The sequence below is a fragment of the Pseudoalteromonas sp. J2K-J031 genome (assembly GCF_058197095.2).
Map to the genome: position 1 here is coordinate 900,172 of NZ_CM200279.1, position 461,373 is coordinate 1,361,544.

Sequence of the window (461,373 nt, forward strand, 5' to 3'; positions counted from 1 at the left end):
GGTAACCAATGTTTGGGTTGATAGCTCATCCAATGCTAAATATAAGCGAGACATATGAATGCCTTTCGCTTGCGGACTGATTAGATTAACAAAAGCCTCCGCTTTGGCTGAAACATGCTGTTCAGCACAATCTTTACTGCCCAACACTAAAGGTAATTCAATTTGGCTCATGCCAACCCAATCTAAAGTCCCTTCTTGTAATGCCTCGGCTGTGTGGGCAATGTCAGGCATGATTTTTTGCATTAGTGGTGTACTCCAAAATAACCGGTGCGGAAAAACGCGCCATTCTACAACAAAATTTACACAGTGGCTGTTTTTCAATAATGAAAAAAAGCCATGTTTGTGCAAAATACCTTACAAGTCTACTCAGGTATTATTTGATCGTAGGTATCTTGATGATTATCAATACAAATATTAGGTGCAGAAATTCATTTTATTTTATAAAAAATAAAATCACCTTGGATTTTAGGGATATTCTTTTAACTAACCTGAGTTGTTGATAGAATGCAAAATTGCTTTTATGTGTGCATTATTTTTGCAGATTGTTTAACTTAAATTATTTAAAAATAATAATAAAAATGGTGTTTTTTAAATGAATACTCGTAAAACTAAGCCCTTTGCTCATTTGTTTTTTTGTCTTTCTACCATTGTTTATTCACACACGGCTGTCGCACAAGAACAAGCAAGTTTGTTCTTATTTAGTCAACAACTTGAAGTTTGTTCAAGTGAAAACACCCAATTTTGTTCGAAACTTAAAATGGATAAAGGGTTTGATGAGTCTGCCAAGCTTGGCCCTATTTACACTATAACCGATGAAGCCATCACACGACTTACAGATATTTCTTGGACAGAGCAGCCTGAATTAAAAGCGCAAACAATTGCATTATTAAAAACCATAAAACCAGAAGTAAACGACAAACAACTCTCTGAGCGTGATTTTGTAAGAGTTCTACGTCGAAGCTCATTTATTTATGGTGATGAAACATTTAAAGGTCGAGATGTATGGTCTGGTTTGTTTGAGTTTGAAAAAAATAACTTATTTGACTTGTTAGAGCAAAAACAAAGTAATCGCTCAGCAAAGCGTTTAAAAACAGATGTTGATTTAGCGGCAACCGAAAATGAATCAGCATTAATTGCTTATCAAATGTTTTATCAACAAGCCAAACAGGTGGCGGGTTCAAAACGTAAACCACGCGTAGCCTTTGTTACAGGCGGAAATCGCGATCCATATCAAAAAGTAGATTACTACTTTGCACTCTTCTCTCAACTAGGGTTTGAAGCTATTTGGTTGCCGCTTGATGCAGCAATGCAAACTGTGATGTCTGTAAAGGACTATGATAACAATGCATGTGACAATCTTGCACAGTTACAAGTACAAAAGTTAGCAAGCTACAGAAGAGATATTCTTTACCCAGATTTATTTAGCCAACAACTTAACTTATGTAAAAAGAAAGATGGTTTGATTAATGAGTTAAAAAAGGCTGATGCACTTTATATTGCAGATGGCAGCCCTTTGCTTACTTCTCACGCATTTTATACTCCGACAGGAGATGTGAGCGCTGAACTTTTAAAAGTAAAAGAAATGCTTGCCAACAATCAGCTCATTATTGGTGTTGAAGGCCAGTCAGTTAATATGCTTGCAAGTAAAAACACTATTTTGTCTGGTGAAGGGGTGCAAACATTTATTGAGCCTACAGCATCAATTTTAAATGCGGCAGAAGCGTGTAACTTGGGCGTTGATTGTATTTCTTTAGAGGCAGAAAAAACGCTAACGTATTTACAGCAAGGTGTTTTAGATTTATTCCCATATGGCGTGCTGGATAATCAAATTACCTCTTTAGCCCGAGAAACCCGTTTATTAAAAACGGCTTATGCAACGAATACGCGTTTTGCGTTTGGCTTAGAAAAGGAAACCGCTGTCGCCATTATTATTGAGCATTCAGATAAAGGTGATAGTTTAAATTTTGAAGTGATAGGGCGTGGTGGTTTTTGGGTTTTTGATACTCAAAATGGTACTTTAAAAGACGGGACAATGGCTGTTGATGAGTTTGTTAGTCATTACTTTACTCACCAAGATAAGTTTACACTAAGAAATAACGCTATAGCCCATGATATTGCAAGTTGGAAAATAGCGACACGATTGAATAGTGCTAACCCAACCGTAACATCAGCTCAGCCATTTGCGCGTAATAACTTTTATAAGTTTAACCAAATGCTGTGTAATACCGGAGCATCTTCAGCTCAGGCAAATGGTCAGCTCCAAGAAATAAACTATACTTTGCACTTGGTTAAAGATGCGAGCAGCACTGCGCGGCAGGGAGCATTACTCTTAGATGGTAAAAATGAAACAGTCTGTTCATTCAGTGGTGTGAGTAATAAAATATTAGTTAATTAGGCTGCTTTTATTTTAATAGTGCAAGGGATGGGTAAAGCTCACTTATGATTGAATCGTCGTTAAGCCCTTGGGCTCGTTTAATATCAGCCTTTGTAGCTAAATTTGGTGTTATGCGCTCAAGCGTGCTGCTTTATCTCTTTTTTCTTGTCAGTGCGTTAATCCTTTCTAGTACTTATTATTATATTCTTGATGGCACGATCGCTTGGTTAAATGTACTTGGCGTGATGGTGTTCTTTGCATTAACGACTCCTTTTTTTGTGTATTTAATCATTGAATTTACCCAGCAACTGCATGCTTCATTTGCTTATTTAGAAAATGCAACGTTGCAGGGTAAGCAGCTTAACCAAACGTTGACTGAAAATATCCAGCGTTTAAATAGCGAAATTGATGAGCGAAAAATGGCTTTTCAAGCCAAGCGCCGCGCAATTGATGAATTAAGAAAAGAAATAGCTGAGCGTAAAAAAACTCAACTGGAATTAGCTGAGCAAGGAATGTTGCTGCGCTCGATTGTGGACTCCTCCCCAGATTTATTCTACTACCGCGATGAGCATGGTAATTTTGCTGGGTGTAACCGAATTTTTGCTGAAGTGATGGGGATCCCTACCGAACAGCTCATTGGTAAAAAAGCAGAAGAGATATATTGCTCACAAGTATTACCATCAGTACTCAATACCGATAAAGAAGTTGAGTTACAGCAAAAATCAGTGACCCTAGATGTTCAGTATCCCGTCAATGATGAAGTTCGTTGGTTTGAAATGCGTAAGGTGCCTTTTTTTAATGCCAAACAAGAATATATTGGGCTATTAGGTTTTGGCCGCGATATTACCAGTCGTAAAGAGGCTGAACAGGCGTTAGAAAAGGCCTTTAAAGATAAAGGTAAGTTTATCGCAACTTTAAGCCATGAGTTACGTACGCCGCTAAATGGGATTGTAGGTTTAACACGGATGCTACTTGAGACCGATTTAAATGCTAACCAACGTAGTTGGTGTAATACCGTATTCTCCAGCGCAGAAACCCTTGGTAATATTTTCAATGATATTATTGATTTAGACAAAGTCGATCGTGATCAACTCGATATCGCATGCGAAAGTGTCAATGTGTCAGATTTCTTAAACGATGTCATAAATTTTGGTGGGCTTATTGCACAGCAAAAAGATTTAGATTTCTTAGTTGAGCAACAAGGTGTGTTGGACATTTATGCTCAACTAGACCCAACGCGTTTGCGTCAAGTCTTGTGGAATTTAATTAATAATGCGGTGAAATTTACAACCAAAGGTTCGGTTAAATTGCGCTGTATTCGAGAATATCGAATAAAAGAGACTTGGCTAGTGATTGAGGTCATTGATTCGGGCATTGGCATTGCACCAGAGCATTTAAATCGCATTTTTGATATGTACTATAAAGTGCCTGACATTAAAGGTGGTAATGCTTTAGGTTCGGGTATAGGGCTTGCAGTAACCAAAGCCTTGATCACAGCTATGGGTGGAAGGCTCGATGTGTTCAGCGAACAATCGGTCGGTAGTCGTTTTAGAATCGAAGTGCCTTTAATGTTATCTTCTGCACCGAATGTTAATGCTTATAGTGGTCGTGGTCTAAATATCTTGCTGGTAGAGGATGTTCCACTTAACGCAGAAATAGCAACTAACCTGTTAGAGCAGCGAGGCCATGAAGTGCTTTGGGCTGAAACGGGTGAGGATGCACTGGCTTTTGTTGAAACCGAAGATGATTTGGATTTAATCTTACTTGATATGCAGTTACCTGATATTAACGGTGATGAAGTGGCGCGAATTATTCGTTCAGATCCGAGTTTTGATCACCTTCCAATTGTGGCGTTAACCGCAAATGTCAGAAGGGCGGAAGAAGATTTAATAGGGATTAAAATACAAGGTGCACTCGCCAAGCCAATTAGTACATTAAAGTTGGATCGTATGTTTTCAGATTTATTTTCTGATAAGAAACAAGGTAGTGCGATCGAAGTCGAGGTCTCAAAGCCTAAGGTACAAATTGAGTCAAATGATTTGTTAGTTTTAGAGACGATTAATGATTTTGTTGAATCGATGGGCGTAAGTGTTTTTTCAAGAAGTAGCCAGCTGTTTCATAAGTTGTGGCCTCAATATCTTACTGAGTTAGAACAAGCTTTAGCTCAAGATAATCTAGATGAATATAAATCAGTTGCCCATAAGCTTAAAGGGGCTGCGGGTTCAGTCGGTTTACTCAAAGTGCAGCAACTTGCTAAAGTCATGGAAGATAAAGCTCTAGAGAGTTCTAAAGAGCAGTTGGTGCAGTGGATAGATCTATTACCTGTACAAATAAAAGAAGGGCTAGACGCCCTTCAAGAATATTTAACAAAAATCAGCTGATTTATTAGCTATCAATTTTGCCAATAAAGCGGTAACCCTCACCGTGAATGGTGCTGATTAGCTCTGCTGTACTTTCATCACTTTCAAAGTGCTTACGAATACGGCGAATAGTTACATCAACAGTACGGTCATTAGCGCGTAATTCACGGCCCGTCATATGTTTAATAAGTTGTTCGCGGCTAAAAATACGGCCCGGTGAATCAAGCATCAAACGTAATGCACGATACTCACCTTTAGGTAAGCGCTTAGCTTCACCGTTTGGTGATGTTAAACAGCGGCTATTTTCATCCAGTTCCCAGCCATTAAACGTTAAAACGCCATCAGAACTAGCTTCGCCTTCTTCAGCTAAACTTGCAGTGCGAGTTAATAGGTTGCGAGCACGGATCGTTAATTCTCTTGGGTTGAAAGGCTTAGTGATATAATCATCAGCACCAATTTCTAATCCAAGAATACGATCGACATCGTTGTCACGACCGGTAAGGAAAATTAAGCCTATATTACGTTTCTGTCTTAATTCACGAGCTAATATGAGTCCGTTCTTACCAGGTAAGTTGATGTCCATCACAACTAAATTGATATCATCGTTTGCTGAAATTTTTGCGTGCATATCTTCACCATCAATGGCTTCGATAACTTTATATCCTTCAGCTTCGAATAAACTAACTAAGTTTAGTCTAGTTACGTCTTCATCTTCAACGATCAGAATGACAGGCGTTTGCATTTTTAGTAACCTTTTGGAAAAGTTTTGTTTACAATTAATTTAAAAAATGTTAATTGAACGTAGATAGGCAGATTATAGGGGCTATTTAAAATGTTAACAAGTAAAATTACTCGGGGTAAAATTTAGCTAGTGCGAGTAATCTGGAGCCTATTTTTGTTTGGTTTCCATTTAGCTTAGCTCTGTTAATATACAGTTTAATTTTACTCCCTTCCTTGATTAACGCAGCCAAACCTCCAAGCTCTAAAAAATTAACAGATTCACCAATTACTACAATATCGGTATTTATACTACTGAGCCATTGACTATCGACTGTCGAAAAGCTTTTATCATCAACATATATGATATTGCAGTGTAGATTAAGTTCAGCCACATTTGAAAAATTCTTTATAATATTCACAATAATTTGTTTGTTGTGGCTTAAGAGATCTTTGCGATTTATTAAAGAAAGAGCGGGTCCTACCTCATTATCAAAGAAACAAAACTGCACGCCGACATCAATCGGTTTAGCAAACTCTATAAACTTTGATAACTGATAAACAAAAGCAGATCGTACTTCTTCTATTGTTTTACTTTGCGCTGAAAAGCTCATAATGAAGATAAAACAACATAGCATATATTTCATTTTATCGCCCCTCATCCAGAGGTAGTTCAATAACAAAGTGCACGCCTTTTTCATGTTCATCAATCAATACAATTGAACCATTAAGCGCTTGTGTTACTAGGTTATAAACTAAATGCATACCTAGGCCACTGCCACCTTCACCTCGGCGAGTTGTTACAAATGGGTCAAATATTTTTTTACGAATAAAGCTGGGCATTCCTTTCCCATCATCAAAATAATCAATTCTGATCCCTTTTTGATGCTGGTTTACATTGATTTTTATATTGCCAGGCAATTCTGTGCTAAGGCCGTGAATAAGTGAATTGCTAATTAGATTTTGCAATATTAACTGAAGAGGACCTGCTTTTGATTTAATTATTAATTGCTCGGGGCAGTTGATGCTCACTTTATGTTCTGTAACACTGAGCTCTGGTTTCATAGTTAATAATACATTGTTAAAGAGTTTAGGAATATTGACCTTAGTGCTCAGCTCCGTATCTTGGTTTACTGCAACTTGTTTAAAGCTTGATACTAAATTGGCAGCTCGATTTAAATTACGATAAATAAGGTCTAAGTTCTCGATCCCATCGTTTATGAAGCGTTCCATTTGTGATGCAGTAAGCGTTTTATTTTTAAATGCCGCTTGAACTTCAAATAATTTATCTCTCAATAGGGTTGAACTGGTAACCCCAAGTCCGATAGGTGTGTTAACTTCATGCGCAACGCCTGCCACCATTTGGCCTAATGAAGCCATTTTCTCATTTTCGACAATTTTATTTTGATATTGATGCATACGCTCAAGAGTATTTAAAAGCTCTTGATTGGCTTCTTTGAGTGCTATCGTACGGTGGTTAACTTTTTCTTCAAGGTTTTGATTAAGTTGGCGAATTTCTTGTTCATCTTTACGCTGTCTTTCTAATTGATTTTGTGTGCGCGAAAAAAGAATATTTAAATTGTTACCTAATTGGTTAAGCTCTGATATTTCAGCGTGAGGGGCATGCACATCATAATTTTTATTACGAGACACATCTTGAACTAGTTTTGATAGCGCTTCTATTGGCAGCGTAAAGCGACGTTGTATCCTAATAGTAATCAAAAAAACCAAGCTTAAAACGGATAGGGCTACAACGACATTTATTATAAGCTTTTCTTTGATATAACTATTAAGTGCGCCTAAGCCACCTCGAATATACACATAACCTTGGGTGATCCCCTCAAAAGCAATTGGACGAACAATATCGATGTGATTTTCGATAAAAATAGGTTTTGTGGCATTCACTAATCTATTTTCACGAGTCGGAACAGGAGGGATATTGGTTGCGTTAAAACTGGTGAAAAAAGTAATTTCATCAGTAAATTCATCGATTTTATATATGTGAATATTTTCAATAACAGTTGCCGCTCTAAAGCCTTCTAAACGCTTTTGTTCAGTTTCTCTATCGTTAAATAAAAGCGATACTTGAGCGTTAAATGCAATGATGTCGGCATAAGTTACTAATTTTTCTAGGGCAAAACTTCGTTGCTTTTCGATATCAAGGTAGGTCGATACAGAAATAGAGAGAATAAGGCATAAGGTGGTGATCAGCATTACCGTTCTGATCAGCGCTTTTCTTATGCTAGTGGTATTGCCGACAGCAAGCATATAGTTATAGGGGAGCCTATGTTTTAATTCACTTTTTCGATGGTAAAGCTAAATCGGTTAATTAGCAATAACAATACCTAAGGCAAAAATGATGTGGCAAATATAGCTAGACATTAGATAGACTTAGTTATTTTTGCAAGTTCGAGTCGATAAAATTAACGATGCTACTTTTACTATGAAACATCTTTAAAAACTAATTGTAGGCATTATAAACAGTAAAGCGGTTGTTTTTTGCAACTTGGGTATAGCTCCCAAATTCTTGTTCTAAAAATGGCTGATATTTTAAGAAGCTATTAGCGACTAAATTTAATGTTCCTTTGGGGTGCATAAATTGTTTTGCTTGTTTTATAAAACCTTCTGTAATTTGATAATCAGTATTCAAACCCGTATGAAAGGGAGGGTTGGTTACAATGTGATTCACTTTATTATTGAGTTCACTTAAACCATTACTTAGTAGGGTTGTTCCTTTTACGCCATTTGCTTTAAGAGTCATCGAAGTTGCTATTGTTGCAAATGCACTGACATCAATACAAACAAACTCAAGCTTTGGATTCTTCTTTCCTAAATAAGCTGAAATAATACCTGCACCACAACCAAAATCGAGTACAGTGCCAGCTTCTGGAGTTGTTATTGTTTTAAGTAACAGTGCCGTGCCGCTATCTAGCTCACCATGATTAAATACACCAGGCAGGCTGATCACATCGATAGTAGTATCATCAATGGTGACTTTAAATGTTTTTTGATAGTTGGTTAATTCAAAGTTATCTTGCAGCGTGAGCCCACTAAATTGATACAAACTACAATGTCTAGCAGAGTCAATTTTATTGCAAAACATGCTTTTGTTTTTGAGTTGTTTCTCAGCTGATTTTACGCCACCTTTGTTGTCACCAACGATTAATAATCGAGTGTGCTCGTGGCTAATTGCGGCGATATTATCTAAGCACATTAATGCTTCTGGTTTTGCTTTCGGGTAATAATAAATAATTAAATCAGGTGATAATGTCGGTAATTGAGCGTCTAAAACAATATTAACGTTCGTTAAGGTATTAGCCCAGCTAGCGTTGGCAAAATTACTTGTAAACGCTGTAATCGAGCTATTTGGGTTAATGTCTACGAGTTGTGAGAGAAGCGCGTCTTGCTCAAAGTTAATTACTAAGATTGAATCGGCAATAAGGGCCGTTTGATTGCGAAGTAATACTTGGCTGGGATTTGATAGGTGGCTCATTTTTCTCTCAATAATAGTAGTTATTAAGCCATTTAAAGGTTAAATGGCTTTTTAAAATACAGAGCTAAGCAATACGCTCAAACATTAAATCCCACACGCCATGACCAAGGCGATGGCCGCGCTGCTCAAACTTAGTGAGTGGGCGAAACTCTGGGCGTGGAACGTAATTGTTTTGCTCAGATAAGTTTTTATATCCCTCAGCAACCTGCATTACTTCAAGCATATGCTCTGCGTAATTTTCCCAATCAGTCGCCATATGAAAAACACCGCCTAGCTTAAGTTTTGTGCGCAAGTTTTGGGCAAATGCGGGTTGCACAATTCGGCGTTTATGATGGCGTGTTTTGTGCCAAGGATCTGGGAAAAATAATTGTAAACCCGCCAAAGAGCCATCAGCTATACAATCTGCAAGAACTTCAATAGCATCATGTTCGAATACACGTAAATTTGTAATACCTGCTTCTGCAGCATCACCTAAACATGCCCCTACACCAGGGCGGTGAACTTCGATACCAATAAAGTTTTTATCTGGGGCATTTTTCGCCATTTCGACAAGTGACTTGCCCATACCAAAACCAATTTCTAGAATGACGTCGTTATCATTGCCAAAAACTTGGGTGAAGTCTAATAAGCCATTTTTGTGCTCTAAGCCCATTTTTGACCAATTTTCTTCAATGGCGCATGCTTGGCCTTTAGTCAAACGGCCTTCACGCTTAACAAAACTACGGATGGTGCGGATAAATTTTCCGTCTTGCTCTGCTTGTTCAAGCGAGTTTTTAAGCTGTTCACTCATATCTAAATTACCTGGGCAAAATTGGGTGCATATTATCCCTTTTCGATCCCGCAAGTACAAGTAAATACCTTGACCTTTTTGCCGTGCGCAATAGACTGGCGCACAAATTTATTATGTGAAGAATCAATAAGTGGAAGTTAAACGGTCATTAGCGACTTGGTTCTCAGAGCAAGTGGTTGCTTGGTATGAGTGTTATGGTCGCAAAACATTGCCTTGGCAACTGGCGAAAACACCTTATAAAGTATGGGTTTCTGAAATTATGTTGCAACAGACTCAAGTTGCTACAGTTATCCCCTATTTTGAACGGTTTATGGTTCGTTTCCCGACGATTGAAGACTTAGCCCTCGCAGCTGAAGATGAAGTGTTACATCATTGGACTGGTCTTGGTTATTATGCGCGTGCGCGTAATTTACATAAAACTGCAAAGTTAATTGTTGATAATTATGGCGGGCAGTTTCCTATAAAAATAGACGATGTGATTGCGCTACCAGGAATTGGACGCTCAACAGCCGGCGCTATCTTGTCACTATCTTTGCAGCAACATCACCCTATTTTAGATGGGAATGTGAAACGTGTTTTAGCGCGTTTTTTTATGGTTGAAGGCTGGTATGGGAACAAAGCGGTTGAAAATACTTTGTGGCGTCTGTCTGAGCAAATCACTCCTGTGGACAATGTAACCCAGTTTAACCAAGCAATGATGGATTTGGGTTCAAGTTTGTGTTCTCGTAGCCAATTTGACTGTGAACCTTGCCCACTAAAAGAGGAATGTGGTTCGTATCAGCATAATGTAGTGAAGCAATTTCCTCATAGTAAACCTAAAAAAGTAGTACCATTAAAGTCATGCTACATGCTGATTTTAAAATATCAGCAAAGTGTGCTGATGGAGCGCCGCCCAAATGCCGGTATTTGGGGGGGATTACATTGCTTTTTTGAATTTGAGACTCAAGAATTAATGCAAGCGTATTTAGCTCAGCATCAAATCAGTGAGCAATTAATTTACCAAGATAGTTTTACCCATGTATTTAGCCACTTTAAATTAACGATTAATCCAGTTGTTGTTGAGCTAAGCATGGAGCCTGCGGGTATCAATGAAACTGGTCAATTTTGGTATGATTTAACTCATCAGCCTAAAGTCGGTTTGGCAACACCAACAAAGAAACTGATAAAAGATTTCATTAAACCGAAAACGGTTTTAGAATAACCCCCAATTAGACTTTTGAGGATATACCATGGCACGTACCGTTTTTTGTCAAAAATTACAAAAAGAAGCCGAAGGTTTAGGGTTTCAACTTTACCCAGGTGAAATTGGTGAGAAAATTTTTAACAATATTTCGAAAGAAGCATGGGCACAGTGGCAACATAAACAAACCATGCTAATAAATGAAAAACACCTCAATATGATGGATTTAGAGCACCGTAGTTTTTTAGAAACACAAATGGTTGGTTTTTTATTTGAAGGCAAAGATGTCGAAATAGAAGGCTACAAACCGGTATAAAAAAGAGAGCGAAAGCTCTCTTTTTACATTTTTACTGACTCATATTTATTCTTTTTGTAGCAACTGATTGATGTATTCTTGCACTTCAAAAAAGTGTTGCTCGATATCATCTCTAAGATGGCCCACAGTACGTGGTTCTACCATTTGTTTTTCACATTCAAGCTCTAGCAAATCAGCCGACTCTGCCAGTTTATAAGCACCGATAGTGTTGGCTATTGATTTTAATTGGTGGGCAACAGCTTGTATTTCGTCAATTTCATCATGTTTTACTGCATTTTTTATCTGTAAAATAATACTGTTGCCATGCTCAAGGAACATGGTTAAAAAATGCTGGTGTTGTGATTTATCTTCACCGATATAAGACGTTAATCGTTTTAGGTTTACTGGCGAAGGTGCTTGTTTTGGCGCTTCAATCGGTAGCCATTGAGCAACTATTTTTTCTAATACATTTAATTCAACTGGTTTGGTGATGTAATCATTCATACCAAAAGATAAGCACTTTTCGCGCTCTCCTTTGAGCGCATTTGCTGTAATGGCGATAATAATACTATCTTTGACTAAGTCGGTACGATACGGGCCCTCTTGGCGAATGCGCTTAGCTAAGTCGTACCCTGACATTTTTGGCATATGCAAATCAGTTAAAATTAACGAGTAATTACCTTTTTGCCACATCTCAAAACCTTGTTCACCATCGTTAGCAACTTCTACACCATAACCTAATAAATGAAGCTGTTCGGTGATCACTTGTTGATTCATGATATTGTCTTCAACGAGCAAAACAAGTTGGCTGTTTTTTATTGCACGTTCGCCTGATTGATATTGATTAATTGATTTTGCTAACTGACTGGCTTTGGGTTGGTGTAAGCCCGCAGCAATTAATAATGAATTAAATAAGTTACTTTTACATAAAGGCAGTGCGTTTAAATAAAATACATTTTTGCATGTTAACTTGGCTTCACTTAGCTTGCTAAGCACAATCACTTGTTGGTTATGCTCTTCTAATAAGTATGCTAAACGGCGTAATTGTTTATTGATTACCTCCATATCGCTGACGCCATCAAGTAACCAAATAAGTTTATCTGTTGTTTGCCAGCTTTCCGTGCTTTCAATGTTGGTAAATTCAAAAACAGTCGCGCCTAAAAAATCCAAATAGTGTTTCACTTGCTGATTTTTTAATTTATCAGGGCTATAAAAGGCAATGTGTTTGCCTTTTAAACGGTTTTTATGCTCAACTTTAGCCTCATCACTCAAAGTAAATGGAATTGAAATTAAAAATTCACTACCAATTCCTGGCTCACTCGATACTTTAATTTGGCCATACATGAGCTCAGTTAAGCTTTTACAAATTGATAAACCAAGGCCCGTTCCACCAAATTCACGAGTAATACTATCTTCAGCTTGGCTAAAAGGTTGAAAAATACGGCCAAGTTGTTGCTTGGTCATGCCAAGGCCGTTATCGCTGATTTTGAAATCAACAGTATTAAAGTCATGTGTTTTTTGGCTCAACGTGACATCTATCGATACTTTGCCTTTTTTATTATCAGTAGAACTTGTGAACTTGATTGCGTTACTGCATAAGTTATATATAACTTGGCGTACCCGAATAGGATCTCCGAGTAACCCTTCTGGAATATTCGGATCGATGAATAAATTGAGTTCTAAGCCATTTTTATGTGCGATTGAAGACATAACCCGCGCTACTTCTTCAACAATTTGTTGTACAGAAAGTGGAATTAAATCAACTTTTAGTTTGCCGGCTTCAATCTTAGAAAAATCAAGAATATCATCCAAAATACTGAGTAACGAAAAGGCGGAGTCTCGAATAATGCTGCTTAGACGAACTTGAGGGCCAGATAATTCGGTGTGTCTGAGTAAATCAATCGTACCAATAATACCGTTCATTGGGGTACGAATTTCATGACTCATTGTTGCTAAAAAGGTGGTTTTGGTTTCATTCGCTTGTTTAACGCTGGTAATGGCTTTTTCAAGCTCCTGAGTACGAGTCAGAACTTGATTTTCTAAACTCAGTTGCAAGCCGTGCAGTTTATCTTCAGCCGCTAAATGTAGAGCTTCACTTTCTTTTACGCTATTGAGTAATTGGTTGATAAGCTCAGCAATTTTATTTAGACCAATGCCTAAGTCGGTCGAGACGGTTAAATGATAATCTTTTTTATCTGTGATCAGATTAATTTCACCTTCTAAACGCGTTGTATTTTCTTTAATTCGTTTGTTTACAAAAAGAGGCACAGTAATAAGGCTTATGATTAATACAGCCACACTCAAACTTAGCATCAACCAAAATAGCGTGAAGCTCTTTTCAGTGCGGGTGTATTCAATGACTAATAACCCCATCACATTACCGTTTATTTCTAATAAATGCTGCCTTGTGAGAAGGCCTGGTAGATCAATTGTTTTATTTAACAAAGATGGAAATAATTCTTTGGTTAAAGTTTGACTAACCAATTGTAATTCATCATTTTTATTTTTTTTGTATAGGTGAAAATTCAATGAGGGATTAATTGCTTTGGCAGAGAAGAGAATTTGAATTGCAGTATTGTAGCCAAATAAGTTGATTGAATCAGCTAAAGGTCTGTCTATTTTATCGGCTATATCAATCAAGTGAGCTTCGTTAAGGTCGTGATGATCTGCTGGAAAAAAAGTGGAGCTCAAATAAATGAGACTGGAGTTTAAGACAAATAATATAGCTATTAAGCTGTGCAATCCTTTAATTGGAAAAAGAGATCGACGATTCATATTTGTTGATATTCCCTAGTTGTTTTATTTTTATACCCGCATAATTTGTACGAATATATTGTAATTTATTGATTGAGTCTAATACTAAGTGATTATTTTTATTGAAAACTTTAGTACTATTTTGTTTTATACAACACTTTTGAGTTAATTATGATAGGCACTCGCCTATAAGAGCATAGTAAAAACATTTTCATTAGGAGATAATTTAATGCTATTTCTCTAATAATGAATCACTTAATAGTCACTTCGTTTGAAAATTGCGCAAACGAACTTTGTTGATAAAAAAGGTGTTGACTTAGAAAAGCAAAAAACGTCTAATACGCCGCATGCCCAGATAGCTCAGTCGGTAGAGCAGAGGATTGAAAATCCTCGTGTCCCTGGTTCGATTCCGGGTCTGGGCACCATCCTTAGTGATAAATTAAGTTTTGGTGCTTTTAGCGTCATAACGTACTTGCAATAGTACATACCGTTTTAGTGTGCCGATTTAGCTCAGCTGGTAGAGCAACTGACTTGTAATCAGTAGGTCAACCGTTCGACTCGGTTAATCGGCACCATTTATTATCTAACATTATGTTAGAAAGGCGTAAAGCCTGCACAGTTATGTGCCTCGATAGCTCAGTCGGTAGAGCAGAGGATTGAAAATCCTCGTGTCCCTGGTTCGATTCCGGGTCGAGGCACCATTAATCTACCAGAGATTAATGAACGAATTAGTGTGCCGATTTAGCTCAGCTGGTAGAGCAACTGACTTGTAATCAGTAGGTCAACCGTTCGACTCGGTTAATCGGCACCATTTATTATCTAACGTTATGTTAGAAGGCGTAAAGCCTGCACAGTTATGTGCCTCGATAGCTCAGTCGGTAGAGCAGAGGATTGAAAATCCTCGTGTCCCTGGTTCGATTCCGGGTCGAGGCACCATTAATCTACCAAAGATTAATGAAAAAATTAGTGTGCCGATTTAGCTCAGCTGGTAGAGCAACTGACTTGTAATCAGTAGGTCAACCGTTCGACTCGGTTAATCGGCACCATTTATTATCTAGCCTTATGTTAGAAAGGCGTAAAGCCTGCACAGTTATGTGCCTCGATAGCTCAGTCGGTAGAGCAGAGGATTGAAAATCCTCGTGTCCCTGGTTCGATTCCGGGTCGAGGCACCATTAATTTAAGCCAAACAAATGTTTGGCTTTTTTTATGTCCAAAAAATATTAAAAGTATTCATTTTTATATTTAATACCAATCTGCGTAGATATGGGGTCTATTTAATGACAAGAAAATTGCGCTATAACTAGGCAAAAATTTTTATATCTAGTTGTTCTAAATAAAAAATTTTTAACGACGTTATAGCGTGATTTAATTCGTTAAATTGTTCAAATATTTATGTCGATTGGTATAGCCTCTGTTGTTTATCTTTTTCCTTCGACATTTAAAAGTTGCTAGACAGATCAACGCGTCAATAGCGGGCCTATTGCGTGTTAATCTAACGTTGTTCGTTTTTAAATCAGTCGTCTAGGTGGGTATTTATCCTTTACTAGGGTGATTTACCTTCTCTTTCTCTTTCTCTTTCTTTTGCTTGCACTTGGCTTCGTTTAGTTTGTTTTTGTTCAACAACAATTTTTATTGTTCGTTCAACATAAGGGTCTGGCACCACCATTTGTACTAAAGAGCCTAAAGCAAAGGCCAGTGCCTTTTGTTTTTTTGCCGCTTTAATTAATGGGCTGAAACTAAATGATAAAAGTATAAAAAAGCTTATCGGTAACATGTAAATAATTAAGAGTGTGAGCTCTAGTATATTTTGCTCAGTAAAATAAGGTGTTATTGCATAAAAAAGAGTGCAAATATAAAAATGCGCAATGATCATAGCCATCTCGATGTGATAGGTGGTTTAAATTGAATGTGAGGTTGGAATAGCTATCAAGCAGTGAAATTAGGTGCTCTATTGAGGTCACCTGACAAACTCACTCGATAATTATTTAAAGGCACAGTGCTGAGTTATTGGATTTGCAGTTGTTTTTTAATTAAAAAGCGCTGTAAAAATGATGCGTAATGGGTTATTTGGTTTGGTGGATAAATAACACTATAAAAGTCAGTTATTTGAGTTACGAGACTATTAAAGACATTGGGTATCGCTAATGCCTGTTTGTTTTTTAACGTTAATAAAGCACAGGTCGAACTTGGTTTTTGTAGCTGCTCAGCATGATAGACACTTTTTTGTATTGTGTTGTCATGATTGCTGTCGTGATAACAACCACTTGCAATAAAGCATGCGCTTAAAAATATATAAATCCATTTAAGTAACACGGTCTATTTCCTGTGTAATGTTAAATCTACTAAATAACCATTGATTCCACTCTCAGCTCTTCGTCGCAACTCCTTAAGTTGCTGCTTTTTTGAATTTTACCACTTAGATTAATTAGGTTGTAATACGTTGTCTTGTTGTGAGATTGGGATTGTTTTTGTTAATTCAAGTTTAAAAAATGTAAATAACTTTTTGTTGAAATTGATCTAAATTAACAAGCTGAATGTAAGTGTATGTAAAGTTTGTTGAGTGCTAAGAAACTGACCCAGTACACTTAGTGAGTCTGCATTAATTACTAACAGGAAAATTAAATGGGCGTTTTATTAAAAAAACCCATCGCATTAAGTCTTTGCTTGGCTTTATCAGGTTGTATGAGTATTCCTAAGTTAGCCGAAAATTATCAAGAATCGATCGATTTACCTGCAGATTGGCGGCAAAAGTCGGATTCTATGGCTGTGCAAGATAACTGGTTAGCCCAATTTGGTGACGAACAAATAGTGCAATTAGTGCAACAAGCATTAAGTAAAAACCATGCTTTGCAAGCTAAAGCATTACAAGTCGCAATCAAAGAGCAGCAACTGATTGTCAGTGGTGCTGTATTTTGGCCTTCATTTGATATGTCACTACGCTCATCGCGCACTAAAAATACCCAAACAGAAGCGCTGAGCACAACTCATTCTTTAAATTTAAACCTGAGTTATGAACTTGATTTATGGGGAAAGTTATCAGATGCCGATCGCCAAGCAAATTTAGACTTTTTAGCAGAACAAGCGCAATTCACACAATCCAAGCAAACCTTAGTAGCGCAAGTAGCAAGCGCTTGGTTTAAAGTGATTGAGGCTGAGCAATTATTAAAGTTGTATCAAAAACGAGCTACTAATTCTGAGCAAAACTTACATATTATTGCCTCTGGTTATGAGCAAGGCCTAAATTCGGCTCTTGATGTGTATTTAACCCGTAATGAAGTAAATAACGAACTGTCGCGAGTAGCAACACAACAAGCTGAGTTGATAAAAGCAAAGCGCATTTTAGAGCGATTTACAGGCGCTTATCCTGCGGGTGAGTTAACCGTAAACGCCGACCTGCCCAAACTCGAAAGCACCATTAGTTTAGGCTTGCCAGCTAATCTATTAACTCAAAAGCCTGCATTGGTTGCCAGTTGGTATCAGTTGTTAGCTAAAGATGCCAATGTCGCTTATGCCCACAAACAACGTTTTCCAGCATTAAAATTAACCGGATCATTGGGCAATAGTGACTCCGATCTCAAAGAGTTGTTGTCGCCAAGCTCGCTTGCATGGTCATTAGTTAGCAATATAACAGCCCCTATTTTTAATGCGGGTAAATTAGCCGCAGAACAAGAGCGCGCTCGTTTAGAGCGTCAAATCAGCGAACAAAATTACCTAGATACTTTGTTTAATGCGTTTAGTGATGTTGAAAATGGGCTCACGACAGAGCAAAGCTTGCAGCAGCGATATATCACGACCGTACGCGCAAAAGAAAATGCTGAAGCTGCACAAACCTTGGCCTTTGAGCAGTATCAAAGTGGTTTAGTTGAATACACCACAGTGCTTGAATCGCAAAAGCGTGCGTTTGATGCACAAAGTTCCGTCATTCAAATAAAAAGTCAGTTGCTAAGCAATCGGATTAATTTACACCTAGCGTTAGGTGGTGCATTTGATGTGCCATCTGAATCTGTAGAGAGTAAGTAACAGTATGAAATTAAATAAAAAAAACACGTTACCTTTTGTTGTAGTTCTTGCTTCAGTGGCCCTTATCGCACTTATTGTTAAAAACCCACCAAAACCAGCCCGTGGTATGGCGGCAAAACCAGCTCAAATGTCTGTTGAGACGCAGCTTATTAATGGCCAAACTTTTGAGGTGATCATTGATAGTTTTGGCGTTGTGCAGCCGCGTACACAAAGCGTGCTTGTTGCACAAGCCAGTGGTCAGATTAACGACGTTAGCAGTCAGTTTCGTGATGGTGGTTTTTTTGAGGCCGGTGATGTGTTAGTCAAGCTTGATGACAGAGATCACAAAGCCGAAGTAAAAATTGCGCAATCTAGCTTGATGTCGGCCAAGCAAGCCTTATTTGAAGAGCAAGCACGAGTAAAACAAGCGCTGGCAGATTGGCAACGCCTAGGCAATGGCCAACAAGCTAATGCCTTAGTTTTGCGTGAACCGCAATTAGAAGCAGCGAAAGCCAAGGTCTTATCAGCTGAGGCGCAACTTGAAAAAGCACAACTCACCTTAGAGCGCACCCAAATTATTGCGCCGTATGCAGGGCGTATTTTAAAGAAACGCGTCGATTTAGGTCAGGTCGTGAATAACAATACCCAGCTTGCTGATATTTATGCAGTTGATTATGTTGAGATTCGTCTACCAATCAAAAATAAAGATTTACAACTTATCGAATTACCAGAGCAGTATCGCGATGTCGCACAAACCCCCGTTGGCAGCCATGTCACCTTTAAATCCGATTTAGTACAAGCACAAACATGGCAAGGGCAAGTTGTTCGCACCGAAAGTGCGATTGATAGCCAGTCACAGCAACTTTATGTGGTGGCGCAAATTGACGACCCGTATCAAGCAAAATTAAATCAAATTTCACCGATTAAAATTGGCCAATATGTCAGCGCCAAAATTAAAGGTAAAACACTCTCTGATGTGATTGTGATCCCTAACAGCGCGATTTATCAGGGTAGTTATGTCTACACCGTCGAAAATGGTGTGTTAAAGCGTAAAGATATCACGTTAAGTTGGCAAAATGCGGAGCATGCTATTGTGGCTGACGGCCTGATAAAGGGCGAACAATTAGTACTAACACCCCTTGGGCAAGTGAGTTCTGGCACGCCAGTGAAAGTACAAAATGAAACCTCTGGTGCTGCGCCACAAGATGATAAAGCTGCACGTAGAGCCAAGCTTGAGCAAATGGCCAAAGAGCGGGGGATCACCGTGGAGCAGTTAATGGCCGAGCGCAAAAAAGCCCGTGCTGAAAAAGAAGGTCAATAAAATGAATTTCGGTATAACAAATAAATATCAAGGGGTTAAAGTATGATTGCTTGGTTTGCTCGAAATCATGTTGCCGCAAATTTACTCATGATTTGTATTTTGCTCGCTGGGCTTTTTAGTCTTTCAACTAAAATTCCTTTAGAGGTTTTTCCCTCATTTCAAACCGATCGTATTAGTATCAGTGTCTCGTTACGCGGTGCCACCCCTGAAGATACCGAGCAAGGCGTTGCAATTAGAATTGAAGAAGCAGTGCAAGATTTAGAAGGGGTAAAACAAATATCGAGCCGTTCATCTGAAGGCTCAGCATCGGTCACAATTGAGGTTGATACCGGTTACGATCCCCGTGAAATGCTTGCCGATATTAAAAGTCGGGTTGATGCAATTAATACCTTTCCTGCGGATGCTGAAAAGCCAATCGTAGCCTTAGCTGAGCGCAAACGTGAAGTAATAGCCGTGACGGTTGCCAGCCTCTATGGTGAAAAAGAAACCCGCGAATTTGCCGAAACAGTGCGCGACGATTTACTACGCTTACCCAATGTGACTCAGGTTAGTTTAAGTGGCGTACGAGATTACGAAATAGCCGTTGAAATCTCACAAGATAGCCTGCGTCAATACGATTTATCGTTAAAAGAAGTGGCTGCGGCAATTGGCAACTCAAGTACCGATGTTTCAGCGGGTAATTTAAAAACCTCAGGGGGTGACGTTCTTATTCGCTCAAAAGGCCAAGCGTATCGCAAAGATGAATTTGCCAAAATAGCGATTAAAACCAATCCTGATGGTTCAATTATTCGCTTAAGTGACATTGCGATCATAAAAGATGATTTTGAAGAAACCCCAGTACGCACCCGTTTTAATGGCAAGCAGGCGGCCTTTATTGATGTCTACCGTATTGGTCAGCAAAGTGCCATTGAGGTCGCTGATGAAGTAAAACAATATATTGAACAACGTCAAGACTCCTTGCCACAAGGATTTGAACTGAGTTTTTGGGATGATGACTCTCAAGTTGTTAAAAATCGTATTGCAACCCTGACCTCCAATGCCTTACAAGGCGGTATTTTAGTGTTGGCGTTGTTAACCTTGTTTTTGCGCCCAGCCATAGCGTTTTGGGTGTTTATTGGCATTCCCATTTCGTTCATGGGCGCGTTTATCGCCATGCCAATATTTGGCGTCACGCTCAATATCATGAGCTTATTTGGTTTTATTTTAGTGCTCGGTATTGTGGTTGATGATGCGATTGTGACGGGCGAAAACGTGTATACCCATTTAAAAACCGCTGAATCGGGTGAGCTCGCGGCTATCCGCGGCACACAAGAAGTCGCAACGCCAGTCACGTTTGGGGTATTAACCACCGTCGCGGCCTTTTTACCGCTTGCCTTTATTGATGGTGCGCGTGGCGCATTGTTTGCGCAAATTCCGTTTATTGTTATTCCTGTTTTATTGTTTTCACTGATTGAGTCTAAATTTGTACTGCCTGCGCATTTAAAATATTTAAAAATGCGTCATGAAAAACAAAATTCAAATAAGTTAGAGCAACTGCAACAACGCTTTGCTGATGGCTTTGAAAATGCCATTTTGCGTTATTACCAGCCGCTACTCAAAGTGGTCTTACGCCACAAAATGAGCACCTTAATGGGCTTTATCGGGATTTTCTTTGTCATTATTGCCTTGATGTCGAGCGGTTGGACTAAGTTTATCTTTTTCCCGCGCATTCCAAGTGAAACGGTGCGGGTTAATTTAACCCTGCCGGCGGGTACACCTTTTGAAGTGACTAATAAATTCATTTTAAGAATGGCCGACAAAGCACATGAACTACAAGAAAAGTACATTGATGAAGACAGTGGTAAAAGTGTCATCATGAATATTTTAGCGACCACAGGCGGGCGAGGTGGGGCATCAAATTCCGGTGGCGTGCGTTTTGAAATTATTCCACCAGAGCAACGTTCAAGCGATATATCCTCTCGTGAACTTGTGGCTGAATGGCGTAATTTAATTGGGGTGATCCCTGGAGCTGAAAGCTTAACGTTTCGTGCTGAAATTGGTCGCTCGTCCGATCCTATTGACGTGCAGTTAAATGGCCAATCCCTCGATACGCTTAAAGAAGTGGCAGCGCGCGTAAAAGAGCGTTTAGCTACCTACCCCACAGTGTTTGATATCGCAGATAGTTTGTCAGATGGTAAACAAGAGCTGCAAATTGAGCTCACACCACAAGGGCAAGCGCTGGGGCTCACACGTGTTGCCATTGCGAGCCAAGTCCGTAGCGCGTTTTTTGGCTCGCAAGTGCAACGTATTCAACGCGGCCGTGATGATGTGCGCGTGATGGTGCGTTTACCGATTGAAGAGCGCCGCTCAATTGCCGACTTACAAAATATTTTAGTTGATACACCAAGCGGCGGTGCAGTGCCATTGTCGCATGTTGCAACGCTCAAGGCAGGGCAAAGCCCAACCACGATTTACCGTATTGACCGTTATCGTACTGTGAATGTAAGAGCGGATATTGAAAAAGAGAAAACCAATATGACAGTGCTACAAGCTGATTTAAAAGAGTATTTAGATCAATTAGTAGCGCAGTACCCTGGTGTGACACATTCATTAGAAGGTGAAGCGAAAGAGCAACGCGAGTCGTTTGACTCTCTCACTTGGGCGTTATTATTTGTGTTTTTTATAATCTATGCCTTGCTCGCGATTCCGTTTAAATCGTATTTGCAGCCTTTAATTGTGATGAGCGTTATCCCATTTGGCATGATAGGTGCCGTAATGGGCCATTGGATTATGGGCATGGAACTAACCATTATGAGTTTGTTAGGTATGCTCGCGTTAGTGGGCGTGGTGGTGAATGACTCTTTAGTATTGGTTGATTTTATTAATAAAAAACGATCAGAAGGGCGTGAGTTAATGGATGCTGTACTCACTGCGGGAGCATCGCGTTTTCGCCCTGTAATGCTCACCAGCTTAACCACCTTTATTGGTTTAATGCCGTTATTATTTGAAAAATCGACCCAAGCACAGTTCTTAATTCCTATGGCGGTTTCGTTAGGGTTTGGTATTTTATTTGCGACCTTTATCACCTTGTTACTGATCCCCGTTAATTATTTATTGGTAGAAAAGCTCAAAGGGCTTTTTTCTCAAAAGAGTCAAATAGGTGATTATTCCAGCGCAGATAAACCCGCTTAGATAAAGATATTAGGGGTCAAGGCTAACATTTATGAGTTGACCTCTAGTAAATTTGTAGGGGTCAAGTTAAATGGTACCGTTAGAGAGCATCACGTAACCCTGAGGGTAATACCCCCTAAAAATAACTGACGTCTGAAGTAGAATTTACTCGCAACATAAACGCAGGAGATTCCGCATGAAAACATCAAAATTTAGCGACAGTCAAATACTGGCAATCTTAAAGCAGGCCGAAGCAGGCCGAAGCAGGCGCCCTGTGCCGTGAGCATGGTATGAGTTCGGCTACCTTCTATAAATGGCGCGCCAAGTTTGGCTGCATGGACGCGTCCATGATGGCCAGATTGAAGGGGCTAGAAACCGAAAATACCGGCCTTAAAAAGATCTGATCCCAAGAAATTGGAAAGTGAAATTTAGCGACAATTTTTTTACATCCGATTTAGCGTGAGTGGGGCGATCTAACCCCTGATTGATCGCTTTCGACGAAAACAACGCCGCGCTGCGATGGACACTGAATATTTAGATAAGGTGATTAGGGCTTAGCTGTTAATAAAATGTTCACGTTCTCACCCTGGTGTATTATCTCATACCATTCAAGATAAAAAGCCGAGCTAAAGTGGCTCGGCTTGAAAAAGATATGCTTATGCTGATCTGAGGTTAATTAATAATATTTATCAGATCTTAAAAGTAGCTTTTTTAATTTAATACATGATTATCAATAGGCTTTTTTGTGTAAACTGAGAAGTAATCTAGCTCCTCAATAAGTTTCCATTCACTTAAAACATAATCACTAATGGAGGAGTAGAATCTTGTGCCCGGGAAGCCTATAGGATGACCAACTCTTTTTTTCTCAATAAAAACATAAGTACAGCATGAATTAATAATATTGATGCTTTCAATTTTACTTAAATTTGACTCGATATCCATAGCCCAATCTATGTAATAAGGGTTATTTTTATTAAATAGATAATGAGCTAAAGGCATTGATGGAAAAACAGTACTAGTGTCTAAATCATATTTATTGTTTAAATTGGCTAACTCACGATATTTTTCTAATGTTTCTCTAGATGCCAGTATCCCTGATGATTTATTCGAGATATCGCCCATATCATAGGATAGCTCATCAATAGTCGGGTTTCTGTAGGGAGTTAATATCTTAAAAGTATAAATGAAAGATACTAGTAACATAACATTAACCAATCTCTTATCAACCTTATTTTTTATTATAAAGAAATAAGCAATTATAGGAGCAGAAAATAATAAAGGGGAATTAAACCCCCAGCTAACACCAGCACACCAAGATATTGATAAACCTAATATTAGCAATTGATATTTATTAATTAAGTTAGTTTTCTCTTTAGATTTTATAAAAATAAAAATAAAATTAGAAGCTATTATAAAAGGAATAAAATGATCTAACCTAAATAATCTAATTGGATCTACTGCGCCAAATTTATAAAAAATAACAAATAAGAACGAGCCTAAAATTGGCAATGACAAAATATATATATCTTTACTTTTTTTTGTAAATTTTTTAAGGAAAAAAGTAAAAATCAAACTAAGTAAAGCTAATGCTAAAAAATATTTTGAGCTAATCCAATTTATATAGGGGAAAACAGAGCTGTTCAGAATATCAATTAATTGAGTTTTGCCAGATATGGAACTGTAAAACTTTGATGACACTCCAATGACTTCAAAAATATAATGTACACAAAGAAAAAAAATAACACTTGCCATTACTGCATATAATGATTTTTTCTTATGTATTACTATACTTAGTAGAATAAACAACATCAACGGAGCTAAAAAATTCTGTTTGGCAAGTACCGATAAACAAAATGAAACAGTTGCAAGTATTAGGTAAGTAATATTTCTTTTTTTAGAAAATAGAGATGTAAAATAAACTCCTAGGCTTGCATAAAAAATACCGTCTATAGTATGCCATAACATCATTGTTGATAAACAATACTGTGATAATAAGAAGGAACAGAGTATAATTTTTATTTTATACTCTTTTAGCTCATATTGATTATCAACAGCAGTTATAAATAATAGAACTGACGATATAAGTAGTATTGAAGAGAATATTCTTGATATAAGAAACTGATAGTCTTCAGGGAAGAATAGCATTATGAGATAGCTATGAATGATAGATATTGGAGGTCGAACATAAGAATAATCTAAATAAGGAATTTCGCCATTTAAAGCTCTCCATCCAAGACCTACAATAAACCCCGTATCAGAGTCCTCAAAACCAAAACGTGTTAAAAAGATAGTAACTATGAATGCAGCTAGAGTTATTAAGTGCCATTTAAATTTAGAGATCATAAACTCAACTTATTAAATAGAAACTTAGGAATTAGCTTAATAATCATCATTATGATAAACCAAAAAGCAGGCGTATAAGAAAAGGAGCTTTTATTTATTATTCTTTCTTTGATAATTTTAGCTATTTTCTCAGGTTTTACCCATAATAGACCTTTCTCAAACTCAGCAGTCATTGGTGTGTCAACAAATCCAGGTTTGATATCAAGAACGTAGATACCTGATTTACTAAGTCTCTGACCAAGCCCTTGCAAAAAAGTAGAAACCATACCTTTTGCTGCACCGTAAACATAGTTGGACTGTCTACCTCGATCACCTGCAACACTGGTGATCACTGCAATACTACCTGATTTTTGTAGCTCCATTTTATTGGCAGCACTAGTAACAAGAGAAATGATACTGACACCATTGATATTTAACTCTTCTATAGTTTTTATAGGGCTATTTTGGCATAACTCTTGATTAGGAAGGCTTCCATGAGCAACCAACAACACATCAACATGACCTAGTGTAGAGAATGCTTGTTCAATAAGCGCTTCATGAGTGTAAAAATTACTTGCATCAAACGGTACAGCATAGACAGAATTTGCACCTCTTACAGTCAAGTCTTGCTTAATGATATCAAGTTTTTCAGTATCTCTGGCAATGAGGTAAAGATTCGCACGATCTATAGCATATAGCTTGGCAACTTCCTTTGCTATCGCTGATGTAGCCCCAATAATAATAATATTTTTCACGATTCTTACAATCCTATCCTTTTAGACTGGAGCGAGTAATACTGTTCAACTGCACCATATTTATTTCTTAATGTTTGAAACTCTTCCCACTGAGGGTAACCAACCTTAAACATATCTTCTGACATTCTTACATCTTTAGTTAGGTATAAACGCCCTTCATATTTTCTTACGATAATGTCTAAGCGATCAAGCAATACAAATAGCTTATCGTTCAGCTTAAAATCGAGCGCTAGTGTATAACCTTCTATAGGGAAAGATAAATAATTTTTGTTACCTTCACCAAACACCTTCAAGACAGCGAGAAAAGATCCCAGCTTTGACTCAGCAATAGCTTCAAGAATTTCTGTTAAGCCTTCTTTTCCTGCAACTTTAGGGATAACAAATTGATACTGTGTAAAGCCATTTTTGCCATACATACGATTCCAGTTATTGATACCATCAAGCGGATAAAAAAATGAATCATAATGAATGGTATTATTGACTTCTTCTTTCAATTGCTTGTTGTAATAAGCTGAATTAAATGCCTGTATAGTGTATTTGTTCAACAAAAAAACAGGCATATCACACGGCATATTTAATAAACTGCTTTTATGCGTGGTTAGCTCGCCTTTCACTGCGTGCTCACCGAGCATCACCAATGAACGACCAAGGTTGTCGCCTGTAGAAAGACAATCTATCCAAGCAACTGAGTAAGTTACATTATGATATTGCTCAAAGAGCTCTAAAGCAGTATCAAGATTTTTAGCTTTGATGACTTTCTGATTAATGTAGGCACTTGTTATCGGTTTCAATTTAAATGTTGCTTCCGTGATAATACCTGTGAGCCCCATTCCTCCACAGGTAGCGTGGAATAAGTCTGAGTTTTCTTCTCTTGAGCAAGTGATTTCTTGCCTATTAATGATAAGAGTTAACGAAATTACATGATCACTAAAACTTCCTTCTACGTGGTGATTTTTTCCGTGAACATCACTGGCAATAGCTCCACCAACAGTAACGAATTTTGTGCCTGGGGTGACTGATAAAAACCACCCTTTAGGGACAAAGTTCATTAGGATATCATCGAGTGAAACACCAGCTTCACAGCGAAGCAGCCCTGTATTCTCCTCGAATGAGATAAAGTGATTTAATTGATCAACTATTACAATATTTTCTGAAAGCGCGCTATCACCGTAGCTACGACCTAAGCCTCGTGCTATACCGGTTTGCTTTTCATTAGCCAACATTTTACATGTTGAAGGTGCACTAATATTCGCATCAATAAGTGGATATTTCCCCCAACTGGTCATCTTTTTCATTTTAACGCTCTATAAATACATATTTTCTATCTAAGTAATATTTAGTCATGTAACCAATGCTTAAACCAATAATTGCGCCAACATAGCGCATAGCTTTGGTTTCAAACCACATATCAAAAGCATACTCAGTGACCCAAAAAAGGAGTGTAGTAACCACACCCATTAAGCTGTAGAAAAAAAACGTAGTGAGATCTTGCTTTTGGCTTTTAGTTTCAAATTCAAAAATAAATCTCTTATCTAGAAAATACTTAATGGCCAAACCTGCTAGCGTTCCTGTAAACATACTTACAACGATCTCATATTGATGAAGAACTAGGTTGGATGTTATTTCTTGCGTGAAAATATTCACAATGGTCGCTACAGCAGCAAAAGCGACATAGAGTATCCTTTTAGTCATTATTTTTTATACATTGATTTTGATAAAGTAACACTTTATCATCTTACTTAGATTTTGCCCACTCCCAGCCTAGATTTATCCTAGAAGACAATAAGAAGAATTAAAATGTTTAGTTTACCCCCACTAGTACGACTTATGCGAATAAAGCAGTGGGTCAAAAATGCCTTTGTTTTTGCGCCTTTACTTTTTTCAGGTTTATTTACAGACATGTTGTCGGTACAGCATGCTTTCTCTACTTTCATCATTTTTTGTTTAGCTTCGTCAGCCACTTATATATTAAATGACTATCAAGATATGGAAAATGATAAAAAACATCCGGTTAAATCAAAAACAAGACCTCTTGCATCAGGTGAAGTGAGTAAGCCACAAGCTCGCATTTTGATGATTGTTTTGTATGGCATAGTTGCATTATCGTCTCTTGTTTACCCTCAAGTGGTCGCAGTTGTTGTAGCGTATTTATTGCTGAATGTGGCCTATACATTCCACCTAAAACACCAACCCGTATTAGATATCTTTACGATAGCGACAGGTTTTGTTTTACGTGTATATGCTGGGGCAGTATCGTTAGATGTACCGCTTTCTTCTTGGATGTTTATTACTACGCTATCATTGGCTCTCTTCTTAGCTTCGATTAAAAGAAGGCAAGAGTTGTTGAATAGTGGTAATGAGGCTCGTAATGTGTTGCGGTATTACACCGTAAGTCTTGTTGATAAATATGCTGAAATGTCAGCAACTTGTGCTATTTTATTTTATAGTTTATTTGTTATTTCAGATAAGCCTGATATGGTTTACACCATTCCATTTGTTTTGTTTGGGTTATACCGTTATTGGTTTATTGTAGAGTCAAAGGACTCTGGTGAGTCTCCGACTGACGCCTTGTTTGCAGACCGCTGGCTCCAACTAACCATTCTTGGATGGGTTAGTACTTGCTTCTATTCATTAGTAGTATAAAAAGGAAGACGATATGGATTTTAGTTACCTTATTACGCCTTTTTTTGCGTGGTTAGTAGCAGGATGTGCAAAGTTTGCCATTAATACCATTCGATCAAAACGTTTAGCATTTGATTTGATTGGTTACGGTGGTATGCCAAGCAATCATAGTAGTATCGTGAGTAGTGCCGCAGCGATTATTGCTTTTAATGAAGGGCTTCAAGAGCCTGCTTTAGTTGTTGCTTTAGCTTTGGCATTTATTGTCATACTTGATGCGAACAGTTTGCGACAACAAGTGGGCAAACACGCTAAAGCTATCAATGTTCTAAATAAAGATAAAATAGAAAAACCTTTGAAAGAGCGAATGGGGCATACCCGCCTAGAGATTCTTGCTGGTATCATAACTGGTATTGCTTCGGCTTGGTGTGTGCATTACGCGTTCATTTTTTGGGTAGTATAATTAATACAGCTTATGAGTAACGACGTTTATATCAAGCAATTAAAGCGTCTGTATTTATGGTTGGCTCTAGGCTTTGTCATTTATGTTGCGTGGAAGTACTCGTCGGATTTCAAAGCTGCTGCGGAGTATTTACGAAAGCTTTCCGTAGAAATAGTGGCTTTGTGTTTTGGCCTTGCTGTGTTGAGCTACTCTTGTCGTTCTCTTCGCTGGTTAGGCTATATGAGATTGACAGAGCAAAAAGCTTCAATAAAACATCATATTATTATTTATTTATCTGGCTTTGCTTTTACAGCATCCCCAGGCAAAGCTGGGGAGTTAATGAGGGGGGCACACCTCAGTGAGCTGGGTGTACCATTTAGATACACCTTTTTAAGCTTTGTGTCAGAACGATTACTTGATGTCATTGTAGTTTTACTATTTGGTACTTATTTTCTTATTAAACATAGTGATGTCTCTTTTGTTTTTCTATCGGTTGCCATACTTCTCTTTCCTTTCATTATTGGGCCTGCATTAAAGTTTGTATTTAGCTTGGAGCAAAACAAACCATGGTTTGAGCCAGTTAAAATATTAAGTGACATGTGGCGAATGCCTGTTGTACTAAAAAATCAACTATTCACATTAATAGCATGGCCATCGCAAGGATTGGTTTTGTTCCTAATGTTGAATAATTTCGAAATAGAAATAAGCATAGCAATGGCGGTAAGCATATATTGCCTTAGTTTGTTGATTGGAGCTGTATCACTTATACCAAGTGGCATTGGTGTAACTGAGTTAGGAATGGTATGGCTTTTAACTCAAGTTGGTGTTGACCCCGAGATTGCTATAATCTCCTCCCTCATTACCAGAATGCTGACTCTTTTGCCAGCAATGATGATAGGATTGGTTTGTGCTTTTTCTCTAAAAAATCAAAAAATAACTGAATCACTCGGTAATACCCCCTAAAAATAACTGACGTCAGGAGTAGAATTTACTCGCAACATAAACGCAGGAGATTCCGCATGAAAACATCAAAATTTAGCGACAGTCAAATACTGGCAATCTTAAAGCAGGCCGAAGCAGGCGCCCTGTGCCGTGAGCATGGTATGAGTTCGGCTACCTTCTATCAGACATTGATCAGACCCCTATGCCACTTTTCTATTTTATATAAATTCATAGCGTGACCACCAATGTATCTTATTATTTTTTCTCGTAGCTCATTAAACCCATCTTAGTAGATTTCATCTCCATGCTGAACTAAATTGATACCTTCAAAACATTGAAATATCCACCGTAAGGTGGGTCTTTCAATTAGCTGATTAATTTGGTTTGGAATGGTTGCTTTTACTTTCTCCATGTTCGCCCTCAATCGTCTTTGAGCGATTGAATATACTAATAAAGACAGTGTCATTATCATCAACAGTGCATCTATTCGGCTTGGCTTTTTTATAAATAATGATGAAACAAAAAACAACGGATCTTTTAAAAATCTAAAACCTTTTTCAACTTCTGATTGTGCTTTGTAATGTCTGAGTAAATCTTCTGGGCTTAGGGCTTTTTCATCTGCATTTGTTGCTAATACAAAGCATGACTTTTGCTCTATTGCTTTTTTAATTGCAGGGCCATCTTCTTCAATTTCTGCGCTTATTTGCCATTCTATACATTTCGCAGACGCATCTTTTTTAGCTCGCCCTTTGCCTTCGTATACTTTATATTCATTGAACTGCATCGTTGTCACTTTATGATATTTAAATTTCTTCGTTAACTTATTAAGTTCACGTTGTGCATCGGTTTGACATGCAAATCGCTGCGCTTGTAGGTGATAAAGGGCTTTTTTAATTTGAGTATGTGCTCGCTCGACTTGGCGTGCGATATTTTTTTCGGCACGATTATTTGCTGCATTTGAGTAAACAACCATCCATCGCTGATTTATTCCCATGTGCTCAACATCATTAACAACATATTGGTAGTTATCATCAATTTTTATCCAGCTATCATTTTTAATGGCGGTCGAGATGGAGGATTTCTCGAGCGAAATTGTTGAAGGAATGAGTGTAATAAATTGGATTTTAGATAAAAATTCGGCGTTATTTTGATGATACAACTTACAATCAGCGACAAGGAATTTCGGGGTCTTGCTTTTCTTGAATTCATTAACAAGGGCTTTGCTGCGTGCTTCAAAAATAGCGGTGTCGGCACTATTGCCATCCCAGTTTTTACACGCAAGTGGCACACCGCCATCTTGGCTGACGATTATTTCTTGCACTACCTGTTTCAAATCAGGACGACGAGCTTTGCTATAGCCGTGCGTGATTTTTATTATATTTTCATCGGTATTTTCTTCATCAACGGCATATTCACCAGTAAGAGAATGACTGATTGTATCTAATGATTCAAATGTACGATCAACCTGTTCAAGTTGACAAGCTTGCTCTGAGACGAGTGAAAATAAGCTTTCACAACCAAAATCAAGGCATTGGTCGAGGGTTCTTTCCAATTTATGACGATTAAAATGCGATGCTTGCACACCTTTAAGGAACAAATGTTCAAGAGGAAAATTAGTAAAAAACTGAGGACTGAGAGATAAAGGACGATTGGCAAATCCAAGACTGTTCATAATCATGCCTTTAACTGCTTCACCTGGGGTAATTTCTTGCTTCTCATCTTGAGGTAAATATTGGTCTAAAAGGGAGACTATTTTTAAGTCTGCGATGACACCTAAAACAACACCATGACGATCTAATCGTTTGATTTTTAAGTTCATAAACACCTCGAAGTTGAGGTGTTATTCTATCAAATTACAGCAAGCCTAGGGCTTTTTTTAACCTGAAATTAAATAGAAATTTATGAGCTTGGTCTGATCAATGTCTGTTCTATAAATGGTGCGCCAAGTTTGGCTGCATGGACGCGTCCATGATGGCCAGATTGAAGGGGCTAGAAACCGAAAATACCGGCCTTAAAAAGATGTATGCCGAGTAGCATTTAAAAGCTGAAATTCTCAAAGAGGCCATCGAAAAAAGTGTTAAAGCCGTCGCGTCGGCGGTAGTTGGTGCAAAAGGTGGTTAAAAATCATTGTATTACCATCAAATTAGCGTGTGATTTGCTTGGGATTAGCGAAACTTGTTATCGCCATCAGGCTAAACTGAGAGATGAGAATATGCTAATTGCTGACTGGCTGCTTCGGCTAACTAAAATGCACTGCAGTTGGATCTTTGGTATGTGTTTCTACTTTTTGCGTAACGTGAAGTACTTTGGCTGGAACCACAAGCGGGTGTTGAGGATTAATCGGGAGTTGGTCTTAATCTTTGAATAAAGCCCAATAAACGCTTAAAACCGGATGCACTTGCGGTGCTTGACGAGATGAACCTGTGTTGGTCTACGGGCTTTATGCACGACCAACTTGGGGTGGACGCGGTTTTAGGTTGCTTAATATCATTGACGATTTTAACAGTGAGGTGCTGGTGATTGAGGTCGACTTCTCATAGCCAGATGAACTCGTTGTCCGTACGCTAAATCAAGTCATTGAATGGCGTGATAAGCCAAAGTAAATTTGTAGCGATAGCGGGTCCGAATGTATCAGTGCGTTACTCGCTGAATGGGCTAAAAAACATGATATGAACTGAAGGCAACCTACAGCAAAATGCTTATGTGGAGCGGTACAACCGAACAGTTCGCTACGAATGTCTAATCAATATTTATGAGCAGTATTGCCTAAGTGCAAGATAATGCGACAGAATGGCCTTGGTTTTACAACAATGAACGACCAAGCAAAGCAGTTGGTGGCATACTCCCAAAATACAAATAGGCTTTAATAACGCAATATTCTACTTTAAGCGTCAATTAAAAATGGTGTATTACCGTTTATTAAATAACCTGAACTCTGGTTAAGAGATTTAGTAACGTATTGATTTAATTTATATAAAAATCCAGAAACTCTCCAGTCAGAGATTTACAGGGATAACAAGGCGAGTTTATGCGTCAATAGCGGGTTTATTCCAAGTAAACTCAACGTAGTTATTGTTGAAAATAGCTACTGGAGATAGATTTATTATCCAGAGTTCAGGTTAAATATGAATTTGGTGTTGGGTAAAATGTAAGTACGGTAGGGGTAAATATACCTGTTTTTTGCGTCAGATTTGCGTCAGGTTTTTAGTGCTTTTTTGCCCTTTGTTCCGCCTTTTGCGCTAAGAAGGCATTTGCTCCGCTTTTTTAGTTCAAGCTTAGTTTTAGTCTAATTTGTGGAAGTGTTGATTTTAAAGGCTTAGGAGGGGGGTGTCTCCAAGATGCGGTTGCGGGTGTCAGCCCTTGAACCCTAAGGTTCAAGGCGGAACACAACAACTAGCCGCAGGCTTCTCGGTACATGCCGAGCTTGCACAATAGCTAATAAACTGCGTCCCTAACAAAAAATTTATCGGCTCAGGGACTTAACCCACTGACCTGCATCTCAGAGAACAACTTAATTATATAAGACAATTTGCAAAGCTCTATCTTTTATTGCAAAAAAAATTCCAAGTGCAGTTTTAATAAACAAAACGCTTTAAAATCGCACTGTTAAGGCTAATTTATTGGAGTTGCCGCTAGCCCAGTGGTAGCATTACGCTTATAGTTAACTCAAATTATTGGCTAAGAAACCGACAATGTTCGACAATCTCACCTACCAAGAAGCACAGTTGCTGCTCGAAAAACATCAAGTCTTTGTTATGCCGTCAGAAGTGCATGGCGTTATTAGCGGTCTACTTGCTTGTGGCCTTGAAATTGAAAGTACTGAGTATTTATCTTTATTAAGTGATGTATTTAATGAAGGCCAGGCTTTTCAAACTGAGTTAAAAACGTTTTTAGTGGAGCTTTATAAGCAAGTCACCAGCAAATTAAGCGATCGGGAATTACATTTTGAATTGTATCTACCCGATGATGATGAGTCATTAGCCGACCAAGCCAATGCAGTGGTTGCGTGGATTGCTGGTTTTTTACTGGGCTTTGGATTAAAGCAAAAAGATTATGGTCGTTTATCAGCAGACGTTAAAGAAGTGATCCAAGACTTTACTGAGATCAGTAAATTAGATACTCATTTTGATGAAACCGAAGAAGACGGCCAAAGTCTGTATGAAATTATTGAATATGTGCGAATTTCGACCTTGTTATGTTTTGCCGAATTAGGTGAAAAACAAGTGACAACGACACCGACTAATAAAACGATTCATTAATAGAGCCTAATCATGAGCGAATTTATTCAACGACGTGCGCGTTTGCTTGCCAATATGGAGCCCAATTCCATTGCAATCATTCGTGCAGCTAAAGAGAAAACCCGCAGTCGCGATACCGAATATGCCTTTCGTCAAGACAGTGACTTTTTTTACTTAACTGGCTTTAACGAGCCTGATGCGGTTTTGGTACTTGCCCCTGATTTAGCCGAACCATGTACTTTGTTTTGTCGCGCTAAAGATAAAATGGCCGAAATTTGGAGTGGTAGACGTCTTGGTCCTGAACAAGCTCAAATTCAATTGGGGTTTAATCATGCCGATAGCCTCGATGGGCTTGAGGATAAACTCCTCGCGTTAATAAATGGTCATCCAACCTTATATTTTGCGCAAGGCAATGACAGCCAGTTTGATGATTTAATATGGCAATGTATTAATACATTACGTAATGGCCCAAAACGTGGTTTTAAAGCGCCACACACCATTAAAGATGTGCGTAGCTTAGTGCATGAAATGCGTTTATTTAAATCGGATGCAGAACTTGCTCTAATGCAAAAAGCGGCCAATATCAGCTCGCAAGCGCATATTCGAGCGATGAAATTTGCCAAAGCAGGTGCTACCGAGTACCAGCTAGAGGCCGAAATACATCATCATTATGCGATGAATGGTGCGCGCCACCCTGCGTATGGCACCATTGTTGGCTCAGGCGATAATGCCAATATTTTGCATTACACTGAAAACAGCGCTGCGCTTGTTGATGGTGATTTAATCTTGATAGATTCAGGCTGTGAACTTGAAGGTTATGCCGCTGATATTACTCGGACTTTTCCTGTTAATGGCCGTTTTAGTGCGCCGCAAAAGCAGTTGTACCAATTGGTGCTCGATGCGCAGTTAGCCGCACTTGATGTGGTCAAACCGGGCAACACCTTAAAAATGGTTGGTGATGTGGCTATAAACGTATTAACGCAAGGCATGATTGATTTGGGTTTATTGCAAGGCGAACTTGATGAGCTTGTTAGTAAACAAGCCTATAAAGCGTTTTATATGCATGGCATTGGCCATTGGCTCGGGTTAGATGTGCATGACGTTGGCGATTATAAACAAGATGAAAAAGACCGCCCATTTGAGCCGGGTATGGTGCTGACGGTTGAGCCTGGTTTATATGTTGCTGCCGACGCTATCGCGCCAGAGCAATTTAAAGGCATAGGCATTCGCATCGAAGATGACATTGTGGTGACTCAAACAGGCCATATTGTTCTGACTGCTTTAGTGCCAAAAACTATTGCAGAAATAGAAGCCATTATGCAAGCAGGAGTGTAGGGTGCAGCAGTTTGATGTGGCTATTTTAGGTGGGGGGCTGATTGGCGCAAGCCAAGCATTATGTTTGGCCAAAAGTTGTCCAGAGCTGCGCATTGCAGTAGTCGAAGCCTTTGCCGCCAACAGCAGCGCCCAACCTAGTTTTGACGACCGCTCTATTGCAATTGCCCATCACAGCGCTACGTATTTGAGTCAATTAGGGCTATTTAATCAAAATGCCCCTTATGTTGAAGCAATTGAAAGTGTGCAAGTGTCTGACCGTGGGCACTTTGGTAAAACCAATATCAGCGCCGCAGAATACCAAGTGCCAGCACTGGGTTATGTGGCAGAAGTTAGACCCTTTGGCATGATGCTGCACCAGCAATTGGCGCAGCAAAAAATTACACTGTTTTGCCCTCATACTGTGAGCGCAATCGATCTGAGCGCCGATGTAAATATACTCACTTTGAATGATAACCAACAGTTGAGCGCTAAATTAGTGATTGTGGCCGATGGGGCGCACTCAGCAAGCCGCGCGATGTTAAAGATTGATTTTAAGGCTGAGGCCTATCAACAAAACGCGATTATTGCCAATATCGAAGTCAGTGGCGGTCATCAACAACGAGCGTTTGAGCGCTTTACCGAAGATGGGCCAATGGCATTATTGCCAATGAGTCAAAATCGTTATTCTTTGGTATGGTGCGTGCACCCTGATGCCGCGGCCGATTTAATGCAAGCCAGTGATGACGAATTTTTAGCGCAATTACAGCAAGCGTTTGGCTACCGTGCTGGGCAATTTATTAAAGTGGGCGTTAAAGCGCAGTATCCACTAACCAAAGGCCAAGCGAGCCAATTTATCGCCCATCGCACCGCGATAATAGGCAATGCGGCTCATACCGTGCACCCCATTGCTGGTCAGGGTTTTAATTTAGGTGTGAGGGATATTAAGCTACTGGTTGATTTAATTAACACAGCGCATCACCAAGGCCTTGATATTGGCACTTATCCAGTCTTAAAACAGTATCAACAGCAAAGGCAACAAGATATCGGCACAGTGCTCTGTTTAACTGATTCGTTAGTCAAACTTTTTTCAAATACCTCTCGTATTATTGCCCTTGGCCGCAGCATGGGATTATTAAGTTTAGAGTTAAACAATCGTTTTAAAAAACCATTAGCCAAGCAATTAATGGGGCAGACCCGCCAAGGATTAAAAACATGAAACAAAGCCAAGTCTGTATTGTGGGTGCCGGTTGCATTGGTTTAACTCTTGCGCTTGGTTTAGCCAAACAAGGAATTAGTGTTGTAGTGATTGATGGCGCGCCATCATCAAGTGTACCAAGCCAATTGAGCAACGATTTTAGTCTGCGAGTGAGTGCGCTTAGTCTTGCAAGTCAGCGGTTATTAACGCAATTGGGTGCATGGCAACATATTGTGGCACTGCGAGCGCAACCATACACCGCAATGGATGTGCGCGATAAAGACTCGTTTGGCAAAATCGAATTTGTTGCACAAGAGCAAGATTTAACCCATTTAGGGCATATCGTCGAAAACGATGTGATCCGACAAGCGTTATTAACCGAGTTGGCGCAGCAGCCTTTAGCAACGGTTTTGTTTGATAGCCCGTATCAGCAAATTCACCAAAGTGATACCGATGTCTTTTTAACCCTTAAAAATGGCACGCCCATTATCGCCAAACTGTTGATGGCCTGTGATGGCGCAAACTCAGCGATTCGCCAGCAATATAAAATGCCGATTACGTTTTGGGATTATGATCATCACGCTATTGTGGCTACCATTAAAACCGAGTTACCGCACCATAATGTCGCACGTCAGGTGTTTTTACCCGATGGACCATTAGCATTTTTGCCTTTGCCTGAAGCGAACACGCACTCAATTGTATGGTCAACGTCGCCAATGCGCGCTCAAGCATTATTAGCTATGGACGATAGCGAGTTTAATAAAGCGCTGATGGCTGAATTTGATGGCCAATGCGGTTTATGCGAAGTTGTTAGTGCTCGGCAAAGTTTCCCGCTAAAAATGCGTTATGCCCGTAAATGGCTCGATAACCGAGTTATTTTAATGGGCGATGCGGCGCATACCATTCACCCGTTAGCTGGGCTTGGTATGAACTTAGGGCTAAAAGATGCCGCTTATTTGTTGGATCTTTTGGCCGAGCAGGCAACTAAGCCGAATAAAGACTTTGCCCCGCATACACTGCTGCGCCAATATGAGCGTGGCCGTAAAGCCGATGCACAAACCCATATTGCGATGATGCAGGGTTTAAAAGAATTATTTGAAGGCCAACATCCACTTAAAAAACTCATTCGTGGTGTCGGGCTTAATTTGGTCGATAACCTGAGCCCACTTAAACAGCTATTTGCCGATCAAGCGCTCGGGAAATAACTCACCTTTTTAAGGGGTCAATCTGTAACAACAAAAAAACGCAGTGATGCGGTTTTTTTATGGCTAGGGCTAGTGGCAAGTCATAGTGCTGGGCCTGTTTTAACCGTGCTTACTTCAAGCGCAGGGCGATAAACTCGGCTAGTTTGTCTACGGCTGGGTTACTGTCTTGGTGCTTTTTGATTAAGCTGATACCCACAGTGCCTAAGGCCGGTAAAATACTGGTCGATTTTTGATAAGGCACATCGGTTGGTACGGTTTGTTTGGCAAGCACGGTAATGCCTAATCCTTCTTTAAGGGCGGCGGTCAGGCCTGCTAAATCGGCATTGGTATAGACAACGCGCCATTTTAAACCGGCTTCTTCGAGTGCTTTAATTGCGCGGCGGCGATATATACAACCTTGTGGGGCAGCCACCAGAGTCACGACCGTATTTTGCACTAAGTTTAAATCGCCAACCCAAACCAGCTCGTCTTGCATAAAAATGGGGTGTTCGTTTTGGTCGAGTTGTTCAATTAAGGTCAAAATTAAATCAAATTGCTCGCGGTTACTTGTTTGTAGCAGTTGTTTACTGAGCTCTGATTTTACTTCAAGGGACACATCCGGGTAGAGCGAAACAAAGTCGCCAATAATGGCGGGTAAAATCGTGGCGGCAAATTCACTGGGAATACCCAAACGTATTTTACCTGTGATCACCTCAGAGCTAAATTGTTGCAAAATAGTATCGTTAGTCAGTAACATTTGTTTAGCCAGTGGCAGCAGTAACTCGCCATGATGATTGAGCACTTGGCGCTGGCCTTGTTTTTTAAATAGCTTGGTATCAAGCATTTCTTCTAAGCGCTTTATTTGCAAGCTCACCGCAGGTTGCGATAGCCCTAATAACTCACCGGCCTTAGCAAAACCGCCTACTTCAATCACAGTAACTAACGTACGTAAGCTATCGGTTGGGATGTTTTTCATATTAACATTCTCAATTTAAACAACCTTTAATATAAGTATTATTTATCAGTAGATTTAAAATTACAATTTGTTGTTCACTTGCTGGCGCAATATAATTTTTGTATCAATGTAAACTAGGTATTAACCATGGCGTTTCAACCCAAATTGTTTGCTAGCCATTTACTCGACCACCACGCTGTTTTAACGCAACAAAACAGTACGTCTTATGTCGCCAATAAATGGGTGTTTGATATCGGCGGCAGTGCGGTGTTACCTTTTTTACGTCAAGTTCTGGTCGCTAATGTGGCCAAACTCACCACACCCGGCATGGGGTTGCAAAGCAAAATTAATGGCTTTAGCGCCAACCAAAACATGACCCTTGATGTGTACTACTTTTCTGAATCTGCTTTTCGCCTTGTTGTGAATACTTCTGAACCTCTTATTTTTGCCAATTGGCTGACTCAATTTGAAACTTATTTTGATATTGATGTGATTGCTCGTGATGATTTTGCGGTGTTGTCGGTGCAAGGTGCAGATGCGTTTCATACGTTAGTGGATGAGTTTGCTTTAACGCCGGGTTTACGTTTGTCTGACTACGCTTTGCGCTTTGGTGCCCAAAGTGATGCGGTATTTTTAACCGCAGTAGCAAATGATGCAGGTCAAAGTTATGAATTAATTGCCAACCCTGCTGAGCTTGCCAATTGGCAAACTCGTTTTGTTGGCTTAGGGTTTAATGCGCACGCAGCGTAGGGTGCATTAAAACCGTAAACGTATGTTTAGATTTTTTGTTGGTTTTTGGCTTGTTTAGCAGTGTTTTATGCTTAATTTTAGCCCTATCCCAAGTGAATAAATCGCAATATAAAATCAGTGGTAGAGATTATTAACTTATGTATAATCGCCGCCCATGTTATTCCCCTCAATGATGAGGAAGCGGCCTGACTGTTAGGGCTTTTACTTAAGTGCAGGAATATTATGACAAATAAAACAGTTCTTCACGCTAAGCACATCGAAGCTGGCGCAAAAATGGTAGATTTCCACGGCTGGGAAATGCCAATCAACTACGGTTCACAAATCGAAGAGCACAACGCAGTGCGCACCGATGCCGGCATGTTTGACGTATCACACATGACTATCGTTGATGTGAAAGGCGCTGATGCAAAAGCATTTTTACGTAAATTGGTTGCTAACGATGTTGCTAAATTAACTGTACCGGGCAAAGCGCTTTACACAGGTATGTTAAACCACGAAGGTGGTGTGATAGATGACTTGATCATTTATTTCTTCTCTGACACTGAGTACCGCTTAATTGTAAACTCTGCAACACGCGAAAAAGACTTAGCGCACATTGCAATTGTGGCTGCTGATTTTGCTGTTGAAGTGACAGAGCGCCCAGAGTTTGCGATGATTGCCGTGCAAGGCCCGAACGCAAAAGCAAAAACAGCGACTATTTTAAATGCCCAGCAAAATGCCGCAGTAGAAGGCATGAAGCCATTTTTTGGCGTTCAAGCGGGCAACTTATTTATTGCAACGACAGGTTATACTGGCGAAGCAGGCTATGAAATTGTGGTTCATAACGATGAAGCCGCTGATTTATGGCAACAATTATTAGACGCAGGAGTTGCACCAGCAGGTTTAGGTGCACGAGATACGCTACGTTTAGAAGCAGGTATGAACCTATATGGTTTAGATATGGATGAAACTGTATCGCCACTTGCTGCTAACATGGGCTGGACGATTGCATGGGAACCACAAGACCGTGACTTTATCGGCCGTGCTGCTTTAGTTAAACAAAAAGCAGAAGGTGTCGATAAATTGGTTGGTTTAGTCTATGAAGATAAAGGTGTATTACGCTCAGGCAGTAAAGTCATCGTAGAAGGTGGCGAAGGTGTAATCACTTCTGGTACATTCTCTCCAACCTTAGGTTACAGTATTGCGCTTGCACGCGTACCAAATACCGTTGGTGAGACTGCGCAAGTAGAAATGCGTAAAAAATTAGTCGACGTAAAAGTGGTGGCTCCATCATTTGTACGTTTTGGTAAAAAAATAATTTAATCAGTTTCGGGCTAGTCCCAAAATAATTTAGTCGAAGGAACAGTAGAATGAGCAATATCCCAAGCGAATTAAAATACGCATCGTCACACGAGTGGGTTCGCGATGAAGGCGACGGTACGTTCACAGTAGGCATCACTGAGCACGCACAAGATCTTTTAGGTGACATGGTATTTGTTGAGTTACCAGAAGTGGGCGCTGAGTTAGACGCAGGTGATAGTTGTGCTACGGCAGAATCAGTAAAAGCAGCGTCAGATATCTATGCACCAATTAGCGGGATTGTTGTTGAAGTGAATGAAATGTTAGAAAACACACCTGAAAGTGTGAATAACGATTCATATGGCGACGGTTGGTTATTCCGCATTAAAGCATCAGACGAGTCTGAGCTTGATAACCTACTTGACGCTGAAGGTTACGAAAACTCAATCGACGAAGAGTAATAGTCGTTTGATGTATAAAAGCCCCATTTGGGGCTTTTATGGTTTTTTACCATCATTGCCTTGGCAATCATCATAAAAAACCACACAAAAGCCAGTTGAAATACGTATGTACTTCAATTGCACACATTCAAATGTTGTTGTTAACCCCATTGACTCAACGGCATTGTGTTAGCAAACCGACCAATCCGGTTTGTAACATTTATTTTTTTTGGATTAATAGGAATCTGGACTAATGTCACACGCCAAATCTCTTGATCAACTCGAGCAAAAGCAAGATTTTATTCGCCGCCATATCGGCCCGAATGCAGCACAAACTGCAGCCATGCTAGCTGAATTAAATGTATCAAGCGTTGAAGAGCTAATCAGCCAAACTGTGCCTGCAAGTATCCGTTTAGAGCAGGGTTTAACAGTCGGTGAAAGCCGTACTGAAGTAGAAGCATTAAGCTACTTAAAATCTGTAGTGTCTAAAAACAAGCTCTACAAATCGTATATCGGCCAAGGTTACCACCCGACATTAGTTCCAAACGTTATTTTACGTAACGTGCTTGAAAATCCAGGTTGGTACACAGCGTACACGCCTTACCAGCCAGAAATCGCACAAGGCCGTTTAGAATCGTTATTAAATTTCCAAACGCTTTCAATTGATTTAACCGGTCTTGATTTAGCCTCAGCGTCATTACTTGACGAAGCAACAGCCGCTGCTGAAGCAATGGCGCTTGCAAAACGTGTTGCTAAAGCGAAAAAAGCCAATACATTCTTTGTTGCTGATGACGTACATACACAAACAATCGACGTTGTAAAAACACGTGCTGAACAGTTTGGTTTTGACGTTGTTGTTGCGCCTGCGGCTGATGTTGCAAATCATGATATTTTTGGTGCGTTATTCCAATACCCATCAACCAGTGGTGAAATTGTTGATGTGCAGGGCTTAATTGCGACAGTGCATGATAAAAAAGCCATTGCCTGTGTTGCTGCAGACATCATGAGCTTAATTTTATTAAAATCACCAGGCTCATTAGGTGCAGACGTAGTGCTAGGTTCGGCGCAGCGTTTTGGTGTACCTATGGGTTACGGCGGTCCTCACGCAGCATTTTTTGCAACGCGTGATGAATACAAACGTTCATTACCAGGTCGTATCATCGGTATCTCAAAAGACCGTTTAGGTAACGACGCATTACGTATGGCAATGCAAACACGCGAACAACACATTCGCCGTGAAAAAGCCAACTCAAACATTTGTACCGCGCAAGTATTATTAGCCAACATGGCGGCATTTTATGCGGTTTACCACGGCCCACAAGGCTTAAAAGTGATTGCACAGCGTATTCACCGTTTTGCTGATATTTTAGCTGCTGGTTTACAAGCTAAAGGCGTAAGCTTAAAGCATTCAACATGGTTTGATACTTTAACGGTTGTTGCAGCAAATAAAGACGAAGTGATTGCACGTGCACTTGCAGCAGAAATTAACTTTGCTACCAACCACGCGGGCGAATACTCGATTTCAGTAAACGAAGAAACCACACGTGCTGATATCGCAACGTTATTCGACGTGATTTTAGGTGCAGGCCACGGCTTAGATGTTGCAGCACTTGATGCGCAAATCACTGCCAATGGTTCAGATTCTATTCCTGCGGCACTCGTACGTGACGATGCGATTTTAACGCATCCAAACTTCAACTCGTACCACAGCGAAACAGAAATGCTTCGTTATATCAAACGCCTAGAAAACAAAGACTTATCGCTTAACCATTCAATGATCTCATTAGGTTCATGTACCATGAAATTGAATGCAACGGCCGAAATGATCCCTGTAACTTGGCCTGAAATTGCTAACCTTCACCCATTCTGCCCGTTAGACCAAGCAGAAGGTTACCAAATCATGATCAACGAATTACATGATTGGTTAGTGAACATTACCGGTTACGATGCTGTTTCATTGCAACCAAACTCAGGTGCACAAGGTGAATACGCAGGCTTAATCGCCATTCGTAAATACCACGAGTCACGTGGTGATTCACACCGTAATATCTGTTTAATCCCAAGTTCTGCGCACGGTACAAACCCGGCAACAGCTCAAATGGCAAGCATGAACGTTGTAGTGGTAAGCTGTGATAAAAACGGTAACATCGACATGGCTGACTTAAAAGCCAAAGCTGAGTCGGTTGCTGAAAACTTAGCGTGTATCATGGTAACGTACCCATCAACACACGGTATTTACGAGCAAAATATTAAAGAAGTGTGTGACATCATTCATCAACACGGTGGTCAAGTGTACATGGATGGCGCCAACATGAATGCGCAAGTTGGTGTCACCAGCCCAGGCTTCATTGGTTCAGACGTATCACACTTAAACTTACATAAAACATTCTGTATCCCACACGGCGGCGGCGGCCCAGGTGTTGGCCCAATTGGCGTTAAAGCACATTTAGCCCCATTTATGCCGAACCACAGCGTCATTAACGTGCCAGGTACTACAGCAGGCAACGGTGCAGTATCTGCAGCGCCATACGGTTCAGCAGCAATCCTTCCTATTTCATGGGCATACATCACCATGATGGGCAGCGAAGGCTTAAAAAATGCCACTGAAATGGCAATTGTGAATGCTAACTACCTAACTGAAAAGTTAAGCAAGCATTTCCCAATTTTATACCGTGGTCAAAACAACCGTATTGCACACGAATGTATCGTTGATTTACGCCCTTTAAAAGAAGCCACAGGCATCACAGAAATGGACGTAGCAAAACGCTTAATGGATTACGGTTTCCACGCGCCAACTATGTCGTTCCCAGTAGCGGGCACGTTAATGATTGAGCCAACTGAATCTGAGTCAAAAGTTGAAATCGACCGCTTCATCGAAGCCATGATTTCTATCAAAGGCGAAATCGATAAAGTAGCAAGCGGCGAGTGGACTGTTGAAAACAACCCACTGGTATTTGCACCGCATACTCAAGCAGACGTACTTGGCAACGAGTGGGACCGAGCATACGACCGTTTTTATGCAGCGTTCCCAGTACCAGCGGTAGCTAAAAACAAATTCTGGCCAACAGTAACCCGTATCGATGACGTATACGGCGACCGTAACCTAATTTGTTCATGCCCACCGGTAGACAGCTACGCTGAATAATTGAAATTTTAATATTGTGATTTGATAAAAAAGGCAAACCTCGGTTTGCCTTTTTTGTTGAGCGAAATTTATGATGATAGTGATGTTGGGAAACGTAGGTGCAAGCCTGCTTGCGAAGCTTGCCCGCTTTTTGTAGGTTGGGCTTTGGCCCGACAGTTTTTTAAAAGCCGTTTTCAAATAAACATCTATTTTAAAAATTGAAAAACCACTTTTTAAATTAGCACTGTTGTCGCGCTGGCGACGGCAGCCAAAGAGGGGCTAGCGCTCACCCCTCTCTGGACTCACCCAGCGCCACCGACATCACGCTTAATCCTTCAAATAACTCATTGATGTGAACGTAAACGCCATGAAAGTACATCCATGTACAAGCATGGCTTATCGCGCATCCATGCGCGAAATTACTCATCAATAAATTATTTTCAGGGCTTGATAACGGGGGAATTTACCAACATCAGCCTTTGCTTTGATATTCCCGTAGGTGCAAGCCTGCTTGCGAAGGCGAGCGCAGCTCGGCAGGTTTTTCTTTAAGATAAATTAAATTATTTAGCCAAAGGCAAAAAGCAAGACGCGACCCCATTGATTCTTCTTTTGTGCACAATGCAAGACCTGACCCCGTGATTCTCCTGATATTTGAGAACAATAAAAAGCCCCGCTAGTGCGAGGTTTTGGATTCAAAAAGTACTATTTGTATGGCGAGTCACTTTTACCAATAATTTTGTCGTAAAGTTTATCTGGTATAAAAGGAGTAATTACTAGAAACAAACCAACAAGCAAAATTACCAACCATACTAAGAAGAAAAGCATTGGCGATTCAGCCTTGATTATTTCCGAAGCTCGAATGTTAATCTGCTCGTGAATATAAGAGTAATGAGCATATTTAAGGATACCTACCCCTAATAAAAAATAAAAAAACTGTTTCATTGAAGGTATCGTCATTTTTTATCAGTCTCCATTTTTTCAGTAACTTCTTTGTTTACTTCAGTTGCAACTGTGCCTACTACAACACCGACAGCCCAATCTCCAACAGCCTTGATTGCCTGAGCTTTATTTGTTGTGACTTTAACAGCTCCGGAGTCACTCTTAGCCGCGTCAACGCCAGTTGCAGCAATTGCACCTGCTGCGCTTGAGCTATCACCATTTACTAATAAATCAGCACCAGCTAAAGCGAGAGAAGCAACCTGACCACCGGGAATAACACCCGCGATTGTACTGGCATTACCTAAATTTTCTTTCGCAAACTCCTTTGTAAATTCTGCTCCATTTTCAAGACCTTTACCTGTCTGGTTGGCAGTTGCTTTTAGTCCTGAAGCTACATTTTTTGTTTGTGTTTCAGCACTCTTAAAGAATTTAGCAAAACTATCAAATGCACTTGCAGCTTCTCTTCCATCAGGGTCTGTAAACTTGTATGGATTATTGTTTCCATATGTGTATCGCCCGAACCCGTGAATGTTTCCTTTTAATAAATGTGACAAAGCATCCATTGGATCATTCGAATAGAAGCGCCCGATAACTGGATCATAGTATCGTGCCTGCATATATGTGAGGCCTAAATCACCGTCATGTTTATGGCCTGTGAATCCAATGTCTGTGTAGTCACTTGATGGGATCCGCTTTCCATATGGCTGATAATGTTGCCTGCTGCCACTGACAATTATTCTATTCTCATTTGTTTCTAATCTTGGGGAGCCTAACAGGTCACTGTGAAGATAAGTTGTACTATTTCCTTTGATTTTAGCAACCAAACTCCCTAATAAATAGACATAATCAGTATTGCTACCATCAGTATGAAGTTCATGAATAAGCTTGCCTGATTGACTGTAAATTTGATAAAAATTTGAACCATTGCTGGTACGTTTAACTAACTTATCATGGCCATCATAAATAAAGTTGAGTGCACCTGAGCTGGTTAGTTGATTGGCGAGGTTGAAGTTAAATCCTCTCAGACCATTGTTAGTTACATTACCTCTTGCATCATAAGTAAAACGCCTATTTTGACTGCCCGATACAGCTGATACTCGGTTGTTAGAATAGGTGTAATCAAGCAAAAAATTGCCTAATTTTTGTTGCGTTAAATTACCGATGTTATCGTAGGTAAAGCTGCCAGCGCCCCATTGACCATTTGCTAGATTTAGGGGGAGGGCGTGTGTGTAAGTTTGTTTGTCTATGATAGGTCGGGCTTTAGCCCGGCAAGTATTTAACGCAAGTGATTGTTCTCAAAATGAAAAACTGCTTTTCGCGATAAGTACATCAAGAGTAATAGCAATATCGCTTCACAACCAGCTAATAAAAACCACTAGTGGCAGTCTTTAGCTAGTGAGGGCCAAAAAGCTCAAGTGCAATTAAAAGACTTCGAACTCCTTCGGCACGGATTTTTTCACTAGACGCTGAGTTAAAATAAAACCTCAGCAAGCGTAAAGCTACTTAGATCCCTTTGGCTTCAAAATCAGCCAAAAATAAAGCCCCTCAGTTATTATTAAGAACAATAAAAAGCCCCGCCAGCTTAGTCTGCAAGGCGAGGCTTGGGATTCAAAAAATTACGCTAGTTACGGCTTATTAATTCAGTAAATTTCGAGTGAACTTTAGATTTAACATCTTGTTCAGTGTTTGCTGACTTGTGTAAGTCTAAATATAGTTTCTTAATTTCATCAATGTCTTTACTAGACAATTTACTTATGAATTCACTTTCAAAATCGATTTGGAGTAACTCGCATATTCGTTTTTTAAGTAAAAATTCATAAACATCTACTATTGGAAAGATAACCAAGCTGACTGATGTCATGATTAAAATCATTATTGGTAAGTTGCCAACAAAATCCATGAGCTCTTTATTTTTTTGAAATGCTACAACAGTAAGCGTAACAAAACCTATAAGGTTCAAGTAAATTAGTGCGCTTCTAGTCCAGTTGAAATAGAACGCATTTAATTTCATCAATTTGATTTGTTGTAATTCAGTTAGATTATTCATCTTTTAATAATTCCTCTGCCACTTTCCTAACTCCTTCAACAGCCCCTTTGAAAAGATCTGCTTTTTAGTGCCTGATGCACCAATTTTATTGTCGGCAATATTCCCTGCCGCTGTATTTGCAACAGCGTTAGTTGCCGCACCAGAAGCATTAATGTTTTCCATTTCGTTAGCTCCAGTCACTGAGTTTATGGCATTGTTAGCACTTGTTTCAATGACATTAGTTGCAACTGCTTCAGTTACAGCACCACTAACCTGTGCTGCCGTAGAACCAAGCTTTGAACCATTGGATAGCATAGATCCAAGTTGTGCCGCTTTTTGACCAAGCCCAACTCCAGCACCGCCAGCAATTGTCGAAACGACAAGTTTCGTGACATTAAGTTCCCCTTGAGCGATTTGGACAGCCCCTTCGATAGCGAAGCCAATCGCGGCCCCAAGGATTCCGAATTCACCATCCGGATCAACATACTTGTAGGGGTTATTGTTTGCATAAGTATATCTGTTAAAACCATGAACTGGGTTGCCACGTTGTGTGTGACCTAATACATCAACCGGGTCATTCGAATAGAAGCGCCCGATAACTGGATCATAGTATCGTGCCTGCATATATGTGAGGCCTAAATCACCGTCATGTTTATGGCCTGTGAATCCAATGTCTGTGTAGTCACTTGATGGGATCCGTTTGCCATATGGCTGATAATGTTGCCTGCTGCTATTTGCAATTATTCTATTCTCATTTGTTTCTAATCTTGGGGAGCCTAACAGGTCACTGTGAAGATAAGTTGTACTATTTCCTTTGATTTTAGCAACCAAACTCCCTAATAAATAGACATAATCAGTATTGCTACCATCAGTATGAAGTTCATGAATAAGCTTGCCTGATTGACTGTAAATTTGATAAAAATTTGAACCATTGCTGGTACGTTTAACTAACTTATCATGGCCATCATAAATAAAGTTGAGTGCACCTGAGCTTGTTAGTTGATTGGCGAGGTTGAAGTTAAATCCTCTCAGACCATTGTTAGTTACATTACCTCTTTCATCATAAGTAAAACGCCTATTTTGACTGCCCGCTACAGCAGATACTCGGTTATTAGAATAGGTGTAATCAAGCAAAAAATTGCCTAATTTTTGTTGCGTTAAATTACCGATGTTATCGTAGGTAAAGCTGCCAGCGCCCCATTGACCATTTGCTAGATTTAGGGGGAGGGCGTGTGTGTAAGTTTGTTTGTCTATGATAGGTCGGGCTTTAGCCCGACAAACATTCCACATAAGCATTTGTTTTAAAGATGAAAAAAATAATTTCCGCGATAAGCACATCAAAAAGTAATAACAATCTCGCCTCAGAACCAGCTAATCAACACTGCCAGTGGTAGCCTATATCAAGTTATTGGCGAAGGCCAAAAGCTCAAGTGCAATTAAAAGACTTCGAACTCCTTCGCCACGGCTTTTAGTCTTAGCAGATCATCCAATTAAATTTGGCACTAAACGGATTCTTTCATTGAGCTGCTGCATCTTGAAAACAAAAAACCAAGCCACCAAAGTCAGAAAAACAAAGCCCCGCGAGTGCGAGGCTTTGGATTAAAAGGATTACATAGCAACCCTTTGCAACAAACTGTTATCTGTACAAGAGGTGGCTAACTTTGTCCTCGTGCAACCTTTAAAGCTCTTAATAAATTCGCTTATTAACTGCTTATCATCAGAAAATATCGAAATATTAATGTTAACAAACGGAACCCTATTTTTTGTTGGTTCAATCAAAACACGATGATTTTTATCATCAATTTTCATTGCCGAAATTAAGTAACCATCGATATTTTCTTTCGAAAGGTATGCTCGATTAAATTCAAAAGCCGAAGGGTGGTATCCTGAATAAATATTTACTTCATCCCCATTACTTAACTTTATCTCATAAGTCCTAAAATCCAATTTAGAGGTAAATTTATATTCATCACCAGCTTTAACTCCAAAACAAGCAGTTCCTAAAAATACGTTGCAATAAGGATACAAATTACTGTTTGCACAAGCAGATGTTGTTATCAAAGCAAAAACTAACGCAATAACATTTTTCATGATTCTATTTTTCATCCTTTTTCCAGTTGACATCACTTTTCAATGCTTCGTTAATATTGCGCCCATCTACTGTTCCTGATTTGTTACCCATTATATTATTTTCATAAGTTGGGTACGCTGTACTGCCTATATACTTGTCGCCAATGCCCATTAAATGACCTGCTTCATGAGCTACAGTCCCATCGGTGATTCCACCAGTATCAGTTCTCCACTCGCCAGAATTGCTACCATCAACAAACGAATCTCCATTGGAATAAGCATCTGATGTTGGCCCATCAGTTAATGTAATATTGTTAACAGGGCCTCCTGAACCTGAACTAGCGTCTGTTATCGCAACATTTACTTGAGTATTCTTTCCATTAATATTGTATGTGCCCGACCATGCCTTAGAAACAGCAGTCTTAATTCCACTTATATTTGATTGTGTGGCACCTACACTACTAAATTTCGTTGGAATATCAATTTGGATGCTTCCATTCTTATTAAATGTGATCATAGCATCTTTTCCGTCAGGATCTGTGTATTTATAAGGGTTGTTATTGGCGTAAGCGTAACGGTTAAAGCTATGTACATCACGGAATCCTAGTGGATCATTCGAATAGAAACGCCCGATAACTGGATCATAGTATCGTGCCTGCATATATGTGAGGCCTAAATCACCGTCATGTTTATGGCCTGTGAATCCAATGTCTGTGTAGTCACTTGATGGGATCCGCTTTCCATATGGCTGATAATGTTGCCTGCTGCCACTGACAATTATTCTATTCTCATTTGTTTCTAATCTTGGGGAGCCTAACAGGTCACTGTGAAGATAAGTTGTACTATTGCCTTTGATTTTAGCAACCAAACTCCCTAATAAATAGACATAATCAGTATTGCTACCATCAGTATGAAGTTCATGAATAAGCTGCCTGATTGACTGTAAATTTGATAAGAATTTGAACCATTGCTGGTACGTTTAACTAACTTATCATGGCCATCATAAATAAAGTTGAGTGCACCTGAGCTTGTTAGTTGATTGGCGAGGTTGAAGTTAAATCCTCGCAGACCATTGTTAGTTACATTACCTCTTGCATCATAAGTAAAACGCCTATTTTGACTGCCCGATACAGCTGATACTCGGTTATTAGAATAGGTGTAATCAAGCAAAAAACTGCCTAATTTTTTTTGCGTTAAATTACCGATGTTATCGTAGGTAAAGCTGCCAGCGCCCCATTGACCATTTGCTAGATTTAGGGGGAGGGCGTGTGTGTAACTTTGCTTGTCTATGGTAGGTCGGGCTTTAGCCCGACAAACATTTCAAATCAACACTTGTTCTCAAAATGAAAAACTACTTTTCGCGATAAGCACATCAAAAGTAATCGTAATATCGCTTCACAACCAGCTAATAAAAACCGCTAGTGGCAGTCTTTAGCAAGTTATTGGCGAAGGCCAAAAGCTCAAGTGCAATTAAAAGACTTCGAACTCCTTCGCCACGGCTTTTAGTCTTAGCAGATCATCCAATTAAATTTGGCACTAAACGGATTCTTTCATTGAAACACTTAGCTTGCCTTGAAAACAAAATCCCAAGCCAGCTACCCCATAAAAAACAAAGCCACTTCAGAGTGCGAGGCTTTGGATTCAAATCTGAACTATGGCTCTAACTTAATATAACTATTAGTCAATTTAATTCTTTGTAAACAATAGGCTATTCCACATACTCCCAATAATACAAAGACAAAAAATCGTTTCCAGTTTATCCAACTAGCTCTTATTTCAGAATACGATATTAGTTTTTGGTCTTTTAGCCTGATTTCCCAAACGTCAGTTTTTTCGACTTCACTCGAAGCTAGCTTTTGGGTAACAAACATAGACAGCTCCTGCCCTTTATTTGGTTTTAATCTACTATCAAATTCAGCTAGATTCCCGGCCTTTGGAGACATAACAAACAAGGTTGAATAACCTTCAATACTAATCAAAAGGGATTTGTTTACGTTCGTTTCGACAAGCTTTCCTTTCACTGCGTGCAAATCAATATCGGAAGGAAGCTGGAAGTATTGTATTGCGGGTAGAATCATCATTGAGCATGATATTAAGAAACCTGTTCGAAGGGCCAATAGGCTGAAAAACTTCTTGTTATTTTCCTTCGCTGATAAAACAACCTCACTCTGATTGGAAAATATTGCCTCAACCAATGCTGATTTTTCATCAAGTAAATGGAAAATCCAAAGCCAACGCTTTTGACATACAATGACTTCAAATACAGCTCCCTGATGAGCGTACAAGTTACAATCAGAAATATCGTAACTTGAATGTATCTGCCCTAACCACTTTATATCTAGTTTTTTATCATCTAATAGCGCTTTGCACTGAACTAGAAATAGGTAGCTAAGTACTCCGAAAACAACAAAGGCCAAAGCTAAATACATCCAATTTAACACTAGGTATAAATATAAAGAGAGTGATACTGCAATTAGCAGTACACCTCTAGCAACTTTATTACACTTAAAAGTTTTCACGACTTACCCTTATTGTTTTTCTTGTTCTGGTGGAGGCGGTGGAGGAGTATCATTAGCTAAAGCTTGTCCTGCCTGAAGAACCGTTTCTGTTAAAATCGTAATAGCAACAGCTTCCGCTGTTTTAGCTGGAGCACCACCAACAGCACCACTTATAACACCATTAACCGTGGCTTGCCCTGTTTTTTCGGCTGTTACTTCTTGTTGTGGTTGAATTAGCCGGACACTTCAATAAAGGAATATAATAATGCCATTATTGAGGTGAAGCTTTGCAAAATTGTGTAGGGTTATCTTTTGGGAGGGTCATATTAATCTTCCTTCAATGCTATTTAGTCCATCATATCCACATTGAAAAAGTTCGTCCGTATCTGAAACATGTAAATTTTATCGCCTTTAGAGCGGATAATAAAAAGCCCCGCAAAGGCGAGGCTATAGAATAAAAGCTTGTTTAGAAATTATCGCTTCTTTTCGGTGTAATCAATGACAAATAGAATTAGAGCTAAAACAATTGAAGCTGGTAATATTGCATATATAAAGCCATCAAGTATTCGTTGAAAACTTAATTCATACATTTCTCCATTCAAAGCTACTTTTAAAAATGTAAGCCCTGTTAAAATTCCAATACAAACAATAGTCAATCTAAAAAATATTCTAAAACTAGTTCTAACACTCATTTTTAACACTCGAACATGACCCGCTAATTATCTTTTCACTACCTTGCGTTGCAGCCTCAGTACCAAGTTGTTTAGCCGTGTCTCCGATCCCAGTCTTACCAAGCGCTTTATTTGCCAAAGCTCCTGCTATTTTCCCAACAGCTTTAACATGGGGTGCCAAGCTTTCCACAGCATTTTCGACTGCATTATCGACAATTTGCCCTGACGAAGTACCATCTAAAGAATCATTTACCATACCCGCACCTGTGTTTAATACAGCTCCTCCTCCAACAGCCATAGTACCAGCAAGGACTTTTTCAGTGGTAGTCGCAACAATTTGCCCACCAGTCGAGATTGTCGTTCTTGCTAAGGAACTTAAACCACCTGTTGCAGCCCCTGCTAGCCCTGAAACTGCGGCTTTAGTTAAGCTAATCTCCTTACCTGTAAAGTATTGAGAAGCAAGTTCAACACCAGCCCCTACAACAAAGCCTATTGCTAAATGAGCAAACTCTCCATCAGGATCTGTATATTTATACGGATTATTGTTGGCGTAAGCGTAACGATTAAATCCATGCACAGGGTTTCTACGTCCAACATGACCCATCACATCAACCGGATCATTCGAATAAAACCGCCCAATTACAGGATCATAGTATCGTGCCTGCATATATGTGAGGCCTAAATCACCGTCATGTTTATGGCCTGTGAATCCAATGTCTGTGTAGTCACTTGATGGGATCCGCTTTCCATATGGCTGATAATGTTGCCTGCTGCCACTGACAATTATTCTATTCTCATTTGTTTCTAATCTTGGGGAGCCTAACAGGTCACTGTGAAGATAAGTTGTACTATTTCCTTTGATTTTAGCAACCAAACTCCCTAATAAATAGACATAATCAGTATTGCTACCATCAGTATGAAGTTCATGAATAAGCTGCCTGATTGACTGTAAATTTGATAAGAATTTATCAATGGGGTCAAATTTATCAATGGGGTCATGAATATCAATGGGGTCATGAATATCAATGGGGTCAGGTCTTGCATTGTGCATTTCTCGAAGAAAAGAAGGGGTCAAATCTTGACTTTAGATACTTAAGACCTGACCCTTTAATTTTTACTAGATTGAACAAATTTCAATTCACAAAGATCAGCATGCTCTAGGCAACCGACATTAAATATTAAAACTACTTTAAGCGCTAAAACGGCTCCCATTCGTGATGTAATTCGCATTCAAATGAGACTTATTTTCATTTATTCTTTCGTGGATTTTTATTAATAAATAAACTGAGAGATAAAAATGAATAAGAGTTCTGTTGTTGCGGTTTTTATAGTGGGGCTTTTTGGGGCGCTCCCCGTGTGTGCAGTCGAGGGGATGGATGAAACGATGATAGTGTATGCTCCACGCGTTGCGAAAGATATCAAAGACGTACCTCAGAGCATGGAGTTTATGACGTCAGAAGATATTGAAATACAGAAACCAATGGGGTCAAGTCTTGGCTTCAGACACCAAAGGTCTAGATTTATAGTTTACTGCTTATTGAGTGAGTTGCTATGTCTAGGCCATTGCGAATAGAGTATGAGAACGCATTTTATCATGTCATGAATCGTGGAAGAGGGCGTGAAAATACTTTTTTGAGCGATGACGACTTTAAGTATTTTTTATATTGCATTGAGCAAGCAAGCCTTCGCTTTAATATTGAGGTGCATTCATATTGTTTAATGACTAATCATTACCACCTGCTAATTAAAACCCCCGATGCTAATTTAGGCCGAGCTATGAAACATATTAATGGCCTTTATACTCAATACTTTAACAGAACACATAATACAGATGGCGCGCTGTTTAGAGGGCGCTACAAAGCGGTGTTGGTGGATGCTGATAACTACTTATTGCATGTTAGTCGGTATATTCATCGTAACCCAATTGAAACGAGCACCCCGTTGGTAGATGATCTGGCTAAGTATAAATGGTCTAGCTATTCAGCGTTCATTAAAAGGGGAGCGACGCCTAAATGGCTCGTTCGAGATTTTATATTTTCGCTGCAAGGTAAAAAGCGTCAATATGTAGCTTATAAGCAGTTTGTGGAGTATGAAAACAACAAAGAAATAAGTACTTTTTATGGTGCTAAAAAATTATTGTCGGTGCTTGGTTGTGAGGGCTTTATTGAAAACATAAAGGACTATATTGCAACATCAAATAGCGAAAGAAAGTATGTTAGTAAAAAGCATTCAGCAGATGATGTAATTGCTTACGTAGCTAAATATTTTAGTGTTGAGGTAGATGACATAGTAATGGTTAAAAAGGGGCGAAAAGAGAAAAACTTACCCCGTTGGTTTGCTATTAAATTATGCCAAGAGTTAACGGGATTAAATTTGCGGGCATTAGCAGATATTTTTAATGTTAAACACTATTCGGCGATATCCAAAACCGTCGGTAGATTAAATGCGTTAATGATTGAAAATAAGAAGGTTGAATTACAATTGGAAGAGCTACGAGGTTGTTTGATGTATGAAGTCAAGATTTGACCCTTTTTTTCCTCTTTAAAGACACCTATCAAAACGACCCAAAACTGGGGATGGCAAAAGCCTACTTAGAAGGGCAATATGCCATGAGCGAAATCGCACAGGAGTTTGGTGTGCATTATTCAACGGTGAGTCGGGCGGTTGCACGATACAAGACCTGACCCTGATAGTATTGGTAAACAACTCGCTACCATCATGATTGAGTTGAACTTCACAGCTGCTTTTCAAGTTAGCACTGTTGTCGCGCTGGCGACGGCAGTCAATGTGAGGCTATCGCCGGTCTCCCCTTGGAACCCCTCGACGCCACCTCAATCAAACTAATCTTCAAAAATACATTTGATGTGAACATAAACGCCATGAAAGTACATCCATGTACAAGCATGGCTTGCTCGACTTCCGGCCTTGCATTATTCATCAAATCTATATTTTCAGGTTTGATTGAAGGGGGGTATTTTGGTTCTGTGTTTAGGTCTGCACAATGCAAGACTTGACCCCGTCGGCGTTTGTGACCCCGTCGGCGTTTGACCCCGTGATTTTTTGCCGTGATTTTGCTTATCCTGAGCAATTTAATCAAAAATGCGTTTATCCATACAAGTCAAGGCCACGTAACCATCGACTATCAAGCTGGAATTTTACACGTCAGTGACACCGGATCTGGGTTTGAACCCAGTGTCATGACACATGCATTTGAACAAGGCGTGAAAGGCAGCAAAAGCCAAGGAAGTGGCCTTGGCCTTGCGATAGTCAAACGGGTATGTGACAAGCTCAACATCCCTATTGAGTTTACCAGTAACACGACAGGGACGCGTTTTACCCTAACGCTCACTCAGCCTCTGTTTAGAGACCGACTGAGTGAGTGTTAGAACGAGATAGCGCAGTTTACATACCCAGCTTTAGGGTGCACCTGTAGGAGCACAACTCAGTTCAACACTCAGACAATAAAGTCGCGACTTTTAAATTAAAGATTGAAACTGTTTTTGGGTAAGCACTGCTCCTGCTGAAACAGATTTTTGGACAGAAATTATTTACTGTCCAAAGGACGGCTTCGTGTGCTTAGCCGCCGTTAAGAACGATTTTATGCCACACCTTAAGGCAAACTAGCTTTCCAAATACGTTAAGACTAGTTTCTTTAAAAAAAGCTGATGAGCTATAGGGAACTCGTTATCCCAATATCATCGACGATGATAGATACATCTTGTTTCGGTTCAAAAATCAAGACAAGCTCTAATTCGTTTTCAGCACTGATTGGCTTATTCAATTCAATAGGGAACGTAACGGTTTGCAATACTGGTTCTGTCGGCGCATATTTGATATCTCCCTTTTCCAATTCAGAGTAGTCAGAAATTAATAAAGGGGAGACACTGCCTGATGCACCCAAACTTTTTTTAAATACGACACCAGACTTATCAAGTAGCTCTACCTCGGTATCAGATAACAAATTGTATGAACCACATCCTTCGCTTTCGCCTGAATCAGCTCTAGCCAGTGAGAAACTTAGGTAATATTTTCCTTTGATATTTTGCTGTAACAACTCAGCTTCTGAAAGCTTAATGCCCAACCGTGTTTCAACTTGTTTCTTAAGTTGAACCCTTAATACATGATTAGAAGTTTTAGTTCCGTTTCTGAGGCGCTCTGAGTCGATACTGATTGGCACTTCTGTTAATGTTTTATCCGATAGAACTTTAACGGTACTTTCCTTTTTAGCTCCATATTCAAAATCTTCTATCACTTTGAAATCAGATGCCATATGGCGACTGATATAAATATCGTCAGGAAGACCAAACTCACCAGCCACAGGTTGCCTAAAAATTGTTTGATACTCTTTTCTGTTCGCCAATGTAGCTTCCAAAAAAGCAGAAACATACACTTTCGTTAAATGCTCCTGTTGTTTGGGTGTTAATAGCTTAGAATAAAAATCTTTGCTGCTGCCCCAATGGACATCATCAGACATATCTTGATTAAAGTTTATGTGGTTAGCACGATAAATATAAATGGACTGCTTAAAGTAGTTTTTATCATCATCGAAGTGAGTTCGATGCCATTGTTGGCTACCAAGAAACTGATAAACATCTGCGTCATGACCTCCTTGTAACACTAAATAGTTAACATTTTTCAGGATATTTCTACCATCAGCATGTTGATATTGCCCATCCATTGGGGCTAATGCGACAATGGATTTAATGTTAAAACCAAACTCTGTTGATTCACTACTATTTGGTAAGGTCTTCCATTGATTAAATGATGCAGCTAAAGCTACAGCCTCCCCTCCTCTAGACATCCCTATTAAAGCGATATTCTCTAAATCTAGTTTGTTATAAAAAGCATGACCTTGCTCAGCATTCCATTTTTGCAGCAGCTTAATATGTTCAAGCAGCATCCAACCACGGGCGCCATTTTCTCCCCATAAGTCATTCAAATAAGTTTGATCTACTTGCACAACAAAGTGCCCTCGGCTGGCGAGTAATTCACCCAGATAATCAAACCCTGGAGCAGAGTTTCCATGGACTAATAGAACTAACGGTAGTGGTTGTGTTCCCATCGGAAGCCAAACTTTAGCCTCCAAAGGTAAATTACTACTTTTAAATTTGTGGTAAGCATTGTCCTCATAGCCTTGGTTGCGTGAATAGTCGGACAAAAAGCTAGGTAAGCTCACATTTGGAGCAATTAGGTCAGGTTTTGATATAGCAAATAAAAATGGTCGTTCGCCATAGTTCATTACTGTGTATTTATGTTTTCCCTGTTCGGCAGGATTAGGTAAACCCGTAAACGAGCTAGTTGGTTGACTATATCTCTCAATAACACAATCTAAAACATCTGAAGCTAATGTCGAAAACGAGGTGGTAACGAGTGAAAGAATGGTACAAAAGTACGAAAAACGAGTAAGCATCAAAATTGTCCCTAATGTCAAAATTTAGCACGTGGTATTGTATAGCAAGCTCAATTTACTATTAAAAAATACTATTTTTTATAATTATGTTCTTTGAGACGCACGTAACTCAAGAAAGGTTTAAATCGGTAGTGTGTAGAAATCTGTCTCATTTCAGTATTATGTATAAAACAGGAATGACACATGACTACAAATCGGACAAGATCTAACTGGCTAAAATCAATGGGGTCATAAAATCAATGGGGTCAAATCAATGGGGTCAGGTCTTGTATTGTGCATTTCTCGAAAGGTTAACTATCGTTAGTTAACCTTTTTTAGTTTAGGGCTTTGTTATGAGCCGACCTTTACGACTTCAGTTTGCGGGTGCCTTGTATCATGTCACGTCGCGCGGTAATGAGCGTAAACCTATTTATCGTGATGAAGACGATTTTCCCCGGTTTTTGGCGGTGCTCACGTCAGTCTGTGAACGGTTTAATTGGGTGATACACGCGTACTGTTTAATGACCAATCACTATCATTTATTGGTTGAAACACCGGATGCGAATCTCGCAAAAGGGATGCGGCAACTTAACGGTGTTTATACTCAGCAATTTAATCGTAAATACCAGCGGGTAGGCCATCTGTTTCAAGGGCGCTATAAAAGCATTTTGGTCGATAAAGACAGTTACTTGCTGGAGTTATGCCGCTATATCGTTCTCAATCCGGTGCGGGCAAACGGCATGGTTGAATCGCCCGCAGACTGGCCGTGGAGCAGCTATCAAGATGCCATAGGTTTTCGAGCGTCACCCGATTGGTTGGCAACCGATGCGCTACTACTGTTATTTGGAAAGTCGAGAAAGGTCGCCATAAAGCGCTATAGTGACTTTGTTGCACAAGGCCTTGGCGTTGATGTTTGGCAGAACTTAACAAATCAGGTGTTTTTAGGCAGTAGCGAGTTTGTAAAGCAGCATTTAAAAACAGCTGAAAACGATGCCGACTTAACACTCAGCGAAGTGCCTAAAAAACAAAAGCGTGCGAGTGCTTTACCGCTCAGCCACTTTAAAGACACCTATCAAAACGACCCAAAACTGGGGATGGCAAAAGCCTATTTAGAAGGGCAATATGCTATGAGCGAAATCGCACAGGAATTTGGCGTGCATTATTCAACGGTGAGTCGGGCGGTTGCACGATGCAAGACCTGACCCTGATAGGTGGACCCTGATAGGTGCTGCAAGACCTGACCCTGATAGGTGCTGTGACCCTGATAGGTGCTGACGGTGCTCAAATTTACAATGGTGCTTAGTTGTCAAAACTGCTTTTTGTTATCAACAATTCAAAACTGATCTACTTCAACAGCTGATTTCCTGACGGTGCAATTACATTCAGTTGCTGTACAGTTACAGCCAAGCACCCTATAGCACAATGCTGATTTTGGCGTAGAATAGTGCACGTGCAAATTCAGTGCATTGTCTGGCAGTCAACACGATAGCTAAACCTAATTGGTTATCGTTACTTGGGCAGTTTTGTCAATTAAAGAGGTAACTTAACGTGGGTAATCGGATCTGTATTGCGGTTTTATTGAGCGTGCTTAGCGCAACCGTATTTGCAAAAAGTAATGAAGTGGTATTTTCCAGTGATTTTGAAGGAAATGAGGCCAATTGGAACCTACTTTCCGGCTGCCAAGTGAAAGACAGTATGGCACGTACAGGTCAAAATGCGTTGCACTGCGCTGAAGGTAATGCATCCTTAGTCAGTAAAATTCCAATCTCAGAATTGGGGTTGTTGGAATTTTGGCTAAAACCCGAAACGGCTTTAACCTCATACCGGGTCAATATTTTAACTTCTGCCTCGTTACGTGTAGATAGCCCGTGGCAACAAGTTGGATTAATCGAAAATCATACTGGGTCGGGTGAATATTTAGCGCATCGAATATCTATTGACGACCCGAGTAGAAAATTTGTGCGTCTTGATATTGAATCAGTCAATGGCAGTGTAGCCTTTGACGATGTGAATATTGAACGCATTTTATTAGATACCGCGTTACAAAAAAATGAACAAAAAATCATTACTGGCATATTAGATAAACTTAAAAAAGATAAAAACTACGAAGTGCAAAGCGAATCATTCCGTGCGCTGGGTAAAAACTATGCCGCACAACTCGAAAGCCAGCGCCAATATTTAGAATATGCTAATGGTATTTATTCGAGCATAACCTTTGTATTGGCAAGCTCTGAGCGTAATAAAATGTCCAACCCTATAGCTTACTCCTCTTTTCGCAGTATTGTTGCCGATACCAAAAGAGTGGCGTCGCCCATTCAGCAGGCGAGGCTCACTTCTATGGTTAAACCTTTTGGTGATTTAGTGACTGCCACGTTAAACGTGGTCAGTGGCGGTACGTACTCGGCCTTTGCCGAACCATTTAAGTCATTTTTAGCGGCTGCGTTTGACCGTTCAAACTATGAAAACGCTGACTTAAACCGAAAAGATAGAAAATTTGCAGAGCAAAACGGTCTTAAAATTTATGAGCGGGCCGAGCAATTCTTAACCGAGTTAGAGCGCGAGTTACAACAGGTTTCGGCTCTGGACAATGATTTGCAAAGCATGCTGAAAAACGTCGAACTGTTTCGCAGAGATTTAGATAAACATCTGCGTGATTACATTCAACATGCTGGTTTAGCGCGTTCGCAAGAAAATTACGGCCGAGTGATGAGCAAAGAGGACAGTATCCGCCAAACAATCATCTCAGAAACTGAAGAAAATATTTCGCAGCATGCGCAATCGTTATTAAATACCAATAACAACACTGCCTTGGTGCAATACATGTTAAAAACTTCTGAACAATTAGAAGGCATGCAGGAATTTAAAGAGCGGTTTAATCAAATTACCTCTTCGGTGATCACCTTTTATGATCGGTTTGAACGTTCAATAGCACCAGAGCAAAACCCTTTTAGTGATGCCACTGACAAAGCTGCGTGGGAGCAGCATGCGCTAAAAGCCCGCGGGTACATTAGGCAGTCAAAAGAAGCTTTTACCAAAGCCTATATGTAAAAAATATTGCGACTACGTTAGCGAACAATATAGCTGAGAGGGTTATAAAATCTGGGAAACCCCCGTTGTTGTTTTGTTTTTTTGTGGGGTAGGTAGGTGCAAGCCTGCTTGCGAAGGCGAGCGCAGATCGCCCGCTGTTTGGTCGGTTCTTTAGCCCGACGGTTGTTTTTAAGTATTCGCTGTTGCTAAATCAACAATCGATTTTAAATTCAAAAACCGTTTTTTAAATTGGCATCGTTGTCGCGCTGGCATGGGGAGTCAAGGGGAGGCTATCGCCAGTCTCCCCTTGGAACCCCTCGACGCCCCAGATTTTAATAAATAGGCAAACTCATCTTCAAAAATACATTTGATGTGAACGTAAACGCCATGAAAGTACATCCATGTACAATTAAATGCATTAATGATTGAAAATAAGAAGGTTGAGATACAATTGGAAGAGCTTCGAGGTTGCTTGATGTCTGGAGTCAAGATGTGACCCCTTTTTTACCTTTTTTCCCTTTTTCCCACCTTTTTTCCCCATAGTGATCGCGGCAGCCAATATTGCTCGCATGATTACCGTGACTTGATTAAAAAGCACCAGTTAATACAAAGCATGAGCCGTAAAGGCAATTGCTGGGACAACGCAGTAGCAGAAAGCTTCTTCCATTCATTCAAGGTTGAAGCGCTGTAGGATGAACAGATAATGGGTCGGGAAACAATGCGACAGCACGTTTTTGAATACATTGAGGTTGATTACAACAAAACAAGAAGGCATGTGCTCTTGGCTATCTTAGCCCAGAGAATTTTGAATTGAAGAACAGTGCTTAGTGAAGTGTCCACTGTTGCTGGTACAGATCATTTCATCTACTGAATCCTCCCCTCCTTATCTGATAAACACCGCACAGTAATACCAGCGCTTTCCTTGCACCTCAAAATTATTACCCTAGTCATCTAAGCGCACATCTATCGCACAGCGATAACCAGAGTAAAGGTAAATAAGTACCTCCCTGAATACGCCGCCAGCCCAGTAAAACTGTCAATTTATAACAAAGATAAAATCAACTAAAATATCTCCACATGAAGACACTTGACATGAATATATATTCATAATATCTTCACGTCAAGACAAAGCATCCTCCACGAATTGCACGGTGCAATAAACAGTGAAGATTTGTTCGCCTTGGTGTGAATTGGGTTCAACCAAAGCATAAGGACATTTCTTGAACAAGGTCGTTCTTACTAAGTAGTGGAAAATTAACTTTAAAATCTAAAAGGAGCTTTACCATGAAAAACATCATTCAAGTAGCAGGTATTATCGATACAAAAGAAGCACAACTAGTACTAGATAGCGGTATCGACTGGCTCGGTTTTCCACTACGTTTACCTTCTGGCAAAGATGACATTACTGAGTCTGCAGCCATCAACATCATCAAGCAGCTAACACCAAATCAAGCGGGTGTATTAATCAGCTACATGCTTGAAGCTGATGAAGTAAGCACATTTTGCAGTCAACTAGGGGTAAAAGCTGTACAGCTTCATGGTGATATCACGACCAAGGAGTTGGCAAAACTACGCGTAATGCGCCCTGATTTGTTCATCCTAAAAAGTCTTGTAGTGAAAGAAGATAACGCCGAAGAGCTATTAAGCTTGGTGGACGAAGTAGCAGAATATGTCGATATGTTCATCACAGATACTTTTGATCCAAGAACTGGTGCCAAAGGGGCAACAGGCTTAACTCATAACTGGGAAGTCAGTGCTGAACTGGTACGTCGTTCACCTAAGCCACTCATGATGGCTGGCGGCTTGAATCCAGACAATGTCGCAGAAGCAATTCGCCAAGTGCGTCCCTCTGCAATCGATGCACATACAGGCCTTGAAGGTGCGGATGGTCGTAAAGATCCAGCTAAAATCGCTAAATTTATCGCTGAGGCAGAAAAATCCTTTGCCGAAATTACTGCTTAACTGACCTGAGCCAAGCCTATGCTTGGCTATCTCAAGGAGAGAATCATGTCTAATAATTCTGCGGCTCTGTCATTCGATTTGAATGTGAGTCAGGCTTTTAACACTGTTGTAGAGCTTGAACAAACCAATCGCTTAAAATCGTTACATGCCAAAATGCGTGATAAAACAGCGACAAAAAGTCAGTTCATCTTGCACGCTGACCAAGTTTTTCGTTTGTTAATCGAAAAAAGCTTCGAGCTACTGCCGTTTGATGATTTGTCAGTCACAACACCGGTAGGCGCAATTTATCGAGGTAAACAACTCGCAAACCCACTTTGTGCCGTTTCGGTCGTGCGCGCGGGTGAAAGTATGGAAAACGAACTTCGCCATATTGATTTGAAAATTCCCATTGGGAAAATTCTCATTCAACGTAATCCCTTGACCAAACAACCGAAACTTTACTATTCAAAGTTGCCAGACGACATTGCCAATTGTCACGTCTTGGTATTTGAGCCTATGTTAGCCACTGGTGGTTCTGCAGCATGCGCTATTCAAGTATTACTGGACGCCGGCGTGCTGGAAGAACGAATCATTTTGGTCAATTTACTCTGTTCACCACCAGGTATCGAATACCTCTGCACGCGCTTTCCACACTTGCAAATAGTGACGTCCTCCATTGAACAGCGCTTAAATGAGCACGCCTTTATGCTGCCGGGCATTGGGGATTTTGGTGACCGTTATTTCGGCACAACAGATAAGGGGACAAAATGAGCAATCGAGCATTGCTCTTTTGGATGATGGTGGCGAGCCTCGCCCCTATCATCTGGGGGAGTACATACATAGTTACAACTCAACTACTGATTGAGAACAAGCCCCTAGTTGCCTCTATGCTACGCGCATTACCTGCGGGGAGCTTATTACTCCTATTTTCTCGTCAACTACCCACTGGGATCTGGTGGTTTAGAGCCATTGTCCTTGGCATTTTAAACATTGGTGGCTTTTTTTACTGCCTTTTTTACGCTGCTTACCTGTTACCCGGTGGAGTTGCAGCCTTAGTCATGTCATGCCAACCAATCATAGTGATGTTAATAGGCACCTTAGTACTGAACAACAAACTTTTACCTCGCCAGTTTATTGCATGCGTAGTCGCAGCCATTGGTGTCGCTTTATTAGTTATCAAACCCCATAGCTCGTTGAGTTTACCTGGCATTATCGCGGGACTAAGCGGTGCCGCGTTGATGGCTACAGGTATCGTTTTCACCAAAAAATGGGGGAAACCACAAGATGTTTCACTCCCCACGTTTACTGGCTGGCAATTGCTCGTCGGCGGGCTGTTCTTATTACCATTTGCGCTCTTTCAAGAAGGTATGCCAACCCATTTCACAATTAAAAATATAATTGGTTACAGCTACTTAAGTTTAGTCGGCGCATTGCTAGCGTATGTTTTATGGTTCAAAGCGATTGAAAAACTACCGGTTGTCACTGTGTCGTTTATTTCCTTCGCCAGTCCAATTGCAGCAACATTATTGGGTTATCTGATTTTGGACGAAAAATTAAATGCACTACAGCTGCTTGGGGCTGGGGTAATTATTTTCGCCATAATTATTTCACAGCTACAGCTTTTAAAACGCTCAACACCCGTTCAACCAGACGCATTGAGTTCCGTTAAAAATTAAGGATAAACTTTATGAACAAGCTATTTCAACCTGTCAGCTATGGCAATATTCTCAGCAGCAACCGTTTCGTGATGGCACCTATGAGCCGCAACCGCGCCACCGAAGATGGCTGCGCAACGGCCATGATGGCGACTTATTATGGCCAACGAGCCAGTGCTGGTCTGATTATTTCTGAAGGCATGCAACCCAATCAAGTCGGCCAAGGTTTCATGAATTCACCGGGTTTACATAACCCATCTCAAGCGCAAAGTTGGCGCAGAGTGACACAAGCTGTACACCATCAAGGTGGCAAAATCGTAGCGCAACTAATGCATGCCGGACGCATCGGCCATCCATCACTTTATCCTAGTGCTCACCAATCGCTTGCGCCATCGGCTACTGCAGCAAAAGGAGAAGCTTACACCGATACAGGACCTCAACCTTACCCAACTCCCAAAGCGATGGCTAAACAAGATATCGTCGACACGATTAAAGACTTTGCCCAAAGTGCTCAATACGCGATCGCGGCCGGTTTTGACGGAGTTGAAATTCATGCTGGCAATGGCTTTTTACTGCATCAATTTATGGCTAGTAATTGTAATAATCGCGATGACGAATATGGTGGCTCGATAGATAACCGTTTACGCCTAACACGCGAGGTAATAGCTGCCGTATGCGAAGCTATAGGTGCGGCTAGAGTGGGTGTGCGGATCTCACCCGAAAACAGCTACAATGACATCGCAGAAACCGATAGTGCTCAATTGTACGAAGCGCTGGTGAATCACTTGCCTAAAAATCTAGCCTACTTACATATTATGGAAGCTGCAAATCGCCCCCAAACCGAAATAATTCGTGCCCTGTGGCAAGGCAGTTTAATTCTAAATCCACATAAAAGTTGGCAGGATGGTCCTGTCAGTCCAACTGTTGCCGAGCAAGTACTTGCAACTGAACTCTGCGATGGTGTTGCATTTGGTGCACTATTTGTTGCCAACCCAGACCTAGTGGAACGGGTACGTATCGGCGCCGAATTTAACGATCTGGATAGTAGCAAATTCTACGGTGGTGATGAGAATGGCTACACCACTTACCCGAACCTACAACAAGCTGCAGCGCTTGCATAACTTAAACCACTGAGCACTCTCCTACCACATATGACTAAGACAAGTTGTGACTTGTTTTAGTCATACATTGCCTTATGTAACCTTGATACGGCTCGTTTCTACTACCTCGTTAAGGTACAACCTTTCAAGGATTTAAAATAAATTAATTAACGCTCTTAACCTCAACTTAACTTGAAGTTTTAGAGTGGACTGGAGAATTAAAAAGGTGATACGAATGACGACACAACTTCATCTGGATTCACTACAACTCACTCACCGCCATAACTCGTTTTCACAATTAAATGAGATCATTGCAAAACACTTAGCCACCTACAGCTTCTCAAGTATCAATGCCATGAAAGCGGATACTCTATCTCTTGACTCCGAAGCGCTAATTGAGCGATTGGTGCTCAAAAAGCAAGGTGGCTACTGCTTTGACTTGGCATTGCAATCGCTTGGTTATCACGTCACCCCATTATTAGCTCGCGTCAAGCTTAACAACAACTCAAGTAACGCCAGAACGCACCGCCTCACTATGGTCGAACTCATAAGTGAACGCTATCTATTTGACGTCGGTTTTGGTTCTAAATGTCCTACTGGCCTGATCCCTATTTCACAAAGCGACATGGTCACACTCAACACCCATCAATATAAAGTTACTTTGACTGACCAAAGCGTTGAAGTCGCATTAGTTGATCCGGAATTACTCGTGCTTTATAGCGCTGATTTTATTGAAATACTTGAAAGTGATTGTAACGTCGCACATTTTTATAGCCACCAGTATCCCGACTCTGGTTTTGCCCAGAATCTCGTCTTATCGCATCGTGTTGTGGTTGAATTAGCAGGACACTTTAATAAAGGAATATAATGCCATTATTGAGGTGAATATGACTAAACGAATAAATAAGCAGTATCCAAACGATTTTAAACAAGAAGCAGTGGCTTTGGTGCTTGAGCAAGGTTACACAATAGTTCAAGCAGCCGCTTCTTTAGGTATCACAGATAAAATCCTTTACAGCTGGGTTTCTAAACACAAAAAGCAGGCACAAGGTGATACCTTATCTGTCGATGAACGCACCGAACTTATGCTGTTACGCAAAGAGAATAAACGCTTATTAATGGAGCGTGAAATCCTAAAAAAGGCCAGCGCCTTCTTTGCGAAAGAAATGAAGTAAGGTACTCATTTATCAAGACTCTTGTGTCGAAATATCCTACTTCGATGGCGTGCAAAGTGATGCAGGTCAGTACATCAGCGTATTACGTTTGGCTTAAAAGTCCTGGTGAGCTTATCACTGCCGATACACTCGCATTGTTTCGTCGAGCTAAAGCATTATTCAAGGCCAGTCGGAACAGCCTAGGTAGTCGAGAGTTAGCTAAAGCGCTACGCAAAGAAGGGTTTAGTATCACACTGTTGTGGTTGAGTAATGCGATGCCGAATGATGCTCTCTCATACACTTGCTGATTAATCGCAATAACATGTTTTTTCTCAATGACATCTAAGCTAAGTGGTAAGAACTGTTGGCCGTCAAAAGTGTATGTCCCATCCGCTAGCTCGCTCATACCTTGTACTTGCAAGATTGCTTCAACTTGCGCTAGTGGCTCAGCTTTACTTTCAGCAACAGTAAAACTACCTAAATAACAATCATCTTGCTCAACCGCTAAAACCTCATTGAGCTGGTGATTAAAATAACCATCGCGCACAGACAAGCCATACTGACCAAGAATTTGGTCAAATAGCCCAAGCATATGCCCAGCTTCCATCTCAAGCACCTCGAGAATATTGTTTTTGTAAACAGGCTCAATGGCTGATGGCTTACCTAAGAAATGCAGTGATAGAACCGGCTGCCCTGTTTCAGGCAAAGCTTGTATTAAGTGCAACTGATGATCTTGTGGGTTGTAGTAATAAATCCCGGCATCTAAATCAAACAATTGCTGTAATTCCACATAAAGTTGTGTTGCATACAGCGCACCAGGCGATGCATAACCATATTTTGGTAGCAGTCGCTCTGGGCTTTTAAACTGCCCAAAATACCGCATGATCTGGCCAAATTCGCCGAAACTGAGTGTTGCAATATCGCGTTTTCCGTGTAGATCTGGCTGTTGGCTAAACAGTTTAAGTAATTCATCTAACTGGACATCACCACCATCAAAATAGCGATAAGTTTTGCGCGCAAACACAGTTTCCAGTTGGCCTTTACTTGGAGTCGCATTCGGCAGCGCAATCGCTTCATGGCGTAATTGCGCCGTCAACGTTCGCAAACCAGCATTCGATAACTGCGCTTTCACTTGGAGCTTGTTTTTCTTAGACTGGTGATGCTCGCCATGACTACCTTGATCCATAAAAGCCGCTTCACGACTATTAAACTCAACGCAGGCAACCAGATTTTGGAAACCCGTACGGTCATCATTTTTAACCACTACCGCCGTATTCTTAACCCAGCTGTGTTTTTCAATCGCCAAGCGGATCTCATCCAACTCCACACGATAGCCACATAGCTTAATTTGATTATCGGTGCGAGAAAGAAAATGTACTTCGCCGTCATTACCTTCACGAACTAAGTCACCAGTTCGGTAAAGTCGGTCATGATTTGGTTCTGTACTAAAAGGATTCGCGATAAACTTCTGCGGAGTGCTCGTTTCACGGTTATAATAACCACGCGCAACTTGCACGCCACTAATGAACAATTCGCCGCTTTTACCTTTTTCAACAGGTTGTAGCTGCTCATCCAAAATGTAAAAAGCAGTATCCGCAACGGCCTTACCAATCGCTATTGCAGCAGGTGAATAGGGCAAATTCTCTAAGGTAACTTCATAGCTTGATGCATTAATAGTACATTCAGTCGGGCCATAAAGATTTATTAGACGACGACCCTGTAACTCATTTAAACATTGCGCGGCAAGCTGTTTGGTGAGGATTTCGCCACCACTGAACAACATAGTTAAAGAGTCACATAGCTGAATGCCCGCCGAGTCGAGCAATGCTTGTAGCAATGTCGGCACGCATTGTAGCACTGACACTTGATTTTCAATGATGCTATCAATTAGTGCCGCAGGGTTGCGATACATGCCGGCTTCACTAGCCACGACTGTCATGCCAATAGCGTTAGCCAACAACTCCCATTGCGCCGCATCAAAGCTAAATGGTGTTTTCTGTAAAATACGGTCTTGGGCAGTAAAACCAAACTGCGTCAACCATTGCATCTGCGCAGCAATACTGTGATGCTCTATCATGACGCCTTTAGGGTCGCCAGTACTGCCAGATGTGTAAATCATGTAAGCCAAGTCATTTGGCATTACTTCGGCCTGAAAGTGCACAATACAGCTCACTTCCTCAATCGCGATAACAAATACCGACTCATCGACCATGGCCGCAAGCTGAGCCTTTAAGTGCTGCTGAGTAATAACGATGCGGGCCTTTCCATCTTTGAGCATATATTCAATACGCTTAGCTGGATATTCTGGTGAGAGCGGTAAATAACCACAGCCAGCATATAAACTGCCCCACACTGCGCTTATCAGATCCGCTGATGGCTCAATATAGAGGCCAATATATTCACTTGCTTGCGCATCTAGCTGGTGCAGTAACGCTGCAATATTGGCAGCTTTTTCACCTAATTGGCGATAAGTCAGGCGTTTTTCCTTAGAAATAACTGCGACATTATCACCTTGAGAATTAATCTGGTGTTGCAACATGGCCACGAGATTGGTTGGCAATGTTGCATACTCACCGTTGTTGGCGTTGGTACGACATCGAAGTTCTGCATTGTGCGAGTTCATAATCAATCCTTGTATTTCAATCTGTAAATTGGGTCAAATTTCAAACTAAAATTTATTAACCAAATGTATAAATTTGGTGAACATGTTAGTCATACAAAAGATAAATTATTTTTCTTAATGTCAACTATCTTTGCGTGAAGTTACTTCTCATAATGAGTCTTGCTTCAGAGCTTAATTTGCGTTACTGTGACGTTTTCAGTTAAACAAGGGGGTGTATCTATGGAAAAAACTGACTTGGTAGATAAAGTGCTAGCGCAATGGACGCGGGAAAAACCCGAAATAGATCCATGGCCAATGGCAATTATGGGCCGTTTAGTTAGAGCGGATGCGATATTCAGTAAAACTTTGCAAGGTGTTTTCAAACAGTTTGGTTTAAATGGGGGGGAATTCGATGTGTTAGCAACATTGCGTCGCTCAGGCCAACCTTATGCATTAACGCCAAACCAGTTACTCCAAACACTGATGTTAACTTCAGGTTCGATGACCAATCGTATTGATAGGCTAGAGGAAAAATACTTAGTTGCGAGAAGCCCAGATCCCAATGACCGCCGTGGCGTGGTGGTATCATTAACCGAACAAGGGCTAAACTTGATTGATGAAGTGATTGTTGAACACGTCGCCAAAGGCAATGATTTATTGGCTCCACTTGAGCTTAAAGAGCAGCAACAACTTGCTAACTTACTTAAGAAACTATTGGTTGCGCACGCACATTAGCGTGCTTTTGATAGCTACTGGCTGGTGTACAAAAGCACAGTGGAGCACTCGCTTTTGTAATCTTCGACTGTGTCTTTTGCGACCACAGTCATGTCCATCTGTCACCACGCCGACGAGACGCCAGTCAATGTTCTAAACAGCGATAAAGCAAAAAGCTACATGTGGTTGTATTGCTGTGGCGATGACAAGCCAATGGGTAATAGCAATGTGGTGCTATATGATTATCAAAACAGCCGAGCATGCCGTTGCCCGAAAGATTTTCTTGAAGGTTTCAATGGCTATATGCACGTTGATGGGTATGCCGCGTACGAGCAAACCAATGCAAACCTTGTCGCTTGTCTTGCACATATGCGTCGCAAGTTCTTAGAGGCTAAGCCAAACGCAAAGAAAACCGGCAAAGCCGATGTTGCACTGAGCCTAATAACCAAACTCTATGGTATTGAGCAAAGCGTAAAAGGTAAATCGGTTAATGAGATATATGAAACAAGGCAAAAACAGGCAAAGCCAATAGTCGATAAGTTAAAACACTGGTTAACAGAGCGCGAAGATAAAACTCCCCCCAAATCCGCACTAGGCAAAGCGATAAAATACAGCCTAAACCAATTTGATAAATTCGAATGTTATCTTGAAAATGGCCGACTCAACATCGACAACAACCGAGCCGAAAGAGCGATAAAACCGTTTGTGATTGGGCGCAAGGCTTAGCTGTTCTCTAACACCTGCAATGGCGCTCATGCCAGCGCCATTCTCTACAGCATTGTCGAAACCGCGAAGGTAAATAGCCTTATAGTGACAGACTACATACGTACCTGTTTGCAGCACCTTTCTGAAAACCCTGCCGATGTTGAGCCCTTGCTACCATGGTTAATCTGGGCTAGGTGTCTTTGCCTAGACGCTTACAACGCTTTTAGGCTTTTAACCCATCAATACCTTTTAACCCCCTCGCTCCAAAAATGAAGATTGCACAATTCACATAACAAATTTAGTATATAACAAATTTATTATGGAGCGGTTGATGAGAGTTCTCTTCTTATGTACTGAAAATTCGGCGCGTTCGATTATGGCCGAGGCCTTGTTAAAACATCATGGCAAGGGCGAGTACGAAGTTTATAGTGCGGGTACGCAGCCGCATAGTGTTGATGCGCGTACTTTGGCGGCGATTGCACATTTTGGCTTGCCGATTAATGATTTACGCTCAAAACACCTTGATGAAGTGGCCAATATTCATTTTGATTTTGTGATTACGCTGTGTGATAGCGCGGCTACAGAATGCGATAAACGAGTGAATGGCACTCATTGCCTTGCTTGGGATTTTCCAGAACCTCGTGCTCGTAAAGAAGCCAACCCGTTTGAAAAAACACTGCAAGAACTCAACGAGCGGATAAAAATGTTTTTGCTGATAGAGCAAAAGCAGCAGCCCGCCGCCATTACCCCAACCACGTTTTATAAAGCCTTAGCAGACGATATTCGTTTAAAAACGCTGTTGCTTATTGCTGTAGAAAGGGAAGTGTGTGTCTGTGAGTTAATGATAGCGCTTGGCGAAGCCAGCCAGCCTAAAGTATCGCGTCATTTAGCCTTGCTTAGAAAGGCGGGTATTTTATCTGACCGAAAACACCAGCAGTGGGTATTTTACTCGATTAATCCCACACTGCCAGCATGGATGAAACACGCCATTACCGCAACGGTGGTGAATGAACCTATTTTTATTGAACAAGAGTTAGCACGACTGAATGCGATGGGCGACCGACCGACTCGTGTGGCGAGTTGCTGTAATTAAGGAGGTTTACAATGGGAATGTTTGAGCGTTATTTGTCGGTATGGGTGGCGATATCGATTGCTGTGGGTATGGCATTAGGTCTTGTTTATCCGCCACTTTTTGCTGGTATTGCCAATCTTGAAGTTGCTCATGTTAACGTTGTGGTGGCGCTGTTCATTTGGGTGATGATTTACCCCATGATGGTTCAGGTCGATTTTTCAACCATCAAAGAGGTGGGGAAGAATCCACAAGGGCTGGTATTAACTTTAGTGATTAACTGGTTAATTAAACCGTTTTCGATGGCGGCGTTAGGGTGGTTATTTTTTGAAGGGCTGTTTGCCGATTTTGTTTCGCCAGAAACGGCGCAAGAATATATCGCGGGCATGATTTTATTAGGGGTGGCCCCGTGTACTGCCATGGTGTTTGTTTGGTCGCAACTTACTAAAGGTGATGCCAACTACACCTTGGTTCAGGTGTCGGTGAACGACATTATTATGATTTTTGCCTTTGCACCCATTACCGCCTTATTGCTTGGGGTGAGTGATATTCATGTTCCTTGGGGTACTTTGTTTATATCCGTGGTGTTATATGTCTTGTTGCCGCTGATTGCCGGTGTGCTAACCCGCAAACACCTAAATGGTTCGGGTCGTGATGACGCGGCTATTGTAGCGCTACTCGAAAAAATAAAGCCCTTTTCAGTGATGGGGTTGTTAGCAACCGTTGCGCTGTTGTTTGGCTTTCAGGCCAAGACCATTATTGAGCAGCCGTTGAATATAGTGTTAATTGCGATACCGTTAATTTTGCAAACCTATGGCATTTTTATTATCGCGTATTTTATAGCGGTAAAGCTCAAACTAAAACACAACATCGCGGCACCTGCGAGCTTAATTGGTACATCAAACTTTTTTGAATTGGCTGTAGCGGTGGCGATTTCGCTGTTTGGTTTACATTCAGGCGCGGCCCTTGCCACGGTTGTTGGTGTGCTGGTTGAAGTGCCGGTCATGCTGTCGCTTGTGGCCATCATCAACAGAACAAAACATTGGTTTAACGAATAATAAGTAGAGGACTTTTATGCAAACCCACCCTTATGACACTTTAACGCTAACGTGCGGTGCAGGCTTTATTTTTACGCCGTGCCCTGGCACAAAAGCGGTAGATTTAACCACGTCTGTAGCGCAGTTAAAAAGCGCTGGGGCACAAGCAATAGTGACTCTGATGTATGACGCAGAGCTAAAACAAAACCAAGCCCAAACGCTGCCGAGTGTGTGCCACGAACACGGCATAAAATGGTTTCAGTTACCTATTTTGGATGACGATGCACCTAATGATGATTTTGCTAGCGCTTTTAAATCTCAGCTTGGTGACATTCTTACTATTTTACGGGCGCAAGGCACGATTGCGGTGCATTGCAAGGGCGGCTCTGGCCGTACGGGCTTAGTGGTTGGTTTGTTGATGAATGAGCTTGGTTACCACAAAGCTGACATTATTAACCAAGTACAGCAAGTTCGCCCAAAGGCGCTTGTTCACCCTGTACAACGTTCATTTTTTAATGAGTTTCAAAAAGTAGGAGCATAACAATGGCAATTAAAATTGGTATTAACGGCTTTGGCCGCATGGGGCGTTTAACACTGCGCGCGGCTTTTGCTTGGCAAGACGTTGAGTTTGTACAAATTAACGACCCAGCAGGTAACGCAGAAACCCTGGCGCATTTGTTAAAGTACGATTCAGTGCATGGCATTTGGCCCCATGAGGTTGATCATGATGGCAATAATGTGATTGTTAATGGCCATGTTATTCGGGTGACAGAAAATAAAACCATTAGCGAGACTGATTGGTCTGAATGTGATTTGGTTATTGAAGCATCAGGTAAGATGAAAACAACGCAGCTGTTGCAAGCTTATTTAGATCAAGGCGTTAAAAAAGTGGTGGTGACTGCGCCCGTAAAAGAAGACGGGGTGCTTAATGTGGTGATGGGAGTGAATGACCATCTGTATGATGTTGACCAGCACAGTATTGTAACGGCGGCTTCGTGCACGACCAACTGCCTCGCGCCAGTGATAAAAGTATTACAGAATAAAATTGGTATTAAGCATGGTTCAATGACCACTATCCACGATATTACCAATACCCAAACTATTTTAGATGCACCCCACAAAGATTTACGCAGAGCGCGTGCCTGTGGCATGAGCCTTATTCCAACCACTACGGGCTCTGCAACGGCGATTACGCATATTTTTCCTGAGCTTAAAGGCAAGTTGAATGGTCACGCTGTGCGTGTACCGCTTGCAAATGCCTCAATTACCGATTGTGTCTTTGAAGTTGAGCGCGCAACAACAGCAGCAGAAATTAATGCTTGGATGAAAGAAGCGGCAGAAGGGGATCTAAAAGGTATTTTGGGTTATGAAGAAAAGCCATTGGTATCGATTGATTACAAGACCGATCCACGTTCAAGCATTATTGATGCGCTTTCTACTATGGTAGTCAACGGCACTCAAGTGAAGCTGTACACCTGGTATGACAACGAATGGGGATACGCCAACAGAACCGCTGAGCTTGCTCGTAAAGTGGGTTTATCAATAAAAGGGTAACGAAATACTATGCAGCGCTTGGCATCATTATCAGACGATATTAAGCAATACCTGGTTGTAACAGGCAATTATTGGGCATTTACTTTAACAGATGGCGCACTGCGGATGTTGGTGGTGCTTTATTTTCATGCGTTGGGTTATAGCCCGCTCAGTATTGCCATGTTGTTTTTGTTTTATGAGCTTTTTGGTGTAGTCACCAATTTGGTTGGTGGTTTTGTGGGGGCTCGTTTAGGGCTCAATAAAACAATGAACATCGGCTTGGCGCTGCAAGTGATTGCCTTATGCATGTTGGCAGTACCTGCCGAGTGGCTCACGGTTGCCTATGTCATGATTGCACAAGCGCTCAGTGGTATTGCGAAAGATTTAAATAAAATGAGCGCTAAAAGCTCAATTAAAATGCTGGTGGCTGCAGGTCAAGAAGGCACCTTGTTTAAATGGGTGGCAATATTAACTGGGTCGAAAAACGCCTTAAAAGGGGTTGGATTTTTTTTAGGTGGCTTACTGTTAACACTGTTGTCTTTCAAAGGGGCGATGTTGCTGATGGCTGCAATACTGGCATTGGTTTGGTGCTACAGCCTCTATGCCTTGAAAAACGATTTGGGTAAAGCGAAGAATAAACCTAAATTTACTGATATTTTTTCAAAAAGCCGTGCGATTAATAGTTTGTCAGCTGCACGATTATTTTTGTTTGGTGCTCGTGATGTGTGGTTTGTGGTGGCGTTACCGGTGTTTTTGTCCCAAGCGTTTAATTGGGATCATTGGACCGTTGGCGGCTTTTTGGCGCTGTGGGTGATTGGTTATGGCATGGTGCAATCGGTTGCGCCTAAGCTGATTAATTTTAAACACAGCCTATCGCCTGCTAAAGAAACGGTAAAATGGGCAAGCTTACTTGCGGTGGTCACACTTGGGATTGCGGTGTCGTTATTTTTTAATTGGCAAGTAAAAACAGTGCTCATCGCGGGTTTAATGCTGTTTGGTGTTTTGTTTGCTATCAACTCATCCTTACACAGTTATTTAATTGTTAGTATGGCGGATGCGGATGGGGTATCGTTGGATGTTGGTTTTTATTACATGGCCAATGCGCTGGGCCGTTTAATTGGCACTGTGTTATCGGGTTGGGTGTTTCAGTTGTATGGGCTTGCAGCCTGTTTAGCTATTTCGTTTGTTTTTATTGGCCTCGCTGGGCTGATTTCGACTAAGTTACCAACTCAGGCAGCCCAATAAAGAGCGGCGAGTAAACGCTCGCCCTTAACACTTGGCCCTCAATGTTTGGTCTGAAACATTTAGCCCGTAATATTCAAGTTCAAATATTTAGACACTCGGATAACGTGCGTTGACAAAGCAATCGAATAATTGCTGGTATAAATCAGCTAAACTAGGGCGCTGCTCAATGTGTTCAAATAAGCAGCTATGAACCTCGGCCTTTACTTGCTCGCTTTGCTGGTGGTGTTGGTAACAAGCGTTGACGGGAGCGACCAGTTGTTCCGCAACGATATCAATTAAAATACAGGCTTGTGCCAGTACCACTTTCCCGCCGCCTTTTTTAAGCACGACACGCTGCGCCGTGCCGACTACTTTTTTGCCAGCGATATTAATGTTGTAATCACCATCACAGTAGCTACCGGGTGTGGCATGTACATCAACGTCGACACCAAAGTGGTTGAAAAACCGCGCTAATATTTGGCAAAAATCACGATAGGCATTAGGAATTGAGTAAGGTTCATCGTCGCTAAGGGCATACAGGTAAGAGACATTGATGACCCCTTGAGTCTGGGGTACTGGTGCGCCACCCGTTTTGCGGGCAAACACCTGCCAGCCTAATTGATTCAGCGCCGTTTCGAGAGACGCTGACTGTGGCCATTTATTCCCCGCAGGTAACACAAGGGTGCGATCACAGCTTTGCCACAATACTAACCCTTGGTCGAGTTGACCATTTTTTATCGCATCGAGTAACTCTGACTCTTTTGCAAAGACGGCTTCGACATCAATGTCGTCATAACGCAATACTTTGGCTTTGATTTTTGTCATGCTGTTATCATTCTTCTTGTAAGGCCGTTTGAGCAGCAAGCTTATCGAATAATCTCATGATCCCGCTAGCGTTAATTTTTGTGATCGCAGTGATTTTTTGTCTTCAGTAATAATACGTTGATTTGACGCTTTGGGCTTAAAGTGCCTATTCAGCGCGCCCGGTTTTTACCACCTCTCTATTTCAGATAGCAATCCTATCGATTGCCATGAAAAAAGAGAGGAGGTGACAGTTAAACGCTTATAGCTTCTTGCTTTGGGTGTCCTTCATTTTGAAGTTCAGAGATAAACTTAGCCTCAGCTTCATAATTGCGTTCTTTAAACACTTCAAAAGTGCGCTCTAACGTTTGGCGATCGATATCGTAGGTGATAAAGACTAATTTAGAACGACGGTCATCATCTGGCCATTGAGGTAAATAGGCTGCAGGGTGATAAGTGTGTTGAACACCATGAATCACAACAGGGCCAGCATGACCTTGTATGTTGATAATTCCTTTTAAACGCAGCAAATTTTTACCAAAAAGTGGCACCATAATGTCCACCCACATGCCAAACTTTGCTTCACTTAAAGGTTCATCAAAAATAAAACAGTGGGCTTGAATATGGTCGTTATGGCGATTGATATCATTCTGCGGTTCGCTTATCGGATTCAGTTGTGCAAATGCCTTGAGGCTATTGCCAGTGGGTTGTGCAGAAACGGAGCGGATATTAAGCCATTTTTTCAGTGGAATTGACGAATCTGTCGGCTCTATATGATCTAATTGTAAAATTATATTGGCGGCCACAGTGCCATTGTTTGTCATTTGAATATCGGCCGTAGGATTGCGCTCAGCAAGTTGTTGAAATAAGGTATCTAGAGTGTGTTTTTCAACATTCAAATCGGTTTTTGTCACTAATAATAAATCAGCAACGCTTACCTGTTTACGTGCTTCAATGTGCTGGGTGATGGTTGACGCACCATTAATAGCATCTACCGCGGTGACGACACCTTGCAAACGAAATTGCAAATGGATTGTTCGGTCGCGCATGAGTGTTTGAATGATCGAAGTCGGATCGGCTAAACCTGTGGTTTCAATGATGACTCGATCAAAAAGGGGTTGTCCATCACGCGCATATCGCCACGGAGTATCTCGTAATGTCTTTGCAAAATCCCCGCGAGTTGCACAGCACAGGCAGCCGCTGCCAAGCTCAACCACTAAATTGTCATCTTCTTTGGCATGACTGACTAAAAGGTGATCCAGACCCACTTCACCAAACTCATTAATTAAAATGAGGCTGCGCTCCATTCCAGGTTGTTTGACCAGTGAATTTAACAAGGTCGTTTTTCCACTCCCTAAAAAACCCGTTAATAAATAGACCGGTATACGTTCTTTTAAACTCATATCTTGCTCCAATCGAAAACTGTTTCAGTAAAATAAGTGATAGATAAATTAGTCAGCACCAGCGTTAAAGCCTGCAGGGTTGAGGGAGTCAATTGCTAACAGATTAGCTTTGGTTGGTAATGATACATTATCACATAATGGTTGTGCACTGCCTTTGCTTGTATATCGCGGTATTTAATCCTGTTATTCTACGCGCCTTGAATATGTGTGTAGTATGTGTGGAGTAACACAATATGATTAACGATAACGACATCATTGATACCCTTGAAGAGCTTGAAGCGTTTTTACTTTTAGTTGATAACGGTGGGTTGGGGCTGGCAAATGTAACAGGGGTGGCGCTTGCAACTAATAACAGCAACGGCCGACCGTTTGTTGCGGTGCTTGATGATCAACATAAATTATTATTAGGGCGCTGGGTCACCCAATACGTTTTTGATAACGGTAAAGATTTAATTCGTAAAGGCGCTAAAAAAACACATTAATAATGTTGTTTTAAAGTTACAACCTGTGGGTTCAAGGATGAACCATCGCTGGTTAAAATACCTATATAACTCAAACAATGACGAGCTTACTTCACAGAATCCTGCGTTATTCATCTATCTAACACGCTGTTAATCTATTCGACGTACTCATTTAATTACACATTGATATTTAAAATTTTATCGCAAAAAGTGACCTTTAATGGCTTGGCACGTGTATAACTGGGTTAATTATTCTAACGTCAGGAAACTAAAATGAAAAATACAAAGCTACTCCTTCCTTTTGCGATGCTGGTGAGCGCTTCGTTACCGTTAACCGTTTTAGCCGATGGTCATGGTAATCACAGCGTTGATAATGCACACCGTAGTGAAGCCAATCAGCAGCGTGATGTGTCTCGTAAACCTTATCAAACGCTTGAGTTTTTTGGAGTAAAGCCAAACAGCAAAGTGGTTGAAATTCTGCCTGGTGGTGGTTGGTACACTGAAATTTTAGCGCCAATGTTAAAAGAGAAAGGGACGTTGGTTGCGGCGCATTATCCGGTCAATATTGAGTCAGAATACCGCAAACGTTCACGTACTAGTTTTGAAAAAAAACTTGCTGATAACAAAAATGTGTATGGCAAGGTGATTGTGGCAGACTTTGATACTAATGCAGGTGTCGATAAAGCGACGATGGATGCTGATGTGGTATTAACCTTCCGTGGCTTGCACGGTTTACAAAATGGCAATGAGTTAGCTGCGGCATTTAGCCAGTTTAACCAAATGCTAAAAAAAGGCGGTAAATTAGGCGTAGTGCAACACCAAGCACCTGAAGGATTTAATCCAGTTGAAACCGCTAAAAAAGGCTATTTGCCTAAGTCTTATGTAGTTGCTGTTGCAGTGGCCGCAGGCTTTGATTTAGAAGCCGAAGCGTATTTTCATAACAACCACCAAGATCGCATCATCGTAGATGGTGTTGAGCGCGGCGTATGGGCATTACCACCATCATTAAGTGTTGAAGCCGATGCCGATAAAGAAAAATTTAAAAAAGTCGGCGAATCTAACCGCATGACTTTATTGTTTAAAAAGCGTTAATTGTAAACGCAATTAAAAAAGCACCACAGCAGCTTTAATGATGCTCTGCGGTGCTTTTTTATGAGGTTTTTTACTGGTACTCAGCACAGGATCCACCCTATCACCAGATAATGTTGGTACTTGGTGAGCTCTTACTTTTACCTACTTTTCCTACCCAATGATTTTTTCTCTGTGTAGCGTCGCGCCTCTTCGCCTCTGTGGTGAGTCGCTTTTTTCTGATTAATACAAGCTCTGCTTTAAAGTGCTTAGGCATGGCTGCGTTTAATTTCTTTAATTATTGCTTTTGCTAACAGTGAGGCGGTGTCGGTTTTGGTCGTGATGAGCATTACAGGTATTTGATACGAATATTGTGCTGGTTTAATGGCTTTAAACACGCCTTTATCGACCCAGTGAGCCGCATAGTGCTCAGGCAAATAGCCAATAAACTGACCCGATAATATTAAGTGTGCAATCCCTTCGTCATGATAGGCAATCGCGCTATTTGGGTAGTTTAAGCCATCGTTACGAATTTCTTTATCGCGCAGGTAGTTACTGGTAATGACTTCGGCATTGGCTAATAGTTTGTTTGCAGTTTCGGGCGCACAATTAAATAAAGGATGGCCGATACCGCAATAAAGGTAGTTGGTTTCGGTGTAAAGAGGGGTGTAATTAAGCCCGCGTAAATGATGGCGGCTTACGCCAATGCCCACTAATGAGCGGCCATTTACGACTGAGGTTTCGACCTCGCGCGCTTCACAGACATTGATATCAAATTGAATGTTTTTACTTTTATTTTTGAGTGCGGCAATGGCATGTGCGACGCCAGAACGTGGTTCGCTGACTAACGTATCGATAATTGCGATGGTCACTCGGCCCGATAACTGGTTTTTTGAGCTCGCCACTGTGCTGGTAAACGCTTCACATTGTTGCAGCAGCTCAAGCGATGCTTGGTAAGTAATGCGCCCCGATTCAGTTAATTCAAAACCGCTGCGACCACGTTTACACAGTGTGATCCCCAAACGTACTTCAAGGTCCGATAAATGCGAACTAATGGTTGAGCGACCAATGTTTAAGCGTGATTCCGCCGCCGATAAACCACCACTTTCAACAATGGCAACAAAAATGCGCAGTAAGCGTAAATCAACATCATGAACTTGCATGGTCATTTGTCCTCTTTTTAGTTCGATAAAATCGGAATGAATACCGATTATTATGCATTTATAAAACAACAGCGGCAAGCTAGCATAACGTTATTCAAGGCACGCAGTGTTTAAGTCGTGCTTACAAGAACAATGAGTTAGGAGAGTAAAATGACGTTTAAATATGGTATTGACCAGCTTAATCTGGATATCGTATGTGGCATTGCCGAGGGCACAATTAAAGCGGAGCTTTGCCAAGAAGCGATTGATAAAATTAATAGCAGCCGCAAAAATGTTGACGTGATGGCAAGTTCTAATAAAGCGGTTTACGGCATTAATACCGGTTTTGGCCCACTGTGTGATACCCAAATTTCTCCTGCACAAACTCATTTATTACAAAAAAACTTGTTGATCACTCATGCGGTTGGGGTGGGTGAGTTGATTGATAAATCCATTTCTAAGCTGATGTTAATCACCAAAGTGCATGCGTTAAGCCAAGGTTTTTCGGGCATTCGTCTTGATGTGGTTGAGCGTATTTTAAAGTTTATTGAACTTGATTTGATCCCAACTGTGCCTGAGCAAGGCTCTGTAGGTGCATCGGGCGATTTAGCGCCATTGTCGCATTTATTTTTACCTTTAATTGGCGAAGGCGAGTTTTGGCAGGGTAAAGAGGTTGTTACAGCGGCAGAGGCATTGCGCGAGCATAACCTTGAGCCGCTTGAATTACACGCCAAAGAAGGCTTAGCACTGATTAATGGCACACAATTTATTTTATCTCATGCTATTACTGCGCTTAAAAAAATGCGCTACTTACTCGATTTAGCCGATGTAGCAGGGGCAATGAGTATTGAAGGCATGCAAGGCAGCCAATCACCATTTAGAGCCGAGCTGCATCAAATTCGCCCTTTTGCAGGCAATATTGAAGTGGCCGCGCGCATGAGACGCTTTTTTAGCGGTTCACAAAACATGAATTCGCACAGCAATTGTAGCCGTGTGCAAGACCCTTACTCATTACGTTGTATTCCGCAAGTGCATGGCGCATCCCGTAATGCATTTAACCATTTAAAAGACCTCGCTGAGATTGAAATGAACTCAGTGACCGACAATCCAATTATTATTAGCAGTGAAGAGGCTATATCGGGTGGTAATTTCCATGGCCAACCGCTGGCAATGGTGCTTGATTATACCTCTATTGCCGCAGCTGAATTGGGCAATATTGCTGACCGTCGTTGTTACTTATTGTTAGAAGGTTTGCACGGTTTACCGCGCTTATTAACCAGCGCAGGGGGCTTAAATTCTGGCATGATGATCCCACAGTACACCACCGCTGCATTAGTAACAGAAAATAAATCCTTGTGTTTCCCGCCATCAGCCGACAGTGTGCCAACGTCAATGGGGCAAGAAGATCATGTCTCGATGGGCAGTATTTCGGGGCGTAAACTCAATCAAATATTAGGTAATTTAGAGAAAATTCTCGCTATTGAGCTAATGTATGCAGCGCAAGCCATTGACTTTAGACGCCCAAATACCTGTTCAGACATTATTGAACAAAACTTCGCGTTAATTCGCGCTAAAGTTGCCAAACTAGAAGAAGATCGCCTGCTCAAACCGGATATTGATGCGATGATCACGTTAGTTAAAACACAAGCACTGGTTGTGAATTAAGGAGGCAATGACGATGACAGAAACAATCACAGCAAACATGAGCTTTCAAGAACAAATTAAACAAGGGATCCCAAGCGTATTGCCAGCGCCAAAGCCGTATCCTGCGGATGCCAATCGTGCGCCAAAGCGTAAAGACATTTTATCAGCCGACGAAAAACAGTTGGCACTGCGTAATGCGCTGCGTTATTTCCCAAAAGAGTGGCACCAAGAGTTAGCTGCAGAATTTGCTGAAGAATTAAAGAGTTTTGGCCGTATTTACATGTATCGCTTTAAACCAAACTATGAGTTAAAAGCGCGCTCAATCGAAGAGTATCCGGCACAATGCCAGCAAGCGGCTGCCATTATGCTGATGATTGATAATAATTTAGACCCAGCGGTTGCGCAGCACCCCGAAGAGCTTATCACTTATGGTGGTAATGGCGCTGTGTTTCAAAACTGGGCTCAGTATTTATTAGCAATGAAATACTTAAGCGAAATGGAAGCAGACCAAACGCTGCACATGTATTCAGGCCACCCAATGGGATTATTTCCATCATCGGTTGATGCACCGCGTGTAGTTGTTACCAATGGCATGATGATCCCAAATTATTCACAACCCGATGATTGGGAAAAGTTTAATGCACTGGGCGTGACCCAATATGGCCAAATGACCGCTGGTTCGTTTATGTACATTGGGCCGCAAGGCATTGTACATGGCACCACCATTACGGTAATGAATGCATTTCGTAAAGTGCTTAATAAAGGCGAAAGTCCAAAGGGTAAGATTTTTTTAACCGCAGGCCTTGGTGGTATGAGTGGCGCACAGCCTAAAGCGGGCAACATTGCCAATTGCATTACAGTGTGCGCGGAAGTCAACCCAAAAGCGGCCACAAAACGCCATCAACAAGGGTGGGTTGATGAACTGATTGATAATATGGAGGCGCTGGTTACGCGAGTAAAACAGGCGCAAGCAAATGAAGAAGTGGTATCGATTGCGTTTATTGGCAACATAGTTGATGTATGGGAAACCTTTGATAAGCAAGATATCTTTATTCATTTAGGGTCTGATCAAACGTCACTGCATAACCCTTGGTCGGGTGGTTATTATCCGGTTGATATTAGCTATGAAGAATCAAACCGTTTAATTCGTGAAGAGCCTGAGCTGTTTAAACAAAAAGTACAAGCGACCCTTAAACGCCACGCTGCTGCAGTCAATAAACACACCGCCAAAGGCACTTATTTCTTTGATTATGGCAATGCATTTTTACTTGAAGCCTCGCGCGCGGGTGGCAATGTCATGGCTGATAACGGCATTGATTTTAAATACCCATCGTATGTGCAAGATATTTTAGGCCCAATGTGTTTTGACTATGGTTTTGGGCCGTTCCGTTGGGTGTGTGCATCAGGTAAGCCTGCAGATTTAGATAAAACCGATGCGATTGCGGCAGAGGTATTAACTAAAATTATGGCGCAGTCGCCAGAAGAAATTCAGCAACAAATGCAAGACAACATTACGTGGATTAAAGATGCAAAACAAAACAAGTTAGTGGTTGGCTCACAAGCACGTATTTTGTATGCCGATGCCGAGGGGCGCATGGAAATTGCCAAAGCCTTTAACGATGCAATAAATCGTGGCGAAATTGGCCCTGTGGTACTTGGGCGCGATCATCATGATGTGAGCGGTACCGATTCTCCATTTCGCGAAACATCAAACATTTATGATGGCAGTCGTTTTACCGCAGACATGGCGATTCATAATGTGATTGGCGATAGCTTTCGCGGGGCGACCTGGGTATCAATTCATAATGGCGGCGGGGTAGGTTGGGGCGAAGTGATTAACGGTGGTTTTGGTATGCTGCTTGATGGCACTGCCGATGCTGAGCGCAAACTCAAATCAATGTTATTGTTTGATGTGAATAACGGCATTGCACGTCGCAGCTGGGCACGAAACGCTGAAGCGAACTTTGCCATTAAACGCGAAATGGCCAGAACGCCAAAACTTAAAGTGACGCTGGCTAATTTGGTTGATGACGCGGTGTTTAACAATTTATCACTCTAAGGGTGTAAATGGTTAACATGTAAAACGAGTAGCGAGGCAATGCCTCGCTTTTTTTTCGCTTGTTTTTATCGGCTAAGCTTTTATGAGAGCAGTGAACAAGGTTCGTATTCAAAAGATAAGTGCGCCTTAGAGTAAAAATAATCATTCACAGTCTTGACCTCAACCAAGGTTGAGCTTTTAAGCTTGGCTCTCACAATTTCACCCTTCTAGTTTATTGGAGAGCATTGATGTCAAAAAAATACATTCTTATTTTATTTTCTAGCGCAAACCCAACGGGCAATACCGCTCAGTTAGTGTCGGATTTAATTCATCGCTTAAGCCATCATAGAGTCAAGTTTATCGATATCGATAAACTCAATTTCGCTCACTATAACTACCAAAATCATTACCCTAAAGATGATCCGTTTTATGATATCGCTCACGAATTAGATAAAGCAGATCACCTTGTGTTTGCGTCTCCTGTTTATTGGTATGCCGTGACTGCGAATATGAAAAAGCTCGTGGACCGTATGACAGAATTAACTGAAAACCCGACCATCAAACCCATAGGAAAAAGACTAAAAGGAAAATATGCTTGGGTTGTCACGACGTCTGCAAGTGAGCAGGAATGTGAGGTTTTTGCCGGCTTTTTTAGCCGTTTATTTGCTTACTTTACTCTTAATCAAGGCGGCTTATTACACATAAACTGCCGCGATAAATATATGATTGATGAGCCAGCGCTTAGTCACTTCGTTGCTAAGCTATCGGCAGTGAAATGAGTTCTGTGGTTATTTAACGTAAAAATAACCGCTCATTATGGCGCAGCCGCAAAAAGGAGGTTAATTTATTTATACTCAATGGTTTTCAAGATGCTTGTAGGCGGCAAGCGCCTGAATCCTAATGAGCATAGATGCACTATGTGATTGAGGTGAAGGCACGCTGCCAACACCCGAGAACACCTAAAAAGGCTATGGGTATAAATGGTTAACAAATAAGACGAGTATAACCAGGCACAATAAAATCAGGGGAAATCAAATTTCCCTCACTTGGTCAACTTTGCTAGAATTGCCCACTTGATTCAAGTGGAGGATGAATGAAGTTATTATATTGGTTAGATGAATGGTTAACACTTTCGCGCGATGAGCAAAAGGCTCGACTTCCGATGTGCGGCGATGACTTACTTGACGATGTGTTTGTGAAGTATGATTTTGTTGACCCCGATAAACCCTTACTCTTCACCTTTTCACCTGCTGGCACCAATGTGCAAGAGCAAGACCTTCACAGTGATTTTGCCCCTTGGGGTTACAAGCTCGGTAAAAAGCAAGGCGTTAATATTATTTCGTTCCAGCACTTAGGTAAAAGTAACTGGTTTCGCAGTCGTAATTTAATCTTCTTTCTTGAACAATTATCAACCTTGCTTGAGCCGTTTAATCAACGTTTAGGTTATGGCTTAAGCCGCGGTGGTTTTGCTGTTGGGGCGTTTGCCAATTTGCTAAAGCTTGATGAAGTATTGTTATTTCATCCTGTTAGTACTAAAAACAAAACCACAGCGCCATGGGATGACCGCTCAAGCACCGACATCGCACAGCAATTTGATTGGCAAGGTGATTATCACGACCTCGATTTAGGTCACGCCAAAGGGTATATTATTTACGATCCAACCAATCGCATTGACCGTTTGCATGCTAAACGTTACGGGCAGTTAACTCATTTGCGGGTCTTTGGTATGGGGCATGGCACTCATGCAACCTACCTCAATAAATTTGGTTTTTACAAACAAGTTGCGGTTGATTTTATTGGTAATCAGCAAATTGAAATTGCTCAATTTCGCCAACAAACTAAAACCTTGCGCTTTAAAGAGGATTATTACAAACGTCTCAATAGAGCCAATAAAAACTCGGCGCACCGTTTAGGATTACTCAGCAAAGCGCATAACATTGTAATTGCTGAAAAAGAAGAACATGTGCAAGAGCATCAAGCACAAATCGATATTCAGCCGTTGATTGATGTGGCCTTAAAATACCAAGATAAACACCCTGAAGATGCAATTGAGTTGCTAAAAGTGGCGCAGCAACTTGCACCAGACGACCCGTTGGTGGAGCACAAGCTCAAGCAGCTTGAATAATGATGTTTTGAGGTAATAGATATAAAAAAGGGATGTAATGATTACATCCCTTTTTTGTTTTATAGCCCTTGGTTAAGGGTGTTTGTTTGATGCTGGTTTGTTTGCTGAGTCGTCATCTAACGAGCTCACGTCTTTCATTTGACCGTGATTAAACGAGTGCTCGGAGTTGTTTGTATCGCTGTTCGTATTGTCGCCAAAGAGCTCGCCTTGGCGATGATTTTTAAGAGTGTTATCGGTTGCTTCGTCATTGTCCATTTGAGCAAGGTTATTAACTTTATCAGACTCATCAATCTCATCAATCTCATCAAACTCTTCAGCCGTATCAACGTCATCAACTACCAGCATTTGTTCATGGGCGGTGGTTTCTTCAATGCGCGGGTCCATAGTTGAAGCAAGCGGTGAATTGGTCACATCAGAAGTGCCCATCACATAATCACTTGGTGCTGGTTTTTCGGCTTTTTGTTTTGAATTAATGAAGCTTAGTAATAAAAACATCACCACAGTTAACACGGTGATAGAAGCATACAAGGCTTGGTGGCCAAAATAAGTCATCACTTGGGCGTTGACTGCAGAACCGATAGCCGCACCGCCGCCAAAGGCAACCAATAACGCAGACGACACACCCACGCGGTCTTCATCTTCGACCCGAGAGTTAGCAAGTGCCGATGAAAGCGGATACAAGGTAAAGGCAAATAAACCAAAAATAAACGTTAAGATATAAGACTGTAATTGCGCTGTCGGTAGAAAAAACAATGCAAGGCTAATAACACCAATCACCACCGCATTGGTACGAATTAAAATGCTACGTCGAATTTTGTCAGACAACAGCCCCATCGGCCATTGTGCTAATAAACCCGCAAAAATAGTGACCGACATATAAATGGCAATTTGCTCGGCGTTAAAGCCTGACAAGTTCGCAAACGTAGGGGCAAGACCATAAAAACTACCATTGATAATACCGGCAAATAACACTGCAGTGAGTGACTGCGGCACTTTTTTAAAGAAGCCAAATAAGCTCACTTGTATCGGTTTTAACGGTTTGGGGTGAATTCTTCGGGTGATAGAAATTGGAATAATACCAATAGCCAACGCCATACAGACTAAAAACAACGGTGCATAACCCAGTTCAGGAAATTGCGCTAAGGCAAATTGGCCTAGAATCATCCCTAAATAAGAAGTGATCATATAAAACGAAAAGACTCGGCCACGAGATTCCGGCGCCGCCTGTTCGTTGAGCCAACTTTCGAGCACCATGTAGTTACACATCATGCCAAGCCCAACAAAAAACCGCAGCGCCAACCAAATATAGACATTATCGGTAACGCCATGCGCTGCCACGCACGCAGTTACTGCCGCAGTGCTTGCGGCAAAGGTTCGGATATGGCCAACTGATATTATCAGTCGATAGCCGAGTTTTGAGCCAAGTAACAGGCCGAGGTAATAACACGAGGTCATTAACCCTATCCAAAAAGTCGAGACGCCATGCTGGCCTAAATAAAGGGCAAGATAGGTGGTCAGTAAACCTGTACCACTGATTAAAAAGAGATTTGCAAAATACAAAGAAGGAAATGATTTCATTTGAATACACATGATGAACGGATGCTGATAGATACTAGAGGAATGAGCGTGATTTTCCAAGTTACAAAGGGTGTGACTTTGTAATCAGCAGAGCGGCCGCCTTTGTTTTAAATGCCGCGACGTGCTTGTGATTTGTGGATTTGCGTAGGTGCAAGCCTGCTTGCAAAGGCGAGCGAAGCTTGCCCGCTTTTGTCGGTGCTTTAAACCCGAATGTTGTTTAAAAACATGACTGGTTTTCAAATTGGCATCGTTGTCGCACTGGCGACGGCAGCCAAGGGGAGGCTATCGCCGGTCTCCCCTTGGAACCCCTCGACGCCCCTCAATCAAACGACTCTTCAAAAATACATTTGATGTGAACCATAAACGCCATGAAGCGGCAATCCCTGCCTTAGCATGGCTTGCTCGACTTCCTGTCTCGCATTATTCATCAAATCTATTTTTTCAGGTTTGATTTAAGGGGGAATTGTTTGCATCGGCGTGAGCTTTGAAATTGGTTGTAGGTGCAAGCCTGCTTGCGAAGGTGAGCGCAGCTCGGCAGGTTTTTCTTTAAGATAAATTAAATTATTTAGCCAAAAAGCAAAGCGTGACTCCATTGATTCTTCTTTTGAGTCTAGGGTAGCACAATGCAAGACCTGACCCCGTGATTTTAAACCCGAATGTTGTTTAAAAACATGACTGGTTTTCAAATTGGCATCGTTGTCGCACTGGCGACGGCAGCCAAGGGGAGGCTATCGCCGGTCTCCCCTTGGAACCCCTCGACGCCCCTCAATCAAACGACTCTTCAAAAATACATTTGATGTGAACCATAAACGCCATGAAGCGGCAATCCCTGCCTTAGCATGGCTTGCTCGACTTCCTGTCTCGCATTATTCATCAAATCTATTTTTTCAGGTTTGATTTAAGGGGGAATTGTTTGCATCGGCGTGAGCTTTGAAATTGGTTGTAGGTGCAAGCCTGCTTGCGAAGGTGAGCGCAGCTCGGCAGGTTTTTCTTTAAGATAAATTAAATTATTTAGCCAAAAAGCAAAGCGTGACTCCATTGATTCTTCTTTTGAGTCTAGGGTAGCACAATGCAAGACCTGACCCCGTGATTTGGGTTTGATTTTTTGAGTCTAGGGTAGCACAATGCAAGACCTGACCCCGTGATTTGGGTTTGATTTAAGGGGGAATTGTTTGCATCGGCGTGAGCTTTGAAATTGGTTGTAGGTGCAAGCCTGCTTGCGAAGGCGAGCGCAGCTCGGCCGCTTTTTCATCGATATAAAATAGCTCGCTCGTAATAAGTTGTAAGGAAAATAAACTTGTATCTTATTGTCTATTATAAAGTTTATCGATAACCTTGCTGATTATTGCATTTAAAAATGTGCAATAGGGGTTGAAGTTAAGTTTTACTTTTTATGATTAAAGGCAAAACCCCATTGATTCTTTGAGTTAACTATCAAGTAAGGAGGCTACATGGGTGCAGATGAGTCAAATAGAAGAATAAAGTTTGCTTATCAAATGGAACATTGGAGCTACGAAGAGGGAAATCCTGCATTACTCAAAGCTAATGCAAAGAAAATTATTCCGTCTGAATATAAAACGGATATGGATGGGAGCTTATTTTGCCCAGGTTGTTTTACTAATCTTAACCGTGTGCCAAAAGAAAAAGAGCATTTTACCAATGGGCGAGAAGCATATTTTGCTCATATTAGAACTTATAAAAACGTGAAATGTGATTTAAAGTCGATTAAACCAGAGGGTAAAAGGTACGAAAACTGGGAGGAAGCCAAGAAAGCAATTGACGATGAAAACTTGGTTATTATAAGTCGTTTTTTAAAAAACAAACCTGAACCCAAAGAAGATCAACCTGCGATTTACGATGAAACTCCTGTAGAAGATCAGGCTGGGCCGACTACAGAGGTAGCAATTGGCCGCCATAATGGCGAAACATTTGCCTTGCCTAGTCGGATCAAAACTGTAGCTGGTCTCTGCCGAAATTTTGACGAAAACTTATATAAATACTTCCATCTGCCTAATAAAAAATACGCTATTCGACTTATAGACCTTTTAAAAAGTGTTAAAACAGTTTCAGAAGAAACTGACGTACCTAGTTTTTATTACGGAAAAATTGTAAGGACAGCACATTTTGGTGAGCACAAAAAGCCAACTAACTTTAGAATGACTTACCTTGAAAATAATGCAGAAGGTGTATGGGATTTTTGTTTAAAGTCTCAAGATAAAGATCAAAAAGCACATGGCATTGATGACAATTCAGTTGGTTGTATATTAATCGTTTACGGCACAGTAAAACAAAATGGAACAGGCTTGTGCTTTCAAGGCTTAGGTTGGGGAGAGTTTAGTTTACTTCCTGAAAAATATAACCATTTGTTGGATTAAGCACATAAAAAAAGCTTCAACAAAGGACGCAAAAAGCTTGGCTGCGTCACTTTGTTCCTAATTTTAGCCAAGCTTTTATGCGACTGTTAAGCGGGCGTTGAGGCTGTATAATTTCTCTTTTTTAAGAAAAATAGGCTGTTTTCTGGGTTCCAAATGCATTACCTAATGCCTTAAAAGCGCTTAGGGTTGGTTACAGGAGCTTGTTTTTTTAATTGGATTTGGCTGTAGGAGTTATTCTACAGCCTCGTTGAGGCTGAGGAGACCTAAGGGGTCAAATCCTGAGGGATCCCCACAATTTTTATCCAAGCTACAAGCACCCACGGCAATCCTTATTTAATTGCTTAAGAACCCATAAAAGGGGCAGATCTTGACTTCACACGTCACGAAACAATAATGCTCGCTTATGGCGCAGTTAGATTTTATTGAATCCTATTAATAAAATCTGACAAAGCTCACTCTTATTGTGCTCTTCTCACCAAAACTAAGTTATAGGTAAAAAGTGATCTTATTTAGGGCGGCTGATTTTAAAAACATCACCTAAATCTGCATATTCTGCAGCGCCTAAACGAGCAAGAGGGTCAAGCCCTAGGGCATCAATTTTACTGCGGCCTTTTTCGTCTTGCTCAATAATGTCATCGGCAACATAAGCCTTTAATACTTCAACAAACATTAACTTCATTGGCAGGTCGCCCATTTCAATTACTTTATGTAATTTACAGGCGTAAGCGACTTTACATTGTTTAATGCGGCCAAGGCTAAAACCATCAAAATCGACTAACTCTAAATCAAGTAAATCTAACTCCGAGCTATCATTGGGCAGGGTTGCGGCCGATTGCGTTACGTCATCAGCAAGGTCAGAGCTTGCAATGTGGATCACTAATTCGTCTGTTGCTTCAACATTCACCACTGAGTCTTTATATTCTCCCGTTGGTTTTTGCCCGGCGGCATACATTAAAATAGGCGGGTTTGAACTCACTGCAGTGAAATACGAAAAAGGCGCAAGGTTTATTACTCCTTGTGGGTTTTTAGACAATACCCAAGCAATAGGACGCGGGATTAACGTTTGGGTGAGCGTGTGATAAATGGCATTTGGCGAAAGGCTAGAAAAATCAATAATCATAACGATACTTATTGGTTATAAATGGTGACTAAAGAGCTGCAAACATCGCATGTTATATGGGGCATGTAAAGCTTAGCTAAATCACCGAGTCGTTATAAGTGAAAGGCGTTAATATTTATTTTATGCCTTGTTTGATGGCATTGGTTATTTGACCGATTTTGATGACTTTTTATTGGTAGCAGTGCTAAATTGGCGGCCATAAGAGTCAGTGCCTTGTTGTTGTGTGATTAACGCAAAACACGGGTGTTGATGGCGTTTAATAATGGAGTGATACATGTTTGAAAATAAATGGCAAAGCGTGAGCTTTTTTATCGGCATACTTTTTTTAGTATTAAGTATCGCGTTTATTGTATTGGTTGGTTTTGATTATCAAGTGTTTGTGCTCGGCACTTTTGCGGCAACGGCGTTTTTTGTGACTTATGCAGCCAAGCAAGCAAGCCAATTTAAACAGGCGAATCAACTAACGTCATTAGTGCAGCGCCATGACAATAACCTGCATATTTGTAATACGCACCTTTCACCTTCGTATTTAAATGAACCTGTTGAAATTGACATTAAACGTATTGCTAATCTTTTTGTTCGCAATGGGTTACTTATGGTGGCGCTTGATGATAATGAGCAAGAAATTGAATTTAAACTCACGGGCAGTGCGGCTGAAATTAAACAGCAACTTGAGCACTTATTAACGGAAGACGAATTAGAGTACATTATTATCAAGTCTGTTTGAGATACCCGCTTTGAAAGTCACTCTGTTTAGGGGTGGCTTATTTTATTCCTTTTCTCATTGCACATTAGTTGTTTTTAAACGGTTTCTTTTTGCTGGTTTGCTTTTAGGGTTCGCATCCTGTGTATTGATATTGGTGTGACTGGTGCTATGAGTGCTGCTCGATTGTTTAAACGATCGAAAAGTGGTTGTACTGCGTATTGAAAAAATTGTTATTTTTTTTGTTATCATCATGCGTCCACCAATAAATATTGTTTGGTTTAAGCGAGATTTACGCTTATCTGATCACGCCCCGCTGCAGCATGCTTTTGCTAGTTCGGTTCCGGTGTTGCTCATTTATAATTTTGAGCCTTTATTGCTTGATGATCCCCATTACACGACGCGCCATTGGCGGTTTGTTTGGCAATCGCTTACTGATTTAAATCAGCAGTTGGCTCGGTTTAAGACACAAATTTATATTTTTAATGAACCGATGCTCGACTTGCTTATGCGGTTAAATCAGCAATTTGAAATAAACACTTTATTTAGTCATCAAGAAATAGGGCTTAATAATACGTTTATGCGTGATAAAGCGGTCGGCGCATGGTGCAAAAGTAACAAGGTTGCTTGGCATGAAACGCAAACAGGCGCAGTGGTGCGAGGTAAAAAACATCGACGTGATTGGCAGCAACTATGGCAGCAGAGTATTTTATCTCAGGTTTCAACGCCTAATTGGCAGCAAGTAAATACCGTTTTTTTGGCTGATTATCAAGTGCCTAAGATTGATGAGTGTTATCAAACGGTGGATGAAAACTTTCAGCTTGGTGGGCCCAAACAAGCGCGTGCTGTAATCGCGAGTTTTTTTGTAGAGCGAGGGGTGGGGTATCAAAGGGGGATTTCTAGCCCAAGTTTAAGCAAAATACATTGTTCGCGTTTATCGCCTTATTTGGCGTGGGGCAATGTTAGTTTGCGTCAAGTCTATCATCAAGCCATTGGTCATTATGACAGTGCAAAACGGGGGTGGCGCAAACCCCTAGCAGCGTTTATTTCGCGCTTGCATTGGCATTGCCATTTTATGCAAAAGTTTGAAAGTGAATCTCGCATTGAGTTTGAACCGCTTAACGTGGCGTATCTGAATTATCCTTATCGCACCGATGCGCAGGTTGAACATGATTTGGCTCTTTGGCAGCACGGCAATACGGGCATACCTATCATTGATGCGTGTATGCGCTGCTTAAAATACACTGGTTATATTAATTTTCGCATGCGGGCGATGCTGGTCAGTTTTGTGACTCATCATCTTAATATTTCATGGCAGCAAGCAAGTATGCCATTGGCGCAATACTTTCTTGATTTTGAACCGGGCATTCATTATCCACAAATTCAAATGCAGGCCTCCGTGACAGGCATTAATACCATTAGGTTGTATAACCCAATTAAACAATCGCAAGATCAAGACCCCGATGGCACCTTTATTCGCACATGGTGCCCAGAGCTTAAAAACTTGCCGACCGAATATATTCATCAGCCTTGGTTGCAACCGCCGATGGAAGCCATATTTAATGATTTTGATTTAGCACGTGATTACCACTCTCCGATGATTGACCTTGATGTTGCCGCCCAATCAGCCCGCGAACGTTTATGGGGATTTCGTGATCGTAAAGAGGTTAAACAGGAGGTTGGCGTTATCTTAAATCGCCATGTAAATGTTGGCGTGCGCTCAACAAAATCAACACGCACCGGTAGAGCCTCGTAGCTGCGGGCAGCGCAATAACTTTATCGTCAACACGCCCTAGTTTTAAGCAATCGCTGATGAAAAAAATATTTTATTTTATTCATCAGCTTAAAGAGCAGCTACACTTGATAGAGTTTTCTAGAGGAGCGAAGTCAATGCACGGACGTTTTTTTCCTACGCTTTTAATTGTCTCAAGCCTACACAGCTTACCCACCTTGGCAGCTAATGATGGCAATGTTGATTTATTTACGTTGAGTATGGAAGACTTGCTTGATGTTATGGTGTCAGTTTCAAATAAAGCAGAAACCAAAATTAACTTAAGCCCTGCTTCTGTGAGTTTATTTTCACAGAAGGATATCGCCAATTTAGGTGTCACTCATTTAATTGAGTTATTGCAATACGTGCCTGGTTTCTACCCCGCTTTTAGCCCTGTTGAAGGGAATCAATCTTATTTAGTCACACGTGGACATGCACAAAAATATGCTAATACCGTTTTGTTTTTACTGAATGGGCGGCGGATTAATGAAGATTACACCGGTGGTATTAATTACCTTATTCGTCATTTTAATTTAGCCAATGCCAAGCGTATTGAAGTGATCCGCGGTACTGGATCGGCACTTTATGGTGCCAATGCTTTTAATGGTGTGGTTAATATTATTACCGGAACAGAGCGTTACGTGAGCATGTCGGGTGGCAATAATGGCATGGTCGCAGCTGATTTTTCCCTAGATGGCTCCGTTGGTAAATTTAACTGGGGTGTGGCAGGGTCGCTTTATCAAGATGATGGCGAACAATACCATAATATTTATGACCGCTTAGGGTTACAAACCAGTACGCAAGATCCAATTGAAAGCCAACAACTTGAATTAAGCCTTCAATACGCTGATTTTAGTTGGCATAGCTTTTTACAGCGCTCCGCCTTTGAAGACTACTATTTATTTCGCAGAGTCAGCGATAAGCACAATCATGCTCAACTTGAAAACTGGATCCATCAGCTTGGCTATCAATTCTGGCAGCAAAATGAAGAGCATGTGACATTTTCAGCCCAATGGCAAACAGGTGAAAGAGACTCTATCGCGATGTTAGCTGCGCAAGATGATAGCGAGTTTATTCAAGCTGATTTTTTGTTTGGTGAGCAATTTAGTTATCAATCACTTCAACTTGCGTTAGAAGGGGCCAAAAAAATTAATGATGATTGGCAGCTCTCAGCGGGTGTTGAATGGAGCGAAAGTAAACTGCCAGATGGTTATGTAAAAAGTAACTACAACTTATATGGTGACTTAGAATGGCTTGAAACAGTGACCGTATTTAACCAACCGCAGCAACGAATTGTGCTTGATAAAACACGCCTTATTCGCAGTGCGTATTTACAAACTCAAACAACATTAACAGATACGCTTAATCTCACCATGGGATTACGCTTTGACGGTTATAATGATATTGCCAATAAACTCAACCCTCGTTTTGCTTTGGTGTATCAACCTTCGCAAAGTCATATTTTAAAAGGTATTTATGGTGAGGCATATCGTGTACCTTCGTTGGGTGATTTGTACGATGAAGAAAGCGGTTTAACGCAAGGGAATACCTCATTACGTCCATCGACCATTAAATCTTATGAATTTATCTATAACTACACGAGCAGCCAACTTTTTGTTGCAACCACGTTGTTTCATAACGACATTGCCGATTTAATAGGGTTTGATTCGGGTGATACCGTAGCACTTGCCAATATAGCATCAAGCTCAGCCTCTGGGGTTGAGGTTGAATGGCGTTGGAATGTCAGCGAGGCTGTCCGTTTACGTGGTCACGCAACCCATTTATTTAGCAACGAATCTGAGATAAAAGCACAAACAAATTTAGTGCCCTCAGAGCAACTGAGCCCAGATAATTACCTGATGAGCATACTTGATTGGCAAGTCGCGAGCCAATGGCAAGCACAATTACAATGGTCGTATCGCGATAATATTGCCATCACAAATGACCACAACTCGTTATCACTTTTGAATGCTTCAGTGGTATTTTTGCCCGCTGCTGGTCATCGCTGGCAATTAAAAGTCAGTAATTTACTTGATAAAACCTATCAAGTGCCCGTTATTCAGCAAATTGGTAGCAGCAATGGTATTGCAATTAATGAGTTACCAAGTCGCGGGCAAGCGGTGAGTTTAAAATATTCTTGGTTTTTTTAAGCGGTATCGAGAGATGAACTTTGAAGAGTTAAAGGCTTATTTATTAGCCAAACCAGTCACTACGCTCGGTTTCCCATTTGGTGATGATGTTTCGGTGTTTAAAGTAAACAACAAAATGTTTGCGCTGGTGGGCATGCGAAATAATTTGATGATGATTAATCTAAAATGTGCGCCTGATGAAGCTGCGGCTTTGTGCGATATTTATAGCGCCATTACTCCTGGCTATCACATGGATAAAAAGCATTGGATTAGCGTGTATTTTGACGGCTCAGTCTCTGAGAGTGAAACAATGAGGTTGATAGATAACTCGTTTAATTTAGTGGTGAGTAAATTGAGTAAAACAGTTCAACAGCAGATACTAAGCCAATTATCTGCCACTTAAATTAGTTGTTTTTCGACGGGGTGGTGTAAGCGCTGTGCAGCAATGCTCACCACATACCGCTAAACGCCCCGTTCTAAATGGCTTTTACCCTATTTTGAAACTGATAAGCCAGCTTTAAAAATTGGCAATTGCGTATTTTCAAAATCAGCAGAGGTAATTATCTTTACCTTGTAGAGCACTTTCAAATGGCGATTTTATGGCACTGTTATTAGGGCTAAATCGCGCAAATCCAGCGTCACGTTACAAACGAGCTGCATGCCTTTGGTTAAAAATACGGATCGCCATAATCAGGGCAATAGCGCCAATGAGGCTGCTCATGATGTGGTGCATTACAAGGTGGCTCACAATAAAGGTTGCTACATCTTGCCAGCCATCAATAAAAGTGAGTTTAAGAATTAAGCCGATATAAACACAAAAATGCAGGAGTAATCCCGTTTTAAATAAGCGGCTAAATTGACTTTGTTGTACTGGAACTAGCTGATTAAAGCGACTGCTGAGCACACCTAATGCAATAGCGGCAATTAAAATAGCAAGCATGCCTAAACCTAAAAACGATACCTTTATAAATACTGCGCTAATAACAAACCATATCACTGGCATTATCTTACCTCCACTATTTCTAAGGCGCACAATAACGTTAAAGGTCAGTACTAGCTAGCGCCAAACAATATGTTAGGGCGGATTTAATTACGGTGTTAGTCTTAATTTATGTTTGATTTAAACCGTGTTTATCTTACTCATTCTTTTGCTGTTTTGGTTACTACATCTCTTAAAAACCACACTCTACCGCAATTCGATTGTGGTTTTTTAATGGGCTCTTACTATGCCACTATCGCGATTTCGCCATAACTCTAAATAATAAATGGAAGTGCTGTGATGAATAAACCAATCGTTACTTTTTTAAGCTTGGCTGTGTGCGCTGCGTTAGCAGGTTGTACCGAGCAAGCAGCAACACCATCAACACCTATTCAAACCAGTGTCACTGAGCAAGCTGTTGCTCCCGTTGTACAAACGAATACCTTATTAAAAGAATTTAGCGGTCCATATAATGGCGTACCAGCTTTTGACAAAATGCAATTGGCTGATATTAAACCTGCGTTTGATTATGCAATGGCTGCTAATTTAGCTGAAATAGACGCCATTACCGCCAATCCTGCAGCCCCTGATTTTGATAATACCATTGCGGCTTTAGAGCGTGCAGGTTCTGATTTAAACCAAGTATTTACTTATTACGGTATTTGGCGCTCAAACAAGTCAAGCGCTGAATTTCGTGCTATTCAAAGTGAAATGGCGCCAATATTATCGGCTTTTAACTCAAAAATAACTCAAAACGAAGCGTTATTTAACCGTGTTAAAGCGGTCTATCAATCAGCTGATTTAGCAACACTAACCCCAGAGCAACAGCGCGTTACTTGGTTGGTTTACAATAATTTTGCTCGTAATGGCGCAACGTTAAATGAAGCTGATAAAGCGCGTTATGCGCAAATTAATCAAACTTTGGCTGGTCTTCACACTCAATTTGCTAACAATGTATTGGCTGATGAAGAAAAATACGTGTTGTATTTAACCAAAGAGCAATTAGGTGGTTTATCAGAGTCATTAATTGCAGCAGCTGCGGGGGCGGCTAAAGAGCGTGGTCAAGAAGGCAAATTTGCCATTACTAACTCTCGCTCATCCATGGATCCATTTTTAACCTATTCAACAGAGCGTGCGCTGCGTGAGCAAGTGTGGAAAACCTATTACAACCGTGCTGGTAATGGTGATGAGTTTGATAACAATGGTCTGATCAAAGAGATTTTAACCTTACGTGATGAGCGCGTTGCATTACTTGGTTACGATAATTATGCCCAGTGGCGTTTAGAAGACCGCATGGCCAAAACGCCTGAAAATGCGATGGGTTTAATGAATAAAGTATGGCCAGCAGCCATTGCACGCGTTAAAGAAGAAGTGGCAGACATGCAAGCTTTAGCAGATCAACAAGGTGCAAACATTACCATTGAGCCGTGGGATTATCGCTTTTATGCCGAGCAAGTGCGTAAGGCAAAATACGATTTAGATTCAAACGAAGTAAAACAATACCTGCAATTAGATAAACTGCGCGAAGCGATGTTTTATGTGGCAGGGCGCTTGTTTAACTTTAACTTTACTCCAGTTGCTGAGGGTAAAGTGCCTGTATTTCATGAAGATGTAAAAGTATGGGAAGTGACCGATAAAACGTCGGGTGCACACATCGGTTTATGGTATCTCGACCCATATGGCCGTAAAGGTAAGCGCTCTGGCGCATGGGCAAACACGTATCGCAGTTATACGTCGTTTGATGGCGAAAAAACGGTGTTATCGTCTAACAATTCAAACTTTGTTAAGGCGCCTGAAGGGCAGCCAACCTTAGTATCGTGGTCTGATGCCGAAACATTTTTCCATGAATTTGGCCATGCGTTACATTTCTTATCGGCTAAAGTGGCGTATCCAACCTCAAACTCGGGCGTGCGAGATTACACTGAGTTTCAATCACAGCTACTTGAGCGTTGGTTAACCACCGATGAAGTGATCAGTCAATTTTTAGTACACGCTAAAACGGGCGAAGTGATGCCAAAAAGCTTAGTTGAGAAAATTAAGCGTTCAGCCACGTTTAATCAGGGCTTTAGCACCACTGAATATTTAGCGTCAGCAATGATGGATATGCTGTACCACACTACAGATCCAGCATTAATCGACCCTGCAAAATTTGAGCAAACAGAGCTTGCACGTTTAGGCATGCCAAAAGAGTTGGTCATGCGTCATCGTAGTACGCAGTTTGGTCATATCTTTTCAGGTGAGGGTTATTCCGCAGGTTATTACGGTTACTTATGGGCGGAGGTCTTAACCTCTGATGCGGCAGAAGCGTTTGCTAACAGCCCTGGTGGTTTTTACGATAAAGCCATGGCTGAGAAGTTAGTTGAGCATTTATTTTCGGTGCGAAATGCGATTGATCCGGCACAAGCATATCGCTTATTTCGTGGTCAAGATGCTGACGTGGGCGCATTAATGCGTGACCGTGGTTTTCCAGTTACACAATAAATAAGATTTTAGAAGTTCCCCAACCAGTAAGGCCTCTTTGAGGCCTTTTTTTATTGTTTTAACTCACAGGATTATTTTTTAAGCAGTTTAAAAGTGATCTTTATCGAATTTTATTTGAATCACTGAGTTATTTGCTGGATATTGGTTAAAACAATTTTAAAGAGTGACCTTATGCTGCCCCTGATCCGAAAAACGCTATTAGCAATCGCTGTCAGCACTTGTTTGCCAGCATTATCCAATAGCAGCACCGCATTAAATGACATTGAAAAGAATATTGTGACTCAAGCGCAGTTGCTGTTACCGCAAACATTAAAAGAACTCGAACAAGCGGTAAACATAAATAGCGGCAGTATGAATTTTGCAGGGGTTAAGCAAGTAGGTGCATTGGCAAAACAACAGCTTGAAGAGGTTGGGTTTAAGGTTGAATGGCTTGATGGCAGTCATTTTAATCGCGCAGGGCATATTGTGGCAACGCATGAAAGTGCCAATCCTAATGCGCCTAAAATAGTTATGATTGGTCATTTAGATACGGTATTTGAAGCCGACGATGATTTTCAAACTTTTACGCGTTTAAGTGAAACCGAAGCGTCAGGGCCTGGTGTGGCAGACATGAAAGGCGGTAATGCCATTATTATTGCCACCATGCGTATTCTTAAAAAGCTCGATTTATTACAAGATTTAAGCATCAAAATTGTATTAACTGGCGATGAAGAAAGCAGTGGCGAGCCTTTAAGTGACTCAAAACAAGCCATTGTTGATGCCGCTATTTGGGCTGATATTGCGCTGGGCTTTGAAAACGGTGATAACGATATTAATACCGCGATGGCCGCAAGACGTGGTTATACCGGCTGGGAGTTGGCCATTAAAGCAAAACCTGCACATTCATCACGCATTTTTAATCCTGAAATCGGTTATGGCGCTATTTTTGAAGCGGCACGTATTTTAGAGGCTTTTCGAGTGCAGCTTGCAAATGAAGAGAATTTAACCTTTAACCCCGGAATGATAGTGGGTGGTACGCGAATTGATTATCAAAAAGAGCAATCGTCTGGCACCGCATTTGGTAAAAGTAATGTGATTGCACAAGAAGTGAAAGTGATTGGCGATTTACGCGCGTTGTCGGTATTGCAAGTTGAGCAAGCCATGGCGGTAATGCAAAAAATTGTTGCAGCCAAAGCCGAGCATTCGCAGGCAGAACTGACCTTTGAAGCCGGTTATCCACCTATGGCGATGACTCAAGGGAATCTTTCATTGTTAGCGATTTATGATGAGGTGAGTCGAGATTTAGGTTACAACAAGGTGGTTGCTGCTAACCCGCGCCAAGCCGGTGCGGCTGACATTTCGTTTGCAGCCAATCATGTTGAGATGGCACTTGATGGTTTAGGATTAATGGGACAAGGTGCGCATACCAAGGACGAGACTGCAGATTTAACTTCTTTAAAAAAGAATATTGAAAAAACCACCATTTTACTTTATCGCTTGGCGCACGCAGCCAATGCTAAAACACACTGAGAATCATAGTCGATGAGCCATTATCAAAAGCTAACGCAACACTTTAATAAAATTAACCATTTTCAACATTTAGCGTCAATTTGTGGTTGGGATCAAGCGACCATGATGCCAAGTGGCGGCAATGATGCGCGCGCCGAAGCGATGGCTGAGCTGGCGTTGCATTTACATCAATTATCGACTGCGCCGCAATTAGGGGAATGGCTTAATAATGCAGCCAATGAAACGTTAGATGAGACACAGCGCGCAAATTTACGCGAAATGATGAATTGCTGGCAACAAGCGACGGTTATTCCTGAAAAGTTAGTGCAAGCCAAATCGCTTGCTGGTTCAAAATGTGAACATGCATGGCGCAGCCAACGGCCCAAAAATGATTGGCAGGGATTTAGTGCCAACTTTGCCCAAGTCGTGGCTTTATCACAAGAAGAAGCCCAAATTCGCGGCCAATCGAAGCTGATTTCTCCTTATGATGCGATGCTTGATTTATATGAACCCGGCGTGACGACAACTCAATTAGATGGTGTGTTTAACAGCGTTAAAACGTGGCTCCCAGAACTGACTCAAACCATAATTGCTAAACAAGCACAGGAAACATTTATTGCCCCTCATGGGCAATTTTCGGTTGAACAACAGCGTGCTTTAGGGATTAAGGTGATGGGCTTGCTGGGCTTTGACTTTGCCAATGGACGCTTAGATATTAGCTCACACCCCTTTTGTGGTGGAGTGCCAAGCGATGTGCGGATCACCACGCGTTATGATGAAACTGATTTTGTGCAATCGTTAATGGGCATCGTCCATGAAACAGGGCATGCGCGTTACGAACAAGGTTTACCAAAACACTTGGCAGGGCAACCTGCTGGTTTTGCGCGCTCGATGGGGATCCACGAATCACAAAGTCTATTTTTTGAAATGCAGCTCGGTCGCAGCGCTGAATTTATTCAGCTATTAGCGCCACTCGCCGCGGCCTATTTTCCAAACAATGATCCCCGCATTTTTGCTGTAGATAACCTGCAAAAAATTTATACGCGCGTACAACCTGGGTTTATTCGTGTTGATGCCGATGAAGTGACGTATCCAGCACATGTGATGTTACGCTACGAAATTGAACGGGATTTAATCAATCAAACGATTCGCTATCAAGATATACTAGATTTATGGCAGCAAAAAATGCAGGCTTATTTAGGGCTTGATACAACGGGCAATTATAAAGATGGCTGCATGCAAGACATTCATTGGACCGACGGCTCGTTTGGCTATTTTCCAAGTTACAGCTTAGGGGCCATGTATGGTGCGCAATTTAAAGCAAAAATGAACCAAGAGTTTGATGTTGCAAGCGCAGTGACTAGTCAAAATTTAACTCCAATTTTTAATTGGTTAAACCAACATATTTGGCAGCAAGGCAGCACGTTATCGACCAACGATTTAGTGATTAGCGCAACAGGTGAGCCGCTTAATAGTGATTATTTTAAGCAGCATCTCATCACGCGCTATTTGTAACGGTTAGCTCCATCACATCACCTAAGCATAGTTCTATGTTTAGGTGATGAAAAATTCTCAAGTTAAGCAAATAAAAGTTCATTTATTAATATGAGTGCCGATATATTTTTGATTCATAAATTTATACTAATCACGATAAGTAAGTGATCAAAAATAGCGTAGGAAAAACGCTTGAGAACAAGGCAGATTTTTTCGATAAGTAGTTATTCTACAATCAAAAAATCTAACGAAGTTATCGAGTGTTTTAACAAGCTAGGGTGATCAGTTATTTATTACGATTGGTATTGCATCAGGATTTTGCAGTACGCAGGGAGAATTAATGGAGTACCTCGTTAAATTAATCACACCTTATTTAGTGAGTGAAGTCGATAACGCCACAAAAAATAAGTCGCGTGAGCAGCGTGAATACGCACCAAAAACAGTGCTTAAACCGATTGTGCAAACAGAAGAAGGTGACGTTACCCCTATTGTTGCAGCTGAACGTCGTAAAAACCAAGATCGCCGTAAAAAGAAATTAGCCCGCGGTCGATGGTTTGAATCACGAATGAAACAAGATCGCCGCAAAGAAAATCAGTTTAATACTAAAATTTAAGTCATGTTTTTACTCATGGATGAAAAATCACACGCCCGCCCACAATACAAACAGGGACAGCTGTCACTCGCTTGTTTTTCAATCTGATTTTTTTGCATCTGCGCTGATATGGATTAACCTTAAAAGACTCAATTCTTAACTCTAGTTAGGCTTAATGTGCGAGTAACATTTAAAGTTAAAATCGTTTTTGCCTCTTCTTTTGTTCTTTTAGCCGCTTTAATTTTTATTTCAGTGCAGCAATATTTTTTAATTCAAAATAAGCTTGAACAGCAAGTGTCACACAGTGTGAACGACATTATTGCGGGTATTGGCCAAACAGTGAGTGCTCAAATTCAGGGAAAGGCTGATTTGGCGGCTTTAACTGCCACGCTGGTTGAGCAAACACCGAACTTAGCGGCTGCTGCACCCATTTTGGCTGCACCTATCTTGCAAAGTAACTTTTTACTGATTGGTTATGGCCAAGAACAAAGCGGTCGTTATGTTGCAAGTGATCCAAGTTGGGATCCCGGTGCAACTTGGGATCCGCGTAAGCGCCCTTGGTATCAAGATGCAAAAAATGCCAAAAAGCTAATTATTACTGCACCTTATGCTGATGCGGTCAGTAAAGAGATTTTGGTTTCAATTGCCACACCCGTGATGCAACAAGGGCAATTTAACGGCGCCATTTTTTTCGATGTTAGCCTTGCGGATCTTGGTGAAATGATCAATAAAGTTAACCTTTTTAATGCTGGTTACGCCTTTATGATAAGCGGTGATGGCAGCATTATTTCGCATCCAAATGCGGCGTTAAATGGTCAACCAACAACAACGTTTTTAGGCCAGACACCTATATCTACTGAATTTCAAGAAGTTGAACTCGATGACACTGCGCATTTAGTAAAGCTGTATAAAGTGGCTGGCGTTGATTGGTGGGTGGGCGTTACACTTGAAAAAAGTAAGGTATTTTCAGCTGTAAGTGAAATGCGCCAAGACTCGATGATCTATTCGGTTATATCCCTAATTTTAGGCGTGTTGGGGCTGTGGTATTTAGTCAATGTGATGCTAAGACCTCTGACTTTGATCAATAATGCAATGAATGAAGTTGCGACCGGTAATGCTGATTTAACCGTGCGTTTAGCACAAAGTAGTGAGCAAGAATTTGCGGTGCTGGCGCAAAGTTTTAATCAATTTACAGCTCGTTTGCAGCAGCTAATTAAGGATATTCAAGAACTTGGTCATGAAATACTGAGTGATGCCCAGTCAACCTCCAAAGGCGCACTTTCGTCTAATAATGCCTTGCAACAACAGTTGGCAGCGCTTGAATCGCTTGCTGCCGCTACCAACCAATTGGCTACCACTTCTAATGTGATAGCCAGCACAGCCAAAGAAGCCGCTGATGCGGTGCAAAAAACCGATAATTCAGCCATAGAAGGGCAAGCGGTGGTAAATAAAACCACCGTTTTGATTAATCAACTTTCGACACAGATAACCGCAACTTATGATGTTGTGCAGCAACTTGCAGAGTCAAGTGCGGGTATTGAAACCATTTTAGCGGTAATTAATTCCATTGCAGAACAAACTAATTTACTCGCTTTAAATGCGGCTATTGAGGCAGCAAGGGCTGGAGAGTCAGGCCGTGGTTTTGCTGTTGTGGCAGATGAAGTGCGCACCCTTGCACAGCGCACGCAACAAGCGACCACCGAAATTAAAACTAAAATAGATCAGCTGCAAAGCAGTGCAAAATCAGCAGGAGTTGAAATGCAGCGTAGCAATCAACTTGCCAATGAAACGCAAACGCAAGCAGTGCAAGCTAATAGTGCTTTATCTGCCATTCGCCAAGCGATTGAGGAGATTGTTGCATTAAACTTACAAACAGCGCAGTCAATCAACGAGCAATGTATTGTGGTCGAATCGGTCAATCAGAATGCATTTGAAATTAAAGACTTATCACACCTTGTTGCAGAGCAAGCAAATGGTGTTGATATCACAATGCGCAATCAGGTCAGCAACATTGCTAAACAAGAGCAAATGTTAGAGCAGTTTAAGGTGTAGTTAAGTGTGATGGTTAACGTAGGATGATTAAAATGAACTGTTATTTTATAGGGTTTTTTTTATGTTTTTTTTGTGTACAAGTTTGCGCAAATAATCAGCCCTATAAAGCTCAAATCACCATAGAAACAGATATTTATAATTACTCTCAAACCTTAATAAATGGTCGTTCACTGCTTGATATTAATGATTTTAAAGGTGAAAACGTTCAGCGCGATGTGGTGGAGTTTATTTTAATTCAACAAGCCTTGTTACTCGGTGGTTTGGAAATTGAGTTTGAATTTAAACGAGGTAATTATGACGCCCGTAATCTGCGTCTACTCGAAAAAGGCCTACTGCTCGTTAGTTTTGATTCGGTTTGGTTATCTCAAGCAGAGTTAATTAAAGAGCATGTCTTTATTTCAGACCCATTAATTGAAAAAGGGCAGTATGTGGCAGGGGTTTTTACTGGCATCAATAATAAAGAAGCTCAAAAGATTAAAGAGCTTGGGCATTTTCATTTGCACACTGTTGTTTCAAGCCGTGATTGGTTAGTTGATTGGCAAACGCTAGAGCAATTACAGCCTAAATCGTTATTACATGAAAGTGACTGGATTGCGATGGCAAAAATGGTCAGTAGAGGCTGGGTTGATGTGATGTTAATTCCTTTTAATACAACGTTTCCTTTTGCTTACCAAGGCGAGGGGTATCAGCTTGTTGCAGTACCGAATGTGAAAGTGGCACTCAATGATAGTCGTCACTTTTTAGTCTCAAAACACCATCCATTAGGCCCGCAAGTGTTTACTGCATTACAAAAAGGCCTGAAAATTTTAAAGGCGAGAGGGCAAATTCAAAAGGCTTATCTAGATGCAGGGTTTATTAATCCGTTAGTAACAAGTTGGCAGGAAATAAAGCCATAAATTTACCCGTAATTTACATGGTTATTCGTCGAAAACTTTTTAAAACAAGCCGTTAAGAACAAAAATTATTGAAATGTAATTGTTCGCTTACATTTTGTGGCTGCATGCTGAGTTTAGGCTAATCTTAAGGGCAATTGTCCTTTGTGGGGCTTAGTTACAAAAACTGCTTAAAAATCAAATTGAAGTTTAAATGCGATCGCATAAAAAATGCGCTTAAATGCAGTTTTGTGCCTAAAATGGTTGTTTTAAGCGCCTTAACGTTGTTAAAAAGCGGCTAAAGTCTAATTCCATTGCAAAAAAAATGTAATTAGATGTTATACTCTATCACCATAATGTTCAGTCTTAAGGTACACAGCACTCTTGACCTTAAGGTCCGCGTACTTATCGCGTAAAATTGAACCTTATACCGCCAAAGTAATATGGCGCTACATATTACCGTTGAACAAAGAGTGATTCTAAGGGTTTATCCAGACATGAAAGCAATGAAACAATCTACGCTTGCAGTTTTAATTAATGCTGCTTTGTTTTCTGCAGCAGGCTTATCAGCCAATGTAATGGCAGCTGATGAAGCTGGCGAAAATAAAGCTAAAAATTCACAGCTTGAAGTGATTCAGGTGACTGCACGTAAACGTGTTGAAAATGCACAAGAAGTGCCAGTATCGGTGTCAGCATTGCAAGGTGATAACCTTGATGCATACAGCTCAGCCGGTATGGACATTCGTTTTATGAATGCCAAAATCCCAAGTTTAACGGTTGAATCATCATTTGGTCGTACTTTCCCACGTTTTTATGTTCGTGGTTTAGGTAATACAGATTTCGATCTAAACGCATCACAACCTGTGTCATTAGTTGTTGATGACGTTGTTCAAGAAAATCCAATTTTAAAGGGTTTCCCTGTATTTGATATTGAGCGCATTGAAGTGCTTCGTGGCCCACAAGGCACTTTGTTTGGTCGTAATACGCCTGCTGGTTTAGTGAAATTTGACTCAGTAAAACCATCACAAGATTTTGATGGTTACGGCTCTGTGTCTTACGGTAGCCGTGGTGCAGTGGATTTTGAAGGCGCGGTTGGTGGTGGTTTATCAGATCACGTATCAGCTCGTTTTTCTGCTTTAGTTCAAAACAAAGGTGATTACATTGATAACCGTGCACCAGGTTTTGAAGAGAAAGACGTATTAGGTGGCTATACCGAAAAAGCGGCTCGTTTACAGTTTTTATATAAGAAAGACGATTTATCTGCATTATTGAACTATCACGTACGTGATTTAGATGGCAAACCAATCGTATTTAACGCAAATTTAATGGATAAAGGCACTAACAATATCCGTAAAGACTTTAAAAACGATGTTGTTTTTCATGATGCAGCCAAAGATGCAACGCAACAAGTTGAATCGCAAGGTGTAAGCCTAAAAGTGGAATATGACTTTAATGACTATACATTAACGTCTATTTCAGCATGGGATAGCGCAGAGATATTCTCGCGTGCTGATGTTGATGGCGGTTTTGGTGCCCCTTGGATGCCTGCGATGGGCCCTGGAGTGATTTTCTTTGCTGCAGAAAGTGCGGATGCGATTCCAGATCACGACCAAATCACGCAAGAGCTTCGTTTATCAAGCAACTTTAATGGTGATTTTAACTATCAAGTAGGTGCGTTTTATTTTGATGAAGATTTAACCATTGAAAGCTTTAGTTACGATACCTTAGCGGGTGGCGTACAAAATGGTTATGCAAAACAAAATCAGCAAACATCTGCTTGGGCTGTGTTTGGTTCTGCTGATTTCACAATATCTGATGAGCTAAAACTAACCGCTGGCCTTCGTTATTCTGATGATGACAAAGATTTTGTTGCTGAACGTTTCAGTAACCCAACACCTTGGAATGGTTCGCCGGATTATTTAATGCGTACCGCAAACCCAAGTGATAGCCATGTAAGCTGGGATTTAAGTGCGGCTTATAAATACAGCCGTGATGTTAACTTCTTTGCTCGTATTGCAAATGGTTTCCGTGCGCCAAGTATTCAAGGCCGTATTTTGTTTGGTGATGAAGTGACAATTGCTAAATCTGAAACCATCAACTCAATTGAAGCGGGTGTTAAATCAGATGTATTAGATGGCCGCGGTCGTGTTAATGCAACCGTGTTTTACTACCAAATGGATGATCAGCAGTTAACTGCGGTCGGTGGTGATGCAAACTTTAACCGTTTAATCAATGCTGACAAAACAAATGGTTATGGTTTTGAGCTGGATACTGAATGGGTATTAACTGATGAGTTGCTTGCGACATTTAATCTAAGTTACAACCATACTGAATTAGATAGCTCTGATTTAGTTATTGCTGTATGTGGTCAGTGTACTGTTACTAGCCCTACTTTTGAAATTGATGGGCCGAATGGTCCAGAGAAGAGAGCTATCATTGACGGCAACAGTTTACCACATGCCCCTGAGTGGATCGCTAACTTCACATTACGTTATACCAAAGAACTAGGTGATGGTGAGTTCTTCGCTTATACCGATTGGTCATATCGTTCTGAAATCGATTTCTTCTTGTATCGCGCGAAAGAGTTTACTGGCGAAGCGTTATTTGAAGGTGGCGTACGTGCAGGTTATGCATGGTCACAAGATGATAACGAATATGAAGTATCAGCATTTGTTCGTAATTTAACTGATGAGCAAGTGATCATTGGTGGTGTTGATTTTAACAACAATACCGGTATGGTAAATGAAGAGCGCTTTATTGGTGCTGAATTTAAAATTAAATTCTTTTAATTAATTCCTACTAAATTTACTCAACTAAAAACCCGCATTATTGCGGGTTTTTTTATTAATTAGTGTATTTATTAAGCAAGAACCTCGTATTTATATTTTTTGTAAAAAACACCACTCCTCTTACCCCTGAAATTTGGTTTCAATTTTATTTTTTACCGTTACTTTGGTTTGTGGTTAAGTTTTTGTATTGATTGTGTTTTGTTTTTTATTTTGTTTTTTTTACTCTCTACTTGTTTCTGTTTGTAACATTTTATTTTCATTTTGTTGTTGTTTTGTATAACATGTTCGTTGTTGCTGATTTGTTAATTTTAAATTGGCTAACATATAAATAACAAAAAAAGTAATAAATATTCAAAGGGGAAAGCAATAATGAGAAAAATGCATTTTAGGCGTTCATTGGTCGCATTGTCGGTATCAGCACTGTTTGCAGTGTCAGCACCAACATTTGCTGCTAACAATACGGCTGGTTCTTTAAAAGGTAAGGTTGCAGATGCTGCAACATCATCAGCGTTGGCGGGCTCACTCGTTACAATTACTAATAAAAACAACGGCGCAACGGTTACTTCTGTTGTTGGCCAAAATGGTGGCTTTCGTGTACCAAACTTACCAATCGGTGAGTATAAAATTACCATTACAAAAGCGGGTTACCAAACGCAAGTAATTGAAAGTGCAAAGGTGAGCATTGGTAATGAAGTTAATATCGATGTTGCAATGACATCGGGTGATATTGAAATTATTTCAGTTACAGGTTCAAAAGTCGCATTAGTAGATGCATCAACACCTGAAATAGCATTAACGATCACAGCTGATGAAGTGGCTCGTTTACCGATAGCACTTGATGTTGTAAACGTTGCGTTGCTTGCACCAGGCACAACACAAGGTGATTCAGCCTTTGGTAACTTAGCGTCATTTGGTGGGGCGTCAGTTGCAGAAAATACTTTTATTATCAATGGTGTAAATGTAACTGGTTTTCGCCGTGGCACATCAATTTCTGAAATTCCATTTAGTGCTTATGATCAGTTCCAAGTTAAAACAGGTGGTTACTCCGCTCAGTTCGGACGTTCGACCGGTGGTGTAGTAAATGCAATTACTAAACGTGGTAATAACGGTTGGGATTTTGGTATTGAAGCCCGTTGGGAGCCCGATGCGTTAAGAGAAAACCGTGATACTGTGCGTTATAAAATAGCCACTGCCAATGGTGATATTCAACCTTTTGACGTCTTTTCAACTGAAGAGCACTTAGAGGTTACTGATGTTGAGACTGAAATCTGGGCTTCAGGTGACATCATTGAAGATACGTTATTTTTTTATGGCCTTTATCAAGCACAGACAAAAGAGCGTAAGAGCCACTCTCTTGGTTATTACAACGGTGCCGAAGAATGGTATTTACAAGAATCTGAAGCTAATGACCCACTGTGGATGGCTCGTATAGATTGGAATATTACAGACGACCATTCATTAATGATTTGGGGCTTCAGCGATGAAAAAAATTATTACAATAAATCAACGTCTTCAACGACAGGAGATGCGCGTGAACCTGTAACAAAAACAGGTGGCACTACGTGGTCAGTGAAATACGATGGCCGAATCAATGATTGGTTTTCTATTGATGCCTTGTATGCAGAGGTAGAGTTTAACTCTACTCGCCAAGATCCAGCTGATGAAGCCTGTCCTGCTGTGTATGACACGCGCTCTGGTAGCTGGGTTGAAAAAGGCTGTTGGGTCAATTTCACGGCTAGCTTAGAAGCAGATAAACGCGAACAATCACAAATCAACTTTAATATTGATTATTTTGATGAACATTCGATTCGTATGGGGGTCGATTATGAAAATAACACCTCGACAGCGGGTACTTTTTATTCTGGTCACGTTTATTACCGTTATGGCAACTTAGCTGCAGGCAGTGCATTACCTAACGGATATGAAGCGCCGAATGATTTAGAATATGTTCGTACACGTGTGTATGAAAATGGTGGTACATTCACCAGTAAATCAATGGCTCTTTATATCGAAGATACCTGGAGTATCACCGATGATATTACAGCACGTATTGGTTTGCGTTCTGAATCGTTCGAGAACTTAAATGCGAATGATGAGGCGTTTATCGAAATTAGTAATCAGCTCGCACCGCGTTTAGGTATTGCATGGGATGTTTTCAGCGATGGTAACTCAAAGTTATTTGCTAACTGGGGTCGTTATCATATTCCTGTTGCTTCTAACACGAACGTCCGTATGGCTGGTGCTGAATTGTATTATGAGGATTACAACATCCTAAACGGTGTGGATGCCAATGATTTACCAAATGTTGGAGCGCCGTTAGGTGATCGCCGTACATTCGCGGATGGTTCTGCTGCTGATCCTGCTGAAATTCTTGATACATCAATCAAACCTATGTACCAAGATGAATTGATTTTAGGCTTTGAGCATACAATCAATGATGATTGGTCAACAGGTGTGAAGTTTGTGCACCGTGACTTAAAGAGCATTATCGACGACATCACGATTGATGAAGCAATTAAAGCCAATGGCTGGGATTATGATCCGGGTCATGGTGGCTATTATGTTCTGACAAATCCTAATACGGATGTCACTGTGTTTTATGACACCGATGGTGATGGTGTTCGTGAACAAGTTAAATTAAGTGCAGATCAACTTGGTTATCCAGAGCCTAAGCGTATTTATAACGCATTAGAGTTTAGCTTAACTAAGGGGTTTACAGATGGTTGGGCTCTTAACACTTCATATACGTGGGCTAAAAGTTACGGTAATGCAGAAGGTTATGTGAAGTCTGATAACGGTCAAGATGATGCTGGTTTAACAACTGACTGGGATTACCCATATTTGATGGACGGTTCAAATGGTCCATTACCAAATGATCGTCGCCATACTTTTAAAGTATATGGTGCTTACGAAATCACAGATAACTTATCTATTGGTGCAAACATGATTGCCCAATCTGGTCGTCCAAAGAGCGCATTTGGTGATAGTTTACCTGATGGCTATGGAGCTGATTACCAGTATGGTGCAACTTACTATCCGTTTGATAAAGCGTGTCAACGTGGTTGCATGGGCCGTGAAGGCTGGCGCTTCAAAATGGACTTAAACATGGTTTATAACGCTGACTTTATCGACGGTGTAGATGCGCAAGTTCGCATGGACATTTTTAACCTGTTTAATGTCAATAATGTGCTTAAAACTGACGAAACGCTGTCTGAAGGTGGTGATTACAACGCATCTTATGGTTTACCAACCAGTGTTGAAACGCCACGTTATGTGCGTTTAAGCGCATCAATTAAATTCTAATCTTTTAGAATAAATCCCTGAAGATTTTAAAGCCGCCTCGTGCGGCTTTTTTTATGGGTGAGATTATTTAACTTAAGTGCAGGATAAAAGCTTTAACAACACATTGAATTAAAGGTAAATCTTGGAGTGGTTTATCGAGCCGCAGTGCCGTTATTGAGTAAACCTTGGAGGTTCTGAGTAAGCAAATTCAGTAGGCGAAAGCGGATTGAGTATTTGCCAATCACGTGTGGCAGGTGAATTGATGCCAATATCTTGATAGGCTTTGCGAATTATGCCTTGCTGTTCAAGTTGAGTTAAGCCTTTGTTCAGTGCTTCATAAACCTGTGCCGATAACGGATGATTTTTGGCCAGTGCAAAGTGACGGCTATCCCATAAAATGGCTTTTATATTTGGGATGGGCGTTAAATTCAGTTTTTCTAGTTGAAGTTGATGTGAAGGAGAGTTTCTAAAGTGTAATAAAGTAAAATCGGCGAGCTGTTTGTTGACGACTTTAACCAAGGTGTACCACGAATCAACATGTGCCAGTTTATTGGGCTTGAGTTGTTGCAAGGTTTGCCAATCGGCACTCCAGCCTTGATTCGATACTGCGGTTAATTGGCGCAGTTGTTCAATATGCGTGGTATTTAATGCTTTTGTATTATTGGGCGAAGTATATAAGCCCACATCATATTGCCCGTATTTGATTACCGGCGCTGTGATCAGAAGTTGTTCGGGGTATTTTGCAAGATCTGTTTGCCAAACAGTATCGACCATCATCACAAATTGGTTCGTTAATACTAATTGTAGATTTCGCTCATAAATACCACTGTTGTTAAAGCTTAACGTGCAATCACAGCCGCCGAGTTTTAAGGCGCGTTCAAGTATTAATAAATCGACTAAGTCGCGACCTTGAGGAAGCGTTGAATAATCCGTTAAGGTGTCGATATTGTATTTCGCCTTAACACGTTTATAAAACTGCAATACATCATCGGCCACTAAAACCGGAATTTCCACCGCATGGTTTGCCATACTCAGTAGCAATAAAAGTAAATAACTTGGCCATTTAATCATCACAGTAAGCGTTATAAAACAGATGTATAAGTTTAAATTAACACGGCTTGTGAGCACAAAAAACTCAGCGATTAGTCTTATATTTGCCATACACGACAATTGGGATAGTTAGTGAAATTTAATGGTTAAATTGATAGAGTTGCCAAAATTATTTTATTAGGAAAAGTCATGTCAGCATTTTGGAATTTTCGCGTTATTAAATGTGAAGGCACAGGCAAAGAAGAAACGCTTTATCAAATTCATGAAGTGGAATACAACATCAAAGGTAAAGCCGTAAATTGGTCTGAAACGAGTGTGGCACCTTATGGTCGCAGTTTAGATGAACTTCGTGAAGATACAGAACGCCAACGCAGTGCGTTTGAAAAACCAATTTTACATTTAGTACGTAAACCGCGTGGTTACGAGTTAGTTGAAGTTGAAACAGGTGCTGATGCGTTTGCTGAGCCACCAGCAGGATTAACAGAAGAATAAATAAAAAAGCGCTTAGGCGCTTTTTTTTACTTTATAAAAATATCATCTAAAAAAGGATTTAAACATGTTAAAAGCGGTATTGTTTGATTGTGATGGCACCTTAGTGGACTCAGAGTCTTTGCATTATCAATGTTGGCAACATATTTTAGTGCCTTATAACATTGCCTATGATGAAGACTACTTCTGTCATTTATTTTCAGGAAAACCGACTCTTGAGGCGGCACAATATATTATTGATGAACATGCATTAACGATTGATGCCAAAGTACTTGCAGAGCAAAAAAATGTGTATTTTGCTGATTATGTTCACGATCATTTACCGCCTTTATTACCCTATGCCAAAGAAGTATTAACCTTAGCAAAACAAAGTACATTGCAGGTTGCCCTCGTCACTGGCTCTGCCCGTGCTGAAGTGATGCCGATTTTAGCAGGTTATCAATTACTTGATTATTTTGAAGTCATTGTGACAAAAGATGATGTTACTCAGCCTAAGCCGCACCCAGAACCGTATTTATCGGCGCTCAAGCAATTGGGGCAAGCGGCACAATTTGGTGTTGCAATAGAAGATACTTGCACTGGTTTAACGTCAGCGAAAGGTGCGGGTTTACTCGCTATTGCAGTCCCTAATCATCATAGCCAACATCAAGATTTATCTCTTGCAGATCATACTTGCACAAATCTAATGCAAGCGTGGCAGCGCATTGAAATGCTACAAAGTTAAACCATACTTGAGTTTTATTATTCGCTTATTTTGTTGAGATGTATTGAACAACATTCGCGAAATTAACCATATGAACAACGAAAGGAATCGTTATGAACCTAAAACGGATAATAGGGTGTTTAATGCTGTATATTTGGCTGCAACCTTTAAATGCAGCCGAGCCAATGCCTGTGCAGTTAGCAACGGTTTATCAAGACTCTGTGGTTGTTAGTGATTATCTAGTCTCTGAAAAGTACGATGGCATTCGTGCTATTTGGGACGGTAAACAATTAACGACTCGCAGTGGGCATGTTATTACCGCGCCCACTTGGTTTACTGGGGTGCTTCCTGCGGTGTGGCTTGATGGTGAACTTTGGGCAGGCCGTAACAACTTTGAGCAAGTATCGGCGACTGTGCGCGATAAAACCCCAGATGAACAAGCGTGGCGAGCAATCCGTTATCTTATTTTTGATGCGCCAGATCAACAGCAGTCTTTTACTTGGCGAGCCCAACACTATCAGCAGGTTGTGCTGCAGATAAACCAGCCTTTTGTTCAAGCCGTTGAACAACATACTTTTAATGACAACCAGCAACTCCAGCACTTTTTGGCTTCCATTACCGAACTAGGTGGTGAAGGGGTGATGCTGCATCGTAAAGAAGCTTTATTTAAAGACGGGCGCAGCGACAACCTCATTAAACTAAAACCTTATATGGATAGCGAAGCGCACGTGGTTGCTCATGTTGCAGGTAAAGGTAAATACCTTAATATGCTTGGCGCATTGTTAGTAAAAACCCCAGAGGGTATTGAATTTAAGATTGGCACCGGTTTTAGTGATGCCGATAGATCAAATCCCCCAGCGATAGGCGCGCAGATTACCTATCGCTATCATGGTTTTACCAAAAATGGCGTGCCGCGTTTTGCCAGTTATTTGCGGGTGCGAAACGAGCCTTAGCGTCAGTAAGTTTGGTATTTTAGGCTTGTTTTTATCGGTGAGTATGGTAACTTCGCGCCTTTTGCAAAAGAGGTGCGTATGTTTGTTGGTTTCGATTATGGGAGTGCAAATTGCGCCATTGGCGTATGGCAAAATAATCGTGCTAAGTTGGTACCACTTGAGCAAGATAACTGTTATTTACCGTCAAGTTTGTACGCTTTACACCCAAGTTTAATTGTTCATCAGGTCAATCAAGGTCTGCAATGTAAAGACTTACGAGCTGATTTTCAGCGTTCGCGCGCGCCCTTACTCAATAGTTTAGCTTTTGCAAAGTCTGAGTTTGACTTACAAGATGACGAATGTGTGGTTCATATTGGCCGCGACGCCGTTGAGCAATACATTGCCAACCCAGAAGAAGGGCATTACATCAAATCGCCAAAATCATTTTTTGGTGCGGTCGGCTTAAAGCAAAGTCAGCTCGATTTTTTTGAAGACATTGCAACAGTAATGATCATGGCGCTCAAACAACGTGCCGAAGCGCATTTAGGGCAAAACTTAACGTCTACCGTAATTGGCCGACCTGTGAATTTTCAAGCCATTGGGGCAGAGCAAAGTAATCAGCAAGCATTAAGCATTTTAAGTAATGCGGCTAAAAAAGCCGGATTTGTTGATGTTGAGTTTTTGTATGAGCCTCTGGCGGCGGGGATCGATTTTGAAACCACGTTAACTGACAATAAAAAAGTATTAGTAATTGATGTTGGCGGTGGTACAACCGATTGTTCGTTTGTGCAAATGGGCCCCGACTTTCGTGACAAAACCGAGCGCCAAGCAGACTTTTTAGCACATAGCGGTAAGCGTATTGGTGGTAACGATTTAGATATTAGCTTAGCGTACCACGGTTTAATGCCGCTTTTTGGCGCTAAAACCGAGCTTAAATCAGGCCTAGAAATTCCAAATCAACCTTTTTGGCAAGCGTGTAAAATTAACGATGTTATTTTGCAAAGTGAATTTTATAGTGAGAAAAACCTGCGCCATTTGCAGCAAATTTTTAAAGATGTAAAACAGCCTGATTTATTTAACCGCTTAATTAACCTACAGCAAAATAAACAAGGCCATCAATTAGTTCGCGCAGCGGAACTGGCCAAAATCGCTTTATCGAGCACGCCGCACACGCAGGTTGAGTTAAATGATTTTGAGAAAAATTTAGTGCAACAACTGACTCAAACTCAGTTAGCGCAAGCTATTACAGGTTCTATCAGCCAAGTGGTATCGCTCGCCGAAGATGCGATAAAAGAAGCGGGCACGGTGCCTGATATTATTTATTTAACTGGCGGTAGTGCACAATCGCCGTTGTTAAAACAAGCGTTGCAGCAGGCTTTAGGCGATATTCCTATGCTAAACGGCGACCACTTTGGTAGTGTAACTGCAGGCTTAACTAAGCGCGCAATGCAGCTATTTAGTTAACCTCAGGTCTGAATAAAAGAGTCCACACTACGGTTAAGTTAACTAACGAGTGAACTAATACTTAGGATCATGCGGCAGGTGCAAGTCAATTAGAATCAAGACGGCACTTTTACCACCCCATTCAAGTGGTGCTTGATGCATCGCAATCACATCAGGGTGCTGTACTAAATAGTGTGGCACTTTGTTTTTTAGCACTTGCTGACCAATACCATGCATCACGCAAGCACAGTGAATATGCTGTTTTTTACACGCACTTATCAAAGCTACAAGCTCTGATTTAGTGTCTTCTTTGTTTAAACCATGCAAATCTAAAATTAGCTCAGGTGGAAAGTCACCGCGGCGTAATTGTTTGGCTAAAAAGCTATCGTGGCCTTCTTTGACGTAAGACAATACCGCTTTACTATCAATATTAGGTTCATATTGGTCAGAAAAGAAAAACTCAGCTTGTTCTAGCTTTGTTTGTTTTGCTTGATTGCTGATGGTGTTCTTTTTAGTTGGTCGCGAAAAATGAATTTTGTCTTGTTTAAAGGCACGCGCACCGGCTATTTCTTGGCGAAATAGGGCGAGTTCATCAGCGTCAATTGCGGGAGTCTTTTTCATGGCGGGAAGTGTAAACAAAAAAATGCAAAAAATCGAGGTGAATGAGTACCTCGGACCTTTGTTTTGACGCTACAATAGGCGTTCAATATTGGATCTTAAAAGTGTATTTCTCATGACTGAACAATTTTTATCGGCCGCCCAACTAGACGAAGCTATCTCTGATTTAAAAACTATTAATGATTGGTTACGCTGGAGTGCCAGCCAGTTCTCAGCTGCGGGGCTCTTTTTTGGTCATGGTACTGATAACGCGTGGGATGAAGCCGTGACGTTATTGTTGCCAACGTTGTCGTTACCTATTGATACACCAAAAGAATTAGTTAATACCCGTTTAACCCAATCTGAAAAAGAAACCCTTGCTCAAGTGGTTGCAGAGCGCGTCAACAACCGCACTCCAGTGGCTTATTTAACCAATCAAGCATGGTTTGCTGGCTCGCCATTTTATGTTGATGAGCGTGTTTTAATTCCTCGCTCACCTTTTGCTGAACTGATTGAAAAACGTTTTGCACCTTGGTTAAGTGAAGACCAAGCGGTATACCGTATTTTAGATATGTGTACTGGCTCTGCGTGTATTGCGATTGCACTGGCCGAAAAATTCGATGATGCACAAGTCGATGCAGTTGATATTTCGACCGATGCACTTGATGTAGCTGATATTAATATCAGCGATTATCAATTAGAAGACCGTGTGTTTCCAATTCAATCGGATGTGTTTTCAGGTGTCTTGGGGCAAAAATACGATTTAATTATTGCCAACCCACCGTATGTTGACCAAGAAGACATGGCTGATTTACCAAACGAATTCCACCATGAGCCAGAGCTAGGTTTAGCATCGGGCTTTGATGGCTTAGATGTCACTCGTAAAATCTTAGCCGGTGCTGCTGAGCATCTAAACGATAACGGTTTGTTATTTGTTGAAGTAGGCAATTCTATGGTACACATGGAAGACATTTATCCAAATGCTGAATTTGAGTGGATTGATTTTGAAAAAGGCGGCTTAGGCGTGTTTGTTATTTCAAAAGAAGCTTTAATTCGTAGTATCGAAGACTAATAAAACGCACAGCTTGATGCGCTCAAGCTGTATTTCAGTGACATGACATTTTTTGGGGATGAGGTAAAAAATGGCAGGTAATAGTATTGGACGGCTGTTTTGTGTCAGCACTTTTGGCGAAAGCCACGGGGTTGCGCTTGGCGGAGTAGTAGACGGGTGTCCTGCGGGATTGGAAATTAGCGAAGCCGATTTACAAATCGATTTAGATCGTCGTAAACCAGGGCAAAGTCGTTATACCACCCAACGTCGTGAAGACGACCAAATTAAAATTTTATCGGGTGTCTTTGAAGGTAAAACCACAGGCACCAGTATTGGTTTATTGATTGAAAATACCGATCAGCGTTCGCAAGATTACGGCAAAATTAAAGATGTTTTTCGCCCTGGTCATGGCGATTACAGCTATTGGCATAAATACGGTGTGCGTGATTATCGTGGCGGTGGTCGCTCATCTGCGCGCGAAACTGCCATTCGAGTTGCGGCGGGGGCAATTGCTAAAAAATATTTAAAGCAGTATCACGGCATTGAAGTGAAAGCGTGTTTAAGCCAGCTTGGGCCTATTAAAGCTGAAGTGATTGATTGGTCAGAAGTTGAAAACAATTTATTTTTCTTTCCTGATCCGAGCAAACTTGACGCCCTTGATGAATACATGCGCGAACTTAAAAAGTCGGGTGATTCTATTGGCGCTAAAGTGCTGGTGGTTGCAACAGGTGTCCCAGTAGGATTAGGCGAGCCAGTGTTTGATCGTTTAGATGCCGAAATTGCTCACTCTTTAATGAGCATTAATGCGGTTAAAGGGGTTGAAATTGGTGACGGTTTTGCGGTGGTTGAGCAAAAAGGTTCTGAGCACCGTGACGAATTAACACCGCAGGGTTTTACCTCAAATCATGCCGGTGGCACGCTTGCTGGTATTTCGACAGGGCAAGATATTATTGCTTCGATTGCGCTTAAGCCAACTTCAAGTATTACTATTCCCGGTAACAGTATTAATACTAGCAATGAGTCGGTTGAAATGATCACCAAAGGGCGCCACGACCCATGTGTCGGCATTCGGGCTATTCCTATTGCTGAAGCCATGCTGGCGATTACCTTGATGGATCATCTGCTGCGCCAACGTGGGCAAAACCCGCATGTTAATTTGGCGCACGGTCCAATACCGGGTTCAATTAAATAAGCTAAGTTTAGATTTTAAAAAAGACGCGTTAAGCGTAATGCCGATCAGTTAAGAAATATTTTACTGATCGGTTGACCGATCTTCTGTAGATGTAACAATCCGATGAGCCCACATGTCATCGGATTTTTTATGGAACTGTCAGAAGCCTTAGCACGCACCTCAATTAACCGCCTTACCGAATTTTCGTCATTAGCGGATGTCCTAGACCCCGAAATTATTCAATCGTGTTTAGCCTCTAATGGTGTGGCCACATTGCGTAAACGCAAGCTGCCTATGGATGCAATGATTTGGGCCGTGATAGGTATGTCACTTTTTCGCACTGAATCAGTCCGCCTGCTCATCAACAAGCTCGATATTGTATTACCGCAGGATGTGGATTACGTCGCACGCAGTGCCGTGACACAAGCGAGAAAGAAGCTAGGCAGTGATGTGGTTCGAGATGTATTTCATCTTTCAGCACAGAAGTGGCATGAGCGAGCTGAGCATCCCCATTGGTGTGGTCTGAACTTATTTGGTGTAGATGGCGTTGTATGGCGCACGCCCGATAGTAAAGAAAACAGCGCAGCCTTTGCCCGTACAGCGAATAAAGCCAGTGAAGCAGGCTATCCTCAGGTACGAATGGTATGTCTGATGGAGCTTAGTAGCCACTTAATTCTTGATAGTGCATTGAGTAGCGTGAGTGAAAATGAGATGACACTGGCAGCACAGCTCATAGCACGTGTACCAGATAACAGCCTAACATTGTTTGATAAAGGCTTTTACTCACTAGGCTTGTTACATGATTGGCAGCATAAAGGCATCAACACACATTGGTTATTACCGCTAAAGAAGAACGTACAGTATGAGGAAATCAAACGTCTTGGCAGGCAAGATAAACTCATCCGCCTAACCACCACACCTCAAGCGAGAAAAAAGCGACCAGAGTTGCCCTTAACAATGGACGTGCGACTTATCACCAAACTAATCAAAGGAAAAGAAGTCAAAATACTCACGTCCATGGTCGACCCTATGGCATATCCATCGGCAGAAATAGTCGACCTTTATAGCCATCGCTGGGAAATAGAGATGGGCTACCGAGAAATGAAGCAACACTTGTTGGCAAGTAGGTTTACGTTAAGAAGCAACTTACCAGAGCTCATTAGACAGGAGTTATGGGGGGTGCTGTTGGCGTACAACTTAATCCGCTATAAGATGGTCCTGATGGCGAAGTCGCTCAAGAGTGTTTTCCCAAACCAACTAAGCTTTAGAGATGCCTCATCACACATCATCCATAAGCTGACTATGATGCCAATTTATGCGCCCGGTAATGTCCCCGGACAGATATTGGAAATAGAAAGAAATGCCAGTCAATTTAAGCTAGAGGGAAAACGAGAACGAAGTTACCCAAGAACACTAAAAGTATCGAAAAACCGCTACCCTGTGGCTAAAAATAAAAAAGCCGCTCACCTTAAGTGAACGGCATTACGCGTTAAGCGTCTTTTTTATTGATTAGGGTTTGGTAGCGTTCACTCAGTTGTTTTACTTGTGCGCTGGACATCGGATTTAACGGATGCAAGGCACTAACTAAAACAATCGCAATGCTGGGTAAAGCCGGTAAAAAAGGGGCTTTGATTTGCTCTGCGTATTGAGACTGACTAATATCTGCCATCGCGGTAATGGCTAAACCGTGATCAACAATCCCATTGAGCACGCTGGCACTGGCGCAATTGGCAACAAGATGAAACGGTTGCGATAATTTTAGCAACCCTTCAACAGCCGCTTGGTGAAACTTACACTCTTTTTGAAAGACCACAATTGGCAAACTGTGTTCAGGTTTTAACTTAAATTGTGGGTGCTTAAGCCACACGCCTTGCGCCGTCTGCAGCAAATAGCCTTCTTCACTATTGGGCGCGCGCGTCACTATGGCTAAATCTAACAAGCCTTGGTCAAGTTGCTCACGTAATACTATGCTCGATGCGGTACTAATACTCAGCTCAAGATTTGAAAATTCTTGATGCAACAGCGCAACTAGGTTTGGTAATACCCGCTTGGCATAATCATCAGGGCAACCTAAACGAAGTATTAAGCGTTGCTTGGATTGTTTAATGTTGAGCACACTTTGGTCGTGCAGATGCACTAGCTGTTTGGCATCACGAGCAAGTAATAATCCTTCAGCAGAAAGCACCAGGTTACGGCCATGTTTGATAAAAAGCGTTTTGCCAAGCTCGTGTTCTAGCTTTTTCATTTGCATGCTAATGGCCGATTGGGTGCGGTGAATTTGTAACCCTGCTCGGGTAAAACTGCCAGTTTCAACAAAAGCGAGTAACGTGCGTAAGGCTTCAATATCCATTGGGTTCCTAGAGTAACCTATTTGAATTATGAATAGGTTATATCAAAATAAAACGTTAGTAGCGCAGTAAAAATTGCTTTAATTTAACCTCAATCCCACCACAAGGAAATGAAAATGCAACTTTATATTGGTAATAAAAATTATTCGAGTTGGTCGCTGCGCGCTTGGTTAATGCTTGCAAAATCAGGTGTTTCATTTGATGAAGTGATGCTTGAATTAGATACGCCGCAATTTTATCAAACGCTAGCCCCTTTGACTCCAAGCCAAAAAGTGCCGCTGTTAATTGATAATGACATCACAGTTTGGGATTCGTTAGCGATTTGTGAATATATCAATGATGCTTATCTAAATGGCACTGCATGGCCTAACAACTTAGCTGATCGCGCCAAAGCTCGCGCGCTTGCAGCCGAAATGCATTCGGGGTTTCACGCGCTGCGTAATGAAATGCCGATGAATATTCGCGCCACACGCCATGTTCAACTCAGTGCCGCTGCGCAAAAGGATATAGCGCGGATCGATGCTATTTTTGCAGAGCAAATGCGGCTGGGTAATCGTACACAAGGTGGTTGGTTATTTGGCCAATGGTCGATTGTCGATTGCATGTATGCGCCTGTGGTTTTAAGGTTAAAAACCTATCAAATAAGTTTAAGTGATGATGCAACTTGCTATCTTAATCATGTGTTAGCATCTGAGGCATTAAAGCGTTGGATTGACGCAGCGTTACTTGAAACAACGATTGTGCAAGCCGATGAAGCAGGAACTGATGTATAGCCTAGATTAGATCATGCCAATTCAAAACCCGAACTAAGCTCGGGTTTTTGCATTTTAACCCGTACTAAAAATTGAGTTGCTCACTTTTACTTTACAGTGAAAAATCCGTACAATCGGCCACAGTTTTATCACCTACGGGCAGCGTATTTATAGGCTGTTACTGCAAGCAATCAGTATTGAGCCCAATGAGCTCCTTTTGAAGAAGTCAGAAATGAAATTTAAATTAGGTTTAATTGTAAATCCTTTTGCTGGACTTGGTGGCAGTGTCGCCCTAAAAGGCAGTGATGGTGCACATACAGCGGCCAAAGCGCTGGAGCTTGGCGCAGAGCCAAAAGCTAATTTGCGAACCAAAGCGGCCCTTGAAGTATTGCTGCCATATCAGCATGAGCTTGAAATATTTACCGTTAGTGGCGATATGGGTGAAGCAATTGCAAAAGAGCTTGGTTTTACAACCCATGTTATTTTTCAAGCTCAAACTCCCTCTACTGCTGCCGATAGTGAAGAGGCGGCACGCCTTCTCAAAGCTCAAGGTGTTGATTTAGTTTTATTTGCCGGTGGCGATGGCACAGCGCGAAATATTTGTTCAGTGATTGGCGACGCATTACCAGTCTTGGGTGTACCCGCTGGCTGTAAAATTCACTCTGGCGTTTATGCCATTACCCCAAAAGCAGCCGGTCGAGTAGTTGAGCTGTTAGTTAAGGGCGAGTTGGTGACTTTAACCGAAGCTGATGTAATGGACATAGACGAAGATGCGTTTCGCCAAGGCACGGTTAGGGCAAAGCGATATGGCGAAATGCAGGTACCGTGTGAATTGCGCTATGTGCAAGCCGTTAAAAACGGCGGTAAAGAAACCGATGAGTTGGTTTTAGCCGATATCGCAGCGTATGTTGTATCGCAAATGGATGAAGATTGGCAATACATCATGGGCTCGGGTTCTACCGTTGGCGCTGTGATGGCTGAAATGGGGTTAGACAATACTTTACTAGGCGTTGATTTAGTTGATGATCAAAGTTTAGTGGCCAGCGATTTAACCGCAGCCCAGTTGCTTGATTATGTGGCTCAAAAACCGACCAAACTTATTATTACCCTTATTGGTGGGCAAGGGCATATTTTTGGCAGAGGAAATCAGCAATTAAGCCCCGCGCTGATTCGTTTTTTAGGTAAAGAAAATATTATTGTTATTGCGACTAAAACAAAGTTACACGCTTTGAATGGCCGCCCACTAATTGCCGATACTGGCGATAGTGCTTTAGATGATGCACTTAGTGGTTTTATTAATGTCATTACTGGATTTAACGATCACGTGTTATACCGCGTTGGTCATCAAGAGGAAGTTTAAATGTCGTACCTTGAATATGTAGAAAACGCGCAGCAATTTTTTGATAATTTGGTCGAGCATGCCAGCGATGACGAATTGTTTGCGGGTGGTTATTTACGAGGCCATTTTGATTTAGCTGTTGGTTATGCCCAAGTTGATGGCCAAGCTTTGACGGTTGACGAGCTCAATGCGAATATCGAAAAAAGTTTGGTAAAAGCCTATCACAATGGTGAGCTTAACGATGATGATAAACAACACGTCGTAGTTATTTGGGAACAAATAAAAGCGTTAGTGGTATAAGCCTTTTGCCAGAACGTTTATGTGTTGAAGCGTTCTGGTTGTTTTTTAGCTAAGAGTCATGCTTTGATGGTGGCTGTGCACAAATCAAAAATTTCTATGTGATTGTTTTTAAAATATTTCCCTTCTGAACATCCCCGTCTATAGTTAAGTGAAAAAGAGCGTTAAATTACATTGCAGTTAGGTGCTTTTGCGTGAATAATTGCGCCAATTTTAGATGTGACGCTTTTGAAAAAACAAAGGTTTAAGGAATATAGATGGGTGATTTACTCGTTATTGCGATATTAATTGCAATTAGTGCTTTGTTCGCAATGTCAGAAATTGCAATTGCGGCTGCCCGTAAGGTGAAACTGCGAGTTATGGCTGAAGAGGGGAATGTTAAAGCGCAGGCGGTATTAAAACTCCAAGAAAACCCAGGTGGTTTTTTTGCCATGATCCAAATTGCCCTCAATGCGATTGCAATTATGGGTGGTATTGTTGGTGAACAAGCACTGAGCCCTTATATTGCCGAGTTTGTTAGTTTGTTTTATGTGGGCCCCTTAGCTGAGCAAATGAGCTTTTTCTTCTCGTTTTTAACCATTACCTCATTGTTTATTTTATTTGCCGATTTATTACCAAAACGTATTGGTATGATCATGCCAGAAAAAATGGCGATGAAACTTGTATTATTTATGAATACAGTCACTTATGGACTTAAACCATTGGTTGTATTTTTTAATGGTATCAGTAACTTAGTGCTTCGTATTTTTAATTTGCCGACCGAACGTGAGGAAATTGTTACCACAGAAGATATTGTTGCCATGATGGATGCGGGTGCTGAATACGGCAGCTTGCAACAGCAAGAATATCACTTAATTGGTAATGTGTTTGAACTCGAAGGGCGGACCTTACCTACCGCTATGACCACCCGCGAATATTTAGTGTATTTTGACATTGCAGATGACAGTGAAACTATTAGTGCCAAAATATTAGAGCACCCACATAACCATTTTTTAATTTGTGATGGCAGCTTAGAACGTTTAGTGGGGTCGGTTGAGTCTAAAGAAATTTTGCGTCAATTATTAAAAGGTGAGTCGGTGAGTTTAGTCGATGAAATCATCGATAAAGATCTGTTTTATTTACCTGAAACTTTAACTTTATCTGAAGCACTCAATGCATTTAAAGCAGCCGCTCGTCCATTTGCCATTGTAGTAAATGAATATGCGATGGTGGTCGGTATGGTTACAGTAAAAGACTTAATGAGTAGTTTCATGGGTAATTTAGTGCCGTTTCATGGTGAAGAGCAAATTGTACAGCGTGATGCTAATTCGTGGTTAGTTGATGGCGCGACACCAATTGTTGATTTAATGCGTTTACTTGAAATAGAATCGTTCCCAAATAGTAGTCAATACGAAACGGTAGCAGGTTTTTTGATTTACATGCTTAAACGCCTTGCAAAGCGTACCGATTATACTATCCATGCAGGTTTTAAATTTGAAGCAATCGACGTAGAAGGAATTCGTGTTGAGCAATTACTCGTATCGCGAGTGATTGAATCGGTGATTGTAGTCGAAGATAAAATTAGCTAATGGTTTAATTGCACTGTTAATAAGGTTTCCTATACTCAAAAGTAGGGGGGGGGACCTATTATGGAACAATCAGTGCTCGAGACTTTAAAAAGAAGAAATTACTTCACTGAGAAAGGTGTTTATCAGGATTTCCTAGAATACATTGTGAGCCTGAGCGAAAGCACCATTGGTTATTTACATTTGTTTGATGAGCAAACTCAAGAGCTTGTTTTAAACGTGTGGTCTAAATCCGTATTACAAAATTGCTCAGCAACTTATAACAGCCATTACCCACTTGATGATGCTGGTATTTGGGCTGATGCAATTCGAACCCGCCATACAGTAGTGCATAATAATTATTATCAAGACGCGAGCTCAGAACGGCTCCCTCAAGACCACTTTCCACTTCATAATCACGCTGCCTTTCCGTTATTTTTAAATGGTGAAATTATTGCCGTGCTTGGGGTGGGCAATAAAGAAGGGGGGTATAATTCTGAGTTAATCAATTGTCTTGAGCGGCAAATCTTATTGAGTTGGGATGTGGTTCGCTTAAAACTCGATAAAATTCATGAGCGAGAAGCTGAGCTTGAAAGTGCTTTTAGCCGTCAAAGTAGCCATCAAGTATTGCTTGAAATGCTCAAAGCAATTTCCCATGCCTTAGAGCTTCGTGATTTATACACTTTTAATCATCAAAAAAATGTTGCTTATATTTGCACTGAAATAGCCAAAGTATTGCATCTTACTGAAAAGCAAAGTATGGGGTTATATGTTGGGGCGCTTATTCATGATATTGGTAAAATGATTATCCCCAGTGCTATTTTGAATAAACCAGGTGCTTTGTGTGATGAAGAATTAGCATTATTAAAAACGCATCCTAGTAATGGGTTGGATATTTTTAAAAGTACACTTTTCCCATGGCCTATTAAAGAGATGATCAGCCAACATCATGAGCGTATTGATGGTTCAGGTTACCCTCTAGGATTAACCGAACATGAAATTTGCCTTGAAGCACGCATTATTGCGGTAGCCGATACCTTTGATGCGATGGCAAATGATAGGCCTTATCGAAAAGCTCCAGGTCGCGAAAAAGCGATTGCCGAATTAAGACGTGGCCGCGGCACGTTATATGATGAGTATGTGGTTGATGCATTTTTAAAATGTGTAGCCGATAACCCAACCTTTGATGGAACGTATCTTGACTAACCTGAGCTTTGGTTAAGAGATTTACTAACGTATTGATATTGAATTGGTAAATGTTTTTTCAAGTCTGTAGCCGGAAACTTTTAAAGGATAACAAGGCGAATTTACGCGTCAATAGCTGGCCTATTGTAAGTAAATTCAACGCGGTTAGCGTTGAAAGTGGCCGCTGGAGATAAATTTATTATCCAGAGCTCAGGTTGACTAGTTTTAGTCCGCTTTAACAAGCGGTTTAACCTTCTTTTGAATACAAAAAGTGGGTGATTACGCAAATTAAAGAGTAAAAAAAACCAGTGCGGTTAGCACTGGTTTTTTATTGGTTATTAACCAATTATTTATTTCTTGGAGCACGTGGGCTTCGTTTTTCAACCGCTTTAGCGCGATTGGCAGAGGCTGGTTTGTCGTAGTTATGTGCTTTATCAGAGCTATGCGCTTTGTCATGGCTGTGATTCTTGTCGTTATGCAGCACCAAGTTCATTGGGCGTTTGCAAATAAACACTTTTTTGAAATGCTGTAATGTATCTGCAGGCATATTCAGTGGTAATTGCACTGTACTGTGATCATCAAATAAACGGATGTCACCAATAAATTTACTTGGAATATCAGCTTCATTAGCGATAGCACCAACAATGTTTTTAACCTGAACACCATGCTCACGGCCGATATCGATACGGTAAGTATCCATTGGGCCATTTTCGCTGTTACGACGTTCACGCGGTTTGTCTGAGTCACGACGCGGCTCACGTGGCGCGCGGTCTTCGCGGCGGGCGCGGCCATCTCGCTCTGGGCGGGCGTTACGATCACGTGATTTACCATCACGATCGTTGCGTGCTTCACGGTGAATAGCGACTTCTTTGACTTTAATCGGTGCACTTTGTTGAGCTAAGTACAATAATGCACCCGCTAAATCAGTGCCTACTAAGCCTAATTGGCCGGATAATTTTTCAGCTAGTTCATTGTAAAAAAGAATGTCTTTTTGCTCTGCGCTTGCAGCCACTTTAATTGCAAGTTGTTGAATGCGTTTTTCTTCAACAAGTGCTGTGCTTGGCATATCAACATTATTAATCGTTGATTTGGTATGCTGAATAATATTACGTAATAAATGACGCTCGTTATGTTTTACGAATAAAATGGCTTTACCAGTGCGACCAGCGCGACCAGTACGACCAATACGGTGTACATACGCTTCTGAATCTTGTGGAATATCGTAATTGATTACTAACGATAAACGGTCAACGTCTAAACCACGTGCCGCAACATCGGTTGCGATAACTATGTCGAGTAAACCATTTTTTAAACGCTCAACAGTACGCTCACGGGCTTGTTGGTTCATATCGCCGTTTAATGGCGCAGCAGAGAAGCCTGCTTGCTCAAGAAGTTCGGCAATTTCAACAGTATCGTTACGTGTGCGCACAAATACAATAGCGCCGTCATATGTTTCAGCTTGTAAGAAACGGATAATTGCATTGTTTTTATGGGTATTGGCTTGCCAATAAACCTGCTCAACACTTTCTACCGTACTGTTACGGGCAGAAATATGAACGTGTTCAGCGTCTTGCAAATACGTGCTACAAATCTTTTGAATTTGTTGTGGCATAGTGGCCGAAAACAAACAGGTTTGTTTTTGTTTCGGTGTTTTAGCCATGATGGTTTCAACATCTTCAATAAAGCCCATGCGAAGCATTTCGTCGGCTTCATCAAGCACTAACGCTTTTAAGTGATCAAATTTAATTGTGCCACGATTTAAGTGGTCGATTAGGCGACCAGGCGTTGCAACAATCACTTGAGGGCCATTACGTAAACCACTTAGTTGTACGTTATAGCTTTGGCCACCGTACAAGGCTAAAACATTAATGCCTTTGATGAATTGTGAGTATTGCTCAAACGCTTCAGCCACTTGAATTGCAAGCTCACGAGTTGGCGCAAGTACAAGGACTTGAGGGTGCTTCACAGTGGCATCGATGTTTTGAAGTAACGGCAGTGCAAACGCTGCGGTTTTACCCGTGCCCGTTTGAGCCAGTCCGAGAACATCCTTACCGTTTAATAACAAAGGAATACACTGCGCTTGGATTTCAGAAGGCGTGACATAACCTAGTTTTTCGACGGATTTTAAGATTTCAGGAGATAAGTTTAAGGATGAAAAAGTAACTGGTTCGGACATTAAAGCGCCTCAGAAGTTGAATGAGGCGCAGATTATACAGGAGTTACCTTCATTATGCTTGTGAATTTAACTCTACATTCGCCGCCATGCCGCATTTTTATTGGTATAAACCTAAATTTTCTTTGGCATAAGCTTCAAAATCTGTAAAACCACCAATGTGTTTTTGGTCGAGAAAAATTTGCGGTACAGTGGCCACTGGAACACCGGCTGATTTTTCAAGATCGGCTTTTGAGATCCCTTCTTTAATGATATCAACATATTTGAAACTAAAGTCATCACGCTCGGTGCTAAGTTTTGTGGCAAGCTCTTTTGCGCGAACGCAATATGGGCAGCCATCACGGCCAAAAATTACTGTAAACATGGAAGATCCTCTTTTGTTTTGATGTGCTTAGTATCAATAAAAAGGTGATTAAAATAAAACCAGTTATTACGATTAGTCAGAGCGATAAAATAGATAGGTGATGCTAAAGCAAGTTTTGGTGTCGGTTTATGAGTCTGACTTGAGAAAGCTTAAAGTAAACGTAGTGCCTTTATCGACTTCTGATTCAACCACAATGCTTGCATGGTGCGATTGTAAAATAGCAAAGCTGACTGATAGCCCTAAACCAGTGCCTTCGTTCTCGGCTTTGGTGGTAAAAAATGGGTTAAATATTTGTCGCTGTGTTGCTTCATCCATACCACAGCCTTGGTCTTGGATATGAATATGATGATAGTCGTTATCGCTGGTTACACTAATGTTGAGTTCGCCGCCTGTTTTCATTGCTTGTGCGGCATTAACAAAAAAGTTAACAAAGACTTGTTGTAATTTTCCATAATACCCCGAGGTCATTAACGGATCGTCTGCGGGTAAATTGACTGTGACAGTGTGCTCATATTTGAGTGAATTCCACACCACTTTAAGTGAGTCATCAATACATTTTGCCAATGAAACGGGTTGGGCTGTTGCGCCATCATCAGAGCGAGAAAACGATTTGAGGCTATCGACAATTTCTTTCACTCGCATTACACCGCGTAATGTTGTGGGTATTAGTTGCTTAATGTCTTGTTCAATAAAATCAAAATCAAGGTCTTGTTTTAGGAGCTTAAAAGCCTCGACTTGTTCACTGCTAAGTAATGTTTGTGTGCCTGTGAGTAAATGGGAATACTCAGCTAAATAATCTTCGAGGGTTTCAAGATTGCTGCTGATGTAACTTAAAGGGTTGTTGATCTCATGAGCAACCCCTGCGGCAAGTTGCCCTAAAGAGGCCATTTTTTCTTGTTGTAAGAGTTGTTTTTGGGTTTTTTTTAATTCGTTGTAGGTTGCGCTGAGTTTGGTGTAGTTTTTTTGCAGTTTTTCTTCGGTTTTACGACGAAAAATAGCCGATGTAAGTTGTTTAATGGCGGTATTAATCGTTTGAGTAAATTCTGGATTTTCAATTTGTTTGTTCAGTCCAATGGCAATTACCCCTGATTCTTTAGTTGAAAGCGGGTAAATAACGCAAAGGACTGCTTCACAGATGGGCAATGTATTAATATTTTGAAAAATAGACTGATGATAGGGTACCTCTAACCAGTCATCATGATGAGACTCATGGTATTGCTGCAGATGCATTAAAAGCTCACTTGAAATTGGATACGCTAACCAAGGTTTACCGTGGTGTTTTAGCTGAGCGCTCGAGCGCGTTGGGTATTCTGGTGACAAACTACAGTGTATTGCAAACTTATAATCGCTGAGTAATAAAATATGGTCGACAAAGGCAATTAAGAGTTCATCAAGAGTTTTTTCTGACAATATATCTGAAGCAAGATAGGACAGAAATTGTAAATGAATTTGCTTGGATGAAGCTTGGTCGTAGGCCTCAAGTAACAACTGTTTTGATTGATAGGCACGTTGGCTAAACTCTTCAAGTTGTAACTCAACTTGCATGCGCGCGCGTTTTTCTCGCAGCAGCGCTTTTTCAGTTGCGATGAGTTTTTGCTCAAGTGTGTGGCTCATAACAAGTGAACCTTAAGTTGATACTGTTCTGGAGATTCACTAGGTGTCACATCAACGCTGATGACTTGTTTAAAATGATTTGCGGCACCTTCGATTAAACCTTGAGCCAAATACCCCATAGAACGAGATGAAAGGTAGTTTAAACACAGGGTGTTGGCATTGAGCTGGGTGCATTGCAGTGAAGGTGTTTTTGCTTCAGGATCCAGTTTTTTAACTTCAACATGAATCACGGTATCAATCGAAAATAAAAAGTCAGTTAAGTTATCAATTAACCTCACTTCTTGCGGGCTTTTTTGTAACAAATGTGGAAAAAGCCATCGGCCAAATTCAATTTGCATCTGTACACCATCGCGCTCACTGACACTGCAAGCAGCACCAAACAGTTGCATAAACTCATGATCAGGATAGGTCATGGTGCCAACATAGCAGCCATCTGCTTCAAGTGCTGTATTATCCAAAACGGTTTGCCAAGCAATTAAACCGAATTGTTCACTGATAAAATCTGCAAATTGAGTAAAAAGAATTCCTTTCATGACATGCTCCTAAATTGCTCTAATTTAACTTGTAACGTCTGGTTAGCTTGCTTTAGTTGATTATATTCAATCATTAAATTGATGATGTTTTTAAGTTCAAAATTATCCCAAGGTTTGGCCAAAATAATTTTAGCAATATCGTTGCTAATGGCCATTTGGCATTGATCCATATCAGCATAACCGGATAGCAATACCCGACCTACAGAGGGGTAGTCGCGTTTTATTTGAGCTAATAACTCAATACCATCCATCTGTGGCATGCGAATGTCAGAGATGATTAAGTCGCATTTGATGGTACTTAAAATCTCCAATGCTTGTGCGGCGCTATTTGCCGAGGTCAAGGTGTAGTCCTTACGTAAAATGCGTGTTAATGCGTTTAGCACTTCAGGCTCATCATCAACTAATAAAATATGGTTCATTGGCCACCTCCAATTTTCAGAATAGTTTAATATTAAAAAAGTACTTAATTTATAATGTGTTGCTGTGCTTTAAATGACATGAAAGACTTAATGTCATGCAGTACATTTTTAATGTTTCTGCGATGTGGGTGTAAATAAAGCGCGCGTAAGGCGTGCATAAACGCTTTGTTTTTTTCACCCAATTCGCGGTAATACTCACCATAAAACTCGGTTAACAGAGCGTGAGCTCGTTGCTTGGTTTTGGCTGTAACACTTGGATGCTCTCCCATGCGATGAATGATTTCACCCATGGCTTCTAGGCGATTAATACGGTTGGCGGTAATCGAGTTTGGGCGCATGAGATAGTCCATAGTAATTTGTTCGCTAAAAGCCACTTCGCCGCAAAGTGCAAGGCGCAGCCAACAATCCCAATCACTGGCCGAGCGCAAAGTGGGGTCGAATCCGCCTGCTTTGATGATGGCATCACGTCTGACAATGACAGCAGAAGTGCCAATGACATTCGCTTGCAGTAATACATTCAATGGCTCGTGAATGGTTTTATATTCTATATCGGCGCTGGTGTATTGCTTGGCAAATTCAGGCCAAAATGAAAAGCAATCTATGATGGGCTGATAGCCTAAATCAACATGCTGATAATTCGTAAAACTTAACACGCACGATTTATGAGTGCGCATGTATTTAAGTTGAGGCGCCAGCTTGTTGGGCAACCAGTAATCATCGGCGTCTAAAAAAGCAAGGTACTCACTGTTGGCTTTTTGAATGGCGGTATTACGGGCGCTGACAACACCTTTGCGCTCTTGCCTAATCACACGCACTTGATTGTAAGCGCGCTCAGCGTATTCAAGCCATTCTAAGCTACCATCGTCTGAGCCATCATCAATAATTAAGATTTCGATATTAAATCCCGCTTGCTGCAACACACTGTTGATGGCTTTTGGTAAAAAGTCTCGGCAGTTATAGTTTGGAATGATAACGCTAATATCTTTGCTCATGTTCAATCCTCCACGGTTATAGCTGTGGTATCGCAAGGAGAGTGCCAAGTGTGAAATATGCAGCATGTTAGTCGCTTTAGTGATGATTTATTTTGTGATTATTGGTATTTATATTTGTTTTTCAATGCCTTAGGTTTTTAGTGGTTGTAAGTTTATAGTGTGAAAGGTCTTTAAGCTAACCATTACAATTTGCCTGATTCGAGGTTGTTACCGTAAAAAGCGAAATTGAATTGCTTTTTGCGAGTGATATTTTGCATTTTGCAACGATTAGTCTCTAAAACAGCGGAAATAAAGGGAGTTGAGCGAATTTTAAAACGGCACGAAGATTGCGATACCCCACTTATCAAATGATTACGTGGATTGTATTTATGAAGCATGTTGCCTTTTTTATTAATGATTTTCCTATTCCTTCAGAAACATTTGTCCGCACTGAAATCAAAGCATTACTGGCGGCAGGTCATCAGGTCAGCTTGTTTTGTTTTAACCTGCTTGATAACCATGTTGAGGTGCCAAAAGGGCTCACCGTGGTGTGCTTAAAACACGTATCGACTTTCGATGCAGCGGTATTTGCAGCTACACAATTAGCGTATTTGCCAAATGCCTTGCGTTACAGCATTAAACAAGACGCAATTTCAACCCAATCATTGCTGTTTTATGGTGCCAAATTAGGTTATTTACTTACACATTATCAATGTGAGCATCTGCATTGCCATTTTATGCACAGTGGCCTGGGTTATGCCGTGGTGGGCGCAAAATGGGCCAATATCACGATTTCTTCGATTGGTCATGGCCATGATGTGTACATTAACCATCAAGATTTACCCTTTAAATTACAAGCCTGTCAGTTCAATGTGGCGGTATGCCAACCTATGGTTCAAGCCTTTGAGCGCTTAGGTGGTGAAAAAATAAAGCTGCTTCATTGCGGGGTCGATGTCGGTCAATTTAAGTTTGTGCCTGATGTGTTGTTATCGGGGCGTAAATTAGTCTTTATTGGCCGCTTGGTTGAAAAAAAAGGCTTAAGTTATGCGCTGATTGCGCTCGCAAACATTGCCCCCGCAGCTCGACCTAGCTTAGATATTATCGGTGAGGGTGAGCTCAAGGCGCAGTTAATGGCACAAGCACACAGTTTGGGTTTAGATAAACATGTGCAGTTTTTGGGGTATCAAACACCTGATTGGATAAGCCAAATTGGCCAACACTATCATGGTTTTTTAGCGCCATTTTGCATTGCTGACAATGGCGATTGTGATACAGGCCCTGTGGTACTCAAAGAAGCAATGGCGATGGGTTTACCAGTGATCACAACCACGATTATGGGTTGCCCTGAAATTGCTTCACCTGAGAGTGGTTATTTAGTGGCTCCAAAAAATCCAATCGCCATTCAACATGCTATCGAGGCTTTTTGTGCTTTAGCGCCTAATCAGTATATCCAGATGCGATTAGCGGCGCGTTTACGGGTTGAATCTTGCTTTAATGCCACGACGCAAGGGCTGCAGTTATCATCTTGGATTGAGCAGGCGCACTTATGAAACAACTTAAAGAAATGCTGTTATACGCAATGGCGGTTTTTATGCTCAAGGGCTTAGGGTTTATCATGATGCCGCTAGTGACTCGTTTTTTAAGCCAAGAGCAATATGGCGAACTCAACGTGTTAGTGTCTATGGCCGCAATGGCAAGCTTAGTTTTAACATTGGGCCTAGGTGAAGCCTTGTTTCGGTTTACTGGTCAAAGTAGCCAGCAAGATACGGTTATGCGCCAATGCTTACGTTTAAGCTTGTTAAGCAGTGGTGGTTTTTTATGCCTGAGTATTCTTTTTATTGAGCCTTTATTGGCGTTACTGCCTGTGTCGCTCGCTGCACTCGATGTGCAACTGTTAATGATTAACTTAGCCGCAGGCGCTTTGTTAACTGTGCCATATTGCTATTTTCGGCTCACCAAGCAAGCTGGGGCATTTTTTATGCTGTCGGTTGGGCAAGGCGTTTTGCAAACCGGGTTGTCGGTGTGGTTTTTATACCAAGGTTTGGCGGTGCGTGGGTTGATGCTTTCAGGCGCAATCGCAAGCGTTGCCATTATGGTTGTGACCTTAGTGTATTTTCGTCATTACTGGTTTGGTGCGCGCATGGTGTTTAACCGCACCCATTATCAATACTGCTTTTTTATTGTTTGTTCAAGTTTGGCGGTTTATGGCTTAAGTGGCGCAGAAAATTGGTTAGTAGCTGCGGCGCTTGGCAAAGCGCAGCTCGCGTTGTTTTTCGCAGCAGCGCAATTTGGTTTAATGATCTCTGTGGCCTTTGAGCCATTTAGAATGTGGTGGTTTGCCAAACGCTTTGCATTTGAACAAACCAATAGCGACTTAGGCGCGCATTATGCTGTACTTGGAGTGCAAATTGGCATGCTGCTGGCATTGTTAATGTTAGTCATTGCACCGTGGTTAATGGGGTGGTTATTGCCCGCTCATTTTGCGCCCAGTCTCGTTTATATTCCTTGGTTTTGCTTGATTATGGTGGCGCGTTTTCATGCCGATTTACTCAATTTAGGCTGTTTTTTAAAAAAAAGTGCCAGTGTCGCCATGATCATAAACGCCGTGTGCGCTGCAATTTTACTGCCCTTTGGTTATTGGTCGCTTGGTGAACTGGGCATGATGGGGCTGATTTGGGTGATGGTTGGCGTGCATCTTCTTCGTGCGATCCTTTTTTTAGTGGTCAGCCAATCGTTAACGCCCCTTGCTTATCCGTTTAAATCGTTAGTGGGGTCGTGGTTGATTTTTTTAACGGCCTTTTATTTTACGGTAACCGTTATTGATGAGCGCACCTTAACCGAAGGGGTTCCTGCAAATTACGCGCTGTTACTGGGCGTGCTCATCGTGCTCAAAATGGCCCTTTTGGTTTGGGGATATATGCGCATTATCGGGCGTTTTTATCGCGCGCCAGCGATTGAGATTAAAGAGGTGACATTATGAAGCCATTAGAAATGCCAGTGACACCGAGTATTCATCAGGAGAAACAGGCTGTATCGCTCAAAAAGTCAATGTGGTTAACCGGGCTATTTAGTCTGTTAATTATTGTACTGTATGAGCAATTTGGTTTTGTTGCTGCGTTTGCCATTGTATTGCTGCCCTTTGGCGCGGTGATGGCGGTGCAAATAAGTACCTTTTTTATTATTTTGTTTATTTTATTTAGTTACTTTCGCTTACATGAAGCATTTCCCATCTTAATGCCGTTAAAAATTCCTAAGCTTTTGGCATTGGCGTCATTGGCGGGCATTGTTTGGCATTTATTTATCTCTCGTAAATTAAAACCGCATTGGCACACCGGACACCTTGTTTTTTGTATTTTGTTTTTTTGGTTAACTGTGTCGGTGTTTGCAGCCAAAGATCGCCCCCTGGCCATGATGTATTGGAGCGACATCATGGTGAAAGTATTTCTGATGGTGTTTGTGATCAGCTGGTGGTTAAAAACGGTGTCTGCTTTTAATTGGGTGCGCTTTGGTATCATGATATCTGGCACTTTAGTGGCGTGTGTTGCGTTATATAACAAAGCTAATGGCATTGGGTTAGTTGAAGGCACTCGGGTGACAATTTCACGAGAGTTACGTTCGCAAATTGGCGATCCGAATGACTTGTCGTTAGTGCTGATGTTTCCGGTGTCCTTTTTAGCTGCCGAGGTGTTTTCAAGTGCGAACAGTAAGTGGAAACGTTTTTTTGCTTTGCTTGGCTTGTGTACTGTCATTGCTGGCATTATTGCGACTCAAAGTCGGGGTGGGTTACTCGGCATCTGTGCGGTGCTTGGCTATTTTATATATCAAAAAGTGAAAAATCCTGTGGTCGTGATGGCGATTGGTGGTGCGGCGATGTTGGTATTGTTGGCGGTTGCTGGAATTAGCGATCGCCAAAGCGGTGGTGCCGCTGAAGAGGGGGTTGATGCATCGGCGATGGGGCGGATTTATGCTTGGCAGGCAGCCATTAATATGGCGACTTCAAACCCGTTAACTGGGGTCGGGGTCAATAATTTTATTTCAAATTATTATTTTTACAGCCCCCATTGGGATGGCAAAAACCATGCGGTGCACAGTACATGGTTTCAGGTGCTCGGTGAAACTGGTTTTGTCGGGTTGGCGCTTTATTTCTTGATGATGGCTATCATTATTAAATCATTGCGGCGAAGTTACTTAATTAGCCTGCGTTTACAAAGTAATAATTTAGCGCTCAATGCCAACGCATTACGGGCTGGGTTATTAGGGTTTGTTGTTGCAGGTACGTTTTTAACGCAAGCATTTACATGGCCGATTTATATTTTACTATCGTTAAGTTTGGCGCTTGAAAAAATGGCTAACGAACAGCTGATAGAGCAATAGGGGAGCATTATGCTAATTCAATTAAAGCAATGGGTTAAAACCAATGACAGTGGCTTTGCTGCGCTTTGTCGCACGTTGGCAAAATATCTACTCAACCCACAGTTTCCTGAGTTGCCGGGTTTTCATGCATTACTTTACACCTTGCATAAAACGATACTTTGGCTTTGGCATAACATTAGCCGAGTGCTGTATTTTACGCCGATTTTAAAAAGCCAAGCTAAAGGCAGTAAAAAAAACCTGTATTTGTATTCGGGTTTGCCACTTATTTTAGGCCCGTTACACATCACGTTAGGTGATAACGTGCGCATGTCAGGCGTGACGACGTTTAGCGGTCGAGCAGCGAGCAAAGATACGCCGCAATTAATCATTGGTAATAATGTGGATGTGGGCTGGCAAAATACCTTTGCTGTCGGCGGTAAAATCGTGCTTGAAAATGATGTGCGCTTAGCTGGGCGTGTATTTTTAGCTGGTTATCCAGGCCATCCGCTCGATAATGTAGATCGAGCCCTTGGCTTGGCTGATCTAGACTCTCAAGTCGGTGATATTGTGATCAAACAAGGTGCGTGGCTTGGGACTGGGGTGACGGTGCTTGCCGGTGTCACCATTGGCCAAGGTGCGATTGTTGGCGCGGGTTCGGTTGTGACAAAAGATGTCCCCGCCTTTGCGATTGCTGCTGGAAATCCAGCTAAAGTGGTTAAACAGTTAGCGCAAGATGAGTAAATTACGGTGCATTTTGCAATTAATCTCTTTTCAAAATGCAAAAAAACGAATTTTAAATTTTTAAGTGTTTGATTTTATTTATTTAAATTTTTTGGTGAGTATCTTGCTGTGTGATTGGTAACATTATTAAGAGGGTTACCATTATGAAGCGGATTCTTACAGGGGCTTTTGTTATATTTTCTGGGTGGGTGTGCGCTGACCCCTTCGATAGCTGCCCATCAAAAGCGTTTTTAGTGCAACAAAATGTGGCTGTTCTTTATGGCGTTAATTTAGCGTCAGGCAGCGCTGATATACTGGCAAGCAACATGGGCACTAACAATAAAATAAATGGTTTTGGGTTTAGTGTTCATGACCGTTATTTATATGGTTGGGGTTATGAAAACCGCAGCTTAATTCGTATCGGCAAAGACTTTCAAATGCAAAATTTAGCGACGGTAGGCTTGCCTGATTCTGATTTTTTTGTCGGTGATGTCTCTGTTTTAACTAATGATTATTATGCCTATCGTAAAGGCAATGGTTATGGTTTATACCGCGTTCCGCTTGATGCCAGTCAAAGTGATTACCTACAAGCAACAAAGGTAATTGATGGCGGGTTACTTAATCTCAATATTTTTGATTTAGCATTTCACCCAACCACCGATGCCGCTTACTCAGTCGACAGTAATGGAAATTTATATCAAATTAATGCCAGTACTGGCCAAGCATCATCTTTGGGTAATGTGGGAGAGCGAGGCACGTTTGGCGCAGTTTATTTTGATGTGAATGGTAATTTTTATATTAGCCGAAATACTGACGGGTATATTTTTCGTATTAATGTGATGGCGGCGAACCCTGTGGCAGAGTTTTTTGCATTTGGCCCTTCATCGAATAATAACGATGGCGCGCGCTGTGCAACGGCACCTATTATTGACGAAGACGATACCAGCCTAGATTTTGGTGATGCGCCTGCCAGTTACCGTACCAGCTTGGCTGATAACGGAGCGCGTCATCAAATTAATCCGCAAGGGTTATTTTTAGGTGCCGGTGTCAATGGTGAAGCGATTGAAAAAGTGACCGATGATTCTGATGACGGGGTGCAGTTTGTGACGGCACTTGAAAGTGGCTTTGATGCATTATTGATTGTCACTGCGTCTCAGGCGGGTTATCTCAATGCATGGTTTGATTGGGACCAAAACGGTGTGTTTGATAACAATGAACAGCTCATCACGTCTGAAGCACTACAAGCTGGTGCAAATGCCATTAAAATCAGCGTACCAGATACAGTGGTTGAAGGGCAAAGCTGGGCGCGGTTTCGTATTACTCGTGGCGCTGTAATTAGTGCATGGGGTGGCGTGAGTGACGGAGAAGTGGAAGATTACCCTATTAACTTAATTGATTCAGGGATCACTCGCAGTTATTACCCTAGTGCCAATAGTTGGGTCAGTTTGGCGTACGAAGATTTATGGCCAGAAAAAGGCGACTATGACTTTAATGATGTGGTGGTTAATTACCGTACCATTATCGACCGTCGCGCAGGACAAGTGGTCCGTTATGTGATTGAAGGCCAATTAGTGGCACTTGGCGCAAGTTACCATAATGGATTTGCTGTGCGCTTAAAAGGCGTGGCACCGAGTGACATAAACGAAGCGCTTATTCATCATCAAATTGGTAGCAAAGTATTGGCAAAGAGCCCACTTGAAGCTAATCGTAGCGAAGCTATCATCCAAATTATGGCTGATACGAAAAATTGGGTGCCGAATAATAGTTGTCGGTTCTATCGCACCGAAAGTGGTTGTGGTTCCGTACCAGTGGTTAATTTTCAAGTTAAGATCCCGCTCAATGCTCCAATTGACAGCACTCGTGCACCTACGGGCGTACTCGACCCATTTATTTTTGCCGTCAATGGTCAAAATCATGGGCCTTTTGTTAATACCAGTAATGCACGCTCGTGGGAAGTTCATCTTAAAAATCAAGCGCCCACCGAAGCATTTGATACCAGCTTGTTTGGCCAAGGTGATGATAACTCACAACCAAGCAGCGGGTATTTTTATCAAACCACCAGTGGCTTACCTTGGGCATTGGAGCTTGGGCAGCGTTGGGATCATCCAAGAGAATATGTCGATTTATTACAAGCTTATCCTGGCTTTGAAGCATACACGCTTTCTAATGGTATAGATCAACCGATGTGGTTTATGACGGCGAATACTGGCAATACGATAACCAACCAATAGGAGTGATAACGATGAAATACAGTAACTTATTTAAAATGAATACCTGTGCACTTTTGAGCTCGTTATTACTACTGAGCGCGTGTGGTGGAGGGGGCGGGGCTGCAGATACCTCTGTGGTGGCGACACCGGTAAAAGTGGCTGATCCTATCATTACAAAAACGGGTGATTTAGCAGCAAAACCAGAGTTTAACTTTTCAACACATCTAAACCTCACCCTTGATGTGGCAATTGATCAGTACAGCGAGCGGGCTTATTTAAATGTATGCCGCGAAGAGCCGCATACTGGCAAGATAGATTACAGCAATTGTGTTTATCGAGGCGCTTTAGTGCAGGGCCAGCTTATGCACACGTTAGAGCTGAGCCACCAAGGAGGGGTTTTGCATGCCGATATTTGGCAGTTTGATGGTGCTACCGAGCCTACTCGCTATCAGTGGCAGTACCAAGCCAATGCCTCGGTTCAGCGCTTTGAAATTCGTTAGTTGCGGTAACAAAATATGACGCATTTCCCAATTAGGAGCTTAGGCTCCTTTTTTGTTATCTCGATTATTTATTTTGCCGTTTTGGGCGTTTTTTGTGGCTTATGGGTAAAGTTGGCAACCAAATTGCGATATCAGTTATAAGCCCAGTGAAAAGCGTGAATTTAACGCATTTTGCAAGGAATTTTGATTAATAACGCAGTTTGCATTGCAAATTGCAAAAGGTGACAAGCATGGTTCGTGAGCAAATAAAACGTCTGATTTATTTAGCACTTTACGCACTCTTTTCGAAGATCCGTTTGATGATCTTACCTTTGCTTATTGTGCCAAGCCTTGTGATTGTTTCGAGTTTGCTGACGCAAAAACAATATATCAACAATGCCACTATTTTAATTGAAGAGTCTTCATTGCTTAATCCATTTTTAGATGACTTGTCTTTTTCATTTGAATTAAAAGGCAGAATGGATGCCCTTAAAACCTTGATTATTGGACGTAAAGTATTAACTGAAGTCGCTAAAACCACTGGGCTAGTAGCACAAGATGCCAGTGAGATTGAAGTGGATGAGATGCAGCGTCGTTTGTCGCAAGGTTTATCGTTGTCTTTGGTTGGTGATGAGCTGGTTAAAATTTCATTTACTTGGCCTGTGCGTGAGCAAATGCAGCCAGTACTTGAGCAAGTAGTTGAAAAATTTATCGAAAGCTTACTTGCTCCAACTAAGACATCACTTGATACCTCAGAGCAGTTTTTCTTGCAGCAACTTGAAGTATTAAGGGCTGAATTGGAGTTGTCTGAAGATTTACTCGCACAATTTAAAAATCGCAACAGCGAGACCTTACCACAATTATTTAGCGCCAATCGTAATGCCCTTGATGGACTTGAGCATCAATTGCGTGAAAAACGAGTGCTGCTCAGTGGCGCGCAGGGCCGCTTAGATGCCTTAGTGAAAAAGCTAAGCAAAACCAATCCAGTGGTCGGTATTTTGGAAGACAAAATAGTGCATCTTGAGTCAGATATTGCGTTGCTTCGCACTCGTTACACCGACAAACACAGCCATATTCAAGCCAAATTCAGAGAGCTTGAGAATTTAAGAACGCGCCAAAATGAGCTGTTAGCGCAGCATAAAGAGCTTGATGTTAACGACATGAACAAGCTGTGGCAAATGGCTAACACATTACCAGGCCAAGGCGCTGAAGGGAATTTACTCGTGTCACAATTGGTGGCATTACAAGAAGCGAAAAACAACGTTGAACAGCAACAACAAGAGTTCGATATGGTGACTTCACAGTTAAATACCATCTCATCTCGCTTGCTACAAACCAATGATATTGAAAAAGAATTAAGAAAATTAGAACGTGATTACGATGTAAAGCAATTGCTTTATAAAGAAATGCTCAGCCGTTATGAAATGGCCAAAGTAACAGGCAAATTAGTGCGTTATGAAGGCCCAGATAAAATCAAAACCATCGAGCGGGCTTACAGCCCAACCCAAGTTGTTAATACACCATTCGGTTTAATTATCGTGATTGGCATTATCTTGGGGTTGGTGGCGGGGATTGCAGTGATTTTTGTCAGTGCATTACTCGATAGCAGTGTTAAAGATGTGGCCAGCATCGAACAGATCACCGGCGGTAAAGTATTGGTTGTATTGCCAGTCATTGAGCAAAGTACTTATGTACCGTCATCACCTATTGAAAATCCAGCTGCCAGTCAGCTAAGTCGAGGTCATCATGATTAATGTAATGCAACTTGTGCAACATTTTAAAGTCGGTGGGTTAGAAAAAATGGTGTTTGAGTTACGCCGTAAAAGCATTCATAACGCAACCACTCACGTGGTTGCATTGGAAGAATCGTCACAAGCATGGCCTGAACTTGCGACGCTACCAAACTTATATTCGTTAAATAAACAAGCGGGGATCCAGCCAAAAGTGATCACCCAATTAGTTGAATATATTGATAAGCACGATATTCGAATTATTCACAGCCATCACATTGGGCCCATGTTATATGCCGCGCTTGCCATCGTTCAGCGTCCGCATGTGAAGCATGTAACCACCGTGCACGATGCATGGTATTTACAGCAATGGCGGATGCGTTTAATTACATGGGCTATTTGTAAGTTTACGAATGTAAATGTGGTCGCAGATGCACAAGCTGTAGCACAAGAAGTGGCGCAAAAAGTTCATCATCAAGCCAATGATGTTGTAATTAATGGCATTGATAGTGTGTATTTTAGCCCTATGAATCAGAAGTTTGCTCGTTATCAGTTGTCATTACCCCAAAATGTGCGCTTGATTGGTTGCGGGGCTCGGGTTGAGTCGGGTAAAGGTCATCAGGCGATGATCAGCCAGCTGCATGTGTTACCGAATGATATTCATTTAGTGTTTGCCGGTGACGGAGGCCTTAAAGCCGATTTAATGGCTTTGGCACAAACACTTGGAGTAGCACACCGCATTCATTGGCTAGGTCGTATTAGTAAAATGCAGGTGTTTTATTCTGCGATTGATGTTTTTTGTTTGTTTTCTGAACGAGAAGGCCTGCCTCTTGCATTACTAGAAGCTATGGCGTGCAACCGTCCTGTTGTCGCTAGTGATGTCGGTGGGGTGAAAGAAGTGGTTAACCCTGATGCGGGCATCGTGTTAGACAAAGATGATATTGAGCAACTTGCTCCTGCTCTATTACAGGCATTTTCGCTCAAAGAAAACAATATACGTGGCAATAACTTGGGGTTGGTTTGCTCAAGTTTAATGGCGAAACGTTACGATGCAATTTACCAAACGTTATGTGTGTGAGGTGTGTGATGAATTTAATGTTAAGTGTGCTGATTTTTTTAGCTGTGGTTTTTATTTACCATCATTTTATTTACCCTCAGCTGCTTGGATTTTTTGCAAAACGCAAACCGCCCATGTCTTCCTCGGCTGACAATGCGTATTGTCCACGGATTGGTATTATGATTTGCGCCCACAATGAAGAAGCCTTTATTGCACAAAAATTATTTAACTTATCAGCAATGGAATATCCCGTTGAAAAGTATGAAATTCAAATTGTACTTGATGGCTGCACCGATGAGACTAAACTGCGTGCCGAGCAGGCGATAAGCCAGCTGCATCAGCAGCATATTTGTGCAGAAATTCATGAGTTTACCAACAACAAAGGTAAAGTAGCCGCGCTTAATCACTTAATTAACACCCATAAAGATCAATACGATGTACTGGTTTTTACCGATGTTAGCGCCTTAATGAGCATCGATGCACTGACTCGTATTGCCCACCATTTTGCTGATGAAAAAATCGCAGTGGTATCGGGTATTTATCAATTTTATGACTCATCGTTAAGCCAAGAAAAGTACTGGCAGTATCAAAACAAACTTAAATTAGCTGAATCAAATTATGGCGCTGTTGTTGGTGTGCCAGGCGCCATGTGTGCAATTCGAAGCGCTCATGTTAAGCCGCTTTCTAGTCGCGCGATTAACGATGATTTTATTTTAGCGATGCAGGCTTTGTGCGAGGGTCATCATGCTGTGATTGACGCCCACCTCAATATTATTGAAATGGAACGTGATCAAGAAGGGGTTGATTTTGCACGCCGAGTTCGAATTGCTGCTGGGAATTTTCAGCAAATTTACCTCCTTAAGCATTTAACTAAATCAGCTAACCCTTGGTTATTGTTTAACTTTGTGTCACACAAAGTACTACGTGGATTGATGCCTTTAGTTGTGATGTGTGGTGTGGTGACTTTAATGGCGGCCGCTATTTTAGAAAATCATTTTTTTGCTCAAGCGTGTTTATTTATTTTGTTTGCCAGTGTGAGTATTGGTGTCATGAAAAAGTGGTTTGCCATCGAGGAACCGTGCGCTCCTTTTGATCAAATTAATTATGTATTAGCAAGTTATGCTGCGGGATGTATGGGCATAGCCAAATATTGTACTGGAGGATTTAATATGCCGTGGCGTAGAGTTGAACAAACCAATAGCAGTACTACCAAAAGCAGTGGCAACCAAAGCACGACCGTTCAAAGCAATACGACTAACCACAGTGCTTTTAATGTGATTCGTTTAAAGAGAGTGATGGATATTGTTGGTGCCACGATTGGCTTAGTGTTGGCCAGCCCCATTATGATTGCTGCAATGGTGGCCATAAAACTTGATTCTAAAGGCCCTGTTTTTTATCAGCAATTGCGAGTCGGCCAAGCCGATGATGACTTTGTTGAGCTATTTCAGGTGTATAAGTTTCGCAGTATGTTTACAGATGCTGAGCAACAATCAGGTGCTGTGTGGGCAAGTAAAGGTGACCCTCGCATTACCCGAGTGGGGCGTTTTTTACGCAAAACACGCATTGATGAGTTGCCACAATTTATTAATGTACTTAAAGGCGAAATGTCGCTTATTGGGCCGCGCCCAGAACGTCCCGTTTTTTATTCTAAATTAGAAGATAACATCCCATATTTTAGCTTGCGTACTTATGGCATTAAGCCGGGAATTTCAGGGCTTGCTCAGGTGATGAATGGCTACGATGAAAATATAGAAGATGTGAGATCTAAAATTGGCTGGGATTACGCATATGCATTAGCGCTGAGTTCACCTAAGCAATGGTTGAGCATGGAATGGATGATTATTTTAAAAACAATTCGTATCGTGGTGCTTGGAAAAGGCCAATAGAGGATGCAATGCAAATTGCAATGAATGATTTAAATCATCATTGCAATTTGCAATTAAACGACTGCTTTAATTTTTAACTCACTGTATTTAAAAGCTAAAATAATATGGCACTGTTCTTGGAATATTAACTGTAACTCGTTAATCCAAAAGGTGTTCATCATGTCTCATAAACTACCAACTCAAGTGCAAAGCCAAACACTTATTGTCACATTACCGCATGATTTTTCAGGCCTTGCGGTTGATCACTACCGTGAACAATTTGATGAATTGGTTCTGCTCAATCATTCATTGTTTGTACTAGACTTTTCTCAAACCGAATTTATTGATTCATCAGGCATTGGTGCTATGGTTTTTCTATACAAACGTTTGCACAAACAAGGCAAATCACTCGAACTTTTACAAGTTAATGGGCAACCTAATAAGTTAATGAAGCTGTTGCGTGTTGATAGAACGATTGGGTTTATCGAACAATTACAAAGCGCTTAAGCAATTTTAGGAGGCGGCACTATGAAACGTTGGCTTGCAATTGTCACACTCTCAACCTTTACCTTTGGTTGCACCACATGGCCTGATGAAGGCCAAGGTGGTTGGGCTGAAGCCTACACCCCACAAGGCGTTAAAACCGATGAGGCATGGTATAGCCAGCCAGGTAATATGGTTGAAACTGAATATGACCATTTAGCACTTAAATTACAGCTTTTGGTTTCACAAGGTCTTAAAGATTGTATGCCAGGTCAGCTTTATCAAGCGACTTTAATGCAAAATCGTATTCAACGTGAAATCACAGCAAATATGCTGCCACAAGCCCAAGCTGACTTAACTGTCTGGTATCACCAGTTAGCACAGTTAGAGCGTCATTTTCGTTATGTGACTGCTCAAACCCAATGTGCTAGCGCCAAACAACCCCAGACTGACTTTAAAGATTTAAATCGCAAAATTGAAGATTTACTCAATAGTGATAATCAATTTGCATTTAATAACGCCCAAGTAACCCCTAAATACATGACGCGTTTAGCGCAAGCTGCAGAGTTAATTAAGTTACACAGTTCAGTACGCATTTTATTGGTGGGCCATGCAGATGCAAAAGGTGAACAAAGCAGCAACTTTGAACTTGCATTTGCCCGCGCAGAGCAAGTGAAGCATTGGTTGATGTTGTATGGCGTCGCACAAACGCAACTGACGACGTTAACCCAAGGCGCACTTGCTCCGTATCAAGGTGATGTCGATATGCCAGCGAGTGATGTAACGCAGCATTCAGATCGCCGAGTGAATGCGTATATTTTAGCCTCAGGAACAGAGGACTCAACATCAATAGCCTTGCCTGCAGCTGCCAAAATGGCGCTGAGTAATTGGACAGGAAAACTTGATTTCACTAAGGAGTAATATATGAAAATAGTTTCATTATTCAGTGGCTTATTTCTTTATACGAGTGTGGTGTTGAGTGTGTATGGCGCTAACGAAAACACGGTTGATCCAGTAACACCGCAACCCCTTTCAAGTGACACAGCACCTATCGTTTCACTCATCAATGCTGAGCAAGTATTTGCGCCAGAAGTGGCACTCGATAGTGCATACAACCCGGAATATGATGCCCAAGAGCGCGTAATTGAAGTTGGGAATAAGCTCTTTATTTATGTGCCCGGTGAAGCGCAGTTTGAAACCTTGTTTGAGGTTGATGATAAAGGCGAAATTAATATTCCAGAAATCGGCAAAATAAAATTAGCGGGTAAATTACCTTCACGGGCGCAAGTTGAATTAAAGCTGCGTTTAGCGGGCGTTTATCGTGCCTTGACCGGATTCTACATTGAAGTACGCTCGCGTGATTTGCTGATCAATGTACTTGGTTATGTCAATGAGCCAAGCCAAGTAAGCGTGCCAGAAACAGGTAATGTGCAAATGGTGATAAGCAAAGCGGGTGGCCTTAAAGCGGGGGCTCAGCTTGATAAAATGCAAATTCGCCGCGGGACAACGCACACCGAATTTAACTACAAAGCCTACCTTGATAGCGGCGATAGCACGATTTTACCGAGCTTAAAAAGTGGCGACACTATTTTTGTGCCAGTATCACCGCTAATTGGGAATGTCCAAATAGATTTTGATGCTCAGACTCTAAGCGCTGCTGGTGATGCTAGCAGTAATGAAGCCATTACCTTGTTTGGTGAATTACATCACCCGGGTAGTTTTTCATACAAAGAAGGCATGACATTAATTGAAGCTTTGATGCGCGCAGGCGGTGTGACTCGTTATGCCGATGTGAATAAAATCCGCGTTATTATTAAAGGAAACCCAATTCAATTTGATCTTAAACAATACCTCGATTCAGGTGATACCGCATTGCTGCCAGAGATTGGGGCAGGCACAACGATTTATGTGCCAATCATGGTTGATGATGTAAATACCACCAATCGTACAGTCTACATTATGGGTGAAGTACAAAAACCAGGTGCTTATGAAGCGCCAAAAGAAGTGAGCTTTTTAGATATTTTAGCCAATGCAGGTGGTCCAACTCGTTTTGCTGAAACACGTCAAATTAAAATTTTAACTGAAGCTGGGCAAAGTAAATTGTTTGACTTACAAGGTTATAGCGAAGGCTTAACCAAGGTCACAGTGCCAAACATTAATCCAGGCGATGTTATTTTTGTGCCAGAAAAAACAGACATAAATGAAAAAAGCTGGCTAAAAGTATCACCAAACAGAGCGGTTAAAATTATGGGGGCGGTGCATTCACCTGGTCGTTATGAGTGGAGCCCTGAAATGGATTTTACGGATTTATTTGCTCATGCTGGTGGGCCAACAAAAGGTGCCAACATCAACGACATTAAAATTATGCGTAAAGGCAAAGTCACATCACATTTTAGTTTAGAAAAATATGCTAACTCAACCGACGGTAGTTATGCTTTACCTGAAATTTTGGCCGGTGACACTTTAATTATTGAAGAGTTACCTAATGATCCCAAAGACAACAAATCGCAATGGGTACGCCAAGAAAGTAAAAATTCAATTTACATTTTAGGTCAAGTCGGTGCGCCTGGTCGTTATGCCTTCACTGAGCAATTACACTTTATTGATATTTTATCGGCCGCTGATGGCCCAACCGATAAAGCCGATTTACGCAATATTCGCATTACACACCGTAACGATAACCAAGCACGTGTCTCTAAAATCGATTTAGCGCTTTATTTTGAGACCGGTGATGAAACCTTATTTCCAAAAGTAATGCCTGGCGACACCATTTATATTCCTGAAAAAGCAAAAGATTGGTTGAGTAAACCTAAAGAGCAAGTCGTACGCATAATGGGTGCCATTGAAAAACCAGGCCGTTATACATTTGACGATTCAATGACCTTACTGGATATTTTGGCAGAAGCTGGTGGCCCTTCAAACAACGCGCTGATTGATAAAATTATTGTTATTAATCATTCATGTTGCCAAGAGCAAGCTAGACGCTTTGATTTAGAGAAATTTGTAAAAAAACCAAACTCAGCCAATATTCCGGTGCTTCGTGCTGGGGATACTGTTTATATCCCAAGCGAAAAAGAAGACATTGCAAAAATTGCGAAAAACTCGTTCCTTGATATCTTAACAATTGTGGCATTGGTGGTGGGATTATGAAAATTATACCTAAGCATTATCAAGAGGTTGAAGAGCTCTATAAGCAGCTGCAAAGTGAAAATGCCCGCTGTATTACTTTAATTTCAGCCAATGGGCAAGAAGGCACCACGTCGTTAACTTTTTCGCTTGCAGAGCGCTTGGTGGCAGCCAATCATAATGTGTTAGTGATTGACTTAAACCAGTGCCAGCCGATCAAATTAGCCGATTTAGGGTGTGATGAGCAGGTTGAACCTTGGTGTTTTGACGACATTAGCTGCCAAACGAATGTCATCACGCTACCCAATTGTAGTTTGCTTACGGTGCAGGGGCTCAATAACAGTCAAGATATTCGTAACTCAGCCATTATTGAAGAAGCCATGCTTAGGCTGCGTCAAGAATATGATTATATCTTAATGGACATGTCGCCTGCGCTGCGGGTAAATCGGGCTAATTTACCTTTACACATTTTAGCCAAGTGTACTGATTTAACCTTGGTCTGTGTTGCTTTAGGTAAAAATACTGAAGAAGATGTTTCAAATACCCACGCAACGTTACAAAAAGCAGGGCTAACTGAATGCAGGTTTGTGATCCAGCAGCAGTACTTGCCTCCTTTAGGGCCACAGTTATTAACTTTTTTTAACGAAAAACTGCATAATTTTCCTAAGTTGCAACGCTACTTAAGCACTCAAGTGCAAAAACGTGCGTTTTTGTTCCGCTGCCCGTAGGGGTCATTTATGGCTATTTTATTTCAACAGCGTTTTAGTTTGATGTGGCCTGCCATTAGCGAAATACGCCAGTCGTTGCTGCATATTCTAACGCAATTGGATGTTAATGAAGGTCAAATTGACGATGCAGGGTTAGTACTGACTGAATATTTAACGAATCTGCTGCGCCACAGTGCAGGTGAAGATGAAGCAGTAACCTTAGTATTGAGCGATGAAGGCGAACAGATTCGTATTTTGCTCATTGATCCGACTCCTTATTTTCACAAACTTGTTGAGCAGGCTCCCAATTGGCAAGTGCAATCGGGAGAGTTATTAGAAGGGGGAATGGGGCTTGCACTTATTCGCCATAGTTTTCCTGATTTTAGCTATGTTGCCGAGCAAGGTAAAAATCACTTTAGTTTCTTGGTTAAAAAAGAAAAATCCCACAAAAAAGTAGTGATTTTAGATGATGATATGACGTTATTACCGCTACTTGCTGCTTATTTATCAGATGTGTATGACATTGAGTGTTTTAGTGAACCCAACGCTGCACTCGATCATTTAAAGTCCAATAGTTGCGATTTATTAATTACAGATTTTAATTTTCCAGGTACAACCGCCATCGAGGTCATCGCTAAAATCAGGCAATTTAAGCAATGCCAAGCGTTACCTATTATTTTAATTAGTAGTGATCATCAACCTGATACTATTTATCATGCAAATCAATCTTATATCGACGATTATTTATGTAAACCAGTGAGTAAAACTCAGTTGCAATTGGTTTGTGATAGGGTGCTTAAGCGTAAAGTGCGGCGAAGCGCAGGCTTAAATAATACACAAATAAACACAGGGTTTGAACAAAGCCCACAAAAAGTATTAAACGATGACCTTAAAATGAGTGCTTTTGGTGGTGTAGTAACGGGCAATGGTGGCGATTTCATTTTGAGCAAGCATTCTGGTGACAGTACTTTTGTTATTTTTGCCGATGTAATGGGGCACGGTGCCAGTGCAAAACAAGAAACGTATGCATTAAAAGGGTTTATTCAAGGTTTTTTAGCGTTTATGCCCCATGACATCAATTTATTTACCAATACACTCTCAAAAGCGGTATTTGATGAGCACATTTTAGCAGGCAGTTTAGCGACCTTACTGGTTTTGCGCATTACAGGGCGCTCAATTGAATGGATTTCTGCTGGGCATCCGCTGCCAATTGAGCTTGACCGAGCTCGAAAGGTACACTCATGGAGCCACAGCCAGCCCTTACTTGGCCTTAGTTTGCAGCATGATTACCAAGCGACAACAACCTATTTAAAAGATGGCCATTGCTTATTGTTATTTTCAGATGGCTGGTTTGAAAATGTTCATTGTGAGCAAACATCTGATCAGCAGGTATTTAAGTTACTGTCACAGATCTCTGCATCACTCGATGGCGATGAATTTATTAACACCTTGTGGCAAAAGAGTTTTTCAAATTTGCATTTGGAAATTGACGATTCATCACTTGTGGTGCTTAATTAAACAAGCTAAAGAGGATTTATAAAAATAACAACAGGAGCAAATTATGACCGCCAAAGTGCTAATAGTTGAAGATACAGAGTCTTTAGCCTTGATTTACCAGTCTTATTTGGTTCCAACTGGCATAAAAAGTGTGATTGCCAATACAGGGCAAGCAGCCCTTGATTTTTTATCTGAGCATACGCCCGAATTGATTTTACTCGATATTATGTTACCCGATATGAATGGCATGGATATTCTTGCTTCGCTTGAACATGTTGAAAATCGCCCGCAAGTGGTGGTATTAACAGGTCATGGTAGTAAAGAGCTTGCAGTACAAGCAATTCGCTTGGGGGCAACGGATTTTTTAGAAAAACCCATCGACGCCGAACGCTTTCGCGTGACAGTAAACAATGCCCTTAAAATTAAAGTATTATCCGAAAAAGTATCGAGCTATCAAAACCAATATAGTCATGGTCGTTTTTGCCAGCTGATTGGTAGTTCAAAAATAATGCAGTCGGTATATCAAATTATTAATAGCGCCGCAGTGAGTAAAGCGACTGTGTTTATTACGGGTGAAAGTGGCACCGGTAAAGAACTTTGTGCTGGTGCTGTGCATCAATGCAGCCCTCGTAGCAAAGCTCCATTTATTGCCCTAAATTGTGCCGCCATTCCTAAAGATTTAATAGAAAGCGAAATTTTTGGCCATGTAAAAGGCGCATTTACTGGAGCAACCAACAATCGTGAAGGTGCCGCGGGGCAGGCACAGGGCGGGACATTATTTTTAGATGAAATTTGTGAAATGGACCTTAATTTGCAAAGTAAATTGTTGCGTTTTATTCAAACGGGCACGTTTCAAAAAGTTGGCAGTGAAAAACTCGAAAAAGTCGATGTGCGTTTTGTTTGCGCGACTAACCGCGACCCGTTAATTGAAGTCAATGAAGGGCGCTTTCGTGAAGACTTATTTTATCGCTTGCATGTGATCCCGATATTACTCCCCCCTTTAAAAGAGCGTGGCAACGATGTAATTGAAATTGCTGATTTTTTGTTTAAAAAAATTAGTAAAGAAGAGCATAAACCCTATCAAGGTATGGCTAAAACCACCGAGCAATATTTGGCCAGCTATGATTGGCCGGGCAATGTACGCCAACTTGAAAATGTGGTCCGTAATACGGTTGTTCTTAACAATAACCCTTGGGTTGAAGTTGACATGCTACCGCAATTAAATCAATTACAGAGTACATTTGTCCCAGAGCTACCAAGCCAAAATCTTAGCGCTGAAGCGCCTGCAGCAAAGCAAGAAGGCTATCATTTTAGCGGTGAAATCGAGCCGCTGTGGCTTGCTGAAAAACGCTATATTGAACAAGCAATTGCGATTACAAACGATAATATTCCCCGAGCTGCAGCTATGCTCGAAGTAAGCCCTTCAACCATTTATCGAAAAATGAAACAATGGCAAGAGATGCAATAAACACTCAAATCAGAGCGATTAATCTCGCTCATTTCACATCGTAACACCAAGTTAATAATTGCTTTAAGAAAAGTAAGTATACGCAAACTTAAAATGAAAATGTCCATTAGCCTCAGTGGTGAATTGCTGTTTGCTGATTAAGATTGACCACTACAAATTAGTGCTAAGCTGTTGATAAACCTGATGCAGCTGTCGGTATTGCTTTTTGCCTGAATATTCTTGTTCTAAAAGTTGATTGGCGACATTTAGTTGTTCAATTTTATCGTCACTTGAGCAATTTTCCCAACGTAATAGCGCCTGCTTCAAAGCGTTTTCGCCAAATTCGTCAGTCAGTTGGGCATTGAGGTTATCTGTTAAAATACTGCCTATAGCGCCTACACGATGGCTGACGATTGCTACGCCATGATTCATAGCTTCTAAAATAATCATCGGCATGCCTTCTTCACGAGAACTCACCACTAATACATCTAAGAATGGCCAAATATCGGCTGCATTTTGTTGACCATGGATCACTAAATTACAGGTTGGTTTGAGAGTCTGTTTCATTGGGCCATCACCATAAAGATGAAACTCAAATTGAGCATTATCTTTGCAACTGTCAGCGAGTTTGGCGAAAATATCAGGGCCTTTTTCATATGATAATCGGCCGACAAAACCAATTTTTATCGGGGTCCCTAAGGGCTTCATGACTAAGTTTTTTGGGGTAATAAAGTTATGTAATACCTGAGCTTGGTTGATTTTTTTCGCAATTTGCTCTGATACCGCAAAATTAATGGATAAGCAGCTTAGTAACCTATCGAGTAAGTTGTAATATTTAACTCGGCCATTGCCCATCTCACCGGCATGAAAGGTTGAAACGACTGGTAAATTTAACCATAAGGCAACAAGGCGTCCCAAAATGCCTGCTTTGTAACCATGGGTATGTAAAATAATATTTTTTTGCTGCTTTAAAAAGCGGTAAAGCCCAGTAAAGCGACCGGATAAAATACGGTAGTTCAGTTGGTTTTTATTGAGTAAATTATAAAACTGCACATTATTGTGCTGTTGATAAAAGACAATTTCAACCGCGGTATCATTGGTTTTAAGCAGTTGAGCAAGCTGGACTAAATGCGACTCAATGCCACCAAATAAGCTAGAATCAACTAATAATATAATTTTAGCGTGCATATAAATGCTCCATCAAAAGAAGGAATTAACTATGTTAGAGACAGCAATTGTGTTGCAATTACAACAGGATGTTGGTGAGGAATTAGCCAGACAGTTGATGCGAGTATTTATTGAAGAAAGCAAAAAAACGATCAACCAACTGTGCACACTGCCAATGAACGACCCTGATATTATTTTGTTTAGCCACAGTTTAAAAAGCAGCGCAAAAACATACGGCGCAATGACACTTGGTTTGCTGTGTGAAGACATAGAGCGCGCTGCAAAAGGAGATAATACGGTTGAACTTGAGCGTCTGTTGCACCAACTGCCTGATATTGCTGAGCAAACCTTTATTGCCGCCATGGTGTATACCCCTCTTTAATTGTTTTTAATGTAATGTAGTGCTTTGGTTTTGATTGGTTAGGCCCAGTTTGGGGTCTAAAAACTGCTGTAGTACATGATTAAGCTGCGCTAAATCATGTAAATGTGTTTGGCTGTTTTGCCCTCCACTTAGGCGAGTATCTAAGGAGTTCAGTGCATCAATGGTGAGGGTTAAGTCATTGAATTTAAATCCAATTAATTGGCTAAGCCATTGCTCATTTGAATCTTTGGTTTGCAATGCGGCAACGCTGTTTTCTGGGCTGATATTTTCAATGAAAATTCGACAAGCCAGTGTATTTTGCAGCGCTTGTTGAATTTGTGGCACTAATAATGGTGGTAAGACACTTGTAAGGGCGCTACCAGGACCAATAAAAATATAATCGGCTTGCAAAATGGCGGTAATAGCCGCACTTGGAGCTGTCACATGATCCGAAAGTGCTACCATAAGTGGTAATTCGGTAAGCGCATCAATATTGCATTCACCAAACACTTTTTTTCCAGATTCAAGCGTCGCTGTTAAATCAGCGGCTTGGGTGCACATAGGCAAAATGGTTTGTTGAACGCCGAATAAATGGCACATCCACGTAATTGCATCTACAGGGTTGTGACACATTTGGTTGAGGCCGAGCAGCATTAAATTACCTAAACAATGACCTTGCAGTTGACCTTCGTTTTCAAATCGTTGTTCTGCCAACATTTTAAGTAAATCGTTTTCTGGTGCCAAAGCCAAAATGCAACGACGAATATCACCAAATGCTACGCAGTTGTAATTGGATCGAATTTTACCTGTGCTGCCACCATTATCAGTTGTGGCCACAATGGCAGTAATTTGTGCATCTATGGGTTTTAATGCTTGTAACATTTGCGCTAACCCATGCCCTCCACCGATACAGACTACTTTCATGATGATCCCCTGCATTTATATTTATTGCGCATCGCAATAGTGCTTTATTAATTACTTTCAAGCATTGAGCCAATGTATGGTTTTAATGCATAAAGCGCTCAATTAATGCTGGTTGGTTTTGGTTAAAAAATTGTTTTTAAAGGATTAGTTAGCTAAATTTAAAGCGTAAGTAAAAAGTGGTTATCTGCTTTTTGAACTCATTTTTTACTTTTCACATGTTAAAACGAACATTTTATTTGCAATTTGCAATGCATTTAGCAGCAATAAGGGATGGGTATGCCACAGCAGGTAACAGCACAATTTGTATTAAATTTAGTGGATACCTTGTGTTCAGCTTCGTCACCAAACAGTGCGTTAGTGAATCTTCAACTTGAATTAAGTACAATTTTTAAGTTCAACAGCATGTTGTTTTTAGCACAAACCTCAGCCTCTAAGATGGTAACTTTAGTCTCGAGCGACTCACAGTTTGAAGGCGTTATTTGGCCGCAAGGTTTACTTTTTAACAAAGCAATTACTGAGCGTGTGATTAAGGCTGACAAGCTTTACACCAGCCTTGAATTTAGTGCTCTTCCTGCCAATCTATTGGCGAAATGTCAGCAAGTATTACTGTGTGGCCTTAGCTTTGCCAGTTATAAGGGGGTGGTTGTTTTTATACTTGAATCTGACATCGAAGTAACGCCGTTACATGTGGCAAACCTGATGACCCTTGAACCCGTGTTTAAAAGTTTATTTTTACAAGTGCAGCAGCAAAAGCAGCTCAACGAGCAAGTGGCTGAGCGTACATTTGCATTAAAAAGCAGTGAGCAGCGATTTAGATCTTTTGCCCAATTAGCATCCGATTGGTTTTGGGAAACCGACGATACATTAAGTTATACCTATTTATCGAACGAAGATAATGCAGTTAAGTGTTTAAAATACAATCATTTTTTATCTAAAACTCCGATAGAACTTCGCAGTGAGAGCGAAGCATCACAACTAAAAAAATGGGGGCTTTTTTTACATTTAATTAATCAGCGCCAAGCCATTCATGATTTTGAATATGAAGTAAAATCGCCTGATGGAAGCTATTTTTGGGTGTCGCTCAGTGGTGAGGCTAAATTTGATTCGGCTGGCGAATTTACCGGATATTTTGGTATTGGAAAGGACATTACTTTTGCCAAACAGCGTGAGTTTGATTTTAAGTCGGCTAAAGAAAAAGCCGAACAAGCCAGTGAGGCGAAATCGCGTTTTTTAGCGGTACTGTCTCATGAAATTCGCACGCCGATGAATGCCATTTTAGGCATGCTTGAATTACTTGAAGATTCAGGCGTTAATCCACAGCAATATGAATATTTGGATTATATTCGTAGTAGTGCACAAATATTGCACAGCGTCATTTCAGACACGCTTGATTTTGCAAAAATTGAATCAGGCACTATTGAGCTTGAAAATAAAACCGTTAATTTGCAAAAGCTGATTAATAATATCGCCAAGCAATTTGAAACACTTGCAGTGAAACAAGGGCTTGCCTTTGAATTGCGAGTGGCTGCAGAGGTGCCAAAACTCATCGAGGGTGATTCAACGCGACTTGCGCAAGTTTTATTTAATGTATTGGGCAATGCATTTAAGTTTACCCCTCAGGGAGTGGTGAGCCTTGATGTAGTCGTTAAAGAGTCGCAATTGTGTTTTTGTATTAAAGATAGCGGTATTGGGATCAGTGCCTATGATATTAGTCGACTGTTTGAGCCTTTTAGCCAAGCGAACTCATCAATCAAAAGGGCGCAACAAGGTGTTGGGCTTGGGTTAAGTATCGCCAAACAAGTATTATTGATGATGGGGGGGGATATTCATTGTCGCAGTCAATTAGGTCAGTTTACCGAATTTAATTTTTATATACCGCTACGAATTGCTGAACCTCAAGTGCTTGCTACTGATAAGCAAATACACAATGTGCAGCAGCCACTGAGTATCTTGGTAGCCGAAGACAATATTCCTAATCAACTTGTGATTAAAGCCTTACTTGAAAAACGAAACCACCAAGTAACCTTAGCTGAAAATGGCTTAAAGGCGTTTGATATGGTTACCAAGCAAAGTTTTGACTTATTGCTCATGGATATGATGATGCCAGTTATGGATGGGCTTGAAGCTACAGAAAAAATAAGAACCTTGTTCAGCGCGCAAGAGTTGCCGATTATTGCACTGACAGCCAATGCAAGCTTAGCCGATAAGCAGCACTGTTTAGATTCGGGCATGAACGATGTAATGACTAAACCTGTTGATAGTAGTGTGTTAGCTGAAAAAATAAGTCTATATGGACACAAAAAATCGAGTTAAAAAAGAGTTTGATTATGTGTTGTTAAGCTAAGCTTGTTGAGGTGCTATTTGTTGAGATAGGAAGGTCTTTTTAAGTTTATTTTTTGAAGGGAGAATTAAATGGCTTTTAAAGCGAGGTTGCTGCCAGCCCGATTAACGTTAATCGTTATTACCGTATTAGCTCAAATCTAAACTGACAGTCACTGTTATAAAAATGGGTAACTGTCAGATCAAGTTTGAGCTAGTACACTTAAGGCTGTTAACACCAAGCAACTTTGTCGTATCTTAATTACCAAGCGATTCTGTCGTACTCGCTAATTACCAAGGGAATTTGTCGGTCACTTTTTATGTGTCTGTTAGTGTTTTGCTTTTGAAATACTAAAAGGCATGTTGAGGATGATTGTGATGGATTCTAAAGCTCAACTCACTGTTGATATTATTGCTAAAGTAATAGAAAGCAGAATAACAATTGGCAATGCAGCTAAGTTACTTAGCAAGTCTCGACGTACCATTGAACGCTACGTCAAACAATACCAACAAGTCGGTATTCAATTTGCCATTCATGGTAATCGTGGTAAAGCCCCGCCAAACAAAACTCCGGTATCAATTAAGAAAACCGTACAGGCTTTGATTAAAGAAAAGTATTTCGATTTGAACTTGCTTCATTTAGCTGAGCAGTTATCAATCAATGAGAACATCGTTGTTAAGCGTGAAACATTGCGCGGTTGGGCGCATGATATCCATCATGTTAAACGGGCTAAACGCAGGCGCAGCAATGTTAGAAAACGCAGGGAGCGGATGGAAGCACCGGGATTAATGATGCAAATGGATGGTAGCCCTCATCGTTGGTTCGGTGATAAAAAGCACTGTTTAATTATCATGATTGACGATGCTACCAGTGAAGTGCATGGCGAGTTTTTTCCATCTGAAACTACCGCTGGTTGCTTGAAGGTAATGCGAGAATGCATTGAAATGAAAGGCGTATTTAAAACCCTTTATGTTGACAGGGCGGGTATATTCGGCGGCCCAAAGCGTTGTAACTTCTCTCAAATGCAACGCGCCTGTGAAGAGTTAGGTATTGAAATTATCTTTGCTAATTCACCACAAGGTAAGGGGCGTGTAGAACGAGCATTTGATACCTTCCAAGACCGCCTTGTGCCGGAGTTAAGGTTAAATAATATCAATGATATTGCAGGGGCCAATGCATACCTTAAACACGTCTTTATTCCTCTGTATTGGCAACCTAAAATCCAAGTGAAATCGAAACAATGCTCTGAGTTCACTCCATTGTCCAAGCACACCAACCTAGACGATATCTGCGTCATCAAAGACCAGCGTAAAATACGTAATGACCATACCTTCAGCTATGACAACAAGTTTTACTTGATTGATTCACCGCTCAAGCACTCGATTGCCAATCAAAAAATAGAAATTAGAAAAACGAGCAAGAAAGAGTTTACTGCTCACTTCGCTGGACGGCAGCTTAAAATATCAGAGGTAAACGAACCAAGTAAACTTGCATCAGAAGACTTGGCTGTACAGAAAAAACTTGAAGTATTAGCACTAATTGAAAAGCTGGGGAGCGTCAGTGCAGCCTCACGTCAAAGTGGCGTATCGCGAGATACTATTCACCGTCACCTAAGATTGGTTCAGCAAGGTGGGCCTGATGCTTTAAAACGGCAAGAGACTCCAAACCTGCGACATAAAAATTGTGTAGATAAAGCGATAGAAGATGCCGTTGTGCAATTCTCAGTTGAGTATCCGCACCTTGGCCAACAGAAAGTCGCAATGAAGCTGACAGAGGCACTTGGTGTTGAGATTAGTGCGGGCGGTGTGCGCAGCATGTGGCTCAGAAATAACTTGAACACCACCACTCTGAGAATTGAACGATCACAAGCGCTACAGGAAACCGCATAAACATAAACTGTAGCCAGTTTAATCACTGGCTGATATGCTATTTACGACAAAGTCGCTCGGTAATTAAACCGACATAATCCCTTGGTAATCACACTAGTACACTTAAGGCTGTTACACTTAAGGCGCATTGATTTTTTTCAATTGTGCTTTCATTTCAAGTGCTGCCAGAGCATATCCACCGTTCGAACCATCTAAAAAATGAGTGTGGTTTTTATTGTAATCGGTGACGATACACGTAATTAAACTATGTTGACTGATATGCAAACCAAAAACAATTTTTCCTTGTTGGTGATAAGACTCCAATAAAATACGCAATTGTTGATATTGCTCCTTAGTACCTGAAATAACCATTCGTAGGACTTCATCAAACTTTTGAAAGTCGCTGTTGAGTACTAAATTCTGTTTATAAGCCCCCCAATTTGTTTGAGTTGTTTGAACGTTACGCGCCATCACCCAAATACCCACAATTCGTAAAACCTGAAGGCGAGCTAAGTATTTCATCATGTGCCAACGTGATTGCAGATAGTTGCGAATTTTACTTTCGATAGACAGTAATTTAACTGATGCAGTGAGTGATAAAAGATTTTCTTGTAGCGGATGATATTGCTGCCAATTGCCATAAATACTGTTGATATGGCTAATAATTTCTTTATAAATCTGCTCTTTTTCAGCCTCATTAGTACTTAACGTTTGTACCAGCAAGCTTACGTTATGTTGGTGAGGGCTCGGTATTTCATTCCAGCGACACTCAAACCCGTCAAATAAAGAATTGTTTTTGGTTGCCAAAGCCTTAATTAAGTAGGGATTATCAGTTGCAGGGTTTTTGACACATTGTTCGGCAAAAGCCAAGCCTGCGCCTTTAAACATGGCTTGTTTAAAATCTGGGTGGGGCTGATATTTGGCAACCCAGACATCACATTGGTTCGCCCGAATTTCAGTGATAGAAACGAGTCCAATCCGTAATGCTAATTTAAACTGCTCTTTTGCTAATACTTGGCAAGCAGCAAGCGCTTGGCAAGTCTCTTCATAGTGATGTTTTGGAATGCATGCTGTCGATCCATCTCCGCCAAACACGTACGGGATATCAAATTCCTTCAGGGTATTGATTAACGCGACTATGGTCATAACACCAAGTGCATTGACTTCTTTATAGCGCCCTTGTTTGATTGCTTGAGTTGAGTTTTCAACATCGGCCACCACCACAAACCACTCATCAGGCAAGGGATGGTAATGCTGGCTATCGGTAAATTCATCAAACAATTTAAAGCTTTTTAATTGCTGGTAAAAATTGGGTTGCAGGGTCATTTTTTTCCTAATAGCGGCATTATTTTATGCCAAAGCATTTCGTTATTTAAATGTTAATTAACCTGAGCTCTGGATAATAAATTTATCTCCAGCGGCTACTTTCAACGCTAACGGCGTTGAATTTACTTACAATAGGCCAGCTATTGACGCGTAAATTCGCCTTGTTATCCTTAAACGTTTCCGGCTACAGACTTGAAAAAACATTTACCAATTCAATATCAATATGTTAGTAAATCTCTTAACCAAAGCTCAGGTTAATTATCTAATCATAACCGTAAAAAAGTTAAAAAATTTATTTTTTACTCTTGAATTCGAGTTGGCTGACCTTATTAAGTTATCAGAGGGTGCCTGATGGGCCCTTACTTAAATCGGACCTTTTATGGTTATTGTAATTGCCAGTTCATCGTGAATGGCACAATTTAATATCGCTTTATATGAGGATATCATTATGCGTACAGTAGATTTATCACCACTTTATCGTTCTTTCATCGGTTTTGATCATTTAGCATCGTTAATGGATGCAGCCGCTAGTACCGATAAGCAACCCAGCTTTCCTCCTTACAATATCGAATTGCTAGCTGAAGATAAGTATTTAATTACTATGGCTGTCGCTGGCTTTGTCGAAAGTGAGTTGAGTATTGAAACTGAGCAAAACACTCTTAAAGTCTCGGGTGTAAAAGCGGATAAAGACGCAGACAAAGTTGAGCGTCGTTTTATTCACCAAGGTTTAGCTGAGCGCAATTTTGAACGTAAGTTCCAACTCGGTGACCATGTTAAAGTAATGTCGGCAAATTTAGAAAATGGTCTGCTTTACATTAATTTAGAAAGAGAAATTCCCGAAGCATTAAAGCCGCGTAAAATTGAAATTGGCGTAAATAAATTGCTCGAAAGTTTAAATTAATTTTCAATTTCTCCCTTCCCACGGATCCAAGCGCTTGTTAATAACAGGCGCTTTTCTATTTAAATAATCAATAAAAACGTGCAGTTAATAAAATATGGACCAAACTTTAAACTAATAATAAGTTTAAACATGAAGACATATTAAATGACGCCTCTTTCAAAACCGTGTATTTGTATTACTACCTATCAACGTGAAGCATTACTGCAAAACTTATTAGCAACTTTGGTAAGGCAAACAACAAAACCTTATTGCGTGCTCGTTGTTGATAACGCTTCGCAATCGAATGTTAAGACAATCACCGAATCATTCAAAGGTGGTTTAAATGTGGTTTACCATCATGAGCCTTCTCAGGGAGTTGTTTTTGCCCGAAATCGCTGTGTGAGTGAGTTTTTAAGTACTGATTCAGATGCCTTGGTTTGGATTGACGATGATGAGTGGCCAGAGCATGAACATTGGCTTGAAAATTTATTATTGGTACAAGCGAAAACTCAAGCGGATGTGGTGTGCAGTGATGTGATAAGCCAGCCCGAAGATAGTAACAAACAGTTTCTCGCCAAAGCATTATACGCTAAGCCCTTAGCGCAAGATGATGCTCAACCGGTTAGGTATTTTTATACCAATAATACGTTAATTTGCCGACATGTGATTGAGCAGGTTGGACTATTTGATTTACAGTTCAATTTAACGGGATCTGAAGATTTTGATTACTGTTTACGTGCAAAACAAGCTGGATTTAGTTTCGTGTATGCACAAAACGCCAAAGTTATTGAGCTTCATCCTGATAATAGAAGCCAGCTGAGGTGGTTTGCTCTGAGGGGGATCCGATTAGGTCAAGGTGCAACAAGGGTTAGTTTTAAACAGCATGGTGGCTTAAAAACACTATTACTCTCACCAGTATTTTTTGTTTACCGGTTACTCGACTCTTTGAAGTTGTTGTTAAAAGGAGTGTGGTACCAAGATAAAGGGTTATTGTTTGCGGCTACGTTACGGTTTTGCTCGTCAATCGGGACTGTGATGGGGCTGTTTGGTTTTAAATATCAAGAATATCAAAAGTCGAAATATTAGCTTTAGGCCCTTTAAATAGGTCATATTATGATTACAACATGAGCTTTGAAGTAGTTTTAACCAGATACTTTAGGATCTAAGATTCTGGATTTGCGTCAAAAAATAAATCATTTTATAAAATACTGATGCTATTTTTTCCTTTACTTTTGCTTTGGTACATCGCTTTATCTGCCATATTGATAAGCATTTGGGGTGTTTGTTCGCCGTGCCAAGTGGTAACACCGATACTGGCTCCAACATGCACTTCATGTGGTTTATTGTTGACGATAATGCTAATTGGTTGATTAATTAAATTAAGCTTTTCTTCAAGTAATGCCAGTACTTTTTCAACAGGATTACACTCAACTAATACCCATATAAATTCATCACCACCGAGTCGTGCGATAAAGTCAGCTGTGCGTTTATTTTGGTTCAGCCGTTTGGCGACTGCAATCAACACATCATCACCAGCTTGATGGCCAAAATCATCATTTATTTCTTTAAACCCATCAAGGTCAAGCATCACTACATTGATAGAAAGTGGCTTACGTTGTGCATTATTGATTTGCGTGGTGAGGTATTGGAAAAGTGCAGAGCGGTTTGGGAGTTCTGTTAAGGCATCGAGCCAGACTTGTTGCTGGATTTTAGTTAATAAAGTATGACGTTCAATGGCATATGAAATCGAGCGAGATAAAATAGCGCTGTTTGCTTGTGCTTTGGATATGTAGTCTTCAGCGCCTAATTTTATTGCTTTTTCGCCGATATCTTCATCATCAACTCCGGTGAATACAATGACAGGAACATCAGCAATTTGTTGTCTAAAGTGGGTTAGGGTGTCGAGTCCTTGCGTTGCTGTTAGGCCTAAGTCAAGCAATATGAGGTCAGTTTTTTCATGTGCTAACGTCATAAATGCATCATCGAGTGTTTCAGCGTGCAGTAGCAAATATGTTTTACGCATGTCTTTGGCAAGCATCTGTTTTACTAAATAAAAATCATCGTAATTGTCTTCTACGACCAGCACTATGAAGTCTGCATCATGTTTTTGGCATGCTATTTTTGGTGTTGTTAGCATAAAGTCACTCTTATCACAGGGTTAAATGGTCTGGTTAACAGCATGGATTAATCCTTTACTTTTAAGGTCACGGTTTTTAGCCAGTAGTCACAAAGCTGTTGCATAATACTTACCGTTTGCGCAAAGGTACCTGGTTTGATAATGAACGAATTGGCACCGAGCTGATATGATTCTTCAATATCTCGTTCTGATTGTGAGGTGGTGAAAATAATACATGGAATTGTTTTTAGTTCTGATGTTGTTTTAATACGTTTTAATACTTGCTTTCCACTGACCATCGGCATGTTTAGATCAAGCAAAATAAAATCGGGTAACGTCGACTTTGGCTCATTAAAATAATTAAAAAGTTGTTCGCTTGATTCGAAGCTAACGAGTTCTACATTAGAATTAAGTTGTTGAATTGCCCTTCGAATTAAATATTGGTCATCGGGGTCATCGTCAATAAAAAATAGTACAGGTGCTGGGATCATTGTTTATCCTTGTCAGCAAGCGTAATGGTAAATGAGGTACCTTGGTTACACTGGCTTTTTACTGTGATTTCACCTTCATGAGCTTTGATTATTTGTTTACAAATCGCAAGGCCCATTCCATATCCTTTTACTTTGTTTGAAGCTAACCGTTTGAAAGGCTGAAATATTTCATTCGCATATTTTTCATCAAACCCAGTTCCGTTATCTGAAACTACAATGTTGAGAGTATTCCCTGTGTTGTAGTGGCTAAAATGAATAATAGGGGGTAAATCGGCTTGTTTGTAGCGCACACTGTTGGTAATAAGGTTTCTGATAACTTGTAAAAAGCTATTTCGGTCGACATACAAAGTAAAATCTTGCTCTAGGTGTAATGTGCAATGGGATTCTGAAATTAACTCTGAAAGATCTTCATTAATGAGCGCCAATAAATCTGAAAATTGAATTTTTTCTTTACTCAGTTTGTGTTTTGAATACCGAGAAAGCTGCAATAAGCTATTTATCATGCCGCGCATTCTTGAGGCTGCATCGGTGAGTCGGCTTAGTTCATACTCAGCATCTTCATCATCGAGCTTGCCTTTGAGCCGCTCACTGAGGCTATCTGAAAATGCACTTATTTTGCGAAGGGGTTCTTGCAAGTCATGAGATGCCGAATAGGCAAACTTTTCTAATGCCAAGTTTGATTCAGCCAGCGCCTGCTCGACTTCTTTGCGCTCTGTTATGTCTTCTATAACGGAGATAAAGTGACTTGGGTGGTTGCTTTCATCACGTACGACAGAAACCGTTAAAAATGCCCAAATAACTTTTTTATTTTTGCAAATATAGCGTTTTTCCATTGAGTATTGAGCAAACTCGCCTGCGAGTAAACGGGCTACTAACTCTAGGTCGGTGTTTAGATCGTCAGGGTGTGTAATATTTTGAAAATTTTGCGTTAATAATTCGTCGTGATCGTAGCCTAAAATTTCGCACAGTTTGCGGTTCGCTTTTAGCCAGCTGCCATCAAGTCCTACATGGGCTATGCCTACAGCTGCTTGTTCAAATGTGGTGTAAAAATCTAATGCGAGCGCTTTAATTTTATCGCGCTGTTGCTTTTGCTCACTGATATCAAAAAAGGTACCTATTATTTCTTTTACGTTCCCATCTTCATCAAAAGAATATGGGGAGTCTTTTGATAAACACCAAATCCATTGTCCGTTAGTCGCATGTTTGAGCCTAAATTCTAAGCCCTGTGTTTCTTTTTCTTTATTTAAAGTGAGGGTATTGAAGTGACGACTTATACTTGTTTGGTCGTCAGGGTGAAATAGGGTAAAAATATGTTGTTGGTACTGAATTTGGTTCAGTTGCTCGAAACTATAACCCGTTATGTCACTGTATTGTTTATTAATAAAGGTGATTTTTTGGTTGTCGGTATTGAAAATAAACATCGCGCTTAAAGATTTGTTTAAGACGGTGTTTAAAAAGTGACTTTTTTTACTAAATTGCAGTTCAAGCTCTTTGAGTTGATTGATATTGGTTAAGGTGCCCGACATTAATAATGGCTTGTTATCACTATCAAAAATAGTTTTACCACGTGTGCGGATCCACTGGTATTCTTGATTTTCAGATAAACCACGGTAAGTAATATCATACTTCACTTGTTGTGTTAAATGGCGTTCGAGCGCATCAAATACTCGATCTTTATCATCAGGGTGAACATGAGCTTGCCATAAACTAACATCAGGTTTTATGGTTTCAGGATCGCAACCTAGCATCTGAATTAATCGATTTGAGTACCAAACATCGTTGGTTTGAATATTCCACTCCCAAATTCCATCTTCTGTTGCATCAATGACACGCTGTAAACGATTTGATTTTTCAAAAACAAAATTAAGCTCATTATTGGGGGTGTTAACGCTATTGACTGACGCAAAGGCGTGTTTTTCATTTTCAAAATGATGGATTGAAAGATTAATTTCAATCCAAATCTCTTCACCGTATTTTGTTTTTCCACGAACAGTTCGACCTTGTGCCATCGCATGACCTTGAGCGGGTTTTTCAAAATAACCCTTGGTTAAAACATGATGGAACTTTGCTTGTTCATCGAGTAATAAACAATGTAATGACTTGCCAATAAGCTCGTCAGTATCGTATTGAAATAAGCGTTCTAATGCCTTATTGGTGACGCGAATAACTTGGTTTGCATCAACCACTAAAAGTGCGGTGGGTTGCAATTCTAGGGAAAATTTAAAAATAGCTTCTGCTTTTTGAGCTTGTTCGAGTTGGAAGCGACGTGATTTTTCATGCTCAGCTTTGCTGATTGCTTGCTCAAACTGTTGGGTTGAGGGGATTGAAAGTAAGGTGTTAATGTTTTTAAACAATATAAAAGCGGTTAATACTGACACGATAGCAGTGATTGCTTTTAAGATGCCGTGTAAACCATAACTTCCATGCCAAATGGTATAAATTGCAAATAAATGGGTAACGCCGCAGCATAAGATGAATAAGGCAAATAAAATGAAAATGCGTTTATATTTTAAATCTTCTCGTTGGCGAATAAAGATGAATAATGCAATAGGGATTGAAAAATAGGCAGAGGCAATTAATAAATCGGCAATGACATTGGTCCAAAGAATGGCCGGTTGCCATAAATAACAATGACCATGTGGCATGTAGTTGGGATTAAAAAAACCAGTAAATGTATCTAACAATGCACTTTCCCTGTCAATAAACTTTCTAGATGGAAGTTTAGACTATCGTATGCATTTTGTTTTTTATTTAATCAAATCAGTATATCTATCAGTAGCTAAGGGCTGACATTGTCGTTAAAAAGAAATACAGATAATGCCCCTTAGCTGTGGGGCATTATCATTTAATTACACTGTAGGATGAAGTACAACACAAGTACGTAGCTTATCATTGCCAAATTGTGACATCTTATCGAAGTCGGTACGGGCAATCGGTAAATGCTGACAATCAAGTGGATCTGGGCGAGCCTCGTCTGGATCGGGGTCATGAACATATAAACACACATCATCAATTGCTGTAACAGCCACCCAGTGGGGAACTTTACGACCATCCATTCGGTAGGTGCTGATCAGAATTAGAATTGCGCAGCCTTGTTGTAGCCAAAGTTCAACTTGTTGTTGGCTAAAATCTTGGTACTCGATTGCAATGTTTAACGATGCTGCTTTTGTCCTAAACTGATTTTCAACAACCGTCATGATCTCTTTTTTATTTTGTGTTCTGACACCATCAATAAAAAGTGGCCGCTCATGATTAATATAAGTGGTGACGTTAAAGCCTCTTAACTTAGCCGCAATTGCCAATCCTAATGGGTGACAGCCTCCATGGCCTGAAGTCATAAAAATCGTGGTTGCTTCGCGCCAAATATCTAGTTCAAGCGGCTGCGAAGGTACTAGGCTCGGTTGTAAGCTAGCCATTGCCATCATTAATGATGATGGGCCACAGGTAAATTCGGTCGTTTGTTGATACCAAGGAACCGGTTTGGGTTGTTTGGCTGGCGCTAAGTTACGGATCCGCTTTTGCATTCGCAGCGCATCACTTTGGTCGTGATAATAATGGCTGTATTCACCAAATTTTTTGTAACCAAGTTGCTGATATAATGCGATAGCAGCACCATTGGGTTTTGCGACTTCTAGGCGCATAAATAATCTGCCTGATTCAGCGGCAGCTTCTTCAAGTGCTAATAGCAATTGTTTACCAAGCCCTTTACCTCTAGCGTGCGGTGCAACAGCCAAAGAGTACAGTCTCGCTAGGCGAGTCCCTTTATGTAATAGTACTAAACCATAGGCATCAAGTTCTGCTTGGCCAGTGATGACATAAATTAAACTGTGACCTGATTTAAGCCAGCGGTTAAAGCTTCTGCGACTAATTTTATCGGCGTTAAAGCTGGCATTTTCTAATTTCACTAACGCATCGAGATCTTCTAGCGTGGCTGGACGAAGGGACATATGGACAGATTTTCCTAACGAAAAAAGCTAATTAATAGGATAGCATGCGGTAGTGTGCGCTGGTACTTTTGGCTTGTAAAGGTGATTTTTTCTCAAAGTCATGATCAAATCTTATGCTTAAGGAAAAATAATTTATTTAATAAAATAAATGAGTTATTTGAATTGATTATAATTAAAAATCACGCTATATAGCTGTTTTAGAAGTCATGGCTTAGCTGGTGTGCTCATTTAATTTTAATGAGTTTTTCATTTGCTCTGATAGCTCCCAAGAGGAATATTTATGGGTATTTTACCAAAGAAACTAGAGCAAGAAGCGATAGCACACGGTTTACCGAGTTCGTTTATCAATCTATTAAATTCATTACTGCGTAATCCAAGCGTGGTGGGTTCTGAACATTCCTTTTTTCGGGTTTTGCAGCGCGAGTTAGAAGAGCGTGGTGCTAATGTCACCTGGTATGAAGGTGTATTAGTTGCTCAAGGTTCTGACCCTCATAGCGTGATGTTTTCAGCACATATTGACCGCCATGGTTTAGTCTGTACTGGTCCTAATGAGTTTCAATATGCTGCGTTTGTTGCCGGTGCACGTTCAGATTTACTGGGTAACTCCGTGAGTGAGCAGCTGATGAAAAAAATCGTTGAGCGTTTCTCAGAAGGTGATTTATATGCTTATGAACCATGGTCGGGCGCGTATCGTGGTAAAGGTGAAATCACAGGTACATACATCTGTGAACATCGTAACAACTTAATTTTTGAAGTGGCAGGATTAGAGCATTTAGTCGCTGGCACACCTGTCGCTTTTTTAGATAAACTTAAAGTGACCGATGAGGCGCTTGTAGGGCAACTAGACAACGTATTAACTGCAGCCGCTTTAGTGTATTTATTTGAGCTTGGCTTTCAAGGCACAGCCTTTTTCACAGCCCAAGAAGAAGCAGGTAAAAGCTGGCGTTACTTATTGGAATGGTTTCGTCGTTTCGGTGGTTCAACCAATCAGTTGATTGTAGTTGATACCAGCCCTTACCCTGATTTACCAACCGCTCAACTACAGCATTTGGTGCTACGTAACAAAGATGCCAATGCGAGTTTTAATGTGGCATTAACAAAAAAACTGGCGCAAGTATGTAAAGAGCATAAGCTCAATGTTCAATTTAAAGATGAATACGTTGAATCTATGAATGAGCAACGTGTAGCTCGAGGTGATGAACCCTCCTCGCTAGGCTCTACAGAAATGGGGCGGATTATTGCAGCCTCTAATGGCTTAGTTGACGGTACTACGCTACAAATACCGACTTCGGGTTATCATACAATGGAAGAATCAGCACCCCTTGAATCGGTGCAAGGATTTATCGCAGTATTGATGGCTCTTTCGAATTTAAAGTAAAAAATCAAAGGAATTATTTTAATAATGTATAAAACCCTCGTTGTTGCACAAAGCAGTGATAATCTTTCATTAGGTGATGGCATTGATGTCATTACTTTTGAAGAGTACTTACAAGATTATCCAAAACGTAACGAAACGAAGACTCGAGTTATCAACTTATGTGATACAGAACATTACCTTAGTCGCGGGTATTATTGTTCTTTATTGGCTGAAGCACGTAAACATAAGGTATTACCGAGTGTTAGCACTATTAATGATTTACGAAATCTAGCGAACTATGCTGATAGCTCATTACTGTTTAACTCTGATTTATTAGGTTTAGATTTAGATAAACCAATAGAGTTGTTTTCTTTCTTTGGTCATGTTGAAAATGAGCAGCTTAAGAAATTAGCACGTCGTGTTTATGAAAAATATCCAGATCCAATTTTAAAGTTGAGCTTATTTCGTGATGAAAATGGTGTTAATTTTAATGTGGTGCGCTGCACATATTCACTGTTAGATGAAGCGCAAAAAGCTGAGTTTATAAATCGATTAAACATTTTCACTCATGTCGTGTGGCGTCAATCTGCGGCAGAGCGTAAATTGCGCTGGGATATGGCTATTTTAGTTAATCCTGATGAAACTCATCCACCAAGCGATAAAGATGCGATAGCTCGTTTTATTAAAGCGGCAGCTAAAGTAGGCATTCATGCCCAAACGATAACAGCGAAACAAGCCAACCATATCGCTCAATATGATGCCTTGTTTATCCGCGAAACAACCGCGATTGATCACCACACTTATCGTATAGCCCGTAAAGCCGAGCAAGAAGGTTTAGTGGTGATGGATGATCCGACGTCAATTATGCGATGCTGTAATAAAGCATTTTTACACGATGCGTTTAGCTATAACAAAGTGCCTGCACCTAAAACACATGTGGTTCTAGGCACTAGTGATACTGAATTAGATAATGTAGAAGCACATTTTGATTATCCTATTGTACTTAAACTACCAGAAGGTGCTTTTTCTAAAGGGGTATTTAAAGTTGCAACGCGCGACGAACTTAAAGAGAAGCTTGATTTATTGTTAGCCGATACGGCTTTAGTTCTTGTGCAAGAGTATCTATTTACTGATTTTGATTGGCGTATTGGGGTTTTAAATGGCCGAGCCATTTTTGCGTGTCGTTATCATATGGCTCGAAACCATTGGCAAATCTATAATCATGGTTCTAAACGTTTTTCGTCAGGTGGCTTTGAGACATTGCCAACGTTTGAAGTGCCAAAAAAGGTACTTGATGCAGCAATTAAAGCCTGCTCTATTATCGGAAAAGGTTTATATGGTGTTGATATTAAACAAAAAGGTAATCAAGTTTACGTTATTGAAGTTAATGACAACCCAAGTATTGATCATAAAGTTGAAGACTTATATTTAGGCAATGAACTTTATATGCATATTATGAATGAGTTTGCGCATCGTTTGGAAATGCGTGGCCGTTAAACTCTGATTGGTTTTTATGCTTTATTAAAAGCGGCTTCGGTCGCTTTTTTATTGCCTATCAGATAGGTCTTAGTATTTAACAAAAGACGGAGGGCCCAATTTGAGGCATTAAAAAAGGCCAAATCGTTAGATTTAGCCTTTTTTAGTTCAATAAAGAACTAGAAGGTGGTTAACTAATTAACCAAACCGTTGCTATTAAAGAGCTACGATTTTCTCAGCTTGAGGACCTTTTTGACCTTGAGTTACGATGAACTCAACTTTTTGGCCTTCAGTTAAAGTTTTGAAACCTTCACCAACGATGTTGCCAAAATGTGCGAAAACGTCTGGGCCATTTTCTTGAGCGATGAAACCAAAACCTTTAGCTTCGTTGAACCATTTAACTGTACCAGTAGTTGTAGTAGACATAATAATATCCTAAGTTTTAGAGTAATTTAAACAGGTTCGAAATAAACACTGCCGTTGATCTGGAAGTATTGCAATTACTTATAAAAACAGGACGAGGTACTAAACGAAACTTCGAAATGGTATGCATAAATAAGGTCGTACTTTCAAACAGAGCTCAGTGTAGCCTATCCCCCATGAGAGTCAAGCACTCATTCCTAACTCAATTAATATAAATGAGTTGAAGGTGCGCGGTGTGTGTTTAATCCAAATTTTTTCACTTAGGAAGATCATGTGTTGGTGTGAATGGTGTCAGTTGCGCTAGGGTGTGTTGACCTTTATGGATTGAAATAGGTTCAATTTAGGGAGATTTAACCGCGGCGTGAGGTTTGTAACCTAGTTGGCTAAGTAAAAATCGAGCGAAACTTTCGCGTTTACCTACATCCTTGTAAGCAACAAAGCCTTAATCACCCTTAGGGCAGCGCATGTTTGGAATTAATACTGCGTTATCGTCTATTTATGGGGAGCGCTATCACACTACATAGGCTTTACCTTGCCTAAATACCAAACATACTGCTGAAAAATTAATCGCTAAAAGTTAACAAGCCCTAGCCATTTGCAGGCTAAAGTTATTTACAGTCTCTTAAAAGCCAGCTCACTAGGGGGCTGGCTTTTAACGGAAAATACGAAAATATTAACGATTTATTTAGCTTGCTCGATAGCCTCTCGCTGAGCTTTAATTTTTTCAGCTAATTTTTCGATAGCAATATGTGCTTCTTCACTTAGCTCATTGGCATTTTCTTTACCTTCTAGCCAACTGTCTTTTGCCATTGATTTACTTTGCTCGATCAACTCTTTGCTTTGAGCGAGTAGCTCTTTGCTTAGGTCTTGCCCTTCACCTGCCAATGCTTTGGTTAGCGCTTCACTTTCTTTGATTAAATCATTTAGTGAGTCGTCCTTTAATGCAAGTGTATTTTCTTTTACCTCATTCCATGCACTCGTAATTGCACTCGAGACTTCTTTTTTTACTTCATTTGCTTCGTTTTTAATTTCGGCCTGTTGTTCACATCCCATTAGGGTAATAGCACTGATTATTAACACTAAACTTAGTTTTTTCATTGAGTACTCTCATTAATTTAGGCAGTATAGATTATCATTGGCTCAGCACATGTGGTCAATCTATTCACGATAAAATCAGGCGTTAAGCATTTAAATAAATTTAAGCTAAATGTGGCTGAACTTACGCTAACAAGGAGTCTTTGTTTGAACTATGGATTTGGGTTGTTATTTTTGTGTTTTATTTTCTGTATCCGTGCAGAGGAAGAGCTGAATGACGGTGTTCTAGTTCACAATATAGATTTACTTAAAGAGCGAGCAGATTATTACAATGAAGCATTTATTACCGACTATCAGCATTTACAAGGTAGTTTAGAGCTAAGTGCTAAACGCGTTTTTCTTGATAGCGTAATCGCACTCACTGCCAATGAGGTAAGCCAATATCCGAAATTGATTAATCAGCTTGATGAGTTAATTGCGCACGTTCCTGATGCTAAATTAGTTTTTGAATTAAAAATACAGCGCTTCTTTTTAAGAACCGAACTTTCAAATCAAGTTGAATACTATCAAGAAATTAAATTGTTACTTGCACAAGCGCCCGAAAATATATCAGGTATAAGATACGGTTATTTATTACTTGATGCCGCGAATATCGCTTTACGGCTGATGCAAAGTGAAGAGGGGTGGCAATATTTCAGTTTGGCTAATAAATTAGCTATTACATTAGAAAATAAAAAGTTTTGGTCCGATCTTGAAAATAGCCGAGGTTTAGCTTTGGCTGAAAATGGTCATGTTGATCAAGCGTTGGCTGCCTTTAAAAAAGCACTTGAATATAAAAAACAGCTTAATGCAGAACAGGCCGTTATTTATGCAAATATCGCATTTAATTATTTTCAACTACGTCAATTAGATCTCTCGTTGGAATATGCAAATAGCGCCTTCGAATACGCGCAGTTAGAAAGTAACCGCTATGTTGAGGTGTTAACTAAAACGTTATTTGGGCGAATCGCAAAATCACAGGCGCAGCATCAGCACGCTGTAGATTGGTTTTTAAAGTCGCTGGAGTTAGCAAAAGAAGAAAATATTAAAGATTACATTTTTGCCAATTATGCCGATTCAATTTATCCCTTGCTACATTTAGGGCGAATTAATCAGGCCTTAGAGCATCTTGAGCAAGCCAAACGTATCGCTGAACAAGAGCAATTAAACTCCAACAGCTATTTGCTTGAATTAGAAGCTGTGATTAAGCATCATCAAAAAGACTACGATGCTAGCTTGTTATTATTTTTTGAAGCGTTGGACGAGGTCATTAAAAAATATAATGTTACAACCGCCAAAACGGCGGAGCAAAGCCGCATTTTAATGGAAACGCAGGTGCGTGAATTAGAAAATCAACGCTTACGTATTCAAAATGATTTAAAGCAAGCGTATCTGAATGATGTTTCAATTAAAAATACTTGGTTGAAATGGTTGATTTCTGTTGTAAGTCTTTTTTTAGTGCTACTGCTGGTATTGGTTTGGTATATACGAAAAGTAAGTAAAATTAATCATTTGCATGCAACGACAGATGAATTAACGCAAATTCCCAATCGTCGTCAAATCTTACATGACTTACATTGCTTAATTAGGGCTGCGAGTAAAACGCATCAGCCAATGTGTGTGGCGATGTTAGATATTGATTACTTTAAAAAAATTAATGATCATTGTGGTCACCTGATAGGTGATTTAGTGTTAATTGAGGTCGCGAGAGTCACCCAAAACTCTTTACGACCAAATGATTTAATCGGCCGATTGGGTGGTGAGGAATTTTTGTTAGTAATGCCAAATACCACGCTCGCACAAGCCTCTGTGCTGTGTGAATCTATTCGCACTGCGCTGCATGATATTACCTTTAAAGATCTTGAACGAGAAAAGCTATTCGTATCCGGTAGTTTTGGTGTAGCGACATTAATTGCAGAAAATGAAAAAAGTGAATCTCTGATCCATCGTGCCGACATGGCACTTTATTATGCAAAACAAAATGGACGAGACCAAATCTCCTGTAAAAATTAAAATCTATACAGTTACTTATAAAGGTGAACATATTTTTTTGATTGAATTGCTCCTCAATGATTCTCAGTATGTTTACTTTATTAACCTGAGCTCTGGTTAAGAGATTTATTATCCAGAGTTCAGGTTTATTCGTACCGTTAACCCCCTCCTACAAAAAGCACTTCGAATGCAGGATATTTTGTAGAGCCATAGATTGGCCACTCTATTTTTAATTGAACTACATGGTCAGGCTTAGGGCGTTTTGCTTTTTTCTAATATTCCAATCACTTATTACAATAAATTACTATCAGCAACTATATGAATTGTAATAACTATTAATATTTTCTACATCTTTCCAATCATTGCATTAAATATAATGTATACAATTTGTTGTGTTTTGTTTCTGTTTTTGTTAAAACTATGTTGCACTTTTTGTTGTTAATTGTTTGTTGTGAATTAGCAGCGAAGGTGCTTTTAATCTCTCACGCAACTAGACAGAAGAATATTATGACAATAAATAAATTGGTTTTAGCGATTAGTGCGGCATTAATGCTGCCATCAGCCCTTGCTAACACGGCACCAAAACCACAAGTTGAAAATGTAAAGCACCATCACGGTATTGAAAAACCACGCCAGTTGAATGTACCTGCAGCAAAAACGCCTACTCGTTCACTTTCAAATGAATATTCACATCGGATCCATGATTTGAATATCGCACTTTCGTCAGACCAAGTCATGGCTGCTAACTGTGATTTGAATGCATTCAATACGAGTAACAGCACAACCCTGATAAACACAATAAAATCTCAAGGCTCGGATTGTGTGAATGACTTATTTGGCGCATCGTCGAATGTTCAGGCAAATGCATTCACTTCTAACCATATGTTTGCTGTGGCTAATCATGTTAATGCCTTGTCGAAAAATTATGCTGGAGGTGGTGATACAGATATTGAAGCGTTGTTTTTATATCTTCGCGCCGGTTATTTTGTTGAGTTTTATAACGATGCGGTCAGTTTTGCATCGTGGGTAAAACCTGCGGTAAAAGGCGCGATAGATGCATTTGTAAATAACAGCCATTTTTATGATAACAATGAAGGTCACGCTAAAACCATGATTGAAGTTATCACCACGATGGATAGCTCTGAACAACAAGATGTTTATTTACCAATAGCAAAAGCATGGTTAAGCCGTTGGAACGAAACTTATGCAGCAGGCTGGAATATGCGTAATGCAATCAATGGTTTTTTTACGCTTATTTTTCGTGGTCAATGGAATAGCAACTTTGTGGCGAATGTTGGTTCGGATAGTGCGCTTGTTTCTATTTTGAAAAATTTTGCCATGAGCAACTACATGCTCGGTACAGAAGCCGAGTTTATGGTGGCTAATGCTGCCCGTGAGTTAGGGCGATTAAAAAGCTACTCAGGCACGGCTATACAAGGTGATGTTGATGCGGCACTGAACCAAATATTTTCTACTTATGAAATGTTTGGTTATGGCGATGTAGTATGGTTAGGCGCAGCCGACACCGCTACCTATTATGCCGATTGTAGTCAGTATAATATTTGTGGTTATGGTGAGCAGCTTGTTGCAAAGGTTTTTCCTCAAAATCATCAATGTAGTTCAACTATTCGTATTCGCGCCCAGGATATGAGTGCGATTCAATTGGCTGCGGCTTGTAATAAAATGGGGTATGAGGAAACCTTTTTTCATACACAATTACAAACCAATTTAATCTCAGTTGCTGATGATTACAATAGCCAACTTCAGGTCAATATTTTTAACTCAAGTGATGATTATGGTAAGTATGGTGGCGCTATTTTTGGTATCGATACCAATAATGGAGGTATGTATTTAGAGGGCAACCCAGCTAATCAAAACAATGTCCCTAACTTTATTGCCTATGAAGCAAGTTATGCTAATGCTGATCATTTTGTTTGGAACTTAGAGCATGAATATGTTCACTATTTAGATGGTCGCTTTGATTTATATGGCGATTTTAATAATCCTACAGAGCACACTGTTTGGTGGACTGAAGGGATTGCGGAGTATGTTGCTAATCAAAATAATAACCCAGCTGCTATTGCGACAATTAACGATGGCTCAACTTACACATTATCAACTGTGTTCGAAACAACTTATGATGGTTTTGACCAAGACCGAATTTATCGTTGGGGTTATTTAGCTGTACGTTTTATGTTTGAAAAGCACCGTAATGAAGTCAATTTAATGCTAGCGGATACCCGAAAAGGCGATTGGGCTGCGTATAAAGCGCGGGTAAATACTTGGTCGAGTAGTTATGGTGCTGAGTTTACCAGCTGGACTCAAACATTAACCGATACCACAAACCCACCTGTTGAGAACAAAACGCCAATTGCAATTCTAAATGGCCCATTCACTGCGGATGAAAATGTCAGTATTGAATTTAATGGCAGCGCTTCTTACGATCCTGATGGCACCATCGTCAGTTATTTGTGGGATTTTGGCGATAACTCTTCGAGCTCCGAGGCGCAACCTAGCCATAGTTATAGCAAAGCGGGTGACTATACAGTTTCGCTAACGGTGAAGGATGATAAAGGTGCCGTTGCTACTGCAACATCACAGGCATCGATTACACGAGACGTGATTGAACCACCAGTTGGTAATGCTTTACAAAATAAGCAGCCTTTAAATATTAGCGGCGCACAAGATCAGCAAACACACTTTACTTTTGAAGTGCCCGCAGGTGCTACAGAGTTGAGTTTTAAGCTGGCAGGTGGTCAAGGCGATGCCGATTTATATGTGAAGTTTGCTTCGCCTGCAACCGTTGATGTTTATGATTGTCGTCCTTATGTGGGTGGAAACACTGAAACCTGTACTATCGATCCTATTCAAACCGGCACCTATCATGTGATGGTAAGGGGTTATAACGCTTATGACACAACATTAACAGCGAGTTTTACCGCAGCTCAACATAGTCGTTTACCGAATGTATGTGCAACACAAGCACCTGTATCAAGCGGCCGTTTAGAGGCTGGTAAGGTCACATGTTTAGCTCAGCAAGAGCCCATGTGGTTTAGTATTGCAGATGTAAGTGGCCACAGCAGTATGGCTATTACGACCGCCAATGGCAGTGGAAATTTAACATTGGAATATAGCAATGCGGGTTGGCCTAATGGTGCTAATCATCATGCTGTATCTAAGAATACGGGTAATAACGAATGCATTTTACTTAATACGCAAGCCAACTACTGGGGTTACCTAAAAGTATCAGGTGCAGCACAAGGTGCAGCGATTGTGGTTGATTTTGATACTCAGGGTTGTCGCTAAGTAAATTCAATTAGTCCATCAGAACCCTTGTTTGAGCAACCTAACTTAAGGTTGTTTGAATAAGGGTTTTTGTGTTTAAGAAGAGTCTGTATCGATTGCTGTAATAAGGTGTAATAGCCATAAAGAGAATTAACATTATGATAAACAGGCAAAAGGATTTTGACTCAATATAGGGATATGCAAGCGATTAAGCTATTAGCTTGAGCAAACTTGGTAAAACTGTAGAAATAATGAGTATGATCGAATCGAGCAAGCATTTATTAAATGATTTCTTTGAAAATCAGTTGAACACCGGTGATCAAGCATTCTTTTTTAAAGAGTGTAATCCAGCTAAATTAAGTTGTTGGCAAGTACTTGAAAATCAATCATCGGTTTATGAGCTGACCGAAGTGACCTCATTTAACCCCGCTATTAGTGCCTTAGGTGAATTTAGTATTAAGCAATGGTGTTTTACTATGAAGCAGCCTGGCAAAGTAAAAATATCCTTTATCTTACGCAGCCCCGATAACGCATTAATACAAAAACAAATTGATATTCGATTATGTGTTAAATAAAAACCCAACGGCCTGATTAAAATTCATAAGAAAGCATTGCTTTTGCTTAATAAATCAACTTAGAAAAGGCGTTTACCTGAAAACTAGCTGATTTTATTGATAATTTACAGACGCTAACGTAGTATTTTTTTATTATTACTCAGTTAAAAATAAGAGTGGCCAAATGGGCGTGACAACTTCTGTGAGCGATGTTATTTCAGAGCAGTTTCAATCAGATACCTATCAGTTGATCGAAAAAATAGGTGAAGGTGGATTTGCTTGTGTTTATCGAGCTGTTTTATTAAAAACAGGGCAACAGGTTGCGATTAAGTTTTTAACCATTAGCACTGAGTTTAATCAAGAAAAAAAACAACGTTATATCGATCGTTTTGAACGAGAAACGTTACTCGTTAGTAAGTTGCAACACCCTAATATTGTACGATTGCTTGATAAAGGTCGTTCAAATGAACATCTATTATATGCCGTATTTGAATATATAAATGGCCAAACCTTAAAGCAAGTTATTGCAGAGCAAGGCGCACTGAAACCGGTTGAAGCCGCCGATATTATGACTCAAGTACTCGATGCGCTCGCTCATGCACATCAGCTAGGCGTAATCCATCGTGATATTAAACCTGCCAATATTATGCTCAGTAAAACAGGGGTTAAAACCCATGTTAAAGTGCTCGATTTTGGGATTGGTACTTTAATTAATGAAGTCCAACAGTCTGACTATAAAAGTATTACCCTTACACAAGAAACCCTTGGTACACCTTCTTATAGCGCCCCAGAGCAACTAAGGGGAGAGCCACCGACAATTAAAACCGATATTTATGTCTGGGCGTTGGTGTTTATCGAATGTTTAACAGCCAAGCCGGTTATGGCGGGTTCAAGCATTGCTTCTATCTTTCACAAGCAGCTTAGCCACAATAATGTACCGTTATCGGCAGCCTTAGTGGGCCATCCTATTGCTGCAATATTGCGCCGCGCACTCCAAAAGAAAGCACACGAACGAACGGTCACAGCGCAAGAATTATTTGATGAAGTCAGCCAGTTGAATTTTGCAAATTTGGTCGGTGATTTATCAGGCCAATCATCAGAAAAGCAACGCTTTAACGATATCACTGTGTCAGATAATACGGTGATTAATAATCAAACAATGAACTTCACTGGTCAAACGGAGCGAAAGCAAATCACTGCTTTGGCGGTGTGTATTCAGATCCGCCGAGTCAATAATGAATATTATGACGCAGAAGTACTTGATGCTATTCATCACGATATAAAGAACCAGTGTATTGATATTGCCATTCGATATGGTGCTTACCATGTCGGGAGTTTGGGGCAGCAGATGTTGTTTTATTTTGGTTACCCCAATGTCAGTGATAACGACTCACGCTTGTCTGCACGAAGTGCGTTAGATATTACAAGTTTATTGCAAAAAAGAAGCTCGTTGTTAAAGCAAAGCCAAGGTATTGAAGTAAAAGCAAAAATAGGAATGAATACCGGCTTAGTAACTTGTTATGCTGACAGTAGCCCTGAGGGTGACACGGCCAATATAGCTCAGGAACTGGCCATACTTGCTGAGCCTGAACAAATACTTTGCTCTGGCTCATCACAAGATATTTTAAATTGTTATTTAGAGTTTCAACAAAGACAGCGTTGTTTTTTGGGGGTGAGTTGCGAGCCTCAACTTGCTTATATTTTAACTGCTGAACGCCAAGCTGAAGCATTTGGTTTTTTACGAGGCCATCGTCGCAATCATGCGTTTTTTGGTCGAAAAACACAGCTAAATCAGTTAACTGATTGTTTGAAATATGAGCATGATAACGTCAGCGACATGAATTTAGTCAGCAAATTAATTCATATTTATGGTGAAGCGGGCATTGGTAAATCGCGTTTAGTATTCGAATTGCGTGATAAAGCAGCAAAACATCCCCATTTAGTTGCGCAGTGCTTACCTGAACAGCAAAACAATGCGCTATTTCCTATTTTAAATTTGGTACAGTACAAATACTCATTATCAAATCTCACTGATGAGGCTGCAGCCTTTTATTTGTACGAAAAAGCAAAAGCGTTGGCGGGGGAGGTTAAGTTTTTTGAAGATGGCATTACTACACTGCTTGCATGGCTAAACTTGCCCTTGCCTGAAGGGCTAAATGCATCGGGATTAGCAATTGAAGAGCAGAAAAAGGCCATGTTCTCGGTGCTTATCCAACTTTTACTTTCTACAAAACAAGTTGGCCTAAAGCAGCTTCTTATTGTCGAAGATATGCACTGGGTTGATCCAACTAGCCGAGAGTTTTTAGTGATGCTAGCTAAAAGCGCAAACGCAAAACAAACGCTCATTATCACCACGTCGCGATATGAACCCGATAGCGAGTTTAAGCTCACTAGTGCAGATATTATTAAGCTAAATCAATTGTCACCCCAAGTTACGCGTCTTTTTATCAACAGCTTATTTGATAATGAAGTGGTATCGCAAAATGTCAGTGAACTCTTAATCAAACGAACCGATGGTATTCCATTGTTTATTGAAGAGTTGGTTGGCATGCTTAAAAAGAATCAATTGGTTCATAAGCTCAATGGCATCATCGACTTCGTTAATCCAGATAAACTTGATCAAGTCCCCAGTACATTACGTGATTCATTGCAACAAAAACTCGATTCACTGATTTACGCCAAAGAAACCGCGCAATTGGCAGCAACAATCGGTCGTGAATTTGATTATCAAGTGCTTGCATCTGCTTCAGTGCACAGTGAAGAGCAAATTCAAAATGATCTCAACGAATTATTGGCTGCAGATTTAATTATTCAACATCGCCGAGTCGAGGGTGATAGTTATATTTTTAAACATGCGTTAGTACGAGATGCTGCTTATGAAAGCATGGGGACTAAAGAACTAAAAATAAAACATAAAAAAATCGCCTGTGCGCTTATTTCATGCTCAAAAAAACTGGGTTTAAACTCATTAATACTCATCGCTGAACATTTCTATCAGGCTAATGAATACGATGCTGCTCTGAAATATAATGTTGAAACTTTAAAGCATTATACTTCGATTTCTTCAAATTCAATGGCGATCCAAATATTTGAAAAAATAACGAAGCTCTCTGAGCTAACTTCGAATAATATTGAAATTGATAAAATGCTGTTAGAAGCGAAGCTCGCTGTCCTTCCTGCGTTTATGTCTCAATTTGGATATGCCGGTCAGGAAACGATTAAATTAAGTGAAATAATCGAAGCTAATATTTCAAATCTAGGCATGGATATAGAAATAAATAATGCAACTCAAGAGATTTTAGATAAGTTGAAATGGTCGCAGTTTTTGGCGTTTCACTACAGTTCTCAAAGAAAGAGTGCCCGAAAGGCTGGTGAGGAAATATTAGCAAAATCCGAGCATGATTTAGAAAAAAAATGCTGTACGTTAGTGCATTTAGCACAGGCATATGTCTTTGATGGTGAATATGAAAAATCAAAAGAGGCTTATGATTTTGTTATAAGAAATGCTGCCGACTTCAAAAATATTGAACGTATAGTACTAGAATATGGTTCAGAGCCTTTTTCTCAAGGTTTAACAATGTCGAGTATTGTTGAGTTAATGATCGGCAACCTAAAAAATGCAAAACGTAATGCAGAAGAAGGATTAAAAATATCTCTTTTATCAAAGCATGATATCTCGATTACATTTGGTTATATTTTTGTCGCGCTTTACCACTTTTGTTTAAATGATAAACACACAGTTAAAAATATATTTATTGAATATGAAAACAGTGTTGAGGACTTTGTTTGGGCAAAAGAATTTTTATATATTTTAAATGAGTGGGCGTGTGGAAACGTTGAGTATGCAATAAAAAGCCGCGATAGCATGATTAAGTCTGGTCAGTCGTTTGCTTTAGGTGTGTATGAAACATCCATTGCAGACACTTTATTAGCATTGAATAAAGTAGATGAAGCGACATTATTGTTAGAAGAGTCATTAGACAGAGTTAAGCGTTTAGATGAGTATTATGCAGTTCCTTTATTACTTAGATATTATGCTCGCTGTTTTATAATGAACAACAATATCACTAGAGCGAAAGAGATATACCAAGAGGCTATCCAATTATCAAAAACACAAGGCGCTTACTTTAAAGAGTTGATGTGTTTAGTTGATTATTGTGAGTATTTCGATGATCAAAAAGCCAAATCTAGGATGTTCGATATATTGATCCAATACAAAAATGAAAATGATAATTACTATTTTAGTAAAGCGAACACTATATTAGGAAATAATATTGCAGTTCTATAAAGTGGTTGATGAGTTTAATAAAAATGGTTTTGTGGTGTTGAGGGGCGTTATATCAACGCATATTCTTCATGAACTAGAAGCGCAGTGTGAATTAATCTCAAGCTTTTATATGGATAAATATGAAAGCTCGCTCAATATAAAGAAGATAATAAAATCAGATTATTGCTATGACATGCTTAAATTTTTCAATGAAAATAAAAAGTATTGTCCTCGGGCGAATAGAAAAGAACTTGATTTACATGTTGTAAAAAATATTTTTTATCAAGACGATATTTATAATGTGGCTCAAGCCATTATGGGGCAGTCGGATTTAAAACTGTATCAAGAATATTCACTTCGTTCAGTTGCACCTCATTCGTATTTTGAAAACATTACCGGATGGCATCAAGATGCTCCCGATACGGGTATCAAGCTTCAAATGTTAGGGGTATGGCTTCCAATAACTGAGTCCAAAACTGGTGGACTCGATGTTATTAAAGCAAGCCACTTATATGGTTGTGTTGAGCACACTAAACAGCCGCCGTTTTATCATATTCTAGATCCTATAATAGAAAAAAATTTAAATAATAAACTGTCCCTAAATTTAGAACCAGGAGATTGCTTGTTATTTCACCATCATTTGTTTCATACCGCTCAATTAAATGAATCAGATAAACTTCGCTGGTCTTTGGATTTTAGATACCAAACGAGCGAGCAATTTAACAGGCTGAACGTAGGCCATGACTTAAACAAACTATAATAGGAAATATCATGTCAAATTTTGCACCTGGCTTTATTAGTTTTTTACATCACTTTGTACAAAATGCAGATATTAGAGAAGACTTTAGGTCTTCACCTAATGCGACTATGGCACAATTTGAACTAACTGATGAAGAGCAAGAGGCATTTATTAATTCAAACCATGATGAAATATCAGAGTTTTTAAAAGCTGACTTTCAAAAACGAGTTCACATGGTCACGCCTTATTAGCCTCTTTTTTATTAGGTTTTTGCGTAATTTTCAATTCGTATCGCTTACAATTTAAGCTCAATTAAGGCGCTATCATAGTAATGAGTGATAACGCCTTTTTGAAAATTTATTCTTCTTTATTTTAATTATTGTTGCATATCGAAACTTTCAATTAAATGTAATACTTTTGTTGCCAGATACTTTTTAAAGTAAATGCTGACTGAGCTCTAATGTTACTTAACTGCAAGAGAACGTAGCGTTTAAAGCAGGCGTAATAGGGTGTAATTTGAATGTGCGTTCATAAGCAGTACTATTATTCTCATAGCAAATAATAATAAATTTGGCATTCACCTAAAGGTGTTTGCAGAAGTTTGAGTATCGTTATGACTGCACATATTTGGCTTTTTTTTAAACTTTTTAATTTCGCTTATTCAATTCCAGTTTTAAACCATAGAATAACAAGGCATGGTGCAGAGCGACTATCAGCGCAATTGATCACTAAATTACAAACGACCCTGCAACCTGAACAGCAATTATCTATTTTTAAGCAGCATGTTTGTCGCTATTTACCTTTGTGTGGTGTTATTTTTAAATACCAAGCAGAGGTGTTTCCCTCAGTTTTATATCAAATAGGTGCTTATTCTCACGTTGAAAAACTTTCTATTGATGGTGTGAGCATTGGGCAGCTTGAACTTGAATTCGAGCATCCATTACAGTTAAAACAAAAACAATTATTACAACTATTAATGAGAGCTTTGGCGCCGGCTCTAAAAAATGCGCTTGAATTTCAAGCGATGAAAATGCTTGCACTTACCGATAATTTAACAGGCCTAGCCAATCGTAATCAGTTTGATAATTCATTTAAATTGATGGTGAGTCAGTGCCAGCAGCAATCGAAAAACTTTGCGTTGATGGTCATTGATTTAGATAATTTTAAATGGATTAACGACCAATTTGGCCATCAGATGGGTGATTTAGTACTAAAGACTTTTGCTCAAGTATTGAAAAAATGTAGCCGTGAAGACGATTTTATATGCCGCTTTGGTGGTGATGAATTCACTCTGCTTTTAAAAGGAGTTGATGATGATTTATTCGCTCAGATAGCTAATCGGATCAGCATTGCAGTTGAGGCGGAACCGTTACTCGCGCAGTTTAAACTCGCTTGCAGTATGGGGGGGGCTTATTATTGTGATGGTGAAATACTTAGCCATTTATTTGAACGTGCCGATAAAGCGCTTTACAGATCAAAAGAGCAGGGTAAAAATTGTTTTACCGTGGTTAAGTAATTGTCCCAAAATGAATTTATACCATTTCAGAACCCAATATGGTTGTAATGTTTGGTAATATACACCGAAAATTAAGTTCACTATTATATAAACTTTCGCACTCAAAGAAGGAACTTTTATGGCTCACCTTATCAATCAAACCACCTCTGAAAGTGTTACGTTATTAACACGACATGTGTTTGGTCGCCATCCTACGACATCTCATACTGTACTAAGCATGCTTGAAGTATCGCGTACTCATGCGGTTATTTTTTGGGATGGTGAAGAGTGGTTGCTGCAAGATTCGAGTACAAACGGCAGTTATGTGAATGGAAAGCGTGTTCAACGCGAGGCGACGTACCGCTTAACGCAAGGCGATGAAATCCATTTTGCGTGTTTAGAATCAGATTGTTGGAAAGTTGCTTGTGATAGCCAACCAAAAAGTTTACTAGTTCCTATCACCGCAGGTTTAGCTCAAATCGAGCTGGATGCATTGACGGTATTACCCAGTGAAGATAATCCTGAAATTACATTATATCTCTCTCCAAATGGCCACTGGATATGTGAAAGTCTATCGGGTATTTCAGTATTAGCAACGGGCGATGTGGTCGGAACTCAAGATGATAGATGGCGTTTTATTGAGGCTAAAGCAAGCACTGAAACACATCGGATAAACTTAATCGACTTACCTAAATCGTCTCAATTAGCGATTTATTTTGATGTAAGCCAAAATGAAGAGCATGTCGGTTTGAAATTTATAATTGATAACTTTGAGTATGATTTAGGGCAACGTAGCCACCATTATTTATTACTCATTTTAGCTCGTAAACGTTTAGAAGATAAGCAAGCAGGGATCGGGGACTCAGAGCAAGGCTGGCTCGACAAAGACTTAGTGAGCAAAATGGTTGGGCAGAGCGAAGCGCATTTAAACATCCAAATTCATCGCTTTAGAAAGCAATTGATCAGTACGTTACCTAAATCATCGCATTTGCCACAAGCCGTAGAGCGCCGAACCGGCGAAATGCGATTTGCATTCGAATCGGTTGAAATCAGCGGCGGCACTCCTGGGCGCTCATGTGTCACTATTAAAAAAAGTGCCCATAATTAACCTGAGCTCTGGATAATAGCGGCTACTTTCAACGCTAACGGCGTTGAATTTACTTACAATAGGCCAGCTATTGACGCGTAAATTCGCCTTGTTATCCTTAAACGTTTCCGGCTACAGACTTGAAAAAACATTGACCAATTCAATATCAATACGTTAGTAAATCTCTTAACCAAAGCTCAGGTTAATTAAAGCGATACGTTAATGTCTCCCAATTTAAAAGCCCAAAACGTTATAACACTTTGGGCTTTTTTGTTCGTTAAACGTGTAGGATGAAGTACACGGCTTACCATTTTAAACGTTAAAGCATATGGCGCTGTTGGCGCTGGGCTAGCTTATTTTGACCTGTCGATTTTGTTTGTTCACCTGCATAAAGCTGCAAAGTGCCAAAATGGCTTTTAAGTTTTGATGCTGCGTAATCAAGTTCAATGGTCGAAATAATCAGCGCATGTTTTTCAGGGAAAAGAGCTTCAACAGCTTGTGATACCAGTTCATACAAACGCTTTAAGTTAATTTGATGAGTTTGTCCTGTCTTTTCAAATAACCAATTGGTCAATGCCATAAATTCATCAAACGGGTTGTTAGATAAAATATGGGCCAAAGAATGTTTAAAGCGGCCCGAGTTACCAATCATATCCCAATAGCGCGCAAAACGATTGATAAGTTGCATAGTCGCAAAATCAACTCTGTCAGTACTTAAAATATTAAAAGGTGGCAGAGGATTAAAGCGCAAATCAAATGTTTCAGTGTGGCGGATTATCGGGCTGCCCTTAAGGCGCTTTAAAATACCTAATTGAATTTCATGCGGGCGACACTGATACAATTCGTTAAAACTTTCTCTGAATGTTTCAAAGGTTTCACCTGGCAAACCAAAAATAAGGTCAGCATGAATATGTGCATTGGTATTATCTTTGAGCCAAATTAAGTTTTCTTTTGATTTAGGATTATTTTGTTTACGGCTGATATTGGTTTGTACTTCAGGGTTAAAGGTTTGGATCCCCACTTCAAACTGCAAACTACCTTCAGGAAATTGTGTGAGTAGCTCTTTAAGTTTTCGAGGTAAATGATCTGGCACCACTTCAAAATGTAAAAATAGGTCATCACTCATTTTATCTAAGAAAAACTGCATGATTTGCATCGTGGTTGCGATATTTAAATTAAATGTACGATCGATAAATTTAAAGTTTCGCGCCCCGCGCTGATAAAGAATTTCCATTTGCTCAAGAAATAACTCAAGTTCAAACGGGTTTGATGCCGTGTCTAACGACGACAAACAAAACTCGCATTTAAACGGACAACCACGAGATGCTTCAACATACAGCAGGCGATTTTTTAAATCTTCATCAGTGTAATATTCATAAGGTAAAGCAAGGTCTTTTAATTCAACAGGTTTAGACTTAAGAATTTTTTGTTCAGGCTCTGTTTTATTAAAAATATCTTTACATAATTGATAAAAACTTAAGTCAGCTTCACCAGTCAGCACATAATCAGCAGCAGCAACAATTGCTTGTTGTTCCGATTCATAACTGACCTCAGGCCCACCTAATACAACTTTAATTTCAGGCGCGACCACTTTTAATAAGCTAACCACATTGGTTGTTTCAATAATATTCCAGATATAAACACCAAAACCGACAATTTCAGGTTTAGCCGCTAAAATTTGCTCAACAATATCAATAGGGCGAGTCTGAATAACAAACTCTTTGATTTCGCAGCAGCTTTGCAGCTCTTTTAAATTAGCATACAAATAACGTAAACCTAAGCTGGCATGAATATACTTCGCGTTAATCGTCGCAAGCACGATTTTAGACGAGGCGTTATCCTGTGTTTGAAAAGGAGGTTTTACACCATTGGTTGGTGTTAGCTGTGTTTTATCAGCCGCATCGAGTTGCATCACTGAAATCTGATTATCGAATTGTTGCATTGCCATAGTGGTTCTTACATATCTTAAAAAGTCTAAGTGTAATAATACAGCAATCGAGCGTTATTCAGTATCTGATTTTACTCACTGTAAATGCAGACCAACAGCAGTATGTTTTAGTCTCTAAATCTATTTAAAGATGGAGATAATTGAAATTTACCTTGAATATAAAAAAGCTCAATAAATGGATAGCAGGAGTAATAATCAATAATGAAAAAAATAAGCCGTTACTTTAAAAGCAACGGCTTATTTATGTTTGGTGGAGTAGTACTACATAAATTACCTCCACCAGCGAGGCGACATTGAATGGATTAAAGTGGCGTAAGTCAGTTTAAACAAAGCCTCCAAGCCATTTGTTCATTTAAACAAATAGCTTTTTTTGAGCCTATGTGTAATGAAGTGTAATAGAGTTTTTAAACTAAAGAGTGAAATAATCCATTCCCCCTGCTTGTTGAATATAAATCTAAAAAATAACAACGTGTCAAATAAATAATCCAGATCAAACTCGTTTTCTTTTGAGTATGTAAAGATCTTTTACATATGAAAAAACGAATAATTTCATTATGTTATTTTTTTGATATAGTCGAAGCCTAAACGGATTTTAGAGAACAGTAATGGATTATATTGCACACCCCAATAAAGATGGCCAAAATCATCAATCGTTAGAACAGCATCTCTCAGAAGTGGCAAAGATAGCATCAATCTTTGCAAGAAAATTAGGGCACCCAGTCGCAGGTGAACTTTTGGGTTTGATGCACGACTTTGGAAAATATAGCAAAAACTTCCAAAGTTATATGCGCCTTATCATTGCCGAACAAACAGGTTATAACCCAGATAAAGATGAGGGAAGCGCCGAAGGCTCAACGAGTAAAAGTTTAAAAGGCAAAATTGACCACTCAAGTGCGGGTGCGCAGTGGGTTATTAATTCTCTTTTTCCTCATTACGTGAAGCTAAAACAACAAGACCAAACACTTGCACCTTATGGTTTAGCTGTTATCCAAGCACTCAGCATGTGTATTGCTTCCCACCATAGTGGTCTGATTGATAGTTTGTCAGAAAATGAGAATGTTTTTGCAAACCGAATAAAAAAGCAAGATGACCTAACTCATCAAAATGAATGTGTTAAAAATGCAGATCCTGAATTAATTGCTCAGGCTAAGTCACTCGCTAGTTTTCAGTTTATTTTAGAAAGCAGCCAACAGCTTAAAGGTATGTTTGAGAAGTTCGAGCTTTCAGCAATTGAGCATGATTTCTATCTTGGTATGTTTACTAAAATGCTGTTCAGTTGCCTTATTGATGCTGATCGAATTGACAGTGCTGATTTTGAGCAACCAAGTAACAAGCTTGAGCGTTTTAAACAACCTGATTGGGCGTTTGCTTGCGGTAAAATTGAAAGTTTTATCGCACAGTTTAAGCCAGTAAATCCAATCGATCATATACGTGCTGAAATATCTGATAATTGTTTTCAGCGTGCGCAAGACGAAACAGGTATTTACAGCTTAACCGTACCAACGGGCGGCGGTAAAACCTATGCAAGTCTGCGCTTTGCTTTGCATCATGCCCAAAAGCACAACCTAGATAGGATTATCTACATAATCCCATTTACCTCGATCATCGAACAAAATGCCAATGCCATTCGTGGCGTTTTAGACGAAGTGAATACCGATGATTGGGTGTTAGAGCATCATTCAAGCTTAGAGCCAGAGCAACAAACGTGGCGCTCAAAACTTGCCTGTGAAAATTGGGATAAACCCATAGTGCTTACAACTATGGTGCAGTTTCTTGAAAGCATGTTTGCAAGTGGTACACGTGGGGCAAGGCGTATGCATCAACTAAGCAATGCGGTACTGGTATTTGATGAAATTCAAACACTCCCTATTCGTTGTGTGCATCTATTCAATAACACCATTAACTATTTAACGCGCTTTTGTAACACCACTGCGCTTATGTGCACTGCCACTCAACCGTTACTTAATCAGTTACCCGAGCAAATACAAGCATTTGGTGAACTGCAGCTACCACTTGAAAATGAACTCACGCCAAATATCAACAAGCTCTATCAACAGTTAGAACGAGTGAGTTTAAAAAATCTCACTAAAAAAGATGGTTGGAATGAGGCGGAAATCACTGAGCTAGTGCAACAACAATTGTCAGCCGTGAAAAGCTGTTTAGTGATTGTAAATACCAAAGCGTGGGCAAAAACTTTATTTCAAGCATTGCAAAGCCAAGCTACAGATGAAACAAAATTATTTCATTTAAGTACCGGCATGTGTTCGGCGCATCGTAAACAAATTTTAGATGAAGTAAGAGCGCGTTTAGCAAGTGGACTGGCAACTTTGTGTATTAGTACCCAGCTTATTGAAGCGGGAGTGGATGTTGATTTTGGCTCCGTAATCCGATTTGTTGCAGGGCTCGATTCAATCGCCCAAGCAGCAGGGCGTTGCAACCGAAATGGTAAGCAGCCAAAAGGTCATGTGTTTGTGCTTAATCCTGCACAAGAAAATGTTGGTATGCTACACGATATTAAAACAGGTATAGCCGCTACAACTCGTATATTCACCGAGTTTGCTGAAGAAGACTTGCTTAAACCTGAGGCAATGAATCGCTATTTCCAGTACTACTTTTATGAACGTCACAAAGAGATGTCATACCCGACGAAGCAAGATCAAACTTTGCTTAACTTATTGAGCTGCAATCAAAGAAATATCAATAAAACGCCATTTACCTTAAAACAGTCTTTTATGACGGCTGCAAAACAGTTTAAAGCCATTGATGCACCTGTGCATTCAATAATAGCGCCATTTAATGAAGAAGCCAAAAGCATAATCACGCAGTTATGTGCGCTTGATAAACGCTTCGATGCATCAAGCTATCGCAGTTTGTTAAAAGCAGCACAAAAATACAGTGTGAATATATTTCCCAATGTGTGGCAAAAACTCATTGATCAGCAGGCTGTTTACCCAATAGCACAAGATGAAGCCGTATTTTATTTGAGCGAAGAATTTTACAGCCAAGATTTTGGTTTGAGTCTAGAAGTGACGAGCGCTCAGCAAGATTTAATTTTATAAAAGCAACCATGTTTTTAACAAGGAGAGCCATGTGAAAAACAGTATTAGTTTTAGATTATGGGGCAGGTATGCATTATTTACCGACCCCATAACGAAAGTAGGGGGGGAAAAGTGTACCTATCACATTCCCACCTACGAGGCGATTAAAGGGGTTTTAAAATCAATCTATTGGAAACCAACACTGGTTTGGCATGTAGATAGAGTCAGAGTAATTAAACCACTACGCACTCAAACCAAAGGCACAAAACCTCTGAAGTGGGAGAGTAGTAATAGTGAACTTGCTTATTACACCTTTTTGCACGATGCCGAATACCAAATTGAAGCGCATTTTGAATGGAATGAACATCGACCAGAGTTGGCGAAAGACCGAGTCGATGGTAAGCATTATGCCATTACGAAGCGCATGCTTGAAAAAGGCGGACGACAAGACATCTTTTTAGGAACTCGCGATTGCCAAGGGTATGTTGAACCTTGCGTATTTGGTGAGGGCGAAGGTGCTTACGACGATATTGACGAGCTAGGTTTTGGTTTGATGTTTCATAGTTTTGGTTACCCCGATGAAACAGGTAACGATGAGTTAGTCAGTCGTTTTTGGCATGGTGTGATGAAAAACGGGGTAATTGAATATCCTAGGGTTGATGCTAAGGAGCTGAAAACTAAATTTGTAAGAGCAATGGCGGCTAAAAATTTTGAATTAGAAAATAATTTGCTACCTGTTGAAAAGCTGGAGACTGAAATATGAATCTTATTTCGGCTTTAGCAAATAGTTATGAAGCATTAGTTGAGCAATATCCCGAGGATATCTGGTTAGTAAGCCATGTTAAAAAGCAAGCCCATATTGAAGTCGCGATCGATTTGCAAGGTAGGCTAATTCCTTCATTAACTAAGTTACTTGAAGGTAACGAAGCCAAGACTTTAATACCCGTAACAGAAAGTTCTGCAAACCGTTCAGGAGCTAAAATAGCGCCGCATCCCTTGTGTGAAGAGTTAAGTTATATCGCTAAAGACTTACCTAATTTGAAACAGGAAAAGTATGACGCGTATATGGAACAATTGAATGATTGGTGTAACTCTGAATATTCCACTCCAAAATTGCTAGCTATCAGGAGCTATTTAGAAAAAGGAACTGTTTTTAAAGACCTGTCAGAGCTGTTTGAATTACCTATAAAGTACCGTAATGAAGTGGGTAAAAACACACCAATAAAAGTTGATAAAACATTTATTCGTTGGGCTGTTGTAGCTCCAAAAATTCTTGATATTTCAACGCAAAGTGACAAAGAAATTATTGAAAGTTGGCAAGGTTACGAGTCTAGGTTTGGGTCGAGTAACTTTTGTTTTATAACAGGAGAAAATACTAGATGTGCAACACGTCATCCAAGATTCCTGCGTAGTAGCAGTGATGGTGCAAAAATAATTTCTTCGAATGATGACAACGGCTTTACATATTTAGGCCGTTTTACAAATGACATGCAAGCGACAGGTTTAAGTTATTTTGAAAGTCAAAAAGCACACAACGCATTGCGTTGTTTGATTGAAAAGCAAGGTATTAAAATAACTCAAAAGAAAAAGGAACCTTTAACTTACTTAGCCTGGGCCACAAAAGGGCAAAGCTTGTTAGATTTATTTGAGCCAGATTTTAGTGATTTCAATAGCTTACTCGTGATTGCTAATAATGTAGATCATAGTAAAGATTTAGGCCGGTTCTATGCTGAAAAATTAAGGCTGTATTTTCATGGTTTTAAAGTGAATGGCCAACTAAGTGATAATGACCAGATTTCTTTAGTAGGCTTAGACGCTGCAACTAAAGGTCGTATGGGCATTTTATATTACCGTGAAACCATCGCCAAAGAGTTTTTGGCGCGATTAGAACAATGGCACCGTGATCTTGGCTGGCAACAAAGAGTCAAAATCAATGAGCAGTGGCAATGGGTTTATGGTGCCCCGAGTTTATACCGGGTGCTTGATGGCGTATACGGCGACGTACTTAAATCAGCAGATACCTTGAAGAAAAACCTTATTACGCGTTTATACCCGTGTATTGTCGAGGGAAAACCTATTCCGCAAGACATCATGCAAAGCGCGTTCTATCGCGCAATTAACCGTGTTGCTTATAAACCAGAAAAAAATGGTAAATCAGATCATTGGTTACAAAATTTAGGCATCGCCTGCTCACTGATCAAAGGGTTTTATACCCGCACAACTAATTCAACTATTCAAAAGGAATACCCAATGGCATTACGAGAAGACAATGCCAGTCGCGACTACTTGTTTGGTCGTTTACTGGCGGTGGCAAATAAGGTTGAGAAAATAGCGCTCTCAAGTAGCGAAGCAAACCGTTTAACAACGGCAGAGCGATTTATGACGCAATTTGTTAATAAACCTTCCGGTACTTGGTTGAATATCGCACAAGCATTGCAGCCTTATCAACAGCGACTTTTTAGTAGTTACCGAGGTTATGATAGCGCTACCAAAGCATTAATTAGTCAAATTACCGATATGTTTGAACCTGCTGATTTTAACTCAAACCAAAAACTAAGCCCCGAATTTTTACTTGGTTTTCATAACCAAATGATGTGGCTAGAAACCCATAAAGTTGAAAATGGCCAATGGGTTAAAAAAGCTACAGCTGAGCAAGCCACAGAATCACTCGAAGAAACAGTTTAAGAAAAGGAACATCATTATGTCATTACAAAATAAAATCGATTTTGCATTAATTTTTAACGTATTAAATGCCAACCCAAATGGTGACCCGCTTAATGGCAACCGCCCGCGTACAGACTACGATGGTTTTGGTGAAATTACCGATGTGTGCTTAAAGCGTAAAATTCGTGACCGTTTACAAGAAGCAGGCGAGAGCATTTTTGTTCAGTCAGATGACAAGAAAGTTGATGGTATGAAAAGTCTTAAGGAAAGAGCCGAATCTGAAGAATTTGGTTTAGGGCCTGTGGCATTTGACCCCAAAAGAACTGAAATAGATGAAGCTAAAAGGCTTTGTTGCGAAAAGTGGTTTGATGTGCGAGCTTTCGGGCAATTATTTGCTTTCAAGGATAAAAAGAAGAAAAACTCAAGTGATACTGAAGCTGCCGGTGTATCCATTCCAATTCGTGGCCCAGTAACTATTCAAAGCGCTTTTAGTATCGAGCCTGTGAGCATTACCAGCACGCAAATTACCAAAAGTGTTAGTGGCGAAGGCGATGGTACAAAAAAGTCTTCAGACACTATGGGTATGAAACACCGAGTAGACAAAGCAACTTATGTGGCTTTTGGGGCCATGACACCACAATTGGCTGAAAAAACAGGTTTCACCAATGAAGATGCTGACAAGATTAAAAATGTGTTAGTAAAACTGTTTGAAGGTGACGCATCATCGGCGCGCCCTGAAGGGTCAATGGGTATCTCGCACCTTGTATGGTGGCAACACGACTCTAAATCAGGTCAATATTCGTCAGCAAAAGTACACAAAACGCTTAGAGAGCATATTGAAAAAGGGTTACCACTCGAAACATCGGCACTTAACGATTCTCTTGTCAGTGCATTGCAAGGCTTAGAGCCTGAAGTTATCGAAGGTTTCTAATGTTGGATGCTCGCCTAGTCAATATTTCCGCTCTACAACATTTTGCTTTTTGTCAGCGCCAATGTGCGCTGATCCACCTTGAGCAAGTGTGGCAAGAAAACTACCTAACCGCACATGGCAGGCAGTTGCACGAGCGGGTAGACAATGGCGAGCCTGAAACGCGCAAAGGCGTGCGTTTTGAACGTGGCGTAGTGGTGACTGCGCCCATTTTAGGCTTAACAGGCAAACTCGATTTGCTTGAACACTATAAAGCCAATAATCAATTTATTCCTGTTGAATACAAACGCGGTAAGCCAAAAACTAACGACATAGATAAAGTGCAACTCTGTGCGCAGGCAATGTGCATTGAAGAGATGCTAAACGTTGAAATAAAGCAAGGTGCGCTCTGGTATTGGCAAACACGAAAACGCATTGAAATCGAACTCGACACAAGCTTGCGAAGTCAAACGAAAGATTTAATAGCACAAGTACAACAATTATTCATAAACGGCAGAACACCCGCACCAACAACAGGCAAACATTGTAAGGCTTGCTCACTCATTGATATTTGCCAACCAAACTTAACTGAACATGACGCTTCAAACCGTTATATCGAGACGTTATTTAACATGGAGGCTGAATGAAAAAGCTGCAAAATTCGCTCTATATCACCAAAGACGGCGTGTATTTACACAAACAACGAGAAACCTTGTTAATTGAGCAAAAAATAGAAGGTGAAAAACAAAAGTTGATGCAGCTGCCAATCCACTCCATAGGCAGTATATTTTGCTTTGGCAACATTATGGTTTCGCCGCAGTTGTTGGGTTTTTGTGGTGAGAACGGCACTCACTTAGCTTTTTTCGATATGCATGGCCGCTTTTTAGCTAATGTTGTCGGTAAGCAAACGGGTAATGTTTTGCTGCGCAGACAGCAGTTTAATGTAGATGAGTTAACCGCAAACGAACTGGCAAAACATATTGTTGCTGCAAAAATTCGTTCATCACGTATGTTGCTGTTGCGTTTTAGACGTAATCACACCGCGACACCACAAATCGAAAAAGCCATAGAACGCTTAAAACAAATTATTGAGCAACTTAAAGGCGTGACAGCTTACGACACCATTTTAGGGCTAGAAGGTGAAGCTGCATCACATTACTTCGCTGCATTTGCTGATATGTTCAAAGGCAATGGTGAAAAGCAGCTATTTGATAAGCGCACACGCAGGCCACCTAAAGATCCAGTCAATGCCGTTATTTCTTTACTCTATTCAGTCCTTGGGCAAGAAATAAGTGGTGCATTGCAAGGTGTAGGGCTTGACCCTCAAGTAGGTTTTTTACATAAAGAAAGACCCGGCAGAAACAGTTTAGCCCTCGACATTTTAGAAGAGTTTAGAGCCTATATCGTCGATAGTATTGCGTTAAAGCTGTTCAACAACCAAACCCTCACTTTAAAAGACTTTGAAACTGATTGTTTAGGTGGCGTGACCATAAAAGATGATGCACGAAAGCAAGTGTTCCAAGCATATCAAGCTAAAAAGCAAGAAGAAGTGATGCACCCTTTTTTACAAGAAAAAGTACAAATTGGTTTGTTACCTCATGTGCAGGCAATGTTATTAGCGCGCCACTTACGTGGTGACTTAGCAAGTTACCCGCCATTTGTGATTAAAAAATAAGGAAGATGAACCATGATGGTATTAGTCACTTACGATGTCTCGTTTACTAGTGAAGATGGGCAAAAGCGCCTTCGGCAATTAGCAAAAGTATGTTTAGATTATGGCGTTCGCGTACAATACTCAGTATTTGAGTGTGAAATAGATGCAACACAATGGCTTATTTTTAAAGAGAAGCTTTTATCTATTTATGACCCTGAAGTAGACAGCCTGCGTTTTTATAAACTCGGCAAAAATTGGCATAACAAAGTTGAACACCATGGCGCGAAAGTCGCCTTAGACATATTCAGAGATACCCTTATTTTATAATCGCTAGTCCACAGTTCTCATTAAAATGCTGGCGATCTAGCGATGTTTTAAGTTCTTTAAAAATATAGAAAAGATATATTCGTAAAAATTAACACAGGATATTTACGTTCGTTTACTACTGGTTAGCGAAAAATAAGTGGCTGTGTTAGATTATGCCTGCCTTTGAAAAAGGGCGGTCGCGCCTCACGCAGGCGCGTGGATTGAAACTATTTCTCTTCTATAAATTTGATTATTTGCTGATGTCGCGCCTCACGCAGGCGCGTGGATTGAAACACAACAATACACTGTTTTTTGTAATCCAAGTTAGTCGCGCCTCACGCAGGCGCGTGGATTGAAACGACTTAATGAATTCGAACAACGTTTAATATCCGGTCGCGCCTCACGCAGGCGCGTGGATTGAAACTAAAATTTGCCGAAAAGTACGGTGAACTACACCGTCGCGCCTCACGCAGGCGCGTGGATTGAAACACGTCTTTAATTGAAGGTGACTTAGCTAATTTTAGTCGCGCCTCACGCAGGCGCGTGGATTGAAACTATGTTGATGCTTACCAGATGATTTAGAATAAAGTCGCGCCTCACGCAGGCGCGTGGATTGAAACTATGTTGATGCTTACCAGATGATTTAGAATAAAGGTCGCGCCTCACGCAGGCGCGTGGATTGAAACCGCAATATCATCAACCTTTAATTTTGGTTTTACAGGTCGCGCCTCACGCAGGCGCGTGGATTGAAACATATAAAAATAAAAACAAATTTAAATTAGATTAGTCGCGCCTCACGCAGGCGCGTGGATTGAAACCTCTGCAAATTCGAAAGAATTAGCCGGTGTGGTCGTCGCGCCTCACGCAGGCGCGTGGATTGAAACAGCGTCTTGTTTACGTGCGATAAATCCAAAGCTTTGTCGCGCCTCACGCAGGCGCGTGGATTGAAACAGTCATAGGGATAGATGGTACATAACTTGGATTAGTCGCGCCTCACGCAGGCGCGTGGATTGAAACCAGGCATGTTTTATAAATTTTTTATTCGTCCTTGTCGCGCCTCACGCAGGCGCGTGGATTGAAACTTGAGTTTGATTTTGTTTTGTTTCGTCCGTTTGAGTCGCGCCTCACGCAGGCGCGTGGATTGAAACATCGAACGTTGGTCTAATGTTAGTTAAATAAACAGTCGCGCCTCACGCAGGCGCGTGGATTGAAACTATCTTATGGATTAGATGAGCTTGCAGAGCAAGAGTCGCGCCTCACGCAGGCGCGTGGATTGAAACATTCCAGCACTTTAGTCAATCTTCAATCGTTATGGTCGCGCCTCACGCAGGCGCGTGGATTGAAACCGAGAAAGGTTCACCTTTGTTTGTTACTAAATACGGTCGCGCCTCACGCAGGCGCGTGGATTGAAACAACTCGATGATGAGCTAACAGACAAAATCATGAAGTCGCGCCTCACGCAGGCGCGTGGATTGAAACCATGCGAAGATGGCGGCGAACCTATCAACAATACGTCGCGCCTCACGCAGGCGCGTGGATTGAAACGCAACGTCTGCGCCAAATTGCATTAATATCAGCTGTCGCGCCTCACGCAGGCGCGTGGATTGAAACGAGAGAAGTTAGGTTTGAAGTAATTGGGTTTGTTGTCGCGCCTCACGCAGGCGCGTGGATTGAAACATCTTTATAAACAACCTTGCCTTGATAGTTGTTACGTCGCGCCTCACGCAGGCGCGTGGATTGAAACAAAGACTGCTAGGAACGTATTGTCTTGTAAAATCGTCGCGCCTCACGCAGGCGCGTGGATTGAAACAGGGTAGGCATAACCGAGGGAATGAAAATCTTGGTCGCGCCTCACGCAGGCGCGTGGATTGAAACAAATACGATAAGACTAATCATATCAATGAGATCTGTCGCGCCTCACGCAGGCGCGTGGATTGAAACGCATAAAAAACCCGACGAATTTCAGGTCGTGATGTGTCGCGCCTCACGCAGGCGCGTGGATTGAAACATGACAGATTATTGAAATACCATTCTTTAAGTTAGTCGCGCCTCACGCAGGCGCGTGGATTGAAACGAATAAAGCTACGGGCGGCTTTGCTAATGATTACGTCGCGCCTCACGCAGGCGCGTGGATTGAAACTACCACGTTCGCTACGTTGCCTTGCGATACAACGTCGCGCCTCACGCAGGCGCGTGGATTGAAACCAAAAAACATTGAGCTGCATAGCGCGCTGAAAAGTCGCGCCTCACGCAGGCGCGTGGATTGAAACGCGTACTGGGTGTTTGTCTGATCAGGCTGCGAGGTCGCGCCTCACGCAGGCGCGTGGATTGAAACAGTTCAATCGGGTATTGCTGGGTGTTTAAACTGTGTCGCGCCTCACGCAGGCGCGTGGATTGAAACAAACAAAAAACACTCGCCCGGATTTAGCCCCGCGTCGCGCCTCACGCAGGCGCGTGGATTGAAACAGGATATGGAAAGCGGCTTATTTAATAAGACCAAGTCGCGCCTCACGCAGGCGCGTGGATTGAAACTATGACGGATCAGCTTGGGAATCATTTGGATTATGTCGCGCCTCACGCAGGCGCGTGGATTGAAACTAATTTCAGCAGCATTGATTACAGCATGCTTGAGTCGCGCCTCACGCAGGCGCGTGGATTGAAACCTTCCATAGTTCTAAATTCAGATATTAATCGCTGTCGCGCCTCACGCAGGCGCGTGGATTGAAACATTTGATTTATTGAGATTATTTAAACCGCTAACAGTCGCGCCTCACGCAGGCGCGTGGATTGAAACTAGCAATGTCAGGTTTGGCTCAGGGTTTAAGCAGTCGCGCCTCACGCAGGCGCGTGGATTGAAACTTACACACGTATTCCTGATTTCCCTCGCTCTTGTGTCGCGCCTCACGCAGGCGCGTGGATTGAAACATTACTGGTTCAGATGCAGGGGATTACTTCTTACGTCGCGCCTCACGCAGGCGCGTGGATTGAAACTACACTTGGCTGAGTAGTCTTTCTTACTGCCCCGTCGCGCCTCACGCAGGCGCGTGGATTGAAACAATTTAAGAGCTCCAATAGATGGGATACAGCCCTGTCGCGCCTCACGCAGGCGCGTGGATTGAAACCTCATTTTTTTTAGTATCGGCTTGGTTAATTTGGTCGCGCCTCACGCAGGCGCGTGGATTGAAACCACGCGGGATCACCGATTAAATTAGATGACTCAGTCGCGCCTCACGCAGGCGCGTGGATTGAAACTTCATGAGTTGTAAGAACTTTAAACATTTGAGAATGTCGCGCCTCACGCAGGCGCGTGGATTGAAACATAACATTGATATGTGTAACCTAAATCAGATAGGTCGCGCCTCACGCAGGCGCGTGGATTGAAACACTCACTTCGCTCATTTGCAGTGGTGTATTCTTAGTCGCGCCTCACGCAGGCGCGTGGATTGAAACCGAAAATGCCGATGGTTCACCCATTACAGCAATGGTCGCGCCTCACGCAGGCGCGTGGATTGAAACATCTGACAATATTGGTCATCCAAAAGATATGTCGCGTCGCGCCTCACGCAGGCGCGTGGATTGAAACTGATGGCGTTAAGCTGATGGATTACCAAAACTCGTCGCGCCTCACGCAGGCGCGTGGATTGAAACACGGCATGTCGCTAAGCACCGCACCAAGCACGCTGTCGCGCCTCCCGCAGGCGCGTGGATTGAAACTATTTGCTCTTTTGTGACTGGTATCCCCGCGCTTGTCGCGCCTCCCGCAGGCGCGTGGATTGAAACTTTAAAGCCCTGCATTATGGGCAGATGGCTGAAAAGTCGCGCCTCCCGCAGGCGCGTGGATTGAAACAAGCTCTAATTTTTGCAGTTCGTCGCGCTTTTGCGCAGTCGCGCCTCCCGCAGGCGCGTGGATTGAAACACGCCATACAGCTCTGCGAATGGTTTTGCCATAGTCGCGCCTCCCGCAGGCGCGTGGATTGAAACAAGAAATGATAGAGGCAATTGAAACCGATTATGCGTCGCGCCTCCCGCAGGCGCGTGGATTGAAACTTCAACTTTGTAGCTATCTTCAATAATGATTTTGTCGCGCCACCCGCAGGCGCGTGGATTGAAACTATTCAGCAGCATCACATGAAAGTAGTTGAGATAGTCGCGCCTCCTGCAGGCGCGTGGATTGAAACGGGTAAAGTTTCGATATATTTTTCAGCGCATGAGTCGCGCCTCCCGCAGGCGCGTGGATTGAAACATAAGGGCCACAATGTTGATTAACGTTGATTGTTGTCGCGCCTCCCGCAGGCGCGTGGATTGAAACTAAAAGCCAATCATTTAGATAAAATATTGATAGCCGTCGCGCCTCCCGCAGGCGCGTGGATTGAAGTTGTAATGTTCTGTGAGGGCTCTACTATAAAGGGTTGTATTCCCTTAACTCACGGGTCTGAACCGATTCAACGGAAATCCTATCGATTGGGATGATCTTGTTCCCCGTACTCACGGGGGCTGAACCGCACAGAATTAGCATTTTTAGCGTTAAGTTTTATATAAATTATAAGGAATAAAAATGGACTTTTTACCTAGCGTCCCTCTAATTATTGACCCCGATGATCATACCCAGTCAATGCAGGCTAATGAACTTGAGTTGCTGGTGGAATACACGCGGGCTCAAAAGGAGCTTGATGAAATTGTTATCGAAGTTGCAAGTATCGAATGGCAAGGGTCGCATGATTTAGTGGCGGTTTGGCAGCCTGTAACGCATATTTCAATTGATAGTAACGCACACCAAATTATTGCTGTGCGACTTAAGGCATTAAAAAGAAAACGTTATTTTTGGGTGTGTATTGAGTGCGGTTTTAGGCATGCAGTAGGGCATATGCATGACGCTGATATTTGCCAAGGCTGTGCAAGCAAAAAGCATGGCGTGGTGTATTGATTTTAACTACAAGGAATATGTAATGACTGATCACAATAAAAGCTCACACGAGCAGGATGATAACCAAGAAACTCAGCGAGCTGATAGGCATTGAGAGAATAAGCCATAATCATACCCAAGGATCATTTTGTTTGTTGGCTGATGGGTCAGTATTTGATAGCTGAATACCCAAACCCTGTAAGACTTTAAAAATAGCGTTGATTGTTGTGTTCTTGTTACCATTTTCAATGCGGGAAAGGGTATTGATCCCTATATCACACAGCGATGCACAGTCTTCTAATCTCAAACCTAAACTGGTACGTTTAGCGCGAACGAGTTGCCCTAAAATGTCTGGTGAACTAATGACTAATGTGTCTGGCACATGCGTTACTTTAATTGATTTTGTCATTATCTTACTTACGTTATAAATCACCGATAACGGTGATTTATTGCATCGAAAATTGTTAACCACTCTAAATTCACCAGTATCGGTGAATTTAGCGTGCCATGTTAAACGGCTCTTAAATGAACCGAAGATGTTGCAAGGCTCATATTGCCTGTTGCTGCTTGTTCGATGTGTTCTGACCACCATTGCATCATTTTACGTCTGCGCTCTAAGTAACCTGAGCTCTGGATAATAAATTTATCTCCAGCGGCTACTTTCAACGCTAACGGCGTTGAATTTACTTACAATAGGCCAGCTATTGACGCGTAAATTCGCCTTGTTATCCTTAAAAGTTTCCGGCTACAGACTTGAAAAAATATTTACCAATTCAATATCAATACGTTAGTAAATCTCTTAACCAAAGCTCAGGTTAAGTAGGCTGAACGATTGTATGCACGGCGTACTTCGTTTTTGTCTATGTGGGCGAGGGCAGATTCGATAATATCAGGATCAAAACCTTGTTCATTCAGTGTGGTACAGGCGAGTGCACGAAGGCCATGCGCCACCAGCCGATCTTTAAACCCCATTCGTTTTAATGCTGCATTCGCTGTTTGCTCATTGGTATGACTGCGCGGATTTCTATCTGCCGGAAAAATATACTCACGATGACCACTGAGTGGTCTGATAGCTTCAAGCAAACCAAGTGCTTGCGGGGTGAGGGGGATTTCGTGTGATTTATTCTTTTTCATTCGCTGGGCAGGAATAAGCCACACTTGTTTTTCAAAGTCGATTTCATCCCATTTAGCGCCTGCGGCTTCACTGGGTCGTGTCATGTTATGAAGCTGCCATTCAATTAAACAGCGGGTGGTCAGTTTAATACTCGCGGTATTGATAGTTTGCAAGTAATGCTCTAGCATCTTCACGTTTCTTTCTTGCACCAGCTAAAAAAATGAGCGGATATTGACCAAAGCTGATATTGGTTTACTTTTTAGAAAAGGGTCTGTAGTACTTAAATAGCCATGTTTTGGTACCATTTGGCCTAATTACCAATTGGAGTCCTGGGCCATCAGAAAGGCTATATTCCTTTTCGAGTGCTTTGGCCTGTTTTATTTGCTTGTCGTTTAATGGTTTTACAATTTTAGTCATATTTTCTTAGTACCATGCTTTAGAAGCCTTTAGATATAAGGGTTGAGTTGATTTTGGTACCACAATATTTTGTCGATAGGTGCATGTGGTACCCAGGAAGGTACGAAAAACACTGGCTATGAATAAACTTTATAGGATTAAAAAAGATATAAAAAAACCCGCAATGCTTGATTTCTCTAGCGTTGCGGGTCTTTATCGGTTCTTAAAATTTAATTTAAGAACCTAAAGTGGTGGAGCTGGGGGGATTTGAACCCCCGTCCGGAAAGCGTCGACCTTCGGTCCTACATGTTTAGTATCGTCTATTAGTTAACCTTTGAATCTCGGACGAACACGATAAGCAAAGGCGAGGCCGCTTAGTTTTAACGCTTCAACCCCGGCCAGGGTTTCCGTCGCGATCAGGTGTTAGGGTGACACTCCAAAATCCAGTCCACAAGAATACATGGGAGGAGCGCTAGCGGCCTAAGCTGCTAGAGAGTAAGAATCGTCGTTTGCGATTACTTTAAATGCGGCTTTTTTACGAGGCAAACCGCACCTCGACATGCACCTAAGGCTTCTTGAATTCCGTCGAATCCTAATCAGCCCCTGAATAAATTCAGTTAGATGTTGTCACATTTTTTAATAAACTATTAATGTGACTCGACAGCGCAAGTATAACGCACAATTTCTTTTACGCACAAGCAATTAACTTAGTTAATATGGTTTCTAAGAGATTAAATTAATTTAATGTACAAAAAGTAATCTAGGAGTTGTTTGTTGGGCTTATAAAAATAAAAAAGCAGCAACATAGCTGCTTTTTTATTGGTTTTGATTAAAAGGATTGAACTACTTTGACACTGCCATCGACTGCTGAGGCTGAAATAAATCCAATAGTATTTGGGTTTGAAGCGACTAAGCTGATGACTTCGGCGTCATTAGCCACTTCTTTAGGTGGGGTGCCTTTACCAGTGAAAACAAGTTTTGACCAATAAGCCTTAAGTTGGCTTGATGATTTTTTTAATGCTTTATCATTGAATTCATCAGCTATAGGATTACCTGAATCCAGTGCAATCGCTATAATTTTACTCCCATCATCGAATGACTTCACTTTTCCGGTATATATTTTTGCAATGGTATCAGCGTCAAGTGCGTTGTTATTAGATGGGTGAACGATAACGGCTACATCAGCAAATGTGAGCATTGAAGTGGTCGTTAAACTAATCGCCACTATTAATTGTTTAATATTCATGTGAAGCTCCCATTAAAATACTAAGTCTACGCCAAATGTTAGTGATTTACTGTCGCCAGCTACCGCAAGACTATAAGAATTGTCTTTGACAATATCATATTGAACTTTGAATGCGGCAGATGAATGAAAATCCCAGCGTAAACCAATTGAGGTTGTATTGTGGTCTTCGCCATCCTCGCCTTCTTGACCGAAATCAGCATAGGAAATATAAGGTGTTATACCATCAAATCGATAGCCCATACTGAGCATCCAAGTGTCAAGATTACCATCTAAATCTAGGCGGTTAAGTTCCGACAAGACAAATAAGTTACCAAAGTCAGCATTCATTGCTAAGCCGTAAAATTTACCATCTCGGTAATCTTTGCCATCCCATGTGACCTTATTACCCGATGCATCGTAACGTTCATTTGTGTACATCATATGAGTGGCACGGATTTCTAGCCAATCATTACTGACGGTTACCACGCCGCCTAAAATGTCTTTCCAAATTTCACGAGTCTTTTCTTTGAAGAAAAACTCAGAAAGTAACTTATTATCTTCATCGTCTTCACGACCTCCATAAATGTTAGCCGATAAAGACCAATCACCTATTGAGCCGTTGTAGAGTAAATTGATGCCGTTGTAGTTAAAAATTTGCCATGTGTAATTATCTGCAGGCGCACGCATCCATACATACGCATAACCAACATCATAAAAATCAGAATAATAAAACAATGGTAGGCGTTTTTTACCTGCTTGAATTGTCCAGCGGTCATTAATTTCGTAAGAAAGATAAGCCCATTCGAACGTTGCGTCGAAATTTTCGGCTCCCCTCGCCACTATTTGCGCTGTGGCTGATAAGCCTTCTGATAAATCAGCTTTAACTTGAAGGCCAAAGAGTGATTCAGGTTCAAAACTGAACTCATCAGTGTAGGCGCTAACAATTGGGTAGTCAGCTAAAAAAGTGGGTGGTACATCATATTGTGGTACCCCATCTCCGCTTAATACTTTACCGGCGTTAACGCTGGCAAAACCTGTGATATTGACTTCAGCATGCAACGATGTAGAAAGGGCTGCAAGTACTGCAAGTGCGAGTGTTGTCTTCATATTTTATCCCCGATTTAGATAATATGGCTTGCTTTACGCAAACTGAAGTATAGCTATTGTTGAAAAAAATCGAGTAAATGGATAAAAATATTAGAATTATTATAGTAATAGTGTCCTAATAAACTACCTTTAGAAGAGTTAAGACTTTAGTTACGAAATGTTAATTTGAGGATCGCGTCTATGTCTGCAGGGTTTGGCTTCAATAATTTAAGTATTACAAAAAAAATACATGCCATTACAAGTATTGCTGTTTTAATTTTTATAATTTCATCTGTCATTAATTACAACGCAATACAAGATAACGAAACAGCATTAAAGGAGCTTGAAGCATCGACTTTTAAAGTGGTGCAATTAGCTACGGCGAATAAATTTTTACTTGAAAAACTCGATGAACTTTATACCCAAGCAGTTACTTTTGGCGATGCTGATTTAGTGTCAAAAGCCCAAGAAACAGCGACAAAGATAAACGAGAATTTAACGCAGTTAGCGTTATTAGATAAAAGCTACCAAGGGCAAGAAGCGAGTCAACTTGAAAATTACGCCGCCATCTCAGGGCAAATAGCCAATGATATGATTAATGGCAGTGCTGATTTTTCAAAAATTCAGCAAGACGCGCAAAAAAAATCGAAAAAATACGAGGGATTGCTTGAAAGTTTCAAAGCAATCGATGCAAAAGCGGATGCACGTTTTATTGAACTGATACAAGCGACACAAAATCGTTCTAAGGATGCGCTTGTTATGATGCTAACAATTAGTAGTGTCATGTTGCTTGGTTTAGTTATTTTGGCTGTGTTTATTGCCAGAGGGATTGGGTATTCAGCAAGTGACGCAGCAAGGTCTCTTGAATTATTAGCCAATGGTGGTGGTAGTTTAAGCTCGCAGTTAGCTGTGCGTTCGCACGATGAAATCGGTCAGGTATCGATTAACTTTAATGGGTTTATGGCACTCTTAAAAGCTGCAGTTTTAAACATTATGGCTGTTGTTGAGCCGTTAATGGAAAACTCCACCCGATTAGTGCAAGGTATGGAAAAAGCAGAAAAAGCTACAAATCAACAAAGTAGCGATGCAGAGGTTGTTCGCCAATCCATGGAAGAAATGAAGCAAAGTGTTGGTGATATTTCTTCTTCAGCAGCAAGTGCAGCTCATGCTGCTCAAACAGCTGAAAAAGAAGTTGAGCAAAGTTTAAGGCAAATTAAATTATCAGTAGAGACATCTCAGGCATTAAGTAATGAAATAGATAGTGCTTCTGCAACGATTGATAAATTAGCCAATGATACAAAAAATGTAAGCCAAATTTTAAATGTGATTACAGCAATTGCGGAGCAAACAAATTTACTGGCATTAAATGCCGCGATAGAAGCTGCTCGTGCAGGTGAGCAAGGTCGTGGTTTTGCCGTTGTAGCCGATGAGGTCCGAGAGCTTGCTTCTCGTACCGCAAAATCAACAAATGAAATTAGAGAGTTATTAACTGCGTTGACTGGTGCTGCTAATGTGTCTGTGAGTGCGATGAATACCGCTCGAGATATGGCAAAAAATAATGCCGATGCTGCACAGCAAACGGGTGGTTCAATTAAGAAAATTTCAGATCAAATCTTGGCGATTAATGGTATGAATGCCCAGATTGCAGCCGCAACTGAAGAGCAAACATCAGTCGCTGCCATGGTGGTTGAGAATGTATCAAACATGCATCGTTCGTTTGAAGATACGTTACAATCGTTGGCGCAGGTGCGACAAGTCGCAACAAACTTACATAGTTTGTCTGATAATTTACTTGATGCAACATCAAAATTTGAGCTGTAAAAAGTATAATCAACTGGCTTTACTACTTTAGGGTGAGTTCTAACTATTTGTTTGAACTCACCTTTGTATTTAAATGTTAGTGAGAAACTAACGCTTAACATTTAATTAAACTTATGCTCAAATAATGATTTAACGAATTGTTAAAACAATTTAGCCCTTGAGTATAGAAGTAGGTTGCTAATGTCTTTGTTTGAGTTTAATGAACAATCTAGAACGGTTGAATTACTACAGCACCCTGTAAAAACAGGCTTTCCTGCATCGGCATCACAATTATTAGAAGCTATAGATGCATCTTCATATTGTGAGTTCCAAATTGATTTAGCATTTATACGCACTCTGTTTACAGACACTAAGCTATCTCTTAATCCTCCTTTTGTTATCGCCAAAGCAGTTGATGCAACAGTCTCTATTCGGGTAGATGAAACGAATATGAGTGCTCAGGCAACGTTTATTGCTGCTCAAGGTGGAAATATTGCCACATTTGAAATTGTCAAAGAGGCCATAATTAATGCTGGTGTTCAAAAAGGGGTCAGTGGAAGGGCCATTGAAGACTTTTTAGGTCGACAATTTGAAACCAGAGCCGGAGATAGTTATAGCGCGATTATTGCCCACGGGCGCAGAGCCAAAGATGGTGATGATACTCGTTTTGTCCGTTTATGCGCCACAGCCCAAGATCGTATTTTAAGTCCGCAGGTGCAAGCCGATGGAAAAGTAGATATGCGTGATTTAGGCGCAATCATTACTGTAAATCCTGGTGCGCCACTTATGCAGCGTATCCCACCAACCAAAGGTGAAGATGGTTTTACTGTTTTTGGTGATGAGTTAATAGCTAAGCCGGGTCGAGATTTCAGCTTAATGGTGATGGATGGAACAACAATTGATCCAAATAATCCAAATGTGCTGGTTGCTGCCGCTGTGGGTGTACCTGTCGCTTTATCTCGTGGTATGCGGGTTGATGATGTTATTTGTTATGACAATATCGATGTGACAACGGGCCATGTTGAATTTGATGGAAGTATTATTGTATCGGGTGATATTAAAGATGGTATGAGAGTGAAAGCCAGTGGTGATATTACCGTGATGGGGTTTGTCGAGTCTGCGGTTGTAGAGTCAGATTCAGTGATCACAATTGTTAATGGCGCAATTGGTAGAAAATGTGAAGAGAACGATGAGTTTACCTGCGTAATTAAGGGAAAAGGCTCGATTTCATTAGGGTATGCACAATATAGCCAAATATTCAGTAATCAAGATTTAATGATAGATAGGCAAGTGTTGCATTGTGAGTTATCTGCTGGGCGTTTAATTCGAGTTGGCAAAGGAGATAAACCCCGAGGTAAAATAATTGGTGGAAAAATACTGAACGCGTTGCGGGTTGAGACCGGAGAGCTCGGGGCGCCATCAGGAACTCGAACACAAGTGTGTATTGGTCAATATTGGCATGAATTAAGAGAAAAGCAGAGCCAGTTATCCGAACTTGAAAAAGCGTTAAATGCAAAATCCTCAGCACTTCGTCAAGCACGAAAAAAAGCCGAAAAAATACCTTCTAAACAACAAAAACAACAGTATTTAAATAAAATTACTGCCAGCGATGAGCAATTATTATTAAAGTTGAAACATGTTTATCGCAATAAAGAAATTTTAAAGGGTAAGCTCAATAGTTTGCTTAAAAATAGTAGGGTGACAATCAATGAGTTGATGCACCCAGGGGTTGAGTTACAAATTGCGCGCGATAACAAAATTTTCAGTCGTATTTATCCACCACATTTATTACGCATGAGTGAAGGTAAAATTACGCAGACGTTTTAATTAACGTCTTGCTCATTGGCCTCTTCTTGCTGATTAATAATGGGCCAACCACCAAGAGTCTGCCATTTATTAACAATAAAACAAAATAACTCAGCGGTGCGTTCTGTATCATAAACCGCACTATGTGCTTGGCTATTATCAAATTCAATGCCAGCTGCAATACACGCTTTTGCAAGCACTGTTTGGCCAAGCGCTAAACCTGCTAATGATGTGGTATCAAAACTGACAAAAGGATGGAATGGCGTGCGTTTTATTTTGCAGCGCTCAACGGCTGCATTGACAAAGCCCTGATCAAACGATGCATTATGCGCCACGATCACTGAACGTTGGCAACCTGCGTCTTTTTGAGATTTACTTACAAATTTGCAAATTTCTTTAAACGCAACGCTTTCTTCAACAGCACCACGCAAAGCACTAAATGGGTCAATACCATTAAATTCAATGGCTGCTTGTTCAATGTTAGCACCTTCAAATGGTGAAATGTGAAAGTGCAATGTTTTATCAAGGGATAAAACGCCTTCATCATCCATTTTTAAGGTTGTCACTGCTATTTCAAGCAAGGCATCAGTTTGATTATTAAAACCAGCTGTTTCAACATCGATGACAACAGGAAAAAAGCCGCGAAAGCGTTTGGCGAGTAATGTTTGCTGTGTTTGAGCCATAATAAACTGTCAATCGAATAAAGGGCGGGTATTATGTCAAAAAACTAGCGTTAATTACCACCTAAAGGAAAAATTTAATCATACTTTGTTAAATTCGCTCTGGTGTACTTTTATTGATTAAGGCTGCCTAGTTGTCCTGTGTGGGTAGATGATGTCAAATTTTAACTGTTTGAGAGGTAAAGTTGGCGCAATAATTGCTATTGTTTTTAGTCCTATCATGTTTTTTCGACGTGATGTTAGAACTTATTTGGAATAGAGTGAACCATGTCTCGAATCTCATATTTATCATTGTGCTTTTTTTTTGCTGCATCTTGGCAAAGTGAAGCGGCTATTCGCACTTATAACGCGACGATGGATAATTCGATTTGGCAAGTCGATAAGGTGTCTCGATTAAGCTGTGAACTCAGCCATCCAATTCCTAATTATGGGCAGGTTGTTTTTACAACTGCCGCGAGTAAATCAAAGCCGTTAAATTTTACAGTTGATATGCTTATTCAGCCTGATGGGTATGATATTGCTGCCATTAAATCTATTCCACCCCATTGGAAACCCGGCTATGAAGCCAAGGAGTTGGCTTCTTTGAAGTTGTTAAAGCAGTTTGATTCTGAGGCTGAAAATAAAACGGCATGGTTAATACTGACAGAACTTGAAAAAGGAAATATGCCGACTCTGTATTATCAAGATTGGTACAACGACGCAGATAAAATAAAAGTGGGTTTATCCGGGGTTAACTTTCGCGATAAATATACCCAATTTTTACAATGCCGTGATGACATGCTTGGTTACAATTTTGAAGACATTGAGTTTACCGTGTTGGGTTACCAAAAAAATTCGAGTGAATTAACTAAAGAATCAAAAAAGCGGCTTAATAAGATAGGTGAATACCTAAAAAATGATCCTAACATCGAATCCGTGCTTATTTCAGCGTATACCGATAGTTATGGCGGGCGAGCTATAAATGATGAACTGTCAAAAAAACGTGCGTTAACAATCAAAACCTATATGACAGAGTTGGGAGTTGAAGATAAGCGAGTTGAAGTGGAGGGGTTTGGTGAAAAACGGCATATTGCCCCAAACACCACCATTTTAGGACGCCAACTGAATCGCAGGGTGGTTATCCAAATAGCAAAACAATAACGCTATTTTGTTACCATTATGCTAATTTCAGTCCAGTCTTTTTGCTGATAAATACTTATTTTGACATTTTGGTTTGCTTGTTTGAAAAACAGCGTTTGGCGACCAATCTCTTCTACCATTTTTATGGGGTCGCCAAGAGTATCAAAATAAAACTTCAGTACCTGTTGAGCATTTAAACGAACAAAACCGCTGAGGATCATCGGATATTCATCATCAAGCTGCATTCGTATATCAAGATTGTTTGGTTTTGGGATTGATGATAAGTCTGCATAAGCAAAAGGGCTTAAAATCAGCATTCCACTCATTACAACCATTGATGTTAGTTTGCTCAACATAATTCGTTCCTACTGTAATAGTTTGAGTGCTAAACGCACAAAATCTGATGATGTTACAATTCCTTGGAGTTGATTGTCGTTATTGACCACAGGCAAGCAACCGTGGCGATTGGTTACAAAAAATTGCGCAGCATCTTTTAGCGGCATTGATGCATTGGCAAAAACGACATTTTTATCCACTAAGCTCATCACATTAATCGATTTTTCTTCTTTTCTCAAGTTTGAGGCACCATGTAAATCAAGCAAATACATTACCTTAGCAAGCACCGATTTTTGTGTCACGACACCTGCAAATTTATTGTCATCAACAATAGGAACGTGGCGAATATTATGCTCTTTCATCAGTTGGTGTAATTCATACATGCTGGCGGTACTTGAGAGGGTAATAACCTCACAAGACATGATATCGGCTATCGATTTTTCCATGTTTTTTCCTTTAAAAATAAACGAGCTAGTAATATTAAGCATAGCTATAAAAATTTATTTTACGTCAACCTGATGTTACTGATTTTGCGTTGGCACAAACTAAAGCGCTTTTTTTAAAGTGCGAAAGTTAAATCGGGCTGGATGCACTGCATCTGCTACGCGTTTGCTAACTGGTAAAGGGGATCCTGTTAATTCACAGCTCAGCAGTTCTGCTAACAATGGCGCACTGCATAACCCTCTGGCACCAAGAGCGGTAAATAAATAAAGCCCCTGTGTGTTGGGATTATAGGGTAAAAAGCTATGATATTGCCCTTTTTTGATTGGTGCGAAACTTGTGGTATAGGCCTCATTGTCTATGAGCTGACCGGCCAAAGGTAAGTGATCAATCACAGTGCACCGAATGCCAGCTTTTGCAGATTCAATCTGCTGAAGGTTGGTTGTAAAATCACATTCTTGATAAAAAGACATAAATTGTTCAAGGTTTTGCTCATCATCACTTGCCCTTAAGTCTGTAGCAGCATCTCCTTTGGTAAAGGTTGCTCCCATGCAATGCAGTCCTTGATAATGTGGAGTAAAATACCCTTTATGGCATAACACGGTTTTTAATGATGTTGATGCTGGGGTGGTTTTAATATGAGACACTTGGCCTCTAACTGGGACCAAGGGGACGCAACGACTGTGGCTAAATGTATTGCTGTGTTCTGCGCATGCAATAATCACTTGGCTATAAGGCTCGCTAAGGTGGCCATTTATTTTAAGCTGCCATGATCTATTTTGTTCAATAAACTCTGTCACAGGGCTATTAAAATGACACTCAAATGTTTGTAGCGATTGAGCGTAAGCAAAAAGTGCCTTAACTAATGAGGGCGGGTTTATCCAGCCCCCATCAGGAATAAACAGCCCACCATAAGGTGTTTCTACACCACTTATTTGTGTGCTTTGTTCAGCTGTTACAGGGTAGATCAGTGCCTTGGGCCATTGATTTTTGGCCACAAAATTTTGCTGAAACTCAAGTTTTGAAGGTTTTACTGCTTGTAATAATACACCGCACCAGCTGTGATCAAATGAAAAACCTGTGGTGTTTAATTCATCATAAAGTCTGCGAGCATAATAAAAACCATGAGCAAAAAACTCACTACTGTTACTCAAATCAACTTGAAGGTGAGGGTACAGCGCACCTTGCTGGTTGTGTGAAGCGCCCATTGCTGGCGCTGCATCTTTGCAATACACGGTAAAAGGAATTCTTTTTTTCGCTAATGCGACTGCCATGTTAGCTGCCGCAAGCCCCCCTCCGATAATCGCGATTTTCTTAATCAGCTGACTAGTGCGAGGCAAATACTGGGTTTGATTGTGCTTCGTGGTGATGGAGGCGAGTTGCCCGACAAGCATTTCTCTTTTTTTGCCATAACCGGGATGTTTTTTAACGACAAAACCCGCTTTTATTAAACCGCGCCTAACATCACCAGCTGCGGTAAAAGTTGCGAAGGTGCAATCTTGTTTTGCTAAATTAGCCATCGCATCAAATAAGCTTTGTTGCCACATTTGAGGGTTTTTACTCGGCGCAAAGCCATCTAGATACCATGCATCTATCCATCCATTTGCAGAATAAGGCATTTGTGCAAGTGATTCGTGAACATCGCCAAACCATAAATCCAGAATAACTCGCCCATTTTGGAACTCTAGACGATGGCAGCCACTTAAATTAATAGGGTAGTGTTGTATTAATTGTTTAGTCAGTGATGCAAATTGAGGCCATCTTGTATGAATTTGGCAAAGCGCTTGTTTGTCGATTGGGTATTTTTCAAAGGAGACAAAATGCAGGGTTTGGTTTGGTGTTGCAATGTTATTAAATTGTGCCCAAGTATTTAGAAAATTAAGCCCAGTGCCAAACCCTGTTTCAGCGATTACAAATTGTGCAGTGCTTTTCTTTAAGCGCTCAGCAAGATTATTTTGGGTAAAAAAAACATAATGAGATTCTAATAAACCATCATCATTTGAGAAGTACACATCACCAAAGTGATCAGAAACAGGAGTGCCTTGTGGATTTAAATGGATTGGGGCGTTAACAATCATCGACAAATATTACAGCAAAGAAAAGTGCTATTATGATACGTTTTTTGTAAAGTGAGTGCACTCACTTACCCTAAGATATGCTGAGTGTTTTACGTGTTTGTTGGTTGTAATTTATACATTAATTAACTTTGGGTAGATTTTTATCGTTAGAAAAATAAATATCTTTGTAGTTTTAACGTATTCACTTTACTTTGACTTAGTAGACGATTATTTTTCTAAGTGCTTTTATTTTAAGACAGTTTTTTGACCAAACAATAAAAATTCAGTGTGTGATTTGTCGCTTGCTTGCAGTATTTTTTACATATTATGGTCAACAAGCAATGAAAGCTGACCAGTTTTATATATTTTTACACGTAAAATAGCGTGCAATAGAGTTTGTAACTAAGGGAACTCCCATGAAAAGAGCCGTAATTACGGGGATCGGTATTGTATCTAGTATCGGTAATGATAAACAACAAGTATTAGAATCTCTCCAGACCGGTCGTTCAGGTATCAAATACAGTGAAGAATTTGCAGAATATAAATTACGCAGCCAAGTTTGCGGTGCGATAGATATAAATGTTGCTGATTTTGTTGACCGTAAAGCGCTTCGCTTTATGGGGGACGCTGCAGCTTATTCATATATTGCTATGGCACAAGCTATTGAAGATTCAAAATTAACAGAAGAACAAGTGTCTCACCCACGTACGGGTTTAGTTGTTGGTTCAGGTGGTGGTTCATCTAAACACCAAGTTGAAGCGGCCGATATTTTACGTGAAAAAGGCGTAAAACGCGTGGGCCCATACATGGTACCTCGCACAATGGCCAGTACTGCATCAGCTTGTTTAGCTACACCATTTAAAATTAAAGGTGTTAACTATTCGATTAGCTCGGCTTGTGCTACTTCAGCTCATTGTATTGGTAACGCGGTTGAGCAAATTCAGCTTGGTAAGCAAGATGTGGTTTTTGCCGGTGGTGGTGAAGAATTACATTGGACGCTTGCAATGGAATTTGATGCCATGGGTGCATTATCAACAAAATATAATGAAACACCTGAAAAAGCCTCACGTACATACGATGCAAACCGCGATGGTTTTGTTATCTCTGGCGGCGGCGGTATTGTTGTTGTTGAAGAATTAGAACATGCACTTGCTCGTGGTGCGCACATTTATGCTGAAATTGTTGGCTATGGTGCTACATCAGACGGTTACGACATGGTTGCGCCATCAGGCGAAGGCGCAGTGCGTTGTATGCAACAAGCAATGGCAACGGTAAACGCTCCAATTGATTACCTCAATACTCATGGCACATCAACACCTGTTGGTGACGTGAAGGAGTTAGGTGCGATTCAAGAAGTATTTGGTGGCAAATCACCTGCTATCTCTGCAACTAAAGCGATGACAGGTCATGCTTTAGGTGCTGCTGGTGTTCATGAAGCTATTTATTCATTATTAATGCTTGAGCATGGTTTTGTTGCGCCATCAATCAATATTGATACATTAGATGAGCAGGCTGTTGGTTTAGATATCGTGACGCAAAAGCGTGACGTTGCTTTAAACACAGTGATGTCTAATAGTTTTGGTTTTGGTGGCACGAATGCCACGTTAGTGATGCAAAAATATAAAGGTTAATGCTGTTATTTTTGCACATTAATAAAAAGCCGCTTTAAAGCGGCTTTTTTGTTGCTGAGCATTACTGATTGGCTCGTATATCTCAGTTACAATAGCGAACATTACAACTCAAAAGGTAGAGTGAATGAAAATCCTTGCAGATCAAAATATGCCATTAGTCGAAGCTTATTTTTCACACTTAGGTGATGTCGAGCGCTTTGATGGTCGTCATCTCACACCAGAACAACTTCATAATGTAGATGCATTATTAATTCGCTCAGTGACTACCATTGATGATGCTGTTTTGGCGCAAGCTAATAAATTAAAGTTTATCGGTACCGCCACAATTGGTATGGATCATGTTGATAAGGCGTGCCTTGTTGAGCGAAACATCCGTTTTACTAATGCTCCAGGCTGTAATGCGGTCGCTGTTGCTGAATATGTGATCAGTACTTTGTGTGCGTTAGCTCAGCAACAACATTTTGCATTAACCGATAAAGTTGTTGGTATTGTTGGGGTTGGTAGCATAGGAAGCCGTTTACATAAAAAGTTAACCGCTCTTGGGATTAAAACCTTACTCTGCGATCCTTTTGTGGCGCAAACCGAGTCTGAGTACCAATTTGTTAGTTACGACACGTTAATTGCACAAGCGGATGTGATTAGTTTTCATGTGCCTTTAGTCAAAGAGGGCCCTTTTGCCACGCGCCATTTACTCAATCAAACAACGCTCAGTAGCCTTAAAGATAATGCCATTATCATTAATGCAAGCCGAGGTGATGTGATTGACAATCAAGCATTATTAGCTTGTCTTGAAAAAGAAAATAGCCTAACGGTGGTATTAGACGTATGGGAAAATGAACCCAACATCGCCAAATTGTTGTTGAGTAAGGTTGAGTTTGGCTCGGTTCATATTGCAGGGCATACCCTTGAAGGTAAAGCGCGCGGTACCGAAATGCTCTATCATGCTTTATGCCAGCTTTCAGGGGATTTGCCTCGTTATCAACTGACCGACTTTTTACCTGCCCCCGCGATAAGCAATATCAAAATAACTGAGACATTTTGCACATCAGATATTATTAACTTGGTTCATAGTGTGTATGATGTCCGCCGCGATCACGGTCTGATGACTCAATTATTAGACAGTAAAGGTTTCGACTATCTCAGAAAGCATTATCCTACCCGTCGAGAATTCAGCGCTCTGACGGTTGAGTGTGCAACAACACAGCAAGCGCAAATGCTTGAACAGCTCGGTTTTAACATCGGCAATCGTACAAATTTGATTTAAGGTAACGTCATGTCACAAAAATATAATATTGCTATTTTAGGTGCGACCGGTTTAGTGGGTCGTCAAATCATTGAAACATTATCTGATCGAAAATTTCCTGTTGATACCTTGTATTTGTTAGCAAGCAGCCGCAGTGCAGGGGAAGATATTCGTTTTGATGGGCAAGACATCGAAGTCCAAGATGTGGCAAATTTTGATTTTAGCTTGGCACATATTGCAATTTTCTCAGCAGGTAGCGAAGTATCTCTGCAGTATGCAGAAAAAGCAGCGGATGCAGGCTGTATCGTGATTGATAATACATCGGCTTTTCGCAATGATTTCGACATTCCGCTTGTCGTGCCTGAGGTGAATTTAACCAGCTTAGAGGATTATCGTAACCGTAATATTATCGCTAATCCAAATTGTTCTACGATTCAAATGTTGTTGGCTATTAAACCAATATATGACGCATATGGTATTGATAGAATTAATATTTGTACGTATCAGGCGGTATCGGGTGCAGGCAAAGAAGCGGTTGATGAGTTAGCAAAACAAACCGCTAACCTCATGAATGCGCGCCCGATGGACAATCAAGTTTTCCAAAAGCAAATTGCATTTAATGTTATTCCACAAATTGATGATTTTACTGACAATGGTTACACCAAAGAAGAAATGAAAATCGTTAATGAAACGCAAAAAATCTTGGGTGATAGCACAATTGCAATTAACCCAACGGCAGTGCGAGTGCCGGTATTCTTTGGTCATGCAGAAGCAATTCATCTTGAAACGCGTATGCCATATGACATAGAACACATCAAAGAATTGTTGCGTGATGCGCCAGGCGTTGAATTCATAGATGCTGCAGACGATTACCCAACACCAGTTTCTGATGCAAGTGGCAATGATACCGTTTATGTTGGGCGGTTACGCCAAGATATTAGCCATCCTCATGGTTTAAATATGTGGGTTGTGGCTGATAACACACGTAAGGGTGCCGCAACCAATAGTGTACAAATAGCCGAAGCGTTAATTGAATCGTACTTATAATCAGTGAGCGATTAAAACCAACGATTACATAGGTTTCTATTTTATAAAGCAGGTGAAAACCTGCTTTTTTTATAAAATGAAGGTGGCAAAGATTGCCGCTTACAGTCAATAAATGCATTTATTGAGATAACACAGCAGTCAAAAAATACAATAGCGGTGCACAAAACAATCAAATGGATAAAAAGTAATAAAACTCTGGTCCTATGTTTTAAAATAAAGAGCAAGTCATTGAGTGTTTAAATAGCTGAATTTGATGGGAATTTATCATTTTGTCTGTCCCTGTAACTGAAAAGTTAATTATGCAATTCATTTTTTTATTATAAATATCAATTCAACTCATCTAAGGCATTCATTCTTAAAGTCTTTCAATGGATATTCGCGATCAACTGGTTTATAGTTTGGGATTGGAACGAAGCTTGCAAATTTATATATAACCCAGTTTGATTAATCTCTGTTGTTTAGTCGAACATTTTTCAGAAAGTAAAGGAATAGCATGCGTGGTTTAGCCTCAATTTTACTTTTAATGTCTGTGCTGGTGATAACACCAAGTTCGGCAAGTGGTGAAGTGACTCGATTAAAAGGACCTAAAGGTGTTGACTATGGTCAACAAGGTCGCTCATTTGGCCCTGTGAAAGAAAGTGACACTTTATGGCGTATTGCGGTGAAAATTCGCCCAGACAGCTCGGTATCTATTTATCAAGTGATGCAGGCGTTATATGAAAAGAATCCGGATTCCTTTCTTGATAAAAATATTAATCACATCCGTGATGGTGCCTATCTAAAGATACCTTCTATGGCTGAAATTCGCAGCATAGAGCCTGAGCTTGCCCGCCAAAAGTCAGACCAAGACGATGCAATATGGGAGAAAAAGAAAAATGGTACCTTAGATAGCTCAACAATTAATCTTGTTGAGAAAAAAGTAACGCAAGCACGTCAGTCGGACGTTGAAGATGCAAAACAAGAGATAAAAAAAGAGCTTAACGAACTTAAGCAAGATCAAAGTGATCGGTTGGTTGATTTACAGAAAAAATTTAAAGAGTCAGTTGATAATGTCGAAACAATTTTAGTTGAGAATAATAAGCTCAAATCACAACTTGAAAGTATTTCGTCTGAACTCGATGGCGTCAAAGAGCAGCTTGGTAACGATAGCTTAATTCAGCAGCAGTTACGTGAAATGCTATCGATGCAAAATGAGCTTTTAGCACAACAAAAAGCTGAATTGCTTGAGAAAGAAGCTGGATTTAGCTGGTCAAAGTTTTTTTCAAGCCCATTAACTTGGCTGCTATTTGGATCGGTACCCGCTATTCTAGCGCTGGCTGGTGGCTACTTATTTCTTCGAAACCGCAAAGCGGCAGAACAAGAGCCAGAAAACATTTTTGATACACCAACAAAACCGGTCGTTGCTCCAGCCCCCCCTCCGCCTCCTTTTGAAGCCGACTCGCCTGATTTAATGAGTGTCGATGACAGCCTTGCTGACGATACACTCGACGATTTATTGAATGACTCGATTCAGCTTGATGACGCACTCGAGAGTGATGACATGCTGCCAGAGCCTGACGACATTCTATATGAAGAAGATGAACCTGAACTCGATTTAGATGATTTCGAGGGTGATTCATTACTTAATCAAGATGAATTAGATGGTTTACTCAGTGATGATTTAGTTTTCGATGATGGCTCTGATGAGTTGGACGATTTGGTTCCTGATCTGGCATCGGATGCTATCGATCCGAACAATATTTTAAATGAAGATGATATTGATGCATTGCTACAGCAAGATTTTGATAGTGATGATGATTTATTACCTGATACGGATATTGAAATTGATATTCCTGAAGAATTAGAGCCCGAGGATTCTATCGTAGGTGATGTTGATATTGATGGGATTATGGATGAGCTGAGTGATACAAACACCCAAATCCAAGACGATGATATTGATTCATTATTAGATAGTAATCAAAAAGACAGTGATGATATTCCAACTGATTTAGATGATATTGATGATTTACTCAGTTCTGTTCAAGCTGATGAAGTATCGGATAATGATATTGAAGTGATTGATTCGGCTGATTTAGATGATAATTTAGACAGCTTGCTTGAGTCATCAGAAGATATTGCAGACTTAGATGATATTGATACCTTGCTTGATGGTATGAACGAAACGCCAAGTGCTCAAGCGCAGAATGATTTACCGAGCGATCTTGAAAGTGACACTGGCGATTTAACCGACGACATTGATGATTTGGATAACCTACTTGAATCATCATCAGACGAGCTTACTGAGTTAGATGACCTTGATGCGCTGCTTGAGGATGTTGAGGACGAAACGCCAAGTGCTCAGGTGCAGAATGATTTACCGAGCGACCTTGAAGATGATGCAAGTGATTTAACCGACGACATTGATGATTTGGATAACCTACTTGAATCATCAGACGAGCTTACTGAGTTAGATGATCTTGATGGGCGCTTGATGATGCGCTTGATGATATTGAAGACGAAACGGCAAGTGCTCAGGTGCAGAATGATTTACCGAGCGACCTTGAAGATGATGCAAGTGATTTAACCGACGACATTGATGATTTGGATAACCTACTTGAATCATCATCAGACGAGCTTACTGAGTTAGATGATCTTGATGGGCTGCTTGATGATGCGCTTGATGATATTGAAGACGAAACGCCAAGTGCTCAGGTGCAGAATGATTTACCGAGCGATCTTGAAAGTGACACTGGCGATTTAACCGATAACATTGATGATTTGGATAACCTACTTGAATCATCATCAGACGAGCTTACTGAGTTAGATGACCTTGATGGGCTGCTTGAGGATGTTGAGGACGCAGCGCCAAGTGCTCAAGCGCAGAATGATTTACCGAGCGACCTTGAAGATGATGCAAGTGATTTAACCGACGACATTGATGATTTGGATAACCTACTTGAATCATCAGACGAGCTTACTGAGTTAGATGACCTTGATGGGCCGCTTGATGATGCGCTTGATGATGTTGAGGACGAAACGCCAAGTGCTCAAGCGCAGAATGATTTACCGAGCGACCTTGAAGATGATGCAAGTGATTTAACCGACGACATTGATGATTTGGATAACCTACTTGAATCATCATCAGACGAGCTTACTGAGTTAGATGATCTTGATGGGCCGCTTGATGATGTTGAGGACGAAACGCCAAGTGCTCAAGCGCAGAATGATTTACCGAGCGACCTTGAAGATGATGCAAGTGATTTAACCGACGACATTGATGATTTGGATAACCTACTTGAATCATCAGACGAGCTTACTGAGTTAGATGATCTTGATGGGCCGCTTGATGATGCGCTTGATGATGTTGAGGACGAAGCGCCAAGTGCTCAGGTGCAGAATGATTTACCGAGCGACCTTGAAGATGATGCAAGTGATTTAACCGACGACATTGATGATTTGGATAACCTACTTGAATCATCATCAGACGAGCTTACTGAGTTAGATGATCTTGATGGGCTGCTTGATGATATTGAGGACGAAACGCCAAGTGCTCAGGTGCAGAATGATTTACCGAACGATCTTGAAAGTGATGTAAATGATTTAACCGATAACATTGATGATTTAGATGCTCCAAACAATAAAGCATCAGATAATGACGAGATAGCCAGTCAGCTAGATGATAGCGGTTTAGAGCAATTAACTCCTCAAAATGCTAATAGCGAGCATAAGCCAGAGGTGAACTCTGAATTAGATGAGCAGAATATTTATCATCAAAATTTAGATAATTTTGATTCAGAAGAAATAGACCTCGATGGTGAAATCGATCTGGATGGTGAAATTGAGCTCGGTGATGACCCTCTTGCTGAGATGGATACGTTTGAGGCAGAAGAGTCATCAACAGATGGTATAGAGGCTAATAAGTTAAACGAAGATATTTCTGTACCTCAAGATTTAGCGGGAGCTGAATTACCGTCAGATCAAGCAATCGATGATAACTTCATATCAGATGATATTGATTTGGCTGATGATACCGAAGATGAGGTTGATTTCTCTACTGATATTGAACAGTTAAGAGCTGACACACCGAGTATTGAGTTAGAAGAATATCCGGAGCTCGAGTTAGATGAGGCATTGGCTGAATTGAATATGGCTGACTTTGGTCAGTCAAATTTACAGCCATCTCAAACAGAAAAAGAGCTACAAGCGTCGCTAAACTCGGGTCATTCAGATATCGAAACTGATTTAGAAATATCTGAAGATGATTTTGTGGAAGATTTTGAGCTTGCTGATTTTGATGATGAGGTAGATGCTTTTAGTCAAACTGATTTCAATCAAAAAATTGCCGATTTAGAAGCTGATTTGCAAAGCATAGAGCAAGAAATTGATGTTAAAAGTGAACTCGATGCCAAATTTGATTCTTTACTTGAAGAAAATGACGACGGTTACATACTCGATGATCTTGATGGTGATGATGAGTTAGATGATGCGTTATTAGATCCGCTTGAGCATACTGATTTTGACTCGTTGCTGAGCGAGTTAGAAAGCGATGATGATATTAACTCTGACGATTTACAAGATTTTGAGTTAGATTTTGATAACTTGCTGGCTGATGAGTCACTTTTAGCCGAACCTTTAACAGTTGCCCAATCAGATGATTTAGAAGAAGATTACCTTGATATTGAGCAGCTTCTGGAAGACAGTGACGATCAAGTTCTTGAAGATGAACCTTATGATAAAGTAAAAATTAATTTTGGCTTGAGTGAGTTTGATGAACTGTTAGCCAAAGAGCCTGGCTTAGATGTTGATAGTGAAAGCGGAGGCTTTTCGGCAAAACTTGATTTAGCTCGTGCTTACCTAGAAATTGAAGATTATGATAACGCACTTAAAACAGTACAAGATGTAATTGATAATGGCCCCGCAGATGTGCAGCAAGAAGCTGGCCGTTTACTTAATAGACTTAAATAAGTATTCATAACTAGTTAGGTATAAACCAGTGGAAAAGACCACTGGTTTTTTATTTTAAGGCTTATATTTGGTCAGCTAATCAAGGCTTTTGGTTTGTTGGGTATTTTTATATAATACTGTGTTTCTTTTATTTAGGTCAGTAGGACAATATGCGGATTGCGTTAGGTATTGAATATGATGGTTCTAATTATTTTGGTTGGCAACGACAAAATAACGTCATAAGTGTGCAACAAGAGGTTGAACAAGCTTTATCTCGGATCTGTAATCATCCTGTTGAAGTGTTTTGTGCTGGGCGAACTGATTCAGGCGTTCATGGTACGGGACAAGTTGTTCATTTTGATACTGAGGCCGAACGTGACTTAAGTGCATTTTATTTAGGGGCTAATTCGTTATTACCTGATGCGATAGCGGTTCGTTGGGCGCAGGAAGTACCTGCTGATTTTCATGCCCGCTTTAGTGCGACCGCAAGACGTTATCGTTATGTGATAATCAATCAAAATAGCCGACCTGGCATTTTAAAAAATGGTTTGAGTCATTATCACTTGCCATTAGATGAAACATTGATGCAACAGGCTTGCGGTTATTTATTAGGTGAAAATGACTTTACCTCATTTCGCGCTGTCCATTGCCAATCAAACACTCCTTTTCGTAACATTATGCACTTGAGAGTAGACCGTTTTGGTGATTATGTTGTGATAGATATCAAAGCGAATGCCTTTTTACATCATATGGTGCGAAATATCACCGGCTGCTTAATTGATATTGGGATTGGTAAATATCCACCGAGTTGGATGAAAGAAGTGCTCGATTTAAAAGATAGAACCAAAGCAAGTGCTACTGCTAAAGCCGCTGGTTTATATCTGGTTGATGTTGATTACCCAAAGCAGTGGGGCATACCAAAAACTCAGCCTGGGCCTCTATTTTTACCTGATTATGAATAAATTAAATGACTTAAAGTAGTTAGACTGACAGTTAAGACCAGTTTTTTATACCTTAGTCTACGAAATAATGGTTTAATTGGGAAAATTTGTCTGCGCAGTTTGGCAGTCAGCGAGCGATAAAATATTAGCATTAAGAGAATTGCGAATGAGCTGGTTAGAAAAGATCTTACCTAAAACAAAATCGTCAGGCCGTAAGGAAATCCCAGAAGGTGTTTGGGCTAAATGTAGCGACTGCGATGCTATTTTATATAAAGCTGAACTCGAAAAAGAGCTTGGTGTATGTCCTAAGTGTGGTCACCACATGCGGATCAGTGCTCGTAAACGACTGGAGTGTTTTTTAGATGATGGGGATCGAGTTGAGATTGGTACTGAGCATGAGCCAAAAGACATCCTAAAATTTAAAGATTCAAAAAAATACAGCGACCGTATTACAGCTGCACAAAAAGTAAGTGGTGAAAAAGACGCTTTAGTTGCAATGACAGGCCGCCTAAAAGGTGTTCCTGTTGCAGCTGTAGCCTTTGAGTTCTCATTTATGGGCGGTTCAATGGCATCGGTTGTTGGTGCACGTTTCGTTGATGCGGTTAATTTATGCCTAGAACATAATATGCCACTTGTTTGTTTTTCAGCCTCGGGCGGTGCACGTATGCAAGAAGCCTTGATGTCACTAATGCAAATGGCCAAAACCAGTGCAGCGCTAGCCAAAATGAGTGAAAAAGGTCTACCATTTATTTCGGTTTTGACTGATCCTACTATGGGTGGCGTATCAGCTTCATTAGCTATGCTAGGTGATATTAACGTTGCGGAGCCTAAAGCGTTAATCGGTTTTGCAGGCCCGCGTGTTATAGAGCAAACAGTACGTGAAACTTTGCCTGAAGGCTTTCAACGCAGTGAGTTTTTACTTGAACATGGTGCGATAGACATGATAGTCGACCGCCGTGAGATGCGTGATAAACTAGGCCGACTAGTTGCAAAGTTCATGGGCTTACCATCACCTGATCAAGAACATAGAGTTGTATAATATTATTTTAATTGTTGAAATTTATTAATGACACAATACATTCCTAGCCAATCATCTAGCCTTGATGATTGGCTTTGTTATTTAGAAGGCATACATCCTACCAATATTGAAATGGGTTTAGCGCGAGTTACGGCTGTTGCCGAAAAAATGGGGCTCCTTTCTCTTAAAAGTAAGATAATTCTTATTGCGGGTACAAATGGTAAGGGCACAACAGCACGTTGTTTAGAAGCATTGCTGTTAGCACAAAACTTTACGGTTGGTACTTATGCTTCTCCTCACCTTATAAAATACAACGAGCGTGTACGTTTAAACGGTCAGCAGCTAGAAGATTATTATCATGTTGCCGCTTTTGATGCTCTTGAAAAAGGTCGTGGTGATATTTCTATGACCTATTTTGAGTTTGGCACTTTGGGCGCTCTTGAAATATTTCGCCATACTCAACCTGATTTTATTTTACTCGAGGTCGGTTTAGGCGGCAGGCTTGATGCTACAAATATTGTGACGCCAATAGCCTCAGTGATCACCACAATCGATTTAGACCATAAAGAATATTTAGGCGATACTCGTGAGCTGGTAGGTTTTGAAAAAGCAGGGATATTTAGAGCGACAACTCCCGCGATTGTGGGCGACCTTGCAATTCCGATGAGCATTCTAAACCATGCTAAAGCGATTGGAGCTAACCTTTTTTTAGCGCAGCAAGATTTTAATTTAAGCCAAAACGAGCATGGCTATCTATGGCAAAGTGGTGATAAAAAAATAGCATTTACCCAACCTGCTATTCCCGCTCAAAATGTCTCAACTGCACTTGCAACACTTAATCAGTTAGGCCTCTTACCGAGCGAGCAGGATATTCAAGCGCAATTAGGCCGTTTGACTGTGGAAGGGCGTTTTCAAGTTTTGAGTCAAAAGCCTCTGGTGGTTGTTGATGTGGCTCACAATCCAGAATCAGCAGCGTATCTTGCCTCTAAGCTTAAAGCCTATAAAGCAGAAGGTTATCAAATCAATGCGCTAGTGGGTATGCTAAAAGATAAAGATCAACCTTCAGCGCTAAAGCACTTACTACCAGTGGTAGATCAATGGCAAGTTGCAACGTTGGCTGGTCCAAGAGGCGCTGACGCTGACTTTATGGCGGGCGTATTAGCTGAACTTGGTATTGAAGCATTGCAAAAGTTTGCTTCTGTAGCAATAGCGTTGGATAATGAACAGATAACAAACAATAAACAGATGTTGATTGTATTTGGTTCGTTTTATACGGTAGCTGATGCAATTTCATACTGGCGAAGTAAAGAGGAAGCTTAGGTGAACTCAGTTTTTGTAAATCGACTTGTGGGTACTGTTATTGTGCTTGTCGCAGCAATAGTATTTATTCCAAATATTTTGGATGGTGAAAAAGTACAATTAAAAGAAGGCTTTAAAACTATCCCTGATAGACCTGAATTTAAAAAGTTTGATTTGCAAAAACCACTAAGTGAGGACGAAATTCAAGCGCAATTACCACAGGAAAACGTTGTCCTTGAAGATGAAGTTCCAAGTGATGCCTTGCTTAGTCTTGAGGAGAGTGCACCTTCTTCTGATGAGTTAATTCATGAACCGGAAAATAGTTCTGAGCAAAAAAATGTTCAAGTTACAACGTTTGAGCCTGCGACACAATTTGAACGTCCAAATGAATCAAACTTAGAACAATTTGCCTATGTTATTCAACTTGGTAGCTTTTCAGATCAAGAAAATGTGCAAAAGCTGCTTGCTAAACTCAAAAGTTCCGGCTTTACAGCCTTTACACGACCTGTCGAAACCCCTTCAGGTACTTTGACAAAAGTGTTTGTAGGCCCAGAGCTAAAAAAAGAAATATTAGAGCAAAAACTATCAAGATTGAAAGAGTTAACAAAGTTAAATGGTAAGGTTACCGTATTCGAAGTTTCAAAATGATCTGGCAATTTAGCCTTCGGTCTTATAGAATGCGCCCGAAATTAACTATGGCTGGTTTTTTATGATCTGGGTTGATTATACCATCTTAGGTATTATTGCGATTTCGACATGTGTTAGTTTACTTCGTGGTTTTGTAAAAGAAGCCATGTCGCTTGCTGTCTGGGCAGGTGCATTTTTCATCTCTAGTATTTTTTATCAAAACTTAGCTGCATTTTTAACTCAAATATCAGAGCCTTTATTGCGAAATGCAGCGGCTGTTGCGATTCTATTTATCGCCACACTTATTGTGGGCGGTATTTTAAATTATATTCTTGGTCAACTAGTACAGCGTACAGGATTGTCAGGAACAGACCGTGTATTTGGTTTAGTTTTTGGTGGCCTCAGGGGCGTACTGGTTGTTAGCTCCATCTTATTTTTTCTCGATGCTTTTACTTCTGCACCTAAAACGCAGTGGTGGACTAGCTCAATCTTAATTCCTGAATTTGGCTTTGTTATTGAATGGTTTTTTACCTATTTAGAAAATAACTCAAGCTTTCTAACTTCTGTAACCCGTTAATCGGCGAGGATAATTACATGTGCGGTATTGTTGGTATAGTCGGAACATCTCCTGTTAATCAGGCGATTTATGATGGCTTAACTGTGTTACAACATAGAGGACAAGATGCTGCAGGCATCATCACTATCGATCGCAATACGTTTAGTTTACGTAAAGATAATGGTTTAGTGAAAGACGTGTTCCACACTCGTCATATGAAGCGTTTACAAGGTAACATGGGTATTGGCCATGTACGTTATCCTACAGCAGGCTCATCAAGCTCTGCTGAAGCGCAACCTTTTTATGTTAATTCACCGTTTGGTATTTCACTTGCCCACAATGGTAATTTAACTAATGCTGAAGCATTAAAAGAAGAGCTATTTTCGGTCGCTAAACGTCATGTCAATACCACTTCAGATTCAGAAGTATTATTGAATGTATTAGCGCATGAATTATCAAAACCAGATACATTGCATTTATCACCTGAACATATTTTTAAGGCTGTCACAACAGTAAATGAAAAAGTAGTGGGTGGTTATGCGGCAATTGCAATGATCATCGGCCATGGCATGCTAGCGTTTCGCGATGCAAATGGTATCCGTCCGTTAGTTTTTGGTAAGCGCGAAACGAGCAAAGGCATTGAATACATGTTTGCTTCTGAAAGCGTAGCCCTCGATGCTGATGGTTTTCACTTTGTACGTGATGTTGCCCCTGGCGAAGCTATTTTTGTGACGAACGAAGGTCAACTCTACTCGCAGCAGTGTGCTGAGCATGCGACTTATTCTCCTTGTATTTTTGAATTTGTTTATTTTGCACGCCCTGATTCTACGATTGATAAAATGTCAGTTTATGCGACACGTGTGAACATGGGCACGAAATTAGGTGAGAAAATCGCGCGCGAATGGGCAGACAAAGAAATTGATGTTGTAATCCCAATTCCTGAAACGTCGTGTGATATCGCTCTTGAAATTGCATCTGTATTAAATGTGCCGTACCGTCAAGGTTTTGTTAAAAACCGTTATATTGGTCGTACGTTTATTATGCCTGGCCAAGAAGAACGTAAAAAATCAGTACGACGTAAACTTAACGCTATCGCTCGTGAGTTTAAAGGCAAAAATGTATTGCTTGTTGATGATTCGATTGTTCGTGGCACAACATCTGCTCAAATTGTAGAGATGGCTCGTGAAGCGGGGGCTAAACATGTTTATTTCGCATCCGCAGCCCCTGAAGTGCGTTTCCCGAACGTCTATGGTATCGATATGCCTTCAGCGACTGAGCTTATTGCTCATGGTCGTGAAGTTGAAGATATTAATGCTTATATTGGTTCAGATGGCCTTATCTACCAATCATTGCCAGATTTAATTGAAGCTGTTGGTAAAGAAAACCCTGAAATTAAACAGTTCGAAACATCAGTATTTGATGGTCATTATGTAACTGGTGATATAGACCAAGAGTACTTAAATCGTATTGAATCATTACGTAACGATGCAGCTAAATCACATCGTGAAGATGCTATGTCATCAGGTTTAGAATTACATAACCAAGACTCGACAGAATAATTTGGTCAATTGATAATTAATAAAAAAAGGAGCGATAGCTCCTTTTTTGTTAACTTAAGGAAAGTGAAAATTAATTAAATACCGGTGCATATCCAGAGGTCCACATAATAGCTGTTGCAGCTAATATGATTACCAATAATATTAACCCACTAGTTACAACAGAGCTTGCATAAATGAAACCACGCTCTTCAGGGATGTGCATTAAAATTGGTACGCCGGTATAGAGTAAATATACGGAGTAGGCTAGTGCAGCTAATCCAACACACACAATAAACCAAAGTTCTGGATAAAATGCAGAGAATGCAGCCATAAAAATCGGTGTTGCAGTATAAGCAGATAACTCAAGGGTTTGGGTATAAGTAGGTGTCGCACCAAATGTCTGTGCCATCCAAAGGGCGAGATACGCGAGGGCAAATACGCCAGCTATTAAGGCAAAATACATTGCAACCGCTATAATAGACGCACTCTGAGAAGTTAAGAATATATCTTTTCCAGAACCGATACTCCAACCAAGGTAAACTGCAGAGTAATAGCCCATGAGTGAAGGGATCAATGCAATCAGCAAAATATGAGATAAACTGTACTTTAAACTTTCGTGGCGATCGTCAATCGAATGCCATTCTTCTTTTGGATGGGCGTAAATACCCCATAAGTGATTCAATATCATAAGTATATTCCTATTTCCCAAAGTAAAGTAATTATGTTGTTTTTTTGTACATTCTACTTATTAAGGTATTAACTACAGGTTAACCTTTGTCAAGCTAGGACTTAAACGTTGCATATATTGTGACAAAAGCGCTTATTTTAAGCACTTATTGATTGTCAATGCTGTGATACAATAGAAATGTTTGAATTATTGCAGTTGAAATTATGTTAGAAAAATACCAAACCTTACTCAATCCTATTTATGAGTTTCTTCAATGTGAAACACCGAATGAATGGGTCGTTGAAGCTATTAAGCCTAATAATTTACATGTATTGCTACTTGATCATATGCATTGTGAGCTAAAAGCTGCACAATCTGCGGCTTTTTTAATCCGTAAATATGCAATCGACGATCAAAGTGCCCGTGATTTGCTTGCATGGCTCAAACCTTATGAAGATTTTGTTTATCGAGGTATCGGTGATGGCCTCTTTAGTGAGGGTAAAAATGCGCTAGTCGGTGAGCTTAAAGCCAAAACTGGGGATAACCTTAATCAAGATATTCTTGATAAAATGGTGCGTTTGATCAAAGAAGAACTTCATCATTTTGAGCAAGTCTTGGCTATTATTCAGCAGCGTGGTTTTAGTATTGAACCATCTTCGGCTTCTCGTTATGCAGCAAGTATGATTAAACATGTGCGCACTTATGAACCCGCAGCTTTAATTGATAAATTGATCATCGGTGCTTTTATTGAGGCCCGCTCGTGCGAACGCTTTGCAAAATTAGCCCCTTTTCTTGAAGAGGACTTAGCAAAGTTTTACATTTCATTATTGCGCTCAGAAGCAAGGCATTATCAAGATTATATCGCTCTTGCTAATGATGTCGCATTACAAACGGATCCTGTGCGGTTTAATGTCAAAGAGCGAATTGCTTTTTTTGCAGAACTGGAGGCTCAATTGATAGATTCTGATGATCCGGACTTTAAATTTCATTCAGGGAAACCTGTTACGGTTAATTCGGCTCTATAATATTGCAGTTAGGGTTACGCCATACTTTAATTTTAGTTTCTAGTAGGTAACTGCTTGAGAATTGAAAGTTATTATGATTTAAACCTAACTGCTTGATGTTGTAATTTCCACCAGCTAAGTCAGAAAAAGCGTAATCCACACGGTCTTTATCTAATAACATCAGACCTTGAGCAATATTTTCAACAAAGATTTGCTCAATATTCACATTAATAAATTGGTTCATTAACTCACTTAATCGGTTATTGCTCCTGAGCATGGCAATCTTTTTCCCTCTGAGTTCATTCAGTGACTCCCAACTAAAAGGCGTGGCTTTTGCCTTACGATATAATCCTAGTTTTACAACATGTTCATTAAGCACGATTTCAGGATAGGTGTTTTGTTCAAGTGGTGGATAAAAGCTGAGACACCATTTAGCACTTTTTAGATGGTATGCGGCGCGAGCTGGAGGTAAAAATAAAGGCGTGAAGGTTATTTTTTGCTGTTTGAAGTGTTGAGTAAGTTCGTAAAAAGACAGCCCATAATGAGGTTCTGTTTGCGAAGTATATGGCGGATATTCGATGGCAATCACATCAACATTTTGGGATGCAACATAAAAACTGCTCATAAGTAAGGACAATACTACAAGTATGTAGCGCATCGTAATTAATTTAAATATTTACCATGGGTATTAGTTTAGACTAATTATCGGGTCAATCTTATGTATTTCATTCTTTAAAAGGATTATTAATGAGCTCTTTATTTGTTTCGGTTACTTTTAAATAAGAGCCTTGCTGATACCAATCACCTAGTACGATACGTATGCATTCTTTTCCTTTATTTGTAACAGTGTGCACATTGGGGCGATGGGTGTGTCCATGGATCATTAATTGAGTATTATATTTTTCAAACATCGCATTAACTGATTGTTGAGTGACATCCAATATTTCGGAATTTTTACTTTGCTGAGTTAATTTACTTTTTATTCTAGCTTTTCTTGCTACAGATTGGCGATACCAAAGAGGTAAGCTGAGCATCAATTTAGGCCACCACCAACCGCGGCTTTTTTTTCGAAATTTTTGATATTCTGTGTCATCCGTACACATCTCATCTCCATGTAAAATGATGGCGTTTTCCCCATAGAGATTAATGACGGTTTGCTCGGGTAAAAGTGACATACCACATTGCCTAGCGTACTTTTTTCCTATTAGGAAGTCACGATTACCATGTACAAAATAAATGGGTATACCGGATTGACTGATCCCATGAAGTTTTGATGCAATCGAAATCGTTAATTGTGTTTGATGGTCGTCACCAACCCAGACTTCAAAGAAATCCCCTAATATGTATAATGCATCGGTTTCTGTGTTGACGTGTTCTGTTAAAAAATCAAAAAAAGCAGCACTAATGTCGGGGCGTTCTTCGCTAAGGTGTAAATCAGAAATAAAAAGAGTGTGGTGCATTATCAAATATACTTTTTTGATATTAAAAGAAGCGCACCGTAATAGTGCGCATTAAGCTTATGATTCGACTGAAACACGTTCGATAATCACATCTTCTAACGGTACATCTTGATGAAAGCCACTGCTGCCAGTTGGCACTGCTTTAATTTTTTCAACAACATCCATGCCTTCAACTACTTCGGCAAATACACAGTAGCCATAGCCTTGTGATGTTGCACTTGAGAAGTTTAAGAATGAATTGTTATTTACATTGATAAAGAACTGGGCTGTCGCCGAGTGAGGATCCGGTGTACGTGCCATAGCAATAGTACCAACTTTGTTAGAAAGGCCGTTGTTTGCTTCATTTTCAATTGGCTCACCGACTTCTTTTTGTTCCATACCCGGTGCGAATCCACCGCCTTGAACCATAAAACCATCGATGACACGGTGAAAGATAGTGCCGTTATAAAAACCTGAGTTAGCGTAGTTTAAAAAGTTCTCAACAGTCTTTGGAGCTTCATTCTGATGCATCGTAAGTTTGATATCACCAAAGTTAGTATGTAAAACAACCATGCTTATTCCTATTCAATAATAAAAAGTCGACGATCATTTTATCTTAGTTAAGAGTAATTCACAAAGGTATAGAGCGTAGGCGATTGAGGTGATAATATAACTACTTAGCCTAAAAAAAGGATAGTTAATCAATGGTACAAATATACAACACACTTACCCGTCAAAAAGAACAATTTAAACCAATGGTTGCTGGTAAAATCAGCATGTATGTGTGCGGTATTACCATTTATGATTATTGCCATGTGGGTCATGCGCGCACTTATGTATCGTTTGATGTGATGAATCGCTATTTTCGCCATTTAGGGTATGACGTGACTTATGTACGTAATATCACTGACGTTGATGATAAAATTATTAAGCGTGCTCAAGAAAATAACGAAGAAATTAATGATTTAACCGTTCGCATGACGAAAGCCATGCATGAAGATTTTACAGCACTCAATATGTTACCTGCCGATATTGAGCCAACGGTAACCGGTCATATGCCAGAAATTATCGCGATGGTTGAGCGCCTTATTGAAAAAGGGCATGCTTACATTGCTGGCAATGGTGACGTTTTGTTTGATGTATCAACTTTTGCTGCGTATGGTGCATTATCACAACAAGATTTATCGATGCTCCAAGCTGGCGCTCGAGTCGAAGTCGACATGGGTAAAGATGATCCGCTTGATTTTGTACTTTGGAAAAAGGCAAAACCACAAGAGCCTAGTTGGGAGTCGCCATGGGGTGCAGGTCGTCCGGGTTGGCACATTGAATGCTCAGCTATGAGTTCAAAACATTTGGGCGATCATTTTGATATTCATGGCGGTGGCTCGGATTTACAATTTCCGCATCATGAAAATGAGATTGCACAATCATGCTGTGCATCAGGTCAAAAGTATGTAAATACTTGGATCCACACCGGTATGGTGCAAGTTAACAAAGAAAAAATGTCAAAGTCGCTTAATAACTTTTTTACTGTGCGTGAAGTATTAAAACAATACGACCGTGAGACGGTGCGTTTTTTCTTAATTAATGGCCATTACCGCAGTCAGCTTAATTATTCACAAGAAAATTTAGATCAAGCACGTTCGTCATTAGAGCGTATTTATACGGCTTTACGTGGTGTGACACCTGCACCTATCGATTTGGCTGCTAACGAATACGTGGCAAAATTTCGCCAAGCAATGAATGATGATTTTAATACCCCAGAAGCGTTACCTGTAGTATTTGAATTAGCGAAAGAAATTAATCGAGTTAAAGAGTCTGACGTTAAAAAAGCTGCTGAACTTGTCTTTGTTCTAAAAACGATTACAGAAGTACTTGGAATTGCTCAGCAAGAGCCTGAGAGTTTTTTACAAGGAAATCAAGACGAAGATGAAGTGGCGCAAATCGAAGCCTTAATTGCACAGCGAAACCAAGCGCGAGCTGATAAAAATTGGGCGCTTGCAGATGATGCGCGTGACAAATTAAATGCCATGAAGATCATACTCGAAGACAGTGCTGGTAAAACAACGTGGCGCAAAGCGTAAGCTAGTGCCAAAAAATAAAAAACCGCTTTTAAGCGGTTTTTTATTGTTAAAAGAGCTCAGTTAAAATTGCATTAGCTATGATATTTTTCGCAAGCTTCCAGGGTATTTTCAATTAGGCTAGCAACTGTCATAGGGCCTACACCACCTGGAACTGGCGTGATAAAGCTCGCACGTTGTTCGGCAACATCATAAGCTACATCGCCGACTAATTTCCCGTCTTCAAGACGATTAATCCCTACGTCAATTACAATCGCGCCTTCTTTAATCCATTCTCCTGGAATAAAAGCGGGCTTTCCTACTGCAACCACAACCAAGTCGGCACGACGGACATGCTGTTCAAGATTTTGAGTGAATTTATGACATACCGTAGTCGTACACCCTGCTAAAAGTAATTCAAGTGCCATCGGGCGACCAACAATATTTGATGCGCCAACAACAACGGCATCCATACCTTTATAACGTACACCTGTAGAGTCAAGTAAAGTGATGATCCCTTTAGGCGTACAAGGACGAAGTGCAGGCATACGTTGCGCTAAACGGCCGATGTTATAAGGGTGAAAACCATCAACGTCTTTTAAAGGGGTAATACGTTCTAAGATTTTTTCAGCGTTTAAACCAGCAGGGAGGGGTAGTTGCACTAAGATCCCATCGACTTGAGGATCATTATTTAAAGTATCAATTAACTCAAGTAAGTCAGTTTCAGATGTGTCGCCAGGTAAATCGTAAGATTTTGAAACAAAACCGACTTCTTCACAGGCTTTGCGTTTTGAACCTACATAAACTTGTGACGCGGGATCCGCACCGACTAATACAACCGCTAAACCAGGAGCGCGAAGGCCCTGTGCGATGCGTTGTTCGACTCGTTGCGCAACAGATGAACGAACCTGTTTAGCTATCGCCTTACCATCAATGATATTTGCCGTCATGGTTGACCTTTTAGAATTGGGGTTAATACTAGAGCGAGCTATATTTTCTCATGAATCCAGTCATGCGCCAAGTTAGCATTATGGGTTATCAAAGGTTTTGTTGTTAAAATCAACAAAATCAATAAAAAACCGACAAGCCGCTGTAAAAATAAGCACTTAAACTTTTTTATTGAAAAAGTGTTTGACGCCAATCGGTCAAATCACTATTATGCACCCCGTTGTCAACGAGGTTATCCTCCAGATAACAATAGAAGTATCGGCGATTAGCGCAGTTTGGTAGCGCACTTGGTTTGGGACCAAGGGGTCGCAGGTTCGAATCCTGCATCGCCGACCACTTAGCACTTGCGAAGTAAGATGCGCCCGTAGCTCAGCTGGATAGAGCAACGCCCTTCTAAGGCGTGGGTCGAAGGTTCGAATCCTTCCGGGTGCGCCATTTTTTGTGTAGCGGTGACTGTAGCTCAGTTGGTAGAGCCCCGGATTGTGATTCCGGTTGTCGTGGGTTCGATCCCCATCAGCCACCCCATTCACACAGCTTCAAAATAAAGATTTCGGCGATTAGCGCAGTTTGGTAGCGCACTTGGTTTGGGACCAAGGGGTCGCAGGTTCGAATCCTGCATCGCCGACCACTCTTTATACACCTTTAAGTCGGCGATTAGCGCAGTTTGGTAGCGCACTTGGTTTGGGACCAAGGGGTCGCAGGTTCGAATCCTGCATCGCCGACCATCTTAAAAAATACACACTTATCGGCGATTAGCGCAGTTTGGTAGCGCACTTGGTTTGGGACCAAGGGGTCGCAGGTTCGAATCCTGCATCGCCGACCATCATTTTAAAAGTTAAAACACATATTTAACCTCATATAAAACTCTTATTTTTCATATCTATACCTCAGCACTGTAAATATTTAATTCCTATACTCGACTAAACAAAATATTGCGTTATAATGCCGCGTCTATAGGTTTAATAAGAATGCGTCCATAGGACGTAAGCACAATGCTTGTCATTGTGTCTTAAGGAAGGCGTTACAACGCCAAAAATACAAAGATTGAGGTAAATCATGCAAGTTTCTGTTGAGACGACTCAGGGCCTTGAGCGCCGCCTGACTATCACTGTTCCAGCTGCGAACATTGACTCTGAAGTAAAAAAACGCTTACAACAACTATCAAGAACTCAACGCATTGATGGTTTCCGTCCTGGTAAAGTGCCAGTGTCAATCATTAACAAGCGTTACGGCACAGCAGTTCGTCAAGAAGTTGCTGGTGAATTAATGCAACGTAAATATTACGAAGCAGTAATCGCTGAAAAATTAAACCCAGCAGGTGCTCCAACTTTCGCACCAGGTGCATTAGATGCGGGTAAAGATTTAGAATTCATTGCAACTTTTGAAGTTTTCCCAGAAGTTGAATTAAAAGATTTAGAGAAAATCAACGTTGAAAAGCCAGCTGTTGAAGTAACTGAAGCTGATCTTGTTAAAATGTTAGAAACATTACGCAAGCAACACGCTACATGGGCTGATTCAGATGCTGTTGCAGCTGAAGGCAACCGTGTAACTATCGATTTTGTTGGCACTATCGATGGCGAAGCCTTCGAAGGTGGCAAAGCTGAAGCTTTCCCATTAGAACTTGGTCAAGGTCGTATGATCCCAGGTTTTGAAGATAACATCGTTGGTAAAAAAGCGGGCGAAGTTGTAGTTGCAGACGTAACTTTCCCTGAAGAATACCATGCTGAAAACCTAAAAGGTAAAGCGGCACAATTCACAATTACAGTTCAAAAAGTTGAAGTTCAACAATTACCAGAGCTTAATGATGAATTCGCGACTCTATTTGGTGTTGCAGAAGGCGGTGTTGATGCGCTTAAAGCTGAAGTTAAACGTAATATGACACGTGAACTTGAGCAAGCAATCAAAGGTAAAGTGAAAGAGCAAGTTATTGCTGGTTTACTAGAAACTAACCAAGTTGATGCTCCATCAGCGCTAGTTGCACAAGAAGTTGATGCTCTTCGTCAACAAGCGGTACAACGTTTTGGCGGCAACGCACAAAACATGCCTGAGCTACCAGCTGAATTATTCCATGAGCAAGCTGCTAAGCGTGTTAAAACTGGCTTATTACTAGGTCAAGTTATCAAAGCGAATGACATTAAAGTTGATGATGCGAAAGTTGAAGCGTTAATTGCAACTGTGGCTTCTGCTTATGAAGACCCAACAGAAGTGGTTGAGTACTACAAGTCAAATGCTCAATTAATGCAACAAATGCAAAATGTAGCTATGGAAGAGCAAGCAATCGAAGCTATCCTAGCAAACGCAACAGTTACAGAAGTTGCAGCGGCATTTGATGACATAATGAATCCGCAAGCAGCACAATAAGTCATTGACTTAAAACTCTGCAAAAGTTTAAATGGCTCGTGTATCACTAAATTGTTAGTGTTACCCGGGCCATTTTACTATCAATGGTATTACCCTTTAAGCGAATACGGAAATCTATAATAATGTTTAATAGTGTGACAGATCCCTTAAACGCATTAGTCCCTATGGTCGTTGAACAAACTGCTAAAGGTGAGCGCTCATATGATATTTATTCGCGACTACTCAAAGAGCGTGTCATCTTTTTGACTGGGCAAGTTGAAGACCACATGGCGAATCTAATTGTGGCGCAATTATTGTTTTTAGAATCAGAAAACCCTGAAAAAGATATTTTTATCTATATTAATTCACCTGGTGGCTCGGTCACTGCTGGTATGGCCATTTATGATACGATGAACTTCATTAAACCAAATGTAAGTACAGTGTGTATGGGTCAAGCTGCTAGTATGGGCGCATTTTTGTTGTCAGGTGGTACAAAAGGCAAACGTTTCTGTTTACCTAATTCACGAGTGATGATCCACCAACCATTAGGTGGTTTCCAAGGTCAGGCATCTGATTTTGAAATTCATGCCCGTGAAATTTTATCAATCAAAGATAAATTAAACCGTTTACTTGCAGAGCACACAGGCCAACCAATTGACGTTATTTCTCGCGATACTGACCGTGATAACTTCATGAGTGGTGCACAAGCGGTTGAATATGGCATAGTTGATGCTGTATTAACGCAACGTGATTTAAAGTAAGTTTGTTAACATGACTATTTACTGCTATAGCAGTAGTAAATAGTAACGAAAGAGGTAGCTTAATGTCCGATAATCGTACTGACGGCGACAAAAGCAGCAAGCTGTTATATTGCTCCTTCTGTGGTAAAAGCCAACATGAGGTACGCAAATTAATCGCTGGCCCTTCGGTCTATATTTGTGATGAATGTGTTGAATTATGCAATGATATCATCAGGGAAGAGATCAAAGACATCGCACCTAAAGCTGGTGCTGCTGAAAAATTGCCTGTACCAAAAGAGATCCGCGCTCATTTAGATGATTATGTAATCGGTCAAGAACATGCTAAAAAAGTGCTCTCGGTTGCAGTTTATAACCACTATAAGCGTTTAAAAAATCAAGATAAATCTTCAAACATTGAACTTGGAAAAAGTAACATATTACTTATTGGTCCAACAGGTAGTGGTAAAACATTGCTTGCAGAAACTATGGCAAAGTTACTTGATGTTCCATTTACAATGGCTGATGCAACCACATTAACTGAAGCCGGTTATGTGGGTGAAGATGTTGAAAACATTATTCAAAAATTGCTCCAAAAATGCGACTACGATGTTGAAAAAGCGCAACGTGGGATCGTTTATATCGATGAGATTGATAAAATTTCTCGTAAATCTGATAACCCATCCATCACCAGAGATGTTTCAGGTGAAGGTGTGCAACAAGCATTATTGAAGTTAATTGAAGGTACTGTTGCTTCAGTTCCTCCTCAAGGTGGGCGTAAGCACCCACAACAAGAGTTTTTGCAAGTTGATACTTCAAAAATCCTCTTTATTTGTGGTGGCGCATTTTCAGGGCTTGATAAAGTCATTGAACAACGCAGTACTAAAAATACGGGCATTGGATTTGGTGTTGATGTTAAATCATCAGCCGCTGGCCGAAGCATTAGTGAATCATTTAAAAATGTTGAACCAGAAGATTTAGTTAAATATGGTTTAATACCAGAATTTATCGGTCGATTACCTGTTGTTGCCACGCTCACTGAGCTTGATGAAGCGGCACTGGTACAAATTTTGAGTGAACCTAAAAACGCTTTGACTAAACAATATGGCGCACTTTTCAAAATGGAAGATGTAGAGCTTGAGTTTAGAGATGATGCACTGCTTGCTATAGCTAAAAAGGCTATGGATCGTAAGACTGGCGCACGTGGACTGCGTTCAATTGTTGAAGGTGTATTACTCGATACAATGTATGAGTTACCATCAATGGAAGATGTTTCTAAAGTCGTCATTGATGAAACTGTGATTAAAGGTGAGTCTGCTCCAATCCTCATTTATGAAAACAGCCATCAAGATAAAGCGGTTTCTGAATAAATTGTTTTATTATTAATCAAAAAGGAGCCCCAAGGCTCCTTTTTTAATAAAATCGTTGATCTTTACTGGAAATATCCCCATATAGTCCAGTAGTCTTAATTTAAATCAAAGTACTAGAGAATAATAATGACGCTTGAACGTACGGATTGTGTCGAAATTCCAGTGTTAGCATTGCGGGATGTCGTGGTATACCCACATATGGTTATTCCGTTATTTGTTGGCCGCGAAAAATCCATCAAATGCCTTGAAGCTGCAATGGAGAATGACAAACAGATTTTTTTAGTTGCACAGAAAGATGCCGCAGTTGATGAACCTGAAAGTCAGGACGTATTTAATGTTGGCACTATAGCGACGATTTTACAGTTACTTAAACTACCTGATGGCACTGTAAAGGTGTTAGTTGAAGGTACTCAACGCGCAAAAATTAATAAGTTTACCCAAACAGACGCTTTTTTTATGGCGGATGTGCAATTTTTAGTATCGAGTGATATTCCCGAGCAAGAACAAGATATTTTTGTTCGCAGCGCGATTAGTCAATTTGAAGGGTATGTCAAACTCAATAAAAAAATTCCACCAGAGGTTTTAACGTCTGTGGCTGCTATCGACGAGCCTGCACGTTTAGCCGATACCATGGCAGCTCATATGCCATTGAAAGTACCTGAAAAACAAAAAGTACTTGAAATTGCCAATGTGACCGACCGTCTCGAATATTTAATGGCGGTAATGGAAGGCGAAATCGACTTGTTACAAGTTGAAAAGAAAATTCGTTCACGTGTTAAAAAACAAATGGAAAAAAGCCAGCGTGAATACTATTTGAATGAGCAAATGAAGGCCATTCAAAAAGAATTGGGTGAGCTTGATGAGGCACCTGATGAGTTTGAAACACTGAATAAAAAAATTGAAGAAGCTGGTATGCCAGTCGAAGCGGCAACTAAAACTCGTGCTGAACTCAATAAGTTAAAAATGATGTCACCAATGTCAGCTGAGGCGACCGTTGTTCGCTCGTATATCGACTGGATGATAGGTGCACCATGGAAAAAACGCTCTAAGGTCAAAAAAGATTTAGCAGCAGCGCAAGAAGTGCTTGACGCTGATCATTACGGGCTTGAAAAAGTTAAAGAGCGCATTATTGAGTATTTAGCCGTTCAGCAACGCACTAATAAACTTAAAGGCCCCATTTTATGTTTAGTGGGTCCTCCTGGTGTTGGTAAAACCTCTTTAGGGCAATCCATCGCTAAATCTACAGGTCGTAAATACATTCGTATGGCGCTTGGTGGTGTGCGTGATGAGGCTGAAATTCGTGGTCACCGTCGTACTTATATCGGTGCGATGCCAGGAAAAATCGTTCAAAACATGTCAAAAGTTGGGGTGAAAAATCCACTCTTTTTACTGGATGAAATCGATAAAATGTCATCAGATATGCGTGGAGATCCAGCTTCAGCGTTACTAGAAGTACTTGATCCTGAACAAAATACCGCCTTTAACGATCATTATCTTGAAGTTGATTATGATCTTTCGGATGTAATGTTTGTTGCGACGTCTAACAGCTTTAACATTCCAGGTCCGTTATTAGACCGTATGGAGGTTATTCGTCTTGCTGGTTATACCGAAGATGAAAAGCTCAATATTGCAATGCAACATTTAGTGCCAAAGCAAATATCGCGTAATGGTTTAAAAGCCAAAGAAATCGATATTCATGAAAGTGCGATTATCGGTATTATTCGTTACTACACGCGAGAAGCGGGTGTACGGAGTCTTGAGCGAGAGATTTCAAAGTTATGTCGTAAAGCGGTCAAAGAAATTTTACTGACAAAAGACTTGAAAAAAGTCTCAATTAATCAAGAGAACTTAGAAACCTACTTGGGTGTTCACCGTTTTGACTATGGTAAAGCTGAAGGTGATGATCGCATTGGTCAAGTCACAGGGCTTGCTTGGACTGAAGTGGGTGGAGATCTGCTTACAATAGAGAGCGCTGCCGTTGTTGGTAAAGGTAAACTAACTTATACCGGTTCTTTGGGTGATGTGATGCAGGAGTCTATTCAGGCCGCCATGACCGTGGTTAGAAGTCGTGCTGATAAATTGCGCATTAACAGCGATTTTCATGAAAAACGCGATATCCATGTTCACGTTCCTGAGGGCGCTACACCAAAAGATGGCCCTAGTGCGGGCATTGCAATGGTAACGTGTTTAGTGTCGAGTTTAACGGGTAATCCTGTGCGCTCTGAAGTTGCGATGACTGGTGAAATTACATTACGTGGTGAAGTATTACCAATTGGTGGCTTAAAAGAGAAATTACTTGCAGCACACCGTGGTGGTATTAGAACTGTCATTATTCCAAAAGATAATGAAAGAGATTTAAAAGAAATCCCACAAAATGTTATTGAAGGCCTGTCTATTCATCCTGTTAAGTGGATAGATGAGGTACTTGAGTTGGCATTGGTACACCCAGTTGATACTTTTTCAATCGAAACTGAAAAAAAAGCATAAAAATCGTTAAAAAAGTACTGTAAAGGGCTTTTCAAATCGATGATGTGTGCTAAGTTAGGCACTGGTTTTTAAGCCTAGCCCTTATGGCGCCTAGGCTTACGACGAATTACTGATTAGACAGTTGTGCTCTCATAATGTCTATTAAAACTATAAACGGCGTTTGTTAAAAATAATAAATCAAACGCTCGCTACAATAACAATGTAAGGGGATGATATTGTGAACAAGTCTCAACTAATTGATGAAATCGCTGCAGGCGCTGATATTTCTAAAGCAGCCGCTGGGCGCGCACTTGATTCATTCATTGATGCAGTAACAACTGCATTAAAAGACGGTGACTCTGTTGCACTAGTTGGTTTTGGTTCTTTCTCTGTTCGTGAGCGTGCTGCTCGTTCAGGTCGTAACCCACAAACTGGTGCCACAATTGAGATTGCAGCTGCTAACATTCCTTCTTTTAAAGCAGGTAAAGCACTTAAAGACGCAGTAAACTAATCAAGGTTTTATGCGTAAGTTGGCGGTGTATACTTAGTGTGAAAACACCTGTTTTGGCAGGGTTTACCAAGTAATTTTACCTAAAACTTTAAGTAAAAAGGCGCATCTGCTAAGATGCGCTTTTTTTACATTGCAGTACAGCACAGACTAAAGAGAATTAATAATGCTAGAGAAAATTAGAGAAGGCTCACAGGGACTTACAGCCAAGATTATTCTTGGTTTAGTCATTTTGTCATTTGCCTTAGCCGGTATAGGCAGCTACTTAGGGCAAACCACTGAAAAACCTGTAGCTGTAGTGAATGGACAAAAAATTAGTCAAACAACATTTGCCCGAGCTTATGAGAATGAGCGAAGCCGTTTAGAGCAGCAATTTGGTGAATATTTTAACCAAATCGCGGGCGATGCAAACTACATGTCACGTGTGCGCGAAGGGGTTATCGACCGTTTAGTGCAACAAGAATTACAATCACAGTTAGCCCAAGAGTTGGGTCTTCGCGTCAGCGATGAAGCAATTAAAGAAGAAATTCGTACATTGCCTTACTTCAATATTGGTGGACAATTTAGTAATGACCGTTATTTACAAGTCATTCGCCAAATGAATTTCCAGCCAGATACATTTCGTAACTATTTACGTGCTGAAATGACACGTAGTCAGTTAGTTACATCGGTTGCTGCAAGTGATTTTGCATTACCAAATGAGATGAACACCATTTCGCAACTCCAAACTCAAGTTCGTGATTTAGATTATGTATTGCTAACGGCTGATCAAGTTAGCAAAGATATTGCGGTCAGCGAGCAAGAGGTTGCTGATTACTATGCACTTAATCAAAGTCAATTTTTATCACAAGAACAAGTTTCTGTTGAATATGTTGAACTTAATGCTGAAACGTTACCAGTTGTAAAGCAAGTTACTGAAGATGAGATTTTAGCACTTTATAACGAAAATAAAGCTCAATATGTTGAGCCTGAGCGTCGTCGAGTTGCCCATATTCTTGTAGAACTTGGTGATGATGAAGCGGCTTCTGAAGCCAAAGCCAAGGCGTTACTAGCTAAATTACAAGCCGGAGCTGATTTTGCTCAATTAGCACAATCAGATTCAAGTGATATTGTGAGCGCTGAAAATGGTGGTGATTTAGAGTGGATAGACCGAGATATGATGGATCCCGCATTTGAGGATGCTGCGTTTGCGTTAACTGCTAAGGGTGATATCTCAGATGTTGTGCAATCAGAATTTGGTTTTCATATTATCAAGTTGACAGACCTTCAAGTTGAACAAGTCAAAACGCTTGAGATGGTGAGAGATGAGTTAACTGCTCGCTTAGAGCAAGATCATAAAACAGAACATTTTTACGAGTTACAAACACGTTTAGCTGAACTTGCTTTTGAAGTAGCCGATTCACTTTCTGAAGCTGCCACTGCTGTTGAGCAAGATGTTAAATCAACCACTTTATTTAGTCGTTTTGATGCTCCAGCGCCTTTAAATGATGCAAAAGTAATTGATGCTGCATTTTCGGTTGAGTTGTTAGAAGATAAAGTAAATTCTGAATTAATTGAACTGGGAAATGAGCATGTTGTTGTTTTACGCGTGAAAGATCACAAACCAGCAGCTACTAAAGCATTAGCAGAAGTATCAGATCAAATCAAAGCCGTATTGGTTAAGCAAAAAGCCAATGAAGTGAATGCGACTCGTGGTGATGAGCTGTATGCAAAATTAAGTTCAGGCACAAGCCTTGCTGATTTAGCTGCAGAGCAATCGTTACAGGTTGAGCAGGCACGTGATATTAAACGTAATGCCTATAATTTAGTTCCAGGCTTGGCTAAAGATGTGTTTCAAATGGCTCACCCCGTTGATAAACCAGTTACAAACCGCATTACACTTGCAAATGGTGATGTTGCGCTTGTTTCGTTATTAGCCGTTAAAAATGCGCCAGTAACAGAGCTTGATGCTCGTACAAAAGAAGGTATTAACGCTGAGCAAATCAACCGTAACTATCTTGTTTTTATTGATGCGTTAAAACAACAAGCAGAGATTAAAGCAGCTGCTGTAGAGGCTGTTACTGAGTAATTGACTAAAGCGTTATTAGATCAAAGACAAAAGGCCCAATAAATTATTGGGCCTTTTTCTATTTAACCTGAACTCTGGTTAAGAGATTTAGTAACTTATTGATTTAATTTATATAAAAATCAAGAAACTCTCCAGTCGGAGATTTACAGGGATAACAAGGCGAGTTTATGCGTCAATAGCTGGTCTATTGCAAGTAAACTCAACGTAGTTATTGTTGAAAATAGCCACTGGAGATAGATTTATTATCCAGAGTTCAGGTTGTTTAATAGTCAATTATGGATAAGAGATTTATCAACGGGTTGAATTAAACGCAAACCTCGACGTTATTTACATTTAATCAGAGATTTTAAAGGCGAATAAAGCGGATTTTCACGTCAATAGCCGGTTTCTAATATGTTTATCTAGCACAGTGTGTGTTTAAAATAGCAGCCTGAGATAAATTTATATTTCTAATATTTGGGTTATGTAATCTCTGTGCTAGCTAAGGAATTTAGTCGTGTATTGCGTTCGCTTTGCTCGAACTGTATTTTTTAGACAAAACTTTAAGGGTACCTTGTCTGATGGCGGGTTAATAGCTAGCTGATTACACAGGTTAAAAAATGCAGCGCTGTTAATGTGAAAGCAGCGGCCTTAAAAAACTATCCTTCCGTTTTGAGGACGTTCATTTTTAAATTAATTCCACCTCACACTCACTCTCAATTTTATGTTTTATACCCCATAGATATAATTAATCTGTCGTATTTTTTATGTTAATCGGCCCTAAAAAACATTTTTTCTTCTAGAAATTAAAACATTCACCCGCTTTTAAGTCACTTACAATATATTTTTTTGAAATAAGTAATAACTTTAAATTTTATTTTCTAATGTCTCAAATTAAAGAGATTCGCTTTTCTATGCAGCTAAATCATTGAGGTTAATAAAGTGTGTTGTTTTTATTTTTACGAAATAACGTTGGGTTGGTAATTTGCTGATAATTGGCATTGATTGCTATTTTTTATTTTAGGTTGTTGTTTTTATTTGGTTTTAATTGCGTTGAGGTTTTAACCTTAACGTAAACCGAATGTAAATTAAGCCTTGTTTATTTATAAATTAATATGCTAGCTTGTAATCTAAATGGGTAAAGTTGTTAATTTATAGTTAATTGGAGGCGTTGTGGATAAACCTAAAATGATGCACCGAGCATTTAAGCTCAGTACTTTTTCTATGTTGTTTGGTGCACTGAATGCGCAAGCAGAAGTCGTTGATTGTACCAACATTGATTTGTGGCAAAGTGGGGCGGCTTATACCGCAGGTCAAACAGTTAAAAAATCAGAGTTAGCATTCAGTGCTAAATGGTGGACGCAAGCGGATCCGCTTACGCACTCGGGACCTTGGCAAGAATGGAAAAAGCTAGGAGAGTGCAGTGGTGTCACTGAACCAAATAAAAACCCAACGATCGCTTTGACTCAGCCAGGACCAAGCACTGTTTTTAATGATAAAGATAGCGTTGTCATTGCTGCTGATGCTTTTGATGCTGATGGTACAGTGAAGCAGGTTGAATTTTTAGTTGATGGCAAAGTGGTTGCTATCGATAGCAGCGCCCCTTATTCAGCTCAATGGCTTGCAAGTGTTGGCAGTTTTTTAATTACTGCAATCGCTGAAGATGACAAAGGTGCACGAGTCACCTCTGATGCTGTTGCAATCAAGGTTGATGCTGGGACGCCTGGTAATATCGCTCCAGATGCATCACTGACACTAAAAACAGGCTCAAATACAATAAATCTAAATGACAGCGTTGTCTTTGGCTTGTCGGGGCAAGACTCCGATGGTCAAGTTGTCTCATTAGAGTTGTTTGAAAATGGCCAATCGGTCAGTCAAATAAACGGTGCAATTGCAGAATATGCTTTTTCTTCTGCAACAGCGGGGCGTTTTACATTTACTTTGGTTGTTACAGACAATTTAGGTGCAACCACAACAAGTAGTGCGGTAGTGGTAACAGTAAAAGAAGCGACTACTACACCACCCATTGGCGATAGAGATAACTGTAGACCTGAAGGGCTGTATCAAACACCAGGTGTAAATTCGCCGTATTGTACTGTGTATGATGCTGAGGGTCGTGAAGACATGGGCGCTGATCACCCACGTCGAGTCATTGGTTATTTCACCAGTTGGCGTACGGGTAAAAATGGTCAGCCTAGTTATTTAGCGAAAGATATTCCTTGGGATAAAATCACTCACATCAATTATGCGTTTGCACATGTTGATGGCAATAACCAAGTTTCAATTGGCGATCCGAATGCGGTTAATAATGCCGCAACAAATATGGAATGGCCAGGCGTAGCTGGCGCTGAAATGGACCCAAGCTTCAGCTACAAAGGTCACTTCAATTTACTTAATAAATTCAAAAAACTTTATCCTGATGTTAAAACACTGATTTCTGTCGGTGGATGGGCTGAAACCGGAGGTTACTTCGGGGCTGATGGCAATCGTGTTGCGAGTGGTGGATTTTATACCATGACAACCAATGCCGATGGTTCCGTCAATCACGCAGGTATTGATGCATTTGCCAAAAGCTCCGTTGAGTTTATCCAAAAGTATGGCTTCGATGGTGTCGATATTGATTATGAATATCCATCATCAATGAATGATGCAGGCCATCCTGATGATTTCCCAATTTCAAATGCTCGTCGTGCAGGTTTGAATGCTTCATACCAAGTATTAATGAAACGCTTACGTGAAGAGCTTGATATTGCAGGTGAAAAAGTAGGTAAGCATTATATGCTAACCATTGCTTCGCCATCTTCGGGCTATTTATTACGTGGTATGGAAACATTCCAAGCAACGCAATATCTCGATTATGTCAACATCATGTCTTATGACTTACACGGTGCGTGGAACGATCATGTTGGCCATAACGCAGCTTTATACGATACAGGTAAAGATTCAGAACTTGCAGCGTGGGATGTTTATAGCACGAAAGAGTTTGAAGGCATTGGCTACCTTAATACCGATTGGGCTGTAACTTACTTTCGCGGTGCACTCAGTGCAGGTCGAATCAATATTGGTGTTCCTTATTACACTCGTGGATTTAGAAATGTAAGCGGTGGTACTGATGGCCTGTGGGGTAGAGCGCCACTTCTTAACCAAGCAGATTGCCCAGTTGGCACCGGCAAAGGTGAGAAAAACAAATGCGGTAATGGTGCTATCGGTATCGATAACCTTTGGCATGACTTAGGTAAAAATAACGAAGAAATTCCAGCCGGAAGTAACCCGCTTTGGCATGTTAAAAATCTACAAAGTGGTATTTTGCCTTCTTATTTAAGTGTTTATGGACTTGATCCAACGAATGTCGCTGATGATCAACTTGTAGGTACATACGCACGTAAATACGACAGTGTTGCTGTTGCGCCTTGGTTATGGAATGCCGATAAAAAGGTATTTTTATCAATTGAAGATGAAGAGTCGATGGCGACCAAAGTCGATTACATCATTAACAAAGGGCTTGGCGGCATCATGTTTTGGGAGCTTGCGGGTGACTTTGATTATGACGCGGTGAAAAAAGAGTACTTTATGGGTTCAACCATGACGTCGATTGCTTATAACAAGTTTAACCAAGCAGCTTCATACGATATCAGCAAAGGTGCTGCAGACTTTGTACTGCCAACCGAAGCGGTTGATGTCACTTATGTTGCTAAAGATTTTCCTGCCGGTGATAAGAACTTCCCAATTGCACCAACGTTTGCATTTACAAACAACTCAGCACTTGATTTAAGCGGGGCAAAAATCTCATTTGATGTGCCAGTGTCTACGTCAGCTATTTTCCGTTCGAATTGGAATGCGCAAGAAAAGCTCGGCATGGTTGTGGAAAAAAATGCCTCAAATGCAGCTGGTAATAACATTGGTGGTTTTGAAAATGAATTCCATCGCTTTTCAATCACCTTGAAGAATGAATTTGGTGGCGTGGTCAAGTCGTTCTTACCTGGTGAGACCATCAATGCCCAAGTCATGTATTACATGCCAATTACTGGGCCAGTGAATTTCACGATTGAAAAAGGTGGCAAAGTGTACGCTGCAGCTTTTGAGTACGCAAAACTTCCTATTGCGACTGAGCCTGGTAACGGTGGTGGCAACACCGATGGTACTTGTGAAGGGGTGAAGGTTGCTGACATTCCTGTTTATCCTCTATTTCCTCGTAAAGATTGGGCAGGCAATCCGTCTCATGCCAATGCTGGGGATTTAATGCTCCATAAGAATGCGGTTTTTAAAGCCAAGTGGTGGACTGCCACAGAGCCTGGCACTGCTGATTGGACTAAAGCCTGTAGCTTATAACATATCAATATTAATGCTGAGGGCTTGCCCTCAGCATGTGAGGAATTAATTATGAAACATATATTTACCGTTTCTCTGATCACAAGTTCGCTAGGATTAGCTGGCGCAATGCTGTCTACAACGGTATCAGCGCACGGTTATATGGACAGCCCTAAAGCGCGCCAAGCGTTGTGTGAAGCACAAGGCGGTTACTGGTGGCCGCAAGATGGCTCAAATATTCCTAACCTTGCCTGTCGAGCAGCCTTTTTAGAATCGGGCCATGTGCAGTTTATTCAAGAGCATGAGTTTTCTGTTAATACGGCTGATTTTTTCAATCAAGCGGCTGTTGAAGCGAATGTTCCAGATGGCACTTTGTGTAGTGCGGGTAGCAGTCAAAAACGTGGTATGAATTTACCTTCACCGCATTGGCAAAAAACCGTGGTCACACCCAATGCCAATGGTCAAATAAAAGTGCGTTTTCGTGCAACAACGCCCCATAATCCAAGTTTTTGGCAATTTTATTTGTCTAAACCAAGTTTTAATTCAGCCACCGATCCCCTTAAATGGCAAGACTTAGAGTTAGTTCAAAGTTATGGCAATGTAGATTTTGTCAAAGATCCTGATGACAAACGTTACTATGAAATGATGGTGGCTATTCCTGCTGATAGGCAAGGAGAAGCGTTGTTATACACACGTTGGCAGCGTGATGATGTTGTTGGTGAAGGTTTTTATAACTGTAGCGATATCATTATTGAGCAAGATTATGTGACGCCTGTTGGCTGGTTCCCGTTGGGCTATTTTGTCAGACAGGGTCAAGAGGCAAATCTAGGCGATACCGTGTGGTTGCGTTTGTTTGATGCAACAGGGCAAGAGTTGGTTAATCAGCAATTGCCAATTACAGCTCAAAATCAGACTTCGTGGCAAACAGAGTTAGCTCAATTACTTAATCTTGATTACAGCCAATACCTGCAAGTAGGAGTGAAAGGGGCTGATGGTATCATTGGTTTCGACTCAAATAATTTAGCGTCTAATCAAGTGTTTGGGGCGAACAAAAACGATAGCTTTGCCTTATCCATTCAAACTCCAGCGGTGAACACTGCGCCTATCGTCAATGATATTGCCGATCTGACGCTTGATGAGTCAAGTTCAATTAATGTGCATGTGCATGCTTTTGATGATGAAAATGACCCAATTACCTTCAATTTCGATGTCCCTGCACCTCTCACTTTCACTGCCAATGGCATGAATCTGACTTTAATCGCTGGCGAGGTTACCACCAACACAAATGTGAGTGTGGGCGTTACCGTGAGTGATGGCAAATTAAGTACCAATAAGCGTTTTAATGTCACCGTTAATGATACTTCCAGTGTTGATCCAATCTATCCCCAGTGGCAAGCAGGCCAAAATTATTCAGCCGGTGATGTTGTTATATATAACGGTTTGAAATATCGCGCTAAATGGTGGGTAAAAGGTGAAAAACCAGATGTAAGCTCTGCTTGGGCGCTTATTTCAGATGATGCAAAAAATCAATGGAATGCTACAAAATCTTACCAAGGTGGCAGCAATGTCAGTCACTTAGGTAAGCAATATAAAGCCAAATGGTGGACGCAAGGCGAAGAGCCAGGCAAAGCAGCTGTTTGGCAAGCACTGTAACTAACTTATTTTAATCCAACAACTGAGAGAACATTATGTATAAAAAACTAACCTCAGTACTCGCCGTAGCGGCCGCGCTCGCGAGTATGCATGCAACAGCAGCACCATCAACGCCAAGCTTAAGCTGGGAAGACCAACTTTATTCGTTTGTAGATGTCAATATTGATGGAATAGGTTCATATAAATCGATTGTTACCCGTAAAGACCAAGTAGAAGTAGCCATTAAGTGGAGCGCATGGAGTGGTGAAGGCGGTGACAGTTATAAAATTTTATTTGATGGTGTAGTCGTCAATGAAGGTCAATTAGCACCAGGAGCAAAAACGGGCACTGTCACTTTTCCGTACACTAAATCAGGTCGTCATCAATTAACAATGCAGCTATGTCAAGGTGTTGAATGTGCGACCAGTGCTGGCAAGCCGATTGTGATTGCAGATACTGACGGCGGTCACTTGGCGCCATTACCGATGAATGTTGACCCTAATAATGGTGATTTCAACACCGATCCATCTAAAGTGGTTGGGGCGTATTTTGTTGAGTGGGGTATTTACGGTCGTAATTTTGATGTAACTAAAGTGCCGGGTAAAAATTTAACCCACATTTTATATGGCTTTGTGCCAATTTGTGGACCTAATGAATCACTCAAAGAAATTGAAAACGGTAACAGCTGGCGTGCTTTACAAAAAGCCTGTGGTGATTCTCAAGATTACGAAGTGGTTATTCACGACCCTTGGGCTGCTGTGCAAAAATCATTACCGGGCGTTGACGCTAAAGATCCGATCAGAGGTACTTATTCACAAATGATGGCGTTAAAACAACGTTATCCGGACTTAAAAATCCTTCCATCAGTGGGTGGTTGGACATTATCAGATCCATTCCATGGTTTTACTGAAAAGAAAAATCGCGATGTATTTGTGGCGTCTGTTCGTGAATTTCTAAAAACGTGGAAGTTCTATGATGGTGTGGATATTGACTGGGAATTCCCAGGCGGCGGTGGCCCAAATGCTAATTTAGGGGATCCAGTCAAAGATGGCCCAGCTTATGTGGCATTAATGCAAGAGTTGCGTGCCATGTTAACGGATCTTGGTGCTGAAACGGGCAAAGAATATCAGCTTACCTCAGCTATTGGCATGGGTTATGACAAAATTGAAGATGTAAATTATTTACAAGCCGCGCAGTATATGGATTATATTTTTGCCATGACGTATGACTTTTATGGTGGTTGGAATAATGTAACTGGTCATCAAACATCGTTGTATTGTGGCGAACACATGACACCAGGAGAGTGTGCAGGCACTGGTTTAGATGATAAAGGTGAACCACGTAAAGGACCTGCTTACACTACTGATAACGGTATTCAATTATTGTTACAGCAAGGTGTTGCGCCAGAGAAAATTGTACTCGGAACAGCGATGTATGGACGTGGTTGGGATGGAGTATATTCTGCAAATGCAACCAATCCAGATAATCCATTCACAGCCCCTGGAAATGGTAAGTTAACCGGTAGCAAAGCACAGGGTATATGGGAAGCGGGAGTCATTGATTATAAAGGCATTAAATCGTCTATGATTGGCGATTCAGGCACGGGGATCAATGGTTTTGAAGTCGGTTATGACGAACAAGCCCAAGGTGCTTATGTCTGGAACCGTTCAACAGGAAAGTTAGTGACCTACGATAGTCCACGTTCAGCCATCGCAAAAGGCCAATATGCTAATACGCTTGGTTTAGCAGGTTTATTTGCTTGGGAAATTGATGCCGATAATGGTGATATTTTAAATGCGATGCATCAAGGTTTAGGTGGTTCGGGCACGCCTGTTAATGCAAAACCAGTTGTGACTTTACCTGCATTATTCACGGTTAAAACTGGCCAGCAAGTTTCGATATCGGCTACAGCAACCGATCGTGATAACGATCCGTTGAGCTATAGTTGGACAGTGCCAGCAGCATTAACTTCAGTAGGTAATGACAGCGCTGACTTGGTTGTGACTGCTCCGAATGTTAGTGTTGACACTGATTACACTGTGTCAGTCACCGTTTCTGATGGCAAATCAAGTGTTACAAAGTCAGCGACCTTACGCGTACTTGCTGCTGATGTGGCCAATAAAGCTCCAGTTGTAGATGTAATTAAAGATATAACAGTTGAAGAAGGCAAAACTGTGAACGTGTCTGCGGTTGCATCGGATGCTGACAATGATACGTTAACCTATGCTTGGACAGTGCCTTCAGGTTTAACTCAATCGGGTAATGGTGCCAATATCACACTTACAGCTAGCCAAGTGACAGCCGATACAAATTATACAGTGTCTGTATCAGTGTCTGATGGCAAAGCCTCTGTATCCACAAGCTTTACAGTCACAGTCACGAATACCGCTGGCGGCGGTAATACAACTTGGCAATCAAGTAAAATTTACTTAGCGGGTGACACTGTATTGTTTAATGGTAAAGAATATCGTGCTAAATGGTGGACGCAAGGTAATCAACCTGATCAAGGTGGTGCATGGGAAGAGGTCATTCCTGCCGACGGTCAGGTACGTGCTTGGCGTGCAGATTTAGTTTATAACGGTGGTGATACAGTAGTGCATAATAATGCAACATATAAAGCAGGCTGGTGGACAAAAGGCGAAGAGCCTGGTAAAGCCGGTGTGTGGAAGCTGCAATAATAGTTGCTTTTAGTCAGTGACAATCAAACCGAGTGACGCATCACTCGGTTTTTTTATGTCAAAATAAAAAGGGACTTAATATTTTTGAAGCTCAAAATTGAGTAATCACTTTACCTCTGGCAGCTGCTTTTAACGCTAACATTGCTGTAATAACTTACCTGAACTCTGGTTAAGAGATTTAATAACGTATTGATTTAAATTTATATAAAAACTCAGGAACTCTCCAGTCAGAGATTTACAGGGATAACAAGGCGAGTTTACGCGTCAATGGCGCTTCTAGCCGTTGAAAACCCCAAACTATAAATTAAAGCCTATGTACTTATATTTAACTCAATGTGTGGGTAAATCGCTTATTCAACTTTCAGGGTATTTAAATTTGAGCAATAAAAAACTCCCCGAAGGGAGTTTCTTATTTGCTAATTAAAGTTGAAGTCTATTCCTTTTTAAAATCAGGAATAACACGCGCTACTTTAATCATATTTTCTTTTACTTCAACAATCTCAATAGGATAGCCAGCAATTCGTAAACCAACGTTGGCTTCAGGGATTTCCTCTAAAAACTCAACAATTAGACCACTGAATGTTTTTGGCCCGTTGATTGGAAATTGCCAATTCATTTCTTTATTGATGTCGCGAATATTTGCACTACCGTCAACTAAGTAAGAGCCATCAGCTTGCAGTATCACTTCTTCGCTTGCCGAGCGAGCCATTGTGGTAGTGAAGTCACCAACAACCTCTTCAAGAATATCTTCGAGTGTCACTAAACCTTGAATATCGCCATATTCATCAACTACTAGGCCGATGCGCTCCTTACTTTGTTGAAATTTAAGTAATTGCGTATTAAGCGATGTACCTTCAGGAATATAGTAAATCTCGCGGACAGCGCGTAATAGATTTGCTTTGGTAAATTGCTCTTTGGTTAATAGCCTTAGTGCATCACGTGAATGGATAAAACCTACCGCATCATCGATTTGGTCGCGATACAGTAAAACTCGCGTATGCTGGGCATGAGTCAATTGTTTCATAATTGACTTCCATTCATCATTAATGTCAATCGCAATGATTTCACTGCGTGGGATCATGACATCTTCAACCGTAACTTGCTCTAAATCTAAAATCGACATCAACATGTTTTGATGATGTTCAGGAATTAAAGAGCCTGACTCATACACTACGGTACGTAATTCTTCAGTGCTTAAGCTGTGCTCTTGAATATCTTTGTGACTGATACCAAATAATTTTAGTAAGCCATTGGTGATCCAATTGATTGCAACAACTAATGGGAACAGCAACTTTAATAGTAGCTTGAGCAAAATTGAGCTTGGAAACGCAACTTTTTCAGGATAAATAGCTGCCAGAGTTTTAGGGGTGACTTCTGCAAAAATGAGAATCACAAACGTTAACACAAATGTGGCAATCGCAATCCCGACATCGCCATAAAGACGCATACCGATAATGGTCGCAACAGCAGAGGCGGCAATATTAACTAAATTATTACCGATCAGGATCAAACCAATGAGTCTGTCAGGTCGTTTGAGTAAGGCGCTAACCCGCAATGCACCTTTATGATTTTCTTTCTCTAAATGCTTTAAACGATAGCGGTTTAAAGACATCATGCCGGTTTCAGAGCTAGAAAAATACGCTGAAATAAGCACTAAGATTGTTAAGATAATAAATAAGGTACTGGTAGATATGTCGTCCAACTAAAATTTTCCTTCCGTTATTAAGGATGTTTATTAACGCTTAGCTTTAAGTATGAGTCAAGCTAAAATTGAGTCAGTAATATTTCTTTGACAAAGCGACTGCCAAAATAAGCCAATGTTAAAACCGTTGCTGCAGCAATGATTGCAATCACATTACTTTGACCTCGCCAGCCGCGAATGTGATGACCCCATACGACTGTAGCAAAAATGATCCAAGCTAGAATTGAAAGGGTTGTTTTATGGATAAATTCTTTCGCAAACATATTTTCTGAAAAGGCGAGGCCTGATCCTAAAGCGAAAGTGAGTAATAAAGTGCCCACGGTGACCAATTGATAGAGTTGTTTTTCAACCAACATTAATGGAGGTAAATGGCTGTAGACAATTGATAAATCTTTTTCTTTTAAGCGTTTGTTGATGAAATAAAATTGCACCGCATACAAGGTTGCAATAATTAAAACACAATAAGCTAAAAAGGATAATGAAACGTGAGTGACTAATCCCATATTGATATTCAGTGATTGCAAAACAATATGATGTGGAATAAATAAACTGACCACTAGTAATATTGCCGCAAACCCATAAACAACAGGGAGGAGTAAAGTAGCTGGGAAACGCAGAGAGACCGTTGTAACCGATACAACGATAATCCAACAAATTAAAAGCGCGACGTTGGTAAAGCTTAAATCTTGACCACCTTCAGTGAATACAGAATTCACCAATAATGTCATGTGCGCCAAAATTGCGATTGTACTGAGTAAAATCGTTTTTTTCTGACTAGGGCCTTCTTTATGGAAGAGACGCCCCATGACATGAACACTGGCAAGGCTATAAAAAATAAAAGCAATAAAAGTTAAACTGACTAATAACATGTTAAATCGTTTAGAGGCATTAAGTGCGCCACTTCGTTTTTTTGTGCAGTTATTGTATTTTAACCAAGCTCACTTGCATAGTGTAGATCGCTAATAGTTAAAGATTATCTTCTTATCTTGGATCTCGGCTGTTTTCTAATTGCAATTCTTAGGTATAATCGCCGTAATTTTGTAGCATTTAGCGGATAAGTTTGTATGTTTGAAAACTTACAGGAACGTTTAGGGAAAACCCTAAAGAATATTAGCGGCCGGGGCCGTTTAACTGAAGACAATATTAAAGATACCTTACGTGAAGTGCGTATGGCACTGCTTGAAGCTGATGTTGCACTGCCGGTTGTACGTGACTTTGTTAAAGTAGTTAAAGAGCGTGCCGTTGGTGTTGAAGTTACTAAAAGCCTGAGCCCAGGCCAAGTATTCGTTAAGATTGTTCGCCAAGAACTTGAAAAAGCGATGGGTGAAGCGAATGAAGAACTTAATTTAAATGCCCAGCCGCCTGCAGTTATTATGATGGCGGGTTTGCAAGGTGCTGGTAAAACTACCAGCGTTGCGAAATTGGCGAAGTTTTTAACCGAACGCAAAAAGAAATCTGTACTTGTAGTGAGCGCCGACGTTTATCGTCCTGCGGCAATTAAGCAATTAGAAACACTTGCTACTGAAGTTAAAGTCGAATTTTTCCCAAGTGATATATCGCAAAAGCCAATTGATATTGCCAACGGTGCTATCAGTTATGCTAAGCGCAAATTTATCGATGTTGTTATTTTAGATACTGCTGGTCGTTTACATGTCGATAGTGACATGATGGACGAAATCAAAGCCCTGCACAGCGCCGTTAAACCAATTGAAACTTTGTTTGTTGTTGATGCAATGACAGGTCAAGATGCTGCCAATACAGCTAAAGCATTTGATGAAGCGTTGCCGCTTACCGGTGTTATTTTAACAAAAACCGATGGTGATGCTCGCGGTGGTGCTGCGCTGTCGATTCGCCATATTACTGGCAAACCAATCAAGTTTATGGGTGTCGGTGAGCGTACTGATGCTCTTGAGCCTTTTCATCCTGACCGAATAGCATCTCGTATTTTAGGGATGGGTGATGTACTTTCATTAATCGAAGAAGTCGAAATGAAAGTCGATAAAGAACAAGCTGCTAAAGTGGCTAATAAAGTATTAAAAGGCGATGACTTTACCCTTGAAGATTTTGCTGATCAGCTAAAGCAAATGAAAAATATGGGCGGCATGATGTCAATGCTTGATAAATTACCGGGCATGTCTAATTTACCTGACGCCGTGAAAAACCAGATGGGTGATAAATCATTCATCCAAATGGAGGCAATTATTAGCTCCATGACAATGAAAGAACGTGTTAAACCTGAAATCATTAAGGGGTCGCGTAAAAAACGTATTGCATTAGGCTCAGGCACGCAAGTGCAAGACGTAAACAAGCTTTTAAAACAGTTTACTCAAATGCAAAAAATGATGAAAAAAATGAAAGGTAAAGGTGGCATGATGAAAATGATGCGCGGTATGAAAAATATGATGCCACCAGGAATGTTAGGCGGACCTAAGTTTTAAGCGAGCCTTTTGGCAAAGCAAAAACCAAAAAGAGGTGAAAACCTCTTTTTTGCTATAAAAACATAAATTTATTTTTTTGGTAAAGTCGTTATAAAACAGTCGCTCTTCATTTAAACACAATAAAAATAGCCTTAAAACACACTTCGAGCTTGCATTAAGAGCAAAAATTCGTACAATTCTCCAGCTCTTCGAAAGGAGAGTATTAATATTAATGAAAACAGTCAATCTATTTAGAGGACGGTATGGTAACTATTCGTTTGCAACGTGGTGGCGCTAAAAAGCGTCCTTTCTATCAAATTGTGGTTGCGGATAGCCGTTTCTCGCGTGACGGTCGCTTCATCGAGAAAGTAGGTTTCTTTAACCCTATTGCTCAAGGTCAGGAAGAGAAAATCCGTGTTGATTTAACCCGTGTTGAACACTGGGTTGGTCAAGGTGCATCTCTTACAGATCGCGTAGCTAAAATTGTTAAAGACGCTCGTAAAGCGGCTTAATAGGCGTAAGTGTAACCATGAGTCAAGAGAACACCTCAATAGTAGTAGGAAAGCTCGGAGCCCCTTACGGTATAAAGGGCTGGCTTAAGGTACATTCATTTACTGATGATCCCGTAGGGATTTTCGATTTCAGCCCATGGTTGATAGGTCAACAAGGTAAATGGCAATCCTTTAAAGTGGTCGACTGGCGTCGTCACAGTAAGGGATTTATCGCTAAGTTTGCGAACATAGATGATAGAGATCAGGCGCTTGTTTATACAAACGCTGAGATTTTTGTTGAGTTGTCGCAGCTACCAGAATTGCCGAAAGGTGAGTTCTATTGGCGAGACCTCATCGGTATGTCGGTTACAACTGATAAAGGTTATAGCTTAGGCATAGTTGATGACTTGATGGAGACAGGATCAAATGACGTTTTAGTTGTTAAAGCTAACAACAACGACGGTTTTGGTCAGGCTGAGCGTCTTATCCCATTTTTAACAGACTCTGTTATTTTAAATGTGGATGCAGTAGCTCGCCAAATTACGGTTGATTGGGATCCAAGCTTTTAATGGTAAAAGAGTCACAGTTATGGGTGGGGGTGATAAGCCTTTTCCCTGAAATGTTTGATGCGATTACCAAGCAAGGTGTTACCGGTCGAGCAATGAAACAAGGTTTAATCGACTTTAACTGTTGGAATCCGCGGGATTATGCTTTAGACAAGCATCGTACTGTAGATGACCGTCCTTACGGGGGCGGGCCTGGCATGTTAATGATGGTTGAGCCACTGCAAAAAGCGATTGCGCAAGCAAAAGCCGCTGCAGGTGACAATGCGACTGTAATTTATATGTCGCCACAAGGGCGTAAATTAGATCAGCAAGGTGCGGCAGAACTTGTCACACATAAAAAACTGATCATCGTAGCGGGTCGCTATGAAGGTATAGATGAGCGAATTATAGAGACATGCATTGATCAGGAATGGTCAATTGGTGATTTTATAATGAGTGGTGGTGAACTACCTGCAATGACATTAATCGACACAGTCGCTCGATTAATTCCTGGAGTGTTAGGTCACAATCAGTCAGCAGAGCAGGATTCATTCTCGGATGGCTTGCTTGATTGTCCTCACTATACTCGGCCGGAAATATTGGATGGTAAACAAGTTCCTGCTGTTTTACTCAGTGGAAACCATCAGGAGATCGCGAAATGGCGGCTAAAGCAGTCATTAGGGAGAACTTGGTTAAGACGTCCAGACTTGTTGTATAACCTAGCTCTGACTGAGGAGCAGACTGAGCTACTTGCTGAATTTCAGCAAGAACATAACTCTGTTTGTGGCTAGAAGACAGTTACACCTAGGAAAGTGAGAAATATAATGGCAAAAGTAAACCAAAATTTGATCAAAGTGCTCGAAGATGAGCAACTTAAGAGTGACGTACCTGCGTTTGGCCCTGGTGACACGGTTAACGTAAAAGTACGTATTAAAGAAGGTGATAAAGAGCGTCTACAGGCGTTCGAAGGTGTGGTTATTGCTAAGCGTAACCGCGGTCTACATTCATCTTTCACAGTTCGTAAAATTTCGAACGGTGAAGGTGTTGAGCGTGTATTCCAAACACACAGCCCTTTAATCGATAGCGTAGAAGTTAAACGCCGTGGTGCGGTTCGCCGTGCTAAGCTTTACTACTTACGTGAGCGTTCTGGTAAATCTGCTCGTATTCGTGAGAAACTTAACTAATACGTCTGATAATTCAGAAAGCAAAAACAGGCCAGTGTCGCAAGACACTGGCCTGTTTCGTTTTAAACATAAAATTAACGACTTATCTGATTTTCAGGGTTTTACTTAATCTATAAACTTGCTACCATCTGTAATTATTAATTTACCACTGTAAAAAAAAGTTTACTATGTCAACATCTCTTGAAATGCAACTGACTGAATTACGTGATCAAATCGATCAGTGTGATACACAATTAGTTGAAATGCTTGCGCGACGCAATAAATTAACAGAGCAGGTCGGTCAGTTAAAAAAAGAATTTGGTTCACCAGTTTATGTGCCTGCCCGTGAAGCCCAACTAATAACTGCGCGCAGAGAACAAGCCAATCAATATGGTGTGAATCCTGATTTAGTTGAAGATATTCTACGTCGTATGATGCGAGAGTCGTATCAAAATCAGCAAGCCGAGCTCGCTTGTGTTGCCCCTGATATCTCACCTTGTGTCATCGTGGGTGGAGAAGGTGCTATGGGCCGATTATTTGCACGCCAGCTTAGTCGCTCAGGCATTGAAGTGCGCATCTTAGACAAAGCACAGCATGCCGATCAAAATGCTATTTTAGATGGTGCAAAATTAGTATTAATTTCCGTCCCGATTAACGCTGTTGAAAGTGTGGTGGCAAAGTTACCTCCTTTAAGTAAAGAGTGTTTGTTAGTTGATATTACTAGTGTAAAACAAAAGCCACTTGATGCGATGCTCAGTCACCATGAGGGTGAAGTCTTGGGCCTTCACCCAATGTTTGGCCCTGATATTGAACATTGGGTGAAACAAACGATTGTTGTATGCCAAGGACGTGGTGGCGAAAAAAGTACTCAATTACTCAATCAGCTTGCTATCTGGGGCAGTCAGTTAGTCGAAATGCCAGCAGACAAACATGATGAAGCAATGCAAATTGTGCAAGTGATGCGCCATTTAACCACTTTTGTTTATGGCCAATTTTTAGCAAAACAACCGCATAGCCTTGATGAGATTAAATTGTGCTCATCACCAATATATCAGTTAGAACTGATGATGGTTGGACGCTTATTTGCTCAGTCGCCAGAGCTTTATACCGACATTATGATGGCTCAATTTGATAATGTTGCACCTTTGCTTGCTTCGTACCAAGAGACTTATCAAGCTACGTTAGATAAGCTTAAAGAGGGTGATAAAGCCGGCTTGATAGAGGCTTTTTCGCAAGCTAAGTTATTTTTCTCTGATTCTGCACAGCATTTTTTAACTCAGAGCAAAGCATTGTTAAATAAAGCGAATGACGCAAAAGTCTTGGATTAATATTCACAATATATTTGGTTCTAACAGCGCTTATTAAATCACTCTTTTACGCTCTACTATAAGTGGCTGGGTTTTGTATATTAGTTTGATTTAAAAGTTTATTAAGCGCTGCGTAATAACTGATTGTGGATTGTTGAAGACTTCTTCAGTAAGCCCACTTTCAACAAGGTTTCCATGATCCATGACAATAATATGGTCGCTCATATGACGAACCATACTTAAATGGTGGGTTATTAATACGTAACTTAAGTTAGTTTCTTTTTGTAATTTTAGTAATAAGTTCATTGTTTGGGCGCGTACTGATGGGTCGAGAGCTGAAAGAGCCTCATCAAGCACAACCACTTTAGGATCTAAAATTAACGCTCTAGCGAGAGCAACTCGCTGAAGCTGCCCACCCGAAAACATATGTGGATAATAAGTTTGATGCTCTGTGAGCAGACCTACTTTTAAGAGCGTTGTATTGATTTTCAATTGCCGCTCTGCAGGCTCTAATTCGGTATTGAGAGATAATATTTCATGTAGCGTTTTTCCTATTGGCACACTGGGGTTGAGTGAGCGAGTTGGATCCTGAAAAATAAGTCTAATCGCACAATGGTTTTTAGCTCGGTGTCCCGAGTTTTCAATAATTTCACCTTCTAGTAAAATTTGGCCTTTGTCACTGCGCTCGGCGCCTGCGAGTATTTTGGCTAAGGTGCTTTTGCCTGATCCGGTTTCACCAATAATAGCGATTGTTTCACCTGCATTTAAACAAAATGAGATGTCAGTAAGCACTTGAAGTTTTTTTGTACGGAAAAACCCAGCTCGAACAACAAATGTTTTACTAAGCGCTTGTACTTTTAAAACAGGATGCATTAGTTCATATCCTTAATTAAGGGAAAATGACACGCATAACTATGAGCATGGTATTTAGTTAAAGTGGGTGTTACAACACATGCTTTTTGTGCTTGAGGGCAGCGAGGGCCTAAACGGCAACCTATAGGTAAATGATGTAACGTAGGGATCGTGCCTTTTAGGGCGTAAATTTCGCCTTTATGTTTTAAATCAATATTGTATTCGGGCAAACTTTTAAGTAATGCTTGGGTGTAGGGGTGATGAGGGGCTTCAAAAATTTGTTTGGTGGGGCCTGCCTCGACCATTTGACCACAGTACAAAACATGGATGCCATGCGTCCAACTGACCAGTTCTTCAAGCTCATGAGAAATCATTAAGATCGACATGTTTTTTAACAAGTTTAGGCTTTTGAGTAATCTAAAAACTTGTGCACGCGTGGTACTTTCAAGCGCTGTGGTCGGTTCATCAGCAATTAACAAGCTCGGTTTGCGGGCAATGGCCATGGCAATCATTACTTTTTGACAAATACCCTCAGAAAGCTCGTGAGGGTAACTATCTAAAATGGTTTTATGTTCACGTATACCGACCTTGTGCAATAAGGCTCGGGCTAATTTTCTTCGCTGCGCACTTTTTTGCCAAAAAAAACCACTCAAATCTGAACTTGGAATACTTTCTTCAATCTGTTCGTAAATCTTGGTTGTGGGATCAAGGCAACGGCTGGGCTCTTGATAAATCATCGCAATATCTTGACTGATAATTTTTCGGCGTTTTTCTGGGCTCAGTCGCATTAAATCAATGCCACGCCAATGCATTCTATCTGCGGTGATCTTCCAGCGTTCATTGAGTACTCCGACAATGGCTTTGGCAATTAAGCTTTTGCCTGACCCCGACTCACCTACAAGCGCGTGTACTTCGCCTTCTTTAAGGCTTAAATTAACGCGGTCAACGGCTCTAATGATAGTGCCACCTGTTTCAAGCTCAATGGTCAGATTACGAATGTCGAGTAATTGCATTACACCGTTCTCCGTTTTTGTAGCGCTAAACGCAAGCCATCACCGACTAAATTAGTCGAAAGCACAGCCAGAAAAAGCAAAATACCCGGTAGGGCGACAGTCCAAGGTGCTAAATAAATTAATCCTAAATTTTGGGCTAAAATTGCCCCCCACTCAGCTGTTGGAGGCTGCGCGCCAAGCTTTAAAAATCCTAAAGCGGCGATATCTAAAATGGCGGTTGATAACGACATTGTAAAGATAACCACGATTTGCTCATAAATATTGGGGAAAATACCGCACGTCAGTATTTGCCATTTATTAGCACCATCAAGTTTTTGTGCAGTGATGTAATCCTTATTGAGCTCTTGCACAACTAAATTACGCACGGAATGAATGTATTGCGGTAATAAAGAAAGAATTATCGCCCACACAGTATTAAGTAAACCAGGCCCTAAAATTGCAACAATGATAATGGCCAGTAATAACGAAGGAATCGATAAAGTGACATCAAGTAAATGATTTAAAAAACTTGAACGAACCCCTCGAGTTAAACCCGCTAGAACCCCTAAAAACACTCCAATTACAGTGGTAATAAGTGCTGCAAGAATAGATAAACCAAACGTGTAAGTTGCGCCATTCATTAAACGAGACAACATATCTCGACCTAAATCATCGGTGCCTAAAATAAAGTGAACACTGCCTTCATCATCCCAAGAGGGAGGGAGAAGCAACGCATGACCATGTTGTTCATTAATTCCGTAAGGGGAAATAATAGGGGCTAATAAGGCGAGTAAAGCTAATATCAAAAATAGCCATAAACCAACCAATGCAACATGGTTATCTTTAAATGAACGCCAAAGCTGATTGATGGGCGATTTGTTTTGCTCTTCATCGTACAGTTTAAATTTTGCCATGCGCTTGATTCCGGCTAATTGGGTCAAAAAGAGTGTGCAACAAATCAGCAATGATGGTGGCAATGATAATAAACATTGAAACAGCTAATAAGCCGCCTTGAATAGCGGGGTAATCGCGTTGGTAAATACTATCAATGAGCCATCGACCAACACCTGGCCAAGAAAAAATAACTTCAGTAACCATTGCTAGGGTGATCAAAGTGCTAAATTGTAAGCCAATTTGTTTAATCACAGGTAACAACGCATTACGTAAAGCATGGTGGAAAATTAACTGTGGTCGAGTCAGTCCTTTTGCTCGAGCTGTTTTAATATAATTTTGTTCTAGCACATCAAGCATTGAGTCTCGGGTAAATCGAATGAGTACAGTAGTTGGATAAGTTGCCAATACTAAAGTAGGTAACGCTAAATGCCTCAGCGCATTTAATAGGGCTTGTTCAGTGTAGGGGCTATTAGAGAGTAAAATATCAATAATGATGAAATGAGTTTGTTCAGGGATTTCATATAATAAACTAAGCCTACCCGACATTGGCAGTAAACCCAGCTGTAAACAAAACACCATAATTAATATCAGTGCCAACCAAAATACAGGAGTTGAATAAGCCATTAATGTCAGAGCATTGATTATTTTTTCAGGCCATTTTTTATGGTAAGCCGCAGCAATGATACCAGCAGGTACACCGATAACGACAGAGACAAATAAGGCATAGATTGATAACTCAAAAGTAGCAGGAAAAAGAGATTTTATCTGATTAAAAACCGCCTCGCCTGATGCAAGAGAAAGCCCCCAATCTCCGTGTATGATCCGTCCAACAAACGCAAAGTACTGAGTAAAGTAACTCTCGTTAAAATGATATTTTATGATCAGTTCGTTGGTTTGCTCTAAAGTGGGGTTTTGTAAGCCACTTAAATTAACTAATGCGTTACCAGGAAATAAATAACTCAGCGAAAAAGTAAACATACTAAGCAGCAACGTCATAAAACAAAGTAAGGTAATTCGGCGTAATAAGTATTCACGTAACATTAATTAACCCTCGCATTTGCTAATGAAACCCCACCAAAGGGTTTTAACTCAATGCCACTGACCAGATCGGTCGTCGCTTGAAAACGCATACCGTGGCTTAAAGGTAGCAAAGGAAGTTGCTGCATTAATATTTGCTGAGCTTGAAAATAAAATTGTTTACGTTTTTCGATATCGGTTGTGTCTAGCGCTTGAGTGAGTAATAAGTCGAACTCCGAATTACACCAATTTGCTTGATTTTTGCCACTGATGGCAGCGGCACAACTTAATATTGGGCTAAAAAAATTATCAGGATCAGGTGAGTCGGCCGCCCAACCAATAAGCACACTGTCGTGCTGGTGCGATTCTAATTTGCTTAAAAATGTATTCCATTCGTATTCAACAATTTTGACCGTAATACCAACTTTCTTTAAGTCACTTTGCATCAATTCAGCCATTTTTCTCGCATTGGGATTGTAAATACGAGCAACGGGTGCAGCCCAAATTTCCATTTTAAAGCCATCGCTTAACCCCGCTTGGTCGAGTAAACGTTTAGCCAGTTCGGGATTGTAACTTGGAAAATTCGCTTGTGCTTGATAGGCCCATGAGGTTGGCGGCAGCAAAGATTGAGCTCGTTTGCCTGTACCTAAAAATACGGAGTCCATAATTTTGTCAATATCGATAGCATGAGACAAGGCGCGTCGCACGTTGGGGTTATCAAACGGAGGTTTTTGGTTGTTAAAAGCCCAGTAACCAATGTTGAGGTACGTTTCTTGTTGTACTTTTATATCACTACGCTGTGCTAAGATTGATAGCTGGGTTGCATTTGGATGGGCAGTAACATCGCATTCATGAGTCATCATTTTTGCAATGCGGGTTGTTGCATTAGGTGTAATATCAAAAACGAGTTGGTCTAAGCTGACGGTGTGATGCCAATAATGTGGGTTTTTATAATACCGTACCAAAATATCGCGTTTATATTCTTTGAAATAATATGGGCCAGTGCCAATCGGCAGTTTGTCAATCGCTTCTAAATCTTCTAGTTTAATTAGTTTAGCCGCATACTCAGCTGATAATAATGCCGCAAAATCAGTCGCAATATTAGCTAAAAAACTGCTGTTTGCGTTAAAAAGTTCAAAGGTGACTTGGTATTCATCGTCTTTATGAATTGATTTTATAAGTTGGTCTAAACCAATGCTGCGAAAATAGGGGTAAGGTGATTGTGCGTTACCGACAAAATGATAGGGATTGTACACATCAAATAAGCGGCCAAAAGTAAAAATGACATCATCAGCATTAAAGTTTCTGGTGGGCGTGAAATAGTCAGTATGATGAAATTGAACATCTTTTCTTAGTCGAAAAGTGATTCGTTTTCCGCTATCGGTGATTTTCCAACTCGTAGCTAACGCGGGAGTGAATTCGCCAGTATTGGGGTCAATATTAATCAGTCGGTCATATAGTTGATTGGCTATAATATCGATTGTAGAGCCGGTTGTTGTGACCTGAGGGTTAAAACTGACAGGATTTGCTTCAGCGCAATAAACTAACCCTTTAATATCATTATTAAAATCATTTTCATTACAGCCAGTTAAAACAAATAATGAAAAAAAGAAGATGAATTTATTCACCCATTAGGCCTCTTGATTTGGCTGACTATCTAGTAAATTGTATTTTTTGAGGTATCCCCTGAGTTGATGATACGTTAAGCCAAGCATTTGTGCAGTCTTCTTTTGATTAAATTGACTAAATTTTAACGCTTCGTTAATCAGTTCAATTTCATAATTATTTGATAACTCTTTTAAATCACAAGGAAAGTTCTCAAAACTATGCAGTTGCACCCGAGTTTCACGTGTTTTCTCTTGAAATATTGGCTGGTGGTCATTCAATGTATGGGTTGCGATTGCAATACGGTCTTGTGTTTTAATGCGACCTTTTGGCCGATATGGGCTAGCAAAAGGGTCTAAAATAATATTATGAACAGCAATATGAGCACTTGCATTACGATAAACACTGCGCTCAACAACATTTTTTAATTCACGAATATTACCAGGCCAACTGTACGTCAGTAAGGTTTCTTGTGCAGCTTTGGTAAAACCGCTGAATAACTCCCACTCTAAATCACGGGCCATGTTGATCGCAAAATGCTCTGCAAGTTGTAAGATATCATCTTGACGCTCACGCAGAGGCGGAATTGTAATAACATCAAATGCAAGGCGGTCGAGTAAATCATGGCGAAACTCACCTAAGTCTGCCAAAGCGGGTAAATCTTCATTGGTTGCACAAATTAATCGTGTATTGGTTTTAACAGTTGCTTTACCACCAACACGCTCAAATTCACCATATTCAATGACGCGCAACAATTTTTCTTGCACGAGTCCAGAGGTATTGGCTAGCTCATCTAAAAAGAGCGTGCCGCCATCAGCACGCTCAAAACGGCCTTCGTGGCGCTTGCTTGCACCCGTAAATGCACCAGATTCATGACCGAATAATTCACTCTCAAGTAAATTTTCATTTAGCGCCGCACAGTTGAGCGTAATATAACTTTGATCCCAGCGGCTAGAGAGGTAATGAAGACGAGCAGCGATTAACTCTTTACCTGTACCACGCTCACCAATAATCAACACTGGTTTATTTAATGGTGCCAGTTGCGACACTTGGTCAAGTACTTCTAAAAAGCTGTTTGATTGGCCTAATAAATTATCTTGCTGGTTAAATCGGCTCATTATCCCTAACTCTTAGTCATTTACACTAATAAGTAGTGTATTTTAAAAGCTGCTTTAACAAAAGTTATTTGTCTTTTTTGTTTTAATTCATTTAAAAACAGTGGTTTAATTGTTCTGAAAAAGTTGGCAAGCATTTTGATATAGTAATCATAACTAATTAAGTCATGTTTAAATCACTAGAGGTAAATGAATATGGGAATTTTTTCACGTTTTGCAGATATTGTTAATTCTAATATCAACTCCATTTTAGATAAAGCAGAAGACCCAGAAAAAATGGTGCGTCTGATCATTCAAGAAATGGAAGATACTCTTGTCGAAGTGCGCTCAACGTCAGCTCGAACACTTGCTGAGAAAAAAGAGTTAAACCGTCGTGTTGACCAACTTAATCAAGAGACAATTGATTGGCAGCAAAAAGCAGAACTTGCATTAACAAAAGATCGTGAAGATTTAGCAAGAGCTGCGTTAGTAGAGAAAAAGAAAGTAGCCGATGCTGCCGCTGCTGTTGAAAAAGAGTTGGCACATGTTGATGAACATATTGCTAAGTTGCAACATGAAGTAGGCCAACTGCAAGATAAGTTGGCAGATGCAAAATCGCGCCAAAAAGCAATTATTTTGCGCCAACGTTCAGCAGAGTCACGTTTAGAAGTTAAAAAAGCATTAGATACATCAAAAGTAGATGATGCACTGACGCGTTTTGAGCGTTATGAGCAAAAAATTGATGGTCTCGAGTCACAAGTTGAAGCGTATGATTTAGGTAAAAAATCATTGTCGGATGAAATTGCCCAACTGCAAGCTTCAGAAAGTGTTTCTGATGAGCTAGCTCAACTAAAAGCTAAAATGGCGACGAAAACTAAGTAACTTCGGTTACTTAGTTTTAATCAACAGGAACAAGGAGAATAACAATGAATGATTTAGAGTTTGTAATGGTACCAATGATCATGTTCATGATTTTTGTTGCGCCATTGTGGTTAATTTTACACTACCGCAGTAAAAAGCAGGTCAGCCAAGGCTTGAGCGAGCATGAACACCGTCAGCTAGTTGATTTAGCTGATAAAGCTGAAAAAATGGCAGAGCGAATTAATACCCTTGAATCATTACTTGATGCCGAGGCACCGCAGTGGAGGAATAAAGGATGAGCTCACAAAAACGTGAATTATATCGCGACCCTAGCAGAGGAAAAATCGCTGGTGTGTGCGCAGGGCTAAGTGATTACTTTTCAATGGAGTTGTGGTTAGTCCGGATTATCTTTATTTCGGCGGTATTATTAACGGGTGGGCCATTTTTTGTTGTTGCGTATGTCGCAGCTTGGTTTATTTTAGATAAAAAACCTGGAAGTGATAGCTCAGTCAAAAAGACTTCACGCGTCGATGAGCGTCCTGTAGAAGTTAAATTTAAAGTATGGCAAGCTGGTGAACCACCACGACGCGCTTTACAAGATTTAAAAGAGCAGCTTAATCGTATCGACTCTCGCATTCAAAGTATGGAACGTTATGTCACTTCTGCAGAATTTACCGTTAGCCATGAAATTAATAAATTATAGGAATTCACAGTGCCACATTCATACTGTGGCACTGGTTTAATATGTTTGAATCCATTAAACAATCAGCAAAATTTAAGCAGTTCCAGCATCAAGCGCATCAATTTGTGCAGCGCGGCTTCGATCAGCATGTCAAACTAGCCGTTACAGGATTAAGCCGAAGCGGTAAAACAGCTTTTATCACTGCGTTAGTTCAGCATTTAACTGAGCAAGCTGACTCAAAAAATTTGCCTTTTTTCTCTGTGGTGCAACAACATCGAATGATTGCGGCAAAAGCAGTGCCACAAAGTGCGCTTGATATTCCAACCTTTCCTTATCGCGAAGGATTAAATTCACTGTTGCAAGGGCAGTGGCCTGCATCAACAGAGCGCATTAATACGCTTCGCTTGGCAATTAAATACCGTTCAGGTGGAGGGTTGAGAGCCCAGTTCAGCGAAAATCATACATTGATTGTTGATTTAATTGATTACCCCGGTGAATGGTTGATGGATTTGCCGATGCTGGATCTGGATTACAACGCATGGTCGAAACAACAATTACACTTATTAAGCCAAGCGCCTCGTGCGGCAAAGGCTCAAGATTTTCTGAGCGAACTTGAGCAGTTTGATGCCAGTGCACCAGTCGATGAACAGCAATTAGCTAAATTGGCGCAGCACTATCAGGCATTACTGGTTCATTTTAAGCACGATTTAAAACTTTCAGTTTTACAGCCCGGGCGCATGCTGATGCCGGGTGATTTAGCTGGTGCGCCTATTTTGGCTTTTTTTCCGTTTCCTGAAGTGATTGATGCACCTGAGAGTTCTGGTTACTTTCATTTAAAAAAACGCTATCAAGCATATGTAAAAGACGTTGTGCAACATTTTTATCAGCAACATTTTTGTCATTTTGACCGACAAATTATTTTGGTTGATTTGTTGTCATCTCTTGAACAAGGTGCAGAGGTTTTTGCTGAGCAAAACCTCGCAATCAATCAGCTTCTAAGTTATTTCAGTTATGGTAAAAGTAATTTTATTAAACGTCTTTTTGCACCGAAAATAGATAAATTGCTCTTTGCAGCTACAAAATCAGATCATTTAAGTGCTGAGCATCATAAAGATTTAGCATTGCTGCTTGATAACATTGTTGCACAAGCTAAAAATAATTTGGTTTTTGATGGTATAAAAATAGAAACGATGGCGATGTCGTCTGTGGCCGCTACTAAAGCGGTGCAAGTAGTGCAAGGGGGTGAAAAGCTCAATTGTATTAGTGGTAAAGAAATTAAAAGTGGGCAATACCAGACTTTTTTACCCGCTCAACCACCAATGCGTGCGCTTAGCGCGGCTGAATGGCCTAAACATGGTTTTAATTTTCCGAGTTTTTATCCTGATTTAACAGCAGATAAAAAAATTCGTCATGTGCGTATTGATCATGTTTTAGAGTTTTTATTGGGAGATAAATTGCGGTGAATACAGAAACCCAATTACAACAAGGACGGATTATCAATACACTTCCTGACCTTGAACCTGAAGTAGCGACTTTTCAGCAATTACAGTCAATTGATGACGATGCGATTGTTCAAACCGATGATGACATCCTAACGGCAAGTATTGCTCCTGCTTTACAAGTTAAAAAGCCTTCACGCTTAAAACAACTTTTTGTTGTTAGTTTATCCAGTGCAATTTTAATTGAAGCGGGGCTCAGTTTATATCAAAGCTTTACGCAGTCGGTTTGGCTTGGTGGCTTATATAGCGTATTACTGGCTAGTGGCGTCGCATTGATTGGCAGCGTTTTTTGGCGTGAATACAGCTTGTTACGTCGTTTAAAACGCCATAATCTACAGCGTGACACCGCAGAGCGTTTATTGCACAGTGAACAGGTGGGAGAAGCATCAGACTGGTTATCTAAACTAAACGAATTTAGCGAAATAGACGGGTTTGCTCGATTTAAAGCTTCTTTGCAGCCTCACCATAGTGATAAAGAGGTTATGGCTCTTTATCAAAGCACGCTATTGGTGAAACAAGACCAAGATGCAAAAAAAATTATCAATCGTTTTGCCTGTGAATCAGGTTTGCTGGTGGCATTGAGCCCAATGGCGATCGTTGACATGGCCGCTGTACTTTGGCGTGGCACAAAAATGATTGAACAAATCACGCGGGTTTATGGCTTGCGCTTAGGGTATGCCAGCCGAGTGAGTTTATACCGCAGTTTGTTAAAGCATATGCTTTTTGCAGGCAGTGCAGAACTTATCAGTGATCTTGGCACCACGGCTATAGGTGCAGAGCTTGCCGGTAAATTGTCAGCTCGTGCAGGCCAAGGTATTAGCGCGGGTATTTTAACGGCTCGTTTAGGTTATAAAGCGATGGAGCTCAGCCGCCCAATTGCACAACTTCCAAACAAAAAATCATTGTTATCAGAAACAAGCCGATTTTTGCTTGAAACCATCACAAAAAGAGTTATTTCAAAGCCAGAATAAATTTATTTTGGCTTTTTTATACAATTTTAGCCCTCTGTCCATCCGGCATGCTTGCACTTAATTGACACATCTCACATTTTATAACTCGTTTATTTTTGCGGCTGAAACCAGCTTTAGGTAAATCGTAGCTAACTTCGCTTTGTTACTATAATAATGATTAATAAGTTAAGTTCGTTGCACCTAGCTCAATCCTATCGGCCACATATTTATTAGGATGTTTTATGAAAACTACAATGCATGAAAATACTCACTGTATTCATGGTGGAAAATCGAGCCATGCCAATGGACCACTGAGCACCCCTATTTATCAATCTTCAACGTTTGTTTTTGAGAATGCAGAGCAAGGGGCCGCCCGATTTGCTGGTGAGGAAGAAGGGTATATTTATTCACGTTTGGGTAATCCAACAACACGTGAGTTAGAGAAAAAAATGGCCCTGTTAGAGCAAATGGATGATGCAGCGGCTTGCGCGACGGGGATGGGGGCTGTGTCTGCAGCGGTACTGAGCTTTTTACAACAAGGCGATCATTTGATTGCGTCAAAAGCAATTTATGGTTGTACCTTTGCTTTTTTTGCCCATATGCTACCAAAATGGGGAATTGAAGTAAGTTTTGTCGATATGACCGATCCTCATGCCCTTGAGGCAGCTTATCAAGCCAATACAAAAATGGTGTTTGCTGAAACACCAATTAATCCTAACCTCACGGTTTTGGACTTAAAATACATCGGTGATTTTGCAAAAAAACATCAGATATTGTCCGTGATTGATAATACTTTTTTAACGCCTTTGCTGCAAAAGCCGAAACAGTACGGTATTGATATCGTTATCCATAGTGCAACGAAATACCTCAATGGTCATGGCGATGTAGTGGCTGGAATTGTCTGTGCAAGCCAAGAGCACATTAATTTAATTAAGTTAACCGTATTGAAAGATATTGGTGCCACGATGAGCCCACATGATGCTTGGCTAATAATACGTGGGATGAAAACGCTGGCTGTTCGTATGGAAAAGCATTGTCAAAATGCACAAAAAGTCGCTGAGTTTTTAGAAAGTCATCCTGAAGTAGAATGTGTTTATTATCCAGGATTGCCGTCTCATCCTGGCTATAAATATATTGGAGAGCAGATGAAAGCCGCTGGTGGTGTGATTGGTTTTGAACTCAAAGGTGGCATTAAAGATGGTGTTAATTTCATCAATGCCACAGAGCTTTGTAGTATTGCGGTGAGTTTAGGAGATGCAGAAACACTTATTCAGCACCCAGCTTCAATGACACATTCACCTTATACGGCAGAGGAGCGTTACGCTGCAGGGATCTCTGATGGTTTGATTCGAATTTCGGTCGGACTTGAATTTGTTGACGATATTATTGCTGATTTGACGCAGGCATTGAATGTTATGAGGAAAAAACGTTAAATACCGCATCGTTAAGTTTACAGTGAGGCGCTATGTGGGGCGCTTTTTTATTGGATGTAATTAAATGTATACGTCATTGTAAACTTAATGCTCCGAAGTGTATCTTTTTTGAAATGCTCCTGTAAGCGCAAAAGCTTAATTAATTTGCTGCTTTTAAATATGATGAGGGAATAGTCAAAAAGGCATTTTGCTTTTTTATGGTCACCTTAAAGGTTCGTTACAATGGCTAAAGCAAGTAAATACATCTCTAGGCAACCTGATGCGTCAGGTCATATCACTTGGAGCGAAGAAGAAAATAAAATTTGGTCAGAATTAATTAATCGTCAGCTTAAATGCATTGAAGGCAAAGCCTGTAATGAATACATGGCTGGACTTGATAAATTACAGTTGCCGCTTGATAGGATCCCGCAACTTGAAGAAGTAAGCAAAGTGTTGCGAGAAACAACCGGTTGGGAATGTGCAGCTGTGCCTGCGTTAATTAGTTTTGATAAATTTTTTGAATTATTGGCTAACAAACAATTCCCTGTTGCAACCTTTATTCGCAGTCGTGAAGAGTTCGATTACCTTCAAGAACCCGATATTTTTCATGAGATTTTTGGCCACTGCGCGATGCTTACGCATCCTGATTTTGCTGAGTTCACTCATAAATATGGTCAGCTTGGCTTAGCTGCTGATAAAAAAGACCGTGTATTTTTAGCTCGACTTTATTGGTTTACGATTGAGTTTGGCCTAATGCAAACTGAAGAAGGTTTGCGTATTTATGGTGGTGGTGTGTTATCAAGCCCTGGAGAAACACAATACGTTTATTCCGACACACCTAAAATTAAGCCATTAGAAGTGGTTGATGTGCTACGAACACCGTATCGCATTGATATTATGCAACCACAATACTTCACGATTAATGGTATTCATGATTTATTTGAAATTTCAAAAATGGATTTAATGGCTTTAGTTGAACAAGCCAAAGAGCTTGGCTTACATGCCCCGTTATTTGAACCAAAAGAAAAATTAGCAAGTTAACAAGTACAAAGGACAAACCATGTCAGAATTAAGTTCTCAAAAATGTGAAGCCTGTCACGTCGATGCGCCTAAGGTATCAGACGATGAATTAGCTGTCTTGATCCGCCAAATCCCTGATTGGACTCCAATCGTTCGTGATGGTGTGATGCAATTAGAGCGTGTTTATAAATTTAAAAACTTTAAATTAGCTCTCGAGTTTACTAACGTACTTGGAGCAATGGCAGAAGAAGAAGGTCATCACCCTGGTATTTTAACTGAATGGGGTAAAGTAACGGTTACTTGGTGGAGCCATTCAATTAAAGGTTTACACAAAAATGACTTTATTTGCGCCGCTAAAACGGATGCATTATTAGCGTAATTGTTTGAAGTTAAAAATAAGATAAAAAGCGCATTGTGCGCTTTTTTTATTGGTGTGCTGTCAGTCAAAATTGACAGTAAATCCACTAAATATGTAAAGAGATATTTCAAGCGCTAGTTTAACTGGGTCTGTGTCTTTAAAATGAAGCCTGTAAAGAGTGAGATTAATGTAATTTACCTCAAGAATGGGTGATTAATCTGACTTTTTGTTTAATCAAAAAAATAACAACAATCCAGCAAGGCATTGTTGCAAATAATTATGGGAACGATCATGAAAACGCTTTTATCTTCAGCAATATGCTCATCGGTATTGTTGCTTGCCGGTTGTGTAAATGAACCGAGCGCAGAACAAATCACGCCGTCGGTATTAACAACACAAAAAACTACGTTGGCTTCAGGAATTGAAAAAGCCAATATGGATTTATCTGTACGTCCACAAGATAATTTTTATCGCTATATTAATGGCACTTGGCTAAAAAACACTGAAATACCGAGTGATAAAACGGCCATTGGCGCATTTTATGACTTACGTGACAAAGCTGATGATGATGTAAAAGTAATTATCGAAGAACTTGCTGCTGCAAAAGAGTTAACCCCAGGCAGTGATGAGCAAAAAGTGGCTGATTTATTTCGCTCTTATATGGATATCGAAGCCCGTAATAAAGCCGGAATTGCGCCGATTGGTTCAGTGCTTGATGCGATTGAAGCCCTTGAAAATAAAGAGCAACTAGCAGCCTTTTTTGGTCAGTACCAAGCGTTAGGCGTGACTAGCCCTCTTGCGTTTTACATCAGTGTTGATGCTAAAGATTCAAGCCGTTACGCAACACATATTTGGCAAAGTGGTTTGGCGTTACCTGATAAAGATTATTACTTTAACGACACTGAGCGTTTTGTCGCATTGCGTGCTGGTTATTTAGCTCATATTGAAAAAATGTATCAATTAGCAGGCTTTTCAAATGGGAAAAAAGCAGCTAAAACTGTGCTGGATCTTGAAACAAAATTGGCTGGTTTTCATTGGACCCGTGTCCAGACGCGCGATAGCGAGAAGCGTTACAACAAGTTTGCTACAGATAAGCTCAACACCTTAACGTCCGATTTTAATTGGAATGCTTATTTAAAGGCTTTAGGTGCAGATCAGCAAAAAGATATCATTATCAATCAACCTGATTTTGTACAAGGTTTTGGTAAAGTATTTGCCAGTACGTCACTGTCTGAATGGCAAACTTATTTAACGTTTCATACCTTAAGCAGTTATGCGAGTTATTTAACGGCAGAGTTAGATAATGAAAATTTTGATTTCTTTTCTAAACAGCTCAGTGGCCGTCAAGAGCAGCAACCCCATTGGAAACGTGGTGTTGCAGTTGTAAATAGTAATTTAGGTGAAGTGATCGGGAAAGTGTATGTCAGTCGTCACTTTACGGCTCAAGCGAAATCTCGCATGAGCACATTAGTTGAAAATCTACGTCAGTCGTATGGTGACAGCATTGATGAGCTAACATGGATGTCGCAAGATACAAAAAAATCGGCCCATGTTAAATTAAACGCTTTTACGCCAAAAATCGGTTATCCGGATCAATGGGAAGATTATTCAGCTCTTGAAATTACGAGCGATGATTTAGTCGCTAATATTCAACGCTCTGGTGAATTGGGTCACAAAAAAGAGCTTGAAAAATTAGGTGGCCCAATTCGCAAATGGGAATGGGGCATGACGCCACAAACGGTTAATGCCTATTACAATCCAACCGTAAATGAAATCGTTTTCCCTGCTGCAATTTTACAGCCGCCATTTTTTAATATGGCTGCGGATGACGCGGTAAATTATGGTGGCATTGGTGCGGTTATTGGCCATGAAATGGGCCATGGTTTTGATGACCAAGGCAGTCGTTATGATGCTACGGGTAACTTGCGTAATTGGTGGTCAGAGCAAGATTTAGCTGAATTCGCTAAACGTACTCAAGCACTCGTTGAGCAGTATAACGGTTATCAGGTATTTGATGATTTGAGTGTTAATGGTTCTCTGACGCTTGGTGAAAATATTGGTGATTTATCAGGTGTAACAATTGCCTACAAGGCTTACAAAGCATCGCTTAATGGTAAAGAAGCCCCTGTGATAGATGGTTTAACTGGCGATCAGCGCTTTTTTATGGGCTATGCCCAAATTTGGCGCTCAAAAATTGTTGAACCGTCGTTACGTAACCGCGTTGCGACTGATCCACATTCGCCAGGCGAATTTAGAGCATTAGGTTCGCTATCAAATATGCCGGAGTTTTATAAAGCATTTGATTTAAAGCCTGGAGATAAAATGTATTTGGCTGAAGGCGAACGTGTAAAAATTTGGTAATTCATTTGAGCGCCTAAAACAGTGTTTTTAATTATAAACCCTCAGCGTTGTCTGGGGGTTTTTACTTAGAGCTGAGTTGTTTAATACGGGATTAGATTAATTTAAATTTCCTTGTCTATTGATGGGAAAGTTTGAGCGCAATTTGTTTTTTAATCTAAACTTTTTAGGTCGCAAATAGGATCATAGGGTGTTTTTTGAATTTTTATTGTCGTAGTTTACGCATTATTACAATATTTGTATTAATCACTGGGTGTTTTTCACTTTTAGCGGCAGAGCAAGTAGCTCCGAATTGTACAAAAACGCTAAAATTAGGCGTGGGCGAACCTTGGCCTCCTTTTGTTATTGGTGAGCCTGATAACTATAGTGGTATTGATATCGATATCACCCGCTTAGTATTTCAAAAGCTAAAAGTCTGTTTGGAGATTGTTAAGCTGCCATCTTCAGCTCGAGGTTTGCAAGAACTAAAAAAAGGTGAAATTGATTTTTTAAATGCTGCTAGTTTTACTGAGGAACGAGCACTTATTGGCTTTTATTCAATGCCTTATCGTACAGAGGCGATGCGGATTTTTTATCATATTCACAATAAGCCAAAATTTAAACTCCAAAGCTTATTTGATTTGCTCCATCAAGATTTTATTGGAGTAGTCAATTTAGGGGCTTATTATGGTCCTGAATTTGAGGCTATGATGAGTCAAAGCTCCTTTGCCAAACAAATTACCAGTGTGCCAAGTGTTGAGCAACGAATGAAAATGCTTGAACTACACCATGTTGATTTTGTGATAGAGGATATTGTTCCTGGCCGCTATTACATTCAGCAACAGCAAAAATTTAATATCGAAATGCTGCCCATTGTGGTGCATGATAACCCTATTTATTTTTTATTTAGTCGTGAAACTGTTTCTCAAGAACAAGTGAATCGAGTCAATCAAGCAATCATGCAGTTACAAACCAACATTGATGCAGTGGTTGATAATTATATTTTTTGATTGAAGAGTGCTGTGTTAGTTTGTAAGCGCTTTACTCTAGCCCATTCTTTTTACTTTATTGTTCGGTTATTTTATGACATCCCTCAACTCGCAATTAGCACATTATTTTGGTTTTAATGAGTTTCGCCAAGGCCAATTTGAAACAATTAGCACATTACTCGAGCAGCGATCGGCTTTAGCTATTTTTCCTACTGGTTCTGGTAAGTCACTGTGTTATCAATTGAGCGCTTTATTATTACCGCACCTTACTTTAGTGGTCTCGCCATTAATAGCGCTAATGCATGACCAATTGCACTTTTTACAAAGTAAAGGGATTGCTGCCGCGAGCTTAGACTCGACATTAAATGCAGATGAAAGCCGTGATGTAATGACTAAAGTACAAAAAGGTGAGATTAAAATATTGATGGTATCGGTGGAGCGGTTCAAAAATGAACGTTTTCGACAATTTTTATCAGCTTTGAGTATTTCAATGCTGGTGGTCGATGAAGCGCATTGTATCTCTGAATGGGGGCATAATTTTCGCCCTGATTATTTGAAATTACCCCGCTACCGTGAAGAGTTAGCTATTCCGTTGGTTTTGTTATTAACAGCAACCGCAACAAAAAAAGTAAAGCTCGATATGGCAAAACGCTTTGAGATAGCGCCTGCAGATATTATTCAAACTGGATTTTACCGAGAAAACTTAGCGTTAAGTGTTTTACCTGTATTCGATAATGTAAAGAATGCTGTTCTAATTGAACAAATAGCGCAGCTATCTGGTGCTGGTATTGTTTATGTTACCTTGCAACAAACAGCTATGCAGGTCGCGCAATTATTGCAATCAGCCCAGATAAACGCGGTTGCTTATCATGCAGGGTTAGGTGATGAGGTTAGAAGTCACATTTTGCGTGATTTTATGGCTAATAAAATAGATGTTGTGGTTGCGACGATTGCATTTGGTATGGGAGTCGATAAAGCGAATATTCGTTTTGTCATCCATTATGATTTGCCCAAATCAATCGAGAATTATAGTCAAGAAATAGGCCGTGCAGGGCGTGATGGGCAACAGAGTCATTGCATTACTCTGGCTAATTTAGATGGCATTAACGTAGTTGAAAATTTTGTATATGGTGACACACCAGAGCCTGACGGAATTGCAAAGTTAATTGAATTAATACAAACGACAACAACACAAGGGGTTTGGGAGCTGCAAGATAACCCGTTAGCCAGTGAAACTAATATTCGTTTATTACCACTCAAAACGCTGTTAGTACAATTAGAATTAAAAGGCGTTATTACAGCCAAATACTCTTACTTTGCAGATTTTAAATATAAGTTATTGGTTGATAAACAGCAGTTACTCAGTCAATTTGACCCTGTACGGCAAGCTTTTTTAACCCTGATTTTAAGCCATACACAATTTAAGAAAGTGTGGGGTACACTTGATTTCGCCCAATTACTTAATGAGCCTACTGTCGAGCGTGAGCGAGTGGTTAATGCCCTTGATTATTTGCACCAGCAGCAACTCATTGAACTTGAAACTAAAAAAATAACTCATGTCTATGCGGTTAATCAACAAGCGTTAATGGACCCAAATTTGGTTAATGATTTAGTGGGTTATTTTAATGATAAAGAGCTGGCTGAAATAAAACGTATTGCAGCTTTGGTGCGTTTTTTCCAGCTTGATAAATGCCTGAGTTCGAATTTAGCCCGTTATTTTGATGATCAGCACGCGCCATTACAATGCCACACATGCTCAGTGTGTCTTGGTAAAGTGGCGACACTTGGATATTCTGGAACACCGCAGCTACTTAATGATGATATCCTCAAAGGGTATTTACATGAGCTGACATTGTTGTGTCAGAACAAAGGCAGCCAGCCCCTTAGTAATAAAAGTTATGCCCGATTTTTAGCTGGGATCACAACACCGTTATTTACTCGTCTTAAAGTAAGGCAACTTGCAGGATTTGCCAGCTGTGAGTCATTCCGATTTTCTGATTTGGTACAAAAAGTTTCAACATTGCAGCTAAATGAATTTTAGCAGCAATGTTGACAGTTTTGACTCAGTGTAAATTTAAAGCCGTTTTTTGCTAAAATCTCTGCAAGCTATGAACTAACCATAAGGTGGCTATACAGAGTTTCTCTTTAGCCACTTATCACCAAATTGGTAAATTGCAAGGCCAGTCATAATGCAACTGGCTCCGATGATCAGTTTGAGTGTGATGGTTTCGTTATTGAGCCAGGCACCAAGGGTCATTGCAATAACTGGCGTGAGCAAAGTAATGAGGGCGACTGTACTGGCGGCTAATTTCTGTAAAATATGGAAATAGGCCAAAAAGCCAATCAATGAACCAAAAATGCCAAGATAAATAATCGCCCAAATAGATTTGGCTTGCCAATCTTCAATCGTGAGTTGGCCATCGAACATCAGCCATACAAGAAAAAAGATTGGTGTTGAAACACTCAATGCGCCAACAGTAGTTGCCATTGGGTGAATGGTAAGTGAAATGCTTTTTACCATTACCGCACTTAAACTAAAAAATATGACGGCAGTTAAAATAAGTAATAAACCAATCCAGCTCTTTTCATGTAATTTAATGTGATCGCTACATACAATCGCTAAACCTATAAAACACAGGGCTAAAGCAAGTTTCTTTATGCCACTAAATTTAGGTTCAGCAAGAAACCTCTGTGCAAGCACACCTGAAAAAATGGGCGCTAAACCAAACATTAAAGACATCATCCCTGAACTGATATAACGGGCTGCTAAGTAACTCAAAAGCATTCCCCCAACAATTCCAATACTTGAGCTGCAATAAAGTTTTCTTGCTTGTCGATGCCAGGGTAATTTGATGTTTGTTAACATAATAATACACGCCCCAAGCACAAGCGCGATGAGCATGCGTAATAATACGGCAAGAGTGGGGCTTACAGAGCTGCTGCTCCAAACAATACCCAAAGGTGTGGTAGACCATATAAGTACCACAGCAAGATATGCTAAAGGTACAGGCATAAAATTTCCAATATATTGAATGTTCAAGGGGAAAAAGATAGTGGCGTTGCTAATCTTAGTTGTCAACGTCCAAAGTAATAATTAATAGAGCCATATTGTGTGATATTTAATTGAAGTTTGTATTAGCCCTGCTCTAAAGCAATTAAATAGGTGGTCCGTGATTTCAAATAAAGCTTTTTGGCCTATGTTAGCTGGCTGAATGACCGAACATGAGTTTTATATTCTGTCTTATCTAAAAAGATAATCTTGTCTAAGCTTATCCAGTAAAATAAATAGCGATATTACGTTGAGTTTATTAATAATTAAGAAAGTCCGAGACTCATAGCGCTTGGGCTTAATTGAATTTAATAACAACCAAAGGTTGCTTATTAATGGCTCTGAAATTATAATCGTTGCAATTCTGACGCGGGATGGAGCAGCCTGGTAGCTCGTCGGGCTCATAACCCGAAGGTCGTCGGTTCAAATCCGGCTCCCGCAACCAGTTACTTTTCAGTAACTTAAAGCGTATTATTGATTTAATGCGCTTTTGTTTTATGAGTCGTCATTGACTTAATTGGTTTAGAATTACAACCTTTTACCAGGTTAGGCCGTTGGCCACACAGTTATATGTTTTAGGTGTGACGCCCCGCTTGGTACGGGGCGTTGTTGTTTCTAAACCTAACTAAGATTCTAGGGCTATGTGCCCTTTTTTTGTTTGTATGGAGGATTTCTGTGACTAAGCTCGAGCAAGATATTATTGCAATGTTAGAGCCTGCAGTTGAGGCGTTAGGCTTTGAATTATTAGGGCTTGAAGTAGTACAAGCAGGTCGAAATTCAACATTGCGAGTGTATATTGATCATGCAAATGGAATAAATGTTGATAATTGTGCGGATGTGAGTCGTCAAGTTAGCGCTATTCTAGATGTCGAAGATCCAATTACAAATGAATATAACTTGGAAGTTTCTTCTCCTGGTGTGGATCGTCCATTATTCAAGCCAGAACACTTTATAAAAGCGCAAGGCGAAGAAATTCGTTTAAGAACAAAGCTTCCGCAAGACGGCCGCCGTAACTTCAAAGGCGACCTAATTTTAGTTGATGGTGATATGTTAACGCTAAGAATTGATAACAAAGACGTCATGGTCATGTTAGGCAATGTCGAAAAAGCAAACATTATCGCTAAATTTTAATTCGAGTGCGAAAGGAACAGGGCAAGCGAGGCATTACATATGGCAAAAGAGATATTATTGGTAGCAGAAGCTGTCTCCAATGAGAAAGCGGTTCCAAAAGAAAAAATATTCGAAGCGTTAGAGTTTGCACTAGCAACTGCGACTAAGAAAAAACATGATGGTGACATTGACGTACGTGTTTGTATCGACCGTAAAACCGGTTCATATGATACTTTCCGCCGCTGGCAAGTGGTCGAAGATCGCGAAGGTGGTCTTGAAAACCCATATCGTGAGATCACAATTGAAGCTGCTGTTTACGATGATCCTAACATCAAATTAGGTGATTTTATTGAAGAGCAAATCGAGTCAATTAAATTTGATCGTATTACGACTCAAACCGCTAAACAAGTGATCGTACAAAAAGTACGTGAAGCTGAGCGTGCATTAATCGTAGAAGCGTATCAAGATCAAGAAGGTGAAATGGTGACCGGTGTGGTGAAAAAAGCCAGCCGTGAAGCAATTGTGCTTGATTTGGGTAATAATGCTGAAGCTGTTATTTACCGTGATGATATGTTACCACGTGAGAACTTCCGTCCAGGCGATCGTATTCGTGGTTTATTATATTCAGTTAAACCAGAGGCACGTGGTGCACAATTATTTGTCACCCGTTCAAAGCCTGAAATGTTAATTGAATTATTCCGCATTGAAGTGCCGGAAATTGGCGAAGAAATGATTGAGATCCGTGGCGCTGCCCGTGATCCAGGTTCTCGTGCTAAAATTGCAGTAAAATCAAATGACAAGCGTATCGACCCTGTGGGTGCGTGTGTCGGTATGCGCGGTGCGCGTGTTCAAGCTGTTTCTACCGAGCTTGGCGGTGAGCGTATCGATATTGTGTTATACGATGACAATCCTGCACAATTTGTAATCAACGCTATGGCGCCAGCTGAAGTGGCTTCAATCGTAATGGATGAAGATTCACGCTCAATGGATATTGCTGTTGAATCAGATAATTTAGCGCAAGCTATCGGTCGTAATGGTCAAAATGTTCGTCTAGCTAGTCAATTGACTGGTTGGGAATTGAATGTAATGACTGTTGATGATATGAATAAGAAAAACCAAGAAGAATCAGGTAAAGCAATCAAAGTTTTCACTGAAGGCTTAGATATCGATGAAGATTTTGCTCAATTATTAATTGACGAAGGCTTCTCAACACTTGAAGAAGTGGCCTATGTACCTACTTCTGAATTTTTAGAAATTGATGGTCTTGATGAAGATACGGTTGAAGAGCTTCGCGCGCGCGCTAAAGCCTCTTTAACAACACAAGCGCTTGCTTCTGAAGAATCACTAGAGGGTTCTGCACCAGCTGAAGATTTATTAGCACTTGAAGGTCTTGAGAGACATTTAGCATTTGTATTAGCAAGTAAAGGTGTTGTAACACTTGAAGACTTGGCTGAGCAAGGTATTGACGAGTTAGTCGATATTACAGAGCTTTCAGAAGAGAAAGCAGGTGAGCTAATTATGGCTGCACGTAATATTTGCTGGTTTGGCGACGAATAATTTATTGACGGAGGTAACAAATACGATGGCAGATGTAAGCATTGAAAAGCTGGCCAGTGACATAGGTACAACGGTTGATAAATTAGTCCAACAGTTTGCTGAAGCAGGAATCAACAAGTCTGCAAGTTCACAAGTAAGTGAGTCGGAAAAAACCGAATTACTGGACCATTTAAATAAGCAACATGGCGGAGCAGGACTGAATGAGCCTGCACGCATGACTTTACAGCGCAAAAGCAAAAGCACTTTAAGTGTTGGCGGCGCAGGTAAAGGGAAGTCTGTTCAAGTTGAAGTACGTAAAAAACGTACTTATGTAAAGAAAAGTTCATTGGAAGAAGAGCAGCAACTTGAGCAAGCTAAGCAAGAAGCGGAGCGTTTAGCAAAAGAAGCTGAACTTAAACACAAGCAACAAGAAGCAGAGCGTCAAGCGAAAGAAGCTGCTGAACGTCAAGCGAAAGAAGAAGCTGAACGTAAAGCAGCAGAAGCAAAGCGCGTAGCTCAAGAGAAAGCAAAGAATAACGTGACTACTCAAAAAGTTGATAAAGAGCGTTCGGCTCAAGATAAACTCGAGGCGGAGCGTTTGAAGCGTGAAGCTGAAGAAGCAACTCGCCAAAAGCTTGAATTAGAAGCTAAACGCGTAGCTGAAGAAGCGCGCATTTTGGCCGAGCAAAATGAAGGACGTTGGAAACAAGAAGATGAAGAGCGTAAAAAACGTGAAGAATCATCTGATTTCCATCTAACTACATCTACTACAGCGCGTGCTGCAGAAGATGAGTCTGACATGAAAGAAGAAAAATTTGCACGCCGTCGTAAGAAGAAAAAATCGACGGAAGAGAAAGAGCCACCACGCGTTGGTAAAGGCCGCAAAGGTAAATTAAAAGCGCCACAATCGCTACAGCATGGTTTCCAAAAACCAACTGGTGATGTACTTCGTGAAGTACGTATCAGTGAAACGATTACGGTTGCAGAACTTGCTTCACGTATGGCAGTTAAAGGTGCTGAAGTTGTTAAAACAATGATGAAAATGGGTGACATGGTTACGATTAACCAAGTTATTGACCAAGAAACAGCGCAGTTAGTGGCTGAAGAAATGGGCCATAAAGTTGTTTTAGTAAAAGAAAATGAACTTGAAGTAAACGTTCTTGCTGACCGTGGTGATGAAGGTAAACAAGAGTCTCGTGCACCAGTGGTTACAGTAATGGGTCACGTTGACCATGGTAAAACATCAACACTTGATTACATTCGTAAAGCGAAAGTAGCATCAGGTGAAGCGGGTGGTATCACTCAGCACATTGGTGCTTATCATGTTGAAATCGGCAAAGGTATGATTACCTTCCTTGATACTCCGGGCCATGCTGCATTTACTTCAATGCGTGCTCGTGGTGCTAAAGCGACTGATATCGTTGTTCTTGTTGTTGCAGCAGATGATGGTGTTATGCCACAAACTATTGAAGCAATCCAGCATGCGAAAGCCGCTGAAGTGCCGTTAATCGTTGCTGTAAACAAAATGGATAAAGAGGGTGCGGACCCAGATCGCGTTAAGAATGAATTATCACAACACGGTGTTATTTCTGAAGAGTGGGGCGGCGATGTTCAGTTCGTTCATATTTCAGCAAAAACCGGTGAAAACATTGATGAATTACTTAATGCAATCCTAATGCAAGCTGAAGTTTTAGAATTAACAGCTGACCACTCTGGTATGGCGTCAGGTGTTGTTATTGAATCTCGTCTTGATAAAGGCCGTGGCCCTGTTGCATCTATCCTTGTTCAATCAGGTACGTTACGTCAAGGCGACATCGTATTATGTGGTTTTGAATACGGCCGTGTTCGTGCAATGCGTGATGAAAATGGTAAGCCAATCGAATCTGCTGGCCCATCAATTCCAGTTGAAGTTTTAGGCCTTTCAGGCGTACCTTCAGCAGGTGATGAAGCGACTGTTGTTAAAGATGAGCGTAAAGCGCGTGAAGTAGCATTATATCGTCAAGGTAAATTCCGTGATGTGAAACTTGCTCGTCAACAGAAATCTAAACTTGAAAACATGTTTGCTAACATGACTGAAGGCGATGTTTCTGAAGTGAACGTGGTACTTAAAGCAGACGTACAAGGTTCTGTTGAAGCAATCAACGATGCATTATTAAAGCTTTCTACTGATGAAGTAAAAGTGAAGATCGTAGGTAGCGGTGTAGGCCCTATCACTGAAACTGATGCAACACTTGCTGCAGCTTCGAATGCGATTGTAGTTGGTTTTAACGTACGTGCCGATGCTTCTGCGCGTAAAGTGATTGATAGCGAAAGCTTAGATTTACGTTACTACAGTGTTATTTATAACTTGATTGACGAAGTTAAGTCAGCTATGTCAGGTATGCTAGCACCAGAGTTCAAACAGCAAATCATTGGTTTAGCTGAAGTACGTGATGTATTCAAATCACCAAAAATTGGTGCCATTGCAGGTTGTATGGTGACCGAAGGTAACATTAAACGTAATAATCCAATTCGTGTATTACGTGATAACGTGGTTATCTATGAAGGTGAGCTTGAATCACTACGTCGTTTCAAAGACGATGTACAAGAAGTGCGTAATGGCATGGAATGTGGTATCGGCGTTAAGAACTATAACGATGTTCGAGTGGGCGACCAAATCGAAGTATTCGAAATTATTGAAATTCAACGTACTCTATAACTCGTTGAATCAAAATAATTAATTTAAATGGGGGCTTTAGCCCCCATTAGTGTTTTAACTTATGAGCCTATTGGGGCTTATGATAACTATTCAAAGTGGTGAAAATGAGAGATTTTTCTCGTACTGATCGCGTAGGCCAGCAAATTCAAAAAGAAATTGCAGTGATCCTACAAAGAGAAATAAAAGATCCTCGTCTAGGAATGGCAACAGTATCGGCTGTTGAGGTTTCAAGAGATTTAGCTTATGCCAAAATATTTGTAACAATCCTTAATACTCAAGACGAAGATAAATCGAATGAAAGCATCGCAATCTTAAATGAAGCGACAGGGTTTATTCGTTCGTTATTAGGCAAACGTATTCGAGCACGAATTATGCCTAATTTAAAATTTGTATTAGATCGTTCGTTACTAGAGGGCATGCACATGTCTAATTTAGTAGATAAAGTGATCCGTGAAGATAAACTCAAACGTGGTCCTGAAGCGAGTCAAGAAGACGAAGAATAATGGCAAAAAAAACAAAAGGCCGTCCACTTGACGGCATTTTTTTACTAGATAAATCAATAGGTTTGTCATCAAATAAAGCGCTGCAACAACTTAAATATTTGTATGGTGCGCAAAAGGCTGGCCACACTGGTGCACTTGACCCTTTAGCAACAGGCATGCTGCCAATTTGCTTTGGTGAAGCGACTAAGTTCTCACAATTTTTGCTGGATACTGATAAAACGTATGTAGTGCGAGCAAAATTAGGTGTTAGAACAACTACCTCTGATTCTGATGGTGATGTTGTTTCAGAAAAGCCAGTCAATATCACCCAAGCACAACTTGACAGTGCAGTTGCAGGCTTTCTTGGCACCACGGATCAATATCCATCGATGTACTCTGCTTTAAAATATCAAGGGCAACCTTTATATAAATATGCCCGCGAAGGGATAGAAGTACCAAGAAAATGTCGAAAAATCACCGTATTTAGTTTAACACTCGATGAGTATGATGTTACTACCGAAGAGATTCAGCTTACCGCGCATGTCAGTAAAGGCACCTATATTCGCACCATCATTGATGATTTAGGTGAGATGTTAGGCTGTGGTGCACACGTCATTATGTTACATCGCAGTGCTGTAGGTCATTATCCCGCTTCACAAATGATGTCTTTAGCAGATTTAGACGCAAAATTGGCGCAGCAAAACCTTGAAGGGCTTGAAGCTCATCCTTTTTTAGACAGCTTATTGTTGCCAATGGACAGCGCTCTGGTTGCGTTACCTGAAGTTTTTATTAACGAAGAGCAAGAAGTTGCTTTCAAAAATGGTCAAACGTCAGAAATGGCTGATTTACCTGAAGGTGTTTTCAAGGTGGTTGTTAAGCCTGATATGCGCTTTATCGGTATAGGCGAGCGCAATGAGTTGGGTCAATTAAAATCAAAACGCGGTTTATCGACCCATAAACCGAGCGATGAGCCGTTAGATAAGTAACGGTTTTTTTCTTGTAGATTGTGTATTTTCTGGTAGAATCTGCCCGCTTAATCGTTTTGGCTGAATTAGTGATCGGCTAAAGCATCTTTTAAATTTATTTTGGAGTCATTATGTCACTAAGTACTCAACAAAAAGCTGAAATTCTAGCTAAATTCGCACGCGCTGAAGGCGACACTGGTTCACCTGAAGTTCAAGTTGCACTTTTAACTTTTGATATCAATAAGTTACAAGGTCACTTTGCTGATCACAAACACGATTTCCATTCTCGTCGTGGTCTATTACGTAAAGTTAGCCAACGTCGTAAATTACTTGATTATTTAAAGCGTAAAGATTTAGCTCGTTACACAAGCTTAATCGCAGAACTTGGCCTACGTCGCTAAGAACTTGATTTTAAAAAAGGGGCTTTTAGCCCCTTTTTTTTATCCTAATCATCGACCATAATGGCGTTGATAAAGTATACTACAGGTCGAAATGGTACCAATTGTAGTAGTTAATTGATCTTGCCCTTGATTTTAAAGGGAAAAGTACAATTAACTACTGTAATTGGTATTTCGATAAACAAAGAAAGACATATGAAGGAATAATTCATTGCAAGCTATTATTAAAAAATTCCAATTAGGACAACACACAGTAACACTCGAAACAGGCGCTATCGCGCGTCAAGCTGACGCAGCAGTTCTTGCTAGTATTGGTGATACATCAGTACTTGTTACTGTTGTAGGCAAAAAAGAAGCGGCACCAGGTCAAGACTTCTTCCCACTAACAGTAAACTACCAAGAGCGTATGTATGCTGCTGGTCGTATCCCTGGTGGTTTCTTAAAGCGTGAAGGCCGTCCAAGCGATGCTGAAACACTTATCGCTCGTTTAATTGACCGCCCAATTCGACCACTATTTCCAGACGGTTTTGTAAATGAAGTACAAGTTATCGCAACTGTAGTGTCATTTAACCCTGAAATTCAACCAGATATCGTTACATTAATAGGTACTTCTGCTGCACTTGCTATTTCTGGTATTCCATTTAATGGCCCAGTTGGTGCATCACGTGTTGGTTATGTAAATGGCCAATATGTATTAAACCCATCAGTGAAAGAGCTTGAAGAGAGCCAACTTGATTTAGTTGTTGCTGGTACTGAAAATGCTGTATTAATGGTTGAGTCAGAAGCAAATATTTTACCTGAAGATGTAATGCTTGGTGCTGTAATGTATGGCCATGAGCAAATGCAAGCGATCATTACTGCAATTGCTGAATTCAAAGCGCAAGCGGGTAAACCAACATGGAACTGGTCTGCACCTGCAAAAAATGTTGATTTAGCAACTCAAATTGCCAACATCGCTGAAGCGAAAATTGGTGCAGCTTATTTAATTACAGATAAAGTTGCCCGTAAAGAAGCGCTTTCTGCAGCTAAAGCTGAGGTAATGGAAACATTAACAGCGCAACTAGCTGAAGGCGAAAACTTAGATAAAAATGAAATTGGTGATTTATTCGGTTCACTTGAGAAAACAATTGTACGTGGCCGTATTATTGCAGGCGAGAAACGTATCGATGGTCGTGAACCAGATATGATCCGCGCGCTAGACGTGATGACAGGTGTATTACCTCGTACTCATGGTTCTGCTATTTTCACACGTGGTGAAACGCAGGCATTAGTAACAGCAACACTTGGTACAGAGCGTGATGCACAAATGTTAGATGCGTTATCTGGTACAACAAACAGCCGTTTCATGTTGCATTATAACTTCCCACCATTCTGTGTGGGTGAAACAGGTTTTGTTGGTTCACCTAAGCGTCGCGAAATTGGTCACGGTAACTTAGCAAAACGTGGTATTCAAGCCGTTATGCCATCATTAACAGAATTCCCATACTCTGTACGTGTTGTGTCTGAAATCACAGAATCAAACGGTTCATCATCAATGGCATCGGTATGTGGTACATCACTGGCGCTAATGAATGCGGGTGTTCCGGTTAAAGCATCTGTTGCGGGTATCGCGATGGGTCTTGTAAAAGAAAATGAAAACTTTGTTGTTTTATCAGATATTTTAGGTGATGAAGATCATTTAGGCGATATGGACTTCAAAGTAGCGGGTACAAGCAATGGTATCACTGCACTTCAAATGGATATCAAAATCGAAGGTATTACACGTGAGATTATGCAAATTGCTTTAAATCAAGCAAAAGCAGCACGTTTACATATTTTAGGTGTGATGGATCAGGCAATCTCTGCACCACAAGCTGAGTTATCTGAGTTTGCTCCACGTATCTACACTATGAATATTCCACCGAAGAAAATCGCAGAAGTAATCGGTAAAGGCGGCGCAACAATTCGTGCTTTAACTGAAGAAACTGGCACAACGATTGAAATCGAAGATGATGGTACAATCAAAATTGCAGCTACAAATGGTGACAGCGCTAAAGCTGCCATCGCGCGTATCGAGCAATTAACTGCTGAACTTGAAGTGGGTACTATCTACACAGGTAAAGTGGTACGTTTAGTTGATTTTGGTGCGTTTGTTAACGTATTGCCAGGTAAAGATGGCTTAGTTCATATTTCACAAATCTGTGAAGAGCGCGTAAATAACGTGGCTGATCATCTTACCATTGGTCAAGAAGTTAAAGTTAAAGTGGTTGAAGTTGACCGCCAAGGTCGTGTGCGCTTAAGCATTAAAGAAGCATCAGCACCATCAACACCTGCAGCTGTAGAAAGTGAAGAACAAGCGTAATCGCTAAAATTCATTTTTGATGAAAATAAGGGGCTGTAAGGCCTCTTTTTTTATGCTCTAATGGAAAACTAATCCGAAGGAATACTTTCTAATCGCGGGTTAAAATTTATTAATACCTTAAAGTAATTAGATAAGTTACAAAGATTGTTTGAAATTTAAAATAATACCTTTTTGAAGTTAAGGAAGTCGATGCGCTTAAAACAAATTGCTGTGATGTCATTATTAACTGGCATGTTGATGGGATGTAGCCTGGCCCCAAAAAATTCAGATAGGCCGATTATAGACGTTGCATTTTCAACTCCATTAGCAACCGACTTTAGAAGTGAAATTGCCATCGCTCGTTATTCAGAGTTGCTGTATCGTACTAATTTAACTGATGAGCAAAAAGCACAGCTTTTTTACGATCGAGGTGTATTATTTGATAGTTTAGGGTTGTCTACTTTAGCTCGAATTGATTTTAATCGTACTTTGGCGCTTAAGCCTGACTTACCTGAAGTGTATAATTTTTTGGGGATCCACCATACGTTGTTGCAGCAATATGATAAAGCGTATGAGATGTTTGATGCGGTGGCAGAGCTTAAGCCTGAACATGAATATGTTTATTTAAATCGCGGTATTGCACTTTATTATGGTGGCCGTCCACAGCTTGCAGTTCAAGATTTTAATGTTTTTTTAGAAAGTGCACCAAGCGACCCATACCGAGTTATTTGGCGTTATCTGGCTGAAAAAGAGGTTGATAGTAAGCTTGCGCTTGAAAATCTTAATCAAGCTGCTGTATTGCTCGATAACAGTAAATGGGCGTATCAATTAGTGACTTTATTTAGTGGTCAATTAAGTGAAGCTAAGTTCTTAGCTGGTCTTGAGGATAATCTCGAAACAGAACAGCAGTATGCAGAACGTTTATGTGAAGCGTATTTTTATTTAGCTAAGTTACATTTAGCTGCTGGTAATATCCGCAGCGCCGAAGATTACTTTAAATTATCACTTTCTACCAATGTGCATGAATTTGTTGAATATAAATATGCGCGCTTAGAACTTGAGCTTTTGTACGCTCAAAACTAATTGATGCATTTTTTTTATAAGAACACACTAAAACCAGAACTTAGAGTCTGGTTTTTATTTGTTATTTGTTTGGGTTGTGTCAGATTTGATACTGATCGCTCTATTGATTTACACCAGTATCACTTTTTAGCCGGTAAAACAGCCCTAGCAAATTATTTGGTTTTTCAAAATTCCATTCCGTCACAAGCCTACCAACACTTAGCCGTTTTAAAGCAATTATCAGCACTTCAAGATCCCAAAGCATCTTTGTTATTAGCGCAGCATTATGAAGATGAAAATCGATTAGATTTATCAGAATTTTACTATAAACAAGCGTATCAAGTTACGAGTGATTTTTCTGAGCAAGCAGTTGTTAGTCTTAGTCAATTTTATCAGCGGCATGCTATGTGGCAGTCGTTGGCTGACTTTGGCCAAAAGAATGAATTGATTTTTGAGTGGTATCTTAGTCAGCTTCAGTTAGGGGCAACTCTACCTTCATTACCTGATCCTATTTATATAAAAATTCAAAAAAAATATGACGTTGATTTTACGCAGCGCATAGAGCAACTTTCGTTTGACCCAGAAAAACAATGCTCAGTTAAAGTTGTACCTATTGCTACAGACCTTGTTGGGTTGCAACGTTTAACAAGACATATCGATATATTTAAAGCGGATAATGATTTAAATGTGGCTCAAGTGTGTTTTTCAGTAACGTTATATCTGCCAAAACAACAGTTGCCTTGTGTTGGTAATCGTAATGTCAAATGTGACCTTAATTACTTAGCAAGACAAAAAAATTGGCCTGAAGGTGTTCGCCATTTAATTATTATGGCATCTGATGGTGCTGCAAATGTTAATCAAGGCATTATGTACCTGTCAGCCGACAGTGACTTCAATGTATTCAAACACGAGTGGCTCCATTTATTTGGATTTGAAGATGAATACCCATTAACTATTGAAAAGCAATCTCAGCGCTGTAATCAACTAGCAACATCCTTAAGTCAATTAGTAGTCCATGATACTAATCTGAAATCTTTAGATAATTTGTACCCGGTTTCGACTTGTAACCAGCTTTTGCTACAAGCATATAAGCAAGTAGAAGAACCCACTTTAATGCAGTACTTAGATGCTGCTATGCCCCAAAGTTATAAGGTACTGTTACGTCGTAACATGGAACATCATTTAGGTGAATTAAAAACATTTAGTAATGCAATGTACAACCTGACCGAAGATAACTATTGGCTATCTTATGGGGTTAACCAAGGTGATTATTATAGCCACTTACTGCAAGCGTTGGAGTTTGAAGAGCAGGGTGATGTTGGAGCAGCATTAAATAAGTTGTCTTTATTAGCTAACTGGCCAATCGCATATTCATCATTAGCACGTATTTATTATAAGTTAGAAAATCTATCGCAAGCTCGGCAGTTTTATCAACTCTCGGCGATGGAAGGAGATAGTTATGGCCAGTATTTTTACGCTAAAATGCTTGCAAGCGGTGAGGGTGGTCCTAAAGATGAAACGGCAGCTAAGCGTTATTTAAATCATGCGGCAGCCCAATCGAACCCTCTAGCCATCCAGCTTATCAATTTAGCACCTTTTTAACTGCCAACTTTGAAATCTATCTCGTAATAATTGAATTTCATCTATATCGCTATGAGCTTTAATATTAAAAATGTTATGATTTCAAAGCTATAAAATAGTCTTTATCCCTGACTAATGCGTATTGCTTCAACAAATTATAGACTGGTTTAATTGCCTGTTTGTCTGTTAAATTGAAGAGTGTTTTATCAATAGTTGCTATAACTTATATGTGCAACATTGAATAGAGGAAAAAAATAACGTGATAGCTCTATTATGGATCCCCTTACTCTCACTGTTGGGAAGCGTGGTTGCTTCTTTAAGTGGGCGATTTGGCCGAACCACCAGTGCATGGTTAACAGCTTTGGCCCCATTTATAGCTCTTGTGATTGCAATCAGTTTATCCCCGCAGGTTTTTTCTGGCCAATTGTTAACTTATCAATTGAGTTGGATCCCTGCTCTTGGCATCGATTTATCCTTTCGCCTTGATGGCTTAGCCCTTCTTTTTGTTTTTATGATTTTAGGAATTGGCTTATTGGTTATCTTGTATGCCCGTTACTATTTAAGCCCTAAAGACTCTATGGCTAAATTTTATGCCTTTTTGATGCTATTTATGACCGCAATGTTGGGCATTGTTTTATCAAATAATATTCTTCAGCTTTGGGTCTTTTGGGAGCTGACGAGTATTAGTTCCTTTTTATTAATTAGTTTTTGGTGGCATCAATCTGAAGCGCGCAAAGGTGCTCGTATGGCATTGACTATCACCGGAGCGGGTGGATTGGCTTTACTCGCAGGCTTGTTATTGTTAGGCAATATTGTTGGTAGCTATGATTTAAGTGTTATTTTGCAAAGTGGCGAGATAATCAAACAACATAGTCTATACACTGTGACTTTAGTGTTGATTTTATTAGGTGCATTTACAAAGTCTGCGCAATTCCCATTTCATTTTTGGCTTCCTCATGCAATGGCAGCTCCTACGCCCGTTAGTGCTTATTTACATTCAGCAACAATGGTTAAAGCGGGTATTTTCTTATTAGCGCGATTTTATCCGGCTTTAGCCGGTACAGATATTTGGTTTTTACTGGTTGGTTTAACAGGCCTTGCAACTTTATTATTTGGTGCATATATGGCTCTGTTCAAGCACGATTTAAAAGGCTTGCTCGCGTATTCGACGATTAGTCATTTAGGCCTTATTACTTTGTTATTAGGTTTAGATACACAATTGGCAGCGGTTGCGGCTATTTTTCATATTATTAATCACGCTATTTTTAAAGCATCATTGTTTATGGCTGTGGGGATTATTGATCATGAAACCGGTACTCGTGACATGCGCAAGCTCAATGGCATGCTCAAATTTTTACCCTATACTGCAACTCTGGCAATGGTCGCTGCAGCGTCAATGGCCGGTGTGCCGCTATTGAATGGTTTCTTATCAAAAGAAATGTTCTTTGCCGAGACGCTTCATCAGCAGGTGTTAGGGTCTATGTCTTGGTTGATACCCGTGTTAGCAACTTTAGCCGCAGTGTTTTCAGTGGCGTATTCTATCCGCTTTATTCATGATGTTTTCTTTAATGGTGAACCTATTGGTTTGACTAAAACACCACATGAACCTCCACGATACATGCGTGTACCCATTGAGGTTTTAGTGGCGCTTTGCATTGTTGTAGGAATAGTCCCTAATTTTGTTGTTAATGACGTTTTAGCTGCTGCGTCGGTTTCACTGCTTGGGCCAAATTTGCCTGACTATAGCTTGGCTATTTGGCATGGGCTCAACCTACCTTTACTTATGAGTTTTTTGGCTATAGTTGGAGGGTTATTTGTTTATAGCCAGCGTAAATATTTTTACCAGTTTCAAGCCTCACTTCCTTCACTTGAAGCAAAAGCATGGTTCGAAATAGCAGTTGAACATTTACTCAAATGGAGTCAAAAAACAACTAGTTTAATTGAAACCGGTTCTCTGCAGCGCTATATCTTATTGATTCTGATAAGTGTGATTGTGCTGGCCGGATTACCTTTATTTGAAATGGTTCAATTAGCAGGCTCAAAACCCACAACAACAATTACTCCTAATGCAGCCGTTGGGGCTGGCTTAATGATTGCTGGTGCATTTGCAACACTTATTTGGCATCGAAATAGAATGGTTGCCTTATTAACCATTTCGGTTGTTGGCTTAATGGTATCAGTTGCATTTACACGTTATTCAGCGCCTGATTTGGCATTAACACAGCTGACTGTAGAAGTGGTCACAGTTATTTTATTGATGTTGGCTTTATTCTTTTTACCTCACCGCACGCCAAAAGAATCAAGCTCAGTACGAATTTTGCGGGATTTAGCGATTGCTTCGAGTTTAGGTGTGATTATTGGCAGTATTTGTTATGCGATTTTAACTCGCCCATTACAGTCTATTTCAGATTATTTCCTCGCTAATGCCAAAATCGGTGGCGGTGGTACCAATGTAGTTAATGTCATATTGGTTGACTTTAGGGGCTTTGATACGCTGGGTGAAATTACTGTATTAGGGATTGCCGCTTTAGGTATTTACAAAATGTTGCTTAATTTACCGTTATTTATGCCTTCAAGTGATGGTGAAGGTCGTCCTTGGGCGCGCGAGCGTCACCCAATTTTATTGGCGAGTATCTCACAAAGCTTATTACCGTTGGCGTTACTTGTGACAGTGTATATTTTCTTACGAGGCCACAATCTTCCTGGAGGTGGGTTCATTGCCGGTTTAATTACTGCTATTGCATTCATTCTTCAATATATGGCCCATGGTTCTCAATGGATTTATGACCGTTTTGATGTCAATTATCGTAAAGTTATTGCGTTTGGTATTGCTATCGCCTTTATGACAGGTGTGGGTAGTTGGTTATTTGGTCGACCTTTCTTAACTACATGGTTTGAATATTTTGATATTCCTTTGGTCGGTAAAATTGAGTTAGCCAGTGCTTTAGTATTTGATTTAGGTGTCTATTTAACTGTGGTTGGGTCAACGTTAATGATTTTAGCAAGTTTAGGTAAATTGACGATAAATCAACAGCCACAGCAGGAGAGCAAATAATGGAAGCGTTATATGCAACGTGTGTTGGTGTGTTAGTAACTTGTGGCGTGTTTTTGCTATTACGAGCTCGCACATTTCCAGTGGTGTTGGGATTAACTATGTTGTCTTATGCCGTAAATCTTTTTCTTTTTGCATCAGGTCGCCTGAGTTTAAATAAAGCAGCAGTGCTGGGTTTTTCAGATCAATATGCTGACCCATTGCCTCAAGCTTTAGTGCTAACAGCTATTGTGATTGGGTTCGCCATGACAGCTTTTGTGGTTATTTTATCAATTCGTGGGCGAGCTGATTTAGGTAGTGATCATGTCGATGGAAAGGAGTTAACAATAAGCAGCGCAACTAACACCTATAAGGAAGGTAAATAATGCATTTAGTGACCTTAACGGTTTTAATTCCCATGTTGGCTGCAATGGTGTTGTTATTGCCGCCATGTGGAAAAAATGTTCACGCTCGAAGAGTGGCATCAGTTCTTTTTGCAATTGTAACTTTTATCGCAAGTATTGCTTTATTAATAAAAAGCTTAGATGGGCAAACCATTGTTTATGCAATAGGTGATTGGAAAGCTCCATTTGGTATTGTTTTAATCGGTGATAGATTATCTGCTTTATTAGTTACCTTAACGTCGTTTTTAGCTTTGTGCTGTATTACTTATTCACTCAATGGCGATGATGAAAAAGGGAGCTTTTTTCATCCATTAATGCACTTTTTAACTCTTGGTGTTAACGGTGCGTTTTTGACAGGTGACTTATTTAACCTTTTTGTATTTTTTGAAGTGTTGTTAATTGCTTCTTATTCGTTGCTCATGCATGGCGTTGATAAACAAAAAACGCGCGCTGCGTTACATTATGTAATTTTAAACCTTGTCGGTTCAAGTGTATTTTTAATCGCACTTGGGGTGCTTTATGGTGTACTTGGAACCTTAAATATTGCTGATATGGCGTTAAAAGTGTCAATGCTATCTGGTGATGATGTCGCATTAGCAAAAATTGGCGGTTTATTGTTGTTAATAGTCTTTGCTTTAAAAGCCGCTATTTTACCTTTACATATGTGGTTACCAAGTACTTACTCAATGGCGATGCCTGTAGTAGGTGCCATGTTTGCAATTATGACTAAGGTTGGTGTGTATGCCATGTTCAGAGTCTACACTGTTATATTTGGTGCTTATGCAGGATCGCTTGATAATATGGTTGCACAATGGCTGTGGCCTTTGGCGATTATTACTATTATTGCCGGTGCGTTTGGCGTGTTAGCCAGTCAAGATTTTCGTCGTTTAGTCGCTAATTTAGTGGTGGTGTCGGTTGGAACTTTAGTTGCTGCGGTTGCAATGCATTCTGTAATGGCAACAGCTGCCGCGCTTTATTATCTTATTCATTCAACAGTATTAGTTGCAGCATTGTTTTTATTGGCTGAATTAATATCAGTACAACGTGGTAAAACAGCTGATAGGTTAGTGCCAGCTAGGGCTGTGACACAACCGTTATTACTAGGTAGTTGTTTTATTGTTGCAGCGTTAGGTGTCATTGGCATGCCTCCTTTGTCTGGTTTTATTGGTAAAATTTGGTTTTTAGAAGCTGCGTTAGAGGTTAACTTTCATCTGTCATTTTGGCCGGTTTATCTATTGGCTAGTTTGATGGTAATGATTGCGTTAAGCCGTGCAGGAAGCAATTTATTTTGGAAACAAAGCAATGCTGAGCCAAGTGGAGAGCGGGCTGTACCCTTACAAATTGCGATGGTTATAGTATTACTCAGTTGTACACCATTAATGGTTATTTTTGCAGGGCCAATTAGTGAATTTACTCTTGCAGCAGCTGCTCAATTACATGATGTAGAAGGCCATGTAAATGCGGTCATTGGTGTTTCTTTGGAGGGACAGCAATAATGAAATTAGAAGCAAGAATGCGTTGGCTGCCAACGCCATTTCGAAGTTTATTATTATTTTGTGTGTGGTTGTTATTAAACAATAGTGTTTCGGTTGGGCATTTAATTTTGGCTGTATTTTTAGCGATTGTGATACCGCTATTAACGTTTCGCTTTCGAGATCCACAGCCGCTTATTTTGCGACCAGGTTTAGCTATGAGGCATTTTTTGTTAGTGCTATACGATATTGTTACGGCTAATGTTCAAGTAGCCATCTTAATCCTTGGGCCAACCAAGCGCTTACGACCAGCATTCGTTAAAATACCGCTGGATCTTTCACACGAAATGCCAATAACAATTTTAGCCAGTACGGTGTCATTAACACCGGGAACTGTGAGTGCCGAAGTGTATCCCGCGCCAGAGACAATCAATCCGGCAGATGAGCCCGTGCAACGCTTTTTATTAATTCATGTTTTAGATTTAGAAGATGAAGCGCAACTTATTCAAACAATCAAACAACGTTATGAAGCCCCATTGAAGGAGATTTTTCAATGTTAGATACAGTGATTTTAATTGTATTATCTATGGTCGGGATCTCGCTGTTATTAAATTTATGGCGACTTATTGTTGGCCCGACAGTACCAGATCGTATTTTGGCACTTGACACTATGTATATTAATACCATTGCTTTGATCATTTTGTACGGGATCCGAGTCGATACGAATCTATATTTTGAAGCTGCATTATTAATTGCGATGCTCGGTTTTGTCAGTACGGTTGCAGTGTGTAAGTTCCTATTACGCGGCGATATTATTGAATAATTTTTTAGGATTATGACATGTTAGTTTATGAGTGGGTTGTATCCGTTTTATTATTAATTGGTGGTGCTTTTATTTTAATCGGCTCAATTGGATTGAATAAGATGCCTGATTTTTTTATGCGTTTGCATGGGCCAACAAAAGCGACCACGTTGGGCATGGCTGGAGTACTAATAGCCGCTATGGTCTATTTCAGCATGACCAAAGATGGGATCAGTGTAAAAGAGATTTTAATTTCAATTTTTTTACTGATTACAGCACCTATTAGTGGGTATATGTTAATTAAAGCGGCTATACACCATAAATTACCCGCTAAAGAAGGCACTAAAGGGCTCGATAATATAGAAGAAGATTAATCAACCTCAATGCAGGATAATAAACCAATCTTAGGGTGCTATTTTCAACGCTAACAGTGTTGAGTTAAGGTGCAATAAGCGAGAGTTATTGAGGTGCTAATCGGCCTTGTTAGCCTTTAAATATCAGGCTAGAGACAGATGATTTCAAGACGGATTATTAATTTAATCCGTTGGTATATCTCTTATCCAGAACTGAGCTTAACCAGTTATTATTTCCTCAAAGCAAGATTCTACTTACAAAAAAATACAATTTAGGAACTTAATTGTGACTCCCTCCTTGTTAAAATAGACTTAACAAGGAGAGAGTATGTTCAATCAAAATAAAATTAAATACCCCATTGCATTCATTGTCTTAGCCAGCAGTTTTAGCCTTTTAGCGGCAAACCAACATCAGGTTTCAGCTGGATTTGCAGACTTAATTGATTTTGACCAAGGCTTCTTTGGCTTTGGTTATCAGTATTATTTCGATGACCTGTCGCAAAAATCCGGACCTCATAGTTTAAAAGCCTACTTGCATAAAGTGGATAGTCTCGAAGTCTCTGGTTTTTCAAGCGATAGCTGGGATTATACAAATCTTGCTGGAACAATGTATTTTGCTAAAGATTTTATGTTAGATGTTGAAGCTCTGCGATTTAATGACAGTTATAACAAAGGTGACATCACACAGCATCAATTACGAATGAAGTTCGCAAAGTCGGTCGATGAGCATATTCAAGTTGGGATGAGTTTACTTTATTCGCGTAAAGACTGGCAATGGCTTGAGGGCGAGGCTGAAAATCGGTATTTTTTTGCTCCTTTCATTCGTTATAGCGCCATAGAAGGGGTTTCCGGTTGGGATTTTATGCTGCAACCTATCACGGGTAAAGAGCGTTATTATCAAGGCCGTGCCAGCTATTATGTAAATGCTCGTTGGAGGGTAACGGCAACAACTTTAGTAAGAAGTCGTGATGTTAACGATAGTAATATTGAGTTGCAAACAGAGTACTGGTTTGCTGATTTTTGGTCAGTAAAAATAGGTGTTGGCAGTAAAGTGGGTGAGTTTGGTGAACTTAGCAGTGTGAGTTTATTAACTTCAATTCGTTTTTAACCCACACCACAAAGCTATAAAAAAAGGCTTAGTAAATACTAAGCCTTTTTTATCACATCAAGGTGATTATTTTACTTCTTTACCAGCCGCTTGCTGATCGGCATGGTAGCTTGAGCGGACAAATGGGCCACAGGCTGCATGAACAAAACCAATTTCATCAGCGTAGGCTTTTAGCGCATCAAACTCGACCGGTGGCACGTAACGTTTTACTGGTAAATGATGTTTTGAAGGCTGTAAATATTGGCCTACAGTTAACATATCAACGTTATGTTCGCGCAAATCACGCAGAACTTGTTCAATTTCACTGATTTCTTCACCTAAACCAACCATTAAACCTGATTTCGTTTTAACATTTGGGTGGGCTTCTTTAAAGCGACGAAGTAATTCTAATGACCATTTATAATCAGCACCTGGACGCGCCAGTTTGTATAAACGTGGTGCAGTTTCTAGGTTGTGATTAAATACATCAGGTGGCGTTTGAATTAGAATTTCAAGCGCACGTTCCATGCGACCACGAAAATCTGGCACTAGCACTTCAATGGTAATTTCAGGGTTGTATTTACGGATTTCACGAATACAATCAGCAAAATGCTGAGCACCACCATCACGTAGATCATCACGGTCAACAGAGGTAATCACCACATAGCTTAATTTCATGTCGCGAATGGTCAATGCTAACTTTTCAGGTTCAGCAGCATCAGGCGCAAGCGGGCGCCCATGAGCCACGTCACAAAATGGGCAGCGACGTGTACAAATAGCACCTAAAATCATGAAGGTTGCTGTACCGTGATTAAAGCACTCAGACAAGTTCGGACATGATGCTTCTTCACAAACAGAGTGCAAACCATGTTTGCGCAATGCGCTTTTTATGCCATCAATACGCTCGCTTGATTTTGGCAAACGTATTTTTAGCCATTCAGGTTTACGCAGCATTTCTGTTTTCTCAGTCGGTAATACTTTAACTGGGATCAATGCCATTTTTTCTGCATCACGCAGTTTAACACCTGGTTGGATCTTTACTGGTTTATTCATTCGTTATCAAACCCTAGTATTTGTTTGACGTCGGTGACGTTAATTTTTTCGACGAGATGCTTAACTAAGCCTTGTTGGGCCGCTTCAAGAGTTTTTGGACCTGCAAGATCAGCCGATTGGATCATGGCCATCCCTGCGTATCCACATGGATTAATTCGTAAAAAGGGTGCTAAGTCCATGTTGACATTGAGTGCTAAGCCATGGAATGAGCAGCCACGCCTCACGCGAAGTCCCAATGAGGCAATTTTTTTATTATCGACATATACGCCGGGTGCATCAGGTTTTGCATAGGCTTGAACACCATGTTCGGCTAATGTACTGACTACGGTTTCTTCTAACCAAGACACTAATTCTCTAACGCCTATTTTTAAGCGTCTTAAATTAAATAGCACGTACATTACTTGCTGACCAGGACCGTGGTAGGTTACTTGACCACCGCGATCAACTTTGACCACAGGAATGTCACCAGGCATTAGGAGGTGTTCTTCTTTACCTGCTTGGCCTTGAGTAAAAACGGGTTCATGTTCTACGAGCCAAATTTCATCTGGGCTTAAGTCATCTCTATGATCGGTATAATCTTGCATTGCTTGCCAAATAGGCTCATAGGAGCGACGACCCAGTTGGCGAATGATTAATGTATTTATACTCATTACAGGATCCTTCAAGATTGAACCCGAACGTGCCGATTAAAGGACGTGTCGCACGTCTTCTAACTTGCCCAGTTCGTTATAAATTTGTTCAATATGCTCTTTACTTGTCACATTAGCCATTAAGTGAACTGACTCATAGTTGCCTTTGGTACTTGGCTTAACTGTAGGTGTGTAATCGCCTGGAGCAACCCGCTGCATCACTACAATGACTTGCTCTGTAAGTTGTTTATTAGCTAGTCCCATTACACGAAAACTAAAACGACAAGGGAATTCTAGATATTCATCAAATTTGGTGTTTTCAACGAGTTTTACCACGGTTGTTAAGCCTCTAAATTATTCATTACTCAGTTATTTGTAAAAAATCAAATTCAAAACGGTGACTAAAAAGGTGTTTTACAAATTTTAAAGGCGGGCATTTTATCATTATTTATTCTAAAACGCTTATTAATAATCTTTATCTATAAACTAGTACTACAAATATTTACGCCCTGACAAAGCAGGGCGTAAAGGTGTTTTTAGCGTCGTTTAGTTACTTAATTGTAAGCGTAAGTAATCATAGATTTGACTAAAAAAGCTACCTTCTTCAACTTCTTCTAAAGTTACCAATGGGTATTTAGCGATGTCCTCATCTTCAAGTTGTAGATATAAAGTGCCTACCACAGTACCTTTAGTTATTGGTGCTTCTAATGTTTTATCCAGTTTGAAGTTCGCTTTTAGATTTTTACTTTGGCCACGAGGGATCGTGATGGGTGTGTCTTGTAAAATACCTAATGCAACTTCTTCTTTATTACCCATCCAAACACGTTGGGTAGCAAAGGTATCGCCTGCTTTATATGGCGTGATTGTTTCATAAAAGCGAAAGCCGTAGTTTAATAATTTTTTACTTTCAACTTTACGAGCGCGCTCGCTATCTGTACCCATCACAACAGCTACAAGACGCATGTCGCCTTTGGTTGCTGAAGTAACCAAACTATAACCAGCTTCTGTTGTGTGGCCAGTTTTAATGCCATCAACATCTAAACTTTCATCCCATAACAATGAGTTACGGTTATATTGTTTGATACCATTAAAAACAAAAGATTTCTCTGCATAGATGGCATATTCGTCAGGAACATCACGTATTAAGGCTATACCAAGGGTTGCCATATCGCGTGGAGTCGTATAATGCTCATCTGTATCAAGGCCGTGGCTATTTATAAAGTGAGTATTGGTCATTCCTAACTTTTCTGAGTGAGCATTCATTAAATCAGCGAATGCACTTTCACTGCCAGCAATGTGTTCAGCCATTGCAACGCAAGCGTCATTTCCAGACTGAATGATAATACCGCGATTGAGATCCTCAACGGTGATTTGTTTGCCAACTTCGATGAACATTTTAGAAGAGTCAGGGAAATTTTTGCTCCATGCATTTTGGCTAACTGTAACTAAGTCGCTAGGGGCAATGTTTTTATTTTTAATTTCTAGGCCGATGACATAGCTCGTCATCATTTTAGTTAAACTTGCAGGTGCAAGGCGCTCATCAGGGGCACCTTCAGCAATTACTTTTCCAGTTGTAAAATCAACTAAAAAATATCCTTTTGCATTCACTTGGGGAGGTGCGGGCATTATTTGTGCTGATGCACTAAAGATCCCAACGGTACATACAAGACCGCAAACGTTTTTGAGCAATGTGGTTTTTAATCGTTTCATTATAAATAATTTTATTAGTTAATAGGTGAGTTTAATGAAGCTTGCCAAAGGACATTATCCTAAAGCAGCGCTTCACTGTAAAGTAAGAAGGCTTGTTCAAAACCGCCTCGCTGAATGATTGATAAGGTATCTGTTGCTTGTGTTGCATCCTTCATAGGACCAATTTTTAAGCGATAAATTCCATTTCTGTGATTAATAATTGTATTTACTTGATAATCGTGTTTTAACTTTTTGCTAAGAGATTGAATTGTATCTGATTTACTTGCTGCTACAACCTGAATATAGATATAAGGCTGATGCTGTTGTGCAACAGTAATCGCTTCTACCTTAACACGCGCTGTACCTGAGCGGTAAAAATCAAGTTTGTGAGCGGCAGAGTATGATAAATCAATGAGCCTGTCATCATGAAAAGGACCGCGGTCGTTGACTCTTACAATGGTCGATTTCCCATTATCTAAGTTGGTTACTCTGGCAAAGCTAGGTAAAGGTAATGTTTTATGTGCAGCAGTCATTGAAAACATATCATACACTTCTCCGTTGGATGTGTGATGACCATGGAATTTACGTCCATACCAAGAGGCAATACCTGTTTCTGTATAGCCCGTTTCATCAAGCATCGGAACGTAGTGTTTACCTCTGAGTGTATAAGGACGACTTGCAGACACACTTTTTAGCGTTGCGACGACTTTCGCATCTTGTTGTTCTAGCAACGTCGGTTTTCTAAGTGGTGCAGAATCATGCTCCATTTCATAGCGACTGGTGTTTTTATTACTATTAGCACAACCATTTAAAAATAAAACGATAGAGAAGGCTAAGGTGAGTTTCATTTTCATTAATTAATAATCACTTTTTTATGAGTTGCGATAGACATTATAATACCAAAACCTGCCATTAATGTGACCATCGATGTGCCACCATAACTGATTAACGGTAGTGGTACGCCTACAACAGGTAATAGACCTGACACCATGCCGATGTTAACAAAGATATAAACAAAAAAAGTAAGTGTTAAGCTACCTGCCAATAACTTACCGAAAGCATCTTGTGCATTGACTGAGATATATAAGCCCCGCGCGATAATAAAAACATAAGCAGCGAGTAAACAAGTCACACCCACAAGGCCAAATTCTTCACTTAGAACTGAAAAAATAAAGTCAGTATGAGGTTCTGGTAAAAACTCTAACTGAGATTGTGTGCCATGAAGCCAACCTTTCCCCTCAAGACCACCAGAACCAATCGCAATTTTTGATTGAATAATATGATACCCCGAACCAAGCGGGTCACTTTCGGGGTCTAAGAAGGTTAATACACGCTGTTTTTGATAGGCATGCATACCATAAGTCCAAAATAGTGGCGCAGCGAACCCAGCTAAAGTACCCAGAAGTAAGATTAACCGCCAACTAACACCGGCTAAAAATAAAACAAAAATGCCAGAGCTTGCGATTAAAATTGCCGTGCCTAAATCGGGTTGTTCCTTTATCAAAATGGTCGGGATCATGACCAGAGCAAAACCGACAAAAAGATGAATTAAACGCGGAGGAAGGTGGCTCCTTCCAATATACCAAGCAACCATCATCGGGACTGCAAGCTTCATGATTTCAGAGGGCTGAAATCGGGTAACACCAAGGTCAAGCCAGCGCTGTGCGCCTTTACTCGATACCCCTACAATAAGTACCGCCACAAGCATTGCGAGACCAATACCATAAAATAACCATACCCAGCGCTGATAAGTGGAAGGCGATATTTGGGCCAGTAACACCATGAAAACAAAACTAAGCCCAATTCGAGTAACTTGTTTTGCTAACATCTCAATATCTTGCCCTCCAGCGCTGTACACAATAAAGCTGCTGGCAATCAGTAAAATAAACAAGGCTAAAAACAGCGGCCAATCGATATGAACTTTATCCCAGAACGTTTTTTTAGTGTGTAATGAGGTCATGGTTTTTTCACCCGAGATTGCTGAGCAGAGAAGTAATAATCCATAATTTGTCGAGCAATCGGAGCGCCGACAGAGCCGCCGCCTCCCGTATTTTCAACTGTAACCATTACAACAATTTTTGGGTCGTGAAAAGGAGCAAACCCAACATACAAGGCATTATCACGTTGTTTTTCTTTTATGTTATCAGCATCATAACGCTCACCTTGAGCGATGCTGATAACCTGAGCAGTACCTGTTTTACCTGCCGGATCGTAATCAGCGCCTAAAAATGCTTTATGAGCAGTCCCTGAGGTTTTAAAAACGGTGTTGTGCATTGCGTCAAGAGCAACTTGCCAATGGGCTGGGTTTTTTAAAACAATCGGAGGTTTTTCATCATTATTGATCAATGTGATCTCCTCGCCTTGCTTAGTTAATGATACTAAGTGGGGAGGGTGATGAAGCCCTTTGTTAGCAAGGATATTGACTGAGTTGGCAATTTGAATAGGTGTCGCTGTCCAATAACCTTGACCAATCGCAACCGAAATAGTATCGCCAGTCCACCACGACTCTCTAAATTTTCCCTCTTTCCACTCAACAGAGGGCATAACGGCTGCGCTTTCCTCGTGGATATCAATGCCAGATGGCTCACCAAAGCCAAATTGCGCCATAAAATTGCTGATTTTAGTAATGCCGAGTTTATTTCCGATGTCATAAAAAAATGTATCACAGGACTCTTCAATAGCTTGGTAAACATCAACGGCTTTACCATGGCCCCAACGCTTCCAATCTCGCCATTTATGTTCAACCCCAGGTAGTTGAAAAAAACCAGGATCGTAAATGGTCGTTTTCTCGGTGATGAGTTTTTCTTCTAACCCTAAAATAGCTAAATGTGGTTTTACTGTTGAGGCGGGGGCATAAACCCCCTGTGTAGCACGGTTGATTAATGGACGATTTGGGTTGAGCAGTGCGCGATAATCAGGACCACTGATCCCATGAACAAACAGATTAGGATCGTAACTTGGGTTTGAATACAGAGCTAAAATCCCACCATCTTTTGCATCTAGCACCACAACCGCTCCTCGATGATCTTTTAAGACATGCTGGGCAATTTGTTGTAAGCCAACGTCTATCGTAAGCACTAAATCTTGTCCCGGAATGGGCGCTGTTGAACTCAAGGTGCGAATAATGCGCCCTCGGTTATTAATTTCCACTTCTTGTGAGCCGACCGTACCATGCAGGACTGACTCGTAATATTTTTCTAAACCTAATTTGCCGATATCTCGGGTGGCGCGGTAGTTCGTTTCTTGACCATCCTGTGTTAATTGGTTTAATTCTTTTTTATTGAGCTTGGAGACATAGCCAAGTGCGTGAGTCAGAGTATCGCCAAAGGGATAGTAGCGAGCTAGGCGTGCTTCGATACTAAAGCCTGGAAACTTATGTTGATGCACAGAAAAAATGGCTACTTCTTCTTCACTTAAGCGTGCTTTAAGGACTTGGCTTTTAAAGCGGCGTTGTTGTTTAATTTCAATCAGAAATTTTTCTGATTCAGATTCACTGATAGGTAATACTTTTCCTAATTCGGCTAGTGATGCTGTGATGTCAGTGACTTCTTCAGGAATAACTTCTAAATTAAATACCGGTTTATTTTCAGCTAAAATAACCCCGTATCGATCGTAAATTAAGCCGCGATTAGGTGCGATAGGAACGAGTTTAATGCGATTGTCATTCGAACGTGTTTGATAGCTGGCATGTGAAGTGACTTGCAGGTGATAAATATTGGTAAATAAAATGGCAATCAGAATTAAAACAAAAAAGAAGGCTACAAAGGCTCTGCGGGCAAATAAGTTTGCTTCGGCAGAGTGATCGCGGATGGCTTGGCGCCCTTTGAACATTGAAATGCCTTATTCGCGATGGTAAGGGTGGTTGTTGTTTAAACTCCAAGCTCTGTAAAGGCTTTCGGCAACCACAATTCTTACTAATGGGTGAGGCAAGGTTAAATTAGACAGCGACCATTTTTGCTCAGAAACAGCAATACACTCAGGAGCAAGACCTTCAGGTCCACCAATGAGTAAGCTAATATCGCGACCGTCTAGTTGCCACTTTTGCATTTGGCTTGCTAGCTGATGGGTGTCCCACGGTTGCCCTGTGACTTCAAGTGTCACAATGCGGTTACCTTTGGGGATAGCCGCTAGGGTTTTTTCACCTTCAATATGAAGTATGCGTTTGATATCTGCGTTTTTACCGCGTTTACCTGCATTGATTTCAACTAATTCCAGCGACATATCTTTTGGAAAACGACGCTGATATTCTAAATAGCCAGTCTCAACCCAACTGGGCATTTTAGTGCCAACTGCAATTAGTTGAATTTTCATGTGTGATTAACCCCAAAGTTTCTCTAGTTGATAGAAATCACGGGATTGATCTTGCATCACATGCACAACGATATCACCTAAATCAACCAACACCCATTCGCCACATGTTTGGCCTTCACAACCAAGTGGCACAAGACCAATGGCTTTGGCTTCTTTATTAAGGTTTTCGGCGATTGATTGAACATGACGCTTTGAATTACCTGAACAAACGATTAAATAATCAGTAATGGTGGATTTACCTCTAACATCTAAAGTTACGATGTCACGACCTTTCATGTCGTCGATTTTATCTAAAGCAAATTCTAATAGTTCAGTGGTTTCCAAAATGCATTCTCACAATGTAATAAAAGCTAATTAGAAATTTTACCACGGCTGTTAATAATTATTAAGCAACAAACGAAAATTAACGGTATAACTGATGCGTTTTAATGTAATTAGCGACGGGAGTTGGTAATAAAGTATTCGCAGTGGGGTTATTTTTGAGTGCTAAACGTAATTGTGTGGAAGAAATATCAATTTCAGGGGTCGACAAAAAGTAACACAATCCAGCGGTATTCTGTTTTAACTGCTCGATTGTGTTGCAGTTAGCTTGTCTTAGGTAGTGTTGCACTTCAGGTGCGGGATCACATACCTGCCCAGGGCGCTGGCAAACAACAAGGTGGCAAAGGGCTGTTATTGCTTGCCATTGATGCCATAAATGCAGCTGGTTTAATGAGTCCATCCCAATTAAAAATACGATTGGTTGAGTGGGCTCGGTTTGTCTGATTTCTTGTAAACTAAGCAACGAGTAGGAAGGCCCTTTGCGGCTCAGTTCGCGGGTATCTAAAGTAAATTGAGAGAACGGCTCAATTGCCAGTTGCACCATATTTGCTCTATCTTGAGCGCTCACGCCAGGACTTTTTTTGTGTGCCGGCTGTGCACAAGGCATAAATGCAAGACGCGTTAAATTAAGCTGTTCAACGCATTGCAGAGCAATATTAAGATGACCTTGATGGATGGGGTCAAACGTCCCGCCAAAGATGCCTATCATACTGGACTACGAAATATCGGCAGCTCAAGTTGCAGCGTAAAACAAAACTGCAGTGCAATATGCGCCAAAGTTTGAAATGGTGCTACGAGTGTTCCTTGTTTAAAGTGACGATCCCATTGCGCTAATTGTGAAATAATCACTTCTAAATGCTTAAGTGACAGCCGCGTTAGGGCTTGCTCAGTCATCGTTTGTTTATTTTTCCACACATTAAATTGTTTAAAAATCGAGGCTAGTGTTTCACCTTGTTGGCTTTTTTGCTGCATCGCAAGCAATTGCTGAGCCTCGCGAGCTATTGCCCAAGCGAGAGAATTGAGTTCTGAATTATCTTTTTGCAACCGAGCTAAAATGGCGACTACCTTGTCACTTTTACCAAGTAATAAAGCATCGGTTAAATCGAAAATGTCAAATTTTGCTTGGTTGAGTAACACAGGCGCTAATTCATGTTTACCAATCAATTTGGTACCATAAATAAGCGACAGTTTTTCTAATTCTTGGTGGGTCGCAAGCAGATTACCTTGCGTTGACTCAAGTAAAAAGAGTTTCGCATCGTGGGCTAAATTAAGTTGCAGTTGTTGGCATTGCTGGTTTAACCAAGTGAGCAGGTGATTGCCACTAATTTCATAACAGGGTATAAAAAGGCCAATTGCTTCGAGTGCTTTGAACCAAGCTGTTTTTTGTATATCAGCGCCATTTTTTGCCCCTTTGATCAATAAAATACAATCAGAGTTAGCTGATTCGGACAGCCACTTCAGTGTTTTAGCGCCATTGACCCCGGCTTTTTGTTCACCCAAGTCAAGCTCAATAATTTTACGATCGCTAAATAACGATAAGCTATTGAAATGTTGCTCTAATTCTTGCCAATCGAATTGAGGGTCTACAGTCAGGCGTATGAGCTCGTCAAAGCCTTGTCTTTTAGCTGCAGTTTTGATTTGTTCACAACACTGTTGAACTTGAAAGGGTTCTTCGCCCATTACCAGATAAACCGGTGCAAGTTGTTGTGTTAGTTTGCTAGGAAGTTGATTACTGTAACAACGCATTAGAGCTGGGCTAGCTCCCGAATAATGCGACGACTCGCTTGAAAGCGCATTTCAGACAAAATGAGTTCTAGCTCTTTGGCTTTTGCTAAAGCACTGTCAGGATCATCTTGATAATTACGATATAACTCAAAATATTGCGTAATAGCATCTTCTCCAGGGCGAATGACTTGATAACTAACACCGTAAGTTAATTCGTACTCAGCAACCTGGCCATTATTAAATAACGATAGTGTGCGGCGGTCTAGTTTATCGGTTAGCAGGGTCAGTTGGGCACGATCTGCTCTTACATCACCTGAAAAATCGACATTTGCATTTTTGAGCTGTTTTTTTAGCTGGCGGTATAAATCTGATTTTGTATCTGTTGCACTTAATGTGAGCGATTGCAAATCAGGAGGTAAGTTTGACGCTTGCTTAAGTCTAAATCCGCAGGCAGTTAACATTAAAACACATAGCGCAAGCGCTATGTGTTTTAAAAAAGAGGACGAAAATGCCATCTTAGTTTGCAACCACATTAAGTAGTTTACCCGGTACATAAATCACTTTACGGATGGTCACGCCATCTAAGTAACGACTCACATTAGGTTCAGCATATGCAACCGCTTCAACCGCAGTTTGTTCTGCATCGGCAGCAACGGTTACTTTGCCACGAACTTTACCATTGACTTGCACAATGATCAGTTTTTCATCTTCAACCATGGCGCTTGGGTCAAATGTTGGCCAAGTTGCATTAATGACATCGCCTTCTTTACCTAACTCACGCCATAATTGATGGCACACATGAGGAATAATCGGCGATAGCATAATAATTAACGCATTCAATGCCTCGTGTGCAATGGCTTTATCTTGTTCGGTTTCAAGCGATGCGCGCGTTAATTTGTTTAGCAACTCCATGACCGCAGCAATCGCAGTATTAAAGGTTTGACGGCGATCTAGGTCGTCACTTACTTTTGCAATGGCTTTATGTAATTCACGACGCAGCGCTTTTTGATCATTGTTCAAGGCTGACACATCTAGGGTGGCAAAACCGGCTTGTTTAACGTCGTATGCATACTTCCACACGCGTTTAACAAAACGATGTGCCCCTTCAACACCTGAATCAGACCATTCTAGGGTTTGCTCTGGTGGCGCAGTAAACATCATAAATAAACGCACTGTATCGGCACCGTATTGCTCAATAACAGATTGTGGATCGATACCGTTGTTTTTAGACTTGGACATTTTGCTCATGCCAGCAGAAGACACTGGTTGGCCGTCTGTTTTATGCCAAGCTTTAATGATGCGGCCTTTTTCGTCTTTTTCTGTTTCAACGTCGGTCGGTGAAATCCAAATATCCCCGCCTTTTTCATCTTTACGGAAATACGTATCGGCTAAAACCATACCCTGACACAATAAACGTTCAAAAGGTTCATCAGAATTAACTAAGCCAAAGTCGCGTAATAATTTATGGAAAAAACGTGAATACAATAAATGTAGGATAGCATGTTCAATACCACCGATGTATTGGTTCACAGGTAACCAGTAATTTGCCGCGCCTGGTTCAATCATGCCTTCAGCATAACGCGGACTACAATAACGCGCGTAATACCATGATGACTCCATGAAGGTATCAAAGGTATCGGTTTCATGAAAAACAGTTTCACCATTGAGTTCTGCTTTAGCCCATGTTGGGTCAGCTTTAATAGGTGATGTTACACCATTCATAACCACATCTTCAGGTAAACGCACTGGAAGCATTTCGGCAGGTGCAGCGAGTTCCGTTCCATCTTCTTTATTTAGCATTGGAATTGGCGAGCCCCAGTAACGCTGGCGGCTTACACCCCAATCACGTAAACGGAAATTGACTTTACGCTCACCTTGATTATTTGCAGTTAACATATCAGCGATAGCATTAAATGCGCCATCAAAGTCTAAACCATCAAACTGACCTGAATTAACTAAAATGCCTTTTTCAGTAAACGCTTCATTTTCGATATCTGCAATAAGTTCAGAGCCAGCTGTAGGGGCAATTACTTGCTTAATATCTAAGCCATAACCTGTGGCAAACTCAAAATCACGTTGGTCATGGGCAGGTACGGCCATAACAGCGCCTGAGCCATAATGCATTAACACAAAGTTTGCAACCCAAATAGGTACCTGTTCGCCCGTTAATGGATGAATGGCAAAAAAGCCTGTTGCAATGCCTTTTTTGTCCATAGTTGCCATATCGGCTTCGGCAACTTTATTGTTTTTACATTCTTCAATAAATGTTGCAATAGCACCGCTATTTTTTGCCGCTTCAAGTGCGATAGGGTGGGCAGCAGCAACAGCGACATAGGTTACACCCATAATGGTGTCTGGACGTGTGGTATAAACTCGGAATGTATCGTCGTTATCAGCACGCTTGAATTCAACTTCAAGCCCTTCTGAACGGCCAATCCAGTTGCGTTGCATGGTTTTAACTTGCTCAGGCCAATGCTCAAGCTTATCTAAATCATCCAGTAATTCTTGGGCGTAGTCAGTGATTTTAATGAACCACTGAGGAATTTCTTTTTGTTCTACCAGTGCACCTGAGCGCCAGCCGCGACCGTCAATTACTTGCTCGTTGGCAAGTACAGTTTGGTCAACCGGATCCCAGTTGACTGTTGACATTTTTTTATACACTAAGCCTTTTTCATACAGCTTAGTGAAAAACCATTGTTCCCATTTGTAATATTCTGGGTGACACGTGGCAATTTCGCGATCCCAATCGTAACCAAAGCCCAGTTGCTTTAACTGCGTACGCATGTAATCGATGTTTTCGTAAGTCCATTTAGCTGGGGCAGTGTGATTTTTAATTGCAGCATTTTCAGCAGGTAAACCAAACGCATCCCAACCCATAGGTTGCATGACGTTTTTACCTTGTAAGCGTTGGAAACGAGAAACAACATCACCAATGGTATAGTTACGTACGTGGCCCATATGCAATCGGCCGCTTGGGTATGGAAACATGGAGAGACAGTAAAATTTCTCTTTATTGTCATCTTCAGTGACTTTAAATACTTGGTTTTTTTCCCAATATGCTTGTACTTCTGATTCTATACCCTGTGGGCTGTATTGATCTTGCATTTACAATTCCAAACTTCTTGCAAACTAATAAAAAATTGTTGCTAGGATAACTTAATTTACAGCCACTCGCTAGCGAAGATTCAGCCGCTAGGCGCTGGTTTTATCGCAGAATTTAGTTGTTTGATTGCGTAATTATACTTTGTAAAGTGCAGAGTGTTTTAAGCCTTGCAATTCATTTGAGGGTATTTTTAAATCAGCGTTTAGAGTATATGTTTGGAGCATAGACTCGCTGTTTTATTTATTTATTTTTGAGGGCTTTTTTGTTAAAGGGTTACTTAAGCGTTGATCTAAGTGGAAATCGTTATTTTTATAATCAGAAAAAAACACGCTGAATTTGGTGATGTTGTAATTTTGTAAAATAACCACGTGATATGTGTAAATTTAAATTGTGTTAATGTAGATAAAATTATTAGTTTTGTTTTGTTGGTTGATACTATTGTAGGGTTTGGTTATGTTTTGTGTATAATTAACATTCAATAAAAAATTAACTTTAAACTTAATGTGGTAGGTTTGCGTGAAATTAAAACAACTAGCGTCTGAACATTTGGTAACCAGTTTATTTGTGCTGTTGTTATCTTTAGTTGCTTATGTGTTATTGAACTTAGAACAAGTCTTAATTGCTAAAGTTGGTTACAGTGTTTTTGCCATTTTGTTAGCCTTTTCTTACTTTAGTCGTTCAACTACGGCTCGAAATATATGCAGCGTGAGTGCTTGTCTTATTTTGCTTTTAATTGGGGTGTATTTTCATATCGATATTGAAATGATTGAAGAGATATACATCTGCATTCCACTGTTATTCCTTCTTATTTATCCTGGTACATTTTGGCCTATTCTAGTAAGTGTGCTGCTTGTATCAGCTTATATCTCATTAGATGGTGCTTATGCTATGGAGGAAGTGATCGAAGATGCGACTGAATTAGTCGCTATTAGCAGTTTTGCGACAGTGATGGCTTATTTTCAACAAAAATCGTTAGAGCAAATGAAACACTTTCGAGATGAAAGTTATACCGATTATTTAACCCGCCTTCCAAATAGAAAAGCATTTATGGAGCGCCTTAATCAGCTAAGCAATCAATCAGCTGAATCACCTAATGGCAAGTTTTTTACGTTGCTGATAATTGATTTAGACGGTTTTAAGAAAATCAATGATCAACTCGGTCATCTAGTTGGCGATTTAGTGTTAAAAATAGTGGCTGATCGCTTGCAAACGTTTGTAATTTCCAACCAAAAGGCATTTAGAATTGGTGGTGATGAATTTGCTTTTATCGTTAGCGATGAGCCATATTCAGTTAGTTGTGTGCAGGCGCTGGCAACTAAAATACTACAACTGTCACATCACCCTTATAAATTAGCCGATAAAAATTATATCATTTCAGCAAGTATCGGAATTGCGCATTTTCCTGAAGATGCCAAAGATATTGAATCATTATGCAGTAATGCCGACATGGCGATGTATCGTGCCAAAAAAGAAGGCAAAAATACTTTCTCATTTTATGATTCAGGCATGATGGAAGGTATGGTTAAAAAGTATGAGCTAGAGAATGACCTCAAACTCGCCATTAAGAAAGGACAGATGTTTTTGTTATATCAGCCAAAAGTCTGTTTAACCACAGGTCAGATAATGAGTGCAGAAGCTCTTATCCGTTGGCAGCATCCTAAATATGGGTTTATTAGCCCTGTAGAGTTTATTTCGATAGCTGAAGAAAGTAATAGTATTATTGAAATCGGGCACTGGGTGATTGAAACAGCCTGTTTACAGATGGTGAAATGGCAAAACCAATTTGATTTAAGTGGCATTGCCGTCAATGTATCTTCAGTGCAACTTAATCAGCCCGATTTTGTAAATGAAGTTAAAACTATTTTGAATTCTACAGGTTGTGAACCAGATCGCCTTGAGATTGAACAAACCGAAAGTTGGATTATGGATAATCCAGACCAAAATATATCCGTACTTGAGCAATTAAAACAGATAGGCGTAAAGCTGGCATTAGATGATTTTGGTACCGCGTATTCATCATTGAGTCAAGTTGGACGCTTACCACTGGATGTTTTAAAAATTGATAAAAGTTTTATTGATGATTGTGCCACAAATCAGCGGGATCACATGATAGTGCGAACTATTATTCAACTAGGTCATAACCTAGGAATGAAAATCGTTGCCGAAGGAGTTGAAACGCAAGCGCAACGTGATTTGCTTGCAGAAGAGGGGTGTGATTTGTTTCAAGGTTATTTCTTTTCAAAACCAATCACAGCAGATGCATTTGAATTGTTATTACAACAGCGCACAACAGCATTGTAATAAGTCACTGTTTCTAGAAAGAGTTGGGCGTAATTATTTATGTTAATGACGCCCAGCCAATTAGCGCATTGATTGAGCGTTAAATAACGTTTTAAGCTCATTGGCAAACGTAACAAACTTTTCTTTAATGGTGCGTTTGATGCTTATCTTAACATCACCAAATAATACAAATCCTTCAAGAATAATAGTGGGTGCTTGTCTATCAGCAATAGAGGGTGCTTTGTTTTCAGTAGAACCAAAAATTGAGAAGGTTTTAGTGACGACATTGATGTTCTCAGGTACGTAGATTTTGTCGCTACCGAAGATGCATTTAACATTAAGTGTAATGGTTTGCGTGCTAAAGACGGCATCGGTGAAGTCAATTTTAGCGCTGCCAAACACATTTATGACATTGATTACTTTTGGCACTTGCCAAATACCACTGCGACTTGCACTAGCAAAAATAGTAACAATATTGTCAGACTCTTCATTGGCTGTACCGCTGTAACGAGGCCTTAATTTTTGCTCTTTTTGCTGTGCAAATTGTGTATCTGTTTGCAGCTGTAAATCGCTTACTAAATCGGCTAGTTCTTGATGTTGCTGACTGGCCATTGCTTTATCGAGCCTGCGCTCAAATGCATCGTTTGAAATAACACCATGGCTGTAGTTATAAATGAGTTGATCGATTACTTCTTGGCGTAGGGTTTCAATGGGGCGATCTTCAAGTTTGACTGTCATAAACATTTCCATATTGTTGATTTGAGTAAGTTCTTGCTGCTTTTGGCTGCGAGGCTTTTGATTAAGCAAAAACTAGGCCTGAAATAAATTTATTATTTATCAGATGGTTAAATTTTTCATTTTAAATGGTCGATATTAAATAGCTATTTTTTAGTTTAAAAAGTTATTTTTTGGCTAAAAAAGGCACATCGTAACAACGTATTAAATTTCAGGAAAAAACACCAGTTCTAACTATACTGATTACAATGGCTTACGGTGAGGTAAGGGTATGAGTGAACATAATAATGATACATATCAAAAATGGTTAAACGATTTACATTTTTGGCTGAAAGATGTCAAAGAGCATGAAATCAGTCAGTTAGTTAACTTCTTACAGCAAGGCCAACAAGAAATTACTGAGATCACACGATACAGCGCTCAGCAATTAACGAATTATCGAGAATATTTTTTGCGTGATCTAGCCCATTGGCATCAGCATCATCAGCATTACAATCAGTTAGCTTGGCAAGAGCTTAAAGAATCATTGTGGTATGAACTTGCTGAGCTTGGCGATCGCTCAAAAGTTGAGTGGGCTGTGTTGCTTGATGACTTTGAACATCATGGAGTGTATCAGCAAGGTGATTGGGTGGCGTTAGGTGAATTAAGGTGTAAAAAGTGCCAACATGTAACACATTATTATCATCCAAATCAGCTTGATGCGTGTTCAGAATGCGGTGGTATTTATTTCGCACGTCAAGCTTTAAGTCCATAAATCGAATTATTTTTTAATTTACTCAATTGTTAGTTTTATCTTCAGAGCGCCTTAGGTAAGCTTAAGCAATTTAGCAAGGATCGGCTTTAAGTACCGTTAAGGTAATTTAAACATAGCTTGCTGTACACACTATAAGAATTGGCAATGACACTAACAAATACTCGATTACCAGCACAAAATCTGACTCCCGCAATCGACATACAACAAATCGCAAGTTGTATGGCTGCACCTTATCCCGATGATCTTAGTTTTATCGGCCAGCAAAGAGCGCGCAGTGCGATTGATTTTTCGTTAGGCATGGATTTACAAGGCTATAACTTATACGTGATGGGTGAAGCGGCGCTTGGGCGTTTTACGTTAGTGAAAGACAAGCTCACCGCGCATAGCAAAACCCGTAAAACTCCACTTGAGTGGCTTTACGTTAATAATTTTGATGATCACCGCGAACCCATCGCAATTTGTTTAACATCAGGCGAGAGTAAAATATTCTTTGATGATATTGACTCACTCATTGATGAGATTATTGATACTTTTCCAGCAGCCTTTGATAACCCAGGCTTTCAGCGCAAGAAAAAGTCAATCGATACCGCTTTTAATACTAAGTACGATATTGCTATCGATTTAGTCGAAGAAAAAGCGCTGACTCAAGATGTGGTTCTTTTTGAGGATAATGGCGTCATTAGTTTTGCGCCTGTTGTTGAAGGTAAACAGTTAGATGAAAACGAGTTTGCCGCACTTAGTGATGAACTGCGTCAGCATTTTTTCTCATTGATTGCTGGTTTAGAAGACGATTTAAACGAAGCCTTAATTGAGCTCCCACGTTGGAAAAGAGAATCATCTGAAAAACTAAGAGAACTTAAACGTGCAACCGCAGAACAAGCAATTAAACCGTTGCTCAAAGAGCTTGAACACAAATATGCGACTCAAATTGGTATTTTAAAATACCTAAAAGAGTTGCGAAAAGAGCTCATTGATACCGTGCTTGAGTGGCTTGCTGATGAGTCAGAAGAAAAAAACGAAGATCTTGATAAAAAGGCCATGCTGGCTGATTATTTCGCGCCAAACCTAATTGTGTGTTTTAAAGACGGCGATCCTGCGCCTGTGGTCTATGAGCCAAATCCAACGTTTGGCAATGTATTTGGTAAGGTTGAATATTCATCACAACAAGGCTCAGTTGTAACCAGTTATCGTTCTATTCAAGCAGGTGCACTTCATAAAGCGAACGGCGGCTACTTAATTATGGACGCTGAGAAAGTGATGGCCAACCCTCAAGTGTGGGATGGGTTAAAACTGTCGTTAAAGGCACGCCATATCAAAAACGACTTACCTGCCCAAGAAAGCAGTTTAGGTGGTAGTTTTACCCTAAGACCTCAGCTTATTCCGCTAGATGTAAAAATTGTATTATTAGGCTCACGTGATTTGTATTATTTAATGCAAGAATACGATGATGAATTCAATGAGTTTTTTCGCGTTCTAGCGGATTTTGAGTATTTCATTCCTGACTCAGATAAATTTCGTTATCAATTTATTACTCGCGTACAAGAGCATGTAAAGAAAAGCTTAAAAAGTGACTTAACAAAAGATGCAATGGCAAAGCTATTGTATTTTAGTTATCGCCAAGCAGAGCACCAATCAAAATTATCAGCCCGTTTTGCTGATGTTTTAGAACTTGTTAACGAAGCACATTATTATACTCGCCAAGATCAAAGCGACATGATTGAAGCTTATCATATTGATGAAGCGCTTGATGGCAAACAGTATCGTACTGGGCAAATCAGTGAAAACATGCTCGATGACATTAAAGAAGGTCACACGCTCATTGATACTCAAGGACAAGCTGTTGGTAAAGTGAATGGTTTGACTGTGCTGCACATTGGCGATACCAGTTTTGGTAGCCCTGCACGCATTACAGCAACAGTATATGCAGGCAGTGATGGGGTGCTTGATATTGAGCGCGAAGCAGAGCTCGGTAAAGCAATTCATTCAAAAGGTGTAATGTTATTAACGGGTTATTTAGGCAATAAATACGCCCAAGAATTTACCTTATCACTCAGTGCCAATATTGCCATTGAACAGAGTTACGGTTTTATTGATGGTGACAGTGCTTCATTAGCTGAGTTGTGTGCGCTGATCTCTGCAATTACCGGCTTTCCTATTAATCAGAGTTTGGCAATGACAGGGTCAATCAATCAGCATGGCGAAGTGCAAGCGATTGGTGGTGTCAACGAGAAAATAGAGGGCTTTTTTAAACTCTGTAAAATGCGTGGGTTAACAGGCAGCCAAGGCGTAATTATTCCAAAATCAAATCGAGTTAATTTAGTGCTCAACTCAGAGGTTTGCCAAGCTGTCGACTTAGGTAAATTTCATATTTATGCGGTTGCTACGGTAGATGAAGCACTTGAAATTTTAATGGCTAAAAAAGCGGGCGCATTGACCAAAGAGGGGACTTATGGCCAAGACACCATCAATTATGCTGCTCTTGAGCGCTTAAGTTGCATTGCTGACATTGTGAATGGCAGCCCCGATGAATAAAAGTTAGGTTAACTTAATCTTTTAAAACAAGTAGCCAATTGGCTACTTGTTTGTTTTTGAAGGTTTAAAATGACTAGGATCAGGGCGAGAATTCAGTAGTGCGATGATAAACAGCCCAAGTAAAATCAATACTAGAGGTGTTTTGCCATATTGGGCATACATGGTATTACCACTGATTTTTTTGATGCTTGTTTTAAGTACGTTTGCTTCAAATTGATTGATACTTAGTTGCTGGTTGCTCAAAGGGTCGTACACACCAGTAACACCTGTATTGGTCACCCTTATTAAAGGCCTGCCAAGTTCTATGGCGCGCATACGTGCAATTTGCATGTGCTGATGTGGCCCGTGAGAATCGCCAAACCATGCATCATTACTGACCGTAAACAAAATATCAGAATCACTGTGGTAATTGCTACGCACAAAATCGGCAAATACAATTTCGTAGCAAATCGCAGACAAAATATTAAGACCATTGGCCCTTAAGTTTTTTTGGATTGCTTCGCCACGGCTAAATGATGACATCGGCAAATCAAAAAGAGGTGCAAGAGGGCGTAATAGGGATTCAAAAGGGACAAACTCACCAATGGGCAGCAAATTGTGTTTTCGATACCGATTGGGGTGTAAATATTGATACTGACCAGAGAGGGCTTCAGGCTCACTTTTCCCAACAACAATCAAAGTATTATAAATTGCTTTTGTGTCGCGTTGATAATCGACTATACCTGTAATCAGCGCAGTATTATGAAAGGCTGCAGCGCTATCTAAGTTGTGTAAATAATCTTGGGCGAGCGCTTCTATTTCGGGCACTGCTGCTTCTGGCCATACAACTAAGTCGACATCCCAATTAGGCCGTGTTAAATCTTGATACGCTAACATAGTTTTGGAATATTGCTCGGGTGCCCAGCGTAATTCTTGTTTGATATTGCCCTGTACAAGTAAGACATGAACATCATCGCCCGTGTATTCATTCTGAGTGAAATGCGGCAGCATCAGGGCGCATAGAATTAAACTGCTAATGGTGCTAGTGAACATAATCCACTTTTTATAAAAAAGTTGAAAAATGCTGTAACCAAGCAACAAAACAACAATTGTTAAACCAAATTCACCAATCATCGGCGCTAAAAAGTTGAGCGGGCTGTCGGTTAAGCTATAACCAAATGATAGCCAAGGGAAACCAGTTAAAAAGGTGGCACGCAACCATTCAGTGGCCATAAAAAGTGGGATAAAAGCAAGCAACCAATTATGGCCTTTAAAATGGCTTGCGAGTCCCGAGGCAAGAGCACTGTAAAAAGCAAGGTACGCCGCCAATATTGCCATTAATAACAATGAGATCACTAAAGGCAAACCGCCATATTCGGCAATTGAAACGTGGACCCAGCTTATTCCACAGGCAAACCAACCAAAGCCAAATAAAAAACCACGTTTGGCAGCTATTCGCCAAGGGCTCTGGTGAATGGTATAAAAAAATAGTGCAAGACATAGGGGGCTGAGCAACCAAATGTTAAATGGTGCAAAGCTAAACGTTAAAAGCATACCTGCAACAAGTGCAAGTATGCTTTTTTTAGTAACAGTGGGCGACATTATGCAGCGGCTTCAGCTTCTGTTTGAGCGTTTTTTGGAACGGTTACTTGGAGTTGCTGTAATCGGCGATTATCTGAGCTGGTGACCTTAAATTGAAATGAACCGACTTCAATCACTTCGCCACGTGTAGGCATATGGCCAAAAGCATGCAGAACAATACCACCAATCGTATCAGCTTCTTGAGTATCAAATTGAGTGTGAAAAAACTCATTAAAATCTTCAAGAGGTGTTAAAGCTTGCACAGCATAAACATGGGTTGCAACTTGACGAATATCTTGTGTTTCTTCTTCGTTGTCATGTTCATCTTCGATTTCACCTACGATGATTTCGAGAATGTCTTCAATGGTAACCAAACCTGATACACCGCCATATTCATCAACTACAATGGCCATGTGGTAACGCTGTTGGCGAAACTCATTAAGTAATGTATCAACGCGCTTACTTTCAGGCACAACCATGGCTGGGCGTAAGAAAGTAGCTAGAGAGGGAATTTCATCCTGCGAGTTTAAAATTAGAGGCAATAAATCTTTAGCAAGCAATATCCCTTCGACGTGATCCTTGTCTTCGCAAACAACCGGAAAACGTGAATGAGTTGATTCAACCATAACTGGTAACAATTCACTCAAGGATTGCTCAATATCTAAGGTGACCATTTGAGAACGAGGGATCATGATATCGCGCACTTTAAGTTGCGAGACACCTAAGACGCCTTTTATCATTCTCTTAGTTTCAGGATCAATAACATCACGCTCTTGGGCGTCCATGATCACTTCAACTAATTCCTCTCTGCTTTGGGGTTCACCCTGAAACATTTGGGTTATACGCCCTAACCATGTTTTGCCAGACGAACCCTGGCTACTCTGCGAGTTATCGTCGCTCATACGCTACTTTTTAGCTCCATGTTGTTTTACTACAGCCTAATAAAGTGACTTAACACATTGTTATTATTAGGAATGAAATATAGGTGTTTGTCAATTGATGACAAGCTCCTTCAATATACTGTTATTTTCACTAGCTGAAAAGCTATTCCTCATCATCTCGATAAGGATCACTGATACCCAACTTAGCTAGAATTTCTTTTTCGTTACTTTCCATTTCGTCAGCATCGTCTGCTTCTATATGGTCAAAGCCTAATAAATGCAAGCAACCGTGCACGACCATATGTGCAAAGTGGTCATGAAAAGTCTTTTCTTGTTCAAGCGCTTCTTGATATACCACCTGAGGGCAAATAATTAAATCGCCTACCAAAGGGATTTCAATTCCAGGCGGCGCTTCAAATGGGAATGACAACACATTTGTTGGCTTATTTTTACCGCGATAATCATTATTTAATTGCTGACTTTCGGCTTCATCGGCAATGCGAATAGTCAATTCGCTTTCTTCTTTAAACAAATCAAGGGTGCTGTGCGCCCATAATTGAAATTGTTCAAAGCTAGGTAAATCCTTAAACTCACTGGCAATTTGTAAATCAAGTTCAGTCATGTTGCGAGGCTTCTCGTTGTGCTTGTTTTTCAGCTCTTTGTTTACGTTCTTGCTCTTCAAAGCTTTCATAGGCTTCTACTATACGAGCAACTATAGGGTGGCGGACCACATCTTTGGCTTGAAAAAAGTTAAAACTAATATCATCAACGTGACTCAACACATCAATAGCATGGCGTAAGCCTGAACGTGCACCACGCGGTAAATCGACTTGCGTGATATCGCCAGTAATAACAGCTTTAGAGTTAAAACCAATCCGGGTTAAGAACATTTTCATTTGCTCTACCGTGGTATTTTGGCTCTCATCTAAAATTATAAACGCATCGTTTAAAGTACGACCACGCATATAGGCAAGTGGTGCGACTTCAATCACGTTTTTCTCAATTAAGCGCTCTACTTTTTCAAACCCAAGCATTTCGAATAAAGCATCGTACAGTGGGCGTAAATAAGGGTCGATTTTTTGCGTTAAATCACCCGGTAGAAATCCTAACTTTTCGCCTGCTTCAACCGCGGGACGAGTGAGTAAAATACGGCGAATTTCTTGGCGCTCTAAGGCATCTACAGCAGCGGCAACTGCTAAATAGGTTTTACCTGTCCCTGCAGGGCCAACACCAAAACAAATATCATGGTTAAGAATATTCGCCACATATTGCATTTGATTGGGGTTACGTGGTTTAACCACACCGCGGCGAGTTTTAATCGTGACATCTTGAGCAAACTGAGGGTCTTGATCATCTTGGTCAAGATAATGGCATTGCGCGAGGGTTAAGTGAACCAAATCGGCATCGATTTCTTGGTTTTTGCCATTTACTAGCTGTGTTTCAATATATAAGTTTTTTAGCACTTCAATGGCTGCATGAGCTGCGGCTAAATTACCAGTGGCACGAAAACAGTTTTCACGGTGGCTAATTTCAACACCAAGACGGCGCTCGATTTGTTTTATATTGTCATCAAAAGGGCCACAAAGGGCTGCAAGGCGTTTATTATCAGAGGGTTCTAGGTAGACTTCTTGGCTTTTGGTTTGATTACTCAAAATGTGTTCCTTGTAAGGCACGCCAGCTTGCGCTGGCGTGAACAACTTATTAAGGAGTAAATGTTGCCACTCCAAGCTCATTGGCTTGAGGGGGTTGGTTTTTACTCGTAATAGTTGCTGGCGCTGTATCTTTACGTAAATTCATTTGTGCTTCAGTACGTACTAAATCACCACGTAATGAATTTGGCAATGCTTCAGTGATTTTAACATCAACAAATTGACCAATTAATTTATGATCGCCAACAAAATTAACTACGCGGTTGTTTTCAGTACGGCCACGAAGCTCCATTGGATTCTTTTTCGATGGACCTTCAACTAAAATACGTTGTTCAGTACCAAACATTTGACGGCTAATTTGCTGTGCAAATTGAGTGATACGATTTTGTAAAATATAAAGGCGTTCTTTCTTTTCTTGCTCTGATACGTCATCGGGCAAATCAGCGGCTGGTGTACCTGGGCGCGCGCTATAGATAAAGCTAAAGCTCATATCAAAACCGATGTCGTTGATTAGATTCATTGTCGCTTCAAAATCTGCCGTTGTTTCACCCGGAAAGCCAATGATGAAATCAGATGACATGCTGAGGTTAGGGCGAATTTTTTTCAACTTGCGAATGGTTGATTTGTATTCAAGCGCAGTATGACCACGTTTCATTAGGGCTAAAATACGATCTGAACCACTTTGTACCGGCAAATGTAAATGATCAACCAGTTCAGGAATATCCGCATACGCATCGATAATGTCTGGTGTAAACTCAATCGGGTGAGAAGTGGTGTAACGAATACGGTCAATCCCATCGATAGTGGCAACATAACGTAATAAATCAGAGAAATAACAAATTTCACCATCGTGCATTTTGCCACGATACGCATTCACGTTTTGACCCAGTAGGTTTACTTCGCGCACACCTTGCTCTGCAAGTTGGGCGATTTCTAAAATAACATCGTCCAGAGGGCGGCTAACTTCTTCACCACGAGTGTAAGGCACTACGCAAAAAGTACAGTATTTTGAACAGCCTTCCATGATAGAAACAAACGCTGTTGGACCTTCTGCTTTAGGCTCAGGTAAACGGTCAAATTTTTCAATTTCAGGAAAAGAAATATCAACAACCGCACCTTGCTTTAACTGAACTTGTTTAATCATTTCAGGCAAGCGATGCAGTGTTTGCGGACCAAATACGATATCAACAAAAGGCGCTCGTTGGCGAATTACTTCACCTTCTTGTGATGCAACGCAGCCACCTACACCAATCACTAGGTCAGGATTATCATCTTTTAATAATTTCCAGCGGCCAAGTTGGTGAAACACTTTCTCTTGTGCTTTTTCACGAATAGAGCAGGTATTTAAAAGAATAACATCCGCATTTTCAGCTTCTTCTGTTAATTGATAGCCATTGGTGGCATCTAATAAATCAGCCATTTTCTGAGAGTCATATTCATTCATCTGACAACCCCAGGTTTTAATATGCAGCTTTTTACTCATCTAACTATTGCCTCGTTTATAAACCGACCGCTTAAAGGACGCGTATTTTATAACTAACGACCTCTATAGCCAAGTATAGATTTTAACTAATCTGTGGATTTAAACTCAATTGTGAATATTCGTACTAAAAATCATTGAATTGTGTGGATTACAACACCATTCGTTTAATTTTTCAGATACACTATTTCGGGGTTTTACATAAGGTATGTTTGATGAAGAATGACGTTATTATTGTAGGTGGTGGCATGGTTGGTGCGGCAATGGCACTAAAACTTGCTAAGCAAGGCTGTATGGTCACTGTAATTGAGCAACAACAAGTTGATTTTAATGCAGTGCTTGCCAGTGAAGATCTCGATTTACGGGTGTCCGCTATTAATCGTTTTTCTGAACAACTATTTGCTGAACTTGGTATTTTGGATACCTTGCTTACCAAGCGTCATGCCCCTTATCGTCGTTTAGCCGCATTTGAGCAGTCCAAACAAACTTTATTATTTGATGCCAAAGACATCAATTATGATTACCTTGGTCATATCATTGAAAATAAATTGATTCAAGCTGCACTTTGGCAGGCATTTGCTTCACATAATATTACCGTGAAAAGTGACCTAGGTAAGTTAAGTTGCATTGAACAAACCGAATCTCGTATTACTTTACACTATGGCAAGTCGGAATTATCCGCTGATTTAGTCATTGCTGCTGATGGTGGCCAATCGATTACTCGTCAATTGGCGGGGATTGGCACGACGGGTTGGCAATATCAGCAAAGTTGCATGGGGATTTTAATTAAGCTTGATGCACCGCAGCAAGATATGACGTGGCAGCAGTTTCAACCCACAGGGCCAGTTGCATTTCTCCCCTTACAAGCGCCCTACGCAAATTTAATTTGGTATCACTCAGGCACGCAGTTAGCACAATTAGCGACGTTGAGTCCTTTGCAGTTAAAGCAACGCATTATTGCGAATTTTCCTGAGTTACCGGGAGATTTTGAGGTGATTGAACACGCTGTTTTTCCACTAACACGGCAGCATGCAAATCAATATGTGCAAGGTCGTTTGGTATTAGTTGGCGACTCTGCTCATTCGATTAATCCACTTGCGGGGCAGGGGGTTAATTTAGGGTTTAAGGATGTGCAGCAGTTAGCATCATGCTTGGCAAATAAATCAGATCTTGGTGATGCACAGGCTTTGCGGCACTATCAGCGCAGTCGCAAAGTGGCAAATTTAGTCATGATGTCAGCAATGGATGCTTGCTACCTTGGTTTTTCTAATGAGATCCCACCTTTAAAGTGGCTGCGAAATAAAGTGCTTGCAACTGCACAGCGCTCAGGACAATTAAAAAACTGGGTTTTAAAATATGCGATTGGCGAAAAGCTCTGAGTAAAAGCTAAGTGATAAGGCTTTAAAAACTCAGTCACAGGGTGAGATAAAAATTAAGCTGAAAAGCTATTCTCACTCTTGTGATACTCAATATCTTTTAAAATCAATATGCAAATAAAAAGGGTGATGTATATCAGTAAAAATTGAAAAGTTATAATTTATTTAAAGAGTTACATATAGATATTTCGCTTCATTCGTTGTTATTTAAAAGAGTTTAGCGTTCTTGCATCCAATCCCATCATAAAAAATGTTCACCATTAAACATTTCCCTGATTAAACCTTCTTTAGACGCATTGCCCGTTTAGCAAGCTTATAAATAGTCGGTAAGTCGAATGCCGAACTGAGAGTGTTGACCGTGTATTGAAAAAAGGGACGAAATTACAGGTGATGAAATAACAAAAAAATATAAATTTAGAAAGTTAAAAGTATTTTTTATAAGAGAATTTATGTTTAAAAGGGAATTTTATGAGTGATTATTTTTAGGGGATGAATTGGCTGGGATACAAGGATTTGAACCTTGGAATGGCGAGATCAAAACCCGCTGCCTTACCGCTTGGCGATATCCCAACAACAATGTCATTTTAAATTGGTTTAGATAAAACCAATTTGGTGCGGAAGGAGAGACTCGAACTCTCACACCTTGCGATACTGGAACCTAAATCCAGCGCGTCTACCAATTCCGCCACTCCCGCAAGTGGTCTTTTTTATCTTAATTACCGAAGTAAGAAAGATGGCTGGGATACAAGGATTTGAACCTTGGAATGGCGAGATCAAAACCCGCTGCCTTACCGCTTGGCGATATCCCAACAAAAAGAGTTTCAAATAGGTGTACTTGGATTTGAGCCAAACAACGATTGTTGTACATTCTTAATTGGTGCGGAAGGAGAGACTCGAACTCTCACACCTTGCGATACTGGAACCTAAATCCAGCGCGTCTACCAATTCCGCCACTCCCGCAGCCCGAATGCGTACTGTAACTTTGAGAGTTACCAACTTAGCCCTTTTAATTCTAGCTAAAGAATATGGTGCGGAAGGAGAGACTCGAACTCTCACACCTTGCGATACTGGAACCTAAATCCAGCGCGTCTACCAATTCCGCCACTCCCGCAAGTGGTCTTTTTTATCTTAATTACCAAAGTAAGAAAGATGGCTGGGATACAAGGATTTGAACCTTGGAATGGCGAGATCAAAACCCGCTGCCTTACCGCTTGGCGATATCCCAACAAAAGATTTTAGCAATTACGTTGCAAGCGAAGATATGGTGGCTAAGACGGGATTCGAACCTGTGACCCCATCATTATGAGTGATGTGCTCTAACCAACTGAGCTACTTAGCCATCGTGTTAACCTTAACTCAAAAGAGTTGGCTGGGATACAAGGATTTGAACCTTGGAATGGCGAGATCAAAACCCGCTGCCTTACCGCTTGGCGATATCCCAACAGCTAACTATTGTAAAGTTTTGGTGCGGAAGGAGAGACTCGAACTCTCACACCTTGCGATACTGGAACCTAAATCCAGCGCGTCTACCAATTCCGCCACTCCCGCAAAACTTTACTATCAAAAAGAACATTAAAAACAAGGTGGTGGCTAAGACGGGATTCGAACCTGTGACCCCATCATTATGAGTGATGTGCTCTAACCAACTGAGCTACTTAGCCATTTACTTTGTGTTTAACATCTCGCTGATGCGGGGCGTATTATGCGGATTACCCCCTTTTGCGTCAACACCTTTTTTGCAAAAAAATGCCTATCTGAGTTTGTTTGCGGTATTTTTAAACTAAGTGATTAAAAAAACGCTTAAATTAACTGTTTTCAATCACAAGTGGTTATTTATTATGTTGAGTACCATGAGGTTGGTTTTGTATTGTTAAGTGAAAAGAGCTGAGAAGAACCAATTTTGTGTTCTATTGAAAGGTTGAAATGCTCATGATCAGTGAATACCTAAAAATACACATGCTGGTAGATGCAAGTTAAGCCTTATTTTTAGTATAAAAAAACCCGCCGTAGCGGGTTTTTAATTATTCAAGGTTATACGTTGAATAAGAAATTCATTACATCGCCATCTTTAACAATGTAATCTTTACCTTCAGAACGCATTTTACCTGCTTCTTTAGCGCCATTTTCACCTTTACAAGTGATGTAGTCATTAAAGCCGATAGTTTGTGCGCGAATAAAGCCTCGTTCAAAATCAGTATGGATTTTACCCGCTGCTTGAGGTGCTGTTGCACCTACTGGAATTGTCCAAGCTCGAACTTCTTTTACACCTGCGGTAAAATACGTTTGTAATTTTAATAATTGGTAACCACCACGAATCACGCGGTCAAGACCTGGCTCTTCTAATCCTAGATCAGCCATGAATTCAATTTTATCTTCTTCATCAAGCTCAGATAGTTCAGATTCAATCGCAGCGCACACTGGTACTACAATTGCGTTTTCAGCGGCTGCAATGGCAATCACTTTGTCTAAAAATGGATTATTTTCAAAACCATCTTCGCTTACGTTTGCAATATACATTGTAGGTTTGATGGTTAAAAAGTTAATGGTTCTAATCGCTGCGTGTTCTTCTTTCGTTAATTCTAAAGAGCGAAGCGTTAAGCCTTCATCAAGGTGTGCTTTTACTTTCTCTAACACTAATAATTCGAACTTAGAGTCTTTATCGCCACCTTTGGCTTTTTTTGCAATACGGAACACTGCTTTATCAGCCGCTTCCATATCTGCTAATACTAATTCGGTATTGATCGTATCAATATCGTCAGCGGGGTCGATAGTGCCCGCAACGTGAATGATATTGTCATCTTCAAAACAACGCACAACATGACCAATTGCATCGGTTTCACGAATATTGGCTAAAAACTGGTTACCTAAGCCTTCACCTTTAGACGCACCTTTCACTAAGCCTGCGATATCCACAAACTCCATTGAGGTTGGAATGATACGTTGTGGATTAACAATTTCAGCCAATTGTTTTAAACGTGGATCAGGTACAGATACGACACCTGTGTTTGGCTCAATTGTACAAAATGGAAAGTTAGCTGCTTCGATGCCAGCATTAGTTAACGCGTTAAAAAGAGTTGATTTGCCCACATTTGGTAAGCCAACGATGCCACATTTAAAACCCATTTTAGGATACCTTTATTTAATTGTTCACGTCTGCGAAGAGAAAAGCTCTTTTACGCTTTGAATGAATGTAATCTGTTTTGTGCTTTTAATACACCGTCTTTTGCTAGAATTTCCATGCATCGCACTGCTTCATCTACCGCTGCATCCATTTGCTCTTGTTCAGCTTTTGGTGCTTTGCCAAGTACCCAGCCGGTTACCATTTCTCGGTGTCCTGGATGACCAATTCCAACACGTAATCGCATGAATTCTTTATTGTTGGCCATTTTAGCTATGATGTCTTTTAGGCCATTATGACCACCATGGCCGCCGCCACGTTTAAATTTGGCAACACCTGTTGGTAAATCCATCTCATCATGAGCAACAAGAATATTTTCTACAGGTATTTTAAAAAAATTGGCAAGGGCACTGACTGATTTACCACTTAAATTCATATACGTTGTAGGTATTAGGAGTAAAAACTCTTGGTCTTGAATGAAGATTTTGCCGGTTAAACCGTGATATTTTGGATCATGCTTTAAGATGCAGTTATAACGTGCAGCCAGTTCTTCGATGAACCAAGCACCTGCATTATGACGTGTTTTTAAGTATTCGGGGCCTGGATTAGCCAGGCCCACAAGCATTTGAATAGAATTCAAGGTGCTAACACCTTAAATTATTCAGCAGCTTCTTCTGCAGCAGCACCTTTAGGAGCATTAAGAGTCACAACAGCTTGGTCGTGATCAGCACCTTTTGCTAATTCTACAGAAGTAACACCAGCAGGAAGAGCTACGTCAGATAGGTGTAAAGTAGCACCCACTTCTAATGCAGCAACATCTACTTCGATGAACTCAGGTAAGTTCGCTGGTAAACATGTGATTTCTACTTCAGTTACGTGATGCGCAACAGTTGCACCTAATTTAGTAGCTTTTTCTTCATTGATGAAGTGGAAAGGAACTTTAGTGTGAAGTTTATGAGTAGCATCAACACGTTGGAAATCTAAGTGAGTTACAACAGGTTTGAATGGGTGACGTTGCATATCTTTAAGGATAACTTCAACTTTTTCACCGTTTACTTCAAGAGTAAGAATATGAGTGTAGAAACCTTCATCTTCTTGCGCTTTGATAACTTCTTTGTGCGCTAATACAAGTGATACTGCTTCTTTGTCTGCACCGTAAAGGATCGCTGGAACTTTACCTTCACGACGTAGGCGGCGGCTCGCACCAGTACCTAATTCAACACGAAGTTCGGCATCTAATGTATATGTATTGTTAGACATAATGTCTCCAATTAATTTAATAAAAAGTGGATACCCTTTGCGACCAAAGGTATCACCTAAAAAAGGCGCGTAATGTTACCACCGCAAAAGAATAAAAGAAATGATAGATACAAAAAAAGCGCTGCAATGCAGCGCTTTTTTTCATCCGAACCGGATTAGTGTTCAAACATTGCTGAGATTGACTCTTCGTTGCTGATACGACGAATTGTTTCAGCAAGCATGTCTGCTAATGTTAAAACTTTAATTTTATCAATTGCTAACAACTCAGCCGATAAAGGCACAGAATCAGTCACAATCACTTGGTCGATCACTGAATTACGAATGTTTTCAGCAGCGTTACCCGATAAAATTGGGTGAGTTGCATAAGCAAATACACGTTTAGCACCATGTTCTTTAAGTGCTTCAGCGGCTTTACATAAAGTACCACCAGTATCAATCATGTCGTCAACGATAATACAATCGCGACCTTCAACATCACCGATAATGTGCATTACTTGAGAAACGTTCGCACGCGGACGACGTTTATCAATAATAGCAAGATCTGTATCGTTTAATAATTTAGCGATGGCACGAGCACGAACTACACCACCGATATCTGGAGAAACGACCACAACATCTTCAAAGTTTCTTGCTTTCATGTCTTCAAGTAACACTGGGCTACCAAAAACATTGTCTACAGGAACATCAAAGAAACCTTGAATTTGTTCAGCATGTAAATCAACTGTTAAAACACGGTCAACGCCAACACTAGAAAGGAAATCAGCAACTACTTTAGCTGTGATTGGTACCCTTGCAGAGCGAACACGACGGTCTTGACGAGAATAACCAAAATAAGGAATAACCGCTGTAATACGACCTGCTGAAGCACGACGAAGTGCATCAACCATTACGATCAGTTCCATTAAATTGTCATTAGTGGGTGCACACGTAGATTGGATGATGAAAACATCCGAACCACGTACATTCTCATTAATTTGAACACAGATTTCGCCGTCACTAAAACGACCAACTTCGGCATCACCTAATTCAATATATAAACGCTTAGCAACTTTAAGAGCAAGTTCAGGTGTTGCATTACCAGCGAAGAGCTTCATGTCCGGCACGGTAGGATTCCTCAGGCACTGAATTTTTGAGTTAAGACGATGTTTAGTACACCGGTTTAACTAGAGTAAGTTTAGTTTAGCGTTTAACTCCAAATGTGCTGGAGATATATTCACGCTGTGGGCAACAAAACCTTGCCAATGTGCTGGCAAGGCATTAAGTGCTTTCGTTGCGTCTGCTTCTTCGGCAAAAGAAACAAAACAGCAAGCACCTGTGCCTGTCATTCTTGACGGGCCGTATTCTAACAACCACTGTAGGGTCTTTTCAACCTCGGGAGAAAGCTTTTTCACTAGAGATTCACAATCATTATACAATTTAGCCTCTTGCCAAGGGCCAATTATCTTCGGTGTCGAGCGTGGTAAATCAGGATGAGTAAAAATCGCTTGGGTACTAATATGCACTTTAGGGTGCACAACTAAATACCAGCGTGATGCTAGTTCAACAGCCTCAAGTTTTTCTCCGATCCCGTGTGCAATAGCAGCAAAACCTCTAACAAATACAGGCACATCGGCACCAAGTGTCACACCAAGTTCGGCAAGCTTTTCAATTGAAAAGCCACATTGCCAGAGATGATTGAGTGCCAAAAGAGTACTGGCAGCATCGGATGAACCACCTCCAACCCCTCCGCCCATAGGCAGCTTTTTAGTAAGAATGATGTCGGCACCTTGTGAGATATTACCGTGTTGCTGCAATAGACGCGCAGCTTTAAAAATTAAATTATCGCTGGTGGTTAATTCTGGGTTTTCACACTCAATAATAATTTCGCTGTCATAGCGAAGGGTAAAATCGAGTTGATCGCCATAGTTTAAAAAAACAAACAAGGTCTCCAATTCATGATAGCCATCGGGACGGCGGCCATTAATGTGTAAAAAAAGGTTCAGTTTTGCCGGGGCAATAATCGATAAAGATGACATCATGAAGAAAACTGCCAATTGTTAATGTTAATTTTAACTTTAATTTGTCCGTGGGTTAGAGTGAGTTTTTGTGCTAACCAAAAGCCATCTTGCAAGATATAGTCTTGATAAGTGATTTGCCATTGCTCACCGCGTTGATTCAATATAACAGCTGTTTGAATACGCTCAAGCTCGTCTAGTACCATATTTGGGCTAGTAAATGTCCCTTTTAACCATGCATCAGATTGTGCCAGTGGCAATTGCAGTCGTGTTAAGTTATAGAGCAATTCTTCAGCACTGGTTGCAGTGTAATTCTTATCGTCAAAAAAGAGCTCTGCGTAATCGGGAAATTGGTTAAGCTTTAAAATTTGGCTGCCAATAAAACTAGTTAAACTTAATGAACTATTGTCAGGTTCGCTGTGCCAATTAAAGTTGGCTGATTGGCGTTTTTCGGGGCTGATAAATGCGAGCTTACCGTCAATTTGCCAACTGCTTTGTTCCTTTAATGTTGACTTCCAATGTGTTGAAATGGGTTCAACGGGCACTTTTGGGCTAACACAGCCAGTTATAAATAAAAAAAAGATGATAAAAATCAAATGTAATCGCATCTATTTACGTTCCTTACTTTCCTTATTCGCTTGATTTTCGTAAAATTATTCGCTTTCATACTCGGTTAGGCGATTTTTTGCACTATGACTATAGTTGCACTTGGAATAAATCATAAAACAGCGCCTGTTGAATTACGCGAAAAAGTCGCATTTTCTGCAGAGCAACTTACTGTTGCATTACAACAATTACAGCAAGCCAATTCAGTTATGGAGTCTATAATTGTGTCGACCTGTAATCGAACCGAAATCTATTGTAGCCTTGAGGGCACTGATACCCAACTACTATTGCACTGGCTGGCGAAATTTCATCAATTACCCGTCGAACAGTTGCAAGATCACACTTACTGCTATGTTGACGAACGGGCTATTTCTCATTTGATGCGCGTTTCGTGCGGGCTTGATTCATTAGTGCTAGGTGAGCCACAAATCCTTGGGCAAATAAAGCAAGCTTATAGCGATGCCAAAGATGCACAAACTGTGGGTGTGATGCTTGAGCGTTTATTTCAAAAAACGTTTGCGGTTGCAAAATATGTCCGTACAGAAACTGACATTGGAGCCAGTGCCGTTTCTGTTGCGTATGCCGCAGTGAGCTTAGCCAAACACATTTACGGTAAATTAGATAAAACTAATGTATTGCTGATAGGCGCTGGCGAAACGATTGAACTTGTGGCGCGTCATTTACATCAAAATGGCTGTGCACGTATGACGGTTGCCAATCGCACCGTGTCACGAGCCGAAAATTTAGCAAAAGAGTTTTCAGCTCATGTGGTGTCGTTAGCTGAAGTGCCAGAGCAGTTAATTAAAGCCGATATCGTGATCAGTTCAACCGCTAGTACCTTGCCAATTATAGGAAAAGGTGTTGTTGAACAAGCGCTTAAAGCGCGTAGATACAAACCGATGTTATTTATTGATATTGCAGTTCCACGCGATATCGAAAGTCAGGTAGGTGAATTAAATGACGCCTATCTTTATACAGTTGATGACTTACAAGCGATTGTCAGTGAAAATATGGCCTCGCGAGAAAAAGCAGCCGATGAAGCCGAATCAATAATCGTCGAGCGCGTTGATGAGTTTTTACTGTGGTTAAAATCACTTGATTCAGTCGATGTAATTCGACTTTATCGAGAAGAAAGCGAAAAAATAAAGCAAGAGTTGTTAAATCGTGCGCAATTACAACTTGTTTCAGGCAAAGCGCCAGAGAAAGTATTACTCGAATTTGCCAATAAACTCAGCAATCGTATGATGCATGCACCGACTAAAGCCATTAAAGAAGCGGCTGAAGCGGGAGAAGTTTCTGAGTTGGCACAATTGAGAAAAATTTTAGGTATTGAACCCCAATAGGCATATAAATGAAAGAATCGGTTTATCGCAAGTTAGAAACGCTGGTCGAGCGTTATGAAGAAGTTGAAGCATTGCTAAGTGAAGCCAGTGTGATTTCAGATCAAGATCGCTTTCGTGCCTTATCAAAAGAATACGCAGAGCTTGAAGATGTAAGTAAAGTCTTCAATTCGTATCGCCAAGCAGAGCAAGACTTGGTTGCTGCAGAAGAGATGTTCAAAGATGAAGACCCAGATATGCGTGATATGGCGCAAGATGAGTTTAAAGCAGCAAAAGCACAGCTTGAAACATTGACTGATGAGTTACAAGTTTTAATGTTGCCAAAAGATCCAAAAGATAATAACAACGTGTACCTTGAAGTACGTGCCGGAACGGGCGGTGACGAAGCGGCTATTTTTGCCGGTGATTTGTTTCGCATGTATGCTCGTTTTGCTGAAACACAAAAGTGGAAAGTTGAAATTGTCAGTGCCAACGAAGGTGAGCATGGCGGTTATAAAGAAGTCATTGCTAACATCGCAGGTACTGGTGTATACGGGAAATTAAAATTCGAATCGGGTGCACACCGTGTTCAACGTGTGCCAGAAACTGAATCACAAGGGCGTGTTCACACTTCAGCGTGTACCGTTGCCGTAATGCCTGAAATTCCAGAAGCGGAAGCAATCGAAATCAATGCAGCGGATATTAAAGTGGATACCTTTCGTGCATCAGGTGCCGGTGGTCAGCACGTTAATAAAACCGATTCGGCTATTCGTATTACCCACATTCCAACCGGTGTGGTGGTTGAGTGTCAGGATGAGCGCTCGCAGCATAAAAACCGTGCTAAAGCGATGTCAGTGCTTGCCTCACGTTTACAACAAGCTGAAGACGAAAAGCGCCATGCAGAAGAAGCGACTCAACGTCGTAATTTAGTGGGCAGTGGCGATCGTTCAGAACGTATTCGCACCTACAACTATCCGCAAGGACGTATTACCGATCATCGTATTAATTTAACGCTTTATAAATTAAACGAAATTGTATCGGGTGACTTATTGCCAATCATTAATCCACTTGTGCAAGAGCATCAAGCCGATTTACTTGCCGCGATGAGCGACGACTAATCGTGCCAAGTCAAACATTAGAACAGGCGTTAGCATCAGCTGCTAACGCCTTTTTTGCTTGTAGCGATACCGCAAAATTAGATGCACAAGTACTGTTGCTTGATGTAATAGGGCAATCGCGCAGTTATTTATTTACTTGGCCCGATAAACTCTTAACGGCGCAACAGCAAACGCAATTTGAACAAGCGGTTGCACGGCGTTTAGCTGGTGAACCAATTGCACATATCGTCGGTTATCGTGAATTTTGGAGTTTAAAACTCAAAGTATCACCAGCGACACTGATCCCACGCCCTGATACCGAAACGTTAGTTGAACATGCCCTTAGTTTAGTGTTGCCTGAACACGCTAAAGTACTAGACTTGGGAACTGGCACGGGCGCAATTGCTTTGGCTTTAGCAAGTGAGCAACCTAATTGGTACGTTACAGGATGCGATCGCATAGAAGATGCGGTTGCTTTGGCGCAAACAAATCAAGCTGAACTTGCAATAAAAAATTGTTGTTTTGTGCAAAGTAATTGGTTTAGTGCTTTTTCAAATGAGCGGTTTGATCTTATCGTTTCAAACCCGCCGTATATAGAAGAAGATGACCCCCATTTGTCGCAAGGGGATGTGCGTTACGAACCACTTTCAGCTCTTGTTGCACCTGAACAAGGCTTGGCAGACATTCGTACTATCGTCGATCAAGCTCGAAATTTTTTAACTATGGGTGGTTATTTATTACTTGAGCACGGTTATCAACAAGGCGAACAAGTAAGTGCAATTTTCTTACAAATGGCATATAAAGATACTATAACTATTAAAGATTTAGCTGGTAATGATCGCGTAACCTTAGCTCGGTGGTGTGGTTAAATGTCTTAAAGCGGTTTGCGTGGGCCAATAGATGAATTAAGGAGCGATAATGGCGAATGATTTTTTATTTTCAGATGAACCTGAACAACCAGTAGCAAGGGTCAACCAAGGTTACTGGAAAGTAATAATAGTCGATGATGAGCCCGAAGTTCACGCTGTTACCAAACTCGCCTTAAGTGATTTTGAGTTTCAAGATAAAAAATTACAATTTATTAGCGCCTATTCAGGCAAAGAAGCTAAAGAAATTATTGTTCAGCATCCTGATGCAGCCATTGTTTTGCTTGATGTTGTAATGGAAACCGATGATGCAGGGCTAAAAGTCGCACAATTTATTCGCGAAGTTGCTCATAATCATCATGCCAGAATTATTCTTCGTACCGGTCAACCAGGCCAAGCGCCAGAAAGGCAAGTTATTGTTAATTATGATATTAATGATTATAAATCTAAAACTGAACTCACCGCGCAAAAACTTTTTACCGTTGTAATGTCGAGCCTTCGTTCGTATCGCGATATTTTATCTATCGAAAAGTCACGTCTTGGACTTGAGCGCATCATTATTGCTTCACGCGATTTATTTTCAGCCCATTCCATGGATAATTTTATTCATGGTGTCATGCAGCAATTGACCTCTATTTTAGGCACTGTGGATGAAGCGCTTTATGCCACCTCTTTAGTTGCGAGTAACCCAAATGATACTGAGTCGAACTTAATTGTTTTTGCCGGCCAAGGTGACTTTGAAAAAAGCGAAGGCAAATCGATTGACGAAGTACTCAGTATTGAGCAAATTCAGGCGTGTAATTTAGCGCTTAGTCAGCGTTCTATTGTGTATAAAGATAACTACCTTTTTGCTTATTGTTCAAGCCGTTGTAATCACAACTCAATGCTATATGTATCGGGGATCCCAAAACAACTTAACGCAACCCATAAGCATCTGATAGAGATTTTTGCGCAAAATGTGCAAGTCGCATTTGAAAACGTACAGCTTCAATCTGAAATCGAAGATACTCAACGCGAAATCGTTTATCGTTTAAGTGAAGCGGTTGAACAGCGCTCGGAGGAAACGGGTAATCATGTAAAACGTGTTTCGTTAATTAGTTATGAACTTGCCCGTGATTACGGCTTAAGTGAAACAGATGCGGAAACTTTAAAGCATGCAGCGCCATTACATGATGTGGGTAAAATTGGCATTGCAGATACTATTTTACATAAACCCGACTTATTAAATGAACAAGAGTGGAAAGTCATGCAAACCCATGCATCTAAGGGGCATGAAATATTAAAAAATTCTCGTCGTTCTATTATTCAAGCCGGAGCACTTTTAGCACAGGATCACCATGAGAAATGGGATGGTTCAGGTTATCCCGCAGGTAAATGTGGTGAAAAAATCCATATTTATGGTCGTATAGTTGCGCTTGCTGATGTCTACGATGCATTGCGCCATAAACGATGCTACAAAGAAGCATGGTCGCTTGAAAAAGTGCTTGATGAGATAACGATCCAAAAAGGGCGTCATTTTGAGCCTAAGCTGGTGGATATTTTTATCGATAATATTGCTAAATATGAGCACATTCTAAAAATGTATCCGGATAAATAAACGATGGATTACATGGCAGCAAAAAACCTACATATGATGTTTGCCATGTTGAGTATCAGTTTGTTTTATTTACGTGCTTTCTCACGAATTTTTTCACTTAAAACGGCCAGTAACCGTATTATTTATGTCACTAGCCATACAATTGACACTGCGTTTTTGTTATCAGGTGTCTATCTGGTAACTCTTTTACAGCTCAATCCGCTTATCAATGGTTGGCTGTTAGAGAAGCTAGTGTGTGTAGTGGTGTACATTGGGCTTGGGTTTGTATTGGTTAAGCAAACGCAGCGTCGCGCACAGCTTTTTATATTGTTACTTTCAACCTTATGCTTAGGTTTAATCGGTTTTTTAGCAACACATAAAAATGCGTTTATTGTTTAATACATTAATTAACCTCAAAAGAGGTGATTAATCAATCTCAGGCAGTTATTTTCAACGCTAACGGCGTTGAATTTACTTACAATAGGCTAGCTATTGACGCGTAAATTCGCCTTGTTATCCTTAAACGTTTCCGGCTACAGACTTGAAAAAAAATTTACCAATTCAATATCAATACGTTAGTAAATCTCTTAACCAAAGCTCAGGTTAATTATAAACAATTGGCTTAGGCCGGTTTTTTGTTGTTAAAACTCACTCAATAGCTCCAATAAAGAGTAGTAAGCTCACTATTATTTAACCGATAAAACACAAGCCATTAAAGCCATGCCTTGGACATAAAACTAGGTTCTTGTTTGGTTATTAAGCAATGTAAACACGCAATTGATGCAAACAAACCCATGCAAGCAGGATATCTAATCAATGGTGTTTTTTAAGGATGAAACTTAAAGGTAGAAAAGGTAAACTGTGCGCCGTTTTGTAATTAATTTAGAGTAGTACAGGTATTGATGTCAGATATCTGGGTAGATGAACAAGAAGTTGAGTATCTAACCCCAATTTACAGTTGCTTAAAAGCGCAAAAAGAATGGCAAGCTGATTTTGATATCCAGCCAAGCCTTGATGCACTAGATACGTTTGTTGAAGAAGCAAGAATAGCCGCTGATAAGTTTGCCACATTTGACGAGTCACTCAATGGCATCATCGATTTGTTTTTTGGTGATTGGGCATTTAGTGGAACGAATCAATCTATTGCTGAGAGCAAGCTCAACTCGGTTTCTTATGCGCTTGCTTATCGCACAGGTAGTAGCTTTGCGATGGCGATTATTTTAGATTACGTGCTCAATGAAAATGAGTTTGTCTCTGAAGTCGTTGTGGAGTATGGTGAGCTTATGGTGCATGTTCGCTGTAGCGAAATGGAAGGGTATTTTATTGACCCCGTTTCAGGGCATCAAAGTTGGTACATCAAAACAGAAAATGGCACTGAAGAAGACAACAGCGACCACTTTCAAGTTATCCCACCAGAAGATCTCGTAAAGTTATTTATAGGCCACCAAAAGTGGGCATTCATCAGCGAAAAACGTTATATCGATGCACTCAAATGTGTTGAAATGCTAATGGAGATGATAGGCGACGACCCGTATGAGCGTCGTGATAGAGGTTACCTACTCAAGCAACTTGATTGTCATAATATTGCCCGTGATGATTTTGAGTTTTTTATTAATGAATGCCCTGATGATCCCGCTTCTGAGTTAATTCAACATCAATTAGATGAAATGGACTATCAACATCATACGTTCCACTAAATTATAAGGAGAATAAATTGTCAGCTTCCGATCCTGTGCTCATTACCAACGATGCCGTCGTACTTGGTCTATTAGCCATTATTTTAGGTTTTGTTTTTAAAACCTCACACAGCCAACATCATTTTTGGCAAAAATTTTATAAATACGTACCCGCATTATTACTGTGTTATTTTTTGCCTTCGTTGCTCAATACATTTGGCATCGTCGATGGTAACAAATCGAATGTCTATTACGTGGCCTCACGGTATTTATTACCTGCTTGTTTGATTTTGTTAACGATAAGCATTGATTTAAAAGCCATTATTAATTTAGGCCCCAAAGCGCTCATCATGTTTTTAGTGGGTACACTTGGCATTGTGATTGGTGGGCCAATCGCTATTTTAGTCGTTAGTATGGTTAATCCTGAAATCGTTGGTGGTCATGGCCCAGATGCGGTGTGGCGCGGTATGACTACGGTTGCAGGTAGCTGGATTGGCGGTGGTGCAAACCAAGCCTCAATGAAAGAAATGTTTGAAGTGGGCGGTGATATTTTCTCGGTGATGGTCACCGTTGATGTGATAGTGGCTAATATTTGGATGGCGGTATTGCTGCTTATGGCTGCCAATCATAAAAAAATTGATGCTGCCACTGGTGCAGATACCAGTGCCATTGAAGAGCTAAAACAACGTGTTGAAGCCTATCATGCCCAGCATGCAAGAATGCCAACCTTAAATGATTACATGACCATTATTGCTATTGCCTTTGGTATTACTGGTTTTGCACATTTTATGGCTGATATTTTAGGGCCATTTTTTGGTAACAACTTTGCATGGGCACAAGCGTACAGCTTAAACAGCACATTCTTTTGGTTAATAGTGATTTCAACCACCATAGGTATCGGGTTATCGTTCACTAAAGTACGCCAAATTGAAGCTTTTGGTGCTTCAAAAGTAGCCTCGAGCTTTTTATATATTTTAGTGGCGTCGATAGGCCTACATATGAATGTCACGGCTATTTTTGATAATCCGGGTTTATTTTTAGTCGGTATTATTTGGATGTTGGTCCATGCAAGCTTAATGTTAATTGTGGCCAAAGCCATTAAAGCGCCATTGTTTTATATGGCGGTGGGCTCACAAGCCAATGTGGGCGGGGCTGCGTCTGCGCCTGTTGTTGCGTCAGCGTTTCACCCATCACTTGCGCCAGTGGGTGTATTATTAGCAGTACTCGGTTATGGTGTAGGCACATATATGGCTTACATTTGTGGTTTAATGATGCAAGCGGTTGCACCTTAAGGAATAAAAAATGAATACAGATATTATTAACATTCAGTCGATTGAAGTTGCGAACAACAAGCCGTTTGTATTGTTTGGTGGCATGAATGTACTTGAATCACGCGATTTAGCGATGCGCATTGCGGAATACTATGTAGAAGTCACTACAAAATTAGGCATTCCATACGTGTTTAAAGCGTCTTTTGATAAAGCGAATCGCTCATCAATTAATTCATACCGTGGTCCAGGCCTTGATGAAGGGTTAAAGATTTTTCAAGAAATCAAACAGACCTTTAATATCCCACTTATCACGGATGTGCACGAGCCTCACCAAGCTGCGCCTGTTGCAGAAGTGGTTGATGTGATTCAATTACCTGCATTTTTAGCCCGTCAAACCGATTTAGTGGTGGCGATGGCTAAAACCGGCGCAGTGATCAATGTGAAAAAACCACAGTTTTTAGCACCGCACGAAATGCGCCACATTATTCAAAAGTTCCATGAAGCAGGCAATGACAAGGTTATTTTATGTGAGCGTGGTTCAAGCTTTGGTTATAACAACCTCGTGGTTGATATGCTGGGCATGGATGACATGAAACATCAAGCGCCAGTGATTTTTGATGCCACGCATGCGTTACAACGTCCAGGTGGCCGCACCGATTCGGCTGATGGTCGCCGTGCACAAGCGGCTGAGCTTGCCCGAAGTGGTATGGCATTAGGTATTGCTGGCTTATTTATCGAAGCGCATCCAAATCCAAATGAAGCAAAATGTGATGGGCCGTGTGCGTTACAACTTGATAAGCTTGAAGGCTATTTACGTCAGATGAAAGCTGTAGATGACTTAGTAAAAAGCTTTGAACCACTTGATACTAGCGCAACTTAATTAAGAATTACGATTGTGTAATTGAAAAACTAAAAGGAGGCAAATGCCTCCTTTTTTGTTATTGGTTGGTGTGCTGTTACTCGCTTTGCATTTGCTGTTCCGGTGTGGTTGGAATACTTGGCGTTGCTGCTGTTGCAATCAGCACCGTAGCAGGGGCAGGCAGTGTGATCACAGCATGCTGTTTTTGTAACTCTGTCAGTTGGATCGTAATGGTTGCTTTAATCTCTTGCGCGACTAATTTTTTCAGTTCTAAGTGCTGCTCATTGGCAAAACTTGTGGTACTAAAAACGCTCATTGCTAAAGTGAATGACAGTGCTAGCTTGTTCATATCGTCCTCGATATTGAATGAAAAATATTTATGCAGATTATGGGCATAAATATCTTAAATATTTAAGTCAATTTAAATTCTATGGCAGCTAAGTGCTTGGTTGGTGCTACTTCTTGCGCTGCGCGTAAATAATAAGCAAAAAAATTGTCTTTTAACAACGATCATTTATAATGCGTTCAGATAAAAAAAACTAATGAATAACTGGGTGGAATATGTCTAGACGTTTACCGCCGCTTAATGCACTTAAGGCATTTGAAGCCGCCGCTCGAAATCTCAGTTTTACTAAAGCTGCTGAAGAATTGTTTGTTACCCAAGCCGCTGTGAGTCATCAAATTAAAACCTTGGAAGATCATCTCGGTTTAAAACTCTTTTTACGTAAAAATCGCTCGTTATTACTGACCGAAGAAGGGCAGGCGTATTTTCTCGATATTAAAGAAATTTTTGGTCAATTAGTCGATGCAACTGAACGTTTGTTAGCTCGTGGTGCCAAAGGCTCAATTACGGTGAGTTTAACACCAAGTTTTGCTATTCAATGGTTGATCCCACGGCTTAATTTATTTAATGAAGCTCATCCAGAAATTGATATTCGAATTAAAGCGCAAGAATTAGAAGAAAACTCACTGACCGATGATGTTGATGTAGCTATTTATTATGGCCGCGGCCACTGGAATGGCGTGCAAACTCATAAGTTACATACCGAGTATTTAGTGCCGCTATGTAGCCCTATGTTACTCAATGGCCCAAAACCGCTGATGCACATTAATGATTTAGAAAACCATACCTTGCTACACGATATGACACGCAAAAATTGGAAAACCTGGATGAAAACTGCTGGGGTGCGCAATATTAAAGTCAATACAGGGCCGATTTTTAGTCATTCATCAATGGTATTACAAGCCGCGATCCATGGCCAAGGTGTGGCGCTTGGTAACAGTGTGTTGGCAAGGCCAGAGCTTGATGCAGGGCGATTGGTAATTCCTTTTAGCCATATTTTAGAAAGTAAAAATGCCTACTATTTAGTGTGTCGCGAATCCCAAACGGAGCTGGGTAAAATTGTCTCGTTTAAAGAGTGGATGCTCAGCATGGTAGAAGTGGAGCAAATTGAAGCAGGATTTAGCGAATAATGGCAATTGATTGGTTTAAAAGCGACACACCTATAGCCCAATTGTTATTTGCTCATGGCGCAGGTGCGGGTAAAGATTCTGAATTTATGCAGCAAATGGCGCAATTACTGAGCGCGCAGGGCATTAATGTCGGCTTATTTAATTTTGAATATATGGATAAAGCCATCTTACTTGGGCGTAACCAACCGCCGCAGCGCGCCGATAAACTTATCAGCTACTTTAATCAGATGCTCAAGCAGCTTGACTCTAATTTGCCGATATTTATTGGCGGAAAATCAATGGGCGGGCGCATGGCCTCATTATTAGCGTGCGAGCAAGCGGTTAAAGGGGTGATTGCATTTGGATACCCATTTCATCCCCCAAAGAAAAAAGATACACTGCGCACCGCTCATTTTGATGCGTTACTCGCGCCACTTTTTATCGTGCAAGGCGAGCGCGATACCTTTGGCGAACGCGCGTTTGTCAATGAGTTGCCACTGCTTGGGCCTGTCACTATTGCGTGGATAGAAGATGGCGATCATTCATTAATACCACGAAAACGCTCAGGGTTTACTCAAGCGCAAAACTGGCTAAACAGCGCTAAACTTGCGGCAGATTTTATGAAAAAGGTGAGCCATGATTAAGTTAATGTTGGTATTAGGCGCTGCATTTGCAGGCCTTGCCGTGATATTAGGAGCTTTTGCTGCCCATGGCTTAAAAGCCACCTTGTCGAGTGCTTCGTTGCAAGTATTTCAAACAGGGGTGCAGTATCAAATGTACCACGGTTTGGCGTTGATTTTATTTGCGCTGGTGGCAAAGCAAGGCGTGGCGTTAATTGGCCCCGCAGCGCTACTTGTCGCAGGCATTGTATTCTTTAGTGGTAGTTTATATTTACTCAGTACCTTTGGGTGGAAATGGCTTGGGCCAATTACCCCCTTAGGTGGTGTATGTTTTATTGGTGCATGGGTGTGGTTTGTTGTGCAAGTCATTCGCACAGAATTTTAAAAGGTTAAAAATTAATGTCTTGTATTGTTATTTATTGTCGCCCAGGATTTGAAAGTGATGCGGCGGGCGAAATCACTTACCATGCTACTGAGTTAAATATTGCAGGTTATGTAAAAACCAAACCTAATACTGGTTTTGTGGTTTTTCAGTGCTTTAATGCCGACGACAGCGCTACCTTAATTAAACAAGTCGACTTTTCTCAACTGGTTTTTGCCCGCCAATGGTTTTGTGGGGTGTTGGTTGAACAACTGCCACAAGATGATCGTGTTAGCGCTATTGCAGCGGCTTTAATGGATATGCCAACGGGTTCGGATCTGCGGGTTGAAACCCCCGATACCAACGAAGGCAAAGAACTACTTAAATTTTGTAAAAAAATTACCGTGCCACTGCGTAATAAATTAGTGGCGCAGCGCAGTTTAGTAAAAGATGGCCCAAGCAAATTACCGAGTTTGCATATTCTATTTTTAGATAACGCCACGGCGTATGTTGGGTATTCATGGAATAACAATAACTCCGATTTTTTTATGGGCATTCCACGTTTACGTTTTCCAAGTGCTGCGCCAAGTCGCTCTACCTTAAAACTTGATGAGGCCTTTATTGTTTTTGTGCCAGAAGCCGAAAAAGAAAAGCGCTTAAGCCCAGGAATGCGCGCGGTCGATTTAGGTGCTTGCCCAGGTGGCTGGACATATCAACTGGTTCGCCGTGGTATGTTTGTGCAAGCCATCGACAATGGCCCTATGGCGCAATCGTTGATGGATACCGGCCAAGTGAAACACTACACGGTTGATGGTTTTAAATTTCGCCCCGAAAAACGCAATATTGATTGGCTAGTGTGTGACATGGTTGAAAAACCAGACAAAGTAACACAACTGATGATTGATTGGGCTGTAAATGATTACGTTAAAGAACTCATTTTTAACTTAAAACTCCCGATGAAAAAACGCTTTGATAGCGTGTATGAAAATTTAGCCCTTATTCATAGCGAAATGAATAAATACGGTATTGAATATGCGCTGCAAGCCAAGCATTTATATCACGACCGAGAAGAAGTAACGGTGCATTTGCGTGTCATTAAAGTGCCACAAAAGCTTTATAGCTAAGCGCTTGTTACTCAGCAACGAGCTGATTCATAACGTATAAGAAGCCGAGGAATCGGCTTTTTGGTTTTTGAAATATGTGCAATCGTGTTTTTGGCCTGTGCAAGCTTGCAGGAATGTAGGTGCAAACCTGCTTGCGAAGGTGAGCGCAGATCTGTAGATACCCATAAACATCTCATTGAAAAGCAACATACTAGTTTTAAATTTGGCTAATCATTTCGTGTTTTGGACGATATTAATGGCGTTATGGATTTTGCGCTCAAACCCAAATCAACACCTTCATCTTATTTGCCTATCAATCGAGACTGCTAGCCCTGTTTTTATTAGGGCTAGCGAGGCTATTTAAACGTTTAGGCGCATTGCGCTTTAGCTAAAAGTTCTTGTCTTACGATGTGCGCACCGGCGCTGAGGGCATTGAGTTTGCCTTGGGCGACATTGCGGGCTAGGGGGGCCATGCCGCAGTTGGTGCAGGGGTAAAGTTTATCGGCATCAACAAATTGCAGTGCTTTTCGCAGTGTGTTGGCTACTTCTTCAGGGGTTTCAATGGTATTGGTAGCAACGTCGATGGCGCCAACCATGACTTTTTTACCGCGAATAAGTTCTAGTAGTTCCATCGGTACATGGGAGTTGTGGCATTCGAGCGAAATAATGTCGATATTCGATTGCTGCAGTTTCGGAAAGGCTTCTTCATATTGACGCCATTCAGAGCCTAAGGTTTTTTTCCAATCGGTATTGGCTTTGATGCCGTAGCCGTAACAAATATGCACGGCAGTTTCGCATTTTAGCCCTTCAATGGCGCGCTCTAAACACTTAATGCCCCAAGCGTTTACCTCATCAAAAAAGACATTAAAAGCTGGCTCATCAAATTGAATAATATCCACGCCTGCGGCTTCTAATTCTTTGGCTTCTTGATTGAGAATGATGGCAAATTCCCATGCAAGCTTTTCGCGGCTTTTATAGTGGTCGTCATAAAGGGTGTCAATCATGGTCATAGGGCCAGGGAGCGCCCATTTGATTGGCTGGTTGGTTTGCTTGCGTAAAAACTTAGCGTCTTCAACAAAAACGGCTTTTTGGCGAGAAACCGGGCCAACAACCGTGGGTACGCTGGCGTCGTAACGGTCGCGAATTTTTACGATTTTACGCTTTTCAAAATCTACGCCATTGAGGTGTTCAATAAAGGTGGTTACAAAGTGTTGGCGTGTTTGCTCGCCGTCGCTGACAATATCAATGCCTGCATGTTGTTGGCTTTGCAATGATAAGCATAGGGCATCGTGTTTGCCGTCGGTTAATTCGTCATTGTGCAATTTCCATGGTGACCAAAGCGTCTGGGGCTCTGCAAGCCATGAGGGTTTGGGTAAGCTACCCGCGGTTGATGTGGGTAATAGGGTGTTACTAATGTGATTTTTCATAATTCATAATGCCGTCAATTAAGGTTGAGTGTGCAAGCCAAAGTTAAACCGAGTTTTTTGTGGCGTGCGATTAAACGTAACTTGCTGACCATTGCTCAAGCACTGTTTGGTAAGGTTCGATAAAATGCTCTTGGGCAAATTTACCTTGTTCGGTGGCTAATTTGCTGCGCTCTTCACGGTCATACACAATTTGAGTGAGTGAATGGTCAAGATTTTTTAAGCTTGGTTGATACGCCTTTCCTGCTACGGCATTTGCATTATAAATTTCTGGACGATAAATTTTTTGGAATGTTTCCATCGTGCTGATGGTGCTGATCAGCTCAAGGCTGGTGTAATCATTGAGCAAGTCACCTTTAAAATAAAAAGCCAGCGGTGCAACACTGTTAGGTGGCATAAAATAACGTACCTGTAAGCCCATCTTTTTAAAATATTGCTCTGTTAATGAAGACTCATTTGGCTGGTATTCCACTCCTAACACTGGGTGCTGGTTTTCAGTGCGGTGATAGGTTTTGTTGTCCGATACACTGAGGCAGATAACGGGTGGCTTGTTAAAATGCTGCTTATAGACCGCTGAATTAACAAAAGCTTGAAACAGCTTGCCGTGCAATTCACCAAAGTTATCAGGAATGCTGAAAGTGGGCTGATTTTTATTATGTGCTTGCAGTAATACGCTAAAGTCGTAATCACGTACATAAGATGAAAAGTTATTACCAACAATGCCTTCAATCAGTTTGTTGGTTTGATGATCAATGATATTGGTTTTTAAAATTTCAATGGATGGAAAGCTTTCGCCACTGCCTGCAATATCGACATGCACCGAGACAATTTCAAGCGCTACGCTGTAACGTTTGGCGGTGGGGTTATCCCAATTTGCTAGCGCATTAAAACGATTGTCTATCATGTTTAAGGCGTTGCGCAGGTTTGCTTGGCGATAACTGCCACGTGCTAAATTAGCAAAGTTGGTGGTGATCCGCGTTTTATCTGACGGATGGTAATTCTCGTCTAGCGTTAAGGTTTTAATGGTAAATGTAAAGTCGGTAGTCATGGTCGTTGGGTATCCAATAATGTAAGTTCAAACCAGAGTTAATTGTGGGCTGCACTTTTTAACAGCATGAGATGATTTATACGTTGTTGGGTACATGAAGAAAAACGGTTTAATTTCACATTTAACATGAATTGGATTCATTATTGATGTTCCTTCTAGCGACAAATTGCAGCGCCACTTGTGCTTTTTAAAGGAACTAAGAGTTAATTTTAATTAGAAATCTAGATGGCTAAGCGCGTCTTTGATTCAGGTGCAAAAAATTCACTTAAAACATGAAGAATATTCAGGGCTCTTTTGGCGTTTAAAGTAGCAATACGCATCAATTATATTGATATACTCGCGCCCAATGTTGCGAGCTTATACGGGTTCTGATTGCATAATGTGATTGTTTATCATTGGCTTGTGTTAAAAATTGCGTGGCTTTATACGCCTAAAGTTGTGCTGCTTGTGCATGAATATCTCGATTGAACCACTGATATTGAACGATTTAATCCACTAAACAATAGGCTGACTGAATATCACTGCACGCGTGTGAGGCTGTTGCCCTTAAAATAATAAAGAGATCAACTGAATGAATGAATTAATAATGTTAATCCTATGGTGCGCACTCCTTGGTAGTGGGGTTGGTTTTTTAGCTGGCCTGTTAGGCATTGGCGGTGGCTTGGTGATTGTGCCAATTCTGAGTGTGATTTTACTTCACTTTAATGTGTTACCTGCCGAACAAGTCGTGGTTGCTGCAATTGCGACGTCTTTAGCATCGATACTCTTTACCTCTACGTCATCAGCACTTGCGCATCATAAAAATGGTAACGTCCCTTGGGAGCTGGCTCCTTGGATCATGACAGGTGTAGCCTTAGGTGCATTGGTAAGTGGTTTTATCGCGGCCTTGCTGCCTGAACACATTGTGCGAATTGTATTTGCAGTCAGTGTGGTGCTCATTGCGTTAAAAATGTTATTAAGCAGCAAAACAAATGCCCCTGTGGAGCGAAAGCTCCCTAATAAAGGAGTTTTGACTTTTTTTACCACCTTAACAGGGGCGCTCTCGGCCATGATTGGCATTGGTGGTGGGGCAGTATTGGTACCGTTGCTGACATTTTTTTCAGTCGATATGAAAAAAGCGATTGGTTGCGCCTCTGCCTGTGGCATTGTGATCGCATTATTTGGCTCTATCGGGTATATCAGCTCTGGCAGCGCGCATTATGCGTTAAAAGAAGGGTTTGCTGGTTTTGTGTATTTACCGGCTTTATTAGGAATTGTTTGTACGTCGTGGTTCACCGCACCGTTAGGTGCTAAAGCGACCCATTATTTACCGGTTTCAACCATCAAGAAAATTTTTGCAGCTGTATTGTTCGTTATGGCGGCAAAAATGATTTTTAATTAACCTCAGCTTTGGATAAGAGATTTAACAGCGTGTTAAATTAAAGGTAAATATCAACGCTAGTCACCTCTAGGCATCTATTTTCAATACTTTTAGCGTTGAAAATAGATGCCTGAGAAAAACTTTTTATTTCGTATTCGGGTTATTTACTCGGCTAAATACACTTCACCCTTTAAATACAAACTAGCTCGGCCACTGATTAAAACGCGCTCACCTTTAAGCTCACAAATTAAATCACCACTACGCTTTGAAACCTGCGTGGCAGTAAGTAAGGTTTTATCAAGCTTATTCGCCCAGTATGGGGTAAGCACTGTGTGGGCAGAGCCTGTGACTGGGTCTTCTTCAACACCGACATTGGGGCCAAACCAGCGAGAAACAAAATCGGCCTTATCGCCTTGTGCTGTGGCAATAACACCCCGAAGGGGGAGTTGTGCTAGCAGCGCAAAGTTAGGTTTGAGTTCTTTAATGGTGGTTTCATCTTTAAATAATAACAGGTAGTCATCGGCCGCTAAAATTTCGAGCGGTGTTTCACCAAAGGCTGTTAAAAGCGGCGCTTCTACTGGACATTCTTTGGCATGGTGTACTGGAAAGTCGAGCTCAAACAGGCCATTTTGGTGATGTACTTTGAGTAAGCCAGAACGTGTTTTAAAGATGATTTCATCATGTTCAAATTGATATTCGTTCACCAAAACCCAAGCTGCAGCAAGTGTTGCATGGCCACATAAGTCAACTTCAGTGGCAGGGGTAAACCAGCGTAAATGAATCGCGTTGTCTTCTACGACATAAAAAGCGGTTTCGGAGAGGTTATTTTCAGCCGCAATGTGTTGTAATACGTCATCGGCAAGCCAATGTTCTAGCGGCATTACTGCAGCGGGATTGCCTTTAAATTGATGTTCTGAAAATGCATCGACCTGAAAAATAGGTAGTATCATGCGTACGCTCTCCTTGTTATTATTTTATTGAGTAGCAAGTTGCTACAAAGGGTTAACTGCGGTAGTCACCTCTAAATTGCTCAACCCACAAGCGCGTTGCACCACATACAGCAACAGGCATTACAATTAAGTTCACTATTGGTACCATAGTAAAGAGCATGACCGCAAGGCCAAACCCATAAGATAATCCTTGATTTTGCTTTAGTTTGTTGCGTGTTTCGGTAAATTTAATTTTATGGTTATCAAAGGGGTAATCATTATATTGCACTGCAAACATCCAGCAGGTGAACCCGACCCACAAAATTTGGCCAATCACAGGTAAAATCCACAGCAAAATAAAAAAGCCAATCGCTTTGGGTAAATAATAAAGTAACTTACTCATCTCGCGCGCTAGCATTCTAGGCACATCTTTGATTAATTCGGCAAAACCATCGTCGTTTACCTTTTGACCAGTGAGGTGAAGCTCTACCTTTTCAGCTAATAAGCCATTAAAGGGCGCGGCAATAAAGTTGGTAATCACCGAAAAAATGGTCGAGTAGCTAAATAAAATCACCAAAATAGCGATGGGCCAAATTAGCCATTCAAGCCAACTTAACCAGCTTGGTAAAAAGCCATTAAAGTAGTTAATCCCTTGGGTAAGCCAATCGACTACAAAAAATAATGACCCCCCAAAAATAAGCAAGTTGATCAGCAGCGGAATAAAAACAAAACGCTTTAAACCTTTATTAGAGATAAGACTAAAACCCGATAAAAAATATTGAAAACCCTGAGAAATTTGCATGTTTGTTACGCCAAAATATTTTTTTTCATTATAAGTAGCCCTTTTGGGCTTGGGAATAGCTTAAATGGCTCATTTGTAACACCATGTTGCTAACTATAAACGGCAAAAGTATTAAGTTTTTGCGACCAATCTGCTACAGTTTGCGCTGTCGAAATTAAAAAAAAATAAGATGCGTTTAAGCACAATCAAGCTTGCTGGTTTTAAATCATTTGTAGAACCTACAAAAATTCCGTTTCCTGACCAAATGACTTGTGTCGTTGGGCCAAATGGCTGCGGCAAATCCAATGTGATTGACGCGGTGCGTTGGGTGCTCGGTGAAAGCTCGGCTAAAAACCTACGTGGCGATGCCATGACGGATGTTATTTTTAATGGCTCTACGCATCGCAAGCCTATCTCGCAAGCGTCAGTCGAATTAGTGTTTGATAATACCCAAGGTTATTTAGCCGGGTCCTTGGTTGATCGTAACCAAGTGGCCATTAAACGGCTTGTGACACGCGAAGGCGAATCGTTTTATTACCTCAATGGCACTAAATGCCGCAAGCGTGACATTACTGATATCTTTTTAGGCACCGGCCTTGGCCCTCGCAGTTATGCCATTATTGAACAAGGCATGATTTCGCGTTTAATCGAAAGTAAACCGCAAGAGCTGCGAGTGTTTATCGAAGAAGCTGCAGGCGTGTCTAAATACAAAGAGCGTCGCCGCGAAACCGAAACGCGATTACGCAGCACCAAAGAAAACCTAGAGCGCTTGCTTGATTTGCGTCAAGAGCTGCAAACTCAGCTTGAAAAACTCACCCATCAGGCGTCGCAAGCTTTGGCTTATCGAGAATTTAAAAGTCAAGAGCGTGAGCTTAAAAGCCAGTTGGCGGTTCTACGCTTTCAACAACACCAGCAAAAATCAGAGCAAACGCAACAACAAATTGATGCCTTACAATCAGAAATTAGCTTTTATCAACAAGCACATACAGGGCATGATGATGTACTAGGTACACTCAAGGCAACCTTGGCGCAGCTTAACGAACAAATTCAACGTGCGCAGCAGCAAGAATTTCAATTAAGTAATCAACAGACTAAATTTGAGCAGCAAAAAATTAGTCAGCAACAAAAAAAGCAAGCGCTTGAAAACTTAGTGATACGTGATGAAGATAAACTGTGCCAATTAAAGAGCAAATTAACGGAACTTGCCGAGCACGCTTTACAACAAAGTAGCGAATTTGAAGAAGCAAATGCGGCTATTTTGCAATCAGAAGAACAGCTAGAACAACTACAAGCCATAGTCGATGAGCTACAGGTGCAAGATGAGGTGTTGTTTGCCGCTTGGCAGCAAGCACAGCAACGTAGCCATCAATTCGATAAGCAACACGCACACTATCGCCACCAAATTACCTCGAAAGAGCTGCAGCATCAGCAAGCTTTAGCTCAGTTGGCCGATAAACAATCAGAATTAACTAGCCTTAAAAATCAAGATGTAACGGCGCAAATCGCCGAGCTAAAACAACAGATCCAGCAATGTAAAGCGTTACTTGCCAACGAAAAAGCACAGCAACAACAATGTGAGTTGAGATTAAAACATCAGACCGAGCAATGGCAAACGGTGCAGCACGAGCAGCAAGCGCTTAAAGAGTTGTTATTAAGCGAGCAAGCACAGCTGGCAGCTTTGGGGGAGGTGTTAGCGCAAAGTCAAGGCGAGTTAAACGATTGCTTGTTACAACAGCTGGTGGTTAGGGCTGGGTTTGAAGCACGAGTAGAGCAAGCCTTGGTGTGTTTTAGTGATGCCCAAGTAAGTCAAAGCGCTAGCTGGCAACACGACACCTCTTTGGTATGGCCATCAAAGCAGCCGGTTGATGCAGGGTATCATGGTCAGGCTCTAAGCAAGGTGATTGAAAAGGGGATTTATCCGGATTTACTTGACCGCATCATGGTGCTTGATGATGAAACCAACGCACCAGATTTGAGTGACCATTATTGGTTGGCCGCCATTACACCTTCGGGTAACTTGCTTGGGCGCAATTGGTGCGTAAGGCCTTTTCAAGATGATGGGCAGTCTGTATTACTCAAAATACGTAAAATAGAGCAACTGACGCACAGTGTGGCTGAAAAAAACGAACTATTAGCGCAATTAACGCAAGCCGTAAATGAGCAGCAAATAAAAGTAGCCGCGCAAACCGAACAACTAGAGCAGGTTAAAGGGCGTATTCATCAGTATGCCCAGCGCGATGCCAGCGCGCAAACAAAGCACGAAATGCTCATGTTACAACAGCAAAATTGGCAATCGCAGTTTGATAGAATAACGCAGCAATGCACGATGTTGAGCGAGCAACTTGTAACTATAAACGAAGCATTACAGCTACTTAAAGCACAATGCGATGAGCACGCATCACAAAGTGATGAGCATAAGCAAGACGCTACCTTGGCTGAGCAAGTTTACCAAAGTCATAAAATAACCATTAATCAGCAACAACTTGCACTTAGTGGTGCCCGCAGTGTATTGCATAAGCAAGCGTTGACACTTGAGAATTTAAAAAATGCTGAGCAGTTATTGCAGCAGCAGCAAACCTTGATAGTGCAGCAACAGCAAGCCTTAGAAAAAGAGCTGAATGAAGCCAAAGCAGAGTTAGCCAATTTAAGTGAGCCACTTGAAGAGTTGGTGATGTCAATTGAAGCGGTGTTAGCCGAACAAATTGAGGTGTACGAAGAAAAAGCACACTTGCAGCAACAGTGTGCGGCGCAGCAGCAGCTTTTGGCAGAAAAAGAGCAAGGTTTGCAGCATTCGCAGAAAAAGTTACAGGCCCTTGAAAAACAACTTAATGAGCAAGAGCTGACATTACAAGCTAGCCAGTTGCGAGCAAACGCCGCTCTTGAGCCGCTTGGCGAGCTTAATGTGAAATTGGTTGATGTATTAGCTGCGTTACCTGCTCACAGCACCATCACCAAATGGCAGCAAATGCTCAATAGCGTTATTGATAATATTACCGACTTAGGTGCAATTAACTTAGCGGCTATTGATGAGTTTGAGCAAGCCAAGCAACGAAAACAGTATCTAGATGATCAGTATCAAGATTTAATTGATGCACTGAGCACCTTAGAAGGAGCGATTGGCAAAATAGATCGCGAAACAAAGCAGTTGTTTAAAGCAACGTTTGAACAAATTAACCAAGATTTAGGTGATTTGTTCCCTAAAGTATTTGGTGGGGGTCAAGCCTATTTGGAACTCACCAGCGATGACATGCTCGAAAGTGGTGTTACTATCATGGCACGCCCGCCAGGCAAGAAAAACTCTACAATTCACTTGTTAAGTGGTGGAGAAAAAGCCTTGACCGCATTATCATTGGTATTCTCTATTTTTCGACTTAATCCAGCACCGTTTTGTATGCTCGATGAAGTGGATGCGCCGTTAGATGACGCCAACGTAGGGCGCTTTTGCCGTTTGGTTGAAGAAATGTCTCAAACGGTACAATTTATTTATATTAGCCATAACAAAGTGGCAATGGAAATGGCCGGTCGCCTCACTGGGGTGACAATGGCAGAGCCAGGTGTATCGCGAATGGTATCAGTTGATATTGAACAAGCGGTAGAAATGGCAAAAACACTTTAAACAAAGTATATTGTTCGATATTCATATATCATTGGAAATAAACAAATAAAGGTATTCGGATGGCCGACGAGTTAAGATGGGTTTTAGTCATAATCAGCGCACTAGTGATTGGTGGATTGTTGTTACATGGGTTGTGGTCTGTTCGCAAAAAAGATCAGCCAGAGGTTTCTGAAACGAGCAATCGAGATCAGGAGATCCAAGAAGAGCCTGTAATGGTGCGCAATGCGTCGCGTGATGAGCCTTTGCTAGGAGATCTAGGTTTAAGCATGCGAGCAACCAAAGAGCCAACGCTTGATAAAATAGATTTAAATAATCTTGATCCTGATGACGATTATGATATTCCAGCCGAAGAAACTGACGAGGTTGAATCTGAAAGCTCGTTACCGTCAGATTTTATTATTGTGCATTTGCAAATGCCTGAAGATCTCACCATGCAAGGCGCATCGTTGTTGCCATTGTTATTATCTTTAGGGTTTAAATATTCAGACGAAGGCTTTTTTAATCGCCATGAAGATGCCTCAGGTAAGGGGGCGGTGTTATTTCGTTTAGTGAATATGTACAATCCAGGTACATTTGACATTGATAACATGGAACAACTAAGCACTGCAGGCGTGAGTTTATTTATGACGTTGCCATGTGAAGGCGACAGTTTACCTGCGTTTAATATGCTACATAGTGCCGCTAAAAAAATAGCCGATGAATTTGGTGCGCAAGTACTTGATCATAATCGTGAGCCTTTAACGGTCACTATGGTTAGACAATACGTTGAAAAAATTAGAGAGTTTGATGAGTAATTAAACGTTCAATCTCGTTACTCTGAGCCACCACTTGCTGGTGGCTTTTCGTTTTAAGTTTAAAAATAAGTTGATAGCATCAACTCACAGCGATTGCACAATCGAAGAGGTAACAATGACAGAATCGGTTTTAAGCCAAATAGCGGCCCTCAAAGCACAGCTAGAAGAATATAATTATCAATATTATGTGCTTGATAACCCGAGTGTGCCTGACAGTGAATATGACCGAGTCATGCGTGAATTGATGGCGCTCGAAACCCAATATCCACAGTATTTGACTTCTGATTCACCTAGTCAAAAAGTGGGGGGGGAGGCGCTCAGTAGTTTTAGCCAAGTGCAGCATTTGGTGCCTATGTTGTCATTAGACAATGCCTTTGATGAAACCGAATTTCGTAGTTTTAACAAACGACTGCAAGACCGATTAAAAGATACCAGCACATTGACCTTTTGCTGTGAACCAAAACTGGACGGCCTTGCGGTGTCTATTTTGTACCTTGATGGCGTATTAGTACAAGCGGCAACCCGAGGGGATGGCCAAACCGGTGAAAATATTACCGAAAATGTTAAAACGATTCGAAATATTCCGCTTAAATTACGTGGTGAGTCAATTCCTCATCGTTTAGAAGTGCGCGGCGAAGTCTTTATGGACAGCGCGGGTTTTGCCAAAATGAACGAAGAAGCCATTAAAAATGATGGCAAAGTGTTTGCAAATCCGCGTAATGCTGCGGCGGGCAGTTTACGCCAACTCGATTCAAAAATTACCGCTAAACGTCCTTTAATGTTTTATGCCTATGGCATGGGCATTATTGAAGGCGGCAAAGTACCTGATGATCATTATGCTCAATTACAAGCTTTAGGTGATTGGGGGCTGCCGATGAGCCCTGAAACTAAATTGGTTAGCGGTGTTGATGACGCGCTGGCTTACTATCAAGACATAATGAATCGTCGCAGCCAGCTTAAATATGAAATTGATGGCGTGGTGATCAAAGTAAACAATAAAGCACTGCAACAAACACTTGGTTTTGTGGCACGAGCACCGCGCTGGGCGATTGCGTTTAAGTTTCCAGCGCAAGAAGAAATGACTCAATTATTGGATGTTGAATTTCAAGTAGGCCGCACCGGTGCAATTACCCCTGTAGCGCGCTTAGAGCCTGTGTTTGTCGGTGGTGTGACGGTGTCTAATGCCACACTGCATAATCAAGATGAAATTGAGCGTTTAGGCGCAAAAATTGGCGATACCGTGATCATTCGCCGTGCAGGTGATGTTATTCCACAAATTGCCCAAGTAGTACTGGCAAAGCGCCCTTCTGATGTCAAAGATATTGTATTTCCGACAGATTGTCCGGTTTGCCAATCAAAAGTTGAGCGCACCGTAGGTGAAGCTGTGGCACGTTGCAGCGGTGGTTTAGTGTGTGGCGCTCAGCGCAAAGAAGCCATTAAGCATTTTGTGTCACGTAAAGCGTTTGATATTGATGGTATGGGCGACAAAATTGTTGAGCAACTGGTTGAACGAGAGCTGATCCATACCCCCGCAGAAATCTTTACCCTCAGGCAAGGGCATTTAGAATCCCTTGAACGCATGGGGCCAAAATCGGCTGAAAAGTTAGTGGCAGCCATTGGTAATGCCAAGCAAACAACCTTGGCGCGTTTTTTATATTCTTTAGGGATCCGTGAAGTCGGCGAAGCCACGGCACTTAATTTGGCAAACCACTACTTAACATTAGACGCCATCATGGCTGCATCGGTTGAGAGCTTACAGGAAGTGGCTGATGTAGGTGAAGTGGTGGCCAAGCATGTGAATTTCTTTTTTCGCGAAGCCCATAACCGTGCGGTAGTTGATGCCTTAATTTCAGCGGGGATCACTTGGGCTGCGCTTGAAGCTAAATCAGAAGCCGAGCAGCCTTTAGCAGGCCTGACTTATGTACTAACAGGTACGTTGTTACAAATGGGCCGAAGCGACGCTAAAAACCGCCTTCAAGCCCTGGGCGCCAAAGTATCGGGCAGTGTCTCGGCTAAAACTGATGCGCTAGTGGCAGGTGATAAAGCCGGTTCTAAACTAACCAAAGCGCAGGAACTTGGCATAAAAGTGCTGTTTGAAGATGATTTAATTGCTTTATTGGCGCAGCACAATGGCTAGTGTTCAGCAATGGCTGCTTGACGCCGATTTATTGCTTGGGGCCAAAATAGCCCCTTACCTGAGCCAAATTGCGATGTTGCTGACGGTGTGTGTTATCGCGCTCTATGGCAATGAACTCAATAAACTGATTAAGCGTGTGGTTGGTCGGCGTCACTTTATAATTCGAACCTTAGTGTTTGTGGTTGTAACTGCATTTGGTTATGGTGCGTTAGTGGTGTGGCTCGCGCCTTTTATTGCGCATTTATTAGCGATGTTAAAAGGGGTGTGGCTATTACCAGTGGTATGTGGATTATTTATTGGGCTTGGTATTTTAGCTGAGCGGAAAAATCAGTTATGACGGTATTTGGTCCAGAATATTGGGATAAACATGGGCTTTATAAAGCACCAATTGGGTTTGTATTAACGCTCCTTGTTTTAATGCGTGCGTATTTAATTTGGATATTGGCAGCAGTCTCTCGCCAACCAGAACTTGATATTATGGGGTTATTTTACCGCGATAAAGATCAGTTTTTTATGGCGCTTGCTATCGCTTCTATTTCGTTGCCTACCGTTGTGCTTTATTTTTTGCGTCGCCCTGATGCAAAACCACAGCTTAGGCGACCTTGGCGGTTTATGAAATGGCCATTAGTGTGCTGCGCTGTGGTTGATTTAGCGTGGTTGGTGCTTCAATCGGCTCATAACTATTTTGTGTTTTCAGAGTTTATTGCAATTCAAGCGATGTTATTGATTTGGGTATTATTATATTTATTTAATAGCCGCTACTTACCGATATTTTTTAAGGATTGGCCTGAACCTCTGAGTGTGGAGAAGCCAAATACAAACAAAGAAACGCACCAGAATCCATTATCAAAATAAACTCCATATTTATTACTAAGGCTGATGTTTTCCCTTTGGGCTATAAACCAATTTGTTGTAGCTGCTCTTTGATTTTATCAAACCGTATACGCTGATCGTTATCAAGGCGGCTGCCTTCAATGGTTTTAGTGCATTTTTGAATGAGGTCGCTATTAAACGTTTGGCCATTGCGACTGGCATTTAAAATACACTGCAATAAGTTCAGGGCAATACTTTGATTTCGTGGCATCACGCGAAACGCTTGGCTGAAGGTTTCAACCGCTTGTTGATATTTACCTGATTGGTATTGCTGCACCGCTGCATTATTGAGTTCTCGCGGCCCGTGTTTAATGTCTTCGCGTTCTTGTTTTTCTTGGCTGATATACGCAATAAACGTGGAATCTTTCACTGGATATTTAGCGCAGTGATCGGCGATTTTTTCAAATAATTCTGAAGCGCGCTGGTGAAAGCCTAACTCGTGCAAGGCCTTTGCTTTATCAAGCGTGTCATCAACTGAGCGAATAGGACCGTCGTCTTCAACTAATTGGTTGATTAAGGCAACGGCTTTTTCACGTTCATCTTTTAAATAATGCAAGCGCGCCCTAACAATATCGAGTTGCTCTTGGGTGTCGGCATCAGGAAATTGCTGTTTTAGTTCGCTCAAGTATTCGCTTGTTTGGCGGGTTAAACGAGTGATTAATTCTGACTGCTCAGTAGTTAACGCATAATCAACGCCTGCTCTGGCAACATTGAGATAAATATCGGGGCAATCATGAATAGAGTGTTTGGCAAATTTTAAAATGGCGCGATTAGTATCGTAATGCTGTTCATAATCATGATTTAATCTTGCGACATTTACTAACGTATTTTGCCGTGCAATGTTGCGTGGCGACATGTCGGTTGCAGAGCTTAAATAAATTTGTGCTTCGTTGTAGTTTTTTAAATGCAGCTCTAATTTTCCGAGTAAATCAAACGACACTAATTTTGTTTCTGGCCGCTCGACCATGGATTCTAATAATGAGCGCGCGAGCTGATATTCGTGGTTGGCAATTAGTGACTCAACTAAACCGACTTTGGCCCAAGTGAATTTTTGTAGATTTAATACCGATTTAAAAAATTCTTTTGCTTCAGCAATGCGATTAAGTTTGATCAGTAACTCACCTTTTAAGCGCAATAAAATAGGCGAGTAGGGTGTCATGGTTTGGCCGTTTAAATTGGCTTCGATGTACTTTAGTGCTTTGGAGTAGTTTTCGACATCTATAAAGTCGTAAATTTTGGCAAGGGCGCGTTTGCGTTTAAGTAGGCGTTCAATACGGGTACTGAGCTCTCGCAGCACAAAGGGTTTAGCTAAAAAGTCATCTGGCTGAAGTTCAACCACGCTTCGCACTAAGCTGGCATCGGTTTCGGCACTTATAAAAATAAACCCAGTTGATTGACGAACAATGCGTTTCTTTTTCAGTTCTTCGTATAAATGGTAACCGTCTTTATCGCGGCCAAGATTGTAGGAACAGAGAATTAAATCGAATTTTTGTTTTTCACATAAACGGATAGCTGTGTGGGCATGTTCGGCACAGGTCAGCTCTTTAAAACCAATGCTTTCAAGCGATTGCTTCATATAAATTTGAGCAAGCGGCTGATCATCTACGATCAGAACTTTTGATTGAAACAGAGTTTTACCAGCCATCGCAGCAATTTATTATGAACGCGTATATATGAATATATAAAACAGTTCTAAAAGTAGCAAGGTTTAATATCAGTATGTTTGTGAATTTATTTATCTAAAACAGGGAGTTATGTGATTATGAATTTAATTGAGGAGAAGTGATGTCTTAATGTGGTGGGTGATACTGGACTTGAACCAGTGACCCTCGCCTTGTAAGGGCGATGCTCTCCCAACTGAGCTAATCACCCACATTAAGTTTGATTACATGGTGGGTCGTACTGGACTTGAACCAGTGACCCTCGCCTTGTAAGGGCGATGCTCTCCCAACTGAGCTAACGACCCCAAGTAATCAATTTTCTTTACGGAAACCATTTTAGTAAATGGTGGGTCGTACTGGACTTGAACCAGTGACCCTCGCCTTGTAAGGGCGATGCTCTCCCAACTGAGCTAACGACCCGTAAAGAGTATCTAAATGGTGGGTCGTACTGGACTTGAACCAGTGACCCTCGCCTTGTAAGGGCGATGCTCTCCCAACTGAGCTAACGACCCATTTAGATAAGTGTAATTTGGTGGGTCGTACTGGACTTGAACCAGTGACCCTCGCCTTGTAAGGGCGATGCTCTCCCAACTGAGCTAACGACCCAAATTACAGGTTGTTTCTTATGGTGGGTCGTACTGGACTTGAACCAGTGACCCTCGCCTTGTAAGGGCGATGCTCTCCCAACTGAGCTAACGACCCATAAGAAACTTAAATTAAGTGGTGGGTCGTACTGGACTTGAACCAGTGACCCTCGCCTTGTAAGGGCGATGCTCTCCCAACTGAGCTAACGACCCGCTTAATTTAACCAGTGCAATGATGAAGATTAAAATCCTAATCGCTGCTCTGTGGGGCGCTATTATAGATAGACTTGTTTTAGAGTCAATACTAGATTACCAATTTTTAGTTTGAGTGGGGATTAATTGAGCAACTCAAAATGTTTTGCTGGCAGATTAATCAAACTGATATTTATTTAAACAAATTAGAGTGATAAAGCAATGCGACCCAATGTTAAAGGTGCAGATTGGCTTGGGTGTTTTTTAGGCGTTTTTTATTTTTAGATGGGTTAACGCCCATCTAAAAATAAAAAGAGGGGATTTATTTGGCTGCAACGGCCGCTGTTTGTGTGCTAAGAGTAAAGTCGGTACTTAAGATAGTATCAACAAAGTGCCATGTACTTTTGGCTTGTTGATGATTAAATTCCATTACCATAAAACCACGTTGGTTAATGTTGGCAAATCGTAAGTCTTCAACTAAAAAGGTGAGCCCGCGCTCAAATTGTTTAGCGGTTGGCTTGTCTAAACCTAAATAATATTCAAGGCCTGGTGAGCTTACTGATGCGGTTGCAAATTCAAAACCGACATTATTGCCATGCATATCGGTGAGTTGTCCGGCCCATGCATTATGTGTATCGCCAGCAAGTACCACTAAATTTTTATTAAATTCACGGGCAATGGCGAGAATTTGCTCTCGTTCAATTGGATAACCGTCCCACGCATCTAAATTATACGGTGCAACCGTGTTTATTCTAGCAAGTTCGCCAGAGGTTAATGTTGGGTCGCGACTAATTTTACGAGTTTTAATATCCGCTAATTGCTGAAACTGGGTTGCAATATTGGCGCTTGGGTTGGCAAGGCTCGCTAATAATTCTGTAGGAATAGTCATTTTAGTCATTAGAACTTGTTGCCCTAATACTTGCCAAGTGGCATTTGAGGTGGCCATATGAGTTTGCAGCCAATTAAGTTGGCTTTGCCCGAGTAAATCACGACTCGGGTTGGATAAATCAGCCATAAAACCCTGTTGATCGAGTTGACCTGTCATTGGGTCGATATAATCTGCATATTCAAGTGGTTTAACTCTAAATTCATGGCGGGTATCGAGCATATATAAAGCAACAAGATCACCAAATTGAAAATGACGATATAAAGATTCAGTAAAGTCTTTTACATAAGGGCGAATAGGCATCCATTCAAAGTAGGCTTGTAGCGCCGCGTTTTGACGTGTTTTGTAATCACCTTCATTAGCATTGTGATTTTCGGCGCCATCATTATAGGCATCGTTTGCTACTTCATGATCGTCCCAAATTGCAATAAAGGCTGCTTTGGCATGTAATGCTTGTAAATTCTCATCGCTTCTATAAAGAGCATATCGTTTACGATAATCAGTAAGGGTTAATAATTCAGTGGCGTTATCGGCCGCTAAACTACGATTTAGCTCTTGAGCATGCTCGGTTGCGTAACCACCCATACCATATTCATAAATGTAATCACCAAGATGAACAACAGCATCAAGCTCAGTGAGTTCGAGTGCTGCTTTATATACATTAAAATACCCAGCGGGGTAATTAGCACATGAAAAAACCGCTAGTTTAACATTTGATACATTATTAATAGGTAAGGTTTTGAATTGACCTGTGGCTGTGGTTGCAAATTCAGTTGAGAAACGATAGTAGTAATGAGTATTTGCGTTTAAGCCTGCGACATCAATTTTAATGGTGTAGTCTTTGCTGGCAAGGGCGGTTGTTGTTTCATTGAGTACTCGTTGGGTAAAACTAGCATCGGTAGCGACCTCAACCAAGACTTGTACTGAACTTGGTGTGCCTTGTGGTGTAACACGAGTCCAAATAATTGCTTTATCTGTGAGTGGATCGCCACTGGCAATACCATGGTCAAATTGGGTTTTAAAGCCGTTATCAATTTTTTGTTGGTTATCATCATTTGATGAACAGCCACTAAGCGCGATAAGTGTTGTTATGGAGCCTACGCCCATCAGAGACGCCTTTAAGAAAGTGCGACGATTTATTGTTTTCATTATTATCTCTTTGTTAATGACAAATATGTTCCTTAAAATACCATTCGAATATGACATATATTTTATCTGGTCGAACCTGATTGTCGTAAAAAGACAAATAATAGGGCGCTTAAAGCAAGCACACTATAAAAGCGCTTGGTTAAACGTTGGTTTATGGCTTTAAGTCGCATACTTAAATCTGCAAGTTTGGTTGAAGATAAATCGGCTAACATAGTGTTAAATGAGCGCTTTTTATTATGCCCTAAGCCACAGAATGTAACGCTTTGTATAACTTATCACCATCTTGTTGAAAAATGACGCATTTAAATAAAGTTACTTAAAAAATTGTTGACTTTAAATTGGCTGCTGCATAGAATGCGCCCCGCACTCAGCAATACATTTAGATGTCTTGCAAAGTATATATGGGGCTATAGCTCAGCTGGGAGAGCGCTTCGCTGGCAGTGAAGAGGTCTGCGGTTCGATCCCGCATAGCTCCACCAATATACTGATTGTAATGTCCTAGTGATACACGCTGAATAAGCACTGTGTCCCCATCGTCTAGAGGCCTAGGACACCGCCCTTTCACGGCGGTAACAGGGGTTCGAATCCCCTTGGGGACGCCAATTTTAATTAGCCTCGAGTGTTAATTAGAGTTAAAAAGTCAACTCGTATGGTAAGAGTTAAAATAACCAGTCCTAGTGACACAGTTTATCGGTGTAACCACCAAGAATTCTGCGTCCCCATCGTCTAGAGGCCTAGGACACCGCCCTTTCACGGCGGTAACAGGGGTTCGAATCCCCTTGGGGACGCCACTTTATTCACGAAAGTGAATAGGGTAACGTTTACTCGTATGGTAAGAGTTAAAATAACCAGTCCTAGTGACACAGTTTTATCGGTGTAACCACCAAGAATTCTGCGTCCCCATCGTCTAGAGGCCTAGGACACCGCCCTTTCACGGCGGTAACAGGGGTTCGAATCCCCTTGGGGACGCCACTTTATTCACGAAAGTGAATAGGGTAATGTTTACTCGTATGGTAAGAGTTAAAATAACCAGTCCTAGTGACACAGTTTTATCGGTGTAATAACCAAGAATTCTGCGTCCCCATCGTCTAGAGGCCTAGGACACCGCCCTTTCACGGCGGTAACAGGGGTTCGAATCCCCTTGGGGACGCCACTTTATTCACGAAAGTCAATAGGGTAACGTTTACTCGTATGGTAAGAGCTTAAATAACCAGTCCTAGTGACACAGTTTTATCGGTGTAATGCCAAGAATTCTGCGTCCCCATCGTCTAGAGGCCTAGGACACCGCCCTTTCACGGCGGTAACAGGGGTTCGAATCCCCTTGGGGACGCCACTTTATTCACGAAAGTGAATAGGGTAACGTTTACTCGTATGGTAAGAGTTAAAATAACCAGTCCTAGTGACACAGTTTTATCGGTGTAACCACCAAGAATTCTGCGTCCCCATCGTCTAGAGGCCTAGGACACCGCCCTTTCACGGCGGTAACAGGGGTTCGAATCCCCTTGGGGACGCCACTTTATTCACGAAAGTGAATAGGGTAACGTTTGCTCGTATGGTAAGAGTTAAAATAACCAGTCCTAGTGACACAGTTTTATCGGTGTAATAACCAAGAATTCTGCGTCCCCATCGTCTAGAGGCCTAGGACACCGCCCTTTCACGGCGGTAACAGGGGTTCGAATCCCCTTGGGGACGCCACTTTATTCACGAAAGTGAATAGGGTAATGTTTACTCGTATGGTAAGAGTTAAAATAACCAGTCCTAGTGACACAGTTTTATCGGTGTAATAACCAAGAATTCTGCGTCCCCATCGTCTAGAGGCCTAGGACACCGCCCTTTCACGGCGGTAACAGGGGTTCGAATCCCCTTGGGGACGCCACTTTATTTTAAAGTGACATCTTTTTTTGCTTGGGGCTATAGCTCAGCTGGGAGAGCGCTTCGCTGGCAGTGAAGAGGTCTGCGGTTCGATCCCGCATAGCTCCACCAAGCAAAATTATTTCCTACCAAACTTCAAAATTCCTAAATTATGCATATAGTTAGCTCAGAGATTTACTGTGCTAATTTTTTTGCTTTTAACTTTCATACTAAATTTCTAAATCATTCTGCTGTTTTGTACGAAGGAAATTAGGTTTATGAAAAATTCAATCCATCATACTTTAATCCAATTAAAACCAGCATCGCCGATCACGGTTGAAATCATTACCGCAACCGGTCAGCGTTTGGGCGCGCGTAGTGTTTATATTGGCTATTTAACCGATCAGTATATTTTTTTACATAAACCAGACTGTCGAAAAAGTCCTGAAGTAGAGCATTATTTAGCGCCACAAACGGCATGTACTATTCGGGCACTGTCTGAAGAAGGGCGAGGGGCTGTACTTGCTTTTGTAACCACCATTGTCAAAGTAATTGAAATTCCAACTAAAATGTTAGTGTGTACAGTACCAAGTAGTATTGAGTCACAACCACTTAGAAAAGATATTCGTATCCCAACTTCTATCCCAGCGCAAATTAAATCAGCTTCAGGGATATGTGATGTGATGATTTTAGATTTATCCCAACACGGCTGCAGAGTCTTAATTGAGAAAAATCATGTTATTGATTTATCGATAAAAAAAATCACGCTTAGAACCATTGATACGCCAGATCAAGCATCACTAACGTTAGAATCTGAAGTATGCTCAGTAAAGCGGCAGGGCAAATTTGAAATTGTTGGGCTGCATTTTAATGACAAACTGAGTAAAGAAATTGAGTTATTGATTAAACAATTAATATTTAACCAATAACGCCTTAAATCGAGGGGTTAGAAGTCGTCTAATTTTGTTTTAGTTTGAATAAGTTCAATGGCATAACCATCAGGATCTTTTACAAACGCAATTTCAGTGGTGCCACCAAGCACAGGGCCTGGTTCGCGGCTCACAATGCCGCCGCGCGCTTTAATTTGAGCGCAGGCTGCGTAAATATCATCAAACTCAAGCGCAATATGGCCATAGGCATTACCTAAATCGTAGCTGTTGGTATCCCAGTTATAGGTCAGTTCAATCACAGCTTGTTCAGATTCATCAGCGTAACCAACAAACGCAAGGGTATAACGGTATTGTGGGTTCTCGGCACGGCGGATTTCTTTCATACCAAGCACTTGAGTATAAAAAGCGATGGATTTTTCTAAATCAGTTACACGAAGCATGGTGTGGAGTAAACGCATGTTAAACAACCTCTGTTTTATTTTTAATTCACATAAATCTTCAATTAAGTAAGTGCCGAGCTTGGTTCTCGATCGCAGAGTACCGACTCTATATCGGACGAACTGTGATGCAGATTCAGTGTAAACTTAATTAGTGGGCCTTATTTTAACGTGTTATCGCAACCAACAACATCTTTTACCATGCTAAAGTTTTGGCTATCAATCATAGCCACAAGCATATGTTTCTTCATAAGTGTGAGAATAAAGCTCAAACAGATTGCCAAAAGGGTCTTCTAAATAAACCATTTTAGCAGGTCGATTATCATCTTCTGGGTGATAACGCATCACATCCATTCTGACTTTACCGCCATACTCTTGGGTTTTTTTCATCACAGTTTCAAAGTCATCTGTTTGTAGGCAAAAGTGAAATATACCCAAGCGTGAAAAATCTAAATCATGACGTTCAGCCCTTTGTTTCATTTCAAATAGCTCAACCCCAATCCCATCAGTTGTTACTAAGTGTGCAATGTTAAAGCCTTTAAAACCCTCACCAAATACAGCAATACACATACGACCAATTGCAGAAACACGCTCTTCCATCACTTTTGTATTATTCATTACAATACGAAGCCCAAGCACCTGTGTATAAAATTCAACGGCCTGCTCCATATCACCAACCATAATTCCGATGTGATTCATTTTCATAATTACCTCGACAATATTTATAAATTAATTAAGAAAATTATTTTAGAAAATCCGTACCATTAGATAAAATTATCATTAATTATTAAAACGATAATATTTTGTTATGAGGTGTTGCGTGCTCAATCCTGTTTGGTTAAAAACTTTTGTGGTACTTATTGATACTGGCCATTTTACTCAAGCCGCTGAGAAGTTATTTATGACGCAGCCAGGTGTTAGCCAGCATATAGCTAAACTTGAACAGGCAACTCAGCACGCCTTAATCAAGCGAGATAAAAAATCGTTTACGATTACCGAGCAAGGTTTGTTGGTTTACCATTATGCAAAAGAGTTAGTACAAAAAGAGCAATCCTTAATCGAAAGCTTATCGTTTGATGACCCTTATACTGGTGTGTGTTCACTTGCTTGTTCAGGCTCGGTTGCATTATTGCTTTATCCAAAGCTGTTAGGACTTCAAAAGCAACACAGTCAATTAATTGTTAAAGTGAAAGCAGCACCGACTGAGCAGATATTAACAGAGATCAAACAGGGGCTTATTGATCAGGGCATTGTAACAGATATGCCCAATAAAAATGTATTTGATGTGGTAGAGCTTGGTAAAGAAGAATTATGCTTAGTTGTGCCTAAAAATATCGATGTTCAGATTGATAAAAAAGCGTTACTACTGAATTTAGGGCTTATTTCGCATCCTGATGCGGCACATTATTTGTCACTTTATTTCGCTCAAAGTGAAGAGGGTTCATTGCGAAAATTAGACATAGCAGAGATCCCCCATGTTGGTTTTATTAATCAAATTAGTCAGATTTTAGAACCCATAGCAAAAGGGATCGGCTTTACCGTAATCCCGAAAAGTGTTGTTGATAGCTTTTCGAAACCCAATACGATAACTGTGGTTAAATCTCAAAATCCAGTGCTAGAAACCTTGTATTTAGTCAGAAAAAAGAATCGAATTCTTCCAGAGCGGTTTAAAACCTTTAACTCGGTCATTGAACAAATATGAACTAGTACATACGGTAGTAAATTGTATCTGTTTGCAGTTTTAGTCGGTGTTATCTTTAAACTCACACAAATCTTCAATAAGACAGCTGCCGCATTTAGGTTTACGTACCACGCAGGTATAGCGGCCGTTAAGAATAAGCCAGTGGTGAATGTCGACTTTAAATTCAGCAGGCACTACTTTATCGAGCTTTTTTTAACCTCAACCACATCTTTGCCCATAGCAAATTTTGTGCGGTTTGAAACTCTGAATATGTGGGTGTCGACAGCGATTGTTGGCCAGCCTAAGTATAAGGAATGTAGATATTGCACATTTACTTGATGGGCTGTTTTGTGCCATAAACAGACGCTCATTTAATTCCATTAGTACGAATACGATTAACATTAAAATTCATTAGGTGGCGAAGGAGATATCTAAAGAGTATTTTCTTAACCCCAGAAAGGTTACTACCATACTGTTTATAGAACTCATCTGGCTGTGAATATACGCCGAAGTCATCGGCTATACCTTCACTTTGGATATATGTATCTTGTCCATTCCAGTCAATATTCGGCTCGGTCAAACATTTGGTCGCAATACCAAAGCCTGAAAACTGAGAGCATTGTGCTGCAAAATTGTTTTGAACCTGCTTTAAGTATGACTTATCAATTATATACCCCTCTAAGTTAACCCACCGACCTTCATGATAAACTTCCACCCAGCTATGAATGATTCGTTCTGGTGCAAAGAAAAATAAATAATTTGGAATAGCACCTCTCTGCAATTCATTAAAAATTGTAAAGCCATGAAACCTTGTAGGTATCCCAACAGCACGTAATAAAGCAATGATCAACGTACCTTTTGTATTACACTGCCCGTAACCATCACTTAATACCTGAATAGCCTATCGTCAGCGTTATAGCCAAATAGTATCTCATCTCGTACAAAGTGATATATTTGCCCAATAGCATAAAAAGGCTCTATATCTCTCCACTTCCGTTGTTCAATCAATGATTGAATTAGGGGATGATTAAAGTCCAACATAGGTGTTTCAATTAGTAATTCATTTGCTATGTTATTCATGGTTTCGCCTATTCTTTAGATTTACTTAAATTTTAATGATTGGTCACTAGAAAAATTGAATAAACCAGCTAACTTTTCGAACCCATTTGTTTTGCGTAAGCAAATAAAGAAAGCCCCGTGAGTAAAAATATTGGGTGAAGAATCATTCCGTGAAAAATAGATATATCAGCAAGACTTCCATGAATGAAAGTTGCAAGTATTGTGGTAAGCGATATAGCAAATAAAGCAATATTAAATAGTTTCTGTTTCATAACTGCGTCCTGATAATCGAATATGGACACAGCTTACCTAGTAGTCACAAGAGAAACTTGAATAAACTGGCTATTTACCAAATATTTTTAATGCTTGTCTTATCGACATTCCAAAGTTATTTCTGAAAGTCCTGCTTAAATGAGCGCTATCTGAGAAACCAGCTAAGTGTGCTGCATCTGTAGCTGAACGATTATTTGCTAATGCGTGAATTGCACACATCATTCTTCGCCATAATAAATAAGGCCGCCATGCTATCCCCATTTCTTCACTAAATAAGTGAAGGAAGCGACTTTCAGACAAAGCGAGCTTACTCGCAACCTCAGATGCTTTCCAACTTGTAGGTTTAATGCATTCTCCATGCAAACAGTGATTTAATTCTGTTAACAATTTTTGAATACGTTTATCTTCTACACTACTTTCGTTTGCTAATAGAAAGTGCTTAGATAGGTGCAAGTTGTCAAATAGTGGCGCTAAGTAAGGTATTGGGCTTTCAGTTAAATTTGGGGCTTCATTAGCTGTATAATTAGGGAGCTTAAACGACTTAAAAGATTCTCCTGCAAGTTTGGCGGATAACTCTATGCCCAGTTTGCTTTTCGGCTCAATAAGTAAAACCCAACCTTCAAGCATCTCTAACTGGTGTTCAAATTTCGAATCAATGATTGTAGCACCAGTAGTATTTATCCCGTTTAGTTTGCAATTTGGGCCTTTACCCCAAATTATTTGTATAGAGTTGTGACTATGTGGAGCCGCATCTAAGCTCGTACCATAAATTGTGACAATGCCTAGATTTATCCAAATAGTAGGTTTCATATAGGGCTAGGATTCTATTTGTAGTGAATATTTTGGTGGGTATATATTAAGACATAAATGGTAATATTTTCAAAAATTTGAGAAGTCTATGATTTATGAACGGCTGCAATTCGCTCTTAACAGACCTTAGTCTAGTCTGTTTTATCCTTAAACTCACACAAGTCTTCAATCAAACATGATCCGCACTTTGGTTTACGGGCTACGCAGGTATAACGCCCGTGAAGAATAAGCCAGTGGTGGACGTCGACTTTAAACTCTGCGGGGACTACTTTTTCGAGTTTCTTTTCGACCTCAACCACATCTTTGCCCATAGCAAATTTAGTGCGGTTTGAAACTCTGAATATGTGTGTGTCGACAGCGATTGTTGGCCAGCCGAAGGATAATTAAAGTAGATTTGAATGAGCTATCCAATTGTGCCATAAACGGAAGTTTAAATTGCTCAGTGATTTGGCTTACTGAAAACCTAAAGTCGTATAAAAAAGCTCAAGTTATCTATTAGTAAAAAATTAATTTTTACTGATTTCCATTGTTAATAGAAAGCGCTTTACCACAATTATCACACGTCACCGAGCAAGTCATATTTCTATTGTAATTCAATATGACTTTTTTTAGTTCGCTAGCTGAAATACCCATCGACTCAGATAGCTTCTCAATAGCTACTTGTTCTTCGCTAGTAATAATACCGTCCTCTAAAGCTGTAGCAATTTCTCTTTCTAGTAATTGTCTTCTAGTTCTAAGTTCATCGCCAAACTTGGCTGCCAGCATTGCTGCGGGTAAAGCTACAATACCAACTCCTAGTAGCATTATAAAAATAGATATAAATTTTCCTAAGGATGTAACTGGCGTAACATCGCCATAGCCAACGGTAGTCATAGTTACTACAGACCACCATATCGCACTGGGAATACTATCAAACACATCTGGCTGAGCATCATGTTCTACTCCATACATCACGCTTGCTGAGAGTATTACGAGAACGCCCATTATGATAATAGCAGCACCAATACTAGGTAATTCTTTCCTCAAGACATCTATAAATAATCGTAGTCCTTTAAAGTAGTGTGTTAGCTTCAAAAGCCTAAGCATTCTCAGCATTCGTAAATATCGTAAATCTATGGCAAATATGAACGACAAGTAAAAAGGCGCTATTGCTAATAGGTCGATAAGTGATACTGGGCTGAATATGTACTTAATTCTGAATTTGACCGCCCTAGAACAGTCACTTTCTGGGGATTCAACTGAAACCCAAACTCTTGCGAAATACTCTAGCGTAAACACAAAGACAGAAAAGACATTAAAGACGTAAAACTCTGTCTGATAAACAGTTCCTATCGGCTTATAGGACTCAAGAATTATGGCGATCACGTTTAAGATTATTAGTAATACTATGAAGCCGCTAAACATTCTGCTTATCTTTGAACCGTCAAATCCATGTTCAATAATTTCGAATACTTTTTTTCTTATGCTGTGTGTAGTGCCCATAGACTTATCCAATCACTTTTGAGTAAACTTTTGGCATGTAAACCTATGCTCTAGCCTGTTCTTCTTTGGAAAATGTAAGGAAGGCTCTCGTTACAGGAATGGCAATTTGTGAAATTAAGGCCGTTCCCCATAATAAGTTACCTACTAAAGCTGGTACGTAGGGTAAGACCAATAATGTTGCCAAAGCCAAAACAACACCAAACATACGTACCTTTGCGGTAGCAAATCGATGAGCTATGCGTTTTTCGATATTGAATTGAATCCAAAGTAGACACAGTAAATATGAGGCAAGCCCTATACAACCTATTACACCGTATTTAAAAGGGTACGGATCCCAAAATCCTACTTTTACTTCACCAGCCAGCGCAACACCCACCATTACAGCAGATAGCATTAGGAACAAATGCGCTAACCACCAGTTTACAAGTGTCCACTTTTCTTGATTTTTAGGTTTTCCATTTCCTACAAAGTCGAAATAAATCCAGCAGTGAACAAATACAGCGATACCTCCAAACATGAAATTAAATAAGACTTCGGGAGTAACTTTATACACACCTTTTTCGGATAGTGTGATCACGAGCTTAAAGAATCCTTCGCCAACAACAATGAGTAGTAGTAAAGCAAATCTCTCAGACATATGCCCTAATCGAGGTAAAAATCGCTTACACTCTAAAACGCCAATTTTGGGAAGCATATACAGAAGTTGGATCGAAAGTATGGCAAGTGCAAATACCGAAAAATTGTATGGTGCAGGTAGAAAAGCACTTATTGCGAATACGATGGCAAGAACAAAGAAGTTGCGGCTTACTGTACGGGAAAGAACAGTTGCTTCAACACCAAGCCTATTTGTACGGTGATACAAATAGGCGGTAATCATTCTGTTGGCTGAATAGGCAAGGGCAAAATACATCCAGCCTTTATCTAAGACATGCGGAATTGACGCAGCCATCACCATTGCGGTTACAATTTGGCAGGACATGATTAGTCGATGTTTTACGTCTGTGCTGATATACAGCGAGTTAAATACACTAGAGTCTGCCCATGCAAACCACACAGCGATAAATAGCCCAGCAAACGCTAGAAAACCATCCACACTTAAGTGGTCACTTAAAAAGTTTCCAAGTAAGAAAATAATGACCACATGGATCAGATCATAAAATAACTCAACCCAATGCACATGGTCATGCGCATCTTCATGATCTAAGTGGTGCATTGGCAATCGCCACATTGGATGATTTTCTAGTGACATACTATTTATCCGGCTTTTCCCAGCGTAAGGCTTCATAGCATCATCTACTTCTGTATGCGTTAATGCGTTTGTGAAGTTTGAGATCAATTTTGATGCCAGTCCGGTTAATACTTCTAATGCTTGGCGCTTAGTATATCCAGCATTCAAAAAGTCATTTAACTTGTCGTCACCAATATGGCCTCGATTGTCCAATAAGGCTTTTGTGAAATCATGAAGCGCTTGAAGTTTTGCGTCTGGCAGTTTAGTGCCATTTCTCAACGCTTCAATAAGATCATCTGGCATTTTAGATGACTTCATCATCCATGTATGGCCCGGAACACAATAGTGGCAATTATTCTCAAAGTTTGACGTCATAAAAACAACTTGTTGCTCAACCGGGCTAAACGTTGTTTCTTTCATGAAGCTTGTAAAGGTTTGGTTATACGCTTTATATGTTGCTGGAGCTTCAGCTAAAATCTTGTGGAGGTTTGGGATCATCCCAAAGCCAGCTAAAGATTGCTCCATCAATGGTTTCGATTCTTCTGGAGCCGTATCCGGCTCATAGTAAGTAAACATAATTAATAGTCTCTATTTAAATATTGATTGAGTACACGTTCAAAAGTTGCTACTTCTTGCGCACCTGGAAGGGCCTGTTCGCCATTAAAAATAAATAATGGTACGCCATGTATTCCTCTTTGATGCCAGTGCTCTTCGATTAACTTCACTTCCTCACTATAGGAGTTGTTAGCTAATACAGACTGTGCTTGTAGGGAGTTCAAGCCAACCTTTTCTACAATATGGATAAGTTCTGGGTCAGTAAATGTGCCTCTATTGCTGAAAAAACGCTCAAAAAGTGCTTCTGCTAATTGGTTTTGCAAATTACTTTCTTTCGCCCAGTGAAGTAGTTGATGACATTGATGCGTATTAAGCATTTTCATTTCATCAAAGTAGTTAAACCTGAAGCCGACTTTTTTGCCTTCTTCGGTCAACATGGCTCTTGCTCTGATACTACCCTCTAACGTAGTCCCGTATTATTTCGATAAATGCTGTCTTGGGTTTTCACTCTCTTTGGGCATACTGGGGTTAAGCTCGAAGGGGTGCCAGACAATATTAACGTCTAATTTAGTGTTAAAATTGGCTAATGCCGCTTTTAAGCGACCATAGCCAATTACACACCAAGGACAAACCACATCAGAAACAATATCAATGTTAATTTGTGTCTTTGACATCATTATTTCTTTTCAACGATAATTGCAGTGATAGTTGTGTCACCAACATTTTTAACTTGATGTTCCCATTGGTCATGCCACATCACATAAGCATCAGGGATCTCCAACGTTATGTCTTTATCACTTGTTGTTATCGTTGCCTTACCACCTTTCTCGAAATAAACAGTTTCAGCGTTATGTTTATGCCAGTTATCCTGTTCACCCGGTTTAAGCGTCATCTTAAGTACAAAAACTTCGTCGTTATCAAGTAGAAGTTCATATTGACTTGGCGATGCGAGATGAGCAGGTTCAACTTTCTTTTCTTCTGCAAACGCATTGCTAAACAATAGGGCTGATATAACACTAGCCAATAAAACTTTTTTCATAGGAACTCCTATTTATGCATACCGCGAATAGGGTAATTGTTATCAGGATTGCGTATCCATCCTAAGCCGCTTATTAATGACTGAAGTTCTGGTCTTATAAACGGGTTGTTTGAAATATCTGCAACGTGCACTTTACCTTCATTGTTAACGACAAATAGCCCCGGCTCAGCAAATGGATGATCTGTTTCTTCAGGTGATCTAGGGTCTGATATATACAAGCCAAGCTCTTCCATTTGTTTAGTAGTAAGGCCGTAGGCGATAGGGAAACTAACATCAAGTCTTTCCATATGACTTTCTAGTTGTTCTTTACTGTCTCCGGAAACGGCGATCAAATCTACGCCTGTTTGAGCCAGTAAGTTTTTCGCACTTTCTAATTGGTTGAGGTATCGCGTACAAAGAGGACAATGCTGGCCTCTGTAAACAACTACCATTTTCCAATCCAAGCCATTTTCAGGTGTTGATAGCTTCTTTACATCACCATTTAATAACTTTGCTTCAATAGTCGGGAAGTCTGCACCAGCATGCAATTTATTGGTATATTCAATGCTCATTTTAGTCTCCTAAAAATGTTTGTTAATGTGAGTTTCAAAGCGTTTGAAGTCATTTTCTACATCGGCATTTTTCATAACATCGAAACAGGCAAATGTTTCCATTGGTTTCATCCCAAAGAACTTGAAGTTCATATGCATAGGGAACATTAAGTCGTCGATTGATTTGCCATCAAAAAATTCACCTTCATCGTTAAATGCTTCTTCCGGTGCATTAAAAGTAAGAGACATCATATATTTGGTTTTAGTTAACGTGCCACCCATACCATAGTTTTTCTTTGGTGCCTCTTCTGTACGGCCGTCACCAACACATAACGCTCCCCGCATACCAGCGGTATAAACTTCATCCATATACTTCTTAAATGACCAAGGCACACCCATCCAGTTACTGGGCGATTGAAGGAATACAATGTCTGCCCATTGATGGTGTTCTAATTGCTCTTCTACATCGTACTCATCACTCATTGTTACTACGCGAGTGTTATAACCTTTACCCTCAAGCAGTGTTATTGCTTTATCAATTAAGGCTGCATTTAGCTTGCCTTCGGAAAATGGGTAATACTGGTGGGCATTAATAATTAACACGTTCTTCGAATCAGTAGTGCTCATAAAACAACTCCAAATTAAATTTCAGCAAAAATAAATAAGAGAAACATTCTCTAATTCAATCCATATGTGGTATATTTTAGTTATCTGATTTAATTTATCAATTAGTATACTTTTAGTAACCTAATGTTTTTATAAGGAGGATTGATGGAAAGTGTCGTAAAAACAGATAGTAAAGGTAGAAAAAAAGTTTTGAATGCATGCACTGAACCCTGCGCTATTGAAAAAGGCATGCGTTTAATTGGCGGAAAGTGGAAAGGCTCCATTATTTATCACCTTAAAGATGAACCTGTAAGGTTTAATGACCTAACCCGTATGCTTGGCGGTGCCAGCAAAAAAATGGTCGACCAACGCCTAAAGGAACTAGAAAGTGAAGGGATGGTACTCAGAAAAGTGATAAGTGATAGACCTGTTGCTGTAACTTATGAGCTAACCGATTTCGGTAAAACTGCACTGAATATCTTAGATGAACTCAGGATTTGGTCAGAATCCCATCAAATATAGCGATAACTACTTTGAATTATTTAGCTCACCTTTACTTAGCACAACCCAATGCAGATTCTCATTTTGGTAATCTTCTTGGTGATTTTGGTGGTAAAAGGTATGTAAAGCATTTACCAGTCACAGTGCAAAAAGCGTTAGACAATCATTATTTAGTCGATAAATTTACAGATAACCACGCAGCAGTTAAAGAAGCTAAGCGGTATTTTTCTCAAAAACGTAAACGATTCGCGAGTATTGCGATTGATGTAGTATTTGATCACTTTCTTATTCAGCATTGGACTCTTTTTAATAAAGAACCATTGGCAGCTTTTAAACAAAATAGTTATCAACTTTTGAGTAAACGTATTCCTGATATGCCTTGTAGAATGCAAAAAGTTATTAATAATATGACCAAAAATGATTGGTTTAAAGATTATGAAACAATAACAGGTATAGGCGTAGCACTTGACAATATAGCCCAACGTATCCGTTTTACTAATAATTTTTCTGGAGCCATTGAGGATATTGAGTGTCACTATAACGAATTGGAAATGCTATTTTTAGAGTTCTTCCCGCAATTAATCAATCATGTAAATCAAAATGCTATTGAAGGTAATATCGTAAAGAGTATTACTAGACACAACTACATAGCTACTCATATTGTCGATGAATGTTACATTCAACTTCCACTATTCGCTAAAAATCAGACATTTTAATTATTCAGTTTTATCTTTAAACTCACACAAATCTTCAATAATACAGCTGCCACATTTTGGTTTTCGGGCGGTACATACATAACGGCCATGTAGAATCAGCCAGTGGTGAACATCAACTTTGAATTCTTTCGGCACTACTTTTAAAAGCTTATTTTCAACTTCAACGACATTTTTACCCATAGCAAATTTAGTGCGGTTGGATACGCGGTCGATGTGGGTATCTACCGCTATGGTCGGCCAGCCGAAGGCGGTGTTGAGCACTACATTAGCTGTTTTACGGCCAACGCCGGGTAAAGCTTCGAGTGCTTCGCGGTTTTCTGGCACTTCGCCGTTATGTTTATCAACTAATATTTGGCACATTTTATACACGTTGGCGGCTTTTGAGTTAAATAAGCCGATGGTTTTAATATAATCACGCAGTGTGTCGTGGCCAATAGCTAAAATTGCTTGTGGTGTATTGGCAACAGGGAAGAGCTTTCGGGTTGCTTTATTAACACCGACATCGGTGGCTTGCGCTGAGAGTGTAACCGCGACTAACAACTCAAACGGCGAGCTGTATTCAAGCTCGGTTTCGGGATGTGGGTTGTTCTCGCGTAAGCGTACTAAGATTTCATGGCGTTTTTCTTTATTCATTAATTTAAGCTCGTTACACGGGCGCGAGGTGCTTTTTCTGTAGTCGCTACAGGGGCTTGTTTCGCTTTAAGCTGTTGATCAATGATATTTTTTGCCGCAATTAAAAAACCCATACCGATAAAGGCACCAGGTGGCAAAATGGCAAGTAAAAACTGGCTATCAAATTGAAACACTTCAATGCGCAGTACCGTGGCCCATTGGCCAAACAATAAGTGTGCGCCATCAAACAGGGTGCCTTGGCCTAATAACTCACGCATGGCACCAAGCACAACCAATACCAAGGTAAAGCCGAGGCCCATCATAAAACCATCCCATGCTGATAAAATCACGGTGTTTTTGGATGCAAAGGCTTCGGCGCGCCCGATAATGGCGCAATTGGTAACGATGAGTGGAATAAAAATCCCCAGCGATTGATAAAGCGAAAAGGTGTAGGCATTCATCAAAAGTTCAATAATGGTCACAAAGGCAGCGATGATCATGACAAAGACCGGAATACGGATTTCTTTTGGTACGAAGTTTCGCACCATTGAGACGGTAATATTCGAGCCCATCAAAACCAGTAAAGTAGCAAACCCTAAGCCCATGGCATTCGTGATGGTGGCCGTGACGGCTAATAAAGGGCATAAGCCGAGCAGTTGCACGAGCGCAGGGTTATTTTTCCACAAGCCTTGTTCGGTTACATTTTGAAATTCAGCGTTCATTATTGCACTCCCACACAGTCATTTTTAGCATCAAACAGCGCATCAAAATGAGTTTGAGCATACAGATTGGCCGATTTAACACTGTTAACCACAGCTCTTGGGGTAATGGTTGCACCGGTAAATTGGTCGATCACACCGCCATCTTTTTTTACTCTAAAGCGAGGGTCGTCATGTGATTCAACCTTAAGGCCGATGAATGAATGGATCCAATCAGATCGTTCAGGTTCTACTTTATCGCCAAGCCCCGGGGTTTCTTTGTGTTTTAATATTCGCACACCCGCTAAGCTACCATCGCGATAAGTTGTTGAGATAATTTCAATTTTACCGCTGTAGCCATCGGGTGCAGTGCTTTGTACTAACAAAGCAACATTTTGGCCATTTTTACGGGCGCGATACAAGGTATGCACTTGATTTACACCTAATTCATCGGCGGTTATTTGGGTGCAATCAAGATAAAGCTGGTTATCGTACGCGTCATTAGGAATAATTTGTGAGAGGGTATTCATCAGTTTTTTTTGTTCTTGCAACGCGATTTCTTCAGCGGTAGCAAGTTGAACTAAGGTCACAGCGCCCGTAGTCGCTATGGCAAATAAAGTGAGAATGAGCCCATTTTTACGCATCGAAGATAAAATCATGATGATTTCCTATGGCCGTAGGTGCGTGGTTGAGTGTAATGGTCAATCAAAGGTACAGACATGTTGAGTAGCAGTACTGCAAACGCAACAGCATCGGGATACCCACCCACAGTACGAATTAAATAAATCAACAGGCCAATAAAAGCGCCGTAAATTAATCGACCTTTATTTGTTGTGGCCGCACTGACCGGATCGGTTGCTATAAAAAATGCTGCAAACATAGTGGCGCCACTCAGTAAATGAAACACCGGGCCGCCAACTTGGTCGGGTGAAATAAGGTAACCAACAGATGCACAGACTGTAATACTGGCTAAAATCGACACTGGAATATGCCAATTAATGACTCGCGCTTTAATTAAATAAACGCCGCCCATTAAAAAGCCAATATTGACCCATTGCCAACCTAATCCAGCGTATTGACCAAATACGTGATGCTGCATGGATTCTGAAACGGTTAAGCCTTTGCCTAAATCGGTTTTAAGGGTATCGAGCGGGGTCGCCATCGTGATGCCGTCAATGTCCATTTTTAGCTGCGTTAAGCTAAAACCACTTTGGGTGTAACCAGTAAAAATCATGTTCATTTGGTCAGCGAAATTAATCGGGTGCAGTTGCAAGCTTTCAACAGGAAGCCATGAGGTCATTTGTAATGGAAACGATATCAGTAACAAAACATAAGCGGCCATGGCAGGGTTAAATAAATTAAACCCAAGCCCGCCATAGAGCTGTTTTACGATTACGATGGCGAAAAATGTACCGATCACAATCACCCACCATGGCGCTAAAGAAGGAATACTTAATGCCAGTAAAACAGCGGTTAAAATGCCACTGAAGTCTTTAATCACCGGTAGGACTGCGCGTTTTCGCAGCAGCATAACCGCACTTTCACAGGCAATGGCAGTGATCAGTGCAAGCAATAGCTGAATTAATACTGCCGAGCCAAAAAAGTAGCACTGTGCAATTAATCCTGGAATACATGCCAAAATCACCGTGAGCATTAGTGTTGGCAGTGATTTTTGGCTATGACTGTGGGGAGAGCTTAACATATTGAGTTTCATGATTGAGTATCATCCTCTGTTGTACTCTGAATTGCCGGTGTTGCAGCTTGTTGCGCTGCTGCTAGTTTTTTGGCTTTAGCACGGGCGATGGCAGCGGCTACTTTGGCTTTTTTATCGTCTGCATCACTAAGCTCAGGCTGCGGGGTGGCTGCGGCGTCGCTGTCTGTTAAAGAGGGGGGGGCAGCTTTATCAGTTGTTTCTGCGCTTTGATTAGCATCTGATTGTGCTGCAAGTTTTTTAGCTTTAGCACGGGCGATGGCAGCGGCTACTTTGGCTTTTTTATCGTCTGCATCACTAAGCTCAGGCTGCGGGGTGGCTGCGGCGTCGCTGTCTGTTAAAGCGGGTGTTTCAGCTTTATCAGTTGTTTCTGCGCTTTGATTAGCAGCTTGTTGCGCTGTTGCAAGTTTTTTGGCTTTAGCACGGGCAATGGCCGCAGCAACTTTGGCTTTTTTATCGTCAGCATCATTAAGTACTGGTAGCTCGGTAGTTGAGGTATCGCTGTCTGTTAAAGAGCGTGTGACTGCCATATCAGTTTCAGCTGCGCTTTGATTTTCATCCGTTTGCGCTGCGAGTTTTTTGGCTTTAGCACGGGCGATGGCTGCGGCAACTGCTGCTTTTTTATCGTTAGGGGCTACTGTGGGCTCTTGCGAACTTGTACTTTGCTCTGAGGCCAGTTTTTTTGCTTTGGCGCGAGCAATGGCCGCAGCGACTGCTGCTTTTTTATCATTTAAGGCCGGTTCGGATGCCTGAGGTGTGTCATCGCTATTAGGTTGCTCGTTTGCCAATTTTTTTGCTTTGGCACGAGCAATGGCAGCGGCCACGGCTGATTTTTTATCTTCATTGTTTTCGCTGGCCAATGGTGTGGCGGCAGGGTGTGGTTGCTCGGCTGCTTTTTTTTCTTTATAAAGACGAGCGGCTTCTTTACGTTCAGCACGTATTGCTGCCATATCTTGGGTGCTGTCGGCAGACGGCGCAACTGTGTTTTGAGTGCGGGCAAGGGCCGCTTGAATCGCATCTGCAGCGCCATCAGACACTTTAGCCGCAGTGCGTTTACCGCGATTTTGTCGCTCAGCTTGCTCTTTTTCGAGGCGTTGATTTCGAATTTCAAAACGCTCTTTTGCCCGTTCAGCTTTGGCTTTTTCAGCTTTTTGTTCTTTTATTTGCGCTTTAGCGACACGGTAATATTGCACCAGTGGAATTTCGCTTGGGCAAACAAAAGCGCAAGCACCACATTCGATACAATCAAATAAATTGTGTTCTTCGAGTTTGTCGAACTCTTGGCTTTTGGCAAACCATTGTAACTGCTGTGGTAGCAAGGTGGCAGGGCAGGCATCCGCACAGGCACTGCAACGAATACAGGCTTGTTCATCGCCCGAAAACGGTTGCTCCGCTGCGGTTGGCGCTAAAATACAGTTGGTTGTTTTTATAACTGGGACTCTAACCGTTGGTAAGGTAAATCCCATCATTGGGCCGCCCATAATAACCCGTTGTTCTTCTTCGGGTTCAAACCCTCGTTGCAGCAGTAAATCTCGAACCTGAGTGCCAAGTAACACCCAAATATTACCCGGTGATTTTATCGTGTGGCCGGTAATCGTAACGACACGTTCAATCAATGATTTACCGTGCACAACGGCTTGCTCGATGGCAAAAAGGGTGGCCACGTTTTGCACCATAATACCAATATCGGCAGGGAGTTTACCTGAGGGAACTTCAAGACCGGTTAATAATTGGATCAGCTGTTTTTCACCACCTGAGGGGTACTTAGTTGGCACAACTCGAACCAAAATATGGCTGTACGGTTTAGCCGCAGCTTGCATGGCTGCAATTGCTTGTGGCTTGTTATCTTCAATGCCAATCAATACGCGTTCGGGTTTGAGCACTTGGGATAAAATTAAGCAGCCCTGAATAATGGTGGTAGCGTGCTCTTGCATCAGCCGATCATCGGCACTGATATAAGGTTCGCATTCAACACCATTAACAATTAGATAGTCGATTTTTTGTGTAGCTTGCGCTTTAACATAGGTCGCAAAACCCGCACCACCCATACCGCTAATTCCCGCATTGCGAATTTTAGAGATAATCTCATCGTTTGAAAGGCTTTGATAGTTTTCGCATGTTTCAAGCGGGCACCACGTATCGAGGTGATCCGGCGTCAGTACAATGCTCAGCTCAGGCAACGCAGAAGGATGGGCAGAGGGTAAATTAGCAATATTACTGATCACGCCAGATGTTGGGGCATGCACCGGCAAGGCCCAATGCCCTTTAGGCTGCGTTAAGGCTTGGCCTTTTAAAACTTTGTCGCCAATATTGACCAATAAGGTGCCTTGAGCACCAATATGCTGTTTTAATGGAATGGTTAATTCCGCCGGCATTGCTAAACGGTCAATGCGTGTGAGGCTTGATTGCTCTTTATGACCAACAGGGTGAACCCCCCCTGGAATTGACCAAATAGTCCCATTATCGATTTGGGTAAGTAAACTCTCCACTATAACCTCTTAATCAAGCTGGGTAACAGGAATAGCATTAAGCTGCCATTTCCAGTTTTGACTGGTTACTTGAACCGGTAACATATCAATACAATCGACAGGGCATGGCTCTACGCACAAATCACAGCCAGTGCATTCGTCAATTAATACGGTGTGCATTTGACGTGTTGCGCCTATGATGGCGTCAACAGGGCAAGCCTGAATACACTTAGTGCAACCGATACATTCATCTTCACGAATATAAGCCACTTTTTTGATGGGTTCACTTGCTTCGCCACCGGCCAAGGGTTTGGCTTCAACACCCATCAGTTCAGCAAGCTCTTTGACGGTTGACTCGCCGCCTGGCGGACATTTATTAACATCATCGCCATTAGCGATGGCTTCGGCATAAGGGCGACAACCAGGATAGCCACATTGGCCACATTGAGTTTGCGGTAAAATAGCATCGATTTGATCGACAATCGGATCGCCTTCAACCCGAAAGCGGATGGCTGAGTAGCCAAGTACTAAGCCAAAAATAAGTGCTAACAAACCAAGTGCAGCAAGGGCATACAATAAAATCATTAAAACTTAACCAAACCAGTGAAGCCCATAAAGGCCATAGACATTAAACCTGCGGTGATCATGGCAATCGATGCCCCTTTAAAAGGCAAAGGTACATCAGCGGCGCTTAAGCGTTCGCGAAGTGCAGCAAATAAAATAAGCACTAAAGAAAAACCAACTGCAGCACCAAAACCATACACAGCAGATTGTACAAAGTTGTGGTTTTTGTTGACGTTTAGTAACGCCACCCCTAGTACTGCGCAGTTAGTGGTGATCAAAGGTAAAAATATTCCCAGCAGTCTATAAAGAGTGGGGCTGGTTTTTTTCACCACCATTTCAGTGAATTGCACGACTACAGCAATCACCAAAATAAAACTCATGGTACGAAGAAACTCTAAATCAAGCGGAATTAAAATATAATGGCTGACAAGGTAACTACAGACTGACGCTAAGGTTAATACAAACGTGGTGGCCAAAGACATCCCAATGGCCGTTTCTAACTTACCCGATACCCCCATAAAAGGGCAGAGTCCAAGAAATTGCACCAACACAAAATTATTAACCAGCACTGTTGCTATTAAAAGTAACAGGTATTCAGACATGGTTGAGTTCCAGCACATTAAAAAACTGGCTTATTATCCAGTTTTCTTCGCAAATTAACAACTTCCACAGCGGTTTGAGCGGCAATTAATTGAATAGCTATCATTTGTAATTGTCACGAACCCAAAATATCATTGGGCTCGTGTGATAAAAGGAGATTAAATTTCGCGCGGTCGTTCGATGTAATAACCTTGTGCACCATCAAGACAAAGCTGTTCAATAATATACTTTTCTTCTTGGCTTTCAACGCCTTCAGCAAGTACCGTAACACCAATGCGATGAGCAAGGTCGACAATTAAGCGCATAAAGTATTGATTATTTTTATCTTCTTCTAAGCCACGCGTATAACTGGCATCCATCTTAATGAAATCAGGTTTTAAATCGCGGAAAAATTTAAACGAGGTTAAACCCACACCAAAACGTTCAACGGTAATACGCGCACCTACTCGGTGGATCATGTCAATAAAACGCTTACTGGCTTTAATGTTTTGTTGTAGGCCAAATTCACTAATCTCAAAAATGAGCTTGGAAGAAATATTACTGTCTTTTAATAGGCGTCGTTCAAGCCATATCATAAATTGCTCATCGTGAGCACTGCGCGCGGTGATATTAATACCAAAAAATTGACCACCTAAATTCATGGTCTTAATGGAAGTGAGGGCGGCTTCCACAATCATTTTATCGACGTGATAAATTTGCTCTAACTTTTCAGCCATGGCTAAAAATGATGCTGTAGGGAGTATTTGATCTTCAGCGGTTTTAAAGCGCGCTAAAATTTCAGAATACACTTTGGCACTGCGATTGGTTGGTGTAATCGTTTGAATTAATAGCTGTACTCGTGAATTATTAAGCACATCATCAATCACTTCTCGCCAATTTTGATTACCAAAATTAGCGCTAATGTTATCCATTAAATCGCTGTCTTTAAGTACATGCCACGCATTGGTTTGTTTGCTTTGCGCTAAGCTAAGCGCAGTATCAACCTGTGACAACAGCTCGCCTAATGGTTTTGTGGTTGAATAAGATACAATCCCTGAGTTGGCAACCGATGAAAGCTCGGCACTACGTTGATATTCCGTGAATTTAGACTGTAACTCTTGACCGAAACGTTCAGCCTCTTTTAAGGGGATATTAGGAAGTAATACCGCAAAATCAGAACTGTTTAAGCGATAGCAGGTTGCGCCTGCATACGTACCTGTTGCTTTTAAAAGCAGTTGAGCGACTTCTTTAATATATTCATCGCCATGATGATAACCTCGAGTTTGGTTAATAAGCTGTAATTCTGTGCAGCGCACCATAATTAAGCTACCAAATTGATTTTCGCAGCTTTCAACTTGCTCTTCGTAAAACTCAACAAATAAATTACGGTTACCAAGCTCAGTAACAGAATCTTTAAATGCTTGTTGCTTTAACGACAGGGCAGACTGCTCAATTTCGTTTTGTTTTTTACGTAAGTAAGCATTAAGACGCACAATACTTGGAAAAATAGACGACACACTGGTTGCAGCCATCGAACTATCTAGTTGAATGTTTTTGTCGTTCTTTTCAATAAATGAATCAACCATCAAGGACATATTATTACCAATATTTTCTTGAGCACGCTTAATAATGCTTTTGACGCTCAGCATTGGTAAAAAAGATAAAATGAAAATAGCCATTAATAAAACAATAAACTGAGTATGAATTGAGCTGACTTCTTCTTGTAATTTAATCGTAAATTCAAGTTTGATATTCGATTCATTGTTTACAACAAATTGAGGACGAATAAAAGGAGAGTTGTGTTGAATCAGTTTTGCAAACAAAGGCAGGTATTCAAAATCACCTTGAATTGATTCTTGAATTTTACCTTCATTGTCACGAACAATTAAGCTATTTAAATTAAATGTAATTGCAACTTTGCGGCCAAGGGGAGTGTCATCATTGGCTTTATAACTTTTAAGGTAATAGTCGATGGATTTTTGTGCCGCAAGTTGTTGCTGAGATGCAAGCCCTTGTAACTGAGAAAAAAAAGTATAGCTAGCAATGCTAAGGGTTGAAATAAAGAAGAAAATTTGAATCAAGAAAAATCGCGTTAGTCCAGCCATGGTCCGTTTCTTATTATCTAGTTATGAACAGTAAACCAAAATTAGTTTATAGCGTGTTAAATATCTATTTTTTATGGTTTTAAATCTAGAGTAGGAGAGTAAAGGATTACTGAAGGATTGTCTAACAAAAGTTATGATTTGGCTCCCCCTCCCCGACTCGAACGGGGGACCTGCGGATTAACAGTCCGTCGCTCTAACCAACTGAGCTAAGGGGGAACTAAAATAGGGCGTTTACTTAATTTGGCTCCCCCTCCCCGACTCGAACGGGGGACCTGCGGATTAACAGTCCGTCGCTCTAACCAACTGAGCTAAGGGGGAACGAATTAAGTGATGTAGTTGGCTCCCCCTCCCCGACTCGAACGGGGGACCTGCGGATTAACAGTCCGTCGCTCTAACCAACTGAGCTAAGGGGGAACTACATTATGTTTAGAAACTTGGCTCCCCCTCCCCGACTCGAACGGGGGACCTGCGGATTAACAGTCCGTCGCTCTAACCAACTGAGCTAAGGGGGAAGCGTGTGTCTCTCAACGGGGCGAAATATTAATGACAGTGCCCCAAAGTGTCAACAACTAATCTTGTAATAATCCAATAAATGCGTTTGTTCGCTGTTTTTATACGCAATCAGTTTGAAAAGTGACTGTTTTAATTCGTTTTTGAACAAAATTTAAACGCATTAAATTGATGAAAATAGCGTGTTTTGTTGGGTCTTGATTTTAAGTGCGGTTGAACGTTAGTGTTTTGTATGTTCAAGTTTCACCTTTTGGGCATTAAGGGGCGTGAACAGGACGTCGAAGCTTTGCTCGATTTTTACTTAGCCCGCTAGGGTGCAAACCTTGCGCGGCGATTAAACAAATTTCAATCCATAAAGTTCAACACGCCCTAGCCACATAATAGTTTAGCGAGGCTTTTTATTGCCGGTGAGGTGTGCTGCGATCCATTATTCTCGATAAATTTTTAGTTATGCGTGGGTTTGACAGATTATTACGAGCGGTTGAAATAGCTAAAGAGTCTCAATACTTCAAGAACTGACGGTTGTATTTAATTGAAGCGTCTCGCAGCTATAAAGCGAATGATAAATAAGAACACAAAAAGCACAGCGTTTTAATCACTTAGTTGGTGGCTATGCACTCGGTGCTGAATTGCTCATAGTGTCCATTATTGCTTAACTGTTTAAAGTTAACATTTTGGATTGTTCAAATAAGTGACATCAATTGTGTTGGTTGGAATTCATACAGTGCAAATAATCATGTAAAAATAGGTTTTTTTTTGCTTCAAGGGATTTATCTGATGGGTTTATTAGCGCAAGCCTTGTTTGATAAGGATTTGATTTAGTTATCCACGGTTTCTGTGGATAACTCTGTTTATGAAACTTTGAAAAGGTATTTCAAGCCTTTAAAATAGAGCCTTGTAGCGAGATCAAGATTTATTTTGTTTTTATTTTATTGTTTTTTATCAACAAGTTAAATAAGTCAATTTATTTAATTTTAAAAGTTTTGATAATTACTGCGAACAGAGATTGACCAAAGTCAATTGTGCAAAAATAAAACATCTCCAAAGAGAGTTGTTACTAACATGTAAAATATAATGTGTTTTTGTATGCACTTTTTATAGCTTAAGATCTTTTTGTGGGTGTTATTAGAGAGCTGAGATTTGTTTTGTTCACATTTATCTTTGTTTTTAGTTTATTTCGGTGCTTTTTCGACATTTAGATAGAAGCAGGCTGAGGGATGTTTTAGAATAGATGCCCCTGAAAATAGGCGTCAGTATGCAAAAGAATTCATCTAATAAAATCGATTTACTCGCAGATCCTATTCCTGCAACGCTTAAGAAAATGACAGTCCCTATGCTTATTGGCATGGTCACGCTTATGTTGTTTAACTTAGTTGATACATTTTTTGTTAGTTTACTGGGTACTGATCCGCTAGCTGCAATTAGTTTTACTTTTCCTGTTACATTTACCGTGATTAGTCTTGCGATTGGCTTGAGCATTGGGACGTCTGCTGTGATTGCAAAAGCTTTGGGGTCAGGTGATTTGGCACAAGCGCGCTATGATGGTGTGGTGGCGCTGATTGTATCGGCTTGTTTTGTGGCTATACTCGCATTTTTAGGCTACCTCTGCATTGATTATATTTTTGCTTTGCTCGGTGCAAGCGATTCTTTAATGCCGTACATTCATGATTATATGGCTGTATGGTTTATTGGTAGTGTGATTTTAATTACACCCATGATAGGTAATGCGGTACTGCGTGCCAGTGGTGATACTAAAACCCCAAGCATTATTATGGGGTTTGCGGGCATAGTGAATGCGATTTTAGATCCGATGCTGATTTTTGGTTTTGGGCCAATACCAGCGATGGGTATTAAAGGGGCTGCGGTTGCCAGTGTGATTGCATGGAGCTCTGCGGTGGTGCTTATCTTGTATATTTTAATCAAGAAAAAGCAATTACTCAGTTTAGATGCAGGGCAACAAACCTTTATTCGTGCAGCACGAAAAATTCTTAAAATTGGTGTGCCTGCGGCCAGTGCAAATATGCTTACACCGATTGCCATGGCGGTGATGACGGCGATGGTAGCAAAGCACGGTGATACTGCGGTTGCAGCCTTTGGTGTTGGTAGTCGCATTGAATCAATTGCCTGTTTGGTTGTGTTGGCACTGTCGATGACGTTACCGCCGTTTGTGAGTCAAAACTTTGGTGCAGGCAAAATCGAACGTGTTGAAGAAGCGTATAAAACTGCATTAAAGTTTATTTTAGGCTGGCAGCTCGGTATTTATTTAGTCTTAGTCGCTACCTCGTTTTGGTTAAGCCGTGCGTTTGCATCAGACCCACATGTTATTGAAGTGATACAGCTTTTTATGTGGATATTGCCTCTGGGTTACGGTATTCAGGGGATTATTATTTTATCTAACTCCTCGTTTAATGCCTTGCACTTACCCATGAATGCTTTGTTCTTGAGCATTGTGCGGCTGTTTATTTTCTATTTGCCATTTGCTTATGTCGGCAATGCCATTGCAGGGTTAGAAGGGCTGTTTATTGGTGCGGTGCTTGGTAATGTGTTTACCGCAGCGATTGCCTATTATTGGTTTACTCAATCGTTAGTGAAGGTTCATAAACAGAATAAAAAACAAGAGTGTACAGTATGAGTGATGTCTTTCGTTTACAGTCTGATTTTCAGCCAAGTGGCGACCAACCCACCGCAATTAAACAATTGTGTGAAGGGCTTGAAGCGGGTTTAGCTCATCAAACCTTATTAGGTGCAACAGGCACAGGTAAAACCTTCACTATGGCCAATATTATTCATAATTTGAATCGGCCCACTATTATTATGGCGCACAATAAAACGTTGGCGGCGCAGCTTTATGGTGAAATGAAAGAGTTTTTTCCGGACAACTGCGTTGAATATTTTGTGTCTTATTATGACTACTATCAGCCCGAAGCGTATGTTGTTGCCAGTGATACTTTTATTGAAAAAGATGCCTCAATCAACGAGCACATAGAGCAAATGCGTTTATCGGCCACTAAGGCATTACTTGAGCGTAGAGATGTAATTATTGTGGCGTCGGTGTCGGCTATTTATGGTTTGGGCGACCCTGATTCATACATGAAAATGATGCTATTGCTTAAAGTAGGTGAGAAGGTTGATCAGCGCGACATGCTGCGCCGTTTATCGGAATTACAATACACTCGTAATGATATTGATTTTCAGCGTGCAACGTATCGGGTGCGCGGTGAAGTAGTGGATATTTTTCCTGCAGAATCTGAAACCTATGCGATTCGCGTCGAGATGTTTGATGATGAAATTGAGCGCTTGAGTATTTTTGACCCACTGACAGGTTCGGTTGAAAAGCACATTGTTCGTGCCACTATTTATCCTAAATCTCATTACGTTACCCCGCGAGAAACGATTTTAAAAGCCACTGAAGAAATCAAAGCAGAGCTTAAACAACACCGAGAATTTTTACTTAAACACAATAAACTAGTTGAAGAGCAACGTGTAACTCAGCGTACACAGTACGACATCGAAATGATGGTTGAGCTTGGTTATTGTTCGGGCGTTGAAAACTACAGCCGTTATTTATCGGGTCGCGCACCGGGTGAGCCACCCCCGACTTTATTAGATTATTTACCTGACGATAGTTTAATGATCATCGATGAATCTCATGTTACCGTGTCGCAAATTGGTGCCATGTATAAAGGCGATAGAAGCCGTAAAGAAAACTTAGTGGAATATGGCTTTCGGATGCCCTCTGCAATGGATAACCGTCCGCTTAAATTTGATGAATTTGAAGCCATTGCACCGCAAACTATTTATGTATCGGCCACCCCTGGGGAATATGAGATTACGCGTTCGTGCGGCGAAGTTGCTGAGCAAGTTATTCGACCAACAGGGTTACTTGATCCTGAAATTGAAGTGCGCCCTGTTGCAACCCAAGTGGATGATTTGTTATCTGAAATTTACAAACGGGTTGAATTAAAAGAGCGGGTCTTAGTGACCACACTAACAAAACGGATGTCGGAAGATTTAACCGATTATTTGGCTGAACATGGCGTTAAAGTGCGTTATTTGCATTCCGATATAGATACCGTTGAGCGCATTGAAATTATTCGCGATTTACGTTTAGGTGTGTTTGATGTCTTGGTGGGTATTAACTTGTTACGAGAAGGCCTCGACATGCCTGAAGTATCGTTAGTGGCTATTTTAGATGCTGATAAAGAAGGCTTTTTACGCTCAACACGCTCGTTAATTCAAACCATTGGTCGTGCAGCGCGCCATTTAAGTGGTAAAGCTATTTTATATGGCGACAAAATCACAAAATCAATGGCGGCTGCAATTGAGGAAACCGAACGCCGACGCGAAATTCAGCATGCTTATAATGTAAAACACGGCAAAGTCCCCATGGCGTTACAGAAAAAAGTAACGGATATTATGGATGTCGGCACTACGGTCACATCAGAGCAAATGACCGCTGTTAATGATGCAAACACTGCGGTTTTATCTGCAGGGCAGATTGCTGAAAAAATTAAGAAATTAGAAAGCCAAATGATGCAACATGCTCGTGAACTAGAGTTTGAAAAAGCTGCTCAAGTACGAGATCAAATCCAACACTTACAACATAGTTTAATTAATGCCTAATTTAGATTTTACCCCACTATTAGCTGCCTTAAAGGCAGCCCCGATTTCGAACCAAGAACTGGTACGTGTTTTTCACGGTCGTGGTCACTCGTTTGCAACTCTTGAGCACTTAAACTTAGACTTTTATCCTCCTCATTTATTTTTAGTGGGCTATGAGGCGTTAGCCGCAGATGATTTGCAGGCTTTGACAACCCACGTTGCTGAGATTATTGCAAGTGATTGGCCAAACGAAATTAAGGGGTTTATTTATCAAGACCGTTCGGTGCAACCAGTACAGTCTCAGGTTTTGATTGGCACCGATCCGGGTTCATTTGTGATTGAAGAGCTTGGCATTAAATACCACGTTGAATTAACTCGCAGCCAAAATACCGGGATTTTCCCTGATATGCGGGTAGGACGTGATTTTGTGATGCGCCATGCACGTGATGCCAAAGTACTGAATTTGTTTTCGTACACCTGCGGTTTTTCACTTGCTGCCATGCAAGGGGGGGCTTACACCGTGGTAAATATGGACATGAACAAAGGGGTGTTAAAAGTTGGGCAAAATAATCATCGTTTAAATCAATTTGATAAAAACGTCAGTTATTTTCCGCACGATATTTTAAAGTCATTTGGTAAGTTAAAAAAACTTGCGCCATTTGATTTGCTTATTATAGACCCGCCTAGTTTTCAAAAAGGTAGCTTTGTATTAACTAAAGATTATCAAAAAATTATTCGTCGCTTACCAGAATTAATGGCAGCTGAGAGCGTTGTATTATTGTGTGCCAATAGCCCAGAGTTAAGCGAGCCAGCCTTTAAAGCCTTAATTGCAGCTCATTGTGATGAGCAACTTGATTTTGTTGAGCGCTTAGCGCCAGCCCCAGGTTTTATTGAGGTTGACAGCGATCGCAGTTTAAAAGTTTTAGTTTATAAAAAAGTATGAAAATCGTCTGTAACATTACAGACGATTAATCTCATCTTTTAGCGAATAATTTTTGTCTGTCACTATGGTCTCAAGTGCTGCAACGCGGCGTTTGAGATCGGTGATTGTTTGTTGTAACTCTTGGGTTTGTGCGTCACTTGAGAGGTTATGTTTAAGCGTTTTTTCTTTAAATTCAAGGTGTTTTTTATACATATCGTACATCACACCAAATCCTACCGAAATAAATACAATTAATACCACCATGGTTGTGCCGTTCATTTTTATGCTCCTTTGTTGTTAAATCTCTTATCCAAAACTGAGGTTAAATACTGTATTTATACAATGTGCTTTGGCCATTGAAGTATCTGTAAAAAATCGCCGTTCGCCAAGTGACAAACGTCATCATTTATCTGGTCAGTTACAAGCAGGGTAGGTCGATAAGGCAGTCTGTGCAATCTCGGCGAGCTGCTGCTGTGTAGTTGCATCTATTTCGATTGATGCGGATGGCTCAAGTGTTACTTGTTGGTCATCGGTAATAATGTAATAAAACACTAAAGCAGTTAAAAAGCTACCGAGTAATTGGGCATGGTTACCATCAGGTCGATACAGTTGCAGTTGAGGATATTGGCTGAGCGCGTATTGCCATGCCAAAGGAATTGGGGCGATGCAGCTTGGGTTTTGCTGACTGATCTTTTGGTGCAGCTGATAAACTCGGGTGCCTTCATCAGGGTTTCCTTGTTGCGCATGCTCAGGAAATAAAATTGGCGTCGCACTGATGTTTTTAGCCTGTTCAATCCAATATAAAGCCCCATCGATTGGATAATCGACGCTACCTGAGACGGAATATTTTTGTGCTTGTAATATGACATGCGTCCAAGGCTCTTGTTTTATCAGCAGATTACTTTGTGCGTCGGTGACTCGCTCATCTAGATACAGTGCTTTGCTGGCTCGCGTATAACTGACCGTTTTTTGTGGGTAATTAGAGGTGATAAGTGTACTGATCAGCCCACCTAAATCATTCGATGCCACATGGCTGTTACCAAATAGCAAAATTAAATAATGATTGTCGCTACTGTTATTAGGGATGGGTGTTTGAGAAGCGGTTGGAATATCAATAATCGGTGCAGCGGCTGTTTTTTCTTGGCTATTACAGCCCAAGAGCAATAAACTGATGCAGAAAAAAGTATGTTTAAGCATGTGACTTCTCCATTTTAGAGGGAATTACCATACTTAATTTGGTACAAAAAAGAAACCCTGCAAAAGCAGGGTTGGGTAGCTGTGAAATTAAGCTTCGTAGGGCAGTGGATCAACGACATCATTTAGACGAAATGCTTCTAAACGCTCTTGGCAGGCACCACATTTACCACAGGCTTTTTCGCGACCGTTATAACAAGTCCAGGTATGGCTGTAATCTAAACCCATTTTTAAACCATCGGTTAAGATATCAATTTTGGTATTATTTAAATAGGGGCTAACGATTTCAACGGCATCGTAGTTAGCAATTTTGCACACGTCACTCATTTTTTGTACAAACTCAGGGCGACAATCTGGGTAAATTGCGTGATCACCCGAATGGGCACCGTAATACACTTGGCTTGCTTTGAGTGATACCGCATAGCCGACCGCTAACGATAATAAAATCATATTACGGTTTGGCACTATGGTGCTTTTCATGCTTTCTTCTTGATAATGCCCCTCTGGTACATCGATATCATCAGTCAGTGAAGAGCCACCAATGAGTTGATTAATAGCAGAAATATCAACAATTTTATGAGGGACATTGAGGGCCTGACAGACCTGTGCCGCAACTTTTAATTCTTTAACATGACGTTGGCCATAATCAAATGATAACGCATAGACCTCGTGGCCTTCAGAGATGGCTTTATTAAGCACGGTGAAAGAATCCATTCCTCCGGAATAAATTACAACAACTTTTTGCGGCATATTTGTCTCGCTCTCAGTATAATAGAGGTTTTTGTCAGGGCGCGATATACTACACGTTAGCCGACAAAATAACAATTTTCGCGCTTTATTTTGTTTTATTGACGCAGTATTGGCAGTTGTTTCAGGCTGCTTAAATTAATAGGAAATCTTTTTTGTATAAAATTAATGAGATATTTGAAACCATCCAAGGTGAAGCCAGCTTTACTGGGATGCCGTCTATTTTTGTACGTTTACAAGGCTGCCCGGTTGGTTGTGCTTGGTGTGATACCAAACAAACTTGGGAAACCTCAGATACTTATAAAGTTGATTTACAAAAAACGGTAGAGAAAAAAGCCGACTCAGAGCTTTGGGCTGATGTTACTGTGGCCCAGTTGTTAGCGTTATTTGTTGAAAAAGGCTATCAGGCGAAGCATATCGTCATTACCGGTGGTGAGCCTTGCATGTATGATTTAGTGCCTTTATGTGAAGGGTTACATGCAGCAGGTTATGGCACTCAGGTTGAAACTAGCGGCACATTTGAAATTAAAGTCCCTAATGAAACGTGGGTGACGGTATCACCAAAAATTAATATGCGTGGCGGGTATGCGGTATTAAAAAGTGCAATGCAACGTGCAAACGAAATTAAGCACCCAATCGCCATGCAGCGCCATGTTGATGAGCTTGAGCAATTAATGGCAGAATGTGGTGTGACACCAAAACTAATTTACTTACAACCAATTAGCCAAAAAGCGAAAGCAACCCAATTGGCGATTGAAGTATGTAAAGCTAAAAATTGGCGCTTATCGGTGCAAGTACATAAGTATTTAGGGATAAATTAACCTGTTTATCTGCTTTAAACTAAAAAACGCTCACTTGAGCGTTTTTTGTTGTTGAATAAAAACGTAAGCAGCTATCTAGGGTCTTGACTGTGCGCTTCTTTTTCTTCAGCCAGTTCATCTTTTAGCTTTCTGATTTTTAACCCTAACTCTTGACCGCGATGGCGTGAATAATACGTACAGCCAATAAACATGGCGCTAGCAAAAAGCAGTTCAAGCAATACAAAGAGAAGTTCTTCAGGGCTCACCCATAGTAAAGTAAAACCGTGAATAAAATAAATCATTACGATAAAATTAGCCCAAGCATAGGTGTAGGTTTTATCTTCAATAATACCTTTAAGTGGCAGTAATAAAGGTAAAATATACATCACAAAAACAAAGCCATTACTGAGGTTTTCTCTTGGCGAAAATACAAACATCCATAACGGCATTAAAATAAGAAGACCTGCATAACCAAACAAGGCCAGACGCTGAAACTTTTGGGTAATACTTTTCTTTTCTATCATGATTTAGAGTAACTTTTTAGTGAGTGTGGCCAAACGTTTTCCAACAGCATGGCAAATTTTAATTTCGTGTTGGCTAAGAACGTTACTGTTATTTAGCCCTGCCACATGACTTGCACCGTAAGGTGTGCCGCCGGTTTGCGTGCTGGCTAGCTCTGGCACATCGTAAGGGACGCCCAGCAACATCATGCCGTGATGTAATAAAGGGATCGCAAGACCTAACAAGGTTGTTTCATTGCCCCCGTGCATGCTTGAACTGGCGCTAAATACGCAAGCTGGCTTATCAATGAGTTGGCCTTTAAGCCAAATATCGCTGGTGGTTTCCCAAAACAGTTTAGCGTGCGCTGCCATCATACCAAAACGAGTGGGGGTGCCAAATGCTAACGCACTGCAATGAATTAAATCATCTTTAGTCACCACGATATCGTGAGGTTGCTGTGCGCTAAAAGTGCGTAATTTAACCTCCATTCCTGTTTGTTCAATGGCATCGGCAATTTCATAGGCGAGGTTTCTCACTGAGCCATTACTTGAATGATAGAGAACTAAAATATAAGCCATTAAAATAACACTAGAACACTTTGGGGTGGGCGACCAACGGCTGCTTTGTCACCATGTACAACTATAGGGCGCTCGATTAATTTAGGATACTGATGCATCGCCTCAATGAGGGCTGCCTCACTGGTTTCATCTTTAAGTCCTAACTCTTTATAGAGGTCTTCTTTGGTACGCATTAACTGGCGGGCAGAGTCATAACCAAGTTGGGCAATGAGAGTTTTTAAGGTTTCAATACTTGGCGGTGTCGCTAAATATTCGATAACTTCAGCTTGGATTTGATGCTCACCAAGTAGCGTGAGAGTTTCTCTTGATTTTGAACAACGAGGATTGTGATAAATTTTAATCGACATTTTGTCACCCTTTTAACAATTGTGGCTATTGTAGGCAAAGCCGAGCAAGACTTAAAGTCTTGCAAGGTCTTTTTGCATTTGACGATATTGTTTAAGCAGTGCTTTTAAACGTTGCTGTTTTATATCTTCCGTTGACTCAACAAAATTGAGCGCTTTTTGAATCTCATCGGACGCTTGTTGGTAGCCGCCATTGCTTGCCATGATGCTAGCAACTGTTTCGTGATAGGCTGCTTTATTATCTTGGCGCTTGTAACAATCGGCGAGTAATTGTTTTGCTAAGCTGTGATTTGGTTTTTCTAGCAGAAAGTTTTTTAGCAATGACTCTGCTTCATCAAGCTGCTTGGCGCTCATTGCAGCATTAGCTAAATTTAGTGTAATGACTTGATTATTAGGTTTTACCTCGTGGTGTGGGATCAGCATTTTAACCGCTTCAGAAGCTTTATCTTGCGCAATGAATAAATCGGTTAAGGTATCAAGGTAGAATGCATTACTGTTATCGTTTTTTAGCAGTTCGTTTAATAAAGTCGTTGCTTCTTCAAATTTTTTTAAGTCGACTAATGTGAGGGCTAGTCCATATTGTAGGGCTCGTTTATCAATGGAAATTGACTTATTTAACTCGCTGCGAAAAAAGAGCTCGGCATTTTCGGTTTTATCTGCAAAGCGAGCAATGACTCTGCTTTTAGCGAGTAAAAAATCCAAACTAGAAGGCACCTCTTTTGCTGGGAATTGCTCGGCGCGAAGGCGTACATCTGACACTCGGCTATCCGGTAATGGGTGAGTGAGTAAAAATACGGGTGGTTTTTGTTTAAAGCGCATTTGAGCCGAGAGTTTTCCTAGAAACTCACTCGATTGACGCGGGTCGTAACCTGAGTTATTTAAAATGGTCATACCGATGCGGTCGGCTTCTTGCTCTGCACCGCGGCTGTGGCTCATTTGACTTAAAGCCGATTGCGTTTGATTGGCAGAAATAATGGCCATACCTGCATCTGGAACTACGATGGTCGCTAGAATGCCTGCAATCATACCTGCAATGCTAAGTGGGGCATTATCTTGTTGTGCTTGTATTCTGCGTGCGAGATGGCGCTGAGTCACGTGGGCTATTTCATGGCCAAGAACCGATGCAAATTGGCTTTCGTTGTCGGCATTTAAAATAAGGCCTGTGTGGACACCGACATGGCCACCATAGAATGCAAATGCATTAATATCTGAATTTCGTAGCCAAAAAAACTTAAATGGAAAACGTACGTCGCTTGCATTTGCAACGAGTTTATTTCCGATGTTGGTGAGGTATTCATCTAAAACAGGATCGTCAAAAATAGGTGATGAACTTTTTATTTTCATCATCATCAATTCACCTATCGCTTGTTCTTTGTCAATTGAAAGAACACTGACAGCGGATGTGCCTAAGTCGGGCAAGTTAAAGGAGGTTTGCGCAATAATATAAGGGGAGAAAGCGAAATAACTACTTAAAACAACTGCGAGTTTGGTGCTTTTTTTCATTTTATTCCTTGTCAACTGGACCTGAGCTTATTAAGCGCGTTAATGCTAATTCGTCTTGGTCGACGGCGCGCTCTTTTTCACATAAATCATAAAAATCTTTTATTGAGACGCCTGATACCTTCACAATGTTCAATTCTTGTTTTAAAAATTCAATAATTTTATGCACAATTTTATGCGAATAAATCAGCAGGGCTTTATCTGCATCATCGCCGCGCTGGAAATAAAATTGAGTATATTTATGCAATTGATTGATTCTTAGAACTACTTTCATAGTGTAAGGATCCCACACTCGAAATTCCATATGTTTATTTTGACTAATATACTGGTCAATTTCTTTATCTATTGCATAAGGAAAGGCGTGGAGTTCAAAGCCTCGCTCTGTAAATGTTTGATGTAAGGCGAGGCGCGGCTTTTTGTTGCAGTGAATGATCCCAGCTAAGTTTATGGAGCCCCCAAGCAATTCAACGTTCCAATTGCGTTTATCAATTAGACGCTTAATGGCATTATCAAAGCCATGGGTCAATATACCTTCGGATTCAGCTAAAGATGAAGCCACCAAATGGTAAAAAGGAGGGAGTTCCCCCCAATTAAGTTGCTTTTTATACCAATTAATTTCTTTTAAGGTTGGATTTGCGGGTAATTGTGCTTTGCTATTTTGGTTTGACATAAAATCTACCTGCAGAAATAAGGTTTTAGCATAATTCATTGTCACAATCAGGTATATGCCTGTCGTTTTAAAAATAGCAAAATTCAGACCGCTTAGCTGTTTTTATACTAAATAATTTCATTTCAGTTTACCATCAAGCCTCTGCAGGCGTATGATATGAGCAGGTTATAATTTTATTTATTAACTATGTTATCGTGTGATTTAACAGCGTTTGTATGCCCGCAATTGTTTGTTTTGTTTAAATATCAGTTGAAGCAAGTCGATTTTACTAGGCAAGGGGTGGAGTTTATTTTACTTGAACAAGCCAATAGCGCTGATATTGAACGCTATCTACAGGCGAATGATTTTGTTTATCAAATTACGCTTACCAATAAATTAAAAACTATTTTTGTCATGGAGCAAGGCCGCTGTGTTTGAGTTTGTAAAAGTATGGTACGAAAGAAAGTTTTCAGATCCTCATTCAGTCACATTGCTCTTTGTGAGCTTTGCGGTCGTCGCTTTGCTTTATTTTGTGGGGTCTTTGGTTGTTCCTGTATTGGTCGCAATAGTAATTGCTTTTTTACTTGAATGGCCCGTTCAAAAAATAACCCAGTTAGGAGGGTCTCGCTTAACCGCTTCTGCCTTGGTGATGTTGTGTTTTAGTAGTTTAGCGATTGCTTCGTTTATTGGAATTGTACCCGTGCTTTGGCGCCAGTTGGCTAATTTGTTACAAGAGGCGCCGCATATGCTCGAAAAAGGTAAAGCGTACTTATTACAATTACCTGCTCAATATCCAGAATTAATCACTACCATGCAAATTAAAACTTTGGTTGGCTCAGTTGAAAATAAATTTATTGAGTTTGGCCAAGTTATTTTATCGTCATCGTTAACCTCCTTAAAAGATATTGCTGCTTTGTTGATTTATTTGATTTTGGTGCCTTTGTTAGTCTTTTTTATGCTCAAAGATAAAAAAGAATTAGTGGGTGGGGTAAGCAAATTGTTGCCTGAGCAACGTCGTTTGCTTAGCCAAGTATGGCGTGAAATGAATCAACAAATTATGAATTATATTCGCGGTAAAGTGATTGAAATCTTTATCGTTGGTGGCGTTTCGTTTATTACGTTTGCATTATTCGATCTGCGTTATGCAGCATTACTTGGTGCACTTGTTGGTTTTTCGGTATTGATCCCTTTTGTGGGGGCCGCGTTGGTCACTATTCCGGTTGCAGCAGTGGGGTTATTTCAGTTTGGGGTGACGCCTGAATTTTGGTACATCATGATTGCTTATGGCATTATTCAAGCGTTAGACGGTAACGTGTTGGTGCCATTACTTTTCTCTGAGGCGGTTGATTTGAATCCGGTTTATATTATTGTGGCGGTGCTGTTTTTTGGTGGTTTGCTGGGCTTTTGGGGCGTGTTTTTTGCTATTCCTTTAGCATCGCTGGTGCGTGCTTTAATTAATGCATGGTCGAGCGAACAAGAAAAAGTAGCGGTTGAATAGCTGCAGTTACGGCTGTTAGCGTTAATGTAAAAAGGCTCCTCGGAGCCTTTTTTAATGGGTGTTTAACGCCAATTATTGTTGACTTAAAACAGCTAAAACCACTTCATGATGATTTTTAGTTTTAAATTTATCAAACACATGCTTGATGATGCCATCTTGACCGATTAAAAAGCTTAAACGGTGAATACCATCGTATTCTTTGGTCATAAACTTTTTATAACCCCATACGCCAAACGCATCTGCGATTGCGTGGTCTTCATCGGATAATAAAGTGAAGTTAAGTTCTTTTTTCTCTGTAAACGTGCTCAGGCGTTTAACCGGATCGGGGCTTATGCCTAAAATGACCGTATTGTGCGCTTCAAACTCAGCTTTATGATCTCGTAAGCCTTCAGCTTGAATCGTACAGCCAGGTGTTGAAGCTTTTGGATAAAAATACACTAGTACTTGATGCTGTTTTAATATCTCAGCCAATACAACCGAGTTGCCTTGTTGATCTAATAAAGTAAATGCAGGGGCTTTTTGACCTGCAGTTAAAGTATTCATCATTATTCCTCAGCGGATGCGTCTTAAAAGGTGTTCGAGTTTGAACTCATTACACAAGTTTTCGAATTTAAGTTTAAATTCGTCAAACTCAACATCAATGGGTAAATTAATGCCAAGTTCAGAGCGCATGTGCAATGCGCCATCACAATCGAACGTATCAGATTTAAGTGAGCTGATGCTGATATGATATTGCGCTAATAATTTAGTAACACGACTTAATGTGCCAGGCGCATCAATACCAGAATACTCAATCGTATACCCTGCGCTGTACTCACTGTTTTGATGACTTGAGGTGCGTTTCATCATGGTGAGTAAACCAAGCTCTACACTTTTAGTTGGCAGTGTATGCTCAATACGGCTAATAGCCGACATATCACCTGCAAGCAGCATAATAAACGAAAATTCATTACCTAATATTGCAATGCGACTGTCGATAATATTGCAATGACAGTCACTAACTAATTGGGTTAAGGCACCGACGATACCAGGGCGGTCTTCGCCTATGGCAGTCACAACTAACTGTTGATTCGAAAATCCAGACATATATTCCCCCCGATGTCCATTATGGCGGCGAAGCTTAACATAAAGGGCAACAAAATATTAGCCATTCTTGTTTTTGCACACAGGGAAACGTAACATAGGCGCGTTTTAGCTATCGGGTTATGCACAAATTAGTGTAATCTTACTAACAATAACAATAGGGTCTTAATCAGATCTTAAAAATACACTGAACCATTTAGGCATCGCCGACTCAAAGCTAGGTATTTTTTCACGGCATGCAAAGGAGAATTATTAGTGCAGTATTGGATTCGTAACACTTTGGTGTTGAGTGTCATCGCAGGGCTTTCAGGTTGTAGCGTATTTACAAGTGATGCCCATCACGAAAAAAATTATCGTGTTTCAGAGCCGCTAAAAATTCCAGCGAATCTAACAAAACCATACCAAGATCCTGAATATGCGATGGAGCCTAAGCAGTATCAAAAAATTTCTGATCGCGATAGTTTAAAGCCACCTGCACAAGCACTTAATATTGCAGAGGGGAGCTGGGTTGAAGAGGGTGATAAAATTGCGCGGATCTTTTTTGATAAGCCTGATGGTGTTATCGATTTAAAAGCGTTTTTATGGCAATCACTTCAAGATTTTATCGTTGAATATCAAGTAAGCCCAACCGCATCAAATGAAGCAGCGGGTACTCTTGAAACCGATTGGTTTGCGTTATCAACACCCGAAGACGTATGGTTTTGGCAAACACAAAACGAAGTAAGTAAACAACGTTTTGCGTTTAATATTGAGCAAAAAGAACATCAACGTACCGCATCAATGACGGTTCGTTTACTTGATTATCAAAGCAAAAATGAGCCGTTAAATGGTGTTTTACAACAACAGCTTGAAGTGGCTGCGTTAAATGCATTTGTGACTCAGTATGATTTTAAATACCGTCAGTTTGCGATTAAACAGCAGCAAGAGCGTGGATTAATTTCGCTTAATATGGGTTTTGATAATAAAGGGAATGCATCGTTAGTCACCGAACAAGAATACTTATTAGTTTTTGAGCGTTTTACTGGATTACTTGAAAGTTTAAACTTTGCAATTACCGAGCTTGATGATAAAACAGGGCTTATCGCGGCCACTTACGATAAACCTGACGCAAGCGTTTGGGATTCAATTTGGGGTGATGATTTATCTGAATTACCGCTTGAAAGTGGTAAGTACCAAGTTGTAATTGAACGATTAAAAACAGGTGGTACAAGTTTGACATGGATGGATGAGGAAGGTGAAACTTTAGAGCCAGGCACCATGAATGACTTGCATCAGGCACTTGTTAAAGTCTTACGCAAAAAAGGCGTTGAGATTTAGTCGCTCCACACCATAACTTAGCCGCGTTTATCCTTTGAACGAGGCTAGATAGCCAAAAGAAAAGAGCCGCGCGTGCTCTTTTCTTTTGTCTGTTTTAAAGCAGTCATTATTGTGTCAAACCACGGTAATGTAACAATAAAAAAGGCAAAAACATGCAACAAGAACACGTTGAAGAACATAACCTCTATCATTGGCGCACTTTATTTGCGTTTATTGTCCCCTCTTTAATCGGTATTTTTTTGTTTATGACCCCCGTCCCGTTAGGGGAGGTGTTTACAATACCTATCGCGGTTCTTGCAAAACAAGTGCAATTGCTTGTTGCAAATCACATCACAGCGATAGTGACTGGTGTAATCTGCTTTACAGCACTGACAGGTCTACTCGTTAAAATTTTAAAGCCGGCTTTTATTGCTCGTATTGGTTTTTTAAATCATCTGTTTGCTGTGAGTTGGGTCTGGGTCGTAACACGTTTGATTGGTATGGTTTTTGTGGTGATGACCTTCTTTAAAGTGGGCCCTGAAGCTGTGTATTCAGGCAGCACTGGGCACTTGGTATTACATGACTTAATGCCGGTGTTATTTTCGGTGTTTATTTTGGCTGGTTTGTTGCTGCCGTTGTTGCTTAATTTTGGTTTACTTGAACTCGTGGGCACGTTGTTAACTAAAGTGATGCGCCCTCTATTTGGTGTACCAGGTCGAAGTGCTGTCAATTGCGTCGCGTCATGGCTTGGGGATGGTAGTGTCGGAATTTTAATGACGGCAAAACAGTACGAAGAAAAATTCTTTACCGCTAAAGAAGCTGCAATTATTGGTACTACGTTTTCAGCAGTTTCCATTACCTTTAGCTTGGTAGTAATAGGGCAGGTACGATTAGAGCATTTATTTGCCCCATTTTATTTAACTGTGTGTTTAGCGGGTATTGTTGCAGCCTTAATTGTGCCGCGTTTACCACCGCTTAGCTGGAAAAAACATGAGTATATAGATGGCACAATTCCAACAGGCAACAGTGAAGCGTTACCCGAAGGTAAGACCTTGTTTAAGCATGGTTTACATGTTGCTTTAACTAAGGCGTATAATGCCAAAGGGTTTAAAGGAACACTAGAAGAAGGCCTGAAAAACGCATTTGATATGGTGTTTGCTGTATTGCCAGTGGTGATGGCGGTAGGTACATTTGCGTTATTAGTGGCTGAATATACACCTGTATTTCAGATTTTAGGCACACCATTTATTCCGTTTTTAGAGTTATTACAGGTTCCTGAGGCTGAAAAAGCGGCTCAAACAATTGTGGTTGGCTTTGCGGATATGTTTATTCCGTCTATTTTGGCTGCTAATTCGATTGAAAGCGATGTAACGCGCTTTATTATTGCTGCAATGAGTGTGACGCAATTAATTTATATGTCAGAAGTGGGTGCTTTGTTGTTAGGCAGTAAAATTCCAGTCAATATTGTTGAATTATTTGTAATATTTTTACTTCGTACACTTATCAGCTTACCAGTTATTGCGCTAATGGCTCATTGGTTGGTGTAACGACAACCCCAAAGAAACGAACATTATTACGAATGTTCGTTTTTTTTGACCTGCTGTTTTTCATTTTTAAGCGCTGCTTCTTCGAGCGCTTTTTTTTCAGCTAGCGCCGCTTTGGCTTTTTCGATTGGGTCTTGATTAAATTTTTTCATATCAAATTTGGCACTGTAGCGAAGTAACGCTAAATTACCCCAAACAAATCCAAATACGATGACGACGATGACTATACTTTGCCATGTTTGCATGGTGTGAATCTCATTTATTTATTGCATATTAAGTGTGCGTTAATTATGGCAAAAAGTCATTAGTAAAAAGCGTTAAACCATGTGATTAACGCTTTTTGCAGTGCGTTTTTCCTGTTACCATTACGCGCAAAATTGACCGTGTTTTATCTGTGGAGAGATGTTTTGTCTAATGAAAATGTGCTGATTTGGCCCAAGCAATACCCTTTGTTAATTAAAGGCTTGTTAGAGCAAAATGGCGCGCATATTTTAGATGCTTTAGAGCAGTGGCCTATTTGTCAGGAGGGAATTGACGATAAAGGTATTGCACTGACAGTGCTTCCTCCGTTGTTTTATTTAATATGGCAAAAACCGGCAGAGCCATTTCAAGGCTGCTGTTTTCAACATATATACGAATACGATGATGCTGAACAAGTTTATATTGAACAAGTGATGGCGCATTTAAAAGACCAGTCTATGACGAACGAGCAAGTCACGTTTTTATTGCTTGAACGCCTTCTTAATTATTTACCCATAAAAAGCCAGTTTATTAAGTATAGCCAATTAAGTTTGGCGCGTTTGTGCCATCAGCTTCATGCGTATCAAATCTTACAGTATTCGTTGGCACAAGGATTGGTATTATCACAAGATGACATTATCACATTGTGGCGCGATGAGGAGCTTCATGCATTATTGACGCCTTATTTAAAAACCGCGGTAAAACAAACACCTCAATTAGTGCAAATATTAACTGAGCGCCTGTTGTTAGGTGAGGATTACTTTGGTTTGCTGGTGGCATTGCAAGAAGATGAAACCGATTTAAATTTATTGGAACAAGCGCTGTTAGCGCATATTAAAGATGGCTCAGCAAAGCAAAGTTTGTGTAAGCGATTTTTAGCCCAAGGTGCTTCGGGCTGCATGGCAGATGAGCAGGGTTGTACGGCTATGATGTGGGCGGCACAACGTGGTTTTGTTGATATTTTAGTCAGTGGTTTGTCGCCGGACACCGTTAAATCAGTGGATAAAGCGGGCAATACGTTACTGCATTATGCGGTTTTGGGGCAAAGTGAATCATGTATTGCCTTATTACTAAAAAATGGTGTCGATTATACAATTAAAAATAAAGTGGGTCAGACAGCTTATCAGATTGCAGCTGAGCAAGGCTTTAGATTAATTTTGCGGCAATTTGAAAAGGACTTTGGTATCAAAGAATTAAGTCCTGAGCAGCAAATAAAGCGCATTGATATCGTTCATTGTTTACATGCCATTGTGTGTTTGTTATTACCCCTTCAATTATTTTTATTTTTTAAACCTGATTTTGAATTTAAAGCAGAAAGTTCGTTTGTGATTGTGATTAGCGCATTATTAACCCTCTTTTATGCAGTAAGTCTTAAGCGGTGTAATTTGTATCCTTATATAAAACACCCTTGGAGTTTGTTTTTATTACGGGCAATGTCGTTTTTAAGCTTGTTGGGTCAAATGTTGCTACTTTTTGTCGTGGTCATTACCATACTGACTTAGTGTTTAGGTCGGTATAACGTTGACTGCAAAATGAGTGTATAGAAGCAGTGACTTTGAGTGTTCAGCGATTATCAGTACAAAGTTAAGAAATTCTTAGTAATCATCCACCTTATCTTTAATTTTTTAGCCAACTTATAAAGGTCTCTACAAGGTAAATGTGTAGAGACCTTTATGTCAGTTTATGATGTATGAAACCTGAAAGCTGCTAGGCCTTAAATTAAGGCTAACAGCTTTTCAATCGACGTTATTGGTTAGGTGCAATCTTGGCTTGAGTTGCTTGCGCATCTATTTGCGCGCCTTTATTACGTTTGAAAACACGCTTTAAATCCTCTAGTGCAATGTATTGGCAAGGAATTAAAATCAAGGTAATAAACGTGGCAAACAAAACACCAAACGCCAGTGACACCGCCATTGGGATCACAATTTTAGCTTGTAGGCTGGTTTCCATAATAATCGGAATTAACCCTATAAAGGTGGTGAGCGAGGTCAACATAATCGCTCTAAAGCGTTTACAACCTGCATCTTCAACTGCTTGTTTAAGCGATACCCCTTCTTTACGGGCTTGGTTTACAAAATCAACCATCACTAAAGAGTCATTTACGACCACCCCAGCGACGGCAATGATACCAAATACCGATAAGCTACTCATGGTCATGCCTAAAACCATGTGGCCAAACATGGCGCCAATTACACCAAATGGGATCACCGACATAATGATTAAAGGTTGTGAGTAAGAACGTAGCGGAATGGCGAGTAATGCAAATACCAGTACCATTGATAAAATAAAGTTACGCATTTGCTCTGCGGCACTGTCCATTTCTTGTTGGATACGCCCTGCAACATCGCTTTGTACGCCAGGATAATTCTTGAGCAAACCTGGCAAGTAATTATCACGAATATCTTTAGCAATCTCAAAAGGTTGTGCTTGATTGGTATCAACAGAAGCCCATACATTAATAGTGCGTTTTGCATTTTCACGGCGAATACGATTTACACCATCAGCTAAACTTACTTGTGCCACTTCTGACAGCAGTACTTCAGCACCCGTTGGCGTCACAATACGGGTATCGTTAATTTCACTAATTGAATTACGTTGCTCTTCTGGGTAGCGGATCATGACTTTAACCTCTTCACCGCCGCGTAAAATACGCTGTGCTTCCATACCGTAATAACTAGCGCTCACCTGAGAGGCAACATCTGCAAGAGTTAAGCCCATAGTGTAAGCAACTGGTTTTAGGTTTAAACGTACTTCATCAGTGGCGTTTTGCATTGAATCGTTCACATCACCGACACCTTTGATGGTATTGAGTTTTGCTTTTAATTCTTCAGCAACTAAACGCAGCTCAGCAACATCTTTGCCTTCAAGGCGAAAGCTAATATCACCATCATCTCGACCACCACCAAAAATACTATCTTGAATAGTCATCGATTTAATACCGGGTAATGGCGGCATATTTTTACGCCACAAATCAGATAACGCAAACGTATCCATTGGGCGTAAATCAGGATCAACCAAAACAGCCATTAAACGGGCATCGGTGCGGCCATTGAGACTAACGGATAAATCTTTGATCATCGGCACGCCATACTCAGCTTTGATTTGTTTTTCAACATCTAAAATCACTTTTTCAATGGCTAGTGCCGTCTCTAATGTGGCTTTTTCTGAAGATGACAAATTCATTTCAATACTGACAGATGGAAAGTCGTGTGGGATTTTAGGGCTTGAAACAAACTTAACAAATCCACCTGCAAATAGACCAATACTGACAATTAAAATCGCGATAAATGTGGCAATGACGGCATAACGGTAATGAATACATTTTACGATAAATGGGCGGTAATAATTTTCAACAAAATGTTTAAGGGCACCATCAATGGTATTACGTAAACGATGCATTGGATTGCGAGGGTTGTAAGGGGTCATTTTCATGCGGGCGATATGCGCCGGTAAAATAAGTTTTGATTCTACTAATGAAAATAACAAACATAAAATGATGACACCGCCAATCGCTTTACCAAAAGCAGATTCAGGGCCTGTTGATAAGGTCATTGGTAAAAATGCGGCGACTGTGGTCAGCACACCAAAAGTGGCTGGCATGGCAACACGTTTAACACCACGGATCACATTATCTAACGAGTGACCGTGCTCTTCAATTTCGCTGTGGGCTGATTCACCAATTACAATTGCATCATCGACCACAATCCCGAGCACTAAAATAAAGGCGAATAAAGAAGCAACGTTAATGGTGACATCTAAAAAGCCCATCGGCATAAATAAGAAGGCACCTAAAAACGATACTGGTAAGCCCATCATGACCCAAAACGCTAACCGGGCGCGTAAAAATAACGCTAAGATCAGCATAACTAAAATACCACCCCATACCATGTTATCGATCATCATGTTAAGACGACCTTCAAGGTAATACGTCATATCGACGATTGGCTCAAGTTTAACCCCAGCTGGTAATTGGTCGGCTTTATCGGCAAGGTACTTTTTAATGACAGCCGCAACTTTAGTGATGTCTTGGTCTTCTGACGCATTGATTTCAAACGTCAGTGAGTTACTGCCGTTATATTTATGGTATTGAATACCTTCTTGAAAACCATCATTAATGGTGGCTACATCACCTAATAAGACTTGTGTGCCATCAGGCAGTAAGATTAACGGTAACTGCTCAAATTCACGCCCCGTATAGGCTTGGTTTTCAACGCGCATTGAAATGTAGCCATTTTCAGCTTTGATTTGACCTGCAGACATATTGGCCGAGAAGCTGCGTACCGCGGTGGCAATTTCTCTAAAACTGAGGCCATATTCACGCAGTTTATCTGGACTGACTTCAATGCCAATTTCGTAATTTAAACCGCGATTAAAACGTGCAATATTCACTGAAGGCAGCGCTTGAATTTCATCATGGATGGTATTGCCCAGCTCTTTTAAATCACGCCGATTTAAATCGCCATATAACGCTAATACCATGACTTCTTGTTCAAACTTTTCTTGCGCCACAATAGGGCGCTCCATCCCTGCGGGAAAGCTTGATATCGAATCAACTTGCATTTTTACTTCATCAAGTACGTCTTGCACGTTGTAGCTTTCATCGACTTCGATCCACGCATTAGCACTGCTGCGGTTTGAATAGGTAATTAAACGTTTTAAGCCTTGAATGCCTTCGAGAGCTTCTTCAATTTTAATTGTTATTCCTTCTTCAACTTCTTGTGGGGCAGCACCCGGATAGGCAACTTGTACGCTTAGCCAGTTAATTTGAAATTGAGGGAACATTTGTTTACGAATGGTCATGGCGGTTAATAAACCACCCAATAAAATGAAAACCATTAAAAGGTTTGCAGCGACGGGATTACGCGCAAACCAGGCAATTAAGCCTTTTTGTGTGTCAGCGCTCATTGGTTACTCTTCCTTCATTGCAAGTTGTGTTTCAGCAATTGGCTTTGCTAATTCTTTTTTTGCGACCGCTGTTTCTGGGTCGAGTTTCATGCCTTCAGTTGGGTATTCAAGCGCAGAAGTAATAATTTTTTCACCAAAATTAATGCCTGAAGTTGCAATAACCATGTTGTTTTGTTCACGCACAATATCAACGGTTCTAAAGCTCAACGTATTGTCAGCATTTAAAACAGCCACTTTATTATTTTTAACTAAATGTTGCGGGATCAAGGTGGCTTCGGGGATTTGCATACCGGCAATGGTGGCATTGACATAGGCACCAAAACGCAGAGGTTTGGTTGTTTTTGTTTGTCCGTACGGGTCTTGTACTTCTGCAACCAAATAGGTCATACGGCTTTTGTTATCAATAACCCCTTCGCTTCGCACAATTTTAGCCTGCCATTGCACTTCTTGACCGGCATAATCAGCACTTAAAGTCACCTTTGAATCAAGGCCATGATTAACTAGGTATTGTAAATCTTTATCGGGGACTGGTAAGCGAATTTCAGCAACTTCAGTTGCACTGACTAAGCCAAAGAAGCTACCTGGAGTAACCACACTGCCTAAGCTAATGCTGCGCTCTGCGATAATTGCATCATAGGGCGCTTTGATAAATGTGCGCTCTAAATTACGTTTTGCACGTTTTACGGCTGCTTCTGATGCGCGATAATGGGCTAATTTTTCGGCCAATTGGGGTTTACGTAAGTAGAGTTCAGAAGGAATGCTTTCATTTGAGTTTTTACTGATCCGATCCCATTCAGCTTGGGCAACATGTGCTTGGGCGCGCTCAATTTCAAGGGCTGAACGTGCTTGCGCTAAGCTTGCTTCTGCTTCTGTTAAGGCTGCTTCGTAATCGTTAGGGTCGATACGCACTAAAACTTGGCCTTCTTTAATAAAGCCGCCTTGAACAAACAGAGGCGATACTTCAACAATTTGCCCGCTAACTTGTGCAACCAGTTGGGTTTGGTCTTTTGCTTTAACTAATCCATGGGATTTTACATCTAACGAAATAGGGTTAATTTCTGCTGGGCTTGTTTTAACTATAGGTAAAATCACCGATTCTTCTTTTTTTTCTGGTGGCTTTTTCATAGCAACGAGTGCGCCTGCAACTGCGATTGCAACCACTGCAATCGCAATTGGGATGAAAATTTGTTTTTTAGTAGCCATGATGACTCCCTTGCTTACTTATATTGATGACACGCTTATAATAAGCAATATAATGTTTACAGACTGCGTATTTGTGTAACAAACTGTGAGTGTTTTTTAATTAAAATTTACTATTTAGTTCATCTGCTGTTTTATCACTCTGTTTTATAAAAAGTTTATTTTTATATGTGCTCTTGAATGTGATTAATATATTTTTATTTTATTTTTATAAAAATATATTAATCAATAAATTCAGTAAATTGCGTGTTTATTTTGGGGAAATTATGCAGTGTAGAATGGGGTGTGGGGCGTGTTGTATTGCACCAAGTATTAGCTCCTCAATACCTGGGATGCCTAATGGAAAACCCGCTGGAGTGCGGTGTATTCAGTTAAATGACGACAATATGTGCCGTATTTTTGGACAGCCGGAGCGTCCTTTAGTCTGCAGTGAGTTTAAAGCGACGATTGATGTGTGTGGTGAAACGAATGAACAAGCACTGTGGCTTATCACAGATTTAGAGCAAAACACGTAAACTGTGAGGGTGTGGATGGGCGCATAGATTTAATGCGCCCAAAAGTATGATTATTTTGGTGGGAAATTAGCCAAGATAGTGGTTACTGTTTTTTCAATGGCGAGCGTGCGTTGTTCAGGCGTTTGATTTTTCTTTAAACGACCTTCTTTTGCGCCACGCCAGATAAGCTGGTTAGTGCTGCGATCAATGACATCAATCACCAAAGTACCCACTTCATAATTTTGGGTATGAGTTTGGTTTTGAAGGCCAAATCCCCAATTATCCCAGCGTGCTTGGTAGCCAGTGGTAAAGGTATCTATTTCAACTTTACTATCGACCGAGGCATGATAGTTAATTAAGACATCGGCTTGTTCAACAGCCACCTGTTGCAAACCTTGAGCCGCTAAGGTGTCATTCACCGCTTTTTGTACTCTTTGTTCCATCAGTGGGCTAATTTGATAGTGAGTGGTATCTTTGGTTAAGCTCGCATTTGGGATCCAAGCAAAGCTTTTTACGTTTGAGAAGTTGGCGGATTTGTCGTAGTCCCAATCAGGGGTTTTAGCACAAGCAGTTAACATTAATAAACAAATGGAAACGTAAAAGTGTTTCATAGTAGCTCCTTAGATACCTCAATAATGATAGAAACATATCATACAAATTTGACGGTGTATTAATACTAAATTGATTTAGATGAATTTTAACTGAATCTTCGAACCCTAAAAATAACAAATATAATAAGAGGTCAAATGAAAAGACAATGGCTCAATCAAGCAATCGCGAAAATAGAGGCTGATTATGTCCGTTCAGCCGATACACATTTAATATTATTGCCTTTGGCGTGTTTTCCTAATATTGATATTTATTTAAAAGATGAAAGCACCCATCCAACGGGCTCATTAAAACACCGCTTAGCGCGCTCGTTATTTTTATATGCATTATGTAATGGCTGGATTGATCATGATACGACCATTATTGAATCATCATCGGGTTCAACAGCGGTATCAGAAGCATATTTTGCACGTTTATTAGGGCTAAAGTTTATCGCGGTTATGGCTAAAACAACGGCGGTTGAAAAAATAAAGCAAATTGAATTTTATGGAGGCCAATGTCACCTGGTTGAAAACACAAGTTTAATTTATCAAGAATCAGCAAGGTTAGCTGCTCAATTAAATGGCCATTATATGGACCAATTTACCTATGCAGAGCGTGCAACCGATTGGCGAGGCAATAATAATATTGCCACTAGTATCATTGAGCAGATGAAAAAAGAACGCTTTTCAGAGCCAAGTTGGGTGGTTATGAGCTCTGGCACGGGTGGTACATCGGCAACGATTGGGCGTTATTTACGCTATCAAAATCTGGCTACTCAACTGTTAGTCGTTGACCCTGCACATTCTGTTTTTTATGACTATTTCCACAGCTCTAACGCTGGCTTAACTTCTACACAGGCCAGTAAAATTGAGGGCATAGGTCGACCTAGGGTCGAGCCTTCATTTGTAGCCGGCGTGATCGATGAAATGCAAAAAGTACCCGATGAGCACAGCCTTGCAGCCATGCATTGGTTAACACAAAAGTTGGGCAGAAAAGTGGGGCCTTCATCGGGGACTAATATGGTTGGGGTGCTCGAAATTGCTAAGCGCATGCAAGCAGCAGGGCAATCAGGTTCAATCGTTACGTTAATTTGTGACAGTGGTGAGCGATATTTAAACACCTATTACAATGCAAGCTGGGTGCAAGATAATATAGGTCACGATACAACTTATAATGATTATCTAAAAACAATAGTGTAATTAGGCTTATTTAGTTTTGAGTGTGTCGTAATTATGGGATAATTACAAACTCAAAAACGCAAGTGTATTTACCAATACAAAAATAATAATGAGATAACAATGCAAGATTCTATTTATACATTAGTTCCTCCTTTGGTGGCGATACTTGTCGCATTATGGCGTAGAAGTGCCATTCAGGCATTGGCCGTTGGTTTATTATTAACCGGCTTAATGCAGATGAGTTTTTCACCCGTTGACGGAGTTATTGCATCAGGCTCAATATTAATTGATGTATTTGAGGGAGCGTCAAATCAGCGCATTATAATTTTTAGTTTATTAATCGGTGCGTTACTCATGCTGATAAAATGCTCAGGTGGAGTTAATGCCTTTATTAATACCCTCAATGAGCGCAACTTAGTTAAAAATCAACGCCAAGCCAGCTTATTACCCAGTTTAATTGGTACGTCTATCTTTACTGATTCAAACCTAAGCATGTTTACTGCGGGTATTGCGAGCCAAAATGTATTTGATAAGTTTGGTTTATCCCGTGCTCGCCTTGCTTTTTTAATTGATTCGACCTGCTCACCAGTCAGTATTTTATTTCTAATTAATGGATGGGGCGCCTATGTGCTAGGTTTACTCGATGGTTATCAATTAACCGATACCGTTGGGATTCTGATTGAAACAATCGCATATAATTTCTACCCGATTATTGTATTGGTTATGGTTTATTATACTGCGATGACAAATAAAGTGTATGGGCCTTTAAAATATGCAAGTTCAAAAATAGTTGAAGCAAGTCAGCACCAAGATACGGCTGCGGGTAAAACACGTTATATGTTAGTGCCAATGGTATTAATTGTGCTGATCACACTTGTATTACTCTACATTACCGGTGAAGGGGATTTACGCCGTGGTAGTGGTTCATTTGCGGTTATGTGGGCGGTTATTTCTTCATTTTTAATATTATGCATCATGTTACTTTTAGATAAAGTATTTAACGTTAAACAACTAATAGTACACAGCGTGACTGGAATAAAAAACTTATTACCTGCGGTGATTGTATTGGTACTGAGTTTTGCATTTGGAGATGCAGTAAAAGCATTTGGCACCGGTACGTATGTCAGTGGCATTATGTCGGTTGAGGTAGCACAGATTGGATTGGCCCCATTATTATTTATTACTGCAGGTATTATGGCCTTTGCCACAGGTACTTCGTGGGGGACGTTTGCAATCTTAATTCCTATCGCGGTACCACTTTCAATTGAAACAGGGTTACCTCCAGCCTTTTTAGTTGCAGCAGTATTAGGTGGAGGGGTGTTTGGTGATCATTCATCGCCTATATCAGATAGTACTATTGTGGCATCGATTGCCAGTGGGTGTGAGCATATTGAGCATGTTAAAACTCAATTGCCTTATACGTTAGTTGCTGGTTTTATGACTATTTTATTATATATAGTAACAGCGATAATACTTTTTTAAATTAATTAATTTCAAGATAGTATTTTAGTGATTTATTCACTACTATTTATTTTTTGGCTATCTTATACTTACTTAAATATTCTATTGGGTTTAAATTAATATGAAAGACATTAAATCATTTATTAAAGAAGCAAGCTTTTCTGATTTAGAAAAAGCGAAAGTGTTAATTGAGGCAGCGCTTGATGAGCGTCAAGCTCAAGAATCAGCAAAGCAAGAAGTTCTTGCGTTATTAAAAGAAAAAGGCTTAACACTTGATGATTTAGTGGATAATAACTCAGCAGATAAACGTGCAAAAGTCCAAGCTAAATATCGTATTACCCGTGATGGTGAAACGTTTGAATGGTCAGGCCGTGGTAAACGTCCAAAAGCATTTGAAGGTGTTATTTTAGAGCAATATTTAGCAAACTAAATAGCAATAAATTATCAATAAAAAAGGAGCCTGTGGCTCCTTTTTTATTGTTCTGTGTAAGAGGTTAAGGAAAAGAATACCGCACAATACGTTTTATTACTTGGCTATATTGTCTGAAAAACGATCCGGTATTATAAGCAATGCCATGTTGTTTAAATATAGCTTGTACTTGTGGAGCCACTTCTTGATAACGCGAAGAGGGTAAATCAGGAAATAAGTGATGCTCTATTTGAAAGCTCAAATGTCCAGTTAATAAATGGAATAATTGACTGCCTTTAATGTTAGATGATCCTAAAGCTTGACGATAATACCATTGCCCTTGGCTTTCATTTTCACAGTCTTTAGCATTAAAAGTGTGAACGTCGGTTGTAAAGTGACCACAAAAGATAATGGTTGAAGTCCATACATTGCGTAATAAATTAGCGACTAAATTACCCGTTAATACCCATAAAAATAATGGCCCCGCTAATGCAGGAAACAGTAAGTAATCTTTAAATAATTGTTTTGCTCCTTTACTAAAAAATGCTTGTTTTAAGGCCTTAGGGTCGATTTTTGAAGCACGTTGCTGTTTCTTTTTACCCATAAAAACACGTTCGGCAGCCAGTTCATGGTATGAAACGCCCCACTGAAACAATAAACTCAAATTAATATAGGTAATAAACTGCCATACATTTTTTATGCGCCATTTAAAATCGTTTGATAATCGCAGTAAGCCGTAACCAAAATCACGATCTTTACCAATAATATTGGTATAGGTATGGTGCTCGTAGTTGTGAATACGCTGCCAACTTTTTCCATCGCAGGCAATATCCCATTCAAATTGACGCGAATTAATATGAGGGTCGTTCATCCAATCGTATTGGCCATGCATGACGTTATGACCAATTTCCATATTATCGAGAATCTTGGCCACAGCGAGACTCAGCACACCGATGACCCAATAAATGGGCTGTAAAAAACCAAGCATCAATAAAATTCGACCAGTCCATTCTAATACGCGTTGATAGGCAATGACTTTGCGGATATGCGCCGCATCTTCAGTGCCGACTTTTTCGAGGGTTGCTTGTTTGAGAGCATCAAGCTGTTCACCGAGTTGTTGATAATTGAGCTGATTCATAGTTATAACTCCAATTCTAAAGGGCTTACAGCTTGGCTAATGCACAGTTGGATCAGCTGTTCACCACTCTCTGAAAGCTGTCCGGTTCGTAGATTTTTAACAATGCCACTTTTTTTAATGCACTGGCACTGATGGCACACACCAATGCGACAGCCAAAATTGGGTGATAATCCTTGCTGCTCTAGGCTACTTAATAAATTCTCTTTGCCCGTCACTAATTGCGTTAACGGGTGACCATGACGAAGTACCGTTATTTGTTGCATATCGGTATTTGGCTCGTTGCTCATCACCGCCTGAAAAAACTCTGCCTGACGATTTAAGCGAAGATGACCATAATGATTGAGTACAGCATCAACATCTTGTTTAAATTTCTGTGGTCCACAGATAAGTACTTGGCTTGTTGGCATGATATTTTTGAGTGCACTTGATAAGGAGTCGCCTTGCTTTCGCACTAAAAGCATCACGTTTAACTGTGGAATAAAGCGCTTAAGTTCATTGAATTCATCAATAAATAAATGCTCTCCTTGTTTGGCAAAATAACAAAGGTAAATGTTTTGCGTTCGAAGATGTTCCCGCTCAGCTAGGGTATGTAACATAGCCATAAAGGGAGTGATCCCAGAACCTGCGGCAATGAAAAATAGCTCATCTATGCTGTTTGGTTCACACGAAGGCAGTAAAAACTCACCCATAGGTTCAGATAAATTTACAAAGTCACCTACAGCAAGCTCGTTTGCAAGTTGGCTGGTAAACGCACCATTTTTTGCGGTTTTAATGGTTAATCTAATGTGATTACCGCGCTCAGCTTGGCCTTGTGAAGACGATATTGAAAAGGTACGAGTCATTAGGCGACCATTAAATTGGCAGCTTAGCAAAACGTGCTGGCCTGCTCGATGACTGGGCCACGATCGCTCAGGTCTCAGTTCTAAACTGATGCAATTAGCAGGTAGTTTGATAATTTTAATCACTTTGGCACGATACATTCCAGCCCGCCAAGCAGGTTTAAAGTGTTGTACTAAAGGCTCTAAATAGCCTTTAAGAGACTGGGTGTGTAGTAATAACTGTGCGGCTTTATTGGTTACTTTTTCTAATAATTTCATTTTGAGCGTACAAGTGTTAGCTTAAATTTCAGCGCACGAGTGTACGCTCAAAAAATTAAATTTCAAGAGGGTTAGTGTAAATACTCAAAACATGAGGTGACGTAAACTCAAATTAAACGATTTAAAAATGAATTTTGTAAGGATTATGTTTAAGCACAGCGGGGTGTCTTATGGTTGAATAAGGATATTGAACCTCAGTCTGGATAAAAGATTCTACAAGGCTGTTTTATGTCCTATTGCACGTTAGTCCAACACAGTGAGTGTTGAAAATAACTGCCTGAGATTGATTTATTATCAAGTATTGAGTAATTTACCTATCAATTTATTAAATAAAAGAAGGGCTTAATAATGAAAGTAGAAGATATAAAAGTTTTTATTCCTAGCAAAGATTTTGCGCTTTCAAAAGCGTTTTATATGGCAATGGGTTTTAGTATCACCTTTGAAACAGCTCAAGTCTGTGAGTTTAAAAATGGTGACTGCTCATTTTTATTACAAAAATTTTATCATGAAGGGTTAGCTAATAACTTAATGATGCAATTGGTGGTAAGTTCACTTGAAGATGTGCACAAAACGTTACAAAATTTGACTGAGTTTGGCATTAAATTGAGTGAACCAGAAACAGTGCCTTGGGGTAATGTGTTGCATTTGTGGGGCCCCGCAGGTGAGCTTTGGCATATCACACAGTTTAGTGAGTCATCTTAAAGCTGATTTTACTATGTGATATTAATTCAACTTATTAAATGCACTTAGCCATTAGGTAAGCATCAACTAATATACCGTCTTTTAAAGCATAGTTTTTTGCGGTGCCTTCGATAGTAAAACCATGTTTTTTATATAACGCGAGTGCCGCAGCATTATCGGTATATACTTCTAATTCAATGCGTTTAATACCCATCCAATTGCAGGCCAAATCGATAAATGCGTTTAATAAGGCATCAGCTACGCCTTGGCCGCGGGCGGACTCACATACAATCATACCAATATTACAAGCATGGCGACGCCGTGGATTACTAAAATTTTCAGCACCTAACTGACCAACAACTTTGCCATTTTTTTCTGCCACAATACTGATGCAGTTATCAGGTAATTGGCTAAGGCGCTTAGTCCATTGTTCAATGCTACTTAAAGGATGCTGTAAGGTATTGCTATAACAGCTTTTTTGCGAAATGATTGAAAAAACAGCAACCACATCATTGGCTGTACTGTGGCGGATATGAATAGTCATTTTATTTCCTTTTAAATTAACTCGGTTAATCAGATTACCCTTAACAACTTATTGATAACAAATGAAATAAACTACTTCTTCAGATTAGTTATTTTTATCTATTTTAAGACGCGATATACTTCATAGGTCAGTCATCAGCATCATGATAGGTAGCCATATTTACACTCTTCGTCCTTATCAACAAGAAGCGGTACAAAATACCCTGAGCCATTTTCGCCAAACAAATGATGCGGCCGTGATTGTATTGCCGACAGGGGCGGGTAAAAGTCTAGTGATTGCTGAATTGGCTCGCCTTGCGAAACGAAAAATGTTGGTGTTGGCGCATGTAAAAGAGTTGGTGGAGCAAAATTGTGAGAAATACCAAAGCTACGGCTTAAAAGCGAGTGTATTTTCTGCTGGGTTAAAACAAAAGTCACTTAAAGAGCAGGTAACGTTTGCCAGCGTACAATCGTTAAGTGCCAACCTAGAACAGCTTGATGAACCCTATTCTTTATTGATTATTGATGAATGTCACCGGGTTGATAACAGCGATACAACCCAATATAACCGGCTGATTGCAACCTTAAAGCAGCTTAACCCAGACTTAAAAGTACTGGGGTTGACCGCAACTCCCTACCGTTTAGGCATGGGCTGGATTTATCATCATCATTATCATGGTTTTGTCAGGGGAACGAGCGAAAGCCCATTTGTAAAATGTATTTATGAATTACCGCTGCGCTACATGATTAAAAATAAGTTTTTAACGCCTCCCGAAGTACTCGATGCTGCTATTTGCCATTACGACTTTGCTGCATTACCGAACGATAGTTTTGGCCGAGTCAGTGGCGCCGATTTAAATCAAATGCTCAAAGAAAATCAACGTGCGACCAAAGCAATTATTGAACAAGTGATTGAGCTCAGTGCAGACCGTCAAGGTGTGATGATTTTTGCTGCGACTGTAGAGCATGCTAAAGAAATACTGAGTTATTTAGCCGGACACAATGCCGTATTAGTAACAGGTGAAACGGATAATAAAACACGCGATAGCATTGTGGTGGATTTCAAAGCTAAAGAAATTAAATTTTTAGTCAATGTGTCAGTCTTGACGACCGGATTTGATGCACCGCATGTTGATTTTATTGCGATTTTACGGCCAACCGAATCGGTGAGTTTATATCAGCAAATTATTGGGCGAGGTTTACGTTTAAGCCCAGGTAAAACCGACTGTTTAGTGATTGATTATGCCGGTAATGGTTTTGATTTATTTTACCCCGAGGTAGGGGCTAAAAAGCCAAGTTCAGACAGTGAACCTGTGCAAGTGCTCTGCCCAGGTTGCGGATTTGCGAATACCTTTTGGGGGAAAACCGATGAGCAGGGCAAAGTGATTGAACATTTTGGCCGCCGTTGCCAAGGGTCATTGAGTGATGATGAAACAGGTCAAAATCAGCAATGTGATTATCGTTTTCGGTTTAAAGAGTGTGATAGCTGTGGCGCTGAAAACGACATCGCGGCCCGGGTTTGCCATGCATGTCAGGCGTTATTGGTCGATCCCGATGATAAATTACGCGCGGCGCTGAATTTAAAAGATGCGTTAGTGCTGCGCTGTTCTGGTATGACGATAGAGTCAATTGGCAGCGAAAAAATTAAAATCACCTATTTTGATGAAGATGGGGCAAGCTGTGATGAGGTGTTTAATTTAGCTATCAAAGCAGCTTGTTGTATCTTTAATCAGCAGTTTGGAAAACGCCTTGCTCAAGGCCAAATTCCGAGCTCATTAACCAATGTAGCTGATGTGTTAGCGGTGAAGTCGTTACTCGCTCATCCTGATTTTGTGATTGCTCGTAAAGCAAAATATGGCTGGAAAATTGCTGAAAAGATTTTTGATTACCAAGGTGCGTTTCGTAAGGCTTATCAAGAACGATAAGCCTGGTGGCTGATTAGCCTTCTAGCTCATCGCCTAAAATTCCCCAGCCATCGCCGTAGCCATTAAGTGGGTTAGCAATGCTTTCGATGTATTGCTCGGTTTGGCCTAATAAGGTGTGCTCAGGCACCATGCTAACTGATGCAATCACTTCCCAAACGCCAGTATCTGGGCATTTTTGTAATTGGGTAACAGGCGCAAGCTCATCGGCAGTAATCGCTTTAATAAAGTCTTCTGCATGGGGCTTTTGTTCAAATAAAATAAAAAAATCAACTGTATGAACTTGATTCAGATCTAAACCAGCGGCAGCCATATCGGCCAGTAATTGACCATTATCGTCATCAGGAAATTGCATTTAAGGTACTCATTAATTCGAAGTAGGGCTATTGTCTTAGAATTTGTGGCAAATAAAAAGCACTAGGCTAAAAAATTGGTTTATTTATTTTAAGTAGAGTAACAATTTTCTACAATAAAGGGTCTTGCGGATATTATTACTATGGTAAAATCATTCACTTATTTGTAAGTCCCCCCTGGCTTAAGGATACTCGTTTGTTACTACTGCGTGCTCTACTACTCTGTTTTTTTTGTGGTTCTGTATTTGCTGCCTCCGAGCCTATACATAAAATTACTATTAAAGGTGTCGACTCTGCGCTTGAAGATAACGTGCGCAGTTATTTGGCTGATACAATGGATGCTGAACCTTCGGCCTATCTTAAACTACATATTGAGCAGCAAGCCATACTTGCACTCAAAGCATTAGGTTATTACTCCCCATCGATTACCGTTGAATTTATTAGTAATCAAAAATACACCCAGCTTGAATTAACTATTGCCCCTAATGAACCAACCCGTATTGCTACATTAGATGTGCAAATATTGGGTCAAGGTGCCGCAGATAGTGATTTGCAAGCCTTATTAAATTCGCTGCCGCTTAAACAAGGGGAAGTGCTCAATCATAATCATTACAGCGATGCAAAAAGTAAAATTGAAAGTTTACTGATGGAACTTGGTTACTTTGATGCCACATGGCAGCAAAGCCAAATAGCGGTAACCTTGGCCAATGATAGTGCGACAGTGACACTGCTACTTGATTCAGGAGTGCGTTACCTTTTTGGCCCTGTACAAGTACAAAGTGATACACCTGCAAGTGAATACATTCGCAGCTTACAGCCTTTTAAGATGGGTGAACCATTTAAAGCAGGGCGTTTATCTGACTTTAATTTGAATTTATCTAATACACCTTATTTCAATAGCGTTCGAGTGCATGCAGATGTGGTGCGACGTCAACAAGGTCAGGTACCTATAATTGTTGAGGTGTTACATAAACCGGCCAACAGTTATGAAGTCGGCGGTGGCTTTTCAACGGATTTAGGAGCCAAAGTGCGTTTTAAATGGACTAAACCTTGGTATGGCAAAGCGGGCCATTACATGGACAGCGATATTGAAGCGTCTGAAATGCAGCAAGAAATGCGTTTTTCTTACACTGTCCCGGTTGATAATCCAATTAATGATGTTTGGCGTTTTGTGGCCGGTTATAAAAATGAAGAAAATACCGACATTGAAAAATTCAGTCGAAAAATTACCACACAGGCACAACGTCAGTGGTTAACGTCTGATAAGTGGATCCGAACCGGGTTTATTAAATACGAGCGAGAAGATTATCGTTTGGGTGAGCAAAACGATACCACACAAATGCTGTTACCCGGGATAAGCTACGCCCGTAAACAAGCAAAAGGTGGCATGACGCCTTATTGGGGCCAGTCGTGGAATGTATCGGCTGAGTTTGCGAGCCAAAAGTTAGTATCAAGTACGGATCTTTTTAAAATTCGGGCACAAACAGCGTGGCTAAGAACTTTAGATACCCGACATTTATTTTTTATGCGTGCGACATTAGGCGCTATTTTAGTTAACGATATTAGTAGTGTGCCGGTTTCGATGCGTTTTTTTGCCGGTGGTGACCAAAGTATTCGCGGGTTCAAATATGAAGCCGTATCGCCAATAGAAGATGACGACCGAGTCGGTGGGCGTTATTTAACAACAGGTACTGCTGAGTATAATTATCAGTTTGCACAAAGCTGGCGTGCAGCGGTTTTTGTTGATGGCGGTACTGCAACTAATGATTTTAGTGAAGCATTGTCGATTGGTGCTGGCATTGGTTTGCGTTGGTTAACGCCGGTTGGTCCAATTCGTTTTGACACCGCATGGGCACTGAGTGAATCAGGGAATCCTGCGCGATTAAGCATTACCATAGGCCCTGAATTATGATCAGATTATTTCTTCGTCGATTACGATATTGGTTACTCTGGCCTTTAGTTGTGTTATCGACTGTTTTGTTTTGTATTGTGTTTACTATTCCGGGTAATCAGTTAATTGCATGGAGTGCAAACCAAGTTGTCTCGGGTTTAAACATCCGTTTAGGTGAAGCTCGTTTTTATGACGATAAGCCTTTCTCAGTGACTTATGAGCAAGGTGAAACTACATTCATATTAGAGAATATATCGCTCAATTTAAATTGGTATTGCCGCGGTATCTGTATCGACAGTCTTCGTATTAACAAGCTGTTTGTTGTATTGCCCGAGACACCATCAGAATCAAACGATGATATTGCCACTGCTATCACCACAATTGTGTTTGGTGAAAAAGACAGTGTGATGACTTTACCACTGCGCTTTTTGTTGACCCAAGTGGCTATTTCAAGCTTTGAAATGCATTTAGGAACTCATCAACAGGTGCATGCCAGTGAACTCGTTTTATCGGCACAGGGCGATAAAAGCCAAATTATACTTCAGACACTTCATGCACAGTCGATTGCCATACATGATAATCGGCCAGTACCGATTAAGCCGCAGGTAGTAAAAAGTACATTACCCGCATTACCCAAGTTAGAAATTTACAGCCCGTTGAATGTGGTTGTCGATGACTTATTCGTTAAACAAATATCGTTAACGCAGCAACAAAATAGCCATGTTATTGAAGATGTTAAGTTTAAAGGTTTTGTTGATGGCAGTGAGTTGAATCTTCAACATTTTAGTGCTCAAAGCTTTGGGGCTGTTTTAGAGCTTGAGGCTCAAGCAAAATTAGCGCAATTAAATTCATTGGCTCTTACAAGTTCGGTGCGTTATCAAAATGAGCATGTGAAATTAGTACTCAATGGGCCACTGAATGCGTTAAAAATAACACTGACTAATCAAGGTGATTATGCCGCAGACTTACAGGGAGTGGTTGATCTTTGGCGTGAAAACTTACCGTTTAATTTTAATGCGCAGTTGCAAGCATGGCAGTTTGCAAAAGAGGTTGATACGGTTACCTTACACTCGTTAGGATTTGATTTAACAGGCGATGCAAATAATTACGTATTGGCATTACAAGCAAATAGCCAGTTGAACGCATTGTCAGCGGTACAGAGTCAATTACGTGCCGCAGGTAATTTGAACCAGATAACGATTACAGATGCATCGCTCACCAGTGCAAAAAGCGAGGTGCAATTTAGTAGCACTATTAATTGGGCCAACGCGCTTAAAGTTGATGCTAACGCCCTCGTTAAGCAACTTGATATAAGTGAAGTATCCACACAGTACCGCAGTAATTTAAATGGCTCAATTGCTCTGTCATTAGCGCAACAAGGTCAACGGTGGAAAGTCACATTACCAGCGCTGCAGTTGCAAGGCGATATCAATGACATTCCTTTAACTTTGTCGAGCCAATTATCCTTAGACACTGAGTTAAATGGCGTTATAAAAAACCTGCAACTACAAAGTGGTGAAAACTTTGTAAAGCTTGCAGGGAAATTCAACAAAAACTGGGACTTAAGTGGTCAGTTAAATTTATCTCATGCTGCCCAGATTTCGCCTTCATTACGTGGTTTAGCGAGCGGCGATTTTAATATCAAAGGCAAGCGTAACGCGCCAATTGCTAAATGGCAATTAGCTATCAATGGGTTAGCATTGCCTCAAATTGAAATTGACCATATCACCAGTGTGGGTGAACTGAATGTGGCTAATAATTTTGAAGCGGATATTAGTTTAAAGGCGGCTAATATCCGACTTTTCGATAAGTCGTTACGATCATTAGATTTCAATGTTAACGGTAATAAGCTCAATCAAAAAGCAGCGTTACAGCTCGATTCAGATTGGGTGTCGAGTAATTTTACTTTGGTATCGTCACTTGTTGGTGATAATTGGAATGCCGTGATTAACGATTTATTTGTCTCTGACAATGTAAAGCGTTTCTCGGTAGACAAGCCATTGGATGTGGCACTGAATTGGCGAAAGCAAGCGCTGAGTTTAGCGGCGCATTGTTGGCGTTCTCAGTATTCTAAAGTGTGTATTGACCGTTTCGCTGTTGACACACAAAATGGTGATGTCGGGCTTACATTAGCTGAATTTAACCTGCGTTCTATCGACCATCATTTACCGCCTGAATTAGTTGCCAAAGGCATTTTTACAGGTGCAATTGACTTACAGTGGAAAAATCAAGTATTGAGCCGATTAGTCGCTCAGTTAACAAGTACAGAGTTCGCCTTAACTTTGCATCAGGCCGGGCAGCAATTTTCACTGCCTTTTGAGCAAAGTGAAATAAATATCAATGCAAATGCAAGCACGGCACAATTTGAATTATCGCTCGCGTCCCAATTACTTGGGCAATTAACCTCTAACTTGCAGGTGCACGATCTTACAAATCAGCGTGAATTAACGGGTAATGTCAGTTTAACAGAAACACAACTTGCCAACTTTAAACCTTTTTTAAAGCAGTTTGAACAATTGTCAGGTGCGGTGAAAGCTAATGTTGATATTTCAGGAACGCTGAGCGCGCCTAAACTCACAGGGCAAATTGAGGCAGCTCGTGTTGCGTTAGCGGGTGCGCAATTACCGATTGCTTTGACTGACAGTGATCTGGCATTGGTATTTGATCAACAACAAGCCTTGCTTCAAGGAAATCTAAAAGACCGAAGCGGTGGTTTTGCCGATATTCATGGCTTAATTAATTGGCAAAACACAGATTTATTGGCTTCGTTAGATATCAAAGGTGAACAAATAGGCTTAAAGCCGCAAACAGGGGTGAATGTTAAATTAAGCCCAAACCTTAAATTAAGCTATGAAGATAAAAGGTTAAATGTTGCTGGTCAAATAGTACTACCATATGGTCGAATCAAAATGAAATCTTTACCAAGTACTGCGGTGCAGGTGAGTGATGATGAGGTCATTGTTGATGCCAGCATTCCAACAAAGAAATCACTGCCGTTCAACTATTTAATGAATGTGAAATTAGTTGTTAAAGACGATGTGATTATTGATTCATTTGGCCTTTATTCAAAAGTAGCTGGCCAATTAACACTAAAAAAAGCACAAAATAGCCCATTATTAGTAGTGGGTGACATGAATTTGCTAGAGGGGAATTATCAGGCATTTTCACAGGACTTACACATTAAAACCGGACAAATAGGATTTAATGGTGCTATTGATAAGCCTTATTTAAATATTAGAGCGATCCGTAACCCTGCAACTACAGCTGATGGGGTTATTGCAGGAATAAAACTAACCGGCCCTTTAGAGACGCCTCAACTTGAGATTTACTCTGAGCCAAGCATGGATCAAGCGATGACCTTGTCGTATCTTTTAAATGGCCGTCCTATTGGGGATGGGGATACGTCGAATGATGGATTACTGACCCAGATGTTGATCACACAAGGTGTAGAACGCAGTCAAGGGGTGATCAATAAGATAGGTAAAGCAATAGGAGTACGCGATATTGCTTTAGCATCAAAAGGCTCAGGTGATGAAACAAAGGTAGAAATTAGTGGTTATGTTATGCCAGGGGTGCAAGTACGCTACAGTATTGGGATTTTTGATCCTATAACAGAAATTGCTGTGCGCTATCAAATCTTACCTCGGCTTTACATTGAAGCAACAAGTGGGTTAAATAATGCATTAGATATATTGTATAAATTTGACTGGGACTAAATTATGCGAGCCGTTATGTTAAAAATTACAATATGGTGTATTTTTCTGGTTGCGTTAACTGTTAATGCGAGTCAGGATGATGGTGAAATGGTGGTGCGATTTTCAGCGCCAGCCCATGATTATATTGCTGAGTTGGTCGTACTTGCCCTAGATAAGTCAGGTTTAAAATATCGTTGTGAATCAGTTAATAATGTACCAAGTCAAACCCGTGCCATTCGTTTGTTGGGCAATGAAAATGGGATCGATATATCGTGGCATTTGACCAGTAAACAACTAGAAGAAGAAGCGCAAGCGGTGCTTATTCCAGTTGATAAAGGCTTACTTGGTTATCGCATTGCGATTGTAACGGAGAAAAATCAGGCAATATTTGAAAAGGTACAGAATCAGTTTGGCCTTGAAAAGTTTAACTTCGGGCTTGGTTTTGATTGGGCTGATTTAGCTATTTTTAAAGCAAATGACTTAATCACCACAGAAATCAGCGATCTCAAACAACAACAAAACATGCTGCTTTTAGGTCGATTTGATGCTTTACCGTTAAGTGTGTTAGAAATGGATGAAAAGCGATTGGCACCAGGGCTTATTTATGAGCCTAATATTGTGATTCAATATCCTGCAGCGACGTATTTTTTTGTCGCAAAGAATAATATCGTATTACATCATGCGCTGACACTCGGCCTAACGTTGGCAGAACAAGATGGGAGTTGGCAAATGTTATTCGATAAGCATTTCAAAGAGTTGTTAGAAAAAGCAAATATACAAAACCGCAAGGTGATCAGATTAAAAAATCATTTATTACCCGCCAGTGCACCACTTGAACAAAAACAGTATTGGTACCCAAATGTGCCACTTCAATTATGACGCTAAAGTAATATAACAATAATAAAAAAGGCTAATTATGTCACTTTCCTTAAAACCATTTATAGTAACGGCTATTTTAAGCTGTTTATCAATCACAGTGCAGGCGAAATCAACACGGTTATCACCAAGTGAAATTATTGCAAGAGCGCCTGATAGCGCATGGCGTGCTATTGATTTAGACAATACGTTATTGCTCGATTTAGCGACAGGCACAGTGATCATTGAGCTAAACCCGCTTTTAGCTCCTAATCATGTGAGCAATATCAAAAAATTGGCACGCGAAGGGTTTTATAAAAATTTAAACATGTATCGATTTGTTGAAGGTTTTGTCGCACAAGGCGGCGATGCCAGCGAGCAAAAGAAGATTGCGATCGGTCAAAAAGCAATTAAAGCAGAGTTTTATCATCAAACAACCGCATCTCTTGCGATGACTTTAGTGGATGATAAAGACGGTTATGCCGCGAAAACTGGATTTTTAAACGGCTTTGCAGTTGCTCAAACGAGTGATGCAACACAAACATGGCAAACTCATTGCCCTGGTACATTTGCAATGGCGCGCAGCGATTCAGCTGATAGTGGCGGCACCGAGTTTTATGTTGCCTTGGGGACATTACGTTATTTAGACCGTAATATTACTGCATTTGGTCGTGTGATTGAGGGGATGGAACATTTACAGCGCCTTGATCGTAAACCTAAAGATGACAGCGAAGCGGCGCAGCGTGCGTTTAATCCTATTTTAGATATGGTTGTGGCTGCTGATGTGAAAAAAACTCGCCCTGTGAATTTAGAAATTATGGATACTGGCTCTACTACGTTTACCGATTTAGTTGCATCGCGTCGTAATCGCCCAGGCAGTTGGTTTATTGAAACGCCTAATTATACGGATGTTTGTGCGGTGAGTGTACCCAGTCGCCCTTTTGCTCGAGAGTAAATTCAAGATGTAAATGTATTGGTTTTAAAATTTTTGAGTGATTAGTATAAAACAACCGCCGATGGGCGGTTGTTTTGTTTACTAGCCAAAATAGAGATGCGCTATTGGCGGTTTATTTTTAGTTTAAACGGTGTTTGTTGCTGGTGGCTTGAACGGTAAGGGTTAATATCTAACCCGCCACGGCGAGTATAACGGGCATACACTTCAAGTGTTTTTATTCCTAATGATTGCTCAATATCACAATAAATTCGCTCAACACATTGCTCATGAAATTCGTTATGACTGCGAAATGAAATTAAATAACGCAGTAAGCTCTCATGGCAAATTTGAGGGCCGGTGTAGCGAATAACAACACTCGCCCAATCGGGTTGAGAGGTAATTAAACAATTAGATTTAAGCAAATGACTGTGCAAGATTTCAGTGACCGTAGTTGCATTAGGCTTAAGTTTAAGGAGTTGTTTATCCAAACTATAGCAATCAACTTCAATATCTAAGTCATCAATGCAGTGGCCCGGAAGCGGGGTGTTTTTAATGCAATTGAATTCATCAGGGCCATAAATACGCACAGCGACCTGTGCATTAGAGCCTTTGCTCAAGTCGTCTATTAAATGTTGTTTTACTTGGTCGATTGTGTCGAAGCGCGTTTGATTAAAGCTGTTTAAATATAATTTAAACGACTTAGACTCGATGATATGGCTGCTTTGACATGGAAAAATAAACTCAGCGACTGCTACTTGTGGTTTACCCTTAGCGTTTAGCCATGATAGCTCGTAACCTGTCCATGTATCTTCACCTACAAAGGGCAATGTCGCTTCATCAATAGCAAGTTCGTCACGATTGAGTTTGCGCGCAATCGGAAAAAGTAAGCTGGCATCGTATTGATCTTTATATTCAGTTTGCTGGCCAAGTAAAGTGCCTTTTAGTTCAGGCGAGTTTTCATAATCTGTCATATTAATCATTTTGTAGTTACAATCGTGCATATTGTAGCGAAACTCGAGAACTAGTACAGCATGGCAGTACAACAAGTATTAAAACAATTATTAAACCAATGGCATGAAAAAGCAGTCGCCCATACCGGTAGCGAACCATTAATAGAGCATGATGAGCGGTGGCCGAGCCCATGTGAAAACATGAACTCATTAACCGATGATGGTTTGGTGCAATGGCAGCATGTTGAGCGCGCAGAACAAGGTGATTTAGGCCAACTAGCCAATGCTCTTGAACTGACGTTTCATCCTAGTATTCATGCCTTTTATGGTTCGTTTTATAGTAACAACGTGCCTGTTACATCACATTTTGGTAAATTTGAGTTGCTACAAGCATGGAGCGAAGATGATTTTGAGCGCTTACAGCAAAATATCACCGGCCATGTTTTGATGAAGCGTAAACTAAAACAACCCCCCACGGTGTTTATTGGTTTAACCGAAGAAGAAGACTTATTACTGACCCTTGATTGTGCAAGCGGTGATGTTTGTTTGGAATACGTGGGTAAAAAACCGCATAAGGTATTAACCCACGATTTGGCTGAGTTTTTAGAGTATTGTACTGCAGAGTATCGTTACTGATAGTCCCACGACATATTTGAGACGATTTCACAGCGATCGCAGCGAAAATCAAATAAATCGAACCACGGTTCGTCTAAACGCCATTGTCCACCACAACTTGGGCAAAGGCGTTTGCTTTCTTCTTCTTTATTTTGCCCACCCACACGATACAAATAATAATACACAGGTTTTTGCGTAAGGTATTTGATGCGTTTACAAATATCCATACCGCGGCGAAATAAATCACTTTCTGGACTCGAAAGCTCATACAAAGCGGGAAATTCACACCGCGTTGCACCATTGATTTGAATTTGGTCACATGCTTGCCAATCTTCTTGCCATTTTAGCAAGGTTTTATAATCCCCATTTGCAATTGCTGGAATGTTATAAAGCGGCACTGGTAAAAAGTCATCCCCACAATAAAGCGGACTACAGGTGTGTACATAAGTGGTGTAAAGAATATAACTTGAGGGCTCTTTACAGCAATCGGAGCCATTGGCGTGAATATCTTGACCTATGATCTTAACTTTTGGTTGCAGTAAGCCGACATCGTTAAGCTTTTTTAAACTGTGTTTTACAAATGGGCTGTGATTAAGTGGATGCATTGAATCTTGCTCAGGGCACATTACCCTAGTAATAAAATACCCATCTTTGAGCACCGTTGGGAACTCTTCCCCAATAATCTGCCCGTTAAAGCGCAGCGCATTCACTAAGCGGATAATAGCTTGCTCAGCAGCCTCAAGCGTGGTGTCTTCATAGCAATCAAATGTCAGGTCAGCAACAAACATTAACGGTTCACCTCAAGCATGGTGAGTAAGCGGTCTAATTTGGCTTCAATACGATCAAGTTGTGTTTGTTGCTCTGCATTTATGCTTGGTTCGGCAGCGGTAATATCATCGACGTCTTGTAAAATAATACTGGAAGGATCTTTTTTATACTGGTTAAGCACATTAATAATAACCGGCATAGCAACAGGTTGGCAGAGCTTTCCCTTAATAAGTGCCACGGTTGGGGTTTTTCCTTGGGCAACAAGCTGTTGCACTGCTTTAATAACAAATTCTTGCATAGTGACTATTGGACCAATAAATTTGGTAAATGGTAGCCCAAAGCTGGGTTGGAAACTAGCACTTTACTTGGGCTTCAAGGGAAGGGGATGCTGCATAATCACTAAAAGGTAAGTGATTTATTATCCAGTATTCAGGTTATTTACTAAAAATCATCTATAAGTTATAGAGTTAAATCGGTATTTCTTTATTGCCATACGTTAATAATAATAATTAGGAGGCAACCATGTCTGCTGTTGAAATCGATGAATCAATCAAAGCTGTTTACCTAACTGCACAAGACATTAATATTGCGGCGAGCTTGTTGTATCAGGCCTATCATGATGATCCTTTGCTTCAGGATATTCTTAAAGCCGACACTCATGGCCCTGTGGCTTATGAAAAAAAATTAAGGACATTAATTAGGGAAGAACTAAATAGTTTTTGGCAAGGTCATCAACCACTCGTTGGTATAATGCGTGGCGATACTTTAAAAGCGGTCGCTTGCTTAATTAAATCAGATACAGAGCTACAACCTGAGCGCTATTGGCATTGGCGGCTTAAATTAATGCTCAGTGCGGGGTATTTAACGACTCAGCAACTGATCGAAAAAGAAAAAGTGATCCGTCAAGAATTGGCTCAATTTGATGACTATTATTACTTAGCATTTATTGCCGTTGCCCCCGGATTACAAAAACAAGGATTTGGTCGTTATTTATTACGAGCCTTAAATGATTTAATGGCAAACGCAACCACAAGCAGTGGTATTGCTGTTTACGTGACGCGTGAAGAATTATCCGGTTTGTTTAGCTCAGAAGGATATCGTTGTTTAAAGCGACTTGAATTTAACCATATTCAGGGGCAGTTATTATTTAAAGCGAAATAGTCCGCGCCATTTTGGCTATGACGCTGTGCGATATCTCTTACAGTATTGTGCGCTTTAGTGGTAAATAAGGGTGTTTTTTTCATTTTTAAGTGTTTAAGTTTCTGAAATATAAATAGAAAATTTTATTTTCAATGTTGTGACAGCGTTTTTAATTTATTTTTAGCGCTTTTTTATTATCCGAGTTTCTCTAAACTTAGTCATGTAAGGAAAACAAAGGTCATAGGAAATGACTTTGCGCCGAAGGATAAAATGGAACTTGGCATGATGCAGGAGCATCGAGGATACAGGGACAAGGATGCATGGATGATAGCGTACTGAATGACTCAGTATAAAATTGGATGTTTAGGAAGGATCGCACGATGCGATTGGATGAGTTAGGACTGACTCAAATAGCATGGATAGGCAAGGATGGTTAGGAACACTTCAGGATTGAAGCAGGGACAGTATTAGGATGTTACCGCTGGGGACCAAGCAGGACTCCAATTAGGGAGATAAATAGGATGGCTTTGCCAAAGGTACAGGGCGTATCTTTTAATCACGGAATGATGTTTAAGGTTTAAGATTGGGGCGTAACAGATGTTACGCCTTAGTTTTTTCTAGAACACACTAAATAAGCCAAACAATTAACGCATTCGTTTGTACAGCAGCTAAATACGATACGGCGGAATAATACTGCTAACTAATTTGATATCTTCAAGCTCTAGCTCACCCTGATACTGCGTTTCACCATCACTTGAAAATTCAAACAAAAACGAGCTTTTGATGCCGGGTTTGCCATTTTTTAGTAACCCAATGCGTCGCTTGATGCACGCAATGCTTAATAGTTGTACATTCAGCTGTTTCGCTTGTTGTTCTGCATGCTGCAATGCTGCCTCAGCAATTTTTCTGTTTTGCCAAAAAAAGTAAATAACTGCAGCACTGAGCATTAACACCCATAATGTCATCATTTATTTAAATAAGCTCCCAATCGCTCGTGCAAGTTTTTCGCTGCGGTTTTCAATTCGTAGTAAATTTAAAACATGGGGACGTAGCTCGTTGATTGCAACTAAATCGGCAAAAATACCCGCAAATAATTCAGGCCCAGCTGGTGAGTGGGCGACTAAATCCATATATAAATGTAAGCGTTCTGGCTGGTTAAAGCTACGCCAACAGCGTCCGGCTAAGATTAATTGTAAATCAGTATTATGTGCATGCTGAGATTTTAATGCGTCATCTACAAGTTGGTCGACTAATCCTGTTGCTGCTGCATTGGATAAAGCCCGTAATGTGTAAATTAAGGTGTTTGGGTTTTTAAGCGTTAAAGAGTGCTGACCTAATTTGAGTAAGCTTTCAGCAACAGCAGTTGTAATACTGACATGCTCAAGCATTGATGAAAGTGGATGAAACACTTCCTCAGGTAATTGGTTGAGGACTGAGAGCAGTTTCTCGCTGTTATTATCTTGATGTAACCGCATCGCAAAATCAGCAATACCTTGCAAGGCTAATGTTTGCCATGAATCGATAGCAACTTTGCCTGAAAAATACAGTTGTGCATGCTCATAATAAATCGATGCGCCTTGATTGAGTTCCACTTTCATTAATGCGTTAAAGGCGGCTCGTTTATTGGCATTAGGTGTAAAAACATATGGATTATTGTTAAGTTGTTGTGCTTGTTCGTCTTTGCCCGTTAACTGGGTGCCTAATGCTTCAAGCACCATGGCTGCAAAATGATTGCGGCTGGCTTGGTTGAGTTTGTTTTGCTCGTCTAGTGGAAATTTTAAAAACCAAATGTACGGTTCTTTAGATGCGCGCGCATCCCAAAATTGGATGGCGATCATCGCATGTTGCTGCAGCGGTGTAGGATAAGGAATTAGGGTCGATTCAATTTTAGCAAACGTCGTTTTATCAATTTTAGCAATGCGACGGCCGATATCATATACGCGCCATTGTGTGCCTGCGGCGTCAAGTAATTGGGCGAGGGTGGCGATATTTTTTTCCATGAGATTATCTACTTTAGCAACGATGGGGCGATTATAAAGAGTTTGCAGCGCTTAACCAAGCTCCTGCTTAGATTATGGCTGGGATGCGTTGATAACTACGGTTATAATGTTCTTTTTAACGTTGACTAGGATCACGGCGTGACAGATCAAACCGTCATACACTTACTCGATAATTTAGAACATTATTTAAAGCAGCTGCAGCTGTGGCAGCAAGAACTTCCGTCATTACAAGCGCTTAATTCAAATGCCCCATTTTGTTGCGATACCTTGTCATTTGAGCAATGGTTACAATTTATTTTTATTCCTAAAATGCGCCAGCTAATTGAATTGGATGTTCCACTGCCAGCCAGTATGACACTTCTGCCAATGGCTGAGCAAAGTTGGCAGGGCCAGTTATCGCAATACCAAGATTTATTAGAAATAATTCGTGGTTTTGATCAGTTATTTGTAGCGCAATAACATGCTAAGAATTTTATATCAGGATGCGTATTTCGTCGCGATAGATAAACCGTCAGGTTTATTGGTTCATCGTTCTTTTTTAGATAAACACGAAACGCAATTTGCAATGCAAATGTTGCGTGATCAGCTTGGTCAGCATGTTTTTCCTGTGCACCGCTTAGATAGGCCAACATCGGGAGTATTGTTGTTTGCGCTTAGCAGTGAAGCGGCTCGCAAAATGAACGAGCAATTTAGCGATCATAAGGTTACAAAGCGTTACCTTGCGTTAGTACGAGGTTTTGCACCTGAATATCGCTTAGTAGACCGGCCACTTAAGGAAGAGCTAGACAAAATAGCAGATAAATTTGCTAATCAAGACAAAGAGCCACAAGCAGCTCAAACCGAATTTCGCTGTTTACATCAAATAACCTTACCCATTGCTTTAGGGAAATACCCAACAATCCGCTACTCTTTAGTGGAATGCTTGCCTAAAACAGGGCGAAAACACCAAATTAGAAGGCATTTGAATTTTTTATCGCATCCTATTATTGGTGATGTTAATCATGGTGATAATCAACACAATCATTTTTTCTGGCAGCATTTTGAACGCCAGCGTTTAATGTTGTTTGCACAGCGTTTAACTTTCCCTCACCCATACAGTGGCGAAATAATCACGATAGAGGCACCATTAGGAGACTCGGCATTGGCATTATTTAAATCATTTTCATGGCCAGATAACGAAGCTGCTTATTGTTAAGTCAGTGACTAAAAAAACATAAGGGGAGCAATAATGGCAGATGTGACACTTATTTATGGTTCGGTTTATGGCGGGGCAGAATCACTGGCTCAGACACTTAAATCACAAATTGAAGTAAGAGGGCATACAGCAGAGATTTTAGCTGAGTGTCATATCGCGCAATTACAAGGCGCAAACACTATTTTAGTGGTGACCTCAACGACAGGAAAAGGCGAACTCCCCGATAATTTAATACCGCTTTACAGTCAGTTAAAAGCGCAGTTGCCGTCGCTTGCTACGCAGCGATTTGCAGTCATTGCACTGGGTGACAGCGGTTATGGCGATACATTTTGTGGTGCAGGTCGAAAAGTAGACGCATTATTATTGGAGTTAAAGGCAATAAAGATATGCCCTATGCTAACAATTGATGCTTGCAAAGATTTTGACCCTGAACCGCTAGCGCTCAATTGGCTTAATGGTTTTTTAGGCGCGTTGTAAGTATCGTTAATAACAGAGCTTCAATAGCAGACCTTGTAAATAGTAAAGGTCTGCTATTGAAGCAATAATTTATGTCCGCGTTACAACATCAACAGTCAGTTTTAGCTTTTGGCCAGGCTGTAAATATTGTTGACTGTCTATTTTGTTCCATTTAACAATATCGTCGACCGAAACTTTAAATTTCGATGCGATCCGTGCCAGAGAATCACCTTTGCGTACTTTATAAGTAATTGCTTTGGCAGATTGTTCTAAGCGGGACGGTTGTGCTGCTTGGTTTGTTTTATGAATAACCAATTCTTGGTTAAGCTTCAAAATGGCGTCGGATGATAATTTGTTCCAATTAGCCAGTTGTTTGATAGTGACGTCATGGGCATTACTAATATCCCACAATGTATCGCCTTGTTGTACTCTATAGCGCACTTTTGTCTTTTTAACGGGGGCTGCAGCGAGTTTCATTTGCGTTGATAAATGCTCATTATCAATGTGGGCATCGCTTAATGGTACAAGTAAGGTTTGACCTACTTTGATTTTATTTGAATCAAGTTCATTGAGGGTTTGAATCGATTGTGAGCTTGTATCAAATTTTTTCGCGATGACCGATAAACTGTCTCCTTTTTTAACTTCGTAATGTTGCCATCTGATCCGCTGTTTAAAATTAGTTTTGGCTAGTTGTTCGTTAAATGGCGCGATAATGTCTAATGGTAATAGTAAGGTATGTGGTCCTTGAGGGTCGGTTGCCCAGCGGTTATAACCAGGATTGAGACGGTATAACTCGGTTAGGCTCATTTGCGCCATTTCGGCAGCAAGTGCTAAATCAATTTGTGATCCCACATCAACCACATCAACTACTTGCGCATTAATAATCGGTTGCCATGTTACTGCAAACTTATCAGAGCGTTTTAATAAATCTGAGAGTGCCAATAATTTAGGGACGTAAGCTGTGGTTTCTGTAGGTAAATCTAAAGACCAAAAATCGGTCGGTAGATTTTTTTTACGGTTTTTTTGTATTGCGCGCATCACTCGGCCTTCACCCGAGTTATAGGCAGCAATCGCGTTTAACCAGTCACCATCAAGAGTTTGGTGTAAATAGGTTAAATAATCTAATGCTGCACGGGTGGACTCCACAATGTCGCGACGACCGTCATACCACCAATTTTGTTTGAGGTTAAATCGCTCACCTGTCTGTGGCATAAATTGCCAAATACCTGATGCGGCGCGGTTTGAAAAACCAAAAGGATCGAATGCACTCTCTACAATAGGCAGTAATGCGAGTTCGATTGGCATTTGACGTTTTTCGACTTCTTCAACAATATAATGAAGATAAGGAGCTCCGCGCTTGGAAATTCGGTCCAGATAACTCTGATGTTGTGCATAATAGTTACGCTCGGCCACAATCGCACGATTTTGTGGCACAGGAATAGAAAGTTGGTAGCGAATGCGCTCCCACACATCATCAAATACAGGAGGCTCTTCAACGATTTGTTCTTCATTTAGCGCTCCTAAGATTAAGGCATTAACAATATCCTTAGGTTGTGCGGCAACAAAATCGGCAGATGTGTGCTCATCAACAACCAAAATATCTGGTTGCTGAGTCATTTGGCAGCCAGAAACAAATAAGGCTGCAATTAAGGCGGTCGACTTTTTTATCATTATTATCACATCACTGATGAAATCAACCGACGATACTAACGTTTATTGCAATAAATTTCCAATTGCAAAATCTAAACTTTTTTTAAATAAATGTTAAAAAAACTAAAATTCATCTTTGTAACCTCTTAAAACAGCCAGAGGATGCCAAGGCTCGGTTAAGGTGCGTTGGTGCTGGATAGGTACATGTTTTGTAATGTGGGGTACTGCGCTGCGCATAAATGGATTAATCTTTTTTTCTAGACCGATTGAGCTAGGTAGGCTCGCATTATTTAATAAACGTAATGTATCGACTTTTTTACTGTGTTGTTGAAGTGCAGCGTTATCTGGTTCTATCGCTAAAGCAAATGCCAGATTACTTTGTGTATATTCATGGGTGCAATATACAGCTGTATTATCAGGTAGTTGTGATAGCTGGCTCATTGAATGGAACATTTGATCTGCAGTACCTTCAAACAATCTACCGCAGCCGCCACTAAATAGGGTGTCGCCACAAAATAACCAATTTTGATGTGGTTCGAAGTAACAGATATGATCTAATGTATGACCCGGCGTGGTGAGAACTTTAAAATCCAGACTCAGTTCGGTTAATTGGCAAGGGGTTTCAGACGTTAATTGGTGAGTGATCCCAGCAAAAGGGCTGTTTTTTGGACCATAAACTGGTAATTCTGGTTGTAAGCTGCACAGTTGTGCAACCCCATTGGTGTGATCCCAATGATGATGAGTGATTAAAATAGTGCTCAGTGTTAAGTTGTGTTCGGTAAGAAAGGCGAGAACTGGCTCGGCATCACCGGGATCAACAATCACGCAATGTTGATTTTCAGTATTGACGATAGCCCAAATATAATTATCTTTAAATGCTTTTATAGGTTTAACTTGCAGCATAGTCTTTGGCTTTGTATGTTAGTCATTAAAGTATTATTAAACAGGGTTCAATGATTTGAAACCAGCTTTAAGTTTTCGTTTTGCGCCTAAACCTGAAAATTGGCAACAATTTCCTCATGGCGATTATATTCAAGCTGAAATTGAACAAAAGCTTGCCCCTTGGCTTAGCCGAATATTTGGTTATCACTTACTCAAACTAGGTAATTTAAGTGGTTTAACCGATACCTCTAAATGTTGTATTAAACATCAGGTCTGTGTGGCGCCTAATTCACCTATGGCGGGGGTTATTGCTGAAGTCGATGAGTTACCATTTTATGAGCACTCTGTTGATGCCTGCTTGTTAAGTCATTGTCTTGAGTATTACAGCGATCCTCATCATATTTTACGTGAAGCCCATCGTACTTTAATTCCTGGTGGGTATATTATTATTACTGGCTTTAATCCGTTAAGTTTATGTGGTTTGGCGCGTTTATTACCATTTAGCCGCCAAAAACTCCCTTGGAGTGGGCGATTTTTTACGCCGGCACGCGTGAAAGATTGGCTGCATTTATTAGGCTTTGAAGTACTTGAAGACGAGCGATTTATTTTTTCATCGTTAGCAAGAGGTACGCGACTGTCTCGTTTTGCACTGTGGCAAGATTTCTGTCGCCAGTATCTTAAACCGATGGGGAGTGTTTATTTAATTGTTGCCAAAAAACGTGTGACACCACTGACCCCAATAAAACCTAAATGGCATGCTAGGCCACAGTTTAGCCCGGCAGTAAAAGGTGCAGGGCTTCGAAGCTCCATTAAATCGGGTTCGTTAAAAATAAAAGATGCTGACTAAGTCGGCAAACTTAAAGGAATTTTAATAAAACTGCGTTGCTGATTTGATACTATTGCTCCGGCATTAATATTAATTTGAATTGCAGGGTAAAGTAGTTTAGGCACTGTTAGAGTTGCATCACGTTGGGTGCGAATATTGACAAAATCGTGTTGTGACGTGTTATTTTTAAGATGCACATTATATTTTTTTTGTTCGCCAACCGTGCTTTTCCAATATAACTCTCGGCCTTGAGGTTGATAATCGTGGCACATATACAGTGTTATTTCATCTCCCAAGTCAAAAATGCGGCTAATGGAATGATAAAGCTCGCTGGCGTCGCCCCCCGGAAAATCACAGCGTGCAGTGCCGCTGTCGGGCATAAATACCGTATCACCAACAAATACATTACCATCAACAACATAACAGACGCTATCGCTGGTATGCCCTGGGGTTGCAAGTACAGTGACGGTAAACTGACCTAATGGAAATGTTTCACCATCTTTAAATAAGTGACAATATTGGGAGCCATCGGTCGGAATATCAAGCTCAAGCGATGTAGCAAAATACTGTTGAACCTCGGTTATATTTTTACCCATCGCAATTTTGGCACCGCATTGTCGTTTAAAATATTGTGCTGCGGTAAGGTGATCGGCATGAGCATGAGTTTCAAGCACCCAATCGACATCTAAATGATGGGAATCAATAAACGCTAAAATTTCTTCTGCGCTTTTTGTACTTAGTTGCCCTGATGCAATATCGAAGTCGAGCACAGGATCGATAATCATGGTTTTAAGTGTTTGGCTGTCAAACACAACATAGGTAAAGGTTGAGGTGGGGGCGTGAAAAAAATGATGGATGACTAAGCTCATAAAAATACCTTTACTATGGTTATAACTTATATCATAAAGTAATTAGTGACAAAGACTCAAGCACTCGATAAAGACTTTATTCAGTTGCACAATACCCTTTATCCGGTAATAGGGTTGAACTTTCAGCAGCGCTGCGTGCTAATACATCACAACGTTCATTCTCAAAATGGCCACTGTGGCCTTTCACCCAGCGCCATTGCACATGATGAGTTTGATTTATAGCGTCTAAACGTTGCCAGAGATCGATATTTTTAACCGGCTGTTTATTTGATGTTAGCCAATTGCGTTTTTTCCAGCCTTGTAGCCAAGATTCTATGCCTTGTTTCACATATTGACTGTCGGTTGTCAGTACTACATCACACGATTGTTTTAAACTTTCAAGTCCTACGATAGCCGCCAACAACTCCATACGGTTATTCGTTGTTAGCTCAAAACCTTGGTTAAGTTCTTTTAAATGTTCGTTGTAACGCATCACGACGCCATACCCTCCAGGGCCAGGGTTACCTAAACACGAACCATCGGTATAAATTGCCACACTTTTTCGCACAGTTGACCTTTGAATTATGTACAATGAAAATAACCTTATCAAAATATCAGAATCAAGCAGCAGGTGATATGGATCATAGACAAATAGTGTTAGATACCGAGACAACGGGTATTGACCCAAAGCTTGGCCATCGCATTATCGAAATTGGTTGCGTGGAGCTTATAAATCGCCGTTTTACGGGTAATAATTTTCATGTTTATATCAACCCAGAACGTGATATCGAAGATGAAGCTATCGATGTGCACGGTATAACCAATCAATTTTTACGTGATAAACCAAAATTTCATCATATAGCCCAAGAATTCTTTGATTACATTCAAGGAGCCGAACTGGTGATCCATAATGCAGCGTTTGACGTTGGCTTTATGGACAGTGAATTTCAGCGTTTAAGAACAGGTTATCCCAAAACCGCACAATTTTGTAAAGTGCTAGATACCTTAAAAATGGCAAGGGAATTGCACCCTGGTCAGAAGAATAACCTAGATGCATTGTGTCGCCGCTACAATATTGATAACGGTAAACGAACCATGCATGGCGCATTACTGGATTCTGAAATTCTTAGTGATGTGTATTTGGCGATGACTGGTGGTCAAGTCAGTTTAAATTTAAATACTCAAACAGTGGGTGAGAAAAATGCACAAAAACAAGGCGAGATTATTCGCTTAAATTCAGATCGTGCGCCGCTTAATGTTGTGTATGCATCCGCTGATGAAAACCAAGCGCATATTGAACGCCTTAAATTAGTAGAGAAAAAAAGTAGCCAATGCCTTTGGTTGGTATAAAAGTAATGAGGTAAGCATGAAAAAAATAGCTGTGCTGGTGGCCATGATACTCATGAGCAATATCACATGGGCGCTTGATGAAAAGTCAAGCCCGTTAACCATGATCCAACGTGAAGCGGGCGAAAATGAAATTAAATTATTGAATAACCGCTTTAGAATTGATCATGAAGTTGAAGAGATCACCTTGCTATTTTTTCGTGCAGAAGGCACTGCCCCAGTTATTTTAGTTAAACCTGATGGCTCTAAAATGTATGCAACTCAAGCAAAAGGCATTGAGGGGGGAGAGTATGAATGGTATGACGACTTAACCTACGACATTATTAAAATTAAAAAACCGATGCCTGGCCCTTGGCAAGCCATTGGAAAAATATTGCCTGAAAGTCGAATCTTAATTTTGACTGACATTGAGCTTGAAGTCGATCCATTGCCTGAATTAATGTTTAAAGGTGAAACCATTAAACTGACGGGTCGTTTGACTAATGGTGGTGAGCCGATAACAGCAGGGCAATTTCGCGATGTAGTAACGTTAGATGTTGATTTTGTCAGTACCAACGAAAGTCAGTATGATAATTATGGTGCAGCCACAGCCAGAGTTGCCGAATTTAAAGATGACGGGCAAGGTTTTGATGAGCGCCCAGGTGATGCGGTATTTACTGGAGAGTTTAAACTCGATATTCCTGCAGGTGGATGGCGCCCCGAGTTTTATTTAATTACGCCTTTAGTTGAACGTCGCCTAGTTCATGATCCCATAATGCTAGCCAAAGAGCCGTTAAGTTATGAGTTGGCTTATGCAAAAGAAGAGCTCGACAGGCATATATTAACAATTACGTTAGATAATAAGTTAGTCGACCCAGCTACCGTATTATTTCAAGGGCGTATCTATTACCCAAATAATGAAGAGCAAAGCTTTTCTATTCCAGCGTCACCTTCATCGGTGCGCGAGATTAAACTTGAGAATTATGACTGGGGACGTTACCAAGTCGAAATTTCAATGTTTGGTACAAATATAAATGGCCGAGAGTTTATGGCTAAGTTGGGTAACTATGAGTTTTCAATTAAAGAGCCCATCGAAATTGTGCCCGCAATCAGTGAATCTGATTTACTCACAGTGCAAAGAGCAGAGGCTGAGAAAGTGGTTGAGCCGCCGGTTGATTATACTTTTTTTATAGTTGCTGCAATTATAGCCAATATATTGATTTTATTAGTTGGTTGGGTGTGTATTCGAATATTTGTGCAAAAGAAACCGCTCCCCAAGCTGGTTATTAACTTTAAAAAATTCGGTAAAAAAAATGCGCCGGCTGAAACTGAAATTCCTCAAAGCCCAGCAAATGCTCGAAAAGCAAACGATGGTGGTGAAATTTTAAACCTTTCGATGCCAGATGACTAAAAAACCTTTAAAAATACAAAAAAACTGTTGACTCAGTGGGGCCTCATTCGTATTATTCACGCCGCTGGCAAGGGAGACCTTTTCAGCAAGTGAAAAGCGGAGTGGTAGTTCAGTTGGTTAGAATACCGGCCTGTCACGCCGGGGGTCGCGGGTTCGAGTCCCGTCCACTCCGCCAAATTTCACAACCGTAAGTAGATGCGGAGTGGTAGTTCAGTTGGTTAGAATACCGGCCTGTCACGCCGGGGGTCGCGGGTTCGAGTCCCGTCCACTCCGCCAAATACTTACATCGCCGAAAGGCATTTTATTGAATTGTATTCCTTTGTGGAGTGGTAGTTCAGTTGGTTAGAATACCGGCCTGTCACGCCGGGGGTCGCGGGTTCGAGTCCCGTCCACTCCGCCAACAGAATATAAATCAATAAGTTGAATAACGCATTATGCGGAGTGGTAGTTCAGTTGGTTAGAATACCGGCCTGTCACGCCGGGGGTCGCGGGTTCGAGTCCCGTCCACTCCGCCAATGTGCAATATTCAACAAAATTTACTTAGTGTGGAGTGGTAGTTCAGTTGGTTAGAATACCGGCCTGTCACGCCGGGGGTCGCGGGTTCGAGTCCCGTCCACTCCGCCAACAAGTAAATAGCTTTAATCTCTCTGTGGAGTGGTAGTTCAGTTGGTTAGAATACCGGCCTGTCACGCCGGGGGTCGCGGGTTCGAGTCCCGTCCACTCCGCCAACGAGATAAAGCATCAAGTTAGATACCACTGCGGAGTGGTAGTTCAGTTGGTTAGAATACCGGCCTGTCACGCCGGGGGTCGCGGGTTCGAGTCCCGTCCACTCCGCCACTTGATTTATCAAGTATCTTTAGATTTAGTTTCCAAAAATCCAAAAATCCAAAAATCCAAAAATCCAAAAATCCAAAAATCCAAAAATCCAAAAATCCAAAAATCCAAAAATCCAAAAATCCAAAAATCCAAAAATCCAAAAATCCAAAAATCCAAAAATCCAAAAATCCAAAAATCCAAAAATCCAAAAATCCAAAAATCCAAAAATCCAAAAATCCAAAAATCCAAAAATCCAAAAATCCAAAAATCCAAAAATCCAAAAATCCAAAAATCCAAAAATTTTGTAAGCGATAACTAAATCCAGCCGTTGTTTTCTTTTGGGATGGTAGACAAAGCGTTTGACGTTCAATGAGCTCGTTTATTTAAGCAGGGCATCCTTATGCGGATGTTGATTTATGAAAGGAGTTGATGTTTATGCACGCTGGATTTAAGAAAATCGGCTAAGTGCAAGTTCAAGAGTTTATAAAGCAGAGACAAATAATAGCCTCTTAACTGATTCATATTTCGCATCTTTTCTTCAGCTGTTAATATACATAAAAAAACAACATTAGGCTGTTATGTTAACTGTTACTAATCTTAACCATCATTTCTTTCAAAAGCCGTTATTTAACAATTTCTCGTTAACGATTAATGCGCCCAAAGTATGTTTAACAGCACCAAATGGCCAAGGAAAAACAACCTTTTTCTCAATAATTGCAGGGCTCATTAGTGTTCGAAGTGGTGAAATAAAATTTCAGGGGCAAGCGCTCTTAAGGCCCAATCACAGTGTGGCATTGGCTTCTGATAAGATTGTCTTTCCAGATTTTTTAACCGCAAAACAAGTCATTGAGCTGGTGTGTGGCTGTTGGCAATTACCTTGGCCAAGCGAGTTAATTAAAGGATTTGCATTTGGTATTCAGTTAGAGACTAAAGTGTCGGCACTGTCTTCGGGAAGTTTGAAAAAATTGCAGCTGATCACCGCGCTGGTGCGTGATGTGCCTCTACTGTTGTTAGATGAGCCCAGTGCTGCGTTAGATCACAAGAGTATCGAATTTTTATTGCCGGTATTAGTCAATAGAACTCAGCAAATAATCATTACCTGCCATGAGCCAGATCCGTTTGTTGCAAAAGGCTTTCAATTACAGGCATTAGCTAATGTTTAAGGTATTTTATCAGTATCGTGCATTGGCCTTTAATCAACAAATAGCTCTTTTATCTCATCAAATTAAGCAGTTATTAGGCATGCTTTTTGTAGTGCTTTATTCAGCTTCGCCCGGTGTGATCTTACTCATTTTTTTAGCGCTGGGGAAAATCATAAAATCAGACGGTGGAAGTGTTAATCAAGTCGGGATCGCATGGTGTTTTTTGGTTGTACAAACGGTATTTTTTTATGCCTTACGACATGCGATTTTAAATACCGAACAACGATATTTTCAGCTTAGTATCGCTAAATCGCGCTGGTGGATATGGTTGGTAGATTGTCGAAACTTGATGTTTACCCATGTTTTTTTATGGTGTTCGCTCTTTTTATTAGGAACTATGAATAGTTCTCAGCTCTCACAAAATATGCATTTTATCGTATTCACAGTATTGCAATTATTGCTTGGGATTTTATCTTTGTATCGTATGCAACAAACGGTAATGTTTTGTTTATGCAGCGCTGTATTAGTGGCTGTATTTCCTCATTTAAGTCCTTTTAGTATGCTGCTAGGCTGGTTCATATTATTGTTAGGTTGTTGCTTTATACCAAGTATTAATTGGCAAACAACCCTTTCAGTAAAAAATATGACAGGATTCTGGCTTAGTTTCTATAGCCATCATTATCAAGTATTACTCTGGCGATTGGCATGTGGTGTAGTGATAGTTACTAGCATGCTGGTATTGGCAAGAGAGCGGCCCGATTTAAATTATTATTCTGCTTATTTTAGTTATTTTACTTTACTGCTGCTAGTTGCAACATTGCATATTGAAGTGGCTAAAATTACTGCACAGTTTGGCGCATTTTTTTATTCAATTAATAAACTCGATTCATTTAATATCACACGAATATTAAACTCTACCTTGTTGTATTTTTTGTTGCTTGCATTGACGTTTCTACTCTTCAATCAATGGTGTTTAGCCGCTGGCGTGAGTATTGTGGCGGTAGTGTGTTTTTATGTTGCTGAAAAAAAACCAGAGCGGTTAGCTCTGGTTTGGGGTTGTTTTTTGGTTGGCGGCTTATTTATTTAAGCTGCTTTACTTTTTTTATTGGTACGTGCAGCACCTGCTTTTAAGTCTTCAGGATCAAAGTCATCAACATTGATCACTTGTAATCGAGCGACCTCTGCTTTGATGAGTAAATCAGCTTCTTTTTCAGTGATCACTTTTAATTCAAGGCCCATAGCCGCTACTTTATCTAACGCAAAGAAAGGTAATTTCTCACCTTTAGCCAGGCAAATTTTATCAAAAATTGGCTCTACCGCTAAAATATCTTTTAACGTTTGTTCTTGGCGTCCTATTAAATTATTAGGTTCATTGGTTAGGTAAATATGCTTCGCAAGACGATCGCGCGTAGCACTCGGTACTTGTAATAAACGAGCCACTTTTTGATCTAGGATATCAGTCGGTTTACGAACAGGGCGACCCCAAGGGAATAAAATGACTTTTAACACAGCACGCATTGGTGCGAATGGCATATTATTGATCAAATCAGCCAGTGCACGTTGGCAATGATAAAGATGCTCTTGGCAGCTCCATTGAACTAATGCAAAGTCTTCTTTTTTGCGGCCTTCATCGTTGTAACGTTTTAACGTGGCTGAGACTAAGTATAAATAGCTCAGTAGGTCGCCTAAACGCGCTGAAATTCGCTCTTTACGTTTAAGTGAACCACCAAACACCGCCATACAGATATCTGACATTAATGCTAACGAAGCACTAAATCGAGAGGCTGTTTGATAAAATTCAGCCGTTTCATCTTTATAGGGCGTTTTTGCAAATTTAGCCCCCGTTAAACCAAGCCAAACAGTACGAACAAAGCTCGAAATTGTATAACCAATGTGACCCATTAATGCAGTATCAAAGGCTTTTAGTGCTTCGTCTTTGTCAGCGATGCTGCATGATGCTAATTCATCAAGTACAAATGGGTGACAGCGAATAGCACCTTGACCATAAATGATCATATTGCGAGTTAAAATATTTGCCCCTTCAACTGTAATTGCAATAGGAGCACCTTGATAACCACGACCCAAATAGTTATTTGGGCCAAGCATGATCCCTTTTCCACCATGGATATCCATGGCATGAATAGTTGAATCGCGCATTTGTTCAGTTAAGTGATATTTGATAATTGCAGACACAACCGATGGTTTTTCACCTAAGTCAACCGCACCAGTGGACATACTGACCGCTGCATCTGAGCTATATGCATAACCAGCTAGTTTAGCAAGTGACTCTTCAATACCTTCCATATGGCCAATTGGTAAACGGAATTGACGACGAATTCGGCTATATGAACCACTTGCCAGTGCAATGGCTTTTACACCGCCGGCTGAGTTTGATGGCAATGTGATAGCGCGGCCAACAGATAAACACTCAACTAGCATACGCCAACCTTGGCCAGCCATTTTTGCGCCACCGATAATATAATCAATTGGTACAAATACATTTTCGCCTTTTGTTGGTCCATTTTGAAATGGGACGTTTAAAGGGAAATGACGACGACCAATTTCAACTCCTGGAGTATCGGTTGGAATAAGTGCACACGTGATACCAGGCTCTTTATTATCGCTGAGTAAACCATCAGGATCGCGCAATTTAAACGCTAAACCAAGCACCGTTGCGACAGGAGCTAGGGTGATGTAACGTTTGTTCCATGTAAGGTTTAAACCTAAGACTTCTTCACCATTCCACATGCCTTTACAGACAACACCGTAATCTGGAATGCTGCTCGCATCAGAGCCAGCTTCCGGCGACGTTAATGCAAAACACGGAATTTCATGACCCGACGCTAAGCGAGGTAAATAATGGTCTTTTTGTGCTTCAGTACCATAGTGTTGGAGTAATTCACCGGGGCCTAAAGAATTAGGAACGCCGACAATTGATGATAATAAAGTTGATTTGCTTGTCAGTTTTTGTAATACACACGACTGCGCAAAAGCAGAAAACTCTAAGCCACCGTATTGCTTTTTGATGATCATGGCAAAGAACTTATTGTCTTTTAAATACTGCCACACATCAGGTGGAAGATCGGTCAACTCATGCGTTGCGTGCCAATCATCAAGCATGCCACATACCGTTTCGACAGGGCCATCCATAAAGGCTTGCTCTTCTGTATTTAAACGTGGTACAGGGTATTTATGTAATTTTTTCCAATCTGGGTTACCACAAAATAAATCAGCTTCCCACCATGTTGTGCCCGCATCAATTGCTGACTTTTCGGTTTCACTCATGGTTGGGGTGACTTTTTTAAATGCGGCAAAAATAGGTTTTGTGATGTATTGCTGACGTAAGTTTGTAACAGATAATGGGATAGTAAGCGCTAAAAAGACTAACCAGCCTAAGGTTGAAATTGCACCAGTGATGCTACCAAGTAGCATATAGGCAATACCGATCCCTAGGCAAGTGTTCCAATTGGCACGATGATAACAAGCGATTGCTAAGGTAACTAGCAAACAGGCTATCAATAGAATTGTCATGTTTATTTTCCTTATTAGAGGTCTGACCACTACTTAACTAAGAGTAGCGCGTTGCTGTTTGGCTTGCAAGAGACAAAAGGCTTTATAGATAATAATAAACTCTGGCAAAATTGCTATTTTTTAGCGCTTGCGTAAACTGCTATGTTATGAAGTATTAACGAGTTTTTATATGTGTGAGTTGCTTGGTATGTCTGCAAATGTGCCGACAGATATCTGTTTTAGCTTTTCTGGATTATTAGAACGTGGAGGTAATACCGGTCCGCATCGAGATGGCTGGGGGATCACATTTTATGAAGGGAAGGGTTGTCGTACATTTAAAGATCCACTCCCAAGTTGTGAGTCCGAAATTGCTAAGTTAGTACGTGCTTACCCAATAAAAAGTTGTTCAGTGATCAGTCATATCCGACAAGGCAATCGAGGCCGCACGTGCCTTGAAAATACACACCCATTTACTCGTGAGTTATGGGGGCGTGAAATTACCTATGCCCACAATGGTCAACTATCGGATTATCAAGATTTAAAGCCTGAATTTTATCGTCCAGTTGGCAACACAGATTCTGAACTGGCTTTTTGTTGGTTGCTCGATAAAGTGAGAGAGAAATATCCAACAAAGCCAAGTAGTATGCTCGCTGTGTTTCGATATATCGCTAAATTAGCGCATAGTCTGCGTGAAAAAGGCGTTTTTAATATGTTATTAACCGATGGCGTTTATGTTTTAGCGTATTGCACTAATAATCTTCATTGGATCACGCGAAAAGCACCGTTTGGCAAAGCTACTTTGATTGATGCTGACTTAATTGTCGATTTTCAAAAAGAAACCACACCTCATGATGTTGTTACAGTGATTGCAACACGCCCACTAACCAAAGACGAGCATTGGCACAAAATGGAGTCAGGAGAATCGGTGATTTTCAAATTAGGTGAAATACAATAAAAGCGCCAATGGCGCTTTTATTTTGAGAGGTCATTCTTTCATAGGTACGATAGACTTTAACTGAACATCAAATTGTTCGACATTTTTCTCACCTTTCCACATTCGAACTAATAAGTAGTCCATCTCTGGTGCTAGCCATGCAATCGCTTGGCGTTTATCGTTATCATAGACCCGCTCAATTTTAACTGCCTCAACATTACCAAATGGGAGGGTGATGGTTTCTTTACCAATCACTTTAAAAGTGTAATGTCTAACGGCACCTTTTTTATCGACCATTTGGTAGTCAAATACTTCCTGTCCAGCTAAAAGGTCAAGACGCATTTGTTCTTGATATGAAATACCATCTTGCCAAGTATCATCCCACTCAAGCTTTAAAGGGTATTTTTCTTGATTGCTCATTACTTTCTTTGCATCGCGATCGAAATAAAGTTGATAATCATTATCTCGACCAGTGCCTTCTCGTTGCATGCGATAGCTTACAGGGGTAATTTTATTGTCAACGTAAGAAAACACAGATGACTCAGTACGTTTATCGGAAAATACCATCCAACTAATGTCACTGCTGTATTTAATTTCATAGTGACCATCTGGGCGGTGTTCAAGAGTTCGTACAGCGGTGCCATAACGTTCGCCTTTACGCATAACATCGTATTGAGCGGAATAACCAGTTAACTGGCTTGCAAAGCTTGGAGAAATAATCAAAGTGCCGAGGATAAGACAAAAGGCACTTTGATTGTTTTTAGTTGTAGTGTGCGCCTTCAGGAGGAAGTTTTTTATCATCGAGAACAGCATAGTGTGCTTCCATTGTTAGTCGTTGTTCACTGAACCACTTGACCACCAAAGGATAAATAATATGCTCTTGCTGATGAACTCGTAACGCGAGTGTCTGTGCAGTATCGTTAGGAAGAACGGGAACTTTGGCTTGTACAATGACAGGGCCGCCGTCTAGTTCTTCTGTAACAAAATGCACACTAACACCGTGTACTTCGTCTTTAGCATCTATCGCTCTTTGATGGGTATTCAGTCCCTGATACTTAGGCAACAAAGAAGGATGAATGTTCAACATTTTTCCTAAATATTTTTGCACTAAGCTAGGGGTTAGAATACGCATAAAACCAGCTAATACAATCAAATCTGGTGTAAAGCTATCAATTTTATTCATCAAAGCAGCATCATAAGCATCACGAGAGTCGAATTCCTTGTGATTTAACACAAGCGTATCGATGGATGCTTTAGTTGCTCGTTCTAGGCCCAGTACATTGGGCCTATTGCTGATAACGGCGCAAATTTCACCGTTAATATCACCTGCCTGAACCGCGTCAATAATGGCTTGTAAATTCGAACCGCTGCCCGAAATTAATACCACAATGCGCGTTGGTTTCATTTAGTTAACGCCTGTGATAACAACTTGTTCTTCATCAGCCTTAGCAGTTTGAATTTCACCAATATGCCAAGCATTTTCGCCAGCTGCAGTTAAAATCGCTAAGCTTTGCTCAACATCGGCTGCTGGAACAACAATTATCATACCTACGCCACAGTTAAATGTGCGGTACATTTCATGCGTGCTGATGTTACCATTTTCTTGTAACCAATTGAAAACAGCAGGCCATTGCCAGCTATCACCATTGATCACTGCTTTTGCAGATTCTGGTAATACGCGAGGGATGTTCTCCCAAAAGCCACCGCCAGTAATATGTGAAAGCGCATGCGCATCTACGGTTTTTAATAGCTCTAGTACTGACTTAACGTAAATACGTGTCGGTGTTAATAAATGCTCACCTAGAGGTTTACCTTCAAGCTCTGCATTTGTATCAGCACCAGAAACTTCAAGTACTTTACGTACTAAAGAGTAGCCATTTGAATGCGGGCCACTTGAGGCAAGTGCAATAATTTGGTCACCTGCAGCTACTTTTGAGCCGTCGATGATTTTTGATTTTTCAACTACGCCCACGCAAAAACCAGCGATGTCGTAATCTTCACCTTCATACATGCCAGGCATTTCAGCAGTTTCACCGCCGATTAATGAACAGTTTGAAAGCTCACAACCTTTACCGATACCAGTAACTACATCAGCTGCAGTATCAACATCAAGTTTACCAGTTGCATAATAATCGAGGAAAAAGAGTGGCTCAGCACCTTGTACAATCAGGTCGTTGACACACATTGCTACTAAATCAATACCAACGGTATCGTGCTTTTTAAGGTCAATTGCAAGACGAAGTTTAGTACCTACACCATCGGTGCCTGCAACTAATACGGGTTCTTTATAACCGGTTGGAATTTGGCAAAGAGCACCAAAACCACCTAGGCCGCCCATTACTTCGGGACGTCTGGTTCTTTTTACTGCGCCTTTAATGCGCTCAACCAGTGCGTTGCCTGCATCGATATCGACACCGGCGTCTTTGTAACTTAGAGACTGTTTTTGTTCGCTCACAGAATTTCCTTAACAGTTGCATGTGGGTTGCATAGAAAACTCGCGCATTTTACATGAATTTAGGCAGTGCGGCTAGATTAAAACCAAGGGTGTAAGAGGATTTTCGGTAAATAAACGTATAGATTGGCCGTACCTTGGTACGACCAGACTCGATGGTTAAGCGTTTGCGATAAAAATAGCGCGTAATGGGGCAGGGTAACCTTCAATGGTTTTTGTCGGGTCGAGGGGATCTAAAAAATCACTCAACGATTCTGTTGGCATCCAATCGGTTTTTCGCTGTTCATCGAGCGAAGTCATGTCCTTGTTGACGACTTTTACATTTTTAAAGCCAACACGCTCTAGCCATAACGTTAGGGCATCACAGCTTGGAATAAACCACACATTGCGCATTTTTGCGTACCGGTCAGTTGGCACTAATACGGTATTGACATCCCCTTCGATAACTAATGTTTCAAGGACTAATTCACCACCGGGTTTGAGTTGTGCTTTTAACTGGGTTAGAAAATCAATCGGGGAGCGGCGATGGTATAATACCCCCATAGAAAAAACCGTATCAAACGCTTTTAATTCAGGTAGCTGCTCTACACCCAGTGGCAGTAAATGAACACTTGGGTCGGGATGATAGTGCTTGATTGCTTGAAATTGGCATAAAAACAACTCAGTCGGGTCGATACCAACCACAAATTTCGCGCCAGCTCCTCGCATTCGCCACAAGTGATAACCCGAACCGCAGCCAATATCTAATACGGTGCGCCCATCAAGCGGTGAAATATGTTCGATGAGGCGATCCCATTTCCAATCACTGCGCCATTCAGTATCAATATGAATACCATGCAGATAAAAGGGGCCTTTACGCCAAGGCATAAGTCCTTTGAGTAAATGCGTGAGTTGCTTTTTTTGACCGTCAGAAAGTTCATCAGCGAGGCCAATTTCAACTTTATTCAGCACATTGACGTGTTCGGTATGAGCTTGAGGTAAATTTTTTAAAACTTTTTGCCAATTGGCAGATTCACCGTGGGTCGCTTCCTTTTGCCATAGAGCAAGTTGACGCGGTAAAGTTTCAAGCCAAGGCGAAAGTTCTGTTTCGGCAATTTGGCCATAAAATTGTGTAAACCAGTTATTCATGTTGTTACTTCTATTTGATGGCGATCATTGAACAAAAATTAAAGCACTGATACCACACATTCGTTTGAGAAAAACCAATGTCGGTTAAACGTTGCAAGTGCATGCTTAAAGGCTCCGGACGCATCACATTTTCAATCGCTGTGCGTTTTTGGCTAATTTCAAGTTCCGAGTACCCATTTGCGCGTTTAAAATCATGATGCAAATCGATTAATAATGAATCTGCTTGTTCGGTTTCACCGCGAAATTTTTCGCTTAATAGTAATACACCGCCTGGTTTTAATCCTTGATAGATTTTATTCAACAAGGCATGGCGTTGTTCAAGAGGGATAAACTGTAAAGTAAAATTGAGCGCAACAACTGATGCGTTTTCAATAGCGCACTCAGTGATGTCGGCTAAACGAACATCAACAGGAACTTGTGAGCGAAAACCATCTAAATGTAATCGACACCGTTCAACCATTGCTGTTGAATTATCGACCGCAATAATGGTGCAATTTTCTTTTTCAATGGTACGGCGCATGCTCAGCGTAACAGCGCCTAGCGAGCAACCCAAATCATAAAGATTCGAATTATTTTGCGCAAATTGCCCTGCTAATTTTCCCATTGTACTCACAATGGTGGCATAACCAGGCACTGAGCGCTGGATCATGTCTGGAAATACTTCAACCACTTTGGCATCAAACGTAAAGTCTGCAATTGCTTGTGAGGTTGCATAAATAGTGTCTTTAATGGTCACAGTAGCTTACCTATGCATATTCTATCGGTCCATTTTACGCATATTTACCACGTTAGTCAGTGATAAATTGCAAACTCAGTTTGTTCGGCAAAATAAAATAACGCTTCTATACTGAGGTAAGGTCTTAACAAGAGTGACAAAAATGAATAAAAATAAAGTAATTAGCACTGAGGATATCTTATCAACCCTTTGCCGTTCAGTAACCGAAGTCTTAACTTCAGCCAGTGGAAACCGCATTAGTTATTCAGCCATGGTTCAAAAAATCACCCGTACGTGTATGCGCCCCGATATTGGTTGTTTTGTTTTATTTGATGGTGGTTTTACTGGCTTAGTTGTAACTAATTTTACCGCACAAGCTGCGATGGAGATTTATGGTGATTACATGCGTAATATGGGCATGCCTGAATCTGAAATAGCTCAAAGTCATTTATCAGACGATGTGTCAAATGTCATGGGTGAGTTAATGAATCAAATTGTTGGGGATTTCACGGGAAAAGTACGCTCGCAACTGCATACCTCAATTACACAAAACCAGCCCAAAATGATGGCGATTAACAAACAAGTACAAATTTCGGTTGATACCACTATGGATAGACCTCAAGCACGTAGAGTTACGTTTACCACCCGCAATCAAAATATATTTTACTTAGAGCTTGCGATGGATAAAACAGAATTCATTAAACTTCATGACTTTGATATTGTTGAAGATGAAGACCCAGATACCATTATTGCGGATACTAAAAAACAAATTGATGACGATAAAACCGCAAAAGAAAATGCTCAACTTGAAGACGACGATGATGATGATTTTATGGCCGGACTAGGCCTGTAAATTTCTTTTAAATACTTAAGGCGCATTTTGCGCCTTTTTTATTGTTTATAGAGTTCACCTTCTTGCTCACATAAATAGATAAACAGCCGTAAATCAAGTTCGAGTTGGTGATAGCTCGGTTCCATATGCTCGCATAAATTGTAAAAGGCACGGTTATGGTCTTTTTCTTTAAAATGAGCTAATTCGTGTACGACTAATACTTTGAGTAATGCTTCTGGTGCTGATTTCAATTGTGCAGCAATGGCAATTTCATGGGCGCTTTTTAATTTTCCACCATGGTTTTTACTTGTAAAGGTATGAGTTCCTAACGCATTTTGTACTAAATCTTTTTGTTTTTTATAAATGACTTTATTAATAGCAGGCGTATTTTTTAGAAATTGTTGTTTTAACTGATTTGTAAAACTAAATAAGGCTTTGTCTGAGCTGATCTTATGGGGCTGAGGATATTTATTTAATAAGTATTTTTTTAACTTGCCTTGTTTTATCAAGTTACTGATTTGGTGTTGAATGTTTTCTGGGTAACCTGAAAAATAGTGTTTTTCGCTCATTATGTAGCCCAAGTTTGTAAAAGTACGATCATATCAAATTCAAGTCTGAAGTCAGAGCGCTAAAACAAACTGTTTTGTTTACTTTCTTTTTCAGCTAAAAAAGGTTTTAAAACTGGGTGGTCTAACCCTAAATCGTGCATAAATTGACGTGCTAGCAAAGGGGAGTCGTGATTGTCGGCAGTATGAAAAAAGACATAAGGTGTTTTACCCTCACCAAGCCATTGTTTAATTTTTCCAAGCCAAGGATTATAAAAAGGGCGATTGCTAGGTAAATCAGTACAGCCAACAAAGCGGATAATGGGGGCGTTACCTGTACTTATGACATGCAAAGGTACTTTTGGTTTTTTATTTTGTGCATCAATAATGGCTTCAGATGTAGGCGCTTCGCTAAATAAAGGCCGGGTATCCATCATCACTCTATCTACATTATGTTTGATTAAGAGTTGGTTTAGGGCTATTTCGTGCTCGTCTTTATTAAAAAAACCAAGATTTCTAACTTCAACCGAGCATGGGAGTTGTGCGGGAATATGAGCTAAAAAATCAGCCAATCTAGGTAAGTGGACTGGGCTAAAAGATTTAGGTAATTGCAACATCACCGAACCAATGTGTGGAAATAAAGGGCTAAAGAGTTGGCACCACTGTTTAAAATCGTTGCTCACATTTAATAGCGCAGCTTCGTGAGAAATACGTTTTGGGATCTTAAATGTAAATTTAAAACTGGATGGAATGCTGTGTTGCCACCTTAAAATAGTCTCTGGGCTCGGATCGGCATAAAAGCTGGTATTGCCTTCTACCGAATTAAAAATTTGCGCATATTGGCTGAGCATCTCAACGTTCGAACAATCGCGAGTTAAAAATCGACCTTTCCAATGTGCCGAGCCCCATTGTGGGCATCCTAAATACAGCATGATGATAAATAATCCGGTGGCAATTGCGTATAAGCATACCAAAGACTTGTATTGCATGCGACGCCATAAAAATAATTGCGCTTTAACGGCTTAGTTAGATGACATTGACGAGGATTTTTATATAATTGGCGCTAATTTTTTTAAACGAATCGAGTTAATTAGCCAATTTAGCGGCTAATACTGAGACTGACAGGATAACTATGCGCTCTATATATTGCGGACAACTAAATAAAACCCATCTAGAACAAACCGTTGAGCTTTGTGGTTGGATCAATAAACGCCGTGACCTTGGTGGTTTAATCTTTATTGATTTACGTGACCGTGAAGGTGTGGTGCAAGTGGTATTTGATCCAGAAGTTGCCGGATTAATGGATACAGCGAATCAGCTTCGTAATGAATTCTGTGTAAAAGTCACCGGTGTTGTTCGCGCACGTCCTGATAGCCAAGTGAATAAAGGGATGGCAACAGGCGAAGTTGAAATTTTAGGTAAAGGGCTTCAAATCATTAATCGTTCAGAGCCGTTACCGTTAGATTTTAACCAAGTTAACTCTGAAGAAATGCGTTTAAAATACCGTTATTTAGATTTACGTCGTTTAGAAATGAGTGATCGTATTAAATTACGCGCTAAAGCAAGTAGCTTTGTGCGTCGCTTTTTAGATGAAAACGGCTTTTTAGATATTGAAACACCTGTTTTAACTAAAGCAACGCCAGAAGGTGCGCGTGACTATTTAGTACCAAGCCGTGTTCATAAAGGTAGTTTTTATGCGCTACCACAATCACCGCAGCTATTTAAGCAATTGCTCATGATGTCTGGGTTTGACCGTTACTATCAAATTGTTAAATGTTTCCGTGATGAAGATTTACGTGCTGATCGCCAACCTGAATTCACTCAAATCGATATTGAAACGTCGTTTATGAGTTCAGATCAAGTACGTGCAATCACTGAAAAAATGATCCGACAAATGTGGAATGAATTACTGAGTGCTGATTTGGGTGATTTCCCTGTAATGCCATACTACGAAGCAATGTCGCGTTATGGTTCAGATAAGCCAGATTTACGTAACCCGCTTGAATTAGTTGATGTCGCTGACTTATTAAAAGATGTTGAATTTCAAGTGTTTGCAGGGCCTGCGAATAATCCAAAAGGCCGTGTAGCAGTGATTTGTGTGCCTGGTGGTGCTGAGCTGTCACGTAAACAAATTGATGACTATACCAAGTTTATTGGTATTTATGGCGCTAAAGGTTTGGCGTGGATGAAAATCACCGACCGTACTTTAGGTGCTGAAGGTGTGCAATCTCCAATCGCTAAATTTTTATCATCAGACATCATTGAAGCAATTTTAGCGCGTACTAACGCACAAACTGGCGATATTATTTTATTCGGCGCAGATAAGAAAAATGTTGTTAATGAAGCAATGGGTGCACTTCGTATCAAGTTAGGTTTAGATTTAAACTTAACAGATTTAAAAGCATGGGCACCGTTGTGGGTTGTTGATTTCCCAATGTTTGAAGAAGATGATGAAGGCACATTACACGCAGTGCATCATCCGTTTACAGCGCCAAAAAATATGACTCCAGCACAGCTAGAGGCTGATCCGGCATCTGCAATTTCAGATGCGTATGACATGGTCTTAAATGGCTATGAAGTGGGCGGTGGTTCGGTGCGTATTTTTAACAACGACATGCAAGCTACAGCGTTTAGAATTTTAGGTATTAATGAGCAAGAGCAACAAGATAAGTTTGGTTTCTTACTTGATGCATTAAAGTACGGCACGCCTCCACATGCAGGTCTTGCATTTGGTTTAGACCGTTTAACGATGTTGTTATGTGGTACTGATAATATTCGTGACGTTATTGCGTTCCCTAAAACAACTCAAGCGTCGTGTTTATTAACCAATGCACCAAGTATTGCTAATCCTGATTCATTAAAAGAATTAGCAGTTGCAGTTGCGTTGCCAACAAAAGATGCTTAATTAAATTAGATGAATAAAAAAGACGGCCTTGGCCGTCTTTTTTATTGTTTAATTTTTACCATTCTATAATTAATCGTAAATGCACTGGTAATTTATACAGTTGTAAGGCATCATTTAGCGGATTTTAATGTATTAAAAGGCAGGGCGTTTGGCAATTATTTTAGGAATTGACCCAGGGTCACGTTTAACGGGTTACGGCGTAATTCGTTTGCAAGGGAGTAAATACAGTTATTTAGGCAGTGGCTGTATTCGGCTTGGTGATAAACCTTTAGCTGAACGTTTAAAAATGATTTATTTAGGTGTGAGCCAAATTATTGAGCAATATCAACCAACCGCCTTTGCCATTGAGCAAGTTTTTATGGCTCATAATCCTGATTCTGCATTAAAACTTGGCCAAGCTCGGGGAGCCGCTATTGTTGCGGCAACAATGGCTGATTTATTGGTCTGTGAGTATTCAGCGAGGCAAGTCAAACAAGCGGTGGTGGGCAATGGTGGTGCTGATAAAAAACAAGTTCAGCATATGGTTAAAACCTTACTGACACTGCCAAGTATGCCACAAGCTGATGCTGCCGATGCGCTTGCGATTGCGATGTGTCATGGGCATTCTCAGCAAAGTTTAATTAAATTAGCCGGACAAGCGAAAAAAACCGTCCGCGGTCGATTAAGGTAATCACATGATTGGAAGATTAAGTGGCATTTTAGTAGAAAAGCAACCTCCTCAAATTTTATTGGATGTAGCCGGTGTTGGTTACGAGGTTCATTTACCGATGACCTGTTTTTACCATCTCCCTAAAGAAGGTGAAAAAACAACGCTGTATACCCATTTTGTAGTACGTGAAGACGCGCAATTGTTGTTTGGTTTTAATCATAAAGCCGAACGGGCGTTGTTTCGTGAGCTGCTTAAAGCCAATGGCGTTGGCCCGAAACTTGGGTTAGCTATTTTATCAGGTATGTCGGCTGATCAATTTGTTCAGTGCGTGCAGCATGAAGATGCAACCAGTTTAGTTAAATTGCCTGGCGTGGGTAAAAAAACGGCCGAGCGCTTAGTGCTGGAAATGAAAGATAGATTAAAAGACTGGGGCCGAGATTTATTTAACCCCACGAGTAACGAACTCGTACTTGAAATGCAGCATGGACCAAATACACACGATAGTGCTGAAGATGATGCAATTGCAGCCTTAGTCGCATTAGGGTATAAACAAGCCCAAGCAGAAAAAACGGTTAAAAGTTTACGCGCACCGGGTAAAACCTCAGAAGTTTTGATCCGTGAAGCGCTTAAATCAATGCTATAAGCGAAAAAGAGACAGGCATGATAGAAGCAGATCGACTGATCGAACCCACCGAAGTAGGTAATGAAGATAGTATTGACCGTGCTATTAGACCAAAAATGTTAGCTGATTATACCGGTCAGCCCCATGTAAAAGGGCAGATGGAGATTTTTATTCAAGCAGCTAATAGTAGGCAAGAAGCGCTTGATCACTTACTTATCTTTGGTCCACCAGGGCTTGGTAAAACGACTCTTGCTAATATTGTCGCCAATGAGTTAGGTGTCAGTATTAAAACTACCTCAGGCCCTGTGCTTGAAAAAGCCGGCGACTTAGCGGCCATGCTCACGAATCTTGAAGCTCATGATGTGCTATTTATTGATGAAATTCATCGGCTCAGCCCACATATAGAAGAAATTTTATATCCAGCCATGGAAGACTACCAACTTGATATTATGATTGGTGAAGGCCCCGCTGCACGTTCAATTAAACTCGATTTACCCCCATTTACCTTAATTGGTGCAACTACACGAGCAGGCTCATTAACATCACCGCTTCGAGATCGATTTGGGATTGTGCAGCGTTTAGAATTTTATTCTGTTGCTGATTTATCCAGTATTGTAAAACGCTCTGCTCATTACCTAAATTTGCAAATGGATGATGAAGGTGCCAACGAAATAGCAATGCGTTCTCGCGGTACGCCACGCATTGCAAATCGTTTGCTTCGTCGTGTTCGTGATTACGCACAGGTTAAAGCTGATGGTACAGTTAATCAACACATTGCCAGTCTTGCGCTAGATATGGTGGATGTTGATAAGCAAGGGTTTGATTTTATGGATAGAAAGTATCTATTGGCTGTAATTGAAAAGTTTTCAGGTGGCCCCGTAGGGCTTGATAATATAGCGGCTGCAATCGGTGAAGAGCGCGAAACCATTGAAGATGTAATAGAACCTTATTTGATCCAACAAGGGTTTATTCAACGTACGCCTCGAGGGCGAATAGTGTCCGATAGAGCCTACCTACATTTTGGTTTGATAATTAAAGATACATGACTAAAAAAACACCGCTTCGGCGGTGTCTTTTTAGTCATGTGGAAATTCAACAGAGAGTAACACATTTTTGTCGGAATAAATGTTTGGACTCGTTGCTGCTTATTTAAACTCTGTTCTGGATAAGAGACTTAACAGTGTATTGAATTAGCGGTGAATCTTGAGTTTATTTACCAAAACGGTTGGCTTTATCTAGCTACTCACTGTTTATTACTCTCATCGATAACAGTCTGAAAAGCTGAAATTACAGGCAAAAAAAAGCCCGCGTTCAATAAGAATGCGGGCAAAACAACAAGTTGAAGGAAGTATCCAGGGAACATTAAATGTCTGACGTTTAATGTAGAGTAAAATGAAAAATCAGAATCACTTTACTGGTAACTGGTGAGGAGCAACGCTGCTCCTTCAGTACAAGTTAAATATTACAGATAAGTTGCAAAGTGTTCAAACTAGAAAAATTTAACATTCAGATAAAAATAACTAATGTGAAGAATTATTTAAATGAAATATGTATTTGTCTTAGGCAATAAACAACAGTTAAGTATCTGATTTTATATGTTCACTTTAATTTTGTTTTATTATTGAACAATTAAAATATGTATCTCGAAATTTATTTTTTTATGCGCGTTGTATCGTCAAACGAGTTTGTATTAATCACCATTTTACAGATTATTTATTGGTTTTTTATTTAATATTTATCGATGTTAGTCAGTGAATATTCAGAATCGACATTTTTGCGAAATTTATTTTTAAATATTCACTTTTTATCTGCTAGACAGTGATTGTAAGTCGTGATTTGTCTCGTTACACTAGGGCATATTTAAAGGGCTTAGTGATATAAACATCTTGTTTATGAACTTATTTTTAATCATTAAGACTAATTTAGCCAATAAAACATATCAAGCGCACAAATTTGGAGACTATTGTAGTGACCGCAGAACTTTCGTTTATAGACCTAATCTTAAAAGCCAGCTTTTTAGTACAAATGGTAATGTTGATGTTGGTTGGCTTATCTGTTATCTCATGGACTATGATTTTTCAGCGTCAAAAAGCATTAAAAGAAGCCCAAATTCAAGCCAAAAAGTTTGAAGATAAATTTTGGTCTGGCACTGATTTAAGCAAAATTTACACCGAGCTATCTGCGCGCCAACAAAGTCTTGATGGGTTAGAGTCATTATTTACTGCCGGTTTTAAAGAGTTTGCTCGTTTATCAAAAAGTAATTTAACTGCCGCTGGAACGATAATGGATGGTACTCATCGTGCAATGCGAGTAGCACTTTCAAGAGAGATGGAAAAACTAGAATCAAGCTTATCTTTTTTAGCAACAGTGGGTTCAATTAGTCCTTACATCGGTTTATTTGGTACCGTATGGGGAATTATGAATGCCTTTATCGCGTTAGGTCAGGTAAAGCAAGCCACTTTGCAAATGGTTGCACCTGGTATTGCAGAAGCACTAATCGCAACAGCAATGGGCTTATTTGCTGCTATCCCTGCGGTAATTGCGTATAACCGTTTTGCACATAAAGTAGAAAAGATTGAGTCAAACTACGGTAATTTTATGGAGGAGTTTTCAAATATTCTTCATCGTCAAGCAGTTGCGCAAAATGAGGCGCAACAATAATGTATCAACGTAAAAAACGTCGCCCTGTTGCTGAGATTAATGTTGTTCCTTATATCGATGTTATGTTGGTGTTGTTAATTATTTTTATGGCTACAGCGCCTTTGATTAATCATGGTGTGAACGTTGAATTACCAAAAATGGTGCAGTCAGAGGTTGTAGAAAGTAAAGATGCGCCGCCAATTGTTATATCGATTAATGCAGAAGGTCAGTATTTTGCGAGCATCGGAATTGACCCTGAAGAACCAATGGATGCTATTGATATTGCTGCGCAAGTAAAACTTGCTATTGATAAAGACCCCTTAACACCCGTTATGATAAAAGGTGATGGGCGAGTATCTTATCAAGAAGTTCTGCTATTAATGGATTTTTTAAAACGTGCAGGTGTACCATCTGTGGGTTTGATGACTGAATCATTTGAGAAATAATTGTGCTGTTTAACGAAATACTCCCCTCATTATTAAAATCGACCGGCTTACATGTTGGATTGGTTGTTGTATTGGTATTAAGTGCTAGTTTTGAATCCTCAGAACCTAAGGTACTTGAAGTACAACTTAATAGCCCGCAAGAACTTGCCGAAAGTCAAGATGCGGTTGAAGCAATAGCAGTCGATCAACAAGCTGTTAATCAACGAATTGAAGAGCTTAAAAAACAAGATGCGAACAAAAAGCGTGACGAGCAACAGCGTTTACGTGATTTGGAAAAAAGAGCCGAAAATGCTAAAAAACAGCGAGAAGAAGAAGCTCAGCGTATCAAAAAATTAGAAGAGCAAAGAAAACAAAAAGAACTTGAGAAGAAAGAGGCAGATGCCGCTGCTGCTCAAGCGCAAAAAAAGCAAAAAGATGAACAAAATAAAGCCAAACAAGCTGAAGAAGAGAAGTTAAAATCGCAAAAAGCAGCACAAGATGCGCTTGCTGAGCGTAAAAAACAGGAAGAAGCGTTAAAAAAAGCTGAGCAAGATCGTCTGAAAAAAGAAGCAGAGGCTAAAGCAGAAGCAGAGCGTAAACGAAGACAAGCTCAAGAAGAGCAAATATTGCAAGAGCAATTAGCTCAGGAGCAGGCCTCTCGTAATCGTGCAAAACGTCAGCAGGTTTTAACTGAAGTTGAAAAGTATCAGGCGATGATCCAAGCAAGGATCCAGCAAAACCTTCTTCAAGATGAGAATATGAAAGGAAAGCAGTGCAAGGTAAATATAAAACTTGCATTTAATGGGCTTGTTACTCAGGTACAATCTTTAGGTGGAGATAAGCAAGTGTGTGAAGCTGTGATCCGTGCCATCAGATTGGCCGAAACTTTACCAGTGTCAAAAGACAAAGATGTTTTTGAGCAACTTAAAAATATTAATTTAACATTTAAACCTGAGTTATAAGGGGTCGTATGTTCAACAGATTTAAATATTTAGTCGGTTTAACCTTACTCATTACGAGTAGCCAGCTTTTTGCGGCACTTGAGATATTTATCACTGAAGGGGTTAACTCTGCTCGTCCCATTGGTGTAGTGCCTTTTAAATATATCGGTGTTGGTGCCGCTCCTGCTGATATTGCTGAAGTAATTGCAGCTGATTTACGCAGAAGTGGTAAATTCAATCCTATTGCTACGATTAACATGCCACAAAAACCGACAAAAGATAGTGAAGTTGACTACGGTGCTTGGGCGCAAGAAGGTGTTGAAGCAATTGTTGTAGGTCGAGTTGAGCAGCAAACGGGTGGTCGTTATTTAGTTAGTTACGAGCTAATTGATGTATTAAGAGGTCAGTTAACGGGTGGTCAAACTCAAGCGCTGAGTAATGGTCGATTAGTAAATAACCAAGATCATGTATTAGATTCGCGTCAAACGGTGATTAGTGATGATAGTTTTCGTCGTTACGGTCACAGAATTAGTGATGTAGTTTATGAAGCACTCACAGGTGAGCGTGGTGCATTTTTGACGAAAGTAGCGTATGTACTTGTGCGTGATGAACAGGCAATGCCTTATCAATTAGTTGTTGCAGATTATGACGGCTACAACGAGCAAGTCTTATTGCGCTCTAAAGAGCCTTTAATGTCACCTGATTGGTCACCTGATGGTACAAAGTTGGCTTATGTGACATTTGAAAATCGTCAAAGCCAGATTTATATCCAAGATATCTATACAGGTAAGCGTGAACGTTTAACGTCTCACCCAGGAATTAATGGCGCACCAAAATTCTCACCTGATGGTAAAAAATTGGCACTTGTTCTATCAAAAGATAAAGATGGAGCGACTGAAATTTATGTGATGGACTTAAAAACACGCGTAGAAAGAAGAGTAACGCGTCATCGCAGTATTGATACAGAGCCAAGTTGGCATCCAAATAGCCAAGAAATTGTTTTTACATCCGAAAGAGGTGGTAATGCCCAAATTTATAGCGTAAATTTAGCAACTGGAAAAACGCGTCGGTTAACGTTTGACGGTGACATGAATTTAGCAGGGTCAATTACGCCAGATGGTAAAGATTTGATCATGGTAAATCGTACCGCAGGTCGCTACCATATCGCGAAAAAAGAACTTAAAACAGGCGATTTCCAGGTTTTAACTGGCACTCGACTGGATGAGTCACCGAGCATGGCACCAAATGGCTCGATGATAATTTATAGTACGCTACATGATAATAAGCAGGTACTTGCTTTAGTTTCAACAGATGGACGTTTTAAAGCGCGTCTTCCTGTTGCAAACGGACAAGTTAAAGCACCCGCTTGGTCACCATTTTTATAACAACTGGTTTCATTTTTAACAAAGGAATCTAATTTAATGCAACTTAATAAAGTTTTAAAAGCATTGCTAATCGCAGTGCCAGTAATGACATTGGCAGCATGTAGCTCTTCATCAAATGTTGATGAAAGTGCGTCACAGAATCAAACGAATCAAGCACAAGAAGTTGAGCAAGTTCAAGTAGAAACAATCGCACGTGAGAAAACAGCTGAAGAAAAGTTACGTGAGAAATATGAAGCACTTCGTCAAGAGCAAGTAATCTACTTTGATTTTGATACTGCAACAGTAAGCAGCCAATATGCTGAATTACTGCAAGCACATGCTGACTTTTTAGTAAAAAACCCATCAGTTAAAGTATTAGTAGAAGGTCACGCCGATGAGCGTGGTACGCCAGAATACAATATCGCTTTAGGTGAGCGTCGTGGTGATGCTGTAGTTACTTATTTACAAAGCTTAGGTGTATCTTCAAGCCAAGTATCTGTAGTGAGCTATGGTGAAGAAAAACCAATGATTAAATCTCGCACTGAAGAAGCTTTTGCTAAAAACCGTCGTGCGGTTTTAGTGTACTAAAATAAAGAAAAGAAAATATGAAGCCAAAAATTATTTTGGCGGCTATTCTTCTGGGCGGGAGCACTCAACTTTGGGCTGCTCCCGCTCCTGTTTCTAGTGTTGGTA

Annotated in this window: 387 protein-coding genes, 52 tRNA genes, 2 other RNA genes, 11 pseudogenes and 1 CRISPR repeat array (2 of these 453 cut by a window edge); of the genes and pseudogenes, 265 read left to right on the forward strand and 187 right to left on the reverse strand. The window is 40.6% G+C overall.

All coding sequences use genetic code 11. From position 1 onward, the window contains the following. Window positions 1–243: the start of a GTP cyclohydrolase FolE2 gene (folE2, locus tag AC3KZC_RS04115; RefSeq protein ID WP_490579650.1), read on the reverse strand. 681 nt of this gene lie to the left of the window's left edge; 243 of the gene's 924 nt are visible here — the first part of the coding sequence; it begins with the start codon at window positions 241–243; its stop codon lies beyond the left edge, outside the window. A 349-nt stretch (window positions 244–592) separates the two neighbouring features. Between folE2 and AC3KZC_RS04120 the strand changes: the two genes are divergently transcribed. Continuing rightward, window positions 593–2,395 carry a type 1 glutamine amidotransferase family protein gene (locus AC3KZC_RS04120; RefSeq protein ID WP_490579651.1) on the forward strand — a complete coding sequence of 601 codons (1,803 nt, stop codon included), beginning with the start codon at window positions 593–595 and terminating at the stop codon, window positions 2,393–2,395. A 44-nt stretch (window positions 2,396–2,439) separates the two neighbouring features. Continuing rightward, window positions 2,440–4,755 (forward strand): aerobic respiration two-component sensor histidine kinase ArcB, encoded by a 2,316-nt coding sequence (gene arcB, locus AC3KZC_RS04125; RefSeq protein WP_490579652.1) that lies wholly within the window; start codon window positions 2,440–2,442, stop codon window positions 4,753–4,755. 4 nt (window positions 4,756–4,759) lie between these two features. Here the strand turns inward: arcB and arcA are convergent, their stop codons facing one another. The 5 genes from arcA to trmB all read right to left on the reverse strand — a co-directional run bounded on the left by arcA (window position 4,760) and on the right by trmB (window position 9,734). Next, window positions 4,760–5,476 (reverse strand): two-component system response regulator ArcA, encoded by a 717-nt coding sequence (gene arcA, locus AC3KZC_RS04130; RefSeq protein ID WP_490579653.1) that lies wholly within the window; start codon window positions 5,474–5,476, stop codon window positions 4,760–4,762. A gap of 106 nt (window positions 5,477–5,582) precedes the next feature. Then, entirely contained in the window at window positions 5,583–6,098 is a 516-nt protein-coding gene (locus tag AC3KZC_RS04135) for a YfiR family protein (RefSeq protein ID WP_490579654.1), read from the reverse strand. A gap of 1 nt (window position 6,099) precedes the next feature. Next, window positions 6,100–7,719, reverse strand: coding sequence for a sensor histidine kinase (locus AC3KZC_RS04140; protein WP_490579655.1), 1,620 nt, complete (start codon window positions 7,717–7,719; stop codon window positions 6,100–6,102). Window positions 7,720–7,912: 193 nt separating this feature from the next. Further along, window positions 7,913–8,944, reverse strand: coding sequence for a methyltransferase (locus tag AC3KZC_RS04145; RefSeq protein WP_490579656.1), 1,032 nt, complete (start codon window positions 8,942–8,944; stop codon window positions 7,913–7,915). A 64-nt stretch (window positions 8,945–9,008) separates the two neighbouring features. Further along, window positions 9,009–9,734 carry a tRNA (guanosine(46)-N7)-methyltransferase TrmB gene (trmB, locus tag AC3KZC_RS04150; protein ID WP_490579657.1) on the reverse strand — a complete coding sequence of 242 codons (726 nt, stop codon included), beginning with the start codon at window positions 9,732–9,734 and terminating at the stop codon, window positions 9,009–9,011. A gap of 130 nt (window positions 9,735–9,864) precedes the next feature. Here trmB and mutY point away from each other — a divergent pair, with 130 nt between their 5' ends. Both mutY and AC3KZC_RS04160 read left to right on the forward strand, forming a co-directional pair. Continuing rightward, window positions 9,865–10,935 carry an A/G-specific adenine glycosylase gene (gene mutY, locus AC3KZC_RS04155; RefSeq protein WP_490579658.1) on the forward strand — a complete coding sequence of 357 codons (1,071 nt, stop codon included), beginning with the start codon at window positions 9,865–9,867 and terminating at the stop codon, window positions 10,933–10,935. Window positions 10,936–10,963: 28 nt separating this feature from the next. Further along, complete coding sequence (locus tag AC3KZC_RS04160) at window positions 10,964–11,230, forward strand: oxidative damage protection protein (RefSeq protein WP_009838564.1); 267 nt, start codon at window positions 10,964–10,966, stop codon at window positions 11,228–11,230. Between the two features lie 45 nt (window positions 11,231–11,275). On the opposite strand, the gene AC3KZC_RS04165 is transcribed toward AC3KZC_RS04160, so the two are convergent. Next, complete coding sequence (locus tag AC3KZC_RS04165; RefSeq protein ID WP_490579659.1) at window positions 11,276–13,849, reverse strand: hybrid sensor histidine kinase/response regulator; 2,574 nt, start codon at window positions 13,847–13,849, stop codon at window positions 11,276–11,278. 463 nt (window positions 13,850–14,312) lie between these two features. On the opposite strand from AC3KZC_RS04165, the gene AC3KZC_RS04170 reads away from it, so the two are divergent. The 7 genes from AC3KZC_RS04170 to AC3KZC_RS04200 all read left to right on the forward strand — a co-directional run bounded on the left by AC3KZC_RS04170 (window position 14,313) and on the right by AC3KZC_RS04200 (window position 15,135). Continuing rightward, window positions 14,313–14,388: transfer RNA gene (locus tag AC3KZC_RS04170), tRNA-Phe, on the forward strand. A gap of 74 nt (window positions 14,389–14,462) precedes the next feature. Further along, window positions 14,463–14,538 (forward strand) — tRNA-Thr (locus tag AC3KZC_RS04175). Window positions 14,539–14,588: 50 nt separating this feature from the next. Continuing rightward, window positions 14,589–14,664 (forward strand) — tRNA-Phe (locus AC3KZC_RS04180). Window positions 14,665–14,698: 34 nt separating this feature from the next. Then, window positions 14,699–14,774, forward strand: a tRNA-Thr gene (locus AC3KZC_RS04185). A 49-nt stretch (window positions 14,775–14,823) separates the two neighbouring features. Continuing rightward, window positions 14,824–14,899 (forward strand) — tRNA-Phe (locus AC3KZC_RS04190). Window positions 14,900–14,933: 34 nt separating this feature from the next. Beyond that, window positions 14,934–15,009 (forward strand) — tRNA-Thr (locus tag AC3KZC_RS04195). Between the two features lie 50 nt (window positions 15,010–15,059). Beyond that, window positions 15,060–15,135: transfer RNA gene (locus AC3KZC_RS04200), tRNA-Phe, on the forward strand. 371 nt (window positions 15,136–15,506) lie between these two features. Here the strand turns inward: AC3KZC_RS04200 and AC3KZC_RS04205 are convergent. Together AC3KZC_RS04205 and AC3KZC_RS04210 are read right to left on the reverse strand one after the other, a co-directional pair. Further along, window positions 15,507–15,836, reverse strand: a complete 330-nt coding sequence (locus AC3KZC_RS04205) for a hypothetical protein (protein ID WP_490580239.1) — start codon at window positions 15,834–15,836, stop codon at window positions 15,507–15,509. Window positions 15,837–15,967: 131 nt separating this feature from the next. Then, window positions 15,968–16,276, reverse strand: a complete 309-nt coding sequence (locus AC3KZC_RS04210) for a hypothetical protein (protein WP_490580240.1) — start codon at window positions 16,274–16,276, stop codon at window positions 15,968–15,970. A gap of 309 nt (window positions 16,277–16,585) precedes the next feature. Between AC3KZC_RS04210 and AC3KZC_RS04215 the strand changes: the two genes are divergently transcribed. The 4 genes and pseudogenes from AC3KZC_RS04215 to AC3KZC_RS04230 form a co-directional block, all read left to right on the forward strand. After that, a complete protein-coding gene (locus AC3KZC_RS04215) occupies window positions 16,586–17,983 on the forward strand; it encodes an efflux transporter outer membrane subunit (RefSeq protein ID WP_490580241.1) in 1,398 nt (465 codons plus the stop codon). A 4-nt stretch (window positions 17,984–17,987) separates the two neighbouring features. Next, window positions 17,988–19,283 carry an efflux RND transporter periplasmic adaptor subunit gene (locus tag AC3KZC_RS04220; RefSeq protein ID WP_490580242.1) on the forward strand — a complete coding sequence of 432 codons (1,296 nt, stop codon included), beginning with the start codon at window positions 17,988–17,990 and terminating at the stop codon, window positions 19,281–19,283. 42 nt (window positions 19,284–19,325) lie between these two features. Next, window positions 19,326–22,454, forward strand: a complete 3,129-nt coding sequence (locus AC3KZC_RS04225; RefSeq protein WP_490580243.1) for an efflux RND transporter permease subunit — start codon at window positions 19,326–19,328, stop codon at window positions 22,452–22,454. A gap of 175 nt (window positions 22,455–22,629) precedes the next feature. Next, window positions 22,630–22,834, forward strand: a pseudogene (locus AC3KZC_RS04230) (transposase); the annotation flags it as partial. Between the two features lie 310 nt (window positions 22,835–23,144). Here the strand turns inward: AC3KZC_RS04230 and AC3KZC_RS04235 are convergent. From AC3KZC_RS04235 to AC3KZC_RS04250, 4 genes are read right to left on the reverse strand one after another with little or no spacing between them, the layout of a single operon-like run. Continuing rightward, window positions 23,145–24,776: a hypothetical protein gene (locus tag AC3KZC_RS04235; protein WP_490580244.1), complete on the reverse strand. Its 1,632-nt coding sequence runs from the start codon at window positions 24,774–24,776 to the stop codon at window positions 23,145–23,147. Next, a complete protein-coding gene (locus tag AC3KZC_RS04240) occupies window positions 24,773–25,510 on the reverse strand; it encodes an SDR family oxidoreductase (RefSeq protein ID WP_490580245.1) in 738 nt (245 codons plus the stop codon). The genes AC3KZC_RS04235 and AC3KZC_RS04240 overlap by 4 nt, the downstream gene beginning before the upstream one ends. Before the next feature lie 5 nt (window positions 25,511–25,515). Further along, window positions 25,516–26,805, reverse strand: a complete 1,290-nt coding sequence (locus tag AC3KZC_RS04245; protein WP_490580246.1) for an FAD-binding protein — start codon at window positions 26,803–26,805, stop codon at window positions 25,516–25,518. 1 nt (window position 26,806) lies between these two features. Next, window positions 26,807–27,202, reverse strand: coding sequence for a GtrA family protein (locus AC3KZC_RS04250; protein ID WP_490580247.1), 396 nt, complete (start codon window positions 27,200–27,202; stop codon window positions 26,807–26,809). Between the two features lie 105 nt (window positions 27,203–27,307). On the opposite strand from AC3KZC_RS04250, the gene AC3KZC_RS04255 reads away from it, so the two are divergent. The 4 genes and pseudogenes from AC3KZC_RS04255 to AC3KZC_RS04270 all read left to right on the forward strand — a co-directional run. Beyond that, a complete protein-coding gene (locus AC3KZC_RS04255; RefSeq protein WP_490580248.1) occupies window positions 27,308–28,153 on the forward strand; it encodes a decaprenyl-phosphate phosphoribosyltransferase in 846 nt (281 codons plus the stop codon). A gap of 13 nt (window positions 28,154–28,166) precedes the next feature. After that, entirely contained in the window at window positions 28,167–28,592 is a 426-nt protein-coding gene (locus AC3KZC_RS04260) for a divergent PAP2 family protein (protein ID WP_490580249.1), read from the forward strand. Window positions 28,593–28,604: 12 nt separating this feature from the next. Then, window positions 28,605–29,534 carry a lysylphosphatidylglycerol synthase transmembrane domain-containing protein gene (locus tag AC3KZC_RS04265; protein ID WP_490580250.1) on the forward strand — a complete coding sequence of 310 codons (930 nt, stop codon included), beginning with the start codon at window positions 28,605–28,607 and terminating at the stop codon, window positions 29,532–29,534. A 56-nt stretch (window positions 29,535–29,590) separates the two neighbouring features. After that, a pseudogene (locus tag AC3KZC_RS04270) lies at window positions 29,591–29,698 on the forward strand (transposase); the annotation flags it as partial. On the opposite strand, the pseudogene AC3KZC_RS04275 reads toward AC3KZC_RS04270, so the two are convergent. Continuing rightward, window positions 29,695–31,332 (reverse strand): annotated as a pseudogene (locus tag AC3KZC_RS04275) (IS1634 family transposase). The pseudogenes AC3KZC_RS04270 and AC3KZC_RS04275 overlap by 4 nt on opposite strands. A gap of 107 nt (window positions 31,333–31,439) precedes the next feature. Here AC3KZC_RS04275 and AC3KZC_RS04280 point away from each other — a divergent pair. Beyond that, window positions 31,440–32,373 (forward strand): annotated as a pseudogene (locus AC3KZC_RS04280) (DDE-type integrase/transposase/recombinase); the annotation flags it as partial. A gap of 466 nt (window positions 32,374–32,839) precedes the next feature. Here the strand turns inward: AC3KZC_RS04280 and ssrS are convergent. Then, a non-coding RNA gene (ssrS, locus tag AC3KZC_RS04285) (6S RNA) lies at window positions 32,840–33,022 on the reverse strand. Between the two features lie 183 nt (window positions 33,023–33,205). Here ssrS and AC3KZC_RS04290 point away from each other — a divergent pair. The 4 genes from AC3KZC_RS04290 to AC3KZC_RS04305 are packed head-to-tail and all read left to right on the forward strand — an operon-like array spanning window position 33,206 to window position 37,465. After that, window positions 33,206–33,772 carry a UPF0149 family protein gene (locus AC3KZC_RS04290; RefSeq protein WP_490580251.1) on the forward strand — a complete coding sequence of 189 codons (567 nt, stop codon included), beginning with the start codon at window positions 33,206–33,208 and terminating at the stop codon, window positions 33,770–33,772. A gap of 12 nt (window positions 33,773–33,784) precedes the next feature. Further along, the gene (gene pepP / locus AC3KZC_RS04295; RefSeq protein WP_490580252.1) at window positions 33,785–35,086 is read left to right on the forward strand and encodes a Xaa-Pro aminopeptidase; all 1,302 of its coding nucleotides are present in this window, start codon (window positions 33,785–33,787) and stop codon (window positions 35,084–35,086) included. Window position 35,087: 1 nt separating this feature from the next. Next, window positions 35,088–36,281 (forward strand): 2-octaprenyl-6-methoxyphenyl hydroxylase, encoded by a 1,194-nt coding sequence (gene ubiH, locus AC3KZC_RS04300; protein WP_490580253.1) that lies wholly within the window; start codon window positions 35,088–35,090, stop codon window positions 36,279–36,281. After that, on the forward strand, window positions 36,278–37,465 hold the full coding sequence (locus AC3KZC_RS04305; protein ID WP_490580254.1) for an FAD-dependent monooxygenase: 1,188 nt from the start codon (window positions 36,278–36,280) through the stop codon (window positions 37,463–37,465). Before ubiH ends, AC3KZC_RS04305 begins: the two co-directional genes overlap by 4 nt. Before the next feature lie 109 nt (window positions 37,466–37,574). Here the strand turns inward: AC3KZC_RS04305 and AC3KZC_RS04310 are convergent, their stop codons facing one another. Next, window positions 37,575–38,420, reverse strand: a complete 846-nt coding sequence (locus AC3KZC_RS04310; protein WP_490580255.1) for a LysR family transcriptional regulator — start codon at window positions 38,418–38,420, stop codon at window positions 37,575–37,577. A 126-nt stretch (window positions 38,421–38,546) separates the two neighbouring features. On the opposite strand from AC3KZC_RS04310, the gene AC3KZC_RS04315 reads away from it, so the two are divergent. The 4 genes from AC3KZC_RS04315 to gcvP all read left to right on the forward strand — a co-directional run bounded on the left by AC3KZC_RS04315 (window position 38,547) and on the right by gcvP (window position 44,012). Beyond that, window positions 38,547–39,149 (forward strand): aminomethyltransferase family protein, encoded by a 603-nt coding sequence (locus AC3KZC_RS04315; RefSeq protein ID WP_490580256.1) that lies wholly within the window; start codon window positions 38,547–38,549, stop codon window positions 39,147–39,149. 222 nt (window positions 39,150–39,371) lie between these two features. Further along, window positions 39,372–40,451: a glycine cleavage system aminomethyltransferase GcvT gene (gene gcvT, locus AC3KZC_RS04320; RefSeq protein WP_490580257.1), complete on the forward strand. Its 1,080-nt coding sequence runs from the start codon at window positions 39,372–39,374 to the stop codon at window positions 40,449–40,451. Window positions 40,452–40,498: 47 nt separating this feature from the next. After that, complete coding sequence (gene gcvH / locus AC3KZC_RS04325; RefSeq protein ID WP_490580258.1) at window positions 40,499–40,888, forward strand: glycine cleavage system protein GcvH; 390 nt, start codon at window positions 40,499–40,501, stop codon at window positions 40,886–40,888. Window positions 40,889–41,120: 232 nt separating this feature from the next. Next, entirely contained in the window at window positions 41,121–44,012 is a 2,892-nt protein-coding gene (gcvP, locus tag AC3KZC_RS04330) for an aminomethyl-transferring glycine dehydrogenase (protein ID WP_490580259.1), read from the forward strand. Between the two features lie 932 nt (window positions 44,013–44,944). Here gcvP and AC3KZC_RS04335 read toward each other — a convergent pair. The 8 genes from AC3KZC_RS04335 to AC3KZC_RS04370 form a co-directional block, all read right to left on the reverse strand. Beyond that, a complete protein-coding gene (locus tag AC3KZC_RS04335; RefSeq protein ID WP_490580260.1) occupies window positions 44,945–46,057 on the reverse strand; it encodes an RHS repeat domain-containing protein in 1,113 nt (370 codons plus the stop codon). A gap of 494 nt (window positions 46,058–46,551) precedes the next feature. Next, entirely contained in the window at window positions 46,552–46,977 is a 426-nt protein-coding gene (locus tag AC3KZC_RS04340) for a hypothetical protein (protein ID WP_490580261.1), read from the reverse strand. 3 nt (window positions 46,978–46,980) lie between these two features. Next, window positions 46,981–48,246, reverse strand: a complete 1,266-nt coding sequence (locus AC3KZC_RS04345) for an RHS repeat-associated core domain-containing protein (protein WP_518525910.1) — start codon at window positions 48,244–48,246, stop codon at window positions 46,981–46,983. Between the two features lie 318 nt (window positions 48,247–48,564). Beyond that, window positions 48,565–49,062 carry a hypothetical protein gene (locus AC3KZC_RS04350; protein ID WP_490580144.1) on the reverse strand — a complete coding sequence of 166 codons (498 nt, stop codon included), beginning with the start codon at window positions 49,060–49,062 and terminating at the stop codon, window positions 48,565–48,567. After that, window positions 49,052–49,894, reverse strand: coding sequence for an RHS repeat-associated core domain-containing protein (locus tag AC3KZC_RS04355; protein WP_490580143.1), 843 nt, complete (start codon window positions 49,892–49,894; stop codon window positions 49,052–49,054). The genes AC3KZC_RS04350 and AC3KZC_RS04355 overlap by 11 nt, the downstream gene beginning before the upstream one ends. A 5-nt stretch (window positions 49,895–49,899) precedes the next feature. Then, window positions 49,900–50,196 carry a hypothetical protein gene (locus AC3KZC_RS04360; RefSeq protein ID WP_490580142.1) on the reverse strand — a complete coding sequence of 99 codons (297 nt, stop codon included), beginning with the start codon at window positions 50,194–50,196 and terminating at the stop codon, window positions 49,900–49,902. A 482-nt stretch (window positions 50,197–50,678) separates the two neighbouring features. Beyond that, entirely contained in the window at window positions 50,679–51,545 is an 867-nt protein-coding gene (locus AC3KZC_RS04365) for a hypothetical protein (protein ID WP_490580141.1), read from the reverse strand. Between the two features lie 660 nt (window positions 51,546–52,205). Then, entirely contained in the window at window positions 52,206–53,270 is a 1,065-nt protein-coding gene (locus AC3KZC_RS04370; RefSeq protein WP_490580140.1) for an RHS repeat-associated core domain-containing protein, read from the reverse strand. A gap of 476 nt (window positions 53,271–53,746) precedes the next feature. Between AC3KZC_RS04370 and AC3KZC_RS04375 the strand changes: the two genes are divergently transcribed. The 3 genes from AC3KZC_RS04375 (at window position 53,747) to AC3KZC_RS04385 (ending at window position 55,581) form a co-directional block, all read left to right on the forward strand. Then, window positions 53,747–54,721, forward strand: coding sequence for a transposase (locus tag AC3KZC_RS04375; protein WP_490580139.1), 975 nt, complete (start codon window positions 53,747–53,749; stop codon window positions 54,719–54,721). Beyond that, complete coding sequence (locus tag AC3KZC_RS04380; RefSeq protein WP_490580138.1) at window positions 54,718–54,879, forward strand: helix-turn-helix domain-containing protein; 162 nt, start codon at window positions 54,718–54,720, stop codon at window positions 54,877–54,879. The genes AC3KZC_RS04375 and AC3KZC_RS04380 overlap by 4 nt, the downstream gene beginning before the upstream one ends. Before the next feature lie 381 nt (window positions 54,880–55,260). Then, window positions 55,261–55,581 (forward strand): sensor histidine kinase, encoded by a 321-nt coding sequence (locus AC3KZC_RS04385; protein ID WP_490580137.1) that lies wholly within the window; start codon window positions 55,261–55,263, stop codon window positions 55,579–55,581. Window positions 55,582–55,865: 284 nt separating this feature from the next. Here the strand turns inward: AC3KZC_RS04385 and AC3KZC_RS04390 are convergent, their stop codons facing one another. Next, window positions 55,866–57,605 (reverse strand): alpha/beta hydrolase, encoded by a 1,740-nt coding sequence (locus AC3KZC_RS04390; RefSeq protein ID WP_490580136.1) that lies wholly within the window; start codon window positions 57,603–57,605, stop codon window positions 55,866–55,868. Window positions 57,606–57,937: 332 nt separating this feature from the next. Between AC3KZC_RS04390 and AC3KZC_RS04395 the strand changes: the two genes are divergently transcribed. The 9 genes and pseudogenes from AC3KZC_RS04395 to AC3KZC_RS04435 all read left to right on the forward strand — a co-directional run bounded on the left by AC3KZC_RS04395 (window position 57,938) and on the right by AC3KZC_RS04435 (window position 66,482). Beyond that, a complete protein-coding gene (locus tag AC3KZC_RS04395; protein ID WP_490580135.1) occupies window positions 57,938–58,786 on the forward strand; it encodes an REP-associated tyrosine transposase in 849 nt (282 codons plus the stop codon). 346 nt (window positions 58,787–59,132) lie between these two features. Continuing rightward, a complete protein-coding gene (bdpA, locus tag AC3KZC_RS04400; protein ID WP_490580134.1) occupies window positions 59,133–60,632 on the forward strand; it encodes a BAR domain-like protein A BdpA in 1,500 nt (499 codons plus the stop codon). Between the two features lie 517 nt (window positions 60,633–61,149). Continuing rightward, window positions 61,150–61,439 (forward strand): annotated as a pseudogene (locus tag AC3KZC_RS04405) (integrase core domain-containing protein); the annotation flags it as partial. Window positions 61,440–61,895: 456 nt separating this feature from the next. Continuing rightward, window positions 61,896–62,573, forward strand: coding sequence for a phosphoribosylanthranilate isomerase (locus tag AC3KZC_RS04410; protein ID WP_490580133.1), 678 nt, complete (start codon window positions 61,896–61,898; stop codon window positions 62,571–62,573). A 45-nt stretch (window positions 62,574–62,618) separates the two neighbouring features. Further along, entirely contained in the window at window positions 62,619–63,323 is a 705-nt protein-coding gene (gene upp, locus AC3KZC_RS04415) for a uracil phosphoribosyltransferase (RefSeq protein ID WP_490580132.1), read from the forward strand. Next, window positions 63,320–64,228: an EamA family transporter gene (locus AC3KZC_RS04420; protein WP_490580131.1), complete on the forward strand. Its 909-nt coding sequence runs from the start codon at window positions 63,320–63,322 to the stop codon at window positions 64,226–64,228. Before upp ends, AC3KZC_RS04420 begins: the two co-directional genes overlap by 4 nt. 11 nt (window positions 64,229–64,239) lie before the next feature. Next, window positions 64,240–65,328 (forward strand): alkene reductase, encoded by a 1,089-nt coding sequence (locus AC3KZC_RS04425; RefSeq protein WP_490580130.1) that lies wholly within the window; start codon window positions 64,240–64,242, stop codon window positions 65,326–65,328. A 214-nt stretch (window positions 65,329–65,542) separates the two neighbouring features. Next, window positions 65,543–66,175, forward strand: a complete 633-nt coding sequence (locus tag AC3KZC_RS04430; RefSeq protein WP_490580129.1) for an arylamine N-acetyltransferase family protein — start codon at window positions 65,543–65,545, stop codon at window positions 66,173–66,175. A gap of 19 nt (window positions 66,176–66,194) precedes the next feature. After that, window positions 66,195–66,482, forward strand: a complete 288-nt coding sequence (locus AC3KZC_RS04435; RefSeq protein ID WP_490580128.1) for a transposase — start codon at window positions 66,195–66,197, stop codon at window positions 66,480–66,482. A gap of 82 nt (window positions 66,483–66,564) precedes the next feature. On the opposite strand, the gene AC3KZC_RS04440 is transcribed toward AC3KZC_RS04435, so the two are convergent. Then, window positions 66,565–69,084, reverse strand: coding sequence for an amino acid adenylation domain-containing protein (locus AC3KZC_RS04440; protein ID WP_490580127.1), 2,520 nt, complete (start codon window positions 69,082–69,084; stop codon window positions 66,565–66,567). A 219-nt stretch (window positions 69,085–69,303) separates the two neighbouring features. On the opposite strand from AC3KZC_RS04440, the gene AC3KZC_RS04445 reads away from it, so the two are divergent. From AC3KZC_RS04445 to arsJ, 7 genes and pseudogenes are all read left to right on the forward strand, one after another. After that, complete coding sequence (locus tag AC3KZC_RS04445) at window positions 69,304–69,798, forward strand: MarR family winged helix-turn-helix transcriptional regulator (protein ID WP_490580126.1); 495 nt, start codon at window positions 69,304–69,306, stop codon at window positions 69,796–69,798. Window positions 69,799–69,903: 105 nt separating this feature from the next. Then, window positions 69,904–70,662: pseudogene (tnpC, locus tag AC3KZC_RS04450) on the forward strand (IS66 family transposase); the annotation flags it as partial. A 151-nt stretch (window positions 70,663–70,813) separates the two neighbouring features. Continuing rightward, entirely contained in the window at window positions 70,814–71,575 is a 762-nt protein-coding gene (locus AC3KZC_RS04455; RefSeq protein ID WP_490580124.1) for a metalloregulator ArsR/SmtB family transcription factor, read from the forward strand. A gap of 11 nt (window positions 71,576–71,586) precedes the next feature. Next, the gene (arsB, locus tag AC3KZC_RS04460) at window positions 71,587–72,609 is read left to right on the forward strand and encodes an ACR3 family arsenite efflux transporter (protein ID WP_490580123.1); all 1,023 of its coding nucleotides are present in this window, start codon (window positions 71,587–71,589) and stop codon (window positions 72,607–72,609) included. A 16-nt stretch (window positions 72,610–72,625) separates the two neighbouring features. After that, on the forward strand, window positions 72,626–73,129 hold the full coding sequence (locus AC3KZC_RS04465) for a phosphatase domain-containing protein (protein WP_490580122.1): 504 nt from the start codon (window positions 72,626–72,628) through the stop codon (window positions 73,127–73,129). 2 nt (window positions 73,130–73,131) lie between these two features. Continuing rightward, on the forward strand, window positions 73,132–74,142 hold the full coding sequence (locus AC3KZC_RS04470; protein WP_490580121.1) for an ArsJ-associated glyceraldehyde-3-phosphate dehydrogenase: 1,011 nt from the start codon (window positions 73,132–73,134) through the stop codon (window positions 74,140–74,142). 9 nt (window positions 74,143–74,151) lie between these two features. Then, complete coding sequence (gene arsJ / locus AC3KZC_RS04475) at window positions 74,152–75,366, forward strand: organoarsenical effux MFS transporter ArsJ (RefSeq protein WP_490580120.1); 1,215 nt, start codon at window positions 74,152–74,154, stop codon at window positions 75,364–75,366. 87 nt (window positions 75,367–75,453) lie between these two features. On the opposite strand, the gene AC3KZC_RS04480 is transcribed toward arsJ, so the two are convergent. After that, window positions 75,454–76,170 (reverse strand): lipoate--protein ligase family protein, encoded by a 717-nt coding sequence (locus AC3KZC_RS04480; protein ID WP_490580119.1) that lies wholly within the window; start codon window positions 76,168–76,170, stop codon window positions 75,454–75,456. Between the two features lie 230 nt (window positions 76,171–76,400). After that, a complete protein-coding gene (locus AC3KZC_RS04485) occupies window positions 76,401–77,549 on the reverse strand; it encodes a CobW family GTP-binding protein (protein ID WP_490580118.1) in 1,149 nt (382 codons plus the stop codon). Between the two features lie 233 nt (window positions 77,550–77,782). Here AC3KZC_RS04485 and AC3KZC_RS04490 point away from each other — a divergent pair, with 233 nt between their 5' ends. Both AC3KZC_RS04490 and AC3KZC_RS04495 read left to right on the forward strand, forming a co-directional pair. Then, window positions 77,783–78,031 carry a hypothetical protein gene (locus tag AC3KZC_RS04490; RefSeq protein WP_490580117.1) on the forward strand — a complete coding sequence of 83 codons (249 nt, stop codon included), beginning with the start codon at window positions 77,783–77,785 and terminating at the stop codon, window positions 78,029–78,031. A 252-nt stretch (window positions 78,032–78,283) separates the two neighbouring features. After that, on the forward strand, window positions 78,284–79,102 hold the full coding sequence (locus tag AC3KZC_RS04495) for a class I SAM-dependent methyltransferase (RefSeq protein ID WP_490580116.1): 819 nt from the start codon (window positions 78,284–78,286) through the stop codon (window positions 79,100–79,102). Window positions 79,103–79,347: 245 nt separating this feature from the next. On the opposite strand, the gene AC3KZC_RS04500 is transcribed toward AC3KZC_RS04495, so the two are convergent. Beyond that, on the reverse strand, window positions 79,348–80,241 hold the full coding sequence (locus AC3KZC_RS04500) for a LysR family transcriptional regulator (protein WP_490580145.1): 894 nt from the start codon (window positions 80,239–80,241) through the stop codon (window positions 79,348–79,350). A gap of 150 nt (window positions 80,242–80,391) precedes the next feature. On the opposite strand from AC3KZC_RS04500, the gene hutH reads away from it, so the two are divergent. From hutH to AC3KZC_RS04520, 4 genes are all read left to right on the forward strand, one after another. Beyond that, window positions 80,392–81,885, forward strand: a complete 1,494-nt coding sequence (gene hutH, locus AC3KZC_RS04505; protein ID WP_490580115.1) for a histidine ammonia-lyase — start codon at window positions 80,392–80,394, stop codon at window positions 81,883–81,885. Window positions 81,886–81,898: 13 nt separating this feature from the next. Beyond that, window positions 81,899–83,923, forward strand: coding sequence for a urocanate hydratase (gene hutU / locus AC3KZC_RS04510; RefSeq protein WP_490580114.1), 2,025 nt, complete (start codon window positions 81,899–81,901; stop codon window positions 83,921–83,923). 227 nt (window positions 83,924–84,150) lie between these two features. Continuing rightward, entirely contained in the window at window positions 84,151–84,681 is a 531-nt protein-coding gene (locus AC3KZC_RS04515) for a flavodoxin family protein (protein ID WP_490580113.1), read from the forward strand. Between the two features lie 314 nt (window positions 84,682–84,995). Next, window positions 84,996–86,027, forward strand: a complete 1,032-nt coding sequence (locus AC3KZC_RS04520; RefSeq protein WP_490580112.1) for a cytosolic protein — start codon at window positions 84,996–84,998, stop codon at window positions 86,025–86,027. 72 nt (window positions 86,028–86,099) lie between these two features. Here AC3KZC_RS04520 and AC3KZC_RS04525 read toward each other — a convergent pair whose 3' ends face one another. The 3 genes from AC3KZC_RS04525 to AC3KZC_RS04535 all read right to left on the reverse strand — a co-directional run bounded on the left by AC3KZC_RS04525 (window position 86,100) and on the right by AC3KZC_RS04535 (window position 88,644). Next, window positions 86,100–87,605: an MFS transporter gene (locus AC3KZC_RS04525; protein ID WP_490580111.1), complete on the reverse strand. Its 1,506-nt coding sequence runs from the start codon at window positions 87,603–87,605 to the stop codon at window positions 86,100–86,102. A 452-nt stretch (window positions 87,606–88,057) separates the two neighbouring features. Further along, window positions 88,058–88,291, reverse strand: a complete 234-nt coding sequence (locus tag AC3KZC_RS04530) for a hypothetical protein (RefSeq protein WP_490580110.1) — start codon at window positions 88,289–88,291, stop codon at window positions 88,058–88,060. Window positions 88,292–88,503: 212 nt separating this feature from the next. Continuing rightward, complete coding sequence (locus tag AC3KZC_RS04535) at window positions 88,504–88,644, reverse strand: hypothetical protein (protein ID WP_490580109.1); 141 nt, start codon at window positions 88,642–88,644, stop codon at window positions 88,504–88,506. Window positions 88,645–89,056: 412 nt separating this feature from the next. Between AC3KZC_RS04535 and AC3KZC_RS04540 the strand changes: the two genes are divergently transcribed. Continuing rightward, window positions 89,057–89,980, forward strand: coding sequence for a hypothetical protein (locus AC3KZC_RS04540; RefSeq protein WP_490580284.1), 924 nt, complete (start codon window positions 89,057–89,059; stop codon window positions 89,978–89,980). 505 nt (window positions 89,981–90,485) lie between these two features. On the opposite strand, the gene AC3KZC_RS04545 is transcribed toward AC3KZC_RS04540, so the two are convergent. Beyond that, window positions 90,486–91,100: a flavin reductase family protein gene (locus AC3KZC_RS04545; RefSeq protein ID WP_490580283.1), complete on the reverse strand. Its 615-nt coding sequence runs from the start codon at window positions 91,098–91,100 to the stop codon at window positions 90,486–90,488. Between the two features lie 274 nt (window positions 91,101–91,374). Here AC3KZC_RS04545 and AC3KZC_RS04550 point away from each other — a divergent pair, with 274 nt between their 5' ends. The 4 genes from AC3KZC_RS04550 (at window position 91,375) to AC3KZC_RS04565 (ending at window position 96,106) form a co-directional block, all read left to right on the forward strand. Beyond that, window positions 91,375–91,827, forward strand: a complete 453-nt coding sequence (locus AC3KZC_RS04550) for a hypothetical protein (RefSeq protein ID WP_490580282.1) — start codon at window positions 91,375–91,377, stop codon at window positions 91,825–91,827. A gap of 229 nt (window positions 91,828–92,056) precedes the next feature. Beyond that, window positions 92,057–93,559, forward strand: a complete 1,503-nt coding sequence (locus tag AC3KZC_RS04555; RefSeq protein WP_490580285.1) for a cryptochrome/deoxyribodipyrimidine photo-lyase family protein — start codon at window positions 92,057–92,059, stop codon at window positions 93,557–93,559. A 56-nt stretch (window positions 93,560–93,615) separates the two neighbouring features. After that, complete coding sequence (locus AC3KZC_RS04560) at window positions 93,616–95,724, forward strand: TonB-dependent receptor plug domain-containing protein (protein ID WP_490580281.1); 2,109 nt, start codon at window positions 93,616–93,618, stop codon at window positions 95,722–95,724. A gap of 13 nt (window positions 95,725–95,737) precedes the next feature. Beyond that, window positions 95,738–96,106: an MmcQ/YjbR family DNA-binding protein gene (locus AC3KZC_RS04565; RefSeq protein ID WP_490580280.1), complete on the forward strand. Its 369-nt coding sequence runs from the start codon at window positions 95,738–95,740 to the stop codon at window positions 96,104–96,106. Window positions 96,107–96,346: 240 nt separating this feature from the next. Here AC3KZC_RS04565 and AC3KZC_RS04570 read toward each other — a convergent pair whose 3' ends face one another. After that, on the reverse strand, window positions 96,347–96,706 hold the full coding sequence (locus AC3KZC_RS04570; protein ID WP_490580279.1) for a hypothetical protein: 360 nt from the start codon (window positions 96,704–96,706) through the stop codon (window positions 96,347–96,349). A 276-nt stretch (window positions 96,707–96,982) separates the two neighbouring features. Between AC3KZC_RS04570 and AC3KZC_RS04575 the strand changes: the two genes are divergently transcribed. The 8 genes from AC3KZC_RS04575 to AC3KZC_RS04610 all read left to right on the forward strand — a co-directional run bounded on the left by AC3KZC_RS04575 (window position 96,983) and on the right by AC3KZC_RS04610 (window position 111,753). Continuing rightward, window positions 96,983–99,163 carry a M3 family metallopeptidase gene (locus AC3KZC_RS04575; RefSeq protein ID WP_490580278.1) on the forward strand — a complete coding sequence of 727 codons (2,181 nt, stop codon included), beginning with the start codon at window positions 96,983–96,985 and terminating at the stop codon, window positions 99,161–99,163. A gap of 171 nt (window positions 99,164–99,334) precedes the next feature. Continuing rightward, a complete protein-coding gene (locus AC3KZC_RS04580) occupies window positions 99,335–100,672 on the forward strand; it encodes a M20/M25/M40 family metallo-hydrolase (protein WP_490580277.1) in 1,338 nt (445 codons plus the stop codon). A 12-nt stretch (window positions 100,673–100,684) separates the two neighbouring features. After that, window positions 100,685–102,166: a carboxypeptidase M32 gene (locus tag AC3KZC_RS04585; RefSeq protein WP_490580276.1), complete on the forward strand. Its 1,482-nt coding sequence runs from the start codon at window positions 100,685–100,687 to the stop codon at window positions 102,164–102,166. Window positions 102,167–102,485: 319 nt separating this feature from the next. Beyond that, the gene (locus AC3KZC_RS04590; protein ID WP_490580275.1) at window positions 102,486–102,758 is read left to right on the forward strand and encodes a hypothetical protein; all 273 of its coding nucleotides are present in this window, start codon (window positions 102,486–102,488) and stop codon (window positions 102,756–102,758) included. 156 nt (window positions 102,759–102,914) lie between these two features. Beyond that, window positions 102,915–104,789: a methyl-accepting chemotaxis protein gene (locus AC3KZC_RS04595; RefSeq protein WP_490580274.1), complete on the forward strand. Its 1,875-nt coding sequence runs from the start codon at window positions 102,915–102,917 to the stop codon at window positions 104,787–104,789. Between the two features lie 32 nt (window positions 104,790–104,821). Then, on the forward strand, window positions 104,822–105,685 hold the full coding sequence (locus AC3KZC_RS04600; RefSeq protein WP_490580273.1) for a hypothetical protein: 864 nt from the start codon (window positions 104,822–104,824) through the stop codon (window positions 105,683–105,685). Between the two features lie 473 nt (window positions 105,686–106,158). Then, a complete protein-coding gene (locus AC3KZC_RS04605; RefSeq protein WP_490580272.1) occupies window positions 106,159–108,450 on the forward strand; it encodes a TonB-dependent receptor in 2,292 nt (763 codons plus the stop codon). A gap of 369 nt (window positions 108,451–108,819) precedes the next feature. Next, the gene (locus AC3KZC_RS04610; protein ID WP_490580271.1) at window positions 108,820–111,753 is read left to right on the forward strand and encodes a TonB-dependent receptor; all 2,934 of its coding nucleotides are present in this window, start codon (window positions 108,820–108,822) and stop codon (window positions 111,751–111,753) included. 150 nt (window positions 111,754–111,903) lie between these two features. On the opposite strand, the gene AC3KZC_RS04615 is transcribed toward AC3KZC_RS04610, so the two are convergent. Next, complete coding sequence (locus tag AC3KZC_RS04615; RefSeq protein WP_518525911.1) at window positions 111,904–112,893, reverse strand: hypothetical protein; 990 nt, start codon at window positions 112,891–112,893, stop codon at window positions 111,904–111,906. 78 nt (window positions 112,894–112,971) lie between these two features. Between AC3KZC_RS04615 and AC3KZC_RS04620 the strand changes: the two genes are divergently transcribed. The 4 genes from AC3KZC_RS04620 to yegD all read left to right on the forward strand — a co-directional run bounded on the left by AC3KZC_RS04620 (window position 112,972) and on the right by yegD (window position 116,370). Continuing rightward, window positions 112,972–113,274 carry a hypothetical protein gene (locus AC3KZC_RS04620; protein WP_490580269.1) on the forward strand — a complete coding sequence of 101 codons (303 nt, stop codon included), beginning with the start codon at window positions 112,972–112,974 and terminating at the stop codon, window positions 113,272–113,274. Between the two features lie 64 nt (window positions 113,275–113,338). After that, complete coding sequence (locus AC3KZC_RS04625; RefSeq protein ID WP_490580268.1) at window positions 113,339–113,995, forward strand: HAD family hydrolase; 657 nt, start codon at window positions 113,339–113,341, stop codon at window positions 113,993–113,995. A 122-nt stretch (window positions 113,996–114,117) separates the two neighbouring features. After that, window positions 114,118–114,927, forward strand: coding sequence for a DNA ligase (locus AC3KZC_RS04630; protein WP_490580267.1), 810 nt, complete (start codon window positions 114,118–114,120; stop codon window positions 114,925–114,927). Window positions 114,928–115,005: 78 nt separating this feature from the next. Continuing rightward, on the forward strand, window positions 115,006–116,370 hold the full coding sequence (gene yegD, locus AC3KZC_RS04635) for a molecular chaperone (RefSeq protein WP_490580266.1): 1,365 nt from the start codon (window positions 115,006–115,008) through the stop codon (window positions 116,368–116,370). Between the two features lie 54 nt (window positions 116,371–116,424). Here the strand turns inward: yegD and smrB are convergent, their stop codons facing one another. After that, window positions 116,425–116,970, reverse strand: coding sequence for an endonuclease SmrB (gene smrB / locus AC3KZC_RS04640; protein ID WP_490580265.1), 546 nt, complete (start codon window positions 116,968–116,970; stop codon window positions 116,425–116,427). A 112-nt stretch (window positions 116,971–117,082) separates the two neighbouring features. On the opposite strand from smrB, the gene prmB reads away from it, so the two are divergent. From prmB to AC3KZC_RS04655, 3 genes are all read left to right on the forward strand, one after another. Beyond that, the gene (gene prmB, locus AC3KZC_RS04645; RefSeq protein WP_490580264.1) at window positions 117,083–118,018 is read left to right on the forward strand and encodes a 50S ribosomal protein L3 N(5)-glutamine methyltransferase; all 936 of its coding nucleotides are present in this window, start codon (window positions 117,083–117,085) and stop codon (window positions 118,016–118,018) included. Window positions 118,019–118,088: 70 nt separating this feature from the next. Beyond that, on the forward strand, window positions 118,089–119,189 hold the full coding sequence (aroC, locus tag AC3KZC_RS04650; RefSeq protein WP_490580263.1) for a chorismate synthase: 1,101 nt from the start codon (window positions 118,089–118,091) through the stop codon (window positions 119,187–119,189). A gap of 129 nt (window positions 119,190–119,318) precedes the next feature. Then, window positions 119,319–120,644, forward strand: coding sequence for an IS4 family transposase (locus tag AC3KZC_RS04655; protein ID WP_518525921.1), 1,326 nt, complete (start codon window positions 119,319–119,321; stop codon window positions 120,642–120,644). Window positions 120,645–120,657: 13 nt separating this feature from the next. On the opposite strand, the gene AC3KZC_RS04660 is transcribed toward AC3KZC_RS04655, so the two are convergent. Then, complete coding sequence (locus AC3KZC_RS04660; protein WP_490580175.1) at window positions 120,658–121,518, reverse strand: LysR family transcriptional regulator; 861 nt, start codon at window positions 121,516–121,518, stop codon at window positions 120,658–120,660. 114 nt (window positions 121,519–121,632) lie between these two features. Here AC3KZC_RS04660 and AC3KZC_RS04665 point away from each other — a divergent pair, with 114 nt between their 5' ends. The 5 genes from AC3KZC_RS04665 to AC3KZC_RS04685 all read left to right on the forward strand — a co-directional run bounded on the left by AC3KZC_RS04665 (window position 121,633) and on the right by AC3KZC_RS04685 (window position 126,654). After that, a complete protein-coding gene (locus AC3KZC_RS04665) occupies window positions 121,633–122,289 on the forward strand; it encodes a glutathione S-transferase family protein (RefSeq protein ID WP_490580174.1) in 657 nt (218 codons plus the stop codon). Window positions 122,290–122,500: 211 nt separating this feature from the next. Further along, the gene (locus tag AC3KZC_RS04670) at window positions 122,501–123,628 is read left to right on the forward strand and encodes an ATP-NAD kinase family protein (protein ID WP_490580173.1); all 1,128 of its coding nucleotides are present in this window, start codon (window positions 122,501–122,503) and stop codon (window positions 123,626–123,628) included. Next, the gene (locus tag AC3KZC_RS04675; RefSeq protein WP_490580172.1) at window positions 123,629–123,907 is read left to right on the forward strand and encodes a YfcL family protein; all 279 of its coding nucleotides are present in this window, start codon (window positions 123,629–123,631) and stop codon (window positions 123,905–123,907) included. A gap of 254 nt (window positions 123,908–124,161) precedes the next feature. Continuing rightward, window positions 124,162–125,472, forward strand: coding sequence for a polyamine export protein PaeA (gene paeA, locus AC3KZC_RS04680; protein ID WP_490580171.1), 1,311 nt, complete (start codon window positions 124,162–124,164; stop codon window positions 125,470–125,472). A 60-nt stretch (window positions 125,473–125,532) separates the two neighbouring features. Beyond that, a complete protein-coding gene (locus AC3KZC_RS04685; protein WP_490580170.1) occupies window positions 125,533–126,654 on the forward strand; it encodes an HD domain-containing phosphohydrolase in 1,122 nt (373 codons plus the stop codon). 325 nt (window positions 126,655–126,979) lie between these two features. On the opposite strand, the gene AC3KZC_RS04690 is transcribed toward AC3KZC_RS04685, so the two are convergent. The 6 genes from AC3KZC_RS04690 to AC3KZC_RS04715 all read right to left on the reverse strand — a co-directional run bounded on the left by AC3KZC_RS04690 (window position 126,980) and on the right by AC3KZC_RS04715 (window position 132,728). After that, the gene (locus AC3KZC_RS04690; RefSeq protein WP_490580169.1) at window positions 126,980–128,809 is read right to left on the reverse strand and encodes a DEAD/DEAH box helicase; all 1,830 of its coding nucleotides are present in this window, start codon (window positions 128,807–128,809) and stop codon (window positions 126,980–126,982) included. Window positions 128,810–128,906: 97 nt separating this feature from the next. Beyond that, window positions 128,907–129,170, reverse strand: coding sequence for a GrxA family glutaredoxin (locus AC3KZC_RS04695; protein ID WP_490580168.1), 264 nt, complete (start codon window positions 129,168–129,170; stop codon window positions 128,907–128,909). 126 nt (window positions 129,171–129,296) lie between these two features. Beyond that, window positions 129,297–130,784 carry a sensor histidine kinase gene (locus AC3KZC_RS04700; protein WP_490580167.1) on the reverse strand — a complete coding sequence of 496 codons (1,488 nt, stop codon included), beginning with the start codon at window positions 130,782–130,784 and terminating at the stop codon, window positions 129,297–129,299. Beyond that, on the reverse strand, window positions 130,781–131,317 hold the full coding sequence (locus tag AC3KZC_RS04705; RefSeq protein WP_490580166.1) for a heme NO-binding domain-containing protein: 537 nt from the start codon (window positions 131,315–131,317) through the stop codon (window positions 130,781–130,783). Before AC3KZC_RS04705 ends, AC3KZC_RS04700 begins: the two co-directional genes overlap by 4 nt. Continuing rightward, window positions 131,314–131,736, reverse strand: a complete 423-nt coding sequence (locus tag AC3KZC_RS04710) for a response regulator (RefSeq protein WP_490580165.1) — start codon at window positions 131,734–131,736, stop codon at window positions 131,314–131,316. Before AC3KZC_RS04710 ends, AC3KZC_RS04705 begins: the two co-directional genes overlap by 4 nt. A gap of 44 nt (window positions 131,737–131,780) precedes the next feature. Further along, window positions 131,781–132,728 carry a glycosyltransferase family 2 protein gene (locus AC3KZC_RS04715; protein ID WP_490580164.1) on the reverse strand — a complete coding sequence of 316 codons (948 nt, stop codon included), beginning with the start codon at window positions 132,726–132,728 and terminating at the stop codon, window positions 131,781–131,783. A gap of 368 nt (window positions 132,729–133,096) precedes the next feature. On the opposite strand from AC3KZC_RS04715, the gene AC3KZC_RS04720 reads away from it, so the two are divergent. From AC3KZC_RS04720 to AC3KZC_RS04790, 15 genes are all read left to right on the forward strand, one after another. Beyond that, window positions 133,097–134,257, forward strand: coding sequence for a glycosyltransferase (locus tag AC3KZC_RS04720; RefSeq protein ID WP_490580163.1), 1,161 nt, complete (start codon window positions 133,097–133,099; stop codon window positions 134,255–134,257). After that, complete coding sequence (locus AC3KZC_RS04725; protein ID WP_490580162.1) at window positions 134,254–135,687, forward strand: lipopolysaccharide biosynthesis protein; 1,434 nt, start codon at window positions 134,254–134,256, stop codon at window positions 135,685–135,687. Before AC3KZC_RS04720 ends, AC3KZC_RS04725 begins: the two co-directional genes overlap by 4 nt. Before the next feature lie 68 nt (window positions 135,688–135,755). Beyond that, window positions 135,756–137,081, forward strand: coding sequence for an O-antigen ligase family protein (locus AC3KZC_RS04730; RefSeq protein WP_490580176.1), 1,326 nt, complete (start codon window positions 135,756–135,758; stop codon window positions 137,079–137,081). 9 nt (window positions 137,082–137,090) lie between these two features. Next, on the forward strand, window positions 137,091–137,801 hold the full coding sequence (locus tag AC3KZC_RS04735) for an acyltransferase (RefSeq protein ID WP_490580161.1): 711 nt from the start codon (window positions 137,091–137,093) through the stop codon (window positions 137,799–137,801). 143 nt (window positions 137,802–137,944) lie between these two features. Then, entirely contained in the window at window positions 137,945–140,011 is a 2,067-nt protein-coding gene (locus tag AC3KZC_RS04740) for an LruC domain-containing protein (protein WP_490580160.1), read from the forward strand. An 11-nt stretch (window positions 140,012–140,022) separates the two neighbouring features. Then, the gene (locus AC3KZC_RS04745; protein ID WP_490580159.1) at window positions 140,023–140,490 is read left to right on the forward strand and encodes a hypothetical protein; all 468 of its coding nucleotides are present in this window, start codon (window positions 140,023–140,025) and stop codon (window positions 140,488–140,490) included. Between the two features lie 230 nt (window positions 140,491–140,720). Further along, a complete protein-coding gene (locus AC3KZC_RS04750; RefSeq protein WP_490580158.1) occupies window positions 140,721–142,223 on the forward strand; it encodes a GNVR domain-containing protein in 1,503 nt (500 codons plus the stop codon). Then, window positions 142,216–143,277, forward strand: coding sequence for a glycosyltransferase (locus AC3KZC_RS04755; RefSeq protein WP_490580157.1), 1,062 nt, complete (start codon window positions 142,216–142,218; stop codon window positions 143,275–143,277). Before AC3KZC_RS04750 ends, AC3KZC_RS04755 begins: the two co-directional genes overlap by 8 nt. 8 nt (window positions 143,278–143,285) lie before the next feature. Further along, on the forward strand, window positions 143,286–145,142 hold the full coding sequence (locus AC3KZC_RS04760) for a sugar transferase (protein ID WP_490580156.1): 1,857 nt from the start codon (window positions 143,286–143,288) through the stop codon (window positions 145,140–145,142). 159 nt (window positions 145,143–145,301) lie between these two features. Then, entirely contained in the window at window positions 145,302–145,628 is a 327-nt protein-coding gene (locus tag AC3KZC_RS04765) for an STAS domain-containing protein (protein ID WP_305976069.1), read from the forward strand. A gap of 21 nt (window positions 145,629–145,649) precedes the next feature. Then, window positions 145,650–146,525, forward strand: a complete 876-nt coding sequence (locus tag AC3KZC_RS04770) for an OmpA family protein (RefSeq protein ID WP_490580155.1) — start codon at window positions 145,650–145,652, stop codon at window positions 146,523–146,525. A gap of 3 nt (window positions 146,526–146,528) precedes the next feature. Next, window positions 146,529–148,754, forward strand: coding sequence for an SLBB domain-containing protein (locus AC3KZC_RS04775; protein ID WP_490580154.1), 2,226 nt, complete (start codon window positions 146,529–146,531; stop codon window positions 148,752–148,754). Further along, the gene (locus AC3KZC_RS04780) at window positions 148,751–149,458 is read left to right on the forward strand and encodes a tyrosine-protein kinase family protein (RefSeq protein WP_490580153.1); all 708 of its coding nucleotides are present in this window, start codon (window positions 148,751–148,753) and stop codon (window positions 149,456–149,458) included. The genes AC3KZC_RS04775 and AC3KZC_RS04780 overlap by 4 nt, the downstream gene beginning before the upstream one ends. A 9-nt stretch (window positions 149,459–149,467) precedes the next feature. Beyond that, window positions 149,468–150,955, forward strand: coding sequence for a SpoIIE family protein phosphatase (locus tag AC3KZC_RS04785; protein WP_490580152.1), 1,488 nt, complete (start codon window positions 149,468–149,470; stop codon window positions 150,953–150,955). Window positions 150,956–150,998: 43 nt separating this feature from the next. Continuing rightward, a complete protein-coding gene (locus AC3KZC_RS04790) occupies window positions 150,999–152,402 on the forward strand; it encodes a sigma-54-dependent transcriptional regulator (RefSeq protein WP_490580151.1) in 1,404 nt (467 codons plus the stop codon). 150 nt (window positions 152,403–152,552) lie between these two features. Here AC3KZC_RS04790 and AC3KZC_RS04795 read toward each other — a convergent pair whose 3' ends face one another. Further along, the gene (locus AC3KZC_RS04795; RefSeq protein WP_490580150.1) at window positions 152,553–153,569 is read right to left on the reverse strand and encodes a glycosyltransferase family 4 protein; all 1,017 of its coding nucleotides are present in this window, start codon (window positions 153,567–153,569) and stop codon (window positions 152,553–152,555) included. 31 nt (window positions 153,570–153,600) lie between these two features. On the opposite strand from AC3KZC_RS04795, the gene AC3KZC_RS04800 reads away from it, so the two are divergent. Continuing rightward, window positions 153,601–153,930, forward strand: a complete 330-nt coding sequence (locus tag AC3KZC_RS04800; RefSeq protein WP_490580149.1) for an Hpt domain-containing protein — start codon at window positions 153,601–153,603, stop codon at window positions 153,928–153,930. A gap of 6 nt (window positions 153,931–153,936) precedes the next feature. Here the strand turns inward: AC3KZC_RS04800 and AC3KZC_RS04805 are convergent, their stop codons facing one another. Next, window positions 153,937–154,833: a gluconeogenesis factor YvcK family protein gene (locus AC3KZC_RS04805; RefSeq protein WP_490580148.1), complete on the reverse strand. Its 897-nt coding sequence runs from the start codon at window positions 154,831–154,833 to the stop codon at window positions 153,937–153,939. Window positions 154,834–155,109: 276 nt separating this feature from the next. Between AC3KZC_RS04805 and AC3KZC_RS04810 the strand changes: the two genes are divergently transcribed. Together AC3KZC_RS04810 and AC3KZC_RS04815 are read left to right on the forward strand one after the other, a co-directional pair. Then, window positions 155,110–157,146 carry a PAS domain-containing sensor histidine kinase gene (locus tag AC3KZC_RS04810; RefSeq protein ID WP_490580147.1) on the forward strand — a complete coding sequence of 679 codons (2,037 nt, stop codon included), beginning with the start codon at window positions 155,110–155,112 and terminating at the stop codon, window positions 157,144–157,146. A gap of 375 nt (window positions 157,147–157,521) precedes the next feature. After that, window positions 157,522–159,042 (forward strand): ISNCY family transposase, encoded by a 1,521-nt coding sequence (locus AC3KZC_RS04815; RefSeq protein ID WP_518525912.1) that lies wholly within the window; start codon window positions 157,522–157,524, stop codon window positions 159,040–159,042. 117 nt (window positions 159,043–159,159) lie between these two features. Here the strand turns inward: AC3KZC_RS04815 and AC3KZC_RS04820 are convergent, their stop codons facing one another. Then, a complete protein-coding gene (locus tag AC3KZC_RS04820; protein WP_490579880.1) occupies window positions 159,160–160,347 on the reverse strand; it encodes a DUF3095 domain-containing protein in 1,188 nt (395 codons plus the stop codon). Window positions 160,348–160,795: 448 nt separating this feature from the next. Here AC3KZC_RS04820 and AC3KZC_RS04825 point away from each other — a divergent pair, with 448 nt between their 5' ends. Both AC3KZC_RS04825 and AC3KZC_RS04830 read left to right on the forward strand, forming a co-directional pair. Beyond that, window positions 160,796–161,248, forward strand: a complete 453-nt coding sequence (locus AC3KZC_RS04825) for an Hsp20 family protein (protein ID WP_490579879.1) — start codon at window positions 160,796–160,798, stop codon at window positions 161,246–161,248. A 144-nt stretch (window positions 161,249–161,392) separates the two neighbouring features. After that, on the forward strand, window positions 161,393–162,313 hold the full coding sequence (locus AC3KZC_RS04830) for a glycosyltransferase family 2 protein (RefSeq protein WP_490579878.1): 921 nt from the start codon (window positions 161,393–161,395) through the stop codon (window positions 162,311–162,313). Window positions 162,314–162,425: 112 nt separating this feature from the next. On the opposite strand, the gene AC3KZC_RS04835 is transcribed toward AC3KZC_RS04830, so the two are convergent. From AC3KZC_RS04835 to AC3KZC_RS04850, 4 genes are all read right to left on the reverse strand, one after another. Further along, entirely contained in the window at window positions 162,426–163,364 is a 939-nt protein-coding gene (locus AC3KZC_RS04835) for a GGDEF domain-containing protein (RefSeq protein WP_490579877.1), read from the reverse strand. Window positions 163,365–163,411: 47 nt separating this feature from the next. After that, entirely contained in the window at window positions 163,412–163,834 is a 423-nt protein-coding gene (locus AC3KZC_RS04840; RefSeq protein WP_490579876.1) for a response regulator, read from the reverse strand. Next, a complete protein-coding gene (locus AC3KZC_RS04845) occupies window positions 163,831–166,518 on the reverse strand; it encodes a PAS domain S-box protein (RefSeq protein WP_490579875.1) in 2,688 nt (895 codons plus the stop codon). Before AC3KZC_RS04845 ends, AC3KZC_RS04840 begins: the two co-directional genes overlap by 4 nt. Window positions 166,519–166,683: 165 nt before the next feature. After that, window positions 166,684–167,781 carry a GNAT family N-acetyltransferase/peptidase C39 family protein gene (locus AC3KZC_RS04850; RefSeq protein ID WP_490579874.1) on the reverse strand — a complete coding sequence of 366 codons (1,098 nt, stop codon included), beginning with the start codon at window positions 167,779–167,781 and terminating at the stop codon, window positions 166,684–166,686. A gap of 280 nt (window positions 167,782–168,061) precedes the next feature. Between AC3KZC_RS04850 and AC3KZC_RS04855 the strand changes: the two genes are divergently transcribed. Together AC3KZC_RS04855 and AC3KZC_RS04860 are read left to right on the forward strand one after the other, a co-directional pair. After that, window positions 168,062–169,159, forward strand: coding sequence for a peptidase M42 (locus AC3KZC_RS04855; RefSeq protein WP_490579873.1), 1,098 nt, complete (start codon window positions 168,062–168,064; stop codon window positions 169,157–169,159). 24 nt (window positions 169,160–169,183) lie between these two features. Then, the gene (locus tag AC3KZC_RS04860; protein ID WP_490579872.1) at window positions 169,184–170,635 is read left to right on the forward strand and encodes a RimK family ATP-grasp domain-containing protein; all 1,452 of its coding nucleotides are present in this window, start codon (window positions 169,184–169,186) and stop codon (window positions 170,633–170,635) included. A 195-nt stretch (window positions 170,636–170,830) separates the two neighbouring features. Here AC3KZC_RS04860 and AC3KZC_RS04865 read toward each other — a convergent pair whose 3' ends face one another. Both AC3KZC_RS04865 and AC3KZC_RS04870 read right to left on the reverse strand, forming a co-directional pair. Beyond that, window positions 170,831–171,040, reverse strand: a complete 210-nt coding sequence (locus AC3KZC_RS04865) for a cold-shock protein (RefSeq protein WP_009838665.1) — start codon at window positions 171,038–171,040, stop codon at window positions 170,831–170,833. 678 nt (window positions 171,041–171,718) lie between these two features. Beyond that, entirely contained in the window at window positions 171,719–172,135 is a 417-nt protein-coding gene (locus tag AC3KZC_RS04870; RefSeq protein ID WP_490579871.1) for a hypothetical protein, read from the reverse strand. Window positions 172,136–172,279: 144 nt separating this feature from the next. Here AC3KZC_RS04870 and AC3KZC_RS04875 point away from each other — a divergent pair, with 144 nt between their 5' ends. From AC3KZC_RS04875 to AC3KZC_RS04910, 8 genes are all read left to right on the forward strand, one after another. Beyond that, the gene (locus AC3KZC_RS04875) at window positions 172,280–174,124 is read left to right on the forward strand and encodes a GGDEF domain-containing protein (protein WP_490579870.1); all 1,845 of its coding nucleotides are present in this window, start codon (window positions 172,280–172,282) and stop codon (window positions 174,122–174,124) included. Between the two features lie 486 nt (window positions 174,125–174,610). Next, window positions 174,611–177,409, forward strand: coding sequence for a collagenase (locus tag AC3KZC_RS04880; protein WP_490579869.1), 2,799 nt, complete (start codon window positions 174,611–174,613; stop codon window positions 177,407–177,409). 230 nt (window positions 177,410–177,639) lie between these two features. Then, entirely contained in the window at window positions 177,640–177,963 is a 324-nt protein-coding gene (locus AC3KZC_RS04885) for a hypothetical protein (RefSeq protein WP_490579868.1), read from the forward strand. 163 nt (window positions 177,964–178,126) lie between these two features. Continuing rightward, window positions 178,127–182,230, forward strand: coding sequence for a TOMM system kinase/cyclase fusion protein (locus tag AC3KZC_RS04890; RefSeq protein ID WP_490579867.1), 4,104 nt, complete (start codon window positions 178,127–178,129; stop codon window positions 182,228–182,230). Beyond that, on the forward strand, window positions 182,217–182,969 hold the full coding sequence (locus AC3KZC_RS04895; protein ID WP_490579866.1) for a phytanoyl-CoA dioxygenase family protein: 753 nt from the start codon (window positions 182,217–182,219) through the stop codon (window positions 182,967–182,969). Before AC3KZC_RS04890 ends, AC3KZC_RS04895 begins: the two co-directional genes overlap by 14 nt. A gap of 11 nt (window positions 182,970–182,980) precedes the next feature. Then, complete coding sequence (locus AC3KZC_RS04900) at window positions 182,981–183,199, forward strand: hypothetical protein (RefSeq protein WP_490579865.1); 219 nt, start codon at window positions 182,981–182,983, stop codon at window positions 183,197–183,199. 362 nt (window positions 183,200–183,561) lie between these two features. Further along, window positions 183,562–184,464, forward strand: coding sequence for a GGDEF domain-containing protein (locus tag AC3KZC_RS04905; RefSeq protein ID WP_490579864.1), 903 nt, complete (start codon window positions 183,562–183,564; stop codon window positions 184,462–184,464). Window positions 184,465–184,582: 118 nt separating this feature from the next. Then, complete coding sequence (locus AC3KZC_RS04910; protein WP_490579863.1) at window positions 184,583–185,551, forward strand: FHA domain-containing protein; 969 nt, start codon at window positions 184,583–184,585, stop codon at window positions 185,549–185,551. A 298-nt stretch (window positions 185,552–185,849) separates the two neighbouring features. Here AC3KZC_RS04910 and AC3KZC_RS04915 read toward each other — a convergent pair whose 3' ends face one another. Next, the gene (locus AC3KZC_RS04915) at window positions 185,850–187,478 is read right to left on the reverse strand and encodes a B12-binding domain-containing radical SAM protein (RefSeq protein WP_490579862.1); all 1,629 of its coding nucleotides are present in this window, start codon (window positions 187,476–187,478) and stop codon (window positions 185,850–185,852) included. 605 nt (window positions 187,479–188,083) lie between these two features. On the opposite strand from AC3KZC_RS04915, the gene cas3 reads away from it, so the two are divergent. From cas3 to AC3KZC_RS04955, 8 genes are all read left to right on the forward strand, one after another. After that, window positions 188,084–190,537, forward strand: coding sequence for a CRISPR-associated helicase Cas3' (cas3, locus tag AC3KZC_RS04920; RefSeq protein ID WP_490579861.1), 2,454 nt, complete (start codon window positions 188,084–188,086; stop codon window positions 190,535–190,537). A gap of 31 nt (window positions 190,538–190,568) precedes the next feature. Further along, window positions 190,569–191,279 (forward strand): type I-C CRISPR-associated protein Cas5c, encoded by a 711-nt coding sequence (gene cas5c / locus AC3KZC_RS04925; protein WP_490579860.1) that lies wholly within the window; start codon window positions 190,569–190,571, stop codon window positions 191,277–191,279. After that, window positions 191,276–193,201, forward strand: a complete 1,926-nt coding sequence (gene cas8c / locus AC3KZC_RS04930) for a type I-C CRISPR-associated protein Cas8c/Csd1 (protein WP_490579859.1) — start codon at window positions 191,276–191,278, stop codon at window positions 193,199–193,201. The genes cas5c and cas8c overlap by 4 nt, the downstream gene beginning before the upstream one ends. A 16-nt stretch (window positions 193,202–193,217) precedes the next feature. Then, window positions 193,218–194,111 carry a type I-C CRISPR-associated protein Cas7/Csd2 gene (gene cas7c / locus AC3KZC_RS04935; RefSeq protein ID WP_490579858.1) on the forward strand — a complete coding sequence of 298 codons (894 nt, stop codon included), beginning with the start codon at window positions 193,218–193,220 and terminating at the stop codon, window positions 194,109–194,111. After that, window positions 194,111–194,734: a CRISPR-associated protein Cas4 gene (gene cas4, locus AC3KZC_RS04940; protein WP_490579857.1), complete on the forward strand. Its 624-nt coding sequence runs from the start codon at window positions 194,111–194,113 to the stop codon at window positions 194,732–194,734. The genes cas7c and cas4 overlap by 1 nt, the downstream gene beginning before the upstream one ends. Next, the gene (cas1c, locus tag AC3KZC_RS04945; protein ID WP_490579856.1) at window positions 194,731–195,762 is read left to right on the forward strand and encodes a type I-C CRISPR-associated endonuclease Cas1c; all 1,032 of its coding nucleotides are present in this window, start codon (window positions 194,731–194,733) and stop codon (window positions 195,760–195,762) included. The genes cas4 and cas1c overlap by 4 nt, the downstream gene beginning before the upstream one ends. 12 nt (window positions 195,763–195,774) lie before the next feature. After that, on the forward strand, window positions 195,775–196,068 hold the full coding sequence (gene cas2, locus AC3KZC_RS04950) for a CRISPR-associated endonuclease Cas2 (protein ID WP_490579855.1): 294 nt from the start codon (window positions 195,775–195,777) through the stop codon (window positions 196,066–196,068). Between the two features lie 175 nt (window positions 196,069–196,243). After that, window positions 196,244–200,423: direct repeats of the CRISPR family, unit length 32 nt; unit sequence GTCGCGCCTCACGCAGGCGCGTGGATTGAAAC. A 179-nt stretch (window positions 200,424–200,602) separates the two neighbouring features. Next, window positions 200,603–200,971, forward strand: a complete 369-nt coding sequence (locus tag AC3KZC_RS04955; protein WP_490579854.1) for a hypothetical protein — start codon at window positions 200,603–200,605, stop codon at window positions 200,969–200,971. 109 nt (window positions 200,972–201,080) lie between these two features. Here AC3KZC_RS04955 and AC3KZC_RS04960 read toward each other — a convergent pair whose 3' ends face one another. From AC3KZC_RS04960 to AC3KZC_RS04985, 6 genes and pseudogenes are all read right to left on the reverse strand, one after another. Beyond that, window positions 201,081–201,359, reverse strand: coding sequence for a helix-turn-helix domain-containing protein (locus AC3KZC_RS04960; RefSeq protein WP_490579853.1), 279 nt, complete (start codon window positions 201,357–201,359; stop codon window positions 201,081–201,083). 410 nt (window positions 201,360–201,769) lie between these two features. Next, window positions 201,770–202,225, reverse strand: a pseudogene (locus tag AC3KZC_RS04965) (tyrosine-type recombinase/integrase); the annotation flags it as partial. Window positions 202,226–202,316: 91 nt separating this feature from the next. Continuing rightward, window positions 202,317–202,481 carry an integrase arm-type DNA-binding domain-containing protein gene (locus AC3KZC_RS04970; protein ID WP_490579852.1) on the reverse strand — a complete coding sequence of 55 codons (165 nt, stop codon included), beginning with the start codon at window positions 202,479–202,481 and terminating at the stop codon, window positions 202,317–202,319. A gap of 228 nt (window positions 202,482–202,709) precedes the next feature. Continuing rightward, window positions 202,710–203,064: a transfer-messenger RNA gene (gene ssrA, locus AC3KZC_RS04975) on the reverse strand. A gap of 225 nt (window positions 203,065–203,289) precedes the next feature. Next, window positions 203,290–203,706, reverse strand: coding sequence for a type 2 periplasmic-binding domain-containing protein (locus AC3KZC_RS04980; RefSeq protein ID WP_490579851.1), 417 nt, complete (start codon window positions 203,704–203,706; stop codon window positions 203,290–203,292). 12 nt (window positions 203,707–203,718) lie between these two features. Beyond that, the gene (locus tag AC3KZC_RS04985) at window positions 203,719–204,792 is read right to left on the reverse strand and encodes a porin (RefSeq protein ID WP_490579850.1); all 1,074 of its coding nucleotides are present in this window, start codon (window positions 204,790–204,792) and stop codon (window positions 203,719–203,721) included. Window positions 204,793–204,972: 180 nt separating this feature from the next. Between AC3KZC_RS04985 and AC3KZC_RS04990 the strand changes: the two genes are divergently transcribed. Together AC3KZC_RS04990 and AC3KZC_RS04995 are read left to right on the forward strand one after the other, a co-directional pair. Then, the gene (locus AC3KZC_RS04990) at window positions 204,973–206,592 is read left to right on the forward strand and encodes a methyl-accepting chemotaxis protein (protein WP_490579849.1); all 1,620 of its coding nucleotides are present in this window, start codon (window positions 204,973–204,975) and stop codon (window positions 206,590–206,592) included. 180 nt (window positions 206,593–206,772) lie between these two features. Next, on the forward strand, window positions 206,773–208,398 hold the full coding sequence (locus AC3KZC_RS04995; protein WP_490579848.1) for a FapA family protein: 1,626 nt from the start codon (window positions 206,773–206,775) through the stop codon (window positions 208,396–208,398). Here AC3KZC_RS04995 and rnt read toward each other — a convergent pair. After that, on the reverse strand, window positions 208,395–209,060 hold the full coding sequence (rnt, locus tag AC3KZC_RS05000; RefSeq protein ID WP_490579847.1) for a ribonuclease T: 666 nt from the start codon (window positions 209,058–209,060) through the stop codon (window positions 208,395–208,397). The two genes, AC3KZC_RS04995 and rnt, sit on opposite strands and share 4 nt — an antisense overlap. A 264-nt stretch (window positions 209,061–209,324) precedes the next feature. Here rnt and AC3KZC_RS05005 point away from each other — a divergent pair, with 264 nt between their 5' ends. Continuing rightward, entirely contained in the window at window positions 209,325–210,197 is an 873-nt protein-coding gene (locus AC3KZC_RS05005; RefSeq protein WP_490579846.1) for a flagellar protein MotY, read from the forward strand. Between the two features lie 2 nt (window positions 210,198–210,199). On the opposite strand, the gene AC3KZC_RS05010 is transcribed toward AC3KZC_RS05005, so the two are convergent. The 3 genes from AC3KZC_RS05010 to mnmC all read right to left on the reverse strand — a co-directional run bounded on the left by AC3KZC_RS05010 (window position 210,200) and on the right by mnmC (window position 213,031). Next, window positions 210,200–210,532 (reverse strand): hypothetical protein, encoded by a 333-nt coding sequence (locus AC3KZC_RS05010; RefSeq protein WP_490579845.1) that lies wholly within the window; start codon window positions 210,530–210,532, stop codon window positions 210,200–210,202. Between the two features lie 9 nt (window positions 210,533–210,541). After that, window positions 210,542–210,958 carry a CBS domain-containing protein gene (locus tag AC3KZC_RS05015; RefSeq protein ID WP_490579844.1) on the reverse strand — a complete coding sequence of 139 codons (417 nt, stop codon included), beginning with the start codon at window positions 210,956–210,958 and terminating at the stop codon, window positions 210,542–210,544. A 99-nt stretch (window positions 210,959–211,057) separates the two neighbouring features. Next, window positions 211,058–213,031: a bifunctional tRNA (5-methylaminomethyl-2-thiouridine)(34)-methyltransferase MnmC2/FAD-dependent 5-carboxymethylaminomethyl-2-thiouridine(34) oxidoreductase MnmC1 gene (gene mnmC, locus AC3KZC_RS05020; protein WP_490579843.1), complete on the reverse strand. Its 1,974-nt coding sequence runs from the start codon at window positions 213,029–213,031 to the stop codon at window positions 211,058–211,060. A 395-nt stretch (window positions 213,032–213,426) separates the two neighbouring features. Here mnmC and fabB point away from each other — a divergent pair, with 395 nt between their 5' ends. The 11 genes from fabB to purF all read left to right on the forward strand — a co-directional run bounded on the left by fabB (window position 213,427) and on the right by purF (window position 227,854). Next, window positions 213,427–214,641, forward strand: a complete 1,215-nt coding sequence (fabB, locus tag AC3KZC_RS05025; protein WP_490579842.1) for a beta-ketoacyl-ACP synthase I — start codon at window positions 213,427–213,429, stop codon at window positions 214,639–214,641. 124 nt (window positions 214,642–214,765) lie between these two features. After that, window positions 214,766–215,905: a 4-phosphoerythronate dehydrogenase gene (locus AC3KZC_RS05030; RefSeq protein ID WP_490579841.1), complete on the forward strand. Its 1,140-nt coding sequence runs from the start codon at window positions 214,766–214,768 to the stop codon at window positions 215,903–215,905. Window positions 215,906–215,914: 9 nt separating this feature from the next. Further along, complete coding sequence (locus AC3KZC_RS05035) at window positions 215,915–216,931, forward strand: aspartate-semialdehyde dehydrogenase (RefSeq protein WP_490579840.1); 1,017 nt, start codon at window positions 215,915–215,917, stop codon at window positions 216,929–216,931. Between the two features lie 493 nt (window positions 216,932–217,424). After that, the gene (locus AC3KZC_RS05040; RefSeq protein WP_518525913.1) at window positions 217,425–219,494 is read left to right on the forward strand and encodes a FimV/HubP family polar landmark protein; all 2,070 of its coding nucleotides are present in this window, start codon (window positions 217,425–217,427) and stop codon (window positions 219,492–219,494) included. Then, on the forward strand, window positions 219,446–221,875 hold the full coding sequence (locus tag AC3KZC_RS05045) for a FimV/HubP family polar landmark protein (protein WP_518525914.1): 2,430 nt from the start codon (window positions 219,446–219,448) through the stop codon (window positions 221,873–221,875). The genes AC3KZC_RS05040 and AC3KZC_RS05045 overlap by 49 nt, the downstream gene beginning before the upstream one ends. 149 nt (window positions 221,876–222,024) lie before the next feature. Beyond that, window positions 222,025–222,816 carry a tRNA pseudouridine(38-40) synthase TruA gene (gene truA / locus AC3KZC_RS05050; RefSeq protein ID WP_490580437.1) on the forward strand — a complete coding sequence of 264 codons (792 nt, stop codon included), beginning with the start codon at window positions 222,025–222,027 and terminating at the stop codon, window positions 222,814–222,816. Between the two features lie 145 nt (window positions 222,817–222,961). Next, complete coding sequence (gene accD / locus AC3KZC_RS05055) at window positions 222,962–223,834, forward strand: acetyl-CoA carboxylase, carboxyltransferase subunit beta (RefSeq protein WP_490580436.1); 873 nt, start codon at window positions 222,962–222,964, stop codon at window positions 223,832–223,834. A gap of 27 nt (window positions 223,835–223,861) precedes the next feature. Then, window positions 223,862–225,133 carry a bifunctional tetrahydrofolate synthase/dihydrofolate synthase gene (gene folC / locus AC3KZC_RS05060; protein ID WP_490580435.1) on the forward strand — a complete coding sequence of 424 codons (1,272 nt, stop codon included), beginning with the start codon at window positions 223,862–223,864 and terminating at the stop codon, window positions 225,131–225,133. After that, complete coding sequence (locus tag AC3KZC_RS05065) at window positions 225,134–225,760, forward strand: SPOR domain-containing protein (RefSeq protein WP_490580434.1); 627 nt, start codon at window positions 225,134–225,136, stop codon at window positions 225,758–225,760. It begins immediately after the preceding gene. 61 nt (window positions 225,761–225,821) lie between these two features. Further along, window positions 225,822–226,316, forward strand: coding sequence for a CvpA family protein (locus tag AC3KZC_RS05070; protein ID WP_490580433.1), 495 nt, complete (start codon window positions 225,822–225,824; stop codon window positions 226,314–226,316). A 17-nt stretch (window positions 226,317–226,333) separates the two neighbouring features. Then, a complete protein-coding gene (purF, locus tag AC3KZC_RS05075; protein WP_490580432.1) occupies window positions 226,334–227,854 on the forward strand; it encodes an amidophosphoribosyltransferase in 1,521 nt (506 codons plus the stop codon). Between the two features lie 70 nt (window positions 227,855–227,924). Here the strand turns inward: purF and AC3KZC_RS05080 are convergent, their stop codons facing one another. Beyond that, window positions 227,925–228,521: a Yip1 family protein gene (locus AC3KZC_RS05080; RefSeq protein WP_490580431.1), complete on the reverse strand. Its 597-nt coding sequence runs from the start codon at window positions 228,519–228,521 to the stop codon at window positions 227,925–227,927. A gap of 203 nt (window positions 228,522–228,724) precedes the next feature. On the opposite strand from AC3KZC_RS05080, the gene miaE reads away from it, so the two are divergent. Then, window positions 228,725–229,525, forward strand: coding sequence for a tRNA isopentenyl-2-thiomethyl-A-37 hydroxylase MiaE (gene miaE / locus AC3KZC_RS05085; protein ID WP_490580430.1), 801 nt, complete (start codon window positions 228,725–228,727; stop codon window positions 229,523–229,525). On the opposite strand, the gene AC3KZC_RS05090 is transcribed toward miaE, so the two are convergent. The 3 genes from AC3KZC_RS05090 to AC3KZC_RS05100 all read right to left on the reverse strand — a co-directional run bounded on the left by AC3KZC_RS05090 (window position 229,509) and on the right by AC3KZC_RS05100 (window position 231,516). Further along, a complete protein-coding gene (locus AC3KZC_RS05090; RefSeq protein WP_490580429.1) occupies window positions 229,509–230,129 on the reverse strand; it encodes a type 2 periplasmic-binding domain-containing protein in 621 nt (206 codons plus the stop codon). The genes miaE and AC3KZC_RS05090 overlap by 17 nt on opposite strands. A 100-nt stretch (window positions 230,130–230,229) precedes the next feature. Further along, on the reverse strand, window positions 230,230–230,967 hold the full coding sequence (locus AC3KZC_RS05095; protein ID WP_490580439.1) for a UDP-2,3-diacylglucosamine diphosphatase: 738 nt from the start codon (window positions 230,965–230,967) through the stop codon (window positions 230,230–230,232). Between the two features lie 54 nt (window positions 230,968–231,021). Then, complete coding sequence (locus AC3KZC_RS05100) at window positions 231,022–231,516, reverse strand: peptidylprolyl isomerase (protein WP_490580428.1); 495 nt, start codon at window positions 231,514–231,516, stop codon at window positions 231,022–231,024. Between the two features lie 131 nt (window positions 231,517–231,647). On the opposite strand from AC3KZC_RS05100, the gene cysS reads away from it, so the two are divergent. Further along, on the forward strand, window positions 231,648–233,027 hold the full coding sequence (cysS, locus tag AC3KZC_RS05105) for a cysteine--tRNA ligase (protein WP_490580427.1): 1,380 nt from the start codon (window positions 231,648–231,650) through the stop codon (window positions 233,025–233,027). A 71-nt stretch (window positions 233,028–233,098) separates the two neighbouring features. On the opposite strand, the gene folD is transcribed toward cysS, so the two are convergent. Then, complete coding sequence (gene folD, locus AC3KZC_RS05110) at window positions 233,099–233,953, reverse strand: bifunctional methylenetetrahydrofolate dehydrogenase/methenyltetrahydrofolate cyclohydrolase FolD (protein ID WP_490580426.1); 855 nt, start codon at window positions 233,951–233,953, stop codon at window positions 233,099–233,101. Between the two features lie 257 nt (window positions 233,954–234,210). On the opposite strand from folD, the gene AC3KZC_RS05115 reads away from it, so the two are divergent. From AC3KZC_RS05115 to AC3KZC_RS05185, 15 genes are all read left to right on the forward strand, one after another. Continuing rightward, window positions 234,211–234,287, forward strand: a tRNA-Pro gene (locus AC3KZC_RS05115). Between the two features lie 22 nt (window positions 234,288–234,309). Then, window positions 234,310–234,386: transfer RNA gene (locus AC3KZC_RS05120), tRNA-Arg, on the forward strand. 14 nt (window positions 234,387–234,400) lie between these two features. After that, window positions 234,401–234,476, forward strand: a tRNA-His gene (locus tag AC3KZC_RS05125). A gap of 26 nt (window positions 234,477–234,502) precedes the next feature. Continuing rightward, window positions 234,503–234,579: transfer RNA gene (locus tag AC3KZC_RS05130), tRNA-Pro, on the forward strand. Between the two features lie 20 nt (window positions 234,580–234,599). Next, window positions 234,600–234,676, forward strand: a tRNA-Pro gene (locus AC3KZC_RS05135). A 21-nt stretch (window positions 234,677–234,697) separates the two neighbouring features. After that, window positions 234,698–234,774: transfer RNA gene (locus AC3KZC_RS05140), tRNA-Pro, on the forward strand. A gap of 233 nt (window positions 234,775–235,007) precedes the next feature. After that, window positions 235,008–236,312 (forward strand): trigger factor, encoded by a 1,305-nt coding sequence (gene tig / locus AC3KZC_RS05145; protein ID WP_490579329.1) that lies wholly within the window; start codon window positions 235,008–235,010, stop codon window positions 236,310–236,312. A gap of 122 nt (window positions 236,313–236,434) precedes the next feature. After that, window positions 236,435–237,052 (forward strand): ATP-dependent Clp endopeptidase proteolytic subunit ClpP, encoded by a 618-nt coding sequence (clpP, locus tag AC3KZC_RS05150; protein WP_490579328.1) that lies wholly within the window; start codon window positions 236,435–236,437, stop codon window positions 237,050–237,052. 62 nt (window positions 237,053–237,114) lie between these two features. Next, window positions 237,115–238,398, forward strand: coding sequence for an ATP-dependent protease ATP-binding subunit ClpX (clpX, locus tag AC3KZC_RS05155; RefSeq protein ID WP_490579327.1), 1,284 nt, complete (start codon window positions 237,115–237,117; stop codon window positions 238,396–238,398). Window positions 238,399–238,524: 126 nt separating this feature from the next. Further along, entirely contained in the window at window positions 238,525–240,885 is a 2,361-nt protein-coding gene (gene lon, locus AC3KZC_RS05160; protein WP_490579326.1) for an endopeptidase La, read from the forward strand. A 217-nt stretch (window positions 240,886–241,102) separates the two neighbouring features. Next, window positions 241,103–241,375, forward strand: coding sequence for an HU family DNA-binding protein (locus AC3KZC_RS05165; RefSeq protein ID WP_009838725.1), 273 nt, complete (start codon window positions 241,103–241,105; stop codon window positions 241,373–241,375). 163 nt (window positions 241,376–241,538) lie between these two features. Beyond that, complete coding sequence (locus AC3KZC_RS05170; protein WP_490579325.1) at window positions 241,539–243,440, forward strand: SurA N-terminal domain-containing protein; 1,902 nt, start codon at window positions 241,539–241,541, stop codon at window positions 243,438–243,440. Between the two features lie 1,170 nt (window positions 243,441–244,610). Continuing rightward, complete coding sequence (locus AC3KZC_RS05175) at window positions 244,611–247,748, forward strand: glycosyl hydrolase family 18 protein (protein ID WP_490579333.1); 3,138 nt, start codon at window positions 244,611–244,613, stop codon at window positions 247,746–247,748. A 51-nt stretch (window positions 247,749–247,799) separates the two neighbouring features. Then, window positions 247,800–249,380: a lytic polysaccharide monooxygenase gene (locus AC3KZC_RS05180; RefSeq protein ID WP_490579324.1), complete on the forward strand. Its 1,581-nt coding sequence runs from the start codon at window positions 247,800–247,802 to the stop codon at window positions 249,378–249,380. Window positions 249,381–249,415: 35 nt separating this feature from the next. After that, the gene (locus AC3KZC_RS05185) at window positions 249,416–252,037 is read left to right on the forward strand and encodes a glycosyl hydrolase family 18 protein (protein ID WP_490579323.1); all 2,622 of its coding nucleotides are present in this window, start codon (window positions 249,416–249,418) and stop codon (window positions 252,035–252,037) included. Between the two features lie 433 nt (window positions 252,038–252,470). Here the strand turns inward: AC3KZC_RS05185 and AC3KZC_RS05190 are convergent, their stop codons facing one another. Together AC3KZC_RS05190 and AC3KZC_RS05195 are read right to left on the reverse strand one after the other, a co-directional pair. Next, complete coding sequence (locus AC3KZC_RS05190) at window positions 252,471–253,739, reverse strand: HlyC/CorC family transporter (RefSeq protein ID WP_490579322.1); 1,269 nt, start codon at window positions 253,737–253,739, stop codon at window positions 252,471–252,473. 62 nt (window positions 253,740–253,801) lie between these two features. Next, window positions 253,802–254,608, reverse strand: a complete 807-nt coding sequence (locus tag AC3KZC_RS05195; protein ID WP_490579321.1) for a cytochrome C assembly family protein — start codon at window positions 254,606–254,608, stop codon at window positions 253,802–253,804. 195 nt (window positions 254,609–254,803) lie between these two features. On the opposite strand from AC3KZC_RS05195, the gene ffh reads away from it, so the two are divergent. The 6 genes from ffh to tyrA all read left to right on the forward strand — a co-directional run bounded on the left by ffh (window position 254,804) and on the right by tyrA (window position 259,683). Continuing rightward, the gene (gene ffh / locus AC3KZC_RS05200) at window positions 254,804–256,177 is read left to right on the forward strand and encodes a signal recognition particle protein (RefSeq protein WP_490579320.1); all 1,374 of its coding nucleotides are present in this window, start codon (window positions 254,804–254,806) and stop codon (window positions 256,175–256,177) included. Window positions 256,178–256,419: 242 nt separating this feature from the next. After that, window positions 256,420–256,668 carry a 30S ribosomal protein S16 gene (gene rpsP, locus AC3KZC_RS05205; protein ID WP_009838798.1) on the forward strand — a complete coding sequence of 83 codons (249 nt, stop codon included), beginning with the start codon at window positions 256,420–256,422 and terminating at the stop codon, window positions 256,666–256,668. Window positions 256,669–256,685: 17 nt separating this feature from the next. Next, on the forward strand, window positions 256,686–257,216 hold the full coding sequence (gene rimM, locus AC3KZC_RS05210; RefSeq protein WP_490579319.1) for a ribosome maturation factor RimM: 531 nt from the start codon (window positions 256,686–256,688) through the stop codon (window positions 257,214–257,216). Next, the gene (gene trmD, locus AC3KZC_RS05215; RefSeq protein WP_490579318.1) at window positions 257,216–257,983 is read left to right on the forward strand and encodes a tRNA (guanosine(37)-N1)-methyltransferase TrmD; all 768 of its coding nucleotides are present in this window, start codon (window positions 257,216–257,218) and stop codon (window positions 257,981–257,983) included. Before rimM ends, trmD begins: the two co-directional genes overlap by 1 nt. Before the next feature lie 33 nt (window positions 257,984–258,016). Then, entirely contained in the window at window positions 258,017–258,376 is a 360-nt protein-coding gene (gene rplS / locus AC3KZC_RS05220; RefSeq protein WP_009838801.1) for a 50S ribosomal protein L19, read from the forward strand. Window positions 258,377–258,543: 167 nt separating this feature from the next. After that, a complete protein-coding gene (tyrA, locus tag AC3KZC_RS05225) occupies window positions 258,544–259,683 on the forward strand; it encodes a bifunctional chorismate mutase/prephenate dehydrogenase (RefSeq protein WP_490579317.1) in 1,140 nt (379 codons plus the stop codon). Between the two features lie 90 nt (window positions 259,684–259,773). On the opposite strand, the gene AC3KZC_RS05230 is transcribed toward tyrA, so the two are convergent. The 6 genes from AC3KZC_RS05230 to pspF form a co-directional block, all read right to left on the reverse strand. Continuing rightward, window positions 259,774–260,535: an ATP-binding cassette domain-containing protein gene (locus AC3KZC_RS05230; RefSeq protein WP_490579316.1), complete on the reverse strand. Its 762-nt coding sequence runs from the start codon at window positions 260,533–260,535 to the stop codon at window positions 259,774–259,776. Beyond that, complete coding sequence (locus AC3KZC_RS05235) at window positions 260,535–261,527, reverse strand: peptide ABC transporter ATP-binding protein (protein WP_490579315.1); 993 nt, start codon at window positions 261,525–261,527, stop codon at window positions 260,535–260,537. The genes AC3KZC_RS05230 and AC3KZC_RS05235 overlap by 1 nt, the downstream gene beginning before the upstream one ends. Further along, complete coding sequence (locus AC3KZC_RS05240; protein ID WP_490579314.1) at window positions 261,527–262,420, reverse strand: ABC transporter permease subunit; 894 nt, start codon at window positions 262,418–262,420, stop codon at window positions 261,527–261,529. The genes AC3KZC_RS05235 and AC3KZC_RS05240 overlap by 1 nt, the downstream gene beginning before the upstream one ends. Beyond that, window positions 262,407–263,441, reverse strand: a complete 1,035-nt coding sequence (locus AC3KZC_RS05245; RefSeq protein ID WP_490579313.1) for an ABC transporter permease — start codon at window positions 263,439–263,441, stop codon at window positions 262,407–262,409. Before AC3KZC_RS05245 ends, AC3KZC_RS05240 begins: the two co-directional genes overlap by 14 nt. Beyond that, window positions 263,441–264,973 carry an ABC transporter substrate-binding protein gene (locus AC3KZC_RS05250; RefSeq protein ID WP_490579332.1) on the reverse strand — a complete coding sequence of 511 codons (1,533 nt, stop codon included), beginning with the start codon at window positions 264,971–264,973 and terminating at the stop codon, window positions 263,441–263,443. The genes AC3KZC_RS05245 and AC3KZC_RS05250 overlap by 1 nt, the downstream gene beginning before the upstream one ends. Before the next feature lie 75 nt (window positions 264,974–265,048). Continuing rightward, window positions 265,049–266,140, reverse strand: coding sequence for a phage shock protein operon transcriptional activator (gene pspF, locus AC3KZC_RS05255; RefSeq protein ID WP_490579312.1), 1,092 nt, complete (start codon window positions 266,138–266,140; stop codon window positions 265,049–265,051). Between the two features lie 192 nt (window positions 266,141–266,332). Here pspF and pspA point away from each other — a divergent pair, with 192 nt between their 5' ends. The 11 genes from pspA (at window position 266,333) to AC3KZC_RS05310 (ending at window position 278,265) form a co-directional block, all read left to right on the forward strand. Continuing rightward, complete coding sequence (gene pspA, locus AC3KZC_RS05260) at window positions 266,333–266,998, forward strand: phage shock protein PspA (protein ID WP_490579311.1); 666 nt, start codon at window positions 266,333–266,335, stop codon at window positions 266,996–266,998. 44 nt (window positions 266,999–267,042) lie between these two features. Continuing rightward, window positions 267,043–267,276: an envelope stress response membrane protein PspB gene (gene pspB, locus AC3KZC_RS05265; protein WP_490579310.1), complete on the forward strand. Its 234-nt coding sequence runs from the start codon at window positions 267,043–267,045 to the stop codon at window positions 267,274–267,276. Then, entirely contained in the window at window positions 267,273–267,680 is a 408-nt protein-coding gene (pspC, locus tag AC3KZC_RS05270) for an envelope stress response membrane protein PspC (protein ID WP_490579309.1), read from the forward strand. Before pspB ends, pspC begins: the two co-directional genes overlap by 4 nt. A 41-nt stretch (window positions 267,681–267,721) precedes the next feature. Then, window positions 267,722–269,122, forward strand: a complete 1,401-nt coding sequence (locus AC3KZC_RS05275) for a YcjX family GTP-binding protein (protein WP_490579308.1) — start codon at window positions 267,722–267,724, stop codon at window positions 269,120–269,122. Next, on the forward strand, window positions 269,119–270,129 hold the full coding sequence (locus tag AC3KZC_RS05280) for a YcjF family protein (protein WP_490579307.1): 1,011 nt from the start codon (window positions 269,119–269,121) through the stop codon (window positions 270,127–270,129). Before AC3KZC_RS05275 ends, AC3KZC_RS05280 begins: the two co-directional genes overlap by 4 nt. 221 nt (window positions 270,130–270,350) lie before the next feature. After that, window positions 270,351–271,541 (forward strand): trans-sulfuration enzyme family protein, encoded by a 1,191-nt coding sequence (locus tag AC3KZC_RS05285; protein WP_490579306.1) that lies wholly within the window; start codon window positions 270,351–270,353, stop codon window positions 271,539–271,541. 222 nt (window positions 271,542–271,763) lie between these two features. Then, window positions 271,764–272,561 (forward strand): phenylalanine 4-monooxygenase, encoded by a 798-nt coding sequence (phhA, locus tag AC3KZC_RS05290; protein ID WP_490579305.1) that lies wholly within the window; start codon window positions 271,764–271,766, stop codon window positions 272,559–272,561. A 19-nt stretch (window positions 272,562–272,580) separates the two neighbouring features. After that, on the forward strand, window positions 272,581–272,919 hold the full coding sequence (locus AC3KZC_RS05295) for a 4a-hydroxytetrahydrobiopterin dehydratase (protein WP_490579304.1): 339 nt from the start codon (window positions 272,581–272,583) through the stop codon (window positions 272,917–272,919). A gap of 270 nt (window positions 272,920–273,189) precedes the next feature. Next, the gene (locus tag AC3KZC_RS05300; RefSeq protein WP_490579303.1) at window positions 273,190–275,259 is read left to right on the forward strand and encodes a M13 family metallopeptidase; all 2,070 of its coding nucleotides are present in this window, start codon (window positions 273,190–273,192) and stop codon (window positions 275,257–275,259) included. A 194-nt stretch (window positions 275,260–275,453) separates the two neighbouring features. Continuing rightward, window positions 275,454–276,245, forward strand: coding sequence for a substrate-binding periplasmic protein (locus tag AC3KZC_RS05305; RefSeq protein ID WP_490579302.1), 792 nt, complete (start codon window positions 275,454–275,456; stop codon window positions 276,243–276,245). A gap of 73 nt (window positions 276,246–276,318) precedes the next feature. Further along, window positions 276,319–278,265, forward strand: a complete 1,947-nt coding sequence (locus tag AC3KZC_RS05310; RefSeq protein WP_490579301.1) for a RecQ family ATP-dependent DNA helicase — start codon at window positions 276,319–276,321, stop codon at window positions 278,263–278,265. Window positions 278,266–278,352: 87 nt separating this feature from the next. On the opposite strand, the gene AC3KZC_RS05315 is transcribed toward AC3KZC_RS05310, so the two are convergent. Continuing rightward, window positions 278,353–279,237, reverse strand: a complete 885-nt coding sequence (locus AC3KZC_RS05315) for a DMT family transporter (protein ID WP_490579300.1) — start codon at window positions 279,235–279,237, stop codon at window positions 278,353–278,355. A gap of 404 nt (window positions 279,238–279,641) precedes the next feature. Here AC3KZC_RS05315 and AC3KZC_RS05320 point away from each other — a divergent pair. From AC3KZC_RS05320 to AC3KZC_RS05400, 17 genes are all read left to right on the forward strand, one after another. Further along, window positions 279,642–279,718, forward strand: a tRNA-Met gene (locus AC3KZC_RS05320). A gap of 230 nt (window positions 279,719–279,948) precedes the next feature. Then, window positions 279,949–280,404 (forward strand): ribosome maturation factor RimP, encoded by a 456-nt coding sequence (gene rimP / locus AC3KZC_RS05325; protein ID WP_490579299.1) that lies wholly within the window; start codon window positions 279,949–279,951, stop codon window positions 280,402–280,404. Between the two features lie 39 nt (window positions 280,405–280,443). Beyond that, the gene (nusA, locus tag AC3KZC_RS05330) at window positions 280,444–281,940 is read left to right on the forward strand and encodes a transcription termination factor NusA (protein WP_490579298.1); all 1,497 of its coding nucleotides are present in this window, start codon (window positions 280,444–280,446) and stop codon (window positions 281,938–281,940) included. Between the two features lie 25 nt (window positions 281,941–281,965). Further along, window positions 281,966–284,617 (forward strand): translation initiation factor IF-2, encoded by a 2,652-nt coding sequence (gene infB, locus AC3KZC_RS05335; protein WP_490579297.1) that lies wholly within the window; start codon window positions 281,966–281,968, stop codon window positions 284,615–284,617. 104 nt (window positions 284,618–284,721) lie between these two features. Further along, window positions 284,722–285,120 (forward strand): 30S ribosome-binding factor RbfA, encoded by a 399-nt coding sequence (gene rbfA / locus AC3KZC_RS05340; RefSeq protein WP_009838826.1) that lies wholly within the window; start codon window positions 284,722–284,724, stop codon window positions 285,118–285,120. Further along, complete coding sequence (gene truB / locus AC3KZC_RS05345) at window positions 285,120–286,085, forward strand: tRNA pseudouridine(55) synthase TruB (protein WP_490579296.1); 966 nt, start codon at window positions 285,120–285,122, stop codon at window positions 286,083–286,085. The genes rbfA and truB overlap by 1 nt, the downstream gene beginning before the upstream one ends. Before the next feature lie 110 nt (window positions 286,086–286,195). After that, window positions 286,196–286,465 carry a 30S ribosomal protein S15 gene (gene rpsO / locus AC3KZC_RS05350; RefSeq protein WP_009838828.1) on the forward strand — a complete coding sequence of 90 codons (270 nt, stop codon included), beginning with the start codon at window positions 286,196–286,198 and terminating at the stop codon, window positions 286,463–286,465. A 208-nt stretch (window positions 286,466–286,673) separates the two neighbouring features. Next, window positions 286,674–288,803: a polyribonucleotide nucleotidyltransferase gene (gene pnp / locus AC3KZC_RS05355; RefSeq protein ID WP_490579295.1), complete on the forward strand. Its 2,130-nt coding sequence runs from the start codon at window positions 286,674–286,676 to the stop codon at window positions 288,801–288,803. Window positions 288,804–288,992: 189 nt separating this feature from the next. Further along, a complete protein-coding gene (nlpI, locus tag AC3KZC_RS05360; RefSeq protein ID WP_490579294.1) occupies window positions 288,993–289,865 on the forward strand; it encodes a lipoprotein NlpI in 873 nt (290 codons plus the stop codon). Window positions 289,866–289,934: 69 nt separating this feature from the next. Continuing rightward, a complete protein-coding gene (locus tag AC3KZC_RS05365) occupies window positions 289,935–291,446 on the forward strand; it encodes a tetratricopeptide repeat protein (RefSeq protein ID WP_490579293.1) in 1,512 nt (503 codons plus the stop codon). A 241-nt stretch (window positions 291,447–291,687) separates the two neighbouring features. Next, window positions 291,688–294,480 (forward strand): monovalent cation/H+ antiporter subunit A, encoded by a 2,793-nt coding sequence (locus AC3KZC_RS05370; RefSeq protein WP_490579331.1) that lies wholly within the window; start codon window positions 291,688–291,690, stop codon window positions 294,478–294,480. Next, complete coding sequence (locus tag AC3KZC_RS05375; RefSeq protein WP_490579292.1) at window positions 294,480–294,842, forward strand: Na+/H+ antiporter subunit C; 363 nt, start codon at window positions 294,480–294,482, stop codon at window positions 294,840–294,842. Before AC3KZC_RS05370 ends, AC3KZC_RS05375 begins: the two co-directional genes overlap by 1 nt. Next, window positions 294,842–296,356, forward strand: coding sequence for a monovalent cation/H+ antiporter subunit D (locus AC3KZC_RS05380; protein ID WP_490579291.1), 1,515 nt, complete (start codon window positions 294,842–294,844; stop codon window positions 296,354–296,356). Before AC3KZC_RS05375 ends, AC3KZC_RS05380 begins: the two co-directional genes overlap by 1 nt. Further along, the gene (locus AC3KZC_RS05385) at window positions 296,356–296,892 is read left to right on the forward strand and encodes a Na+/H+ antiporter subunit E (RefSeq protein WP_490579290.1); all 537 of its coding nucleotides are present in this window, start codon (window positions 296,356–296,358) and stop codon (window positions 296,890–296,892) included. The genes AC3KZC_RS05380 and AC3KZC_RS05385 overlap by 1 nt, the downstream gene beginning before the upstream one ends. Continuing rightward, entirely contained in the window at window positions 296,886–297,155 is a 270-nt protein-coding gene (locus AC3KZC_RS05390) for a K+/H+ antiporter subunit F (RefSeq protein ID WP_490579289.1), read from the forward strand. The genes AC3KZC_RS05385 and AC3KZC_RS05390 overlap by 7 nt, the downstream gene beginning before the upstream one ends. 17 nt (window positions 297,156–297,172) lie before the next feature. Beyond that, a complete protein-coding gene (locus AC3KZC_RS05395) occupies window positions 297,173–297,508 on the forward strand; it encodes a Na+/H+ antiporter subunit G (protein WP_490579288.1) in 336 nt (111 codons plus the stop codon). A 307-nt stretch (window positions 297,509–297,815) separates the two neighbouring features. Beyond that, window positions 297,816–298,595: a hypothetical protein gene (locus AC3KZC_RS05400; RefSeq protein ID WP_490579287.1), complete on the forward strand. Its 780-nt coding sequence runs from the start codon at window positions 297,816–297,818 to the stop codon at window positions 298,593–298,595. Window positions 298,596–298,661: 66 nt separating this feature from the next. Here the strand turns inward: AC3KZC_RS05400 and lipA are convergent, their stop codons facing one another. From lipA to leuS, 13 genes are all read right to left on the reverse strand, one after another. Then, window positions 298,662–299,627: a lipoyl synthase gene (lipA, locus tag AC3KZC_RS05405; RefSeq protein ID WP_490579286.1), complete on the reverse strand. Its 966-nt coding sequence runs from the start codon at window positions 299,625–299,627 to the stop codon at window positions 298,662–298,664. Next, window positions 299,624–300,277, reverse strand: coding sequence for a lipoyl(octanoyl) transferase LipB (lipB, locus tag AC3KZC_RS05410; protein ID WP_490579285.1), 654 nt, complete (start codon window positions 300,275–300,277; stop codon window positions 299,624–299,626). The genes lipA and lipB overlap by 4 nt, the downstream gene beginning before the upstream one ends. 36 nt (window positions 300,278–300,313) lie before the next feature. Continuing rightward, window positions 300,314–300,592, reverse strand: coding sequence for a DUF493 family protein YbeD (gene ybeD, locus AC3KZC_RS05415; RefSeq protein WP_490579284.1), 279 nt, complete (start codon window positions 300,590–300,592; stop codon window positions 300,314–300,316). 210 nt (window positions 300,593–300,802) lie between these two features. Beyond that, the gene (locus AC3KZC_RS05420; RefSeq protein ID WP_490579283.1) at window positions 300,803–301,966 is read right to left on the reverse strand and encodes a serine hydrolase; all 1,164 of its coding nucleotides are present in this window, start codon (window positions 301,964–301,966) and stop codon (window positions 300,803–300,805) included. Window positions 301,967–302,025: 59 nt separating this feature from the next. Beyond that, the gene (locus AC3KZC_RS05425; protein WP_490579330.1) at window positions 302,026–302,793 is read right to left on the reverse strand and encodes a septal ring lytic transglycosylase RlpA family protein; all 768 of its coding nucleotides are present in this window, start codon (window positions 302,791–302,793) and stop codon (window positions 302,026–302,028) included. Between the two features lie 5 nt (window positions 302,794–302,798). Further along, window positions 302,799–303,905, reverse strand: coding sequence for a rod shape-determining protein RodA (gene rodA / locus AC3KZC_RS05430; protein WP_490579282.1), 1,107 nt, complete (start codon window positions 303,903–303,905; stop codon window positions 302,799–302,801). After that, entirely contained in the window at window positions 303,902–305,776 is a 1,875-nt protein-coding gene (gene mrdA, locus AC3KZC_RS05435) for a penicillin-binding protein 2 (RefSeq protein WP_490579281.1), read from the reverse strand. The genes rodA and mrdA overlap by 4 nt, the downstream gene beginning before the upstream one ends. Window positions 305,777–305,785: 9 nt before the next feature. Beyond that, entirely contained in the window at window positions 305,786–306,256 is a 471-nt protein-coding gene (rlmH, locus tag AC3KZC_RS05440; protein WP_490579280.1) for a 23S rRNA (pseudouridine(1915)-N(3))-methyltransferase RlmH, read from the reverse strand. A 6-nt stretch (window positions 306,257–306,262) separates the two neighbouring features. Continuing rightward, window positions 306,263–306,580 carry a ribosome silencing factor gene (gene rsfS / locus AC3KZC_RS05445; RefSeq protein ID WP_009838847.1) on the reverse strand — a complete coding sequence of 106 codons (318 nt, stop codon included), beginning with the start codon at window positions 306,578–306,580 and terminating at the stop codon, window positions 306,263–306,265. Between the two features lie 79 nt (window positions 306,581–306,659). Next, a complete protein-coding gene (gene nadD / locus AC3KZC_RS05450) occupies window positions 306,660–307,286 on the reverse strand; it encodes a nicotinate-nucleotide adenylyltransferase (protein WP_490579279.1) in 627 nt (208 codons plus the stop codon). Then, complete coding sequence (holA, locus tag AC3KZC_RS05455; RefSeq protein ID WP_490579278.1) at window positions 307,283–308,323, reverse strand: DNA polymerase III subunit delta; 1,041 nt, start codon at window positions 308,321–308,323, stop codon at window positions 307,283–307,285. The genes nadD and holA overlap by 4 nt, the downstream gene beginning before the upstream one ends. Next, window positions 308,323–308,817 (reverse strand): LPS-assembly lipoprotein LptE, encoded by a 495-nt coding sequence (locus AC3KZC_RS05460; protein ID WP_490579277.1) that lies wholly within the window; start codon window positions 308,815–308,817, stop codon window positions 308,323–308,325. The genes holA and AC3KZC_RS05460 overlap by 1 nt, the downstream gene beginning before the upstream one ends. Before the next feature lies 1 nt (window position 308,818). Next, window positions 308,819–311,407 (reverse strand): leucine--tRNA ligase, encoded by a 2,589-nt coding sequence (gene leuS, locus AC3KZC_RS05465; protein ID WP_490579276.1) that lies wholly within the window; start codon window positions 311,405–311,407, stop codon window positions 308,819–308,821. 514 nt (window positions 311,408–311,921) lie between these two features. Between leuS and AC3KZC_RS05470 the strand changes: the two genes are divergently transcribed. Further along, window positions 311,922–313,706: a putative bifunctional diguanylate cyclase/phosphodiesterase gene (locus AC3KZC_RS05470; RefSeq protein WP_490579275.1), complete on the forward strand. Its 1,785-nt coding sequence runs from the start codon at window positions 311,922–311,924 to the stop codon at window positions 313,704–313,706. Between the two features lie 60 nt (window positions 313,707–313,766). Here the strand turns inward: AC3KZC_RS05470 and AC3KZC_RS05475 are convergent, their stop codons facing one another. Next, the gene (locus AC3KZC_RS05475; RefSeq protein ID WP_490579274.1) at window positions 313,767–314,423 is read right to left on the reverse strand and encodes a DUF1707 SHOCT-like domain-containing protein; all 657 of its coding nucleotides are present in this window, start codon (window positions 314,421–314,423) and stop codon (window positions 313,767–313,769) included. 268 nt (window positions 314,424–314,691) lie between these two features. On the opposite strand from AC3KZC_RS05475, the gene AC3KZC_RS05480 reads away from it, so the two are divergent. Continuing rightward, the gene (locus tag AC3KZC_RS05480) at window positions 314,692–315,174 is read left to right on the forward strand and encodes a zinc ribbon-containing protein (RefSeq protein WP_490579273.1); all 483 of its coding nucleotides are present in this window, start codon (window positions 314,692–314,694) and stop codon (window positions 315,172–315,174) included. A gap of 144 nt (window positions 315,175–315,318) precedes the next feature. Then, window positions 315,319–317,706 (forward strand): Lon protease family protein, encoded by a 2,388-nt coding sequence (locus AC3KZC_RS05485; protein ID WP_490579272.1) that lies wholly within the window; start codon window positions 315,319–315,321, stop codon window positions 317,704–317,706. A 42-nt stretch (window positions 317,707–317,748) separates the two neighbouring features. Here the strand turns inward: AC3KZC_RS05485 and lnt are convergent, their stop codons facing one another. From lnt to miaB, 5 genes are all read right to left on the reverse strand, one after another. Beyond that, window positions 317,749–319,287 (reverse strand): apolipoprotein N-acyltransferase, encoded by a 1,539-nt coding sequence (gene lnt / locus AC3KZC_RS05490; RefSeq protein ID WP_490579271.1) that lies wholly within the window; start codon window positions 319,285–319,287, stop codon window positions 317,749–317,751. Then, window positions 319,287–320,168, reverse strand: a complete 882-nt coding sequence (corC, locus tag AC3KZC_RS05495) for a CNNM family magnesium/cobalt transport protein CorC (protein WP_490579270.1) — start codon at window positions 320,166–320,168, stop codon at window positions 319,287–319,289. Before corC ends, lnt begins: the two co-directional genes overlap by 1 nt. A 142-nt stretch (window positions 320,169–320,310) precedes the next feature. Next, entirely contained in the window at window positions 320,311–320,769 is a 459-nt protein-coding gene (gene ybeY / locus AC3KZC_RS05500; RefSeq protein ID WP_490579269.1) for an rRNA maturation RNase YbeY, read from the reverse strand. Beyond that, window positions 320,762–321,799: a PhoH family protein gene (locus tag AC3KZC_RS05505; protein ID WP_490579268.1), complete on the reverse strand. Its 1,038-nt coding sequence runs from the start codon at window positions 321,797–321,799 to the stop codon at window positions 320,762–320,764. Before AC3KZC_RS05505 ends, ybeY begins: the two co-directional genes overlap by 8 nt. Before the next feature lie 49 nt (window positions 321,800–321,848). Further along, window positions 321,849–323,279 (reverse strand): tRNA (N6-isopentenyl adenosine(37)-C2)-methylthiotransferase MiaB, encoded by a 1,431-nt coding sequence (miaB, locus tag AC3KZC_RS05510; protein WP_490579267.1) that lies wholly within the window; start codon window positions 323,277–323,279, stop codon window positions 321,849–321,851. A gap of 212 nt (window positions 323,280–323,491) precedes the next feature. On the opposite strand from miaB, the gene AC3KZC_RS05515 reads away from it, so the two are divergent. Next, window positions 323,492–324,655, forward strand: a complete 1,164-nt coding sequence (locus AC3KZC_RS05515; protein WP_490579266.1) for an FAD-dependent oxidoreductase — start codon at window positions 323,492–323,494, stop codon at window positions 324,653–324,655. Between the two features lie 492 nt (window positions 324,656–325,147). Here the strand turns inward: AC3KZC_RS05515 and AC3KZC_RS05520 are convergent. The 16 genes from AC3KZC_RS05520 to lolB all read right to left on the reverse strand — a co-directional run bounded on the left by AC3KZC_RS05520 (window position 325,148) and on the right by lolB (window position 331,632). Further along, window positions 325,148–325,222: transfer RNA gene (locus AC3KZC_RS05520), tRNA-Gln, on the reverse strand. Window positions 325,223–325,262: 40 nt separating this feature from the next. Beyond that, window positions 325,263–325,347, reverse strand: a tRNA-Leu gene (locus tag AC3KZC_RS05525). 39 nt (window positions 325,348–325,386) lie between these two features. Then, window positions 325,387–325,461 (reverse strand) — tRNA-Gln (locus AC3KZC_RS05530). 66 nt (window positions 325,462–325,527) lie between these two features. Next, a tRNA-Leu gene (locus AC3KZC_RS05535) sits at window positions 325,528–325,612 on the reverse strand. A 66-nt stretch (window positions 325,613–325,678) separates the two neighbouring features. Next, a tRNA-Leu gene (locus tag AC3KZC_RS05540) sits at window positions 325,679–325,763 on the reverse strand. Between the two features lie 39 nt (window positions 325,764–325,802). Continuing rightward, window positions 325,803–325,877, reverse strand: a tRNA-Gln gene (locus AC3KZC_RS05545). A 37-nt stretch (window positions 325,878–325,914) separates the two neighbouring features. Continuing rightward, a tRNA-Met gene (locus AC3KZC_RS05550) sits at window positions 325,915–325,991 on the reverse strand. Between the two features lie 27 nt (window positions 325,992–326,018). Then, a tRNA-Gln gene (locus AC3KZC_RS05555) sits at window positions 326,019–326,093 on the reverse strand. A 22-nt stretch (window positions 326,094–326,115) separates the two neighbouring features. After that, a tRNA-Leu gene (locus AC3KZC_RS05560) sits at window positions 326,116–326,200 on the reverse strand. A 36-nt stretch (window positions 326,201–326,236) separates the two neighbouring features. After that, a tRNA-Met gene (locus AC3KZC_RS05565) sits at window positions 326,237–326,313 on the reverse strand. Window positions 326,314–326,683: 370 nt separating this feature from the next. Then, a complete protein-coding gene (gene ychF / locus AC3KZC_RS05570; protein ID WP_490580237.1) occupies window positions 326,684–327,775 on the reverse strand; it encodes a redox-regulated ATPase YchF in 1,092 nt (363 codons plus the stop codon). Window positions 327,776–327,825: 50 nt separating this feature from the next. Then, complete coding sequence (gene pth / locus AC3KZC_RS05575; protein WP_490580236.1) at window positions 327,826–328,410, reverse strand: aminoacyl-tRNA hydrolase; 585 nt, start codon at window positions 328,408–328,410, stop codon at window positions 327,826–327,828. A gap of 17 nt (window positions 328,411–328,427) precedes the next feature. Next, on the reverse strand, window positions 328,428–329,030 hold the full coding sequence (locus tag AC3KZC_RS05580) for a 50S ribosomal protein L25/general stress protein Ctc (protein WP_490580235.1): 603 nt from the start codon (window positions 329,028–329,030) through the stop codon (window positions 328,428–328,430). Between the two features lie 155 nt (window positions 329,031–329,185). Beyond that, window positions 329,186–330,133 carry a ribose-phosphate pyrophosphokinase gene (locus AC3KZC_RS05585; protein ID WP_490580234.1) on the reverse strand — a complete coding sequence of 316 codons (948 nt, stop codon included), beginning with the start codon at window positions 330,131–330,133 and terminating at the stop codon, window positions 329,186–329,188. A gap of 60 nt (window positions 330,134–330,193) precedes the next feature. After that, window positions 330,194–331,045 (reverse strand): 4-(cytidine 5'-diphospho)-2-C-methyl-D-erythritol kinase, encoded by an 852-nt coding sequence (gene ispE, locus AC3KZC_RS05590; RefSeq protein WP_490580238.1) that lies wholly within the window; start codon window positions 331,043–331,045, stop codon window positions 330,194–330,196. Then, window positions 331,045–331,632 (reverse strand): lipoprotein insertase outer membrane protein LolB, encoded by a 588-nt coding sequence (gene lolB / locus AC3KZC_RS05595; RefSeq protein ID WP_490580233.1) that lies wholly within the window; start codon window positions 331,630–331,632, stop codon window positions 331,045–331,047. The genes ispE and lolB overlap by 1 nt, the downstream gene beginning before the upstream one ends. Before the next feature lie 84 nt (window positions 331,633–331,716). Here lolB and hemA point away from each other — a divergent pair, with 84 nt between their 5' ends. The 8 genes from hemA (at window position 331,717) to kdsA (ending at window position 340,315) form a co-directional block, all read left to right on the forward strand. After that, window positions 331,717–332,973 (forward strand): glutamyl-tRNA reductase, encoded by a 1,257-nt coding sequence (hemA, locus tag AC3KZC_RS05600; RefSeq protein WP_490580232.1) that lies wholly within the window; start codon window positions 331,717–331,719, stop codon window positions 332,971–332,973. An 8-nt stretch (window positions 332,974–332,981) separates the two neighbouring features. Beyond that, window positions 332,982–334,067 (forward strand): peptide chain release factor 1, encoded by a 1,086-nt coding sequence (gene prfA / locus AC3KZC_RS05605; protein ID WP_490580231.1) that lies wholly within the window; start codon window positions 332,982–332,984, stop codon window positions 334,065–334,067. 2 nt (window positions 334,068–334,069) lie between these two features. Further along, a complete protein-coding gene (gene prmC / locus AC3KZC_RS05610) occupies window positions 334,070–334,915 on the forward strand; it encodes a peptide chain release factor N(5)-glutamine methyltransferase (protein WP_490580230.1) in 846 nt (281 codons plus the stop codon). A 49-nt stretch (window positions 334,916–334,964) separates the two neighbouring features. Next, window positions 334,965–336,509 carry a DUF3369 domain-containing protein gene (locus AC3KZC_RS05615; RefSeq protein WP_490580229.1) on the forward strand — a complete coding sequence of 515 codons (1,545 nt, stop codon included), beginning with the start codon at window positions 334,965–334,967 and terminating at the stop codon, window positions 336,507–336,509. A 12-nt stretch (window positions 336,510–336,521) separates the two neighbouring features. Next, on the forward strand, window positions 336,522–336,887 hold the full coding sequence (locus AC3KZC_RS05620) for a SirB2 family protein (RefSeq protein WP_490580228.1): 366 nt from the start codon (window positions 336,522–336,524) through the stop codon (window positions 336,885–336,887). Window positions 336,888–337,390: 503 nt separating this feature from the next. Continuing rightward, window positions 337,391–338,185, forward strand: coding sequence for a tetratricopeptide repeat protein (locus AC3KZC_RS05625; RefSeq protein WP_490580227.1), 795 nt, complete (start codon window positions 337,391–337,393; stop codon window positions 338,183–338,185). A 17-nt stretch (window positions 338,186–338,202) separates the two neighbouring features. Beyond that, complete coding sequence (locus tag AC3KZC_RS05630) at window positions 338,203–339,456, forward strand: DUF819 family protein (RefSeq protein WP_490580226.1); 1,254 nt, start codon at window positions 338,203–338,205, stop codon at window positions 339,454–339,456. A 10-nt stretch (window positions 339,457–339,466) separates the two neighbouring features. Then, window positions 339,467–340,315, forward strand: a complete 849-nt coding sequence (gene kdsA, locus AC3KZC_RS05635; RefSeq protein WP_490580225.1) for a 3-deoxy-8-phosphooctulonate synthase — start codon at window positions 339,467–339,469, stop codon at window positions 340,313–340,315. A gap of 76 nt (window positions 340,316–340,391) precedes the next feature. Here the strand turns inward: kdsA and AC3KZC_RS05640 are convergent, their stop codons facing one another. Then, on the reverse strand, window positions 340,392–340,643 hold the full coding sequence (locus tag AC3KZC_RS05640; protein WP_490580224.1) for a hypothetical protein: 252 nt from the start codon (window positions 340,641–340,643) through the stop codon (window positions 340,392–340,394). Between the two features lie 212 nt (window positions 340,644–340,855). Here AC3KZC_RS05640 and AC3KZC_RS05645 point away from each other — a divergent pair, with 212 nt between their 5' ends. Genes AC3KZC_RS05645 through rlmM form a run of 4 tightly spaced genes read left to right on the forward strand, consistent with a single transcriptional unit; the run spans window position 340,856 to window position 343,851 of the window. Beyond that, window positions 340,856–341,767: a transcriptional regulator GcvA gene (locus AC3KZC_RS05645; RefSeq protein ID WP_490580223.1), complete on the forward strand. Its 912-nt coding sequence runs from the start codon at window positions 340,856–340,858 to the stop codon at window positions 341,765–341,767. Further along, a complete protein-coding gene (locus AC3KZC_RS05650; protein WP_490580222.1) occupies window positions 341,767–342,390 on the forward strand; it encodes an alpha/beta family hydrolase in 624 nt (207 codons plus the stop codon). Before AC3KZC_RS05645 ends, AC3KZC_RS05650 begins: the two co-directional genes overlap by 1 nt. Then, entirely contained in the window at window positions 342,383–342,751 is a 369-nt protein-coding gene (locus AC3KZC_RS05655) for a DUF423 domain-containing protein (RefSeq protein WP_490580221.1), read from the forward strand. The genes AC3KZC_RS05650 and AC3KZC_RS05655 overlap by 8 nt, the downstream gene beginning before the upstream one ends. 14 nt (window positions 342,752–342,765) lie before the next feature. Then, window positions 342,766–343,851 (forward strand): 23S rRNA (cytidine(2498)-2'-O)-methyltransferase RlmM, encoded by a 1,086-nt coding sequence (gene rlmM, locus AC3KZC_RS05660; protein ID WP_490580220.1) that lies wholly within the window; start codon window positions 342,766–342,768, stop codon window positions 343,849–343,851. 347 nt (window positions 343,852–344,198) lie between these two features. Here the strand turns inward: rlmM and AC3KZC_RS05665 are convergent, their stop codons facing one another. Further along, a complete protein-coding gene (locus AC3KZC_RS05665; RefSeq protein ID WP_490580219.1) occupies window positions 344,199–345,257 on the reverse strand; it encodes a methionine synthase in 1,059 nt (352 codons plus the stop codon). 70 nt (window positions 345,258–345,327) lie between these two features. Next, on the reverse strand, window positions 345,328–346,302 hold the full coding sequence (locus tag AC3KZC_RS05670; protein WP_490580218.1) for a DUF1852 domain-containing protein: 975 nt from the start codon (window positions 346,300–346,302) through the stop codon (window positions 345,328–345,330). Window positions 346,303–346,873: 571 nt separating this feature from the next. Between AC3KZC_RS05670 and AC3KZC_RS05675 the strand changes: the two genes are divergently transcribed. Continuing rightward, window positions 346,874–347,683: a sulfite exporter TauE/SafE family protein gene (locus AC3KZC_RS05675; protein WP_490580217.1), complete on the forward strand. Its 810-nt coding sequence runs from the start codon at window positions 346,874–346,876 to the stop codon at window positions 347,681–347,683. A 143-nt stretch (window positions 347,684–347,826) separates the two neighbouring features. On the opposite strand, the gene AC3KZC_RS05680 is transcribed toward AC3KZC_RS05675, so the two are convergent. Both AC3KZC_RS05680 and cysZ read right to left on the reverse strand, forming a co-directional pair. After that, window positions 347,827–348,612 carry a PhzF family protein gene (locus tag AC3KZC_RS05680; protein ID WP_490580216.1) on the reverse strand — a complete coding sequence of 262 codons (786 nt, stop codon included), beginning with the start codon at window positions 348,610–348,612 and terminating at the stop codon, window positions 347,827–347,829. 52 nt (window positions 348,613–348,664) lie between these two features. Beyond that, complete coding sequence (cysZ, locus tag AC3KZC_RS05685; protein WP_490580215.1) at window positions 348,665–349,393, reverse strand: sulfate transporter CysZ; 729 nt, start codon at window positions 349,391–349,393, stop codon at window positions 348,665–348,667. 169 nt (window positions 349,394–349,562) lie between these two features. Between cysZ and smc the strand changes: the two genes are divergently transcribed. From smc to AC3KZC_RS05710, 5 genes are all read left to right on the forward strand, one after another. Then, the gene (gene smc / locus AC3KZC_RS05690; RefSeq protein ID WP_490580214.1) at window positions 349,563–352,988 is read left to right on the forward strand and encodes a chromosome segregation protein SMC; all 3,426 of its coding nucleotides are present in this window, start codon (window positions 349,563–349,565) and stop codon (window positions 352,986–352,988) included. A 59-nt stretch (window positions 352,989–353,047) separates the two neighbouring features. Continuing rightward, the gene (locus AC3KZC_RS05695; RefSeq protein ID WP_490580213.1) at window positions 353,048–353,782 is read left to right on the forward strand and encodes a cell division protein ZipA; all 735 of its coding nucleotides are present in this window, start codon (window positions 353,048–353,050) and stop codon (window positions 353,780–353,782) included. Between the two features lie 115 nt (window positions 353,783–353,897). Continuing rightward, on the forward strand, window positions 353,898–355,919 hold the full coding sequence (ligA, locus tag AC3KZC_RS05700) for an NAD-dependent DNA ligase LigA (RefSeq protein ID WP_490580212.1): 2,022 nt from the start codon (window positions 353,898–353,900) through the stop codon (window positions 355,917–355,919). Further along, entirely contained in the window at window positions 355,912–356,256 is a 345-nt protein-coding gene (locus AC3KZC_RS05705; protein ID WP_490580211.1) for a DUF3392 family protein, read from the forward strand. The genes ligA and AC3KZC_RS05705 overlap by 8 nt, the downstream gene beginning before the upstream one ends. Further along, complete coding sequence (locus AC3KZC_RS05710) at window positions 356,253–356,774, forward strand: DUF2919 domain-containing protein (RefSeq protein ID WP_490580210.1); 522 nt, start codon at window positions 356,253–356,255, stop codon at window positions 356,772–356,774. Before AC3KZC_RS05705 ends, AC3KZC_RS05710 begins: the two co-directional genes overlap by 4 nt. 40 nt (window positions 356,775–356,814) lie before the next feature. Here AC3KZC_RS05710 and AC3KZC_RS05715 read toward each other — a convergent pair whose 3' ends face one another. The 9 genes from AC3KZC_RS05715 to AC3KZC_RS05755 form a co-directional block, all read right to left on the reverse strand. Beyond that, entirely contained in the window at window positions 356,815–358,437 is a 1,623-nt protein-coding gene (locus tag AC3KZC_RS05715; RefSeq protein ID WP_490580209.1) for a response regulator, read from the reverse strand. A 151-nt stretch (window positions 358,438–358,588) separates the two neighbouring features. Next, window positions 358,589–358,664 (reverse strand) — tRNA-Val (locus AC3KZC_RS05720). A gap of 18 nt (window positions 358,665–358,682) precedes the next feature. Then, window positions 358,683–358,758 (reverse strand) — tRNA-Val (locus tag AC3KZC_RS05725). A gap of 39 nt (window positions 358,759–358,797) precedes the next feature. Beyond that, a tRNA-Val gene (locus AC3KZC_RS05730) sits at window positions 358,798–358,873 on the reverse strand. A gap of 16 nt (window positions 358,874–358,889) precedes the next feature. Beyond that, window positions 358,890–358,965 (reverse strand) — tRNA-Val (locus AC3KZC_RS05735). Window positions 358,966–358,983: 18 nt separating this feature from the next. Then, a tRNA-Val gene (locus AC3KZC_RS05740) sits at window positions 358,984–359,059 on the reverse strand. Between the two features lie 20 nt (window positions 359,060–359,079). Continuing rightward, window positions 359,080–359,155: transfer RNA gene (locus tag AC3KZC_RS05745), tRNA-Val, on the reverse strand. Window positions 359,156–359,174: 19 nt separating this feature from the next. Beyond that, a tRNA-Val gene (locus AC3KZC_RS05750) sits at window positions 359,175–359,250 on the reverse strand. A gap of 301 nt (window positions 359,251–359,551) precedes the next feature. Beyond that, window positions 359,552–361,264, reverse strand: a complete 1,713-nt coding sequence (locus AC3KZC_RS05755) for an alkaline phosphatase D family protein (RefSeq protein ID WP_490580459.1) — start codon at window positions 361,262–361,264, stop codon at window positions 359,552–359,554. Window positions 361,265–361,667: 403 nt separating this feature from the next. Here AC3KZC_RS05755 and AC3KZC_RS05760 point away from each other — a divergent pair. The 11 genes from AC3KZC_RS05760 (at window position 361,668) to AC3KZC_RS05810 (ending at window position 364,044) form a co-directional block, all read left to right on the forward strand. Beyond that, window positions 361,668–361,743: transfer RNA gene (locus AC3KZC_RS05760), tRNA-Ala, on the forward strand. A gap of 47 nt (window positions 361,744–361,790) precedes the next feature. Then, window positions 361,791–361,866, forward strand: a tRNA-Glu gene (locus tag AC3KZC_RS05765). A gap of 113 nt (window positions 361,867–361,979) precedes the next feature. Continuing rightward, window positions 361,980–362,055 (forward strand) — tRNA-Glu (locus AC3KZC_RS05770). A 105-nt stretch (window positions 362,056–362,160) separates the two neighbouring features. Further along, window positions 362,161–362,236: transfer RNA gene (locus AC3KZC_RS05775), tRNA-Glu, on the forward strand. A gap of 105 nt (window positions 362,237–362,341) precedes the next feature. Continuing rightward, window positions 362,342–362,417 (forward strand) — tRNA-Glu (locus AC3KZC_RS05780). 104 nt (window positions 362,418–362,521) lie between these two features. Continuing rightward, window positions 362,522–362,597: transfer RNA gene (locus AC3KZC_RS05785), tRNA-Glu, on the forward strand. Window positions 362,598–362,702: 105 nt separating this feature from the next. Further along, window positions 362,703–362,778, forward strand: a tRNA-Glu gene (locus AC3KZC_RS05790). A 105-nt stretch (window positions 362,779–362,883) separates the two neighbouring features. Further along, window positions 362,884–362,959: transfer RNA gene (locus AC3KZC_RS05795), tRNA-Glu, on the forward strand. 105 nt (window positions 362,960–363,064) lie between these two features. Then, window positions 363,065–363,140, forward strand: a tRNA-Glu gene (locus tag AC3KZC_RS05800). A 31-nt stretch (window positions 363,141–363,171) separates the two neighbouring features. Then, window positions 363,172–363,247 (forward strand) — tRNA-Ala (locus AC3KZC_RS05805). A gap of 146 nt (window positions 363,248–363,393) precedes the next feature. Continuing rightward, window positions 363,394–364,044: a PilZ domain-containing protein gene (locus AC3KZC_RS05810; protein WP_490580375.1), complete on the forward strand. Its 651-nt coding sequence runs from the start codon at window positions 363,394–363,396 to the stop codon at window positions 364,042–364,044. Window positions 364,045–364,061: 17 nt separating this feature from the next. Here AC3KZC_RS05810 and gloA read toward each other — a convergent pair whose 3' ends face one another. Then, window positions 364,062–364,463 carry a lactoylglutathione lyase gene (gene gloA / locus AC3KZC_RS05815; protein ID WP_490580374.1) on the reverse strand — a complete coding sequence of 134 codons (402 nt, stop codon included), beginning with the start codon at window positions 364,461–364,463 and terminating at the stop codon, window positions 364,062–364,064. 198 nt (window positions 364,464–364,661) lie between these two features. Next, the gene (locus AC3KZC_RS05820) at window positions 364,662–365,147 is read right to left on the reverse strand and encodes a VOC family protein (protein WP_490580373.1); all 486 of its coding nucleotides are present in this window, start codon (window positions 365,145–365,147) and stop codon (window positions 364,662–364,664) included. 115 nt (window positions 365,148–365,262) lie between these two features. Between AC3KZC_RS05820 and AC3KZC_RS05825 the strand changes: the two genes are divergently transcribed. After that, entirely contained in the window at window positions 365,263–366,144 is an 882-nt protein-coding gene (locus tag AC3KZC_RS05825) for a LysR family transcriptional regulator (protein WP_490580372.1), read from the forward strand. 39 nt (window positions 366,145–366,183) lie between these two features. On the opposite strand, the pseudogene AC3KZC_RS05830 reads toward AC3KZC_RS05825, so the two are convergent. The 11 genes and pseudogenes from AC3KZC_RS05830 to AC3KZC_RS05880 all read right to left on the reverse strand — a co-directional run. Then, a pseudogene (locus tag AC3KZC_RS05830) lies at window positions 366,184–366,425 on the reverse strand (iron-sulfur binding domain-containing protein); the annotation flags it as partial. A 65-nt stretch (window positions 366,426–366,490) separates the two neighbouring features. Beyond that, window positions 366,491–367,164 (reverse strand): annotated as a pseudogene (locus tag AC3KZC_RS05835) (transglutaminase-like domain-containing protein). A gap of 107 nt (window positions 367,165–367,271) precedes the next feature. Beyond that, complete coding sequence (locus AC3KZC_RS05840) at window positions 367,272–367,454, reverse strand: hypothetical protein (protein ID WP_490580371.1); 183 nt, start codon at window positions 367,452–367,454, stop codon at window positions 367,272–367,274. Between the two features lie 70 nt (window positions 367,455–367,524). Continuing rightward, entirely contained in the window at window positions 367,525–368,265 is a 741-nt protein-coding gene (locus AC3KZC_RS05845) for a helix-turn-helix transcriptional regulator (RefSeq protein WP_490580370.1), read from the reverse strand. Between the two features lie 131 nt (window positions 368,266–368,396). Then, window positions 368,397–368,645: pseudogene (locus tag AC3KZC_RS05850) on the reverse strand (iron-sulfur binding domain-containing protein); the annotation flags it as partial. A 133-nt stretch (window positions 368,646–368,778) separates the two neighbouring features. Further along, on the reverse strand, window positions 368,779–369,747 hold the full coding sequence (locus tag AC3KZC_RS05855; protein WP_490580369.1) for an ion transporter: 969 nt from the start codon (window positions 369,745–369,747) through the stop codon (window positions 368,779–368,781). Window positions 369,748–369,790: 43 nt separating this feature from the next. Then, entirely contained in the window at window positions 369,791–371,551 is a 1,761-nt protein-coding gene (locus tag AC3KZC_RS05860) for a low temperature requirement protein A (RefSeq protein ID WP_490580368.1), read from the reverse strand. Window positions 371,552–371,553: 2 nt separating this feature from the next. After that, window positions 371,554–372,207: pseudogene (locus tag AC3KZC_RS05865) on the reverse strand (DsbA family oxidoreductase). Next, window positions 372,207–372,569, reverse strand: a complete 363-nt coding sequence (locus tag AC3KZC_RS05870; RefSeq protein ID WP_490580367.1) for a cupin domain-containing protein — start codon at window positions 372,567–372,569, stop codon at window positions 372,207–372,209. Before AC3KZC_RS05870 ends, AC3KZC_RS05865 begins: the two are co-directional and overlap by 1 nt. An 8-nt stretch (window positions 372,570–372,577) precedes the next feature. After that, window positions 372,578–373,120 carry a peroxiredoxin-like family protein gene (locus AC3KZC_RS05875; protein WP_490580366.1) on the reverse strand — a complete coding sequence of 181 codons (543 nt, stop codon included), beginning with the start codon at window positions 373,118–373,120 and terminating at the stop codon, window positions 372,578–372,580. 9 nt (window positions 373,121–373,129) lie between these two features. Next, on the reverse strand, window positions 373,130–373,726 hold the full coding sequence (locus AC3KZC_RS05880; protein ID WP_490580365.1) for an NAD(P)H-dependent oxidoreductase: 597 nt from the start codon (window positions 373,724–373,726) through the stop codon (window positions 373,130–373,132). 144 nt (window positions 373,727–373,870) lie between these two features. Between AC3KZC_RS05880 and AC3KZC_RS05885 the strand changes: the two genes are divergently transcribed. Then, on the forward strand, window positions 373,871–374,227 hold the full coding sequence (locus tag AC3KZC_RS05885) for a winged helix-turn-helix transcriptional regulator (protein ID WP_085286222.1): 357 nt from the start codon (window positions 373,871–373,873) through the stop codon (window positions 374,225–374,227). An 11-nt stretch (window positions 374,228–374,238) separates the two neighbouring features. Then, a complete protein-coding gene (locus AC3KZC_RS05890; RefSeq protein WP_490580364.1) occupies window positions 374,239–374,922 on the forward strand; it encodes an acyl carrier protein phosphodiesterase in 684 nt (227 codons plus the stop codon). On the opposite strand, the gene nth is transcribed toward AC3KZC_RS05890, so the two are convergent. From nth to AC3KZC_RS05950, 12 genes are all read right to left on the reverse strand, one after another. Continuing rightward, on the reverse strand, window positions 374,923–375,555 hold the full coding sequence (nth, locus tag AC3KZC_RS05895; RefSeq protein ID WP_490580363.1) for an endonuclease III: 633 nt from the start codon (window positions 375,553–375,555) through the stop codon (window positions 374,923–374,925). After that, window positions 375,555–376,256, reverse strand: coding sequence for an electron transport complex subunit E (locus tag AC3KZC_RS05900; RefSeq protein WP_490580362.1), 702 nt, complete (start codon window positions 376,254–376,256; stop codon window positions 375,555–375,557). The genes nth and AC3KZC_RS05900 overlap by 1 nt, the downstream gene beginning before the upstream one ends. Next, window positions 376,256–376,891 carry an electron transport complex subunit RsxG gene (gene rsxG, locus AC3KZC_RS05905; RefSeq protein WP_490580361.1) on the reverse strand — a complete coding sequence of 212 codons (636 nt, stop codon included), beginning with the start codon at window positions 376,889–376,891 and terminating at the stop codon, window positions 376,256–376,258. The genes AC3KZC_RS05900 and rsxG overlap by 1 nt, the downstream gene beginning before the upstream one ends. Then, entirely contained in the window at window positions 376,888–377,946 is a 1,059-nt protein-coding gene (rsxD, locus tag AC3KZC_RS05910; protein WP_490580360.1) for an electron transport complex subunit RsxD, read from the reverse strand. Before rsxD ends, rsxG begins: the two co-directional genes overlap by 4 nt. After that, window positions 377,943–380,432: an electron transport complex subunit RsxC gene (gene rsxC / locus AC3KZC_RS05915; protein ID WP_518525915.1), complete on the reverse strand. Its 2,490-nt coding sequence runs from the start codon at window positions 380,430–380,432 to the stop codon at window positions 377,943–377,945. Before rsxC ends, rsxD begins: the two co-directional genes overlap by 4 nt. A 9-nt stretch (window positions 380,433–380,441) precedes the next feature. Further along, the gene (gene rsxB, locus AC3KZC_RS05920) at window positions 380,442–380,996 is read right to left on the reverse strand and encodes an electron transport complex subunit RsxB (protein WP_490580358.1); all 555 of its coding nucleotides are present in this window, start codon (window positions 380,994–380,996) and stop codon (window positions 380,442–380,444) included. Beyond that, the gene (rsxA, locus tag AC3KZC_RS05925; RefSeq protein ID WP_490580357.1) at window positions 380,996–381,577 is read right to left on the reverse strand and encodes an electron transport complex subunit RsxA; all 582 of its coding nucleotides are present in this window, start codon (window positions 381,575–381,577) and stop codon (window positions 380,996–380,998) included. The genes rsxB and rsxA overlap by 1 nt, the downstream gene beginning before the upstream one ends. A 156-nt stretch (window positions 381,578–381,733) precedes the next feature. Beyond that, a complete protein-coding gene (locus AC3KZC_RS05930) occupies window positions 381,734–383,659 on the reverse strand; it encodes an EAL domain-containing protein (RefSeq protein WP_490580356.1) in 1,926 nt (641 codons plus the stop codon). Between the two features lie 139 nt (window positions 383,660–383,798). After that, a tRNA-Asn gene (locus AC3KZC_RS05935) sits at window positions 383,799–383,875 on the reverse strand. Between the two features lie 25 nt (window positions 383,876–383,900). Then, window positions 383,901–383,977 (reverse strand) — tRNA-Asn (locus AC3KZC_RS05940). Window positions 383,978–383,996: 19 nt separating this feature from the next. Then, a tRNA-Asn gene (locus AC3KZC_RS05945) sits at window positions 383,997–384,073 on the reverse strand. A gap of 21 nt (window positions 384,074–384,094) precedes the next feature. Continuing rightward, window positions 384,095–384,171: transfer RNA gene (locus AC3KZC_RS05950), tRNA-Asn, on the reverse strand. 1,253 nt (window positions 384,172–385,424) lie between these two features. Between AC3KZC_RS05950 and AC3KZC_RS05955 the strand changes: the two genes are divergently transcribed. Genes AC3KZC_RS05955 through AC3KZC_RS05965 form a run of 3 tightly spaced genes read left to right on the forward strand, consistent with a single transcriptional unit; the run spans window position 385,425 to window position 389,714 of the window. Further along, complete coding sequence (locus tag AC3KZC_RS05955) at window positions 385,425–386,801, forward strand: MATE family efflux transporter (RefSeq protein WP_490579933.1); 1,377 nt, start codon at window positions 385,425–385,427, stop codon at window positions 386,799–386,801. After that, a complete protein-coding gene (gene uvrB, locus AC3KZC_RS05960) occupies window positions 386,798–388,792 on the forward strand; it encodes an excinuclease ABC subunit UvrB (protein ID WP_490579932.1) in 1,995 nt (664 codons plus the stop codon). The genes AC3KZC_RS05955 and uvrB overlap by 4 nt, the downstream gene beginning before the upstream one ends. Then, on the forward strand, window positions 388,785–389,714 hold the full coding sequence (locus AC3KZC_RS05965; RefSeq protein WP_490579931.1) for a class I SAM-dependent methyltransferase: 930 nt from the start codon (window positions 388,785–388,787) through the stop codon (window positions 389,712–389,714). Before uvrB ends, AC3KZC_RS05965 begins: the two co-directional genes overlap by 8 nt. 15 nt (window positions 389,715–389,729) lie before the next feature. Here the strand turns inward: AC3KZC_RS05965 and AC3KZC_RS05970 are convergent, their stop codons facing one another. From AC3KZC_RS05970 to queC, 3 genes are all read right to left on the reverse strand, one after another. After that, a complete protein-coding gene (locus tag AC3KZC_RS05970) occupies window positions 389,730–389,972 on the reverse strand; it encodes a hypothetical protein (protein ID WP_490579930.1) in 243 nt (80 codons plus the stop codon). A 135-nt stretch (window positions 389,973–390,107) separates the two neighbouring features. After that, entirely contained in the window at window positions 390,108–390,890 is a 783-nt protein-coding gene (locus AC3KZC_RS05975; protein WP_490579929.1) for a hypothetical protein, read from the reverse strand. Between the two features lie 87 nt (window positions 390,891–390,977). Further along, window positions 390,978–391,637, reverse strand: coding sequence for a 7-cyano-7-deazaguanine synthase QueC (gene queC, locus AC3KZC_RS05980; RefSeq protein ID WP_040644113.1), 660 nt, complete (start codon window positions 391,635–391,637; stop codon window positions 390,978–390,980). Between the two features lie 152 nt (window positions 391,638–391,789). On the opposite strand from queC, the gene queE reads away from it, so the two are divergent. After that, window positions 391,790–392,455 (forward strand): 7-carboxy-7-deazaguanine synthase QueE, encoded by a 666-nt coding sequence (gene queE, locus AC3KZC_RS05985; protein WP_490579928.1) that lies wholly within the window; start codon window positions 391,790–391,792, stop codon window positions 392,453–392,455. Window positions 392,456–392,526: 71 nt separating this feature from the next. On the opposite strand, the gene AC3KZC_RS05990 is transcribed toward queE, so the two are convergent. The 5 genes from AC3KZC_RS05990 to AC3KZC_RS06010 are packed head-to-tail and all read right to left on the reverse strand — an operon-like array spanning window position 392,527 to window position 396,027. Then, window positions 392,527–392,958 carry a DUF2069 domain-containing protein gene (locus AC3KZC_RS05990; RefSeq protein ID WP_490579927.1) on the reverse strand — a complete coding sequence of 144 codons (432 nt, stop codon included), beginning with the start codon at window positions 392,956–392,958 and terminating at the stop codon, window positions 392,527–392,529. A gap of 3 nt (window positions 392,959–392,961) precedes the next feature. Further along, window positions 392,962–393,513: an NAD(P)H:quinone oxidoreductase gene (wrbA, locus tag AC3KZC_RS05995; RefSeq protein ID WP_490579926.1), complete on the reverse strand. Its 552-nt coding sequence runs from the start codon at window positions 393,511–393,513 to the stop codon at window positions 392,962–392,964. Continuing rightward, window positions 393,513–393,860 carry an arsenate reductase (glutaredoxin) gene (gene arsC, locus AC3KZC_RS06000; protein ID WP_490579925.1) on the reverse strand — a complete coding sequence of 116 codons (348 nt, stop codon included), beginning with the start codon at window positions 393,858–393,860 and terminating at the stop codon, window positions 393,513–393,515. The genes wrbA and arsC overlap by 1 nt, the downstream gene beginning before the upstream one ends. A 51-nt stretch (window positions 393,861–393,911) precedes the next feature. After that, complete coding sequence (gene bepA, locus AC3KZC_RS06005) at window positions 393,912–395,360, reverse strand: beta-barrel assembly-enhancing protease (protein ID WP_490579924.1); 1,449 nt, start codon at window positions 395,358–395,360, stop codon at window positions 393,912–393,914. 1 nt (window position 395,361) lies between these two features. Then, window positions 395,362–396,027 (reverse strand): hypothetical protein, encoded by a 666-nt coding sequence (locus AC3KZC_RS06010; RefSeq protein ID WP_490579923.1) that lies wholly within the window; start codon window positions 396,025–396,027, stop codon window positions 395,362–395,364. A gap of 186 nt (window positions 396,028–396,213) precedes the next feature. Between AC3KZC_RS06010 and AC3KZC_RS06015 the strand changes: the two genes are divergently transcribed. Together AC3KZC_RS06015 and AC3KZC_RS06020 are read left to right on the forward strand one after the other, a co-directional pair. After that, a complete protein-coding gene (locus AC3KZC_RS06015) occupies window positions 396,214–396,444 on the forward strand; it encodes a hypothetical protein (RefSeq protein WP_490579922.1) in 231 nt (76 codons plus the stop codon). Further along, window positions 396,437–397,504: an AI-2E family transporter gene (locus AC3KZC_RS06020; protein WP_490579921.1), complete on the forward strand. Its 1,068-nt coding sequence runs from the start codon at window positions 396,437–396,439 to the stop codon at window positions 397,502–397,504. Before AC3KZC_RS06015 ends, AC3KZC_RS06020 begins: the two co-directional genes overlap by 8 nt. Window positions 397,505–397,576: 72 nt before the next feature. On the opposite strand, the gene bcp is transcribed toward AC3KZC_RS06020, so the two are convergent. Together bcp and AC3KZC_RS06030 are read right to left on the reverse strand one after the other, a co-directional pair. Continuing rightward, on the reverse strand, window positions 397,577–398,047 hold the full coding sequence (gene bcp / locus AC3KZC_RS06025; protein ID WP_490579920.1) for a thioredoxin-dependent thiol peroxidase: 471 nt from the start codon (window positions 398,045–398,047) through the stop codon (window positions 397,577–397,579). A gap of 9 nt (window positions 398,048–398,056) precedes the next feature. Continuing rightward, window positions 398,057–398,590 carry a glycine cleavage system transcriptional repressor gene (locus AC3KZC_RS06030; protein WP_490579919.1) on the reverse strand — a complete coding sequence of 178 codons (534 nt, stop codon included), beginning with the start codon at window positions 398,588–398,590 and terminating at the stop codon, window positions 398,057–398,059. Window positions 398,591–398,842: 252 nt separating this feature from the next. On the opposite strand from AC3KZC_RS06030, the gene bamC reads away from it, so the two are divergent. Together bamC and AC3KZC_RS06040 are read left to right on the forward strand one after the other, a co-directional pair. Continuing rightward, window positions 398,843–399,904 (forward strand): NlpB/DapX family lipoprotein, encoded by a 1,062-nt coding sequence (gene bamC, locus AC3KZC_RS06035; RefSeq protein WP_490579918.1) that lies wholly within the window; start codon window positions 398,843–398,845, stop codon window positions 399,902–399,904. Between the two features lie 152 nt (window positions 399,905–400,056). Beyond that, window positions 400,057–401,430, forward strand: coding sequence for a YjiH family protein (locus AC3KZC_RS06040; protein WP_490579917.1), 1,374 nt, complete (start codon window positions 400,057–400,059; stop codon window positions 401,428–401,430). A gap of 26 nt (window positions 401,431–401,456) precedes the next feature. On the opposite strand, the gene AC3KZC_RS06045 is transcribed toward AC3KZC_RS06040, so the two are convergent. Beyond that, complete coding sequence (locus AC3KZC_RS06045; RefSeq protein ID WP_490579916.1) at window positions 401,457–401,672, reverse strand: DUF2897 family protein; 216 nt, start codon at window positions 401,670–401,672, stop codon at window positions 401,457–401,459. A 162-nt stretch (window positions 401,673–401,834) separates the two neighbouring features. Between AC3KZC_RS06045 and AC3KZC_RS06050 the strand changes: the two genes are divergently transcribed. Beyond that, window positions 401,835–403,169: an ankyrin repeat domain-containing protein gene (locus AC3KZC_RS06050; RefSeq protein ID WP_490579915.1), complete on the forward strand. Its 1,335-nt coding sequence runs from the start codon at window positions 401,835–401,837 to the stop codon at window positions 403,167–403,169. Between the two features lie 244 nt (window positions 403,170–403,413). On the opposite strand, the gene AC3KZC_RS06055 is transcribed toward AC3KZC_RS06050, so the two are convergent. Together AC3KZC_RS06055 and AC3KZC_RS06060 are read right to left on the reverse strand one after the other, a co-directional pair. After that, entirely contained in the window at window positions 403,414–406,572 is a 3,159-nt protein-coding gene (locus AC3KZC_RS06055; protein WP_490579914.1) for an efflux RND transporter permease subunit, read from the reverse strand. A gap of 3 nt (window positions 406,573–406,575) precedes the next feature. Then, on the reverse strand, window positions 406,576–407,775 hold the full coding sequence (locus AC3KZC_RS06060) for an efflux RND transporter periplasmic adaptor subunit (protein WP_490579913.1): 1,200 nt from the start codon (window positions 407,773–407,775) through the stop codon (window positions 406,576–406,578). Window positions 407,776–408,038: 263 nt separating this feature from the next. Here AC3KZC_RS06060 and AC3KZC_RS06065 point away from each other — a divergent pair, with 263 nt between their 5' ends. Beyond that, window positions 408,039–408,287 (forward strand): YkgJ family cysteine cluster protein, encoded by a 249-nt coding sequence (locus tag AC3KZC_RS06065; protein WP_490579912.1) that lies wholly within the window; start codon window positions 408,039–408,041, stop codon window positions 408,285–408,287. A gap of 50 nt (window positions 408,288–408,337) precedes the next feature. On the opposite strand, the gene AC3KZC_RS06070 is transcribed toward AC3KZC_RS06065, so the two are convergent. Next, window positions 408,338–408,877 carry a DUF4136 domain-containing protein gene (locus AC3KZC_RS06070; RefSeq protein ID WP_490579911.1) on the reverse strand — a complete coding sequence of 180 codons (540 nt, stop codon included), beginning with the start codon at window positions 408,875–408,877 and terminating at the stop codon, window positions 408,338–408,340. 135 nt (window positions 408,878–409,012) lie between these two features. Here AC3KZC_RS06070 and AC3KZC_RS06075 point away from each other — a divergent pair, with 135 nt between their 5' ends. From AC3KZC_RS06075 to AC3KZC_RS06085, 3 genes are all read left to right on the forward strand, one after another. Continuing rightward, window positions 409,013–410,056 (forward strand): PLP-dependent cysteine synthase family protein, encoded by a 1,044-nt coding sequence (locus tag AC3KZC_RS06075; protein WP_490579910.1) that lies wholly within the window; start codon window positions 409,013–409,015, stop codon window positions 410,054–410,056. Window positions 410,057–410,155: 99 nt separating this feature from the next. Next, window positions 410,156–411,517 (forward strand): Na+/H+ antiporter NhaC family protein, encoded by a 1,362-nt coding sequence (locus AC3KZC_RS06080; protein ID WP_490579909.1) that lies wholly within the window; start codon window positions 410,156–410,158, stop codon window positions 411,515–411,517. Between the two features lie 100 nt (window positions 411,518–411,617). Next, a complete protein-coding gene (locus AC3KZC_RS06085; protein WP_490579908.1) occupies window positions 411,618–411,926 on the forward strand; it encodes an H-NS family nucleoid-associated regulatory protein in 309 nt (102 codons plus the stop codon). Window positions 411,927–411,990: 64 nt separating this feature from the next. Here AC3KZC_RS06085 and AC3KZC_RS06090 read toward each other — a convergent pair whose 3' ends face one another. After that, entirely contained in the window at window positions 411,991–413,043 is a 1,053-nt protein-coding gene (locus AC3KZC_RS06090) for a fatty acid desaturase family protein (RefSeq protein ID WP_490579907.1), read from the reverse strand. Between the two features lie 2 nt (window positions 413,044–413,045). Further along, complete coding sequence (locus AC3KZC_RS06095) at window positions 413,046–414,140, reverse strand: ferredoxin reductase (protein WP_490579906.1); 1,095 nt, start codon at window positions 414,138–414,140, stop codon at window positions 413,046–413,048. 348 nt (window positions 414,141–414,488) lie between these two features. Between AC3KZC_RS06095 and AC3KZC_RS06100 the strand changes: the two genes are divergently transcribed. Beyond that, window positions 414,489–414,842 (forward strand): VOC family protein, encoded by a 354-nt coding sequence (locus AC3KZC_RS06100; protein ID WP_490579905.1) that lies wholly within the window; start codon window positions 414,489–414,491, stop codon window positions 414,840–414,842. 34 nt (window positions 414,843–414,876) lie between these two features. Here the strand turns inward: AC3KZC_RS06100 and AC3KZC_RS06105 are convergent, their stop codons facing one another. Further along, a complete protein-coding gene (locus AC3KZC_RS06105) occupies window positions 414,877–415,365 on the reverse strand; it encodes a GNAT family N-acetyltransferase (RefSeq protein WP_490579904.1) in 489 nt (162 codons plus the stop codon). A gap of 142 nt (window positions 415,366–415,507) precedes the next feature. Here AC3KZC_RS06105 and radD point away from each other — a divergent pair, with 142 nt between their 5' ends. After that, window positions 415,508–417,268, forward strand: a complete 1,761-nt coding sequence (gene radD, locus AC3KZC_RS06110; protein ID WP_490579903.1) for a DNA repair helicase RadD — start codon at window positions 415,508–415,510, stop codon at window positions 417,266–417,268. Window positions 417,269–417,281: 13 nt separating this feature from the next. Here the strand turns inward: radD and AC3KZC_RS06115 are convergent, their stop codons facing one another. Continuing rightward, window positions 417,282–417,620, reverse strand: a complete 339-nt coding sequence (locus AC3KZC_RS06115) for a ribonuclease E inhibitor RraB (RefSeq protein ID WP_490579902.1) — start codon at window positions 417,618–417,620, stop codon at window positions 417,282–417,284. 194 nt (window positions 417,621–417,814) lie between these two features. On the opposite strand from AC3KZC_RS06115, the gene AC3KZC_RS06120 reads away from it, so the two are divergent. From AC3KZC_RS06120 to AC3KZC_RS06135, 4 genes are read left to right on the forward strand one after another with little or no spacing between them, the layout of a single operon-like run. Beyond that, on the forward strand, window positions 417,815–419,530 hold the full coding sequence (locus tag AC3KZC_RS06120) for an autotransporter assembly complex protein TamA (protein ID WP_490579901.1): 1,716 nt from the start codon (window positions 417,815–417,817) through the stop codon (window positions 419,528–419,530). Next, a complete protein-coding gene (gene tamB, locus AC3KZC_RS06125) occupies window positions 419,527–423,225 on the forward strand; it encodes an autotransporter assembly complex protein TamB (RefSeq protein WP_490579900.1) in 3,699 nt (1,232 codons plus the stop codon). Before AC3KZC_RS06120 ends, tamB begins: the two co-directional genes overlap by 4 nt. A gap of 15 nt (window positions 423,226–423,240) precedes the next feature. Continuing rightward, window positions 423,241–424,083, forward strand: coding sequence for a hypothetical protein (locus tag AC3KZC_RS06130; protein ID WP_490579899.1), 843 nt, complete (start codon window positions 423,241–423,243; stop codon window positions 424,081–424,083). A gap of 37 nt (window positions 424,084–424,120) precedes the next feature. Beyond that, on the forward strand, window positions 424,121–425,014 hold the full coding sequence (locus AC3KZC_RS06135; RefSeq protein ID WP_490579898.1) for a peptidylprolyl isomerase: 894 nt from the start codon (window positions 424,121–424,123) through the stop codon (window positions 425,012–425,014). 101 nt (window positions 425,015–425,115) lie between these two features. On the opposite strand, the gene queF is transcribed toward AC3KZC_RS06135, so the two are convergent. Beyond that, a complete protein-coding gene (gene queF / locus AC3KZC_RS06140; RefSeq protein ID WP_490579897.1) occupies window positions 425,116–425,964 on the reverse strand; it encodes an NADPH-dependent 7-cyano-7-deazaguanine reductase QueF in 849 nt (282 codons plus the stop codon). Between the two features lie 60 nt (window positions 425,965–426,024). On the opposite strand from queF, the gene syd reads away from it, so the two are divergent. Next, window positions 426,025–426,579 (forward strand): SecY-interacting protein, encoded by a 555-nt coding sequence (gene syd / locus AC3KZC_RS06145; RefSeq protein ID WP_490579896.1) that lies wholly within the window; start codon window positions 426,025–426,027, stop codon window positions 426,577–426,579. Here the strand turns inward: syd and AC3KZC_RS06150 are convergent. Both AC3KZC_RS06150 and AC3KZC_RS06155 read right to left on the reverse strand, forming a co-directional pair. After that, entirely contained in the window at window positions 426,573–427,346 is a 774-nt protein-coding gene (locus AC3KZC_RS06150) for a Zn-ribbon-containing protein (RefSeq protein ID WP_490579895.1), read from the reverse strand. The two genes, syd and AC3KZC_RS06150, sit on opposite strands and share 7 nt — an antisense overlap. After that, window positions 427,346–427,624, reverse strand: coding sequence for a hypothetical protein (locus AC3KZC_RS06155; protein WP_490579894.1), 279 nt, complete (start codon window positions 427,622–427,624; stop codon window positions 427,346–427,348). Before AC3KZC_RS06155 ends, AC3KZC_RS06150 begins: the two co-directional genes overlap by 1 nt. A 224-nt stretch (window positions 427,625–427,848) precedes the next feature. On the opposite strand from AC3KZC_RS06155, the gene AC3KZC_RS06160 reads away from it, so the two are divergent. Beyond that, window positions 427,849–428,487, forward strand: coding sequence for a GNAT family N-acetyltransferase (locus AC3KZC_RS06160; RefSeq protein WP_490579893.1), 639 nt, complete (start codon window positions 427,849–427,851; stop codon window positions 428,485–428,487). 647 nt (window positions 428,488–429,134) lie between these two features. Here the strand turns inward: AC3KZC_RS06160 and AC3KZC_RS06165 are convergent. Both AC3KZC_RS06165 and AC3KZC_RS06170 read right to left on the reverse strand, forming a co-directional pair. Beyond that, the gene (locus tag AC3KZC_RS06165) at window positions 429,135–429,434 is read right to left on the reverse strand and encodes a DUF3301 domain-containing protein (RefSeq protein WP_490579892.1); all 300 of its coding nucleotides are present in this window, start codon (window positions 429,432–429,434) and stop codon (window positions 429,135–429,137) included. Continuing rightward, window positions 429,435–430,466 (reverse strand): DUF3549 family protein, encoded by a 1,032-nt coding sequence (locus tag AC3KZC_RS06170; RefSeq protein WP_490579891.1) that lies wholly within the window; start codon window positions 430,464–430,466, stop codon window positions 429,435–429,437. A gap of 138 nt (window positions 430,467–430,604) precedes the next feature. Between AC3KZC_RS06170 and AC3KZC_RS06175 the strand changes: the two genes are divergently transcribed. From AC3KZC_RS06175 to AC3KZC_RS06185, 3 genes are read left to right on the forward strand one after another with little or no spacing between them, the layout of a single operon-like run. Then, the gene (locus AC3KZC_RS06175) at window positions 430,605–430,925 is read left to right on the forward strand and encodes a YqcC family protein (protein ID WP_490579890.1); all 321 of its coding nucleotides are present in this window, start codon (window positions 430,605–430,607) and stop codon (window positions 430,923–430,925) included. Window position 430,926: 1 nt separating this feature from the next. Then, window positions 430,927–431,661 carry a tRNA pseudouridine(65) synthase TruC gene (gene truC / locus AC3KZC_RS06180; protein WP_490579889.1) on the forward strand — a complete coding sequence of 245 codons (735 nt, stop codon included), beginning with the start codon at window positions 430,927–430,929 and terminating at the stop codon, window positions 431,659–431,661. Window positions 431,662–431,694: 33 nt separating this feature from the next. Further along, complete coding sequence (locus AC3KZC_RS06185; protein WP_490579888.1) at window positions 431,695–432,138, forward strand: flavodoxin domain-containing protein; 444 nt, start codon at window positions 431,695–431,697, stop codon at window positions 432,136–432,138. Between the two features lie 69 nt (window positions 432,139–432,207). On the opposite strand, the gene AC3KZC_RS06190 is transcribed toward AC3KZC_RS06185, so the two are convergent. Together AC3KZC_RS06190 and gloB are read right to left on the reverse strand one after the other, a co-directional pair. Beyond that, window positions 432,208–433,788, reverse strand: a complete 1,581-nt coding sequence (locus AC3KZC_RS06190) for a lytic transglycosylase (RefSeq protein ID WP_490579887.1) — start codon at window positions 433,786–433,788, stop codon at window positions 432,208–432,210. Between the two features lie 102 nt (window positions 433,789–433,890). After that, window positions 433,891–434,670, reverse strand: coding sequence for a hydroxyacylglutathione hydrolase (gloB, locus tag AC3KZC_RS06195; protein WP_490579886.1), 780 nt, complete (start codon window positions 434,668–434,670; stop codon window positions 433,891–433,893). Window positions 434,671–434,725: 55 nt separating this feature from the next. On the opposite strand from gloB, the gene AC3KZC_RS06200 reads away from it, so the two are divergent. After that, on the forward strand, window positions 434,726–435,496 hold the full coding sequence (locus AC3KZC_RS06200) for a class I SAM-dependent methyltransferase (protein ID WP_490579885.1): 771 nt from the start codon (window positions 434,726–434,728) through the stop codon (window positions 435,494–435,496). On the opposite strand, the gene AC3KZC_RS06205 is transcribed toward AC3KZC_RS06200, so the two are convergent. After that, window positions 435,493–436,344 (reverse strand): MBL fold metallo-hydrolase, encoded by an 852-nt coding sequence (locus tag AC3KZC_RS06205; protein WP_490579884.1) that lies wholly within the window; start codon window positions 436,342–436,344, stop codon window positions 435,493–435,495. The two genes, AC3KZC_RS06200 and AC3KZC_RS06205, sit on opposite strands and share 4 nt — an antisense overlap. A gap of 76 nt (window positions 436,345–436,420) precedes the next feature. Continuing rightward, complete coding sequence (gene rnhA, locus AC3KZC_RS06210; RefSeq protein ID WP_490579883.1) at window positions 436,421–436,891, reverse strand: ribonuclease HI; 471 nt, start codon at window positions 436,889–436,891, stop codon at window positions 436,421–436,423. Window positions 436,892–436,959: 68 nt separating this feature from the next. Between rnhA and dnaQ the strand changes: the two genes are divergently transcribed. From dnaQ to AC3KZC_RS06255, 9 genes are all read left to right on the forward strand, one after another. Continuing rightward, the gene (dnaQ, locus tag AC3KZC_RS06215; RefSeq protein ID WP_490579882.1) at window positions 436,960–437,673 is read left to right on the forward strand and encodes a DNA polymerase III subunit epsilon; all 714 of its coding nucleotides are present in this window, start codon (window positions 436,960–436,962) and stop codon (window positions 437,671–437,673) included. A gap of 16 nt (window positions 437,674–437,689) precedes the next feature. Further along, on the forward strand, window positions 437,690–439,060 hold the full coding sequence (locus AC3KZC_RS06220) for a TIGR03503 family protein (RefSeq protein ID WP_490579881.1): 1,371 nt from the start codon (window positions 437,690–437,692) through the stop codon (window positions 439,058–439,060). Window positions 439,061–439,158: 98 nt separating this feature from the next. Further along, window positions 439,159–439,235 (forward strand) — tRNA-Asp (locus tag AC3KZC_RS06225). Between the two features lie 24 nt (window positions 439,236–439,259). Continuing rightward, window positions 439,260–439,336 (forward strand) — tRNA-Asp (locus tag AC3KZC_RS06230). 47 nt (window positions 439,337–439,383) lie between these two features. Then, window positions 439,384–439,460, forward strand: a tRNA-Asp gene (locus AC3KZC_RS06235). Between the two features lie 38 nt (window positions 439,461–439,498). Continuing rightward, window positions 439,499–439,575, forward strand: a tRNA-Asp gene (locus AC3KZC_RS06240). 32 nt (window positions 439,576–439,607) lie between these two features. Further along, window positions 439,608–439,684 (forward strand) — tRNA-Asp (locus tag AC3KZC_RS06245). Window positions 439,685–439,711: 27 nt separating this feature from the next. Next, window positions 439,712–439,788: transfer RNA gene (locus AC3KZC_RS06250), tRNA-Asp, on the forward strand. Window positions 439,789–439,820: 32 nt separating this feature from the next. Beyond that, window positions 439,821–439,897, forward strand: a tRNA-Asp gene (locus AC3KZC_RS06255). A gap of 25 nt (window positions 439,898–439,922) precedes the next feature. On the opposite strand, the gene AC3KZC_RS06260 is transcribed toward AC3KZC_RS06255, so the two are convergent. After that, window positions 439,923–440,246 carry a hypothetical protein gene (locus AC3KZC_RS06260; RefSeq protein WP_518525916.1) on the reverse strand — a complete coding sequence of 108 codons (324 nt, stop codon included), beginning with the start codon at window positions 440,244–440,246 and terminating at the stop codon, window positions 439,923–439,925. Between the two features lie 208 nt (window positions 440,247–440,454). Between AC3KZC_RS06260 and AC3KZC_RS06265 the strand changes: the two genes are divergently transcribed. Together AC3KZC_RS06265 and AC3KZC_RS06270 are read left to right on the forward strand one after the other, a co-directional pair. Next, a complete protein-coding gene (locus AC3KZC_RS06265; RefSeq protein ID WP_490580353.1) occupies window positions 440,455–441,039 on the forward strand; it encodes an ABC transporter ATP-binding protein in 585 nt (194 codons plus the stop codon). Continuing rightward, the gene (locus tag AC3KZC_RS06270; protein ID WP_490580352.1) at window positions 441,032–442,105 is read left to right on the forward strand and encodes a DUF6136 family protein; all 1,074 of its coding nucleotides are present in this window, start codon (window positions 441,032–441,034) and stop codon (window positions 442,103–442,105) included. The genes AC3KZC_RS06265 and AC3KZC_RS06270 overlap by 8 nt, the downstream gene beginning before the upstream one ends. On the opposite strand, the gene fadE is transcribed toward AC3KZC_RS06270, so the two are convergent. Then, window positions 442,102–444,549: an acyl-CoA dehydrogenase FadE gene (gene fadE, locus AC3KZC_RS06275; protein WP_490580351.1), complete on the reverse strand. Its 2,448-nt coding sequence runs from the start codon at window positions 444,547–444,549 to the stop codon at window positions 442,102–442,104. The genes AC3KZC_RS06270 and fadE overlap by 4 nt on opposite strands. 169 nt (window positions 444,550–444,718) lie before the next feature. Here fadE and AC3KZC_RS06280 point away from each other — a divergent pair, with 169 nt between their 5' ends. Then, the gene (locus tag AC3KZC_RS06280; RefSeq protein WP_490580350.1) at window positions 444,719–445,483 is read left to right on the forward strand and encodes a class II glutamine amidotransferase; all 765 of its coding nucleotides are present in this window, start codon (window positions 444,719–444,721) and stop codon (window positions 445,481–445,483) included. 30 nt (window positions 445,484–445,513) lie between these two features. On the opposite strand, the gene AC3KZC_RS06285 is transcribed toward AC3KZC_RS06280, so the two are convergent. From AC3KZC_RS06285 to cmoA, 5 genes are all read right to left on the reverse strand, one after another. Then, entirely contained in the window at window positions 445,514–446,263 is a 750-nt protein-coding gene (locus tag AC3KZC_RS06285; RefSeq protein ID WP_490580349.1) for a DUF3108 domain-containing protein, read from the reverse strand. Beyond that, a complete protein-coding gene (gene purN / locus AC3KZC_RS06290; RefSeq protein WP_490580348.1) occupies window positions 446,223–446,867 on the reverse strand; it encodes a phosphoribosylglycinamide formyltransferase in 645 nt (214 codons plus the stop codon). The genes AC3KZC_RS06285 and purN overlap by 41 nt, the downstream gene beginning before the upstream one ends. Then, the gene (purM, locus tag AC3KZC_RS06295) at window positions 446,868–447,917 is read right to left on the reverse strand and encodes a phosphoribosylformylglycinamidine cyclo-ligase (protein WP_490580347.1); all 1,050 of its coding nucleotides are present in this window, start codon (window positions 447,915–447,917) and stop codon (window positions 446,868–446,870) included. 156 nt (window positions 447,918–448,073) lie between these two features. Further along, window positions 448,074–449,042 (reverse strand): tRNA 5-methoxyuridine(34)/uridine 5-oxyacetic acid(34) synthase CmoB, encoded by a 969-nt coding sequence (gene cmoB, locus AC3KZC_RS06300; protein ID WP_490580346.1) that lies wholly within the window; start codon window positions 449,040–449,042, stop codon window positions 448,074–448,076. Window positions 449,043–449,052: 10 nt separating this feature from the next. Continuing rightward, window positions 449,053–449,778: a carboxy-S-adenosyl-L-methionine synthase CmoA gene (cmoA, locus tag AC3KZC_RS06305; RefSeq protein ID WP_490580345.1), complete on the reverse strand. Its 726-nt coding sequence runs from the start codon at window positions 449,776–449,778 to the stop codon at window positions 449,053–449,055. A 142-nt stretch (window positions 449,779–449,920) separates the two neighbouring features. Here cmoA and AC3KZC_RS06310 point away from each other — a divergent pair, with 142 nt between their 5' ends. Continuing rightward, window positions 449,921–450,610 (forward strand): DUF3334 family protein, encoded by a 690-nt coding sequence (locus AC3KZC_RS06310; RefSeq protein WP_490580344.1) that lies wholly within the window; start codon window positions 449,921–449,923, stop codon window positions 450,608–450,610. Window positions 450,611–450,648: 38 nt separating this feature from the next. Here AC3KZC_RS06310 and AC3KZC_RS06315 read toward each other — a convergent pair whose 3' ends face one another. Then, window positions 450,649–451,158: a M48 metallopeptidase family protein gene (locus AC3KZC_RS06315; RefSeq protein ID WP_490580343.1), complete on the reverse strand. Its 510-nt coding sequence runs from the start codon at window positions 451,156–451,158 to the stop codon at window positions 450,649–450,651. A 59-nt stretch (window positions 451,159–451,217) separates the two neighbouring features. Next, window positions 451,218–452,066, reverse strand: coding sequence for a DUF72 domain-containing protein (locus AC3KZC_RS06320; protein ID WP_490580355.1), 849 nt, complete (start codon window positions 452,064–452,066; stop codon window positions 451,218–451,220). Window positions 452,067–452,266: 200 nt separating this feature from the next. Between AC3KZC_RS06320 and aspS the strand changes: the two genes are divergently transcribed. The 10 genes from aspS to ybgF all read left to right on the forward strand — a co-directional run. Next, window positions 452,267–454,039, forward strand: a complete 1,773-nt coding sequence (aspS, locus tag AC3KZC_RS06325) for an aspartate--tRNA ligase (protein WP_490580342.1) — start codon at window positions 452,267–452,269, stop codon at window positions 454,037–454,039. Between the two features lie 148 nt (window positions 454,040–454,187). Further along, a complete protein-coding gene (gene ruvC, locus AC3KZC_RS06330) occupies window positions 454,188–454,709 on the forward strand; it encodes a crossover junction endodeoxyribonuclease RuvC (RefSeq protein ID WP_490580341.1) in 522 nt (173 codons plus the stop codon). Window positions 454,710–454,713: 4 nt separating this feature from the next. Then, the gene (ruvA, locus tag AC3KZC_RS06335) at window positions 454,714–455,331 is read left to right on the forward strand and encodes a Holliday junction branch migration protein RuvA (RefSeq protein WP_490580340.1); all 618 of its coding nucleotides are present in this window, start codon (window positions 454,714–454,716) and stop codon (window positions 455,329–455,331) included. Between the two features lie 17 nt (window positions 455,332–455,348). Continuing rightward, window positions 455,349–456,356 (forward strand): Holliday junction branch migration DNA helicase RuvB, encoded by a 1,008-nt coding sequence (ruvB, locus tag AC3KZC_RS06340; RefSeq protein ID WP_490580339.1) that lies wholly within the window; start codon window positions 455,349–455,351, stop codon window positions 456,354–456,356. Window positions 456,357–457,278: 922 nt separating this feature from the next. Next, window positions 457,279–457,971: a protein TolQ gene (gene tolQ / locus AC3KZC_RS06345; protein WP_490580338.1), complete on the forward strand. Its 693-nt coding sequence runs from the start codon at window positions 457,279–457,281 to the stop codon at window positions 457,969–457,971. After that, window positions 457,971–458,396 carry a protein TolR gene (tolR, locus tag AC3KZC_RS06350; protein ID WP_490580337.1) on the forward strand — a complete coding sequence of 142 codons (426 nt, stop codon included), beginning with the start codon at window positions 457,971–457,973 and terminating at the stop codon, window positions 458,394–458,396. The genes tolQ and tolR overlap by 1 nt, the downstream gene beginning before the upstream one ends. 17 nt (window positions 458,397–458,413) lie before the next feature. After that, window positions 458,414–459,337 (forward strand): cell envelope integrity protein TolA, encoded by a 924-nt coding sequence (gene tolA / locus AC3KZC_RS06355; RefSeq protein ID WP_490580354.1) that lies wholly within the window; start codon window positions 458,414–458,416, stop codon window positions 459,335–459,337. A gap of 8 nt (window positions 459,338–459,345) precedes the next feature. Continuing rightward, on the forward strand, window positions 459,346–460,701 hold the full coding sequence (gene tolB, locus AC3KZC_RS06360; protein WP_490580336.1) for a Tol-Pal system beta propeller repeat protein TolB: 1,356 nt from the start codon (window positions 459,346–459,348) through the stop codon (window positions 460,699–460,701). Window positions 460,702–460,737: 36 nt separating this feature from the next. Further along, window positions 460,738–461,268 (forward strand): peptidoglycan-associated lipoprotein Pal, encoded by a 531-nt coding sequence (pal, locus tag AC3KZC_RS06365; RefSeq protein ID WP_490580335.1) that lies wholly within the window; start codon window positions 460,738–460,740, stop codon window positions 461,266–461,268. A 17-nt stretch (window positions 461,269–461,285) separates the two neighbouring features. Beyond that, window positions 461,286–461,373, forward strand: partial view of a tol-pal system protein YbgF gene (gene ybgF / locus AC3KZC_RS06370; protein WP_490580334.1) — the beginning only. The gene runs 659 nt beyond the window's last position; the window shows 88 of its 747 coding nt (coding positions 1–88); it begins with the start codon at window positions 461,286–461,288; the stop codon falls past the right edge of the window.

Excerpts from the sequence above, each read along its gene's own strand:
- AC3KZC_RS04120 (WP_490579651.1), top strand. The coding sequence starts at position 593 with ATGAATACTCGTAAAACTAAGCCCTTTGCTCATTTGTTTTTTTGTCTT.
- arcB (WP_490579652.1), top strand. The coding sequence starts at position 2,440 with ATGATTGAATCGTCGTTAAGCCCTTGGGCTCGTTTAATATCAGCCTTT.
- arcA (WP_490579653.1), bottom strand. The coding sequence starts at position 5,476 with ATGCAAACGCCTGTCATTCTGATCGTTGAAGATGAAGACGTAACTAGA.
- AC3KZC_RS04135 (WP_490579654.1), bottom strand. The coding sequence starts at position 6,098 with ATGAAATATATGCTATGTTGTTTTATCTTCATTATGAGCTTTTCAGCG.
- AC3KZC_RS04140 (WP_490579655.1), bottom strand. The coding sequence starts at position 7,719 with ATGCTTGCTGTCGGCAATACCACTAGCATAAGAAAAGCGCTGATCAGA.
- AC3KZC_RS04145 (WP_490579656.1), bottom strand. The coding sequence starts at position 8,944 with ATGAGCCACCTATCAAATCCCAGCCAAGTATTACTTCGCAATCAAACG.
- trmB (WP_490579657.1), bottom strand. The coding sequence starts at position 9,734 with ATGAGTGAACAGCTTAAAAACTCGCTTGAACAAGCAGAGCAAGACGGA.
- AC3KZC_RS04160 (WP_009838564.1), top strand. The coding sequence starts at position 10,964 with ATGGCACGTACCGTTTTTTGTCAAAAATTACAAAAAGAAGCCGAAGGT.
- AC3KZC_RS04205 (WP_490580239.1), bottom strand. The coding sequence starts at position 15,836 with ATGATCATTGCGCATTTTTATATTTGCACTCTTTTTTATGCAATAACA.
- AC3KZC_RS04215 (WP_490580241.1), top strand. The coding sequence starts at position 16,586 with ATGGGCGTTTTATTAAAAAAACCCATCGCATTAAGTCTTTGCTTGGCT.
- AC3KZC_RS04220 (WP_490580242.1), top strand. The coding sequence starts at position 17,988 with ATGAAATTAAATAAAAAAAACACGTTACCTTTTGTTGTAGTTCTTGCT.
- AC3KZC_RS04225 (WP_490580243.1), top strand. The coding sequence starts at position 19,326 with ATGATTGCTTGGTTTGCTCGAAATCATGTTGCCGCAAATTTACTCATG.
- AC3KZC_RS04235 (WP_490580244.1), bottom strand. The coding sequence starts at position 24,776 with ATGATCTCTAAATTTAAATGGCACTTAATAACTCTAGCTGCATTCATA.
- AC3KZC_RS04245 (WP_490580246.1), bottom strand. The coding sequence starts at position 26,805 with ATGAAAAAGATGACCAGTTGGGGGAAATATCCACTTATTGATGCGAAT.
- AC3KZC_RS04250 (WP_490580247.1), bottom strand. The coding sequence starts at position 27,202 with ATGACTAAAAGGATACTCTATGTCGCTTTTGCTGCTGTAGCGACCATT.
- AC3KZC_RS04255 (WP_490580248.1), top strand. The coding sequence starts at position 27,308 with ATGTTTAGTTTACCCCCACTAGTACGACTTATGCGAATAAAGCAGTGG.
- AC3KZC_RS04260 (WP_490580249.1), top strand. The coding sequence starts at position 28,167 with ATGGATTTTAGTTACCTTATTACGCCTTTTTTTGCGTGGTTAGTAGCA.
- AC3KZC_RS04265 (WP_490580250.1), top strand. The coding sequence starts at position 28,605 with ATGAGTAACGACGTTTATATCAAGCAATTAAAGCGTCTGTATTTATGG.
- AC3KZC_RS04290 (WP_490580251.1), top strand. The coding sequence starts at position 33,206 with ATGTTCGACAATCTCACCTACCAAGAAGCACAGTTGCTGCTCGAAAAA.
- pepP (WP_490580252.1), top strand. The coding sequence starts at position 33,785 with ATGAGCGAATTTATTCAACGACGTGCGCGTTTGCTTGCCAATATGGAG.
- AC3KZC_RS04305 (WP_490580254.1), top strand. The coding sequence starts at position 36,278 with ATGAAACAAAGCCAAGTCTGTATTGTGGGTGCCGGTTGCATTGGTTTA.
- AC3KZC_RS04310 (WP_490580255.1), bottom strand. The coding sequence starts at position 38,420 with ATGAAAAACATCCCAACCGATAGCTTACGTACGTTAGTTACTGTGATT.
- AC3KZC_RS04315 (WP_490580256.1), top strand. The coding sequence starts at position 38,547 with ATGGCGTTTCAACCCAAATTGTTTGCTAGCCATTTACTCGACCACCAC.
- gcvT (WP_490580257.1), top strand. The coding sequence starts at position 39,372 with ATGACAAATAAAACAGTTCTTCACGCTAAGCACATCGAAGCTGGCGCA.
- gcvH (WP_490580258.1), top strand. The coding sequence starts at position 40,499 with ATGAGCAATATCCCAAGCGAATTAAAATACGCATCGTCACACGAGTGG.
- gcvP (WP_490580259.1), top strand. The coding sequence starts at position 41,121 with ATGTCACACGCCAAATCTCTTGATCAACTCGAGCAAAAGCAAGATTTT.
- AC3KZC_RS04340 (WP_490580261.1), bottom strand. The coding sequence starts at position 46,977 with ATGAATAATCTAACTGAATTACAACAAATCAAATTGATGAAATTAAAT.
- AC3KZC_RS04345 (WP_518525910.1), bottom strand. The coding sequence starts at position 48,246 with ATGTGGAATGTTTGTCGGGCTAAAGCCCGACCTATCATAGACAAACAA.
- AC3KZC_RS04350 (WP_490580144.1), bottom strand. The coding sequence starts at position 49,062 with ATGAAAAATAGAATCATGAAAAATGTTATTGCGTTAGTTTTTGCTTTG.
- AC3KZC_RS04375 (WP_490580139.1), top strand. The coding sequence starts at position 53,747 with ATGTCTAGGCCATTGCGAATAGAGTATGAGAACGCATTTTATCATGTC.
- AC3KZC_RS04390 (WP_490580136.1), bottom strand. The coding sequence starts at position 57,605 with ATGCTTACTCGTTTTTCGTACTTTTGTACCATTCTTTCACTCGTTACC.
- AC3KZC_RS04395 (WP_490580135.1), top strand. The coding sequence starts at position 57,938 with ATGAGCCGACCTTTACGACTTCAGTTTGCGGGTGCCTTGTATCATGTC.
- AC3KZC_RS04410 (WP_490580133.1), top strand. The coding sequence starts at position 61,896 with ATGAAAAACATCATTCAAGTAGCAGGTATTATCGATACAAAAGAAGCA.
- upp (WP_490580132.1), top strand. The coding sequence starts at position 62,619 with ATGTCTAATAATTCTGCGGCTCTGTCATTCGATTTGAATGTGAGTCAG.
- AC3KZC_RS04420 (WP_490580131.1), top strand. The coding sequence starts at position 63,320 with ATGAGCAATCGAGCATTGCTCTTTTGGATGATGGTGGCGAGCCTCGCC.
- AC3KZC_RS04425 (WP_490580130.1), top strand. The coding sequence starts at position 64,240 with ATGAACAAGCTATTTCAACCTGTCAGCTATGGCAATATTCTCAGCAGC.
- AC3KZC_RS04430 (WP_490580129.1), top strand. The coding sequence starts at position 65,543 with ATGACGACACAACTTCATCTGGATTCACTACAACTCACTCACCGCCAT.
- AC3KZC_RS04435 (WP_490580128.1), top strand. The coding sequence starts at position 66,195 with ATGACTAAACGAATAAATAAGCAGTATCCAAACGATTTTAAACAAGAA.
- AC3KZC_RS04440 (WP_490580127.1), bottom strand. The coding sequence starts at position 69,084 with ATGAACTCGCACAATGCAGAACTTCGATGTCGTACCAACGCCAACAAC.
- AC3KZC_RS04445 (WP_490580126.1), top strand. The coding sequence starts at position 69,304 with ATGGAAAAAACTGACTTGGTAGATAAAGTGCTAGCGCAATGGACGCGG.
- AC3KZC_RS04455 (WP_490580124.1), top strand. The coding sequence starts at position 70,814 with ATGAGAGTTCTCTTCTTATGTACTGAAAATTCGGCGCGTTCGATTATG.
- arsB (WP_490580123.1), top strand. The coding sequence starts at position 71,587 with ATGGGAATGTTTGAGCGTTATTTGTCGGTATGGGTGGCGATATCGATT.
- AC3KZC_RS04465 (WP_490580122.1), top strand. The coding sequence starts at position 72,626 with ATGCAAACCCACCCTTATGACACTTTAACGCTAACGTGCGGTGCAGGC.
- AC3KZC_RS04470 (WP_490580121.1), top strand. The coding sequence starts at position 73,132 with ATGGCAATTAAAATTGGTATTAACGGCTTTGGCCGCATGGGGCGTTTA.
- arsJ (WP_490580120.1), top strand. The coding sequence starts at position 74,152 with ATGCAGCGCTTGGCATCATTATCAGACGATATTAAGCAATACCTGGTT.
- AC3KZC_RS04480 (WP_490580119.1), bottom strand. The coding sequence starts at position 76,170 with ATGACAAAAATCAAAGCCAAAGTATTGCGTTATGACGACATTGATGTC.
- AC3KZC_RS04485 (WP_490580118.1), bottom strand. The coding sequence starts at position 77,549 with ATGAGTTTAAAAGAACGTATACCGGTCTATTTATTAACGGGTTTTTTA.
- AC3KZC_RS04490 (WP_490580117.1), top strand. The coding sequence starts at position 77,783 with ATGATTAACGATAACGACATCATTGATACCCTTGAAGAGCTTGAAGCG.
- AC3KZC_RS04495 (WP_490580116.1), top strand. The coding sequence starts at position 78,284 with ATGAAAAATACAAAGCTACTCCTTCCTTTTGCGATGCTGGTGAGCGCT.
- AC3KZC_RS04500 (WP_490580145.1), bottom strand. The coding sequence starts at position 80,241 with ATGCAAGTTCATGATGTTGATTTACGCTTACTGCGCATTTTTGTTGCC.
- hutH (WP_490580115.1), top strand. The coding sequence starts at position 80,392 with ATGACGTTTAAATATGGTATTGACCAGCTTAATCTGGATATCGTATGT.
- hutU (WP_490580114.1), top strand. The coding sequence starts at position 81,899 with ATGACAGAAACAATCACAGCAAACATGAGCTTTCAAGAACAAATTAAA.
- AC3KZC_RS04515 (WP_490580113.1), top strand. The coding sequence starts at position 84,151 with ATGTCAAAAAAATACATTCTTATTTTATTTTCTAGCGCAAACCCAACG.
- AC3KZC_RS04520 (WP_490580112.1), top strand. The coding sequence starts at position 84,996 with ATGAAGTTATTATATTGGTTAGATGAATGGTTAACACTTTCGCGCGAT.
- AC3KZC_RS04525 (WP_490580111.1), bottom strand. The coding sequence starts at position 87,605 with ATGAAATCATTTCCTTCTTTGTATTTTGCAAATCTCTTTTTAATCAGT.
- AC3KZC_RS04535 (WP_490580109.1), bottom strand. The coding sequence starts at position 88,644 with ATGGAGTCACGCTTTGCTTTTTGGCTAAATAATTTAATTTATCTTAAA.
- AC3KZC_RS04540 (WP_490580284.1), top strand. The coding sequence starts at position 89,057 with ATGGGTGCAGATGAGTCAAATAGAAGAATAAAGTTTGCTTATCAAATG.
- AC3KZC_RS04545 (WP_490580283.1), bottom strand. The coding sequence starts at position 91,100 with ATGATTATTGATTTTTCTAGCCTTTCGCCAAATGCCATTTATCACACG.
- AC3KZC_RS04550 (WP_490580282.1), top strand. The coding sequence starts at position 91,375 with ATGTTTGAAAATAAATGGCAAAGCGTGAGCTTTTTTATCGGCATACTT.
- AC3KZC_RS04555 (WP_490580285.1), top strand. The coding sequence starts at position 92,057 with ATGCGTCCACCAATAAATATTGTTTGGTTTAAGCGAGATTTACGCTTA.
- AC3KZC_RS04560 (WP_490580281.1), top strand. The coding sequence starts at position 93,616 with ATGAAAAAAATATTTTATTTTATTCATCAGCTTAAAGAGCAGCTACAC.
- AC3KZC_RS04565 (WP_490580280.1), top strand. The coding sequence starts at position 95,738 with ATGAACTTTGAAGAGTTAAAGGCTTATTTATTAGCCAAACCAGTCACT.
- AC3KZC_RS04570 (WP_490580279.1), bottom strand. The coding sequence starts at position 96,706 with ATGCCAGTGATATGGTTTGTTATTAGCGCAGTATTTATAAAGGTATCG.
- AC3KZC_RS04575 (WP_490580278.1), top strand. The coding sequence starts at position 96,983 with ATGAATAAACCAATCGTTACTTTTTTAAGCTTGGCTGTGTGCGCTGCG.
- AC3KZC_RS04580 (WP_490580277.1), top strand. The coding sequence starts at position 99,335 with ATGCTGCCCCTGATCCGAAAAACGCTATTAGCAATCGCTGTCAGCACT.
- AC3KZC_RS04585 (WP_490580276.1), top strand. The coding sequence starts at position 100,685 with ATGAGCCATTATCAAAAGCTAACGCAACACTTTAATAAAATTAACCAT.
- AC3KZC_RS04590 (WP_490580275.1), top strand. The coding sequence starts at position 102,486 with ATGGAGTACCTCGTTAAATTAATCACACCTTATTTAGTGAGTGAAGTC.
- AC3KZC_RS04600 (WP_490580273.1), top strand. The coding sequence starts at position 104,822 with ATGAACTGTTATTTTATAGGGTTTTTTTTATGTTTTTTTTGTGTACAA.
- AC3KZC_RS04605 (WP_490580272.1), top strand. The coding sequence starts at position 106,159 with ATGAAAGCAATGAAACAATCTACGCTTGCAGTTTTAATTAATGCTGCT.
- AC3KZC_RS04610 (WP_490580271.1), top strand. The coding sequence starts at position 108,820 with ATGAGAAAAATGCATTTTAGGCGTTCATTGGTCGCATTGTCGGTATCA.
- AC3KZC_RS04615 (WP_518525911.1), bottom strand. The coding sequence starts at position 112,893 with ATGGCAAATATAAGACTAATCGCTGAGTTTTTTGTGCTCACAAGCCGT.
- AC3KZC_RS04620 (WP_490580269.1), top strand. The coding sequence starts at position 112,972 with ATGTCAGCATTTTGGAATTTTCGCGTTATTAAATGTGAAGGCACAGGC.
- AC3KZC_RS04625 (WP_490580268.1), top strand. The coding sequence starts at position 113,339 with ATGTTAAAAGCGGTATTGTTTGATTGTGATGGCACCTTAGTGGACTCA.
- AC3KZC_RS04630 (WP_490580267.1), top strand. The coding sequence starts at position 114,118 with ATGCTGTATATTTGGCTGCAACCTTTAAATGCAGCCGAGCCAATGCCT.
- yegD (WP_490580266.1), top strand. The coding sequence starts at position 115,006 with ATGTTTGTTGGTTTCGATTATGGGAGTGCAAATTGCGCCATTGGCGTA.
- smrB (WP_490580265.1), bottom strand. The coding sequence starts at position 116,970 with ATGAAAAAGACTCCCGCAATTGACGCTGATGAACTCGCCCTATTTCGC.
- prmB (WP_490580264.1), top strand. The coding sequence starts at position 117,083 with ATGACTGAACAATTTTTATCGGCCGCCCAACTAGACGAAGCTATCTCT.
- aroC (WP_490580263.1), top strand. The coding sequence starts at position 118,089 with ATGGCAGGTAATAGTATTGGACGGCTGTTTTGTGTCAGCACTTTTGGC.
- AC3KZC_RS04655 (WP_518525921.1), top strand. The coding sequence starts at position 119,319 with ATGGAACTGTCAGAAGCCTTAGCACGCACCTCAATTAACCGCCTTACC.
- AC3KZC_RS04660 (WP_490580175.1), bottom strand. The coding sequence starts at position 121,518 with ATGGATATTGAAGCCTTACGCACGTTACTCGCTTTTGTTGAAACTGGC.
- AC3KZC_RS04665 (WP_490580174.1), top strand. The coding sequence starts at position 121,633 with ATGCAACTTTATATTGGTAATAAAAATTATTCGAGTTGGTCGCTGCGC.
- AC3KZC_RS04670 (WP_490580173.1), top strand. The coding sequence starts at position 122,501 with ATGAAATTTAAATTAGGTTTAATTGTAAATCCTTTTGCTGGACTTGGT.
- AC3KZC_RS04675 (WP_490580172.1), top strand. The coding sequence starts at position 123,629 with ATGTCGTACCTTGAATATGTAGAAAACGCGCAGCAATTTTTTGATAAT.
- paeA (WP_490580171.1), top strand. The coding sequence starts at position 124,162 with ATGGGTGATTTACTCGTTATTGCGATATTAATTGCAATTAGTGCTTTG.
- AC3KZC_RS04685 (WP_490580170.1), top strand. The coding sequence starts at position 125,533 with ATGGAACAATCAGTGCTCGAGACTTTAAAAAGAAGAAATTACTTCACT.
- AC3KZC_RS04690 (WP_490580169.1), bottom strand. The coding sequence starts at position 128,809 with ATGTCCGAACCAGTTACTTTTTCATCCTTAAACTTATCTCCTGAAATC.
- AC3KZC_RS04695 (WP_490580168.1), bottom strand. The coding sequence starts at position 129,170 with ATGTTTACAGTAATTTTTGGCCGTGATGGCTGCCCATATTGCGTTCGC.
- AC3KZC_RS04700 (WP_490580167.1), bottom strand. The coding sequence starts at position 130,784 with ATGAGCCACACACTTGAGCAAAAACTCATCGCAACTGAAAAAGCGCTG.
- AC3KZC_RS04705 (WP_490580166.1), bottom strand. The coding sequence starts at position 131,317 with ATGAAAGGAATTCTTTTTACTCAATTTGCAGATTTTATCAGTGAACAA.
- AC3KZC_RS04710 (WP_490580165.1), bottom strand. The coding sequence starts at position 131,736 with ATGAACCATATTTTATTAGTTGATGATGAGCCTGAAGTGCTAAACGCA.
- AC3KZC_RS04715 (WP_490580164.1), bottom strand. The coding sequence starts at position 132,728 with ATGAGCAAAGATATTAGCGTTATCATTCCAAACTATAACTGCCGAGAC.
- AC3KZC_RS04720 (WP_490580163.1), top strand. The coding sequence starts at position 133,097 with ATGAAGCATGTTGCCTTTTTTATTAATGATTTTCCTATTCCTTCAGAA.
- AC3KZC_RS04725 (WP_490580162.1), top strand. The coding sequence starts at position 134,254 with ATGAAACAACTTAAAGAAATGCTGTTATACGCAATGGCGGTTTTTATG.
- AC3KZC_RS04730 (WP_490580176.1), top strand. The coding sequence starts at position 135,756 with ATGTGGTTAACCGGGCTATTTAGTCTGTTAATTATTGTACTGTATGAG.
- AC3KZC_RS04735 (WP_490580161.1), top strand. The coding sequence starts at position 137,091 with ATGCTAATTCAATTAAAGCAATGGGTTAAAACCAATGACAGTGGCTTT.
- AC3KZC_RS04740 (WP_490580160.1), top strand. The coding sequence starts at position 137,945 with ATGAAGCGGATTCTTACAGGGGCTTTTGTTATATTTTCTGGGTGGGTG.
- AC3KZC_RS04745 (WP_490580159.1), top strand. The coding sequence starts at position 140,023 with ATGAAATACAGTAACTTATTTAAAATGAATACCTGTGCACTTTTGAGC.
- AC3KZC_RS04750 (WP_490580158.1), top strand. The coding sequence starts at position 140,721 with ATGGTTCGTGAGCAAATAAAACGTCTGATTTATTTAGCACTTTACGCA.
- AC3KZC_RS04755 (WP_490580157.1), top strand. The coding sequence starts at position 142,216 with ATGATTAATGTAATGCAACTTGTGCAACATTTTAAAGTCGGTGGGTTA.
- AC3KZC_RS04760 (WP_490580156.1), top strand. The coding sequence starts at position 143,286 with ATGAATTTAATGTTAAGTGTGCTGATTTTTTTAGCTGTGGTTTTTATT.
- AC3KZC_RS04765 (WP_305976069.1), top strand. The coding sequence starts at position 145,302 with ATGTCTCATAAACTACCAACTCAAGTGCAAAGCCAAACACTTATTGTC.
- AC3KZC_RS04770 (WP_490580155.1), top strand. The coding sequence starts at position 145,650 with ATGAAACGTTGGCTTGCAATTGTCACACTCTCAACCTTTACCTTTGGT.
- AC3KZC_RS04775 (WP_490580154.1), top strand. The coding sequence starts at position 146,529 with ATGAAAATAGTTTCATTATTCAGTGGCTTATTTCTTTATACGAGTGTG.
- AC3KZC_RS04780 (WP_490580153.1), top strand. The coding sequence starts at position 148,751 with ATGAAAATTATACCTAAGCATTATCAAGAGGTTGAAGAGCTCTATAAG.
- AC3KZC_RS04785 (WP_490580152.1), top strand. The coding sequence starts at position 149,468 with ATGGCTATTTTATTTCAACAGCGTTTTAGTTTGATGTGGCCTGCCATT.
- AC3KZC_RS04790 (WP_490580151.1), top strand. The coding sequence starts at position 150,999 with ATGACCGCCAAAGTGCTAATAGTTGAAGATACAGAGTCTTTAGCCTTG.
- AC3KZC_RS04795 (WP_490580150.1), bottom strand. The coding sequence starts at position 153,569 with ATGCACGCTAAAATTATATTATTAGTTGATTCTAGCTTATTTGGTGGC.
- AC3KZC_RS04800 (WP_490580149.1), top strand. The coding sequence starts at position 153,601 with ATGTTAGAGACAGCAATTGTGTTGCAATTACAACAGGATGTTGGTGAG.
- AC3KZC_RS04805 (WP_490580148.1), bottom strand. The coding sequence starts at position 154,833 with ATGAAAGTAGTCTGTATCGGTGGAGGGCATGGGTTAGCGCAAATGTTA.
- AC3KZC_RS04810 (WP_490580147.1), top strand. The coding sequence starts at position 155,110 with ATGCCACAGCAGGTAACAGCACAATTTGTATTAAATTTAGTGGATACC.
- AC3KZC_RS04815 (WP_518525912.1), top strand. The coding sequence starts at position 157,522 with ATGATTGTGATGGATTCTAAAGCTCAACTCACTGTTGATATTATTGCT.
- AC3KZC_RS04820 (WP_490579880.1), bottom strand. The coding sequence starts at position 160,347 with ATGACCCTGCAACCCAATTTTTACCAGCAATTAAAAAGCTTTAAATTG.
- AC3KZC_RS04825 (WP_490579879.1), top strand. The coding sequence starts at position 160,796 with ATGCGTACAGTAGATTTATCACCACTTTATCGTTCTTTCATCGGTTTT.
- AC3KZC_RS04830 (WP_490579878.1), top strand. The coding sequence starts at position 161,393 with ATGACGCCTCTTTCAAAACCGTGTATTTGTATTACTACCTATCAACGT.
- AC3KZC_RS04835 (WP_490579877.1), bottom strand. The coding sequence starts at position 163,364 with ATGCTAACAACACCAAAAATAGCATGCCAAAAACATGATGCAGACTTC.
- AC3KZC_RS04840 (WP_490579876.1), bottom strand. The coding sequence starts at position 163,834 with ATGATCCCAGCACCTGTACTATTTTTTATTGACGATGACCCCGATGAC.
- AC3KZC_RS04850 (WP_490579874.1), bottom strand. The coding sequence starts at position 167,781 with ATGTCCCTTCGTCCAGCCACGCTAGAAGATCTCGATGCGTTAGTGAAA.
- AC3KZC_RS04855 (WP_490579873.1), top strand. The coding sequence starts at position 168,062 with ATGGGTATTTTACCAAAGAAACTAGAGCAAGAAGCGATAGCACACGGT.
- AC3KZC_RS04860 (WP_490579872.1), top strand. The coding sequence starts at position 169,184 with ATGTATAAAACCCTCGTTGTTGCACAAAGCAGTGATAATCTTTCATTA.
- AC3KZC_RS04865 (WP_009838665.1), bottom strand. The coding sequence starts at position 171,040 with ATGTCTACTACAACTACTGGTACAGTTAAATGGTTCAACGAAGCTAAA.
- AC3KZC_RS04870 (WP_490579871.1), bottom strand. The coding sequence starts at position 172,135 with ATGAAAAAACTAAGTTTAGTGTTAATAATCAGTGCTATTACCCTAATG.
- AC3KZC_RS04880 (WP_490579869.1), top strand. The coding sequence starts at position 174,611 with ATGACAATAAATAAATTGGTTTTAGCGATTAGTGCGGCATTAATGCTG.
- AC3KZC_RS04885 (WP_490579868.1), top strand. The coding sequence starts at position 177,640 with ATGAGTATGATCGAATCGAGCAAGCATTTATTAAATGATTTCTTTGAA.
- AC3KZC_RS04890 (WP_490579867.1), top strand. The coding sequence starts at position 178,127 with ATGGGCGTGACAACTTCTGTGAGCGATGTTATTTCAGAGCAGTTTCAA.
- AC3KZC_RS04900 (WP_490579865.1), top strand. The coding sequence starts at position 182,981 with ATGTCAAATTTTGCACCTGGCTTTATTAGTTTTTTACATCACTTTGTA.
- AC3KZC_RS04905 (WP_490579864.1), top strand. The coding sequence starts at position 183,562 with ATGACTGCACATATTTGGCTTTTTTTTAAACTTTTTAATTTCGCTTAT.
- AC3KZC_RS04910 (WP_490579863.1), top strand. The coding sequence starts at position 184,583 with ATGGCTCACCTTATCAATCAAACCACCTCTGAAAGTGTTACGTTATTA.
- AC3KZC_RS04915 (WP_490579862.1), bottom strand. The coding sequence starts at position 187,478 with ATGGCAATGCAACAATTCGATAATCAGATTTCAGTGATGCAACTCGAT.
- cas3 (WP_490579861.1), top strand. The coding sequence starts at position 188,084 with ATGGATTATATTGCACACCCCAATAAAGATGGCCAAAATCATCAATCG.
- cas8c (WP_490579859.1), top strand. The coding sequence starts at position 191,276 with ATGAATCTTATTTCGGCTTTAGCAAATAGTTATGAAGCATTAGTTGAG.
- cas7c (WP_490579858.1), top strand. The coding sequence starts at position 193,218 with ATGTCATTACAAAATAAAATCGATTTTGCATTAATTTTTAACGTATTA.
- cas4 (WP_490579857.1), top strand. The coding sequence starts at position 194,111 with ATGTTGGATGCTCGCCTAGTCAATATTTCCGCTCTACAACATTTTGCT.
- cas1c (WP_490579856.1), top strand. The coding sequence starts at position 194,731 with ATGAAAAAGCTGCAAAATTCGCTCTATATCACCAAAGACGGCGTGTAT.
- cas2 (WP_490579855.1), top strand. The coding sequence starts at position 195,775 with ATGATGGTATTAGTCACTTACGATGTCTCGTTTACTAGTGAAGATGGG.
- AC3KZC_RS04955 (WP_490579854.1), top strand. The coding sequence starts at position 200,603 with ATGGACTTTTTACCTAGCGTCCCTCTAATTATTGACCCCGATGATCAT.
- AC3KZC_RS04960 (WP_490579853.1), bottom strand. The coding sequence starts at position 201,359 with ATGACAAAATCAATTAAAGTAACGCATGTGCCAGACACATTAGTCATT.
- AC3KZC_RS04970 (WP_490579852.1), bottom strand. The coding sequence starts at position 202,481 with ATGACTAAAATTGTAAAACCATTAAACGACAAGCAAATAAAACAGGCC.
- AC3KZC_RS04980 (WP_490579851.1), bottom strand. The coding sequence starts at position 203,706 with ATGAATATTAAACAATTAATAGTGGCGATTAGTTTAACGACCACTTCA.
- AC3KZC_RS04985 (WP_490579850.1), bottom strand. The coding sequence starts at position 204,792 with ATGAAGACAACACTCGCACTTGCAGTACTTGCAGCCCTTTCTACATCG.
- AC3KZC_RS04990 (WP_490579849.1), top strand. The coding sequence starts at position 204,973 with ATGTCTGCAGGGTTTGGCTTCAATAATTTAAGTATTACAAAAAAAATA.
- AC3KZC_RS04995 (WP_490579848.1), top strand. The coding sequence starts at position 206,773 with ATGTCTTTGTTTGAGTTTAATGAACAATCTAGAACGGTTGAATTACTA.
- rnt (WP_490579847.1), bottom strand. The coding sequence starts at position 209,060 with ATGGCTCAAACACAGCAAACATTACTCGCCAAACGCTTTCGCGGCTTT.
- AC3KZC_RS05005 (WP_490579846.1), top strand. The coding sequence starts at position 209,325 with ATGTCTCGAATCTCATATTTATCATTGTGCTTTTTTTTTGCTGCATCT.
- AC3KZC_RS05010 (WP_490579845.1), bottom strand. The coding sequence starts at position 210,532 with ATGTTGAGCAAACTAACATCAATGGTTGTAATGAGTGGAATGCTGATT.
- AC3KZC_RS05015 (WP_490579844.1), bottom strand. The coding sequence starts at position 210,958 with ATGGAAAAATCGATAGCCGATATCATGTCTTGTGAGGTTATTACCCTC.
- mnmC (WP_490579843.1), bottom strand. The coding sequence starts at position 213,031 with ATGATTGTTAACGCCCCAATCCATTTAAATCCACAAGGCACTCCTGTT.
- fabB (WP_490579842.1), top strand. The coding sequence starts at position 213,427 with ATGAAAAGAGCCGTAATTACGGGGATCGGTATTGTATCTAGTATCGGT.
- AC3KZC_RS05030 (WP_490579841.1), top strand. The coding sequence starts at position 214,766 with ATGAAAATCCTTGCAGATCAAAATATGCCATTAGTCGAAGCTTATTTT.
- AC3KZC_RS05035 (WP_490579840.1), top strand. The coding sequence starts at position 215,915 with ATGTCACAAAAATATAATATTGCTATTTTAGGTGCGACCGGTTTAGTG.
- AC3KZC_RS05040 (WP_518525913.1), top strand. The coding sequence starts at position 217,425 with ATGCGTGGTTTAGCCTCAATTTTACTTTTAATGTCTGTGCTGGTGATA.
- truA (WP_490580437.1), top strand. The coding sequence starts at position 222,025 with ATGCGGATTGCGTTAGGTATTGAATATGATGGTTCTAATTATTTTGGT.
- accD (WP_490580436.1), top strand. The coding sequence starts at position 222,962 with ATGAGCTGGTTAGAAAAGATCTTACCTAAAACAAAATCGTCAGGCCGT.
- folC (WP_490580435.1), top strand. The coding sequence starts at position 223,862 with ATGACACAATACATTCCTAGCCAATCATCTAGCCTTGATGATTGGCTT.
- AC3KZC_RS05070 (WP_490580433.1), top strand. The coding sequence starts at position 225,822 with ATGATCTGGGTTGATTATACCATCTTAGGTATTATTGCGATTTCGACA.
- purF (WP_490580432.1), top strand. The coding sequence starts at position 226,334 with ATGTGCGGTATTGTTGGTATAGTCGGAACATCTCCTGTTAATCAGGCG.
- AC3KZC_RS05080 (WP_490580431.1), bottom strand. The coding sequence starts at position 228,521 with ATGATATTGAATCACTTATGGGGTATTTACGCCCATCCAAAAGAAGAA.
- miaE (WP_490580430.1), top strand. The coding sequence starts at position 228,725 with ATGTTAGAAAAATACCAAACCTTACTCAATCCTATTTATGAGTTTCTT.
- AC3KZC_RS05090 (WP_490580429.1), bottom strand. The coding sequence starts at position 230,129 with ATGAGCAGTTTTTATGTTGCATCCCAAAATGTTGATGTGATTGCCATC.
- AC3KZC_RS05100 (WP_490580428.1), bottom strand. The coding sequence starts at position 231,516 with ATGGTTGTTTTACATACTAACTTTGGTGATATCAAACTTACGATGCAT.
- cysS (WP_490580427.1), top strand. The coding sequence starts at position 231,648 with ATGGTACAAATATACAACACACTTACCCGTCAAAAAGAACAATTTAAA.
- folD (WP_490580426.1), bottom strand. The coding sequence starts at position 233,953 with ATGACGGCAAATATCATTGATGGTAAGGCGATAGCTAAACAGGTTCGT.
- tig (WP_490579329.1), top strand. The coding sequence starts at position 235,008 with ATGCAAGTTTCTGTTGAGACGACTCAGGGCCTTGAGCGCCGCCTGACT.
- clpP (WP_490579328.1), top strand. The coding sequence starts at position 236,435 with ATGTTTAATAGTGTGACAGATCCCTTAAACGCATTAGTCCCTATGGTC.
- clpX (WP_490579327.1), top strand. The coding sequence starts at position 237,115 with ATGTCCGATAATCGTACTGACGGCGACAAAAGCAGCAAGCTGTTATAT.
- lon (WP_490579326.1), top strand. The coding sequence starts at position 238,525 with ATGACGCTTGAACGTACGGATTGTGTCGAAATTCCAGTGTTAGCATTG.
- AC3KZC_RS05170 (WP_490579325.1), top strand. The coding sequence starts at position 241,539 with ATGCTAGAGAAAATTAGAGAAGGCTCACAGGGACTTACAGCCAAGATT.
- AC3KZC_RS05175 (WP_490579333.1), top strand. The coding sequence starts at position 244,611 with ATGCACCGAGCATTTAAGCTCAGTACTTTTTCTATGTTGTTTGGTGCA.
- AC3KZC_RS05180 (WP_490579324.1), top strand. The coding sequence starts at position 247,800 with ATGAAACATATATTTACCGTTTCTCTGATCACAAGTTCGCTAGGATTA.
- AC3KZC_RS05185 (WP_490579323.1), top strand. The coding sequence starts at position 249,416 with ATGTATAAAAAACTAACCTCAGTACTCGCCGTAGCGGCCGCGCTCGCG.
- AC3KZC_RS05195 (WP_490579321.1), bottom strand. The coding sequence starts at position 254,608 with ATGTTATTAGTCAGTTTAACTTTTATTGCTTTTATTTTTTATAGCCTT.
- ffh (WP_490579320.1), top strand. The coding sequence starts at position 254,804 with ATGTTTGAAAACTTACAGGAACGTTTAGGGAAAACCCTAAAGAATATT.
- rpsP (WP_009838798.1), top strand. The coding sequence starts at position 256,420 with ATGGTAACTATTCGTTTGCAACGTGGTGGCGCTAAAAAGCGTCCTTTC.
- rimM (WP_490579319.1), top strand. The coding sequence starts at position 256,686 with ATGAGTCAAGAGAACACCTCAATAGTAGTAGGAAAGCTCGGAGCCCCT.
- trmD (WP_490579318.1), top strand. The coding sequence starts at position 257,216 with ATGGTAAAAGAGTCACAGTTATGGGTGGGGGTGATAAGCCTTTTCCCT.
- rplS (WP_009838801.1), top strand. The coding sequence starts at position 258,017 with ATGGCAAAAGTAAACCAAAATTTGATCAAAGTGCTCGAAGATGAGCAA.
- tyrA (WP_490579317.1), top strand. The coding sequence starts at position 258,544 with ATGTCAACATCTCTTGAAATGCAACTGACTGAATTACGTGATCAAATC.
- AC3KZC_RS05230 (WP_490579316.1), bottom strand. The coding sequence starts at position 260,535 with ATGCATCCTGTTTTAAAAGTACAAGCGCTTAGTAAAACATTTGTTGTT.
- AC3KZC_RS05235 (WP_490579315.1), bottom strand. The coding sequence starts at position 261,527 with ATGCAATTACTCGACATTCGTAATCTGACCATTGAGCTTGAAACAGGT.
- AC3KZC_RS05240 (WP_490579314.1), bottom strand. The coding sequence starts at position 262,420 with ATGGCAAAATTTAAACTGTACGATGAAGAGCAAAACAAATCGCCCATC.
- AC3KZC_RS05245 (WP_490579313.1), bottom strand. The coding sequence starts at position 263,441 with ATGTTACGTGAATACTTATTACGCCGAATTACCTTACTTTGTTTTATG.
- pspF (WP_490579312.1), bottom strand. The coding sequence starts at position 266,140 with ATGAGCCGATTTAACCAGCAAGATAATTTATTAGGCCAATCAAACAGC.
- pspA (WP_490579311.1), top strand. The coding sequence starts at position 266,333 with ATGGGAATTTTTTCACGTTTTGCAGATATTGTTAATTCTAATATCAAC.
- pspB (WP_490579310.1), top strand. The coding sequence starts at position 267,043 with ATGAATGATTTAGAGTTTGTAATGGTACCAATGATCATGTTCATGATT.
- pspC (WP_490579309.1), top strand. The coding sequence starts at position 267,273 with ATGAGCTCACAAAAACGTGAATTATATCGCGACCCTAGCAGAGGAAAA.
- AC3KZC_RS05275 (WP_490579308.1), top strand. The coding sequence starts at position 267,722 with ATGTTTGAATCCATTAAACAATCAGCAAAATTTAAGCAGTTCCAGCAT.
- AC3KZC_RS05285 (WP_490579306.1), top strand. The coding sequence starts at position 270,351 with ATGAAAACTACAATGCATGAAAATACTCACTGTATTCATGGTGGAAAA.
- phhA (WP_490579305.1), top strand. The coding sequence starts at position 271,764 with ATGGCTAAAGCAAGTAAATACATCTCTAGGCAACCTGATGCGTCAGGT.
- AC3KZC_RS05295 (WP_490579304.1), top strand. The coding sequence starts at position 272,581 with ATGTCAGAATTAAGTTCTCAAAAATGTGAAGCCTGTCACGTCGATGCG.
- AC3KZC_RS05300 (WP_490579303.1), top strand. The coding sequence starts at position 273,190 with ATGAAAACGCTTTTATCTTCAGCAATATGCTCATCGGTATTGTTGCTT.
- AC3KZC_RS05310 (WP_490579301.1), top strand. The coding sequence starts at position 276,319 with ATGACATCCCTCAACTCGCAATTAGCACATTATTTTGGTTTTAATGAG.
- AC3KZC_RS05315 (WP_490579300.1), bottom strand. The coding sequence starts at position 279,237 with ATGCCTGTACCTTTAGCATATCTTGCTGTGGTACTTATATGGTCTACC.
- nusA (WP_490579298.1), top strand. The coding sequence starts at position 280,444 with ATGGCAAAAGAGATATTATTGGTAGCAGAAGCTGTCTCCAATGAGAAA.
- infB (WP_490579297.1), top strand. The coding sequence starts at position 281,966 with ATGGCAGATGTAAGCATTGAAAAGCTGGCCAGTGACATAGGTACAACG.
- rbfA (WP_009838826.1), top strand. The coding sequence starts at position 284,722 with ATGAGAGATTTTTCTCGTACTGATCGCGTAGGCCAGCAAATTCAAAAA.
- truB (WP_490579296.1), top strand. The coding sequence starts at position 285,120 with ATGGCAAAAAAAACAAAAGGCCGTCCACTTGACGGCATTTTTTTACTA.
- rpsO (WP_009838828.1), top strand. The coding sequence starts at position 286,196 with ATGTCACTAAGTACTCAACAAAAAGCTGAAATTCTAGCTAAATTCGCA.
- nlpI (WP_490579294.1), top strand. The coding sequence starts at position 288,993 with ATGCGCTTAAAACAAATTGCTGTGATGTCATTATTAACTGGCATGTTG.
- AC3KZC_RS05375 (WP_490579292.1), top strand. The coding sequence starts at position 294,480 with ATGGAAGCGTTATATGCAACGTGTGTTGGTGTGTTAGTAACTTGTGGC.
- AC3KZC_RS05380 (WP_490579291.1), top strand. The coding sequence starts at position 294,842 with ATGCATTTAGTGACCTTAACGGTTTTAATTCCCATGTTGGCTGCAATG.
- AC3KZC_RS05385 (WP_490579290.1), top strand. The coding sequence starts at position 296,356 with ATGAAATTAGAAGCAAGAATGCGTTGGCTGCCAACGCCATTTCGAAGT.
- AC3KZC_RS05390 (WP_490579289.1), top strand. The coding sequence starts at position 296,886 with ATGTTAGATACAGTGATTTTAATTGTATTATCTATGGTCGGGATCTCG.
- AC3KZC_RS05395 (WP_490579288.1), top strand. The coding sequence starts at position 297,173 with ATGTTAGTTTATGAGTGGGTTGTATCCGTTTTATTATTAATTGGTGGT.
- AC3KZC_RS05400 (WP_490579287.1), top strand. The coding sequence starts at position 297,816 with ATGTTCAATCAAAATAAAATTAAATACCCCATTGCATTCATTGTCTTA.
- lipA (WP_490579286.1), bottom strand. The coding sequence starts at position 299,627 with ATGAATAAACCAGTAAAGATCCAACCAGGTGTTAAACTGCGTGATGCA.
- lipB (WP_490579285.1), bottom strand. The coding sequence starts at position 300,277 with ATGAGTATAAATACATTAATCATTCGCCAACTGGGTCGTCGCTCCTAT.
- AC3KZC_RS05420 (WP_490579283.1), bottom strand. The coding sequence starts at position 301,966 with ATGAAACGATTAAAAACCACATTGCTCAAAAACGTTTGCGGTCTTGTA.
- AC3KZC_RS05425 (WP_490579330.1), bottom strand. The coding sequence starts at position 302,793 with ATGAAACTCACCTTAGCCTTCTCTATCGTTTTATTTTTAAATGGTTGT.
- rodA (WP_490579282.1), bottom strand. The coding sequence starts at position 303,905 with ATGACCTCATTACACACTAAAAAAACGTTCTGGGATAAAGTTCATATC.
- mrdA (WP_490579281.1), bottom strand. The coding sequence starts at position 305,776 with ATGTTCAAAGGGCGCCAAGCCATCCGCGATCACTCTGCCGAAGCAAAC.
- rlmH (WP_490579280.1), bottom strand. The coding sequence starts at position 306,256 with ATGAAAATTCAACTAATTGCAGTTGGCACTAAAATGCCCAGTTGGGTT.
- nadD (WP_490579279.1), bottom strand. The coding sequence starts at position 307,286 with ATGATAGGCATCTTTGGCGGGACGTTTGACCCCATCCATCAAGGTCAT.
- holA (WP_490579278.1), bottom strand. The coding sequence starts at position 308,323 with ATGCGTTGTTACAGTAATCAACTTCCTAGCAAACTAACACAACAACTT.
- AC3KZC_RS05460 (WP_490579277.1), bottom strand. The coding sequence starts at position 308,817 with ATGGCATTTTCGTCCTCTTTTTTAAAACACATAGCGCTTGCGCTATGT.
- leuS (WP_490579276.1), bottom strand. The coding sequence starts at position 311,407 with ATGCAAGATCAATACAGCCCACAGGGTATAGAATCAGAAGTACAAGCA.
- AC3KZC_RS05475 (WP_490579274.1), bottom strand. The coding sequence starts at position 314,423 with ATGACAGTCAAACTTGAAGATCGCCCCATTGAAACCCTACGCCAAGAA.
- AC3KZC_RS05480 (WP_490579273.1), top strand. The coding sequence starts at position 314,692 with ATGAGTGAACATAATAATGATACATATCAAAAATGGTTAAACGATTTA.
- AC3KZC_RS05485 (WP_490579272.1), top strand. The coding sequence starts at position 315,319 with ATGACACTAACAAATACTCGATTACCAGCACAAAATCTGACTCCCGCA.
- lnt (WP_490579271.1), bottom strand. The coding sequence starts at position 319,287 with ATGTCGCCCACTGTTACTAAAAAAAGCATACTTGCACTTGTTGCAGGT.
- corC (WP_490579270.1), bottom strand. The coding sequence starts at position 320,168 with ATGAGCGACGATAACTCGCAGAGTAGCCAGGGTTCGTCTGGCAAAACA.
- ybeY (WP_490579269.1), bottom strand. The coding sequence starts at position 320,769 with ATGACTGAACTTGATTTACAAATTGCCAGTGAGTTTAAGGATTTACCT.
- miaB (WP_490579267.1), bottom strand. The coding sequence starts at position 323,279 with ATGAGTAAAAAGCTGCATATTAAAACCTGGGGTTGTCAGATGAATGAA.
- AC3KZC_RS05515 (WP_490579266.1), top strand. The coding sequence starts at position 323,492 with ATGAAGAATGACGTTATTATTGTAGGTGGTGGCATGGTTGGTGCGGCA.
- ychF (WP_490580237.1), bottom strand. The coding sequence starts at position 327,775 with ATGGGTTTTAAATGTGGCATCGTTGGCTTACCAAATGTGGGCAAATCA.
- AC3KZC_RS05580 (WP_490580235.1), bottom strand. The coding sequence starts at position 329,030 with ATGTCTAACAATACATATACATTAGATGCCGAACTTCGTGTTGAATTA.
- ispE (WP_490580238.1), bottom strand. The coding sequence starts at position 331,045 with ATGTCATCTTTATCGATTATTGCCCCGGCAAAACTGAACCTTTTTTTA.
- lolB (WP_490580233.1), bottom strand. The coding sequence starts at position 331,632 with ATGCGATTACATTTGATTTTTATCATCTTTTTTTTATTTATAACTGGC.
- hemA (WP_490580232.1), top strand. The coding sequence starts at position 331,717 with ATGACTATAGTTGCACTTGGAATAAATCATAAAACAGCGCCTGTTGAA.
- prfA (WP_490580231.1), top strand. The coding sequence starts at position 332,982 with ATGAAAGAATCGGTTTATCGCAAGTTAGAAACGCTGGTCGAGCGTTAT.
- AC3KZC_RS05615 (WP_490580229.1), top strand. The coding sequence starts at position 334,965 with ATGGCGAATGATTTTTTATTTTCAGATGAACCTGAACAACCAGTAGCA.
- AC3KZC_RS05620 (WP_490580228.1), top strand. The coding sequence starts at position 336,522 with ATGGCAGCAAAAAACCTACATATGATGTTTGCCATGTTGAGTATCAGT.
- AC3KZC_RS05625 (WP_490580227.1), top strand. The coding sequence starts at position 337,391 with ATGTCAGATATCTGGGTAGATGAACAAGAAGTTGAGTATCTAACCCCA.
- kdsA (WP_490580225.1), top strand. The coding sequence starts at position 339,467 with ATGAATACAGATATTATTAACATTCAGTCGATTGAAGTTGCGAACAAC.
- AC3KZC_RS05640 (WP_490580224.1), bottom strand. The coding sequence starts at position 340,643 with ATGAACAAGCTAGCACTGTCATTCACTTTAGCAATGAGCGTTTTTAGT.
- AC3KZC_RS05645 (WP_490580223.1), top strand. The coding sequence starts at position 340,856 with ATGTCTAGACGTTTACCGCCGCTTAATGCACTTAAGGCATTTGAAGCC.
- AC3KZC_RS05650 (WP_490580222.1), top strand. The coding sequence starts at position 341,767 with ATGGCAATTGATTGGTTTAAAAGCGACACACCTATAGCCCAATTGTTA.
- AC3KZC_RS05655 (WP_490580221.1), top strand. The coding sequence starts at position 342,383 with ATGATTAAGTTAATGTTGGTATTAGGCGCTGCATTTGCAGGCCTTGCC.
- rlmM (WP_490580220.1), top strand. The coding sequence starts at position 342,766 with ATGTCTTGTATTGTTATTTATTGTCGCCCAGGATTTGAAAGTGATGCG.
- AC3KZC_RS05665 (WP_490580219.1), bottom strand. The coding sequence starts at position 345,257 with ATGAAAAATCACATTAGTAACACCCTATTACCCACATCAACCGCGGGT.
- AC3KZC_RS05670 (WP_490580218.1), bottom strand. The coding sequence starts at position 346,302 with ATGACTACCGACTTTACATTTACCATTAAAACCTTAACGCTAGACGAG.
- AC3KZC_RS05675 (WP_490580217.1), top strand. The coding sequence starts at position 346,874 with ATGAATGAATTAATAATGTTAATCCTATGGTGCGCACTCCTTGGTAGT.
- AC3KZC_RS05680 (WP_490580216.1), bottom strand. The coding sequence starts at position 348,612 with ATGATACTACCTATTTTTCAGGTCGATGCATTTTCAGAACATCAATTT.
- cysZ (WP_490580215.1), bottom strand. The coding sequence starts at position 349,393 with ATGCAAATTTCTCAGGGTTTTCAATATTTTTTATCGGGTTTTAGTCTT.
- smc (WP_490580214.1), top strand. The coding sequence starts at position 349,563 with ATGCGTTTAAGCACAATCAAGCTTGCTGGTTTTAAATCATTTGTAGAA.
- AC3KZC_RS05695 (WP_490580213.1), top strand. The coding sequence starts at position 353,048 with ATGGCCGACGAGTTAAGATGGGTTTTAGTCATAATCAGCGCACTAGTG.
- ligA (WP_490580212.1), top strand. The coding sequence starts at position 353,898 with ATGACAGAATCGGTTTTAAGCCAAATAGCGGCCCTCAAAGCACAGCTA.
- AC3KZC_RS05705 (WP_490580211.1), top strand. The coding sequence starts at position 355,912 with ATGGCTAGTGTTCAGCAATGGCTGCTTGACGCCGATTTATTGCTTGGG.
- AC3KZC_RS05710 (WP_490580210.1), top strand. The coding sequence starts at position 356,253 with ATGACGGTATTTGGTCCAGAATATTGGGATAAACATGGGCTTTATAAA.
- AC3KZC_RS05715 (WP_490580209.1), bottom strand. The coding sequence starts at position 358,437 with ATGGCTGGTAAAACTCTGTTTCAATCAAAAGTTCTGATCGTAGATGAT.
- AC3KZC_RS05755 (WP_490580459.1), bottom strand. The coding sequence starts at position 361,264 with ATGAAAACAATAAATCGTCGCACTTTCTTAAAGGCGTCTCTGATGGGC.
- AC3KZC_RS05810 (WP_490580375.1), top strand. The coding sequence starts at position 363,394 with ATGAAAAATTCAATCCATCATACTTTAATCCAATTAAAACCAGCATCG.
- gloA (WP_490580374.1), bottom strand. The coding sequence starts at position 364,463 with ATGCGTTTACTCCACACCATGCTTCGTGTAACTGATTTAGAAAAATCC.
- AC3KZC_RS05820 (WP_490580373.1), bottom strand. The coding sequence starts at position 365,147 with ATGAAAATGAATCACATCGGAATTATGGTTGGTGATATGGAGCAGGCC.
- AC3KZC_RS05840 (WP_490580371.1), bottom strand. The coding sequence starts at position 367,454 with ATGAAACAGAAACTATTTAATATTGCTTTATTTGCTATATCGCTTACC.
- AC3KZC_RS05845 (WP_490580370.1), bottom strand. The coding sequence starts at position 368,265 with ATGAAACCTACTATTTGGATAAATCTAGGCATTGTCACAATTTATGGT.
- AC3KZC_RS05855 (WP_490580369.1), bottom strand. The coding sequence starts at position 369,747 with ATGGGCACTACACACAGCATAAGAAAAAAAGTATTCGAAATTATTGAA.
- AC3KZC_RS05860 (WP_490580368.1), bottom strand. The coding sequence starts at position 371,551 with ATGTTTACTTACTATGAGCCGGATACGGCTCCAGAAGAATCGAAACCA.
- AC3KZC_RS05870 (WP_490580367.1), bottom strand. The coding sequence starts at position 372,569 with ATGAAAAAAGTTTTATTGGCTAGTGTTATATCAGCCCTATTGTTTAGC.
- AC3KZC_RS05875 (WP_490580366.1), bottom strand. The coding sequence starts at position 373,120 with ATGAGCATTGAATATACCAATAAATTGCATGCTGGTGCAGACTTCCCG.
- AC3KZC_RS05880 (WP_490580365.1), bottom strand. The coding sequence starts at position 373,726 with ATGAGCACTACTGATTCGAAGAACGTGTTAATTATTAATGCCCACCAG.
- AC3KZC_RS05885 (WP_085286222.1), top strand. The coding sequence starts at position 373,871 with ATGGAAAGTGTCGTAAAAACAGATAGTAAAGGTAGAAAAAAAGTTTTG.
- nth (WP_490580363.1), bottom strand. The coding sequence starts at position 375,555 with ATGAATAAAGAAAAACGCCATGAAATCTTAGTACGCTTACGCGAGAAC.
- AC3KZC_RS05900 (WP_490580362.1), bottom strand. The coding sequence starts at position 376,256 with ATGAACGCTGAATTTCAAAATGTAACCGAACAAGGCTTGTGGAAAAAT.
- rsxG (WP_490580361.1), bottom strand. The coding sequence starts at position 376,891 with ATGATTTTATCTTCGATGCGTAAAAATGGGCTCATTCTCACTTTATTT.
- rsxD (WP_490580360.1), bottom strand. The coding sequence starts at position 377,946 with ATGAAACTCAATATGTTAAGCTCTCCCCACAGTCATAGCCAAAAATCA.
- rsxB (WP_490580358.1), bottom strand. The coding sequence starts at position 380,996 with ATGATTTTATTGTATGCCCTTGCTGCACTTGGTTTGTTAGCACTTATT.
- rsxA (WP_490580357.1), bottom strand. The coding sequence starts at position 381,577 with ATGTCTGAATACCTGTTACTTTTAATAGCAACAGTGCTGGTTAATAAT.
- AC3KZC_RS05930 (WP_490580356.1), bottom strand. The coding sequence starts at position 383,659 with ATGGCTGGACTAACGCGATTTTTCTTGATTCAAATTTTCTTCTTTATT.
- AC3KZC_RS05955 (WP_490579933.1), top strand. The coding sequence starts at position 385,425 with ATGCAAAAGAATTCATCTAATAAAATCGATTTACTCGCAGATCCTATT.
- uvrB (WP_490579932.1), top strand. The coding sequence starts at position 386,798 with ATGAGTGATGTCTTTCGTTTACAGTCTGATTTTCAGCCAAGTGGCGAC.
- AC3KZC_RS05965 (WP_490579931.1), top strand. The coding sequence starts at position 388,785 with ATGCCTAATTTAGATTTTACCCCACTATTAGCTGCCTTAAAGGCAGCC.
- AC3KZC_RS05970 (WP_490579930.1), bottom strand. The coding sequence starts at position 389,972 with ATGAACGGCACAACCATGGTGGTATTAATTGTATTTATTTCGGTAGGA.
- AC3KZC_RS05975 (WP_490579929.1), bottom strand. The coding sequence starts at position 390,890 with ATGCTTAAACATACTTTTTTCTGCATCAGTTTATTGCTCTTGGGCTGT.
- queC (WP_040644113.1), bottom strand. The coding sequence starts at position 391,637 with ATGCCGCAAAAAGTTGTTGTAATTTATTCCGGAGGAATGGATTCTTTC.
- AC3KZC_RS05990 (WP_490579927.1), bottom strand. The coding sequence starts at position 392,958 with ATGATAGAAAAGAAAAGTATTACCCAAAAGTTTCAGCGTCTGGCCTTG.
- wrbA (WP_490579926.1), bottom strand. The coding sequence starts at position 393,513 with ATGGCTTATATTTTAGTTCTCTATCATTCAAGTAATGGCTCAGTGAGA.
- arsC (WP_490579925.1), bottom strand. The coding sequence starts at position 393,860 with ATGTCGATTAAAATTTATCACAATCCTCGTTGTTCAAAATCAAGAGAA.
- bepA (WP_490579924.1), bottom strand. The coding sequence starts at position 395,360 with ATGAAAAAAAGCACCAAACTCGCAGTTGTTTTAAGTAGTTATTTCGCT.
- AC3KZC_RS06010 (WP_490579923.1), bottom strand. The coding sequence starts at position 396,027 with ATGTCAAACCAAAATAGCAAAGCACAATTACCCGCAAATCCAACCTTA.
- AC3KZC_RS06015 (WP_490579922.1), top strand. The coding sequence starts at position 396,214 with ATGTTATCGTGTGATTTAACAGCGTTTGTATGCCCGCAATTGTTTGTT.
- bcp (WP_490579920.1), bottom strand. The coding sequence starts at position 398,047 with ATGAATACTTTAACTGCAGGTCAAAAAGCCCCTGCATTTACTTTATTA.
- AC3KZC_RS06030 (WP_490579919.1), bottom strand. The coding sequence starts at position 398,590 with ATGTCTGGATTTTCGAATCAACAGTTAGTTGTGACTGCCATAGGCGAA.
- AC3KZC_RS06040 (WP_490579917.1), top strand. The coding sequence starts at position 400,057 with ATGCAACAAGAACACGTTGAAGAACATAACCTCTATCATTGGCGCACT.
- AC3KZC_RS06045 (WP_490579916.1), bottom strand. The coding sequence starts at position 401,672 with ATGCAAACATGGCAAAGTATAGTCATCGTCGTCATCGTATTTGGATTT.
- AC3KZC_RS06055 (WP_490579914.1), bottom strand. The coding sequence starts at position 406,572 with ATGAGCGCTGACACACAAAAAGGCTTAATTGCCTGGTTTGCGCGTAAT.
- AC3KZC_RS06060 (WP_490579913.1), bottom strand. The coding sequence starts at position 407,775 with ATGGCTACTAAAAAACAAATTTTCATCCCAATTGCGATTGCAGTGGTT.
- AC3KZC_RS06065 (WP_490579912.1), top strand. The coding sequence starts at position 408,039 with ATGCAGTGTAGAATGGGGTGTGGGGCGTGTTGTATTGCACCAAGTATT.
- AC3KZC_RS06070 (WP_490579911.1), bottom strand. The coding sequence starts at position 408,877 with ATGAAACACTTTTACGTTTCCATTTGTTTATTAATGTTAACTGCTTGT.
- AC3KZC_RS06075 (WP_490579910.1), top strand. The coding sequence starts at position 409,013 with ATGAAAAGACAATGGCTCAATCAAGCAATCGCGAAAATAGAGGCTGAT.
- AC3KZC_RS06080 (WP_490579909.1), top strand. The coding sequence starts at position 410,156 with ATGCAAGATTCTATTTATACATTAGTTCCTCCTTTGGTGGCGATACTT.
- AC3KZC_RS06085 (WP_490579908.1), top strand. The coding sequence starts at position 411,618 with ATGAAAGACATTAAATCATTTATTAAAGAAGCAAGCTTTTCTGATTTA.
- AC3KZC_RS06090 (WP_490579907.1), bottom strand. The coding sequence starts at position 413,043 with ATGAATCAGCTCAATTATCAACAACTCGGTGAACAGCTTGATGCTCTC.
- AC3KZC_RS06095 (WP_490579906.1), bottom strand. The coding sequence starts at position 414,140 with ATGAAATTATTAGAAAAAGTAACCAATAAAGCCGCACAGTTATTACTA.
- AC3KZC_RS06100 (WP_490579905.1), top strand. The coding sequence starts at position 414,489 with ATGAAAGTAGAAGATATAAAAGTTTTTATTCCTAGCAAAGATTTTGCG.
- AC3KZC_RS06105 (WP_490579904.1), bottom strand. The coding sequence starts at position 415,365 with ATGACTATTCATATCCGCCACAGTACAGCCAATGATGTGGTTGCTGTT.
- radD (WP_490579903.1), top strand. The coding sequence starts at position 415,508 with ATGATAGGTAGCCATATTTACACTCTTCGTCCTTATCAACAAGAAGCG.
- AC3KZC_RS06115 (WP_490579902.1), bottom strand. The coding sequence starts at position 417,620 with ATGCAATTTCCTGATGACGATAATGGTCAATTACTGGCCGATATGGCT.
- tamB (WP_490579900.1), top strand. The coding sequence starts at position 419,527 with ATGATCAGATTATTTCTTCGTCGATTACGATATTGGTTACTCTGGCCT.
- AC3KZC_RS06130 (WP_490579899.1), top strand. The coding sequence starts at position 423,241 with ATGTTAAAAATTACAATATGGTGTATTTTTCTGGTTGCGTTAACTGTT.
- AC3KZC_RS06135 (WP_490579898.1), top strand. The coding sequence starts at position 424,121 with ATGTCACTTTCCTTAAAACCATTTATAGTAACGGCTATTTTAAGCTGT.
- queF (WP_490579897.1), bottom strand. The coding sequence starts at position 425,964 with ATGACAGATTATGAAAACTCGCCTGAACTAAAAGGCACTTTACTTGGC.
- syd (WP_490579896.1), top strand. The coding sequence starts at position 426,025 with ATGGCAGTACAACAAGTATTAAAACAATTATTAAACCAATGGCATGAA.
- AC3KZC_RS06150 (WP_490579895.1), bottom strand. The coding sequence starts at position 427,346 with ATGTTTGTTGCTGACCTGACATTTGATTGCTATGAAGACACCACGCTT.
- AC3KZC_RS06155 (WP_490579894.1), bottom strand. The coding sequence starts at position 427,624 with ATGCAAGAATTTGTTATTAAAGCAGTGCAACAGCTTGTTGCCCAAGGA.
- AC3KZC_RS06160 (WP_490579893.1), top strand. The coding sequence starts at position 427,849 with ATGTCTGCTGTTGAAATCGATGAATCAATCAAAGCTGTTTACCTAACT.
- AC3KZC_RS06165 (WP_490579892.1), bottom strand. The coding sequence starts at position 429,434 with ATGATGACATTATGGGTGTTAATGCTCAGTGCTGCAGTTATTTACTTT.
- AC3KZC_RS06170 (WP_490579891.1), bottom strand. The coding sequence starts at position 430,466 with ATGGAAAAAAATATCGCCACCCTCGCCCAATTACTTGACGCCGCAGGC.
- truC (WP_490579889.1), top strand. The coding sequence starts at position 430,927 with ATGCTAAGAATTTTATATCAGGATGCGTATTTCGTCGCGATAGATAAA.
- AC3KZC_RS06185 (WP_490579888.1), top strand. The coding sequence starts at position 431,695 with ATGGCAGATGTGACACTTATTTATGGTTCGGTTTATGGCGGGGCAGAA.
- AC3KZC_RS06190 (WP_490579887.1), bottom strand. The coding sequence starts at position 433,788 with ATGATAAAAAAGTCGACCGCCTTAATTGCAGCCTTATTTGTTTCTGGC.
- gloB (WP_490579886.1), bottom strand. The coding sequence starts at position 434,670 with ATGCTGCAAGTTAAACCTATAAAAGCATTTAAAGATAATTATATTTGG.
- AC3KZC_RS06205 (WP_490579884.1), bottom strand. The coding sequence starts at position 436,344 with ATGAGCTTAGTCATCCATCATTTTTTTCACGCCCCCACCTCAACCTTT.
- dnaQ (WP_490579882.1), top strand. The coding sequence starts at position 436,960 with ATGGATCATAGACAAATAGTGTTAGATACCGAGACAACGGGTATTGAC.
- AC3KZC_RS06220 (WP_490579881.1), top strand. The coding sequence starts at position 437,690 with ATGAAAAAAATAGCTGTGCTGGTGGCCATGATACTCATGAGCAATATC.
- AC3KZC_RS06265 (WP_490580353.1), top strand. The coding sequence starts at position 440,455 with ATGTTAACTGTTACTAATCTTAACCATCATTTCTTTCAAAAGCCGTTA.
- AC3KZC_RS06270 (WP_490580352.1), top strand. The coding sequence starts at position 441,032 with ATGTTTAAGGTATTTTATCAGTATCGTGCATTGGCCTTTAATCAACAA.
- fadE (WP_490580351.1), bottom strand. The coding sequence starts at position 444,549 with ATGACAATTCTATTGATAGCCTGTTTGCTAGTTACCTTAGCAATCGCT.
- AC3KZC_RS06280 (WP_490580350.1), top strand. The coding sequence starts at position 444,719 with ATGTGTGAGTTGCTTGGTATGTCTGCAAATGTGCCGACAGATATCTGT.
- AC3KZC_RS06285 (WP_490580349.1), bottom strand. The coding sequence starts at position 446,263 with ATGATAAAAAACTTCCTCCTGAAGGCGCACACTACAACTAAAAACAAT.
- purN (WP_490580348.1), bottom strand. The coding sequence starts at position 446,867 with ATGAAACCAACGCGCATTGTGGTATTAATTTCGGGCAGCGGTTCGAAT.
- cmoB (WP_490580346.1), bottom strand. The coding sequence starts at position 449,042 with ATGAATAACTGGTTTACACAATTTTATGGCCAAATTGCCGAAACAGAA.
- AC3KZC_RS06310 (WP_490580344.1), top strand. The coding sequence starts at position 449,921 with ATGAATAAAAATAAAGTAATTAGCACTGAGGATATCTTATCAACCCTT.
- AC3KZC_RS06315 (WP_490580343.1), bottom strand. The coding sequence starts at position 451,158 with ATGAGCGAAAAACACTATTTTTCAGGTTACCCAGAAAACATTCAACAC.
- AC3KZC_RS06320 (WP_490580355.1), bottom strand. The coding sequence starts at position 452,066 with ATGCTGTATTTAGGATGCCCACAATGGGGCTCGGCACATTGGAAAGGT.
- aspS (WP_490580342.1), top strand. The coding sequence starts at position 452,267 with ATGCGCTCTATATATTGCGGACAACTAAATAAAACCCATCTAGAACAA.
- ruvA (WP_490580340.1), top strand. The coding sequence starts at position 454,714 with ATGATTGGAAGATTAAGTGGCATTTTAGTAGAAAAGCAACCTCCTCAA.
- ruvB (WP_490580339.1), top strand. The coding sequence starts at position 455,349 with ATGATAGAAGCAGATCGACTGATCGAACCCACCGAAGTAGGTAATGAA.
- tolR (WP_490580337.1), top strand. The coding sequence starts at position 457,971 with ATGTATCAACGTAAAAAACGTCGCCCTGTTGCTGAGATTAATGTTGTT.
- tolB (WP_490580336.1), top strand. The coding sequence starts at position 459,346 with ATGTTCAACAGATTTAAATATTTAGTCGGTTTAACCTTACTCATTACG.
- pal (WP_490580335.1), top strand. The coding sequence starts at position 460,738 with ATGCAACTTAATAAAGTTTTAAAAGCATTGCTAATCGCAGTGCCAGTA.